Source organism: Bradyrhizobium sp. sBnM-33 (assembly GCF_032917945.1).
Classification (GTDB): domain Bacteria; phylum Pseudomonadota; class Alphaproteobacteria; order Rhizobiales; family Xanthobacteraceae; genus Bradyrhizobium.
This window is the reverse complement of record NZ_CP136624.1, coordinates 6729318-7190690: the sequence shown is the minus strand read 5'-3', so window position 1 is coordinate 7190690 and position 461373 is coordinate 6729318. Positions and strand designations below refer to the sequence as shown.

The 461373-nt window shown below is 61.9% G+C and carries 393 protein-coding genes and 12 pseudogenes (2 of these 405 running past the window's edge); 227 read left to right on the top strand and 178 right to left on the bottom strand.

The window, feature by feature from the left end:
• Positions 1–93 carry the start of a GNAT family N-acetyltransferase gene (locus RX328_RS43925; protein ID WP_410733920.1) on the bottom strand. Its footprint begins 183 nt before the window's first position, so 93 of the gene's 276 nt are visible here — the first part of the coding sequence; it begins with the start codon at positions 91–93; the stop codon falls past the left edge of the window.
• A 741-nt stretch (positions 94–834) separates the two neighbouring features.
• Between RX328_RS43925 and RX328_RS33825 the strand changes: the two genes are divergently transcribed.
• The gene (locus RX328_RS33825) at positions 835–1218 is read left to right on the top strand and encodes a hypothetical protein (RefSeq protein ID WP_317258559.1); all 384 of its coding nucleotides are present in this window, start codon (positions 835–837) and stop codon (positions 1216–1218) included.
• 39 nt (positions 1219–1257) lie between these two features.
• Here the strand turns inward: RX328_RS33825 and RX328_RS33820 are convergent, their stop codons facing one another.
• The 3 genes from RX328_RS33820 to RX328_RS33810 form a co-directional block, all read right to left on the bottom strand.
• Entirely contained in the window at positions 1258–1608 is a 351-nt protein-coding gene (locus tag RX328_RS33820; protein ID WP_213252153.1) for a c-type cytochrome, read from the bottom strand.
• A gap of 150 nt (positions 1609–1758) precedes the next feature.
• On the bottom strand, positions 1759–3339 hold the full coding sequence (locus RX328_RS33815) for a Spy/CpxP family protein refolding chaperone (RefSeq protein WP_213252152.1): 1581 nt from the start codon (positions 3337–3339) through the stop codon (positions 1759–1761).
• Positions 3340–3730: 391 nt separating this feature from the next.
• Positions 3731–4951: a cytochrome P450 gene (locus RX328_RS33810; RefSeq protein WP_213252151.1), complete on the bottom strand. Its 1221-nt coding sequence runs from the start codon at positions 4949–4951 to the stop codon at positions 3731–3733.
• A gap of 297 nt (positions 4952–5248) precedes the next feature.
• Here RX328_RS33810 and RX328_RS33805 point away from each other — a divergent pair, with 297 nt between their 5' ends.
• The 4 genes from RX328_RS33805 (at position 5249) to RX328_RS33790 (ending at position 11222) form a co-directional block, all read left to right on the top strand.
• Positions 5249–5950: a TetR/AcrR family transcriptional regulator gene (locus tag RX328_RS33805; protein WP_213252150.1), complete on the top strand. Its 702-nt coding sequence runs from the start codon at positions 5249–5251 to the stop codon at positions 5948–5950.
• Between the two features lies 1 nt (position 5951).
• A complete protein-coding gene (locus tag RX328_RS33800) occupies positions 5952–7145 on the top strand; it encodes an efflux RND transporter periplasmic adaptor subunit (RefSeq protein WP_213252149.1) in 1194 nt (397 codons plus the stop codon).
• Positions 7146–7258: 113 nt separating this feature from the next.
• Complete coding sequence (locus RX328_RS33795; RefSeq protein ID WP_213252148.1) at positions 7259–10354, top strand: MexW/MexI family multidrug efflux RND transporter permease subunit; 3096 nt, start codon at positions 7259–7261, stop codon at positions 10352–10354.
• Between the two features lie 124 nt (positions 10355–10478).
• Entirely contained in the window at positions 10479–11222 is a 744-nt protein-coding gene (locus RX328_RS33790; RefSeq protein WP_213252147.1) for a hypothetical protein, read from the top strand.
• A gap of 141 nt (positions 11223–11363) precedes the next feature.
• Here the strand turns inward: RX328_RS33790 and RX328_RS33785 are convergent, their stop codons facing one another.
• From RX328_RS33785 to RX328_RS33730, 12 genes are all read right to left on the bottom strand, one after another.
• The gene (locus RX328_RS33785; RefSeq protein ID WP_213252146.1) at positions 11364–12251 is read right to left on the bottom strand and encodes an ABC transporter permease; all 888 of its coding nucleotides are present in this window, start codon (positions 12249–12251) and stop codon (positions 11364–11366) included.
• Between the two features lie 3 nt (positions 12252–12254).
• A complete protein-coding gene (locus tag RX328_RS33780) occupies positions 12255–13196 on the bottom strand; it encodes an ABC transporter permease (protein ID WP_213252145.1) in 942 nt (313 codons plus the stop codon).
• 147 nt (positions 13197–13343) lie between these two features.
• Positions 13344–14855, bottom strand: a complete 1512-nt coding sequence (locus tag RX328_RS33775; protein ID WP_213252144.1) for an ABC transporter substrate-binding protein — start codon at positions 14853–14855, stop codon at positions 13344–13346.
• A gap of 23 nt (positions 14856–14878) precedes the next feature.
• The gene (locus RX328_RS33770) at positions 14879–15988 is read right to left on the bottom strand and encodes an ABC transporter ATP-binding protein (RefSeq protein WP_213252143.1); all 1110 of its coding nucleotides are present in this window, start codon (positions 15986–15988) and stop codon (positions 14879–14881) included.
• Positions 15989–16154: 166 nt separating this feature from the next.
• Positions 16155–17144: an ABC transporter ATP-binding protein gene (locus RX328_RS33765; protein WP_213252142.1), complete on the bottom strand. Its 990-nt coding sequence runs from the start codon at positions 17142–17144 to the stop codon at positions 16155–16157.
• Positions 17141–17848 carry a DUF1028 domain-containing protein gene (locus RX328_RS33760; protein WP_213252141.1) on the bottom strand — a complete coding sequence of 236 codons (708 nt, stop codon included), beginning with the start codon at positions 17846–17848 and terminating at the stop codon, positions 17141–17143. Before RX328_RS33760 ends, RX328_RS33765 begins: the two co-directional genes overlap by 4 nt.
• Before the next feature lie 12 nt (positions 17849–17860).
• Positions 17861–19666, bottom strand: a complete 1806-nt coding sequence (locus tag RX328_RS33755) for a gamma-glutamyltransferase family protein (RefSeq protein WP_213252140.1) — start codon at positions 19664–19666, stop codon at positions 17861–17863.
• Between the two features lie 100 nt (positions 19667–19766).
• Positions 19767–20765, bottom strand: a complete 999-nt coding sequence (locus RX328_RS33750; RefSeq protein WP_213252139.1) for an ABC transporter ATP-binding protein — start codon at positions 20763–20765, stop codon at positions 19767–19769.
• Positions 20762–21760 (bottom strand): ABC transporter ATP-binding protein, encoded by a 999-nt coding sequence (locus RX328_RS33745; RefSeq protein ID WP_213252138.1) that lies wholly within the window; start codon positions 21758–21760, stop codon positions 20762–20764. Before RX328_RS33745 ends, RX328_RS33750 begins: the two co-directional genes overlap by 4 nt.
• Positions 21757–22728, bottom strand: a complete 972-nt coding sequence (locus RX328_RS33740; RefSeq protein WP_213252137.1) for an ABC transporter permease — start codon at positions 22726–22728, stop codon at positions 21757–21759. Before RX328_RS33740 ends, RX328_RS33745 begins: the two co-directional genes overlap by 4 nt.
• Positions 22729–22739: 11 nt before the next feature.
• A complete protein-coding gene (locus RX328_RS33735) occupies positions 22740–23720 on the bottom strand; it encodes an ABC transporter permease (protein WP_057844461.1) in 981 nt (326 codons plus the stop codon).
• Between the two features lie 104 nt (positions 23721–23824).
• Positions 23825–25420, bottom strand: a complete 1596-nt coding sequence (locus RX328_RS33730) for an ABC transporter substrate-binding protein (RefSeq protein WP_213252136.1) — start codon at positions 25418–25420, stop codon at positions 23825–23827.
• Positions 25421–25608: 188 nt separating this feature from the next.
• Between RX328_RS33730 and RX328_RS33725 the strand changes: the two genes are divergently transcribed.
• The 7 genes from RX328_RS33725 (at position 25609) to RX328_RS33695 (ending at position 34999) form a co-directional block, all read left to right on the top strand.
• Positions 25609–26862: an NAD(P)/FAD-dependent oxidoreductase gene (locus tag RX328_RS33725; RefSeq protein WP_213252135.1), complete on the top strand. Its 1254-nt coding sequence runs from the start codon at positions 25609–25611 to the stop codon at positions 26860–26862.
• Between the two features lie 101 nt (positions 26863–26963).
• On the top strand, positions 26964–27215 hold the full coding sequence (locus RX328_RS33720; protein ID WP_213252134.1) for a DUF6489 family protein: 252 nt from the start codon (positions 26964–26966) through the stop codon (positions 27213–27215).
• Entirely contained in the window at positions 27212–28018 is an 807-nt protein-coding gene (locus tag RX328_RS33715) for a lipase family alpha/beta hydrolase (protein WP_213252133.1), read from the top strand. The genes RX328_RS33720 and RX328_RS33715 overlap by 4 nt, the downstream gene beginning before the upstream one ends.
• A gap of 156 nt (positions 28019–28174) precedes the next feature.
• Positions 28175–29719, top strand: coding sequence for a WS/DGAT/MGAT family O-acyltransferase (locus RX328_RS33710; RefSeq protein WP_213252132.1), 1545 nt, complete (start codon positions 28175–28177; stop codon positions 29717–29719).
• A gap of 10 nt (positions 29720–29729) precedes the next feature.
• Complete coding sequence (locus RX328_RS33705; protein WP_213252131.1) at positions 29730–30725, top strand: alpha/beta fold hydrolase; 996 nt, start codon at positions 29730–29732, stop codon at positions 30723–30725.
• Between the two features lie 129 nt (positions 30726–30854).
• Positions 30855–34094 carry a bifunctional cytochrome P450/NADPH--P450 reductase gene (locus RX328_RS33700; protein WP_213252130.1) on the top strand — a complete coding sequence of 1080 codons (3240 nt, stop codon included), beginning with the start codon at positions 30855–30857 and terminating at the stop codon, positions 34092–34094.
• Between the two features lie 230 nt (positions 34095–34324).
• A complete protein-coding gene (locus RX328_RS33695) occupies positions 34325–34999 on the top strand; it encodes a spermidine synthase (RefSeq protein ID WP_213252129.1) in 675 nt (224 codons plus the stop codon).
• Between the two features lie 103 nt (positions 35000–35102).
• Here the strand turns inward: RX328_RS33695 and RX328_RS33690 are convergent, their stop codons facing one another.
• Positions 35103–36017: an alpha/beta fold hydrolase gene (locus RX328_RS33690; protein ID WP_213252128.1), complete on the bottom strand. Its 915-nt coding sequence runs from the start codon at positions 36015–36017 to the stop codon at positions 35103–35105.
• A 166-nt stretch (positions 36018–36183) separates the two neighbouring features.
• On the opposite strand from RX328_RS33690, the gene RX328_RS33685 reads away from it, so the two are divergent.
• The 17 genes from RX328_RS33685 (at position 36184) to RX328_RS33605 (ending at position 51584) form a co-directional block, all read left to right on the top strand.
• Positions 36184–36564: a hypothetical protein gene (locus tag RX328_RS33685; protein WP_213252127.1), complete on the top strand. Its 381-nt coding sequence runs from the start codon at positions 36184–36186 to the stop codon at positions 36562–36564.
• Entirely contained in the window at positions 36561–37643 is a 1083-nt protein-coding gene (locus RX328_RS33680; protein ID WP_213252126.1) for an alpha/beta fold hydrolase, read from the top strand. Before RX328_RS33685 ends, RX328_RS33680 begins: the two co-directional genes overlap by 4 nt.
• Complete coding sequence (locus RX328_RS33675) at positions 37640–38233, top strand: GNAT family N-acetyltransferase (protein ID WP_213252125.1); 594 nt, start codon at positions 37640–37642, stop codon at positions 38231–38233. The genes RX328_RS33680 and RX328_RS33675 overlap by 4 nt, the downstream gene beginning before the upstream one ends.
• Before the next feature lie 245 nt (positions 38234–38478).
• Complete coding sequence (locus RX328_RS33670) at positions 38479–38955, top strand: phasin (RefSeq protein WP_213252124.1); 477 nt, start codon at positions 38479–38481, stop codon at positions 38953–38955.
• Between the two features lie 211 nt (positions 38956–39166).
• Positions 39167–40453, top strand: coding sequence for a DUF445 domain-containing protein (locus RX328_RS33665; protein ID WP_213252123.1), 1287 nt, complete (start codon positions 39167–39169; stop codon positions 40451–40453).
• Positions 40454–40643: 190 nt separating this feature from the next.
• Complete coding sequence (locus RX328_RS33660) at positions 40644–41414, top strand: esterase/lipase family protein (RefSeq protein ID WP_213252122.1); 771 nt, start codon at positions 40644–40646, stop codon at positions 41412–41414.
• Between the two features lie 210 nt (positions 41415–41624).
• Entirely contained in the window at positions 41625–42494 is an 870-nt protein-coding gene (paaX, locus tag RX328_RS33655) for a phenylacetic acid degradation operon negative regulatory protein PaaX (RefSeq protein WP_213252121.1), read from the top strand.
• Between the two features lie 75 nt (positions 42495–42569).
• Complete coding sequence (gene paaA, locus RX328_RS33650) at positions 42570–43562, top strand: 1,2-phenylacetyl-CoA epoxidase subunit PaaA (RefSeq protein ID WP_213252120.1); 993 nt, start codon at positions 42570–42572, stop codon at positions 43560–43562.
• 11 nt (positions 43563–43573) lie between these two features.
• On the top strand, positions 43574–43861 hold the full coding sequence (gene paaB / locus RX328_RS33645) for a 1,2-phenylacetyl-CoA epoxidase subunit PaaB (RefSeq protein WP_213252119.1): 288 nt from the start codon (positions 43574–43576) through the stop codon (positions 43859–43861).
• A gap of 140 nt (positions 43862–44001) precedes the next feature.
• Complete coding sequence (paaC, locus tag RX328_RS33640; RefSeq protein WP_213252118.1) at positions 44002–44778, top strand: 1,2-phenylacetyl-CoA epoxidase subunit PaaC; 777 nt, start codon at positions 44002–44004, stop codon at positions 44776–44778.
• Positions 44772–45275, top strand: coding sequence for a 1,2-phenylacetyl-CoA epoxidase subunit PaaD (paaD, locus tag RX328_RS33635; RefSeq protein WP_213252117.1), 504 nt, complete (start codon positions 44772–44774; stop codon positions 45273–45275). Before paaC ends, paaD begins: the two co-directional genes overlap by 7 nt.
• 133 nt (positions 45276–45408) lie before the next feature.
• On the top strand, positions 45409–46488 hold the full coding sequence (gene paaE / locus RX328_RS33630) for a 1,2-phenylacetyl-CoA epoxidase subunit PaaE (protein WP_213252116.1): 1080 nt from the start codon (positions 45409–45411) through the stop codon (positions 46486–46488).
• A 248-nt stretch (positions 46489–46736) separates the two neighbouring features.
• Positions 46737–47195, top strand: coding sequence for a hydroxyphenylacetyl-CoA thioesterase PaaI (paaI, locus tag RX328_RS33625; RefSeq protein ID WP_213252115.1), 459 nt, complete (start codon positions 46737–46739; stop codon positions 47193–47195).
• Positions 47196–47213: 18 nt separating this feature from the next.
• Positions 47214–48545, top strand: coding sequence for a phenylacetate--CoA ligase PaaK (gene paaK / locus RX328_RS33620; protein WP_213252114.1), 1332 nt, complete (start codon positions 47214–47216; stop codon positions 48543–48545).
• A 309-nt stretch (positions 48546–48854) separates the two neighbouring features.
• On the top strand, positions 48855–49190 hold the full coding sequence (locus RX328_RS33615) for a GIY-YIG nuclease family protein (protein ID WP_213252113.1): 336 nt from the start codon (positions 48855–48857) through the stop codon (positions 49188–49190).
• 84 nt (positions 49191–49274) lie between these two features.
• Positions 49275–50288 (top strand): zinc-binding alcohol dehydrogenase family protein, encoded by a 1014-nt coding sequence (locus tag RX328_RS33610; protein WP_409410808.1) that lies wholly within the window; start codon positions 49275–49277, stop codon positions 50286–50288.
• Between the two features lie 237 nt (positions 50289–50525).
• Positions 50526–51584 carry a YeeE/YedE family protein gene (locus RX328_RS33605; protein WP_213252111.1) on the top strand — a complete coding sequence of 353 codons (1059 nt, stop codon included), beginning with the start codon at positions 50526–50528 and terminating at the stop codon, positions 51582–51584.
• A gap of 138 nt (positions 51585–51722) precedes the next feature.
• Here the strand turns inward: RX328_RS33605 and RX328_RS33600 are convergent, their stop codons facing one another.
• The 4 genes from RX328_RS33600 to RX328_RS33585 form a co-directional block, all read right to left on the bottom strand.
• Positions 51723–52946 carry a bifunctional alpha/beta hydrolase/OsmC family protein gene (locus RX328_RS33600; protein WP_213252110.1) on the bottom strand — a complete coding sequence of 408 codons (1224 nt, stop codon included), beginning with the start codon at positions 52944–52946 and terminating at the stop codon, positions 51723–51725.
• A 22-nt stretch (positions 52947–52968) separates the two neighbouring features.
• Entirely contained in the window at positions 52969–53634 is a 666-nt protein-coding gene (locus RX328_RS33595; RefSeq protein WP_213252181.1) for a sulfite oxidase-like oxidoreductase, read from the bottom strand.
• Between the two features lie 208 nt (positions 53635–53842).
• Positions 53843–55264, bottom strand: a complete 1422-nt coding sequence (locus tag RX328_RS33590; RefSeq protein WP_213252109.1) for an amidase — start codon at positions 55262–55264, stop codon at positions 53843–53845.
• Positions 55265–55537: 273 nt separating this feature from the next.
• Positions 55538–56314 carry an SDR family oxidoreductase gene (locus tag RX328_RS33585; protein WP_213252108.1) on the bottom strand — a complete coding sequence of 259 codons (777 nt, stop codon included), beginning with the start codon at positions 56312–56314 and terminating at the stop codon, positions 55538–55540.
• A 174-nt stretch (positions 56315–56488) separates the two neighbouring features.
• Here RX328_RS33585 and RX328_RS33580 point away from each other — a divergent pair, with 174 nt between their 5' ends.
• Positions 56489–57568 carry a tartrate dehydrogenase gene (locus RX328_RS33580; protein WP_213252107.1) on the top strand — a complete coding sequence of 360 codons (1080 nt, stop codon included), beginning with the start codon at positions 56489–56491 and terminating at the stop codon, positions 57566–57568.
• A 795-nt stretch (positions 57569–58363) separates the two neighbouring features.
• On the opposite strand, the gene RX328_RS33575 is transcribed toward RX328_RS33580, so the two are convergent.
• Positions 58364–58540 (bottom strand): hypothetical protein, encoded by a 177-nt coding sequence (locus RX328_RS33575; protein ID WP_213252106.1) that lies wholly within the window; start codon positions 58538–58540, stop codon positions 58364–58366.
• 344 nt (positions 58541–58884) lie between these two features.
• Here RX328_RS33575 and RX328_RS33570 point away from each other — a divergent pair, with 344 nt between their 5' ends.
• On the top strand, positions 58885–59061 hold the full coding sequence (locus RX328_RS33570; RefSeq protein WP_213252105.1) for a hypothetical protein: 177 nt from the start codon (positions 58885–58887) through the stop codon (positions 59059–59061).
• Positions 59062–59357: 296 nt separating this feature from the next.
• On the opposite strand, the pseudogene RX328_RS33565 reads toward RX328_RS33570, so the two are convergent.
• Positions 59358–59628, bottom strand: a pseudogene (locus tag RX328_RS33565) (DUF2285 domain-containing protein).
• 686 nt (positions 59629–60314) lie between these two features.
• On the opposite strand from RX328_RS33565, the gene RX328_RS33560 reads away from it, so the two are divergent.
• Positions 60315–60671, top strand: coding sequence for a hypothetical protein (locus RX328_RS33560; RefSeq protein ID WP_249726471.1), 357 nt, complete (start codon positions 60315–60317; stop codon positions 60669–60671).
• 216 nt (positions 60672–60887) lie between these two features.
• Here the strand turns inward: RX328_RS33560 and RX328_RS33555 are convergent, their stop codons facing one another.
• The 4 genes from RX328_RS33555 to RX328_RS33540 all read right to left on the bottom strand — a co-directional run bounded on the left by RX328_RS33555 (position 60888) and on the right by RX328_RS33540 (position 64505).
• A complete protein-coding gene (locus tag RX328_RS33555) occupies positions 60888–61043 on the bottom strand; it encodes a suppressor of fused domain protein (protein WP_249726469.1) in 156 nt (51 codons plus the stop codon).
• Between the two features lie 311 nt (positions 61044–61354).
• On the bottom strand, positions 61355–62269 hold the full coding sequence (locus tag RX328_RS33550) for an NAD(P)-dependent oxidoreductase (protein ID WP_213252103.1): 915 nt from the start codon (positions 62267–62269) through the stop codon (positions 61355–61357).
• A gap of 27 nt (positions 62270–62296) precedes the next feature.
• Complete coding sequence (locus RX328_RS33545; protein WP_213252102.1) at positions 62297–63547, bottom strand: Zn-dependent hydrolase; 1251 nt, start codon at positions 63545–63547, stop codon at positions 62297–62299.
• A gap of 40 nt (positions 63548–63587) precedes the next feature.
• Positions 63588–64505 (bottom strand): LysR family transcriptional regulator, encoded by a 918-nt coding sequence (locus RX328_RS33540; protein WP_213252101.1) that lies wholly within the window; start codon positions 64503–64505, stop codon positions 63588–63590.
• A gap of 120 nt (positions 64506–64625) precedes the next feature.
• Here RX328_RS33540 and RX328_RS33535 point away from each other — a divergent pair, with 120 nt between their 5' ends.
• From RX328_RS33535 to RX328_RS33510, 6 genes are all read left to right on the top strand, one after another.
• Complete coding sequence (locus RX328_RS33535; protein WP_213252100.1) at positions 64626–65447, top strand: putative hydro-lyase; 822 nt, start codon at positions 64626–64628, stop codon at positions 65445–65447.
• Positions 65448–65529: 82 nt separating this feature from the next.
• On the top strand, positions 65530–66774 hold the full coding sequence (locus RX328_RS33530) for an ABC transporter substrate-binding protein (protein ID WP_213252099.1): 1245 nt from the start codon (positions 65530–65532) through the stop codon (positions 66772–66774).
• A gap of 207 nt (positions 66775–66981) precedes the next feature.
• Complete coding sequence (locus RX328_RS33525) at positions 66982–67815, top strand: branched-chain amino acid ABC transporter permease (protein WP_249726474.1); 834 nt, start codon at positions 66982–66984, stop codon at positions 67813–67815.
• A complete protein-coding gene (locus tag RX328_RS33520; protein ID WP_213252097.1) occupies positions 67815–68822 on the top strand; it encodes a branched-chain amino acid ABC transporter permease in 1008 nt (335 codons plus the stop codon). Before RX328_RS33525 ends, RX328_RS33520 begins: the two co-directional genes overlap by 1 nt.
• Positions 68819–69550 carry an ABC transporter ATP-binding protein gene (locus tag RX328_RS33515; RefSeq protein ID WP_213252096.1) on the top strand — a complete coding sequence of 244 codons (732 nt, stop codon included), beginning with the start codon at positions 68819–68821 and terminating at the stop codon, positions 69548–69550. The genes RX328_RS33520 and RX328_RS33515 overlap by 4 nt, the downstream gene beginning before the upstream one ends.
• A complete protein-coding gene (locus tag RX328_RS33510) occupies positions 69534–70238 on the top strand; it encodes an ABC transporter ATP-binding protein (protein ID WP_213252095.1) in 705 nt (234 codons plus the stop codon). The genes RX328_RS33515 and RX328_RS33510 overlap by 17 nt, the downstream gene beginning before the upstream one ends.
• 122 nt (positions 70239–70360) lie before the next feature.
• On the opposite strand, the pseudogene RX328_RS33505 reads toward RX328_RS33510, so the two are convergent.
• A pseudogene (locus tag RX328_RS33505) lies at positions 70361–70649 on the bottom strand (GIY-YIG nuclease family protein).
• A 106-nt stretch (positions 70650–70755) separates the two neighbouring features.
• Positions 70756–71418, bottom strand: coding sequence for an aldolase (locus RX328_RS33500; RefSeq protein ID WP_213252094.1), 663 nt, complete (start codon positions 71416–71418; stop codon positions 70756–70758).
• A 116-nt stretch (positions 71419–71534) separates the two neighbouring features.
• On the opposite strand from RX328_RS33500, the gene ltnD reads away from it, so the two are divergent.
• The 6 genes from ltnD (at position 71535) to RX328_RS33470 (ending at position 80712) form a co-directional block, all read left to right on the top strand.
• Positions 71535–72449: an L-threonate dehydrogenase gene (gene ltnD / locus RX328_RS33495; protein ID WP_249726468.1), complete on the top strand. Its 915-nt coding sequence runs from the start codon at positions 71535–71537 to the stop codon at positions 72447–72449.
• 26 nt (positions 72450–72475) lie between these two features.
• On the top strand, positions 72476–73258 hold the full coding sequence (otnI, locus tag RX328_RS33490) for a 2-oxo-tetronate isomerase (protein WP_213252092.1): 783 nt from the start codon (positions 72476–72478) through the stop codon (positions 73256–73258).
• Positions 73255–74532, top strand: coding sequence for a 3-oxo-tetronate kinase (gene otnK, locus RX328_RS33485; protein ID WP_213252091.1), 1278 nt, complete (start codon positions 73255–73257; stop codon positions 74530–74532). Before otnI ends, otnK begins: the two co-directional genes overlap by 4 nt.
• A gap of 167 nt (positions 74533–74699) precedes the next feature.
• Complete coding sequence (locus RX328_RS33480; protein WP_213252090.1) at positions 74700–76391, top strand: methyl-accepting chemotaxis protein; 1692 nt, start codon at positions 74700–74702, stop codon at positions 76389–76391.
• Positions 76392–76637: 246 nt separating this feature from the next.
• A complete protein-coding gene (locus tag RX328_RS33475; protein WP_249726466.1) occupies positions 76638–78668 on the top strand; it encodes a methyl-accepting chemotaxis protein in 2031 nt (676 codons plus the stop codon).
• 352 nt (positions 78669–79020) lie between these two features.
• Positions 79021–80712, top strand: coding sequence for a methyl-accepting chemotaxis protein (locus RX328_RS33470; protein WP_213252178.1), 1692 nt, complete (start codon positions 79021–79023; stop codon positions 80710–80712).
• Between the two features lie 67 nt (positions 80713–80779).
• Here the strand turns inward: RX328_RS33470 and RX328_RS33465 are convergent, their stop codons facing one another.
• A complete protein-coding gene (locus RX328_RS33465) occupies positions 80780–81100 on the bottom strand; it encodes a hypothetical protein (protein WP_213252089.1) in 321 nt (106 codons plus the stop codon).
• Positions 81101–81177: 77 nt separating this feature from the next.
• Here RX328_RS33465 and RX328_RS33460 point away from each other — a divergent pair, with 77 nt between their 5' ends.
• Positions 81178–82146 carry a helix-turn-helix domain-containing protein gene (locus RX328_RS33460; protein WP_317258558.1) on the top strand — a complete coding sequence of 323 codons (969 nt, stop codon included), beginning with the start codon at positions 81178–81180 and terminating at the stop codon, positions 82144–82146.
• Positions 82147–82405: 259 nt separating this feature from the next.
• The gene (locus tag RX328_RS33455; protein ID WP_213252086.1) at positions 82406–84145 is read left to right on the top strand and encodes a methyl-accepting chemotaxis protein; all 1740 of its coding nucleotides are present in this window, start codon (positions 82406–82408) and stop codon (positions 84143–84145) included.
• Positions 84146–84300: 155 nt separating this feature from the next.
• On the opposite strand, the gene RX328_RS33450 is transcribed toward RX328_RS33455, so the two are convergent.
• The gene (locus RX328_RS33450) at positions 84301–85815 is read right to left on the bottom strand and encodes an acetyl-CoA acetyltransferase (RefSeq protein WP_213252085.1); all 1515 of its coding nucleotides are present in this window, start codon (positions 85813–85815) and stop codon (positions 84301–84303) included.
• Between the two features lie 141 nt (positions 85816–85956).
• On the bottom strand, positions 85957–87090 hold the full coding sequence (locus RX328_RS33445; RefSeq protein ID WP_213252084.1) for a nitronate monooxygenase: 1134 nt from the start codon (positions 87088–87090) through the stop codon (positions 85957–85959).
• A 230-nt stretch (positions 87091–87320) separates the two neighbouring features.
• On the opposite strand from RX328_RS33445, the gene RX328_RS33440 reads away from it, so the two are divergent.
• The 3 genes from RX328_RS33440 (at position 87321) to RX328_RS33430 (ending at position 91131) form a co-directional block, all read left to right on the top strand.
• Positions 87321–88979 (top strand): flavin-containing monooxygenase, encoded by a 1659-nt coding sequence (locus tag RX328_RS33440; protein ID WP_213252083.1) that lies wholly within the window; start codon positions 87321–87323, stop codon positions 88977–88979.
• Positions 88980–89184: 205 nt separating this feature from the next.
• Positions 89185–90078, top strand: a complete 894-nt coding sequence (gene yghU / locus RX328_RS33435) for a glutathione-dependent disulfide-bond oxidoreductase (protein ID WP_213252082.1) — start codon at positions 89185–89187, stop codon at positions 90076–90078.
• A gap of 297 nt (positions 90079–90375) precedes the next feature.
• Positions 90376–91131 (top strand): alpha/beta fold hydrolase, encoded by a 756-nt coding sequence (locus RX328_RS33430; RefSeq protein WP_213252081.1) that lies wholly within the window; start codon positions 90376–90378, stop codon positions 91129–91131.
• 85 nt (positions 91132–91216) lie between these two features.
• Here RX328_RS33430 and RX328_RS33425 read toward each other — a convergent pair whose 3' ends face one another.
• From RX328_RS33425 to RX328_RS33410, 4 genes are all read right to left on the bottom strand, one after another.
• Positions 91217–91837: a flavin reductase family protein gene (locus tag RX328_RS33425; RefSeq protein WP_213252080.1), complete on the bottom strand. Its 621-nt coding sequence runs from the start codon at positions 91835–91837 to the stop codon at positions 91217–91219.
• 158 nt (positions 91838–91995) lie between these two features.
• A complete protein-coding gene (locus RX328_RS33420) occupies positions 91996–93270 on the bottom strand; it encodes an acyl-CoA dehydrogenase family protein (RefSeq protein ID WP_213252079.1) in 1275 nt (424 codons plus the stop codon).
• A 202-nt stretch (positions 93271–93472) separates the two neighbouring features.
• Positions 93473–94807 (bottom strand): amidohydrolase, encoded by a 1335-nt coding sequence (locus RX328_RS33415; RefSeq protein WP_213252078.1) that lies wholly within the window; start codon positions 94805–94807, stop codon positions 93473–93475.
• Positions 94808–94892: 85 nt separating this feature from the next.
• Positions 94893–95273, bottom strand: a complete 381-nt coding sequence (locus tag RX328_RS33410) for a VOC family protein (RefSeq protein WP_213252077.1) — start codon at positions 95271–95273, stop codon at positions 94893–94895.
• A 352-nt stretch (positions 95274–95625) separates the two neighbouring features.
• Between RX328_RS33410 and htpX the strand changes: the two genes are divergently transcribed.
• A complete protein-coding gene (htpX, locus tag RX328_RS33405; RefSeq protein ID WP_213252076.1) occupies positions 95626–96561 on the top strand; it encodes a zinc metalloprotease HtpX in 936 nt (311 codons plus the stop codon).
• A gap of 359 nt (positions 96562–96920) precedes the next feature.
• Positions 96921–97944 (top strand): annotated as a pseudogene (locus RX328_RS33400) (IS110 family transposase).
• A 407-nt stretch (positions 97945–98351) separates the two neighbouring features.
• Here the strand turns inward: RX328_RS33400 and RX328_RS33395 are convergent.
• Entirely contained in the window at positions 98352–99131 is a 780-nt protein-coding gene (locus RX328_RS33395) for an SDR family NAD(P)-dependent oxidoreductase (protein WP_213255723.1), read from the bottom strand.
• 165 nt (positions 99132–99296) lie between these two features.
• Here RX328_RS33395 and RX328_RS33390 point away from each other — a divergent pair, with 165 nt between their 5' ends.
• Genes RX328_RS33390 through RX328_RS33380 form a run of 3 tightly spaced genes read left to right on the top strand, consistent with a single transcriptional unit; the run spans position 99297 to position 101447 of the window.
• Positions 99297–100088, top strand: coding sequence for an enoyl-CoA hydratase/isomerase (locus RX328_RS33390; protein ID WP_213255725.1), 792 nt, complete (start codon positions 99297–99299; stop codon positions 100086–100088).
• Entirely contained in the window at positions 100085–101071 is a 987-nt protein-coding gene (locus RX328_RS33385; protein ID WP_213255727.1) for a phosphotransferase family protein, read from the top strand. Before RX328_RS33390 ends, RX328_RS33385 begins: the two co-directional genes overlap by 4 nt.
• A gap of 1 nt (position 101072) precedes the next feature.
• Complete coding sequence (locus RX328_RS33380) at positions 101073–101447, top strand: DUF6285 domain-containing protein (RefSeq protein WP_213255729.1); 375 nt, start codon at positions 101073–101075, stop codon at positions 101445–101447.
• A 186-nt stretch (positions 101448–101633) separates the two neighbouring features.
• Here RX328_RS33380 and RX328_RS33375 read toward each other — a convergent pair whose 3' ends face one another.
• The gene (locus tag RX328_RS33375) at positions 101634–102413 is read right to left on the bottom strand and encodes an enoyl-CoA hydratase-related protein (protein WP_028350950.1); all 780 of its coding nucleotides are present in this window, start codon (positions 102411–102413) and stop codon (positions 101634–101636) included.
• A gap of 219 nt (positions 102414–102632) precedes the next feature.
• Here RX328_RS33375 and RX328_RS33370 point away from each other — a divergent pair, with 219 nt between their 5' ends.
• Positions 102633–103907 carry an acyl-CoA dehydrogenase family protein gene (locus RX328_RS33370; protein WP_213255731.1) on the top strand — a complete coding sequence of 425 codons (1275 nt, stop codon included), beginning with the start codon at positions 102633–102635 and terminating at the stop codon, positions 103905–103907.
• 23 nt (positions 103908–103930) lie between these two features.
• Positions 103931–104401 carry a GFA family protein gene (locus tag RX328_RS33365; protein ID WP_213255733.1) on the top strand — a complete coding sequence of 157 codons (471 nt, stop codon included), beginning with the start codon at positions 103931–103933 and terminating at the stop codon, positions 104399–104401.
• A 139-nt stretch (positions 104402–104540) separates the two neighbouring features.
• On the opposite strand, the gene RX328_RS33360 is transcribed toward RX328_RS33365, so the two are convergent.
• Complete coding sequence (locus RX328_RS33360) at positions 104541–106121, bottom strand: fatty acid--CoA ligase (protein WP_213255735.1); 1581 nt, start codon at positions 106119–106121, stop codon at positions 104541–104543.
• Between the two features lie 208 nt (positions 106122–106329).
• Complete coding sequence (locus RX328_RS33355; protein WP_213255737.1) at positions 106330–107202, bottom strand: SDR family oxidoreductase; 873 nt, start codon at positions 107200–107202, stop codon at positions 106330–106332.
• Between the two features lie 90 nt (positions 107203–107292).
• On the opposite strand from RX328_RS33355, the gene RX328_RS33350 reads away from it, so the two are divergent.
• The 3 genes from RX328_RS33350 to ppc all read left to right on the top strand — a co-directional run bounded on the left by RX328_RS33350 (position 107293) and on the right by ppc (position 112822).
• Positions 107293–108108 (top strand): crotonase/enoyl-CoA hydratase family protein, encoded by an 816-nt coding sequence (locus RX328_RS33350; protein ID WP_213255740.1) that lies wholly within the window; start codon positions 107293–107295, stop codon positions 108106–108108.
• Between the two features lie 144 nt (positions 108109–108252).
• A complete protein-coding gene (locus tag RX328_RS33345) occupies positions 108253–109797 on the top strand; it encodes an acyl-CoA synthetase (RefSeq protein WP_213255742.1) in 1545 nt (514 codons plus the stop codon).
• 232 nt (positions 109798–110029) lie between these two features.
• Positions 110030–112822: a phosphoenolpyruvate carboxylase gene (gene ppc, locus RX328_RS33340; protein ID WP_213255744.1), complete on the top strand. Its 2793-nt coding sequence runs from the start codon at positions 110030–110032 to the stop codon at positions 112820–112822.
• Between the two features lie 109 nt (positions 112823–112931).
• Here ppc and RX328_RS33335 read toward each other — a convergent pair whose 3' ends face one another.
• The 4 genes from RX328_RS33335 to RX328_RS33320 form a co-directional block, all read right to left on the bottom strand.
• Complete coding sequence (locus RX328_RS33335; RefSeq protein WP_213255782.1) at positions 112932–113867, bottom strand: SMP-30/gluconolactonase/LRE family protein; 936 nt, start codon at positions 113865–113867, stop codon at positions 112932–112934.
• Positions 113868–114295: 428 nt separating this feature from the next.
• A complete protein-coding gene (locus RX328_RS33330; RefSeq protein WP_213255746.1) occupies positions 114296–115210 on the bottom strand; it encodes an SDR family oxidoreductase in 915 nt (304 codons plus the stop codon).
• A 151-nt stretch (positions 115211–115361) separates the two neighbouring features.
• Complete coding sequence (locus RX328_RS33325; RefSeq protein WP_213255748.1) at positions 115362–116501, bottom strand: thiolase C-terminal domain-containing protein; 1140 nt, start codon at positions 116499–116501, stop codon at positions 115362–115364.
• Positions 116502–116506: 5 nt separating this feature from the next.
• Positions 116507–116920 carry a Zn-ribbon domain-containing OB-fold protein gene (locus tag RX328_RS33320; protein ID WP_171708471.1) on the bottom strand — a complete coding sequence of 138 codons (414 nt, stop codon included), beginning with the start codon at positions 116918–116920 and terminating at the stop codon, positions 116507–116509.
• Positions 116921–117160: 240 nt separating this feature from the next.
• On the opposite strand from RX328_RS33320, the gene RX328_RS33315 reads away from it, so the two are divergent.
• The 5 genes from RX328_RS33315 to RX328_RS33295 all read left to right on the top strand — a co-directional run bounded on the left by RX328_RS33315 (position 117161) and on the right by RX328_RS33295 (position 122196).
• A complete protein-coding gene (locus RX328_RS33315; RefSeq protein WP_213255750.1) occupies positions 117161–118513 on the top strand; it encodes an amidase in 1353 nt (450 codons plus the stop codon).
• A complete protein-coding gene (locus RX328_RS33310) occupies positions 118506–119192 on the top strand; it encodes a DUF2848 domain-containing protein (protein ID WP_213255784.1) in 687 nt (228 codons plus the stop codon). The genes RX328_RS33315 and RX328_RS33310 overlap by 8 nt, the downstream gene beginning before the upstream one ends.
• 155 nt (positions 119193–119347) lie before the next feature.
• Positions 119348–120088: a 2OG-Fe(II) oxygenase gene (locus RX328_RS33305; RefSeq protein WP_213255752.1), complete on the top strand. Its 741-nt coding sequence runs from the start codon at positions 119348–119350 to the stop codon at positions 120086–120088.
• A gap of 12 nt (positions 120089–120100) precedes the next feature.
• On the top strand, positions 120101–120754 hold the full coding sequence (gene alkB / locus RX328_RS33300) for a DNA oxidative demethylase AlkB (protein ID WP_213255786.1): 654 nt from the start codon (positions 120101–120103) through the stop codon (positions 120752–120754).
• Between the two features lie 200 nt (positions 120755–120954).
• Positions 120955–122196 carry an MFS transporter gene (locus RX328_RS33295; RefSeq protein ID WP_213255754.1) on the top strand — a complete coding sequence of 414 codons (1242 nt, stop codon included), beginning with the start codon at positions 120955–120957 and terminating at the stop codon, positions 122194–122196.
• 113 nt (positions 122197–122309) lie between these two features.
• Here RX328_RS33295 and RX328_RS33290 read toward each other — a convergent pair whose 3' ends face one another.
• The 6 genes from RX328_RS33290 to hpaH all read right to left on the bottom strand — a co-directional run bounded on the left by RX328_RS33290 (position 122310) and on the right by hpaH (position 128706).
• Entirely contained in the window at positions 122310–123938 is a 1629-nt protein-coding gene (locus RX328_RS33290; protein WP_213255762.1) for a thiamine pyrophosphate-dependent enzyme, read from the bottom strand.
• Between the two features lie 25 nt (positions 123939–123963).
• Positions 123964–124836, bottom strand: a complete 873-nt coding sequence (locus RX328_RS33285) for a fumarylacetoacetate hydrolase family protein (protein ID WP_213255764.1) — start codon at positions 124834–124836, stop codon at positions 123964–123966.
• Between the two features lie 4 nt (positions 124837–124840).
• Positions 124841–125824: a 3,4-dihydroxyphenylacetate 2,3-dioxygenase gene (gene hpaD, locus RX328_RS33280; RefSeq protein ID WP_213255766.1), complete on the bottom strand. Its 984-nt coding sequence runs from the start codon at positions 125822–125824 to the stop codon at positions 124841–124843.
• 110 nt (positions 125825–125934) lie between these two features.
• The gene (hpaE, locus tag RX328_RS33275; protein ID WP_213255768.1) at positions 125935–127479 is read right to left on the bottom strand and encodes a 5-carboxymethyl-2-hydroxymuconate semialdehyde dehydrogenase; all 1545 of its coding nucleotides are present in this window, start codon (positions 127477–127479) and stop codon (positions 125935–125937) included.
• On the bottom strand, positions 127472–127870 hold the full coding sequence (locus RX328_RS33270; protein WP_213255770.1) for a 5-carboxymethyl-2-hydroxymuconate Delta-isomerase: 399 nt from the start codon (positions 127868–127870) through the stop codon (positions 127472–127474). Before RX328_RS33270 ends, hpaE begins: the two co-directional genes overlap by 8 nt.
• Before the next feature lie 29 nt (positions 127871–127899).
• The gene (hpaH, locus tag RX328_RS33265) at positions 127900–128706 is read right to left on the bottom strand and encodes a 2-oxo-hept-4-ene-1,7-dioate hydratase (RefSeq protein WP_213255772.1); all 807 of its coding nucleotides are present in this window, start codon (positions 128704–128706) and stop codon (positions 127900–127902) included.
• Between the two features lie 148 nt (positions 128707–128854).
• Here hpaH and hpaR point away from each other — a divergent pair, with 148 nt between their 5' ends.
• The 4 genes from hpaR (at position 128855) to RX328_RS33245 (ending at position 133294) form a co-directional block, all read left to right on the top strand.
• A complete protein-coding gene (gene hpaR / locus RX328_RS33260) occupies positions 128855–129391 on the top strand; it encodes a homoprotocatechuate degradation operon regulator HpaR (RefSeq protein WP_213255774.1) in 537 nt (178 codons plus the stop codon).
• Between the two features lie 210 nt (positions 129392–129601).
• Positions 129602–130687, top strand: coding sequence for a malate/lactate/ureidoglycolate dehydrogenase (locus tag RX328_RS33255; RefSeq protein ID WP_213255776.1), 1086 nt, complete (start codon positions 129602–129604; stop codon positions 130685–130687).
• 149 nt (positions 130688–130836) lie between these two features.
• Positions 130837–131616 (top strand): HpcH/HpaI aldolase family protein, encoded by a 780-nt coding sequence (locus tag RX328_RS33250; protein ID WP_213255778.1) that lies wholly within the window; start codon positions 130837–130839, stop codon positions 131614–131616.
• Positions 131617–131767: 151 nt separating this feature from the next.
• Positions 131768–133294: a UxaA family hydrolase gene (locus RX328_RS33245; RefSeq protein WP_213255780.1), complete on the top strand. Its 1527-nt coding sequence runs from the start codon at positions 131768–131770 to the stop codon at positions 133292–133294.
• A gap of 287 nt (positions 133295–133581) precedes the next feature.
• Here the strand turns inward: RX328_RS33245 and RX328_RS33240 are convergent.
• Positions 133582–134605: pseudogene (locus tag RX328_RS33240) on the bottom strand (IS110 family transposase).
• A gap of 300 nt (positions 134606–134905) precedes the next feature.
• Between RX328_RS33240 and RX328_RS33235 the strand changes: the two are divergent.
• The 5 genes from RX328_RS33235 to RX328_RS33215 all read left to right on the top strand — a co-directional run bounded on the left by RX328_RS33235 (position 134906) and on the right by RX328_RS33215 (position 143990).
• Complete coding sequence (locus RX328_RS33235; RefSeq protein ID WP_213254755.1) at positions 134906–138184, top strand: DUF2126 domain-containing protein; 3279 nt, start codon at positions 134906–134908, stop codon at positions 138182–138184.
• Between the two features lie 28 nt (positions 138185–138212).
• On the top strand, positions 138213–140723 hold the full coding sequence (locus tag RX328_RS33230; RefSeq protein ID WP_213254757.1) for a circularly permuted type 2 ATP-grasp protein: 2511 nt from the start codon (positions 138213–138215) through the stop codon (positions 140721–140723).
• Positions 140720–141598, top strand: a complete 879-nt coding sequence (locus tag RX328_RS33225; RefSeq protein WP_213254760.1) for a transglutaminase N-terminal domain-containing protein — start codon at positions 140720–140722, stop codon at positions 141596–141598. Before RX328_RS33230 ends, RX328_RS33225 begins: the two co-directional genes overlap by 4 nt.
• A gap of 170 nt (positions 141599–141768) precedes the next feature.
• Complete coding sequence (locus RX328_RS33220) at positions 141769–142236, top strand: cache domain-containing protein (RefSeq protein ID WP_213254762.1); 468 nt, start codon at positions 141769–141771, stop codon at positions 142234–142236.
• Positions 142237–142289: 53 nt separating this feature from the next.
• Positions 142290–143990: a methyl-accepting chemotaxis protein gene (locus RX328_RS33215; RefSeq protein ID WP_213254763.1), complete on the top strand. Its 1701-nt coding sequence runs from the start codon at positions 142290–142292 to the stop codon at positions 143988–143990.
• 245 nt (positions 143991–144235) lie between these two features.
• Here RX328_RS33215 and RX328_RS33210 read toward each other — a convergent pair whose 3' ends face one another.
• Positions 144236–144940 carry a DUF2270 domain-containing protein gene (locus RX328_RS33210; protein ID WP_213254765.1) on the bottom strand — a complete coding sequence of 235 codons (705 nt, stop codon included), beginning with the start codon at positions 144938–144940 and terminating at the stop codon, positions 144236–144238.
• 159 nt (positions 144941–145099) lie between these two features.
• The gene (locus RX328_RS33205) at positions 145100–146806 is read right to left on the bottom strand and encodes a methyl-accepting chemotaxis protein (RefSeq protein ID WP_213254767.1); all 1707 of its coding nucleotides are present in this window, start codon (positions 146804–146806) and stop codon (positions 145100–145102) included.
• 707 nt (positions 146807–147513) lie between these two features.
• On the opposite strand from RX328_RS33205, the gene RX328_RS33200 reads away from it, so the two are divergent.
• The 5 genes from RX328_RS33200 (at position 147514) to RX328_RS33180 (ending at position 155291) form a co-directional block, all read left to right on the top strand.
• Positions 147514–148896, top strand: coding sequence for an ethanolamine ammonia-lyase subunit EutB (locus tag RX328_RS33200; protein WP_213254769.1), 1383 nt, complete (start codon positions 147514–147516; stop codon positions 148894–148896).
• Between the two features lie 132 nt (positions 148897–149028).
• Positions 149029–150615, top strand: coding sequence for a B12-binding domain-containing radical SAM protein (locus RX328_RS33195; protein WP_213254771.1), 1587 nt, complete (start codon positions 149029–149031; stop codon positions 150613–150615).
• 6 nt (positions 150616–150621) lie between these two features.
• Entirely contained in the window at positions 150622–151395 is a 774-nt protein-coding gene (gene eutC, locus RX328_RS33190) for an ethanolamine ammonia-lyase subunit EutC (protein WP_213254774.1), read from the top strand.
• Between the two features lie 387 nt (positions 151396–151782).
• A complete protein-coding gene (locus RX328_RS33185) occupies positions 151783–154173 on the top strand; it encodes an efflux RND transporter permease subunit (RefSeq protein ID WP_213254776.1) in 2391 nt (796 codons plus the stop codon).
• Between the two features lie 59 nt (positions 154174–154232).
• A complete protein-coding gene (locus RX328_RS33180; protein WP_213254778.1) occupies positions 154233–155291 on the top strand; it encodes a hypothetical protein in 1059 nt (352 codons plus the stop codon).
• A 71-nt stretch (positions 155292–155362) separates the two neighbouring features.
• Here the strand turns inward: RX328_RS33180 and RX328_RS33175 are convergent, their stop codons facing one another.
• Positions 155363–155866 (bottom strand): hypothetical protein, encoded by a 504-nt coding sequence (locus RX328_RS33175; protein ID WP_213254780.1) that lies wholly within the window; start codon positions 155864–155866, stop codon positions 155363–155365.
• 425 nt (positions 155867–156291) lie between these two features.
• On the opposite strand from RX328_RS33175, the gene RX328_RS33170 reads away from it, so the two are divergent.
• From RX328_RS33170 to RX328_RS33145, 6 genes are all read left to right on the top strand, one after another.
• Entirely contained in the window at positions 156292–156531 is a 240-nt protein-coding gene (locus RX328_RS33170; RefSeq protein ID WP_213254782.1) for a cysteine rich repeat-containing protein, read from the top strand.
• Positions 156532–156723: 192 nt separating this feature from the next.
• Entirely contained in the window at positions 156724–157602 is an 879-nt protein-coding gene (hpnC, locus tag RX328_RS33165) for a squalene synthase HpnC (RefSeq protein ID WP_213254784.1), read from the top strand.
• Positions 157599–158438, top strand: a complete 840-nt coding sequence (gene hpnD, locus RX328_RS33160) for a presqualene diphosphate synthase HpnD (protein WP_213254788.1) — start codon at positions 157599–157601, stop codon at positions 158436–158438. The genes hpnC and hpnD overlap by 4 nt, the downstream gene beginning before the upstream one ends.
• Positions 158438–159691: a hydroxysqualene dehydroxylase HpnE gene (gene hpnE / locus RX328_RS33155; RefSeq protein WP_213254798.1), complete on the top strand. Its 1254-nt coding sequence runs from the start codon at positions 158438–158440 to the stop codon at positions 159689–159691. The genes hpnD and hpnE overlap by 1 nt, the downstream gene beginning before the upstream one ends.
• Positions 159692–159755: 64 nt before the next feature.
• On the top strand, positions 159756–161717 hold the full coding sequence (gene shc / locus RX328_RS33150; protein ID WP_213254800.1) for a squalene--hopene cyclase: 1962 nt from the start codon (positions 159756–159758) through the stop codon (positions 161715–161717).
• Positions 161714–162460 (top strand): phosphorylase, encoded by a 747-nt coding sequence (locus tag RX328_RS33145; RefSeq protein WP_409410885.1) that lies wholly within the window; start codon positions 161714–161716, stop codon positions 162458–162460. Before shc ends, RX328_RS33145 begins: the two co-directional genes overlap by 4 nt.
• A 107-nt stretch (positions 162461–162567) precedes the next feature.
• Here the strand turns inward: RX328_RS33145 and hpnH are convergent, their stop codons facing one another.
• On the bottom strand, positions 162568–163728 hold the full coding sequence (hpnH, locus tag RX328_RS33140; RefSeq protein WP_213254810.1) for an adenosyl-hopene transferase HpnH: 1161 nt from the start codon (positions 163726–163728) through the stop codon (positions 162568–162570).
• 41 nt (positions 163729–163769) lie between these two features.
• Complete coding sequence (ispH, locus tag RX328_RS33135; protein ID WP_213254812.1) at positions 163770–164696, bottom strand: 4-hydroxy-3-methylbut-2-enyl diphosphate reductase; 927 nt, start codon at positions 164694–164696, stop codon at positions 163770–163772.
• A gap of 444 nt (positions 164697–165140) precedes the next feature.
• On the opposite strand from ispH, the gene RX328_RS33130 reads away from it, so the two are divergent.
• Positions 165141–167729, top strand: coding sequence for an MMPL family transporter (locus RX328_RS33130; protein WP_213254814.1), 2589 nt, complete (start codon positions 165141–165143; stop codon positions 167727–167729).
• On the opposite strand, the gene RX328_RS33125 is transcribed toward RX328_RS33130, so the two are convergent.
• Entirely contained in the window at positions 167697–168362 is a 666-nt protein-coding gene (locus tag RX328_RS33125; protein WP_213254816.1) for a DUF2147 domain-containing protein, read from the bottom strand. The two genes, RX328_RS33130 and RX328_RS33125, sit on opposite strands and share 33 nt — an antisense overlap.
• 100 nt (positions 168363–168462) lie before the next feature.
• On the opposite strand from RX328_RS33125, the gene hpnO reads away from it, so the two are divergent.
• Both hpnO and RX328_RS33115 read left to right on the top strand, forming a co-directional pair.
• On the top strand, positions 168463–169854 hold the full coding sequence (gene hpnO / locus RX328_RS33120; RefSeq protein WP_213254825.1) for an aminobacteriohopanetriol synthase HpnO: 1392 nt from the start codon (positions 168463–168465) through the stop codon (positions 169852–169854).
• A 131-nt stretch (positions 169855–169985) separates the two neighbouring features.
• Positions 169986–170393, top strand: a complete 408-nt coding sequence (locus RX328_RS33115; RefSeq protein ID WP_213254828.1) for a GFA family protein — start codon at positions 169986–169988, stop codon at positions 170391–170393.
• A 273-nt stretch (positions 170394–170666) separates the two neighbouring features.
• Here RX328_RS33115 and RX328_RS33110 read toward each other — a convergent pair whose 3' ends face one another.
• From RX328_RS33110 to galE, 3 genes are all read right to left on the bottom strand, one after another.
• A complete protein-coding gene (locus tag RX328_RS33110) occupies positions 170667–171368 on the bottom strand; it encodes a fumarylacetoacetate hydrolase family protein (RefSeq protein WP_213254830.1) in 702 nt (233 codons plus the stop codon).
• 99 nt (positions 171369–171467) lie between these two features.
• Positions 171468–173288: an ABC transporter ATP-binding protein gene (locus RX328_RS33105; RefSeq protein WP_213254832.1), complete on the bottom strand. Its 1821-nt coding sequence runs from the start codon at positions 173286–173288 to the stop codon at positions 171468–171470.
• A 104-nt stretch (positions 173289–173392) separates the two neighbouring features.
• Positions 173393–174406: a UDP-glucose 4-epimerase GalE gene (gene galE, locus RX328_RS33100; protein WP_213254834.1), complete on the bottom strand. Its 1014-nt coding sequence runs from the start codon at positions 174404–174406 to the stop codon at positions 173393–173395.
• 127 nt (positions 174407–174533) lie between these two features.
• On the opposite strand from galE, the gene RX328_RS33095 reads away from it, so the two are divergent.
• A complete protein-coding gene (locus RX328_RS33095) occupies positions 174534–175580 on the top strand; it encodes a glycosyltransferase family 4 protein (protein ID WP_213254836.1) in 1047 nt (348 codons plus the stop codon).
• Here RX328_RS33095 and waaF read toward each other — a convergent pair.
• Positions 175562–176629 carry a lipopolysaccharide heptosyltransferase II gene (waaF, locus tag RX328_RS33090; RefSeq protein WP_213254838.1) on the bottom strand — a complete coding sequence of 356 codons (1068 nt, stop codon included), beginning with the start codon at positions 176627–176629 and terminating at the stop codon, positions 175562–175564. The two genes, RX328_RS33095 and waaF, sit on opposite strands and share 19 nt — an antisense overlap.
• A 164-nt stretch (positions 176630–176793) precedes the next feature.
• Between waaF and rfaD the strand changes: the two genes are divergently transcribed.
• The 4 genes from rfaD to RX328_RS33070 all read left to right on the top strand — a co-directional run bounded on the left by rfaD (position 176794) and on the right by RX328_RS33070 (position 182553).
• Positions 176794–177771 carry an ADP-glyceromanno-heptose 6-epimerase gene (gene rfaD, locus RX328_RS33085; RefSeq protein WP_213254840.1) on the top strand — a complete coding sequence of 326 codons (978 nt, stop codon included), beginning with the start codon at positions 176794–176796 and terminating at the stop codon, positions 177769–177771.
• Between the two features lie 18 nt (positions 177772–177789).
• Positions 177790–179262: a D-glycero-beta-D-manno-heptose-7-phosphate kinase gene (gene rfaE1 / locus RX328_RS33080; RefSeq protein WP_213254842.1), complete on the top strand. Its 1473-nt coding sequence runs from the start codon at positions 177790–177792 to the stop codon at positions 179260–179262.
• The gene (locus tag RX328_RS33075; protein ID WP_409410886.1) at positions 179259–180548 is read left to right on the top strand and encodes an O-antigen ligase family protein; all 1290 of its coding nucleotides are present in this window, start codon (positions 179259–179261) and stop codon (positions 180546–180548) included. Before rfaE1 ends, RX328_RS33075 begins: the two co-directional genes overlap by 4 nt.
• Before the next feature lie 88 nt (positions 180549–180636).
• The gene (locus RX328_RS33070; protein ID WP_317258556.1) at positions 180637–182553 is read left to right on the top strand and encodes an SDR family NAD(P)-dependent oxidoreductase; all 1917 of its coding nucleotides are present in this window, start codon (positions 180637–180639) and stop codon (positions 182551–182553) included.
• Positions 182554–182887: 334 nt separating this feature from the next.
• On the opposite strand, the gene RX328_RS33065 is transcribed toward RX328_RS33070, so the two are convergent.
• From RX328_RS33065 to RX328_RS33055, 3 genes are all read right to left on the bottom strand, one after another.
• A complete protein-coding gene (locus RX328_RS33065; RefSeq protein ID WP_213253002.1) occupies positions 182888–183304 on the bottom strand; it encodes a hypothetical protein in 417 nt (138 codons plus the stop codon).
• Between the two features lie 85 nt (positions 183305–183389).
• A complete protein-coding gene (locus tag RX328_RS33060) occupies positions 183390–183545 on the bottom strand; it encodes a hypothetical protein (protein WP_213253003.1) in 156 nt (51 codons plus the stop codon).
• Positions 183546–183556: 11 nt separating this feature from the next.
• Positions 183557–184033: a type II 3-dehydroquinate dehydratase gene (locus RX328_RS33055; RefSeq protein WP_249726655.1), complete on the bottom strand. Its 477-nt coding sequence runs from the start codon at positions 184031–184033 to the stop codon at positions 183557–183559.
• Positions 184034–184347: 314 nt separating this feature from the next.
• Here RX328_RS33055 and RX328_RS43920 point away from each other — a divergent pair.
• Positions 184348–184595: pseudogene (locus RX328_RS43920) on the top strand (hypothetical protein); the annotation flags it as partial.
• 787 nt (positions 184596–185382) lie between these two features.
• Here RX328_RS43920 and RX328_RS33045 read toward each other — a convergent pair.
• Positions 185383–186576 carry a CaiB/BaiF CoA transferase family protein gene (locus tag RX328_RS33045; protein WP_213253004.1) on the bottom strand — a complete coding sequence of 398 codons (1194 nt, stop codon included), beginning with the start codon at positions 186574–186576 and terminating at the stop codon, positions 185383–185385.
• A 251-nt stretch (positions 186577–186827) separates the two neighbouring features.
• A pseudogene (locus RX328_RS33040) lies at positions 186828–187164 on the bottom strand (fumarylacetoacetate hydrolase family protein); the annotation flags it as partial.
• A gap of 160 nt (positions 187165–187324) precedes the next feature.
• Between RX328_RS33040 and RX328_RS33035 the strand changes: the two are divergent.
• A pseudogene (locus RX328_RS33035) lies at positions 187325–187807 on the top strand (capsular biosynthesis protein); the annotation flags it as partial.
• A 74-nt stretch (positions 187808–187881) separates the two neighbouring features.
• Here the strand turns inward: RX328_RS33035 and RX328_RS33030 are convergent.
• From RX328_RS33030 to RX328_RS33015, 5 genes and pseudogenes are all read right to left on the bottom strand, one after another.
• Entirely contained in the window at positions 187882–189129 is a 1248-nt protein-coding gene (locus RX328_RS33030) for a hypothetical protein (protein ID WP_213253006.1), read from the bottom strand.
• A gap of 1110 nt (positions 189130–190239) precedes the next feature.
• Positions 190240–190695 (bottom strand): hypothetical protein, encoded by a 456-nt coding sequence (locus RX328_RS33025; protein WP_249726656.1) that lies wholly within the window; start codon positions 190693–190695, stop codon positions 190240–190242.
• 18 nt (positions 190696–190713) lie between these two features.
• Positions 190714–190776, bottom strand: a pseudogene (locus RX328_RS43915) (hypothetical protein); the annotation flags it as partial.
• An 85-nt stretch (positions 190777–190861) separates the two neighbouring features.
• Positions 190862–191110, bottom strand: a complete 249-nt coding sequence (locus tag RX328_RS33020; protein ID WP_213253007.1) for a hypothetical protein — start codon at positions 191108–191110, stop codon at positions 190862–190864.
• A 92-nt stretch (positions 191111–191202) separates the two neighbouring features.
• On the bottom strand, positions 191203–191373 hold the full coding sequence (locus RX328_RS33015) for a ribbon-helix-helix protein, CopG family (RefSeq protein ID WP_213253008.1): 171 nt from the start codon (positions 191371–191373) through the stop codon (positions 191203–191205).
• Positions 191374–193466: 2093 nt separating this feature from the next.
• Here RX328_RS33015 and RX328_RS33010 point away from each other — a divergent pair.
• Both RX328_RS33010 and RX328_RS33005 read left to right on the top strand, forming a co-directional pair.
• Positions 193467–193727 (top strand): hypothetical protein, encoded by a 261-nt coding sequence (locus RX328_RS33010; protein ID WP_213253009.1) that lies wholly within the window; start codon positions 193467–193469, stop codon positions 193725–193727.
• A gap of 908 nt (positions 193728–194635) precedes the next feature.
• Positions 194636–195835, top strand: coding sequence for a hypothetical protein (locus tag RX328_RS33005; RefSeq protein ID WP_213253010.1), 1200 nt, complete (start codon positions 194636–194638; stop codon positions 195833–195835).
• Positions 195836–195983: 148 nt separating this feature from the next.
• Here RX328_RS33005 and RX328_RS43910 read toward each other — a convergent pair whose 3' ends face one another.
• The 8 genes from RX328_RS43910 to RX328_RS43900 all read right to left on the bottom strand — a co-directional run bounded on the left by RX328_RS43910 (position 195984) and on the right by RX328_RS43900 (position 199727).
• On the bottom strand, positions 195984–196412 hold the full coding sequence (locus RX328_RS43910) for a helix-turn-helix domain-containing protein (protein WP_213253011.1): 429 nt from the start codon (positions 196410–196412) through the stop codon (positions 195984–195986).
• Between the two features lie 182 nt (positions 196413–196594).
• A complete protein-coding gene (locus RX328_RS32995) occupies positions 196595–196918 on the bottom strand; it encodes a hypothetical protein (RefSeq protein ID WP_213253089.1) in 324 nt (107 codons plus the stop codon).
• Complete coding sequence (locus RX328_RS43905; protein WP_410734079.1) at positions 196825–197136, bottom strand: class I SAM-dependent methyltransferase; 312 nt, start codon at positions 197134–197136, stop codon at positions 196825–196827. Before RX328_RS43905 ends, RX328_RS32995 begins: the two co-directional genes overlap by 94 nt.
• Before the next feature lie 141 nt (positions 197137–197277).
• Complete coding sequence (locus RX328_RS32990) at positions 197278–198093, bottom strand: hypothetical protein (protein ID WP_213253013.1); 816 nt, start codon at positions 198091–198093, stop codon at positions 197278–197280.
• Positions 198094–198128: 35 nt separating this feature from the next.
• Positions 198129–198362, bottom strand: a complete 234-nt coding sequence (locus RX328_RS32985; RefSeq protein ID WP_213253014.1) for a hypothetical protein — start codon at positions 198360–198362, stop codon at positions 198129–198131.
• Between the two features lie 97 nt (positions 198363–198459).
• Complete coding sequence (locus tag RX328_RS32980; protein WP_213253015.1) at positions 198460–198672, bottom strand: hypothetical protein; 213 nt, start codon at positions 198670–198672, stop codon at positions 198460–198462.
• A 257-nt stretch (positions 198673–198929) separates the two neighbouring features.
• Positions 198930–199196, bottom strand: a complete 267-nt coding sequence (locus RX328_RS32975; protein ID WP_213253016.1) for a hypothetical protein — start codon at positions 199194–199196, stop codon at positions 198930–198932.
• Positions 199197–199391: 195 nt separating this feature from the next.
• Positions 199392–199727, bottom strand: a complete 336-nt coding sequence (locus RX328_RS43900) for a glycosyltransferase (protein ID WP_409410851.1) — start codon at positions 199725–199727, stop codon at positions 199392–199394.
• Between the two features lie 347 nt (positions 199728–200074).
• Between RX328_RS43900 and RX328_RS32970 the strand changes: the two genes are divergently transcribed.
• Positions 200075–200227: a pyocin activator PrtN family protein gene (locus RX328_RS32970; RefSeq protein WP_213253018.1), complete on the top strand. Its 153-nt coding sequence runs from the start codon at positions 200075–200077 to the stop codon at positions 200225–200227.
• Between the two features lie 614 nt (positions 200228–200841).
• A complete protein-coding gene (locus RX328_RS32965; RefSeq protein WP_213253019.1) occupies positions 200842–201165 on the top strand; it encodes a hypothetical protein in 324 nt (107 codons plus the stop codon).
• Between the two features lie 346 nt (positions 201166–201511).
• On the opposite strand, the gene RX328_RS32960 is transcribed toward RX328_RS32965, so the two are convergent.
• The 8 genes from RX328_RS32960 to RX328_RS32925 all read right to left on the bottom strand — a co-directional run bounded on the left by RX328_RS32960 (position 201512) and on the right by RX328_RS32925 (position 209095).
• A complete protein-coding gene (locus tag RX328_RS32960) occupies positions 201512–201850 on the bottom strand; it encodes a hypothetical protein (RefSeq protein ID WP_213253020.1) in 339 nt (112 codons plus the stop codon).
• 495 nt (positions 201851–202345) lie between these two features.
• A complete protein-coding gene (locus RX328_RS32955) occupies positions 202346–202711 on the bottom strand; it encodes a hypothetical protein (protein WP_213253021.1) in 366 nt (121 codons plus the stop codon).
• A 522-nt stretch (positions 202712–203233) separates the two neighbouring features.
• Positions 203234–203419, bottom strand: a complete 186-nt coding sequence (locus tag RX328_RS32950; RefSeq protein ID WP_213253022.1) for a hypothetical protein — start codon at positions 203417–203419, stop codon at positions 203234–203236.
• Positions 203416–203886, bottom strand: a complete 471-nt coding sequence (locus tag RX328_RS32945) for a calcium-binding protein (protein ID WP_213253023.1) — start codon at positions 203884–203886, stop codon at positions 203416–203418. Before RX328_RS32945 ends, RX328_RS32950 begins: the two co-directional genes overlap by 4 nt.
• Positions 203887–204279: a calcium-binding protein gene (locus RX328_RS32940; RefSeq protein WP_213253024.1), complete on the bottom strand. Its 393-nt coding sequence runs from the start codon at positions 204277–204279 to the stop codon at positions 203887–203889.
• A gap of 1124 nt (positions 204280–205403) precedes the next feature.
• On the bottom strand, positions 205404–207110 hold the full coding sequence (locus RX328_RS32935) for a calcium-binding protein (protein WP_213253025.1): 1707 nt from the start codon (positions 207108–207110) through the stop codon (positions 205404–205406).
• A 579-nt stretch (positions 207111–207689) separates the two neighbouring features.
• Positions 207690–208037 (bottom strand): hypothetical protein, encoded by a 348-nt coding sequence (locus tag RX328_RS32930; RefSeq protein WP_213253026.1) that lies wholly within the window; start codon positions 208035–208037, stop codon positions 207690–207692.
• Positions 207983–209095 carry a calcium-binding protein gene (locus tag RX328_RS32925; protein ID WP_213253027.1) on the bottom strand — a complete coding sequence of 371 codons (1113 nt, stop codon included), beginning with the start codon at positions 209093–209095 and terminating at the stop codon, positions 207983–207985. The genes RX328_RS32930 and RX328_RS32925 overlap by 55 nt, the downstream gene beginning before the upstream one ends.
• 15 nt (positions 209096–209110) lie before the next feature.
• On the opposite strand from RX328_RS32925, the pseudogene RX328_RS32920 reads away from it, so the two are divergent.
• Positions 209111–209883, top strand: a pseudogene (locus RX328_RS32920) (IS110 family transposase); the annotation flags it as partial.
• A gap of 286 nt (positions 209884–210169) precedes the next feature.
• Here the strand turns inward: RX328_RS32920 and RX328_RS32915 are convergent.
• Together RX328_RS32915 and RX328_RS32910 are read right to left on the bottom strand one after the other, a co-directional pair.
• On the bottom strand, positions 210170–212515 hold the full coding sequence (locus RX328_RS32915) for a beta strand repeat-containing protein (RefSeq protein ID WP_213253028.1): 2346 nt from the start codon (positions 212513–212515) through the stop codon (positions 210170–210172).
• Positions 212516–212870: 355 nt separating this feature from the next.
• On the bottom strand, positions 212871–214607 hold the full coding sequence (locus RX328_RS32910; protein WP_213253029.1) for a M43 family zinc metalloprotease: 1737 nt from the start codon (positions 214605–214607) through the stop codon (positions 212871–212873).
• 1863 nt (positions 214608–216470) lie between these two features.
• Between RX328_RS32910 and RX328_RS32905 the strand changes: the two genes are divergently transcribed.
• The 29 genes from RX328_RS32905 to RX328_RS32765 all read left to right on the top strand — a co-directional run bounded on the left by RX328_RS32905 (position 216471) and on the right by RX328_RS32765 (position 250004).
• A complete protein-coding gene (locus tag RX328_RS32905) occupies positions 216471–216758 on the top strand; it encodes a hypothetical protein (RefSeq protein WP_213253030.1) in 288 nt (95 codons plus the stop codon).
• A complete protein-coding gene (locus RX328_RS32900) occupies positions 216755–217879 on the top strand; it encodes a hypothetical protein (RefSeq protein WP_213253031.1) in 1125 nt (374 codons plus the stop codon). Before RX328_RS32905 ends, RX328_RS32900 begins: the two co-directional genes overlap by 4 nt.
• A 428-nt stretch (positions 217880–218307) precedes the next feature.
• The gene (locus RX328_RS32895) at positions 218308–218634 is read left to right on the top strand and encodes a hypothetical protein (protein ID WP_213253032.1); all 327 of its coding nucleotides are present in this window, start codon (positions 218308–218310) and stop codon (positions 218632–218634) included.
• Positions 218635–218741: 107 nt separating this feature from the next.
• Complete coding sequence (gene asnB / locus RX328_RS32890) at positions 218742–220556, top strand: asparagine synthase (glutamine-hydrolyzing) (RefSeq protein WP_317258555.1); 1815 nt, start codon at positions 218742–218744, stop codon at positions 220554–220556.
• An 8-nt stretch (positions 220557–220564) separates the two neighbouring features.
• Positions 220565–221656: a glycosyltransferase gene (locus RX328_RS32885; protein ID WP_213253034.1), complete on the top strand. Its 1092-nt coding sequence runs from the start codon at positions 220565–220567 to the stop codon at positions 221654–221656.
• The gene (locus RX328_RS32880) at positions 221653–222924 is read left to right on the top strand and encodes a glycosyltransferase family 4 protein (RefSeq protein ID WP_213253035.1); all 1272 of its coding nucleotides are present in this window, start codon (positions 221653–221655) and stop codon (positions 222922–222924) included. The genes RX328_RS32885 and RX328_RS32880 overlap by 4 nt, the downstream gene beginning before the upstream one ends.
• An 84-nt stretch (positions 222925–223008) precedes the next feature.
• Entirely contained in the window at positions 223009–223650 is a 642-nt protein-coding gene (locus RX328_RS32875) for a winged helix-turn-helix transcriptional regulator (protein ID WP_213253036.1), read from the top strand.
• The gene (locus tag RX328_RS32870) at positions 223647–224165 is read left to right on the top strand and encodes a transcription termination/antitermination protein NusG (protein ID WP_249726660.1); all 519 of its coding nucleotides are present in this window, start codon (positions 223647–223649) and stop codon (positions 224163–224165) included. Before RX328_RS32875 ends, RX328_RS32870 begins: the two co-directional genes overlap by 4 nt.
• Positions 224166–224279: 114 nt before the next feature.
• On the top strand, positions 224280–225218 hold the full coding sequence (locus RX328_RS32865) for a Gfo/Idh/MocA family oxidoreductase (protein ID WP_213253037.1): 939 nt from the start codon (positions 224280–224282) through the stop codon (positions 225216–225218).
• Positions 225215–225808: an acyltransferase gene (locus RX328_RS32860; RefSeq protein ID WP_213253038.1), complete on the top strand. Its 594-nt coding sequence runs from the start codon at positions 225215–225217 to the stop codon at positions 225806–225808. Before RX328_RS32865 ends, RX328_RS32860 begins: the two co-directional genes overlap by 4 nt.
• A gap of 98 nt (positions 225809–225906) precedes the next feature.
• The gene (locus tag RX328_RS32855) at positions 225907–226686 is read left to right on the top strand and encodes an ABC transporter permease (RefSeq protein ID WP_213253039.1); all 780 of its coding nucleotides are present in this window, start codon (positions 225907–225909) and stop codon (positions 226684–226686) included.
• A 1-nt stretch (position 226687) separates the two neighbouring features.
• Positions 226688–228214 (top strand): ABC transporter ATP-binding protein, encoded by a 1527-nt coding sequence (locus tag RX328_RS32850; protein ID WP_213253040.1) that lies wholly within the window; start codon positions 226688–226690, stop codon positions 228212–228214.
• Positions 228215–228541: 327 nt separating this feature from the next.
• On the top strand, positions 228542–231193 hold the full coding sequence (locus RX328_RS32845) for a glycosyltransferase (protein WP_317258554.1): 2652 nt from the start codon (positions 228542–228544) through the stop codon (positions 231191–231193).
• Between the two features lie 413 nt (positions 231194–231606).
• Positions 231607–232482: a class I SAM-dependent methyltransferase gene (locus RX328_RS32840; RefSeq protein ID WP_213253042.1), complete on the top strand. Its 876-nt coding sequence runs from the start codon at positions 231607–231609 to the stop codon at positions 232480–232482.
• A 50-nt stretch (positions 232483–232532) separates the two neighbouring features.
• A complete protein-coding gene (locus tag RX328_RS32835) occupies positions 232533–233852 on the top strand; it encodes a hypothetical protein (RefSeq protein WP_317258553.1) in 1320 nt (439 codons plus the stop codon).
• A gap of 18 nt (positions 233853–233870) precedes the next feature.
• Positions 233871–235820, top strand: a complete 1950-nt coding sequence (asnB, locus tag RX328_RS32830) for an asparagine synthase (glutamine-hydrolyzing) (protein ID WP_213253044.1) — start codon at positions 233871–233873, stop codon at positions 235818–235820.
• A 36-nt stretch (positions 235821–235856) separates the two neighbouring features.
• Positions 235857–236807 carry an NAD-dependent epimerase/dehydratase family protein gene (locus RX328_RS32825; protein WP_213253045.1) on the top strand — a complete coding sequence of 317 codons (951 nt, stop codon included), beginning with the start codon at positions 235857–235859 and terminating at the stop codon, positions 236805–236807.
• Positions 236808–236820: 13 nt separating this feature from the next.
• Positions 236821–237753 carry an NAD-dependent epimerase/dehydratase family protein gene (locus RX328_RS32820; protein ID WP_213253046.1) on the top strand — a complete coding sequence of 311 codons (933 nt, stop codon included), beginning with the start codon at positions 236821–236823 and terminating at the stop codon, positions 237751–237753.
• A 2-nt stretch (positions 237754–237755) separates the two neighbouring features.
• Complete coding sequence (locus tag RX328_RS32815; RefSeq protein WP_213253047.1) at positions 237756–238814, top strand: NAD-dependent epimerase/dehydratase family protein; 1059 nt, start codon at positions 237756–237758, stop codon at positions 238812–238814.
• Positions 238814–239863, top strand: coding sequence for a non-hydrolyzing UDP-N-acetylglucosamine 2-epimerase (gene wecB / locus RX328_RS32810; protein ID WP_213253048.1), 1050 nt, complete (start codon positions 238814–238816; stop codon positions 239861–239863). Before RX328_RS32815 ends, wecB begins: the two co-directional genes overlap by 1 nt.
• A 191-nt stretch (positions 239864–240054) precedes the next feature.
• Positions 240055–241359 carry a nucleotide sugar dehydrogenase gene (locus RX328_RS32805; protein ID WP_213253049.1) on the top strand — a complete coding sequence of 435 codons (1305 nt, stop codon included), beginning with the start codon at positions 240055–240057 and terminating at the stop codon, positions 241357–241359.
• A gap of 240 nt (positions 241360–241599) precedes the next feature.
• The gene (locus tag RX328_RS32800; protein WP_317258552.1) at positions 241600–241965 is read left to right on the top strand and encodes a hypothetical protein; all 366 of its coding nucleotides are present in this window, start codon (positions 241600–241602) and stop codon (positions 241963–241965) included.
• Positions 241958–243520 carry a lipopolysaccharide biosynthesis protein gene (locus tag RX328_RS32795; protein WP_213253051.1) on the top strand — a complete coding sequence of 521 codons (1563 nt, stop codon included), beginning with the start codon at positions 241958–241960 and terminating at the stop codon, positions 243518–243520. Before RX328_RS32800 ends, RX328_RS32795 begins: the two co-directional genes overlap by 8 nt.
• A 3-nt stretch (positions 243521–243523) precedes the next feature.
• The gene (asnB, locus tag RX328_RS32790; protein WP_213253052.1) at positions 243524–245359 is read left to right on the top strand and encodes an asparagine synthase (glutamine-hydrolyzing); all 1836 of its coding nucleotides are present in this window, start codon (positions 243524–243526) and stop codon (positions 245357–245359) included.
• A gap of 1 nt (position 245360) precedes the next feature.
• Entirely contained in the window at positions 245361–245951 is a 591-nt protein-coding gene (locus RX328_RS32785) for an acyltransferase (protein ID WP_213253053.1), read from the top strand.
• Between the two features lie 5 nt (positions 245952–245956).
• Positions 245957–247024 (top strand): glycosyltransferase, encoded by a 1068-nt coding sequence (locus RX328_RS32780; protein WP_213253054.1) that lies wholly within the window; start codon positions 245957–245959, stop codon positions 247022–247024.
• Positions 247025–247084: 60 nt separating this feature from the next.
• On the top strand, positions 247085–247903 hold the full coding sequence (locus RX328_RS32775) for a class I SAM-dependent methyltransferase (RefSeq protein ID WP_312018049.1): 819 nt from the start codon (positions 247085–247087) through the stop codon (positions 247901–247903).
• Positions 247900–248829 carry an NAD-dependent epimerase/dehydratase family protein gene (locus tag RX328_RS32770; RefSeq protein ID WP_213253056.1) on the top strand — a complete coding sequence of 310 codons (930 nt, stop codon included), beginning with the start codon at positions 247900–247902 and terminating at the stop codon, positions 248827–248829. The genes RX328_RS32775 and RX328_RS32770 overlap by 4 nt, the downstream gene beginning before the upstream one ends.
• Positions 248826–250004 carry a glycosyltransferase family 4 protein gene (locus RX328_RS32765; RefSeq protein ID WP_213253085.1) on the top strand — a complete coding sequence of 393 codons (1179 nt, stop codon included), beginning with the start codon at positions 248826–248828 and terminating at the stop codon, positions 250002–250004. Before RX328_RS32770 ends, RX328_RS32765 begins: the two co-directional genes overlap by 4 nt.
• A 7-nt stretch (positions 250005–250011) precedes the next feature.
• On the opposite strand, the gene RX328_RS32760 is transcribed toward RX328_RS32765, so the two are convergent.
• Positions 250012–251358 carry a hypothetical protein gene (locus RX328_RS32760; RefSeq protein ID WP_249726663.1) on the bottom strand — a complete coding sequence of 449 codons (1347 nt, stop codon included), beginning with the start codon at positions 251356–251358 and terminating at the stop codon, positions 250012–250014.
• A gap of 226 nt (positions 251359–251584) precedes the next feature.
• The gene (locus tag RX328_RS32755; RefSeq protein WP_213253057.1) at positions 251585–252496 is read right to left on the bottom strand and encodes an NAD-dependent epimerase/dehydratase family protein; all 912 of its coding nucleotides are present in this window, start codon (positions 252494–252496) and stop codon (positions 251585–251587) included.
• A 285-nt stretch (positions 252497–252781) separates the two neighbouring features.
• Here RX328_RS32755 and RX328_RS32750 point away from each other — a divergent pair, with 285 nt between their 5' ends.
• A complete protein-coding gene (locus RX328_RS32750; RefSeq protein WP_213253058.1) occupies positions 252782–253945 on the top strand; it encodes a DegT/DnrJ/EryC1/StrS family aminotransferase in 1164 nt (387 codons plus the stop codon).
• A gap of 4 nt (positions 253946–253949) precedes the next feature.
• Here RX328_RS32750 and RX328_RS32745 read toward each other — a convergent pair whose 3' ends face one another.
• On the bottom strand, positions 253950–254471 hold the full coding sequence (locus RX328_RS32745; RefSeq protein WP_213253059.1) for a D-glycero-alpha-D-manno-heptose-1,7-bisphosphate 7-phosphatase: 522 nt from the start codon (positions 254469–254471) through the stop codon (positions 253950–253952).
• Positions 254472–254682: 211 nt separating this feature from the next.
• Between RX328_RS32745 and RX328_RS32740 the strand changes: the two genes are divergently transcribed.
• From RX328_RS32740 to RX328_RS32730, 3 genes are read left to right on the top strand one after another with little or no spacing between them, the layout of a single operon-like run.
• Entirely contained in the window at positions 254683–255744 is a 1062-nt protein-coding gene (locus tag RX328_RS32740) for a Gfo/Idh/MocA family protein (protein ID WP_213253060.1), read from the top strand.
• A complete protein-coding gene (locus RX328_RS32735; RefSeq protein ID WP_213253061.1) occupies positions 255741–256208 on the top strand; it encodes an acyltransferase in 468 nt (155 codons plus the stop codon). Before RX328_RS32740 ends, RX328_RS32735 begins: the two co-directional genes overlap by 4 nt.
• A gap of 11 nt (positions 256209–256219) precedes the next feature.
• Positions 256220–257317, top strand: a complete 1098-nt coding sequence (locus RX328_RS32730; protein ID WP_213253062.1) for a DegT/DnrJ/EryC1/StrS family aminotransferase — start codon at positions 256220–256222, stop codon at positions 257315–257317.
• Positions 257318–257421: 104 nt separating this feature from the next.
• Here RX328_RS32730 and RX328_RS32725 read toward each other — a convergent pair whose 3' ends face one another.
• The 4 genes from RX328_RS32725 to RX328_RS32710 are packed head-to-tail and all read right to left on the bottom strand — an operon-like array spanning position 257422 to position 261406.
• Positions 257422–258381, bottom strand: a complete 960-nt coding sequence (locus tag RX328_RS32725) for a lysylphosphatidylglycerol synthase domain-containing protein (RefSeq protein ID WP_213253063.1) — start codon at positions 258379–258381, stop codon at positions 257422–257424.
• Complete coding sequence (locus RX328_RS32720) at positions 258378–259559, bottom strand: hypothetical protein (protein ID WP_317258551.1); 1182 nt, start codon at positions 259557–259559, stop codon at positions 258378–258380. The genes RX328_RS32725 and RX328_RS32720 overlap by 4 nt, the downstream gene beginning before the upstream one ends.
• Before the next feature lie 48 nt (positions 259560–259607).
• The gene (locus RX328_RS32715; protein WP_213253065.1) at positions 259608–260612 is read right to left on the bottom strand and encodes a polysaccharide deacetylase family protein; all 1005 of its coding nucleotides are present in this window, start codon (positions 260610–260612) and stop codon (positions 259608–259610) included.
• Positions 260609–261406, bottom strand: coding sequence for a class I SAM-dependent methyltransferase (locus RX328_RS32710; RefSeq protein ID WP_213253066.1), 798 nt, complete (start codon positions 261404–261406; stop codon positions 260609–260611). Before RX328_RS32710 ends, RX328_RS32715 begins: the two co-directional genes overlap by 4 nt.
• Before the next feature lie 182 nt (positions 261407–261588).
• On the opposite strand from RX328_RS32710, the gene RX328_RS32705 reads away from it, so the two are divergent.
• From RX328_RS32705 to RX328_RS32695, 3 genes are read left to right on the top strand one after another with little or no spacing between them, the layout of a single operon-like run.
• Positions 261589–262539, top strand: a complete 951-nt coding sequence (locus tag RX328_RS32705; protein ID WP_213253067.1) for a glycosyltransferase family 2 protein — start codon at positions 261589–261591, stop codon at positions 262537–262539.
• Between the two features lie 12 nt (positions 262540–262551).
• Positions 262552–264543, top strand: a complete 1992-nt coding sequence (locus RX328_RS32700) for a hypothetical protein (protein ID WP_213253068.1) — start codon at positions 262552–262554, stop codon at positions 264541–264543.
• A gap of 10 nt (positions 264544–264553) precedes the next feature.
• Complete coding sequence (locus RX328_RS32695; protein WP_213253069.1) at positions 264554–265594, top strand: DUF354 domain-containing protein; 1041 nt, start codon at positions 264554–264556, stop codon at positions 265592–265594.
• 6 nt (positions 265595–265600) lie between these two features.
• Here the strand turns inward: RX328_RS32695 and RX328_RS32690 are convergent, their stop codons facing one another.
• Positions 265601–267181 (bottom strand): hypothetical protein, encoded by a 1581-nt coding sequence (locus RX328_RS32690; RefSeq protein WP_213253070.1) that lies wholly within the window; start codon positions 267179–267181, stop codon positions 265601–265603.
• A 598-nt stretch (positions 267182–267779) separates the two neighbouring features.
• The gene (locus RX328_RS32685) at positions 267780–269003 is read right to left on the bottom strand and encodes a phenylacetate--CoA ligase family protein (RefSeq protein WP_213253071.1); all 1224 of its coding nucleotides are present in this window, start codon (positions 269001–269003) and stop codon (positions 267780–267782) included.
• Between the two features lie 89 nt (positions 269004–269092).
• Here RX328_RS32685 and RX328_RS32680 point away from each other — a divergent pair, with 89 nt between their 5' ends.
• A complete protein-coding gene (locus RX328_RS32680; protein ID WP_213253072.1) occupies positions 269093–270253 on the top strand; it encodes an AGE family epimerase/isomerase in 1161 nt (386 codons plus the stop codon).
• A 73-nt stretch (positions 270254–270326) separates the two neighbouring features.
• On the opposite strand, the gene RX328_RS32675 is transcribed toward RX328_RS32680, so the two are convergent.
• The 6 genes from RX328_RS32675 to RX328_RS32650 all read right to left on the bottom strand — a co-directional run bounded on the left by RX328_RS32675 (position 270327) and on the right by RX328_RS32650 (position 277585).
• On the bottom strand, positions 270327–271166 hold the full coding sequence (locus tag RX328_RS32675; protein ID WP_213253073.1) for an ABC transporter ATP-binding protein: 840 nt from the start codon (positions 271164–271166) through the stop codon (positions 270327–270329).
• A gap of 210 nt (positions 271167–271376) precedes the next feature.
• Positions 271377–272657: an ABC transporter substrate-binding protein gene (locus RX328_RS32670; RefSeq protein WP_213253074.1), complete on the bottom strand. Its 1281-nt coding sequence runs from the start codon at positions 272655–272657 to the stop codon at positions 271377–271379.
• 56 nt (positions 272658–272713) lie between these two features.
• Entirely contained in the window at positions 272714–273787 is a 1074-nt protein-coding gene (locus RX328_RS32665; protein WP_213253075.1) for a branched-chain amino acid ABC transporter permease, read from the bottom strand.
• A gap of 6 nt (positions 273788–273793) precedes the next feature.
• Complete coding sequence (locus tag RX328_RS32660) at positions 273794–274687, bottom strand: branched-chain amino acid ABC transporter permease (RefSeq protein WP_213253076.1); 894 nt, start codon at positions 274685–274687, stop codon at positions 273794–273796.
• A gap of 148 nt (positions 274688–274835) precedes the next feature.
• Complete coding sequence (locus RX328_RS32655) at positions 274836–276767, bottom strand: long-chain fatty acid--CoA ligase (RefSeq protein ID WP_213253077.1); 1932 nt, start codon at positions 276765–276767, stop codon at positions 274836–274838.
• Positions 276764–277585 carry an ABC transporter ATP-binding protein gene (locus RX328_RS32650; protein ID WP_213253078.1) on the bottom strand — a complete coding sequence of 274 codons (822 nt, stop codon included), beginning with the start codon at positions 277583–277585 and terminating at the stop codon, positions 276764–276766. Before RX328_RS32650 ends, RX328_RS32655 begins: the two co-directional genes overlap by 4 nt.
• 299 nt (positions 277586–277884) lie before the next feature.
• On the opposite strand from RX328_RS32650, the gene RX328_RS32645 reads away from it, so the two are divergent.
• The 5 genes from RX328_RS32645 to RX328_RS32625 all read left to right on the top strand — a co-directional run bounded on the left by RX328_RS32645 (position 277885) and on the right by RX328_RS32625 (position 283189).
• A complete protein-coding gene (locus RX328_RS32645) occupies positions 277885–278559 on the top strand; it encodes a Crp/Fnr family transcriptional regulator (protein ID WP_213253079.1) in 675 nt (224 codons plus the stop codon).
• Between the two features lie 92 nt (positions 278560–278651).
• Positions 278652–279737, top strand: coding sequence for a GDP-mannose 4,6-dehydratase (gene gmd, locus RX328_RS32640; RefSeq protein ID WP_213253080.1), 1086 nt, complete (start codon positions 278652–278654; stop codon positions 279735–279737).
• On the top strand, positions 279718–280671 hold the full coding sequence (locus RX328_RS32635) for a GDP-L-fucose synthase family protein (protein ID WP_283772389.1): 954 nt from the start codon (positions 279718–279720) through the stop codon (positions 280669–280671). The genes gmd and RX328_RS32635 overlap by 20 nt, the downstream gene beginning before the upstream one ends.
• A 154-nt stretch (positions 280672–280825) precedes the next feature.
• Positions 280826–281803, top strand: a complete 978-nt coding sequence (locus RX328_RS32630; protein ID WP_213253081.1) for a Bug family tripartite tricarboxylate transporter substrate binding protein — start codon at positions 280826–280828, stop codon at positions 281801–281803.
• A 354-nt stretch (positions 281804–282157) separates the two neighbouring features.
• The gene (locus tag RX328_RS32625; RefSeq protein WP_317258540.1) at positions 282158–283189 is read left to right on the top strand and encodes an IS110 family transposase; all 1032 of its coding nucleotides are present in this window, start codon (positions 282158–282160) and stop codon (positions 283187–283189) included.
• Between the two features lie 399 nt (positions 283190–283588).
• On the opposite strand, the gene RX328_RS32620 is transcribed toward RX328_RS32625, so the two are convergent.
• From RX328_RS32620 to RX328_RS32610, 3 genes are all read right to left on the bottom strand, one after another.
• Positions 283589–283966 (bottom strand): anthrone oxygenase family protein, encoded by a 378-nt coding sequence (locus RX328_RS32620; RefSeq protein WP_312018180.1) that lies wholly within the window; start codon positions 283964–283966, stop codon positions 283589–283591.
• Between the two features lie 569 nt (positions 283967–284535).
• Positions 284536–285066, bottom strand: a complete 531-nt coding sequence (locus RX328_RS32615; RefSeq protein WP_213257601.1) for a dihydrofolate reductase family protein — start codon at positions 285064–285066, stop codon at positions 284536–284538.
• A 373-nt stretch (positions 285067–285439) separates the two neighbouring features.
• Positions 285440–286471, bottom strand: a complete 1032-nt coding sequence (locus tag RX328_RS32610; RefSeq protein ID WP_317258540.1) for an IS110 family transposase — start codon at positions 286469–286471, stop codon at positions 285440–285442.
• A 178-nt stretch (positions 286472–286649) separates the two neighbouring features.
• Here RX328_RS32610 and RX328_RS32605 point away from each other — a divergent pair.
• Positions 286650–288016, top strand: a pseudogene (locus RX328_RS32605) (transposase).
• Positions 288017–288447: 431 nt separating this feature from the next.
• Here the strand turns inward: RX328_RS32605 and RX328_RS32600 are convergent.
• On the bottom strand, positions 288448–289293 hold the full coding sequence (locus RX328_RS32600) for a uroporphyrinogen-III synthase (protein ID WP_213253912.1): 846 nt from the start codon (positions 289291–289293) through the stop codon (positions 288448–288450).
• 144 nt (positions 289294–289437) lie between these two features.
• On the opposite strand from RX328_RS32600, the gene purU reads away from it, so the two are divergent.
• The gene (gene purU, locus RX328_RS32595; RefSeq protein WP_213253913.1) at positions 289438–290301 is read left to right on the top strand and encodes a formyltetrahydrofolate deformylase; all 864 of its coding nucleotides are present in this window, start codon (positions 289438–289440) and stop codon (positions 290299–290301) included.
• On the opposite strand, the gene RX328_RS32590 is transcribed toward purU, so the two are convergent.
• Complete coding sequence (locus tag RX328_RS32590; protein ID WP_213253914.1) at positions 290298–290516, bottom strand: hypothetical protein; 219 nt, start codon at positions 290514–290516, stop codon at positions 290298–290300. The two genes, purU and RX328_RS32590, sit on opposite strands and share 4 nt — an antisense overlap.
• A gap of 404 nt (positions 290517–290920) precedes the next feature.
• Here RX328_RS32590 and RX328_RS32585 point away from each other — a divergent pair, with 404 nt between their 5' ends.
• From RX328_RS32585 to RX328_RS32535, 11 genes are all read left to right on the top strand, one after another.
• Positions 290921–292093 (top strand): ABC transporter substrate-binding protein, encoded by a 1173-nt coding sequence (locus tag RX328_RS32585; protein ID WP_213253915.1) that lies wholly within the window; start codon positions 290921–290923, stop codon positions 292091–292093.
• 181 nt (positions 292094–292274) lie between these two features.
• Positions 292275–293144 carry a branched-chain amino acid ABC transporter permease gene (locus tag RX328_RS32580; protein ID WP_213253916.1) on the top strand — a complete coding sequence of 290 codons (870 nt, stop codon included), beginning with the start codon at positions 292275–292277 and terminating at the stop codon, positions 293142–293144.
• A gap of 7 nt (positions 293145–293151) precedes the next feature.
• Positions 293152–294183, top strand: coding sequence for a branched-chain amino acid ABC transporter permease (locus tag RX328_RS32575; RefSeq protein WP_213253917.1), 1032 nt, complete (start codon positions 293152–293154; stop codon positions 294181–294183).
• Positions 294180–294932 carry an ABC transporter ATP-binding protein gene (locus tag RX328_RS32570; RefSeq protein WP_213253918.1) on the top strand — a complete coding sequence of 251 codons (753 nt, stop codon included), beginning with the start codon at positions 294180–294182 and terminating at the stop codon, positions 294930–294932. The genes RX328_RS32575 and RX328_RS32570 overlap by 4 nt, the downstream gene beginning before the upstream one ends.
• Positions 294925–295641 carry an ABC transporter ATP-binding protein gene (locus RX328_RS32565; protein ID WP_213253919.1) on the top strand — a complete coding sequence of 239 codons (717 nt, stop codon included), beginning with the start codon at positions 294925–294927 and terminating at the stop codon, positions 295639–295641. Before RX328_RS32570 ends, RX328_RS32565 begins: the two co-directional genes overlap by 8 nt.
• 18 nt (positions 295642–295659) lie before the next feature.
• The gene (locus RX328_RS32560) at positions 295660–296778 is read left to right on the top strand and encodes a cobalamin-independent methionine synthase II family protein (RefSeq protein WP_213253920.1); all 1119 of its coding nucleotides are present in this window, start codon (positions 295660–295662) and stop codon (positions 296776–296778) included.
• Positions 296779–297090: 312 nt separating this feature from the next.
• Positions 297091–298443, top strand: a complete 1353-nt coding sequence (locus RX328_RS32555) for a hypothetical protein (RefSeq protein WP_213253955.1) — start codon at positions 297091–297093, stop codon at positions 298441–298443.
• A 60-nt stretch (positions 298444–298503) separates the two neighbouring features.
• Entirely contained in the window at positions 298504–299697 is a 1194-nt protein-coding gene (gene metK, locus RX328_RS32550; RefSeq protein ID WP_213253921.1) for a methionine adenosyltransferase, read from the top strand.
• A 127-nt stretch (positions 299698–299824) separates the two neighbouring features.
• Positions 299825–301258 (top strand): adenosylhomocysteinase, encoded by a 1434-nt coding sequence (gene ahcY, locus RX328_RS32545; protein ID WP_213253922.1) that lies wholly within the window; start codon positions 299825–299827, stop codon positions 301256–301258.
• Between the two features lie 222 nt (positions 301259–301480).
• Complete coding sequence (locus RX328_RS32540) at positions 301481–302947, top strand: flavin-containing monooxygenase (protein WP_213253923.1); 1467 nt, start codon at positions 301481–301483, stop codon at positions 302945–302947.
• A gap of 160 nt (positions 302948–303107) precedes the next feature.
• A complete protein-coding gene (locus RX328_RS32535; RefSeq protein ID WP_171713772.1) occupies positions 303108–303260 on the top strand; it encodes a hypothetical protein in 153 nt (50 codons plus the stop codon).
• 884 nt (positions 303261–304144) lie between these two features.
• Here RX328_RS32535 and RX328_RS32530 read toward each other — a convergent pair.
• Positions 304145–304459: an EthD family reductase gene (locus tag RX328_RS32530; protein WP_213253924.1), complete on the bottom strand. Its 315-nt coding sequence runs from the start codon at positions 304457–304459 to the stop codon at positions 304145–304147.
• A gap of 331 nt (positions 304460–304790) precedes the next feature.
• Here RX328_RS32530 and RX328_RS32525 point away from each other — a divergent pair, with 331 nt between their 5' ends.
• Positions 304791–305057 (top strand): hypothetical protein, encoded by a 267-nt coding sequence (locus tag RX328_RS32525; RefSeq protein WP_213253925.1) that lies wholly within the window; start codon positions 304791–304793, stop codon positions 305055–305057.
• Between the two features lie 56 nt (positions 305058–305113).
• On the opposite strand, the gene RX328_RS32520 is transcribed toward RX328_RS32525, so the two are convergent.
• Positions 305114–306736: a GMC family oxidoreductase gene (locus RX328_RS32520; protein ID WP_213253926.1), complete on the bottom strand. Its 1623-nt coding sequence runs from the start codon at positions 306734–306736 to the stop codon at positions 305114–305116.
• 172 nt (positions 306737–306908) lie between these two features.
• Here RX328_RS32520 and RX328_RS32515 point away from each other — a divergent pair, with 172 nt between their 5' ends.
• Positions 306909–308081 carry a M20 aminoacylase family protein gene (locus RX328_RS32515; RefSeq protein ID WP_213253927.1) on the top strand — a complete coding sequence of 391 codons (1173 nt, stop codon included), beginning with the start codon at positions 306909–306911 and terminating at the stop codon, positions 308079–308081.
• A 128-nt stretch (positions 308082–308209) separates the two neighbouring features.
• On the opposite strand, the gene ppk2 is transcribed toward RX328_RS32515, so the two are convergent.
• Positions 308210–309136 (bottom strand): polyphosphate kinase 2, encoded by a 927-nt coding sequence (ppk2, locus tag RX328_RS32510; RefSeq protein ID WP_213253928.1) that lies wholly within the window; start codon positions 309134–309136, stop codon positions 308210–308212.
• Between the two features lie 447 nt (positions 309137–309583).
• On the opposite strand from ppk2, the gene RX328_RS32505 reads away from it, so the two are divergent.
• Positions 309584–310054, top strand: coding sequence for a VOC family protein (locus RX328_RS32505; protein ID WP_213253929.1), 471 nt, complete (start codon positions 309584–309586; stop codon positions 310052–310054).
• Positions 310055–310342: 288 nt separating this feature from the next.
• Here the strand turns inward: RX328_RS32505 and RX328_RS32500 are convergent, their stop codons facing one another.
• The gene (locus tag RX328_RS32500; protein WP_213253930.1) at positions 310343–311791 is read right to left on the bottom strand and encodes a UdgX family uracil-DNA binding protein; all 1449 of its coding nucleotides are present in this window, start codon (positions 311789–311791) and stop codon (positions 310343–310345) included.
• Positions 311792–312141: 350 nt separating this feature from the next.
• Between RX328_RS32500 and RX328_RS32495 the strand changes: the two genes are divergently transcribed.
• The 5 genes and pseudogenes from RX328_RS32495 to RX328_RS32475 all read left to right on the top strand — a co-directional run.
• Positions 312142–312972, top strand: coding sequence for an ImuA family protein (locus RX328_RS32495; RefSeq protein WP_213253931.1), 831 nt, complete (start codon positions 312142–312144; stop codon positions 312970–312972).
• Between the two features lie 286 nt (positions 312973–313258).
• Positions 313259–314752 (top strand): Y-family DNA polymerase, encoded by a 1494-nt coding sequence (locus RX328_RS32490; protein ID WP_213253932.1) that lies wholly within the window; start codon positions 313259–313261, stop codon positions 314750–314752.
• Complete coding sequence (locus tag RX328_RS32485; RefSeq protein WP_213253933.1) at positions 314749–318396, top strand: error-prone DNA polymerase; 3648 nt, start codon at positions 314749–314751, stop codon at positions 318394–318396. Before RX328_RS32490 ends, RX328_RS32485 begins: the two co-directional genes overlap by 4 nt.
• Before the next feature lie 231 nt (positions 318397–318627).
• A complete protein-coding gene (locus RX328_RS32480; protein WP_317258550.1) occupies positions 318628–319275 on the top strand; it encodes a hypothetical protein in 648 nt (215 codons plus the stop codon).
• 8 nt (positions 319276–319283) lie between these two features.
• A pseudogene (locus RX328_RS32475) lies at positions 319284–319547 on the top strand (hypothetical protein); the annotation flags it as partial.
• Between the two features lie 52 nt (positions 319548–319599).
• Here the strand turns inward: RX328_RS32475 and RX328_RS32470 are convergent.
• Together RX328_RS32470 and RX328_RS32465 are read right to left on the bottom strand one after the other, a co-directional pair.
• Positions 319600–319983, bottom strand: a complete 384-nt coding sequence (locus tag RX328_RS32470) for a hypothetical protein (protein ID WP_213253935.1) — start codon at positions 319981–319983, stop codon at positions 319600–319602.
• 23 nt (positions 319984–320006) lie between these two features.
• Complete coding sequence (locus RX328_RS32465) at positions 320007–321590, bottom strand: hypothetical protein (RefSeq protein WP_213253936.1); 1584 nt, start codon at positions 321588–321590, stop codon at positions 320007–320009.
• A 127-nt stretch (positions 321591–321717) separates the two neighbouring features.
• Here RX328_RS32465 and RX328_RS32460 point away from each other — a divergent pair.
• The 3 genes and pseudogenes from RX328_RS32460 to RX328_RS32450 all read left to right on the top strand — a co-directional run.
• Positions 321718–322060 (top strand): annotated as a pseudogene (locus tag RX328_RS32460) (error-prone DNA polymerase); the annotation flags it as partial.
• 268 nt (positions 322061–322328) lie between these two features.
• The gene (locus RX328_RS32455) at positions 322329–323711 is read left to right on the top strand and encodes an NfeD family protein (RefSeq protein ID WP_213253937.1); all 1383 of its coding nucleotides are present in this window, start codon (positions 322329–322331) and stop codon (positions 323709–323711) included.
• 11 nt (positions 323712–323722) lie between these two features.
• Complete coding sequence (locus tag RX328_RS32450) at positions 323723–324538, top strand: slipin family protein (protein ID WP_213253938.1); 816 nt, start codon at positions 323723–323725, stop codon at positions 324536–324538.
• Between the two features lie 685 nt (positions 324539–325223).
• Here RX328_RS32450 and RX328_RS32445 read toward each other — a convergent pair.
• The 4 genes from RX328_RS32445 to RX328_RS32430 form a co-directional block, all read right to left on the bottom strand.
• A complete protein-coding gene (locus tag RX328_RS32445; protein WP_213253939.1) occupies positions 325224–325685 on the bottom strand; it encodes an MgtC/SapB family protein in 462 nt (153 codons plus the stop codon).
• 93 nt (positions 325686–325778) lie between these two features.
• Positions 325779–326696: a hypothetical protein gene (locus RX328_RS32440; RefSeq protein ID WP_213253940.1), complete on the bottom strand. Its 918-nt coding sequence runs from the start codon at positions 326694–326696 to the stop codon at positions 325779–325781.
• Between the two features lie 351 nt (positions 326697–327047).
• Complete coding sequence (locus tag RX328_RS32435) at positions 327048–327320, bottom strand: PilZ domain-containing protein (RefSeq protein ID WP_213253941.1); 273 nt, start codon at positions 327318–327320, stop codon at positions 327048–327050.
• A gap of 420 nt (positions 327321–327740) precedes the next feature.
• On the bottom strand, positions 327741–328511 hold the full coding sequence (locus RX328_RS32430; protein ID WP_213253942.1) for an SDR family NAD(P)-dependent oxidoreductase: 771 nt from the start codon (positions 328509–328511) through the stop codon (positions 327741–327743).
• 209 nt (positions 328512–328720) lie between these two features.
• Here RX328_RS32430 and RX328_RS32425 point away from each other — a divergent pair, with 209 nt between their 5' ends.
• The 5 genes from RX328_RS32425 to RX328_RS32405 all read left to right on the top strand — a co-directional run bounded on the left by RX328_RS32425 (position 328721) and on the right by RX328_RS32405 (position 337135).
• Positions 328721–330115: a CoA transferase gene (locus RX328_RS32425; RefSeq protein WP_213253943.1), complete on the top strand. Its 1395-nt coding sequence runs from the start codon at positions 328721–328723 to the stop codon at positions 330113–330115.
• A 138-nt stretch (positions 330116–330253) separates the two neighbouring features.
• Complete coding sequence (locus RX328_RS32420) at positions 330254–331498, top strand: efflux RND transporter periplasmic adaptor subunit (protein ID WP_213253944.1); 1245 nt, start codon at positions 330254–330256, stop codon at positions 331496–331498.
• A 25-nt stretch (positions 331499–331523) separates the two neighbouring features.
• Positions 331524–334646 carry an efflux RND transporter permease subunit gene (locus tag RX328_RS32415; RefSeq protein ID WP_213253945.1) on the top strand — a complete coding sequence of 1041 codons (3123 nt, stop codon included), beginning with the start codon at positions 331524–331526 and terminating at the stop codon, positions 334644–334646.
• A gap of 104 nt (positions 334647–334750) precedes the next feature.
• Positions 334751–336214 carry a hypothetical protein gene (locus RX328_RS32410; protein ID WP_249726892.1) on the top strand — a complete coding sequence of 488 codons (1464 nt, stop codon included), beginning with the start codon at positions 334751–334753 and terminating at the stop codon, positions 336212–336214.
• A 15-nt stretch (positions 336215–336229) separates the two neighbouring features.
• Positions 336230–337135 (top strand): methylenetetrahydrofolate reductase, encoded by a 906-nt coding sequence (locus RX328_RS32405; protein WP_213253946.1) that lies wholly within the window; start codon positions 336230–336232, stop codon positions 337133–337135.
• On the opposite strand, the gene RX328_RS32400 is transcribed toward RX328_RS32405, so the two are convergent.
• Positions 337109–337780 (bottom strand): hypothetical protein, encoded by a 672-nt coding sequence (locus RX328_RS32400; RefSeq protein WP_249726893.1) that lies wholly within the window; start codon positions 337778–337780, stop codon positions 337109–337111. The genes RX328_RS32405 and RX328_RS32400 overlap by 27 nt on opposite strands.
• Positions 337781–337895: 115 nt before the next feature.
• On the opposite strand from RX328_RS32400, the gene RX328_RS32395 reads away from it, so the two are divergent.
• The gene (locus RX328_RS32395) at positions 337896–339494 is read left to right on the top strand and encodes an FAD-dependent oxidoreductase (protein WP_213253947.1); all 1599 of its coding nucleotides are present in this window, start codon (positions 337896–337898) and stop codon (positions 339492–339494) included.
• Between the two features lie 328 nt (positions 339495–339822).
• Here RX328_RS32395 and RX328_RS32390 read toward each other — a convergent pair whose 3' ends face one another.
• From RX328_RS32390 to RX328_RS32365, 6 genes are all read right to left on the bottom strand, one after another.
• Positions 339823–341001, bottom strand: coding sequence for a LysM peptidoglycan-binding domain-containing protein (locus tag RX328_RS32390; protein WP_213253948.1), 1179 nt, complete (start codon positions 340999–341001; stop codon positions 339823–339825).
• Between the two features lie 150 nt (positions 341002–341151).
• Complete coding sequence (locus tag RX328_RS32385; RefSeq protein WP_213253949.1) at positions 341152–341496, bottom strand: hypothetical protein; 345 nt, start codon at positions 341494–341496, stop codon at positions 341152–341154.
• Positions 341486–342586, bottom strand: coding sequence for a hypothetical protein (locus RX328_RS32380; protein WP_213253950.1), 1101 nt, complete (start codon positions 342584–342586; stop codon positions 341486–341488). Before RX328_RS32380 ends, RX328_RS32385 begins: the two co-directional genes overlap by 11 nt.
• Positions 342579–343001, bottom strand: a complete 423-nt coding sequence (locus RX328_RS32375; RefSeq protein WP_213253951.1) for a hypothetical protein — start codon at positions 342999–343001, stop codon at positions 342579–342581. The genes RX328_RS32380 and RX328_RS32375 overlap by 8 nt, the downstream gene beginning before the upstream one ends.
• 34 nt (positions 343002–343035) lie before the next feature.
• A complete protein-coding gene (locus tag RX328_RS32370; protein WP_213253952.1) occupies positions 343036–344007 on the bottom strand; it encodes an alpha/beta fold hydrolase in 972 nt (323 codons plus the stop codon).
• A gap of 129 nt (positions 344008–344136) precedes the next feature.
• A complete protein-coding gene (locus RX328_RS32365) occupies positions 344137–345552 on the bottom strand; it encodes a TolC family outer membrane protein (protein WP_213253953.1) in 1416 nt (471 codons plus the stop codon).
• 337 nt (positions 345553–345889) lie between these two features.
• Between RX328_RS32365 and RX328_RS32360 the strand changes: the two genes are divergently transcribed.
• From RX328_RS32360 to RX328_RS32350, 3 genes are all read left to right on the top strand, one after another.
• Positions 345890–347845, top strand: a complete 1956-nt coding sequence (locus RX328_RS32360; protein ID WP_317258549.1) for an acetyl-CoA hydrolase/transferase C-terminal domain-containing protein — start codon at positions 345890–345892, stop codon at positions 347843–347845.
• Positions 347846–348053: 208 nt separating this feature from the next.
• Positions 348054–349241, top strand: coding sequence for an IS4 family transposase (locus RX328_RS32355; protein WP_317258526.1), 1188 nt, complete (start codon positions 348054–348056; stop codon positions 349239–349241).
• 404 nt (positions 349242–349645) lie between these two features.
• Positions 349646–350833 carry an IS4 family transposase gene (locus RX328_RS32350; RefSeq protein WP_317258526.1) on the top strand — a complete coding sequence of 396 codons (1188 nt, stop codon included), beginning with the start codon at positions 349646–349648 and terminating at the stop codon, positions 350831–350833.
• Between the two features lie 42 nt (positions 350834–350875).
• Here RX328_RS32350 and RX328_RS32345 read toward each other — a convergent pair whose 3' ends face one another.
• Positions 350876–351655 carry an enoyl-CoA hydratase gene (locus RX328_RS32345; protein ID WP_213251716.1) on the bottom strand — a complete coding sequence of 260 codons (780 nt, stop codon included), beginning with the start codon at positions 351653–351655 and terminating at the stop codon, positions 350876–350878.
• A gap of 110 nt (positions 351656–351765) precedes the next feature.
• Entirely contained in the window at positions 351766–352443 is a 678-nt protein-coding gene (locus RX328_RS32340; RefSeq protein ID WP_213251717.1) for a hypothetical protein, read from the bottom strand.
• A gap of 354 nt (positions 352444–352797) precedes the next feature.
• Here RX328_RS32340 and RX328_RS32335 point away from each other — a divergent pair, with 354 nt between their 5' ends.
• Positions 352798–353343: a sigma-70 family RNA polymerase sigma factor gene (locus RX328_RS32335; protein ID WP_213251718.1), complete on the top strand. Its 546-nt coding sequence runs from the start codon at positions 352798–352800 to the stop codon at positions 353341–353343.
• Between the two features lie 2 nt (positions 353344–353345).
• A complete protein-coding gene (locus RX328_RS32330; protein ID WP_213251719.1) occupies positions 353346–353984 on the top strand; it encodes an NrsF family protein in 639 nt (212 codons plus the stop codon).
• A 13-nt stretch (positions 353985–353997) separates the two neighbouring features.
• Here RX328_RS32330 and RX328_RS32325 read toward each other — a convergent pair whose 3' ends face one another.
• Both RX328_RS32325 and RX328_RS32320 read right to left on the bottom strand, forming a co-directional pair.
• On the bottom strand, positions 353998–355107 hold the full coding sequence (locus tag RX328_RS32325; protein ID WP_213251720.1) for a DUF2336 domain-containing protein: 1110 nt from the start codon (positions 355105–355107) through the stop codon (positions 353998–354000).
• A gap of 62 nt (positions 355108–355169) precedes the next feature.
• Positions 355170–356318: a GGDEF domain-containing protein gene (locus tag RX328_RS32320; RefSeq protein ID WP_213251721.1), complete on the bottom strand. Its 1149-nt coding sequence runs from the start codon at positions 356316–356318 to the stop codon at positions 355170–355172.
• A gap of 420 nt (positions 356319–356738) precedes the next feature.
• Between RX328_RS32320 and RX328_RS32315 the strand changes: the two genes are divergently transcribed.
• From RX328_RS32315 to RX328_RS32300, 4 genes are all read left to right on the top strand, one after another.
• Positions 356739–357308 (top strand): sigma-70 family RNA polymerase sigma factor, encoded by a 570-nt coding sequence (locus RX328_RS32315; RefSeq protein WP_213251722.1) that lies wholly within the window; start codon positions 356739–356741, stop codon positions 357306–357308.
• Complete coding sequence (locus RX328_RS32310; protein ID WP_213251723.1) at positions 357305–358018, top strand: hypothetical protein; 714 nt, start codon at positions 357305–357307, stop codon at positions 358016–358018. The genes RX328_RS32315 and RX328_RS32310 overlap by 4 nt, the downstream gene beginning before the upstream one ends.
• Positions 358019–358053: 35 nt before the next feature.
• Entirely contained in the window at positions 358054–359766 is a 1713-nt protein-coding gene (locus tag RX328_RS32305) for a S8 family serine peptidase (RefSeq protein WP_213251724.1), read from the top strand.
• 548 nt (positions 359767–360314) lie between these two features.
• A complete protein-coding gene (locus tag RX328_RS32300) occupies positions 360315–360860 on the top strand; it encodes a TIGR03809 family protein (RefSeq protein WP_213251725.1) in 546 nt (181 codons plus the stop codon).
• 24 nt (positions 360861–360884) lie between these two features.
• Here the strand turns inward: RX328_RS32300 and RX328_RS32295 are convergent, their stop codons facing one another.
• From RX328_RS32295 to RX328_RS32265, 7 genes are all read right to left on the bottom strand, one after another.
• Positions 360885–362255, bottom strand: coding sequence for a TIGR03808 family TAT-translocated repetitive protein (locus RX328_RS32295; RefSeq protein WP_213251827.1), 1371 nt, complete (start codon positions 362253–362255; stop codon positions 360885–360887).
• Between the two features lie 186 nt (positions 362256–362441).
• Positions 362442–363086, bottom strand: a complete 645-nt coding sequence (locus RX328_RS32290; RefSeq protein WP_213251726.1) for a pyroglutamyl-peptidase I — start codon at positions 363084–363086, stop codon at positions 362442–362444.
• Positions 363083–364066, bottom strand: a complete 984-nt coding sequence (gene meaB, locus RX328_RS32285) for a methylmalonyl Co-A mutase-associated GTPase MeaB (protein WP_213251727.1) — start codon at positions 364064–364066, stop codon at positions 363083–363085. Before meaB ends, RX328_RS32290 begins: the two co-directional genes overlap by 4 nt.
• Positions 364067–364097: 31 nt before the next feature.
• Positions 364098–364826: a hypothetical protein gene (locus tag RX328_RS32280; RefSeq protein ID WP_213251728.1), complete on the bottom strand. Its 729-nt coding sequence runs from the start codon at positions 364824–364826 to the stop codon at positions 364098–364100.
• A 170-nt stretch (positions 364827–364996) separates the two neighbouring features.
• Positions 364997–366508: a tripartite tricarboxylate transporter permease gene (locus RX328_RS32275; RefSeq protein ID WP_213251729.1), complete on the bottom strand. Its 1512-nt coding sequence runs from the start codon at positions 366506–366508 to the stop codon at positions 364997–364999.
• A gap of 3 nt (positions 366509–366511) precedes the next feature.
• Positions 366512–366997 (bottom strand): tripartite tricarboxylate transporter TctB family protein, encoded by a 486-nt coding sequence (locus RX328_RS32270; protein WP_213251730.1) that lies wholly within the window; start codon positions 366995–366997, stop codon positions 366512–366514.
• A 42-nt stretch (positions 366998–367039) separates the two neighbouring features.
• Complete coding sequence (locus RX328_RS32265) at positions 367040–368035, bottom strand: tripartite tricarboxylate transporter substrate binding protein (RefSeq protein ID WP_213251731.1); 996 nt, start codon at positions 368033–368035, stop codon at positions 367040–367042.
• Between the two features lie 214 nt (positions 368036–368249).
• Here RX328_RS32265 and RX328_RS32260 point away from each other — a divergent pair, with 214 nt between their 5' ends.
• The gene (locus tag RX328_RS32260; RefSeq protein WP_213251732.1) at positions 368250–368720 is read left to right on the top strand and encodes an SRPBCC family protein; all 471 of its coding nucleotides are present in this window, start codon (positions 368250–368252) and stop codon (positions 368718–368720) included.
• An 11-nt stretch (positions 368721–368731) separates the two neighbouring features.
• On the opposite strand, the gene RX328_RS32255 is transcribed toward RX328_RS32260, so the two are convergent.
• The 9 genes from RX328_RS32255 to RX328_RS32215 all read right to left on the bottom strand — a co-directional run bounded on the left by RX328_RS32255 (position 368732) and on the right by RX328_RS32215 (position 376822).
• A complete protein-coding gene (locus RX328_RS32255; protein WP_213251733.1) occupies positions 368732–369451 on the bottom strand; it encodes a DUF3298 and DUF4163 domain-containing protein in 720 nt (239 codons plus the stop codon).
• Positions 369452–369566: 115 nt separating this feature from the next.
• Complete coding sequence (gene scpA / locus RX328_RS32250; RefSeq protein ID WP_213251734.1) at positions 369567–371723, bottom strand: methylmalonyl-CoA mutase; 2157 nt, start codon at positions 371721–371723, stop codon at positions 369567–369569.
• Between the two features lie 42 nt (positions 371724–371765).
• Positions 371766–372233 carry a GFA family protein gene (locus RX328_RS32245; protein WP_213251735.1) on the bottom strand — a complete coding sequence of 156 codons (468 nt, stop codon included), beginning with the start codon at positions 372231–372233 and terminating at the stop codon, positions 371766–371768.
• A gap of 2 nt (positions 372234–372235) precedes the next feature.
• Positions 372236–374098, bottom strand: a complete 1863-nt coding sequence (locus RX328_RS32240; protein WP_213251736.1) for a methylmalonyl-CoA mutase subunit beta — start codon at positions 374096–374098, stop codon at positions 372236–372238.
• A gap of 92 nt (positions 374099–374190) precedes the next feature.
• The gene (gene folK / locus RX328_RS32235; protein WP_213251737.1) at positions 374191–374682 is read right to left on the bottom strand and encodes a 2-amino-4-hydroxy-6-hydroxymethyldihydropteridine diphosphokinase; all 492 of its coding nucleotides are present in this window, start codon (positions 374680–374682) and stop codon (positions 374191–374193) included.
• A gap of 1 nt (position 374683) precedes the next feature.
• Complete coding sequence (gene folB / locus RX328_RS32230) at positions 374684–375055, bottom strand: dihydroneopterin aldolase (RefSeq protein WP_213251738.1); 372 nt, start codon at positions 375053–375055, stop codon at positions 374684–374686.
• Complete coding sequence (gene folP, locus RX328_RS32225) at positions 375052–375906, bottom strand: dihydropteroate synthase (RefSeq protein WP_409410794.1); 855 nt, start codon at positions 375904–375906, stop codon at positions 375052–375054. The genes folB and folP overlap by 4 nt, the downstream gene beginning before the upstream one ends.
• Before the next feature lie 87 nt (positions 375907–375993).
• A complete protein-coding gene (locus RX328_RS32220) occupies positions 375994–376401 on the bottom strand; it encodes a DUF4332 domain-containing protein (protein ID WP_213251828.1) in 408 nt (135 codons plus the stop codon).
• A gap of 52 nt (positions 376402–376453) precedes the next feature.
• Positions 376454–376822 (bottom strand): DUF2267 domain-containing protein, encoded by a 369-nt coding sequence (locus RX328_RS32215; RefSeq protein ID WP_213251740.1) that lies wholly within the window; start codon positions 376820–376822, stop codon positions 376454–376456.
• A gap of 325 nt (positions 376823–377147) precedes the next feature.
• Here RX328_RS32215 and RX328_RS32210 point away from each other — a divergent pair, with 325 nt between their 5' ends.
• The 3 genes from RX328_RS32210 (at position 377148) to RX328_RS32200 (ending at position 381578) form a co-directional block, all read left to right on the top strand.
• The gene (locus RX328_RS32210; protein ID WP_213251829.1) at positions 377148–378773 is read left to right on the top strand and encodes a helicase HerA-like domain-containing protein; all 1626 of its coding nucleotides are present in this window, start codon (positions 377148–377150) and stop codon (positions 378771–378773) included.
• A gap of 75 nt (positions 378774–378848) precedes the next feature.
• Positions 378849–380171 carry a glycosyltransferase family 87 protein gene (locus RX328_RS32205; protein ID WP_312018014.1) on the top strand — a complete coding sequence of 441 codons (1323 nt, stop codon included), beginning with the start codon at positions 378849–378851 and terminating at the stop codon, positions 380169–380171.
• A gap of 6 nt (positions 380172–380177) precedes the next feature.
• Positions 380178–381578 (top strand): M20/M25/M40 family metallo-hydrolase, encoded by a 1401-nt coding sequence (locus tag RX328_RS32200; protein WP_213251741.1) that lies wholly within the window; start codon positions 380178–380180, stop codon positions 381576–381578.
• Positions 381579–381839: 261 nt separating this feature from the next.
• On the opposite strand, the gene RX328_RS32195 is transcribed toward RX328_RS32200, so the two are convergent.
• The 3 genes from RX328_RS32195 to RX328_RS32185 form a co-directional block, all read right to left on the bottom strand.
• Positions 381840–382823: an NAD-dependent epimerase/dehydratase family protein gene (locus tag RX328_RS32195; protein WP_213251742.1), complete on the bottom strand. Its 984-nt coding sequence runs from the start codon at positions 382821–382823 to the stop codon at positions 381840–381842.
• A 24-nt stretch (positions 382824–382847) separates the two neighbouring features.
• Positions 382848–383627 carry a class II aldolase/adducin family protein gene (locus RX328_RS32190; protein WP_213251743.1) on the bottom strand — a complete coding sequence of 260 codons (780 nt, stop codon included), beginning with the start codon at positions 383625–383627 and terminating at the stop codon, positions 382848–382850.
• 104 nt (positions 383628–383731) lie between these two features.
• Positions 383732–385381: a glycosyltransferase family 39 protein gene (locus RX328_RS32185; protein ID WP_213251744.1), complete on the bottom strand. Its 1650-nt coding sequence runs from the start codon at positions 385379–385381 to the stop codon at positions 383732–383734.
• Positions 385382–385721: 340 nt separating this feature from the next.
• Between RX328_RS32185 and RX328_RS32180 the strand changes: the two genes are divergently transcribed.
• Both RX328_RS32180 and RX328_RS32175 read left to right on the top strand, forming a co-directional pair.
• Positions 385722–386585 carry a DUF308 domain-containing protein gene (locus tag RX328_RS32180; RefSeq protein ID WP_213251745.1) on the top strand — a complete coding sequence of 288 codons (864 nt, stop codon included), beginning with the start codon at positions 385722–385724 and terminating at the stop codon, positions 386583–386585.
• 180 nt (positions 386586–386765) lie between these two features.
• Complete coding sequence (locus RX328_RS32175) at positions 386766–387179, top strand: MucR family transcriptional regulator (RefSeq protein ID WP_213251746.1); 414 nt, start codon at positions 386766–386768, stop codon at positions 387177–387179.
• Positions 387180–387220: 41 nt separating this feature from the next.
• Here the strand turns inward: RX328_RS32175 and RX328_RS32170 are convergent, their stop codons facing one another.
• Both RX328_RS32170 and RX328_RS32165 read right to left on the bottom strand, forming a co-directional pair.
• A complete protein-coding gene (locus RX328_RS32170; protein WP_213251831.1) occupies positions 387221–387649 on the bottom strand; it encodes a SufE family protein in 429 nt (142 codons plus the stop codon).
• 81 nt (positions 387650–387730) lie between these two features.
• The gene (locus tag RX328_RS32165; protein WP_213251832.1) at positions 387731–388162 is read right to left on the bottom strand and encodes a DUF5330 domain-containing protein; all 432 of its coding nucleotides are present in this window, start codon (positions 388160–388162) and stop codon (positions 387731–387733) included.
• 425 nt (positions 388163–388587) lie between these two features.
• Here RX328_RS32165 and RX328_RS32160 point away from each other — a divergent pair, with 425 nt between their 5' ends.
• Genes RX328_RS32160 through RX328_RS32150 form a run of 3 tightly spaced genes read left to right on the top strand, consistent with a single transcriptional unit; the run spans position 388588 to position 391504 of the window.
• Positions 388588–390399 carry a PAS domain-containing sensor histidine kinase gene (locus RX328_RS32160; protein WP_312018015.1) on the top strand — a complete coding sequence of 604 codons (1812 nt, stop codon included), beginning with the start codon at positions 388588–388590 and terminating at the stop codon, positions 390397–390399.
• Positions 390392–391126 (top strand): peptidoglycan-binding domain-containing protein, encoded by a 735-nt coding sequence (locus RX328_RS32155; protein WP_213251747.1) that lies wholly within the window; start codon positions 390392–390394, stop codon positions 391124–391126. The genes RX328_RS32160 and RX328_RS32155 overlap by 8 nt, the downstream gene beginning before the upstream one ends.
• Before the next feature lie 33 nt (positions 391127–391159).
• Complete coding sequence (locus tag RX328_RS32150; RefSeq protein WP_213251748.1) at positions 391160–391504, top strand: DUF1491 family protein; 345 nt, start codon at positions 391160–391162, stop codon at positions 391502–391504.
• On the opposite strand, the gene RX328_RS32145 is transcribed toward RX328_RS32150, so the two are convergent.
• Positions 391501–392478: a DUF2336 domain-containing protein gene (locus tag RX328_RS32145; RefSeq protein WP_213251749.1), complete on the bottom strand. Its 978-nt coding sequence runs from the start codon at positions 392476–392478 to the stop codon at positions 391501–391503. The genes RX328_RS32150 and RX328_RS32145 overlap by 4 nt on opposite strands.
• Before the next feature lie 234 nt (positions 392479–392712).
• Here RX328_RS32145 and RX328_RS32140 point away from each other — a divergent pair, with 234 nt between their 5' ends.
• Positions 392713–392913 carry a hypothetical protein gene (locus tag RX328_RS32140; protein WP_213251750.1) on the top strand — a complete coding sequence of 67 codons (201 nt, stop codon included), beginning with the start codon at positions 392713–392715 and terminating at the stop codon, positions 392911–392913.
• A 16-nt stretch (positions 392914–392929) separates the two neighbouring features.
• Positions 392930–393703 carry a hypothetical protein gene (locus RX328_RS32135; protein ID WP_213251751.1) on the top strand — a complete coding sequence of 258 codons (774 nt, stop codon included), beginning with the start codon at positions 392930–392932 and terminating at the stop codon, positions 393701–393703.
• Positions 393704–393951: 248 nt separating this feature from the next.
• On the opposite strand, the gene RX328_RS32130 is transcribed toward RX328_RS32135, so the two are convergent.
• The 6 genes from RX328_RS32130 to RX328_RS32105 all read right to left on the bottom strand — a co-directional run bounded on the left by RX328_RS32130 (position 393952) and on the right by RX328_RS32105 (position 397587).
• Entirely contained in the window at positions 393952–394524 is a 573-nt protein-coding gene (locus tag RX328_RS32130; RefSeq protein ID WP_249726408.1) for a hypothetical protein, read from the bottom strand.
• Between the two features lie 128 nt (positions 394525–394652).
• Positions 394653–394913, bottom strand: a complete 261-nt coding sequence (locus tag RX328_RS32125; protein WP_213251753.1) for a DUF1127 domain-containing protein — start codon at positions 394911–394913, stop codon at positions 394653–394655.
• A gap of 123 nt (positions 394914–395036) precedes the next feature.
• Positions 395037–395501, bottom strand: coding sequence for a chromate resistance protein ChrB domain-containing protein (locus RX328_RS32120; RefSeq protein ID WP_213251754.1), 465 nt, complete (start codon positions 395499–395501; stop codon positions 395037–395039).
• A gap of 38 nt (positions 395502–395539) precedes the next feature.
• Positions 395540–396436 (bottom strand): hypothetical protein, encoded by an 897-nt coding sequence (locus RX328_RS32115; RefSeq protein WP_213251755.1) that lies wholly within the window; start codon positions 396434–396436, stop codon positions 395540–395542.
• Positions 396437–396630: 194 nt separating this feature from the next.
• The gene (locus RX328_RS32110) at positions 396631–397320 is read right to left on the bottom strand and encodes a glutathione S-transferase family protein (protein ID WP_213251756.1); all 690 of its coding nucleotides are present in this window, start codon (positions 397318–397320) and stop codon (positions 396631–396633) included.
• A gap of 24 nt (positions 397321–397344) precedes the next feature.
• The gene (locus RX328_RS32105) at positions 397345–397587 is read right to left on the bottom strand and encodes a DUF1127 domain-containing protein (RefSeq protein ID WP_213251757.1); all 243 of its coding nucleotides are present in this window, start codon (positions 397585–397587) and stop codon (positions 397345–397347) included.
• 119 nt (positions 397588–397706) lie between these two features.
• Here RX328_RS32105 and RX328_RS32100 point away from each other — a divergent pair, with 119 nt between their 5' ends.
• From RX328_RS32100 to RX328_RS32065, 8 genes are all read left to right on the top strand, one after another.
• Positions 397707–398636 (top strand): transcriptional regulator GcvA, encoded by a 930-nt coding sequence (locus RX328_RS32100; protein ID WP_213251758.1) that lies wholly within the window; start codon positions 397707–397709, stop codon positions 398634–398636.
• 180 nt (positions 398637–398816) lie between these two features.
• Entirely contained in the window at positions 398817–399071 is a 255-nt protein-coding gene (locus RX328_RS32095; protein WP_213251759.1) for a hypothetical protein, read from the top strand.
• Positions 399072–399959 (top strand): DUF1259 domain-containing protein, encoded by an 888-nt coding sequence (locus RX328_RS32090; RefSeq protein ID WP_213251760.1) that lies wholly within the window; start codon positions 399072–399074, stop codon positions 399957–399959.
• Positions 399960–400149: 190 nt separating this feature from the next.
• On the top strand, positions 400150–400293 hold the full coding sequence (locus RX328_RS32085) for a hypothetical protein (protein WP_317258548.1): 144 nt from the start codon (positions 400150–400152) through the stop codon (positions 400291–400293).
• Positions 400294–400350: 57 nt separating this feature from the next.
• On the top strand, positions 400351–400605 hold the full coding sequence (locus RX328_RS32080) for an ATP-binding cassette domain-containing protein (protein ID WP_283772364.1): 255 nt from the start codon (positions 400351–400353) through the stop codon (positions 400603–400605).
• A complete protein-coding gene (locus RX328_RS32075; RefSeq protein WP_283772365.1) occupies positions 400529–401044 on the top strand; it encodes an ATP-binding cassette domain-containing protein in 516 nt (171 codons plus the stop codon). Before RX328_RS32080 ends, RX328_RS32075 begins: the two co-directional genes overlap by 77 nt.
• Before the next feature lie 5 nt (positions 401045–401049).
• Positions 401050–401529, top strand: coding sequence for a hypothetical protein (locus RX328_RS32070; RefSeq protein WP_249726409.1), 480 nt, complete (start codon positions 401050–401052; stop codon positions 401527–401529).
• A gap of 222 nt (positions 401530–401751) precedes the next feature.
• On the top strand, positions 401752–402183 hold the full coding sequence (locus tag RX328_RS32065) for a cupin domain-containing protein (RefSeq protein WP_213251762.1): 432 nt from the start codon (positions 401752–401754) through the stop codon (positions 402181–402183).
• A 249-nt stretch (positions 402184–402432) separates the two neighbouring features.
• On the opposite strand, the gene RX328_RS32060 is transcribed toward RX328_RS32065, so the two are convergent.
• The 3 genes from RX328_RS32060 to RX328_RS32050 form a co-directional block, all read right to left on the bottom strand.
• A complete protein-coding gene (locus tag RX328_RS32060) occupies positions 402433–403053 on the bottom strand; it encodes a DUF1254 domain-containing protein (protein WP_213251763.1) in 621 nt (206 codons plus the stop codon).
• On the bottom strand, positions 403050–403628 hold the full coding sequence (locus RX328_RS32055) for a DUF1214 domain-containing protein (protein WP_213251764.1): 579 nt from the start codon (positions 403626–403628) through the stop codon (positions 403050–403052). The genes RX328_RS32060 and RX328_RS32055 overlap by 4 nt, the downstream gene beginning before the upstream one ends.
• A 152-nt stretch (positions 403629–403780) precedes the next feature.
• Entirely contained in the window at positions 403781–406066 is a 2286-nt protein-coding gene (locus tag RX328_RS32050) for a transglycosylase domain-containing protein (RefSeq protein WP_213251765.1), read from the bottom strand.
• Between the two features lie 275 nt (positions 406067–406341).
• Here RX328_RS32050 and RX328_RS32045 point away from each other — a divergent pair, with 275 nt between their 5' ends.
• Together RX328_RS32045 and RX328_RS32040 are read left to right on the top strand one after the other, a co-directional pair.
• Positions 406342–406857, top strand: a complete 516-nt coding sequence (locus RX328_RS32045) for a YcgN family cysteine cluster protein (protein ID WP_213251766.1) — start codon at positions 406342–406344, stop codon at positions 406855–406857.
• Between the two features lie 161 nt (positions 406858–407018).
• A complete protein-coding gene (locus RX328_RS32040; RefSeq protein ID WP_213251834.1) occupies positions 407019–408593 on the top strand; it encodes an MDR family MFS transporter in 1575 nt (524 codons plus the stop codon).
• A gap of 13 nt (positions 408594–408606) precedes the next feature.
• Here RX328_RS32040 and RX328_RS32035 read toward each other — a convergent pair whose 3' ends face one another.
• Positions 408607–410241, bottom strand: a complete 1635-nt coding sequence (locus tag RX328_RS32035; RefSeq protein ID WP_213251767.1) for a thiamine pyrophosphate-requiring protein — start codon at positions 410239–410241, stop codon at positions 408607–408609.
• Positions 410242–410635: 394 nt separating this feature from the next.
• Between RX328_RS32035 and RX328_RS32030 the strand changes: the two genes are divergently transcribed.
• Positions 410636–412219, top strand: coding sequence for a porin (locus RX328_RS32030; protein WP_213251768.1), 1584 nt, complete (start codon positions 410636–410638; stop codon positions 412217–412219).
• A gap of 65 nt (positions 412220–412284) precedes the next feature.
• Here the strand turns inward: RX328_RS32030 and RX328_RS32025 are convergent, their stop codons facing one another.
• Entirely contained in the window at positions 412285–412452 is a 168-nt protein-coding gene (locus tag RX328_RS32025; RefSeq protein WP_213251769.1) for a hypothetical protein, read from the bottom strand.
• Positions 412453–412668: 216 nt separating this feature from the next.
• Here RX328_RS32025 and RX328_RS32020 point away from each other — a divergent pair, with 216 nt between their 5' ends.
• On the top strand, positions 412669–412833 hold the full coding sequence (locus tag RX328_RS32020) for a Flp family type IVb pilin (protein WP_213251770.1): 165 nt from the start codon (positions 412669–412671) through the stop codon (positions 412831–412833).
• Positions 412834–413066: 233 nt separating this feature from the next.
• Here RX328_RS32020 and RX328_RS32015 read toward each other — a convergent pair whose 3' ends face one another.
• Both RX328_RS32015 and RX328_RS32010 read right to left on the bottom strand, forming a co-directional pair.
• Positions 413067–413303 carry a hypothetical protein gene (locus tag RX328_RS32015; protein WP_213251771.1) on the bottom strand — a complete coding sequence of 79 codons (237 nt, stop codon included), beginning with the start codon at positions 413301–413303 and terminating at the stop codon, positions 413067–413069.
• Positions 413304–413335: 32 nt separating this feature from the next.
• Complete coding sequence (locus tag RX328_RS32010; protein WP_213251772.1) at positions 413336–414319, bottom strand: Ku protein; 984 nt, start codon at positions 414317–414319, stop codon at positions 413336–413338.
• Positions 414320–414579: 260 nt separating this feature from the next.
• Between RX328_RS32010 and RX328_RS32005 the strand changes: the two genes are divergently transcribed.
• The 4 genes from RX328_RS32005 (at position 414580) to RX328_RS31990 (ending at position 418705) form a co-directional block, all read left to right on the top strand.
• Positions 414580–414732: a hypothetical protein gene (locus RX328_RS32005; protein ID WP_213251773.1), complete on the top strand. Its 153-nt coding sequence runs from the start codon at positions 414580–414582 to the stop codon at positions 414730–414732.
• Between the two features lie 260 nt (positions 414733–414992).
• Complete coding sequence (locus tag RX328_RS32000; protein ID WP_028348898.1) at positions 414993–415664, top strand: response regulator transcription factor; 672 nt, start codon at positions 414993–414995, stop codon at positions 415662–415664.
• A gap of 98 nt (positions 415665–415762) precedes the next feature.
• Complete coding sequence (locus tag RX328_RS31995; RefSeq protein WP_213251774.1) at positions 415763–417136, top strand: sensor histidine kinase; 1374 nt, start codon at positions 415763–415765, stop codon at positions 417134–417136.
• A 162-nt stretch (positions 417137–417298) separates the two neighbouring features.
• Complete coding sequence (locus tag RX328_RS31990; protein WP_213251775.1) at positions 417299–418705, top strand: hypothetical protein; 1407 nt, start codon at positions 417299–417301, stop codon at positions 418703–418705.
• 22 nt (positions 418706–418727) lie between these two features.
• Here RX328_RS31990 and mntR read toward each other — a convergent pair whose 3' ends face one another.
• Complete coding sequence (gene mntR / locus RX328_RS31985) at positions 418728–419168, bottom strand: manganese-binding transcriptional regulator MntR (protein ID WP_247513973.1); 441 nt, start codon at positions 419166–419168, stop codon at positions 418728–418730.
• Between the two features lie 268 nt (positions 419169–419436).
• On the opposite strand from mntR, the gene RX328_RS31980 reads away from it, so the two are divergent.
• Complete coding sequence (locus RX328_RS31980; protein ID WP_213251776.1) at positions 419437–422598, top strand: TonB-dependent receptor domain-containing protein; 3162 nt, start codon at positions 419437–419439, stop codon at positions 422596–422598.
• A gap of 52 nt (positions 422599–422650) precedes the next feature.
• Here the strand turns inward: RX328_RS31980 and RX328_RS31975 are convergent, their stop codons facing one another.
• Genes RX328_RS31975 through exbB form a run of 3 tightly spaced genes read right to left on the bottom strand, consistent with a single transcriptional unit; the run spans position 422651 to position 424673 of the window.
• A complete protein-coding gene (locus RX328_RS31975) occupies positions 422651–423406 on the bottom strand; it encodes an energy transducer TonB (protein WP_213251777.1) in 756 nt (251 codons plus the stop codon).
• Positions 423403–423828, bottom strand: coding sequence for a TonB system transport protein ExbD (gene exbD, locus RX328_RS31970; protein ID WP_213251778.1), 426 nt, complete (start codon positions 423826–423828; stop codon positions 423403–423405). The genes RX328_RS31975 and exbD overlap by 4 nt, the downstream gene beginning before the upstream one ends.
• Positions 423829–423833: 5 nt before the next feature.
• On the bottom strand, positions 423834–424673 hold the full coding sequence (gene exbB / locus RX328_RS31965; RefSeq protein WP_249726410.1) for a tonB-system energizer ExbB: 840 nt from the start codon (positions 424671–424673) through the stop codon (positions 423834–423836).
• A gap of 321 nt (positions 424674–424994) precedes the next feature.
• Between exbB and ccmI the strand changes: the two genes are divergently transcribed.
• From ccmI to RX328_RS31940, 5 genes are all read left to right on the top strand, one after another.
• Positions 424995–426098 carry a c-type cytochrome biogenesis protein CcmI gene (gene ccmI, locus RX328_RS31960; protein ID WP_213251780.1) on the top strand — a complete coding sequence of 368 codons (1104 nt, stop codon included), beginning with the start codon at positions 424995–424997 and terminating at the stop codon, positions 426096–426098.
• Positions 426099–426139: 41 nt separating this feature from the next.
• Positions 426140–426631, top strand: coding sequence for a cytochrome c maturation protein CcmE (gene ccmE / locus RX328_RS31955; RefSeq protein ID WP_213251781.1), 492 nt, complete (start codon positions 426140–426142; stop codon positions 426629–426631).
• Complete coding sequence (locus tag RX328_RS31950) at positions 426628–428610, top strand: heme lyase CcmF/NrfE family subunit (protein ID WP_213251782.1); 1983 nt, start codon at positions 426628–426630, stop codon at positions 428608–428610. The genes ccmE and RX328_RS31950 overlap by 4 nt, the downstream gene beginning before the upstream one ends.
• 4 nt (positions 428611–428614) lie before the next feature.
• Positions 428615–429112 carry a cytochrome c-type biogenesis protein gene (locus RX328_RS31945; RefSeq protein ID WP_213251783.1) on the top strand — a complete coding sequence of 166 codons (498 nt, stop codon included), beginning with the start codon at positions 428615–428617 and terminating at the stop codon, positions 429110–429112.
• A 76-nt stretch (positions 429113–429188) separates the two neighbouring features.
• Complete coding sequence (locus RX328_RS31940; RefSeq protein WP_213251784.1) at positions 429189–429713, top strand: DUF1993 family protein; 525 nt, start codon at positions 429189–429191, stop codon at positions 429711–429713.
• A 179-nt stretch (positions 429714–429892) separates the two neighbouring features.
• On the opposite strand, the gene RX328_RS31935 is transcribed toward RX328_RS31940, so the two are convergent.
• Positions 429893–430606 (bottom strand): hypothetical protein, encoded by a 714-nt coding sequence (locus RX328_RS31935; protein WP_213251785.1) that lies wholly within the window; start codon positions 430604–430606, stop codon positions 429893–429895.
• Positions 430607–430968: 362 nt separating this feature from the next.
• Here RX328_RS31935 and RX328_RS31930 point away from each other — a divergent pair, with 362 nt between their 5' ends.
• The 4 genes from RX328_RS31930 to RX328_RS31915 all read left to right on the top strand — a co-directional run bounded on the left by RX328_RS31930 (position 430969) and on the right by RX328_RS31915 (position 437920).
• Positions 430969–432564, top strand: a complete 1596-nt coding sequence (locus RX328_RS31930; protein WP_213251786.1) for a Do family serine endopeptidase — start codon at positions 430969–430971, stop codon at positions 432562–432564.
• A gap of 292 nt (positions 432565–432856) precedes the next feature.
• On the top strand, positions 432857–433537 hold the full coding sequence (locus RX328_RS31925) for a response regulator transcription factor (protein WP_213251836.1): 681 nt from the start codon (positions 432857–432859) through the stop codon (positions 433535–433537).
• Entirely contained in the window at positions 433521–434987 is a 1467-nt protein-coding gene (locus RX328_RS31920) for a sensor histidine kinase (protein ID WP_213251787.1), read from the top strand. Before RX328_RS31925 ends, RX328_RS31920 begins: the two co-directional genes overlap by 17 nt.
• Positions 434984–437920 (top strand): bifunctional [glutamine synthetase] adenylyltransferase/[glutamine synthetase]-adenylyl-L-tyrosine phosphorylase, encoded by a 2937-nt coding sequence (locus RX328_RS31915; RefSeq protein WP_213251788.1) that lies wholly within the window; start codon positions 434984–434986, stop codon positions 437918–437920. Before RX328_RS31920 ends, RX328_RS31915 begins: the two co-directional genes overlap by 4 nt.
• A gap of 30 nt (positions 437921–437950) precedes the next feature.
• On the opposite strand, the gene RX328_RS31910 is transcribed toward RX328_RS31915, so the two are convergent.
• The 4 genes from RX328_RS31910 to RX328_RS31895 form a co-directional block, all read right to left on the bottom strand.
• Complete coding sequence (locus RX328_RS31910) at positions 437951–438367, bottom strand: hypothetical protein (RefSeq protein WP_409410797.1); 417 nt, start codon at positions 438365–438367, stop codon at positions 437951–437953.
• Complete coding sequence (locus tag RX328_RS31905; protein ID WP_213251789.1) at positions 438345–441473, bottom strand: efflux RND transporter permease subunit; 3129 nt, start codon at positions 441471–441473, stop codon at positions 438345–438347. The genes RX328_RS31910 and RX328_RS31905 overlap by 23 nt, the downstream gene beginning before the upstream one ends.
• Before the next feature lie 12 nt (positions 441474–441485).
• Positions 441486–443147 (bottom strand): efflux RND transporter periplasmic adaptor subunit, encoded by a 1662-nt coding sequence (locus RX328_RS31900; RefSeq protein WP_213251790.1) that lies wholly within the window; start codon positions 443145–443147, stop codon positions 441486–441488.
• A 633-nt stretch (positions 443148–443780) separates the two neighbouring features.
• A complete protein-coding gene (locus RX328_RS31895) occupies positions 443781–445556 on the bottom strand; it encodes a thiamine pyrophosphate-requiring protein (RefSeq protein WP_213251791.1) in 1776 nt (591 codons plus the stop codon).
• Between the two features lie 233 nt (positions 445557–445789).
• Between RX328_RS31895 and RX328_RS31890 the strand changes: the two genes are divergently transcribed.
• On the top strand, positions 445790–445999 hold the full coding sequence (locus RX328_RS31890; protein WP_213251792.1) for a hypothetical protein: 210 nt from the start codon (positions 445790–445792) through the stop codon (positions 445997–445999).
• An 18-nt stretch (positions 446000–446017) separates the two neighbouring features.
• Here RX328_RS31890 and RX328_RS31885 read toward each other — a convergent pair whose 3' ends face one another.
• On the bottom strand, positions 446018–446239 hold the full coding sequence (locus RX328_RS31885) for a hypothetical protein (RefSeq protein ID WP_213251793.1): 222 nt from the start codon (positions 446237–446239) through the stop codon (positions 446018–446020).
• A 379-nt stretch (positions 446240–446618) separates the two neighbouring features.
• On the opposite strand from RX328_RS31885, the gene RX328_RS31880 reads away from it, so the two are divergent.
• Positions 446619–446813, top strand: coding sequence for a hypothetical protein (locus RX328_RS31880; protein ID WP_317258547.1), 195 nt, complete (start codon positions 446619–446621; stop codon positions 446811–446813).
• A gap of 246 nt (positions 446814–447059) precedes the next feature.
• On the top strand, positions 447060–447950 hold the full coding sequence (locus tag RX328_RS31875) for a LysR family transcriptional regulator (RefSeq protein WP_213251794.1): 891 nt from the start codon (positions 447060–447062) through the stop codon (positions 447948–447950).
• A gap of 13 nt (positions 447951–447963) precedes the next feature.
• On the opposite strand, the gene RX328_RS31870 is transcribed toward RX328_RS31875, so the two are convergent.
• Complete coding sequence (locus tag RX328_RS31870) at positions 447964–448911, bottom strand: LysR family transcriptional regulator (protein WP_213251795.1); 948 nt, start codon at positions 448909–448911, stop codon at positions 447964–447966.
• 251 nt (positions 448912–449162) lie between these two features.
• Between RX328_RS31870 and RX328_RS31865 the strand changes: the two genes are divergently transcribed.
• From RX328_RS31865 to RX328_RS31840, 6 genes are all read left to right on the top strand, one after another.
• The gene (locus tag RX328_RS31865; RefSeq protein WP_213251796.1) at positions 449163–450254 is read left to right on the top strand and encodes an ABC transporter ATP-binding protein; all 1092 of its coding nucleotides are present in this window, start codon (positions 449163–449165) and stop codon (positions 450252–450254) included.
• A 63-nt stretch (positions 450255–450317) separates the two neighbouring features.
• The gene (locus tag RX328_RS31860; protein ID WP_213251797.1) at positions 450318–451016 is read left to right on the top strand and encodes an HAD family hydrolase; all 699 of its coding nucleotides are present in this window, start codon (positions 450318–450320) and stop codon (positions 451014–451016) included.
• 18 nt (positions 451017–451034) lie between these two features.
• Entirely contained in the window at positions 451035–452342 is a 1308-nt protein-coding gene (locus RX328_RS31855; protein WP_213251798.1) for an NAD(P)/FAD-dependent oxidoreductase, read from the top strand.
• 36 nt (positions 452343–452378) lie between these two features.
• A complete protein-coding gene (locus RX328_RS31850) occupies positions 452379–453428 on the top strand; it encodes an ABC transporter substrate-binding protein (RefSeq protein WP_409410798.1) in 1050 nt (349 codons plus the stop codon).
• A gap of 56 nt (positions 453429–453484) precedes the next feature.
• Positions 453485–454354, top strand: coding sequence for an ABC transporter permease (locus RX328_RS31845; protein ID WP_213251799.1), 870 nt, complete (start codon positions 453485–453487; stop codon positions 454352–454354).
• On the top strand, positions 454351–455136 hold the full coding sequence (locus RX328_RS31840; RefSeq protein ID WP_213251800.1) for an ABC transporter permease: 786 nt from the start codon (positions 454351–454353) through the stop codon (positions 455134–455136). The genes RX328_RS31845 and RX328_RS31840 overlap by 4 nt, the downstream gene beginning before the upstream one ends.
• An 8-nt stretch (positions 455137–455144) precedes the next feature.
• Here the strand turns inward: RX328_RS31840 and RX328_RS31835 are convergent, their stop codons facing one another.
• Together RX328_RS31835 and RX328_RS31830 are read right to left on the bottom strand one after the other, a co-directional pair.
• Positions 455145–457448, bottom strand: coding sequence for a PAS domain-containing sensor histidine kinase (locus RX328_RS31835; protein ID WP_213251801.1), 2304 nt, complete (start codon positions 457446–457448; stop codon positions 455145–455147).
• 191 nt (positions 457449–457639) lie between these two features.
• Positions 457640–459019, bottom strand: coding sequence for a cation-efflux pump (locus RX328_RS31830; protein ID WP_213251802.1), 1380 nt, complete (start codon positions 459017–459019; stop codon positions 457640–457642).
• A 2014-nt stretch (positions 459020–461033) separates the two neighbouring features.
• On the opposite strand from RX328_RS31830, the gene RX328_RS31825 reads away from it, so the two are divergent.
• Positions 461034–461373 carry the 5' portion of an adenylate/guanylate cyclase domain-containing protein gene (locus tag RX328_RS31825; RefSeq protein ID WP_213251803.1) on the top strand. It continues 2732 nt past the right edge of the window, so the window shows 340 of its 3072 coding nt (coding positions 1–340); it begins with the start codon at positions 461034–461036; its stop codon lies beyond the right edge, outside the window.

Below are 461373 nucleotides of genomic sequence, written 5' to 3'. Positions count from 1 at the left end.
TGTGGCGTAACCGTTCCCCCACGTGCTCCTTGGCAGTCGCCAACCTATTTCGATTTCGGGACCCTCCAGCGCCAGTGGGATAAGCAGGGCCATGCCCAAGAACGACTTGTCGTCGAATCGGTTGCGGAGCGTCCACCATCCAAGTCCTTTCCCCCGGATCAACGGCTAAGCGCGTGCGCAGGGAGTCTTGATACCGGTTGACGTCAAAATTGTCCCGAAAATCGGGCGCGATGAAGCGCCGAACTTCGACGTCCTTGTCCATGGCAACGTAGGCATCGACGTCGGCTGCGGCCCGAGGCCGCATACAAAGACGGGGCGTTTCTAGCGTTGGCACCATGATAAAGACATACCGAGTGGCTGCGTGGCGCACAACCTCTCCCGTGGGTCAATAGACAAGCGTCGAGGCGGGCTGAAGCTTTCAGCGTCGAGGCTAAAGCCTGCTTTCGGCTAGGCCTCCCGGGTCGAAATGCTAGAGCATCCCCAACTACCGTTGGGGCGGCATGACTTTCACTTCCTGGCAGTTCGGCATCTTCGCCGCGATCGTATTCGCGGCGTATTACCTTCCGGCGCACCCAAGCTGAGAATCTGGCGCTCGCGGGCGGCTCACCGCTCACCGGGCTGGAGATCGTTGCGACCCAGCCGCAGCTTCCGAGTTTGATTCTGGTCGAAGCGAATGTTCTCGCCCGTCCGACCGACGCCGCGCTGGTCGAACGTTACTCACGCGGTGATGCCGAGCCATTGTTCTTTCGCCCGGTCAGGGCCGCGGTAGCCGCCTACGAGCAGCGGCTTCACGCGCCGCGGACGCATGAGCAGGTTTCGCTCGAGCTGCGCAGATTGGTCGGGCAGCCGCCGAGCGATTTCGACAACCGGGTCCATGCAGATCGCGCGCTGCAGCAATTCAATGCGGAGGATCCGGCGTATGCAGTGCAGTTTAACGCGAAACGGATTGGAGAGCTGATCCGGGCGGTGGAACAACGCGGTGCGCGCGTGTTGCTGTTCGAGCTACCCTATTCCGGGCCGATCGAAGGCTCGCGATATGCGGCGATCACACGGGAAATTATTCACGCCGCGTTTCCGGATTCCAATCGATGGCTGTCTATCAAAGTGAACCGAGGCGAGCTGCGCTGGGCCGATGGTGTTCATCTCGACGAGCGCTCTGCGGTCATCGTAACACAGGCGCTGGAGCACGCCTTGGCATTGGCGCGCGGGGCCAAGTGACGGGGGCCTTGTCGTTCTCGAAAAGCCCAGGCTGCGGCGTTACCGTGATTGAGCAAGGAAAGCGATGATCTTTTTTCTATCCTCGCTCGATGAGAGGCCGCCATACGGCTTCATGTTGTTGCCGGGCACGACCTCATCGGGGTTCGCGATGAAGCGATCGAGCTTCTCCTCATCCCAGACGAATCCTGCCTCCTTCATTGCGCTGGAAAACGCATAGTCTGGTAGCGATCCCGCTTTCCGTCCGATAATCTTGTGCAGGTTGGGACCCAGCCGATTGTCGCCCTCTCTCATGATGTGGCACGTCCGACAGGCATTGTTGAAGGCCTGTTGTCCTGAGACGCCCTCCGCGCCTTGCGGCGCCTGGGGCAGGGCGGAAGGCGATAGAAGCATGCACGCCAGTCCGCTCAACACGCCTATCAAGAACGTCCGACTGTGCCGCAAACGTGCGTCTCGCCGGCTGGATGTTGGCCGGACGAGCAGCGTGACAAAGGGCGATTGCCTCATTCGATCCTCATCAAGAAGGATGGTGGGCGTGTTCGGTCACTGGCTTGCGACCTGCGGCATTGTATTGAAGCGCGCCTTCTGCTCGTTGCTCAGCGTGGCATAGAATTCGTCCAGCGCCGGCTGCACCAGCACGGCTGCCTCCAGCATGGCTTCGAGTCGCTTCTCCATTGCCTCCAGCCGTCCGAGCGGTGTGAGCGGCACGTCGTCGGGGCAGGCGGCCTGCAACTTCTGGACCGCGTCGTTCGTCGCCTTGTTCAAGACGTCGAGCGCGTCCTTCTGTTTGCCTGCCGGATGTATCACGGCCTCGATCCGCTCGATCGGTAGCTGCGTGAGGCTGGATTTCGGGTCACCGCAGCGCTCAGTTTGCGTATTTGCCTCCTGCTGCGGCTGCTGTTGCGAACGCTCGCCGACGTTCGGGCCGAGCGCGTTGAAGCGGGCCTTTTGCTCGTCATCCAGCGAGTTGTAGAACCGCTCAAGCGCCGGACGCACGATCCTTACCGCATCGAGCGTAGCCGTCACGCGGTTCGTCATCGCCCGCAGGCGACCGGGCGGCGTCATGGCAAAGGAGTCGGCGCAAGTATCCTTGAACACGTCGGCGGCCTTGGCCGCGGCGGCCTTCAGTTCGTCGAGCAGGGCGCGCTGCTCGGGCGTCGGCTGCACTGCGCGCACGATCGACGCGATCGGCCACGCAGTCACGCCCTCGTCCGGCGCTCTGCACACTTGCCGCAGCGCCTGCCGGCTTACGCTTGCGCGCTTGCCCGGTCGGTAATCGGTGACCGCCGCCCCGGGCTCAGGATATCTGGCGTAAGCGGAATACGGGCTGTCCGTACCCCAAAACACCGTATCGACGAAGTCGTCGTAGGCATACGCCCAATAGCCGGGGTCGTAGGCGTAGGGCCAGAACGTGTAATTGAAGATGTCGGAATAGGCGTAAGGCCAGAAGACCGGGCCGAGCCAGGCCACGAACGCGGCGCGGTGGCCGCGCTTCCAGGCATGCCGGGGAGCCCAGCGGTTCTCCCGGGCGGTCAGCGCCGCTCGGGCTTGCAGGGCATCATTGCTGCGGAAGTGCGCGGAAAATCGCCCGCGGGCCGCCGCCTGCACGGCCGCGGCAGAGGCGGATCGTTCAGCCGAAGGCTGCGGGCCCAGCCGCTGCAGGCGTGCCTGGTCACGTTCCTGAATGCGCTGCTCGCGCTGGAGTAGCCGTTGCTGTGTCTGCAGCAGCCTTTCCTGCGAGCGTTGCGCCGGGAGACCTTCCGGCTTTTGCGACTGCAATTGCTGGACGCGCTGCTGCAAGCGATCGATGCGGCCCTGCCGCTCCGTGCTCTGGCGCGACAGCGTCTCACGCTGCCGCTCCTGCACCATTTGCTGCCGCTGCTGGAGGCGCTGCTCACGCTGCTGCGCACGTGTTTCGATCTGTTCCGTTCGCGAAGGGCGTGCGCTGACAACGGGCGATGCGCCCGGCCGCGGTGGTGCGGCGATGCGCGGTTCCGGGGACCTCGCCAGGGCCGGTCGCTGCGGCGGCGCGGCACGATGGATTTCAGGTCGCGGCGCTACCACACGCGGCGCGGCCGGGCGCGGTGGCGCGGCGATACGCGGCGGCGCCGCCTGTGGGGCCATCGCTGGACGTTGCGGCGAAGGAGCTGCACGGAACGTCGGGGCGGCGGGTCGCGCCATGGCCGGAGGAGGCGCCACCGGGCGGGCCATCGCCGCTGGCGGTGCAGCCGGTCGGGCCATCGCCGGTGGTGGGGCAGCGGGTCGGGCTGCTGGCGCAGCCCCCCCGCCAGCCGGACCAACGCCTCTTCGATCCTGGGCGGACGAGCCGGTGCTCACCGCTATCGCGGAGATACCAAGGAAAAATGCTGCGATGCGAGCGCGGCTCGAAAGCATGATCTCACTCCCTCGCTTCGTCCGCCCAGGAGCACCAACGCGCAAGCGCAGGAATCGTTCGTCGCGGGGATGGCTTACATTACGATTCTACGACGCAGGACTGATGCAGATCGCCTGCGCTCTAGCTGATCGTGCAAGGCACGCTCAGAAATCCACGGAAGCGCACGCGGCCGCCGCGTACCGGTTCACCGTCGAGCGTATAATCCGGAAAGCGCGCGAGGAAACGCGAGATCGCGATGGCGCCCTCGAGCCGCGCCAACGCCATGCCGGCGCATTGATGCGCGCCGGTGCCGAAGGCCAGATGCCGGTTCGGCGTGCGGCCGATATCGAAACGTTCGGGATCGGCGAATTGCGCGGGGTCGCGGTTGGCGGCGCCGATGCACAGCGTCACCGGTGTGCCCGCCGGCATCGCGACGCCGCCGAGTTCGAATGGCTCGACAGTCATGCGGTTGCCGAGTTGGTTGGAGCTCTCGAACCGCAGCATTTCCTCGACCGCGGTCTTGATCAGCTCGGGATTGTCAATCAGCCGGCGTTTCTCGCCTGCGTGGTTCAGTAACGCGACCAGCCCGTTGCCGATCAGGTTGGTGGTGGTCTCGTGGCCGGCATTGAGCAGGAAGATGCAGTTGTGCAGCAGCTCCTTTTCGGTCAGCCGCTCGCCATTGTCTTCGCCCTGAATGAGTCGCGTCAGCACGTCGCGGTCGAGATTGCCGGGCTTGGCCCGTCGCCGCGCCACCAGCCCTTCGAGGTACGTCAGGAAATCCTTCACCGCCTTGTTGCCGCGGGCAAAGGCCTCCGGGCCGATCACCGGCTCCAGCGCGCCGAGAATGGCCAGCGACCAGTCGCGCAGCGGCTCGCGCTCGTCCTGCGGCACGTCGAGCAGATTGCCGATCACTTCGATCGGAATGGCGGCTGCGAAATCGTCGATCAGGTCCACCTTGCGCTTGGCGGCGATGGCGTCGAGCAGGCGGTCGACCAGCCGGACCAGATCAGGCTCCATGCCGGCGATCGCGCGCGGCGATAGTGCGCCCATGATGAGGCGGCGGACGCGGGTGTGGGCGGGGGGATCGTTGAAAACGAGGCTCGTGGTGTGGTGCTCGTAGAGCAGGGAGTCGCCATATTTCGGCGAGAACTCCTTCTTCTTGTCGGACGAGAAGGTCTTGGTGTTCTTGTAGGCTGTAACCAGATCGTCGTAGCGGGTCAGGAAATACGAGCCGTTCGGCAACCGCTTGACCGGTTCGCTCTCGCGCAGCGCGCGATAGGTCGGGTAGGGGTTGGCATAGAACTCCGGCGTGAGCTTTTCGAGGTCGAATGTGGCCGCCAGTTCGCGCGCATCCAGATTCATGGCTCGCCAGACCCTTGAGACAAACAACGACAATCAAATTAGTCGCGCCTGCAACTACCTTAAATATCATCACCGAGGCGTCAAGGCGGAAGCGCAAGCTCCGCGGGCATGTCCGCGGCGCGCTGGGGTTGCTGCCGATCCGGAATAAGCCGGGAGGGCGAGAACGGGATTCGGGAAAAACTGGTGCTCAAACAATGCGATGAGGTTGTGTCTTTGACGTCACCCGGTGGCAGAATCCGCTGGGTGCGCTGCAATAGATCCTTGACTTCGTCAAGGTGAGTGATTACTCACGCCCCCATGTCTACCCTGCGCATGACCAGTGACTTGCGGCGGCAATTGATCTTGAGCGCCGCCAAGCGGTGCTTTGCCCGTCACGGCTTTGCCGGCACCACGACCAAGAGCGTAGCGGCGGCTGCTTCCATTTCGGAAGGGCTGTTGTTCAAGCACTTCCCGTCCAAAGCCTCGCTCTATGCCGAAATCCTCGCAGAGGAGTGCGAGGCCGATCCGGATTTCGCGCATTTGCTCGGCCAGGAGCCCTCAACTGCCACACTGGTTGAGCTGGTCAAGGGCATGGTTGGCCATTTCATGGAGGTGTCGGACGGCTCGGATCAGGAGGAAGCGCAGCGGCTGCGGCTGATGACGACCAGCCATCTCGATGACGGCGAGTTCGCGCGTTTGCTTTACGACAAGATCGCCGGTCTGATCGGGCCGGTATTCACAGCATCGATCGAGCGCGCTGTAGCGGCCGGCGACGCGACGCGGATCGGCAGCGATCCGCTCAACCTGTTCTGGTTCGCGCACCACACCGTGCTGATGGCGGCGCTGACGCGGCTTCCGGCCGTGCCCTGCCTTTCCTACGGCAACGCCGCCGACCTGGAGCGGCAGTTGTGTCAATTCATCCTGCGCGGCATCGGACTTACCCAAGCCGCAATTGCTTCTCATCTGGACGGCGAGCTGTCACCGAATTCGGGACAATCGGTAACTGCAGAAAGTGCATGACATGAATATCGTGACCGAACACAAGATTTCGGGCAAGCCGATAACGGAAAAGCCGCACAAGCGGCCGGTCCGCATGGTGCGGTGGCTCATCATCGTTGGAACGCTGCTGGCCCTGCTGGTTGGTGGCCTGGTCTGGTTCAACTACTTCCGCGGCAAGATGATCGCGCAGTTCTTCGCGACCATGAAGCCGCCGCCGACCAGCGTCAACATCGCCACGGCGACGTCCGAGACGATTCCGAATCTTCTGACCGCGGTCGGCGATCTCGCCGCCGTGCACCAGGTCAACGTGACCTCCGACGTCAACGGCCGCATCACCAATATCCTGTTTACGGCGGGCGCCAGCGTGAAGCAGGGCACGCCGCTGGTTCAGTTGTTCGACGGTCCCGAGCAAGCAGACCTCGCCAACTACAAGGCGCAGCAGCGGTTGGCGCAGCTCTCGCTGGATCGCGCCAAGCAGTTGGCCGAGCGTCAGGTCGGACCACAGGCGACGGTGGACAACGCCCAGGCTGTGTTCGACCAGGCCAGCGCCGGCATCGCCAGGACCGAAGCGATCATTTCGCAGAAGCTGGTGCGGGCGCCGTTCGATGGCGAACTCGGCGTTCGCAGGGTGGAAGTCGGACAATATCTGACTGCGGGCACGCAGATCGTCTCGCTGACCGATCTATCGATGTTATATGCGAACTTCACCGTGACGGAGAAGGATTCCGGCCAGCTCAAGGTCGGCCAGACCGTTCGTATCGGTGTCGACGCCTATCCGGGCCGCACCTTCGAGGGCAAGATCACCACCATCGAGCCGCAGATCGCGGCGGATACGCGCAACATTCGTGTCCAGGCGACTATCCAGAATCCGGACAAGATCCTTAAGCCCGGCATGTTCGCGACCACCACCGTGGTGCTGCCGGACAAGCCGCCGGTCGTCACCGTGCCCGAAACCGCGGTCGACTACACGCTCTATGGCGACTCGGTCTACCTCCTCAGTGAAAAGAAGGAAGAGGACGGCAAGACCAGCTTGATAGCGACGCGCACTTTCGTGCAGACCGGAAAGCGCATTGAGGGCCGCGCCGAAGTCCTGAAGGGCTTGAAGGAGGGCGACCGCGTCGTGGCGGTGGGACAGCTCAAGCTGCAGTCCGGAGCTGCCGTGACGATTTCGAACGATCCGGTGCCGGCGATTCCGGCGAAGCCGCCGCGCTACTGATAACGCGCTACTGATAAATGTTGCGGCTCTCTTGAGGAGCCGCGGCGAAAGAGGGGGGCGGTCTATGACTCGACCGCGCTCCGGAAATGCTGAATTCAGCGGGATATTTTACGATGGTCTTCACCGATATTTTCATCAAGCGCCCGGTTCTTTCGGTCGTCGTCAGCCTGCTGATCCTGCTGATCGGTCTGCGCGCCGCCAGCGTATTGCCGATCCGGCAATATCCGAAGCTGTCGAACACGGTGGTCAACATCATCACCTCATATCCGGGCGCGTCGGCTAATCTGATTCAAGGCTTCATCACCACGCCGATCGAGCAGGCGGTCGCTTCCGCCGAGGGCGTCGACTACATCACTTCCTCGTCGGTGCAGGGCACCAGCACGATTCAGGTCTACATCAAGCTGAATTTCGATCCGAACCAGGCGCTGACCGAAGTTCTCGCGAAGGTAAACTCGGTCAAATATCTGATCCCGAGGGAATCGAATGATCCGGTCGTGACCAAGACGACCGGCCAGACCACGGCCGTGATGTATCTCGGTTTCTCCAGCGACGAACTCTCGGGCTCGGCAATCTCTGACTATCTGACGCGCGTCGTGCAGCCGGTGCTGTCGACAGTCGACGGCGTCGCATCCGCCGACATCCTCGGCGGCCAGACATTTGCGATGCGGCTGTGGCTCGATCCGGTGCGGATGGCAGGCCGCGGCGTGTCGCCAAGCGACGTCTCGGCGGCGATCGCCGCGAACAACTTCCAGGCCGCGGCCGGTCAGTCCAAGGGCTACTTCATCGTCTCGAACGTCCAGACCAATACTGACTTACGGAATCTCGAGCAGTTCAAGAAGATGATCGTCAAGTCCAAGGACGGCGGCTTCGTGCGCGTGGAGGATATCGCGACCGTCGAACTTGCGGCGCAGAGCTCGGACGCGAGCGTCGCGTTCAGCGGCGAGCGTGCGATCTTCATCGGCGTGCAGGCGACCCCGCAAGGCAACCCGCTGACGTTGGTCAAGGGCGTGCGCGCGCTGTTTCCCGAACTAGAACGCAACCTGCCGCCGTCGATGAAGATGAAGGTGGCCTACGATTCCACCAAGTTCATTCAATCGTCGATCGATGAGGTGAAGAACACGCTGATCGAGGCCGTCCTGATCGTCGTGGTCGTGATCTTCCTGTTCCTGGCCTCGTTCCGCTCGGTCATCATTCCCGTGGTGACGATTCCGCTGTCGCTGATCGGCGTCTGCAGCCTGATGCTGATGATGGGATTCAGCTTCAATCTTCTGACGCTGCTGGCGATGGTGCTGGCGATCGGGCTCGTGGTCGACGACGCCATCGTGGTGGTGGAGAACATCCATCGCCATCTGGAGGAAGGAAAAACGCCGGTGCAGGCGTCGCTGCAAGGCGCGCGCGAAATCGTCGGCCCCGTGATCTCCATGACGATTACGCTTGCCGCCGTGTACGCGCCGATCGGCTTCCTCGGCGGCCTGACCGGTTCGCTGTTCCGCGAATTCGCCTTTACGCTGGCGGGCTCGGTGATCGTGTCGGGCGTGATCGCGTTGACGCTGTCGCCGATGATGTGCTCGGTCCTCCTGAAGAGCGCGGACGAGGGGCGGTTCTCGAGGCTGGTCAACAGGGTGTTCGGCTCAATGACACGCTGGTACGGCCGCCAGCTCGACCGCTCGCTCGACTATCGCCCGATCACCGGATTGTTCGCGTTGACGATGCTGGGTCTGGTCGGTTTTCTCTACATGAACACCTCCAAGGAGCTCGCGCCCGAGGAGGACCAGGGCATCGTGTTCTCGGTGACCAAGGCGCCGAAATACGCCAACATCGATTATATCGACTTCTATGGTGACAAGCTCGACAAGGCCTTTGCCAGTTTTCCGGAGACCGACCTGCGTTTCGTCCTGAACGGCATCAACGGGCCGCAGGGCGGCATCGCCGGCATGTTGCTCAAGCCGTGGGACGAGCGTGAGCGTTCCTCGATCAAGCTGAAGCCGCTGGTGCAGGAGGAGATCAGCAAGATCGAAGGCGTTCAGGCGTTTGCCTTCAACCTGCCGCCGTTGCCGGGCGGGCCCGGCGGCTTGCCGGTACAGATGGTGATCAATTCGACCGCCGGTTTTCAGGCCGTCTATGAGCAGATGGCGAAGCTGAAGGACGCGGCGCGCAAGAGCGGTCTGTTCATCGTCTCCGACAGCGACCTCGAATTCAATCAGCCGGTGGTTCGCGTCTCGGTCGACCGCTCCAAGGCGAGCGACCTCGGCATCAACATGTCACAGGTCGGCGCTACCTTGCAGACGCTGTTGGGCGGCAATTACGTCAATCGCTTCAACCTCGAGGGACGCTCGTATCAAGTGATCCCGCAGGTGCCGCGTGACAAGCGGTTGTCGCCAGAATCGCTTGGCGGTTACTACGTCCCGACCAACACCGGGCAGCTAGTGCCGCTGTCGACCATCGTTTCGATCGAAACCGCCACCGATCCGAATGCGCTGACGCATTACAACCAGCTCAATTCAGCGACGTTCTCGGCGGTGCCGATGCCGGGCGTGACGGTTGGGCAGGCGGTGGACTTCCTGGAGGGTGAAGCAAAGAAATTGCCGGCTGGTTTCGGTCACGACTATCTGGCCGACTCCCGCCAGTATGTGCAGGAAGGCAACCAGCTCGCGATCACGTTCGGTTTCGCGCTGATCATCATCTTCCTGGTACTGGCGGCGCAGTTCGAGAGCCTGCGTGACCCGCTGGTGATCATGATCAGCGTTCCCATGGCGATCGTCGGTGCGCTGATTCCGCTGTTCTTCGGCGTGGCGACCATCAACATCTACACCCAGGTCGGGTTGCTGACGCTGGTCGGCCTCATCACCAAGCACGGCATCCTGATGGTGGAGTTCGCCAACGAATTGCAGCTCAAGGAAGGTCTCGACAAGCGTTCGGCGATCGAGATGGCTGCCCGCATCCGGCTGCGGCCGATTCTGATGACGACGGCGGCGATGGTCACCGGTCTGATCCCGTTGCTGACAGCGACAGGCGCGGGCGCTGCCAGCCGGTTCTCGATCGGCCTCGTGGTCGTCGCGGGCATGTCGATTGGCACGCTGTTCACGCTGTTCGTGCTGCCGGCGGTCTATGTCTGGTTGGCCACCGATCACCAGGCCAAGGCCGGCTCCAAGCGGACCAAGGAGATCGCGGATTTCGATCTTGGCAGGTCGGCGCTCAAGCCGACCTGAGCGTTCACGTCGCGAGAAACGACGACGGCGGCAGCGGAAATCGCTGCCGCCGTTTTTCGTGTCGCAAGCCCGGCGACGCCGCCGGTTCCCCATGCTAGAAGGAAAGAAAAACAGGGGAGCCAACATGACGAGCGACTTTCCCGCCGGCAACTACCGCTTTATTCCCGCCGTGTTCCAGTATTCGGGCGGTGTCGCAGCCAATCCCGGATTTGAGATCGAGCGGGTGCGCTTCGACAAATGGCTGCCGCTGGCCGAAGGCTTTGCGCGGATCGCAAGGTACATCGAGGCGGCAGGCAGGCCGCTGACCTCGTTCTGCGCCTGCGAATTACGCTCGCCGGCGGCATTCACCGACGAGGGGTTCCGCAATTTCAACCTGCACTACGTCAAGACGCTCAGCGAGTGGGGGGTCTATGACGGCACGACTAATCCGGTGGCGCGCAGCAATGTCTGCCCGGAGATTGATCCGCCGGCCGAGCCGTCATTCTACGCCTTTTCGTTCACGCGGCCGAGCCAAAGCACGACGCCAAGCTTCGTGATCGCGGGCAGCGGCGAGTCGCAGGAGGGCAATGCGAGCTATGCCGAACGCACCGTGCGTTACCGCGACATCAGCCCCGAGGGTATTGCGGAGAAGGTCCGTTACGTGGCCGGCGTGATGGAGCGGCGCATGGGCGAGTTCGGATTCGGCTGGAAAGACGCGACGGATGTGCAGACCTACACCATCCACGATTTCCACCACGTCTTTGCCGACGCGCTGGTTCGCCGCGGCGCCGCGCGTTCGGGTTTGACCTGGCATTTTGCACGGCCGCCGGTGATCGATCTGGAATATGAGATGGATTGCCGAAGGGTGCTGCGGGAGTTGGTGATTTAGAGCCGCTGGTGGCATTAGTCGTCATTGCGAGGAGCCAACGGGGCGCGCGAATGCGCGCCCGATGACAGGCTCAGCGACGAAGCAATCCATCTTTCCCTTTGCGACGCTATGGATTGCTTCGCTTCGCTCGCAATGACGCCTCTACCGCTCCCTCGGATCCAGCGCGTCGCGCAAACCATCGCCGACCAGGTTGAACGACAGCACCACGAGGAAGATCGCCAGTCCCGGCCAGACCGCCATCCACGGCGCATTCGTCAGAAAGCGCTGCGCGGCGTTGAGCATGCTGCCCCAGGATGGCGCGGGCGGCTGCTGGCCGAGGCCGAGGAATGACAGCGCGGCTTCGGCGATGATCGCAGCCGCGATCGACAGCGTCGCCTGCACCAAGAGCGCCGGCATGATGTTCGGCAGGATGTGAAACAGCGCGATGCGCCAGCGCGGATTGCCCATGGCGCGCGCGGCCTCGACGTAATCCTCGACCTTGACGCTCATCACCTGGCCGCGCGTCAGCCGCACGAAGATCGGCGTCGCGGAGATGCCGATCGCGATCATGGCGTTGCCGAGACTGGGGCCCAGGAAGGCAGCGAGCGCGATGGCGAGGATCAGGAACGGGCAGGCCAGCATCGCATCCGTGATGCGGCTGATCAGGGCGTCGATGAAGCCGCCGCGATAGCCCGACAACAGGCCGAGCGGCACGCCGATCGACAGCGCGATCCCGACCGAGATGGCGCCGGCCAGAAGCGAAGCACGCGCGCCGTAGATCACCCGGGCGAGAATGTCGCGGCCGAGCTCGTCGGTGCCGAACCAGTGCAGCGCGGACGGCGGCTTGCGCACCAGCGACCAGCTTGTCGCGATCGGCTCATAGGGCGAGATCAGCGGCGCAAATACCGCGAGCAACACGAAGGTCGCGATCACGACAAGCCCGGCCATCGCGCCCTTGCGCTTGAACAGCCGGCGCAGCGCGCGGCGTGCCGGGCTCTCCAGTTCGTCGGAGACGGCAATCGGTAACGCGCTGAGCGTCGTGTCGGCCATGGCTTAAGTCCTCAGCCGAGGGTTGACGAGGACATAGCCGATGTCGGCAATGAGATTGAGCGTGATGTAGATCGTCGCCGTCGTCAGCACGACGCCTTGCACGACCGCGTAGTCGCGGTTGAAGACTGCGTCCACGATTAGCTTGCCGAAACCGGGAATCGAGAAGATCTGCTCGGTCAGCACCGCGCCCGACAACAGCGTGCCCAGTTCGAGCGCGCCGAGCGTGATCACCGGCGTCAGCGCGTTGCGCATGGCATGCTTGAGAATGACCGAGCGCTCGAGCAGGCCCTTGGCGCGGGCGGTGCGGACGTAATCGCTTTCCAGCACCTGCAGCATGGCGCTGCGGGTATGGCGCATCAGGATCGCGGCGATCGCGTTGCCGAGCACGAAGGCCGGCATAATGGTGGAGGCGATGCTGCCGCGCCAGTTCTCGGTCAGCGGCACATAGCCCGATGCCGGCAGCCAGCCGAGCTGGATCGAAAACAGGAAGATCAGCATGATGCCGAGCCAGAAATTCGGCGTCGAGATGCCCCACAGCGCAAAGAAATTGGCGCCATAGTCCCAGGCCGTACCTTTCTTTACCGCTGAAACTATGCCGGCGGGGATCCCGATCAGAAAGGCGATGACGATGGCCATCGACGCAAGCTGCATCGTGACCGGCAGCTTTCGGGCGATCAGTTCGCGCACCGGCACCTTGTTGCGCAAGGACTCGCCGAAATCGCCCGATAGCACGCCCTTGACCCAGTAGACATATTGCACCGGCACCGGCTGGTCGAGCCGGTACTGCTCGCGGATCTGCGCGATCACATCAGGATCGCGTTCCTCGCCGGCCATCACCAGCGCCGGATCGCCCGGCAGCAATTGCTGCAGCGAAAAGATCAGGATCGAGACGAAGAACAGCGTCGGGATGAGCTGGACGACGCGGCGCGCGAGGAAGTTCAGCATGATGCTATCCGTGTCCCGGGCGCAGCGCAGCGTGAAACGCTGCGCTGCAGAACCGGGACCCACGCGGGAGAGGCGGTAGGTCCCGGCTCAGCGTTGCACCGCTTCGCGCTGCAACGCGTCCGGGACACGAGACGACGCGCGCCATGCTCACTTCAGCTTCAATCCAACCACGCGCACCAGCCCGTCCGGCATCTGCTTGTAGCCTTCGAGCTTCGTCGTATGCGCGATCAGGATACGGCGGTGATAGATGTAGAGCAGCGGCTTCTCCTCCAGCACGATCTTGGCCAGTTTTTCATAGATCGCCTTGCGCTGCGCCTGATCGGTGACGAGGCGGCCCTCGTCAAGTAGCTTGTCGGCCTCCTTGTTGGACCAGCCACTGTAGTTCTGCGGTGCGTCGGTCTTCTGGAAAACGTAGGAATTGCCGTCCGGGTCGATCCGGCCGCTCCAGGCCAGCATGAAGGCCTGATACTCACCGGCTTCGGCCTGTTTCAGCGAGGTCGCAAATTCCGTGACCCTGAGCTTCATGTCGAATCCGGATTCAGAGGCCATCGACTGCACGACCTGAGCAACCGCTTCGGTCTCGGCGCCCTTCGGTACCATGAAATCGACGGTGACCGGCGGCGTGACGCCGGCTTCCTTCAACAGCGCCTTGGCTTTAGCGACGTCGCGACCACGAAGCGGAAAAGCTTTCTGATAGTAGGGATGATCCGGATTAATCCACTGATTGCCAGGTTTGAATTCGCCGTTGAACACCACCTGGTTGATGGCTTCGCGATCGAGCGAGAGATCGAGCGCCTGGCGAACCTTGGCGGACTGGCTGAGCGGTCCTTTGGCCTTGTCCTTGCCGATGTTAAGCGTAATGCCCTGATAGCCGAGCTCGATTGCGGTCGAAAGTTTTAGCCGTGAATCGGTCCGCACATCCTTGATGTCAGTGGCAAGCACACGCTCGATCAGGTCGAGCCCGCCGGATTTCAGATTGGCGAGGCGAACCGTAGCGTCGACGATCGGCAGGAACACGATGCGGTCGATGAACACATTATCCTTGTTCCAGTAGTCGGCGAACTTCTCGAATACCATACGGTCCTGTTGAACGCGCTCGACGAATTTGTAAGGCCCGGCGCAGACCGGACGAAGTCCGAACTTGTCGCCGGCCTCCTTGGCGGCCTTCGGCGAGACCATCATGCCGGCGCGGTCGGTAAGCTGCGCGATCAGCGGTGAGAACGGCGCCTTCAGTCCAAGCCTGATGGTAAGGGGATCAACCACCTCGACGCGATCGACGCTCGCCAGCTCCGGCTTGCGAAACGAGCCCTGCATGGTGAGGTGACGCTCAATCGAATATTTGGCGGCTTCGGCGTCCAGCGGCTCGCCATCGTGAAACTTGACGCCGGGCCGGAGCTTGATGGTGACTTCCTTGCCGTCGGCCGAAGTTTCGTGGCTCAGCGCGAGCTGCGGCACGATGTTGAGCTTCTCGTCGATGTCGAACAGCTTGTCGCAGAACGATGCGAATACGATGCGGCCGACATAGGTGCGGGCCACGGTCGGGTCGAGGATATCGGGGTCCTCGGCAAGCCCGATCCGCAGCGTGGTCTGGGCCTGAACGGCCGACGGAAGCGACAGCAGCAGCGCCGCTGCGGTGACTGCCAAACGAAAGATTTTCATTGCTGCCATCCCCTTATCCACGATTACACCGCACTTGGCCGTGTCCTTGGTACATCAACCCCGACGCGGCCTGCACCTTCCGTGCCACCGCTGAAGGCGGCGACCAATTTTTCCAGCACCGGCGAAAATCCGCCATCGGCGGGAACGATGGCCCCGGGCGACGGCAATTCGGCCGTGCGGTGACACGCCGTCGCGTGTCCCGTGCCGTCGGCGAGCAGGAGAGGAATTTCGGTGCGGCAGCGCTCGATGACGTAAGGGCAGCGGGTATGAAATCGGCAGCCGGAAGGCGGATTGAGCGCGCTCGGCATCTCGCCTTCCAGCACGATGCGGCCGCGCCGGGCCTGCGGTTTGGGTACGGGAATCGCCGACAGGAGCGCGCGGCTATAGGGATGCCGGGGCGCGGCGAACAGCGCCTCGGCGTCCGCAGTCTCGACAATGCCGCCGAGATTCATCACGGCGACGCGGTCGGCGATGTGCTTCACGACCGCCAGATCGTGTGAGACGAAGATGTAGGCGAGGCCGAGCCGCTGTTGCAGGTCGCGCAGCAGGTTGAGGATTTGCGAGCGAATCGAAACATCGAGCGCGGAGACCGGCTCGTCGCAGATGATCAGTTTTGGCTGCACAGCGAGCGCCCGCGCAATCGCGATGCGCTGGCGCTGGCCGCCGGAAAATTCGTGCGGGTAGCGGCGGGCAAAGCGCGGCTCGAGCCCGACCAGGCGCAGCAGCTCTTCGACACGTTCACGGCGGCGCGGGGCCGGTACCAGATCGTGCAGCGCCAGCGGCTCGGTCAGGATCTGGCTCACCGTCATGCGCGGATTCAGCGATCCATAAGGGTCCTGGAAAATGATCTGCGCATCGCGGCGGAATGCACGCAATTCATTGGCATTGAGCGCGCCGAGGTCGCTGCCCTCGAAGCGAACGGCTCCTGCATCCGGCTCGATCAACCGCAGCACCAGCCGGCTTACGGTGGATTTACCGCAGCCGGATTCGCCGACCAGCGCCAGCGTCTTGCCGGCCTCGACCGTGAAGCTGACGCCATCGACTGCCTTCACGTAGGCCGTTGGCCGGCCAAACACCGACCGAGCGGCGACGAAATGTTTCACCAGGCCTTCGACTTCGAGAAGGACGGTCATCGCTGACGTTCCTCGTGTCCCGGGCGCGGCGCAACGCGAAGCGTTGCTCCGCAGAACCGGGACCCATCTCGCAACGGACCGCAGGTAGGCCCTGGTTTAGCAGTGCACCACTGCGCTTTGCTTGCGCTGCACTGCGCCCGGGGCACGAGCGTCGAGAGCGTCGCGGTCATGATACCAGCAGCTCCAGCGGCGCGCGGACGCAGCGCGAGACGTGACCAGGGCTCACCATCGCAAGCGGCGGCGGTGCGGCGATGCAGGCGTCGAGCGCGAACGGACAGCGCGCGGCGAAGCGGCAGCCGGGTGGCGGGTTCGTCATGTTCGGCACCATGCCCTCGATCGTCGCCAGGTGCGCCGTGCGGCGGCCGAGCCGCGGGATCGAGCCGAGCAGCCCGACGGTGTAGGGATGCTGCGGGCTGGCAAAGAGCTCGTCGACCGGCGCCCGTTCGACGATCTCGCCGGCATACATCACCGCGACCTCGTCGCAGACTTCCGCGACCACGCCGAGATCGTGGGTGATCAGGATGATCGCGGCACCGCTCGCGGCCTTCAGTTCTCGCATCAGGTCGAGGATCTGCGCCTGCAGGGTGACGTCGAGCGCGGTGGTCGGCTCGTCGGCGATCAGGAGCCGCGGATCGCAGGCCAGCGCCATTGCGATCATCACGCGCTGGCGCATGCCGCCGGACAGCTTGTGCGGATATTCGTCGACACGTTTCTCAGGCGAGGGGATATGCACCCGCCGCAACAGCTCGATCGCGCGCTCGCGCGCCTGCCGCCGCGACCCGCCGCGATGGCGCAGGATGGTCTCGATGATTTGGTCGCCGATGGTGAAGCTCGGATTGAGCGAAGTCATCGGCTCCTGAAAGATCATCGCGAGTCGGTTGCCGCGCAAATCGCGCAGCGTATCGTCGGGAATGTCGAGGAGATCAAAACCGTCGAAACGGATCGAACCCGACACCTCAGCGGAGCGCTTTGGCAACAATCCCATGACGGCGAGCGAGGTCACGCTCTTGCCGCAGCCGGATTCGCCGACGAGACCAAGCGTCGCGCCATTGGCGACGCTGAGATCGACACCATCGACTGCGTGCGTGGTACGGCCGTCATCGCCGTGGAAGACCACGCGCAGGCCCTCGATTTCGATCAGCGGGCTCGCGGTCATGCCTTGCCCGCCGCCGCCTCGATGCGGGCATCGATGACCGTGCGGTCGGTGATCCCGGCCGGATTTTTGCGCGTCGGCAGGAAGGGGCGGAAATGCACCCAGCGCTCGCGGCTCACTTGTTCGAGACGTTCAAGTTCGGCCAATGGATCGGTATGGTCGTCGACACGCAGGTCGAGATCGGACCATTCTTCCTCGCCATGGATCAACAGCGCCGCCGATTGCTTGCCGCGCTTGTCGCCGCCGGCCGCTTCGCCGGCCTTCATCGCTACGATCAGCCGTTGCGCAAAGGGCAGGTTGGCATTGGCGACAAAGGCCTTCGCCGCGTCGTCGAGCACGGCGGCGCCCGTCAGCATGTTGCCAGCGAGGGAGAAGCCGTCACCCTGGATATGCCCACACCAGTCGATGCATTCGCGGCCGGTATGCGCTGCGATGCGGCCCTTGATATCCATGACATGAAGTTGGCGGGCCTCGCGTCCATCGTCGGCAGCGAGCAGAATGTCGACCACCTCGCGGGGGCTGCGGCCTTCGCGCAACAGCTTCACACCATCGATGCCGTAATAGGGATTGACCAACGCCTGCGTCGCGATGCCGCCGACGCCGGGCGCGATATGTGGCACGCGCGCGCCGACGGCGAAAAATCGGGTCGCGACAGCGATGCCGGTCTGACCGGTTGAGGTATCACGGGCAATGATCGACCAGGTCATCTCAAGTCGCCTCTATCGGCCCGCCGCGTAGCCCTGCATGCCCCTGGGGTTGGCGGCGGCTCGGCGGCGGCGGCCGACCTTGGAGGCTGCGGTGAGGCGGCCTTCCGACCAGTCGGGACCGATCTCGACGACATGGTCGCGGCTCTTCAACGTGTCGACGGTCGCCTTCGGCACGCGGCTTTCGAGCACGAGCACGCCGGGGCGCGCGGTACGCGGCCAGAACGAGATCGGGAAATGTTCGGAGTGCCACGCCGGTGCGTCGATCGCTTCCTGCAGGTTCAGCTTGGCGTGGACATGTCGCAGGAAGAACTGCGTGGTCCATTGATCCTGCTGGTCGCCACCGGGCGAGCCCCAGGCCATGTAAGGCTCGCCGTCGCGCAGCGCCATGGTGGGCGAGAGGGTGGTGCGCGGGCGCTTGCCGGGCGCAAGTGCTGCCGGGTGATCTTCCTCCAGCCAGAACATCTGCGCGCGGCTGCCGAGGCAGAAGCCGAGTTCGGGAATGACCGGCGAGGATTGCAGCCAGCCGCCGGACGGCGTGGCCGAGACCATGTTGCCGGCCTGGTCGATGATGTCGAAATGCACGGTGTCGCCGCGCACCTCGCCGAACCGGCCGACCGTCGGCTCGCCCGCGCCCATCGCACCGACCGCCTCGCGATGGCCCTCCGCCCGGCGCAGCTTGACGACCGAGCCAAAGCCTTCGACCGAGCCGGGGATGAAATCGAGCGAGGCCTTGTCCCTTGAGATCAGCTTGCGGCGTTCGTCATTATAGGCGTCCGACAAGAGCGTCGCGATCGGGATGTCGGTGAATTTCGGGTCGCCATAAAACTTCTCGCGATCGGCGAAGGCGAGTTTTGCGCATTCGATCTGCAGATGGATGAAGTCAGGCCCGGCAGGGTCGAGGCCGTCGAGCTCAAAGCCCTTTAGCAGCGCGAGCTGCTGTAGCATCACCGGCCCCTGGCTCCAGACGCCGGGCTTGCAGACGGTGTAGCGGCCATAGTCGTAGGTGAGCGGCGCCTCGACGGTCGGCTGCCAGCGCGCCATGTCGTCGGCGGAAAGCACTCCGCGGTGCGGTGAGCCGCTGACGTCCATCACTTCCTGCGTGCGGCAGAAGTTGTCGATCGCTTCCGCCACGAAACCCTGCGACCAGGACTTTCGCGCACGCTCGATCTGTGCGACGCGATCGCCGCCTGCGCTTTCCGCCTCTTTAAGGATGCGGGCGTAGGTTTCGGAGAGCTGCGTGTTGGTGAACAGCGTGCCCGGTCTCGGTACTTCGTTGTTCGGCAGGTAGACCGCCGCCGAGGTCGTCCAGTGCTTCCTGAACAACTGCTCGACGACCTGGATGGTTGCGGAAGCGCGCTCGACCAGCGGATAGCCGTCGCGGGCGTAGGCGATCGCCGGCTCCAGCACATCGCGCAGCCGCATCGTGCCGTAATCGCGCAAGAGCAGCATCCAGGATTCGAACGTGCCGGGCACGCAGGCGGCGAGCAGCCCGGTGCCGGGCACCATTTCCAGGCCTTCGCTCTTGTAGTGCGCGATGGTGGCTTTCGCGGGCGCGGGACCCTGACCGCAGATCACCTCGGTGCGGCCGCGCTTGATATCATGCACGATGATCGGCACGTCGCCTCCGGGGCCGTTCAGGTGCGGCTCCACCACCTGCAGCGTGAAGGCGGTGGCAACGCCGGCATCGAATGCGTTGCCGCCTTTTTCCAGAATGCTCATCCCGACGGCGGTCGCGATCCAGTGGGTCGAGGTCACGACGCCAAAGGTGCCTTCGATCTCCGGCCTTGTGGTGAACGGATCGGGATTGATGTTGCTCATGGGAATCCAATGCCGTGGTATCGCGGTGCTGAAACACTTGACCACAGGCGGGGCTGGATGCCAACCGCTGGGATGCCACGCAATGCACCCATCTCCGTGATCATACCAAGGCGGTGGCCTCAACCGGATGGTTGACAGCATGGCAGGCAACCCCATCGATCAAAGCGGGCGCTTGCCGCCGGCACAGATCGAACGCGAGCGGGCAACGCGGGTTGAAGGCGCAGCCGGGCGGCGGATCGATCGGATTTGGGATCTCGCCCTTGACCGGAATACGTTGCCGGCCGGACATCGCGAGATCAGGAACAGCGCCGAGCAGCATTTTGGTGTAGGGCATCCGCGGATTGGCGAACAATTCGCGGCCCTCGGCGATTTCAACAATACGACCGAGATACATCACGCCGATGCGCGTCGCCATGTGGCGGACCACGGCGAGGTTATGGCTGATGAGGAGATAGGTCAGGCCGAATTTGTCCTGCAGGTCGCGCATCAGATTGAGGATCTGCGCCTGCACGGAGACATCGAGCGCCGAGGTCGGCTCGTCGCAAACAATGAACTCGGCATCTGACGCCAGCGCGCGCGCAATCGCGATGCGCTGGCGCTGGCCGCCGGAGAATTCATGCGGATATTTTAGCCCGTCATCGGGATGAAGGCCCACGAGATTCAACAATTCGCCGACGCGCAGGCGGATATTGCGCTCGCCCTGGATCAAGTCGAAGGCGCGGATCGGCTCGGAGACGATGGCGTCGACCCGGAAGCGGGGATTGAGGCTCGCGTAGGGATCCTGAAAAATCATCTGGATCCGTCGGCGCAGCCGCTGCCGTGCGTGGGCCTGCCTGGGATTAGTCATGGAGATGCCGTCGATGATGACTTCGCCCGAAGTCGGCGGCAGCAACCCCACCACCATCCGCGCCACGGTGGTCTTGCCCGAGCCGGATTCCCCGACGAGAGCAAAAGTCTCGCCCTTTCGGATGTCGAACGTCACGCCGTCGACCGCCTTCAGGAATTCCAGATGGCCACCTTCCAGCACGCGGTTGAGCCACGGCTTTGAGACGTCGAACACGCGGCGCAAATTCCTCACATCGACAAAGGGCGGGCTCATGCCGCGGTCTCCTTCGCCGCTACGTGGGGCGCGGTATCGAAGAGATGGCAGGCTACGGCGTGCGAGCCGTGCTTGAGCGGCTCCGGCCGATCGACGCGGCAACGGTCGAATGCAAAGGCGCAGCGTGGATTGAACGAGCAGCCCGGCGGGATCGCCGACAGCCGTGGCATCGAGCCCGGTATCTGCACCAACCGCTTGCCTTCGCCCGCCAGCGTCGGGATCGCGCCCATCAGGCCCTTGGCGTAGGGGTGCAGCGGATTCTGCACGACGTCCTGCACCGGGCCAATTTCGGCGATCCGGCCCGAATACATCACCGCGACCCGGTCGGAGGTCTCGGCGATCACGCCCATGTCGTGGGTGACCAGCATCACCGCCGTGCCGTGGTCGCGCCCGAGCCGTTTGATCAGCGAGATGATCTGCGCCTGCACGGAAACGTCGAGCGCGGTGGTCGGCTCGTCGGCGATGATCAGTTCCGGCTCGGCGCAGATCGCCAGCGCAATCACGACGCGCTGGCGCATGCCGCCGGAGAATTCGTGCGGATAGGCGTCGATGCGTTTGTCCGGCGCGGGGATGCCGACCTCGGCCAAGAGATCGATGGCGCGCTTGCGCGCTGCGGTCTCAGAAAGATTCATGTGGGTCCGGATCGTCTCGACGATCTGGTCGCCGATCCGGTAGAGCGGATTGAGGCTCGTCAGCGGATCCTGAAAAATCATCCCGATCCGTTTGCCCCGGATACGGCGGATTTCTTCCGGCGGCAGGTGATCGATCCGCGTTCCCGAGAGATAGATCTCGCCGCCCGAAATGCGGCCGGGGGGATCGATCAGTCCGATCACGGCTAGTCCCGTGACCGATTTGCCGGCGCCGGATTCGCCGACCACGCCGAGCACTTCGCCCTTGGCGATATCGAAAGAAACGCCGTTGATGGCGCGCAGCGTGCTGCGGCGGGTGAGGAATTCCACCTCGAGGTTACGCACGGAGAGGACGGGAACGGTCATCGGAGTTTTGGATTGAGCGCGTCGCGCAGCCAGTCGCCGAGCAGGTTGATCGAGAGGATAAGTCCCGCCAGCGCGATGCCGGGGAAGGCGACGATCCACCATTCGCCGGCGAACAGGTAGTTGTTGCCGATCCGGATCAGGGTGCCGAGCGAGGGCATGGTATCGGGCATGCCGGCGCCCAGGAACGAGAGGGTCGCCTCGGTGATGATGGCGAGCGCAAGGTTGATGGTCGCGATCACGAGAATCGGGCCCATGGTGTTGGGTAGCACGTGCCGCAGCATGATCTTGGGCGCAGGCAGGCCGATCAGTTGCGCGGCCGCGACATAGTCCTTGTTCTTCTCGACCATCACCGAGCCACGCACGGTGCGGGCGTATTGCACCCAGAAACTGAGACCGATCGCAACCACCAGCACTGCCAGCGTGCTCATGGCATCCAGCCGGTTGCCGAACACGGATTTGGCGACGCCGTTGACCAATAGCGCGATCAGGATCGCCGGGAAGGTGAGCTGCACGTCGGCGATGCGCATGATCAGCCCGTCGACCGCGCCACCGACATAGCCTGCAATGAGGCCAAGCGTAATGCCGAGCGTGCCGGCGAAGATAACGCCGAGCACGCCAACGACGAGCGAAATCCGCAAGCCATAGAGGATGGCAGAAAACACGTCGCGGCCCTGTTCATCGGTGCCGAGCAGGAACGGACTTTGACCCTCGGCGGTCCACAGCGGCGAGATCCGCGAATTCATCAATTGCAGTTGCGCCGGGTCGAACGGGTTTTGCACGGCGAGTTGCGATGCGAAGATCGCCAGCAAGAAGAACAGGACCGTTACCGCCGCCGCCACCATCGTCATTCGGGAGCGGCGGAACGAGTAAAAGATATCGCTGTCGAGCACGCGCTTCAGCCAGCTCGCGTTCGAGCGCGCCCGCTGCGGGCTCGACTCTATTCGGTGTGGTACTACGGCGTCAGACATATCAGTCTCGCTTATGCCGGACGGCGGATGGTCGAGCGCAGGCGCGGATCGACGACGGTGTAGAGGATATCGACCACCAAGTTGATGGTAACGAAAATCAGCGACACCATCAGCAGGTAGGCGGCCATGATTGGAATATCGACATTTTGCACGGCCTGCACGAACAACAATCCCATACCTGGCCACTGGAAGACGGTTTCGGTGATGATGGCAAATGCAATAACCGAGCCAAACTGCAGCCCGGCGACGGTGATAACGGGAACCAGCGTGTTCTTCAGCGCGTGGCCGAAGTGGATCGCGCGCGTGGTGAGGCCGCGGGCGCGAGCGAAGCGGATGTAGTCGGTACGGAGCACTTCGAGCATTTCAGCGCGCACCAGTCGCATGATCAGGGTCATCTGGAACAGACCAAGCGTGATCGAGGGCATGATCAGCGCCTTCAGGCCGGAAAGAGTAAGCAGTCCGGTGGTCCACCATCCGATCCGCACCACGTCGCCGCGGCCGAATGAAGGCAGCCAGCCTAGCGTCACCGAGAACAGATAGATCAGGAGAATGCCGATCAGGAAGGTCGGCAGCGAGATTCCGATCAGCGACACCGCCTGGAAGAATTTTGTTAGAATCGTATCGCGCCGCAGCGCCGAATAGACCCCCATCAGGATGCCGAACACCATGGCGAGAACTGTGGCGCAGGCGGCAAGCTCCAGCGTCGCCGGCATTCGTTCCATCAACAGGTTCGAAACCGGCTGACGGAACTGATAGGAGACCCCGAACTTGAATTGCGCGGCATTGGCGAAATAGCGTGCGAACTGCACCGGCACGGGATCGTCGAGGCCGAGCGACTTGCGGACCGCCTCGCGTTCGGCGGCTGGCGTGTCCAATGAGACGATCTGGTTGACGGGATCGCCGGCGAAACGGAACATCGAGAACGCGATCACGCCGACTGCGATCATGACGCCGATGGCCTGGATAGCGCGGCGAAGAGTGAAAGCGAGCATGTATTCCTTTCACTGCTCTCTTGGTGCGGCGGCACACGTCGCTGTCGCCTGGAAACGAAAAGTCCCGGAAGTCGCTAAGCCGCCGGGACCTGTGTCGAGCCCGACTAGTCCTGTTTGGTCGCCCAGTAGAGCAGGACCTGATTGTCGGCGCGCTGGCTCAGTTTCACTTTCTTTGACACACCCCATGCCAGCGCCTGCTGATGCAGCGGGATGTATGCGAAATCCTTCTGAGCGATCTCGTACGCTTGCTTGATCAGGAGATCGCGCTTGGTCATGTCGGATTCCTGCAGCACCTTGTCGGTGAGGGCGTCGAGGTTCTTGTTGCAGTAGCCGCCGAGATTGGCTTCGCCGCGCGCCGATTTCGGGTCGTCGCGGCAACCCATGATGTCGAACAGGACGTTATGGGAGTCGAGCGTGCCGGGTGTCCAGCCGAGCAGATAGAACGAGGTCTGGTAGCCGCCGGGCTTCAACACCTTGGCGAAATACTGCGCCTTGGGCTGCGCCAGCAGCGTCACCTTGACGCCGATGCGGGCCAGCATGCCGACGACCGCCTGACAGATCCCGGCGTCGTTGACATAGCGGTCGTTCGGGCAATCCATCGTGACTTCGAATCCATCGGGATAGCCGGCTTCGGCCAGAAGCTTCTTGGCGCCGTCGGGATCGAATTTCGGCCGCGTGAAGTCGCCGGACAGTTTGAACAGTTGCGGTGCGATCATCAGCGCCGAGGGCGTCGACAGGCCGCGCATGACGCGGGTCTTGATCAACTCGATATCGACAGCCTTGAAGAAGGCCTCGCGCACCTTGACGTCCTTGAACGGGTTCTTGCCCTTGACGTTGGAGTAGAGCAATTCGTCGCGGACCTGATCCATGCCAAGGAAGATGGTGCGGAGTTCCGGTCCCTTCAGCACCTGGGCGTTCGGGCTGGAATCGACGCGCGTGATATCCTGGATCGGAACCGGCTCGATGACGTCGACTTCGCCCGAGAGCAGTGCGGCCACGCGGGTGGCGTCGGAGCCGATCGGCGTGAAGATGATTTCCTTGAGATTATGTTCGGGCTTGCGCCACCAGTTCGGATTGGCCTTGAACACGGTCTTGACGCCGGGCTGATGGCTTTCGATCGTGAAGGGGCCGGTGCCGTTGGCGTTGAGTGAGGCGAAGCTCGGTGTGGTTGCCGCCGCGGGTGTCGGGTCGACGGAATTGTTCGCCTCGGCCCATTTCTTGCTCATGATGTACCAAGTATCCCATTGCGAATTGAGAATGGGATTGGGCGAGGTCAGGATGAAGTCCACCGTGTAGTCATCGACCTTGACGACCTTGGCATCGGAGGGAATGCGTGTCTGCAGGTTCGAGCCCTTCTTGCGGACACGATCCGCCGAGAAAACGACATCGTCGGCGGTGAACGGATCGCCGTTGTGGAATTTCACGCCCTTGCGCAGATGGAACCGCCAGCGGGTTGGCTCCGGCGTTTCCCATTTCTCCGCCAGAGCGGGGATGATCTTCAGATCCCTATCGCGGGTAGTAAGGCCTTCGAAGACATGACCGAGATGGGCGTGGGTGGTGCTCTCGTTCAGCGTGTGCGGGTCGAGCGACTTGAGGTCGCCCTGATTGGCATAGCGCAGGCTCTGGGCCGATGCCGGCGCCATCGCCACGGCAAGGATGGAAGCCGTGACCGCTGCAAGCAAAGTCTGACGTACCGACATTTGTTCGATTTCCCCACTTTGATCAGCAATTTCCGCCGGATATTGCCGAGCCATGTTGCCAGAGTCCAGCCACTGCGCAAGCTTCATTATCCCGCAGTGCGTGCCGGTTTGCGCGGCGGTGCGGCAATGACTAGTCTCACCTTAAGACGTATGCGCAAGCACGTTACATTGAACTTTCGGAGTGCCGGATGACGGAACTGAAGGCCGACGTTCTCGTCCTGGGTGCGGGCATGGTCGGCGTCAGTGCGGCTTTGCACCTGCAGAAGCGCGGCCGGAACGTGGTTCTGATCGACCGCCATGAGACAGCCGGCGAGGAAACCAGTTACGGCAATGGTGGGCTGATCGAATGCGCTTCGGTCTTTCCCTACATGTTTCCGCGGGACGTGGGCCAGATCCTGCGCTACGCGTTTCTTCGCGCGCCGCAGGTGCGTTACCATTTCAGGGATTTGCCGGTCATCCTGCCGTGGCTGACCCGGTATTTCCTCGCCTCGTCGCCGGAGCGTGCACTGCACAGTGCAATGGCCGAATTGCCGCTGATCCAGCGCAGCCTGATCGAGCATGAGGCACTGATTGCGGAAGCCAATGTACCCGAGCTGTTGCGGCGGACCGGTTGGATCAAGCTGTTTCGCTCCGAGGCGACGCTTGCGAGCGCGGTGAAGGATCTCGAGCGCGCCAAGCAGCATGGCGTGGCAGGAGAAGTGCTGGATGAGGCCGCGATATCAGCGCGGGAGCCGCATCTGACCGGCGATTTCGCGGGCGCAATCCATTTTCCCGCGCCGGGATTCGTGCCCGATCCCGGTGGGCTGGCCAAGGCCTATGCGGCGCTGTTCGGCCGCAAGGGCGGGCGCTATCTGGTCGGCGATGCCCGAACGCTCGAACAGTCGAGCGGACGCTGGCAGGTGGCGACGCTGGAAGGCACGATTACGGCGCGCGACGTGGTGGTGGCGATGGGCCCCTGGTCGGACCAGATCCTCGCTCCGCTCGGTTATTCGATCCCGCTTCAGGTCAAGCGTGGTTACCATTTGCACCTCAAGCCGCGCGGCAATGCGGTCTTGAATCATCCCGTGCTGGACACTGACCTCGGTTATCTCCTGGCGCCGATGAACCGCGGCATTCGGCTCACGACCGGCGCCGAGTTTGCCCACCGCGATGCACCACCAACGCCGATCCAAGTCGAGCAGGCCCTGCCGCGGGCGCACAGACTGTTCCCGCTCGGCGATCCGGTCGACACCAAACCCTGGATGGGTGCGCGGCCCTGCCTGCCGGATATGCTGCCGGTGATCGGCAAGGCGCCCCGCCATGGCGGGCTATGGTTCGATTTCGGCCACCAGCACCATGGCCTGACGCTCGGACCCGCGACCGCCCGCCTGCTGGCCGAAATGATGACCGGCGAGACCCCGTTTGCCGATGTCAGACCGTTCGCCATCGAACGCTTTGGTTGACCATATCGGGAATTGAAGGGACCGGGGACCGGCTCTGGTCCTTGCATGACTCGGTCCATCGTGTCGATACTGCAGCAAGGGCAGCGCGATAAGGAGCGGTCATGAAAGTTAACGTCGAAATCGATTGCACGCCGCTGGAGGCCAGGCAGTTCTTCGGATTGCCCGACGTCTCGCCGATGCAGACCGCCGTGATGGACAAGATGCAGCAGCAGGTGATGGCCAACATTGAAAAGGTTTCGCCGGAGTCGCTGATCCAGACTTGGTTCACGTTCGATCCCAAGATCGCCGAGCGATTCCAGGACATGTTCGTGACCATGGCAGGGCTCGGCGGCATGGCCAAGAAGGACAAATGAGAGTGGCCATCGCGGAAGGCGGCGCAGCAACGGACGAGCAGCGGCTTCGGCCGCCAAGCCTGTTTCTGATGCTGGCCGAGACGCGGGCGCTGTTCGAGCTGAATTCGAGTCTCTTGCTGTCGCCGCTATTGTTGCGCGCGCCGAGGGGCGACGGGCATCCGGTGCTTGCGCTGCCGGGCTTTCTCGCCAGCGACCTGTCGATGGCGCCGATGCGGCGCTATTTGAAAGAACTCGGCTACGACACCTATGCCTGGGACCTGGGCCGCAATTTCGGCGGCGTCGCTTCCAAGCGCGGGGCACTGCAAGGTCTCCTGAGGCGCATCTATGAAGCCACCGGCCGAAAGGTCAGCCTGATCGGCTGGAGCCTCGGCGGAGTCTATGCGCGCGATCTCGCACTGCAGATGCCGGACATGGTGCGCTCGGTGATCACGCTCGGCAGCCCGTTTGCCAACGACATCCGGGCGACCAACGCCACGCGGCTCTATGAGGCGCTGTCGGGGGAAACCGTGGATGACTATCCGGAAATTCGCTTGGCTATTGCCGGTGACTTGCCGGTGCCGGCGACCTCGATCTATTCCCGCACCGACGGCATTGTGAATTGGCACACCTGCCTGTTGCGTCCCTCCGCAACCGCCGAAAACATCGAGGTCCACCTTGCCAGCCATATCGGGCTCGGCGTGAATCCCGCAGCATTGTGGGCAGTAGCCGACCGCCTGGCGCAAGCGGAGGGCGAATTTAAGCATTTTGACCGATCAGGACCATTTGCCATTGCCTATGGGCCCCCCGAAAATGCACAATCCTGAATCCACGCCCTGAGCTAAGGGCATGATCGCGAAAGATCCCGCCCTGCAATTGATGCAGGATGGCTGTCGGTTTTCGGATATGCTCCAATAACAAAGACATTCCAGACGCCAGAAGCGCCGCCAAGGCGCCGCGTTTTCTACTGCGGGAGGAAAAATATGGCGGACGCCAAGAAGCTGTCTTCGCTGGACGCGTCGTTTCTGTATCTGGAAACCCCGGAAATGCCGATGCATGTCGGCAGCATGGCGATCTTCCGCCTGCCCGAAGGCTACAAGGGCGACTTCTTCGAAGAGTTCAAGGCGATGATCGCCTCGCGGCTGCACATCGCGCCGATCCTGAAAGCCCGCCTGGAGAAGGCTCCGCTCGACATCGATCATCCTTCCTGGGTCGAGGACGACCAGTTCGACATCGACCGCCACATCTTCCGCGCCAGCCTACCGGCGCCGCGCGACCGCGCGACGCTGGAGCGTATCGTCGGTTGGATGCATGCCAAATTGCTCAACCGCGCCCGCCCGCTCTGGGAATTCTATGTCTTCGAGGGCATGAAGGACAACGAGATCGGGCTTTATTCCAAGATGCACCATGCCTGCATCGACGGCGGCGCCGGCGTCGCGCTCACCAGCATGATCTATGACATCACGCCGGTGCCGCGTCAGGTCGATCCGCCGACGGCGCGCAAGGTGACGCCGGAGCCGCGCGACATCGCTGCCAACCTGATCGATTCCTACCAGCAGCTCTGGACCCAGCCGTTCGACCCGAAAGCTGCGCCAAAGAGCCTCGAGCTGCCGCGCTCGGGAAAAAGTGATCTCGGCTCGATCCTGTTCGACAACGCTATGTTCCAGATCGAGAGCGCGGTGAAATTCGCGAGCAGCATTCCGACCATGCTCAAGAGCGTATCCGACGTAGTCGGCAAGGTTTCGGATCCGAAGTCGCGCGACAGCCTGGCCAGCATGGCCTCGCCACCGACTATCCTCAATAAGACGATCTCCTCGGAACGTAGCTTCGCCGGCACCTCGATCTCGCTGTCGCGCGCCAAGGCGGTAGCGAAGGCGTCCGGCGGCAAGCTCAACGACGTCGTGCTGGCGCTGTCTTCAGGCGTGGTGCGCCGCTACCTGATCAGCCAGGGCGCGCTGCCCAGCAAATCGCTGACCGCGGCGGTGCCGATCTCGCTGCGTGAGGAGGGCAACGCCGAGGCCAACAACCAGGTGTTCGGCATGATCTGCGCGATCGCCACCAATGTTGACGATCCCAAGACGCGGCTGGAAACCATCATCGCGCAATCCACCAAGTCGAAGGAGATGTCGCATCCGCTGCGGGCGCTGATGCCGCAAGTCTCCAATCTCTCGATGCTGGGCGCGCCGATCGTAACCCAGATCCTCGCACTGCTCTACAGCCGCTCAAACCTCTCCGACGTGCTGCCGCCGGCGGCCAACATCACCGTATCAAACGTGCCCGGGCCGCGGCAGACGCTGTATGCCGCCGGTGCCGAGCTGCTGCACATCTTCCCGGTGTCGATCTCGACGCATGGCATCGCGCTCAACATCACCGTGCAGAGCTACCGCGACCAGCTCGATTTCGGCTTCATTGCCGGCGCCAACATCATTCCGCATGTCCAGGTTCTCTGCGACATGCTTCCAGTCGAGTTTGAAGCGCTGGAGGCGGCGTTCGCGCCACCGCCGAGCATGACCAGCGCCGCTGAATAGGGGGCCTGCCATGATTGAGATGCCGCCGCTGCAGTTCGCCGAGGTGAACGGTATTCGCATGGGCTATTACGAGGCGGGGCCCAAATCCGACAAGCCGCCGCTCATTCTCTGCCATGGCTGGCCGGAGCTGGCGTTCTCCTGGCGCCACCAGATCAAGGCGCTGAGCGAGGCCGGGATCCGGGTGATCGCGCCGGACCAGCGCGGCTATGGTGCGACCGACCAGCCCGAGGCGGTCGAGGATTACGACATGGAGCACCTGACCGGCGATCTCGTCGGGCTGCTCGATCATCTCCAAATCCACAAGGCGATCTTCGTCGGCCACGACTGGGGCGGCTTCGTCGTCTGGCAGATGCCGCTGCGTCATCTCGATCGCGTCGCCGGCGTGGTCGGCGTCAACACCCCGCATTGGGATCGCATGCCGGCCGATCCGATCGAGCTGCTTCGGAAGCGCTTCGGCGACAAGATGTACATAGTGCAATTCCAGGACCCTGGCCGCGAGCCTGACAGGATTTTCGGAAGCCGGGTCGAGCAGACCTTTGACGCGTTCATGCGCAAGCCGGTGGCGCGGCCCGCGGGTACGCCGGAGGAGCAGCCGATTGCAGGTATCGGGGCGTCAGCGCGAGTCAATCTGGCGTTTCCACAGATGATCGCGAATTACGACGCCCAGCACGATCCGCGCACGCCGATTCTGTCGCCGGAGGAAAAGCAGGTATTCGTCGATACCTTCACGAAAACCGGCTTCACCGGCGGCATCAACTGGTACCGCAACTTTTCCCGCAACTGGCAGCGCTCGGAAGGGCTCGACCACACGGTGCGCGTGCCGTCGCTGATGATCATGGCCGAGAACGACGCGGTGCTGCCGCCGTCGGCCACCGAGGGCATGGAGAAGCTGGTGCCGGACCTCGAGAAGTATCTCGTGCGCGACAGCGGCCATTGGACACAGCAGGAAAAGCCGGACGAAGTCAGCAGCAAGCTGATCGAGTGGCGTAGGAAGAGATTTGGGTAAGTCCGCATAACAGGCCGTCATTGCGGGGAGCGAAGCGACGAAGCAATCCATTCTCTCTTTTCGCCGAGCGATGGATTGCTTCGCTTGGCTCGCAATGACGGTTGAGGCAGGCAGGGAGACACTTCGACAATGGCGTCCAGCAATAAACTCAGTCCGATACCGCATCCGCCGAAGAAGCCCGTCGTCGGCAACATGCTGTCGCTGGATCCCAACGCGCCGGTGCAGCATCTGGTCAAGCTCTCCAAGGAGCTCGGGCCGATCTTTTGGCTCGACATGATGGGCGCGCCGATCGTCATCGTTTCCGGCCACGATCTGATCGACGAACTCTCCGACGAGAAACGTTTCGACAAGACGGTGCGCGGCGCGCTGCGCCGCGTCCGCGCTGTCGGCGGCGATGGGCTGTTCACCGCCGACACGACAGAGCCGAACTGGAGCAAGGCGCACAACATCCTGTTGCAGCCGTTCGGCAACCGCGCGATGCAATCCTATCACCCGAGCATGGTCGACATCGCCGAGCAGCTCGTGAAGAAATGGGAGCGACTCAACGCCGACGAGGAAATCGACGTCGTGCACGATATGACGGCGCTGACGCTCGACACGATCGGGTTGTGCGGCTTCGACTATCGCTTCAATTCGTTCTACCGGCGCGACTATCACCCATTCGTGGAGTCGCTGGTGCGCTCGCTCGAGACCATCATGATGACCCGGGGCCTGCCGCTGGAAAATTTGTGGATGCAGAAGCGGCGCAAGACGCTCGCCCAGGACGTCGCCTTCATGAACAAAATGGTCGACGAGATCATCGCCGAGCGCCGCCGCAACGCGGAAGCCGCTGAGGGCAAGAAGGATATGCTCGGCGCCATGATGACCGGCATCGACCGCTCAACCGGCGAGCAGCTCGACGACATCAACATCCGCTACCAGATCAACACCTTCTTGATCGCCGGACACGAGACCACCAGCGGGCTGCTGTCGTGCACGATTTACGCGCTGCTCAAGCATCCCGAAGTCCTGAAGAAGGCCTATGAGGAAGTCGATCGGGTGCTCGGGCCCGACATCAACGCGAAGCCGACCTATCAGCAGGTGACGCAGCTCACCTACATCACGCAGATTTTGAAGGAAGCGCTGCGGATGTGGCCGCCGGCGCCCGCCTACGGCATCTCGCCGCTTCAGGACGAGACCATCGGCGGTGGCAAGTACAAGCTGAAGAAGAATACGTTCATCACCGTGCTCGTGATGGCGTTGCACCGTGACCCCAGCGTCTGGGGTCCGAACCCGGACGTGTTCGATCCCGAGAATTTCAGCCGCGAGGCTGAAGCAAAACGCCCGATCAACGCCTGGAAACCGTTCGGCAACGGCCAGCGTGCCTGCATCGGGCGCGGCTTTGCGATGCACGAGGCGGCGCTGGCGATCGGCATGATCCTGCAGCGCTTCAAGCTGATCGATGTGCATCGCTATCAGATGCACCTGAAGGAAACGCTGACGGTCAAGCCGGACGGATTCAAAATCAAGGTGCGCCCGCGCGCCGACAAGGACCGTGGCGCGTTTGCCGGCCGCGCGGCGGTGGCCGCTGCCGCTTCCAACGCCGCGGCGCCGCAGGCGCGGACCCGCCCGGGCCACAACACGCCGCTGTTGGTGCTCTATGGCTCAAACCTCGGCACGGCGGAAGAGCTGGCGACACGGGTGGCCGACCTCGCCGAGGTCAATGGCTTCGCGACAAAACTCGGCGCGCTCGACGATTACGTCGGCAAACTGCCGGAACAGGGCGCGCTGATGGTCTTCTGCGCCTCCTATAATGGCGCCGCCCCCGACAACGCCACGCAGTTCGTCAAATGGCTGGATAGCGGGCTGCCGAAGGATGCGTTCGCCAAGATGCGCTACGCCGTGTTCGGCTGCGGCAACAGCGACTGGGCCGCGACCTATCAATCCGTGCCGCGCATGATCGACGAGCAGTTGGCGGCGCACGGGGCGCGCAGCCTGTACGCCCGCGGCGAGGGTGATGCCCGCAGCGATCTCGACGGCCAGTTCGAAAAATGGTTCGCGGCGGCAGCACCCGCGGCCATGAAGCAGCTGGGTGTCGATTCCGGCTTCGCCCGCAGCGCCGACGACGCGCCGCTTTATTCGATCGAACCGGTGGCACCATCGGCCGTTCACACCATCGTGGCGCAGGGCGGCGTCGCGCCGATGAAGGTGCTGGTCAATTCGGAACTGCAGAACAAGACCGGCGCCAGTCGTTCCGACCGCTCGACCCGCCACATAGAGGTGGAATTGCCGCCCGGCATCACTTACCGCGTCGGTGACCATCTCAGCGTCGTGCCGCGCAACGATCCCGCGCTGGTTGATTCCGTCGCGCGCCGTTTCGGTTTCCTGCCCGCCGACCAGATCAGACTTCATGTCGCCGAAGGCCGCCGTGCGCAATTGCCGGTCTGCGATGCCGTGTCGGTCGGGCGGTTATTGACCGAGTTCGTCGAATTGCAGCAGATCGCGACCCGCAAGCAGATCCAGATCATGTCGGAACACACGCGTTGTCCCGTCACCAAGCCGAAGTTGCTTGCCTATGTCGGCGACGACGCCGCATCGACCGAACTGTACCGTTCAGAGGTTCTGACAAGGCGCAAATCGGTGTTCGATCTGCTGGAGGAACATCCGGCCTGCGAACTGCCGTTCCACGCCTACCTCGAAATGCTGTCGCTGCTGGCGCCGCGGTACTATTCGATCTCATCGTCGCCTTCTTCCGATCCGTCGCGCTGCAGCGTCACCGTGGGGGTGGTGGAATCGCCCGCGAGTTCAGGGCGTGGCGTCTACAAGGGCGTGTGCTCGAACTATCTCGCCGGACGCCGCGTCGGCGATACCGTTCATGCCACTGTCCGCGAGACCAAGGCCGGCTTCCGCTTACCCGACGATCCGGTCCAACCAATGATCATGATCGGTCCCGGCACGGGACTGGCGCCGTTCCGCGGCTTCCTGCAGGAACGCGCGCATCGCAGGGCGCAGGGCGCCAAGCTCGGCCCGGCGATGCTGTTCTTTGGCTGCCGCCATCCCGAGCAGGATTTCCTCTATGCGAATGAATTGAAGGCCTTTGCGACGGATGGCATCGCCGAGCTGCACACCGCGTTCTCGCGCGCCGACGGGCCGAAGACCTATGTGCAGCATCAGGTGGTGGCGCAGAAGGATCGCGTCTGGAGCCTGATCAAACAGGGCGCGATCGTCTATGTCTGCGGCGACGGCAGCAAGATGGAGCCTGATGTCAAGGCCGCGCTGGTTGCGATCTATCGCGAAAAGTCGGGAGCGGATGCCGATGCCGGTCTGCGCTGGATCGATGATCTCGGCACCAAGAACCGCTACGTGCTGGATGTCTGGGCTGGCGGATAAGGCTTACTCCGCTGTCGTCCTCCGCGAAGGCGGAGGACCCAGTACGCCGCGGCGGTTGTGATAGACGTGCGCAACCACAGCGGTCTCTGGAATATTGGATCGCCCGATCCCGGCTTCGCCAAAAGGCTTCGCCGAGGCTATGCCGTGCTGGCGCGCCGAAGCTTTAGCGGAGGCGGCAAGCCGGACGATGACGGCGCGTGAGGCCGGCCGATCGTGCTACAACGCTCCGCATGATTCCCTGGGAAAAGCTCGACACCGCCCGCATTCCTGGCACCGATGACGAACTCCGCCTCATGCGCCGCGGCACGGAATTTTCCATCAAGCTCGGCAGCAACGAGCTGATGAACAGCCGCCTGTCCGGCTCGGAAGCCGCGCTGGCGACGCTCGCCGCGAAGAAGATCGAGAAGGTCGCGAAACCGCATGTGCTGATCGGTGGATTGGGCATGGGCTTTACGTTGCGTGCGGCGCTCGGCGTGTTCGGCAATGAAGCGAAGATCATGGTAGCGGAGCTGGTGCCGGCGGTGGTCAGTTGGGCCCGAGGCCCGATGGCAGAAATTTTTGGCGACAGCCTGGACGATTCCCGCGTGAGCATTCGAGAGACGGATGTCAGCGAGATCATCCGGTCGCATCGTTCGAAGTTCGATGCCATTCTGCTCGACGTCGACAATGGACCGGAAGGCCTTACTCGTGAGGGCAATGATGCGCTCTACAACGCTGCAGGCCTGCATGCGACGCGCGCCGCGCTGCGACCGGGCGGCGTCCTTGCCGTATGGTCGTCAGGGCCTAATCCCGCGTTCGCAAAACGTCTTCGCGCCGCAGGCTTCGACGTCAATGAAGTCAACATCCGCGCCACCGGCAAAGGCCGCGGCGTGCGTCACGTAATCTGGATCGCGGTGAAGGCTTAGCGTAGGACGCGTAGCCCCGGGTGGAGCGCAGCGCAACCCGGGGCCGCTGTTGATGCTGGTCGAATCCCGGATTACGCTGCGCTCCATCCGGGCTACGCAGCCGCTACGCCGCCTTCGCTGCCGCGCCATGCGCGTGCTCGGCGATCGCGTTGATGATCTGCGGCCACATCGGGATCGGCAGCGCGTGGCCCATGCCTTCGATCATCATCAGCTTTGCGCCGGGGATTGACGCCGCGGTGTCCTTGCCGCCTTCGGGCCGCACCAGCGGATCGACGGTGCCGTGGATGACCAGCGTCGGGATTTTCAGGTGATGCAGTCGTTCCTTGCGGCTGCCGGAGGCCAGCACCGCCCGCAACTGCCGGCCGACGCCGTCTGGATTAAGGCCGCGCTCAAAGGTGCGCGCGGCGCGCGCCGGGTCGAGCGCCTCGTCTTCCGGGAACGAGCCGACACGCAGCACTTTCCAGGTCTTGGCGAACCGTTCGAAATACTCCTCCTTCGTCCGCGGCGGCGGCGCCATCAGCACGGCCGCGGCCTCGCGCGTGGGCGGCGGCAGTTTTGGATTGCCCGTGGTCGACATGATCGAAGTCAGCGAACGCACCCGCTGCGGGAACGAGAGCGCGACTTCCTGCGCGATCATGCCGCCCATCGAGGCCCCCACCAGATGTGCCGATTTGATGCCGAGCACATCCATCAGGCCGACGGTGTCCTTGGCCATGTCGATCAGCTTGTAGGGCGCAGCCACCGGGATCTTCAGGAACCGCAGCTTCAGCAGTTCGAACGGCGTCAGGCGCCCGCCGCCGGAAAGGCGCGAGGATTTGCCGATGTCGCGGTTGTCGAAGCGGATGACGCGAAAGCCGCGCGCGGCAAGCTGGCGGCAGAAATCGTCATCCCAATGGATCATCTGGGCGCCGAGCCCCATGATCAGGAGCAGCGGTTCCGCGGCAGGATCGCCGAAAACCTCGTAGCAAATATCGATGCCGTTGGCGCGGGCGATCTGAGGCGGGTGATGAGCGAGCATCGCGTGTGTCTTCCCTCAAGTGATATCTGGCTTCAATAACTATGGCACGGTTTCCCGCACCGCAGAAGACGTCGCAGCGGTTGACCGACCCGCCGCAACAGTGTGGTATGGGCCAAACACAAGCGAAGCGTGGCAAGCGCTCGTAGTCTTTCGGGAGAGGGCGCTGATGGCCGACAAAGGCAATGATCCTGCCGTGATCTGGCAGACCATGCTTGGGGAGATGGAAAAGGGGTTCAACTCCTTCGCCAACCAGGCGATGGCCTCGCCCGAATTCTCAAAAATGATGAACCAGGTCGGCGGCGTCAGTGCAGGCGCGCAGAAGCAACTCGGCGAACTGATGGAGAAATACCTGCTGGCAATGAACCTGCCGAGCCGGGCGCAGCTCGTCGGCATGGCCGAGCGGCTGCAGGCGATCGAGGGCCAGCTCAACGAGATCAAGGCGCTGCTGCACCAGGTGCACCACAATTCGCTGGCACCGGACAGTGGCTACGGCACGCCGCGGCCGCCGCGCACCAAGCGTCCGCCGGCGGAGGGAGAGCCAAAATGAACGCTCCCGCGGGTCTCGATCTCGCTTCCCTCTCGGAGCGGGTCCAGTCCGAGGTGCAGCGCGCGATCCAGCGCAGCATCAAGGGCGTCGAATATATCGCCTCGTCCGGCCCTTCGCTCGGCTCGACGCCAAAGGACATCCTGGCCGCCCGCGGCACCATGAATCTCTATCACTATCGGCCGGTCGCGGATGAAATCTACCGCGTGCCGATCCTGATCGTGATGGCGACCACCAATCGCGGCTACATCCTCGACATGGTGCCCGGCCAGAGCTTTATCGAGTTTCTGCTAAAGCGCGGCTATGACGTCTACATGCTCGACTGGACCGCGCCGAAGCCGGAAGAAAAATCCTTGCGGATGGAGGACTATGTCCTCGACTTCATCCCGGATTGCGTCCGCCGTGTGCAGCAGGATTCTGGCGAGCAGGACGTTACCGTGATCGGCTATTGCTTCGGCGGCGTGCTGTCGCTCTTGTACGGCTCGATCTTCCACGACGGGCCGATGAAGAATTTGATCTGCTTCACCACGCCGATCGATTTCCGCGAGATGAAGCTATTCCAGAACTTTTCGGACCGCCGCTATTTCGACGTTGATCGCCTCGTCGATAGCGTCGGCAACGTGCCGCCCGAAATGATCCTGTCCTCGTTCGAAATGCTGCGGCCGGCCTCGCGCACCGTCAGCCAGGTGCAATTGTGGGAAAACATCTGGAACGACGAGTTCGTGAAGTCATACCGGATGTTCGACCGCTGGGCGACCGATACGTTGCCACTGGCGGGCGAGTATTTCCGCGACATCACCAAGAACCTGATGTGGGACAACAAGCTCTATAACGGCACCATGTCGGTCGGTGGTCGCGCGGCGGATATTTCCAGGATCAAGGTGCCGATCCTGCATGCCGTCGCCGAACACGATCACATCGTGCCCTATGACGCGGCAAAGCACCTGATCGCCAAGATCGGCTCGACCGACAAGGAAGAGCTCATCCTCAAGGGCGGTCACGTCAGCCTCGTCGCCGGCGCCAACGCGATCAAGCGGCTGTGGCCGAAACTGGATTCCTGGCTAGGTAAGAGATCAACATGAGCGAGACACGTCCCTATCCCCGTCACGTCAAGACCGACGCCGGTGAGATTGAATTTCGCATGATGGGGCGGGCGGACGAAGCCGCGGTGCTGGCATTTGCGCAAAAACTCCCGACGCATGATCTGCTCTTCCTGCCGCGCAACATCAGCCAGCCCAAAGTGCTGTCGGCCTGGATCAACGAGATCGAGCGCGGCCAGATCGTAAGCCTGCTGGCAGTGAAGGCGGGGACGGTAGTCGGCTGCGGCACCCTGGTGCGCGACCCGCATTCCTGGTCGCCCCATGTCGGCGAGATCCGGATGGTAGTCTCGCTTGATGTCCGCGGGCAGGGGGTCGGCCGGGCGCTGTCGCAGGAAACATTTGCGCTGGCGCTGGGCGCCGGGCTGGAAAAGCTGTCGGTACAGATGACCGTCGACCAGCAGGCGGCGATCGCCCTGTTCGAGAGCCTTGGCTTCCGGGCCGAGGCCCTGCTGCGGGACCACGTCCGGGATGTCGACGGCAAGAAGCATGACATCGTCGTGCTCGGGCACAATGTGGCGCAGGTTTGGGCGCAGCTCGAGGCCTATGGGGTTGCGGGGGCGGTTCAGCACTAGCGAGATACAAATCGCGAAAACAACCCCATGCAAAGTAGATGGGGCCGGCTCCGGCATTAGCCTAAAGTGGAACTTCTGCCGGTTCTCTGGGCAAACCGCTCATCCATAAGACTGATCACGAATTCGTGATATCGCGATGCAACATTAATGTTGCGACGCACCATTAACTATGGCACAACACGCGTGCCCCGGGCCAATCCGGACGGGGTGAGCCCATAGCTCAAACCTGAGGATGGAGAGACCCAATGACCACCGAAACCAACTCTGTGCTGAACACCGTCAAGGAAGCCTTCGCGCCCGTCACCGAGGCGTTCACCAAGCTTCAGAACCTGGAAGTTCCGGAAGCCGCCCGTGAGTTCGTGAAGAAGCAGACCGAGACCGCCAAGGAGCGCGCTGCCGACTTTTACGCCGGTTCGGAGAAGGCGACCGCTGCGATCGAGACCGCCGTTGCCGGTTCGGTTTCCGAGGCCGCCAAGATCAGCCGCAACATCCAGCAGGCGCTCTATCAGGACGCGGAAGCGTTCTTCGCCGGCATCGACAAGCTCGCTTCGGCCAAGTCGCTGAGCGAAGCTGCCCAGATCCAGTCGGACATGGTCCGTGCGCGCGGCGAAGTGCTCGTCTCGCGGGCGAAGGCCACCACCGAATATCTCGGCCAGCTCGTCGCCGACAGCGCCAAGACCGCGCAGGACAATTTTGCCAAGGTCTACTCCAAGACCGCCTGATCGCGATCTGCCTGACAACTGCCGTTTCGAAGGCCCGCTTTTGCGGGCCTTCTTTTTATGGCGTGTCCGCATAGATCCATCCAACCCTCATGGTGAGGAGGCGCTCTTGCGCCGTCTCGAACCATGAGGCCACGATGGGGCCTGCATCCTTCGAGACGCGGCGAAGACGCCGCTCCTCAGGATGAGGGTCGTCGTTCATTCGAAAGCCACCATGACGCTTCCGGCCACCTTCATCATTGACAGCCCCGGCGACGCCGCGCGCGCCGTCGAGTTGCGGCGCGTGAAGCTGTTGGCGACGTCGGTGCTGGCGACGACGTTTGTGATTTTCCTTGGCGCAAGAGCGCTGCTGCCGCTGCATCCGGCGTTCGGCTTCATCGCGGCGTTTGCCGAGGCTGCCACGATCGGCGGTCTCGCCGACTGGTACGCCGTGGTGGCGCTGTTCAAGCGGCCGTTGGGACTGCCGATCCCGCACACTGCGATCATCCAGAGCAACCAGCAGCGCATCGCTGACAAGCTCGGCGAATTCATCGAGAAGCATTTCCTGGAAGCCGCACCGGTCGAGGCCAAGCTGCGGCAGATCGATTTCGGCGCGTTCATCGCCGACTGGCTGCGCGACCGCAAGCGCAGCGAGGATCTCGCGCGCTTTGCACTGCGGCTGCTGCCCGAAGCGGTGGCAGCGACGGAGACCTCCGGGCTGATGACGTTCGTCAGCCGCCGCATCACCGCGCAACTGATGGCGATCGATCTTGCGCCGCTCGCGGCCGGAACGCTGCGCGCCTTCGTGAAAGAGGGGCGGCATTCAGGCCTGCTCGATGACATCCTGCGCGCGGTGCATCAGACGATGACGCAGGCCGAAACCATGGCGATGATCCGCGAAAAGATCCGCGCCGAATTGCCGACGCTGCTGAAGCTCTATCGCGCCGACAAGTTCCTGGTGAACAAGATCGTGGCTTCCGCCACCGCCTTCTTCGAGGAAGTCCGCAACGATCCCGCGCATCCATTCCGCGGCGAGTTCGATCGCATGGTGCTGACGTTTGTTGATCGCCTCGGCACCGATCCGGCTTATGCCGAACGTATACAAGGTCTGAAACGTGATCTCCTGGCGCGTCCCGAACTCGCCGGACTTGCACGCCACATCTGGGAGAACGCGCGCTCCTTCTTCGAGCGTAGCGCGTCGGGCGAGACCCAGGTGTTGGAGCAATATCTGGTGCGCATGTTCGTGAAAGCGGGCGAGGCACTGGCGGGCGACGCCGAGTTGCGCACCGAAATCAACCAGGGGCTTGTGACTGTGCTCCGAACTGTCATCGCCGAACAGAAGAGCGGCGTCTCGACCTTCATTTCCGATCAGGTCAAGGGGTGGGATATGGGGCAACTGATCTCACTGATCGAAATCAATATCGGCCGCGATCTGCAATACATCCGCTTCAACGGTTCGCTGATCGGCGGGCTTGCAGGACTGGCGCTGTACACCCTCGAATACCTGCTGCGGCTGCTGTGACTAATTGATCACGTCAACGTCTTTACTTGTCCCAAATGTGATCTGGGCAGCTTGCAAGACCAAAACCGGTTCCTTAGCTTTTTTTGAGGAACAATGTTGCACCGCGAACGATTCTACCAGGTTGCATCTACTTAGCTGAACCAGTGGCCGGCTGCCGCGACGTAAGGGGCCGAGCCCGAGAGGAGATATGATGTCCGTTGCTGCGCAGACGCTTTCCCCGCCGTCCAGAACCCTGATGCTTTTGGAAGGGCGCGCCATTCACGAACTCGGCGCGTTTCTCGGCGCCTTACCGTTGCTCAGCCTGGCGCCACGCGGCGATGGGCATCCGGTGCTGGTGTTGCCCGGCCTTGTTGCATCCGACACCTCGACACGGCCGCTGCGTAGCTTCCTGCGCACGCGCGGCTATGCCGTCAGTGGCTGGCGCCAAGGGCGCAACCTCGGTCTGCGGCACGGTGTGCAGAACGCCATGGTCGATCTGGTGCAGGAGTTGAACGACACGCACGGTCGCAAGGTCTCGCTGGTCGGCTGGAGCCTCGGCGGTCTCTACGCGCGTCAGCTTGCCAAGATGATGCCGGAGCGCGTGCGCTCGGTGATCACGCTGGGCAGTCCGTTTGCGTCGGGACCGAAGGCGACCAACGCCTGGCGCGTCTACGAAATGGCGAGCGGCCGCCGCGCCGACGAGGAGGACGCGCGTTTCGGCGGATCACTTGCAGGCACGCCGCCGGTGCCGACCACCGCGATCTTCAGCCGCACCGACGGCGTCTGCGCCTGGCAGGGCTGCATGGAAAAGACGTCGGCGACTTCGGAGAGCATCGAGGTCGAAAGCAGCCATTGCGGCATGGGCCATCACCCGGCGGTCGTGTACGCAGTGGCGGATCGCCTGGCGCAGCCGGAGGGCGAGTGGGCACCGTTCGATCGTAGCGGCTGGCGCAGCGTGGTTTACCCGAATCCGCATCGCTGAGCTGGCGCAGATCCTATCTGCGTGTTTCACGGCCTCATGGTTCTCCCGGCGATGCAAAGCATCGTCCGGAGACGCGCGGCGTTGCCGCGCTCCTCACCATGAGGGTCTAAGACCTCATCCTGAGGAGCGGCCCCTTGGCCGCATCTCGAAGGATGAAAGCCCCGCTCTCTCCGTTGTCGCTCTCCTACAAAACGCGCTATGCCTTGACGCATGCCGCCGCCGCTTGCCCGCATCATCCAGCAGTTGAAACGCGAACCGTCGCGCACGGGTTCGATCGTCATCACCGTATTCGGCGATGCGATTGTGCCGCGCGGCGGCTCGGTCTGGCTTGGCACGCTGCTCGAATTCTTCGAACAGCTCGACATCGACGCCAGCGTGGTGCGCACCGCGATGTCGCGGCTGACGGCCGACGGCTGGTTCGAGCGCGTTAAAGTTGGCCGCAACAGTTTCTATCGCCTGGTCCAGGGCGAACGGCAGACCTTCGATATCGCAACCAGGCACATCTACGGCCCGCCGGCCTCCGACTGGACCGGGCGATTTGAACTGCTGCTGATCGGCAATGGCGGGGATCGCGACGCCGCGCGCGAGGCGTTGAAGAACGCGGGCTTCGGCAGTCCGCTGCCGGGCGTGTGGGTCGCGCCGTCGGGCGTGCCCGTGCCCCAGGAAGCCGCGGGCGCCATCCGTCTCGAGGTGTCGGCGGAAGATGATAGCGGACGACGCCTGCTCAGCGAGAGCTGGCCGCTCGAACGTACCGCCGACGCCTATCAGAAGTTCATGAAGACCTTCGAGCCGCTGCACGGCTGGATCAGCCGCGGCGAGCGGCTGACCGAGGCCGACGCCTTCACCGCCCGGATCCTGCTGATCCACCATTACCGGCGCGTGGTGCTGCGCGACCCGTTACTGCCGACCGCGCTATTGCCCGCGGACTGGCCGGGCCGGGCTGCGCGCGCGCTGTGCGGCGAGATCTACCGGGCGGTACTTCCCGCGTCAGAACATTGGCTTGACCGCCATGCGACCAACGAAAACGGGCCGCTGCCAAGGCCCGGCGGGGAACTTTCCAAGCGTTTTGATGGGCCGTGAATATGTTACAGAAATATGTTGCATATCCAGATTTGTGTTATATATTTCCTCCCAACGAATTCCGGGAGGTCCGCCATGTACACGCAGGCGCTCAATACGTCCGACGGCGAAGACCGCCACATTGAGGACGCTACGCGGGCCGCGCAGTTTCAGGCGCGCATCGATGCCGATGAGCGCATCGAGCCCAACGATTGGATGCCGGCCGCCTACCGCAAGACGCTGACGCGGCAGATTTCCCAGCACGCGCATTCGGAAATCGTCGGCATGCTCCCCGAAGGCAACTGGATCACCCGCGCCCCGTCTCTGCGCCGCAAGGCTGCATTGCTCGCGAAGGTGCAGGACGAATGCGGCCACGGGCTTTATCTCTACGCCGCCGCCGAAACGCTCGGCTCTTCCCGCGAAGAGCTCGTCGACCTGATGCTGGCGGGCAAGGCAAAGTATTCCTCGATCTTCAACTATCCGACGCTGACCTGGGCTGATATCGGCACCATCGGCTGGCTGGTCGATGGTGCAGCGATCATGAACCAGATCCCGCTGTGCCGCTGCTCCTATGGTCCCTATGCGCGCGCGATGATCCGCGTCTGCAAGGAGGAATCATTTCATCAGCGCCAGGGCTTTGAGATCATGCTGACGCTGTGCCGCGGCACCGACGAGCAGAAGGCGATGGCGCAGGACGCGCTGAATCGCTGGTGGTGGCCGGTCTTGATGATGTTCGGCCCGCCCGACCAGGTCAGCCAGCACAGCGACACCTCGACCAGGTGGAAGATCAAGCGCTTCTCCAATGACGAGCTGCGGCAGAAATTCGTCGACGCCACCGTGCCGCAGGCGCAGTTCCTCGGATTGACGATTCCCGATCCTGGCATGAAGCAAAACGCTGACGGTAATTGGGAATACAGCGCAATCGACTGGGAAGAGTTCAAACAAGTGCTGGCCGGCAACGGCCCGTGCAACCGCGACCGTCTGGCGGCTCGGCGCAAGGCGCATGAGGATGGCGCCTGGGTACGCGAAGCGGCGATGGCCTATGCCAAGAAGCGCAGGCACCGCGCTGCCTTGCAGGCCGCAGAGTAGGGAGACGCATGATGGCGACGCCGAACATTCCGCTCTGGGAAGTCTTCATCCGCAGCCGTAACGGGCTGGCGCACAAGCATGTCGGCTCGCTGCACGCCGCCGACGCGACGCTGGCGCTGCAGGCCGCCCGCGACATCTACACCCGCCGCGGCGAGGGGCTTTCGATCTGGGTGGTGCCGTCGAGCGCCATCACGGCATCCGATCCGTCCGAGAAGGGCATGATGTTCGAGCCGGCGGAATCCAAGATCTACCGCCACCCAACGTTTTACGACGTGCCCGACGAAGTCGGGCATATGTAGGTCTTTCCGTCATTGCGAGCGAAGCGAAGCAATCCATGGGACCGCAAAGCAAGTCTGGATTGCTTCGTCGCTTCGCTCCCTTGCGCAAACGCTTCGCGTTTGTCGCAGGCAATGACGACTGAGCAAAGCAGGTTACCGATATGGCCGCAGCCAACATTCAGGTCTCCGAAACGCCGCTGGTGCTCTACATCCTGCGCCGTGCTGATGACGCGCTGATCCTCGGCCACCGGCTGTCGGAATGGTGCGGCCACGCGCCGATGCTGGAAGAGGACATGGCGCTCGCCAATATGGGCCTCGATCTGCTCGGCCAGGCACGCGAGCTCTATTCCTATGCGGCAAAGGTCGAGGGCAGAGGCAACGACGAGGACAAGTTCGCTTACTTGCGTGACGTCAGGCAGTACCGCAATCTGCTGCTGCTGGAGCAGCCGAATGGCGATTTTGCTCGCACCATAGTTCGCCAGTTCTTCTATGCGGCTTTCGCCGATCTCTACTGGCGCGCGATGATGCGTTCCAGCGATGCGACGCTGGCGGCGATCGCGGCCAAATCGGAAAAGGAAAGCGCCTATCATCTCAGGCATTCCTCGGAATGGATCATCCGTCTCGGCGACGGTACCGAGGAAAGCCATCGCCGCGTGCAAGCTGCGATCGACGAACTCTGGGCCTTTACCGGCGAGATGTTTTCGGTCGACGACACCGAGCGCGGCCTGATCGATGCCGGCATCGCGGTCGATCCGGCGCCGCTGCGTCCGCAATGGCTGAAGACGATCACCGGCGTCGTTGGTGAGGCAACGCTTGTCTTGCCTGATAATAGCTGGATGCAGCAGGGCGGCCGCAGTGGCCGGCACAGCGAGCATCTCGGCCATCTCCTCAGCGAGTTGCAATCGATGCAGCGGACGTTCCCGGGTGCAACATGGTAACGGATGTTCTCAGCGATACCGATCTGCGCCGCCGCGCCTGGGAGGCCGCTTCACAGGTGGTCGATCCCGAGATACCCGTGCTCACCATCGCCGATCTCGGCGTGCTGCGCGAGGTCGAGGTCCACGACGGCCGCGTCGAGGTCGCGATCACGCCCACTTACTCGGGCTGCCCCGCGATGAACATGATCGCGCTCGAGATCGAGCTGGCGCTGGAGCGCGCCGGCATGCCGCGGCCGACCATCCGCACTGTGCTGTCGCCGGCCTGGACGACGGACTGGATGAGCGACGACGGCCGCAGCAAGCTCCGGGCATACGGCATCGCGCCGCCGCAGGCCTCAAGCTCGCGCCGCGCGCTGTTCGGCGAACAGCAGGTGGCGTGCCCGCAATGCGGCTCGCAAAACACCGAGCTGCTGTCCGAATTCGGCTCGACTTCCTGCAAGGCGCTGTGGCGCTGCAAGAGTTGCCGCGAGCCTTTCGATTATTTCAAGTGTCATTGATCATGTTCGTAATCAAGGCAGTTCGAGAGGGAGTACCGTCATTGCGGGCGAAGCGAAGCAATCCATCGCACCACGTGACGAGAGGTGGATTGCTTCGTCGCTTTGCTCCTCGCAATGACGCGGAGAATAGCTGATGTCCCACGCGCCGCGTTTCCATCGTCTTGCCGTCAGCGACCTCCGTCGCGAGGCTGCGGATGCGGTATCGATGTCGTTTGCGATTCCGAAGGAGCTGGAAGGCGACTACAGTTTTATGCCGGGCCAGTATCTCACTCTGCGCACGACGATGGACGGGGAGGAAGTGCGCCGTTCCTATTCGATCTGCTCCGGGCCTGACGATGGCGAATTGCGCATCGCGGTGAAGAAGGTCGATGGCGGCGCGTTTTCGAACTGGGCGGCGGACGAATTGAAGGCCGGCGACGAGCTCGACGTGATGACGCCGACCGGCCGTTTTGGTATCGCCCACGCGCCGGAGGAGGCTCGGGTCTATGTCGGCTTCGCCGCGGGAAGCGGCATCACGCCGATCCTGTCGATTATCAAGGGCGTGCTGGCGCGCGAGCCGAACAGCCGTTTCTTCCTGTTCTACGGCAACCGCACGACATCAGGCATGCTGTTCCTCGAAGAGCTCGAGGAATTGAAGGACCGTTTCATGCAGCGGCTGTCGCTGTTTCACGTCATCTCGGGCGAGGAACAGGACATCCCGATCCTGCATGGCCGGCTTGATGGCGCAAAGGTGCGCGTGCTGCTGCGCTCGCTGGTGCCGGCCTCCCAGGTCGATCACGTCTTCATTTGCGGTCCCGCCGGCATGAGCGAGGATATCGAGGCGACCTGCCGCGAGGTCGGCATCGCCCAAGATCGCATTCATGTCGAGCGCTTCGTCTCTGAGTTCGGCGGCAAGCCGCGCCCGAAGAAGGTCATCGAAGCGTCCGCGCCGCCGAAGGCGATGGCGTCCTTGATCATCGATGGCAAGCGCCGCGAGGTGCCGGTCGCTGAAGGAGAGGCTATCCTTGATGCCGCGTTGCGCGCCGGCATGGATCTGCCGTTCGCCTGCAAGGGCGGCATGTGCTCGACCTGCCGCGCCAAGCTGGTCGAGGGTGAGGCGCAAATGGAAGTCAATTATTCGCTGGAGCCGTGGGAACTGAAGGCGGGATATGTCCTGACCTGCCAGGCGCGGCCGTGCTCGGACAAGGTCGTGGTGGATTATGATCATGTCTAACGACGATGTCATTCCGGAGCGATGCGCAGCATCGAACTACGATGTGCAGTTGCACATCGGAGAATCTCGAAATTCCGGGTCTGGTGCTTACGCACCATCCCGGAATGACAGAGGTGGTTGAGGTGCGGGCTCGTTGACCACCTAGGTGCTTCGACCAAACACTAATAGACTACGGAAAGAGGCCAAACAGGCCCGAGCGCTAAGGGAGAGAACGTCGTGAATCCGTCTCGCAGAGCGGGCAACCCGCCATGAACGTCGCGCTTTCGCCCGACGAGATCGCCCGCGCCTGCGCGGAGGCGATGTGGAAGGAAGACGACGCCAGCAAGGGCCTCGGCATGAAAATTGTCGAGGTCAGGCCAGGCCAGGCGACGCTGACGATGACGGTGCAGCCGCACATGGTCAACGGCCAGCGCATCGCCCATGGCGGCTTCATCTTTCTCCTCGCCGATTCCACCTTCGCCTTTGCCTGCAACTCCCGCAATGAGCGCGCGGTCGCCGCGCAATGCGACATCGCCTTCATCCGTCCGGGCAAGCTCGGCGACGTGCTGGTCGCGACCGCGCGGGAAGTTTCGCGCAACGGTCGCTCCGGGATCTATGACGTCCGCGTCACATCGGGCGATGTGGTGATCGCTGAATTCCGCGGTCATTCCCGCACCGTCGCCGGGAGATGGCTGCCGGCCGCGCACGAAGAGAGCAAGCCAAAATAGCAAGCAGAGGAACACGCCATGGCCATGGCAAGATTGAAATCCAGCGGAAGCGGTTACGGCGCTGAATTGGATGAGGCCGAGCGCGCCTCGCGCGACGAGATCATGGCGTTACAGACCAAACGCCTCGCGTGGTCGCTCCAGCACGCCTATGATAACGTCGCGCATTATAAGAGGTCCTTTGACGCGGCCGGCGTGCATCCCTCCGATTTCAGGCAACTCTCCGACCTCGCCAAATTCCCGTTCACGGTGAAGACCGATCTTCGGGACAATTACCCCTTCAACATGTTCGCCGTGCCGCGCGAAAAGCTGGTCCGCGTTCACGCGTCCTCGGGCACCACGGGCAAGCCGATCGTGGTCGGCTATACGCAAGGCGATATCGACATTTGGTCGGAGGTGATGGCGCGCTCGATCCGTGCCGCCGGCGGCCGCAGCGGCATGATCATTCACAATGCTTATGGTTACGGTCTGTTCACCGGCGGGCTCGGTGTGCATTACGGCGCCGAGAAATTGGGTTGCACGGTGGTGCCGGTCTCCGGCGGTATGACCGAGCGCCAGGTGCAACTGATCAACGACTTCAAGCCTGATATCATCACGGTGACGCCGAGCTACATGCTGGCCATTCTCGACGAGTTCAAACGGCAGGGGCTCGACCCGCGCCAATCATCATTGAAGTTCGGCATCTTCGGGGCCGAGCCCTGGACGAATGCGATGCGCGCGGAGATCGAGCAGGCCTTTGACATGGACGCGACCGATATTTACGGGCTGTCGGAAGTGATCGGTCCCGGCGTGGCGCAGGAATGCGTGGAGACCAAGGACGGCCTGCATATCTGGGAGGATCATTTCTATCCCGAGGTGATCGATCCCGAGAGAGCCGCGGTACTGCCCGATGGCGAGAAGGGCGAGCTGGTATTCACCTCGCTGACCAAGCAAGGATTTCCGATCATCCGCTACCGCACCCGCGACCTGACGCGGCTATTGCCGGGAACGGCGCGACCCGGCATGCGGCGCATGGAGAAGGTCACCGGCCGCTCCGACGACATGATCATCCTGCGCGGCGTCAACGTATTCCCGACCCAGATCGAGGAAGCGTTGCTTGCGACCGACTGGTGCGGCGGCCATTTCATCATCGAACTGACGCGGGAAGGGCGCATGGACGAGATGACCGTGCTCGCCGAAGCCCGCCCCGGAAGCTGGGACAGCAGCGGGCTTACCGCGCACGCCGAAAAAGTCGCGCTCTTCATCAAGAACACCATTGGCATCACCGCGCGCATCGAGGCCGTGGCGCCGAACACGCTGGAACGTTCGCTCGGCAAGGCGAAACGTGTTTACGACAAGCGGCCGAAAGAATAATTTATCCCCTCATGGTGAGGAGGCGCGCTAGTGCCGTCTCGAACCATGAGGCGCCACAGATGGGCCTGCATCCTTCGAGACGCGGCGCAAGCGCCGCTCCTCAGGATGAGGGATTAGAGCGCTGTTGGGGTGCTAAGGAGTTGCTGGAGTGAGACTTGCAGGGCTAGGCTAACCCTCACCCCTCATGGTGAGGAGGCGCGCTAGCGCCGTCTCGAACCATGTGGCCCGGATCGTGGCCACATCCTTCGAGACGCACGCGAGAGCGCTTCTCAGGATGAGGGGCGGACAGCGAAGAATTTGGGGACGACCGTGACTGAAGGTGCCTTTCTTTACATCCTTCGCTGTGCCGATGGCAGCTTCTACATCGGAACAACGCGCACAACGCTGGAAATGAGAATTGCGCAGCACAACGCCGGAACGTTCGGCGGTTACACCGAGACCAGGCGGCCGGTGACGCTGGTGTTCTCGCAATGGTTCGACCGCATCACCGACGCCATAGAGAACGAACGTAGACTCAAGAAGTGGAGCAGGGCGAAGAAGGAGGCTTTCGTGCGAGGTGATCTCGCGGCCTTACGACAGCTTTCCAAACGTAGATCGCCACATCCTTCGGAACGACCGTCGCGGGACAACAGCCCCTTGAACTAAATCGGCAGTTCGATACTCATGGTGGCGGGCCGCGATCTACGGCCATCACCAATGAATCAAGCTCAACACCTACAGGAAATATCGGTGAAGCCGGCCGCCAAACCAGATAGCCTCACAGTCCACGCCCGCTGCGTCCGCCTGCCTGCAAAAGTCGCCGATGCCGTTTCGCTCGCACCCGTGCTCGAGACGCGGGCCTTGTCGCGCGGCGAAAACGAGTTGCTGATCGAGGTCAAGGCCGCGGCCGTCAATCCGTCCGACGTGAAGGCCGCCACCGGGCTGATGCCCTATGCGGCGTTTCCGCGCACGCCGGGCCGCGATTACGCGGGCGTTGTCATGGATGGGCCGGGCGGTTGGATCGGGCGCGAAGTGTTCGGCTCGTCCGGCGATCTCGGCATTCGCCGCGACGGCACCCACGCCACGCATCTCCTGGTCGAAGCCGACGCCGTGGTCGAGAAACCCAAAAGCATTTCATGGGAAGAGGCGGCCGGCATTGGCGTGCCTTTCGTTACCGCAATGGAAGGCCTGCGCCGCGCCGGCATTCCGAAAGTGGGCGAGACCGTGCTGGTCATGGGCGTCAACGGCAAGGTCGGGCAGGCGGCGGTGCAGATCGCGAGCTGGCACGGCGCGCGCGTGATCGGCGTGGTGCGCAAGAGCGAGCCCTACGAAGGCCACACCAATTCGAAGGTGGAAGTCATCGACGCTTCCGTCACCGATGTTGCGGCGAGCGTGCGCGAACTCACCGGCGGCAAGGGCGCCGACATCGTGTTCAATACCGTCGGCGATCCCTATTTCCAGGCCGCACACCAATCGCTGGCGGTGCGCGGGCGGCAGATCCTGATCGCCGCGATCGACCGCATCGTGCAATTCAATATTTTAGAATTCTATCGCGGCCAGCACACCTATGTCGGGATCGACACGCTCGGCCTGTCGTCGATCGCGACCGGCGCGGTGCTGCGGGAACTCGGCCCCGGCTTCGCCAGCGGCCATCTCAAGCCGTTTCTGATCAAGCCGGCCGCGATCTATCCGCTGGAGCAGGCTCGCGCGGCCTTCATCGCGGTCGCCGGCTCGTCGCGGGACAGGGTGGTCCTGCGGCCTTGAAACAGGCATTCGCTGGAGGCGGCGGATTCCTCCATTTTTTCATGGGGGACAAACCTGGCGTACGTCGCCCGCGCGCAATGATTTTATTCCTCCGCCGCCGACCTCGGCGGGCGATTCATTCTTCGCGTCGTTGCGGCGTGGACGCGCGCATTTTTCCAACATATTAGCAACTGCTGAAATGGCTTCCTATTTGAGCGGTCACGGCTGGATCGGCCGCGCGGGAACAGGGAAACACCAGTGCTGGACAGTGCCAATATCGTCGTCATCAGCGGATTGCTGATCGGTCTCGTCTATGGATCGGTCGGATTGTTGAGCGGGTTTTGCTTGCTCAGCAGTCTCAGAGGCTTTTGGGCTGAAGGCGATGGCCGGCTGGTGCGCACCTATGCGTTGGCGATCGGCGTCGCGGTTGCCGTGACGCAGTTGCTGGCTGCGGGCGGCCTCGTCGATATCGGCAAGTCGATCTATCTGCAGCCGTCGTTCTCCGCGCCCGTGATGTTCTTGGGCGGGCTGTTGTTCGGCTACGGCATGGTGTTGTCGAACGGTTGCGGCTCGCGCGCGCTGGTGCTGCTCGGGCGCGGCAATCTCCGCTCCTTCGTGGTGGTGGTCGTGCTGGCGATTTTTGCCCAGATGACGCTGAAGGGCCTGATCGCCCCGTCGCGCATCGCGATGGTCGGGGCGTCACAGACCACGGCCACGGCAAACTCGGTACCGGCCTTGTTCGCTGCCGCGGGCCTGAGCGCAACGGCCGCGCGCATGCTGGCCGCCTCGGTCATCTCCGCAGCGCTGATCATTTTTGCCTTTGCGCATCCGGCATTCCGGCGGTCGCCGGGCCAGATCGCCGCGGGTCTCGTGGTCGGCCTCTTGGTGGCCGCCGGCTGGTTTGCCACCGGCCATCTCGGCGCCGACGATTTCAATCCCGCGCCGGTCACATCGCTCACCTTCATCGCGCCGATCGCGGACGCGCTTCAATACGTCATGCTGTCGACGGGCTCGACGCTCAATTTTGGCATCGTCACCGTGTTCGGCGTATTCGCCGGCAGCCTGGTGACGGCGCTGTTGACCGGACGCTTTCAGCTCGAAGGCTATCAATCACCGCGCCACATGCTGCGCTCCGGCAGTGGCGCCGCGCTAATGGGCATTGGTGGCGTCATGGCGTTCGGCTGCTCGATCGGGCAGGGCCTGACGGGATTCTCCACGCTGGCGCTGGCCTCGCTGATTGCCTTCGCCGGCATCCTCGTCGGCACCGCCGCCGGCCTGCGCGGCGCGCTGCGGGTTCGGCCGCTGGCGGCGGCTTAGGCATTTCGACAGCGGGGCTTTCATCCTTCGAGACGCATCGCTTCGCGCTGCTCCTCAGGATGAGGTCATCTAGCCCCTCATGGTGAGGAGCGCAGCGAAGCTGCGCGTCTCGAACCATGAAGGCCCATGGCCGGTCCGCTACTCCGCAGCCTTGGTCACAATCCGTATCTCCGACGTCAGCGTCCGGTGCACCGGGCACTTGTCGGCGATCTCCATCAGCCGCGCGCGCTGATCAGCATCCAGCGCGCCTTCGATCGAGATCACGCGGTCGATCTGATCCAGCAGGCCCTCGCGCGTCTCGCATTCGGCGCAATCCTTTGCGTGAATCTTGCTGTGCTTCAGCGTCACGGTGACGCGGTCCAGCGGCAGCGATTTGCGGTCGGCATACATCCGCATCGTCATCGACGTGCAGGCGCCGAGGCCTGCAAGCAGGAAATCGTACGGTCCCGGGCCGCTGTCCTGGCCGCCGACGGCAATGGGCTCGTCCGCCACCATCTGATGGGGACCTGTGGTGACGGTCTGCTGGAACTTGCTGTTGCGGGTTTCGCGCACCACGACGTTGCGTGGCGCCGTGCTCGCGGCAGAAACAGGCTGCGCGGCGACAGGCTCGATATAGCGCTCGGCCCAGGCGGCGATGACGTCGGCGACATAGGCGCCGTCTCGTTTGCCGCTCAACAGATGATCAGAGCCCGACAGCGACACAAAGCTCTTGGGATGTTTGGCGGCAGCGAAAATCCTGGTGGCGCTGTCGATACCGACCGTGTCGTCGGTTGGCGAATGCATGATCAGCAGCGCCTTGTGAAGTTTTGCGATCTGCGCCGCCAGGCTGTGTTCGGCGATGTCGTCGAGGAATTCGCGCTTGATGTGAAACGGCCGCCCGGCGAGCTGGACCTCCACCGTGCCGTGCATGCGGATGTCGTCGAGGCGATCTTTGAAGAGATGCGTGACGTGCACGGGATCGGAGGGGGCGGCGATGGTGACAACCGCCTTTGCCTCCGGTATCTGCCCAGCGGCGGCAAGGATCGCCGCACCGCCGAGACTATGGCCGATCAGGATCGCGGGCGCCGTGCGGGTTTCGCGCAAATGATCGGCGGCGTGGACGAGATCGGCAACGTTCGATGAGAAAGTCGAGTTGGCGAATTCGCCCTCGCTGGAGCCGAGCCCCGTAAAATCAAACCGCAACACCGCGATGCCTTTTGCGGTGAGCGCCGTCGCAATGCGTTTCGCGGCCAGCACGTCCTTGCCGCAGGTGAAGCAGTGCGCAAACAGCGCGTAGGCCTGCACCGCACCATCCGGCATATCGAGGGCCGCAGCAAGCTGATGGCCGCCTTCGCCGGTGAATTGAAAGCGTTCGTTCGGCACGGCTCTTCTCCCCGGTTTGGCGCTAATCGCCTGAATATCTCTGCTCGGCCCACGGGTCGCCGCGGTTATGGTAGCCGCGGACTTCCCAATAGCCCGGCTTATCCTCCGCGAGAAACTCGATGCTCTGCAGCCACTTTGCGCTTTTCCAGAAATAGAGATGCGGCACGACGAGCCGCACCGGGCCACCATGCTCCTGCTCGAGCGGGGCACCCGACCAGCTATGCGCGAGCAGCGCGTCTTCCGCGGCAAAATCTTCCAGCGCTAGGTTGGTGGTGTAGCCGTCATGTGAATGCAGCACCACGAACCGCGCTTCCTGGCGCGGCCGGCAGGCGTCGAGGAGATCGCGGGTCGCTAATCCCTCCCAATGATTATCGTAGCGCGACCAGGTCGTGACGCAATGAATGTCGGATACGAACTTGCTTTGCGGCTGCACGGAAAACTGCGCAAAATCCCAGAACAGCGGATGTTCGACCGTGCCGTAGACGTCGAGCCGCCATCGTTCGCGCGGGATGTTCGGGGTCAATCCGAGATCGAGCGTCGGCCAATCCCTGGTCAGATGCTGGCCCGGCGGCAGCCGCGCTTCCTCGGGCCGCGAGATCTTGCCCGTGAGGAATTTTCCCTCGCGCGCCCAGCGCTCCTTGCTGCGCGTCAGCTTGCTTTCCGGTGGCGGCTCGTTTTCACTGGTCATGTCGATCGCGATCCAGAGTTCGTTGTCAGGAGTATAGCGGTACAGATATGAACCGTCAGCGACGAAACTCTTACCCCTCATCCTGAGGAGCGCGTAGCGCGTCTCGAAGGACGAGGCCACCAGCCGGGCCGCATGGTTCGAGACGGCGCGGAGCCTGTCATCGGGCCGCGCTTCGCGCGGACCCGTTGGCGCCTCCTCACCGGGACTGCTACTTCGGCGGCCGCGGATCGATCGGCGTCGTGCCGCGCACGCCCAGAATATCCTCGAGCACTTTGCTGCCAGCAAGCAATTGCGACTCGCCGCGCGGCGGCGCGATCACCTGCAGCCCAACCGGAAGGCCTGAGGCCGTGAAGCCGCACGGCAACGACAGCGCAGGACAGCACACCAGCGTGATCGCATAGACGATGCCGAGCCATTCGACGTAGTTGTCGAACTTCTTGCCGGCACATTCGGCGACGTAGCGGTTCTCGACCGGGAAGGGCGGCACGATCGTGGCGGGTGCGAGCAATAGATCGTATTTTTCGAAAAATTCCAGCGTGCGCGCGGTCATGGCGACGCGCTGCGCTTCGGCGCGTTCGAGCTGCTCGACCGTCAGCTTGACGCCTTCCTCGATATTCCAGATCACCTCGGGCTTGAGCAGGTCGCGTTTCGTGCGCAGCAGTGCCGCCTTGGAAAGTGCGAAGTCGAAGGCGCGCAGCACATGGAAGCATTCATGAGCCTCGCGCAAATCGGGATGAGCCTCTTCGACGATGGTGCCCGCTTCCGCGAAGCGCTGCGCTGCCTTGCAGGTGACGGCGGCAACTTCAGGATCGACCGGCGTGATGCCGAGATCGGGCGAATAGGCAACGCGCTTCGGCTTGTTGCCGGAGCGGGCGGCTGCGAGAAACGAATTCGGCAGCACCGGCAGCGAGAGCGGATCGGCGGGGTGCTCGCCGCTCATGGCATCGAGCAGCAGCGCGACGTCTTCGACATTGCGCGCCATCGGGCCCTGGACGCCGAGATTGCGATCGACCGCCGCGGCTACCGTACGCGCGACACGGCCAATGCTCGGCCGCAATCCGACGATGCCGCAGAAGCTCGCGGGGTTGCGTAAGCTACCGCCCATGTCGGAGCCGTGCGCCAGCCATGCCGTGCCGGTCGCGAGCGCGACCGCTGCGCCGCCCGAGGAGCCGGCGGCGGAGCGTGACGTATCCCATGGATTGCGCGTCGGGCCGAACACCTCGTTGAAGGTGTTGGCGCCGGCACCAAATTCCGGCGTGTTCGACTTGGCGTAAATCACGCCGCCATTGCTTTCGAGGTGCTCGACCAGAATATCTGACTTCGCCGGAACGTTATCCTTGTAGATCGGCGAGCCCTGCGTGGTCAGGACGCCGGCGACATTGGTGAGGTCCTTGATCGGGATCGGAAGACCGGCGAGCAGGCCGCGCTCGGCGACCGGCTTCTTCATCAGCGCTGTGGCATGCTTGCGGGCGCGATCGAAGCACAGCGTCGGCAGCGCGTTGACCTTGCCGTCCACTTCCGCGATCCGCTTTTCCAGCACGTCGAGCAGGTCGAGCGGGGTGACTTCGCCGGATTTCAGTTTGCCGACAATGGCAATCGCCGTCTCACGCACCAGCCCCTGATCAGCCACTTCGCTATCTCCGTTTCTTGGCCCTGGTGGTGCTCTAGAACATTTCCGGCCAAGTGGAAACGCATAGAAGTTGTGGCTGGCCGGAGATATTGCATGGCGACGTTGCGAGGGCCTGTTCGCGATGACGCCGAGTTAACGTCATCGCACACGTCAGACCCTCATGGTGAGGAGGCGCGATAGCGCCGTCTCGAACCACGAGGCCCGCTGCCCATCCTTCGAGACGCCGCGCAATGCGCGGCTCCTCAGGATGAGGTCGGTGTGCATGGCCACACGCTAGCCCCACCCCGCCGTATACCCGCCATCAACCGTGAAGATCACCCCCGACGTATACCCCGACCTATCAGACGCCAGAAACGCCATGAGGTCGCCGATCTCGCGCGCATGCGCGGGCCGGCCAAGCGGAAGGCTCTTCTGGAATTCCTTGTAGCGACTTTCATCACCGAACTGGGTCTTCGCCCGCGTCTTCAACAGCGTGACATGACGGTCAGTGCCGACAGGACCCGGATTGATGCCGACCACGCGGATATTGTCGGCGAGGCTCTTTCCCCCGAGCGCGCGGGTGAACGCCATCAGCGCGGCGTTGCCGGCGCTGCCGCAGATGTAATTGGCGTCGAACTTTTCGCCGGCGGCGCCAATGTCGTTGACGATAACGCCGTGCCCGCGTGCCTTCATCTGCGCGTAGATCGCGCGGGTGAGATTGATGTAGCCGAACACCTTCAGCTCCCAGGCGTGGCGCCATGTTGCTTCGTCGATCTTGTCGATCGAGCCGCCAGGAATGTCGCCGGCATTGTTGACGAGGATGTCGATATCGGCGGCTTCCTTGGCGAGTCTTGCGATGTCCGCGCTCTTGCGCAGGTCGACGACGTGGGCGGTCGCGCCGATCTGGTGCGCCGAGCGCAGCCGCTCGGCCAGTGCTTTCAACTGCTCGCCGCTGCGAGCCGCCAGCATGACGTCGCAGCCTTCTTCGGCAAAGGCTTCGGCCGCGGCCGCGCCGATGCCCTTGGAGGCGCCGGTGATCAGGACGCGCTTGCCGCGCAGATGCAGATCCATGGGATTCTCGTGTGGTGAGAGGAGGGTGGAAGACGGTCAGCGAAATTGGTAAGCGGCGGGCGCCGTCTCGGTCAACATTGCAGTGCAGCGTTGCGCGGCAGGCAGGATTGGTCCATTGCAAGGCAATCGAATAACCGGCATTAGCGGCCGGGCAAGACAACAAGGAAACTCTCGATGAGCAGCGCCAAAAAGCAATATCGGATCGCGGTCATTCCCGGTGACGGCATCGGCAAGGAAGTGATCCCCGAAGGCCTGCGCGTGCTGGAGGCGGCGGCGAAAAAGCACGGTGTCGCCGTGCATTTCGACCATTTCGACTTCGCCTCCTGGGATTATTACGAAAAGCACGGCGAGATGATGCCGGAGGACTGGAAGGCGCAGATCGGCAAGCACGACGCGATCTATTTCGGCGCGGTCGGCTGGCCGGCGAAAATTCCCGATCACATTTCGCTGTGGGGTTCGCTGATCAAGTTTCGGCGCGAGTTCGATCAATACGTCAACCTGCGCCCGGTGCGGCTGATGCCCGGCGTGCCGTCACCGCTAGCCAACCGCAAGCCCGGCGATATCGATTTCTGGGTGGTGCGCGAGAACACCGAGGGCGAGTATTCCTCGGTCGGCGGCCGCATGTTCCCCGATACCGACCGTGAGTTCGTCACGCAGCAGACGGTGATGACGCGCACCGGCGTCGACCGCATCCTGAAATTCGCATTCGAGCTGGCGCAGTCGCGGCCGAAGAAGCATCTGACCTCGGCGACCAAGTCCAACGGCATCTCGATCACGATGCCCTATTGGGACGAGCGCGTGGAGGCGATGGCGAAGAAATATCCAGGCGTGAAGTGGGATAAGTACCACATCGACATTCTCACCGCGAATTTCGTGCTGCACCCGGACTGGTTCGATGTCGTGGTCGGCTCGAACCTGTTCGGAGATATTCTGTCTGATCTCGGCCCGGCCTGCACCGGCACCATCGGCATCGCGCCGTCGGGCAACATCAATCCGGAAGGCAATTTCCCGTCCGTGTTCGAGCCGGTACACGGCTCGGCGCCCGACATTGCGGGGCAGGGCATCGCCAACCCGATCGGCATGATCTGGTCCGGTGCGATGATGTTGGAGCATCTCGGCGAGAAGCAGGCGGCGGCATCCATCGTCGGCGCCATCGAGCGGACGCTGGGCGAGCGGACGTTGCGCACGCGGGATCTTGGCGGCAATGCGGATACGACAGCGTGCGGCAAGGCTGTTGCGGAGATGGTGGATTGAGTTCTTCCCTTCTCCCCTTGTGGGAGAAGGTGCCCACCATCAATAAGCTGTTTTATGCCGTAAAATCAAAAACTTATCTGATCGTGCGAAACGCCGGTGCCCCTATAGTGTCCCGAGCACATTGTGCTCGGTCCTAACCTGTTTATAGTCACTCGAGGCCGGATCTCCACGGATTGATCCTTGTATTCCAAACACGCCATAGTCGAGAACTATGGCTACTCAAATCCCAGACCCATACTACGTCGCTTTCATTGACGAGGCAGGCGATCCGGGCCTGAAAGCGGTGCGCCCCATCGATCCTGTTGGCGCGACGGAATGGCTGTGCCTTGGCGCGGTGGTTATCAGGGCGAAGCACGAGCTCGAAGCGACCAACTGGGTTCGGACGATCTTGTCCAAGACTGGATGCAAACGATAACGATATGAAGTATATCGCCGATCGTCTCCAAATTCCTGATGATGACGGAATTCCTTTCTAACTCGAAGGGTGTCCTAAACAACGTTGTTCAGCGCTATCAACTCAAGCACGTTCATTCGCAGCGGTATTTGTAGTTGCAGCTTTCACGCCGAGCTGTTGCGCTTTTGCCACCTCATTCCACGCACGCCGTGCCTATAACCAACTTGGGGGTAATCGGCATGTTCGACGTATACGTTCGAGGAAAGAGCCAGCTTCTAGTGATCCGACGAGGAGCGCCACTGCCTGCCGGATTAGAAGGCGGCTGGAGGAAGAAGCGAGCGGCGCGCGCTGTTAGTGACGAGATAAGCGCCGCGGTTGTGCGGGAGGGCTTCTACACACGCTCACAGACGCCGCTGATTGACACTCCCGTGGACGCGATCCGTATGAAGGTCAGCCTCAAGCTCTAAGATGATGATGTGTAATAGACTTGCAGCGAGCGGATCGGTGACCTCCCGTTCCAGAAGCCGATAGCGCGCGATTTTGGCTTCTTGTTCTCTGAACTTGCGCTCTGTCGTCATGTTCTTCCTCCAACCACTCGACGCGGTGGCAGGCGATTTGTTTCGCTAAATTCTTCAGATCATTTTCTATGGTTTCTAATTAATGAAAGTCGGTTGGCGCGAGCGCCGGGATGCAACGCGTCGAGCCCAGCTCAAGGCAGTCCCGGTCTGGTCGAGGCTTGATGCACACACCGGGAAGTCGTGATCGCGCGTCCGGTCAGTGCCGCATCATTCGATATCTCGTTCGTCAAACAACGCGGGACGGAATAATAACATTTGTTAGTTCCTGCCCGACCTAACATTTGTTAGTCAGTTTCCTGTTTCTCCGTGCCACGGTCATGAAAAATTAAGACAGGCAGGGGACGATGAAGGATTATCAAACCCATCTGGAGAAGCTGCGCAAAGACGCGGCCGAATGCGCGCTTGTCAGGGACTTGGCTACCGACAAAGCGAAGCGTGAAATGTTCGACCGGCTTGCGCGGCATCTGGATGAATTAGCCGACGAGGTTGAGCGGGCCATGAATGCTCGAAAGACCGGCTAAAGGTAGCGGCGCGAGTATGCGGGCAAAAGCGCTACTCGTTCTGCTGGGTGCCACTGCGCTAGGGGCGTACACTTTAGGCCGCCACAGCAATCCCGTTGACAACGCGCCAGTCGCTTCGATCACGCAGCCGCAGCCTCCCGTGGTCAAGCCCATTGCCTTCGCGGAGCCTCTATCACCTCCTTTGCCACGACCGCGACCGCAAGCGCCCCTAACAATCCGGTCCACACCATCAAGGCTCTAGCCGAGAAGGCTACGCCTAGCGATGATCGAGACTAGAAGGGCAGGCGTCGCAATGATCAGGAGCCGCGTCGCAACAAATGGCGATAACCTTGCTCCGTCATCCATCTGGCACTTCAAGAGATGGCTTTCGAACGCCAGCCGCGCGCGGTCGGCCTCGGTGTCTGGATCGATGTGCAGCACGATCCGAGAGACTTCACGCCAGTCGGCGCCTTGTTGGTCGGCAAGCACGCGCATGTAAGTGATCATGTGCTCCTCGTCATACTCAGTGAGGGCTGGTCCGGCTGGCGCTACGTCAGCGATCGACACGGCCGACGATGCCGGGACCAAGCTCGGGATACTTCTGAAGCTCGCCGATCACATCGCACAGGAAAGCATCGCGCTCGCGCGGATGGATCGGTCGCGCGGCATCCATCACTGAGGCGAGTTCGGAATCGCGGCCGCCGCGCCGCCATTGTCAGGGCAAGCGCGGCGCTGGCAAGATCAATCGTCTACCGAATGATCTGCAACCTCCTCGCAGCCGCAGTTGAGGATCAAAATATGGTCCGATGTTCGCCTATTTGGCGGCTGATCCAAATTTCTAAGAGATCGTCAGCGTCCCTGCCGGGAATATGAAGCGTGATGCCGAAGCTATTGAAGCCGCGAACTGTCGAAACAGGAATGGGCACGGCGTGTTCTCCACATATTGAAAGTGACGACAGTCGTAACCGCCGTGGGTTACACATGGGTCTCTGAAAGTTTCATAAGCAAATTTTTTGTAACCGACCCTTTTCCCGGAGCCGTCGGCAAGCATGATCGAGGAACGTGAACGCCATCAGATCGTTGACCATTTTGCCGGTCGTTTAGAACCGCGCGGCAACGCGGGCGGCTGGTGCTTGAGTTAAGGATGTTGGATCTCGACCATGTGCTCGGGTCGGCGGCTCGCTGCTATTGTTCTCAGCTTTATGCCCTTAGCGGAGGCTACTGCGGCCAGCGTGGAATGGCGAAGATACGCAATTCCCGCCACCGGACTGAGCGTGGATGTTCCAGTATCAATTTTCGAGGAGGACAGGGGCGCAACAGAGGGGACACTTGAGCGCCATCTTTTTACGAAGGATTACCGGGCCAACCTCACGATCAAGTCGTTTCCTAATCCAGATAACGATTCCCCTGCCGTTTTTCTGGAAAAGATGCGGCCGCCAGCCGATATGCAATACAGAAGAGTGACTCCTAAGTTTTTCGCCGTTTCCGGTGTTCTAAACGGCCACACTTGGTATAATCGGTGCAACCGCGCGAAAGGCTTCATGAACTGCGTCTTGATCAATTATCCAGCGGCGGAGGAACGCCAATGGGATGCTATCGTCACGCGGATTAGCTTGTCCTTGGCCAAATAGAATTCGGCGACTGGTTGATGGCCTGTTTCGTAAGCTTACGAAACGGATCTTGCTCGATCCTGTCGCACTCGCGCGTTGGATCCAGATGCCACCGAGAAACGCCGCAGCGCCGCATGCGCATTGCCGGTTCAGCAGACCCAAGTTTAGCACCGGGGTCGCCATGGGGCTCGTCCAAGCCGCGCATGTCGGCGAAACAAGGCGGATTTTGCCACGGCATCAAAATCCGAACCAGGTATTGTCGATGAACGGCAACGAAGCCAGCCAGCGCAGGGTCGTGCTGATTTCCGGCGTCGCGTCGCGGACGTACCACGTCAGCTCGGCGCCGCGCTTTGCTTCCGCCTGAGCTGGAACGGCCATGCGCTGCTCGCTCATGCCGTTGGTCAGCAGAACGTAGCCTTCATCCGAACCCTCTTCGCAATCTGGCACGAAATCGCGGCCGTCGATGCGACGGTCGCCGGGATCGCGGAATGTATATTCGGGTTCGCCAAGCTCCCGCTCGTAAGCGCGAGCCGCAGTGCATGGGGATCCGCAGGGGTAGCGGACTTGTCTCGATTGAACAGCGGCTTCTTGAAGAGTGACAGCATGTGGACCTCGGATGGCGCGCCGGCCGGCGGCCCTCGAGGTGCCGCTCTTCGTTGTCGCGCGATCGTGCGGGCCGGTTCAAGCGGCAGGGTTCGCTGCCGCTATTTTCGCTTCACAATCCTTCGGCAATGCTCCCACGCCGCGCGCATCAGATTCTCGCTCGCTTCCGGCGTACGGAACGCCGAATGCGCCGACAGCGTCACGTTGGGGAGCTTGGTCAGGGGATGATCGGCCGGCAGCGGTTCGATGTTGAAGACGTCGAGGCCGGCATGGCGGATCTGGCCCGATTTCAGGGCATCGATCATCGCTTCCTCGTCGACGATGGCGCCGCGCGCGGTGTTGATCAGGATGACGCCGGGTTTCATCGCCTCGATGCAGGCGCGCGAGATCATGCCGCGTGTCTCGTCGTTGAGCAGCAGATGGATCGAGACCACGTCGCTCTCAGTCAAGAGTTCGTCGAGATCGACGAACTCGACCTTCGGATGTTTTTTCGGCGACCGGTTCCAGGCGATCACGCGCATGCCGGAGCCGATCGCGATCCGCGCGACTTCGGCGGCGATGCCGCCGAAGCCGATCAGGCCGAGCGTCTTGCCGGTCAGTTGCATGCCGTCGTCGCGCAGCCAGTTGCCGGCGCGGATACCGCGGTCCATCTTGGCAAGGCCGCGCGCGCCTTCCCACATCAGCGCAACAGCGCATTCGGCGACCGCCGTGTCGCCATAGCCCTTGATCAGGTGCACCTCGATCCCGAGCTCGGCGAGCTCTTCCGGATTCATGTAGCTGCGTGCGCCGGTGCCGAGAAACACCACGTGCCTCAGGCCCGTGCATTTCTTCGCGATATCGGTGGGCAGCGCGGTGTGATCGACGATTGCGATCTCGGCGCCGTCGAGGATCTTGGGATATTGATCCGAGGTGATATCGGGATCCCGGTGGATCAGCACCTCGGGATCGCCGGGCTGCTGCAGCCGCTCAAAGATTACGGCCAGCGATTCATTGGCGTCGACGAAAACTCCGCGCACGGCATTCCCCCGTTTCTTGGTTTGATATCAGGATGCGACGCCGGCCAGCGCCAGCACGGTATGCATCAGCACGTTGGCGCCCGCCGCGCAATCGGATTGCGTGGCGTCCTCCAGCTCGTTGTGGCTGATGCCGTCCTTGCAAGGCACGAACACCATCGCCGCTGGCATCACCATGTTGAGGTTGCAGGCATCATGGCCGGCGCCGGAGGTGATGCGGCGGTGCGAATAGCCGAGCATTTTTGCGGCGTTCTCCACCGCATCCACCAGTTTGGGATCGAAATGGGTCGGCGACTTGCGCCAGATCAGATCGAACTGAACCTCGACCTTGCGCCGCGCCGCGATCTCGGCAATCGCAGCGCGCAAATCCTTGTCCAGCGCGTCCATGATGGCCGCATCCGCGCTGCGGCAATCAACGGTGAAGGCGATCTCGCCGGGAATGACGTTGCGCGAGGGGTTGGCGATCACGGCTTCGCCGACGGTGCCGACCGCTTTCGGACCGTGCTTCTTGGCGATTGCTTCCATCGCCAGCACGATTTCCGACAGCGTCGCCAGCGCATCGCGGCGCAGCGGCATCGGCGTCGAGCCGGCATGGCTCTCGAACCCGGTGATCTTGCCGTCGTACCACAACACGCCCTGACCGGAATCGACCACGCCGATGGTCTTGTTCTCGGCCTCCAGGATCGGGCCCTGTTCGATATGCAGCTCGACGAAGCCTGAGAATTTTTGGCGCCCCACCGGCGCGTCACCGCGATAGCCGATGCTGTCGAGCGCCTCCGCCACCGTGACGCCCTCGGCGTCCTTGCGCGACAAAATGTCGTCGGTCGTGAAATCGCCGACATAAGCGGCAGAAGCCATCATCGCCGGCGCAAAGCGCGAGCCTTCCTCGTTGGTCCAGTTGCAGATGCAGATCGGCGCTTCGGTCTCGATGCCGGCATCGTTGAGCGTGCGCACCACTTCCAGCGCCGCCAGCGTGCCGAGCACGCCGTCATATTTGCCGCCGGTCGGCTGGGTGTCGAGATGCGAGCCGAGGCCGACGGGAGCCTTCGACATGTCGCGTCCCTTGCGCAGGCCGAACATCGAACCGAGCGCATCGACATGCACTTCCAGCCCTGCGGCCTCGCAGGCGTTCCGGAACCAGTCGCGCACCTGCTTGTCTTCAGGCCCGAGCGTCAGCCGCCGCACGCCGCCTTTCGGCGTCGCGCCGAATTTGGCGGTTTCGTGAATCGTGCCCCACAGCCGGGCGGAATCGATTTGCAGGTTGGAGGCGATTTTTGTCATTGGCCGTTCCGAAGTTCAGACGATACGCGAGGCTAGCTTTTCAATGACGCGCCTCGCGCGGCGCGTCAACAATGACGCCGCCCTGCGCGAGATTGGCGGCAAGTTCGGCCACGCGCTCAACCGCGACCGTATCGGGGGAGGCAAGCCAACTCGCCGAAAACGTGAGTAGCGGCAGTTGTACATTGGTCGACAGCAGTTGCAGCCGCCCATCGGCCATTTCGCTATCGACGATCGCGGTCGGTATCACGGCAATGCCGAGGCCTTCGATCGCCATGTGGATGACGGTGGCGATCGACGCGCTGGCGTGCAGGCGGATCGGCGGCAGATCGGGGCGGTTGAACAGGGAGCGCACCATCTCATAGGGCTGCGTCCGGCGCGAAAAGGTGATGATCGGAAATTTTGCCAGATCGTGCACCGTGAGTTGACGGTTGCCCAGCCCAAGCATGGGGCTGGCCAGGAATCCTACGGGATAGTCGCACAGCACGCGGTTGCTGATGCTCGGCGCGGTCAGCGGCCCGAGCACGAATGCGAGCTCGATTTCCTGCGCTAGCAGCCGCGTCCGCAAATTCGAGGTGATGTCGACCTCGATCTCGAGCGAGAGGTTGGGATAGGCGTGATTGACGCTCTTGATCAGCTGCGTCAGCCAGGTGTGCACGATGGTCTCGGCGACGCCGAGCCGCAGCACGCCGCGCATCGCCGAATGGTCGCCGACCACCGCCAGCATTTCCGAGCGCAGTCCGATCAGCTTCTCGGCATAGACCATCAATTGCCGTCCGCTCGGCGTCGGCAGCACCATGCGGCGGTCGCGCTGCAAGAGCTTCACGCCTACTTCGCGTTCGAGCTGCGCGATCCGTTGCGAGATCGCGGGTTGGGTGGTGTTGAGCTTCTGGGCCGCGCCGCGGAAGCTGCCGAGCGTCACCACCCACATGAACGTCTCAATTGCCTTGAAATCAGTCATGCACCCTCTGCCCGCAAGTCGATAAATTCGATTTATCGAACTTGATTAGAAAAGACGATTAGACATTATCATAGCCATATGCGGGAGTAGATGTCGATAAGAACGGAAGCGGGGACAACGATGACCGGCTTGGCGAGGACGGAAATTACGGGCCGCGATAGGCCAGATTTATCGCCCAGCGTGGCGGCCCGCCATTCCTGCCGCAGCGGCATGACTTCGTCGACGGCCGGAGTCGCCAACGGTTTCGTGCAGGGCAACCTCGCGATCCTGCCGGAAAAACTCGCGAGCGCATTTCACCGGTTCTGCCAGCTCAATCCCAAGCCGTGCCCGATCATCGGCATGTCCGATGTCGGCGATCCCCGCATCCCCGCGCTCGGCATCGATCTCGACGTCCGCACTGATTTGCCGCGCTATCGCGTCTGGCGCGACGGCGAAGTGGTGGAGGAGCCGACCGACATCATGGCGCATTGGCGCGATGATCTCGTTGCCTTCGTGATCGGATGTTCGTTCTCGTTCGAGGAGGCGCTGTTGGCGGAGGGCCTGCCGATCCGTCACATCGAGCGCAAGGTTCGCGTGCCGATGTACCGCACCAATATCGCCTGCAGCCCGGCGGGCCCTTTCGCAGGTCCCATGGTGGTATCGATGCGGCCGTTCAAGCCGGCGGATGCGATCCGCGCCGTGCAGATCACCACGCGCTTTCCGGCGGTGCACGGTGCGCCGGTGCATCTCGGCCATCCACAGTCGATCGGCATCGCCGACATCAGCAAGCCCGACTACGGAGATCCGGTGCCGGTCGCAGCCGACGAGATTCCGGTGTTCTGGGCGTGCGGCGTTACCCCGCAATCGGTAATCGCAGCCGCGAAGCTGCCGTTCGCCATCACGCATGCGCCCGGATTGATGCTGGTGACCGATCTCATGAACAAGCAGCTTGCCGTGCTTTGATGCAGCCCGTGCTGCTCATTGAGGCTTTACCGTACCCTTCGCCCGTTTCATCGATAGTTGCCGACCAACAAAGGATATCGCCATGAACATCAGCCGCCGTGACGTATTGCTTGGAGCTACCGCCGCCGCTGCGCTCGGCCCGATCGCCGCGCACGCCCAAACGTCCGAAGTGGTGATCGGCGTAATCTATCCGTTCTCCGGCGCCAGTGCGCAGATGGGCGTTGACGCCCAGAAGTCGTTTGAGACTGCGCTCGACATCATCAACAAGAACCACGATTTCGATCTGCCGCTGGCGAAGGGCGAGGGATTGCCCGGTCTCGGCGGCGCCAAGATCCGCCTCGTGTTCGCCGACCATCAGGCCGACCCGCAGAAGGGCCGCGCCGAGACCGAGCGCCTGATCACCCAGGAGAAGGTTTGCGCCGTCATCGGCACCTATCAGAGTTCGGTCGCGGTGACCGTCAGTCAGATCTGCGAGCGCTACCAGGTCCCGTTCATCTCGGCGGACAATTCCTCGCCGAGCCTGCACAAGCGCGGCCTCAAATTCTATTTCCGCGCTGCGCCGCACGACGAGATGTTTTCGGCTGCGATGTTCAACTTCTTCGACGCGATGAAGAAGAAGGGCACCAAGATCGATACGCTGTCGCTGTTCCATGAGGACACCATTTTCGGCACCGACTCCGCCAACACCCAGCTCAAGCTGGCTGCCGATCGCGGCTACAAGGTCATCTCCGACATCAAGTACCGCTCCAACTCGCCGTCATTGTCGGCGGAGGTGCAGCAGCTCAAGAACGCGAATGCCGACGTGCTAATGCCTTCGAGCTACACCACGGACGGGATCCTTTTGGTCAAGACCATGGCCGAGCTCGGCTACAAGCCGAACGCGATCGTCGCACAGAACGCCGGTTTCTCCGAAAAGGCGCTCTATGACGCGGTCGGCGACAAGCTCGAAGGCGTGATCTCGCGTGGCAGCTTCTCGCTCGATCTCGCCGCCAAGCGGCCGATGGTCGGCAAGATCAATGCCATGTTCAAGGAGAAGTCGGGCAAGGATTTCAACGACCTCACCTCGCGCCAGTTCATGGGCCTATTGGTGATGGCGGACGCCATCAACCGCGCCAAGTCGATCGACGGCGAAAAGATCCGCGAGGCGCTGGTCGCGACCGACATTCCGGGCGAGCAGACCATCATGCCCTGGAAGCGCGTCAGATTCGACGAGCTGGGCCAGAACAACGACGCCGACCCCGTGCTGCTGCAATACATCGGCGGCAAATTCGTCACCATCTTTCCGCCGCAAGCCGCCATCGCCGAAGCCGTCTGGCCGATGAAATAGAATGCAGCGCTTCCGCCATCCCGCAGCACCGGTCCTCATCCTGAGGAGCGCGCCTTTGCGCGCGTCTCGAAGGATGGCCGCGAGTGCGCTTTTGCCGCCATCCTTCGAGACGCTTGCTTCGCAAGCTCCTCAGGGTGAGGACCTGTACTTGGAGCAACGGTCGTGACCGCCGAAACCATCATCCAAAGCCTGGCAAGCGGCCTGCTCATGGGCCTGCTTTACGGCCTCATCGCTGTCGGCCTCGCGCTGATCTTCGGGCTGATGGACGTCGTCAACTTCGCCCACGGCGAATTCCTGATGATCGCGATGTACGCGACGTTCTTCCTGTTCGTGTTCTTCGCGGTAGACCCCTTGCTGTCGGCGCCACTGGTCGCGGCGGCGTTGTTCGTGTTCGGGGCGGTGGTCTATCTGTTAATTGTACGCTTTGCCGTGCGTGCGAAAGCCAATGCCGGCATGGTGCAGATCTTCTCCACTTTCGGCTTGGCCATCGTCATGCGCGGCCTGGCGCAGTATTTTTTCACGCCTGATTACCGCAGCGTTACGCATTCCTGGCTCGGCGGCAAGACGGTCTCGGTGGCCGGCATTTTCCTGCCTGTGCCGCAACTGGTCGGCGCGCTGGTGGCGATCGCGGCCTTCGGCGCACTCTATCTCTTCATCCACCGTACCGACTTCGGCCGCGCGCTGGAGGCGACCCGTGAGGATGCCGGTGCGGTGGCGCTGGTCGGCATCGACAAGAACAAGGTGTTTGCGCTGGGCTGGGGACTTGGCGCGGCTTTGGTCGGCCTCGCCGGCGCGATCATGGCCATATTCTTCTACATCTATCCCGACGTCGGCGCCTCCTTCGCGCTAATTGCCTATGTCACGGTGGCGCTCGGCGGCTTTGGCAGCGTGTTCGGCGCCTTCGCCGGCGGCATCATTGTCGGCCTCGTCGAGGCCACCACCGCAATGTTGCTGCCGCCGTCGCTCAAGGCGGTCGGCATCTATGCCGTCTATCTCCTTGTGGTTTTTGTCCGGCCGCGCGGCCTGTTCGGATCGATGTGATGGATACCGCTTTCGCAGAACGCCGCCGGCGCGACCTCATCGTCGCCTGTGTACTTGCCGCGATTGCGGCCACGGTCCCGCTGTTCGTCAAGGACGTTTACGTCCAGAACATCATGGTGCTTACGCTGATGTGGGGCGCGCTGTCCCAGAGCTGGAACATCCTTTCCGGCTATTGCGGGCAGATCTCGCTCGGCCACGCGCTCTATTTCGGCATCGGGGCCTATACCACCGCGCTGCTGTTCACCAAGTTCGGCGTGCTGCCATGGTTCGGCATGCTGGGCGGCGGCGTGATCTCCGCGCTGATTGCGATGGCGCTTGGCTATCCCTGTTTCCGGCTGCGCGGACATTACTTCGTCATCGCCACCATCGTCATTGCCGAGATCGGGCTGCTTCTGTTCCACAATTGGGATTGGGCTGGTGCTGCGATGGGCATCGAAATCCCAGCGCGTGGCGATAGCTGGCTGAAATTCCAGTTCCCGCGCAGCAAGCTGCCATACTTTTACTTCGCGCTGGCGCTGGCCTGCGTCGCCTGGTTCGTCACCTGGTGGCTGGAGGATTCCAAATGGGGCTATTGGTGGCGCGCGGTAAAGGACAATCCGGAGGCGGCTGAAAGCCTCGGCGTGGTCGTGTTCAATTCCAAGATGGGCGCGGCCGCGGTGTCGGCGTTCCTAGTTGCGGTCGGCGGCAGCTTCTATGCGCAGTTCGTCTACTTCATCGATCCCGAGAGCGTTATGGGCTTTCAATTCTCGCTGCTGATGGCGCTGCCTGCGGTGCTGGGCGGCATCGGCACGCTGTGGGGGCCGATGCTGGGCGCGGTCATCCTGATCCCGCTCACCGAATTGACGCGCTCCTATGTCGGTGGCTCCGGCCGCGGTGTCGACCTGATCGTCTATGGCGGCCTGATCATCGCGATCTCGCTGGCGCGGCCGCAAGGGCTGATCGGCCTGTTCTCGTTCAAGAGCTTCGCCGGACTGTTTGCGCCCAAGCGCAAGGAGGCTGTCCGATGACGGCCCTTCTGGAAACTCGCGGCGTCTGGCAGCGCTTCGGCGGCCTGATCGCCAACAGTGACGTCTCGATATCCGTCGGGCGCGGCGAGATCGTCGGCCTGATCGGGCCGAACGGCGCCGGCAAGTCGACGCTGTTCAACCTGATCGCGGGCGTGCTGCCGCCCACCCAGGGCTCGATCATCTTCGACGGCGAGGACGTCACCGCGTTGCCGGCGGCGGAACGCTGCCAGCGCGGCATCGGCCGCACCTTCCAGGTCGTCAAAAGTTTCGAGACCATGACCGTGATCGACAACGTCATCGTCGGCGCGCTGGTTCGAACCACCGTGATGCGCGATGCCCGCCGCAAGGCGCACGAGGTGCTGGAGTTCTGCGGCCTTGGCCCGCGCGCCAATGTACTCGCCAGCGATCTCGTCCCTTCAGAAAAGCGCCGGCTCGAAGTCGCCCGTGCGCTGGCGACCGAGCCGAAACTATTGCTGCTGGACGAGGTGCTCACGGGACTGACGCCGGTCGAAGCCAAAACCGGCGTCGAACTGGTACGCAAAGTGCGTGACACCGGCGTCACCGTGCTGATGGTCGAGCATGTCATGGAGATCGTGATGCCGCTGGTCGACCGTGCCATCGTGCTCGACCTCGGCAAGATGCTGGTCGAGGGCAAGCCTGCCGACGTGGTTCGCGATCCGAAAGTCATCACCGCCTATCTGGGGGATCGTCATGCTGTCGGTGCATGAAGTCACCACCGCCTATCAGGGCCTGGTCGCGATCTCGGCGGTTTCGATCGAGGTGGCAAAAGGCGAGATCGTCTGCGTCGCCGGCGCCAACGGGGCCGGCAAGTCGACGCTGCTGAAATCGATTGCGGGCGCCGAGCGGCCGCGCTCCGGTACCGTGACGTTCGATGGCGCCCGCATTGACGGCATGGCGCAGCACATCATCACCTCGCGCGGCATCGCCTATGTGCCGGAAAACCGCCGGCTGTTTCCGCGCCTCTCGGTGCGCGACAACTTAAGACTCGGCAGCTATCTCTATCGCGGCGAAGCGAACCGCGAGGCCCCGCTCGATCTCGTCTTCAAGCTGTTTCCGCGATTGTCCGAGCGGCTGGAGCAGCGCGCCGAAACGCTCTCAGGCGGCGAGCAGCAGATGCTCGCGATCGGCCGCGCGCTGATGACCCGCCCGCGGCTACTCATGCTGGATGAGCCGTCGCAGGGCATCATGCCAAAGCTGGTCGATGAGATCTTCCAGGCCGTGAAACGCATCCGCGACGCCGGCATGACCGTGCTGATCGTCGAGCAGCGCATGTCCGAATGCCTGGAAATCGCCGACCGCGCCTACATCCTGCAAACCGGCCGCGTCCTGATGCAGGGCAGCGCGGCCGAGATCAGCGTCAATCCGGATGTAAGGAAGGCGTATCTGGGGCTGTAGTTGCTGTAGACTGGTGACGGCAGCTCTCTCCACGTCATTGCGAGCGAAGCGAAGCAATCCAGAAATTTCACCGCAGAGGCGGTCTGGATATCTTGATCGCTTACTTCCCCGAAATGACGAGCTCAAATCAGATCGCCGTAGAGATCCTTCCAGTCGGGGCTCAGGCCCTCAATCAACGCCAGCTTTTTCGCGCGGCTGCCCGCCTTGATCTGCTTTTCGCGAGTGATGGCCCTCGGTCATGCTGCCATGAAGTTCGAACCAAACCAGAATCTTGCACCCGTGCTTTCTAGAAAACCCCGCAACCAGCCCTTCGCGATGTTCGAAAGCTCGTTTCGGGAGGTTGCTTGTCACGCCTGTATAGAGTGTTCCGTTGCGGCGGCTCGCCATGATGTAGACGCAGGGCTGTGTCATTCGATCTCTTGCCAGCATTGGAGCGCCCGAAGTAATTAGTTTTTCCGTGGCCCTGGATTGCTTCGCTTCGCTCGCAATGACGTGGAGGGAGCTTGGCAGTAAATCGCTACGAATGCTCCTCATGCTCGGGCAGCGCTAACCCAAACACCTTCGTCAAATCCTTCACCTGCTCAGGCGACAGGTACCGCGGGTTCAGGCCGCGCAGCAGCAGGTACAGTTTCGCCGTCTCCTCCAGTTCCTCCATCGCGAACACCGCGGCCTCCAGCGTATCGCCCGAAACCACCGGGCCGTGGTTGGCGAGCAGCACGGATGAATATTTCCCCGCCAGCCCCTTGATCGCGCCGGCGACGGCGGGATCGCCCGGCCGGTAATAGGGCACGAGCGCGGTTTGGCCACATTTCATCACGTAATAAGCGGTCATCGGCGGCAGCGCGGCGCGGGGGTCGATCTCGGGCAGCATCGACAACGCTACCGAGTGCGTCGAATGCAGGTGCACCACGGCGCGCGCGGCGCTACGGGTCTGGTAGAGCGCGGTGTGCAGCGGCACTTCCTTGGTCGGCGTGTCGCCGGATACCAGCCGTCCATCGGGGCCAAGCCGGGACATCCGCGCCGGATCGAGGAAGCCGAGCGAGGCGTTGGTCGGCGTTACCAGCCAGCCGCCGTCGTCGAGCTTTACGCTGATATTGCCGGAGGAGCCCGGCGTCAGCCCGCGCTCGAACAGCGAGCGGCCGAAGCGGCAGATTTCCTCGCGGATCCTTGTTTCGCTCATGGACCGACCTCTTTTCCGCCTTGTCTCACGCTTTGGCAGCGCGGCCAAGCCGTGATACGCAGGGCCAAGCCGCCGGCCGAATGGCCGCTGAACAGAAACTATCGAGGAACCGCCGCATGCCAGAATCCGCCAAACCGCGCGTCGCCGTCATCGGGCTGGGCTCGATGGGGTATGGCATGGCGACCTCGCTGCGCCGCGCCGGACTAGATGTCACCGGGTGCGACGTCTCGCCTGACACGGTCAAGCGGTTCGTCGCCGACGGCGGCAAGGGCGCGGCGACGCCGGCGGAGGCGGCAAAATCGGCCGACATCGTCGTCAGCGTGGTCGTCAACGCCGCGCAAACCGAGACTATCCTGTTCGGCGCCAATGGCGTCGCGGAAACGCTAGCCAAAGGCGCGGTATTCATTTCCTCCGCCACCATGGATCCCGATGTCGCGCGGCGGCTCGCCAAACAGTTGGAAGAAACCGGCCGGCACTACCTCGACGCGCCGATCTCCGGCGGCGCGCAGCGCGCGGCGCAGGGCGAACTCACCATCCTTGCATCCGGCAGTCCGGCCGCCTTTGCCAAAGCGCGGCCGGCGCTCGATGCGATGGCCGCAAAACTCTACGAGCTCGGCGATGCCGCCGGGCAGGGCGCGGCGTTCAAGATGATCAACCAGTTGCTGGCCGGTGTGCACATTGCCGCCGCTTCCGAGGCCATCGCATTCGCCGCCAAGCAGGGCCTCGACATCCGAAAAGTCTACGAGGTGATCACGGCGTCCGCCGGCAATTCCTGGATGTTCGAGAACCGCATGCCGCATGTGCTCGACGGCGATTATGCGCCGCGCAGCGCGGTCGATATCTTCGTCAAGGACCTTGGCATCATCCAGGACATGGCGCGCTCGCAGAAATTCCCGGTGCCGGTTTCCGCTGCGGCATTGCAGATGTTCCTGATGACGTCAGCCGCCGGCATGGGCCGTGACGACGACGCCTCGGTGGCGCGGATGTATGCAAGAGTGACCGGCACGCATCTGCCGGGCGAGCCGAAGTAAGAGCAAGATCAAGAAGGGGACCGTAGATGCCGCGCTTTGCCGCCAATCTCTCCATGATGTTTACCGAGGTCCCGTTCCTCGACCGTTTCGATGCGGCGGCGAAAGCCGGCTTCACTGCGGTCGAATTCCTGTTTCCTTACGATCATCCGGCAGACGCCGTCGGCGAACGGTTGAAGCGCAATGGCCTGACGCAGGCGCTGTTCAACCTGCCGCCGGGTAATTGGGACGCCGGCGAAAAAGGTTTTGCCGCGCTGCCGGAGCGCTTTGACGATCTGAAGCGAAGCCTGGAGACCGCACTGCCTTACGCGAAGGCGACCGGCGTCAAGCGGTTGCATCTGATGGCGGGCATCGCTGACCGCAACAACACCAAGGCCGTCGAACAGTTCTACAAGTCGGTGACATGGGCCGCCGAGTTCTACGCGCCCTATGATCTCGACGTCGTGATCGAGCCGATCAATCCGCGCAACGTGCCGGGATACTTCCTCAACGATTTCGGCTTCGCGCGCGACCTGATCACCGAGCTGAAAATCCCGAACCTGAAACTGCAGTTCGACATCTATCACTGCCAGATCATCCATGGCGACGTCACCATGCGGCTGCGCGAGATGATGCCGATCATCGGCCACGTCCAGATCGCCAGCATTCCCTCGCGCAATGAACCCGACGGCGAAGAGCTGAACTATCCGTTCCTGTTCGCCGAGCTCGACCGGCTCGGCTATAGCGGCTTCGTCGGCTGCGAATACAACCCGCGCGGCAAGACCACCGATGGCCTCGGCTGGTTCAAGCCCTATGCCGGAGCAAAATCGTGAAATTGTCTCTGGGCTGTATTGCCGACGACTACACCGGCGCCTCCGATCTCGCCAACACGCTGACCCGTCAGGGCCTGCGCACGGTGCAGACCATCGGCGTGCCGCCAGACGATCTGGCGCTACCGGAGGTCGATGCGGTCGTGGTGTCGCTCAAGAGCCGCTCGATCGAGGCTGATGTTGCGGTCGAGCGTTCGCGCGCCGCTGAAAAATGGCTGCGCGGCCGCGGCGCCAGCCACGTGCTGTTCAAGATCTGCTCGACCTTCGATTCCACCGACGCCGGCAATATCGGTCCGGTGATGGACGCGCTGCGCGCCGATTCCGGCGACGCAATCGTGCTGGTGACGCCGGCTTTTCCGGAAACCGGCCGCACGGTCTACCAGGGCAATCTGTTCGTCGGCTCCGTGCCGCTGAACGAAAGCCCGCTGAAGGACCATCCGCTCAACCCGATGCACGATTCCAACCTGGTGCGGGTGCTGGCGCGCCAGAGCCGTACCCAGGTCGGGCTGGTGGATCTTGCCACGCTCACGCGCGGCGCGGAGGCGGTTCGCGGACGTCTCGCGGAGCTGGCGGCAAAGGGTATCGGCGCCGCCATCATCGATGCGGTCTTTGATCGCGATCTGGAAACCATCGGCGCCGTGGCGCTGGATCACCGCCTGTCCGTCGGCGCGTCCGGCATCGGTCTCGGCCTCGCCCGGGCGCTGGTCGCCTCCGGCAAGGTCAAAGCGGCTTCTGCGGGCGCGGCGTCCGGCGCGCCGGTCGGCGGACCGGCCGCGTGCCTTGCTGGGAGCTGCTCGCAGGCGACCTTGGCGCAGATCGCCAATGCCGAAAAGACCATGGCTGTGCTGCATCTCGATCCCGAGCAGATCATCGCGGGACCGGCAGAGGCGCGACGGGCGCTGGCCTGGGCAAGCGACCGAATCACTTACGGTCCCATTCTGATCGCCAGCAGCTCGACGCCGGACCAGGTTGTGGCTCTGCAATCTCGGCATGGCCGCGATGCAGCCGGACATGCCATCGAGCAGGCGATGGCCGATATCGCCGAAGGCCTGGTGCGCACAGGCGTGCGGCGACTGGTGGTCGCCGGCGGCGAAACTTCGGGCGCCGTGGTCGATCGCCTGCGCATTCCCGGCTTCCTCGTGGGCGAGGAAATCGCTGCAGGCGTACCGGTTTTGCGCGCGGTCGGCGCCAATGACGGCGAGATGCTGCTTGCCCTAAAATCAGGCAATTTCGGCGGAGCGGAATTCTTCTCCGACGCCCTAAAGCTGATGCGCTGATCCGACATTCATTTCCTGGTGAGAACTGTCGCGTAGGTATTTGTACCGACGCGAATTAACTCAACTTGAGGACGCGTCGGGTTTGATATCCGCAAGGCATCCTTCTTTTCCGACTCTCGCCTTTCCTATCCGACATCCCGCGCGCCCAAAATCAAGAGATTCCGCCCATGCTCGCCCGCTATTCGATCCGCGCCAAGATCATCGCCGTGGTCGCCTTCCTGCTCGCCGCGATGGCGGGCATGGGTCTGCTCGCGGTGAAGAATATGCGCGCCATTAACGCCAATACGGTCGATATCGCAACCAACTGGATGCCGAGCATCCGAGTGCTGGGCGACCTGCGGGCCGGCGTCATTACGTACCGCAACGTAATCCGCGAGCACATGCTGTCCGAGACGCTGGACGAGAAGCTGGCGATGGAAAAGACACTCGCTGCGGTCATCGAGAGCAACACCAAGATCCGCGCCGCCTACGAGCCGCTGATCACCTCGGCGGAGGAACGCGCGCTGTATACCGAATGGTCGAAGCTATGGGATAAATATCGGAAGGGCACCCAAGAGGTCATGGAACTGTCGCGCAAGGCGGCTGGCAATATCCCTACCGAAGCCAACGACCTGAATACCACCACCGTCAACAAGATCGGCCTCGACGCCGACGCCGTCCTGAAAAAGAGCGTCGACTTGAACAATGCCGGCGCGGACAAGGCGGCAAGAGAGGCGGCCGACAGCTACACCGCCGCTCTCATGATGCTTGCCTTGATCCTCGGCGCCGCCGTCATGATCGGCGTCGGCATCAGTGCCTACCTGGTTCGCGATGTCTCCAGCGGCATTGCCTCCATCGTCACGCCGATGCAGGCCTTGGGTATGGGCGATCTGAGCGCGAAGGTGCCGCACCAGGGCGAGAAAACCGAAATCGGCGCGATGGCCGATACCTTGCAGGTATTCAAGGAAGCGCTGATTGCCAAGAAAGCTGCCGACGAAGCCGCCGCCGCTGACGCCGAAGCCAAGATCGAGCGCGGCCGGCGGGTCGACGGCATCACCCGCAACTTCGAAAGCGTGATCGGCGAGATCGTGCAGACGGTATCTTCGGCTTCGACGCAGCTCGAAGCGTCGGCCGGCACGCTGTCGGCGACCGCCGAGCGCTCGCAGACGCTGACCTCGGCGGTGGCCTCGGCTTCCGGCGAAGCCTCCGCCAACGTGCAGTCCGTGGCCTCGGCGACTGAAGAGCTTTCTTCCTCGGTCACCGAGATTGGCCGCCAGGTGCAGGCGTCGGCGCGGATGGCGACAGACGCAGTCGGTCAGGCCCGCGTCACCAACGAGCGGGTCAGCGAATTGTCCAAGGCGGCGGGCCGGATCGGCGACGTCGTCGAACTCATCAACACCATCGCAGGCCAGACCAATCTGCTGGCGCTCAACGCCACCATCGAGGCGGCGCGCGCGGGCGAAGCCGGCCGCGGCTTTGCGGTCGTGGCCTCGGAGGTGAAGGCGCTGGCCGAACAGACGGCAAAGGCCACCGGCGAGATCAGCCAGCAAATTGCCGGCATCCAGGGCGCGACCCAGGAGTCTGTTAGCGCGATCAAGGAAATCAGCGGCACCATCGAAAGGCTGGCGGAGATCTCCTCGGCTATCGCGGCCGCCGTGGAAGAGCAGGGCGCCGCAACCCAGGAAATCTCCCGCAACGTGCAGCAGGCTGCCCGCGGCACCCATCAGGTCTCCACCAATATCACCGATGTGCAGCGCGGCGCCGGCGAGACCGGTGCGGCCGCCTCGCAGGTGCTGTCGGCGGCGCAGTCGCTGTCGGGCGACAGCCAGCGCCTCAGGCTCGAAGTCGGCAAGTTTCTGGAATCGGTCCGGGCAGCGTGACAACCGGCCGGCCGCAGACGAAGGGCCCGGCTCCCGGAAAGGGCGCCGGGCCTTTTCTCGTGCTGCGCGAATTTGGCGGCGCCGCAACCCGGCTGGACAATCCGTAGTTTCACGCAAGCGGAAATTAACCGGTCCCCGCTAGGCTGCCCCTGCATCTCCGGGATTCGCGCGCGCAGGCTGCCGGTTCCTTGCATCGCGAATTCCGCCTCCGGAAAAACTGCTTCAGAAGAATTTGGGGTCGTCGACATGATCAAGCTCAACCGCATCGGAAACAAACTGGGCTTGGCCGGCGCGGTCGGCGTCCTGCTGGCGATCGGCATGGTGACCAACCAGATGGTCACCGAATCGAGGATCGAGGAAGCCAGCGAGCGTGCCGCCCGGTCGCAGCAAGTGGCCGACAACTCGCTCTCTGCCCATATCGACCTGCGCAAGATTCAGCTTGCCGCCGGCGACGTCAGGCTGGCGCGAGCCCCCGCCGAGGTCGAAAAGGCCATTGCCGATTTGCAGCGCCACAAGGCGAGCGCAGCAAAGGAATTGGACGCCGCGCTCGCGACCGCGCAGCGGCCTGACGCCAGGGAACGGCTGCAGAAGATCAAGACCTTGATGGATGGCTTTACCGCCGCCGTGGAAGATCTCGCCAAGGCGCAGAGCACGTTGCTGGCGCAGATCGAGAAGCGCTCGGTGATCTCGGAGGAATGGACCAAGGCGGTCGATGCTCAGTTGAAGTTGCCGGCCATGGCGAAGTTGGATAACCGTCTCGAGATCGAGCGTCTGCTATTTCAGGCCGATGGAAAGGTGAACGCGCTGCGGGCAGCCGCCTGGAAGCTCGGCGCGACCGGCGATGCCAACCTGGTCACGGAGATGGCCAAGACCGAGGCCTCGCTGAAGGACGTCTTTAACAAGCTGCGCGGCGAGGCCGACGATCGCGAGTTGCTGGTCGTGGTCAGCAACCTTTCCTCGACCGTCAAGCGCTTCCTGGCCGCCAATGAGGAAGCGGTAAAGACCGAGCAGGTCAAGAACGACATCATCACCAACCGCACCGTCAAGGCCGCCGCAGATGTTGCCAATCTGATGGAAACAACCGTCGAGGCCGCGCAAAGGGATGCCAAGACCTCCAAAGACGAGGTCATGGCCGATACCGAGCGCGCCAACCGCATCAACCTGATCATGGCGATCATCGTCGTCGCGTCGCTGATCGCTTCGGTGGTATTCTCCTTCCTCGGGGTCGCGCGTCCGATGACGCGGCTGAACGGTGCGCTGGGCGAAATGGCCGGCGGCAATCTCGACGTCGAGATTCCCGGCGCTGGCCGCGGCGACGAAATCGGCGACCTCGCCAAGACGGTGACGGTCATCCGCGAGAACGCCGAACACAAGGCGCGCGAGGAAGCCGAGGCCAAGGTCCAGCAGGACCAGGTCGCGGCGCAGCGGCGCAAGCAAGAAATGATCAAGCTCGCCGACGATTTCGAAGGCGCGGTCGGCGAAATCGTGGACACGGTGTCCTCGGCTTCGACCGAACTCGAAGCCGCCGCCGGCACGCTGACCGCGACCGCCGAACGCGCCCAGGAGCTGACCACGATGGTGGCTGCGGCTTCCGAGGAAGCCTCTACCAACGTGCAGTCGGTGGCTTCCTCCACCGAAGAGATGGCCTCGTCGATCACCGAGATCGGCCGTCAGGTCCAGGAATCGGCGCGAATGGCCAATGAAGCTGTCGACCAGGCCCGCACCACCAATGGCCGGGTCAGCGAATTGGCGAAGGCGGCCGCCCGCATCGGCGCAGTGGTCGAACTCATCAACACCATCGCCGAACAGACCAATCTGCTCGCGCTCAACGCCACTATCGAGGCGGCCCGGGCCGGCGACGCCGGCCGCGGCTTCGCCGTCGTGGCTTCCGAGGTGAAGGCGCTCGCCGAACAAACCTCGAAGGCGACCGGCGAGATCGGCCAGCAGATCACAGGCATTCAGGCCGCGACGGAGGAGTCCGTCGGTGCGATCCAGGCGATCAGCTCCACGATCGAGAAGCTCTCGGAAATATCCTCGACCATTGCGGCCGCGGTGGAAGAGCAGGGTGCCGCAACCCAGGAAATCTCCCGCAACGTGCAACAGGCGGCCCGCGGCACCCAGCAGGTCTCCGCCAACATCACCGACGTGCAGCGCGGGGCCGGCGAGACCGGATCGGCCTCGACGCAGGTGCTCTCTTCGGCCCAGTCGCTGTCGTCGGATTCCAACCGCCTCAAGCTCGAGGTCGGCAAGTTCCTGAATTCGGTACGAGCGGCCTGAGGTCGCCCGGGCCCCGCAAGGGCAGGGCTGTCGCATATGACGGCGCTGAGCTCGCGAGCGCTCAAGTTTCCGCATCGTCATGGCCGGGCTTGTCCCGCCCATCCACGTCTTCTCGCGCGGAGACCAAGACGTGGATGCCCGGGACAAGCCCCGGGCATGACGAGTTTGTGGGCACACCGAACCACTACATGACCGCATATGCGATAGCACTGGGCCCGCAGGGGTCCTGATTAATGGGACTCCGTAGATCTACTGAGTACAAAATTAACGGGTAGAAAGCGGCTGACCTATACGATTCCGCGCAATGGGACAGACGACCTCCGTCGTCGCGTGGAGATCAAGCATGTTTGCAATGGTACGTCGGGCCAAGCTGACGGTTGGCCGAAAGATCTATGGCCTCATCTGCCTCAGCTTCGTCGGGCTCCTGGGCGTGACCTTTCTCGAGTCGCGCGAGCTGGCTTCGAGCCTCAATCAGCAGAAGCAGATTGAATTGCGGCACCTCGGCGAACTCGCGATTGGCATCGTCAAGGAAGAGCATGCCGCGGCGCAGAAGGGCGGTGTTTCGGACGCCGACGCGCAGAAGCAGGCGATGGCGCGCGTCGCGGCGCTTCGTTACGGCAATAACGACTATTACTGGATCAACGACATGCATCCGAAAATGGTGATGCATCCGATCAGGTCAGAGATGAACGGCAACGATCTGTCGGCCTACAAGGACCCGAACGGCAAGCTGCTGTTCGTCGACTTCGTCAACACCGTCAAAAAGGACGGCTCAGGCTTCGTCCCCTATGAATGGCCCAAGCCGGGCTTCGACAAGCCTCAGCCGAAACTGTCCTACGTGGTCGGTTTTGCGCCGTGGAACTGGGTCATCGGCACCGGCGTCTACATCGACGACCTCAACGCACAGGCCTGGGTGTCAACCCAGCGCTCGCTGATCGTCTCCGGCGTGATCCTGCTGTTCATGCTTGCGGTGTCGATCTTCGTGGCGCGGAGCATCACCGCGCCCCTGCAGCGCATGACCGCCGCCATGAACGATCTTGCCAGCGGCAATCTTGCCGTTGAAGTGCCGGGCATCGGGCGCGGCGACGAGGTTGGCGAGATGGCCAAAGCCGTCGAAGTGTTCAAGAGCAACGCCGTCGCCCGCCAGTCGCTGGAGGCCGAGCAACGCGCGGCGGAGACCCGCGCCGTGGCAAGCCGCAGGGCGGACATGAGCAAGATGGCCGACGATTTCGAAGCCGCGGTCGGCCAGATCGTCGAGGCCGTCTCGGCGGCGTCGAGCCAGCTCGAGGTCTCGGCCGGCACGCTCACCGCGACCGCGGAGCGCGCGCAGGAACTCACGACCACGGTTGCGGCAGCCTCCGAAGAAGCTTCCACCAACGTGCAGTCGGTGGCATCGGCCACCGAAGAGATGGCCTCGTCCGTCACCGAGATCAGCCGCCAGGTGCAGGAATCGGCGCGGATGGCCAACGACGCCGTGGACCAGGCACGCACCACCAATGACCGCGTCAGCGAACTGTCGAAGGCGGCAACCCGCATCGGCGACGTCGTCGAACTGATCAACACCATCGCCGGCCAGACCAACCTGCTTGCGCTCAACGCCACCATCGAGGCGGCACGCGCTGGCGAAGCCGGTCGCGGTTTTGCGGTCGTGGCCTCAGAGGTAAAGGCGCTCGCCGAGCAGACCGCCAAAGCCACCGGCGAAATCGGCCAGCAGATCACCGGCATCCAGGCCGCCACCCAGGAATCCGTGAACGCGATCCAGGCGATCAGCGGCACCATCGAGAAGCTGTCGGAGATTTCGTCGACGATTGCGGCGGCCGTGGAACAGCAGGGCGCCGCGACCCAGGAAATCTCCCGCAACGTGCAGCAGGCTGCCATGGGCACCCAGCAGGTGTCCTCCAACATCACCGACGTGCAGCGCGGCGCCAGCGAAACCGGGTCGGCGTCTTCGCAGGTGCTTGCGGCGGCGCAATCGCTGTCAGGCGATTCGAACCGTCTCAAGCTCGAGGTCGGCCGGTTCCTCGACTCGGTGCGGGCGGCCTGATCTCGTACCTCCTATTCGGTTCGAAGCCGGTTCCTAATACCGGCTTCGCGATCCCTGACGATCCGAATCAGAAACGCGAATTGCCATGAGCAGTCGGTTTGTCGGCTGCAAGAGGAGCGGGAGACATCCCTAGATCGTAAAGTTGCGATTGCTGCGCGTGCCGATCAATCGCAGTGGGCGAAACTGGGACAAAATGCGGCGAACGAACTTTCGCGGTCGGGAAAAAGTGGTAAGAGGCAGAAGTATTGTGACGATCTGATGTCAGAACGTCTGATGCCGGAAGATCTGCCATGTGTTCTGCGTCAATAAAGATCAGCCAGGACTCAACCCGCTTCATCCAAAGGAAAGGCGCATCGAGGCACCCATCCGTCATGGTCAAGTTGCGCATACGATACTTCTCAATCCCGGCTAGCGTCCTTTTTCGTTGTTGCGACGATCGCCGCCGACGGCTCGGATAACCGCCGCGTGTCGTTGCTTGATGAACTGGTTGAGTCTGAGTTCGTAAAGGTTAGCCGGTCTCTGGACATCGATCGTTTCCGGAACATCGAAGGACTGGGCGATGCCAAGAGCATTCCGATCGACGCCAAGCACTTCGCCGCCGGTTTCGCCTCGTTGAAGTTGAAGTCCTGTTCGGTCCATCTGCAGCGGACGTTCCCTCGAATTCTGCAGATGCAGTATTCCACGACCGGCGCGATCGTCGGCTTCACGATGGATGATGCGGCTTCTCTGATCATCGACGGCGTTGAAGCCCGTGCGCCGACCCTGCTCCTGGTCAAGGGTACCGCGACGTGTGAGATCGTCGAACAGCGGGCCAATCTGGTCGCGCTTGTGAATTTTGCTTCCATCGACGATCGCGGCTGGCCAGGCGATGCCGACAGTGCTCAATTGATCGCGACGCTGCCGGATAGATGCGAGACACTCCGGGTGACGGTTCGCGATGCGCTGACGCTCGCTTCGCATTCGCCCGATAGTTTCGCGCAGCCGAACGTGATCGAGCACGTCGAAGAATCGATCCTGCAGGCGGTCGATCTGGCGCTGGCTGCGGCATCGCCCACACCCGAAGCCAAGCGCCTGAGCCTGAGCCACTATCTGGCGCTGGTCCGTAAGCTCGACGAGTTCGTGGCCGACAACGCCGGCAAGACGCTGTACAGCGCCGACGTGGCGCGGCAACTCGGGGTCTCGGTGCGAACGCTGCATAACGCAGTGGTTGCCATTCGCGGCATGAGCATGCATCGCTACATGCGGCTGCGGCGGCTGTGGAATGTACGACAACAACTGGTGAGCGGCGCGTCGGTGCAGTCGGTGAAGGCGGTCGCGCTCGTGAACGGCTTCTGGCACATGGGCGAGTTCACCGCGCTCTATCGCGAGCTGTTTGGCGAAACACCGCAGCAGACGCTGTCGGCATCGCGCAAGCGGTTGGACGATCCGGCATGAGGGCGGTCAAGCGCTCTGCGCGTCCGTAATACTACCAATTCCCGGACCGTGCCGCCTTAGACGCTGATTAACCATCGTATGAAAGGTTGGCGGTCATGGGTGCCGCTCTGTGGCTATGCCGCCGCAGGAGCCCTTCGTTCGCACGAATCGGCTCGTCCCAAATTGGCCCGGCACTTCTTCACCGTGATCCCGCCGTGCGGGAAATAAACGGCAGCGCTGTGGTTTCCCCGGGTCGTTTTCATTTGAAGGACGCAAGGCCATGTCCCGTTTCATCCTGAACCTGTCGATCGGCGCCAAGCTCGGCATCGCCTCGGGCCTTGGCGTTCTGCTTGTTGGTACGATGGTGATCATCCAGATGCGCGCCAACACTGCCATCCGCGATGCGGATGCTCGCAAGTCCGTGCAGCAAGCGATTGCCCGGGATGCGGTGGATGCGAAGGCTTCAATTCGCGGCATGCAGATCGGCGTGCGGGATCTCCGCCTCGTCAACAATCCGGCGGACATGCAAAAGGCCACCGACTATCTCGCCGCCCGGTTCAAATCCGTGAATCGTTTTGCCGACGAGATGCTCAACCTCTCGTCGGCCGAAAATCGTGCCCGTATTGAAAAACTCAAGTCGAGGTCGGCTGACTATGCCAAAGGCGCTCAGCAGATTGCGGCGGTTCGAGCTGAAGCGATTGCCGCCGCGGGTAGCGGGACTGATGCCGCAGCGAAAATTGCAAAGCTCAACGAGGAAGCCGTTCGCATCGCGCGTGAGACGACGCTGCCGATCGCAGCCGAACTCGAACAGCTCGCCAACCAGATCGCCGACCTGGCAAAGCGCGGCGTTGAAGAGGTCGCGGCCGAAGCAGCCCGGGAAATGGCTGCGGCCGAACGGGAATCCATGGCAATCGGTATCGGCACGATCCTGTTGCTGATCGGAACCAGCATATTCTCCTACTTCATGATCGCCCGTCCGATGCGCGCGCTGAGCGTCTCGATGGACGAGCTCGCCGGCGGTAACTTCGCGGTGGTGCTGCCGGGCCTTGGACGCAAGGATGAGCTCGGCGCGGTCGCCGGCGCAGTCGAGAAGTTCAAGATCGTCTCGGAACAGAAGGCCCGCGACGAGGCGGAGGCCAAGATCAAGCAGGACCAGATCGCCGCCCAGCAGCGCAAGGCTGAAATGGTCAGGCTCGCGGATTCCTTCGAGGCAGCCGTCGGCGAGATCGTCGAAACCGTATCGTCGGCCTCTACCGAACTCGAGGCTTCCGCCAGCACGCTGACCGCGACCGCGGAGCGCGCACAGCAGGTAACGACCACGGTGGCCGCTGCTTCCGAGGAGGCGACCACCAACGTGCAGTCGGTTGCATCGGCGACCGAGGAACTGTCGTCTTCGGTCAACGAGATCAGCCGCCAGGTGCAGGAATCGGCGCGAATGGCGGGTGAAGCCGTCGACCAGGCGCGCACCACCAATGACAGGGTCAGCGAATTGTCGAAGGCGGCAGCGCGCATCGGCGACGTCATCGAACTCATCAACACCATTGCAGGCCAAACAAACCTGCTGGCGCTCAACGCCACGATCGAGGCGGCGCGCGCCGGTGAGGCCGGCCGCGGCTTTGCGGTGGTGGCGTCGGAAGTGAAGGCGCTCGCCGAACAAACCGCCAAGGCCACCGGTGAGATCAGTCAGCAGATATCAGGCATCCAGGGCGCGACTCACGAATCCGTCGGCGCCATCAAGGAAATCAGTGGCACCATCGAACGGCTGGCCGAGATCGCCTCGACCATCGCCGCGGCGGTGGAAGAGCAGGGAGCGGCGACCCAGGAAATCTCCCGCAACGTGCAGCAGGCGGCCGATGGCACCCAGCAGGTTTCAGCCAACATCATCGACGTGCAACGCGGGGCCGGCGAGACCGGCTCGGCTTCCGCGCAGGTGCTTTCGGCGGCACAGTCGCTCTCTGCCGACTCGAACCGCCTCAAGCTCGAGGTCGGCAAGTTCCTGGATACGGTGCGGGCGGCGTGAGGTGGCTGTCACGTTTTCGCGCCCCGGACGCAGCGCAGCAAGCAAGTGATGCGCTGCAGAGCCGGGGCCCATGTTGCGAGAGCAGCGACTGGCCGCAATGGGTCCCCGCTCTGCGGAGCAGCGCCAAGGGCGCTGCACCGCGTCGGGGACATGAGTTAAGCCACCCGCCACTCCAGCACGCCGTCGTCGGCCGCAACGATATCGCCCACCGACCCCACCGGCGTCCGGTTCATATCTAACAAATGCTTGAGCGTCGCCGCGTCATTGGCCGGCACACGCGCCAGCGCCCGCGCATCCTGCTCGGTGCGCAGCATCACGACGCCGTGCTCGACCTCGCCCTTGCCCTTGTAGATCACGGTAAAGCTCTCGACTTTGCCCTTGCCTGAGGCCTCCGTGACGAAGTCCGGCACCGTGCGGCGGTTGCGGTCGGCCTCGGCCTGCACGCTGGTGTCCTGCTTGAGCGCCTCTTTCGGCGCCTCACGCGACAGCACCAGCCCGTGATGCTTGGTGACAAAGCCGCCCTGGCCGTAGAGCAGGCCGAGCTTGCCGTCTTGACGTAGCTTGCGCACCATCGCAATCGCCGCGTGCGTCATATAGGTATTGAGCGGCGCGCCGAAGAAGGTGAGGCCGCCGGTCACCGTCGGCTGCACGTCGGGGCCCAAGCCCAGCGTCCGCCGCGCCATCTTCGGCACACAGGGAAAGCAGCTATAGAGCTCGATGGCGTCGAATTTCCTGCCGTCGCCCTCGACAAGGTCCATCATCGCCTTCAGCACCGCGTTCTGCGGATGGCTTTCATAAAACTGGTCGCGCACCAGATAGTCGCGCGGTTCCTCCGCCGAGGCGCCGCCGACCGGATAGATCAGGCGATCTGCAGGGACACCGGCCGCGCGCGCTTTCGCCAGCGACGTCAGCAGCACCGCCCCACCCATGTTCACGGTCGGATTGGCCACCATCAGTTTTGTATAGGGCCACGCGATCAGCCGGTTCTCCGGCGTCGGCGTGATGATCTCGTCAGGTGTGAATCGTTTCTTCAACCAGGAGTTCGGATTTTCCGACGCGACCTTCGAATAGGTCGACCACAGCGCGCCGGATTCGGCGAGCGCCTCGCGCGGCGTCTGGCCCCAATGCGCCGAGGTTGCAGATTCGTAAAGCGGATAAACCGTGATAGGGCGGAACACGCCGAGCTTCACCGCCATCGGCTTCTGAAACGCCGCACCGCGTTTCGGCTCCTCGACGTCGTGAGCGAACGGCGTCCACGGCAGCGCAATACCGCCGCGCTCGGCCCTGGTCGCCGTCGATTGCGCTTCCGCGCCGCAGACCACCGCCACGCTGCACTCGCCGCGCGCGATGCGTTGTGCGGCTTCGTGAATGTAGCGGATCGGGCTCTCGCCGCCGACCGGGCCGTAATAGCAATGCGCCGGCGCAGCACCAAGCTTTGCTGCGAGCTGCTTCTCGGGATCGCGGTAGCGCCAGCTCAGGAAATTGACGACGTCGAGCGAGCCGAGCTCGCCGAGCAGCTTTGCGCCGCTATCGGCTTCCGCGCGTCGCACCGCCTGTTCGAGCAGCGCCAGCGGTTCGAGACCAGCGGCGATGTCCTTTGGCCGATCGACGATTTCGCCGACGCCGACGATGACGGGAACGCGGTCTTCGGAGAGGGGGGCTTTTGTCATTTCTTCTTGTTTCGCTTTCCAGAGATCAATTCGCGGTTCGTTGTTCCGTCATTGCGAGGAGCGGAGCGACGAAGCAATCCATACTTTTTTGGCGAGATGGATTGCTTCGCTTCGCTCGCGATGACGTGGAGAGAGAGAGGGTCACTCCTCCATCAGCATGTTCATATGCTCCACCGCGTCGGCAAAATCTTTCTTGAACTCCTGCACCACCGCGCCGGCCGATTTCACGCTGTCGATCAGGCCGACACCCTGGCCGACGAAGTAGGTCACGAGGTCGCGCGCCTGCACGTTACCGGCAGCGGCGGCGCGGTCGATCGAGTTGAAGGCGTCGCGGCTGACGATGCTTTGCAGCGGCATCGGCAATGCGCCGGGGCTGTCGGGACTGCGGTCCCACGCGTCGGTCCACACCGAGCGCAGTTGTCGTGCCGGCTTGCCGGTGCGGCCCTTGGAGCGTACCGCGTCGCGCGAGGATGCCGCGATCATCTTCTCGCGGAAAATTTCGGTGGTCTCCGATTCCACCGTCGCCAGCCACACCGACCCGGTCCAGGCGCCGGCGGCGCCCATCGCCATGCAGGCCGCCATCTGCTTACCGGTCATGATGCCGCCGGCGGCAAGCACCGGCACGTCGCGGACCGGCTTGATCGCCTTGATCACCTCGGGCACCAGCACCATGGTCGAGACCTCGCCGCAATGGCCGCCGGCCTCGGTGCCTTGCGCAACCAAAATATCAACGCCGGCAGCGACCTGCCGCAGCGCGTGCTCTTTCGAACCAATGAGCGCCGCCACCGGTACGTCATGCTGGCGGCCCATGTCGATCATCTGTTTTGGCGGCACGCCAAGCGCGTTGGCAATCAGCTTGATCGGATGGCGGAACGAGACCTCGAGCACGTCAAGCGCGCGCTGCGCGTCAAACGGTTGCGGCTGGTTGTCGGCGACATTGGTCGTCGTCAGCTCGACGCCGTATTTCTTCAGGAGGTTGCGGGTGAAATCGCGATGCTGCGGCGAGATCCGCGCCTCCAGGCTCTTCCAGGTGACGTCCTTTTCGCCCGCGGTCGACATGTTTTCGGGAATCAGCACGTCGAGCCCGTAGGGCTTGCCATCGGTGTGATCGTCGATCCATTTCAGTTCCTGTTCGATGGTTTCAGGCGAATGCGCGGTCGCGCCCAATACGCCAAACCCGCCGGCGCGGCTGACGGCGGCGACCACGTCGCGGCAATGGCTGAAGGCGAGCAGCGGAAATTCGATTCCCAGTATGTCGCAGATCGGCGATTTCATGTTGCTCCTCCCGGCGGCAGCATTCGGTGGTTGCTGCTCGGCTTTCCACGAGACGCTAGCCCATGGAAGGCTTGCATGCCAAGCGGCCTTGCTTCTCGCCATGCGGCGCGAACATTCCACCGCGCAAAATATGCAGTGCCATGCCGCCGATTTGCATCTTGCGCTTTCAAGCTGCGGAGAGAATGCTGGCAACTAAATCAAGAGATAAGCTTTAAAGGGAGCCCGCCTTTATGTCCGCTACGTCTTCCGTTACCGCTAAATCGCCCGAGACCTACGACGTCGTCGTGGTCGGCGCGGGCTTTGCCGGCATGTATATGCTGCACCGCTTGCGCGGACAGGGGATGACGGCGCGGGTCTACGAGCAGGGCTCGGGTGTTGGCGGCACCTGGTACTGGAACCGCTATCCCGGCGCGCGCTGCGACGTCGAGAGCATGCAGTATTCCTATTCGTTCTCGGAAGAGCTGCAGCAGGAGTGGGACTGGAGCGAGCGCTATGCACCGCAGCCAGAGATTTTGAAGTACGCCAACCACGTTGCCGACCGCTTCGATTTGCGAAGGGACATCCAGTTCGATACCCGTGTCGATGGTGCCGAGTTCAACGAGGTGACCTCCCTCTGGTCGGTAACGACTTCGGACGGCAAAACGGTGTCAGCAAAATTCGTCGTGCTCGCCACCGGCTGCCTGTCAAACGCGCGGATGCCTGACATCAAGGGGCTCGATCGGTTCAAGGGCACGGTCTACCACACCGGCCACTGGCCGCATGAAGAAGTCGATTTCACCGGCCAGCGCGTCGGCGTCATCGGCACCGGATCGTCGGGGATACAGTCGGTGCCGGTCATCGCCGAACAGGCCAGCCATCTGACGGTGTTTCAGCGTACCGCGAATTTCTCGATCCCCGCGCGCAACGCGCCGCTGACGGAAGAAGAGCGGCAGAAATTCCGCGCCAACTATCCCGAGATCCGGCGCTTTGCCCGCGAGGTGGCGAAGAACGGTATCTACACCGAGATGCCCGACCGCGGCGCGCTCGACGACGGCGACAACGAGCGTCGCGCCAAATACGAGGCGCGCTGGAATCGCGGCGGGCTCACCTTCATGTCGGTCTACAACAATCTTGCGCTCGACAAGGCCGCCAACGACACCGCTGCTAATTTCGTCCGCGACAAGATCGCCGGGATCGTCAAGGATCCGGAAACGGCAAAACTATTGCAGCCGAACAATCATCCGATCGGCTCAAAACGCATCTGCATCGACACGGACTATTTCGCAACCTTCAATCGTCCCAACGTGACGCTGGTCGATATCAGGTCCAACCCGATCGAGGAGATCACGGAAAACGCGGTGCGCGTTGCCGGTAAGGACTACGATGTCGATGCGCTGGTGCTGGCGACCGGTTTTGACGCCATGACGGGCTCGGTCGCCAAGATCGACATCCGCGGCCGCGACGGCCAGACGCTGAACCAGAAATGGGCGGCAGGTCCGCGCACCTATCTCGGCCTGATGAGCGCGGGCTTTCCCAACCTCTTTCTCGTCACCGGCCCCGGCAGCCCGTCGGTGCTGTCGAACATGATCGTCTCGATCGAGCAGCATGTCGACTGGATCACCGACTGTCTCGCTTACATGCGCGATCGCGGGCTCGACACGATGGAGGCCGCCACCGAGGCCGAGGACAAATGGGTCTCCCATGTCAACGAGGTCGCCTCCACCACGCTCTATCCGCAGGCCAATTCCTGGTACATGGGCGCCAACGTCCCCGGTAAGCCGCGGATCTTCATGCCCTATATCGGCGGCGTCGGGCCGTACCGGCAGATCTGCAACGATGTCGCTGCGAAAGGGTATCAGGGATTCGTGATGGAGCGGGCTGCGGCGCCGCGGAAGGTGGCGGCGTCGTGACCGTCATTGCGAGCGCAAGCGAAGCAATCCATCTCTCCACGTAAAATAAAGATGGATTGCTTCGTCGCTTCGCTCCTCGCAATGACGAAAGTTGCGGGCTGTAGGCTGGGCAAAGCGCAGCGTGCCCACCATATCCAACACGAACATCAAATGGTGGGCACGGCGCAAGCGCGCCTTTGCCCACCCTACGGCACTGGAGAAATAAATGACCGACGCCCCCACCACCGACCCCGCCGAATACGTCCCGCCAAAGGTCTGGACCTGGAACAAGGCAAGCGGCGGCCGGTTCGCCGCCATCAATCGCCCGATCGCAGGCCCTACGCATGAGGCGGAGCTGCCGGTCGGCCGCCATCCGTTCCAGCTCTACTCGCTGGCTACTCCCAACGGCGTCAAGGTCACCGTGATGTTCGAGGAGTTGCTTGCGGCTGGCCACAGCGGTGCGGAGTACGACGCCTGGCTGATCAAGATCGACGGCGACCAGTTCGGCAGCGGCTTTGTCGCTGTTAATCCGAACTCGAAGATCCCCGCGCTGATGGACCGCAGCGGGCCGACGCCGATCCGGGTTTTTGAGTCTGGCGCGATCCTGATGCATCTCGCCGAAAAGTTCGACGCCTTCCTGCCGGCGAGTGGGCCGGCGCGGGCCGAATGCCTGTCGTGGCTGTTCTGGCAGATGGGCAGCGCGCCGTTTCTCGGCGGCGGCTTTGGCCATTTTTACGCTTATGCGCCGACCAAGATCGAATACGCTATCGACCGCTACGCCATGGAAGTGAAGCGCCAGCTCGATGTGCTCGACCGTCGTTTGGCCGATAACGAATTTCTCGCAGGCAGCGAATACACCATCGCCGACATGGCGACCTGGCCATGGTACGGCGCGCTGGCCAAGGGCCTGGTCTACGGCGCCGGCGAATTCCTCTCGGTACACGAATACAAAAATGTGCAGCGCTGGACCGACGCGATCGCCAAGCGTCCGGCGGTGAAACGTGGGCGCATGGTCAACCGCATCTCCGGCGATCCGGCAAGCCAGTTGCACGAGCGGCACGATGCGAGCGATTTCGATACCAAGACGCAGGACAAGATCGGCGAGCCCGCGAAGGGGTGAGGCGAGGGCGGGGGCCTCTCCGCGATCGAATGCGCGGAGATACCCCCACCCCAACCCTCCCCCGCAAGCGGGAGAGGGGGCGCACCGGCGCTTGTTGAACCGACCGATCAAGCAACGGGCCATCGTGGTTGGCCGCATCCGGCTTGTCGACTAAGCTCTCACCAAGCGGCGCGCTCGTCTCCCTCTCCCGCTTGCGGGGGAGGGCCGGGGTGGGGGCGCCCCACGGGGACTCTACATAGCAGCCCAAAAAGTCCGTCGCCGCATACGCGCAACAACATGGGGCAGGAGGAAACCGCCATGAGCTTCTTCGAAAAAGGCCCAGTCCGGATCCACTACGAGGAAGCCGGCTCCGGCTTCCCGCTGCTCCTGATCGCCGGCGGCGGATTGAATTCGAATATCTCCGGCATCACCGGCGACTATCCGCCCTTCAATGCCATCAAGGAGTTCGGCAACGAATACCGCTGCATCGCCTATGACCTGCGCAACGCGCCGCCCGGCCAATCCACCGGCCCGCTCGAGATCGAGCGCCCCTGGGATTCCCACACCGACGATCAGCTTGCGCTGATGGATCACCTCGGTTTTGAAAAATTCATGGTGCTGGGTTTTTGCATCGGTGGCCCCTTGATCTGGAATCTGATCAAGCGCGCGCCGGATCGCGTCGCCGCCGCCGTACTGGCGATGCCGTCAGGCTCGCGTCCCGAAATGCGCGACCTGTTTTACAATAACAACATGACCGGCTGGGCGCCGGAACTGACAAAACGTCGGCCCGACATCACGATGGAGCAGACGGAAAAATTCCTGACCCGGATGTATCGCACCGATCCCGATTTCGTCTTCACCGTGACGCGCGATTTTGTCCGCCAATGTCAGACGCCGGTGCTGATCCTGCCCGACGATATCCCGGCCCATCCTTACGCAGTCGCGATGGAAAGCGCGTTGCTGGCGCCGAATGCGGAAGTCAGCCTGTTTCCGTGGAAGGAGCCGAAAGAGCGAGTGCCGCTCGCGGTGCGCCAGATCCGCTCTTTCCTGCGCGCGCACCGGCCGATGTCATAGTCCGTAGGATGGGTGGAGCGAAGCGATACCCATCGGCATCGCGAACGGTATTGATGGGTATCGCTTCGCTCCACCCATCCTACTTCTAGACCGCTGTCTTCGCCCCTTCCGCCGGCGGAAACACCACGCGATCGTCCGTACGGCAATAACGGTCCGCGAACATGCGGCCGATCGGGTGATAGCGCTCCATGTGCACGCGCATCGCGGCGTGGTCCCATAATTCGTCACGGATGTGGAAGTGGATACCTTCGCCCATCACCAGGAGGCGATCGCCGTTGACGTCGATCTCCTTCCAGGTCTTGCATTCCATTGCAAACGGCGCATCCGCGAGCCGCGGTACGGCGATTTTGGTCGAGGGCGCCAGCTTGAGATCGAGATAGTCCGGCTCGCCGATGTCAGGGGGAAAGTCGCCGCTGCTTTCGTGCATCGCCCAAGCGAGCGGCTCGTCGGTCAAGTTGACCACGAACTCGTTAGTCCGCCGGATGTTGATCACAGTATCCTTGACGCGGCCGTCGGGCCGCAGATTGGCGGCAAACATGCAGAGCGGCGGATCCTCGCAGAACACGTTGAAGAAGCTGAACGGCGCCGCGTTGACCACGCCGGTCGGACCGATCGTCGTCACCCAGGCGATCGGCCGCGGCAGCACGAAGGAGGTGAGCACCTTGTAGCGCTCGCGGGGTTTTAAGTCGCTAGGGTCGTATTGCATGGGTTGTCTACTCCGGCGGAGGTCCTTGCCTCGCCCCGCTTGCGGGGAGAGGCCGACGCGCGCAGCGCGGCGGGTGAGGGGAGTATCCGCGAATCGGATGCGCGGTGAGAGCCCCTCATCCCGACCTTCTCCCCGCAGGCGGGGAGAAGGGGAAGAGACTACGGCATGCTCAGTTCATGCCTTCCGACCACCATCCAGTGCACCTCGTCCGGACCGTCGGCGAAGCGGAGGTGGCGGACGTCCTGGTACATCTCGCCGAGCGGGCTCCACTGCGAAATGCCGGTCGCGCCATGCATCTGGATCGCCTGGTCGATAATCTTGCAGGTCCGCTCCGGCACCATGGCCTTGACCATGCTGACCCAGATCCGCGCCTCCTTGTTGCCGAGCACGTCCATCGCTTTCGCGGCTTTCAGCACCATCAGCCGCATCGCCTCGATCTCGCAGCGCGCCTGCGCGATGATCTGCAGGTTTCCGCCAAGATGGGCGATCTTCTTGCCGAAGGCTTCGCGGGTGAGCCCGCGCGACACCATCAGGTCGAGCGCCTTTTCTGCCTTGCCGATGGTGCGCATGCAGTGATGAATGCGGCCTGGTCCCAAGCGAACTTGCGAGATTTCAAAGCCGCGGCCTTCGCCGAGCAGGATGTTCTCCTTCGGCACCCGGCAATTGTTGAAGCGCAGATGCATGTGGCCGCGCGGCGCGTGGTCGTGGCCGAACACATGCATCGGGCCCAAAATCTCGACACCGGGGGTGTCGATCGGCACCAGGATCTGCGACTGCTGCTTGCTCGGCGGCGCATCGGGATTGGTCTTCACCATCACGATCATGATTTTGCAGCGCGGATCGCCGGCGCCGGAGATGTAATATTTTTCGCCGTTGATCACCCATTCGTCGCAGACGAGTTTTGCCGTCGTCGAAATATTCTTGGCGTCCGACGACGCAACATTGGGCTCGGTCATCGCGTAAGCCGAGCGGATTTCGCCGGCCAGCAGCGGCTTCAGCCACTTCTCCTTCTGCTCCTTGGTGCCGACGCGCTCCAGCACCTCCATGTTGCCGGTATCGGGCGCCGAGCAGTTCATGGTCTCCGACGCCAGCGGATTCTTCGCCAGCTCAACCGCAATATAGGCGTAATCGAGATTCTTCAGGCCTTCGCCGGTCTCGGCATCAGGCAAAAAGAAATTCCATAGGCCTTCTTCCTTGGCCTTGTCCTTGGCCTTCTGCAGTACCGCGAGCTGCTCCGGCGTAAAGCTCCAGCGGTCCTTCTTGCCCTCGCCGAGCCGCATGAACTCGACCGACATCGGATCGACGGTCTCGCGGATGAATTTTTTGACGTGCTCGTACAGCGGACGAACCTCGTCCGACATGCGCAAATCGTTGAGTTCTTCACCCGGGTTGAGATTGTAGGTCGTCGTTCGCGGGATGTAGGCGTGTTTCATGGATTATTCCTCCCATTGCGCAGACCATTCATCTGCGGGCGCGCGCTCGGCTCGTTGGCCGGCAATGTAGACGGGAGGAGAGGGCTTGCACAAGCGCGGGCAGGTTGGCGACGATTTTCCGCCTCATGGCAAGCGCGCAGGATGGGTGGAGCCAACGAGGCCGGTCAACGGTGGACCCGTTGGCTCTACCCCATCCTAGAGTTCATTTGCGCCTGGCGTGCCGATCGAACGCGCTCAGCACGGCGAGCGTCATCGCGGTGACGCCGGTTTCGATGGTCGGCCTCGGCACCGGCGCGAACAGCGGCGAATGATTTGACGGCATCGGCGGGCCGGTGCCGTTGCGTGCCGCGACGATACGTTCCTGGTCATAGACGCCGATGTTGAACATCATCGACGGTACGCCCGCGCCGGCGAATTCGGAGAAGTCCTCGCTGGCGGTCCCCGGCGGTGAAATCTTGAACTTATCGCCGAATGCCGCCTTCAGCACGTCTGCGGTGGCCGCGACCACATCCGGATCGTTCATGACGGGCTTGGTACCCTCGACGATCTTGATGTCGGGAGCGGGAGCGTCCGACATCGCCGCGGCCGCCTTTGCCGTTCGTTCGATCCCGGCATGTAGTTTGGCGCGAACTTCGGGCTTGTAGGAGCGAATGGTGCCGGAGAGCCGCACCGAGTCCGGGATGATATTTGGAGCGGTGCCGCCGTGAATGGCGCCGATGGTCACGACGCCGAATTCAGTTGGATCCTTCTCGCGGCTGATCACAGTTTGTACGTCGACGATGAACCGCGCCGCAATCGCAACGGGATCGACGGTCGTGTGCGGCGCCGAACCGTGACCGCCGCGGCCGTGGAATGTTATATCGAGGCCGTCGGCGGCGGACGAGCCTACTCCTGTGCGATAGAAGCCCGTGCCATGAGAGAACGGACCGGCATGCAGGGCGAGGGCGATATCGGGCTTGGCAAAGCGCGTAAACAGGCCATCCGCCAACATGGCCTTGGCGCCCGCCACGATTTCTTCCGCCGGTTGGGCGATGAACATCAGCGTGCCGCGCCAATGCTCTTTCAGGCCAAGCAGCGTCTTCGCCGTCCCGACCCAGCTCGCCATATGGATGTCGTGGCCGCAGCTATGGGCGACGAATACCTCCCGCCCGTTCCAGTTGGCCTTGTCGCGGCTCGCATAGTCGAGGCCGGTCTTCTCCATCGGCAGCGCATCGAGCTCGGTGCGCACCATGATGGTGGGGCCGTCGCCGTTTCGGTAAATGGCGACCAGCCCGGTCTTGCCGACCTTCTCGGTGACCTCGAAGCCGAGCGCGCGCATTTCCGCGGCGAGCCTCGCGGCGGTTTTTACCTCCTGAAACGCAAGCTCAGGATGGGCATGGATTTCCTTGTAGAGCGCGTCGAGCTTCGGATAGTCGCTTGCGAGCGAGGCTTCGATCACCTTCTGCAGGGTGGCGACATCGAGCTCGGCATGGGCGGGCAGCGTGATAGTTGCGAATAGCGCGGCGGACGCCGCCAATGACATGACAGATCGCTTCATGGCCGGACGTTCCTTCGATTGTGCCGCAACCCGTGCTGCGCAGGGTGGGTTACGCCTTCGGCTAAACCCACCCTGCAATCTTCGTTTACGCCGGCATCCGGTGCATCGCGCAGATCTTGTTGCCGTCGAGATCGCGCAAGTAAGCGAGGTAGAGTTTGCCAGTGCTGCCTTCGCGGATGCCCGGCGGATTTTCGCAAGTCGTTCCGCCATTGGCGATGCCGGCCGCGTGCCATGCGTCGGCCTGTTCGGGCGAGTCCGCCGCAAAGCCGATCGTGCCGCCATTGGCCGGGGTCGCGGGCTGGCCGTTGATCGGCTTGGTCACCGAGAATATTCCGGTCTTGGTGATGTAGAAAATGCGGTGGCCGTCGACCCGCGCCGGCCGCACACCAAGCGTGCCGAGCAATGCGTCATAGAACGCCTTGGCCTTGTCGAGGTCGTTGGTGCCGATCATCACATGCGAAAACATTCTTAAAATTCCTCCCAGTTTTTCCGACGAACAGACGCCTTTGCTTTGCGCTTTACCCTCTCGGGACGGAACACCCCCGCGCGCTGCTCGTTGACAGGTAATGTAGACGGCGCCGTTGGCGTTGTACAAGCAGGCGGGTGGCAACCGGCGGGAGGTCTGCGAGGCGGCCTGAACTGGCAGATTACGCGTCGGTAATCCGGTGCCGGAAATTGGTTTCCAAACGCGGCGCCTCGACGCACCCCGACGTCTTGAAGCGCTGGCGGGGGAGTTCCTACCTCTTGGATACAGCCGCGGGCTTCGGCCGCGGCCGTAGACGGCCGTGGGCTTCGGCCACGGTAGCAGGGAGACGACAATGAGCTATCTGAAGACTGCCATTCTGCTGGCCGGTCTCACCGGCCTCTTCATGGGCGTCGGCTATCTGATCGGCGGCGCCAGCGGTGCCACGATCGCGCTCGTGATCGCGGCTGCGACCAACCTGTTCGCCTACTGGAATTCGGACCGCATGGTGCTGTCGATGTACGGCGCCCATGAGGTCGACCAGCGCACGGCGCCCGACCTCTTCAATCTCGTGGCTGAACTCGCCGGCCGCGCCGGTTTGCCGATGCCGCGCGTGTTCCTGATGGACGAGCCGCAGCCCAACGCGTTCGCCACCGGCCGCAATCCGCAGAACGCGGCGGTTGCGGTCACCACGGGTCTGGTGCAGTCGGTCAGCCGCGAAGAACTCGCGGGCGTGATCGCGCACGAGCTCGCGCACATCAAGAATCACGATACGCTGCTGATGACCATCACCGCGACCATTGCCGGTGCGGTCTCGATGCTGGCGCAGTTCGGTATGTTCTTTGGCGGCAACCGCGACCAAGGCCCGGGTATCATCGGCTCGATCGCCATGATGATCCTGGCCCCGCTTGGCGCCATGCTGGTGCAGATGGCGATCAGCCGGACGCGCGAATACGCCGCTGACGATCTCGGCGCCCGCATCTGCGGCCAGCCGCTGTGGCTCGCGTCCGCGCTGGCCAAGATCGCCAACGCCGCGCATGTCGTGCCGAATGTCGAAGCCGAGCGCAATCCGGCGACGGCGCACATGTTCATCATCAACCCGTTGTCGGGTCAGGGCATGGACAATCTGTTCACGACGCACCCCTCGACCGAGAACCGCATCGCCGCGTTGCAGCAGCTCGCGGCGCAGATGGGCGCACACGGTGGAACGCTTTCCGTCAACGCCCGCGGCAACTATCCGCGCCGCAGTCCGTGGGGCCGAACCTCGGCCTCGCGCGGCCCGTGGGGATAACTGAGGTCAAGTCCGCAGGGTGGGCAAAGGCGCGATAGCGCCGTGCCCGCCATCTATCATCGAGCACGGTACTTGATGGTGGGCACGCTATCGCTTTGCCCACCCTACAGCTCCGCCGACCGGTTTGCCGCGCTCGCAAGCGCGTCGCGAGATCGCGAAGCCATATCCCCGTCATTGCGAGCGCAGCGAAGCAATCCATTGTCACCTCGTACACGGAAAGATGGATTGCTTCGCGGAGCCTGTCATCGGGCGCGCATTCGCGCGACCCGTTGGCTCGCAATGATGGGGTGGACGGCCCCCGAACGGCATCGATGTGCCAGACTGGCGATGCTGAGTCGAACCAGACAAGGGGACCGTCCATGACGAAGATTAGCACGATTGGGTTGGATCTGGCTAAGAACGTGTTTCAGGTTCACGGGATTGATGCATCGGGAAGGGTTGTGCTGAGGCGGCAGCTCAGGCGGGCTGCCGTAGTTTGCGGGGTTGCCACCGTGCCTGGTTGGCATGGAGGCTTGCGGGAGCGCACATCATTGGGCCCGGGTGATCAGGCGCTATGGCCATGAGGTGCGACTGATGCCGCCGGCCTATGTGAAGCCCTACGTCAAGCGCAACAAGAACGACGGCCGGGATGCGGAAGGTGTCTGCGAGGCAGTGGGCCGGCCGACGATGCGCTTTGTTCCGGTGAAGAGCGTCGAGCAACAGGCCACGCTGGCGGTTCATGGCACACGTGCCTTGCTGGTTCGCCAGCGGACGATGGTGGCAAACGCCTTGCGGGCAGCGCTGAGCGAGCTCGGGATCGTGGCCGCGCAAGGACATCAGGGGCTGTGTGAGCTGATGGCCAAGCTTGAGGAGCCGAGCGAAGAGATTCCGGAGATGATGCGATGTGCTCTGTTGATGCTGGCGCAGCACTGGCAGGCGCTCAATGCCGATGAACGCGTGCTTGAACGGCAGATCGCGAAGGCTGCCAGATGCGATCGGGACGCGCGCCGGCTGATGGAAGTCCCAGGCGTCGGCCCGATCATCGCCAGTACGGTGTTGGCCAAAGTGCCCGATGCGAAGGTGTTTCGCTCCGGTCGGGACTTCGCCGCCTGGATCGGGCTCACCGGCAAGGACCACGGTACTGGCGGCAAGCATCGCCCAGGGCGTATCTCCAAACAGGGAGATCGTATGTTGCGCGCGCTGCTGATCAGCGGAGCCAGCGCCCATCTGCGGCAGCAAAAGAGGCGCGGCGTCAGCGACCCGTGGCTGCGCGATCTTTTGGCGCGGCGGCCTTACAAGGTCGCCATGGTGGCGTTCGCCGCTAAAGCCGCGCGCATCCTCTGGGCCATGCTGAGCAAAGGAGAAGTTTACCGAGACCGCGCGAGCGCGCCGGCTGCTGCCTAGTTGAAGGGCGACAGCCGCCGCGCTCGCGCTCATCCCCTATCGGAAGGGCAATTAAGGTGTGATGGCAAATGGTCAGGAAACCAGGATCGAAACACTCCGACACGTCATCGCGCGTCACAGCGCGCCGCAATGATTGGAATTCGATCCGCGATCTCCATCAGGGCCCGCGGTCAATGGCCGCTTCTCGAGGCCGTATACATGACCGCTCCCCGATCCATTGCCGAAGCACCAAAAAGCCCTTGCCGAGAGGGAGCCGTCCATACATGACGTGGAGAGAGCGCGGACCTGCATCCTTCGAGACGGCGCTTCGCGCCTCCTCAGGATGAGATCTTAGACCCTCATGGCGAGGAGTTCGGCAACGCCGCGCGTCTCGAACCACGAAGTCGTTACATCAATGCGGCCCAACCTCAAAACGCCGTATATCCGCCATCGATTACAAAGCAATCCGCCGTATGATACGATGATGCCTTGCTCATGATGTAGACCGCGATGCCGCCGAAATCCGCGGGTTCGCCGAAGCGGCGCACCGGAATGCGCGGCATCACGTTGCCGACAAACTTGTCGTTGGCCATCAGCCCCGACGTCATGTCGCTCTTGATCCAGCCGGGCAGGATCGCGTTTGCGGTAACGCCGTAGCGCGCCAGCTCAACCGCGAGCGCCCGGCACAGCGCGTTCAGCGCCGCCTTGGTGCCGGCGTAATGCTCGTTGCGCGCGGTGCCGAACAAGGACGCCAGGCTCGAGGTCGCAACCAGCCGGCCGAATTTGTCGCCGGCTTCCGCACGTTCGGTCATGTGGCGGGCGGCGGCCTGAAACACGTGGAAGACCCCGTCGAGATTGGTCGCGAACATGCGTCGCCATTCCTCCTCGGTGCGGTCGATGAAGGCGCGGCGTCCGCCGCCGCCGATGCCGGCATTGGCAAAACAGCCGTCAACACGGCCGAACGTGTCGAGCGTTGCCTGCATCGCGGCCTTGACGGAGGCGGTATGCGAGACATCGCAGACCTGCGTATGCACCTTGCCGGGCCCGGCCGACATCGTCGCGGCAGCGCTCTTGTTCTTCTCGCCATTGCGGCCCCAGATCGAGACGTTGCAGCCTTGCGCGTTCAGCGCCTGCGCGATGCCAAGACCAATGCCGCCGTTGCCGCCAGTGATGACGGCTGTTAGGCCGGTAAGATCAAAGATGCTCATGGATGTTTCCATTCGCTTTGGGGCGCGATAGGTCGTGCGCCCAGTGGCGGGCAGATGTTCTGCTGCAAGCATGGACAACGCCGTCAGGAAAATCAAATATGGGCGAGACACCGTCCGATCTTCCGCGCAGCGAAATAGCGCGTAAACACAAGTCATGAGGAAACAATGCAGTTCAAGCACGTCACGCTCGATTTCGATGGCCCGGTCGCGGTTCTCAAGCTCGACCATCAGGAGGTCATGAACGCGGTCTCGATGGACATGCTGGGCGGGCTCGGCGAGGCGCTCGATGCGATCGAGGAGAAGCGGGAGGAGGTGCGTTGCGTCGTGCTGACCGGCGCCGGACGCGCGTTCTGCACCGGGGCCAATCTGCAGGGCCGCAACAACCAGAAGCCCGGCAAGAGCAACGCCGGGCAATCGCTGGAGATCGGCTTTCATCCGTTCCTGCGGCGGCTGCGCCGGCTGCATTGTCCGATCGTCACGGCCGTCAACGGTCCCGCTGCGGGCGCTGGCATGAGCTTTGCGCTGATGGGCGACATGATCCTTTGCGCCCGCTCGTCCTATTTCCTGCAGGCGTTCCGACGCATCGGCCTGGTGCCGGACTGCGGCTCAACCTGGCTGTTGCCGCGCATGATCGGCAAGGCGCGCTCGGTCGAATTGTCGCTGATGGGCGACCGGTTGCCGGCAGAGAAGGCGCTGGAATGGGGCCTCGTCAACCGTGTCTATGACGACGCAGTTCTGATGGAAGAGGCGATGAAGCTCGCGCATGAACTCGCCAATGGCCCGACGATTGCGCTGTCGCTGATCCGAAAGCTTTACTGGGACAGCCCGGAAAATTCCTTTGAGGAACAGCTCAACCTCGAATTCGAATCGCAACGCATCGCCGGCGCGGCCGAAGATTTCAAGGAAGGCGTCACCGCGTTCCTGGAAAAACGTCCCGCCAAGTTTAAGGGCAAATGATCGAGAGCCAACTTGGGCGCTGCGTCGCCTCCTGGTATCCGGGAGCAACCGGCGTGACCGGCGCCGCCAAGCTCTCCGGTGGCGCCAGCCAGGAGACCTGGACCTTCGACATCGTGCATCCCGGCGGCAATATCGGCGCCATCCTGCGCCGCGCGCCGCCGGGCTATGGCGCTTCGCCGGGGCGCGCCGCCGGCCTCGATGCCGAGGCGACGCTTATGCAATTGGCCCATGACGCCGGCCTGCCGTCGCCGCGCGTGATGCATGTGCTCAAGCCCGAGGACGAACTCGGCCGCGGCTTCATCATGCAACGCATCGAGGGCGAGACCATCGCGCGGAAGATTCTGCGCGATGAGCAGTTCGCCAAGGCGCGGCCGATCCTGGCGCGACAGCTCGGCCGCGTGATCGCCGGCATACACGGCCTGCCGGCTACGAAGTTGCCGAAGTTGCGCGAGATGAGCACGACAAAGGAGATCGCCGACCTCGAGCGGGAATACCGCAGCTTCAACTGGCCGCGGCCGGTGTTCGAACTCGCCCTGCGCTGGCTGCGCGAGCGCGATCCCGGGCCGTCGAAAGAGGTAACGCTGGTGCATGGCGATTTCCGCCACGGCAACCTGATCATCGGCCCCGATGGCGTGCGCGCGGTGCTGGATTGGGAGCTCGCGCATCTCGGCGACCCGATGGAAGATTTGGGATGGATCTGCGTCAACTCCTGGCGCTTCGGCGAGATCGACAAGCCGGTCGGCGGCTTCGGCTCCCGCGAGGAATTGTTCGCAGGCTACGAGGAACGCGGCCGCAAGGTCGATCCTATCAGAGTGATGTTCTGGGAAGTGATGGGCACGTTGCGCTGGGGCATCATGTGCTGCGGCATGATGCAGCGCTTCCGCACTGGCCCCGATCACTCGATGGAACGTGCCATGATCGGCCGGCGTTCGTCGGAGACGGAGATCGATCTGCTACGACTGCTTGCGCCGCGAGGAGGGTGAAATGCAGGACGAACCGACACCCACCGAACTGATCAAAGCGGTTGCGGATTTCCTCCGCAACGAGATCGCTCCCGAGATCAAGGGCCACAGCGCCTTCAAGCTCCGCGTCGGCATCAATGCGCTGGACCTCGTCACACGGCAACTGGCGCTGGAGCAGGGGAGCGATGCGGCCGAGGCGGCACGGCTGAAGCGATTGCTCGGCATGGATGGCTCGCTGATGGACCTCAATCGCGCGCTGTCGGAGAAAATTGCAAAAGGCGAAGTCGATCTGCAGACGCCGGGGCTATCAGAGCATCTCTGGCAGACCACCATGGACAAGCTCGCTGTCGATCAGCCGAACTACGCGTCGTACAAGAGGGAGCTGGGGAGCAAGTAGAGCAGTGATCAAGTCTCCACCGTCATTGCCTGCGACAAACGCGAAGCGTTTGCGCAAGGGAGCGCAGCGACGAAGCAATCCATCTATCCCCGTGTTGAGGAATGGATTGCTTCGCGGCGCCTGTCATCGGGCGCGCATTCGCGCGACCCGTTGGCTCGCAATGACGGGGAGGCGGCGTCGAGAACTTCACCGCCCCAGCCATTTCGGCGGCCGCTTCTCGGCAAACGCCTTTGGTCCCTCGATGTAATCCTGCGAAGCCGCCATCGCCTTCACCGCCGGATATTCCCGCTGCTCGGCGATAGCCTGTTCCAGCGAAACTTCAAGCCCGCGCTGAATCGCCTGCTTGGAGGCCCGGATCGACATCGGCGAGTTCTTGCAGATCGTCTCCGCCCAGCGCTCCGCCGCGGCGAGCGCTTCGCCGGCGGGAACCACCTCGTTGACGAAGCCGAGCTCAAGGCCCTCCTTGGCCGATACGTGGCGGGCGGTGAGGATCATGCCCATGGCGCGCTTCAGCCCGATCTGGCGCGGCAGCCGGTGCACGCCGCCGGCGAGCGCGGCGAGGCCAACGCGCGGCTCGGGCAGCGCGAAGGTCGCATTTTCCGAGGCAATGATGAGGTCGCAGGCCAGCGCGATTTCGAAACCGCCGCCCATCGCGACGCCGTTGACGGCGGCGATGATCGGCTTGTCGCAGTCAAAGCGCGAGGTGAGGCCGGCGAAGCCGCCCTTGTCCCAGCCGCGCTTTCCCCCGGCCGCCTGCCATTTCAGATCGTTGCCGGCGCAGAACGCCTTGTCGCCGGCGCCGGTGACGATCGCCACCCATTGCGCGGGATCGGCGGAGAAATCGTCGAACACCTTGTTGAGCTCGAAATGCGCATCGATATGCAACGCATTGTACACTTCCGGCCGCGACAGCGTGATGATCGTGATCGGCCCCTTGCGCGTCACTTTGGAGAATTTCAGGTCCATGTTTGCTCCCGTTTTCGATTTTCTGCGGCGAAGATTGGCTGCGATCATAGCGTCAGCCCGGCGTCCGAAACCATCCAATTACGCAAGGCCCCCGCGCGTGCCAAGCTCCATTCCGTTGCTTGACTTGGGCGCGGTCTTCCAACCTAAATCGATCCGAGCAGGAGCGCCGCGTAGCGCCTAGACGCAAAAGCAATAAACGACATTTCCGGGAGAGATGCCTTGGATTTCAACCTGCCTGCCGACCTCGCGGCCTATCTCGACGAACTCGACCGCTTCATCGCGCGCGAGATCAAGCCGCTGGAGGAGGCCGACGACAGTATCCGCTTCTTCGATCATCGTCGCGAATGGGCGCGTACCGATTTCGAGAACGGCGGCCTGCCGCGGCGTGATTGGGAAGCGCTGCTGCGCAAGGCCAAGAATCTGGCGGACGCCGCCGGGCATTTGCGGTTCGCGATCCCGAAGCGCTACGGCGGCAAGGACGGGTCCAACCTCTGGATGGCCGTGATACGCGAGCATTTCGCTTCCAAGGGGCTTGGCCTGCACAATGATCTGCAGAACGAGCACTCGATCGTCGGCAACCTGCCGCTGGTGACCATGCTCGACCGCTACGGCACCGATGAGCAGAAGGCGATGATCGAAGGCTCGATCACCGGCAAATATCGTATCACGTTCGGCCTCACCGAGCCCGACCACGGTTCCGATGCGACGCATATGGAAACCAGGGCGGTGCAGACGACCCGTGACAACGTCAAGGGCTGGATCATCAACGGCCAGAAGATGTGGACCACCGGCATGCATGTCGCGACCCACTGTGCGCTGTTTGCCCGCACCTCAGGCAACGACGGCGACGCGCACGGCATCACCTGTTTCCTGGTGCCGGCCAAGAGCGCAGGCGTGAAGGTCGAGGAATATATGTGGACCTTCAACATGCCGACCGACCATCCGCGCGTCAGCTTCACCGATGTATTCGTGCCCGAAGACGCATTGTTCGGCGAGATCGGCCGCGGGCTGTCCCTGGCGCAATGCTTTGTGCACGAGAACCGGATCCGGCAGGCGGCAAGCTCGCTTGGCGCGGCGGTCTATTGCATCAACGAGAGCGTCAAATACGCGCGCGAGCGAAAGCCGTTCGGCAAGGCGCTGGCGGAGAACCAGGCGATCCAGTGGCCGCTGGTCGAACTGGCAACGCAGGCCGAAATGCTGCGGCTGCTGATCCGCAAGACCGCGTGGGAGATGGACCAGCTCACCCAGGCGCAGGTCGAGCATACACTCTCCGATCGCGTCTCGATGTGCAATTACTGGGCTAACCGCCTGTGCTGCGAGGCCGCCGACCGCGCCATGCAGGTACATGGCGGCATGGGCTATTCGCGCCACAAGCCGTTCGAGCACATCTATCGCCACCACCGGCGCTACCGCATCACCGAAGGCAGCGAAGAAATACAGAAGCGCAAGGTGGCGGGATTCCTGTTCGGCTATATGGGGGCGGGGAAACACTGAGGAGCAAAGCCAAGGAGGAGATCATGGAAGGTGGATGCACGTGCCGGCATGTCCGCTACCGCCTGAACGGCAGGCCTATGATCGTGCATGCCTGCCATTGCACGTGGTGCCAGCGCGAGACCGGGACGGTGCACGCGCTCAATGCGATGTACGAGGCCGACAGGGTCGAGCATATCGCGGCCGAACCCGAGATCATCATGACGCCGTCGGCAAGCGGCAAGGGCCAGCGCATCGCCCGCTGCCCGATTTGCAAGGTCGCCGTCTGGAGCAATTATCCGGGCTCCGGGCCCGCGGTGCGTTTCGTGCGCGTCGGCACCATGGATGATCCGTCACAGTGCCCGCCGGACGTTCACATCTTCACCTCCACCAAGCAGCCTTGGGTGACGCTGCCACCGGACGCAAAGGCGGTCCCCGAGTTCTACGATATCGACGAGGTCTGGTCGGAAGAGGCCAAAGAGCGCAGGCGTGTGTTGCGCGAGCGGATGAAGAAGTAGGTGCTGCTATCACCACTGTCATTGCGAGCCAACGCGGTCGCGCGAACGCGCGCCGATGACAGGCTCCGCGAAGCAATCCATATCGCGGCATAACGGAGCGATGGATTGCTTCGTCGCTTACGCTCCTCGCAATGACGGATCAATTCACCTGCCGATCCTTGCCCGCCCAATACGGTTCGCGCAGATTCCGCCGCAAGATCTTTCCCGACGGATTGCGCGGCAGCGCCTCCATGAAGTCGACCGATTTCGGCGTCTTGAATCCCGCAATGCGCTCGCGGGTAAAATTGATGATGTCGGTGGCGGTCGCCTGCATCCCCGGCTTCATCACCACGATCGCCTTCACCGCTTCGCCCCATTTGTCGTCCGGGATTCCGATGACCGCGGCTTCGGCCACGTCAGGATGATCGCAGATCGCGCTCTCGACCTCGGCCGGGTAAATGTTCTCGCCGCCGGAAATGATCATGTCCTTGATGCGGTCGTGGATATAGAGATAGCCGTCCTCGTCCATGTAGCCGGCGTCGCCGGTGCGCAGCCAGCCGTCGCTGCCCAGCGTTTTGGCGGTAGCTTCCGGCAGATTCCAGTAGCCGACCATGTTGGAGCCGGAGCGGGTGGCGATCTCGCCGACCTGGCGCGGCGGCAATCTGTTGCCGTCGGGATCGAGTATCGCAAGCTCGATGCCGGGCAGCGCCTTGCCGGCGGAGCGCATGCGCTCCAGCCCCTCGACATGGTCCTCGGGCGGCAACGCCACGATGGTGCCGGTGGTCTCGGTCATGCCGTAGAGCTGCACGAAGCCGCACTTGAACACCTCGATGCACTCCTTCAGAAGCGCGGCTGGAATCGGCGAGGCACCATAGAGCATGTATTTCAGCCGCGAGAAATCGACGTGCCGAGCCCGCGGCTGCCGCACGACAAACTGCATCGCGGCCGGCACCATGAACAATTTTGTAATTCCGGACTGCTCGAAGAAATCCAGCACCTTGGTCGGATCGAACTCGCGCGCGATCACGCCCTTGGCGCCGTGATAAAGCCCCATCACGCCCCAGCCGGAGCCGCCGATGTGAAAGATCGGCATCGCCACCAGCGAGACGTCGTCAGCCGACCACTTGTTCCACTCGGGATTCTCGGCCTCGTTGCCCGCGTGCACCAGATTGAAGAAGTTGGCGTGCGACAGCATCGCGCCCTTGGGCTTGCCCGTGGTGCCCGAGGTATAGAGCTGGATCGCGATATCCTTCGGGCTGACCGGCACGTTCGGATCGTCGCTGCTGGCAGCGTCGCGCCAGGCGATAAAATCCTGCCATTCCGGCGCTCCGCCTTCGGTGGTGATCACGTGCCGCATATCGGGCACTTGCGCCTTGATGTTGCGAACCTGCGTAATGAACTCCGGCCCCACGAACAGCGCCAGCGCCTTGCAATCGCCGACGATGAAGGCGATCTCGGGGCCGGCAAGCCGCCAGTTCACCGGCGCCATCACCACTTTGGCCTTCATCGCGCCCATCAACAGTTCGAAATAGATGTCGCTGTTCTTGCCGAGATAGGCGATGCGTTCACCCGGCTTGATGCCCATCGCGATCAGCGCGTTCGCAACGCGGTTGGTGTTGATATCGAACTCGGCGAAACTGGTCTGGCGTCCCTCGAATTCGTAGGCGATGGCGTCGCCGCGCGTTCTGGCGCGTTCGCGCACCATGTCGGCAAGGTTCGTCAGTTGCTCTGGCGCGGACATGTCTCTCCCGTGTCGTCTTGTATCGTTGCGCGGAGTGTGGCGGCATCGCACGACAAAGACAATACGGGGACGGCGTTCCCCGGACGCAGTGCAGCGCGTTAGCGATGCACTGCAGAGCCGGGGTCCATCTTGCTTGCCACTGGCATTGGCTCCCGGCTCTGCGGAGCAGCGTGAAGAACGCTGCGCCGCGTCCGGGACACACGGGGATTTAACCCCGTGCCGCGCGGTCCTTCTCGTTCTGCGCCTTGATCGACTCTCGCGCCTTGTTCCAGTCGTCGTCGCTCCAGTCGCGCAACTGATAGAAATTGCCGCCCATCGCGAGTGCCTGTGCGCCGTCCATGGCGATGGTTTCGCCGTTGATCCAGTCGCAGCCGCCGGAGATCAGGAACACCGCGAGGTTCTGCAATTCCTCCATGGTGCCGACGCGGCCCATCGGGTTCTGCGCCCGCGTGCGCGCGCCGGCCTCGTCGCCGGGCTTGATTCGCTTGCTCATGCCTTCGGTCGGGATTTCGCCTGGCGCAATGGTGTTGAGGCGGATGCCGTACTTGCCCCATTCGACCGCAAGCGACATCGTCATAGCGTGGATCGCCGACTTACTCATCGCCGATGGCACCACATAGGGCGAGCCGTTGCGCACCCAGGTCACGGTGATCGACACCACGTTGCCGCGCTGCTTGGCGGCGATCCAGCGCCGGCCGACCGCGTGCGTCACGTAAAACGTGCCATGCATCACGATGTTGGCGACAGCGTCGAAACCGCGCGGCGAGAGCTCTTCCGAGCGCGAGATAAAATTGCCGGCGGCGTTGTTGATGAGATCGGTGAGGGGCCCCGAGGTCCAGATCTGTTCGATCATCTCGTCGACAGCCATCGCATTGCGGATGTCGACGCCGTGGCTGACGACGCGCCCACCATGCAGATCCATCAATTCGGTCGCGGCCTCGTCGCAGACGATCTTGCGGCGGCCGCAGATGTGGACCTCGGCTCCCAGTTGGAGAAACCGCGCCGCCATGGACTTGCCGAGGCCGGTGCCGCCTCCGGTCACCAGAATGCGTCGCCCGGCGAGAAGCTGATCGTTGAACATCGTTTCCACCCACGGGATTGTCTGTTAATTGGTCGATTGACTAAAACCGGACAACACCGTTCTGTAAAGCAGCAACTGAGGAGATTTTTCATGGAGCAGCGCGTCTCGATCTCGATTTCGGACGGCATTGCCGATGTCCGACTGGTGCGGGCTGACAAGATGAATGCGCTCGATGCCGCGATGTTCGAGGCGCTGGTGGCCGCGACCGAGCGGCTGGCCCACGAAAAAGGCGTCCGGGTGGTAGTATTGTCCGGGGAAGGGCGGGCGTTCTGCGCCGGCCTCGATATGGGACGCTTTCAGGCCATGAAAGAAAATGGCGGCAATGGGATCGCCGGCGGCGAGAAGCGCGACCTCACTGCACGTACACATGGCATCGCGAACTTTCCGCAGCAGGCGGTCTGGGGTTGGCGCCAGCTTCCGGTGCCGGTGATCGCTGCGATCCAGGGCGTAGCGTTCGGCGGCGGCTTCCAGCTCGCGCTCGGGGCCGACATGCGCTTCCTCGCGCCAGACGCGCGGATGTCGATCATGGAGATCAGATGGGGCCTGGTGCCCGACATGGCCGGCACGCCGATTCTCGCGAGCCTCGTCCGTGACGATATCCTGCGCGAACTCACCTATACCGGCCGCATCTTCTCCGCGCAGGAAGCCATGAGCTATGGCCTTGCGACCCGGATCTGCGACGATCCGCGCGCGGCGGCCTTCGAGGTCGCGCGCGAGATTGCCGGCAAGAGTCCCGACGCGATCCGCGCCGCCAAGCGGATGCTCAACAAGCTGTCCGTCGATCCCGCTCCAGCGCTGCTCACCGAGTCGATCGAGCAGCAGAAGCTGCTCGGCAGCCCGAACCAGACTGAAGCCGTGCGTGCCAACATAGAAAAGCGCGCGCCGCGGTTTGCGGATGCGGGATAATATCAGCCCTCATCCTGAGGAGGCGCGAAAGCGCAGTCTCGAAGGATGTAGGCCCGTCCGTGGGCCTCATGATTCGAGACGCGCGAGGGCGCGCTCCTCACCATGAGGGTCACTCAAAACCCGACTTCAGATCGGAAAGAGACAATGTCAGCCTCCCAACTCTTCCTCGGCATCACCAGCGGCCAGCGCCGGCGCGACCACGGTGAGGTCGCTGAACGGACTGAGCGCATCGCCAGCGGCTTGCAAAAACTCGGCGTCAAACAGGGCGATAGCGTCGCCATGCTGATGCGCAACGACATCGCCTTCATCGAGGCGGCCTATGCGGCGATGCGGCTCGGCGCCTATGGCGTGCCGGTCAACTGGCACTTCAAGCCGGAAGAGATCAATTATGTGCTGAAGGATTCCGGCACATCGGTGCTGATCGCGCATGCCGACATGCTGCATCAGTTACGCGAGGCGATCCCGCAAGGCGTCACCGCGCTCAGCGTGCCGACCCCGCCGGAGATCATCGCCAACTACAAGATCAATCCGGATCATCTGACGACGCCTGACTTCGCGATCGATTTCGAATCCTGGCTCAAACAACATCCGCGCTATGACGGGCCGGCGGTGCCGCAGCCGCAGAACATGATCTACACCTCGGGCACCACAGGCCATCCCAAGGGCGTGCGTCGTTTCGCGCCGACGCCGGAGCAGAGCGCCAACGCCGAGCGCATGCGCGCGCTGATCTACGGCCTCAAACCGGGCGCCCGCGCGCTGTTGCCGGGGCCGCTGTATCATTCCGCGCCGAACTCGTTCGGCCTGCGCGCCGGCCGCCTCGGCGGCGCGCTGGTGATCATGCCGCGCTTCGATGCGGAAGAGTTTTTGCGCGTGGTCGCGACCGAAAAGATCGATACCATCTTCATGGTGCCGACGATGTTCATCCGGCTGATGAAGTTGCCGGAGGAAGTGCGCAGGAAGTACGACATGTCGTCCTTGCGCCACGTCATCCATGCCGCCGCGCCCTGTCCGGCCGACGTCAAGCGCGCGATGATCGAGTGGTGGGGGCCGATCATCTACGAATTCTACGGATCGACCGAGTCCGGCGCCGTGACCTTTGCGACTTCCGAGGACGCGCTGAAGAAGCCCGGCACCGTCGGCAAGATCGCACCGGGCGCAGAGCTGCGATTCATCGGTGACGACGGCCGCGAATTGCCGCAGGGCGAGATCGGCGAAATCTATTCGCGCATCGCGGGCAATCCCGACTTCACGTATCACAATAGGCCGGAGAAGCGGTCCGAGATCGATCGCGACGGGTTCATCACCTCGGGTGATGTCGGTTACATCGACGCGGACGGCTATGTCTTCATCTGTGACCGCAAACGCGACATGGTGATTTCCGGCGGCGTCAACATCTACCCGGCGGAAATCGAGGCCGCGTTGCACGCCATTCCGGGGGTGCATGATTGCGCGGTGTTCGGGATTCCCAACGCCGAATTCGGCGAGGCGCTGATGGCTGTGGTGGAGCCGCAGCCGGGGGTGACGCTCGACCCGGAGTCCATCCGCAGCCAGCTCAAGGTCGCGCTGGCCGACTATAAGGTGCCAAAGCACATCGAAATCCAGTCCAATCTGCCGCGGGAAGATTCCGGCAAAATCTTCAAGCGCCGTCTGCGCGATCCCTATTGGGAGCGAGCAGGGCGGAGGATTTGATTCCGTCGTCCAGGCCTCAGCCGGTACCCTCATGGTGAGGAGCGCGCCTTCGCGCGTCTCGAACCATGTGGCCCGCGGCCTATCCCTCGAGACGCCGCCAAAGCGGCTCCTCGGGATGAGGTCGGAGTGCGGGGAGGGTTCAACGGTGAGCACCGCCTCCATCTTTATCTTGCACTGCGGCAAAAAAATTGCACACTCGGAATCCGCCGGGCGGTTTCTGAGGTGGCCAGCCATGTCTTCCCAGACGATGCCTTCCGAGATTGAGATCCGGTTTAACCGGAGCGATGAAACGCTGGCGTTGGAGGAAGATGCCCGGCTGCGGACCGACATTCGCCTGCTCGGGCGGATTCTCGGCGATACCGTCCGTGATCAGGAGGGCGCTGACGTCTTCGACCTGGTCGAACGTATCAGGCAAACCTCGATCCGGTTCCACCGCGACGAGGACAAGCTGGCGCGGCGGGAACTTGAGACCATCCTCGACAGCATGTCGATCAGCGATACCGTGCGGATCGTCCGCGCCTTCAGCTATTTTTCGCATCTCGCCAACATCGCCGAGGACCAGAACAACATCCGCCAGATGCGTGGCCGCGGTCCCGGCGGGCCGCAACCGAGCGCGCTGACCCAGACGCTCGCTCACGCAAAGACCGCCGGGATCAGCGCGGCCGAGCTGCGCCGCTTCTTCAAGGGTGCCCAGGTCAGCCCGGTCCTGACGGCGCATCCCACGGAAGTACGCCGCAAGAGCACGATCGACCGCGAGATGGAGATCGCCGCGCTACTCGACCGGCGCGAACGCGTCCAGCTTACGCCGGAGGAGGCCGAGGCCTGCGACGAGCAGTTGCGCCGCGCCGTGCTGACGCTGTGGCAGACCAACCTGCTGCGCCGGACCAAGCTGACCGTGCTCGACGAAGTCGCCAACGGCCTGTCATTCTACGACTACACCTTCCTGCACGAAGTGCCGCGGCTGCATTGCGCGCTGGAAGACCGGCTGAACCGGGAGGAGGGCGGCGCGCCCGGCGAGCTGGCGTCGTTCCTGACCGTGGGAAGCTGGATCGGCGGCGACCGCGACGGCAACCCCTTTGTCACGGCCGACGTCATGCGCGGCACGCTGCGCCTGCAGTCGAGCCGGGTGATGAACTTCTATCTGGAAGAGTTGCATGTCCTCGGCTCCGAATTATCGCTGGCCGCGCACCTCGCCGACGTCTCCGACGAATTGCGCGCGCTGGCCGAGCGGTCGCCGGATACTTCGCCGCACAGGAGCGGTGAACCGTATCGGCTGGCGGTGTCGGGCATCTATGCAAGGCTCACCGCAACCGCTGCAAAGCTCGACGTCGAGACGACGCGTCGTCCGGTCGGCGAGGCCGCACCTTATGCAAGCGTGAAGGAGTTCAAGGCCGATCTCGACGTGCTCAATCGGTCGCTGATCGCCAACAATTCGGGCGTGATCGCGCGCGGACGGCTGCGGCTGCTCCGTCGTGCCGTGGATTGTTTCGGTTTTCATCTCGCCCGCCTCGACATCAGGCAGAATTCCGCGGTGCATGAGCGCACGGTCGCGGAACTGTTCGATGCCGCGATCCCCGGCATGTCCTATCTGGCACTGAATGAAGAGGCCCGCATCCATCTGCTGCTGCGCGAGCTGCGCAGCGTCAGGCCGCTGACCTCGGCGTTCGTCAAGTACAGCGAAGAAACGCTGGGCGAACTCGCCGTGTTCCGCGCCGCTGCCGAAGCCCATGCCAGGTTCGGCCCCGACGTGATCCACCAATGCATCATCTCCATGTGCAAGGGGATGTCGGACATGCTGGAAGTGGCGGTGCTGTTGAAGGAGGTCGGCCTCGTCAATCCGTCCGGCCGCAGCGCCATCAACATCGTGCCGCTGTTTGAGACGATCGAGGATCTGCAGGCTTCATCCGGCATCATGGACCGGATGCTGGCGCTGCACGATTACCGCCGGCTGGTCGACAGCCGCGGCGGCATCCAGGAAGTGATGCTCGGGTATTCCGACAGCAACAAGGACGGCGGCTTCGTCACTTCGGGCTGGGAACTCTACAAGGCCGAAATCGAACTGGTCGACGTGTTCGAGCGCCACCATGTGCGCTTGCGGTTGTTTCATGGCCGTGGCGGATCGGTCGGTCGCGGCGGCGGGCCGAGCTATGAGGCCATCATTGCGCAGCCCGGCGGCGCGGTGAACGGACAGATCCGCATCACCGAGCAAGGCGAAATCATTTCCAGCAAATACTCCAATCCGGAAGTTGGCCGCAGCAATCTGGAAATATTGGCTGCGGCGACGCTGGAGGCAAGCCTTCTGCAGCCTCGGCAGAGCGCGCCGCGGACAGAATATCTGACCGCGATGGAGCAATTGTCGGCGCTGGCATTCAAGGCCTATCGCGGGCTGGTCTATGAGACCGAAGGCTTCGCCGATTATTTCTGGGGCTCCACCGTCATCACCGAAATCTCGACGCTCAACATCGGCAGCCGCCCGGCGTCGCGCAAGAAGACCCGCGAAATCGAGGACCTCCGCGCCATCCCCTGGGTGTTCAGTTGGGCGCAATGCCGGCTGATGCTGCCGGGCTGGTACGGCTTTGGCTCCGCGGTCGAGATCTGGATTGCGGAGCATCCGGAGCAGGGCATGCCATTCCTGCAGGAGCTCTACCGCGAATGGCCGTTCTTCCGCATGCTGTTGTCGAACATGGACATGGTGCTGGCCAAGAGCTCGATCGCGATCGCGTCGCGCTATGCCGAACTGGTGCCTGACGTGGCCTTGCGCGAAAGTATCTTCGGGCGCATACGGCGCGAATGGCATTCCTCGATCGAGGCGCTGCTCGACATCATGGGCCACGAGCGCCTCTTGCAGGGTAACCCGCTGCTGGAGCGCTCAATCCGCAACCGCTTTCCGTACCTCGATCCGCTCAACCACGTGCAGGTCGAGCTACTGAAGGAGCATCGTGCGCATAGTCCGGACGAGCAGGTGCTGCGCGGGATTCAGCTTACGATTAACGGGATATCGGCGGGATTGCGGAATAGCGGGTGAGGAGCCGTCCACCGTCATTGCGAGGAGCGAAGCGACGAAGCAATCCATGCGTCCGCATACTCGGTGAGATGGATTGCTTCGCTACGCTCGCAATGACGGCGAAGGCCGGTCACGGCTTCATCGCGCCCTGTGCACTGGTGTAGACGGCATAGAGCGACGACGAGCCGCAGATGTAGAGCCTATTTCGCTGCTGCCCGCCGAAGCACAGATTGGCGACAGTTTCCGGTATGTGGATCTTGCCGAGGAGATCGCCGTCGGAAGTGTAGCAGCGCACGCCGTCTTCATTCGGATCGCCCCAACCCACGGAGCACCACAGACGCCCGGCGGTGTCGCAGCGCAGCCCGTCGGTAATGCTGGGCTTTGGCATGTCCGCAAAGACCTTGCTGTTCGAAAGCTTTCCGGCCCCGAGATCCACGTCGAACACGCGGATATGCGACGGGTTGTCCGGCCCGTCGGTGAAGCCGGTATCGCAGATATAAAGCTTCTTCTCGTCAGGCGAGAAGCAAAGGCCGTTCGGCTGCACGAAGTCATCGACCACCATCTTGATGTCGCCGGACTTCGGATCCACCCGGTAGACGTTTTTCTTTTCCTGCTCGGGCTCGGCCTTGATGCCCTCGTAATAGCCGCCGATACCGTAGGCTGGGTCGCAGAACCAGATCGAACCGTCGGCCGCGACGACCGCGTCGTTCGGCGAGTTCAGTTTCTTGCCATTGTACTTGTCGGCGATGATCGTGATCGAGCCATCGAGTTCGGTCCGGGTGACCCGTCGACCGCTGTGTTCGCAAGTGATCAGGCGTCCTTCGCGGTCGATGGTGTTGCCGTTCGAGTTCATCGACGGCTGACGGTAGACGCTGAGATGCCCGTCATCTTCCGAGAAGCGCATGATGCGGTTGTTGGGGATATCGGAGAACAGCACGTAGCGCCCGGCTGCGAAGTAAACCGGGCCTTCGGCCCAGCGGAAGCCGGTGGCGACGCGCTCGACGGCCATGGTGCCCGCGAAGGCCGGGAAACCGGTGGGCCCGAACGAAACCTTGGGCTTCTTCATCGACTCCAGGCGAGAATCCGGATAGCGGGCGCCGGGAAGCGGGCCGAGCGGCAGGGGTTGCGTTGCCGTGGTCGGCGCGGCAGTCTGGCCGAGCGGCGTGACGGAGGCGGCAGAAGCCGTTTTCATGGTTACGGCCGAGGCGGCAAGTGCCGCCGCGCCTGTCAATATTTTGCGGCGGTCAAAACCGCCGCTGTGTTGTTGGGAATCGGGAAAGGTCAGCGAGGTTGTCATGATTTCCTCCCGTTGTTTTGTTGGGAGGAAAACATCAGCCCGCATTCCGGCATAAAGCGGGCGGGCTGTGTGAAACAGGCCGAGATGGCGCCGCTCGGGTAGCCCGGATGGAGCGAAGCGCAATCCGGGGACAGTTTCTCTAATTGCGAGACCGTCCCCGGATTGCGCTGCGCTCCACCCGGGCTACGAGGAGTTCGTTAGATCGGATCCCAGGTGAAGATGTCTGCGGAGCGGTCGAGCTTGTAGAACGATCCCGCAAGCGCCGGCATGCCGTGCTCGGCAATGGTTTGCGGCGTCCAGCCTTCGCTCCGCTGCACCGAGCGCAGCGGACGATTTTGGCTGAACAGGAAGATCTCGTTCATGCGCACGCCGAAGATCTGCCCGGTGACGTCCTTGGCGGCGTCGCTGAGCAAATAGGCGCAGAGCGGCGCGATCTTCTCCGGTCCCATCTGCTGGATTTTCGCCACGCGCGCCTTCTCGGCCTCGGTCTCCGTCGGGATAGTGCCGATCATACGGGTCCAGGCGAAGGGCGAGACGCAGTTCGAGCGCACGTTGAAGCGGCCCATGTCGAGCGCGATCGACTTCGATAGGCCGACGATGCCAAGCTTGGCGGCGGCGTAGTTGGCCTGGCCGAAATTGCCAATCAGGCCCGAGGTCGAGGTGAAGTGCACGAAGGAGCCGCTCTCCTGTTCGCGGTACAGCCTTGCCGCGGCGTGGCTGACATAGAAGGAGCCCATCAGGTGCACCTTGATGACGGCCTCGAAGGCTTCGACGCTCATCTTGTGGAAGATCATGTCGCGCAAAATGCCGGCATTGTTGACGACGCCGTCGAGACGGCCGAAATGATCGGTCGCGGTCTTGACGATCTTGCTCGCCGGAATCGCTTCCGCCACCGACTCGAAATTCGCGACCGCGGTGCCGCCGCGCTTCTTGATCTCCTCGACCACCTCCTCGGCGGGCGCCGCGTTCGATCCGGCGCCGTCGGCGGCGACGCCGGGATCGTTGACAACGACTTTTGCGCCTTCCGCGGCGCAGAGCAGCGCGATCTCCCGCCCGATGCCGCGGCCTGCGCCGGTGACGATGATGACTTTGTCTTGCAGTGATTTTGTCATGATCTTTCCTGTGTTGTTTGTGCGGCCGAAGCAGAACTCAACTCGTCATGCGCGGGCTTGACCCGCGCACCCATCCTTCTTCAGAAGAGATGGATTGCCGGGTCAAGCCCGGCAATGACGGATTGAGGGCTCCGCTCGGGCTCGCCATTTCCTAGCGTTCGTTCGTAAAGATGATCGTGCCACTGGCAGCGAACATGCCGCCGACGCCGTGGCAGACCGAAATCTTCGCGTCCTTGACCTGCGCCGGCGCGATGCCGCGCATTTGCCGCACGCTCTCCTGCAGCGCGTACATGCCGTACATGCCCGAATGCATGTAGCTCAATCCGCCGCCATTGGTGTTGAGCGGCAGCTTGCCGCCGGGGCGGGTGTTGCCATCGGCGATGAACTTGCCGGTCTCTTCGTGCGGCATGAAGCCGAGATCGCCGAGGCCGTAGAGCGGCAGATGCGCGAAAGCATCATAGATCATCAAATGATCGACATCCTTGTGGCTGATGCCGGCCTCCTTGAAGGCGGTCGGGCCTGCGACCTTGAAGGCGCGCGAAGAATTGAACGTCTCCATCTGGCTGACCATCGGCGTTTCCACGCTCTCGCCGGTGCCGAGAATATAGACCGGCTTCCTGGGAAAGTCCTTGGCGCGGTCGGCCGAGGTCAGGATCAGGGCGCCGCCGCCGTCGGTGACGAGGCAGCATTGCAGCAGGCGGAACGGATAGGCGATCATCCGCGAGTTGAGGACATCCGCAACCGTGATCGGGTCCTTCATCGTCGCGCGCGGATTCTTCGCCGCCCATTCGCGCTGCACGACGGCGACCATGGCAATCTGCTCATGGGTGATGCCGTAGGTCTTCATGTAGCGCAGCACGGGGATCGGGAACATGCTGGGCGGGCCATAGACGCCGAACGGCGCCTCGAACTGGCCCTGCAGGCTGTCGGCGGGAATCGAACGTGGTAATTTGCCGATCATCGACTTGCCGCTCTCGGCGTGGGTAATCAGCACCGTCTTGCACAGGCCGGCCTCGATGGCGGCCGCGGCATGCCGGACGTGCAGCATGAACGAACAGCCGCCGACGGAAGTGCCGTCGACCCAGGTCGGCGTGATGCCGAGGTAATGCGCGATCTGCTGCGGGGTTTCGACGGCGGTCGCGATGCCGTCGATATCGGACAGTTTTAGCCCGGCATCGGCGATGGCGTTGAGCGCGGCGTCCGCGTGCAACTGGATCTGCGACATATTCGGGATAACACCGAGTTCGGTGGTCTCGGCGGCTCCGACGACGGCGACCTGGTTTCTGCGCATGATGCTTAGCCCTTCGCCGGACGGAACATGGGAAGGGTGATCTTGTCGTCGAGCTTTTCGAAGGCGACCTCGAGCTTCATGTCGAGCTCCAGCGCCTCCGGCGTCTGCGGGCAGTCGATAATGTTGCTCATCATGCGCGGCCCTTCGTCGAGTTCGACCACCGCGATGGCGTAAGGCGGGGTGAAGCCGGGCGCGGCCGGACGGTGATTGATGACATAACTATAGAGCTTGCCCTTGCCGCTGGCCTTGAAGACGGAAACCTTGCGCGAGGCGCAGGAGGGGCAGAACGGGCGCGGCGGGAAATAGACGTTGGCGCAGGCATCGCAGCGCTGCAGGCGTAATTCGCCGGCCTGCGTTCCATCCCAGAAATGCTGGGTTTCAGGCGTGGGTTTTGGTCTTGCGCGCGCGGGCTCCGCCATATCGGCTACTCTCCTTAAGTACGGGCGTCCACCCGCTTGTTGCGATCTTGATGCGACATTGACTGTGGGCCGTCAACGGTTCAGCGACGGCGGGGATTGCATGGCCGCATTCCTGCGCACGAGAGCGCTTGTATGCCAGCCAGTCATCGGAGATAGTCCGCGCCACGGCAAATTGCCGGCACACTTCTCAACGGGATGCTCCTGATCAGGACGCGATCCAGAGCAAAGTACAAGAGAGCCATGCCTGACCTTCCTACGCTTGCGAGCCTCGCCGCCGACCTCGAAGCCGGACGCACCACCGCGCGCAAGCTGGTCGAGGAGTGTCTCGCAAGGATTGCCGATCCCGCCGGTGAGGGGGCGCGGACCTTCATCCACGTCGACAAGGCCGCAGCGATCGCCGCGGCCGACGCAATGGATCATCTGCGCAAAGCGCGCGCCGCGCCCTCCCCCTATGCCGGCATCCCCGTGTCGATCAAGGACCTGTTCGACATCAAGGGGCAGGTGACTCGCGCAGGCTCCCGCGCGCTGGAGGATTCGGCTCCGGCCGAAGCCGATGCGCCCGTGGTGGCGCGGCTGCGGCGGGCCGGCTTCATTGTGATCGGCCGCACCAACATGACCGAATTCGCCTATTCCGGCATCGGCATCAATCCGCATTACGGCACGCCGAAGAGCGTGTTTAATCGCAGCGTCGGTCATGTGCCCGGCGGCTCGTCCTCGGGGGCTGCGGTATCGATCGCCGATCGCATGGCTTACGGCGCGCTCGGTACCGACACCGGCGGCTCCTGCCGGATCCCGGCGGCCTTCAACGGCATCGTCGGCTACAAGCCGACGCAGCGCCGGGTGCCGCTCGATGGCGGCGTGCCGCTGTCGTCCTCGCTCGACAGTTTTGGTCCGCTGGCCCGCACGGTCGGCTGCTGCGCGGTGCTTGACGCCGTGCTCGCAGATGAAGCGGTGAAGCCGTTGCAGCCGCGCCCGGTTAAGGGCATGCGGCTCGCGGTGCCGACCACGGTTGCGTTCGACGATCTCGACGATGTCGTCGCGAAAACCTTTGAGCGCGCGCTTGCGACGCTGTCGCGCGAGGGGGCAATAATCGAGCGGATTGCGGTGCCGGAATTCGACGATGTCGCCGTCATGAACAGCAAGGGCGGATTTGCCGCGGCGGAGAGTTATGCCTGGCACCGCTATCTCATCGCGAGCAAGGGTGATGTCTACGACCCTCGTGTTCGCGTCCGGATCCTGCGCGGCGAAAGCATCAGCGCAGCGGATTATATCGATATTGTCGGCGCGCGCCGCGCGTTCATTGCACGGACCGAAAAGCGCATCGCGCCCTATGACGCGCTGGTGTTGCCGACCACGGCGAATGCGCCGCCCGTCATCGCCGACCTCGTTGCCGACGACAAGCTATTCGCAACACAGAATCTGCGCGCGCTGCGCAATTGCACCCTGATCAACATGCTCGACGGCTGTGCGATCTCACTGCCCGCGCATCGCGAAGGCGAGGTGCCGGTCGGGCTGATGCTTGCAGCCGCCGGCGGATCGGACCGCCGCATCTTTGAACTCGCCGCCGGAATGGAGGATGTCATCCGTGTTTGATCTGACCTTCAACGTCGACGACAAGGGCATGTTGACGCCGCTGACGCTGGCGATCGACCAAGCCGTGATCGCCGGCTGGACCGGGCGCGATCCGGTCGCGCGCGACAAGCATATCGCTGAACTCGAAGCGATCGGCATCGCGCGTCCCGCGACGACGCCGATCTATTACCGCTGCTCGGCGCGGCGGATTACCCAAGACGATCGTATCGAGGTGACGGGCGGCGATTCCAGCGGCGAGGCCGAGTTCGTGCTGATCGGCTGGCAGGGACGTATCTTTGTCGGCTGCGGCTCCGATCATACCGACCGCAAGGTGGAGAGCTACAGCGTCACGGTCTCAAAACAGATGTGCGACAAGCCGGTGGCATCGGTGCTGTGGGAATTGGAGGAGGTCATCGGTCACTGGGACCGGCTGATCCTGCGCTCCTGGGCCACGATCGGGGGCTCTCGCGTGCTTTACCAGGAGGGCAGGCTGGATGCCATGCTGCCGGTCAACGACCTGATCGAGCGCGGCTTTGGCGGCAAAGGCCTGCCCGACGGCTGCGCCATGTTCGGCGGCACATTTGCGGCCAAAGGCGGCATCCGCCCGGCTGATCGCTTCGAGTTCGAGCTGGAGGATCCCGTCCTGAATCGCAAGATCAGCCATGGTTATGATGTGATCGCGCTGCCAGTGCTGGGCTGACGCGGCGCCGCCGTCATTGCGAGGAGCGAAGCGACGAAGCAATCCATCTGTCCCCGAGCTGAGGCGTGGATTGCTTCGCTCCGCTCGCAATGACGAGGATGGAACTCGTCAGAAATCGGGTGGTTTTGTCGAGGCCTGATTGCGAGATTGACGCCATGACAGCAACCGCAAGAAATATCGACCGCCGGTCCGACATCGCTGCCCGCGTCGCTGCCATCGATTGGGCCCAGGTAACTGCCGACCTCGACGCGCAGGGTTGCGCAGTCCTGAAGGGATTGCTGCCCCCTGATGAATGCGCCGCGCTGGCCGCGCTTTATCCCGATGACAGGAACTTCCGCAGCCGCATCGTGATGGGGAGCCACGGGTTCGGCCGCGGCGAATACAAGTATTTCGCTTATCCACTGCCGGAGCTGATCGCGCAGTTGCGGCCCGCGCTCTATGCGCGGCTCTGCGGCGTTGCCAATCGCTGGAACGAGACGATGGGGATCGATGTCCGCTATCCCAGTCGCCACGAGGCCTTTCTGAAGCGCTGCCATGACGCCGGGCAGACGCGGCCGACGCCGCTGCTGCTGCAATATGGCGAGGGCGACTACAATTGCCTGCATCAGGACCTCTATGGCGAGCACGTGTTCCCGCTGCAGGTCGCGATCCTGCTGTCGGAACCGGGGCGCGATTTCGAAGGCGGCGAGTTCGTGCTGACCGAGCAGCGGCCGCGGATGCAGTCGCGGCCCGAGGTGGTGCCGCTGAGGCAGGGCGATGCGGTGGCGTTTGCTGTGCATCACCGGCCGGTGCAGGGGACGCGCGGGCCCTACCGCGTTAATCTGCGCCATGGCGTCAGCCGGATCCGCTCCGGCCATCGCCACACCGTCGGTGTGATTTTTCACGATGCCAAGTGAGTGCGGACTGAATTGACTGCGGATTTGTTCGAGGCCGTGCCGGATCTGCGCCCATCGCGCGAAGCGATGGCGGAGGGCGCGGTATTGCTGCGCGGATATACGAAGCCCTTCGAAAACGAAGTGGTCGCGGCGTTGCGCGAGATCATCGCGCGAGCGCCATTCCGCCGCATGTTTACGCCTGGTGGCCACCAGATGTCGGTCGCCATGACCAATTGCGGCAGTGCCGGTTGGGTGACCGACCGCAGCGGTTATCGCTATGACGGCATTGATCCGAATTCCGGCCAGCCTTGGCCGGAGATGCCGCCGACGTTTCGCGCAATTGCGGAGCAGGCGGCTGCCGAGGCCGGCTTTGCCGGCTTCGAGCCCGACGCCTGCCTGATAAACCGCTACGCGCCCGGCGCACGGATGTCGCTGCATCAGGACAGGGACGAGCAGGATTTTGCCGCGCCGATCGTGTCGGCGTCGCTTGGGTTGCCCGCGATCTTCTTGTTCGGCGGTGCAAAGCGGGCCGATAAGCCGCGCCGTTACCGTCTGGAGCATGGCGACGTCGTGGTCTGGGGCGGGCCGTCACGGCTGTTCTTTCACGGCGTGGCGCCGCTCGCCGACGGCGAGCATGCCGTGATGGGGCGCCAGCGCATCAACCTGACCTTTCGGAAAGCGCGGTGATCTTCCTTCCCCCCTTGTGGGAGAAGGTGGATCGCTGACGCGAAGCGGCAGCGAGACGGATGAGGGGTCTGCCTCCGCGGATAGAGACCCCTCATCCGCCTTCGCTTTCGCGAAGGCACCTTCTCCCACAAGGGGAGAAGGGAAGAGGCGTTCCATCGAGCTTTCCCGTGGTCTATGCTCTCTCCGCCGGGGGGGCCGACATGACCACCACAGAAGCAAAGTCCGACACCGCCACCAGTGCTAATAGCACCGGCGTCTATCTCGCCGTGCTGCAACTGGTGTTCACGCTGGGCTGGACAACTTACGTCATCTACCTGCCAAAACTCTGCGCCGATGTCGGCATTGCGCCGACGGCCGTGATCCTGATCCTGATGCTGGATCAGGCGATCTTCACCGTCACCGACACCGCGATGGGAATCGCCGCCGACAGGATCGTGCCGTTCGTCGGCAAACTCGGCGTGTTCGTCGGCGCCCTGACCGCGATCTCCTGCGCGGCCTTTGTCGCGCTGCCGTTCGTGGCGGGTACGGGGCCGGGTGCACAGGTCTGGTTCATCGTCCTGATTCTTGTGTGGGTCGTGACGTCGTCGGCCTTGCGCGCGCCGCCACTGACGCTGTTAGGCAAATACGCCGCGCGGCCGGCGATTCCGTTTTTGTCGGCGCTGACGATGCTCGGCTACGGCCTGGCGGGCGCTGTCTCGCCCTATCTCGGCGTGGTGCTGCGTAACCACGACCCGCGGCTGCCCTTCGTGATCTCGGGCGTGGTATTGCTGCTCACCACCCTGGCGCTCTCGAAGGTCGAGCGCGATCTGGCGCAGGCGCCACCGGTCGCGAAACAGCCTGCGGCGCCTGCAAAATCGCTCGGCCCGGTGCCGATGTTCTTCATCGCTTCGATGGTCATCCTCTCGCTCGGCTACCAATTGCATTTTTCCATCAACAGCACGCCGTTCTTCCTGCGCTTTGCCAAGCCGGACGAATTGCCATGGCTGATGCCGGTGTTCTGGATCGGCTTCAACATCGCGATGTTTCCGGCAAGCGTCGTGGTCAAGCACCGTGGCGGGCTGATCGTGATGGGCGCGGCCGGCCTGCTCGGTGCGCTCGCCGTACTGGGCGCGGAGATGGCCGGCAATCTCAACATGCTGATCGCGGCGCAGTTCGTCGCTGGTGCTGCGTGGGGCTGCATGCTGATGGCCGCGGTTTCAGCGGCACTGGCGATTGGCGAGACCGGCGCCGAGGGCAAGGTGGTGGGGCTGGTGTTCTCCGCGCTGGCGCTTGCGACCTTTGTGCGAATGGCGGCGGTCGCCGGCGGCCTGCAGAAGCTGCCGGAATATGCGCCGCTGTTGCAGTGGGCGCCGGTGGCGTGCTGGTCGGTTGCAGGGGCGGGGTTATTGGTGATCGCGGCGTCGCGGATGCAGCGGGGTGCGGCGAAGGAGAGGGGAGTTTAGTCGTCATTCCGGGGCGATGCGAAGCATTGAACCCGGAATCTCGAGGTTCTCAGATGCGCAATTGCGCATCATAGTTCGATGCTTCGCATCGCCGCGGAACGACGGTGTTTCGCTTACGGCTTCGGCGGATGAATAAACGTCCACGGCGAGACTTCCGAATCCGTCGGCACCTCGACTGAGATCACATATGGGCCGCCGTCGGCCAGCGCCTTCTCCAGCGCGGGCCGGAACTGATCCGGCGAAGTCACCCGCGCAGCTCCCGCGCCGAAGGATTCGGCGAGCTTCACGAAATCCGGATTGACCAGGTCGGACGCCACGACGCGTCCGTCAAAATGCTGGCGCTGGTCGCGGCGCACGTTGCCATAGGCGTTGTTATTAAACACCAGTGTCACAACGCCGATCTTGAATTGCACCGCGGTCGACAGTTCCTGCACGCCGAACATGAAGCCGCCATCGCCGGTGATCGCGACCACCGGCCGCTGCGGATTGGCGACCTTGGCGCCGAGCGCAGTGGGGAAACCCGAGCCGAGCGTGCCCTGATAACCCGAGGTGATGAAGGTGCGTGGCTCGTAGATTGGAAAGCCGTACCAGGAGGCGAAGCCCACCTGCGATAGCTCGTCGGTGACGATCGCATTATCAGGCAGTACCTCGCGCAGGATGTTCAGATAGGCCATCTGCGGCTGCACCTTCTGGATCTCCTGCTGCGCCGCCGCGGTGGCTTCGTCGATTTCGGCGCGCCGGCCGCTGGTCCTGCTATAGCCAGCCTTCTTCACAGCAGCCACGAGATCGGCCGTGCCAGCTTTCGCATCCGCGACCACGGCGGCATCGGATGTGAGCCGGCGCATCTCGGCCGGATCGATATCGATGCGAACGGATTTCAGTCCCTTCGGCTGGTATGGCCAGCGGAATCCCGAGGCCGGCAACTCCATGCGCGTGCCGATCCCGATCATCAGATCGGTGTTCGGCCAGAGCTTGTAGGCCGCCGCCATCGTCAGCCCGAGCTCGTGCGCATTGGAGACAATGCCGCGGCCGCTGCGGAACGCCACGACAGGCGCATCGATCATTTCGGCGAGTTCGAGAATTTCCTCGCGCGCATGGATCGCGCCGCTGCCGACGAAGATCATCGGGCGCTTGCTGTCCTTGATCAACGCCGCTGCCGCTTTGATCCGGTCGGGATCCGGCTGCGGCGGCGGGAAGGGGTCGAACACGGCTGACGCGCCGACTTGCGCGCGCTGCGTAAAGGTGTCCCACGGCATTTCCAGGGACACCGGACCGCGGCGACCCGACATCATCTCCTGAAACGCGCGCGACACCGCGGCGGGCGCCGCGTCGGGATATTCGATCCGCTCGGCCCATTTCACAAACGTGCGCAGCGTCGCAAGCTGGTCCGGCATCTCGTGCAGATGGCCGCGGCCCTTGCCGAGAAACGCCGTCGGCACCTGTCCGGTCAGGCAGAGCACCGGCTCGTTGCAGCCGAATGCGGTGAGCAGCGCCGCGCTCGCGTTGAGTACGCCCGGGCCAGGCACCACGCTGAACACGCCCGGCTTGCCCGACGAGCGTGCATAGCCGAAGGCCATGTAGCCACAGGCTTGTTCATGCCGCACGCCGATCACCTTCAACTGCGCCTGATGGAAGGCGTCGAATAGACCGTAGATCTGCGCGCCCGGCAGGCCGAATACCGTGTCGACGCCGTGCGCGACAAGGCCATTGACGATCGCTTCGCCGCCCGAAGTTGAAGTCATGCTATTTCCACTCGCTTCTCAGGATTTATCCGGCTTCGTCGATGACGTCGTTTTTGAGCACACCGACGCCCTCGGCTTCAATCTCGATGACGTCGCCGGGCTTCAGATAGCGCGGCGGATCGAACCGCGCGCCGGCGCCGGTCGGCGTTCCCGTCACGATGACGTCGCCCGGCACCAGCGTGGTGAAGGTCGACAGATAGTTGATCAGGTATCGGAAGCCGAAGATCAACCGGCCGGTGCGGTCGTCCTGCCGCGTCTCGCCATTGACTTTCGTGGTGAGACGAATGTCCGCAATCTGGCTTTCATCGGTGTAGGGCACGAGCCAGGGGCCGAGGCTGCCGGTGGAATCGAAATTCTTGCCCTGGGTGACGTTGAATTTGGCGTGCCGCACCCAGTCGCGGATGGTGCCTTCGTTGCAGAGCGTGATGGCTGCGATGTGGTCCAGTGCGTCGCTCTCCTTGATGTGCCGTCCGGCCTTGCCGATCACAAGCACCAGCTCGCCCTCGTAGTCGAGTTGCGCCGAGGCGCGCGGGCGGACCAGCGGCGCGTTGTGGCCGACAAAGGAGCGCGGTGTCCGCATGAACATGCTCGGATATTTCGGCGCGTCCTGGCCGTCCTTGTATTCGGCGTTGCGGTCGGGGTAGTTGACGCCGATGCAGATAATTTTTTCCGGCGCGGGGATCGGCGGCTGCCAATTGATCGCATCCAGCGCATGGTCCGGCGAGCGGCGCGCCGCGTCCTCGGCGAGTTTCATCAATGCGCCGGCTGCGATGACCTCGCGCAGCGTCGGATATTCCTTTGCGAAGAGCGCCGAGAGATCGACGATGCCGGCGTCGGTCACGGCGCCGTATTTCAGCGTGCCGTTGACGGTGAAGGTAGCGAGACGGGGAGGGGCCATCCGATCAATCCGCAATCGTGACGTCGGCGACGAAGAGCGGATCGCGCACCTCTTGCCCCGTAAAGGGCGAACCCTCCTCGAACCAGGAGCGCGGCGCCGGCGCGCCCCACAGCGTTTGCCGGCGCGGGTCCTTCAGCGACCAACGCAGCGGCTCGTGGTCGTGATCGCCGGTGAAGTAATCGCTGGTGTAGAGTTCGAGCCGGTGGCCGTCCGGATCCCGGACATAGAGGAAGAATGCATTCGAGATGCCGTGGCGGCCCGGGCCGCGCTCGATGTTCTTCAGATATCCGCTTGAAGCCATGACGTCGCAGAGATGCAGCACGTTCATCGCTGTCGGCACCCAATAGGCAAAATGATGCAGGCGAGGACCGCGGCCGTTGGTGATGGCGAGGTCATGGACGTTGCCCTTGCGGTGCATCCAGGCCGCCGCGATCCGCCCGTTCGGGCCATCTTCCTCGCCATATTCGGTCAGCCGGAAGCCGAGCCGCGCATAGAAATCGATGGTGCCCTGAACCTCGGGCGCGAAGACGTTGAAATGATCGAGCCGCTGCGGATGACAACCCTTGTAGAGATCGTAGCGCCGCAGCAGATGCGGGCGCTTGTCCATCGACGCATAGAGCTCGAGTTGGAAGCCGGCGGCATCGGTGAACTGCAGGGTGCGGCCCTGGAACGGCTGATCGGCGAAGGCGTAAGGGATGCCGTTCTCGGAAAAGAAAGTCGCTGCCTTGTCGAGATCGCCGTCATTGCCGACCTTGAAGCCGAGCCGATTGCAGGCTGGAGCTGGGGCCTTCCGCAGTACCAGCGAGTGATGCTGATGCTCTTCGCTGCCGCGCAGGTACACCGCCTTGTCGTCACTATCCTCGACGTGGAGGCCGACGGTGGTTTCGTAGAAGGCGCGGCTCTTGCCGAGATCGACCACATCGAGCACGGCGTGGCTGCAGCGGATGATGTTGAACGGCGGGGTGAATGTGTGTGTCGGAACGGGCATGTGGTTTCCAGTCCTGAGTGGTTGACCCTCATGGTGAGGAGGTGCGAAGCGCCGTCTCGAACCATGAGGCCAGTGGCCCATCCTTCGAGACGCGGGCTTGCGCCCGCTCCTCAGGATGAGGGCAGGCCGAGTCTCTGAATCTTGTGCGTCCCGCGCGCGAGCGAGACGTGTTTGGTTTCCATGTAGAAGTCGAACGAATAATCGCCGCCGTCGCGGCCGATGCCCGACGCTTTCATGCCGCCGAACGGGGTCGGTAGATGGCGGACGTTTTCGGAATTGAGCCAGATCATGCCGGCTTCGAGCGCATCAGCAACACGCAGCGCGCGGCCCATGTCCCCAGTCCAGACGTAGCCGGTCAGGCCGTATTGCACGCCGTTGGCGATCTCGATGGCGTCTTTCTCATCCCTGAACGGGATCACGGTCAGGAACGGGCCGAACACTTCCTCCTGCGCCACCCGCATTTTTGAGTGCCCGCCGGTGACGAGCGTCGGCTGCACGTAATGCCCGCCGCCGGGGCCGTCATGCGGGTTGCCGCCGATCGCGATGGTGGCGCCGTCCTTCCGGGCGACCTCGAAATAGCTGCAGACTTTGGCGAGATGCCGTTCGTGGATCAGCGGCCCGATTTCGGTGGCAGGGTCGAGCGGATGCCCGACCTTCAGTGCCTTCACCCGCGCGGCGAGCTTTTCGATGAACTCATCGGCGATACCTTGCTGGACCAGCAGTCGGCTCGACGAAGTGCAGCGCTCGCCGTTGAGCGAATAGATCATGAAGACGACGGCATCCAGCGCGCGGTCGAGATCGGCGTCGTCGAACACGATCACAGGGTTCTTGCCACCGAGTTCGAAATGCACGCGCTTCAGCGTAGGGGCGCCCTGCGCCATAATCGCGGAACCGGTCGAACTCTCGCCGACAAAGCCGATCGCCTTGATCGCGGGATGCTCGGTCAGCGCTTTGCCGGCCTCCTCACCCATGCCATGCACGGTGTTGAGCACGCCGTCCGGCAGGCCCGCCTGTTTCGCAAGCTTCGCCAGCAGGTCCGCGGTGACAGGCGACCATTCCGCCGGCTTGTGTACGACCGTACAGCCCGCGGCCAGCGCTGGCGCGATCTTCCAGGTCGACAGCATGAACGGCGTGTTCCACGGCGTGATCACGCCGACCGGGCCGATCGGCACCCGGGTCGAGATGTTCCAGTGCTCCTCGGAGGGCATGTTGAGGCCGTCCCGGGCTTCGCCGCACTTATCGGCAAAGAAGCGGAAGTTTTCCGCCGCCCGGATCGCGGCCTTGGCCATGAAGCGGTAGGCCTGGCCGGTGTCGATGCATTCCAGCACCGCGATATTGTCGGCGTGGTCCTCGATCGCGTCGGCGACGCGATGCAGCAATTTCTTCCGCGCGGCTGCCGGCATCTCGCGCCAGGATTTGAAGGCCGTCGCGGCCGCGGTTGCGGCGCGGTCAATGTCTTCGGCGTTGCCGCGGGCGACCGTAGCCAGCACCGCGCCATCGACCGGGGACTTCGTCTCAAATGTCTGGCCGGAGACCGACGGCACAGTCTTGCCGTCGATCATGTGCCCGATGCCTTCGCTCTTCAGCTTGGCGAGCAGGGGAGCCACACGGTCGCGGTTGGCCTGAAACGTGTCCTTAGGTGTCACCTTATCCATTGATCGTCTCCACCTTCAGAGCTTCGTGGATGTTGTTGCGTTTCCAGCTTGTTTCCTTGTCGTTGATCTGCATGTCGAACGACAGTGCGAACTTTTGGTTCGCGAATACCGGATCAAGATAGGCCGACAGGACCTTGAAAATATGCTCGCCGGCCGTCTTGCGGGTGGCGAGATCGCGGCCTTCGCCAAGCCGCAACACCATGTCGAGAAAGGCGTAGTTCTGGCGGCCATCGGCGATCGCGTAGTGCTCGCATTTGATTGCGCGGACGCGAATACCTCCGAGCGGGAATATACCGGCCTCGACCGCCGCCTTGCGGACGAGTTCAACGACCGCGGCCATATCGACGCGTCCATCGAGATTGGCTGAATATTCAATCGTGAAGTGCGGCATGTTCCGATGACTCCCGCTCTCTTAAAGCGTCAAGCGAAGTAGCAACTCACCGAGCCGTAAGGTCCATAGTCCGCCTGGATCGTGTCACCCTTGCGGGTTTCGATCGGGCGGATGAACGAGCCCGCCAGCACCACTTGCCCGGCCTCTAGCGCTAGCCCATTCGGCGCGATCTTGTTGGCCAGCCAGGCCACCGATGTGGCGGGATGATTGAGGACGCCGGCCGCAAGCCCGGTCTCTTCAAGCTGACCGTTACGGAAACAGAGCGCGCCGATCCAGCGCAGGTCGGTGTCCATCGGCCGGATCGGGCGGCCGCCGAGCACGATGCCGGCATTCGCGGCATTGTCGGCGATGGTGTCGAAAATCTTCCGGGTCGCCTTGGTCTGCGGATCGATCCGCTCGACCCGCGTATCCAGAATTTCCAGCGCCGGCACGACGAAGTCGGTGGCGTTGAGCACGTCGAACATCGTGCAGTCAGGTCCGGACAGCCGCGACTTCATCACGAAGGCGAGTTCGGCCTCGACGCGGGTGCCGATGAAACGATCGGAGGGCACAAGCCCGCCGTCGGCAAAGAACATGTCATCGAGCAGGATGCCGGAGTCAGGCTCGTCAATATTGAGCGCGCTCTGCATTGCCTTCGAGGTCAGGCCGATCTTGTGGCCCTTCACGGCGCGCCCCTGCGCGACCTTCATCTCGACCCAAGCTTTTTGAATAGCGTAGGCATCCTCGATCGTTATGCCGGGATGTTCAAGCGAAAGCTGCCGGATCTGTTTGCGGGTCTTTTCGGCAGCATCGAGCCGCTCGGCGGCGCTTCGAATATTCTCTCTGGAAAGGGCCATGGGCGTCCGGCTCGATCAGCAAAAAAGCGGGTGCTGAAATTTGTTTAACATGTTAAGTTATCCGGCGCAAACTGATTTGATGCTTGTTGCGCCGCAAAACTCTATCCTTGCCTCGATCGAGGATTCCCCGATGGCGGGCCACTGAAGAATGTCAGGCAAGAAATCACCGAACGGATCGCGTTCGGACCAGGAGGGAACGACGGAGGCCCGCCGCACGCCGATGCGCGAATTCTCGCGTTCGCTGCCGATGTCGCTCTTACGCGCGCGCGAGGCGGTGATGCGCCAGTTCCGTCCGTCCTTGCGCAATCACGGGCTGACCGAGCAGCAATGGCGGATCCTGCGCGCGCTGACGGCGGTGGATACCATCGAGGTGACGGAGCTGGCGCGCGTCGCCTTCCTGCTGGGGCCGAGCCTGTCGCGCATCCTGCGCGACCTTGAGGGGCGCGATCTGATCGAGCGCCGCACGGCCAAGGCGGATTTGCGCCGCGGCGAGGTGTCGATCTCATCCAAGGGCTTGAAGCTGATCGAGGCGGTCGCGCCGACCTCGGAAGCAATCTACGCCGAGATCACGCACCGTTTCGGCGCGCGCAAGCTCGCCGAATTGCAGGACATGCTGGGCGAACTCGAGCGCAGCCTTGCCGCGATGGAAGTTGCGGGTGAGGGCGAGGCCGAAGCTGACGAGTAAGCGCAAATTTGCATGATGCTACTGGCCCGATGCATAGCGGCCGGGCAAATGATTGCAATCATTTGTCAAATGCGACCGAGGCGGTAGACACGCGCGCGATTTTTCGTTCAAAGTGCCGACCAAGCAGGTCATCAAAACCGGTGCGGGAGTCACGGGGGTAGCTGCTCAAACGCAGGCTTTCCCGTGCAAGGACAGGGCTAAACTCCGGACATGGTCATAATAAAAGTCAACAATCTGATCGACTTCGTCGCTGAGGTTTTTTCGCATTCGGAATCCTCGCCCGAGGAAGCAAGGCGCATCGCCACTTATCTCACGACAGCCAATCTCACCGGCCATGACAGCCACGGCGTGATCCGGGTTCCGGTCTATATCCGCTGGAAAAAGACAGGCAACGTCGTTCCCAACCAGACCCCCGAGATCGTCGTTGACACCCCGTCGCTCGCCGTGGTCGACGGCAAATTCGGCTATGGCCAGACCGTGACGCCATTCGCGGTGCGGACCGGCATCGAGAAGTGCAAGAAGGCGGGGCTGTCGGCGATCGCGCTGCGCAATGCCGGCCATATCGGCCGCGTCGGCGACTGGGCTGAGATGGCTGCTGCCGAAGGGCTGGTATCGGTGCACTTCGTCAACGCGGCCGGCTCGCTGCTGGTGGCGCCTTACGGCGGCGTTCAGAAGCGGCTCTCGACCGCGCCTTACTGCGTCGGCATTCCGCGCCAGGGTCAGGACCCAATCGTGCTCGACTTTGCCACCTCGATCGTTGCCGAAGGCAAGGTGCTGGTCGCAAGCCGCGGCGGCAAGAAATTGCCGACCGGCGCGCTCGTCGATCAAGACGGAACGCTGAGCGAAGATCCGGCTGTGCTCTATGGTCCCTACACCCCCGACGGGCCACGCGACCATACCAAAGGCACGGGCGCGATCCGCGCGTTCGGCGAGCACAAGGGTTCGGGGCTGGCGTTCATCTGCGAACTGCTCGGTGGTGCGCTGACCGGCACCGGCGCCACCTCGGGTGGCCGGCAGTTCGCCAACGGCATGCTCGCCTTCTATATCGATCCCAAGGTGATCGACACGACCGATTATTTCGACGCCGAAATCTCGCGCTATACCGACTTCATCCGCGAGACCAAGCCGATCGCCGGCGTCGAATCCGTGCTGGTCCCCGGTGACCCCGAACGCAAGATGCGCGCCGAGCGTACCAAGAACGGCGTACCGCTGCCTGATGACACTTGGGCTGCGATCGTCAACACCGCCCGCGAGGTCGGCGTCAGCGAAGCCGCCATTCAGCGGGCAACATCATGATTATCCGTCATTGCGAGCCAACGAGTCGGCGCGAGCGCCGCCCGATGACAGGCTCCGCGAAGCAATCCATGAGCCACAAGCAAGCTGGATTGCTTCGTCGCTTCGCTCCTCGCAATGATGAAATGTTAGATCAACAGGAGGACTAGAGAGTGGCAACCAACAACGTCAAGAAGGTATGGGCCTCGGGTAAGGCCGTGGTGAACGCGTGGCTCGCGATCCCCTCAGGCTTCTCGGCCGAAGTGATCGCGCAATGCGGCTTCGACAGTGTCACCGTCGACATGCAGCATGGCGTGCAGGATTACCTCTCGATGGTCCAGTGCTTTCAGGCGATGAACGGCCACCCCGTCACACCGATGGTCCGCGTGCCCTGGAACGAGCCCGGCATCATCGGCAAGGTGCTCGACGGCGGGGCCTATGGCGTGATCTGCCCGATGATCAACACCCCGCAGGAGGCGAAGGACCTCGTCCAGTACGCGAAGTATCCGCCGAAGGGCACGCGCTCGAACGGCCCGATCCGCTCCGGCATGTACGGTTCGGCCGGCAGCTACCAGCAGACGGCGAATGACGAGATCGTGCTGCTGCCGATGATGGAAACCAGGACCGCGGTCGAGAATATGGAATCGATCCTCGATGTCGAGGGCATCGACGGCGTCTATATCGGCCCATCTGACCTCGGCTTCTCCTACGGCCTGGTGCCGAAGCTCGATCGCGACGAGCCGGAGATCCTCAAGATCTATGAGAAGATCGTCAAGGAATGCGGCAAGCGCGGCCTCAATCCCGGCATCCACTGCTCCGGCGCCGAGGGCGCGGTGCGCGCCATCAACATGGGCTTCAAGCTCGTGACGCTGTCGAACGAGAGCGGGTTGATGATGACCTACGCCAAGATGCAGGTGAATCAGACGAGGAAGGATTCTGGCGGTAAGGCGTAAAGCCCTCGTGTCCCGGACGCGGTGCAGCGTGTAACGCTGCTCCGCAGAGCCGGGACCCAACTGAAAGCAGCGGCGCATGGGCCCCGGATCAGCAGCGCACCGCTTCGCGCTGCGCAGCATCCGGGGCACGATACAGTCAAGGAGACACCCCATGACCACCCCGGCACCCGTGATCCGCCTGCATCCTGACGACGGCGTACTGATCGCGCGCGCGAGCCTGCCGCCGGGCATGCTGGTGACCGATGGGGTCACTACGGTCGAGCGCATTCCGGCCGGCCACAAGGTCGCGATCAAGCCGATTGCCGTAGGCGAGGCGGTGCGCCGCTACGGCCAGATCATCGGCTTTGCCACAGCGCCAATCGCGCCGGGGCAGCACGTGCATACGCAAAACTGCGGCATGGGCGACTTCGCCAAGGATTATGCGTTCGGCGTCGACGTCAAGCCGGTGCCGAACTTCGATCTGCCCGCGACGTTCGATGGCATTCGCCGCGCCGACGGCCGCGTGGCGACACGCAACTATATCGGCATCCTCACCTCGGTGAATTGCAGCGCCCATGTCGCCGGCATCGTCGCCGACATGTTCAAGAAGAATCCATTTACTGGCGATAACCCGCTGGCGGATTTTCCGAATGTCGACGGTGTGGTGGCGCTGACCCACAAGACCGGCTGCGGCATGACGCAGAACGAACCGCTGGCATTGTTGCGGCGGACGCTCGGCGGCTACGCGCGGCATGCGAATTTCTCCCACGTGATCGTGCTGGGGCTCGGCTGCGAGGTCAACCAGATCGGCGGGCTGATGGAGGAGCAGAAGCTCGCGGGACGTTTGCGCGCGATGGATATCCAGGAAGTCGGCGGCACCCGCAAGACGGTGGAGGCTGGCGTCGCATTCGTGAAGGAGGCGCTGACCGACGCTAATAAAGTAAAGCGCGAGCCGGTGCCGGCCAGCGAATTGACGGTGGCGCTGCAATGCGGTGGCTCCGACGGTTACTCCGGCGTATCGGCCAATCCGGCGCTGGGTGCGGCGAGCGACCTGCTGGTGCGCCACGGCGGTACGGTGATCCTTTCGGAGACGCCGGAAACCTATGGCGCCGAGCATCTCCTGACCCGCCGCGCGGTCAGCCGCGAGGTTGGCGAAAAACTCGTCGGCCTTATGCGCTGGTGGGAAGAGTACACCAGGCGCGAAGGCGCCGAGATGAATGCCAATCCGAGCCCCGGCAACAAAGCCGGCGGCCTCACCACGATCCTTGAGAAATCCCTGGGCGCGATGGCGAAGGCCGGCAGCACCAATCTGGTCGACGTGCTCAACTATGCTGAGCCCATCACCAAGAAGGGCTTTGTCTTCATGGATACGCCCGGCTACGACCCTGTCGCGGCCACGGGCCAAGTGGCTGGCGGCGCCAACCTCGTCTGCTTCACCACGGGCCGCGGCAGCGTGTTCGGCTGCAAGCCGGCGCCCTCGATCAAGCTCGCCACCAACACGCCGATGTACAAGCGAATGGAAGACGATATGGACGTCAATTGCGGCACCATTCTCGACGGCGAGGAAACCGTGCAGCAATGCGGCCAGCGCATTTTCGAGCTGATGCTGAAAACGGCATCCGGCCAGCCGACCAAGAGCGAGAGTTTTGACTTCGGCGGCGCCGAATTCGCGCCGTGGGTCCTTGGAGCTACGATGTGAGTGGAGGCACGCTGCTCAACGTCATGTATGGACGGCCCCCTCTCGGCAAGGGCTTTTTGGTGCTTCGGCAATGGATCGGGGAGCGGTCATGTATACGGCCTCGAGAAGCGGCCATTGACCGCGGGCCCTGATGGAGATCGCGGATCGAATTCCAATCATTGCGGCGCGCTGTGACGCGCGATGACGTGTCGGAGTGTTTCGATCCTGGTTTCCTGACCATTTGCCATCACACCTTAATTGCCCTTCCGATAGGGATGAGCGCGAGCGCGGCGGCTGTCGCCCTTCAACTAGGCAGCAGCCGGCGCGCTCGCGCGGTCTCGGTAAACTTCTCCTTTGCTCAGCATGGCCCAGAGGATGCGCGCGGCTTTAGCGGCGAACGCCACCATGGCGACCTTGTAAGGCCGCCGCGCCAAAAGATCGCGCAGCCACGGGTCGCTGACGCCGCGCCTCTTTTGCTGCCGCAGATGGGCGCTGGCTCCGCTGATCAGCAGCGCGCGCAACATACGATCTCCCTGTTTGGAGATACGCCCTGGGCGATGCTTGCCGCCAGTACCGTGGTCCTTGCCGGTGAGCCCGATCCAGGCCGCGAAGTCCCGACCGGAGCGAAACACCTTCGCATCGGGCACTTTGGCCAACACCGTACTGGCGATGATCGGGCCGACGCCTGGGACTTCCATCAGCCGGCGCGCGTCCCGATCGCATCTGGCAGCCTTCGCGATCTGCCGTTCAAGCACGCGTTCATCGGCATTGAGCGCCTGCCAGTGCTGCGCCAGCATCAACAGAGCACATCGCATCATCTCCGGAATCTCTTCGCTCGGCTCCTCAAGCTTGGCCATCAGCTCACACAGCCCCTGATGTCCTTGCGCGGCCACGATCCCGAGCTCGCTCAGCGCTGCCCGCAAGGCGTTTGCCACCATCGTCCGCTGGCGAACCAGCAAGGCACGTGTGCCATGAACCGCCAGCGTGGCCTGTTGCTCGACGCTCTTCACCGGAACAAAGCGCATCGTCGGCCGGCCCACTGCCTCGCAGACACCTTCCGCATCCCGGCCGTCGTTCTTGTTGCGCTTGACGTAGGGCTTCACATAGGCCGGCGGCATCAGTCGCACCTCATGGCCATAGCGCCTGATCACCCGGGCCCAATGATGTGCGCTCCCGCAAGCCTCCATGCCAACCAGGCACGGTGGCAACCCCGCAAACTACGGCAGCCCGCCTGAGCTGCCGCCTCAGCACAACCCTTCCCGATGCATCAATCCCGTGAACCTGAAACACGTTCTTAGCCAGATCCAACCCAATCGTGCTAATCTTCGTCATGGACGGTCCCCTTGTCTGGTTCGACTCAGCATCGCCAGTCTGGCACATCGATGCCGTTCGGGGGCCGTCCACCCCATCATTGCGAGCCAACGGGTCGCGCGAATGCGCGCCCGATGACAGGCTCCGCGAAGCAATCCATAGCGCCGCAAGCGGGACGATGGATTGCTTCGTCGCTATCGCTCCTCGCAATGACGGGGAGGCGGCGTCGCCCTTACTTCAGGCACGCGGTGCCCACTGTTAGTGCTTGATCCCATCCGGAACCGGTGTTCTGCTTAAAAAAGCCGCTGGAGCTTCCGGTCCGTGTCGATCTTCGTCGCACTTCATCACGTCACGCACTACAAATACGACCGACCGATCGATCTCGGCCCGCAAACCGTGCGGCTGCGCCCGGCGCCGCATACCCGCACGCCGATCCTGAGCTATTCCCTCAAAGTGACGCCAGCCAATCATTTCGTGAACTGGCAGCAGGATCCGCAGGGCAACTGGCTGGCGCGCTTCGTCTTTCCGGACAAGGCGTCTGAGCTGAAGATCGAAGTCGACTTCACCGCGCAGATGACGGTCGTCAATCCCTTCGATTTCTTCGTCGAGCCCTACGCAAACTCCTTTCCGTTTCAGTACAGCAACGATCTCAAGACAGAGCTCACGCCCTATCTCGCGACCTCCGAGCAGGGGCCGTTGTTCACGGCTTACTTGAAGGAGATTCCGCGCGAGGCCGATAGCACGGTCAATTTCCTCGTCGAGCTGAACGCTCAGCTTCAGAAGAAGATCAAGTATGTCATCCGCATGGAGCCGGGCATTCAGACGCCGGAGGAGACGTTGGCGCGCGGCTCCGGATCGTGCCGCGACTCGGCGTGGCTGTTGATTCAGATCTTTCGCCACCTCGGCCTCGCGGCGCGCTTCGTCTCCGGCTATCTCGTGCAGTTGCGTCCCGATATCGATCCGGTCGAAGGCCCACGCGAGGTCGAAACCGATTTCACCGACCTGCATGCCTGGGCCGAGGTCTACCTTCCGGGCGCAGGCTGGATCGGGTTCGACGTCACCTCGGGCATGCTGACGGGCGAGGGGCATATCCCCGTCGCTGCCACGCCGCATTATCGCTCCGCTGCACCGGTCTCCGGCGGTGCGGGTTTCGCCAATGTCGAATTCGGTTTCGAGATGAGCGTCAGGCGAATCCGCGAGGCGCCGCGGATCACGCGCCCGTTCTCCGATGAATCCTGGGCACGGCTCGATAGGCTCGGCGAGCAGGTCGACGCCGATCTCAGGCGCGACGACGTGCGGCTGACCATGGGCGGCGAGCCGACCTTCGTCTCGATCGACGATCTGGAAGCGCCGGAATGGAACATCGCCGCCATCGGCCCAACCAAGCAGGCGCTGGCAGACGAATTGATCCGCAAGCTGCGCGCGCGTTTTGCACCGGGCGGGCTGCTGCATTACGGGCAAGGCAAATGGTATCCGGGCGAAAGCCTGCCGCGCTGGGCGTTCGGCCTCTATTGGCGCAAGGACGGCGTCCCGATCTGGAAGAATGCCGATCTGATCGCAGGGATCGAGAATGCGCCCGAGGCCGATATCGCGGATGCCCGGCAATTGATAGGAGGCATCGCGAAGCGGCTCGGCCTCGACGCCAGCTACGTGATGCCGGCCTATGAAGACCCCGTGCATTGGCTGCAAAAGGAAGCGGCACTTCCGTTCAATGTCGATCCCGGCGACTCCAAGTTGTCCGATCCCGAAGAACGATCACGCATGGCGCGTGTATTCGATGAAGGGCTCGACAAGCCGAAAGGGTTCGTGCTGCCGATCCAGCATGCAGATGCCGATGCCTCGGGCTGGACGAGCGAGCGCTGGCAGCTTCGGCGTAGCCATCTGTTCCTGATCCCGGGCGATTCGCCGCTGGGCTTGCGGCTGCCGATGGCATCACTGCCGCATGTTCCGCCGGAAGAATATCCCTACGTCGTCGAGCAGGACCCGATGGAGCCGCGGCTGGAGCTTGCGGCCGAGGACAAGGATAGCGGAGCGGGAGAAGCGCCAGGGCCGGCGCAAGAGCCGCAAGTAAAGCGCAAGGCCAAGCCGGTGCGCACGGCAACCTCAGTCGAAATCCGCGACGGCGTGTTGTGCGTCTTCATGCCACCGGTCGAGAAGATCGAACACTATCTCGAATTGATCGCGGCCGTGGAGGCAACCGCCGAGGAGATGCAGATCGCGGTTCATGTCGAGGGCTACGGGCCGCCTTACGATCCGCGGATCGACGTCATCAAGGTGACGCCCGATCCCGGCGTGATCGAGATCAACGTCCAGCCGGCGCAAAACTGGCGCGAGGCGGTGGACATCACCTTCGGCCTGTACGAAGACGCCGCGAAAGTTCGCCTCGGCGCCAACCGCTTTCTTGTCGATGGCCGCCACACCGGCACCGGCGGTGGAAATCATGTCGTGGTCGGCGGCTCTACGCCGCAGGATTCGCCTTTCCTGCGCCGCCCGGATTTGCTCAGGAGTCTCGTGCTGTACTGGCAGCGCCATCCTTCGCTGTCCTATTTGTTCTCGGGCATGTTCATCGGCCCGACGAGCCAGGCGCCGCGTATCGACGAGGCGCGGCATGACGGACTCTATGAGCTGGAGATCGCGCTCTCGCATGTGCCGCCGCCCGATATCGAAGCCCCGCTATGGCTGGTCGACCGGCTGTTCCGGCATATTCTGGTCGACATCACCGGCAATACCCATCGCGCCGAAATCTGCATCGACAAGCTCTATTCGCCCGATGGCCCGACCGGCCGCCTCGGGCTCGTCGAATTCCGCGCGCTCGAAATGCCGCCTGATCCCAGGATGTCGCTGGCGCAGCAGTTGTTGATCCGCGCCCTGATCGCAAAGCTCTGGCGCGAGCCGCAGCAGGGTAAGTTTGTACGCTGGGGAACTGCGTTGCACGATCGCTTCATGCTGCCACATTTCCTCTGGGAGGACTTTCTCGGCGTGCTCGATGAGCTCAAGCTATCCGGTTACGATTTCTCGCCGGAATGGTATCAGGCACAGCTCGAATTCCGTTTTCCCGTGTTCGGCCGTGTGCACCACGGCGGCGTCGCGCTGGAATTGCGGCAGGCGCTGGAGCCCTGGCATGTGCTCGGGGAAGAGGGCTCGGCCGGCGGCACCGTGCGCTATGTCGACTCGTCGGTGGAGCGGTTGCAGGTCAAGGCGAACGGCTTTGTCGAAGGCCGCCATATTGTGACCTGCAACGGCAGGCGGATGCCGATGACACCTACCGGCCGCTCGGGCGAGGCGGTCGCGGCCGTCCGCTTCAAGGCCTGGCAGCCGGCCTCAGGCCTGCATCCGACCATCCCGGTCCACGCCCCGCTGACATTTGACTTGATTGATAGCTGGAACGGCCGTTCGCTCGGCGGCTGCGTCTACCACGTCGCCCATCCCGGCGGCCGCAACTACGATACGAAGCCGGTCAATTCCTATGAGGCGGAGGCGCGGCGGCTGGCTCGGTTTCAGGATCACGGCCACACCCCGGGCCGAATCGAGCCGCCGCCCGAGGAACGCACAATTGAATTCCCTTTGACGCTCGACTTGAGGACGCCGCTCCTGATCTAATCGGCAGCGACGGTCTCGGGGAATCGGAATGTCAGGCCAAGGCAGCAGTCAGGAGAGCAAGGCCCGCCCGGGTCAGCGCCGGATGGCGCAATGGGCGCGCGATTATGCGCGGCTGCCCGGCATTCCCGACGAATATATCGGGCCCGATGGCGTGCCGCGGGCGGCCTGGGCCCGCTTCTTCGATGCCTTTGCGGCGCTTTCGCCCGGCGATATCGAGCGACGCTTCGCCTCCGCCGACCGCCATCTGCGCGAGGCCGGCGTCACCTATCGCGCGCCTGGCGAGACTGCCGACCGGCTGTGGCCGCTCAGCCATCTGCCGCTGATCATCGACGAGGCCGATTGGCAACAACTGACCACGGGTATCGCGCAGCGCGCCCAATTGTTCGAAATGATCCTGCGCGATCTCTATAGCGAGGCCAGGCTGGTCAGCGAAGGCGCGGTGCCCGCGGCCGCGATTGCCGGCAGCAACGAATATCTGCGCGCCGTCTGCGGCATCAAACCGCCGGGCGGGCGTCATCTCCATTTCTATGCCGCCGACGTCGGCCGTGGCCCCGACGGGCGCTGGTGGGTGCTGAACGACCGCACGCAGGCACCCTCGGGCGCGGGCTATGCGCTGGAAAACCGCCTGGTGCTGTCGCGCGCCTTTTCCAGTCTCTACAAGTCGATGAACGTCGAGCGCGTGGCGCCGTTCTTCGAGGCGTTCCGCGACTCCCTTCGTGCCAGCGCCGACCGCGACGAGCCGCGCATCGGCTTGCTGACGCCGGGCGCCTTCAGCGAAACCTATTTCGAACACGCCACGCTGGCGCGCTATCTCGGCTTTCTCCTGGTCGAAGGTGACGATCTCGCCGTTAGCGGCGACCGCATCCATATCCGCACCGTCGCGGGCCTGAAGCGGCTCGACGTGCTGCTGCGCCGGGTCGATTCCAATTTCCTCGACCCGCTCGAGCTCGATGCCTCGTCGCATCTCGGCGTGCCCGGCCTGATCGACGTGCTGCGCAAGAACGGCGTCGTCGTCGCTAACATGCCGGGCTCCGGCGTATTGGAGGCCAGGGCGCTGCTCGGATTTCTGCCGAGCCTGTGCCGCCGCCTGCTCGGCGAGACCTTGATCATGCCGCACATCGCGACCTGGTGGTGTGGCCAAAAATCGGCGCGCGAGGAAGTACTGTCGCGGCTGGAGGATTTCGTTATCGAGGGTGCCTATGGCCGGGCCGTTCCGGGCTTTTCCAGCCATGCGCCCGTGCTCGCCGGCGAGCTGCCGCCAGCCGGGCGCGACCGGCTGCGGCAGGCAATCACGGACCGCGGCATCGATTATGTCGGCCAGGAACTGGTGCGGCTGTCGACGACGCCGGTGTGGGAACAGGGCCGGATCACGCCGCGCCCGTTCGTGCTGAGGGTGTTTGCCGCGGCGACTCCACAAGGGTGGACCATCCTGCCCGGCGGTTTCTGCCGGATCGCCGAAAAGGCGGATGCCCGTGCAGTGTCGATGGGCGACGGAGTACGATCGGCGGACGTCTGGGTGGTCTCCGACAAGGCCGTCTCGTCGGCGACACTGTTGCCCGGTGCCGACACCGTGCGGATCAGGCGGATCGCCGGCGTGGTGCCGAGCCGTGCTGCGGACAATCTGTTCTGGCTCGGCCGCTATCTCGAACGCGCCGAGGCGACTCTGCGGCTGATCCGTGCGCTCGGCACCTCGACGCGCGATCCAGCCAAGGGAGCATCAACCGCGCTGCATTCGGTCGAGCGTATCCAGCGGATTCTCGTGACCTGGGGCGCCACCTCACAGGCGACGCGGACCAATCCAGCGCGGGTCATCGCCGAGGCGCTGCAGAGCGAGGAGAAGTTCGGCTCGGCGCTCTCATTGGTGAGATCGGTGCAGCGAACGGCGAGTTCGCTGCGCGAGCGGCTTTCGCCCGACGCCTGGCAGATCATCACCGAGATGGTGGAGCGCCTTGCGCTGCAGGTCGACGACGACGACAGCATCGTCAGCGCCGCCGAATTGACGCTGCAGGAGCTGGCGAGCCTTGCTGGCTTGGCGCAGGAGAACATGAACCGCGCCGCCGGTTGGCGCTTCCTCGACATGGGGCGTCGCGCCGAGCGCGCTATCAACACCGTACGGTTCGCCCGGCAGTTCGCCTATGACGAGGCGGGTGAGGAAGACCTCGACGTACTGCTGACGTTGGTGGATTGCCAGATCACCTATAGGTCGCGCTACCTGGTAGGCCCGGCGCTGGCGCCGGTGCGGGATCTTGCGGTGCTCGATCCCTTCAATCCACGCTCGGTGGCGTTTCAGGTCGCGGCGCTCAACGACCATATCGCAGCCCTGCCGAGCCTGAAGGAGCACGGTTTGATCGAGCGGCCGCAACGGTTGGCGGTGGCATTGCAGGCGACGCTGACGACAGCGGAGGCCACGACGCTTGATGTCACAACCCTGTTCGCGCTCGAACAGTCTCTGCTCAATCTCGCTGACGCGATCGGCCAGCATTATTTCCCACACGGACCGCATGCAAGCCGGCCGGAGAAGCTGACAGGCCTTGCGTGATCTACGACATCCGTCACGTCACGACTTACGCTTACGAGAGCCCGGTGAGCTTTGCGCGGTGCTCGCTGCGATTGGAGCCGCGGAGCGGCGACGGACAGCAATTGATTTCCCACACTGTCGAGATCCGGCCGCGGCCGGCCGAACGCACGGTGCGGCGGGACTTTTTCGGAACGCATACCGAGAGCGTGCTGATCGAGACCGCGCATCGCAATTTGCGGATCGATTCCCGGTCACGGGTATCGGTCGCGCGTCAGGCGCCCGGTCGCGCGGCAACCAGCCCGCCCTGGGAGCGCATCCGCGACGTGGCCTTTGAGGCTACCAGCCTCGGTCCCGCTTCGCCGGTCGGATACGTCTTTGCGAGTTCGCTGGTGCCGGTGCTGGCGCCGGTCACTGCCTATGCTGCGCCAAGCTTCCCGCCGGGCGGCAGCATCCTCTCGGGCGCCGCCGACCTGATGCGCCGCATCCGCAGCGATTTCAGGTACGACTCCAAGGCCACCGTGATTTCGACGCCGCTTAGGGAAGTGTTCGAGAAGCGCCACGGCGTCTGCCAGGACTTTGCCCATGTGATGATTGCGGGCTTGCGCGGGCTTGGCCTGCCAGCGGCCTATGTCAGCGGCTATCTGCGCACCATCCCGCCCGCCGGCCAGCCGCGCCTGCAGGGCGCCGATGCCAGCCACGCCTGGGTGTCAGTCTGGTGCGGCGCCGAGCTCGGCTGGGTCGGCTTCGATCCGACCAACGACCTCCTGGTCGAGAACGACCACATCATCCTGTCGATCGGCAGGGATTTCTCCGACGTCTCGCCGGTCGATGGCATCATCGTCGGATCGCCCAAGCAGAAGCTCAACGTCGCTGTGGACGTGCTGCTGGTGGAGTGAGGCTGGGATGCCTCGGTGCCCGGATTTCTTAAGAATTCGTTGTCCTAAGCCACGCCAATCTCCGCTGCACTACGGATAGGCACTTTAACGGATGGTTTGTTCTTTTGTTGCCATCGTGACGTGCGCAGGCCTGCGCCTGCAAGTCGAGTCCACCTAGCCGGGAGACAATCATGAACAATTGGTCAATAAAGCCGTTCGTTTCTGCCGTGGCAGCTATGCTCGCTCTCGGAGGTGCCGCCAGTGCTGGCAGCGGAGCGAACAAGGACGAAGCCGTCGCAATGGTCAGGCAGGCCGTTGCCTTCATCAAGGAGCAGGGGCCCGAAAAGGCGTACCCGGAGATCACCAACAAGGCCAGCAAGTTCCACGATCGCGATCTCTATGTCGTGGTCTATCAGCTTGACGGCAAAGTGCTGGCTCACGGCTCGAACGAAAAGTTCGTCGGCAAGGACCTGATCGACGCCCAGGATGTCGATGGCAAGCTCTACGTCAAGGAACGCGTCGAACTCGCCGCCAAGCAGCCTTCGTTCTGGCAGGACTACAAATTCGTCAATCCGGTGAGCAAGAAAGTCGAGCCGAAGGAAATGTACTGCGAGAAGCTGAACAATACGGCTGTCTGCGCGGGCGTCTACAAGCTCTGACCCCAAATAAGCGTTGCGTTGTCGTGCGGCGATCGCCGCACTGAAGGGGTGATATGCTCGGCTGGATCAAGAACATTGGTCTTTCGTGGAAAGTCCAGCTCGCGCCGGCCTTTCTGATCGTCGTGCTGATCGGGCTCGGTGCCTATGCGCTGCAAACGTTGCGGTCGAATCAGGCCGCCGTTGACGCGCTGGTGTCCGGGCCGGTACGGCAATCGGAACTGGCCAACGATCTCACCACGACGGTGTGGACGGCGCACGCCAAGCTGTATCGTCTTGCGGCCACGGCGGCCAACGAAAAGGACGAGAAGAAAATTGCGCAGGTCGCCAAGGAAGCTTCCGTGGCGGCCGGCAAAATTTCGGACGCGCTGAAGGCCGTAGAAACTATCAAGGGCGGGTTCAGTCCGGAAACATTCGAGAAGCTGAAAGCCGCGGTTGCGGGCTATCTCAAGCAATCGACAAATGCGATCGAGATGGCCGACGGTGATGCCGGATCGGCGCTGATCTTCATCAAGGGTGCGGAACGAAACTTTGCCGTTATCGAAAAGCTCGCCGATGATCTGATCACGCACAGCAGCGAAAGCAAGGACCGCGAAATTGCCCGTGCCGGGATCAAGCTCGAGCAACAGCAGATAACGCTGATGGCTGCGCTTCTGGCCGTTGCGCTCGCCGGCATCATCGTTTCATTTCTGATCGGCCGAAGCATTTCCCGCCCTGTCGTGGCGATGTCGCGGGCGATGCGCGAGCTCGCCGCCGGGAATTTCGAGGTTCAGTTGCCCGGCCTCGAGCGCCGCGATGAAGTTGGCCAGATGGCGCACGCGATACAGGAGTTCAAGGTGCAGGCGATCGCCAAGGCCGAACGCGAGACGGCGGAGCGCGAGGAAAAGAACCGCGAACTGGCATCGGCCCGCCGTACGGAGCTTCATAATCTGGCCGAGAGTTTCGAGATCGCCGTCGGCAATATCGTCGAGAACGTTGGCTCAGCCTCGGCCGAACTGGAAAATTCCGCCGCGATCCTGACCAACAGCAGTGCGGCCACCCAACAGCTCTCCACCGTGGTCGCCGCGGCTTCGGAGGAAACCTCCAGCAACGTGCAGTCGGTGGCGTCCGCCACCGAGGAAATGGCCAGCTCCGTCAATGAAATCGGCAGGCAAGTCGCGAATTCCAACCGGATCGCCAACGAGGCGGTCGCTCAGGCGCAAAAGACCGACGCCCGGATCATCGAATTGTCGGAGGCGGCAAACCGCATTGGCGACGTAACCAGGTTGATCACCACGATCGCGGAGCAGACCAATCTACTGGCACTCAACGCGACCATTGAGGCCGCCCGCGCCGGTGACGCCGGCCGCGGCTTTGCGGTGGTTGCCCAGGAGGTCAAGGCGCTCGCCACCCAGACCGCCAAGGCAACCAGCGAAATCTCGACTCAGATCGCCGAGATGCAGTCGGCGACGCAGGAATCAGTGCACGCCATCAAGGAGATCAGCGGCACCATCGGCCGGGTTTCCGAAATCGCCGCCGCGATCGCCGCCGCCATCGAGGAGCAGGGCGCTGCCACTCAGGAAATCGCGCGCAACGTGCAGCAGGCGGCAGTGGGCTCGACCCAGGTCGCGACCAGCATCGCCGACGTCAACCGTGGCGCCGGCGAAATCGGCACGGCGTCGTCACAGGTGCTGGCCAACGCGCAACTGCTCTCCAACGAAAACAAGCGGCTCAAGGCCGAAGTCGGCAAGTTCCTCGCCACTGTCCGGTCGGCGTAGTCCGTAGACCCAAAATCGAGATTGGTGAATCCACGTCCGCTTTGCAGCGTTTTTCGGACTCAGGTCCGATATCGCCTCAAGTCCGAAAAGTCACAACTGCGAAGAACTCAGTGTGAGCATATGTTTTCCGCTTTGCCCTCGAACTCGGACATTGCTCGACCAATCGGCATGTCTCAAAAGTGCGAACAGCAGACTGATGCACGACGGGCGCAGCGATATTGCCAGCAGCGCTTGCGTGATTACCCCTATCCTCGTGCAAGATCGAGTAACCGATCCCTCTCGGGAGTCTGGGGCCGCGCGCGCCCTGCGCCCCTTCGGCTTCTATATGTGGCAATCGCAATCGCGATCCATGTTGCGTGGAATGCGAGTCCGGCCAGCAGGACGAATTGACCGGGAATGGGCCCAATCGCTGCTCGCAGCCAGAACTCCTGCACCGAGGCGACCGGCGCCGGATGGATCAGCAGTTTACCGACATACGCGGTCACCTGGATCGCGAAAATCCAGCTGTAGTTATTGCGAAGCCTGCGGCCCACTGCCTCAGCATAAGTAATATGAAGGTTAGGTGCTCGGTAATCCTGGTAGAGGATCTCGTTCCAGCCATTCTCGACCTGAACGCCCTCGCCGCGGAGAATTGGCCCGAAGAATTGGACTTCGAGGACATGCGCGCGCATGCGCCAGAAATCAAAAAAGCGGTAACGCCGCGCCTCGATCAATAAGAAGGTAACGACCAAGAGACCGACAAGCACCAGCGGCAGAGGGGACGCGGTTTCGCTGCTGAACGTAAGTGATAGTGCGATACCGGTTGTAAGGACCGCCCAATTGGTCGTTGCATCGAGGCGTGTACGCCAGACCGTGCTACGGTACAGCTCGCCGCGATAGAGGTGCGACAACGCGGTGATATCAGCTGGGTCGAATGCAGATTGCTTACCTTCGATGTGGCTTTCACTCATCGTTTTCATCCCTTGCGCTTTTATGTCATTTACGACCCCAACACATGATGCTGTTTGGCGATGTTCTATTATGCCCACCTGTTGTCACGGCCCCAAGGAAAAACGCCCTGTTGGCGTGTCTAAGCTGGCACACTGGCGCGGACCGGAGATGCTGTCCGCTTAAGTGCCGGTCTTCCGCGGCCGGTCGGACGAATCGGCGCGCAGGTTGCGGAAGAATGTCTCGACCTCGCGCGACAGCGTCTCGGCCGTGGCCGTCAGTTCGCTCGATGCGGTGAGGACGGAAGCCGCCGCCGTGCTCGTCGTGCCGATGGCGTCGCTGAGCGACCCGATATTGACGACCAGCGTTCCGTTGCCCTGCGCCGCCAGTTGCGCATTCGCCGAGATTTCACGGGTCGCCGCATCCTGCTGCTCGATCGCGCTGGCAATGATGGAAGTCACCTCATTAATCTCGCGCACTGCATTGCCGATTTCTCGGACCGCTTCGACGGACGTTTTCGTCGACGTCTGGATCAGGCCGACGTTCTGGCCGATTTCGGCTGTGGCCTTGGCAGTCTGCTCGGCCAGCGCCTTGACCTCGTGGGCGACCACGGCAAAGCCGCGGCCGGCATCGCCGGCGCGCGCGGCTTCGATCGTTGCGTTGAGCGCCAGGAGGTTCGTTTGCTCGGCAATCGCCTGGATCAGGTTGAGCACCCCGTCGATGCGCTGGGTCGCAGCCGCAAGCCCCTCGATTTCGGAGACCGATTTCTCGGTGCGCTGGCCTGCCTGCTCGACTGCACCGGCCGACTGGCGGACCTGGCGGCCGATTTCCTCGACGGAAGCGGAAAGCTCCTCGGCGGCGCTGGCGACGGCGGAGACGTTGCTGGACGCCTGTTCGGTCGCGCTGGAAGCGGCCACCGCGCGTCCGTTGGCATCCGACGCAACGCTGGCGATGGTCTGTGCGCTGCCGCGCATCGAGCTCGCATTGTCGGTGACCGCGCGCAGCACGCCGCCGATCGCTTCCCGGAACGCATCGACCGAGGCCTCGATGTGGCGGGTACGCTCATCGCGCGCCCTGGAATCTTCCAGCACCTGCGAATTGAGGTTGCGGTTGCGATCCATCGCATCCTGGAAGATCTTGATGGCACGGGCGAGCGCGCCGATTTCGTCGGTGCGTTCGGTATGCGGAACCTCGATGCCTTCGGCGCCGTCGGCCACCTGCTTGATGGTGGCCGTGATGACCGAAAGCGGGCGCGCGATCGAACGGGAAATGATCAGCACGCCGAGGACGACCACCACCAGCGCCAACACGCCGAGGCAAGTCAGGACAAATGCCATCGTATGGTTGGTGTCGGTCTGTTCGGCCAGCCTCTTGCTGCGTTCGGCGTAGACCTTGGAGAGCGCCTCGAGATCCTTGTTCAGCGCGGTGCGCACTTGGCGGTTGGCATCGTTGTCGCCCCATTCACGCCCCGCCGCTCCATTGATCTCGACACCGCGGCGAACCAGCTCCTTGCGGAAGTCGACGAACTGTTCGATGCGCTTCTTGAAAGTGGCGAACTGTTGGGCGTCGTCGGCCTGGACCAGCGCTTCCCAGTTCTTGACCACCTCGAGAATACGCTCGTTGAATTTGAGCAGCCCGTCGCCGTATTTCTTCACCACCGGCGGTTCCGTCGACATGTAGATGCCCCGGGATTCCATCACGACTGCATAGACCAGCGAATTGATGCGCTCGACATTGAGCGCGGCGCGGCTGGCGATCGAGACCGCTTCGGTGAGCTGAGCATTCTGGCGGGTGTTGTAGTCGGACAGGGCCGTGATAGCAGCGACGAGCACGGCGACCAGTGCGAAGATCGAATACAACTTGGCTGCAAGCGAAAACCGGGATGCCATGGCGCCACCAAAATAGGTACGGGAAATTTCAGCCGTGCCGGCGCCGGAGTAGGATCCAGTGAATGCCGTCAGCGTAGGCAATGTGCTGAAGTTTGGTGGAGAATGTCTTAACGCGCGAATTTCTCGGAACCGCAACTAAAGGCAAATCATCAGTAGTTTCAAACGACTAGTTCGGTATTGCGGGATGCCTCGCCGGGAAAATTCGGCAGATTGCTGCGATTGGAACGGGCCTTGGTATATCAGCGCAATTGTAGGTGGCTGGTACGGCGAAAGGTGCCTGGGCCCCAACTGCCCGGTAAGACGAGCCGATACCGCCATGACGGCGCTGCCCGCCTGATCCTGCGGATGGGATGCTCGCTGTCCGACGCGGGCAATGCCGCCAAACGGAAGCACCCGCGCGTATCCGGAAGGACGGTTCGCATTGGCAAGCATCCGTGGCGCGAATCAAGCTAGACAGCGAGCACGGCGAAGGTGGCGCCGCGCTGCTTCGATTATGCGTGAGAATTGGGACTCATGACTCAAAGTGCCGCCTTGCCGGGCAATCTCGATCTCTATCTTCACGTGCGCGTCCTGATCGCCGCACAGCCTCGGGCGGATCGATGCCCGGATTAATGCCGACACTCCGCTGATTGCGGCCTGTAGCCTTGGCTGTTCGCCCGGCATAGACTAGCCAGGAAACGGAGTGGGTACGGCGCAGGAAGGTCAGCATGGTCTATCGGCAGATCATCGGTGCCACCACCTATGCGTTCGACGGTTTGCGCGAGCTGCTCGCCAAGGCGACGCCGCCGCGATCCGGCGACCGTCTTGCCGGCGTCGCGGCCGATAGCGCGGAACAGATGATCGCAGCGCGAATGGCGCTCGCCGACGTGCCGCTGAAGCAGTTCCTCAACGAGGCTGTCATTCCCTATGAGGATGACGAGGTCACCCGGCTGATCATCGACAGCCATGATGCCCCGGCCTTTGCCGCCATATCGTCACTGACCGTGGGCGGCTTCCGCGATTGGCTGCTCTCCGATGCCGCAACAGGCGAGTCTTTGGCGAAGGTCTCGCGCGGGATCACGCCGGAAATGGCCGCCGGCGTTTCAAAAACGATGCGTAACCAGGACCTGATCCTGGTCGCCAAGAAATGCGCCGTGACCTCGGCCTTTCGCAACACCATCGGCCTGAAGGGGCGGATGAGCGTGCGGCTGCAGCCCAACCATCCCTTCGATGATGCCAAGGGCATTACCGCTTCGATCCTCGACGGCATTCTGCTGGGATCAGGAGATGCCTGCATCGGAATCAATCCGGCCAGCGACGATCCGGCCGTGATCGGCGAGTTGCTGCGGCTGCTCGACGGCATCATCTCTCGGCTGCAGATTCCGACGCAGAGCTGCGTGCTCACGCATGTCACCACGACACTCGGATTGATCGGGCAGGGCGCGCCGGTCGATCTGGTGTTCCAGTCGATCGCGGGAACGGAGGCTGCCAATCGCAGTTTTGGTGTCGATCTCGCGCTGCTGCGCGAGGCGCGTGAGGCGGGGCTGTCGCTCCGCCGCGGCACGGTCGGCGAAAACGTGATGTATTTCGAAACGGGGCAGGGCTCGGCGCTGTCGGCCAACGCCCATCACAATGTCGACCAGCAGACGTGCGAGGCGCGGGCTTACGCAGTGGCGCGCGCATTCGCTCCGTTGCTGGTCAATAGCGTCGTCGGTTTCATCGGCCCGGAATATCTTTACGACGGCAAGGAAATCATCCGCGCCGGGCTCGAGGACCATTTCTGCGGCAAGCTGCTCGGCCTGCCGCTCGGGGTCGACGTCTGCTACACCAACCACGCCGAAGCCGACCAGGACGACATGGACAATCTGCTGACGCTATTGGCCGCCGCCGGCGTCACCTTCATCATGGGCGTGCCGGGCGCCGACGACGTCATGCTGAACTATCAGTCGACCTCGTTCCACGACGCGCTCTATGTCCGGGATCTCTTCGGGTTGAAGCGGGCGCCGGAGTTCGACGATTGGCTGGTCCGCTCCGGCCTCGCGGACGGCAATTTCCGGCTTGCGGGCAACACCGGCCTGCTGCCCGAATTTGCCTCTCGGCTGATTGCCTGAATTCCGGTCTGCAGATTTTCGTGCAACCAATTGAACCCGCAGCGAGTTAGAGCTGACTGTCACAATGTTGAAGGATTTCTGGCCCAACTTTCAATCTCGTGCTTAAATTCATGTCAGTGTTGAGGAAATTTGATGAGAGCTGAGGGCATTGGAACGGTACGGCGTATCCTGTGCGTCTTTCCGCGCTATACGTCTTCTTTCGGCACGTTCGAATACGCCTATCCCCTGACCGCCGGCGTGAAGGCTTTCATGCCGCCGCAGGGCCTCCTCCTGATTGCGGCCTATCTCCCGGCAAACTGGCAGGTGCGTTTCATCGACGAGAACATTCGCCCCGCCGGCAAGGAAGACTTCGAATGGGCGGAAGCGGTATTCGTCAGCGGCATGCACATCCAGCGCCAGCAGATGAACGACATCTGCCGCCGCGCCCATGCGTTCGATCTCGCGGTCGCAATCGGCGGCCCGTCGGTGAGCGCGTGCCCGGATTACTATCCCTCGTTCGACTATCTCCATGTCGGCGAACTCGGTGACGCCACCAATGAGCTGATCGAACGTCTGGCGCGCGACCCGCGTCGCCCTGCCCAGCAGGTGGTGCTGACGACCAGGGATCGGTTGGCGATGACCGAGTTTCCGATCCCGGCCTACGAGCTGGCGGAAGTGAAAAAATATCTGCTCGGCAGCATCCAGTATTCGAGCGGCTGCCCCTATCAGTGCGAGTTCTGCGATATCCCCGGGCTCTATGGCCGCAACCCACGCTTGAAGACGCCTCAACAGATCATCGCCGAACTCGACAGGATGCGCGAATGCGGCATCACCGACACGGTCTATTTCGTCGACGACAATTTCATCGGCAACCGCAAGGCCACGCTGGATTTGCTGCCGCATCTGATCGAATGGCAGAAGAGGACAGGCTACGTCGTGCGGCTGGCCTGCGAGGCGACGCTGAACATAGCCAAGCGGCCCGAGATCCTGGAGAAGATGCGCGAGGCGATGTTCGTTACCGTGTTCTGCGGCATCGAGACGCCCGATCCCGACGCGCTGCACGCAATGCACAAGGACCACAACATGATGGTCCCGATCCACGAAGGCATCCACACCATCAATTCCTACGGTATGGAGGTCGTCTCCGGCATCATCATGGGCCTCGACACCGACAAACCGGGCACGGCGGACGCACTGCTCGACTTCGTCGATGAATCGCGGATTCCGCTACTGACGATCAATCTGCTGCAAGCGTTGCCGAAGACGCCGTTGTGGGACCGGCTGGAGCGCGAGGGGCGCCTCAATGACGACGACAGCCGCGACTCCAACGTCGAATTCCTGATGCCCTACGACCAGGTCATCAGTTCCTGGAAGCGATGCATGGAGGTCGCCTACCAGCCAGAGAAGCTCTACGCGCGTTACCAGTATCAATGCGACTACACCTACGCCAACCGGATCAAGGTGCCCGTCGCGCCTGAAATGAAGACCTGGCCCAACATCAGGCGTGCGCTGATCATGCTGCGCAACATCTTCTGGCAGGTCGGGGTGCTCAGCGATTACAGGCGCGTGTTCTGGAAGTTCGCGATCGGGCGCCTCAGGCGCGGCGATCTCGAAGGGCTGATCGGTTCCGCCACGATCGCGCATCATCTGATCAAGTTCGCGCGTGCGGCGTCCGGCGGCCAGCAGAACGCGTCGAACTATTCGATCCGGCTGCGCGAGGCCTCCGTGCCTGCCGAGTAAAAGCCCATGAAAGAACCGACGTCGCCGACCCGCTCACTCGAAGCCCTGCGGCAGCTGACGCCGGCGCGCGTCGGGCTCGGCCGCTCCGGCGCGAGCATGCCGACCGACGCGCTGCTTGCCTTCACGCTCGACCATGCACGCGCCCGCGACGCCGTGCATGCCGCATTCGATGTGGAGCATCTGGTTGCCGGATTGGCCGGCCTCGGCCTGCAGGTCAGTGAGGTTTACAGCCAGGCGTGCAACCGGCGCGACTATCTGCGCCGCCCCGATCTCGGACGGATGCTCGACCCGGATTCGCGGGGCGCGCTGGAAAAGCAAGGCGGCAGTGCGAACCAGGTTGTGATCGTGATCGGCGATGGGCTTTCGCCGGCGGCCGTCAATGTCCACGCGCTCGAGCTGGTTCGCCATCTTGCTCCACGCCTGGCGGAGGTCGGGATCCGGTGTGGCCACGTCGTGGTTGCATCCGGCGCACGCGTGGCGCTGGGCGACGAGATCGGTGCCGCGTTGGGCGCGCGGATGGTGGTGATGCTGATCGGCGAGCGGCCCGGCCTGTCGGCCCCCGACAGTCTCGGCGCCTATCTGACGTTTGCGCCGCGCATCGGCCTCACCGACGAGAACCGCAATTGCGTGTCCAACATCCACGGCGCAGGCCTGAGCTATGATGAAGCCGCCTTCAAGATCGCGTGGTTGGTGCGTGAAGGCATCGCGCGCCAGGTCACGGGCGTGGCGCTGAAGGACGAAAGCAGAACCGCGCTCATCGCCGCCAGACCGATAGATTGACGGATCGACATCCGCCTGCGTCGCCGTTGTGAGCCAACTCGTGGCTGACAACCCAATGTGAGCCGTTTCTCCAAAAATTGACCGGTGAGGTTGCAGCGGCCGTCGTTGGCGCTTTCGGCTGAACGCGCCAAAGCGGTCCAAGGTGGTGCTGGCAGGTGTGGCAAATCAGAGACTTAACGCGTATTTTCGACATTTGCGTGCCGATTTGCCCTGCCGCGCGTGCTTGCCGGATCAGGTTCGGGCCTGTAAAACGGCGCCGATTAATTTACCGCGTGATTTCAAGGGCTAGCGCCAATCAGATAGGGGCTGGCAAAGCCGTATTCGCGCCACCAAGCTGCACAAAAAACCAAGCTGCACAAACAGGCCGACGTGAGAACTGGACAGGGTATGCTCGACAAGAACTCCGAAAGTCACGTCCACGTCCAAGCCACCGAGGAACCGCCGCCGGGCAAGAGCATCGCCTTCGGGCTCGAGCGCATGGGCCTGATCGCGGTCAAGGCGCCGATCCTGTCCTTGATCATTCTCGCCGTGCTGATCGTGGCGGCGCTGTTCGGCATCGAGCGAATCAAGATCGACGACTCGCTGAGCCAGTTGTTCCGCTCCGATTCCAAGGACTACAAGCAATATGAGGCCGTGACCAAGCGCTTCCCGGCGACCGAATTCGACGTGCTGGTCGTGGTCGAGGGCAAGACGCTGCTGGCCCGCGAGAACCTCGAAAAGATCCGCGACATGGTCACCGACCTGCAACTGATCGAGGGCGTTCGCGGCCTGGTCTCGCTGTTTTCGGCACGTCAGGCGCCGGAGCCCGGCAAGTTGCCGGCCGCGCTGTTCCCGCCCGAACTGCCGCAGGGCGCCGCCTACGACAGTTTTGTCGAGACCGTTAAATCCAACGAGATTATTCGCGGCAAGCTGTTGTCCGAGGATGGCACGCTGGCGCTGATCGTGCTGTCGCTGGAGCCGAAGGTCGTTTCCTCGAACGAGCTCGGCACGGTGGTCGGCGAAATCAGGAAAGTCATGGCCGAGGATCTTTCCGGCAGCGGGCTCAACGCCCAGCTTTCCGGGGTACCCGTCATGCAGCTCGAGATCCGCAACGCGGTCAAGCGCGACGGGCTGACCTACAACATTCTAGGCATTCTCGCTGGCTGCATCATCGCGATCATCTTCTTCCGCAAGATATCGTTCATGGTGGTTGCGGCCTTCCCGCCGATCATCGCGATCTTGCTCTCGCTCGGTGGCCTCGGCTGGGCCGGTTTCAATCTCAACATGTTCCTGAACGTGATGACGCCGCTCATCATGGTGATCAGCTTCTCGGACTCGATGCAGTTGACGTTCGCGGCGCGCGACCGCCTCATTGCCGGCCAGGACAAGCTGAAGGCCTTCACCAACGCGGTGCTGGTAGTCGGCCCGGCCTGCGTACTGACCCATGGCACCGCGGGCATTTCCTTCATCGCGCTGCAATTCTCCGATTCCGAACTGATCCGAAAATTCGGCGAAGCCGGCCTTGCCGCCACCATCATCGCGCTGGTGGCCGTGCTGTCGCTGGTGCCGGTATTCGGCGTGCTGTTCGTGCGCAACGAGAAGATTTTTGCGGTGAAATTCCAGAGCGCCGACGCCGGCGTCCAGGCGCTGCGCAATTTCTGTTACTGGATTGCGGTGCGCATGGTCAGCCGCCCCGGCATGTTCAGCCTGATCGCATTGCTCTTCGTCGGCGGGCTCGGCTACATCTACGCGACGCTGGAGCCGCGCTACCGGCTCGCCGATCAGGTGCCGGACAAGCGACAGGCGGTGGCGGCATCGAGCCGGCTCGACGCCAAGCTCACCGGCGCCAACCCGATCGACGTGCTGATCGAATTCCCCAAGGGCGCCTCGCTCTACGCGCCGGAAACCTTGAAGACGATCGCCGACGTCCACTCGATGGTCGAGAAGTCGGCCGGCGTCGGCAACGTCTGGTCGCTGGAAACGCTGCGCCGCTGGCTCGCGGAGAAGGCGGGCAGCACCGACGTCGCGACGCTGAAGGAATATGTCAGCGTTATCCCTGAGCATCTGGTGCGGCGATTCATCTCGGCCGATCAGGATGCGGTGGTGGTGTCAGGGCGCGTTCCCGATCTCGATTCCAGCGAAATCCTTCCCGTTGTCGACAAGCTCGACAAGGCGCTCGACAAGGTAAGGGCCGAACATCCCGGCTTTGAGATTGCCGTCACCGGCCTGTCGGCGATTGCCGCGCGCAACAGCGCCAACATGATCGATAAGCTCAACCAGGGCCTGACGATTGAATTCCTCATTGTCGCCGTCTTCATCGGTCTCGCGTTCCGCTCGGTCGTGGTGATGTTCTCCTGCATCTTGCCCGGCATTTTCCCGGTGGTGGCATCGGGTACGGTGCTGTGGATGTTGGGCGAGGGGCTGCAATTCGCTAGCGTCGTCGCGCTCACGGTGTCGTTCGGCCTGGGCCTGAGCGCCACGATCCACTTCCTCAACCGGCTTCGGCTGGAGAGCAAGCCGGGCGTCAATTCGGGACTGGCGGTCGAGCGCGCCACCGTGCTGGTCGGCCCGGCCCTGATCCTGACCACGGTGGTGCTGGCCTGCGGCCTCGTCGTCACCGTGTTCTCCGATCTGCCGTCGCTGCGGCTGTTCGGCTGGCTCAGCGCGTTCTCGATGATCGCGGCGCTGGTCGCTGACCTCTTCATCCTGCGGCCGACCTCGATGTTCCTGATCAACCTGTCGGAAAAGATTCGCGGCGTCAGTCACACCGAGCCAGCGAAGAACAAAGCTGCCGAATAACGAACGCTGCTGAATAGCAGGGGTTGCCGGCCAACGGCAGCCGCAGAGAGGCTTGAGGAATGACGTCTGCAGGATTAGCCGCTCGCCCTGCGGCCGACGCTGCCGCCTACCGCGCGGTCGAACACATCTATCATTCCTATCTCACCGGGCTGATCCTGATGCTGGCGTCGCGGGCCGGCGCGCCACGCGCCGCCGAGGTGGTATTTCGCACCTTCCGGCGCCAGCAACTGGCGCGCTTCCTTCCCGGATTGAAGAAGCTCGGTCTTGATCAGCTTCCGCATGCGGTCGCTTGCGCCCAATATCACTATCTGTCGAACCAGGTCGGCGGCGTGAAGGTGGAGTATATCTACGAGAGCGACCGCAAGGCCTGGGTACGCTATCCGCCGCCGCGCTGGATCTGGTCCGGCACGGCCATTTGCGGAATCCCCTCGGAAGTGTCGCGGGCGATGCTGCGCGGATGGCACGCCAACAACGGCGTCGTGCTCAATAATCCCAGGCTCGGCTTTGTCTGCACGGGGCAGACCGTCGACGGTCAGCCGGGGCTTGAAGGTTACTACAAGGAGTGGGATCACGATCTCGCGCCCGAGGAGCGATTGCAGTTTTCGCCGGGCGAGCGTTGTCCGCCGTTCCGCGCCGATCTCGCGCCGCGCCTGCCGGAGAACACATGGCCGGAGGAACGGCTGCAGAAGGTGCTTCGCAATTATGCGATGGAGTACATCACCTCGATCGTTCCGGAGACGATTGCCGTGCTCGGACCGGAGGAGGGCGGCCATCTCGCCGGTGCCGCGGCGCGGCTCGTCGGGATGCACACCTTCGACGACGTCGCCGCGCTGTTGGGCGGCGTGGAGGCGGGAGCGGTGGGTTTCGCCAAGGCCTTTTCCCGGCTTGCGCGGGGGCAGGACGATGATGCGGAACTGCAAGTCGAAGGCTCGGGCGCAACCGTGCGCCAGACCTCTTGGCGCCTGATGGCGGAACGCGAAGCGCTGTCGCCTCAGGTGTTCGATGCCTGGAACGAGTTGTGGGTGGGGGCCGCGCTCGCGCATGATCGCTTCGTGCGCGTCGAGGTGACGGAACGCCGCGACCGCGGTGACGCGTATTGGTGCTGGCGATTCCGCTGAGCTGCCGAAAATAAAAATGGCGGTATCCCGGGGGAGCCGCCATTCGTACCTACTGCTTTGAAGAACAGTTATCAGGTCCTCGTCATCGTAATCTTGACGCCGCGGATCTCACCCTTGGAGTCGATCTGCACGCTCTGCTTGTTGCCGGTGGTGCGCAGATTCAGGTTGGCTGCAAATCCCGATGCTTCGACAAACACGTCGATCTGACCGCCGCCGGCGGTGCCCTGCAGATTGCCGAAGATATTTCGGCTCTTTTCGCTCCAGTTGCCGGAGATCCGGTCACCCTGGCTGGTGACATCGCTCGACAGGTCGAACTTGTAGCTGTCGCTGGCGCAGTGGAGGTGTTGTTTCAGGCCGAGGCCGTTGGCGTTGACCTTGTAGTCGGCCTTGCAGCGGATGTTCTCGGTGGTGCCGTTGGATAGCGCGACGGTGCCGGTGCCGCTCCAGTTTCCATCAAAACCGGCAAACGGGCCGCCGGCCTGGGCATGGCTAATGGTGACCGACAGCATGAGCGCGGCGGCGACCCCGGCCGCTGCGAGAGCCTGATCGAACAAGCTGGAACCAAACAGTTTCATCGTGAGTTTTCCCCTAAACAGACGCTTCTCTTACAAGATACGTCTCGCCGCATCGAAGATTTAGTGTTTCCGCAGTATCTTAGGTTCAAAATGACGGCATGCTGTTTCCGCCGGTCGCGGCAGGAAAGGGCACAAGCAGCCGAATGGAATCAATATTCGCATCGGCTCCGTCCGCGCAGCATCTAACTTCGCGCCGCATCCTCCGCAACAGCCAATTGCCGAGATCGTCAAGAGAGAAATACACGTTAGATATCAGTCAGTTATTTGCGGCGCTGAGATCGCCGTAAATTTGGCCGTATTTACCATGCTTGTCCTGTGCACGTTGCTGCGTTACGCGGCGCCTGCCATCCATACAAATCCGTTCCGGCGATGCCGAAAACGCAAATCGGGAACAGGATTTCATGCTGCCGAAATGAAGGAATACGATGCGAAAATCTCTCCTCGCCCTCACTTTGTTGTCGATCTCGGTTTCGTCGAGCGCCTTCGCCCAGCAGCAACAGCGCAGCGGAACGCCGGAGGAGCAGAAGGCCTGTACCCGTGACGTGCAGAAGCACTGCCGTCCGGTTATCGACCAGGGTGACCTCACCATCTTGGCGTGCCTCAAGGAACATCGCTCCAAGATTAGCGCGGCCTGCGATCAGGTTCTCAAGCGCAACGGTCAATAGGGCGCGGCTAGCGTCCGTTAACCCTCGCGGAAAAGCCATTCTCGGCTGTATGACGCGCGTCACGGGCGGGGCTAATCAGCCCATATAGCATTGGTTTTGGCGACGTATTCCCCTATATGGGGCTCGCGATCTCCTCGCATGCGCCGGGCACCGGCGCATGCCGCCAATCCCGATTGATGTAGCCAGTTTTTGATGACCAGCGCGAGCGACCTGCGATCCGGAAAGACCGACCGCGACGAGAATTTTCCGGTCGCGTCGTGGATCATTCATCCGCGTCACCGGGCGCTGATCCTCGCATTCTACAATTTCGTCAGGACCGCCGACGATATCGCCGACCACGCGACACTTAGCGCGAACGAAAAGCTGCGCTATCTCGACCTGCTCGAGGCGGAACTATTGGGCACGGGCGACACGCAGAAGGAAGCGGTCAGCCTCCGCCAGGCCCTCGCCGAGCGTTCGATGGCTCCGCGCCATGCGCTCGACGTGCTGGTCGCGTTCCGGATGGACGTCACCAAGCTGCGCTACGAGAACTGGGACGACGTCACTCATTATTGCCGCTATTCGGCCATGCCGGTCGGCCGTTTCATGCTCGACGTTCATGGCGAGAGCACCTCGACCTGGGCCGCTTCCGACGCGTTGTGCGCGGGATTGCAGATCAATAACCATCTGCAGGATTGCGCCAAGGACTACAAGAATCTGAATCGCGTCTATCTGCCGCGCGATGCGCTGGCAGCAAGCGGCGCCACCGTGGAGATGCTGGGCGAGACGAAATCGCCGCCGGCGCTGTTGCAATGTCTCCATGCGCTCGCGGTGCGGACTGAAACCCTCCTCAACGAGAGCAAGTCGCTCAACGCCGAAGTGAAGGATTTCCGGCTCGGGCTCGATATTGCTGTGATCCAGGCTTTTGCCGACAAGATCGTCGGCATGCTGAAAGTGCGCGATCCGCTCAGTGAACGCGTGCATTTGAGCAAGCTGGAGTTGCTCGGCCATACCATCGGCGGCATCGCCGGCGAGATCACCCGCCGCGCGATCGGACGCCGTCCCCAGACAAAACCGGCGGCCGGCGCATGACGTTGCAGACGGCGGCGGCCAACGCAGATTACGGTACCACCGCGTCCGGCAGTTCGTTTTATGCCGCGATGCGCATCCTGCCGCGCGCACAGCGCGAGGCGATGTTCCAGATCTACAGCTTTTGCCGCCAGGTCGATGACATCGCCGATTCCGACGGCCCGCGGCCCGAGCGGCTGGCTGCGCTCCAGCAATGGCGCGACGATATAGATGCGCTGTATCAGGGTCACCCACCGCCGCGTCTGCAGGATTACGCCGCGTCGGTCAAAACCTTCGGTCTCAAGCGCGAGGATTTTCTCGCCATCGTCGACGGCATGGAGATGGACGTACCGCAGGACATCCGGGCGCCAGATCTTGCTACCCTTGATCTCTATTGCGACCGTGTCGCTAGCGCCGTCGGGCGACTGTCGGTGCGCGTGTTCGGCCTTCCTGAGGAAGACGGCATCCTGCTCGCCCACCACCTCGGGCGCGCGCTGCAATTGACCAATATCCTGCGCGACATCGATGAAGACGCCGGCCTCGGTCGCCTCTATCTGCCACGTGAGGGGCTGCTGCTTGCCGGCATCACGACCGACGATCCGCAGCGGGTGATCGTCGATCGCGCATTGCCGAAAGTATGCCTGGCGCTGGCCGAGCGCGCGAAAAAGCATTTCGAGAAAGCCGACGAAGTCATGAAACGCAATTCGCGGCGCGTGGTGCGCGCGCCGCGGATCATGTCGAAATATTACCGCGCGATCCTGGACTTGCTGCTGGCCCGGGGCTTTGCCGCTCCGCGCGAGCCGGTCCGCGTCCACAAATGGGCGAAAATCGCTATCCTTCTCCGATACGCGATCATCTGATGCAGAAAAATGTTCATATTATCGGCGCTGGCATTTCCGGTCTTTCAGCGGCCGTGCGGCTCGCCAACGCCAATTACCGGGTGCATGTCCACGAGGCAACGCAGCAGGCGGGCGGCCGTTGCCGGTCCTATTTCGATGCGGCCACCAACCTCACCATCGACAACGGCAATCATTTGCTGTTGTCCGGCAACCGTCATGCGCTGGCCTACGCCAAATCGATCGGCACCGAGACGGGGCTGGTCGGACCAAAGCTTGCGCAGTTTCCCTTTGTCGACATCTCAACCGGCCGGCGCTGGCAACTCGACCTTGGCGACGGCAAGTTGCCGTTGTGGGTGTTCGACCAGGCGCGCCGCGTCCCCGATACGAAGCTGCTCGATTACCTCGCATTGATGCCGCTGATCTGGGCAGGGACCGACAAACTGGTCGGCAATGCGATCCCCTGCAAGGGCACGCTGTACCAGCGGCTGGTGCAGCCGCTGCTGTTGGCCGCGCTCAATGTCGATCCGCCGGAGGGTTCGGCGGGTCTGGCCGGCGCGATCGTACGGGAAACGCTGCTGGCGGGCGGGCAGGCCTGCCGGCCGCTGATCGCGCGCGATGGCCTCAGCGCTGTGCTGGTCGAGCCGGCGATCAAGCTTTTGCAGAACAAGGGCGCCTCGATCCAACTCGGCCATGAGCTGCGCGAACTTGTGATGAAGGGGAGCCATGTCGGCGAGCTGAAATTCGTTGGCGACACCATCGCGCTCGGCCCCGACGACGTCGTGGTACTCGCAGTGCCGCCGCGCCCTGCGGCGGCGCTGCTGCCGGGATTGAAGACGCCGTCGAAATTCCGCGCCATCGTCAACGCGCATTTCCGCTTTGATCCGCCCAAGGATGCGCCGCCGATTCTCGGCGTCGTCAGCGGGCTGGTGGAGTGGCTGTTCGCATTCCCGCAGCGGCTGTCGGTCACCATCAGCAATGGCGACCGGCTCGTCGACATGCCGCGCGAAGAACTCGCGCTGGCGATCTGGCGGGATGTCTGCAAGGCCGCCGGCCTGGCGGGCGAATTGCCGCTGCCGCCCTGGCAGATCGTGCGCGAACGACGCGCGACATTTGAGGCTACGCCGGAGCAGGATGCGCTGCGGCCGGGGGCGGTGACCTCGTTCAAAAACCTGTTTCTCGCCGGCGACTGGACTGATACCGGATTGCCGGCAACCATCGAGGGATCGGTGCGGTCAGGCGATCGCGCCGCCGATCTGGTCCTGGCGAGGCGTTAGGCCTGAGGACGTGTTGCGTGACCGGCTTCACAGAGCCCGTCGCGAATAATGGGATGTATAGCGAATGCTTGCCATCGATCACACAAACGCAGTCGATCCCGTCGCCCTGGAGAAGAGCATCTCCTCCGCGACCGAAGCTCTGTTCGGTTACCGCCAATCCGACGGACACTGGATATTCGAGCTGGAAGCCGACAGCACCATCCCTGCCGAATACATCCTGCTGCGCCACTATCTCGCCGAGCCCATCGACAGTGAGCTCGAAGCCAAGATCGCGAACTATCTACGTCGCACCCAAGGCAATCATAGCGGGTGGCCGCTGGTGCAGGACGGCCCGTTCGACATGAGTGCCAGCGTCAAATCCTATTTCGCGCTGAAGATGATCGGCGATTCCATCGATGCGCCGCATATGGTGCGCGCGCGCGAGGCGATCCGCTGCCGCGGCGGTGCTGCCCGCGTCAACGTTTTCACGCGGTTTCTGCTGGCCTTCTACGGTGTATTGGCTTGGCGCGCAGTGCCGGTGCTGCCGATCGAGATCATGCTGTTGCCGATGTGGTCGCCGTTCCATCTCAACAAGATTTCCTATTGGGCGCGCACCACGATCGTGCCGCTGATGGTGATGGCGGCGTTGAAGCCGCTGGCGAAGAATCCCAAGGGCGTCGGCATCGACGAGTTGTTCCTGCAGGATCCCAAATCGGTCGGAATGACGCCGAAGGCGCCGCACCAAAGCTGGGGCTGGTTCACGCTGTTCAGCACGCTGGACAAGATCCTGCGCGTGGTCGAGCCGTTGTTTCCGAAGAAGCTGCGCCAGCGCGCGATCGACGCCGCGCTCGCGTTCACCGAGGAGCGGCTCAACGGCGAAGACGGCATGGGTGCGATCTATCCGCCGATGGCCAATATCGTGATGATGTACGACGCGCTCGGCAAGGGACCGGATTATCCGCCGCGTGCGGTCACCCGCAAGGGCATCGAAAAGCTGCTCGTGATCGGCGAGCACGAGGCCTATTGCCAGCCCTGCGTCTCCCCCGTCTGGGATACCGCGCTGACCTGCCACGCGCTTGCCGAGACCGGTGGCGAAGAGACACTTGCGAAAATGAAGCAAGGTCTCGACTGGCTGAAGCCGCGGCAGGTGCTCGACCTCAAGGGCGACTGGGCGGCGAAGGCGCCCGACGTTCGTCCGGGCGGCTGGGCGTTCCAGTACAACAACGACTATTATCCCGATCTCGACGATACCGCCGTCGTCGTGATGGCGATGGACCGGGCGCGCCGGCAGACCGGCAGCAAGGAATACGATCAGGCGATTGCGCGGGGCCGCGAGTGGATCGAGGGCCTGCAGAGCCGTGATGGCGGCTGGGCCGCCTTCGACGTCAACAACCTTGAATATTACCTCAACAACATCCCGTTCTCCGATCACGGCGCGCTGCTCGATCCGCCGACCGAGGACGTCACCGCGCGCTGCATTTCGATGCTGGCCCAGCTCGGGGAGACCGCGCGGACCAGCAAGGCGGTCGCGGACGGGATTGCCTATCTGCGCCGCACCCAGCTCGCGGAGGGCTCCTGGTACGGCCGCTGGGGGCTGAACTACATCTACGGAACCTGGTCGGTGCTGTGCGCACTCAATGCCGCCGGCGTGGACCACCAGGATCCCATGATCCGAAAGGCGGCGGACTGGCTGGTTTCGATCCAGAACCGGGATGGCGGCTGGGGCGAGGATGCGGTCAGTTACCGACTCGATTACAAGGGATATGAGCAGGCGCCATCGACCTCTTCGCAAACGGCATGGGCCTTGCTTGGTCTGATGGCGGCCGGCGAAGTGGAACATCCGGCTGTCTTGCGCGGCGTGGAGTACCTAAAAGCCACACAGACCGAGAAAGGGCTCTGGGACGAGGCGCGCTACACGGCTACGGGCTTTCCGCGGGTGTTTTATTTGCGTTATCATGGCTACTCGAAGTTCTTTCCGCTCTGGGCGCTGGCGCGGTATCGGAATTTGAGAAGCACCAACAGCAGGGTGGTAGGGGTCGGGATGTGACTTGGGGGGCGGGGGCCGCCGCGATCGTGGACAATTCGGTTGATCGCAATTCGAATGATCCGCGGCCGGTTTTGATCGTTACAGGACTGGTGCAGGAAGCCCGCATTGCGGCCGGGCCCGGCATGATCGTTATCTGCAGTTCCAGCGACCCGCAGCAATTGCGCGCATTGCTGGCAACGCTGGATCCTACCACTTTCAGGGGTATCATCTCGTTCGGCGTCGCCGGCGGGCTGGATCCGTCGCTGAAATCGGGCGACGTGGTGGTGGCGACCGAGGTTCTCGCCGGCGATACCCGGTTTCTGGCAGGTCTGGCGCTGAACGAGGAAATGATCGCCCGTGCCGCGCTGCGCCGCCGGCGCGTGGTCCGTGGCATCCTTTCGGGCGTCGAACAGGTGATCGCCGCGACCGCCTGCAAGGCCGCGCTGCATTCGGAGACCGGGGCTGCGGCGGTCGATATGGAAAGCCACATCGCGGCGGCCTATGCGGCCGAGGCGGGGCTTCCGTTCGCGGCGCTGCGGGTCATCTCCGATCCGGCCACCCGGGCTCTTCCGGCGCTCGCCAAGAGCGCCATCAAGCCGAACGGTGACATCGATTTGGGCAAGGTGCTGCGCGGAGTGGCGCGCAATCCCACCACGCTGCGCGCGCTGGTCTCTACCGGCATCGATTTCAATCGCGCGCTGCGCTCGCTCCGCGGCTGCCGCGGCTTCCTGCACGGTGATAGCTTTGCCATGGCGGAGGCCTGAGGGCGCGGGGCGGCAGGCAGCTTCAAAGTTTTCGAAAGCGTCAAACAAAAAGAAAAGGGCCCCGATTCGCTGAGAACCGGGGCCCTTAATCTTGTTTCCGTGCTCGCTCAGGCAGCGGTGGAGGCCTTCTCCTGCTGCTTGGCGGCGGCGGCAGCCGCCTCGTCGCGGCGGATTTCCGAAAGCTTCTTCTGGACCTGTTCGGAGAAGATGTACTGCGCCGGGCGCTGCTTGGAGAGATCGATCTCGGGCGCCATCGGACCCGAGGTGCGGACGCCGCGCAGCGCGACCCACATCGCCTTGAACGGATTGGTCAGCGCGGCGCTGGCAGCGGTCGGCTCATAGCCGCAATGCGCCATGCAGTCGGCGCACTTCTCGTAACGGCCGGTGCCGTATGAATCCCAGTCCGTGGTCTCCATCAGCTCCTTGAAGGTCTTGGTATAACCTTCGCCGAGCAGGTAGCAGGGCTTCTGCCAGCCGAAGATGTTGCGCGCCGGCATGCCCCAGGGCGTGCATTCGTAGGACTGGTTGCCGGCCAGGAAGTCGAGGAACAGGCCGGAATGCATAAAATTCCACTTCTTGCCTTTGCCGAGCGCAAAGACGTCGCGGAACAGTTTTTTGGTCTTGGTGCGGTTGAGGAAGTGCTCCTGGTCCGGGGCGCGCTCATAGGCGTAGCCCGGTGACATCGAGACGCCGACACCGAGTTCGGTGGTGAAGTCGAGGAATTTTGCGATCTCTTCCGCCGGATGACCGTCGAAGATCGTGGCGTTGACGTTGACGGTGAAGCCGCGTGCCTTCGCAGCCTTGATCGCGGAAACCGCGCGGTCGAACACGCCCTTCTGCGACACCGCCTTGTCGTGGTGCTCCTTGAGGCCGTCGAGATGCACCGAGAAGAACAAGTACGGCGAGGGCTCGAACAGATCGAGCTTCTTTTCCAGAAGCAGTGCGTTGGTGCAGAGCGAGACGAATTTCTTGCGCGCCACGAGGCCGCGCACGATCTCGCCGATCTCCTTGTGGATCAGCGGCTCGCCTCCGGGAATCGCCACCATCGGTGCGCCGCATTCATCAGCGGCGTCCCAGCATTCCTGCGCAGTCATGCGGCGGTTGAGGATCGCATCGGGATAGTCGATCTTGCCGCAGCCGACGCAGGCGAGGTTGCAGCGGAACAACGGCTCCAGCATCAGCACGAGCGGATAGCGCTTTCGGCCAAGCAGCTTCTGCTTCATCAGATAGGCGCCGATACGCATTTCCTTGAAGAACGGTATTGCCATTTTGGAGATTTTCTTTCTGGACCTGTAAGTCTTGAAGTGGATCAACCCGCAGTCAGTTCGGCCGGAAGCCGGAACTCGATATTTTCTTCCCGGCCAGGCAGCACCGAGACCGTGACAGGTCCGATACGCCTCAAAGCCTCGATCACGTCGTCGACCAAAACTTCGGGCGCCGATGCGCCCGCTGTGATGCCGACAGCCTTTGCGTCCTTCAGCCAATCAGGGTTCAGCTCGCTCCCGTCGGCAATGAGATAACTCGCGACGCCGACCTCGGTGCCGATTTCGCGAAGCCTGTTTGAGTTGGAACTATTGGCAGCCCCCACCACCAAGATGACGTCCACCAGCTTACTCAGGTCCCTTACCGCAGATTGGCGGTTCTGTGTCGCATAGCAGATATCCCGGATGTCGGGGCCTTGAATATCTGTAAATTTGGCCTGAAGGGCGGCGATTATGTCCTTTGTGTCGTCCACGCTGAGGGTGGTCTGGGTGATATAGGCCACAGGGGCGTCGGTCGGCAGCGTCAGGGCCGCCACGTCGTCGACGTTCTGGACCAGGAGAACCGGGCCCGGAACCTGGCCCATGGTGCCCTCGACCTCGGGATGGCCGGCATGGCCGATCAGGACCAGGGTCCGGCCCTTGGACATATACCGTTTACCCTGATTATGGACCTTGGTGACCAGCGGGCAGGTGGCATTGAGGACCGGCAGACCGCGGGCAGCGGCCTCTTCCTCGACCGTACGGGCCACGCCATGGGCGCTGAAGACGGTTACCGCGAGCGGCGGCACCTCCGACAGATCCTCGACGAAGATCGCGCCTTTGGCCTTCAGGCTCTCGACCACGTATTTGTTGTGCACGATCTCGTGCCGGACATAGACCGGCGGGCCGTATTTCTCGAGCGCGCGCTCAACGATTTCGATGGCACGCACGACACCCGCACAAAATCCGCGGGGCTGCGCTAGATACACTTCCATGGGATGTCCATTACGCAAGTTGCAAGAGGTACTGATTTCGCAAATTCATCCGAAGGTCTCCGTGCAGCCGGTCACATCCGGATTTGCAATATCCGCACCACGACCGGAACCCGTAGGTAATCCCCATCCAATTAGATGGAAGCGCAGGACTATGTGTCAAAAATCGTGCAGATAGAAAAGGCGGATCGCGCTATGGTTACCGCGTGTTAGGTATTTAGATACCAATAAATGCATTGCGCGGCCGTTCGTTCCTCACCGGTTCGCCACTTTATCGCCCCCTCGGACCGGCTATACCGGCGCCCGAACGCCCGTTCCGGTCTGTTGTGGTGGCTTCGCTTGAACCCTCGGGGAAGCAGCCAAAACAACATTAGATCGGCTGTGGGAACTCCGCTAGACAGCGGGGCGTTTTCGCCCAGCTCTCCTTTAGATTTAGAAAGAAACGAAGTGCTGACCAGTATTGTTGTCGCCGTCGTCAGAACCTGTACGCGGTTTGCCACTCTCGTCGTCATTGTCTCCCTGCTTCTGGCGGTCGGAGGGGCCTACTATGCCGCCCGGCATTTCGCCATCAACACCGACATCAATACGCTGATTTCGCCCGACCTCGACTGGCGCAAGCGCGACAATCAGTTCGAGCAGGCCTTCGACCGTGAAAAGCTGATTCTGGCTGTCGTCGAAGCGCCGACCCCGGAACTCGCCAGTGCCGCTTCCAAGGCGCTGGCCACGAAGCTGTCCGGCGACACCGAACATTTCGAATCGGTGCAGCCGCTGGGTTCCGGCGAGTTCTTCGAGAAGAACGGGTTGTTGTTCCTGCCGGTGGAAGAAGTCGGCAAGGTCGCCGGCCAGCTCGAAGCCGCAGCGCCCCTGATCGAGATCATGGCCGGCGATCCCTCGATCCGCGGGCTGACCGGCGCGCTGGAAACCGGGCTTGCCGGCGTCAAGCGCGGGCAGGTCAAGCTCGACAATACCGAGCGCCCGTTCAACCTGATCAGCCAGACGATCGAGGACATGCTGAGCAAGGGGACGGCGACGTTCTCCTGGCGCGAGCTCGTCAGCGACAAGCCTTTGACCGATGCCGACCGCCGCGCGTTCCTCGAATTCAAGCCGAAGCTCGATTACAATGCACTCGAACCCGGCAAGGACGCGACCGATGCGATCCGGCGGGCCGCGACCGAGCTCAACTTCCCCAGCCAGTACAGCGCCCGCGTCCGGCTGACCGGCCCGGTTCCGATCGCCAACGAGGAATATTCGACCGTGCAGGACGGCGCGATCGTCAACGGCGTCGCAACGGTGCTTATTGTTCTCGTCATTCTCTGGATGGCGCTGCACTCTGCGAAGATCATTTTTGCGGTGTTCGTGAACCTGTTCATCGGCCTGGCGCTGACGACCGCAGTCGGCCTGATGATGGTGGGATCGCTGAACCTGCTGTCGATCGCCTTTGCCGTGCTGTTCGTCGGCCTCGGCGTCGATTTCGGCATTCAATTCAGCGTCCGCTACCGTTCCGAGCGTTTCAAGAACGAAGATCTGGCTCTGGCGCTGGAGAGCGCGGCCCGACGTTCGGCCGTGCCGCTGTCGCTTGCCGCGATGGCGACCGCTGCCGGCTTTCTTTGTTTCCTGCCGACCGACTACAAGGGCATTTCCGAACTCGGCAAGATTGCCGGCGCCGGCATGCTGATCGCGTTCATCTCGAGCATCACGGTGCTGCCAGCCATGCTGAAGCTGCTTCACCCGCCCGGAGAAAGCGAGCCTGTCGGTTACGCATTTCTGGCGCCGGTCGACGCGTTCCTCGAACGGCACCGCGTCATCATCGTCGCCGGAACGCTGCTGCTCGTGGTGGCCGGCCTGCCGTTGCTCTACTTCATGAAGTTCGACTTCAACCCGATCAACCTGCGCAATCCGAAGGCCGAATCGATCGCGACCTTCCTCGACCTGCGCAAGGATCCCAACACCGGCGCCAACGCCATCAACGTGCTGACCAATTCCGAAGCCGAGGCCAAGAAGATCGAGGCGCGGCTGGAGAAGTTGCCGGAAGTTCTTCGCGTGATGTCGATCGACAGCTTCGTGCCCGAAGACCAGCCAGCCAAGCTCCAGTTGATCGCAAAGGCAGCGAAGGTCGTCGGTCCCGCGCTCAATCCCGACTCGGTCGACGCCGCGCCCACCGATGAGGAGAATGTGGAGGCGCTGAAGAGTTCGGTCGACAGCTTGCGCAGGGCCGCGGGCGACGGCAAGGGGCCGGGGGCGGTTGCCTCGCGAAGGTTGGCGGACGCGCTGTCGAAGCTTGCCGGAAGCGACCAGGCGACGCGCGACAAGGCCCAGAATATCTTCGTCGCCCCGCTCAAGATCGTGTTCGAGCAGCTCAGGAACACGATGCAGGCTGGGCCGGTGACGCTGAAGACGCTGCCGCCGGAACTGTTGAATAGCTGGAAGTCCAAGGACGGGCTGATCCGCGTTGAGGCGCTGCCGAAAGGCGATCCCAACGACAACGACAATTTGCGCCGTTTTGCCGATGCGGTTCTGGCCGCCGAGCCGAACGCGATCGGCGGACCGGTGTCGATCCTCAAATCCGGCGACACCATTGTGAGGGCATTCATTCACGCCGGCATCTGGGCGCTGCTGGTGATCAGCCTGTTGCTGTGGCTGACGCTGCGGCGGGTCACTGACGTGCTGATGACGATGGTGCCACTGTTGGTGGCGGGCGCGGTGACGCTGGAGCTCTGCGTGCTGATCGAACTGCCACTCAACTTCGCCAACATCGTAGCATTGCCGCTGCTGCTCGGCGTCGGCGTCGCCTTCAAGATCTATTACGTCGTGGCCTGGCGCGAGGGCAGAAATAACCTGCTGCAGTCGAGCCTGACGCGTGCGATCTTTTTCTCGGCGCTGACGACCGCGACTGCGTTCGGGAGCTTGTGGCTATCTAGTCATCCCGGCACCGCCAGCATGGGAAAACTGCTGGCGCTTTCGTTCGTGATCACGCTTGCTGCCGTGCTGTTGTTCCAGCCCGCACTAATGGGCAAACCGCGCGATGTCGGGCAGTAGGCAGATATCGCCGATATCGCCGGGCTGGGCGGCCGCCTGTTTCTGACCCGCCGCGGCCTTCGGCGCGGGCGCAGGATTTACCGCACCCGTGGTCTTCGGCGGCGCCGGCGGGGCGGCTGGCGCCGCGGTCTTGGGCGATGCGCCGGGTGCACCCTTCGGTGTGCCCTTGGCCATGCTGTTGGTGGGGCTTGAAGGGATCGGCGGACCGACACGGGTCCAGGTCTCGCCGCCGCAGAGGAAGCCGAGCACGCAGCCTTGAATCTCAAGCTGGTCGGTCCCAACCGGCTTGATGGTCGCGCTGTAGGTTTGTCCGTCCTTGGCGTTATAGACCTCACCTTCCCACGCATTGACGCCGGGCTTCTTCTTCATGTCGATCAGGATCGGCATGCCCAAAGTCGGCCTCTTCTGCTTTGAGGCATCCGGATTGTTCTTGTCCTTGCCGCCCGGCATCTTTTCCCAGGCAACGACGCCCCACATGTTGCCGTTGCATTGGGCGACACGAATGTTGGCAACACCATCGGCCACTTTCCAGTCACCGGTGGGATCGGCGGCCAGCGCCGCATTAAGACCTGTGGCTAAAAAGATTCCCGTATAAACTATTGTGCGCGCGATAGGTCTTGGGCAGTGCAACATGGTTCGAACCTGTGTTTAAGTAGATGATCCAAGCGGGGTCAAAACGCCGCATTGAGTGTTTTCAGTTGACGAAACATCCATCAACCGACGTATGTAGCCAATGCCAGATTCATCTCTAGACGTTTTCGGGCTGTTTGTAGAGCGGCAGGCGCAGCGCAGTTCCATGCATGCGCGCCATCTGAACGAGCAGCTCGTCCGGGTGCTGAAGACCATCGGCTACGATGTGGGCTTTCAGAAGGGTCAAGGTCAATACCTGTTCGATCGTGATGGGGCCCGCTATCTCGATCTACTCAGCGGATTTGGCGTTTTTGCGATTGGCCGCAATCATCCGGCGCTGCGTCTGGCGCTGAAAAGCGTGCTCGACAGCGATTTTCCCAATCTGGTGCAGCTCGACGTCTCGACGCTCGCGGGCGTACTGGCGGAACGCCTGCTCGAACATGTTCCGTATCTGGACAAGGTGTTCTTTGCCAATTCCGGCGCCGAGACCGTCGAGGCCGCAATCAAGTTCGCGCGCGGTGCGACCGGCCGTCCCGGCATCGTCTCCTGCTCGCATTCCTTCCACGGCCTATCCTACGGCGCGCTGTCGCTGATGGACGATGCGAACTTCAGAAGCGGCTTCGAGCCGCTGCTGCCGGGATGCACGCAGATACATTTCAACGATCTCGCCGCGCTCGAGCAGGCACTGTCCTCGCGCCAGGTCGCGGCCTTCATCGTCGAGCCGATCCAGGGCAAGGGCGTCAACATGCCCACGGACGAATTTTTGCCGGGCGCTGCCGCGCTGTGCAAAAAATACGGCACGATCTTCATTGCCGACGAAATCCAGACCGGTATCGGCCGCACCGGAAAATTCCTCGCGGTCGAGCACTGGAATGTCGAGCCCGACATGGTGCTGCTGGCGAAGGCGCTGTCGGGCGGTCACGTGCCAGTCGGCGCGCTGCTGACCCGCAAGTCCATCTTCGACAAGATATTCAACCAGATGGATCGCGCGGTCGTGCATGGCTCGACGTTTGCGAAGAACGATATGGCGATGGCCGCCGGCATCGCCACTCTCGATGTGATCAAGCAGGAGAAACTTGTCGAGCAGGCCGCCAAGCGCGGCGCCGAGCTTCGCCTTGCGCTGACCCGCATGGTGCCCGGCTATGAATTGCTGAAGGAAGTGCGCGGCAAGGGATTGATGATCGGCATCGAGTTCGGCCCGCCGAAATCGCTGAAGCTGAAGGCTTCCTGGAATCTGCTGGAGACCGCAAATAAAGGCCTGTTCTGTCAGCTCATCACCGTACCGCTATTCAAGGATCACAAGATCCTGACGCAGGTCTCCGGCCACGGCAGCCACACCATCAAGCTGCTGCCGCCGCTGGTGATCACGGAAGAAGATTGCACCTGGATCGAAAAATCGTTCGACGACGTCATTGCCGCCAGCCACAAGGTTCCCGGCGCGATCTGGTCGCTCGGCAAGACGCTGGTCGACAACGCGGTCAGGAAGTCGGCGTAACCATAGGCCTGGTAGCCCGGATGAAGCGAAGCGCAATCCGGGGCTGCTTCATTGGCCGATGATTGTCCCGGATTACGCTGCGCTTCATCCGGGCTGCAATCGATCGAAAACGCATCCATCTGGAGGCGAGCATGAGCAACATCACCGGCGGCTGTCACTGTGGCGCCATCCGTTATGAGATCGCGGGGAAGCCTCTCGTTCATGCGTTGTGCCATTGCGCAGATTGTCGCCGTCATGCCGGCGCGCCGATGGTTGGGTGGACGATGTACGCGGAGGACGCGCTCAAGGTAACGAAGGGAACGCCCAAGATCTACGAATCATCGGAACATGGCCGGCGACAGTTTTGCGCGAACTGTGGCACCGGTCTCTTCTACACCAATGCCAATGTGCTGCCCGGGATCGTCGATATCCAGAGCGCGACCTACGACGATCCCGACGCCGTGCCAGCCATGGTGCATATCCAGGTCGCAGAGCGCCTTCGCTGGATGGAGCGCGTGCACGAACTGCCCACCTTCGATCGCTATCCACCGCCGCCATAGCGGCCGCGGCAAGCCGGGACAGCCTTACTGTGTTATAATCCGCTCATGGTGAGCAGCGCCAACGTCCGCGCGCAGCGCGGTCCAATGACAGGCTCCGCGCATCTCCGGACGATGCTTCGCATCGGCGGGAGAAACATTACATCCTTCGAGACGCGCTTCGCGCTCCCCAGGATGAGGGGTTCTGAGCAGCAATGAAGCAGTAGAAACAGGCCCTCCTGCAATAAAAAGGCCCCGGATGTTCCGGGGCTTGTTGTCGTTGAAAATATCGTCGGCCTATTCCGGCTTGCCGATACTCACCTTCAGCGTGCCGACGCCGTCGACGCCGCACTCGATCTTGTCGCCGGGATTGAGCTGCGAGACTCCGGCCGGCGTGCCGGTCATGATGATGTCGCCGGCGGCGAGCTTCACCTGCTGCGAGAGCTGCCAGATGATTTCGGGCACGCTCCAGATCAGTTCGGTGAGGTCGCCCTTCTGCGTTTCCTTGCCGTTGACCGTCAGCCAAATCTTGCCCTTGGCGGGATGGCCGATCTTGGATGCGGGCTGGATCGCGGAACAGGGCGCGGAATAGTCGAAGGACTTTCCGACTTCCCACGGCCGCTCCTTCTTGCGCGAGGCGATCTGCAGGTCGCGGCGGGTGAGGTCGATGCCGACCGCGTAGCCGTAGACATGGGCGAGCGCCTTGTCGGCCGGGATATTGAGGCCACTGCTCTTCATCGCGACGACCAGTTCGACCTCGTGATGCAGGTCCTTGGTCAGGGGCGGATAGGGGATCGTGGCGCCGTCGGACACCAGCATGTCAGCATGCTTGGCGAAGAAGAACGGCGGCGCGCGCTCGTCATTGCCCATCTCTCTGATGTGCTCGAGATAGTTGCGCCCGACGCACCAGATGCGGCGGACCGGATAGGAGCCGGTCTCGCCGACGACGGGAAGCGCGGGCTGCGGGGCTGCTGATATGACGTAGGAGGCTGCGGTCATGAAAAGGGTCTCGGGTTACGGTGGAAATCCGGAGTCTTCTAGTTGAGCATGATCTTTTCGGAAAACCGGTGCCCACTTTTCCGGATGATGCTCTAGCTTTTACGCGGTTGCGCTGACCGGCGCCAGACTGGGCGGACCGGCTTCACGCTGCTGCAGGCGGAAGAAGGAGGCATAGCGCCCGCCGCGACGCAGCAAATCGTCATGCTGGCCACGCTCGACGATCTCGCCGGCCTCGACCACCAGGATGGCATCGGCATGCATGATGGTGTGCAGGCGGTGGGCGATCACGATGGTGGTGCGGTTCTGGCAGAGATGCTCGATCGCCTCCTGCACGGCTTTCTCGGATTCGGAATCGAGCGCCGCGGTGGCCTCATCGAGCAGGATGATCGGCGCGTTCTTGATCAGCGCCCGAGCGACTGCGATGCGTTGGCGCTGGCCGCCGGAGAGCTGCGTGCCGTGCTCGCCGACCGGGGTGTCGTAACCGAGCGGAAAGCCCATGATGAAATCGTGCGCGCAGGCCGCTTTCGCCGCCGCCACGATCTCGTCCTGGCTGGCGCCTTCCTTGCCGAAGGCGATGTTGGCGCCGATCGTGTCGCGGAACAGGTAGACGTCCTGCCCGACATAGGCGGTCTGCCGCCGCAGCGATTGTCGCGATACACCGGAGATCGCCTGGCCATCGATCAGGATTTCGCCGCTGTCGACCTCATAGAGCCTCAGCAACAGCGCCAGCACGGTGGACTTGCCGCCGCCGGAAGGGCCGACCAGCGCGGTCGTCTTGCCGGGTTCGGCGACGAAGCTCACGCGTCGCAGCACCGGCTCATTCGGCCGGTAGGAGAAGGTGACATCGCGAAACTCGACGCGCGCATCGGAGAGTTTCAGCGCCGGCTTGTCGTTGTCGGGCGGCTCGCTCGCCGGGCTGTCGACGATCTCCAGAAGCATCCTGGCGCCGACGAGCTTGCTGTTGAGGTCGATGTTGAGCCGCGACAGCCGCTTGGCGGGTTCGGTAGCCAGCAAAAACGCCGTCATGAAGGAAAAGAACTGGCCGGGTGTGGCGCCGAGCGCAACCACGCTGTAGCCGCCATAGAGCAGGCAACCGGCCACCGCGAAGCCGCCGAGCATTTCCATCAGCGGATTGGCGCGATTGGACACCCGCGCCATTTTGTTGGAGTTACGCTCGACGATCGCGATGTTCTCGTCGATCTGCCGCTGCATGGCTTGTTCCAGCGTGAACGCCTTCACCGTGCGGATGCCCTGCAGCGCTTCCTGCATGGTCTCCATGATGTCGGCGCTGCCGGTGAACTGGTGGTGCGCGAGGCCCTTGATGCGCTTCACCAGCTTGCGCAGGAACAACATCGCCGGCGGCACCACCAGAAGGCCGATCAGCGACAGGATCGGATCCTGCGCGACCATCACGGCGACCAGCGAAATCAGCAACAGTACGTCACGTCCGACCGCGTTGATCAGAAGCTCCATCACCTCGGTGATCGAGCGCGCGCCCGATGTCAGCCGCGCCAGGAATTCGGACGAATGCCGCTCGGAATAGAATCCGATGCTTTCGTTCATCAGCTTGGCGAACAGCCGCCGCTGGTTGTTGGCGAGGATGGCGTTGCCAATCTTCGACAGGATCACGGAATGGCCGTAGGTCGCCACGCCCTTGATGAACAGCAGGATCACCGTGACGCCCGACAGCAGCGCGATGCCGAGTACGTTCTTGTCGACATAGGCCTGGTTGATTACCTGGCCGAGGATGTAGGCCGAGCCGGCGGTAGCTCCAGCCGCGAGGCCCATCAGCGCGAATGCCAGCAAATAGCGCCGCCAGTAGACGACCCCCTGTTCCATGACGAGGCGGCGAATCAGGATCGCCGCGCCATAGGGATCGTCGGTGATTTTTCTTGTCGGTTTGCTTGGAAGTTCGGTCATTCGCGTTCCATTGACGGCGCCTGGATAGCCCGGCGCGTCAGGGCTGCTGCGATGCCTCCTTGCCTGCTTAGAGGGGCTTTTTCAAGCCAAATAAGCGCTTGATTTCAAGCCGAGTCCGCGTGCTGCGGAAGGCCGCCGCGTTCGCTGAACTGTTTCTTTTCCCAGGTCAGCGCGTGGCCGGCGATGGTTTCGAGATTGTCGTATTGCGGCGTCCAATCCAGCACGGAACGGATGCGGCTGGTATTGGCGACCATGGCCATAATGTCGCCGGGCCGGCGCGGCGCATATTGAACCGCGAAATTGCGCATCGAGACGCGGCGCACGCCCTCGATGGTTTCCAGCACCGAGTAGCCGCGGCCGTAGCCGCAGTTCAGCGTGATCGAGCTTCCGCCGCCTCGCAGGTACGACAGCGCGGCGCGATGAGCTTCCGCGAGATCGCTGACATGGATGAAATCGCGGATGCAGCTTCCATCCGGCGTCGGATAGTCGGTTCCGTACACGTCGACCTTGGCGCGCTGCCCGGTGGCGGCTTCAACGGCAATCTTGAGCAGATGAGTCGCGCCGATGGTCGACAGGCCGCAGCGGCCGTTCGGGTCGGCGCCGGCGACATTGAAATAGCGCAGCACGACGTACTTCATATCGTGCGCGCTGGCGACGTCATGCAGCATAATTTCGGTCATCAGCTTTGAGGAGCCGTAAGGCGACATCGGTCGCGTCGGCGCGTGTTCCGGCACCGGCACCTGGTCCGGATTGCCGTAGACGGCAGCCGTCGATGAAAAGAGGAAGCGGCTGACGCCGCCCTTCACCGCTGAATTCAAGAGGCTGCGGGTCGTCATGGTGTTGTTGCGGTAATAGCCGAGCGGATCGCGCATCGAATCCGGCACCACAACGGAGCCCGCGAAATGAATGATGCTCTCGACGCGGTGCTGGGCGATCACGCTCTCGACGAGGTTTTCGTCGCCGGCGTCGCCGATGAACAGCGGCACGGGGCGGGGCAAAAGTGAGGAAAATCCCGTGGACAGGTTGTCGATCACGACAACACTTTCGCCGGCATCAACCAGCGCATGAACCGTATGACTTCCGATATAGCCGGCGCCACCGGTGACGAGCACGGTCATAGGCCACCTCTCCCGATTTGTTAGGAACGATGCTAACGGGGCTGCGGTGAAGAGTGGGTTTCGGCGCCGGCGAACTGGCCACTATGCTTAATGTTGCGTATAGGAACTGGCCGAAACGGAGCCGGACGTGCCGATCGAGAACAACTTGGCCAGTGATCTGCAACTGATCGTGCCGAATCTGCACAGGCGCTATTCGGGCGTCACGGCGACCAACCGGATGGTGGCGCCAAAACTTGCGCAGATGTATCGGGCGGCATGGCTCGGACCGCACGCGCCCGACGGCATCGCGCGGATGGGTTTTGCGGATCTTTTGAAATTAAGGCGGCACCGCTCGCCGCTGATCTGGCACGCGCGACGCAACGACGAGATGATCGTCGGCGTCTTGCTGCGTTCGCTCAGCTGGCCGCTGAAGCTGGTCTTCACGTCGGCGGCGCAGCGACATCACACCTGGCTGACGCGCTGGCTGATCCGGCAGATGGATGCTGTGATCGCAACATCCGAACTGTCGGCCTCGTTCCTCAAGCGCAACGCAACGGTCGTGATGCACGGCGTCGATACGATGCGCTATGCGCCGCCGGCCGACCGCGCATCGGCGTTTGCCGAAGCGAAACTGCCCGGACGCTACGCTATCGGTTGCTTCGGCCGCGTGCGCGCGCAAAAAGGCACGGATGTCTTTGTCGAGGCGATGTGCCGGCTGTTGCCGCGCTATCCCGATTTCACCGCTGTCATCGTCGGCGCGGTCGTGCCGGAGCAGCAGGGTTTTGCCGACGGCTTGAAACGGCAGATCGAGGCGGCCGGGCTGCAATCGCGCATCGTCATCACGGGCGAGCTCGAAATCGAGGAAGTGCAGCGCTGGTATCAGCGGCTGACAATCTACGCCTTCACCTCGCGCAATGAAGGCTTTGGCCTGACGCTGATCGAGGCGATGGCGGCAGGCGCGGCGCTGGTGGCGGCGCGGGCAGGCGCAGCGGAGTTCGTGGTCGAGGACGGCGTGACGGGCATGCTGACGCCGCCGGGAGATACTGAGGCGCTCGTTGCTGCATTGGAGCCGCTAATGCGCGATCCGGCGACGGCTGTCGCGATGGGCGAGCGGGCGCGTGCGCGCGTGCTGGAGAAATTCAGCCTCGACGCCGAGGCGAACGCGATTGCCGCCGTTTACCGCACGCTCGGCTGAGTCACCAGCAGGCGATGTGCGAGGTCGGCCACGTAGGGGGCTTCGATGTCGCGCATGCACCGATGGTCGTTCATGGTGCAGACGGTGCGCTGGCACGGCTGGCAGGCGAGCTCCGTCTTGGTCTGAACGACGGTTGCCGCGAGACCGTTCAACGGCGCCCAGAGATAGGGGCTGGTGGGACCGAAAATGCCCATAGTCGGCGTGCCGATCGCTGCCGCGATGTGCATCAGGCCGGAATCGTTCGATATGGCGACGCCGGCCGCTGCCATCGCCAGAATGCCGTTGCGCAGGTCGGTGCCGGTGAGGTCGCGGACTTTGCCGCCGCCGGCGGTGACGATGTCCTGCGCCAGCCCCTTCTCTCCGGGACCACCGACCACCCAGACGTCGAGCCCGCGCTCGACCAACAGCCGCGCGACTTGCGGATAATAGGTCCATCGCTTCGACGCACCGACCGAGCCGGGCGCCAGCGCCACCGCAGGTCCTGTGCCGAGGCTATTGGCCTGGCGCCAGCGGGCGGTTTCCTCCGGCGGAACGACGAGTTGCGGCACCGGCCATTCCGGCGGCAGCGGAGCGCCGTCAGGCAACGCCAGCGCGGCATTCTTGTCGATGAAGCGGGGCAGGGCCTTTTCGCCCCAGCGCATCCGGTTGATCAGCCCAAATCTCGCCTCGCCGAAAAAGCCGACGCGCTCGGGGATTCCCGCCAGCGCTGGCGCAATCGCCGCCTTCCAGGTGCGGGGCAGGACGAGGGCGGTTCCATAGCCACGGGCGCGCAGTTCGGCGGCCAGGCCCCTCTGCTTGGCCAAAGCAAGCCGGCTGCGGGGGAGGTCCCAGATAAATCCGGCACGGACGCCCGGCATATAGTCGACCAGCGGGGCGCAGAGGGAGGTGACGAGCAAGTCCACCGGGCGGTTCGGCCAGCGCTGCCTCAATACCCGCACCACAGTATGGCCGCGGACGAAGTCGCCAATCCACATATAGGGAACAATCAGAATAGGCCTGGTGTCGGCGCTATCTTCCATTTCGATCGCATTTGGTGAATTGAAATTCATATCTTGGCTGTTTCACCGCTAAGCAATTGCCGGCCCGTCGGTAACCGCTCTGAAGCGACACGTAAAGCCGGTCGATTCGATCCTTATGCGCCGAAGGAGCAAAGTTGCCTGCCGCGCGGGAGTGAGGCAAAGCTTTCGCCCGAACAATCATGGCAGGGGATGGCATGTTGCTGGTGACCGGGGGCGCCGGTTTTATCGGGTCGAACGTCGTGGCTGCGTTGAATGACGCCGGCCGGGACGTCGCCGTGTGCGACGTGCTCGGCCACGACGGCAAATGGCGCAATCTGGCCAAACGCCGGCTAGCCGATTTCGTACCGCCGTCGGAACTGATGGACTGGCTGAAGGGTCGCCGGCTGGAAGCCGTCATCCATCTCGGCGCCATCTCCGAGACCACGGCAACCGACGGCGACCTGGTGATCGAGACCAATTTCCGCCTGTCGATGCGGTTGCTCGACTGGTGCACGGCCAATGCCACGCCGCTGATCTACGCGTCCTCGGCCGCGACCTATGGCGACGGCGAGCAGGGGTTTGGCGACGACCAATCAATGGACGCGCTGAAGCGGCTGCGGCCGATGAACCTCTATGGCTGGAGCAAACATTTGTTCGACATGGTGGTCGCCGAACGCTCAGCGCGCGGCGAACGGTTGCCGCCGCAATGGGCGGGATTGAAGTTCTTCAACGTGTTCGGCCCCAACGAATATCACAAGGGCACGATGATGAGCGTGCTGGCGCGGCGCTTCGACGACATCAAGGCCGGCCGTCCGGTGCAATTGTTCAAGTCGCATCGGGAAGGGATCGCCGACGGGGACCAGCGGCGCGACTTCATCTATGTCGACGACGTCGTGCGCGTCACGATGTGGCTGCTCTCGACGCCATCGGTCAGCGGCATCTTCAACGTCGGAACCGGCACTGCGCGCAGCTTTCGCGATCTGATGCTGTCAGCCTATGCCGCGCTCGGCGTTACACCGAACATCCAGTATATCGATATGCCCGAAGCGATCCGCGGCAGCTATCAATACTTCACCCAGAGCGAAGTCGATCGGCTGCTGAACGTCGGGTATAATGGCGGCTTCACTGCGCTCGAAGACGCGGTCGAGACCTACGTGAAGGTTTTTCTCGATCGTCCCGATCGCTTTCGCTGATGGGCACCAGGTAGACGGATGTTCGATTTTGAAGCCCTGAGCCAGGCGATCCCAAATCAGACCGTGCTCTGCGTCGGCGATCTCATGCTCGACGAGTTCGTCTATGGGGACGTATCCCGTGTTTCGCCGGAAGCACCGGCGCCCGTCATCGCGGTCCAGCGTAGCGAGACCAATGTCGGCGGTGCTGGCAACGTCGCCCGCAACATTGCCTCGCTCGGCGCGCGCTGCATCTTTGCAGGTCTTGTCGGCGAGGACGAGGCAGGCGCGAAACTGAAGGCCGATCTGGCGCGGGAGAGCCTGGTCGAGGCCGTGCTGGTATCAGATCCTTCCCGCCCGACCACGCGCAAGGTGCGCTTCGTCTCCGAACATTTTTCTACGCATATGCTGCGCGCGGATTGGGAGCAGGCCGTGCCGGCCTCGACGGATGTCGAGCAGCGGCTGATCGATGCAATTCTGCCGCTTGTGCCGCGCGCCGATATCGTTCTGCTGTCCGACTATGCCAAGGGCGTGCTGACAGCGCGCGTCATCCGCAACATTATCGACGCCGCGAGAAAGCACGGCAAGCGCGTGATCGTCGATCCCAAGAGCGCCAATTTTGCGATCTATCGCGGCGCCACGCTGCTGACTCCCAACCGCAAGGAGTTTGCCGAAGCCACCCGCAGCCGCGCCGACACCGACCAGAACATTGCCGAGGCGGCGCAGGACGCAATGTATCTTGCCGACTGCGAGGCCATGCTGGTGACGCAAAGCGAGCACGGCATGACGCTGGTGGTGCGCGGCGGCGAAGCGATCCATGTGCCGGCGCTTCCCGTCAAGGTGCGCGACGTGTCGGGCGCGGGTGACACGGTTGTCGCGGTGCTGGCGCTGACGCTCGCGGCCCAGGCCGATTGGGAGACGGCGCTCAGGATGGCGAACGCCGCGGCCGCGGTCGCGGTCGGCAAAAAGGGCACTGCTACCGTCACGCCCGCGGAGCTGCGGCGGAAAATCCTGCCGCATGCATCGCTGGCGGCCGAAGAGAAGATCGTGCCGGCAGGCGGCGATCTCGCCGTGCATCTGGTGGAGTGGCGCAGGCAGGGGCTGCGCATCGGCTTCACCAATGGCTGCTTCGATATTTTGCATCCCGGTCACGTCAAGGTGCTGACGGCCGCGCGCGGCGCCTGCGACCGCCTGATCGTCGGCCTCAACAGCGATGCCTCGGTGAAACGATTGAAGGGCGAGGGACGCCCCGTGCAGGATGAGCGGGCGCGCGCCGAAGTGCTGGCAGCGCTGGAGGCGGTCGATCTCGTCGCGATCTTCGCCGAAGACACGCCGATCGACCTGATCACGCGGGTGAGGCCGAGCGTGCTGGTCAAGGGCGGCGATTACACCCGCGAGCAGGTCGTCGGCCACGAGATCGTCGAGGCTACCGGCGGCGAGGTCGTGCTCGTCGATATCCTGCCCGGCCACAGCACGACGTCGCTGGTCGGCCGCGCCCGGGGAGGCAAAGCGTGAGCGCAAACGCAGCTTCGTCGCCGATCGCCAAGGCGCTGCCTCTCTGGCGCGATCCTGCCGCATGGATGAAGGTGAGCGACGTCATAGCGGTTCTACTTGCGCTGTCGCTGCCATGGTCGACCTCGCTGGTCGGTATTTTCGGCGCTGCGCTTCTGGTCACGGTTGCGCCGACGGTTGAATTGAAGGGCTTTCTTGCCTCACTGAAGCGGCCGGTTTCCGCGCTGCCGATCGCGCTGTTTGTTCTGGCGCTTGTCGGAACCCTGTGGTCGGACGCCGTTTGGGGCGCGCGATTCTATGCTGTGGGGCCGGCCGCGAAGCTCCTGGTGCTTCCGGTCCTGCTCTATCATTTCGAGCGCTCGGCGCGCGGATCGTGGGTGTTTGTGGCGTTCCTCGTTTCGTGCACGCTCTTGATGCTGATGTCTTGGCTGGTGTTTCTCCGCCCTGAACTTTCGTTGCGGACCCCAGAGCTCGCCGCACGCGGCATCTTTGTCAAGAACTACATCGCTCAGAGCCAGGAATTCACATTGTGCGCGGTTGCGCTGGCCTATCCTGTCATCATGCTGCTGCGGGCAAAGCGGATTGCGCTGGCCGTGCTGCTCACCGCCATCGCCTTCGGTTTCTTCGTCAACATGGCGTTCCTGGTGGTGTCGCGCACGGCATTGGTCACGGTGCCGATCATGTTCGCGGTGTTTGCGCTGCTGTATCTGAGATGGCGCAGCATCGTCATCATCCTGTGCGTAGCGGCCGCGTTCGCCGCCGTTGCCTGGCAGAGCTCACCGGCGTTGCGCCGGACTGCCGAGACGTTTGTCCGGGACTACCAGCTCTACAAGGAACAAAACATTCCGACATCGATTGGGCTGCGGCTCGAGTTCTGGCGGAAGTCTCTCGGCTTCTTTGCCGAGGCACCGCTGATCGGCCACGGCACAGGCGCGACGCGAGGCCTGTTCGAGCGCGTCGCCACGCACGACTCATACCAGGCCAGCAGCGAGGTGATCGGAAATCCCCATAACCAGACGCTCAACGTCGCGGTGCAATGGGGCATTGTTGGTGTCGTCATACTGTACGCGATGTGGCTGTTGCACCTGCTCCTGTTCCGTGGCGACGGGCTTGCGAACTGGATCGGGCTTTTGGTCGTAGTGCAGAATATCTTCACCTCGCTGTTCAACTCCCACATCTTCGACTTCCATGAAGGCTGGATGTATGTGCTGGGTGTCGGAGTTGCCGGAGGCATGGCGCTGCGCGCCAGATCGGAGGCGGCGGAATCTTCCGGAACCGTCCGGCCATGATCGCTGGCATGCACGCCAGAGATGAGATATCAGCGGGCGAGGGACGCGCCTCGCGAATCCCCCTCGCTTTCCGCAGCCGGCCAATGGAATGACGCCTCTTTCGCAACTGACCCGTCGCAATTACCTGATCGCAGCGCATGATGCGCTGGCGACAGCGCTTGCGCTGCTGGCAAGCTTCTACCTGCGCTTCGAGGGAGGTGAGGCCTTCTATGCCCGCCTGCCGCTGCTGCTGAAGATCTTACCGCTGTTCGTCGCCTTCAGCGTCGTTATCTGCTACTTCTTCAATCTGACGACGACGAAATGGCGCTTCATTTCGCTCCCCGATGCGCTGAACATCCTGCGCGTGGCGACCATTTTGGCGGTCGCGCTCGTCGTGCTGGACTATGCCTTCATTTTCGGCGCATCGAACGGCAAGGCGCCGGTGCTGTTCGGCCGTATCACCATCGTGCTCTACTGGTTCCTTCAGGTGTTCGCGCTGAGCGCGCTTCGCTTCGGCTATCGCTATTTCCGTTACACCCGGGTTCGCCGCCATGCTCAGACCGAAGGCGCGTCGGCGACGCTGTTGATCGGCCGCGCCGCCGACGCCGAGGTGCTGTTGCGCGCGATCGAGAGCGGCGCAGTCAAGCAGCTTTGGCCGGTTGGCGTGCTGTCGCCATCGGCCGCGGACCGCGGGCAGTCGATCCGCAACGTGCCGGTGCTGGGCGGGATCGACGACGTCGAGGACGTGGTCCGCGATTATGCCGGACGGGGAAAGCCGATTTCGCGGGTCGTGATGACGCCGTCGGCGTTCGAACCCGAGGCGCACCCCGAGGCGGTTCTGATGCGGGCCAAGCGGCTCGGGCTGTTCGTCAGCCGCCTGCCGTCGCTCGAAGGCGGCGACGTGCCGAGGCTGACCAATGTCGCCGTCGAAGATCTTTTGCTGCGGCCGAGCGAGAAGATCGATTACGCGCGGCTTGAAGCGCTGGTGAGGGGCAAGGCGGTGATCGTCACCGGCGGCGGCGGCTCGATCGGTTCGGAGATATGCGACCGCGTCGCGACCTTTGGCGCTGCGCGGCTGTTGGTGATCGAGCACTCGGAACCGGCGCTTTACGCCGTGACGGAAGCGCTGACGGCGCGCGCAGCCAACGCCGTCATCGAAGGCCGGATCGCCGACATCCGCGATCGTGACCGGATCATAAGCCTGATGCGGGAGTTCAAGCCCGATATCGTGTTCCATGCCGCCGCGCTGAAGCACGTGCCGATCCTCGAGCGCGATTGGAGCGAGGGCGTCAAGACCAACATCTTCGGATCGGTCAATGTCGCCGACGCGGCCCAGGCGGCTGGCGCCGAAGCCATGGTGATGATCTCGACCGACAAGGCGATCGAGCCGGTCTCGATGCTGGGCCTGACCAAGCGGTTCGCCGAAATGTATTGTCAGGCGCTCGACCACGACCTGATGACGCAATCGGAGGGCAAGCCGCACATGAGGCTGATCTCGGTGCGGTTCGGCAACGTACTGGCCTCGAACGGATCGGTGGTGCCGAAATTCAAGGCGCAGATCGAGGCCGGCGGTCCTGTCACGGTGACGCATCCGGACATGGTCCGGTATTTCATGACGATCCGCGAAGCCTGCGATCTCGTGCTGACCGCAGCCACGCACGCGCTAACGCCGGCGCGGCCCGACGTCTCCGTCTATGTCCTCAACATGGGACAGCCGGTCAAGATCGTGGAGCTTGCCGAGCGGATGATCCGCCTGTCCGGCCTCGAACCGGGCGTCGATATCGAGGTGGTGTTCACCGGCATGCGGCCGGGCGAGCGGCTGAACGAGATCCTGTTCGCCAGCGCGGAGCCGACGATGGAGATCGGGGTCGCCGGCATCATGGCGGCCAAGCCGAATGAGCCGCCGATGCAGACCTTGCGCAAATGGCTTGCGGCGCTGGAGGATGCAATCGCGCGGGATGACCGCTCTACCATCCGCGCGGTGCTCAAGGATGCCGTGCCGGAATTCAGATCGAACGCCGCCTGATTTTGCGACCTCGCCCGGTCGGTCCCCGCGGCCATTCGTGTCCTTCGGAAGCCATGATGCAGAAATCGGAAAAGTCGTCGTCAACCAGCATTTTCCACTGATTTGTGAGCCGCGGCACCCGCAAGATATGCGCCGTCTCGAGGTGCCAGGTCGACTGGGCAGGGTGAACGGTGCGGTATCCAACACGGTGAATGCCTGCGTGTACAAATTCACACCAACCGTGTTGGCATCGTGCGCCCGAGATCACTTACGAAATTCCATTTTGGCGTAATGGGTTGTTGCGTCCGCCTAGGCCATTCAACTTTCAGGAGCGGAAAAACGTTCCACGATTTCATTAGTCCGACAGCAGCCGCTTTGGCAGGCTGAAAGTGAGCCGGTAGAGCGTCAGACTGTCGATCGCACCGTGATCCTGGGCGGGGAGCTTGTTGCGCAGATGATGAAGGGCGTCGCGGACGGCGGCTCCGTCAAGTCCCTCGATCAGCAACAAGGCGGCGAACGAGCCATCGTTGCTTCGCATGCCCTTTTCGCGGGTCTTGATCGACGTCTGCGCGATGTCGGTGAGCAGCACGCGTGCGGCAATGATCCTGTCGAGGCGCGCGATCTCGGCGACAAGCGTGGCGGCATCCCAGGATGGCGCGGTCTCGAGGCGGAGAGGCGCGACGATGCCGCCCTGGCCGGTGCCTGCAGACGCCGCAACGCGGCCGCCGCCGCCGCGAAATTGCCGAGCCGCGGCATGATGCGTTGCGACCATGGCGTCGGCGCGTTCAGCCGCGCCAGATAGTCCGGCCCGCCGACGACGCGCTCGTCCTCGAGTTCGTAGAGAATGAAATAGCGGTTCACCGACGCGCCCAGCGCGCGGAACATGCGGCAGGCGAGAAGCCGTTGATGCCGACGCGCTCGGCGGCGTGTTCGCGGGTGATCCAGTGCGCCCAGTCGGTTTCGTCCTGCGGCGTCAGATCGCTCCAGATCGCGAGATAGCCGGATCCCTGCATGTCCCGCTTCCTTACTTTGGTCCGATGCGCATGGCGGCCGGAAGGGCCGCGGGCAATTGGCCGGCCCCCTGCAGTGCAGCCTGCATCGCGACGATGTAACAATAGGGGCCGAGGCCCGCAATCACGCCTTTCACGGCTGCCGAAAGCTTGGAGTGCCGGTGCAACTCGTCGCGGGCATGGATGTTGGAGATGTGCACCTCGTAGATCGGCCCCTCGAATATTTTCATGGCATCGAACATCGCAATCGAGGTGAAGGAGTAGGCGGCGGGATTGATGATAAGGGCGTCGGCTGAGTTTCGCGCCGACTGGATCAGATCGACCAGCTCGCCCTCGTGGTTGGACTGGTGAAACGCCAGTTGGGTGCCGGTGAAGGCGGCGAACTCCTCGCACGAGGCCTTGATGGCATCGAGCGTGGTCGAGCCGTAGATATGCGGCTCGCGGATGCCGAGCATGTTCAGGTTCGGGCCATTGAGGATCATGATACGCATGGAATGCCTTTCACGGGATAATGAAAGGGCAGTGTAGCCGATCGCGGCAACATGTCAGCCGGCAGACCGTTTCGTTAGTGCGGTAATGGCAATAGGTCACATTGATTTGCGTCATTGCGAGGAGCCAACGGGTCCGGCCCGATGATAAGCTCCGGACGAAGCAATCCATGCTTCCTAGCATGGATTGCTTCGCTTTGCGCGCAATGACGAAATGCTTGGTATTACCTGATGGAAGCCCTTGGCCTCTTGATGCACGGTTTCGCCGTGCTGTTGACCTGGAAGACGCTGCTCCTGATGATGAACGGGCTGGTGCTGGCAACCGCGCCGAGGATGCGTTCCGCCTGTCGATGATCGGCTCGGGCGGCGATCCGAAGGTGTTCTGGTCGACGGCCTGGTCGGTTCGATAACGCGTTCGGCAGTGTCGCGCGCATGCTGCGGCCGAAGGCGTAGCCAGCGGCGCCATTTTAACGGACGATTTGCTGTTCTGGAAGTCTTGGCGCTGCAGGCGTTGAAACGGCCAAAATGCAGTTCATCGGGAATGACTAGCGACTCTTACGAATAGAGAGGCCGTCCATCGAGGTGGCCTTACCGCTTGAGGACTCTCGTTCATGTTGGCGGCCCAAACACGATGTATAGCAGGACCACAACGAGAGCGCGCGGATGATCTCTAAGAGCTCTGAAGAAGCTCGATTCATGCCGCACCTCAGGCAGCCTTAAAGGGTAGCGAATTTCTGAGAATCGCATTGATCGACAAGGGCGGTCATCCGAAAAGATACAAATTTGCCGTCCTTGAAGAAAATGGCATAGGTCAGATTTGAAGGCGAGTCAGGCGCTTGGCCTCTGACGCAAATAATCCAAGGTTCCGATGAAATCGGGTGGGCGCGAATAGGACCGGCGACTTCCAGCGGATTCGAAAGCTTGGCTTCAGCCGCTACCGTCCTGATGACCGTCGTTACCGCGGATAAGACGGGCGGCTCGCCGCCGTCCGGCAACACATCGAGGGCCGAAGAACAGCCAGCCAGGCATATACACAAAGCAGAAGCCAAAGATCGCACGCCGCACCCCACCTTAGAGCCCTTGACTAGAGCAAATGAAGACACTCCTCAAATCAACTTAGGAACAAATACGGATAGCGCCGTTCGTCGGGAAAAGCGGAGCACGCACTCAGGCCCACCTTGTGCCAAGGGATTGCGCCAGAAGCGAATCATATCAATGATTAAAATCCGATGGGCCGCCTCAAGACATCAGTTGAGTCTAGCGAACCGGCTCGTGTCCTCATTTACCCTCCCAAGACTTAGTACAGCCCTGCGCAAGAGCCGCCAACCTGGGGATGGGTGGTCCGCGCGCTCTCACACCACCTTGCGCTGGCGTAACTCGGCGATCTCGTCCTTGCCGAAGCCGAACTCGGCCAGCACCTCTTCGGTCTGTTCGCCGAAGTCCGGCGGGCGTGCCGCCATGGTGCTCGGCGTGCGGGACAGCGTCACCGGCTGGCCGACGAGCTGAATATAGCGGTTCTCGTCGTTCGGCACGTGTTGCGCGATGCCGAGGTGCCTGACCTGGGCGTCCTCGAACATCTGGTCGATCGAATAGATCGGGCCGCAGGGAACGCCGGCCTCGTTCAATTCCTTGACCCAGGTCTCCGTCGACTTCTTCTCGGTGAGCTTGCCGATCGCTGCGTTCAGCGCGTCGCGGTTCTTCGAGCGCGCAGGCGCGGTGGCGTAATCGGGGTTGGTGATCAGTTCGGGGGCGCCGATCGCCTGCGCGCAGCGTTCCCAGATCCGCCCGCCCGTGGTCGCGATGTTGATATAGCCGTCGGAGGTCTTGAAGACGCCGGTCGGGATCGAGGTCGGATGGTTGTTACCAGCCTGCTTGGCGACTTCCTTCTCCATCAGCCAGCGCGAAGCCTGGAAATCCAGCATGAAGATTTGCGCCTGTAACAGCGAGGTCTGCACCCACTGACCCTCGCCGGAAACGTCCTGCTCCAACAGCGCGGTGAGGATGCCGAGCGCGCAGAACAGCCCGGCAGTGAGGTCGGCGACGGGGATGCCGACCCGCATCGGGCCCTGGCCCGGCGCGCCGGTGACCGACATCAGCCCGCCCATGCCTTGCGCGATCTGATCGAAGCCCGGGCGCTTGTGGTAGGGGCCATCCTGGCCGAAGCCAGAGATGCTGCCATAGACGAGGCGTGGGTTGACCTGGCGCAGGCTCTCATAATCGATGCCGAGTTTTGCCTTCACGTCGGGACGGAAATTTTCGACCACCACGTCGGCCTTGGCGGCGAGGCGCTTGAACACTTCGAGGCCCTTCGGGTCCTTCAGGTTCAGCGTCATCGCCCGCTTGTTGCGATGCAGATTCTGAAAATCCGAGCCGTGGCGCGGGCCGCCCGGCTGCTCGCCGCCGCCGTCTTCCAGGAGCGCATCGATCTTGATGACGTTGGCGCCCCAGTCCGCCAACTGCCGCACGCAGGTCGGCCCGGACCGGACGCGGGTCAGGTCGAGCACGGTAAAGCGGGAAAGGGCCTGCGATGCGCGGGGGAAAGGCATTGAGAAACCTTGATTTTTTGGATTTTGCGATGGGAGGGAGCAGCCCGGCCTGACTTAAACAAATCTGGCGCTGATTTCCAACTGCTTGTTCGCCACCCAGCGAGGGCCGTCGCCGGGGCAGGGCGAGGCAACATTTTTGGATCGGAAGCGGTCTGCCCGGCACGGCCCGCAAGACTACGGAGTGGCGGGGATTCTGCTTTTCACCGTAATGCACAGTAAAGGAGGCGCGCGCCGAGCCCGGCTGGTGAACAACCGGCGGCGAGTTCCACCTGCTGCGAAAGCTGCCAGATGATTTCGGGCACGCTCCAGATCAGTTCGGTGAGGTCGCCCTTCTGCGGATCGTCAGCCAGATCTTCCCTTGGCGGGATGGCCGATCTTGGATGCGGGCTGGATAGCGGAGCAGGGCGAGGAATAGTCGAAGGATTTTCCGACTTCCCACGGCCGCTCCTTCTTGCGCGAGGCGATCTGCAAGTCACGGTGGGTGAGGTCGATGCCGACGGCGTAGCCGTAGACATGATCGAGCGCCTTGTCGGCCGGGATATTGAGGCCACCGCTCTTCATCGCGACGACCAGTTCGACCTCGTGATGGTCGGAGTTGCCGGAGGCATGGTGCTGCGCGCCAGATCAAAGGCGGCGGAATGTTCCGGAACAGTCCGGCCATGATCGCTGGCATGCACGCCGCAGATAAGATATCAGCGGGCGCACAACACAATGCGAATCCTCATCGTTTCCGCAGCCGGCTAATGGAATGACGCCTCTTTCCCAACTGACCCGTCGCAATTACCTGATCGCAGCGCATGATGCGCTGGCGACCGCGCTTGCGCTGCTGGCAAGCTTCTACCTGCGCTTCGACGGTGGCGAGGCCTTCTATGCCCGCCTGCCGCTGCTGCTGAAGATCTTACCGCTGTTCGTCGCCTTCAGCATCGTTATCTGCTACTTCTTCAATCTGACGACGACGAAATGGCGCTTCATTTCGCTCCCCGATGCGCTGAACATCCTGCGCGTGGCGACCATTTTGGCGGTCACGCTCGTCGTGCTGGACTATGCCTTCATTTTCGGCGCATCGAACGGCAAGGCGCCGGTGCTGTTCGGCCGTGTCACCATCGTGCTCTACTGGTTCCTTCAGGTGTTCGCGCTGAGCGCGCTCCGCTTCGGCTATCGCTATTTCCGTTACACGCGCGTTCGCCGCCACGCCCAGACCGAAGGCGTGTGGGTGACGCTGTTGATCGGCTGCCACAATGGAAACGCTAATATGTCCGGCGAGCGCTGCAATAGCTTTTGTCGCGCTACGGCTGGGATGCGATACTATTTCCCGCCCGATAGATGATCTGGCGTTAGCCACCAAAGCAAGAAGAGAATCGCGGCTCCATTCGAGACAAGCGCCGTCGTCATCGGTACGTTCAAAAGGGTCGGCACAAGGGCGCAAGCGGATACGGCGACGAACCGCGGTGCTAGATGTTGAGAAACTATGTTTCCCAGCGACAGAATGAGCCCGCAGATCCCCGCCATGAGCGGAGTGAGCTTGAACCCGACGGAGGCTATGCCCTCTGTAGCGAAGAATGAGGCATTCAGGTTCCCATTGCGATAAACGGCAGCAAGCGCCGGCCCCAGTTCCCCATAGGCGCAGCCAAAGAAGTGACGAATAATCGAGACCTGACAAAAACCTGTAGTCGGACGGTTGGCAAAAAAGTCCGCATAATGGTCGATCGCGATCGACGGCATCCCGACAAACCGTAGGTTCAAATAGCTGAATGCGTATAAGTGCTCAGATGTTACCGAATAATCGATCAGCCCAACGGCTATGACACCAATATATATCAGAATGGTAGCTATCCGCGGCTCGCAATAGCTGAACAATAAGAACGTGCCCGGCAATGCGACTGCAGCGAAAAGCACCGTCTTGTTCACAACAATCGGGTAAAAGGCCAGTAATAGGAACAGAACAAGCCCGGCGAGGAGGAAACTCCTGCGCGCTGTGTGGAACGCAAACAGGTACGGCAGGATGGAAATTATAATAATGCCGGTTGCGTAGTTGAGCAGCACTGGGCGGGTGACTAACGTCCGTGCCTGACTGTCCGGATAGTCAAATGCAACGCCATACAAAGCATCGCTTAAAAGGACCGCGCCGGAAAGCAACATCAAGAATCCTGCGAGCCTGCTTATTGCAGTTTCGGAGAGCTGGGGCCGCCGAATATTCCACTTAACAAACAGAAGCGGCGCAAGCGCACACGCGAGTGCCGCTATCATTGACCATCTGGCCAGGTCTTTTTGATACGCAAACTGGCTAAAAAAACTGAGCCACACGAAGCCCGTCACTGCCAACAATAAAGGGACTGACAATAGGTAGCCAAAGGAAAAGCGAGCCAACCCCATTACTGGTACAAAAAGGAGCATCAGCGAGGAGAAGAGCGCGGCTTCTAATATTGGTCCGTGAGAACGCCAGACATGAAAGTCTGGGAAGACGAATCCCATGAGGAAAATGGAGACCACCGCCAAGATCAACGCAAGACCAGTCAACCCAGCCGCGGAAAGATTGGCGATCCGATTGCTCACGATCGATATTCTCCTGCTTGGACTGATGCTAGCATGCAATTAATGGTCGTTCAGCAAGAGGAGAAACACATAACGCAGGTCGGGCCGTTGGCCAGCGCCTAGCGAACGGATGGCTCCTGGTGAGTTGGTGTGAGCGCTAGGCTATCCAAGGCCAGCTCTGGCCGCTTTCGCCGCACAGAATAGGAGCCGGATCATGTCACGGCTTACCGTCGGGTGCAGTTCAGAATCTATCTTGTGGCCAAAGGTGAACCTGGACATAAAGCTTGATTCGCAAGCCTGATCGATGACTTCTATTGCAGCGGATCAAATAAGTCTAGCGTGATCGTCGCGCAGATGGACCACCACCACGACCAGCGTACTACGGATTAGCGAAAGCTTCATGTAAACGTGAAGCAGCCACGCTTCCAATATCTCGATCCCAAGCCGAGAGAGAAGTCGCTATGTCTTTTCTGATATGAAGTTCAACCTGCTCGTCTTGATTATCGTTCTAAGCTTCCTTGCAGGCTGCGCGAGCACGGGTAGCAACCCAGTTGCTGACATGCCGAGCTGGATGGGCGGGCTGCCATCCGATGCGCCCCCGAGGCCCGGGACCACGGCCTACGATGCCTGGCAAGCCGAGCGAGCGAAGGAGGCGGCCCGGCAGAAAGCAAAAGATGCAGCTCATGCGCGGCCCAGTCGCACGGTTTTGCCATGTTATCCCGATAAGAAGCTTCGGCGTTTGGAAGGCCGCATGATGCACCCATGCCGGCCCTGAGCCCAGACAAGCCTGCTTCGTCGAGGAATATCTTCTCGACATGTGCGCTTGCAAGCCGCGATCCGGGCTGGATTCTCAAAAACTAGCGGACAAGTCGAAGGCGCTCGATCAACTCGCGCGGCATCGTCGCTCTACAACGATCGGCTGGAGGTCAGCAGCGTCGAGGGCCTCGCGGACCGGATTGAGCGCGCCAAAGATCGCGCTAACGCCGAGCGATGGCCTTGAGCGCACAATTGGCTTTGCCCCGCCTTTGATTGGCAATGGTCGCACGAGTTCCCCATCCGACGCCAAGCTAGTTCCGACGACCCACCTCCGGCTTGCATAGGCGAGCTTTTACTGGCTTCGCGGGCCAAGTATCAAAGTATAAAGTCCCATGCCGCGAGATTCCATCCGGCGCTACCGCCGGGCAAGTTATTGGTCGGCGATGTGTAAATTTGCAGCGAAAAATCCGCGGCGGCGTCGCCATTGATATCGCCCTGGACGAGATAGCCTTTCACACCCGTCGACGAGATATTAGTTAGGTCCCATTGCAGCTGGCCGGCAACGCCGGTGAAGGCGGAGACGAAGCTGAAGGCTTGGTTGCCTCCAATCTTACTATTGGCGTCGATTGCGGCGAGGTCGATCTTGTCGCCATGTGCGAATGTATTGATGACGTCGCGCGCTGCGAATGCGATACCCGAGTCTGACAAGCTCGAAAGTACCATCCGATCGAGGCCGCCGCCGCCAGTCGTCGTATCTTTGCCGACACCGCCGTTGAGGTAGTCTACGTCCTGTCCCCCGAGCAGTGTGTCATTGGCTGCTCCCCCATACAATGTGTCGTTGCCGGCGAGGCCGCTTAGAAGATCATTCCCGCTATTCCCGTAGAGGGCATTTGATCCAGCATTTCCTTCCAGGTGTCGCCGCTACTCGTTCCATACAGATTCTCGATAGAGATGTACGAGTCCCCTTGTGCTTCACCTGTGTTAGCTGCTGGATTGTTCAGCGATGCTGTAACCCCGGTAAAGGATCAAATATTCCGTTGTAATAAACCGCAGTATCGGTGCCGACGCCGCCATCCAGTATGTCCCCACCAGTGCCACCCTCCAATTGATCGTTCCCACCAAATGTCGAGAGCGAATCGTTGCCATCCGAGCCAAAAAAAACATTGCCAGCAGAATCTCCGGTGATCACGTCGGAGAGATATGAGCCACGGACATTCTCGAAGCCGCCAATCCAAGCGTCGAACAACACCAATATCCGTTAACCCATCCCCGCTCTAGAAGCCCTTCTTTGTACCCGACCAACCCCAACAAAGTGGAGCTTTTGCGCAACGTGGTTGATCAGCTCGGTTTAGGCGTCGCCTGCAGCCCCAGCTCGACCAGCCGGCGAATGGCCTCGGGCCGAGAAAGGCTGGGGCCGCGATCTGCGATCCAGCGATCGAGCGCCGCGACCCAGTCGTCAGAAGCCCTCACTCCGATAATCGTGAGTTTTTTGCCAGTCGGCTCGTTCATTTCGTCGTCTTTCGCTGCAGCGCATGAATCGATCTGGAGGATTTTTACCAAGTCGGGTGCACCATGTGCTCATGAAGACAAACGCGAGGTAGCAACCTGTCTAGAGATCCTTTCGTATCGTCGTTGCTTGGGGAAAGAAGCCCCTGTGTATTTCTTTGAGTGTACGAAAAGCTTGTTGGCAACTTTGCTGATCTACCTCGCGAACATGCCCCATTGCTCTATTAGCGTCCGCCCGAATTGAATCCTTAGTAGCAGTGGGATCAGCTTCGACCATACGGTCCTCGCGAACTTCCTCGCCCTGTCTGCTTCCTGTTCTGTGACGTAAGCAACTGAATATCCCTGGCGATCAACTTGGCATTTTCGAATGTAGATATATTGCGTGTAAGCTCGTAGAAGCACATTCAGCGGCCTGTTACGTCAGCGGCGAGTCGTTGTTATTCTTGGATTCCGCGATCACGATCGGCTCTTTCGCTCTGCTCTACTCGAAATAGTGCGTTCTTGAACTTAGGGAAGCAGATCGCAAGGTCGTCATTCCCCCTCTCAGCGCCTGTAAGACGATAAATGTCGTTCCTCTCGAGACCCGGGAAACGAATACCTGCAGGCCGTTGCTCATGAACATTTTCATGCTGGCGGAGGTCCGCAAGTTCGCGGGCAGCATTTTAGCAACAATTCCTGAAACGGCGGCCTGTACGTCAGCTCGCAGAAACGCCTGCGGGCATGCTCTTGAGCCTGAACGGCACCACCCATCCAATCGCAACTGATCCGCGAGATCAAGAGGCCTCACGCAAAAGCCACTTTGAGGGGGTCCTTGTCGCTGACGTCCTTGCGCGTATCGACGTACATCCAAACTGTCATTTGAGGCACCGGTTGCAGCCGGTTGCGCCGTCACGCGCGCCAGCCGGCTGCGCTCGATGGTCGCCTTCGAGATAGCCTTCTCATCGCCGCCGCGCCCATCGCAAGATTCCGAAGTTGGCTGCAGCCCGTTCAAACTTAAATTGGCTCAGCCGCCTAAAGGCGCCCTCTGCGCCGTAAAAGGCTTTATGTGCCGCATTGCGCGGCCGACCAGGCGAAGCTGAGGCTGACGCATCGCCTTGAGCCCCGCCGGAGCGGCTATGATTGCCCTATGTTGCTCTTCATCGCGGCTCTCGATCCATGATGAAGCAGCCGGTTCAGCATCAGTTCACCCGCGGGAATGGGCAGGTGAGCGACGATCTTCCAATCGTCCATGCTTAGATATTGCAAAAGCGTTCGCTGAGCCATGTTGGGGACTTCAGCGGATTTTTGCCAGTCACTTCTTCTTCACCTATTTGGCAGGCTTCTCTCCTGGATCTTTCGACAGGACGTGCAGCATGGTTTCAATCATGCCTCAGATCGCCTCAGGACGTGAGTAGGGCCCTGTTTGACGACCCATGCGTTTCCGTTTTTCGGTGTGCTTCCGGCTGAGCACTTGTTGCGATCGTCGGCAAGCGGCTCGCTGGCACCTGAATGACGAGCGGCCCGCCGGTTCACGCTGCCGGGCCTTTCGGTGCCTGACCTACCGAACCGCAATGGTTCCGGGGACTAAGCGCCCATAGCTTTCCAGGCGACACTCGCAATAGTCTCCCGGTCGGAAAGTACGGCGCGCAACCGGACACGAACTCCGTTGCTGGTTGTACGGAGGCTGGACTATGCAGATCAGGCGTCTGCTGACGCCGTAACCCTCCTGCGGGTAATACTGCGCCCCCGCCACGGATGGGATCGCTGACCCACAAATTGCAAGCAGAAAGGGAAGGCATCTGGAAGTGGACATTTGCATCTTGATCACTCCGGAAGACGTAGGTTCAAACGAGCGTTGACTGGCGCCGTTCCATGGGGGCAGCCAACTTCATCCTGCCGCGAATTGAGAACCGGGGCAATCGACAGCCCGCCTGCAATCAACTACTGAGAAGCCCGCCCGCGTATAATGGCACGGCACCAAGGATTCGTATGCAGCCGATCATCGACCACCTGAACAACATCGTCCGGCCGTCGCTCCGCAACTTCACGGCGGTCGACCGGCCTTCGTCGCCGCCCAAACCGCCGCAGCCGGCGTCGAGGAGGCGCGCCAGGCCGTCATGCTGGCCGCCCGCCAGGCGGCCGTCGAGCTTCACCACTTCTCGGATTTCGTCCTGAACAACCCGGCGCCGCCGATCGCATTCCCAGACCTCGGGGCGGTGCGCGCCGCCGTGCAGGCGCACCTGATCTTCCTCCGCGAGCCCAAGGCGCCATATGTCGACAACGTCGCGCTCCTTCGGGACGTGGTGCCGATGCCTTTAAGCATCACAAACTGGACCGTACGAACGCCACCGTCGACGGCGCCGACGCCATCATCCTGACCGGCACCGGCTGGGACAAGCTGCGCTGGGGCGAAGGCAAATGGGACGGAGTCGAGCAGGTGATCGTCGAGCGCAAGAGCGGCGACCAGCGCTCCCTGTCGTCGGTGATGCAGAACGTCTTCGATGCCTGGCTGACGCTGCTCGGCCAGCCGCTGCCGCCAATCAATGAGTTTTAGCGGCTGACGAATTCCCCCTCCAGCGGTAGGTTCCCTTCCACTTGGGGGAGCGACATGGCCGATGAGAATTCTGACCACCGGCGCGGTGCTCCTCGCGGTGCGACGCTTGCGGCTGCCGCCGATAGAGCGCCGTTGGCCCATAAAGGTTGCGTAGCGATTTTCACGGGTGGACTGACCGCTGTTGGAGAATCGCGCATTGCTCTGGACAGGGTCAAGTTAAGGGTCTCGAAGAAATGCGCAGCACTATCTGTCCTGACAACTCGTACGTTGGCGCGATGACCACGACAAAGCACGGAGCGCGATATGCAGGTGGTCAAAGACGTGCTTGAACTCGCCACTATGCAGGATATGTCGCCCGCAGACCAAAAGGCGATCCGGGATCATGTCCGATTCTTGGTGCGAACTATCATTTGCGGTAGAAACAAGAACTGATGGATCATGCGTTCGCGGGGTGTTGATTCGGATTTTAACCTCTCGCCATGCTCACCGATGGGAACGCTCACCCATTTGGGTGAGACATGCTCTCTCGGGAGAACTACGGAAAATCGCCTAATCACGATGGGAACTTTCAGGGATCACTCCGCAAACCCAACGGGATCGTTCGAACTAGCAGACCCGTAGTTGTACTTTGGACACACCGGGCCATGCGGACTCTATCCAAGATTGACGCGAGATTGGCATTCACAATAGTGTCCACCTTCTTTAGCAGCGCTACATTCAGGACCATGCCCCATGGCATATTTGGCAGCCTCGACTTACGAGGCCATTCGCAACGATCCGTCGATGGTCGTCACGTACTACAATTCAACTCGGAGCCAATTTATTGCCGACCTCGGCTGGTCCGATCTCAGCGAAGAACTTCTCCAAGCTGCGTGGTGTTCGGTTGTTTCCTACGGAATGGCGCCATATGGAGCGGGGCCGAACTCCCTTGAACTCGATGACCTGTTGAAGTCTGACCATCTCGAATGCGCGAGCCAAGTCACTTTGACGTTTCACCTGATGGATGAGTTCGGCATCTCGAATGAAAATCAGGTCGCTATGGGGTGGGACAGCGGTGCTGTCGGCAACCATGCACAAATGATTGTCAGCGACGGCTTTTCCAGCCTGTTGCTTGATCCGACGATCGGTCTCGTTGTTCGCGACGTGACGCTGGAGGGCCTTATTGAAGGCACTCATTACACCGCGATGAAGTCATTCTATCACTGGGGTGACATCGACGCCTTCAACATGAACATCAAGGAAGCAATCGCACTCGGCGAGTATGAAGTGCGAGATGCAATATATTCGGTGCCGGGCATCGACAACTGGCTGAACGCCTACGCTGAGCACCAAGGCCTGATGCTAGAATATGGTAACGACAGCCAGACCATCGTCGGCTCGCTGTACAATGATGTCATTGTAGCGGGTCTAGGTAACGACATCGTTTACGGTGGCAAGGGTGCGGACAATCTCGACCTCGGGGATGGCATCGATTTCGGCTATGGCGGGTTTGGCAACGATTTCCTCTATGGCGGCCACGGTGACGACACTATTTTTGGCGAAGGCGGCAAGGACTTGATGACCGGAGCAGGCGGTCTCGATCAGTTTCGGTTCACAGACTTGTCCGAATCCGGCATCACATTTGCCCAGCGCGACGTGATCAACACGTTCGCGCACGGTGACAAAATAAACCTGGCGTCGATCGACGCCAACAGCCTAGTTGGCGGCAATCAGGCGTTTACATTTGGATCAGCCTTCACTGGCGTCGCCGGCCAGTTGCAGTGGGACCTCACCAATGTCTCCTCAACGGGCGTGAAGGGTTACCTCGTGCAAGGCGATGTGAATGGCGACAGCCACGCCGACTTCTCGCTGCAAATCTATACCTCGCCGACGGCGAGCCTAGCCGGCGGACCCGCGAGCTGGAATCTTGCGGCATGGGACTTTGTGTTGTGATCAGTGGCGGGGAACGGCCGTCCATTCACTGTCTTTAGAAGAGGCCGGGTCCTTGGCGCTATCGGCTTGATGGCTGGTTAACTGAGGCCAGTGTACTGCCGGACGATGTGTTCCGGCAGTACCGACCTTAAACAGCCGCCGCGAAGCGTCAGAGGAAGAAGTCCCACGCCGCGAGACTCCAGCCCGCGGCCCCGCCCGGCAAATCGTTGGTTGGCGACGTATAAATCTGCAGGGAGAAGTCGGCGGCGCTATCAACGTTCACGTCGCCGTGCACGAGATAACCCCTCACGCCCGTCGCAGAGACGTTGGTAAAGGTCCCACTGCAGCTGACCTGCTCCAATCGATGCGGCTGCAGGGCCGAAGGCGCGCCATATCCGCTGGACGGTTGAGACGGACTGCCCACTGGCCCGCGCCATGCCGCGCGAGCTCCAGTGGGTGGCGTCGGGCGGCTTCGTGCAAGGTTGCGGACAATCACGGCTTCGATCCGGGCATCCTCGATCGTACGCGGCGTCCCTGATCGCGGCTCGTCCCAAAGAGCTTCGAGCCGATGCTCGGCAAAACCGACGCCACTTGCCAACCGTGTCGGCATCCTATTCAGGCGGGCCGCAACCGCCTTGAGTCCGCTGAACTTCAGATTCAGGACACTAGTTCAGAATCCGATTACCGCAGCCTATTTAAATCGGTCGAGAACAATTTGAAAGCGGAAGGCCAGACCTCGCTCGACTCTTAGCGTCCTCAAGATGCTAGCAACCAACTGATCTAAAGCATAATCGTCGACGGAAATCGAGAGAAAATGGGAATTGGTGGCCGCTGCAACCCACCACTGATCGGGAGAGCCAAAAAGTTCTCAAACTCAAGAGATCGCAGCTCATAACCGCAGCTTCTGAATTCATCGATGATTTCGTCAGCCGGTCGGTCGTGGCTCTCCTCATGCCCTACGACCTTTCTATACCGGAGTAGCATCGAGTTTTCGATGTTGGAGTCGTAGATCACGACACGACGCACGCCGAGGCGGGCGAACTCCGGCGTAAGCCGCTGAATATCCAAATGCTGATTGAGTCGTTGCAAACCGCTGTATCGCACGATCCATCCTGCAACGATGTCTCATATGCGCTCACTCGAAGGCACGGAACATTGTAGACGTCACGAGCGATCGCCAGAGAGTCCTCGTCGATATCAATGGGCGTGACATCGTATCCAGCATCAATAGCTGTCCGAGCAAACTGGCCAAAACCGCAACCGCAATCAAGTATCCGTTTCCCGTCAACCAGCGAAAGCAGCCTGGCGTAGACTGAGCGCATGATCTGACCATAGCAGCCATGAAGATTGCTGAGGACGCGCTTGCGATCGAATGTATGAATGATATGTGCCGCGATGAGTGCCTCGCGGGACAGCGTCATGGGATCGATCGAAGGATCTTCTGGCATTAAGTGTGGCCTTACTCAGTTGTCTAGATTGATACGTGGGTCGGGATACGCCCCGAGAAATACTTCGTGCGACATATGCGAAAGCAAGCTCGGCCTTGCGTAGGCGCAATATCCGAAGTTTGCGATCAGCGCGAGCGCCAAGCCCACGGACCGCCAGCCTTGGACCCGGCGCATCTTGAGGTGAATCAGATAGCAGAGCAGTAGCGTAAAACCGATGATCGACATGAAGCACTGATATCCCAGAAGGGGCGCAGCGTGCATCGGCCGCCATTTGATGATCAGGTGGGTCGGGCTGCCGATCAGGGTTGCGGTCAGAAGAACAAACAGTATGACGTAGTGCACATCCGCCTGCTGGAAGGAGGCTCTTATCACCCTGACGTAGGCCGTTAAGAAGAGGGCGAGGAAGAATCCAGCGTAATAGCGCCACAAGAATAGATGGTTGTAATGGGTTAGGTGAGTTGCCTGCGGGTGATATCCTTCCTGCAGTCGAACAACCTCGTCGGGTCCGTAGAGCCAGGACGACAAGGAGAACGAGAGCAGTTGCGGGGGCAGGTAAGTGCTGATCGTGGTGTAGAAAAAGGTGAAGAAACTCGAAACGACATCCTCGATCATCAGAATCGACTGGTTGAAGCCATATGTCGAGATCAAGTCGGCCTCGCCGCCGACTGGATGAAGTCCCTCCAATCCGAAGCGGTTCTTGATGCCGATGTACACAATGGCAACTGCCGTTGTGGTGAGTGCGACGAACAGACATCGGTAGACGCGATCGCGGTCTCCCATACGGCGATAGCGGTACGCAAGAATAGGATGGACAACCACGACTAGCGGCATAACGTCGAGCCATCCCTCGTACGACAGCGCGAGCGCTATGCATGTACCAACGGTAGCAAGCGCCCAGCCAATGTGAAAAGCTTGCCGCCGCAGTAACTCGACTGGGCATAAGCGAAGATCAGCATGAACGTCACGACCGGTAGGATGATAACGCTACCTGAGACGGCGTACACGTGATAGTTGAACGTGGTGGTTGCGAGCCCAAAGCCGAACAAGAAGGCCAGCATCAGCGAGCGAAACGCCAAGTAGGCAAGGAGATATCCCGTCACGACCATGATCGCCGCGAGGAGATAGAACGCCTTGGGTTCGCCTACGAGCGTTTCCAGCCAGTGAACCAGCAGAAAACCTGTAGGACCCCAGCGGCCATCAAAAAGCTTTGAGCGGAAGCATCAGCTGCCACCAGGACTGTTTGCTGATTTCGGCCAGCGTATCCTGATGGTAAGTGCCCATATAGGGCTTGATGAACGTGCCGGCTGCGTCAGCGTAAGCGCGAACCCATATGGACAGCACGACTAGAACGACGATCGAGACGGCGCCGCACAGGAACTTGCGAAACTGTTTGTTTCGGGAGATCTCCATCAGTTACGAGACGTCGGGGCGCGACAGCTCTTCGAGCTTCGCGTTGAGGCGCGAGAAATAGATGAAGTCGTGGTCTTTCCTGATCTTGTTTTGGAGGATCACGGTTCCTAGGGCAAACAAGATGAGATCTGTGATGACCAGTATCGCGAAGATCGATGCTGTTTGAGGACTGGAGCGGACGCCCTGGCTTGCCGCGTTCGATATAGCCTGAAGGCCCGAGGCGTCAGTGACGGCGATTGCCCGCGTGAACAGGGTAATCAGCGCGATCCCGAACCAGACCTCAAAATACCGGTCACGGCCGCCGGGACCATGAAGAACAACAGTGGGTTTTCGATTACTCCCCACAAGAGATGTTTCACAACCTTCTTTGCTGTTCCTAATACGCTGGCCCCGCCACGTCGTGCGGGCTGCTCCTCGACTTTCCAACGGAGGTGGGCGGGCTGTTCAATCATGGAGAGCCCCAGCAGTTGCGCCTTGATTAGCATCTCCGGTAACACATCCTTGTCCGGCGTTGTCAGGAGCATCTGCTGGATCGCTGACCGCCGATACAGGCCTTAAGATCGACGTATATGTCGAAAAGCCAACCGGCAGGACGCGCGCGAAATACCAATTCATGGCACAGCTCATAAATAGACGCATTGGCGGGACGCCGACGGCCGAACCGCCCTTCATATAGGCCGAACCAACTACGAGATCGACGCCGCTGGTCGTGGCCGTGGCTAGATACGCCGCGATGTGTTCCGGACCGTAGTCGAGGTCAGCGTCAACGCAAAAAAATCCATTCTCCCCGAGCCTCGGCGAAGCCGACTTGCAGCCGCGCCCTTGGCCGCATTGATAGGGTAGGAGACGCACCGAACGCTTGGGTTGGTGGCGGAAAGTTCGGCCATTACCGATTTGGTGCTGTCGGTGCTCCCATCATTTACGACCAGGACTTCCCAATCTCCCTTTAACGGGCCTCTCCAAGGCTGCTCTCGGAGGTAATCGCAAAGACGTGCGATGGACGCCGGAAGGATAGCTGCTTCATTATAGCAAGGTATGAGGATGGTGAGCAGCATCAAGGATGGACATTAATTGAATGATGAACGGGAGAAACTACCTGTTATCGCTCTTCAATTCAACTAAGGCGCTCTAGGCCTCCTGTGGCAAGGATTTAGGCCAAGCGAGAGGCGCTTCATCAGGTGTAGGCGGCTGAAAGCTTTCTTTCGATGTGGTCGACCGGATGCTCAACCAAGAAAAAGACCTAGCCCCACGCCGATCGCTAAGCCAAATTGAGCCACCACGGAAAGCCGGCGATACCGAAAAGTAGGACAAGCGGAGCATGGAAAGCATAGACGCTATGACCGGTCCGCCCGAGGAAAAGAGGGCGCTGTTCGGGAACTGGCGGTGATCGAGGGCAAGAATCATGGCCGCCACAATCCATGCCAGTGCGTTGGTGCGGATCGAGGCCAGCCAAGAGGCTGCTCGCGGTGTTCACCTGCTCGATCTGGCGAAGTGGATCGACGATCGCCGCGCGGCGGCGCAGAAAGAACTCGATCAGTTATGGGGACGACGGTGAGAACATTTTGCTGAAGCAACGCCCGGCCGATCGGCCCGGGAGTTTGTCCTTGAGATGTCATTGATGACTAGCTTACCCATTGTGCGGCGCTGCCGTGTTGCCGCTACTAGCGACGTGACCATTGGCAGGTGGTGGCCCCGAATAATTTCGCGAGTTCGGGAGAGGCAGTGCCGGTCGAAATCTCAAGAACAAAAAAGATGAAACCAACGCGCGCGAGTGGCAGGCCTGCTGCAAGGCCAGCCGTAGCTATCCTCGGATACTATCATCGGCCCGTTTGACGTTCAGAGGCTTCGGCCTTCGAGTTTTCTACCTTCTCAATCCTGATTGCCGTCTCAAAAGCAAGCGTTCACATCTCACTGAACAAACGCGAGTATTGATCTTCCAGCAAGGAGACTCGCTGGTCTAAGGGCTTATTCGGACCGGGGATCACCCTCCCGCGAGCAGAACCTCCGGAGAGTCCAAGCGAGGCGCCTTCCGCCGCAAGAACGACGTGCCTCGGCCCAAACGTTGGCCGCCCAGACCACCAATTCACGATCGCCTGCCGCGTTGTGGGCTCATCAGCGAAGGCTCCGAGTATCCGGTAGTCCCACACCCACGACGACGACACCGGCAAGTTGAAGCGCCATACCTGTCAGTCGAATACGAGGCTCGATACACGTGGCTATAAGGATGCAGAGCACGAAACCACAATCGGCGCAGTGCATATGCAATCAGCGGCTGAGTGCGCGCCAGCCATTCGATGGTTTCAGCGACATAGCGCGCCGACCATTTCAGTTTTCCATAATCTCTCGATTTTTCTAGCGTCTGCCGCCGGGCGCACCTCGCTGCTCATTCAATCCCGCGCGCGCAAGAAGGACAATTCAGGTCACGGCGCGTTCGCCTACGTTCGTGCCCGTTTATTCGATAGTTATTTGATGAAGAAAACAGCAGAGGCATAAGTTACTGAAATCGTTGGCGCTCTAGGGGAATCGAACCCTGTTTCAGCCTTGAGAGCGCATAATTGGCTTTGCCGCGCCTTCGATGGCACGAGTTCCCATCGCCAATATCGAGCGCAACCGACGCCAAGCTAATTCCGACGACCCACCTCCAGCTTGCATAGGCGAGCTTTTACCGGCTTCGCGGGCCAAGTATCAAAGTATAGAATCCCATGCCGCGAGATTCCATCCGGCGCTACCGCCGGGCAAGTCGGCGATGTGTAGATTTGCAGCGAAAGATCCGCAGCCGCATCGCCATTGATATCGCCCTGGACGAGATAGCCTTTTACGCCCGTCGGCGAGATATTGGTCAGGTCCCATTGCAGCTGGCCGGCGACGCCGGTGAAGGCCGAAACAAACGTGAAGGCTGGTTGCCGCCAACGAGGCTATTCGCGTCGATATCCGACAGATCAATTTTGTCGGCATGCGCAAATGTATTGATCACATCGCGGTCTCCAAATGCAACACCGGATGCGGAAAGCGTGTTGAAATCCATTCGGTCAAGCCCGCCCGACCCCGTCAGCAAATCTTTGCCCTCACCACCCGTGAGCACGTCGTTGCCGAGTCCGCCATCGAGTATGTCAGCACCATTCCCGCCAAAGAGAAAATCGGCGCCGCCAGCGCCGAAAATCTGATCATTGCCATTCATGCCATGGATAGTTTCGTTGCCCGAGCCGCCGTTGATGACATTGTTGACATAGCACCCTGTGTTGCGCCAACGATGAAATCATCTGCTACGCCCCTGCAAATGAAGCCCCACGGTCATCAAGAATGACAACTCTGCGCGTGTCCGACTTCGCTCCGTCCAGGGCGAACGTCGCTTCCTCCCAAGCACCCACGACGCGGCCGTCCGATAGCAGAGCAAAGGCAGGCAGAAAGGAGAGATTATAATTGTCGCTTGCCGCTACCAGTTCACTCAACAAGTCTCCGGCGATGGAATAGTGTGAGATCGTGGCGAGATTGATTTCATCTTGCGCTCCGTAGTGGTCGTAAGCAATGTAGAGACCGCCCGTCTTGTCGAGAAAGACATTGATGACGTCGAACTCATCGCCGGCTGACTGGGTAGTGGTAACAGTCAGCTGATATTTGCTTCAGCTCGACTGAGTTGCTAATCGCAACGCCCGCCGGCGAGAGAACTGACTATTTAGATTATGCCGCTCGAGCTAAACACTCCGTCGTCGAATATATCGTAGACCTGTCGGTCGTTGCAGATGGCTACAAAATTGCCGTCCGGAAGGCCCACAATCTGCCCAAAGAGATAGCTTTCCGAGGCGTTCGACGGAAGTGGAGGGCTCAATGGAGTCAAGAGGAGTTCGTTTCCAATGGCGGTGCCATTCGCCGAGAAGTGCTGCGCCCTCAGACCATCGCCTTCCCACGCGATGACAAACTCTCCGCTGGGAAGCACTGCGATTGTCGGATGGCCTTGGTGGCCAGCTGTTTGACTATTAACCACCCTTTCCATGCCGATCTTTCCGCCTGTCGCAGAATAGACCTGGGCCCGAACACCCATTCCTTGTCCATCGGTGTCGGTCCAGGCTACGACAAAGCCGCCTCGGCAGGCTCTCGACGTCGAGAGTTCCGTGGCTGCCCGCCGCGTCTATCAGGAGCTCCGCGCCTGCCTTCTGACCCGCAGAGCTGAAGCGCTGAGCTCGGATTGCCCCAGTCGAGACATCTTCCCAAAAAGACCACCGCACCGCCATCAGCAAGATCACAACCGCCGACGTAAATCTTATCGCCAGAAGAGGTCGAGTTGACCTGGAGCGGCAATCCGGAAACTGCGCCAAATGCATCATAAAACTGAATGAACATTGCCGACCCGCTCTTGTCAGTCCCGACATGGGTTGCGTCGGACCTAATCATTGCAAAACGGCTGTTACTGATAGCGATCGTTCCGGGAGACCCCCCGCATCAGGCGCGACGCCTGCGACAACCGTCGGTGACCATTGCACGATCAGGCATAGGCATCCCCTAGTTGGTCGACGCGGCTAGTCGGCGGTGCGCCGTCATTTGCGATGGTCTCTTTGCAGGAACCTCAAAGTGCGAAATCCCAAGCGTTCAAATCGAAAACCGAGTTGGCGTCAGAGGATAAAATCCACGCCGCGAGATTCCATCCGGCGCTGCCGCCGGCGAGATTCTTCGTGGGCGACGTGTAAATTTGCAGCGAAAAATCCGCGGCGCCGTCGCCGTTGATGTCGCCCTGAAGCAGATAGCCCTTCACCCGAGCCCACGAAACATTCGTGAGGTCCCACTGCAACTGCCCCACGACACCCGTGAACGCGGACACGAACGTAAAGGCTTGAATGCCGCCAATGATACTGTTGGCGTCAATCGCTGCGAGATCAATCTTGTCACCATGCGCGCAAAGGTGTTGATCACGTCACGGTTGATGAAGGCTGCGCCGCTGTCCGCCAACGATGTCAGAACCATCCTATCGAGACCGCCGCCGCCAGTCATCGTGTCCTTGCCCGCACCGCCGATAAGCGTGTCAACGCCTTGGCCGCCGAACAAGATGTTGTCCCCGGCGTTGCCACGCAGGATGTTCGAACCAAGATTGCCGGTGATTTTATTGGCGAGAGCATTGCCACTGCCGCTCAACGGCGTGTCGCCGATCAAGATCAACTCCTCAACGTTATTAGGCAGGACATAGGCATTCAAGGCCCGTAACAACACGATCCCCTGGCTCATCTACGGTTCGACAACAACATCATTAACATTATCGACGATGTATAGATCGGGGTTGTCGCCGCCGGCCATGTAGTCCGCTCCGGGGCCGCCGTAGAGATCATCCGCACCGCTGCCGCCGAACAGAAAGTCGTTGCCGGCATCACCCCACAGCCTATCGGATCCAGAGTTGCCCCGCAGCGTGTCGTTCCCTACGCCTCCGAACAAATTATTCCCGTCGGCATTACCGTTTAACGTGTCATCTCCTTGCTCGCCGTAAGCGTCGATTCCGTTGAATCCATTGAAGGCGCCAAGCGACAGGACGTCATTCCCGGCGCCACCGACGAGTATCTGATCGATCGTCGGTACAGACATCGTATCGGGAGCGGATGTGAGAAAGACGTACTCTTTACCCATGTGAGGAGAAGATGGCTACAACCAAGACGTCACAGACACCGAATACTCGCATTGCGTCGCTATAGAATTATTTCTCGCCATCTGAATATAATTCGTTCCGGCAGTGGGAGCGATAAATATGAGGAGGGGGTTGGCGCCAACGCCACTGTCTTCATCGCTCGCAAGGGGATTGCCGTTCGCGTCAAAAATCGCGAGCGATGTGTCAAGTTCTTGGAGAGCAGCGTCAGCGCCAGTCGACCCGGAGAAGAAACACGTACCGCATCCCTGCAATCAGAGTAATCGCGATCCAGTCGTCATCGCCTGATGCTTCGAATAAGCCTGAGTATGATGCCTCCAAATTGGAGGCTGAATAAAATTCGCTACTTTCGAACCAAGATGTCGTTGATACATTCGCAGGGACGTCAGCCATAATACCTCCAGTTGGGTATCAGCGGGTTTGGATCGAGCGGGGACCTACAAAATGTGCGAATTTCTTCGTCATCCCGCGATGCCAGTTTTCGAGCAGCGCCGAGCGCGCGTCATCCATCAGCGCTTGCACTTAATCAGCAACTGTGGGGTCGAGATACTTCGTCGGAACAATGAAGTGCATCTGGCACGCTCATTGAGCGCCAGGTATTGTACTTGTGCTTCCACCTGGAGCTTCGACCTGATACGTGCCCTTTGCGGTCAAGTTGGATGGCCGGACCAGAGTGGCAAAGCCAACCTCCCATTCCGTCTAATCGAAGCTGGCGAAGCTGGGATTTTCGCCGGGATCGCCGAAGCCGAACTCTTGTCCGTACTTCGTTCGGGACGTTGGACACCATTTATTTCTAGATATTGATTTCCGGAGTTAAGACCTGGATCGACTCCCGTCGGAGCCTTCTGATGCAGCGTAACGAAATTTACCGGGTAATACAGGGTCTGCGCCATAGCATCTCTCCGCCTCTAAGCAATGACTTAGTGCCCACGCCGGCGGAATGAACTCGGCATGGTTAGAATAAGATCGAATAGGCCGAACCTCCGCTCGGCGAAATAGCTTTCATTTCGGCCATTCGGGTAAGCGACGCTTATGTTCTTGGGCCAGGAGCTCGTTTGCGACGACCTACCTTGCCTCCAATGGATCGAACCTGCAACTTCAGTAAGTATCAAAGTATGAAATCCCATGCTGCGAGATTCCATCCGGCGCTGCCTCCGGGCAAGTTATTGGTCGGCGCTGTGTAAATTTGCAGCGAAAAGTCTGCGGCTGCGTCGCCATTGATATCGCCCTGAACGAGATAGCCTTTCACGCCTGTCGGCGAGATATTGGTCAGGTCCCATTGCAACTGGCCTGCGACGCCGGTGAAGGCCGAAACGAAGCTGAAGCCCTGGTTGCCCGTGACTGTGCTGTTGGCGTCGAGCGCCGAGAAGTCGATCTTATCACCATGCGCGAACGTATTGATCACATCGCGCCACGCGAACGCCGTCCCCGAATCCGACAAGGTCGAGAGGACCATCCGGTCGAGTCCGGCGCCGCCGGTCATCAGATCCTTGCCTCCGCCCCCCGCGATGACGTCGGCGCCAACGCCGCCGAGGATCGTGTTGGTTGCGCTGTTGCCATGCAAGATGTCATTGCCGGTGGTGCCTGTGAGATTGATCGATGCACTGCCTGTAAGCTGAACCACTTCGACATTGGCCGGGCGGCCGGACCAAGTGAACCCGACCTCAAGTGTATCGGTGCCTTCGTTGACCTGTTCCACAACGATGTCGCTGGCGCTGTTGATGACATAAGTGTCGTTCCCGGCGTTTCCACTCATGGTGTCGACGCCTGAACCGCCATCGATGCGGTCGTGGCCGGCGCCCCCATTGACGGTGTCGTCGCCGGCGGCTGCAACAACCACATCGTTGCCAACGCCAGCATTTATGATGTCATTACCACCACCGGCACGAAGTAAATCGTTAAACGTCGTGCCGAGGACAGTCTCGCTGGCATCTGTCGTTTCGATCAGGTAAAGATTGTCTGCGGTGACGCGATAGATTGTTACGGTCGAAGCCGTTGAGAACTGATCGTAATAGGCGACGTGCTCGTGAATGGTTCCGGAGTTGTCTACTACGAGCACACCACCGTCGGGCTGAACCTGACCTGTGATCAGCGTGGTGTGCTGTGGCTGTGCTGGATCTGCCCAATCAAAACGCACTATGTCTCCGGGCTTGGTTAGGGTTAGCCAATTGCTCGGCGTGGCTGCCGTTCCCCGATACGCGACGCGCCAGAAGCCTCCCTCGAGATTTTCCGTCGGAACTAGGCTATAGGAGGCGTCAGACATGGTTGCGCCGACGGATCCGCCAATCACCATTGAGATCCAGTGACAGTCGTTGCTGTTGAGAATTCCAGGATGTTCGGCAACGAAAGTGCGTGCAGCAGCGACAATTTCGGTTGCAGTCGGTGCACGGTTCACCGGAACTGGCGATGATATTGCCGTGTCGGTCGTGAAGACGTACTGAATGTACACCGGGTCAGGCGCCCCGTTGTCGATACGAACGGTCATGTAGAGCTGGGGGTCGAACATATTCCCAAGCTGAACATCGGTTGTTGCAAACTGAGCGGAAGAAACAAACGTCTGATTGAAGCTGCTGGGAGTCGAAGCAGGGATTGGTGAACCGTTTAAGCGCCAAGCTGAAATGGACGGAGAAGCGGGGTTCACGTAGCTGAAATTCCAGGCCTGCATAGCCTCGATGCCGTAGTAGCCAAGCCAAGCACCTGTGATGGAGCCGGCATTGTCTCCAAAGGCTTGGGTAACCAGCGATGAGAGAGACAGCGTTGTGCCTACGGAGCCTTGCAACGCGATAGGAAATGCCTGTCTGAGAAAAGTCGGCATAGCAGCCTCGCTGAAACAATAGGACCAAATAGCGGCGGCCGAAAAATACGGACAGGATGATAGTTGTAACAGCATGGGTCCGCAAGCAAATGTTCATCTACCTCCGTACAGGCCATTCTCTGTTAGAGGAGAAGGTTCAATCGCGACATAGAAGCCCCCACCGCAAGCGCCTTCAGATCACAACCACGCCGAGGGCACTTTCCAGAGATGTCGCCTTCTCTTCCTCATCCTTAGGCCGCCGCCACCGTTCTCCGCTATGAACTCGACGCCGGCCTTTCCGAGCGGCGACCTGGTCCATCAGTAGCCTCCAGTCTCTTTATGGTTGGGGACGAGACGCCCGCCAGAACTTGCCGGCAAGATCCGTCTTGCGACCGCCGACCAACGCTCTTGCAGTGGCGCATCCGAATGGAGGAAAGCGGCTATTTCCAGCATGGAGGTCGCACGAAAGAAGCCGTCAGCGCATCGCGTTATGTCGACCGACTTGCCCGGCTGCTACATGATGCCGCTCAATCTCGCTACAAGTGGCGGCCTCGCACGACCGCAAGCCCTACAAACGATTTAATTCAATGGGGTTTTACTTCAAAGGACGAAGTCCCACGCCGCAAGATTCCACCCTGCGCTGCCGCCGGGCAGGTTATTGGTTGGTGATGTATAGATTTGCAGCGAAAAATCCGCAGCGGCGTCGCCATTGATATCGCCCTGCACAAGGTAGCCTTTCACGCCTGTCGGCGAGATATTAGTCAGATCCCACTGCAGTTGTCCGGCGACGCCGCTGAAGGCGGAAACGAAGCTGAAGGCTTGGTTGCCCGCGACCGTACTGTTGGCGTCGGTCGCGGAAATGTCGATCTTGTCGCCGTGGGCAAAAGTGTTGATCACATCGCGGGCGGCAAATGCCGGTCCGGAATCGGCGATCGAGTCATAAACCATCTTGTCCAGGCCTCCGCCGCCAGTAAGGGTGTCCTTGCCGAGCTGGCCAACCAATTACCAGAGTTTCCGGTGAGGACATTCCAGGCGCTGCTTCCGGTCAGACCGTTCCACCCAAAGCCCGTCAAGGTCGCATTCTCGACATTAGTCGGCATGACGCTGAGTGAGACGCTCGACAATATTGTGTCAATCCCCTGAGAGGCGGCCTCGATCGCCTGGTCGGCCGAGCTATTAAATGTGAATGTGTCGTCGCCAACTCCGCCGCGCATTTCATCGTATCCAAAACCACCGTCGAGCTGATCGTTACCCAATCCTCCCGATAGAATATCTTCACCTATATCTCCAACGAGAAAGTCGTTCCCGTCGCCGCCAACGAGGATATCCGAGCCGGTGCCTCCCCTGAGCGTATCATTCCCGGCGGCGCCATAGATCAAGTCGATCAGATCGCCGCCAGAGATCACGTCCGCGTTGTTACTTCCCAAGATGCCGTCGTGATGGCCTGCGGCGGCCGCCAGCGGCAGTGTGCCGCCAGCCACAGGATCAATGTCCAGGCGGGCTCGAACATCGCTGTTGCCGAGCATCACGCGGGCGCTCTTAACCGCGTTGTCGAGGAAATCGAGAGCGCTATTGACCGGAAAGCCGATCTTCTCGTCCACAAGATCCTTCCAATACTGCTTGAGATCGGTCTCAACGGCATCGAGGTCCAACGATCTCTTCTGATCTTCCGGAATCGACGGATCGAGGTAATCATCCAGCGTGTTCTGGATACGCGTCATCGTTTTCTCAAAGAAATCTTCTGTACTCTCCTTAAAAGCTAGGGCCGGTTGGGTTTGTTCGTACACCTCAAGTGCAAGCAGCCCCCCAGACAGAAGCGAGGGGTGTTCGTCCAGCTCCTCCTCTGCAAATTCCCAGACCGCGTCCGTGGCTTCGTCGGCTAAGAAGTCGTACAGCTCCGCCGCCGCCAATTGGGAATAGCTATAGACGATCCGCCCTCCATTTATGATGGGGTGGACGCCCCGCCGACGGCATCGATGTGCCAAAGTGGAGGTGTTGAGCACCACTTAAGGGAGGCGTCCGTGTCAGAGGTTATCACAGTCGGTCTCGATATCGCCAAGCATGTTTTCCACGCTCATGGAGCGGACGGGCGGGGGCGAGCGATATTCAGCAAGCGGATCAGCCGTAGAAAGCTGCTGGATTTCTTCGCAGCCCAGCCGAGCTGCACGGTAGCGCTGGAGGCATGTGGTGGAGCACATCACTGGGCCCGTCAGCTCACCCAGCTTGGTCATGAAGTTCGGCTGATCCCGCCCGCCTATGTAAAACCGTTCGTGAAGCGGCAGAAGAACGACGCGATCGATGCTGAGGCGATTTGCGAAGCAGCGCAGCGGCCGAGCATGCGGTTCGTGGCCGTGAAGAGCGAACAGCAACAGGCGGCGGGTCTGGTGTTTCGGACCCGTGACCTGGTAGTGCGGCAGCGAACGCAGCTCATCAACGCGATCCGGGGACACCTCACTGAATATGGTTGGGTCGCACCTAAGGGGCCGTCGCATGTGGCGATGCTTGCCGACCTGATCGAAGAAGATGAGATGGCCAGCTCGCTTCCCAAGCGGCCCACGCCATGTTTCGATTGATGTTAGACCTGCTCGCCGGCCTCAATGGCAAGATCGCAGATCTTGACAAGGAGATCGCGCGACGTGCTCGCGAGGACGAAGTATCCCGCAGGCTATTGACCGTTCCCGGCATTGGCCCAATCTCCGCCACCGCGATCGCCGCTCTAGCACCGCCGGCCGAGACCTTCGCCAAAGGCCGTGACTTCGCGGCTTGGCTCGGTCTCACGCCTCTTCAAAGATCGATGCCCTTCGCTGGCAAAGCCAAATCGAAACGAACAGGTAAGCCCTGTGGAGCAACTGCGGTTCGCGGCTGTCGCGTGTGCCGGATGCACGGTGCCCGCGGTGGCGCATCCGAAGGGAGGGAACGGCTATTTCCAGCATGGAGGTCGCACGAAAGAAGCCGTCAGCGCATCGCGTTATATCGACCGACTTGCCCGGCTGCTACATGATGCCGCTCAATCTCGCTACAAGTGGCGGCCTCGCACGACCGCAAGCCGTACAAACGATTTAATTCAATGGGGTTTTACTTCAAAGGACGAAGTCCCACGCCGCAAGATTCCACCCTGCGCTGCCGCCGGGCAGGTTATTGGTTGGTGATGTATAGATTTGCAGCGAAAAATCCGCAGCGGCGTCGCCATTGACATCGCCCTGCACAAGGTAGCCTTTCACGCCTGTCGGCGAGGTATTAGTCAGGTCCCACTGAAGCTGACCCGCGACGCCTGTAAAGGCCGACACGAACGTAAACGCCTGGTTGCCGGCAGCAAGGCTGTTGGCATCAATCGTCGAGACATCAATCTTGTCACCGTGCGCAAAGGTATTGATAACGTCGCGAAAGGCGAAGGCCACGCCGCTGTCCGCAAGCGACGAAACCACCATCCGGTCGAGGCCCGCACCGCCCGTCATGGTGTCCTTTCCTGCACCTCCGTCGATCACGTCGGCGCCGATGCCGCCAAGCAGGAGATCCGCACCACCGCCGCCGCTCAGGATGTTGTTGCCGGTGTTGCCGTTGATGGTCTGACCGAGCTCGTTACCCGTAAGGGTTATCCCGTTCGTACCGCTAGCGGTAAAGACCTCGATCTGCTGACCGGCCGCAAGCGCGTAGTTGACCGAAGTATTGACGGTGTCGGTCCCGCCATTGAGGGCTTCGATTACCTGGTCGCCGGCATTGTCCACAGTGTAGGTGTCGTCGCCGCCACCGCCCGTCATCGTGTCGATCCCGGCCCCGCCGTCGAGCAAGTCATTGCCCGCGCCACCGTCCAGCGTATCGTTACCGACCAGGCCATAGAGCTGATCAACGCCATCATTGCCGATGAGACGATTGACGTCGCCGTTGCCGGTGAGAACATCGTTAAAAAACGAACCGCCGAGACCTTCGATAAATATGAAAGTATCGCCCGCGGCCTCTCCGGTATTCAAGTTTGGGTCGGTCAAGCTGACAGTCAGGCCGGTCGTCGCCTCGGAGTAGTCGGCAATGTCAGTTCCACCTGCGCCATTCAAGACGTCCGCCCCAAAATTTCCGCGCAGATAATTCCCGCCCGAATCACCGATCAGCGTGTCGTTAAAGTTTGATCCGCCAATACCTTCGATGGCGGTAAAGGTGTCGCCAGCGGCTTCTCCCGTGTTTGCCGCTGAATTGGCGAGATTGACCGTAAGGCCGCTCGTGGAATTCTTGTACATCACGAGGTCAAACCCCGTGCCGCCAATCAACGTGTCAGCTCCCAGATTCCCGTCCAGGAAGCCTCCAGCGTTGCTCAACACCAAAGTGTCGTTGAAGGCGGAACCCCATAGCCCTTCGATGGATGCGTATGTATCGCCGGCCGCGTCCCCAGTATTCGCGGCGGGGTTGGCGAGGCTCGCCACTAAGCCAATGATTGATTGCGAGTAGTCCGCAGTATCGAAGCCAGCTCCACCGTTGAGATGGTCGGCGCCAGCGCCGCCCCTCAGCAAATTGTTGTTGGCATCACCGGTGAGTTGATCGGCGAAGCTCGAGCCAAGCAGACCTTGGATCGATATAAACGTGTCGCCCGTTGCCTCGCCGGTATTCAAGCCGGAATTTGCAAGATTTACAGTCACTCCCGCCGTTGCGTTTCCATAATCGGCTAAATCAAAGCCAAGCCCACCGTCAAGGATGTCAGCGCCCAGTCCCCCACGCAGGATGTTGATGGCTGCATCACCTATGAGCGTGTCGTTGAAATCGCCACCTCGGATCGCCTCGATCGACGTAAATGTGTCGCCAGCCGCTTCCCCAGTGTTAGCCGCTGAATTGGCGAGATTGACCGTGACAGAAGTGGTGGCGTTGGCATAATCGGCAAAGTCATTGCCGCCGCCGCCGTCGAGCGCATCGGCGCCGAGCCCGCCGCGCAACAAATTGACATTGCCGTCACCGGTTAGCGTGTCATCGAAATCCGAGCCGATCAGTCCTTCGATCGAGGTATAGGTATCCCCGGCTGCATCGCCAGTGTTGGTTCCCGGGTTCGCCAAACTGGCAATCAGCCCTGTGGCAGCGCCGCGGTAATCGGCAAAATCGAAGCCTGCACCGCCATCCAGAATGTCTGCTCCGGCTCCGCCACGCAAGGCGTTGTTGCCACCATCCCCGATCAATGTGTCCGCAAACCCGCTACCGCGAATGTTCTCGATCGAGAAGAAGGTATCGCCGGCGGCATCCCCTGTGTTCTGGGAGGCGTCTGCAAGATTGACGGTCAACCCTCCTGCGGAGGTGGTGTACGAGGCGGAGTCGGATCCGGTTCCTCCGTCCAAAATATCCGCGCCGCCATTGCCGATCAGGATATCGTTCCCGCCCAGGCCGTTCAGGGTGTCGTCTCCGGCGCCGCCGGTCAGGGTGTTGTTGGTATTGTCGCCGGTGAATACGGGCATGGCAAATGCTCCACAAAATAGGGACACTGGAGAAATCTGGAGGGTGCCTAAGAAGGCAAAAAGAAATGAAGGCGATTTTTTTGTTAAATGGGATTGTCTTAAGTTGATTAGTGCTCAGAGTCGGCGAAAACGTCAATCGATTTTCCGGATTGGATCCACCCGAGGCAGCGCCGCTACTTCGTCTCGGCGCCGGATAGGGGATCCGGCACGAGCGCTCACCCAAATGGGTGATGAAACACGGGCGGGGTTTGTGGTCAATCGCTTGCGGCCACCGACCATCGGGTCATGGATTCGCACACGCCGCTATATTGTAATCCCTATTCGAAAAACCTTCTGCTTCGAAGCTGGTTTAGCGTCACAGGATGAAATCCCATGCTGCGAGATTCCATCCCGCTGAACCACCTGGCAGGTTGTTGGTCGGCGACGTGTAGACCTGCAACGAGAAGTCGGCGGCGCCATCGCCGTTCACGTCGCCCTGTGCCAGGTAGCCCTTCACACCTGTCGGCGAGATATTAGTCAGATCCCACTGAAGCTGACCTGCGACGCCTGCAAAAGCCGATACGAACGTAAACGCCTGGTTGCCGGCAGCCAGGCTGTTGGCATCAATCATCGAGACATCAATCTTGTCACCGTGCGCGAAGGTATTAATCACGTCGCGAAAGGCGAAGGCCACGCCGCTGTCCGCAAGCGACGAAGCTACCATCCGGTCAAGGCCTGCACCGCCGGTCATCAGATCCTTGCCGCCACCACCGGCAATGACGTCGGCCCCGATGCCACCGAGGATCGTGTTGGTTGCGCTATTGCCGTTCAGGACATCATCGTAGGTTGAGCCAGTAAGATCAATGGCAGACGTGCCGACCAACTGCACGATCTCAACGTTGGCAGGACGCCCCGAATAGGTGAAGCCGACTTCCAAGGTGTCTGTGCCGCCATTCGCCAACTCGATGATCACGTCCGATACGCGGTCGATGACGTAGGTGTCGTCTCCATCGCCGCCTCGCATCGTATCGGTACCGCCGCGGCCGTCGATCCGATTGGCATCCGCATTGCCGGTGACGGTGTCGTTGCCCGCACCCATGATCGCGTTGGCAAAGTCGTAGGTCAAGTCGGTGCCGATATCGGATCCGGTTGCGTTGTACCAAAGGGTCCCGTTCCATTGTGCGTCGAAGAACAGCGTGACTGACGTAGTCGCCGCCGAGTAGTCCAGCGTATCCGAGCCGGCGGCGCTGTCGCCCCAATAGTTGCCGCCGTACAGGAGGTCGTCTCCGGCGCCACCAGCGATCACGTCGTTCCCAGCGCCGCCGAATACGTGATCTGCGCCGACGCCACCGCGCAACATATCGTTGCCGCCAAATCCGCCGATTTGGTCGTTGCCACCGGCCCCGTCGATCACATCCTTGATCGATGTGCCAAAGATCTTGTCCGCGGTCGCCTTGCCGGTCTGGGTCAGTGTGGCGGTCGCCGCGCTCCACGACCACGACGCGAGGTGCGTGCCATCCGCGGACGGGGTCCCGTAAACATACTGCGCGGCCTGGATGTCGAGCGGACCGAGGACGTCGACCAGTCCGCCCGTGTAACTCATCACCGTGTTGGTATGATTGTCTAAGGCCGGGTCGAGAGTAGTCGTGCCATCGAACGTATGCTTGAACCCGAGTGCGTGGCCAATCTCATGCAGCAACAGGTAGACAGAGTTGCTGTACTGAGTGTTCACGAAAACGTCGCCACCGAGCAGGGACTCGGTGATGTATGTATCGGCAATTGCGCGGCTCGGATAATAAGCGAAGCCGCTGTTCGACGCGTTATTCGGAGTGTAGTCGAAGTTGTAACGGCCGAATCTTATATCGCCCTCTCCGGCGGCGACCTCCAGAAACTGAATGCCGCAGGCCTCGCCCCACTGGCGGAGGGCCTCGCGGGCTAAATCCCTGTCCTCAGGGGAAAAGGTTTGGAACGAGTTGATAAACCGCTGGCTGTAGTTGGCAGAAAGATAGGGTTGCGGGACACTTTCGAATGAGAAAGTGATAAAAACCGGAGTGCCGGTTGCGCCCCGTCCGGACCAGGTGTCGCCGGAAAGGATGGAGGTGTAATCGTTCACTACCGGCATTCCTCTATTCCCCTACTATGCGCATGCCAATGAAAAGACTTAAGAATACTAGGCGGGTGCCTGAGACGGCAGAAAAAGAGACGAGCAATTTTTTCGTTAGCTTGGATTGTCGTAAGATTAATCAATGCTCAGAGCTAGTGAAAACGTCAATAAATTTTCCTGATTGCCGACCACGCGTACCCCGCCGCAGCACCGCTGCTTCGTCTCGCGCCGGCCTGCCGGCGCGTTGATCATTCCAGTGCTGTTGATAGGGAAGCCCGGGCCAGATGTGGGCGGGGCCGCAATCAGTAGGAGGGCCATCATGAATATGCGTTGGAAGCGCGGCCTCCAGGCGCCTCACTGATCCCGAGGCAGGACGGGCCGCGCCTGCCACTAAGCAGTTTGACGGTGAATTTCGCGACGCATTTAGTTAACTCGAGCAGGCTTACAACGGACTGTGGACCGCCCACGACGCCCATAAGGCCGCTTGGGATCCCTATCGTGATTGGGAAAAGAAGAACCCCCAACCATGGACCCCTCGGGCCTTCCAAAGTGGTCGGCGGGCCGACAAGTAACTGGACGAGATCAACCATCAGTCGGCATTCACCGGCCGGGGGCGGCACAACGTGACTATAGGGACGCTCAGCACAATCCAGGACGGTTGTACGCGATCGACTTCAACGAGATGGCGTAAAAGGCGGCTGCATCTGTCGCCTTACAGCGCGGCATTCTGGATAAGACGCGACGTCATTTTGCCAAGGAAACCAAATCGTCCATGGTCTGTTGCCATGGATGCCATCCTTGGCGATCCTGACAAGATCGCTTGCGACCTCGCCGCGGCTGGAGCAAGCTGATCCGTTAATAGCCGCCGGTTCACGCTAGGGCGGGCCGTTACCGAAAGACAATGGACCCGGGGACTAAGCGGCCATAGTTTTCCAGACGACACTCGCAATATCCCCAGGTTGGAAGGTTCGGCGTGCAACTGCACACGAGCTTCGATACTGGTTGTACGGAGGCTGAACTACGCAGATCAGATGTCTGCTGACACAGTAGCCCCCCGGAGAACCATAATATTGGGCCTGCGCTATGGGCGGGATCGCCGATACAGAAATCGCGAACAGAAGGGCTAGGTGTTTGGCAGTGGACAATTGCATCTTGAGCGCTCCCGGAATGATTTGGTTGACCCGACACAGCGTATCCTTCGCAGCCGTCTTGCCAATTAGCGAGCGGGGACGGACCTTGCCACTAAGATCCACCCGCGCGTCAACTGGCGCACGTGCGCCAGTACTTCCCGGGAACCGTCGAATCTTGCTGACGCCAAGCTCCCCCACTATGGCCCGATCTGACATCTGCGGGTTCGGCAATTGCTGCCGCCGTCCCGCAATTTTCTCAATTGCTGTTCATTGATGCGGCAAACGGTCATCTCACAATTCAATGCGCTTGGCTTTCTTACCCCAGGCTGCATCTGGGTCGCGGGCTTGCCCAGCGTTTAATGCTCGCAGCACGTCGACGCGGACTCAAAGGCATAGCCAGCTGGCGCAGTCCAGCGCATCACCGCGCACGGCCGGCAGATTTGACGAGCTGCGCCACGGCGAGGGGTTTCACTTGGCTTGCCTATGACGCCAATTCCGGCCGGCACCTGACGCGCATCCCGCTCGACCGTCGGCTACGTGATCGTCAATCCCGGGCCGATTCACCGGGCGCCTGATTTGTGCTCGACGGCGGGATTCCCCGCGGCAGCGGGTGTTGTAAGGGCTTTAGGGGTCTCGGCGAGCGATCGGCAATGACGTTGTGGATAGGGCCAGTTCAACTTGCCATTGCGGCGCTCCGGATGTTAGTACGTCCAAAAGTTGAGAAATTTGGGGGTACCAACTTATGGGGTATTCTTCAGTCGCGGCCCTCAATCAGATCCGCAACGATCCTTCGTCAATTGTTGGCCTCTACAGCGCCAATCAGGCGCAGTTCATCGCAATTCTCGACATGCCAGGACTCACTGCAGGCGCCTATCAGGCGGCCTTTTGCACGGTGCTTTCGCATGAGCTGGCTCCCTACGGTGCCGGTCTGATCGGCAATGATCTCGAAAGGTTGCTCGCATCGTCGACTTTCGCGTGCAACAATTACGTCTCGGTCGCCTGGCAGTTGCTCGATGCCTTGGGGGATTGACCGACGATATGGCGGGTGTCGGCTGGGACGGCGGCGCCGTCGGCAACCATGTGCAATTGCTCTACGATGACGGCCAGAGCCAATTGCTGCTCGATCCGACCATTGGTGCCGTCGTGAACGGCGTCACCCTGGACGGGCTGATCAACGGTACTGGTTACTTCAATACGCATGTCATCAACGCGGTAGAGCACGGCAGTTATCAGGTTTGGGACGCGATCTACTACGTGCCTGGCCTTGATGAGTGGCTGAACAATTACTTCGGCCATCTCGGCCTGACAATCGACCACGGCAACGGTTCACAGACGATCGTAGGCTATATCACCGGTGACAATATTGACGCCGGTCCCGGCGACGACCTCGTGTATGGTGGGCTCGGCGACGATCATCTCGACGGCGGCAGCGGCGTTGACTTTGCCGTGTTTGCCGGCAGCGCCTTCGACTATTCAATCTACAATTCTGGTCTGGACCAAGCGACCGTCACCGGTCCCGCCGGCACCGACGTGCTGCAGAATATCGAGGCACTGCAGTTCGACGATCACTTAGTGCCGCTGCCGGTCGCACAGGCCGTGCAAACCGACACCTCGGATCAGTTCGTGTGGGCGTCGATTACGACTAACTGCGACTGGCAAGGCAACGCTATCGAGATACTTTACCAGAACGACGACGGATCGAGCTGGTTCTATCAATACGACTCCCTGGATCAATTTGCCTGGAACCGCATCCAGACCCTCACCGATCTCCAGGGCAACGTCACCAAACAGCTCTACGATCAGAACGATGGTAGTCATATCTCCTATGTCTATGACGCGAACAACATCGGCGACTGGGCGCGGATCACCAGCTATCTCACCTCGGACTGGCAGAGATTCTCCAAGCAGATTTACGACGAGGACGATGGCTCGCACGCCATGTACCTCTATGATGTGAACAACACCGGCCTTGGAGGAGCATTGAGTCGTATTTCACGCCGACTGGTCGCAGGTGAAGCATCTCTACAACCAAGACAACGGCAGCCATGTGCTGCTCTATCAATACGATGTCGGCAACACTTACAGCTGGAGCAGCCTGCAGACCAACTACGACGCCAATTTCCACCGCGTCTCGGAGCTGCTCGCCAATGATGATGGGACCCACTCCCTGCTGCAGTTCGACAGCGCCGATCAGCTCGTATGGGTGACGAACTACGGCTCTGACTGGCACATCATCGCATAGAGGTTCACGATGCCGACTGGAGCCTTATTGCTTGATCTGATGTTTGCCGCAGTTCAAACGGCTCTGGGTCAACGATAAGCTCTCCTCCAACTAAACTTCCGTTTGCATCGACCTATTGCGCTCTCACCGAAGAACGGGGGTGCTCGTTGCTGGAAGGTATCCTCCCAAACGATAGAGCACCACCGTCTGGTAGCGCCACACCACGCAAATCGGCATCTCGTTTGACATGGTTTGAGCTAAACGCAAGCTCAGCGCCGATCCACGGCGCGTCCTGTGGTATTCGTTGTGCGCTCGCGTTACCCTCGCCATCTATGCAGGCCACGAGGACAAAGACACGATGACCGGCGGCGGCCTCGACCGGATGGTCCTCTCGGCCTTATTAGACTTGGGGGCTGCGTTCGCGTACCGCGACGTCATCAACACATTCGCGCATGGCGACAAGATCGACCTCGCCGCGATCGACGCCAACAGTAGCATCGGGGCAACCTGCCGCCACCCGACGTCCATTTCGTCCCTTGTTGAACAACTTCCTCTTGGTTCATTTGCAGCTCGGCTGACGCGAGTATCAGTGTCGATATACCGGCCGCTGCTGATCTTGGTGGGCCATTCAAGTTCTGACTGCACGCTGATGGGATCCGATCGATTGTTGACGTTCACTGCATGAACAGGCTAAGAGAGCAGCATGTGCCCAATAAGGGCATCTCAATCCGATGGGTTTCCGAGGCGGGCCACATTGAACTCCGCCATCAACGCGATTTGGATAGGCATTCCGTGTGCGGCATATTCGGCCTTGTCACAAAGAACGGGCCCGTTGATGCTGATCAAGTCGATCGACTGACGGATCTCGTCGCTCACCGTGGGCCGGACGGGCGCGGGGTGAGGGTGAATGGTAATGTCGGGTTGGGGCACCGGCGACTAGCCATCATCGATCTGACGGATGACGGCGCGCAGCCAATGCGCGACACGCGCGTCCCGATCTGGATCACATACAACGGCGAGATCTACAATTATCTTGAGCTCCGCGCGGAGCTTGAGACGCTCGGATTTGTCTTTTACACGGCCTCGGACACCGAAGTCTTGTTGGCGGCCTATGTCTGCTGGGGCGAAAATTGCCTCGAGCGCTTTAACGGCATGTGGTCGTTTGCAATTCACGACGAACGCGACAACACGCTTTTCTGTGCCCGCGACCGGTTCGGCGTGAAGCCGTTCTACTATGTCAATATGGCCACGCAGTTCGCGTTCGGCTCGGAGATTCGCCAACTTCTTCCGTTGATTGAACGCCCCGTTGCTGACGACGATCTGGTCAGCGACTTTCTCGTCTGCGGCCTGACCGACCATACCAACCGGACCTTCTTCAAAGGCATCGAAAAGCTACCTCCCGGACATCGGATGCGCGTTGATGTGTCGACAGGTCGGGTCGATATTGAGCGCTACTATTTGCTCGTTCCTCGTTTGAAGGTAACCGACGAGGAAAATGCGGCGCAATTATTGCGAGGCCTGCTTGATGACGCTATCCGACTGCGTTTGCGATCGGACGTTCGCGTCGGAACCTGCCTGTCGGGCGGGTTGGACAGTTCAAGTGTCGCGACGCTGGCTGCGAGGCGCTACGGGTCGATGTCGAGCGAGCGGTTCTTTGCCATTACCGCTGTGAGCGAGCAGGCCACCAACAACGAGGAAGCATACGCGGCCGAGATTGCAGCGAAATCAGAATTGAATTGGCTGCGCACCCGGCCTAGCTACGAGGATTTTGCATCAACAGCGGAAGCATTGCTGGAAGTCCAGGAAGAGCCATTCGCTGGCCCTTCGATCATGATGCAATATGAGGTGATGAAAACCGCGCGGTCAAATGGCGTGATTGTGCTCCTCGACGGCCAGGGTGGCGATGAAACGCTGTTGGGGTATCATCGCTACTATGCCGCCTGGCTGCTCGATCATTTTCAACGCGCGGGCGTGCGGAAATTTCTGTCTGCCTTCGGCGAGGCCATGCGAGCAGGAATTCCGCCGCGGCGACTACTTATGTATTTGTTTGGAGCGGGCTCGGCGGGACTGCGCGCGGCCTTCTATCGCTTGCGATACACTTTCCTGAAGAAGCCGGACCTGCCGGAATCTCTCCGTCGCTTTTCGCGAAAGACGAGAGATGCGCAGCAAATGCAGGTGCTGGAGATTACCGAAACAAATCTACCGATGCTCCTGCGTTTCGAGGACAAGAATTCCATGCGGTTTGGCATCGAAACGCGGTTGCCATTCCTTGACTACCGCTTTGTCGAATTTGCCCTGACTCTGCCAACGGGCATAAAATTGAACAAGGGGTGGGCCAAGTGGCCGCTTCGCGCAGCTATGCAGGACCTTCTGCCGGCCAGCATCGTTTGGCGAAAGGACAAGATCGGATTTGCGGCGCCCGACCAACTTTGGCTCAGCCGCCATTCCCCTGCGATGTATGACAAGGTGATTGGCAGTACGCTGCTTGCTCGCTACGTCGACATGGGCGCAGTTCAGAGGAAATTCCACCGGCTCGACCTCGGAATGCGCTGGCGGCTTTATTGTGTCGCGCTCTGGGGTGAGCGCTTCCGGGTTGGAGCCCCATGAAGATTTGTATGCTGTCGAGCGTCCATTCGGCCAACGACATTCGAATTGTCGAAAAAGAAGCGCGAAGCCTTTCTGAGGCCGGTCACACCGTGACTGTTGTGGCGCGGCCGCCTCGCGCCAGCGATGCAGGCGGCATCGAATTCAAGCCAATCGAACTGCCGGCAGTCGCCCGGTGGAAGAGGCCGTGGGTCATGGGTCGAGCTGCGACGGCGCTTGCGCGTGCGACGGGCGCGGATGTCGTGCAGTTTCACGACCCGGAATTGATACCTTTCGCACTGTGGCTCAGGAGCCGGGGCTGCAAGGTGATCTATGATGTCCATGAGGACGTGCCCGCTGACATTTACTCAAAGAAATGGATCCCCCGGTGGATGAAGCCGGTCGTCGCGCTCGGCATGGATTTGGTGGAGCGGAACACTGCGCGCCATTTTGACGCGATTGTCGCGGCGACGCCAACCATTGCGAAGCGCTTTCGTGACTTCGGTGCAGCGGTGACGCTCGTCCGAAACAGTGTACGGCTCGACGAATTCATCGAGCCGACCGGCAAGACTCTACGAAAGAGACAGGCCGTCTATATCGGGCATGCGAGTTTCAACCGTGGACTCATCGAAATGGTCGAAGCGTGCGACGCTGCGCGATTGCCGCTCGTTCTGGCCGGCAGCATTGGCGCGACAGAAGCTGATTGGCTGAGACGATCTTCCGCGGGGATCGTGCACCGCGGAAAACTGGACCGATCCGAAATCGCTGCTTTGCTCAATGAGAGCCTGATCGGACTCTGTTTTTTCCAGCATGAGCCAAACCATCTTTATGCCATGCCGACCAAGATCTTCGAGTATATGGCTGCAGGAGTGCCGGTCATTACCAGCGACTTGCCGCGCTCGAAGGAAATTGTCGAAACGGCCGGCTGTGGATTTGCAGTGTCCCTAGATGATAAGAAAGCGCTAATAGAGCGGCTCTCTTTGCTTGCAGACGAACCTCGACGGGCGATTGAGTTGGGACTGGCGGGCCGAGCGGCAGTCGCCAAGGATTACAATTGGCAGTACGACGCGGCGGAGCTCAACAAGCTCTATAAGGAACTCTTTTCGCGCCGGTCAGTGGCATGAACATCTGGCTGTTGCATCCCTTTGCCGGCGGGCCCGGATTGGGTCGTCACTGGCGGCCGTTCTGGCTCGCAGAGGCCTGGGGAAAGATGGGCCATCGCGTGCTGGTCGTCAGCTCCGGCTTCCATCATCTGCACAGACAACCGCGGTCTCCAGGCCCGCTGCGGATTAATGACGTCGATTTCTGGTTTCTCGATACGCCGCGCTACGGCAAGGGCAGTTTGGGTCGACTGTGGAATAACCTGAGTTTCGGACCGGTTCTTCGCTCGGGATCAGCTGCGATAGCCAAGCAGGTTGGCGTACCGGATGTCGTGATCGCTTCAAGCCCACATCTATTCTTCGTCTCGGCGGCACATCGGGTCGCGCGTCGATTCGGTGCCAAATTCTGGGTCGAGGTCCGCGATCTCTGGCCAGAGAGCATCGTGGCGCTCGGGATGACCCCGGCATGGCATCCGCTGATGACGTTGCTCGGCTGGAAGGAGCGGTTCGCTTATCGCACTGCGGATCGTGTTGTTTGCCTTTTGGCAGGCGCGGAGGCCCATATGCGGGCGCGCGGCTTGCCGGCCGGCAGGTTCACGTGGATTCCCAACGGGGTGTCCGAGGGCGAAATCCAACGCGCGCGCGAAATCGAAAGCCTCAGTCACTCGCTCATTGACCGCATCAACCTGATGAAGAACGAGGGCAGGCGGCTCGTTCTCTACGCAGGTGGCATGGGTCCTCCCAATGCGATGGAGGTCATTCTCGACGCTGCGGCTGCGCTCCGCAGGACAAATCCAGAGATTTATTTCGTCCTGATCGGCTCAGGCACCTCACGGGCCGAACTGAAGCAGCGGGCCGCGGGGCTTGCGAACGTGGAATTCCAGGATGAAGTCGACCGATCGATCGTGCACGGCATGCTCAATGCATCAGATTGCGCGGTCGTATCCTTCCACAAGAACGCGCTCTATCACCATGGCATCAGCCCGAACAAACTATTCGATTACTGTCTCTTCGCTCCGCGCAGCGTCATTGCCTGCGAAGACAAGGCGCTTGTAGGGCTGGAAGATCTGGTAACCGCGCGATGTGAACCGAATGATCCTGCTGCGCTCGCTACGTCCCTGGTGACGGCACTGGACAGCCCGGAGCGTCCGCGGAGCGATCGGATCGCAGTCGCGCAGCACTACAGCTATTCGGCGCTCGCAGCGCGATATCTGGACTCAGACAAAGGACCGCGCCTAAAGTGTGATCTTGGCGACACATCGCTTCCGATGAAATTCGTTTCCAATCAATAGGTTGTCGTGTTCACGGGGTGAACGTTTTTTCTTGACGTTCATCGTATGAACGCGCTACCAGCTTCTCCAGCGGGGACAGGCGGAATGGCAGGCACTCTACCCACGGAAGAGAATAACAGCGATCGGCTTGTGCTCGGTCTGCTGACTTCCGTTGAAACGGACGGCGCGCGGTCGCAGCGGCGGATAGCCGCCGAGCTTGGCGTCGCGCTCGGCCTCGTCAACGCCTACCTCAAGCGTGCGATCAAGAAGGGCTTCGTCAAGGTAGGCCAGGCACCGGCGCGGCGATATGCCTACTACCTCACGCCGCAGGGCTTCTCTGAGAAGTCGCGGCTGACGATCGCGTATCTATCCTCCTCCTTCTCGTTGTTTCGCCAGGCCAAGGAAGAATATGGCCAGACCTTCGACCGGGCTCACGCCTTGGGTTTCCAAAGAATTGTCCTCACCGGAAAATCGGATCTTTGCGAAATAGCCATTCTCTGCGCAGTCGATAGCCCGATATCGATAGTTGCCGTCGTGGACCCAGACGAGACGGCGACGCGCTTCATCGGAGTCAACGTCGTTCCATCCTATGATGCGGTTGGCGAGCCGTTCGATGCCGTCGTCGTCACGCATCTGATGCGGGCGAGAAGCACCTTCGACCACGCCGTTGCCATGTTCGGTGCAGAAAGAGTGCTGGCGCCGGATCTGCTGGGTTTGCGTCCGTCACAAAAGAACGGTGCTGCATGATGGCGACGGAGTGCGGTTCTCGCTGGTATCTCGTGCAAACGCAGGTCAATGCCGAGGCAAAGGCCGCGGTCAACCTTGGCCGCCAGGGATTTGCCGTTTATCTTCCCCGTTACCTGAAGCGCCGCAGCCACGCCCGAAAGGTAGAGACGGTGGCGCGTCCGTTGTTTCCGCGCTATCTTTTTGTTGGGATCAACCTCGCGGCGCAGAGATGGCGCGCCATTCAATCGACGCTCGGCGTCTCGCATCTCGTTTGCTGGAGCGACAAGCCGGCGTCGGTGGACGATGCGGTGGTCAACTCCTTGAAGGCGCGCGAGGACGAAAGCGGATTCATCAAGCTCGTATCCCGGGCTGCTTTCTCTCCCGGCGACAGGGTTCGGATCATCGAAGGCGCGTTCACCAACAGTCTTGCGCTGGTGGAGGGTGTCAGCGATCAACGTCGAGTAGCGCTTTTGCTCGATTTGCTGGGTCGCAAGGTACGCGTGCTTGTCGAGGCCGATCTGATCGCCGCGGTCTGAACCGTCTGCAGGTCGGCAGGCGTCGTGAAGAAAGTGCACTTGGGAGTGATCCTCGATTCACCCCGAGTGCGGTAGCTTGCCTGAAGCTGGCGTGAAATTCGAAAGAGAGGATTGATGAAGACCTACGCATTGATCGGCGCTGCAGGCTATATCGCACCGCGGCACATGCGGGCTATGGCAGACACCGGGGGCAAGTTGGCGGTGGCCTACGATCCCAATGACTCTGTCGGTATCATCGACAGTCATTTTCCCGATGCCGGATTCTTCACGGAGTTCGAGCTTTTTGACCGTCATGTTGACAGGCTGCGGCGTCGCGGCAGCAAGATCGACTATGTGGCGATCTGTTCGCCAAACTATCTGCATGATGCGCATTGCCGCTTCGCTCTTCGCACGGGTATCGACGCCATCTGCGAAAAGCCGCTTGCCCTGACCCCTCAAATTATCGATGAGCTGGCCGAGATTGAGCGCGACACCGGTCGGCGCATATCGACCATCCTACAGCTAAGATTGCACCCGGCGATCATCGCGCTGCGTGAGCGTTTCGCCAAGAGCAAGAAGCGCCACAAGGTCGAGCTGACCTACATCACCTCCCGCGGCCGATGGTATCACACGTCGTGGAAGGGAGACGAAGCGAAATCCGGTGGGGTGGCGACCAACATCGGCGTGCATTTCTTCGACATGCTCAGCTTCGTGTTTGGATCAGCGAGCCGCAACGAAGCCCACCTGCGCGAGCCGGACAGGGCGGCGGGCTCGTTGGAATGCGAGCGCGCCGACGTGAGCTGGTTCCTGTCTCTGGACCGCAACGATCTGCCTGACAGCATCAAGGGCAAGAACACGACGTATCGTTCCATCACCGTCGACGGCGAGGAGGTCGAGTTCTCTGAGGGGTTTACCGACCTGCACACGAGGAGCTACGAAGAGATCATCGCCGGCCGCGGTTTCGGCCTAGACGAGGTTCGCCCCTCGATTGATATCGTATCCACGTTCCGCAATGCACCGACCATTAAGAGCAATGGCGTTCATGCCTTTGCCCAGAGGGCAATGCACAGATGAGCGAGATGCGCGAGGATCCGCGCTTTCCGGGCGTATTAATCCATCAATCGAGCTACGTCGACGACGGTGCCGTGATCGGGCGCGGCACCAAGATCTGGCACTTCTGTCACATTCTGCCGCGCACGGTGATCGGCGAGAACTGCTCGATCGGCCAGAACGTGGTGATCGGTCCGAATGTGAGGATCGGAAGCGGTTGCAAGATCCAGAACAACGTCTCGATCTACGATGGCGTCGAGCTTGCAGATGACGTGTTTTGCGGTCCAAGCTGTGTCTTCACGAACGTCAACAATCCCCGGGCGGGCGTTTCGCGGAAGGACGAGTTTCGCAAGACGCCGATTGGGCGCGGCGCAAGCATCGGCGCAAATGCCACCATCGTCTGCGGACATTCGCTTGGCGAATATTGCTTCGTTGGTGCCGGCGCGGTGATCACGAAGGACGTTCCGAATTTCGCCCTGATGGCGGGCAATCCAGCACGAAGGATCGGCTGGATGAGCAGGGCAGGTGAAAGACTGGGGGCAGATCTGGTGTGTGCGCGATCGGGCGAGCGGTACCGGGAAACGGCCCCGGGCCGCCTATCCTGCGACCAGTGACCTCTACACGCATCGGTTTGAATCTTGCATCGCCTACGAGTGTCGGCCGAACGACGATCATGTTCGCGTTCCAAATTTAGGCGTATAGGGCAGTCTTGATGTTCTGGTTGCGATTGTATGGGCCTCGGCTTTTCAATGCCGTTAAGCACGACGTCAAACAAAGATACGCAGGATCCATCCTTGGCAGTTTTTGGGCGATCCTGTACCCGCTTTCTATGGTGTCATTTTACGCCACCGTTTACGTCGTGATTTTTCGTGTCCGGGCGCCTAACCTTTCGCCCGAGGTCTACACGGTTCTGGTGATAAGCGGCCTGTCGGCCGTTCTTATGTTCTCTGAGAGCCTTTCTATTGGGCTCGGCGCGATCGTCAACCAGCGCTCCCTTCTGTTGAATACGGTCTTTCCTGCGGAACTGCTTGCGCCAAGATCTGTTCTCGCAAGCCAGATTCCGTCGTTGGTGGCGCTCCTGATTGCCTGCATCGCCGCGGTCTTCCTTGGCTCGGCGTCTTCTGTGGCCATCCTGGTCGTGCCCATCACTTGGTTGCTTCTCGTCATGTTTTTGATCGGGCTGGTCTGGATATTCTCTCTGATAGCGCTCGTCCTTCGCGACATTCAGCAGGGCGTTAGCATCGTCACCATGTCCATGATGGTCCTGAGTCCGATGGCGTATACGCCGGACATGGTCCCGAGTGCGCTGAAATTCATCATTTGGCTTAATCCAATCAGTTACTTTGTGCTGTCCCTTCAGGCACCGCTTGCGCTGGGCACTTGGCCTTCCCCGACCGCAATGATCGGCGCTGCTTGTCTTGGCGCCGGTACTTTTTTTCTTGGACTGGCCTTTTTCCGCCGTGCGCGCTTCGCCTTCGCGGACTATGCTTGACATGAGCATTAACGAAGGTCCCGCTATTGTCTTCGATGCTGTGACCAAGCGTTATCGCCTTGGCGGAGGCGCTCGCGAGAAGCTTTTGGACGCATTCGGCCTCTCACGCTTCGTCTCCGGCAAGAAGGAGCAGCAGGAGTTCCTCGCGCTCGATGACGTCTCATTCCAGCTTGAGCGCGGCCGCCGCATGGGCCTCATCGGACGGAACGGAGCAGGCAAAACCACCCTGCTGAAGTTGATCTCCGGTAATTTCCGGCCGTCAGCCGGTCGCGTGAAGGTGGGCGGTACGGTACAGGCGCTGATGACAATGGGTCAGGGTTTTCACCCCGACTATACTGGTCGGGAAAACATTCAGGCGTCGCTGCACTATAACGGTCTCTCCAGTCGCGGAGTGGATGACGCCTTCGAAGACGTGGTCGAGTTCTGCGAGCTCGGACCATTCCTGGACCAGCCTTTCAAGACGTACTCCAGTGGAATGCAAGCGCGCCTGATGTTTGCCACAGCAACAGCGATCCGCCCCGACATTCTGATCATTGATGAAGTGCTGGGCGCAGGCGATGCCTATTTCCTCGCCAAGTCCAAGCAGCGCGTTGATAGCATCATAGCAAACGGTTGCACGCTGTTGCTTGTCTCGCATTCCATGCAGCAGGTGTTGGAGCTTTGCGACGAGGCGATCTGGCTCGACGGCGGGCGCATTAAACTTGCCGGCGATGCCTTGAGAGTTGTTAAGTCCTATGAAGAGGCGCTCTATGGTGCAATGCCGGGCAGCGGCGATCCGCTGGCCACGCGTAGACGCGCGGGTTCGAGATCCGGAACTGACCCCCGGCCGATGGCCCAGACGCTCTCTGTCGAACAAATGTCTAGCTCCACGCTCGAAGCGACGGATCCGCCTCGTGGTGAGGCTGAGGAACCGAGAACCGCGCCTAGTATTGGGGGCCTACGACTTCAAATCCCAACATTCCTTCCCCACGAAAGGAAGGCCAATATTGCGGCTGTCTCCGATCAAGAAGGACGCGCTTTCCATAATACAACGCGCGACGGAATTTCACGATGGAACGCCTTAAAGGGAACCAAAATCGTAGGCTTCGGCATCAGCGGGCCGACGGGACTGACGGATCGGCTTACAGCGCTACAGCCGGCTGAAATGACAATTTTTCTCGAATCCGAGATCGAAGGTGAGGTCGCCTATACGTACGGAGTTGCCGTTTACGATCTACAGGGGCGTCCGATGTGCCGTTTCTTCAGTCCACCGGATCGATTTCAAGCGAACGTGGGGGATGGGCGGCGCGTCGATCTTGTGCTGAACCCGAACCAGCTTGGTCCTGGTATTTATGTGATCAGTCTCTCGATCCACCACGAAACAACGATTGAGGGTGCCAATGCCGCGCCACGTTACGATCTTCTCGCGCGCAGCTTTGAGATCACCGTCGAACTGCCCAACAGCTTGGCTGCAGCCAGTGCGGCATTTTTTCATTCTTGCGAGTGGAACTTTGAGACGGTTGCGTTGCCGAGTTCATCCGGAGAGTAGGGTGGTGGCGTATTCGGGGCGAGCACGATTGATAGCGCCGCCGAGACTTGTTATCGCGCACCTTGTTGAAACGTACTTAGGTACGGAACGGGGTAGCTTCTGCAAACGTCAGAAGAATAGCTGGCAAGATACGATCTATAGTTGTATTCCATCTGCGAGCAATTTCCGGAACGGGGGTAAGAGGTAGTGCGACTGATTCCAATCCCTGGCGAGCGACCGTTCGGCAGGAAGAGCGGGCGAATCTTGCTAATTGCGTTTTTCGATCCCAACGGACTGAGCACCGTTGTGGAGAGTATCTACGCTTGGCAGTTACACAGTCGACATGAGGTGATCGTTCTCAATCTTTGGCCCGGTGGCGGTGCGTATCTGAGTCTGCCAGAGTCGCTGTCGCTCAGTGAGTATGACGCTGTGGTCGTCCATCCGACTGCCAGTTACTTCGCGCACAATCTTGCAAACCTTGATCGCCATCTATCGCGACGCTTTGCCGATTATGACGGCGTCAAGGTGCTTATGAAGCAGGACGAGCAGGTTAACTCGGCTTCGTTTGCAAACATCATTCGCGAAAAGGGATTCGATATCGTACTCACGTGCCTTCCGCCGGCCGAACAGGAGAAAGTTTATCCGCGTGCGATAATTGGCGACTGCGAGCTTATCCAGATGCTGACGGGATACGTTTCGCCAGCAATGCGAGAAGGGTATAGCCGAGAGCGGCGGGACATCGACGTGAGTTACCGCGGTTCGATCCAACCGCTCGAATTTGGTCGGCTCGGTTACGAGAAGCGGGGCATCGGCTATGATGTCGCAAGAGCCTTGGGCGACCGCGGACTTCGCGCCGATATATCTAGCCGGTGGGAAGATCGAATAGTTGGATCCGAATGGAGTAAATTTCTATCACGCTCGCGCGTTGTGCTTGGCGTGGAGTCCGGTGCGAACCTCTTTGATTTCACCGGTGAGGTCGCTGAATGGTGTCGTGGGTACGAAGCGAGGACTTCTGGGCAGGATCGCGCCTCCGAAAGCTACTATTTGGCCGCGCACCGCGAATTCTTGCATGCCTTCGAAGGAAACGTGAACTACGCTCAGATATCCCCGAGGCACTTCGAGGCAGCAGCCGCCGGCGCAGCGCAACTACTGTATGAAGGCTTGTATTCGGACATATTCCACGCCAATGAGCACTTCATGCCGCTGAGGCGTGATCTCGGAAACCTCGCTGAAGCGATCGACTTCCTTCGAGACGATGCGCTGCAGGCGCGAATGGTGGAGCGAACCTTCGAGGAAGTCATTCTCAAGCCAACCAACTGGTATGAAGGTTTTGTTGCCGAAGCCGATTCCGCCATCGAGCGTCGAGCTCTGGCGAAGGGGTTATCTTCATTTCGACAGCGCTCGCGCAATTCCGATTCCGCGACGCGTCCTGTAGCCTATGTTCTCGCCGCTCATGACCCGGTGCTAGACCCGCGCATAACATGGGTTGCCACAAGTCTGATGAAAACCCATGAGGTCTATGTAATAGGCACTTATAATTTTGGCGAGGTCGGGGACGGCCCGTATCGCGAGGTCAACAGCGAGGGCATGACCATTGTCCGCGTCGAGCGTACTAAGCACGATGCGGCGTGGCTACCATCATTGGCGCAGCTTCGTGCATCGCCATCGATAGCTCGCGGCATGCTCGCCACGCTCGCAGGTTATGCTTCCCTGCCCGAAAAGATCTTGGCGGATCGAATTGGCGCCTACGGCGACACTTCCAGGTTCCGCGAGTTATGCGCGTATTTTGTGAATACGAACTCCGCTTTGTTGGAAGCCATGCAAAAGATGGGGCCGCCTGATCTTATCGTGGCGGCCGACCTTGAGACGTTGCCGGCGGCCACCGTTGTTGCAGGCGATGTGGGAAGCTTTTGCATCTTTGACGCACATGAGTATTGGCCATACTCATACACCGACTTCCAGTTTTGGGAGATCGAGTTCTGGATTGGCCTGGAACGGCAACTCAGCCAGCTTGCCAATTTACGCGTCACGGTATCTCCGCAGTTCGCCGACATCATGACGGCCGAGTATCAATGCGAGTTCTTAACCTTACCGAACTGTGCGAGATTGTGCGAGAGTGAGGGGCTTGATCTCGAGAACGCGTATGCGAGGCGCGCCACCCAAGGTCTGCTCAAGATCGCGTTCCTCGGAGGGTTTGCAGAAGGCCGAGGCATCGAGGAGACGTTGCACGCCTTCGTGCACGTGAAGTCCGCCGCTAAGCTGATCTTGCGCGGACGTGACAATCCTTATCGGCACAAGCTAATCAAATTGGCGCGATCGCTCGGACTCGGTGAGGACCGTGTTAGCTTTCCGCCGGCCGTGCCGGAGAGCGAATTGATACGGACAGCTGCTGAGGCGGACGTTGGTCTCATCCCATACAATCCGGCGTACTATGTATATCGGTATTGTTGCCCCAACAAGCTCTCGCAATATGCGGCGGCCGGCTTACCAATCTTGTCGAGCCGAACGGAATATGTCGCGGGCATCGTGCGCCGAGAGGGGATTGGTCGAGTGGTCGATATCTCGGATCCCGTAAATTTCGCCGCCGTAATCGATGAGCTAAGCGAAGATCGCTCGGCATTGATCGAGCTAGGCAGGCGGGCGCGACAGTTTTTTGAGAAGACATATCACTGGGAGAACATGATTTCGCCTGTTCTCCAGAAAGTGGAGCACAGCGTCGAATCCCGTATGCGGCGAACGAGTTATGTCGATCTTGACTGGATAGCGAGCGCACAAGAGCGAAGGAAGCGGCATGGTGCCGTCGTAGCTGTTTCGCCGGCGCTGTTCGGAGCGCACGCAACATCACTCGCGCCCTCCGGGACGCCAGTGCTGACAAAGCGCCATGATCCGCGCTTCGTGCTATCACGATTGAGATCTAATCGCGCAGCTCGCAAAGTGTGGCATTCGCTGCCATCCTCTATGCGGTATGGGCTATCCGCTTGGTTACAGCGCGTTCTCTAGCGTTCAGGCTGGATGTAGCGCGCCCAGAGGTTGGCGGTCTTGGTATCTACGGCGCGGAGGAAATTGTTTCCTTGGCTCGATGGGCTGGCGTCGGGGATGCCGGCGTCCTTATCGAGTGTATCGCAGATGGGCTCGACCTGTTTGAATCGCGACGAATACCGAGGACCTTGCGCAGGCATCGGTGGAGCTGGCTCTAACACGCAGCGATACTACGATTGAGCGCATGGTCCATACATAAATGGACAGCGAAAGGTCGCTGGATTCACTACTTGACGAATTGTAAATTTCGGAGCTTGAGCGTGCGCTTTCGGCGTTACTCTCTAATGGATGACGGTGTTCAATAGATGTCTCGGTACGTTCTAAAACTGAAAAGGGTTATGCGTCGTGCGGCGGCTTTGTCCCGAGGGGTAGGCATGGATTTAACTGGCCAAAATGTGGCAGAGACCTCAGTCGAGGAATACTGGACCAAGCACAACGTCACGCTCCATCAGCGTTTTGCGGATGCGGCGAGCAGCTTGGAATATCTGCATTGGAGGAATGGTCAATACTACGGGTATGCTCAACTCATGCCGACCAACGTCGAGGATAATCTCAGTATCTTGGATTTTGGTTGTGGGCCGGGGCACGATCTTGTTGGTTTCGGAGTAATGTCGAAGCCGCGTCGGCTCGTTGGGGTTGATGTTTCGGCGAGCTCGCTTTCGGAAGCCGAGGCTAGACTGGCCCTTCATAAGATTCCGGCCGAGCTTGTGCGGATCGACATAGAGCAGAATAGCCTGCCCTTCGAGGACGGAGCATTTGATATAGTTCATACCTCGGGTGTGCTTCATCATATGGCCGCGCCAGAAAAAGCGCTGCGCGAGTTTCGGCGGATTTTGAAGCCGGGTGGACGTGCTCGAATCATGGTCTACAACCGCGACAGCATATGGTTTCACCTCTATGTTCCATTTGTCCTTCAGATCGAGCAAGGACAATTCGAGGGTCTCTCGCCGGAGGATGCCTTTCGACGATCGACGGATGGTCCGGACTGCCCGATCTCACGGGCGTATTCGAAGGAAAGCTTCCAGTCATTAGTGGAGCCATTTGGTTTTAAATTGGTCGAGTATGGCAGCGCGGTCGCCGCATGGGAAATGATGCAGTTACCGAAGAGGCATGCCGCGGTGCTCAACCAAAGGACGCCGCGCGAAAATAGGGAGTTCTTGACAGCTCTCCACTTTGACGAATTTGGTCTCCCCGTGTCAAATGGCCATAGAGCGGGTGTGGATGGCTGCTATCTGTTCGAGGCGATTTAGCCTATTCGCCGCGCATTCCGTAAGCCGATTGACGTTACCTCATGCGGATTTTGATCCTCCACGAGATCGACGATCTTGCGTCTGCGCGGCGCACTTCGGTCAATCATGCGTTCTGCCTGATCAAGTACGCGCCGCAAAACGAATATACGCTGCACAGCGCGCGCCAGCCGGTCACGTCGCGGCTGCGTAACCAGAACTTTGATGCAATTATTCTCGACACGACTTTTCTCACCTGGAGATGGGCGAAGCCGAAGTCGCTGCGGCTTGATCGTATCTTGGAGGAGTACGCCTTTATAGCCAAGTCGAATGCGGTCAAGATCGCGCTGCCACAAGACGAGTATGACCACAGCGAGCTTCTCGATGACTGGCTGGCGAACTGGAAGGTCGATCTCATCTATTCGGTGTGTCACGAGCACAGGGACGAATTCTATCCTCGCGCAGGAAAGCACGCGGCAATCGTCGAAGGGCTGACGGGCTATGTCGATGACGCTGACGTCGCGATCATGCAGCGGTATTCGGTACCTTTCAGGGAACGAAAGATAGACGTGGGTTATCGTGCCAAGGCGCTGCCGGTCTACTTCGGACGGCTGGGGCGAATGAAGTCCGAGCTCGGCGACCGTTTTCGCTCTGGGATGACGGGTCGCGGCTTGAAGCTGGACATTTCCACTCATCCTTGTGATGTTCTTGTCGGCGACGCTTGGCTGCAGTTTTTGGGCAATTGCAGGTTCACGCTTGGATGCGAGAGCGGGAGTTCGCTGATTGACCCAAGAGGCGACATCAGGGCTTGCGTTGAGCGCCAACTACAGCGGAATCGGTCTGCCAGATTCGAGGAGTTGGAGAGAATCTGCTTTCCGGGGCAGGACATGAATCGGGTCTACTCGGCGGTTGGACCGCGCCTGCTCGAAGCCGCGATAGCGGGATCATGTCAGATCCTAACTCCCGGAAAATACGCCGGCGCGCTTAACCCCGGTGAACATTACATACCGGTTGAACCCGATTGCTCGAATGCAGACGCAGTTTTCGAGCAGATGCAGGACGACAGCGCCAACGAGGCGCGAATCGGTGCCTGTTATCGGGCGCTGGTCGATAATCCGAAGTTTCGGTACCGCCACGTCGTCTCCGATATGCTGGCGCAGATTAGAAACATCGCGGACAAGAAGGGGCTGGCCTTGGCGCGCGGCGGTGTGCGGTCCGCTCAGCCGGATGAAGAGGCCGATTTGCGTGAAGCGTTTACCCTGAGCACGCTTCGAACTCATCAGCATCATATCGAAGACATGAAGGAGATCAGGTTTGTCCCGAATTTTCTCCATACGTTTGCCGTGGTGCTGGGCAGGCTGGTGCTCAGGCTGGGACGCAGAATTCGCGGATAAGTTGCGCCCTGATCGGGCGTGGACAAACATTATCTAAATTCGGACAACTTCATGTGCGGTATCGCTGGTTTTGTATCCTTGGCTGGTCTGCCCCTCGCTCGCGGGCAGGCATCGCTCGATGCAATGGGCACACTGATCGCCCATCGCGGGCCCGATGGATTCGGTTCATGGGCCGATGATGGCGAGCGCGTTGGCCTGGTGCACCGTCGCCTTGCAATCATCGACCTGACGCCCGCCGGGGCGCAGCCGATGCGTGCTCCGAATAGCACGGTCATTTCCTACAACGGGGAGATATACAACTTCATCGAGCTCCGGCAGCAGCTCTCCGATTGCTGGACGTTCAGGTCTAGCTCGGACACCGAGGTTATTCTTGCCGCCTATGATCGCTGGGGCGAAGGCTGTGTCGACCATCTGCGTGGTATGTTTGCATTCGCGATCTGGGACGAGCGAAATAAGAAGTTGTTTGCGGCGCGCGACCGGTTCGGGATCAAGCCGTTCCACTACACGGTGCAAAAAGGGGTTCTTTATTTTGCCTCCGAGGCGAAAGCGCTGCTGCCGTTTCTGGACCACGTCGATACCGATGCCGACGCGCTGAGCGAATACATGACCTTTCAGTATACGATCGGCGAGAAGACGTTATTCAAGGAAATATCGACTCTGCTGCCGGGGTACGTTCTCCGCGTAGCGAACGGATCATTTTCGACGAAGCGGTACTGGGATGTTCAATACGAGGTCGATTTCGATCACAGCCCAAGCTACTTCGAACGTCGTTTCGCCGAGCTGCTGTCCGACTCGATGCTCGTGCACATGCGGTCAGACGTGCCGGTTGGGGGCTACGTGTCGGGCGGCCTCGATTCGAGCCTAGTTGCGCTGTTGGCAGCAAAGCTCGACCATCGCAGCCGCGATGCGTTTCACGGCCGTTTCCTCGAATATCCCGGTTATGATGAAAGCCATTACGCCAAGGCGGTCGCAGAGCTTGCGGATATGTCCCTTCACATGGTGGACATTACTGCCGACGACTTCCGCAACCACATAGGCGACGTGATCTATCATCTGGACTTCCCGGTCGCCGGGCCGGGCTCGTTCCCCCAGTACATGGTGTCCGCGCTCGCGGCGAAGCATCTCAAAGTCGTTCTGGGCGGGCAGGGGGGCGATGAACTGTTGGGCGGTTACGCCCGCTACCTGGTCGCCTACTTCGAACAATGCATCAAGGCGGCGATCGACGGCACCTATCGAAACGGCCACTATGTCGTGACCATCGAGTCGATCGTGCCGAACCTTGGTCTGCTCCGGGAATACAAGCCCTTGATCAAGGAGTTCTGGCGGGACGGCCTCTTCGAGGACCTCGACCGCAGATATTTCCGCCTGGTCGATCGCTCCACCGACATGGTGGGCGAGGTCGATTGGAGCGCGCTGAACAAGAACGGGGTCTTCGAATCGTTTCGGGCGATCTTCAACAACCAGGACAATGTCAAGAAGGAGGCGTATTTCGACAAGATGACGCACTTCGATGTCAAGTGCTTGTTGCCGGCCTTGCTCCACGTCGAAGATCGCATGAGCATGGCGCACGGGCTGGAAAGCCGTGTGCCGCTCCTAGATCATCCTCTCGTTGAGTTTCTGGCGTCCGTTCCTGCCGACGTGAAGTTCATGGGCGGACAGATGAAGCACCTGATGAAGACCGCGTACGAAGGAACCTTGCCCAGGGCCTTGATCGAGCGCCGGGACAAAATGGGTTTCCCTGTGCCGCTCAAGGAGTGGTTTGACGGGGACCTGAAGGCGTTTGCTCTGGACATCTTTGCCGAGCAACGGTTAAAGCATCGGCCGTTCTTCAATAGCGATGTTGTTCTCTCCCATTTCGGCGAGCAGTCCCAGTTTTCCAGAAAGACGTGGGGACTTCTCAGTCTGGAACTCTGGCACCAGAGGTTCCACGATCGAGCAGCCGAATTTCGCGCCCTGGTCAAGGCGTAGGGGACACTTGGTAACTTCTCAGTTTGGATGGTGTGCATGAAGATTTTCGTAACCGGCGGAGCCGGACAGGTCGGATCAACGGTCATCGACATGCTGTTGTCGCGGGGCGACAAGGTGGTTGCGATCGACAATTATGCGACCGGCCGAGCCGATAACCTGACCAAGCATGAGAACCTGACGCTGGTCGAGGACACGATTGCGAACGCCGAGGTGATCAATCGGCTGTTGTCGGATTTTCGGCCTGAGATCGTCATTCATACCGCGGCCTCCTATAAGGACCCGGAGGATTGGAGCTCCGACGCGCTGGTGAATGCTGTCGGCACGGCGAACGTTGCCAAGGCCTGCAAGGTTCATGGCGTGTCTCGCCTGGTCTATTTTCAGACGGCCCTTTGCTATGGCACTAAGCCGCTGCAGTCCCCGATTCCGCTTGATCATCCGATCAACCCCGTCAATTCGAGCTATGCGATCTCGAAGACGGCCGGCGAGAATTACGTGCAGTTTTCCGGAGTCGATTGGGTGACGTTCCGGCTGGCCAATGTGATCGGACCGCGAAACGTGTCTGGTCCCCTGCCGATATTCTATGGCCGGCTATCCAAGGGACAGAAATGCTTCGTTACGCCGGCGCGTCGGGATTTCTGCTATGCGGGCGACCTGGCCCGCATCGTCGTCAGGGCCGCCGACGGGATTGGCCGTGGCACTTACCATTTCTCCTCGGGCAAGGATGTCGCCATCAAGGAGCTCTACGACGCCGTGGTTCGGGCGATGAAGATCAACGACTATCCGGAGCCGGAGGTGAAACCGCTCGCCCATGACGATGCGCCTTCTATCCTTCTCGACCCCGAACGCACGTTCAGGGATTTCGGTGCGGTCGAGTTCACCTCACTCGATGACATAGCCCGCATGTCGGTCGAGCGCTGGCAGAAGGAAGGCGTCGTCGGCGGCTACACGCACCTGAAGGAGGCGCGGGCGGAAATCCGCACCAGTTGATCAGGGCACGTCGATGCGCATTATCATTACTGGTGGCGCGGGTTGCCTCGGCTCGAATCTTCTTGAGCACTGGTTGCCGCAAGGCCACGAGATCCTCGTCATTGACAACTTCGCGACCGGTAAGCGCGAGGTCGTGCCGGCTCTTCCCCGTCTGACCCTTGTCGAAGGCTCAATCGCCGATCGCGATCTGGTGCTGAGGACATTTGCCGAGTTTAAGCCAACTCACGTTGTCCATTCGGCGGCCTCCTACAAAGACCCCGCCAACTGGTGGGAAGACATTTCGACAAATGTCGAGGGAACCGCAAACGTCATCGAAGCAGCGCGCCACGCGGCTGTTACCCGCATCCTGAACTTTCAGACTGTCTTGTGTTATGGACGACCAGAGAGCACGCCTATCCCCGTCGAGCATCCGCTGCGGCCGTTCACAAGCTACGGAATTTCCAAAGTCGCGGGCGAACAATATTTGGCGATGAGCGGTCTGCCCTTCGTCTCCCTCCGGCTTGCCAATGTGACCGGCCCTCGTCTGGCGATAGGTCCGATCCCGACCTTCTACAAGCGCCTTAAGGCCGGCCAGGCATGCTTTTGCAGTGACGCGCAGCGTGATTTTCTGGACATGTCCGACTTTCTTGCCGCTGTCGATATCGCAATGACTGCCGATGCGCCGGATGGTGTCTTTAACGTGTCCAGCGGGGTAGGGCATTCGATCAAGGAAATATACGATCTGGTGCGGTCACATCTGGGCATGGCCGTCGATCCCGGCGTCAAAGTAGTGCCCGTGGGCGATGACGATGTGCCATCGGTCGTTCCGGACCCGAGCCGAACACATGCCTTGCTGGGCTGGCGGGCGAAAGTGCCGTTTGAGGAGACGATCCGGCGGCTTCTCGCGTGGTATGACGCGCATGGCGTGAGCGACGTTTACAGCCATCTAGCCGAACCAAAGAGCTGATCATGAAGTCTTTTGACGGAGCGACCATTCTCGTCGTTGGCGGAGCCGGCTTCGTCGGCTCCAACCTTGTCCGAATGCTGCTGGAACAGGCCCCGACGCGGATTGTGATCGTCGACAATCTTTTGTCGGCGGACTCCTCGAATGTTCCGGACGATCCGCGAGTCAAATTCATTTCGCGATCCATTACCGATGATGCGGTGCTCGCCGCGTTGCCGCAGGACCTCGACTATGTCTTTCATCTCGCCTGTTATCACGGGAATCAGTCGTCGATCGCGAATCCGCTCGCCGATCACGAGAATAATACCCTCACGACGCTGAAGCTTTTTGAGAAGCTCAAGGATATGAAGTCGTTGCAGAAGGTGGTGTATGCTGCGGCTGGTTGCGCGGTGGCGGAAAAGACGTTTGGAGGGGCTAGCGCAACGAAAGAGGATGCGCCGGTTTCTCTGTTTCACGACAGTCCGTATTCAATCTCCAAATTGATCGGCGAGATGTACGGGAACTACTATTGGTCCAGATATAAACTGCCGTTTGTAAAAGCCCGCTTTCAAAACGTCTACGGACCCGGCGAGATTCTGGGGGCTGGCCAGTGGCGGGGAACGGTGCACACCGTCTGGCGAAACGTAAGTCCAACCTTCATCTGGAAGGCGTTGCACGGCGAGGCCTTGCCTGTCGAGAATGGCGGAGTTGCGTCCCGCGATTTCATTTACGTGGAAGATATGGCGAGAGGGCTGATAGCATGTGCGTTGTCGGGCGAGCCGGGAGAAATCTACAATCTCGCCTCCGGCGCCGAGACCACCATTCTTGAGCTTGCGAATCGGGTGAACGCGATTACCGGCAACAAGACGCCGATCGCGTTGACGCCGGCGCGCGACTGGGACAGATCGGGACAGCGCTTTGGTGATCCTGCCAAGGCTCGGGAGAAGCTCGGCTTCGTCGCGACCGTTGCGCATGAGGACGGGCTCACGAGGACCGTCGACTGGACGCGCAAGAACCGTGAGCGAATCCTGAGCTGCATACGAAATCATCTCGCGCATGTGCCCGAGGTCGGCAAATATTCCTGATGCCGCTAAAGATTCTCACCATCGTCGGCGCGCGCCCGCAGTTTATCAAAGCTGCGGCCGTCAGCCGTGCCATTCGCGAGACCGACGGACTTTCGGAAGTGATGATCCACACCGGTCAGCACTTCGACCCCAATATGTCCGATATCTTCTTTGAAGAACTGGATATTCGAAAACCACAGCATCGTCTCGCCGTCAACGGAGGTGGCCACGGTGACATGACCGGACGGATGCTGATGGCGATCGAGCCAATTCTGGTTGCCGAGAGGCCGGATTGGGTCGTGGTCTATGGCGACACAAACTCCACGCTGGCCGGATCACTGGCTGCATCCAAGTTGCACATTCCGGTCGCGCACATTGAGGCCGGGCTTCGCTCGTTCAATCGGCGCATGCCGGAGGAAATCAATCGCGTCGTCACCGACCACCTTTCCACGCTACATTTCTGTCCTACGGCGACGGCGGTTGCGAACCTGGCTGCTGAGGGGGTTACCCAGGGCGTGCATCACGTTGGTGACGTGATGTACGACGCGACATTGTTCGCAATAAGCAAGGCAGAGAGGGCTTCGACGGCACTATCCGACCTGAAATTACGGCCGAGGGAGTACGCCCTTGCGACGGTTCATCGCGCAGAGAATACCGATGATCCCCGACAGCTCCGAGCGGTCGTGCAGTTCTTGCAGGAGCGGGCACAAAGCCATCCCGTGATCCTGCCGTTGCATCCGCGTACCCGGCAGGCGGCATCCCGAACGGGAGTGAACCTGGATCACCTGAAGATCATCGAGCCGGTCGGTTACCTCGATATGGCAAAACTGCTGCACCATGCTGTCGAGGTCTACACCGACTCCGGCGGGGTTCAGAAGGAGGCCTATTTCCATCGCGTGCCATGCACTACTCTGCGAGACGAGACCGAATGGACGGAGACGGTTACGCATGGATGGAATCGTCTCTGGAAAGGACCCGATCGGGTTGCTCGACGCGAGATTGGAGAGTATGGCCAGGGATGTGCGGCGTTCGATATCGCTAAGTTGTTAGCGTCGAATCCCGCGGCGTAGCCCGAACGCAATCTCGCAAAGCCGATCTGTCTGGTTGGAATTCTTGCCATGGTCGATCGTCTTTGTTGTTGTAGCCCCAGGGTTGCCGGTCTATGCAACCTTCTCGTGGGTGCTAACCATCCATCCACGCTAGAGAACCAGGCGATGTCTGCGGAAGCGGATATGGGACCCGTAAACCAAGAGACGTCTACATGAACTCCGAGCTAATCGAGAAACTCAACCGCAAGACCGCTAAAATTGGAATTGTCGGTCTCGGCTATGTTGGTTTGCCATTGATGCTTCGCTATTGCGAGGTGGGCTATAAGGTCGTCGGTTTCGATATCGACCAGAGCAAGGTCGATACGCTTCGCGCAGGCAATTCCTACATTGAACATATTTCGTCCGCGAGTATCGGTAAAGCGATCGAGCAAGGTTTCGAACCGACAACGGAGTTCTCGCGCGCCAGAGAAGTGGATGCGCTTATTCTTTGTGTTCCGACTCCGCTCAACAAGTATCGCGAGCCCGACCTCAGCTTTGTCCTGAACACCACAGAGGCGCTGCTGCCGTATCTGCGCGAGGGCACGGTGCTGTCGCTTGAAAGTACGACGTATCCCGGCACGACCGAGGAGGAGCTGAAGCCGCGCATCGAAAAGTGCGGGTTTAAAGTCGGAAAGGACATATTTCTGGTTTTTTCGCCGGAGCGGGAGGATCCAGGCAACGCCAGTTTCACGACGAGGTCGATCCCGAAGGTATGCGGCGGATGCACGACGGCATGTCTTGAGGCCGGTGTCGCGCTTTATCGGCAGGTCATCGACAGGGTGGTGCCGGTCAGCTCGACTCAGGCCGCCGAGCTCACGAAGCTGCTGGAGAACATCCACCGTTCGGTGAACATCGGTCTCGTCAACGAGATGAAGATGGTTGCCGACAAGATGGGCATCGATATCCACGAAGTAATCCGCGCTGCGGCGACAAAACCCTTTGGATTCGTACCTTACTATCCCGGTCCCGGAATTGGTGGCCACTGCATTCCCATTGATCCATTCTATCTCACCTGGAAGGCGCGGGAATATGGAATGCATACGCGCTTCATAGAACTCGCTGGCGAGATCAATTCGTCGATGCCCGACTATGTGATTTCAAAAGTTGCCTCGGCGCTTAATGAGAAAAGTAGATCCATCAAGGAAAGCAGCATCTTGGTTCTGGGGATCGCCTACAAGAAGAATGTTGACGATGTGCGCGAGTCGCCATCAGTGTTCTTGATGGAAAAACTTCGCGATCGCGGCGCACGAGTGGCCTACAGCGATCCACATGTTCCGGCGTTTCCCCGAATGCGTGCGCATCATTTCGATCTGTCGAGCATCCCGCTGACCGCCGAGAGCATTGCTAAGTTTGATTGTGTGCTGCTCGCGACAGACCATGACAAGTTTGACTATGAGTTGATCCGGGCGCATGCCCTGCTCCTGGTTGACTGCCGGGGCAAGTTTCTCGCGCCAGCCGACAATATTGTCCGGGCATGATCGCTGTGCTGCCGGGCCGGCTGATTGTGCTGGTCGAAACCGTATAGCTCCACCCAGCCAGCGGCCGTGCCGATATCAATGCATCATGCTGCGTTGACGCGGCATTTGAGCGATCGAGTGAAGGCTCTAACCGTTGGTGCGCGCCGGCGTGCGCCAGCGCATGCGTTGCACTCTCCTGGAACTCACAGTGCGCCGAACGAAAATGAATATGACATGTACGGGAGCTTGCAAGAAGTTCCGATGAGCGGATCGGCGGCCGGCCGCGCACGCAGACTTCTCGCAGGATGGTCGGCGAATTCCGTTCAGCTGGTGCTGGGATTAGTCCAGCAGGTCGCGCTGGTCCCGGTCTTTCTGCATTTCTGGACCGGCGGGGTTCTGGCTGCCTATTTCATGATCTATGCCGTCGGCAGTCTCGTGCTGATCGCCGATGGCGGTCTTCAGTTTCGCTCGCTCGATCAACCGGATTTCTCAGCTTCAAGTCGGGCGTTGATGGCGACGGCCGGACAGCGCGGCTCTTCGGCAGCGCTACCACCTGTGCTTGGCGCCATCCCTGCCGTGCTCATGCTGGCTGTTACTCACGCGAATGTGCGATGGCCTGATGGCTAGTATAGCATCAAGAAAAAATCCGACCGATTTGCTGGGTAATTCTGCCTGGAACGCGATCGCCTTTGCGGTCGCCGTGGCGCTCAACCTCCTTGTCCTGCCGTTCGTGGTGTTTCGCCTCGGTGTCGCTGCGTTCGGCGTCGCTGGGCTCGTTACGGCATGCGTTGCGCCCGCGCTGGCATTCAGCAACGCTCTTGCATTATCGACGACCCGGGAACTGGCCCTGCGGCTGGAGCCGTCGGAGCGCCACGATGCGCGACGAATGTTCGCCACGGCGGCAATGCTGGCATTGGCAGCCGGCGGCGTGATCGCGATGCTGCTTGCTTTGGCCGGGGCACCGCTTGCGCGGCTTGGATTTCACCTGAGCGGGTCGTCCGCGGATGATCTGGGACTCGCATTTGTTCTGGCCAGTGCCGGATGGTTTTGCCAGTGCCTGTCCGCTGTCTTCCTGGCCTTGTTCACGGCGCGCCAGGACTATCGAAGGGTTGCTTCGATCAGCATCATCAGTACCGCGGTCGCAACAAGCTCCATGCTGTTGTTGATTCCGCGCTGGCCTCAAGTCTCGACGTTTCTCGGCTGTCAGGCGTTGGGTTTTGCAACGAGCCTTGTTCTGGCCTTTGGATGGTCCCGACGTGTCGTAGGCGAGTGGCTCGCGCGTCCGACGATCGATCGCGGGTCGCTCGGCAACCTCGTCAAGCTGGGTGGCTGGCAACTGGCCGCACAGAGTGGCGCGCTCATTGCCGCACAGGCGGATCGTTACTTGCTCGGAGCTTTGCTGCAGCCGCAATTCGTCGGCTTTTATACGATTGCGCAGCGGCTGGAGGAGGCGGTGTATATCGGCGTCCTGAAGGTCGGCGAAATTCTCTTCCCGTTCTTCAGCGCTCTACAGAAGGAGACTGACGATCGCAAGGCCGATCTCCTGTTCCGCTCGTCCTGGATACTCAGTGTGCTCGCCGCGAGTGCGCTTGGCGGCCTTATTCCCGTCGCCGGCCCGTTGCTTCATCTGTGGACCGGCGCCGAAGTGGCTGCCGAGGCCCAGCGTGTGCTGGTGATACTGTCGATCGCCGGCACCCTTGGGTCTAGTTCGAATGTCTTTGCTTTCTATCTTCTGGCGCAAGGGCGATCGAGTTCGAATGCCGTGATCTCATTGCTCACGGGCGTGTTCACGGTAGCGGCCAGTGCGATCGCTTTGCCGTATTTCGGATGGCAGGCGGCGGGCTGGAGCGCCTGCATTGGCATGATCGCTCAAATGGTCACCGTCGTGATCTTGCTGCGCCGGCATTTCGGCCTCGCCGGTATGCGGTTGCGTCTGACCCACTTCGTGTTGACGCCGATTGGCGTCGGCATCGCAACCGCGCTGGCGTTGCGATATGGCTTCCGTAATGCGCAACTCGACCAGGCAATTGGCTGGTGGTACGTGGGGAGCTGTTATCTTCTGGCGGCTGGTATCATCTTCGTCGTCGCGGTCGCTATCTCACGGGCCGGTCCCTACGGCGCGGCCTGCTGGCGGGATCTCCGCGTCATCGCCAGCCGCTTCCTGTCCCTCAAGGCGATCTGACGAATGTGCGGAATTGCCGGCATCGTGAACCTCCGCGGCGACGCGGTCGAACCGGCGGAAATCTCGCGACTGACGAATCTCCTCGCGCATCGCGGACCCTTTGGAGAGGGCTGCTGGTACAGCGCGAACCGCAATTTGGCGTTCGGCCACCGCAGGCTCGCCATTATCGATCCTGGCGAGGGAGGCTTTCAGCCGATGGTCTCCGGCGACGGCCGTCATGTGATCGTGTTCAACGGCGAGATCTACAATTTCCTTGAGCTTCGGCGCGAGCTCGAGGCGCAGGGGGCAATCTTCCGCAGCCAGTCGGACACGGAGGTCATTCTGGCCGCATGGCAAGCGTGGCGGGAAGGCATGCTGACGCGCTTCAACGGAATGTGGGCGCTGGCGATCTTCGACACCAAAACCGAAGAACTGTTTCTGGCGCGCGACCGCTTCGGCATCAAGCCGCTGTTGTATGCGCTGACATCGGAACGCTTTGTCTTTGCATCCGAGCAGCGCGCATTGGTGCGAAGCGGCCTGATCAACGTGTCGCTTGATATCGAAGTGGCGCGACGGCTTATGCTTGATGCCTTCGGAGTCGAAGGAAGCGAGCGGACCCTTTGCCAGGAGGTGCGCCGCCTTCAGGGCGGACATTGCATGTGGCTGCGCCAGGGCAAATTGGAGGTCCGGCGTTGGTGGCGGACGGTGGATCACCTGCCGGTGGTCCCGAGCACCGAAGCCGAACGGGTGGAACGCTTTCGCGAACTGTTCCAGGACGCGGTCGCGCTTCGGATGCGCAGCGACGTGCCGATCGGGACCTGTCTGTCGGGAGGGTTCGATTCGTCGGCTGTGATCAGCACCATGGCCGCGCACGAAAAGGCCGGCATGGGTCCGCGGGACAGCACCTCGTGGCGCCACGCTTTTGTGGCGACGTTTCCCGGCGCCTCGAATGACGAGCGGCCGATGGCGGAGGAGGCGGCGGCGTGGGCGGAGGTCGTGCCGACCTTCCTTGAGATTGGGCGGGCCGACGCACTAACCGAACTCGACCAGATCCTCGACGACAATGATGACGTCTATATCGGACTTCCAAGCGCGGCCTGGTTGATCTATCGAGAACTCAGACGTCACAACGTGACAGTGTCGCTGGACGGCCATGGCGCGGACGAATTGATGGGGGCCTATCTTCAGGAGGGGCGCTCGGGGGCGTTCTGGATGCGAAACCTGCTCGCTGGATTTGCTTCCAGTTCGGCACCGGCGCGGCGAGGCACCGATCTGTTGCGGGCGCTGATGATCCGGCGCCAGGGAAACTATTTCCTGCGTGGTGGTCTGCGCGACGTGCCGGCGGAGCTCCCGCTGGTCGGAGAAGACGACGTGCTGCCGCGCGACTGGGGTGCATTGAACCGACGGCTCTACCGGATGTTTCACTGCACCGTGCTGCCGACCATCCTGCGAAACTTCGACCGCCTGTCAATGGCTCACGGCATTGAGGTCCGCATGCCGTTCATGGACTGGCGTCTGGTCACCTATGCGATGGCATTGCCGGAATCCAGCAAGTCATCGAATGGCTATACCAAGGTCATTGCACGAAAGGCGATGGTTAACCTGATGCCGGAATCCATCCGAATGAGACGCCGAAAGGTCGGATTCAATTCGCCGATGCCTGAATGGTTGAACGGACCTCTGGCCGGCTGGACCGCAGGTTTGCTCGGCCAGAAGGTGCCGGCGTTTGCCGAGCTGGTGGATGAGGAACGCTTGCGCCAGACCGTTGGCCATCTGAGCTCCTCGAAACAGTGGGATTGGGAATCGGTCGGCCGCATCTGGCCGTATCTGAACATGAAGTGGATGCTGGCGAGGTCTTAGCATGCGGCGCATCCTGATAGGCCTAATCGACGCCATCCTTGGCTGGAAAAGCCGCTTTTCCGGGGCAGTAAGTATCGGACGTGGGTCGACGATCGCATGGCGCCGCATCAGGCGGGCGGCAGGCAACGTTTTGTCGGTAGGAGAAGATTCGATCGTCCACGCTGATATCAGTTTCGAGGAAACGGGAGGCAAAATTCAGATCGGAAGCCGCACATTTATCGGACGAAGTCATCTGGTCTGCTATCGAAGCCTCTCCATCGGCGACGATGTCATCATGTCGTGGGGGATTACGATTGTGGACCACGATTCCCACAGCGTCGATTGGATAGACCGCCGGAACGACGTTCGCGAATGGAGTGCCGGCCGGAAAGATTGGAAGAAGATCGCGCACGCGCCAGTGGTGGTGAGCAATAGGGCTTGGATCGGATTCAACGTGAGTGTGCTGAAGGGAGTCACGATTGGAGAGGGTGCCGCAATCGGAGCCTGTTCAGTCGTCACCAGGGATGTTCCGCCGTACACGTTGGCTGCCGGGAATCCGGCCAGAGTGATCCGGACATTAAGCGCCCCGCCAGATGCAAGTATCGAAGGTTGAGTGTCATGCGTGTTTTCCAGAACAACGGCTTGTCCCGCGGATTCCAGGCCCATCGTCGCCGCTTGCCGTATCAAAGTTTCGCCGCCGGACGAGCGCAGTTTTTGGATACCAGATTTACGGCGTCCCATATCCTTCTGCCCGTACTGACCAACGGCCCGAATGCATTTTATGCCAACGGAGACGACAAGGACCTGCAACTGCTCTGGGCGAAAGAGAACGGTCTGCAGACAGAAGATCTGGAGCAAATTCTGCTCGCGCAGATCGAGCAACATCGCACTGAAGTGTTCTACAATCTTGACCCGATCCGTTACGGCAGCGAGTTTGTCGCGAAATTGCCGGGTTGCGTGAAGAAATCGGTTGGCTGGCGCGCTGCGCCGTCCGGAAACGCAGACCTGACGAAATACGACCTGATCGTATGCAACTTTCCTTCAATTCTCGAGCGTTGGCGAAAAAAGGGCTGTCGAGTAGCGTATTTTTTCCCGGCGCACGATCCGGTGATGGATGCCTATGCCGCAGCTCGAAGTGATGAACTCGATCTCATCTTCATCGGCGGATTCTCGCGCCATCACGTCAAGCGCAGCCAAGCCCTTCGGGCGGCGGCTTCAGCGCCCGGTGTGCGGGCACGTTTTTACCTCGAAGATTCGCGTCTTACCCGATTGGCCAATTTTCTTCCTCCTCTGCCTGCGCTGCGCTCATATCGTCATCCGGACGAAATTCGGAAGATTCGCGCCGATCCGTTGTATGGCCGCGATGCCTATGCCGCGATCGCCAAGAGCCGGATCGTTTTCAACGGCGCCGTCGACATGGCGGGAGAAGATCGCGGCAATATGAGATGCTTTGAGGCGACAGGGGGCGGAGCGGTCCTTCTGACCGACGCGGGGCGCTATCCGGAAGGCTTCGTTAATGGCGAAACCATGTTGCAATATTCCTCGCCTGAACAAATACCGGAATTGATCGACAAGCTCATGAGAGATGAAACCCTGGCAAGATCCATCGCTCAGGCGGGGTGCGCCATGGTAAAGGAGCGCTATAGCAAACAACTGCAATGGGCGAAATTTCAGGATCTGATCTGAATGGCGCGCTGGGTTAGCTAACTTATGGTGGAGCAGCCATTCACGACGTGGGAAGATGCCGTGGTTTGGCTGCGCAACCAGCCGGACCAGCGTCAGCTTGTGCTCGACGCGTTCTATGACGACCCTCTGATCGATGCGGCGAAGCGTTATTTTGCCAGTGCCGAATGGCAAGCGGTTTCGAAGTTTTTGGAGAATCGGACCGGCAAGGCGCTCGACGTCGGCGCCGGGCGCGGAATTGCGAGCTACGCGCTGGCGCGAAGCGGATTTGCGGTCACTGCGCTCGAGCCTGACCCCAGCGTCGTGGTCGGGACGGCGGCGATCCGAGGGCTCGCGGCCGAGGCTGGCTTGCCGATCGAGGTGGTCGAGGAGTTTTCCGAGCGCCTCCCGTTCGCTGACGGCGTGTTCGATGTCGTGTTCGCGCGCGCCGTGCTGCACCATATGCGCGATCTCGACAGCGCCTGCCGGGAAATGTTCCGCGTGCTTCGTCCGGGCGGAATGCTCATCGCCGCGCGCGAACACGTGATCAGCAGGGAATCCGATCTCGGGGCATTCCTCGATCAGCATCCCCTGCATCACCTCTATGGCGGCGAGCACGCGTATCTTCTCGATCGATATATCGGCGCGTTGAGGAATGCGGGATTTGCTGCGATCGAGGTGCTGTCGCCGCTCAAGAGCCCGATCAATCTGTTTCCCCATACAATCGAGACGCTGCAGGTGGCCGTCGTGGAAAGATTGACGGACAAGATTCCGGTCAGGCCCATTTGGCGCGCCGCACTCGCTTCCAGGAGCGTCCTCACCTCGCTACTTTCGATGGCAGAGCGCTTTGACCACCGGCCCGGCCGACTTTACTCGTTTGTCTGTCACAAGGCGCAGTCATGATCATCTGGGTTACTGGCGCCAATGGCTTCATTGGCCGGCATCTCGTCAGGGTGCTGGCCGATCGAGGCAATCGCGTTCACGGCATCGGTCACGGCGCGATTGGCGAAGCCGAACGGGGGCGGATCGGTCTCGCGCATTGGCTGAACGGCGAAATCGATGCGGCCAATCTCAACGCGCTTGCGGAGCACTCCGGACTGCCGTCGATGATTTTCCATCTGGCCGGCGGGTCGTCGGTCGGGTTGTCGATCGCGCAGCCGTTTGAGGATTTTTCGCGCACTGTTACGAGCACGGCCAGGCTGCTGGAGTGGCTCCGCGGGGCCGCCAGGGATTGTCGCTTGATTGTCGCGTCGAGCGCGGCAGTCTATGGAGACGGTCATGGGGGAGCGATTGCGGTAGATGCCGCAACGCTGCCGATGTCGCCCTATGGGCAGCACAAGCTGATGATGGAGCAGCTCTGCCGAACTTATGCCGTCACCTTTGGCATACGCAGCACGGTGGCGCGGCTGTTCTCGGTCTACGGCCCAAACTTGCGCAAGCAATTGCCATGGGACATCTGCTCCCGCTTTCAAGCTGGTGAACGGAACCTGGCGTTGGGAGGAACAGGTGCGGAGGTGCGGGACTGGACCGATGTTCGCGACGTCGCCCGGCTGTTGGCGGTGATCGGCGGAAAGCCGCAGGCGGAGACCTTTCAAGTGATCAACGCTGGCTCCGGGCTTGGAACGACGGTGGCACGGGTTGCTACCATGCTTGCAGAATGCTGGGGCGGAACCGTATCGGTACAATTTTCGGGCATTGTGCGCGCCGGCGATCCGTCAAGTCTGCTGGCGGACGACGCAACGCTCCGCGCTCTGCCCTTCGAGTGGACGATCCCGGCTGCACAGGGCTTTGCGGACTACGTCTTGTGGTTCAAGGGTCAGAGCCGGTGAACGAAGGTTCGCCGCTGCGTCTCGCTTTTACGCACATTCCCCGCAGGCTCTGGGCCGGCGGCTATAACTATCAGAGCAATCTATTTCAGGCGCTGAGCAAGTTCCGCTCCGGCGAGTTTGCGCCCGTCCTGTTTGCCGGGACCGGTGATGATGATGCGGATCTTGCGCCGCTTGCCGCGATACCTGGTGTGGAGGTGGTGCGATCGGCGGCGTTCGACGGCCGTGTCGGTTTGGCTGCCGCGCTGGCCTGGGGATTGGACCAGGGGGTGATGGCAGAATTCCGGACGCACCGCATCGATGCCGTCTTCGAAGCTGCCCGCTTCTTTGGCTGGCGACTGCCTTATCCCGCAGTGGCCTGGTTTCCCGATTTTCAGCATCGACGATTGCCGCAGCTTTTTCCGGCGGCGGCGCGGTGGCGTCGCGAAGCCGGCTTCCGAATGCAGATTGCATCGGGGCGCACCGTCATGCTGAGCAGCGAAAGCTCGCATCGCGACTTCCGGAAGTTCTATCCCGGCGCGAAGAACGAGGTCTGTGTGGTTCGTTTCGCGACCGGGTCGTCGCCGGCGTTCCTGACCGCAAATCCGGCTGAGATCGTTGCGCAGTATCAGTTGCCTGAAAAATATTTCTACCTGCCAAATCAGTTCTACACGCACAAGAATCACCAGGTGGTCGTCGATGCGCTGGCCATCCTGGCGGAGCGAGGGTTCGATGCGGTCGTGTGCGCCTCGGGCAGCACCGAAGATCGGCGCGAGCGAGGCTATTTCGATGAGGTCATGGCGGGGGTCCGAAGTCGCGGGCTCGAAAAATGCTTCCGTCATCTGGGAATGATCCCGCTTTCGCACGTTTACGCGTTGCTGCGGGCGTGCACCGGGCTGATCAATCCGTCGCGATCGGAGGGATGGAGCACAGCCGTTGAAGAGGCGAAGTCGTTTGGCGTGCCGATGATATTGTCTGATCTTGACGTCCACCGCGAACAGACCAACGATACGGCGAGCTATTTCGGGACGGATGATCCCGCGACTCTGGCCGATCACATTATACGGGTCTCTCAGGAATCCGGCGTACCATCAGTTCGAAGTTTTGTTCCCGGCCACGATGACCACGTCGCTGCCTTTGCCACGGGCTTTGCGAGGGTTATTGAGAATACGCTGAAATCGTCGCAACATCGGGGATAGATTTCGGCTAAGTCGTACTTGCTTCGGTTTGAGAGACCGCTTGGTTTTTGCCGTCAAAGATGGTGCGTGGCGTAACGAACCAAAGCAAGAACAGGATAGCGGCGCCGTTGCTCAATAAATTAGTCGAAAGTGGAACGTTAAGAAGAACCTGCGGAAGCATCCCACCTGACAACAAGACAAAGCTCCAGGGCAACCCAGAAGACAAGCGGTTGGCAATTGCGATGACAAGACCGCAGCCGAACGCAGAAAGCGGCGCCAGCTTAAGGCCAACGGAAGCGATGCCTTCTGTCGCAAAAAGCGATGCGTTGAATGCGCCCTGGTTATAGACCTTCATGAGAATCGATAACTGTTCGTTGTACGGACAGTCGATGAAGACCTTCAGTACGTTGATTTGGCAGAAGTGCGTCAACGGATGCGTCGAAAAGAAGTTATTGTACACTTCAAGGGCGATCGATGGCATGGCGACCATCCTGGTATTGACTATGCCGAAGTACTGCGCTGCCCATTCAATAGGAATTATCCCCGCCCTGGCGAGGAATAGCGTTGCTAATCCGATCGATATCGGCAACGACAACGACAAAATGGCTGCGCTCCTCGCTTCCACCAATCTGCACAAGACGGCGAGAAACAGGAGCCAGAACGGCGCAAAGAGCGTTAGTTTGGTTAATGTCACGGGATAGAGCAGCAGCAGCAGGACAAGTGCGATTCCTGCCCGCAAGAAACTTCCACGCAGAATGAAGCCCGCAAATGCAAACGGCAACAACGTGTTCGATGTGATGCCGAGGGCATATCTCGCCGCCGCGGGAAACGCGAGTTCTTCGCGAAATCGGTAGATTTCCGAAAGGCCGGCAAACTTGAAATTGTAAAAGGCGCCGGCCCCGATAGAAACAGCAGAGAAAATCAAGATGGCAGATAAAAGGAGATCGAAGCCAGATACCGATAAGCTGGATCTCGTTTTAACCGGCGAAGTGATAAACAGCGCGGGCGCAAGGAAGGCGAGCGCGGACGTGAAAATCGAGATTATCGCCAGCGAGTGATTATAAGGAAGGAGCGAAAACTCGATCAGCCAAAGATAGCCGAGGATCATCGTATAGAAGTAAAATCCGACGAAATAACCAAAGCTAAATCGGCTGACTATGAAAGCAACCGATACCCCGACGAAGGATAGCGTCCGCAGTATCGCTATCAGGACGTTTGCTTTGTCAAACTCCACGATGCCAGGAAAGGAGGCTGCGGCGTAGGAAAGCGAGACACAACATGCCGCGACATGCCAGCAAAGGAGCCAACCCAGTCTGCGCCGGAATTGCGGGCGTGCGGATGTTGTCGTGAGATGGATTGCGGCCGGATCGCTCATCATGCGTTACTGATGCTCAGGTCACGACGATAGGTGCTTCTGGTGGAATTGTTGGCGCTCGCGGGCTAAATGCGCTGAAGTACGGTATAGTGATAATAACTGTAAAGCTCAAACTGCCCATGGTAGCGGCAAAAGGCCACTTCAGACCGATTACACTACGATTCGCCGCTACTTCGACGAAAGCAACGATTCGGCTGAAAATAGCATGGTGGCGGTTTCGGCAAGATTACTTGCGGGGGGAGCTCATAAGGTCAGAGGCCGAATCGCTCAGGATCGGCTTCCAGCCGAGCGCGAGCAACTTTGTGGGGCGCGCAATGAGAGGTTTGCCGATCCGCTGCCAAAGCCCGGTCCAACCAGCTGCCGCGAAGAACACTTTGACCCAGTTCTCGGGAATTGGCACTAGCCAGGGAGCGCGAACCAACGTGGCCCGCCGCCGCGAAATTAGATCCGGAACGGTGAGAGGCGTCGGATCGGATACGATGAACAGCTCCCCGCGTGCTCGAGGCTCGGTCAGCACCAGAACGACGGCCGAGCTGAAATTCTCAACCGAGAGCACCGATCGACGCGCCGTCAATGCTCCGAATGGCAGCGGTATCGGCAGACCCGATAACTTATGTATGAAGGAAAAATTTCCTTTCTCGCCTTGTCCGTAAATCACGACAGGACGAAGAATTGTAAAGAAACCGCCGGCGGCGCGGACTGATTGTTCAGCCGCCAATTTGGAGCGGCCATAAGCATTGGTAGGGTTGGGCGCGGCATCTTCGGTTAGTTCCACCTCCGAGAATGATCCGCTCTGCGCGGCAATCGACGAAACGAAAACCAGATGCTTTCCCTGGCGAGAAGCTGCATTCGCCAGTGTTTCGGTGGCCAGGTGATTGACGAGGTTGTACCGCTCTTGGTCAGCAAAGCGGTGCGCAATTCCGGCCAGGTGGACGACGGCATCGCACTTTTCCAGGAGGGGCTGCCAATCGAACGGCATAGCCAGGTCGGGAAGAGGCGCCGAGATAACGCTCGGATGCTTGAAGTCGGAAACCTTCCGGGACGCAGCGATGACCTTGAAATTTCGTGATGCGAGATAAAGAACGAGATTGCGACCTATGAAACCATCGGCGCCAGTCACGAGAACGGTAGTAGCCATGCAAGGGTCACAGAACAAAAGCGCTAAACCAGCAGATCACGTGTACACGAACTCCCGCGGTTTGGGAAGTTAGCTATCTCCACCGTGACCGCGATTCCGCCTCCGCGAAGAAGAGCAAAGTAGACAATATCAGTAAAAATCTGTGAGCAGAACGAGAATGTCTACCTCTGGCCAGTAAACCGCCAATGTGCATAAGTTGCTCGAGGTCGCGTTCCGATTTAGGTAATAATCGAGGTTGATGCAGGTCAACACAGCGCGAAGCATACGTAGGGGCAATAGATAAGCATGCGCGTAACCAAAGAGATTCCCTTCATCGATATTGCGGAGCAGCGAACTCGGCTTAAGGATTCAATCGATCAATCCATTAAAAGAGTCTTGGATCATGGTCAGTTCATCAATGGTCCAGAGGTCGCACAACTTGAAGTAGAGCTCGGTTTCTTCTCGGATAGCAAGCACGTCGTAAGCTGTGCAAGCGGGACAGATGCGTTGCTCATGGTGCTCATGGCAAAGGGTGTTGGCGCGGGTGACGCCGTAATCTGTCCCTCATTTACCTTCTGCGCGACAGCCGAAGTGGTGGTGCTAGTGGGCGCCACGCCGATCTTTGTGGACGTCAACGAAGAGACGTTCAATATCGATCCTGTTTCGCTAAAGCAAGGTATTGCGCTCGCGAAGCAGCTTGGCTTGCAGGCCAAGGCTGTCATACCAGTAGATCTTTTTGGTCAAGCCGCTGATCATCACGGCATTGAGGAGGTTGCGGCTGCCGAAGGACTGTTTGTTCTTGACGATGCAGCACAAAGCTTCGGAGCAAGCTGTGATGGACGAAGACTCGGTACATTTGGGCTAGCGACGACAACGAGCTTTTTTCCGGCAAAGCCCCTTGGATGCTACGGGGACGGGGGCGCGATTTTTACGAATGATGCTGAGCTTGCCAGCCTTCTTCGTAGTATACGCGTTCACGGTCAGGGCGCGGGCAAATATGACAACGTTCGGATCGGGCTAACCGCTCGGCTTGATACGATACAGGCTGCAATCCTGCTTGAAAAACTCAAGATCTTCGATGATGAAGTTGAAGCACGTCAATCAGTCGCAAGGCGTTACACAGATGCCTTGCGCGACGTTGTCAGCGTGCCTCATGTCGTGAGCGGTAATAGGTCTGTATGGGCGCAATATACTATTCGCCTGCCTCAGGAGCTTGATCGAAAGAACTTCATGGAGGGCCTAAAGACGTTCAACATTCCCACGATGATTTATTACGAGAGGCCTATGCATCAGCAGACCGCTTATCGTGGCTATCCCAAGTTGGAATCTGGCTTGCCGGTCAGCGAGGCATTGTCGAAACGGGTGGTCAGCTTACCGATGCATCCGTATCTCGATCGAGCTACTCAGGACTACATCATAGAGGTGATTCGTCGCTATGTGCTGCAGCAAGGGGATAACGCGCCCGCCTGACACTTCAGCCGCTCACGTTCTTCTTGGGATCTATGACTGATCTCACCAGTTTTGCCAGATCGCCACCCGAGAACAGAAGTCCTCGAATGCCAACGGCCCGCGCTGCCTCCAAATCAGTTGGCTTGTCTCCTACGAGAATGCTGCGACTGATATCTACTGGGAAGCGTTCCAGAAGATCGGTGATCATTCCTGGAGCAGGCTTTCGTCGATGGCTTACCTTGCGATATCGCTCTATCACCGCATTGGGATGATAGGGGCAATATTCGAATGCGTCTATGTAAGCTCCGATTCTAGCCAGATCACCTGCCATCCATTCATGCAGAGCTTGCACGTGATGCTCTTCGTAAAGACCTCTAGCTACGCCTGATTGGTTCGTAATAACGAATACAAGATATCCAGCGTCGTTGGCAGCCTTTACAGCTTCACGTGCGCCAGCTATCCACTTCAGTTTGCTGATCTCGTAAACATAACCGTGGTCTTCATTGAGTACGCCATCTCGATCAAAGAAAACTGCTGGTCGCTTCATTCTTGGCCTGAAAGCACATCGCGGTTTCGTCCGACTCCGCGCTTGACGGACGAATCGCTAAAACTCGTCTAGGGTACTTGTCAAACGCCTTTAGAAGGGACGAAATCTAGCAGCCCTGCCTTGGATTTGGAAGGCAGCCCTCTTTGAAGGGTTGGCTTCGGATGGTTGGGCGGATAACGTGATTCGGGTGGTAAATTAAATAGGGCTCTCCATGATCAGATTCGGCCTGCTCGGATGCGGGCGCATCGCAAAACGTCACGCCGACCTTTTGGGTGGCAATCATGTCGATGGAGCCAGGTTGGTCGCGGTATGCGACCCCGTTCGCAGCCGTGCCGACGCGCTTGCTTCCAAATTCGGCGTCTCTGCCGACTACGACATGGAGGCTTTTCTCGCCCGAAAAGACGTCGACGCGGTGGCGGTGCTGACGCCGAGCGGGATGCATTCTGCTCATGTCCTCGCCTGCGCCAAAAGCGGAAAGCACGCAGTTGTCGAGAAGCCGATGGCGTTACGGCTACGGGACGCCGATGACATGGTCCGTGCCTGTGACGAAGCCGGCGTCAAGCTGTTCGTCATCAAGCAAAACCGCTTCAACGTTCCTGTGGTGAAGGCTCGCGAGGCGCTGGAGGCGGGGCGTTTCGGCCGCCTTGTCCTCGGCACCGTCCGCGTGCGCTGGTGCCGCGATCAAAGCTATTACGACCAGGACGCCTGGCGCGGCACCTGGGCCTATGACGGAGGCGTGCTTTCCAACCAGGCCAGCCACCACATCGACATGTTGGAGTGGTTTTTCGGCGACGTCGTCAGTGTTCACGCCCGCGCCGTTACAGCGCTGGTGAAGATCGAGGCCGAGGACACCGCGGTGGCAACGCTGAAGTTCCGCAACGGCGCGCTTGGCATCATCGAGGCAACGACGGCGGTGCGCCCAACCGACCTCGAGGGCTCACTGTCGATTCTGGGCGAGAAGGGAACCGTCGAGATCGCCGGCTTTGCCGTCAACCAGATACGGCATTGGCGCTTTGTCGACGAACTTCCGTCAGACAAGGACGTGATCGAGAAGTTTTCCGTCAATCCGCCGAACGTCTACGGCTTCGGTCACCAGGCCTACTACCAGCATGTGATCGATTGCCTGGTGAACCAGCGCTCGGCGCTGGTCGATGGTCTCGAGGGCCGCAAGAGCCTGGAATTGATATCCGCACTCTATGAATCGATCGAGACGGGCGCGGAGGTGCCGCTGCGTTTTACTCCGCGGCTGGGCCGGCTCGGTATCGTCTCGTGAACCGGCCTGAGATATATCAAGCCGGCGTTCGCGACGTTGCTTTCGGCAGAGGCGTCAAGATCGTCGAGCCGTGCAATCTCTACGGCTGCAAAATCGGCGACCATTGCTTTGTCGGGCCATTCACCGAAGTTCAGAAAGACGTCGTGATAGGCGCCCGCACACGGGTGCAGTCTCACACCTTCATCTGTGAACTGGTCACGATCGGCGAAGATTGTTTTGTCGGCCATGGCGTGATGTTCGTGAACGATACGTTCTCGATCGGAGGTCCGGCCCAGGGTAACAGGGATTTGTGGCGCGAGACCGTGATCGGTGATCGCGTCTCAATCGGTTCCAACGCGACGATCTTGCCGGTAAGGATCGCCGATGACGTCGTCATCGGCGCAGGCTCTGTTGTGACCGGAGATATCACGTCGCCAGGGATCTATGCCGGCAACCCGGCGCGCCGGCTGCTGGCGGACAAGTAGGAAGCCGACCGATGCCGGTGCCTTTTGCGGATCTGCAACTGCAGTATCAGACCATCAAGAGCGAGATCGACGGCGCGATTGCCTCCGTCATCCGCGACAATGCGTTCATTCGCGGGTCCTACGTCGACGCGTTCGAACGGGAGTTCGCCGCTGCCGTTGACGTCAAGCATTGCGTGTCCTGCGCCAACGGTACCGATGCGCTGTATCTCGCCATGGCCGCGCTGAAGGTTAAGCCGGGCGACGAGGTGATCACCACGGCGCATTCTTGGATCAGCACGTCTGCAATGATCACGCATGCCGGCGCCACCGTGGTGTTCTGCGACACCAAGGGCTCGACCTTCACAATCGATCCGGCGGCGATCGAGGCCGCGATCACGCCGCGCACCGTCGGCATCATCCCCGTGCACCTCTACGGGCAGCCGGCCGACATGGATGCGATCATGGCGATTGCGCGCAAGCACAAGCTCTGGGTGATCGAGGATTGCGCGCAGGCCCATCTCGCGCGTTACAAGGGACAGCAGGTAGGTACGTTCGGCGCGGCCGCGACCTATTCGTTCTACCCGGGCAAGAATCTCGGCGCGATGGGGGATGCCGGTGCCGTCGTCACCAACGACGCCGCGCTCGCCGAGCACATGACGATGCTGGCGCGGCACGGCGGCCTGGTAAAGCATCAGCATTATATCGAAGGTATCAACAGCCGGCTCGACGGCATGCAGGCCGCGATCCTGTCGGCGAAACTGCCGCATCTCGCGCAGTGGACCAAGGCGCGTCAGGATGCGGCGAAAGCCTACGATGCCGGCCTCAACCAGATCGAGGATGTGATCGTGCCTCAGGTCGCGCCTGACCGCACCCACGTCTATCATCTCTACACGATCAAGCATCCGCGCCGCGACGCGCTGGCGGCGCATCTGAACGCGAACGGCGTGCAGACGGCGATCAACTATCCGACGGCGCTGCCGTTCCTGGCCGCGTATCAGCGGTTTGACCACCGTCCCGAGCAATTTCCGAATGCGCATCGCGATCAGGGACGTATCCTGTCGCTGCCGATGTTTGCCGAGATCACCGCCGATCAACAGCGGACGGTGATCGACCTTGTTCACGGGTTCTGAGGCACAATTGCGTCCTAAGAGCTGACGCTCGCGTCCATCACTTTTGCCCGGCATTGAGGAATTTAGGCGCGATGCTATGCCGGCGAGTTTTGGGGACGACAGTTTCATGGCCTCTCGATGACCGCACCTGCGTTACGATACCGCCGTAGGATCGCGAGTGACACGATGAAGCCGAGCACGAGCGGCAGTACAGTGCGCAGGGTCCGGTGCAGAAGCGCAATAAGGGCGGCGACATCCGCAGGTGCGCCGGCGCGCTCCAACAATAGCGCGAATGCCCCGTCGCGAACGCCCAAGCCAAGCGGCAGCAGCGAGGCAGCGCCGGCTAGATATGAGATCACGATGGCATGGCTGACGGCGATCGGATGCAGCGCCGTGCCCAACGCGTCCGCCAAAAACCAGATCGACCAGACATCAACAAGATAGGTCATCGCAAGCCACAGAGTCGCGATGGCAAGCCAGAACGGGCTGATGCCAAGAATGGCCTTCCGCACGTCGAGCACAAAGCGCCGCACGGCGCCAAGCCTGCGCAGGAGGGGCCCAAGCAACCAGAGCCGTTCGAACAGGCCTGGACCAAATGCAACCAGCGCGATAGCTCCGGCGACAGTCGCGGCAGCGAACAGCGATAGTGGCAGCGCGTATCCAGCCGCAAGCGGCCCGGGCACTGCGACGATGGCCCCCATCAGAAGCATCCAAAGCAGGCTCTCTACCAAGGTCGCCGTAGTGCCTATGCGGAGGGGTACACCAGCAAGCAGCCGATAAAGTGCAAGCCGCGCCGGTACGCCGAGCTTCGGATCACCCGCGAGACTCACCGTGCTCGCCGCCAGCATGGCCGTCAGTACGGGCCTTAGCCCCGTACGGAAGCCGAGCCCGCGCAGCAAGGCTGCCGCTCCTAAGGCATGCAGGCCGATCAGCACCAACGTCGAGATAAGAAGTATGGAGAGCTGCGTCAGCGTAAGGCGAGCGAACGCACTCCATTCGACTCGCCAGCCGAGATAGGTGCAGACAGCTACACCGAGCACCAACGTCGCGCTCCAGAGCAATAGGCGGCGGGTCGGGGGGCTCATCGTTTGTGCCAATAGCGTGCAAGCGCCTTGTACATTGGCGCTTGCGTCCAACGGACAAAGACCGCATCGTTAGAGCGCCCATCCTCGAATAGCTTATACCGGAACAGGCCTCCACCGCGATGGAACCGGCGCATGGCAAACACAACATGCCGGTCGGCGAGTTTTATCTTGCCGAGTGAAAGCGCCGTGAGAATGGACTGTGCCACGTCATGGGAATCCACCGGCCAGGTTTGCTGCGGGCTCCAGCGCGGCATCTCGTCATCGAGGAGCGTCGTTTCGACATAGTTCCAACCGGCCTCGATAGCTGCTTCCAGGACAGGATCACGGAAACGCGCATTGCCGACGACGAGCCCCTCCAGGATATACCCCGTGTGGCGGCTATCGATGATCGTGTCGAGGGCGTGGCTGCCGTGCGCCGGCGCGTAATACCACGAACCGTTAGGGTTCTGATGGTGTGCGACGAGCCGCAGCGCACGATGTGCGAAGTCGAGAAGCTCGTCGCGGCCGAGCAGTTCGCCTATGCGGACCATCACCGCTGCGGCAGCCGCGCTCACGTTCAGAATGAGTCGGTTGTCGCCTGGTCCGAAGCGTACGCAGGGTCCGGCATCGGTCTCCTCCACCCCGCATTCCTCGAGCAGGAAGCGCAATGCGGACTCGAGTCGTGCAATAGCAGCCGCCCGGTCGAGCAGATGGAGCGCGTCGAGCAGGCCGTTAACTACGAAGGTCGTCGAAATCGCCGTAGGCCAGTGTGGTGGGTGGCGATCCGCGCCGCCCCAGGGAAAGGGCAGTCCCCACGCGTCGTTTCGCGCAAGAGGACTGCGCGTCTCTCCGATCAGCGTGAAAAGCCGTCTCGCGCGGCGGCGGGCCGGCTCGTCCGGCTCGCGAAATCCCTCGCCGGAAAGCGCATCACCAAGCGCCTGCGGGATCAGGATCGGCTTCGCCGCGGAGAAAACACGCCGCGGAATCAGACCATGGTAGGGCTTTAGCACCTTGCGGGCGAAACCGACCAGCGGACCGATGATCGGGCGACCGGCCGCCTGCGTGATGACGCTGTCTAGCTGATAGGGATCGTTGCCTCGATAGTCGGCAGTCTCCAGCCATTCGCCGAGCGCGGCAATGGCGTGGTAAATCTCATGGGTGCCAGGCCCCGTTTCGGCTGCTTTCACATGCTGCGCCATGCTTACTCATCATGCATCACGACATTGTACTAACATAACTGCGCCATGTCAGCGCAACCCCAATGCAGCCCGCACGTGGCGCGGCCTGACCTTGCGCGCCAGCCAGAAGGCAAGTTCGCGGTCGCGCCAGGCGAGATCGGAACGCACGACCGGCGGTGGCGCGAGCGCATCGGGTCGGTCGGCAGGGTAGACCCGCGCCGCCTCAGCGAGCGTGGTAAGCCTTGCGCTGTGTCTGCTGATCGCATAGCCGAGCAGACTGTTGAGCACCTCGGCGGACCGCGCGTCCGGTCGGAAGCCGTTTTCGATGTCGAGCAGCGAATAGGAATGCAGGAACAGGAGGACAGGGCCAGCGTCGGCCGCGATGGTGGCGTCGATCTGACGACGCAGTTCGCCGGGGCTGCACCAATCCGGATCGAGCTTTTTGACCATCGAGAACAGCCGCAGCGGACCGAATGCCAGTTCGCAGCGCGTCACGGTGACCGGCACCTCCAGCACGCCGGAATGCCAGACGGGGGCGTTGACCGTGAGCGGCGGCTCATTCAGACCGCAATGGGAATAGCCGTGGAAGACGCTCGAATCCACGCTGATGCCGATCGCGGCCAGCGCAGCGAGCGTGTCATAGTTCGCTCCGTAGCCGCCTGCGCGGTGGCTCACTGGACGCTTTCCGATCCAGCGTTCGATCATCGCAACGCCGTCGGCGACGAACTCCGCCTGTTCCGCAAGCGAATGGGCTTTCATCGTCTGAGCCATGCCGTAGCCTCGCCGCCCTTCGGGGAAAGCAGGGTGCGTATGCAGGCCGACCTCGTGCCCGCGCGCCGCGATCTCCTGAACGCAGTTCGCGACCAGCGCCTCTGAAACGGTGCGACGGTTATAGACATCGACGAAGAAGGTGCCGTGCCCACCATGACGTTCGAGGATGTCCATGATCAGCGGCGCGCCCCAGGGTTCGCCGCCAGTCTCGGCCCGATAAGTGTCGAAGGGCGGGCGCGGCTCGAAGAAATCCTCCACGTCCACCGTGACGACAATATGCGGCGGTTCGGTCCTTGCGGTCATTTCACCGCTCTTGCAACAACGAGATGGAAGCGCGCGTGCCGGCCGAAGTGGGGATGGCGTTCGAGACGGCGATCGAGGTCGCGCGTGAATTTCAGAATGCCGCGCATAATCGGGAAGAGGGGCGGCCACACGTTGAGCGGAAACTCGGGTACGAAATCCGATACGACGCGCATGCCGCTGAGTTCGACAGTCTCGAAGCGGCCGGCGAGCAGACGTTCGAGTTCGTCGCGCGAATAAAGAACCCGATGATATCCACCTGCTCCACCGCCTAGCCGTTTCACTCCTCGCCAGAGAAAATAGGGAGCGTAGTAGACGTAGCGGGCAAAACGGGCCGTCTCCTCGGCGTTGATGATCGTCGCAAAGAAGATGCCGCCGGGGCGCAGGACGCGGTGGATCTCGGACAGGGCACCCTCAAGCGTTGGGAAATTGTTCGGCGCGGTGCAGGAAGCAACGAGATCGAAACTGCCGTCTGGAAATTCGAGGGCCATCGCGTCGCCGACGCCATAGGTGGCCGGAAGGTCGCCGTTGAAACGCAGCGCCTGTGCGATCATTTCCGGACTGAAGTCGACACCGTGGACCCGAAAGCTTCCCCCATGTTTGCGCTTCATCGCTGCGATCCAGCGGGTGAGCCGTCCCTCACCGCAGCCGAGATCGAGGATATCAGAAGCAGCAAGCGCGTAAGGTTCGAGCGCCGCGCGCTCCGCGGCGTCGGTGTAGACCTGTATGGGGCGGGCGCGAAGCTCCGCGTATCGGCGAGCCTGCTCGTTATAGAACTGGAGCGTTGCATTGCTCATTTCGTTCTCGTTCGCGCCGCGGTTCCGTGGGCGCATTCCTCGCGCAGCCGTTTGCCTAGCGCAAGCCCCTTCGTCGGTATTGATCGCAGCGACGTTTTGTCGGATAAAATCATTGTCTTAGACCGTCGCGGCGCGCGCGCAGGACCGGTCCTTCTGTCCCACCCCGGGGTTTAGCGAGCTAAATGTACAAAGACAAGACCGTCGCCGTCGTTGTGCCTTGCTACAACGAAGAGAAACTCATTGCGCGCGTCATCGGGACGATGCCGGATTTCGTCGACCACATCGTGTGCGTCGATGACCAGAGCCGGGACCGCACCAGCGCGATCATCGAGGAACATGTGGCTGCGCAGCCCGGACGCGTCGTGCTGATCCGGCTGCCGCAGAACGAGGGCGTTGGCGGCGCGATCGCCGCAGGCTACCGCTGGGCGCGGGATGAGGGCATCGACGTGACGGCCGTCATGGCGGGCGACGCGCAGATGGACCCGGAAGACCTTCACACCCTCCTCGATCCGGTGGTTGCCGGCGAGGTCGACTACGCCAAGGGAAACCGGCTGTTCACCGGCGAGGCGTGGATGAAGATACCCCGCGTTCGTTACATTGGAAACAGCTTGCTTTCAATGCTAACCAAGATTGCATCCGGCTACTGGCACATCGCGGATTCGCAGACCGGCTATACCGTGGCGAACCTCAACGTCTTGAAGACCATCGACCTCGACGGCATCTACAAGCGCTATGGCATGCCGAACGATATGCTGGTGAAGCTGAACATCTATAATTTCCGGGTATGCGACATCCCCATCAAGCCAGTCTATGGAATCGGCGAGGAGTCCGGCATCCGGCCGATCCGGCTTGTGCCACACCTGTCGCTGCTGCTGCTACGGTTATTCGGGCACCGGATGGTGCAAAAATACGTCATCCGCGATTTCCACCCACTGGTGTTGTTCTACTTCACCGGGTTCTTGCTGCTGGCGCTCGGCCTTCTGTTCGGCCTGTATGTCGTCGGCTACCGGCTCTTCGTCGGCTCGGTCGGTGACAACACGCCGCTGTTCACGGCCTTTCTGCTCATTATGGGCTGGCAGTCGATGTTGTTCGCAATGTGGTTCGACATGGAAATGAACCGGCATCTGAAGTAGGGAACTGCATCGATGTGCGGAATCTTCGGAGTAATTGCAGACCCGCGAGACCTGCCCCGCGAGCGGCTGGAACGCGCCGTCGAGAGCTTGTTTCTGCTTTCTGAGACGCGCGGCAAGGAATCCGCCGGGATCGCGGCGGTGCTGCCCGAAGCGATCAGTTTCCAGAAGAGCCCGATTCGGCCCAAGTACTTCCTGCGTTCGGCACATTTCCGCGCCTTTCTCGACCAGTCGCTTAGTGCGATCTACCGTTCGCCGCGGCCATTTGCGCTTCTGGGGCATTCCCGGCTGGTCACAAACGGCGCGCAGAACGTCCACGCGAACAACCAACCCGTGCTCTCCAGAGGAGTCCTGGGCGTGCACAACGGTATCATCGTCAATGACGAGGCGCTCTGGCGCACGTCGAACGACCTCGTGCGGCAGGCCGAGGTCGATACCGAGGTGATGTTACAACTGATAGGCAGCGAGCTTGCGCGCGGGACAGGCCCGGTACGCACTCTGCGCGAGACCTTTCGCAAGATCGTGGGCACGGTCTCAACTGCGCTGGTCTTCGACAGCCTCGATTGTATCGTCCTGGCAACCAACAACGGCTCGCTCTACACGGTGCAAGACGCCTCTAATCGCTCGCTCGTGTTCGCCTCCGAGCGCTACATCCTCGAAGCCTTCCAACGTACTAAGGGACTCGACTGGCCGATGGGATTGATCCAGCAGATCCCTGCTGAGGATGCGCTTATCATTGAACTGGGAGCTCTGCGCATTCACCGCGTGGACTTGCACGGTACGGGCAGCGAGGAGATATCCATTCCGGGCCGGCGACGCGAATTGCGCGATGAGACACCTGCGGATGCACGCGAGGCCGCTTTCAACTCGGCGCCGGCCGTGCCGCGTGGTAACTTTTCATGCTTCGAGATCGATCCGGCCCCGATTAGTGCGTTGAAGCGGTGCAAGCGCTGTATCCTCCCCGAAACCGTGCCGTTCATCGCGTTCGACGTGAATGGTGTCTGCAATTTCTGCAACAGTCATACGCCGCACCGCTATCGAGGGCGGGAGGCACTTGAGGCCGCAGCGGAAAAGCTGAAGGCCGCGCGCCGCAACGGCGGCGCGGACTGTCTGTTCACGCTGAGCGGCGGACGTGATAGCAGCTACGGCCTTCACTATGCGGTGCGTGAACTCGGCCTGAAGCCTGTCGCTTATACCTACGATTGGGGCATGATTACCGACCTCGCACGGCGCAACCAGGCGCGCATGTGTGGTGCGCTCAAGGTTGAGCACATCTTGGTCTCCGCAGACATCGCGGAGAAGCGGGCGAATATCCGGCGCAACGTCAGCGCCTGGCTGCAGCAGCCGGTACTCGGGATGATCCCGCTCTTTATGGCTGGTGACAAGCAATACTTCTACTACGCCAACGATCTCGGCAAGAAGCTCGGCCTTGAAACGACTGTGCTGGCGTCGAATCCGCTCGAGAAAACACATTTCAAGGCCGGGTTCTGCGGCGTGCCGCCAACGCTCGGACACCGGCCCTCGTCTCTCGCGCAGGCGCGGATGGCCGCCTATTACGGCCTGAATTTCCTGCGAAACCCGCGCTACCTCAACCGATCGTTGTTCGATACGGCCGGCGCCTTCGCAAGCTATTATTTCATCAAGCATCAATATCTGCGTCTGTTCGATTACGTTCCCTGGGTCGAGGACGACGTGAACGGCACATTGCTCGGCGGATATGACTGGGAGACGGCGAGCGACACGAAGTCAACTTGGCGGATCGGCGACGGCACGGCGGCGTTCTACAATTACATTTACTACCGGGTCGCCGGCTTCAGCGAGAACGACACCTTTCGGTCCAATCAGATCCGTGAGGGAGTGATGGACCGGGAGCGCGCGCTGCGGCTCTCTGAGAGCGAGAACGCGCCTCGCTTCGATTCCATCGCCTGGTACTGTAGCGTCATCGGGCTCGAACCGACCGAGGTCCTGTCAGCCATCTCTAATATCCCTACACTATATTCGCGCTGAGGCGGGAACGATGCACGTCCTGCTTGACCTAGGTCACCCGGCACACGTCCACCTTTTCAGGAACGTGGCGAAGAGCCTGATCGAGCGTGGTGACCGCGTGACGATTACGACACGCGATCGCGGCATCATCGGACGGCTGCTCGACCACTACAGTCTGCCCCATACGGTGGCCTCCAGGCCGCGCACCGGGCTCATCGGAAGCGCGATCGAATTACTCATCCACAACGGACATGTCCTGAAAGCCTGCCTGCCGGCGCGCCCGGACTTCCTGGTTGGGACATCAGTATCGGTCGCGCATGTCGGTCGCCTGATCGGACGCCCCTCTATCGTGCTCAACGAGGACGATGCCGATTACGTGCCGCTGTTCGCTCGCGTCACTTATCCCTTCGCAACCCGGATCGTGATCCCGTCGATCCTACGCGATCCCAAAACATCGAAGGTCCGCACGCACGAGAGCTATCACGAACTGGCCTACCTGCACCCGGACCATTTCACGCCCGATCCCGGCGCGCTCGCGCATCTCGGGGTCAGCATGGGAGAGCCTTTCATCATCGTGCGGCTGGTTGAACTCACCGCACACCACGATGTCGGTGCGAAGGGCCTTGCGGTAACGCAGGTCGAGCGTCTCGTCGGCGCGCTCCAGCCGTATGGGCGCGTTTTCGTCAATGGCGAGGGAGACCTGCCGGCATCTCTGCGTGGGCACGCTTTCCGGGCACCGCCGGAACAGATGCACAGCATCCTCGCCTTCGCGAAAATGCTCGTCAGCGACAGCCAGACGATGACGATGGAAGCGGCCATACTCGGGCGGCCCGCGATCCGCTGCAATACTTTCGTTGGCAAGTGCTCGGTGATCACCGAGCTCGAAGATCGCTACCGGCTGGCATGGGGTTTCCGGCCCTCGCAATTCGACGCCATGCTTGAAATGATCCGCGCGATGCTCGCCGATTCTGGCCTCGAGGCGGAAATGGCAGCGCGTCGCGCTCGAATGCTGTCCGAGAAACACAACCTTGCAGACTGGCTGCTGGACCAGTTCGACCGCGGCTTTCCCTAGGGGGACTCATCGCACCATCGTTGGGTAGCTTGAGCGAATATAGATTCGCCAAGGCGCACCATTTTCGAGTCGGAACGCGTCGCTGGCAAGCAGCCGCGCAAGCGGCGTGTCTGGGCCCGCGGTATCGATGTACAATCCCGAGTATAGGACAACGGCGCACAGATGCCGGCTGTCAAGCCAATCCAGGACGGCCTGTGGTGTCTCAATACGCATCATCGGCAGAACGGTGGTGCTGTACATCTGAACGACCGTCCGCGTGGCGTGGAAATTCACGCCGGTATCCTCGGAGAGGATCGCGCAATTCGTCGGTAGTGCCTTTGTGGCCTGCTCCAGGCGACTGGCAAAGACGCGATACACCGCGGTTTCATAGACGGGCCAGCCGTGTTTCAGCGCGCGACCCGTCAGCGCCGTTCCAGCAATCAGGACGCCGCCAGCCAACGCTCGCGTGAGCATCGTCCGCGTTGGAAAGAGTCTTCGCACTATGGCAACCGCAGCCGCAATGCCCCATGCGGCCAGGAGGCCCGCGGCGACGTACCATTGCATCGCATAACGCGCGTTCAGCACCGTCCAGGCACCGATCTTGAAATGGCCCAACGGCAGTGCGTCGAGCAGAATCAGCGTCTCACCTATGAACCACGCCGAGAGCAGAAACGGCACCACCGGGCTCGCATGACGGCCCACAAATCTGCATCTCGACGCAAGCGAGAACGTCACGCCCAACAGAGTCATGAGCGCAACCACGCTCGGCCAGCCACCATCACGCGCAATCGTAATGCCAATTCGCGTAATCCGATCGGAACCGGCGCCGATGCGGGCCTCGTCGCGCTTCGACGTGCCTTGGACGTAAACGGTCCCTTTGAGGACCTCGGAGGCCGCGACGTTGTCGCCAACGGGTGAACCGGTGCGAAGATAGGCGGAAATGACAGGCTGGGCGGCGATGGCGAAGCCTATCGCCACGGCTGCAGCCAGCAAAATTGCGCGGTATGCAGGCAAACGCAAAATGAGCGTCGATAGGAACCAAACACCCGTCAGGACCGGAACCAGCACGATGGCAAGCCCGTGCCCCTGAAGCGCCCAAGCACCGAGAACGACGGCTAGCATCAATACCGCTGGATGAACTGCGTGAAGCAGGGCCGCGCGGGCATGGGCCAGCAGGAAGGTGCTGAGGAGAAGCAAAGCCGCCAGACGAAACGCGTCCCGATCACCGCCGATGGACGTACCGGAAAGGCCGGGCACTGCGAGCAACAGAACAACCGACAGCGGGATCGCCAACGGAAGCCTGATCACGCTGGCACAAGCGACCCCGCCGGCAACATAGGCGGCGAGCGGGAACTGAAATGCGACGCGTGCCAGTGCGTCCTGGCCGACACTATCGGCAGCCGGCGCGAAGGCGAGCGCGGAGGCGAGATAGGCGATCCAAAGTACGCCATGCGCATCGCCGCGCAACGTGCCGTCCGGCAGGCCTTCCATGCCGGAGTATGCGAACAGGCTGCGATGCGACAGTAGGTGACGTGCCTCCGCGAGGTATTGCAGCGAATCCGAATTTGCCGTGGGCTGAACCGTGTAATGGGCGACGCGCGCGAGCACGATCCATGCAAGAAACGCAAGGCAAGCGCTGGTGATCCAGAACAAGGGATCGCGCCAGCGCGTTTCGCGTGCCGAACCGCAGATTTTGCGTAAGATTGGCCGCCCCGTGACAAGCAGCGCTAGACCGGTGAGTCCCGGCAGGAGCGCGAGTAGCCACGCCGGCTGGCCTGGCCACAACGTCATCAGCAATACCGCGAGCGACGCTGTCGCGAACGGCGCGGCGGCAATCCCGAACGCAAGCCGGCCCGCGATGGGGAGCGGCAGCAGCCGCGGCATCATTCCAAAAGCAAGCGCCATGCCAGTTGCGAGGATGCTTTGACCGACGGCGTACAGGCTGGCTTCGAGTAGCATTGAAAAAGACCGAGATACAAAAGCACCCACATCAGGCTAGCCGCAGCTAGCCGGGAGCATTCTTAGTTTTTCTGATCAGTGGAGTCGACCGCAGAGAGCACGCCGATCTGGCGTGCCCTCCCATGTTAATTTGATCAAGCGATTGGCCAAACTACTACATCGACAGCAGCACCAGGAGCAACGAGCGCAACTAGCGAACCAAGATAGGCGCGCGCCATGTTGGGACGCCAATTGATAGCCAGGTGCCTTAGCGCTCGTCTGATATCACCTTGCCGTCATTCGGCAGGGAGCCTGCGCCAACCAGTTCGACATTGCCGCCAAGCTTCGTCACGGAGCGCAAGGTGGCGGCGAGCTCGCTCTGAAGCGCTTCGCCTGGCGTGGCTGTCTCCGCCTTCAGCGCCATCACATCGCTCTCGCCGGATCGCATGACCACAAGGCGCAGCCGTCCGAGTTCGGGATGGCGCTTGCCGATCTCGGCGATCTGCTCGGGGCGGACGAACATGCCCTTGACCTTGGTGGTCTGATCGGCGCGGCCCATCCAGCCCTTGATGCGCATATTCGTGCGTCCGCATGGGCTCGTCCCGGGCAGCGCTGCGGTGAGATCGCCGAGCGCGAGCCTGATCCAGGGATGCTGCGGATCGAGCGAGGTGACGACGATCTCGCCGACGTCGCCGGGCGCCACCGGATCGCCGGTGCCGGGACGCACGATCTCCATGATCAGATCCTCGTTGACGACCATGCCTTCGCGCGCCGGCGTCTCGAACGCGACCATGCCGAGGTCGGCGGTGCCGAACGCCTGATAGGCGTCGATGCCGCGCGCCTTGACTTCGTCCTGCAGTGATTTCGGAAACGCCGCGCCGGAGACCAGCCCGCGCTTGATCGAGGAGACATCCCGTCCGGCATTCGCGGCGGCGTCGAGCAGGATCTTGAGGAAATCAGGCGTGCCGCTATAGCCGACCGGGCGATAGGCTTCGATCAGTTCAAACTGCTGCTCGGTATTGCCGGGGCCGGCCGGAATCACCGCACAGCCCAGCGCCCGTGCCGAGGCGTCGAAAATGAAGCCGCCCGGCGTCAGATGGTAGCTGAAGGTGTTGAGCACCACGTCGCCGGGCCGGAAGCCGGCCGCGAACAGCGCCCGCGCACCACGCCAAGGGTCGGCGTGAACGGGCTCGGGCTCGAAGATCGGTCCCGGCGAGGTATACAGCCGTCCGAACGACCCAAGCGGCCCCGACACGAACCCGCCGAAGGGCGGCGCGGCCTTGTGCAGGGCAGGGAGTTCCGATTTGCGCAGCACGGGCAACTCAGCAAGCGAGGCGCGGCTGGTCACGGCGGCGGGATCGATGCCTTTCAACCGCTCGGCATAAGCCGGCGCGGCGAGCGCCTTGCGCAGGACGTCCGGAAGCTTTGAAAACAGCTCCGCCTCGCGTATGCCCGGCTCGCGCGTTTCAAGGGCGTCGTAGTGGTCGGTCATGGCTGATGCCTCAGGTGAGGGCCGATTGCGTGCCGCCTCTGACGTGCTATCAGACGGCTTCTACCGATGTTGATGTTCCAGGAAACGCAATGGCTGAAAGAGATACCGCTGCGGCGGCAGACACGCTGGATTGGGCCGATATCGTCGCGAGGCTGAAGCTTCGCATGGTCGAGCATTGCTTGCCGCTGTGGTCGACCGAAGGCTGGGACGACGTAGCGGGCGGATTTATCGATCGGCTCGATCCGGACGGCCGTGCAGACCGCTTGGCGCCGCGCCGGGTTTTCGTGCTGGCGCGCCAGATCTATTGCTACGCCAAGGCGGCGCAAATGGGCTGGTATCCGCAGGGGCGCGCGATCGCGCTCAAGGGGCTGGAGCACCTGCTGGCGAAGGCGAAAGCCCCCGACGGCAAGCCTGGCTTTGTGCACACGCTGAAGCCCGATGGGGCAATGCTGGATCCGCTGCGGGACTCCTACGATCACGGCTTTGTCCTGCTCGCCTTGGCAACCGTCTATGGATTGGATCGCGACGCGCAGATCCGCGCCGAGATCGACGCGCTGTGTCATTTCATCGATACTCAGTTGCGCTCGCCGCATGGTGGCGTTCATGAGGGATTGCCGGTATCGATGCCGCGGCGGCAGAACCCGCAGATGCATCTGTTCGAAGCGATGATCGCGGCGTTCGACGCGACGCACGACACCGTGTTCCAGAACCGCGCCGGGAATTTCTTCAGCCTGTTTCTGGCCAACCTCTACGATAAGCAGCGGCAGGTGCTTGGCGAATATTTCGAGGAGGACTGGTCGAAGATCGAGCCGGTCAGCGTCGAGCCCGGACATCAGGCGGAATGGGCGTGGCTGCTGAAAGGTTTTGAGCGCATCACCGGCTGTCCGACCGGGCGTTACCGCGGCGAATTGCTGGCATCGGCGCTGCGCTATCGCGACGAGGCGACTGGCTGCCTGATCGACGAAGGCGATGCTCGCGGCAACATCAGGCGGCATACGCGCCGGCTGTGGCCGCAGACGGAAATCGCCAAGGCGTGGATCGCGCAGGCTGAGGCGGGCGAGGCAGGCGCGGCCGACGAAGCGCGAGCGGCGCTGGCGCGGCTCGAACGGCACTATCTCAGCCATCCCGTCACGGGCGGCTGGTACGACCAATTCGACCGCGACGGCAACTCGCTGGTCGCCACCATCCCTGCGTCTTCGTTCTATCATGTTCTTTGCGCGGTGGCGGAAGCGGACCAGGTGCTCGGCTGAGTACCTAATTTTTTTGTTTTGACGTGTTTTCTTCACGCGAACCGGTCTCCACTTCGCTCGAAAACGCTATTGTTCACAACCACCGCTTTCGCCGCTTGAAGCTTTTGAGGTTCTTGAAACTCTTGCGCTGGTCGCCGGCGCCGCCGAGATAGAACTCCTTGACGTCCTCGTTGTCGCGCAGTTCGTCAGCGGTGCCGTCGAGCACCACCTTGCCCTGTTCCATGATGTAGCCGTGGCTCGCGACCGACAGCGCCGCGCGCGCGTTCTGCTCCACCAGCAGGATGGTGACGCCGAGGTCGCGGTTGATCGCTTTGATGATACCAAACACTTCCTTGACCAGGAGCGGCGACAGGCCCATCGACGGCTCGTCCATCAGGATCATCTTGGGGCGCGCCATCAGCGCGCGGCCAATCGCCAGCATCTGCTGTTCGCCGCCGGAGAGGTAGCCGGCGAGCCCGGTGCGCTCCTTCAGCCGCGGGAAATATCTGAACACCATGTCAATGTCGGCGGCGATCTCGTTGTCGGTGCGCGTGAACGCGCCGAGCTTCAGGTTTTCGATCGAGGTCATGTCGGCGATGATGCGGCGGCCTTCCATCACCTGGAAGATGCCGCGGCGGACGATCTTGTCAGGGTCGATGCCGTTGATGCGCTCGCCGTCGAACACGATTTCGCCGCGGATCACTTCGCCGTCCTCGGTCTTGAGCAGGCCCGAGATCGCCTTCAGCGTCGTCGACTTGCCGGCGCCGTTGGCGCCGAGCAGTGCTACGATCGCGCCCTTCGGCACTTCGAGGCTCAAGCCGCGCAGCACCAGGATGACCTTGTCGTAGACCACTTCGATGTTGTGGACGCTGAGCAGCGGGGCGGCTTGTGCCGCCGCCGTCGCGGGACGATTGAGTTCGGTTGCTTCAGTCATGTTTCTTGATCCTGGCGTTGTTAGTAGAGCGGACTTCCGCTCCATCCACCGCCGTCATCACCCGCCTTGTGCGCAATTGCGCACTGGGGCGGGTGATCCAGTATTCCAGAGGCGCCTGCGATCGACTGAGACGCTACGGCGTACTGGATTCCCCGCTTTCGCGGGGGATGACATTTGAGTGTGAGGCGCTTACAGATGCGTCTCCTAGCCTTACCAACCCAGCCACTCGGGCTTGCGCGGCAGGTCGATCGTCTTCACTTTCTCCATCTTGATGCCGCCGTTCTTGACGAGCTCGTTGAGCGGGGCGTCGGTCGCGCCTGCGACCTTCATGCGATACAGATCGACCTTGAGCGTGCCGCGGTGATCCTTCTCGGTGAAGGTCGAGGGGTTGCAAATGCCTTCGCCGCCGGCGGGCACCCAATCCTTCTTCTGGTAGAAGCCCTTCTTGACGTTCTCGCCGGTAGCGCCGCCGTTCTTGGCAGCCCATTCGACGGCTTCCTTCATGTAGAGCGCGGTGCAGACGCCGGCGAGGTAGTGCACGGGACGGTAGGCGGTACCGGCCGCGTCCGACATCTTGGAGATTTCCATGAAGGTCTTCATGCCGGGCGCGTTGCCGCCCCAGGCGATCGCGGTGCGCAGCGGAAACACCACGCCGTCGGCGGCAGCACCTGCAGCCTTGGCGGCATTTTCGTCCATGCCCCAGACGTTGCCAAGGAACTGAACGTCGACGCCGGCCGCCTTGCAGGCGTTGAGCACGGAGATGTTCGAGCCGGCGGTATTGCCCAGATAGGCGTAGTTGGCGCCCGAGCTCTTCAGCGTCAGGCACTGCGCGCTGTAGTCGCCGGGCGTCAATGCGAACACGATCGGCGGCAGCACTTCGAACCCGAGGTCGGTGGCAATCGCTTCACCTGCCGCCTTCGGCGCGTTCGGATAGGGGTGGTTGGCGCCCATGTGGACGTATTTCGGCTTGCCGGACTTGGCCTTGGCTTTCCAGTCTTCGGCGGCCCAGGTTAGCATGCCGCGAAGTGCGTCTGAGTAGCTCGGGCCGTAGAAGAAGTTGTAGGGTGCGGGCTTGGCCTTGCCGCCGGCGCCGGTCGGATCGGAGAGTGCTGCGGCATAGGATGCCGAGATATCCGGGATCTTGTCCTGGGCCAGGAACCCCGTCAGCGCTTCAGTGTCGGCGGTGCCCCAGCCGAGAATGGCGGCGACTTTGTCGGCGCCCGACCATTTCTTGTACTGGGCAATGGCGCGCGGCACCTGATAGCCGTAATCGACGGTATCGAGACTGACCTTGGCGCCGTTAATGCCGCCGCTCTTGTTGATCCACGCATAGGTATCCGCGACACCCTGTCCGAACGGCGTTCCGACGTCCGAGGTGGGACCCGAATAGTCGGTGAGATGCCCGAGCGCGATCGGCGCCTGGGCCAATGCCGCGCTGCTGCCCAACAGCAAAGCCAGCGAGGCCGTACTCAATAGAGTCTTCATCGTCATGGAATAATCCTCCCGGTTAGTTCTCGAGGTCTTCTCGTTGTTGTCCCGTTCCGACCTCAATGCGAGAACGGGTAGAGTTTCCAGTATGCCTTGATCTGTCGCCATCGATGCGCAAGGCCGTCCGGCTCGAACACCAGAAAGACGATGATGATCAGGCCGATGGCCATTTCGCGCAAGAAAGCGATATTGTTCTTTAGTCCTAGAAATTGATCGATCGGGCTGTCGCGGAGCGCGACGCTGATCCATTCCATCGATTCCGGCAGCAGCACCATGAACGCCGTTCCCATCAGCGTGCCCATGATCGAGCCGAGCCCGCCGATGATGATCATGGCGAGGAAGATGATCGAGCGATCGATGCCAAAGCCTTCGTTGGAGACAACCTGATTATAATGCGCATAGAGCGCGCCGCCGACGCCTGCAAAGAAGGCGGCGAGGCCGAACGACAGCGTCCGGTATTTGGTCAGGTTGATGCCCATGATCTCGGCGGACAGATAATGGTCGCGCACGGCGACCAGCGCGCGTCCGTCGCGCGAACGGATCAGGTTGGTAACCAGGAGATAACAGACGACGACATAGGCCAGTACGACATAAAAATATTGCTTATCGCCACGCAGCATGTATCCGAAGATCGAGAACGGTTCGGCGCTGGCGGGAACGCTGCCGCCGGTGAACCATTCGGCGCGGGCAAAGAAGTCGAGCAGAATGTACTGCGCCGCCAGCGTCGCGATCGCGAGATAAAGCCCCTTCAGCCGCGCGGCAGGCAGGCCGAAGACCAAGCCGACCGCGGCCGTTACGACGCCGGCGAGCGGAATGCAGAAGAAGACGGGAATGCCGAACCGGTTCGAGAGATAGGCCGAGGTGAAGGCCCCGAAGCCGAAGAAGGCAGCGTGACCGATTGAGATCTGGCCGGTGAAGCCGACGACGATGTTCAGCCCAAGTGCTGCGATGCCGAAGATGCCGATCTGGATCAGCAGGCTGAGCACGTATTCGTTGACGACGTGTGGCGCAAAGCAAATCAGCACAATACCGGCGATCATGGCGTTGCGGCTGGTCGTGGACGGAAACACGGTGGTGTCCGCCGCATAGCTGGTGCGGAAATCGCCGGCGGGAATGAGGGTCTGGCCTGCCATAATTGCTTACACCCGCTCGATGTCTTTGGTGCCGAACAGGCCGTACGGCTTGATCATGAGGATGATGATAAGGGCATAGAACGGCGCGATCTCGTAGAGATTGCCCCAGTGCAGATATTCACTGTCGAGAAAATGCGCGATGTTTTCCAATAGCCCGATGATGATGCCGCCGAGCACCGCGCCGCCGACACTGTCGAGACCGCCGAGGATCGCCGCCGGAAACACCTTGACACCATAGGCAGAGAGGCCTGCCGAGACGCCGTTGACGACGGCCACCACCACGCCTGCGACGGCGGAGACCGTCGCCGAGATCGCCCAGGCCATCGCGAATACGCTTTTGACGGAAATGCCGAGCGACTGCGCCACCTGCTGGTTGAACGCGGTGGCGCGCATCGCCAGACCATACTTGGAGAGGCGGAAGAACCACGCCATCCCAATCATCATCGCCATTGAGACGGCAAGACTCATCAGATAGACGGTCTGCACCTGCAGTCCGAGGATGTTGACGTTCTGGGTCTCAAAGATGCGCGGGAACGGCTGCAAATTGACGCCGAACATCCATTTCATCAGTGCCGAAAACACCGTCGAGAGCGCGATCGTCACCATAATCACGGAAATGATCGGCTCGCCAATCATGGGGCGCAGGATGACGATCTGGATCGCGATGCCGAACAGGAACATGAACACCAGCGTGATCGGCATGCCCAGAAAGAACGGCACCTGATATTTGGTCAGCAGCCACCAGCATACCCAGGCGCCCACCAGCAGCAGTTCGCCCTGCGCGAAGTTCACCACCTGCGTCGCCTTGTAGATCAGCACAAACGACATCGCGACCACGCCATAGAGCGTGCCGACCACGAGGCCGTTGACCAGGAGCTGGATCAGGAGCTGGGTGTTCATGCGAACTCACCGAACGTGATAGCTGTCATCGCCGGGCTTGACCCGGCGATCCGTCGCCTGAAAAAAGCACTTTTTCCGAAGCGGATGGATGCCCGGGTCAAGCCCGCGCATGACAACCGTATTTGCGGCGCCTTGGATGACACTCGGATCATTCCGCGGCCTCCGCCATCGGCGCAGGGCCGCCGAGATCGACGACCCGCAGCGTCGTGCGAATGCGCTGAGTGGTGCCGTCCTGGAAGCGGATTACGGTATCGACCGGAATGTCGCTCTTGCCGCCATAAATCGCGTCGATGATGTCGGCGTATTTTTCGTTGATGACGCTGCGGCGGACCTTTCGGGTACGGGTCAATTCGCCATCGTCGGCGTCGAGCTCCTTGTAGAGCAGCAGGAAGCGGGAGATACGCTGCGCCGGCGGCAGCGTGGCGTTGACGCCTTCCACCTCCTTGCGCAACAGCGCATAGACCTCGGGGCGCGAGGAGAGGTCGGTATAGGTCGTGAACGAGATGCGGTTCTTCTCCGCCCATTTCGAGATGATCGAATAACGAATACAGATCATAGCCGCCAGCGCGTCGCGGCCGGCGCCGAGCACCACCGTCTCCGCGATGTAGGGCGAGAATTTTAGCTTGTTTTCCAGATATTGCGGCGAGAAGCGCTCGCCGCGCGCGGTTTCGGCGAGATCCTTGATGCGGTCGATGACGACGAGCTGGCCATCTTCGTTGAAGTAGCCGGCATCGCCGGAATGCATCCAGCCGTCCTTCATGTCGGCGGCCGAGGCTTCCGGATTCTTGTAATAGCCCAAGAACATGTTGGGATGGCGCACGACGATCTCGCCGACACCGTTGACATCAGGGTTGTCGACGCGGATCTCGATATCGTCGGCCATTGGCACGCCAGTCGTATCCGGATCGACCTTGCCGGCGGGATGCAGCGTGTAGGCACCCAGCAATTCGGTCTGGCCATAGAGCGTGCGCAGCGGCACCCCCATGGCCTGGAAGAACTTGAAGGTGTCAGGCCCGAGCGCGGCACCGCCGGTTGCAGCCGAGCGCAGCCGCGTGAAACCCAAGCGGTCGCGCAGCGCGCGGAACAAGAGTTGATCGGCAAAGATCGAATGCTTGCCCTGCGCCAGCGCCGAAAGCCCGACCTTCATACCGACGTCGAACAGTTTTTGCTTGAGCGGCGAGGAATCCATCACGCCGGCGCGTACATCGGCGGCGATCGATTCCCAGAGCCGCGGCGCGAACAGCACGAAGGTCGGCGCGATTTCGCGGAAATCGTGCATCATGGTCTCGGGCTCTTCGACGAAGTTGACCTTCATCCGGCACAGCAGCCCTTTGCCGAGCGCGTAGACCTGTTCCATGATCCAGGGCAGCGGCAGCACCGAGACATATTCGTCGTCCGGGCCCTTCGGATCGAACGCCAAATACGTCGCGCAATGTCTCAGGACGCGTCCAGCCGCCAGCATCGCCAGCTTGGGATTGGCCGTGGTGCCCGATGTCGTGCAGAGGATCGCGACATACTCGCCTCGCGTCGCATCGACCAACCGATCGTAGAGCCCGGGCTCACGCGCGGCGCGGTCGCGTCCCATCGTGGCCAGCTTCTCGGCTTCCATCAGACGGGGATCGTCGTATTTCCGCATGCCACGCGGATCGGAATAGACGATGTGCTTGAGGTTGGGGGCGCGATCGGCCAACGCCAGCAGCTTGTCGACCTGCTCCTCGTCCTCGGCGAATACCAGCTTGGCCTCGCCGTAGCTGAGCAAATAGGCCGCTTCCTCGTCCAGCACGTCGCGATAAAGACCCAAGCTCATGGCGCCGATGGCATGCGTTGCGATTTCGGCGGCCACCCAGTCCGGGCGATTGTCACCGATGATGCCGATGACGTCGCCGCGCCCAAGACCAAGTTCGATCAAGCCGAGCGCGAAATCATGGACGCGGGTCTGGTAATCGCTCCAGGTGAAGACGCGCCACAGCCCAAGATCCTTTTCGCGCAGGGCGATTTCGCCGCCGTGCTCCCTGGCGTTGAGGCGCAACAGCTTTGGAAAGGTATCGGCTTGGGCGGCGCGCCCGGCGTAATCCATCATGCTGCGCTCTCCGCAGGCGTCGGCGTATCGTCGGGGTCGACGAGGACCTCGTCCTCTTCGCCAAGATAGGCGCGCTTCACATGGGGATCGGCGAGCACGGAAGCGGGATCGCCCTCGGCGATCTTGCGGCCGAAATCCAGCACCATGACGCGGTGGGAGATATCCATCACCACGCCCATGTCGTGCTCGATCATCATCACGGTCATGCCGAACTCTTCGTTGAGGTCGACGATGTAGCGCGCCATGTCCTCCTTTTCCTCGAAGTTCATGCCGGCCATCGGCTCGTCGAGTAGAATCAGTTGCGGCTCCAGGGCCATGGCGCGGGCAAGCTCTACGCGCTTGCGCAAGCCGTAGGGCAGGGTGCCGGCGGTGGCCTTGCGCACCGACTGCAGGTCGAGGAAGTCGATGATTTCCTCCACCTTGCGGCGGTGCTCGAGTTCTTCGCGCCGCGCGCCGGTCAGCCAGTACAGCGAGCCGGTGATAAAATTGTTCTTCAAGAGGTGGTGCCGCCCGACCATGATGTTGTCGAGCACGCTCATGTGGTGGAATAGCGCTAGGTTCTGGAAGGTGCGCCCGATGCCGAGGGACGGCCGGGCGTTCGGATTGAGGCCGGTGATGTCCTTGCCGCGGTAGAAAAGCTGGCCTTCGGTCGGCTTGTAGCGGCCGGAAATACAATTGACGATCGAGGTCTTGCCGGCGCCGTTCGGGCCGATGATCGAGAACAATTCGCCCTCGTTCACGCCGAACGAGACCTCGGTCAGCGCACGGACGCCACCGAAGCGCAGCGACACGCCGCGCACTTCCAACGTATAAGCCACTCATTCCCTCCAGATAAGGCGCTTGCCGCGCTCTTTATCTATCGTTCGCAACTACACCCGCAATCTTACATCCGCAGTCGCCTTCCGGCCATCCGACTACGATGCCGATCACGGCCGGCATCACGCGTGGTAACGCCGCACCCCAACCAGTCGCGCCATGGCGCACCTGCCGAGGTGGCCCTCCTTAGGGCAATGCGATAGTTTGAAATGTCTTTTGCCTGACAATTCGTCGGGAAATTTTGCCAGGCTGCACTTCTGTTGCAGTGCAGCAAGTATAGGGCGCTACGGTCGATGCGATCATGATTGCTGCGGATTACCTCAAGCGCATCGCGGCCTGGTCGCGCGAACTGAACGAGCGGGAAATCGAAGTCGCCCGTGCCGGCATCCTCGAGAAATCCTACCGCGCCAACGAGCATATCTTCATGCGCGGCGATCGCTTCGACTATTGGACCGGCATCGTCACCGGCCTTGCCCGAATGAGTACCGTATCGAGCGGGGGCAAGGCGGCGACGTTCGCTGGCCTCACGGCGGGCGCCTGGTTCGGCGAAGGCACGGTGCTGAAGAGCGAGCCGCGCCGTTACGACGTGGTGGCATTGCGCGACACCAGGCTGGCGCTGATGGACCGCAGCACCTTCTTCTGGCTGTTCGAGAACAGCGTCGTCTTCAACCGCTTTCTGGTCCGGCAACTTAACGAACGGCTCGGCCAGTTCATCGGCGCGGTGGAACATGGCCGCACGCTCGACGCAACCAGCCGCGTCGCGCGTTCCATCGCCTCGTTGTTCAACCCGATTCTCTATCCGGACATGACGCGCCATCTGGAGATCACGCAGGAAGAAATCCGAGCGCTCTCCGGTATTTCGCGGCAAAACGCCAACCAGTGCCTGAAGCGGCTCGAGAAGGAGGGTTTGCTGCGGCTCGAATATGGCGGCGTCACCATCATCGAACTCGAACGCTTGCGCCAGCATGGCGACTAGGTGCCTAAGAGCCTGATTTCAAACGGCTATGGCGATAGACTTGGCGGAGGTCGAATGCTATGGCCTGCGCGACGAGCGGGTTTGGAGAAGACATGGCGGCTCAGGATTCACAGCGGCGCGTGGCGCTGATCACCGGCGTCACCGGCCAGGACGGCGCCTACTTGGCCGAATATCTGCTCGGCCTCGGCTACACCGTCCACGGCATCAAGCGGCGGTCGTCCTCGTTCAACACCGCGCGGATCGATCACCTCTACCAGGACCCACATTCCCGCAACGTGCCGTTCCTGCTGCATTACGGCGACATGACCGACTCGACCAACCTGATCCGGCTGATGCAGCAGATCCGGCCGACCGAGATCTACAACCTCGCCGCCCAGAGCCATGTCGGCGTCAGCTTCGAAAGCCCGGAATATACCGCCAACGCCGACGCCATCGGCGTGCTGCGGCTCTTGGAGGCGATCCGCATTCTCGGCATGGAGAAGGAGACGCGGTTCTATCAGGCCTCGACGTCCGAGCTCTACGGCCTGGTCCAGGAGGTGCCGCAGAAGGAGACCACGCCGTTCTACCCGCGCTCGCCTTACGGCGTCGCCAAACTGTACGGCTACTGGATCACGGTGAATTACCGCGAGGCCTACGGCATGTTTGCCAGTAACGGCATCCTGTTCAACCATGAGAGCCCGATCCGCGGCGAGACCTTTGTCACCCGCAAGATCACCCGCAGCGTCGCCCGCATCGAGGTTGGCCTCGACGAGGCGCTCTATCTCGGCAACCTCGAGGCCAAGCGCGACTGGGGCCATGCGCGGGACTATATCGAGGGCATGCACAAGATCCTGCAGGCCGACGCCCCCGACGATTTCGTGCTGGCGACCGGCGAGACCCGTTCGGTGCGCGAGTTCGTCGAGCTGGCGTTCGCCGAGGTCGGCCGCCGCATCGAATGGCGCGGTAAGGGTGTTGACGAGACCGGCGTCGACGCCAAATCCGGCAAGATCGTGGTCCGCATCGATCCCGACTATTTCCGGCCGACCGAAGTCGATCTTCTGGTCGGGGATGCCAGCAAGGCGCGCGAAAAACTCGGCTGGAAGCCGAAGACGTCGGTCACCCAACTGGTCAAGGAGATGGTCGCGAACGATCTGGCAGAAGCGAAGCGGGAGGTCGCCAATGGCAAGCCTGCCGTTTGAGTTGACGGGCAAGACGGTCTACGTCGCCGGGCACCGCGGCATGGTCGGTGCCGCGCTGGTGCGCCGGCTGGCGGCGGAACAGGTCGAACTGCTGACGACGCCGCGCAGCGAGGTCGACCTGCGCGATCAGGCCGCGGTCAACCGCTGGTTCGCCGCCAAACGTCCGCAGGTGGTGTTTCTCGCCGCGGCCAAGGTCGGCGGCATCGTCGCCAACAGCACGCTGCGTGCCGAATTCCTCTACGACAATCTGGCGATTGCTTCGAACGTGATCCATGCCGCGCATGTCCACGGCGCCGAGAAGCTGATGTTTCTGGGCTCCTCCTGCATCTATCCCAAACTGGCGCCGCAGCCTTTGCGCGAGGACTCGATGCTGACGGGGCCGCTGGAGCCGACCAACGAGCCCTATGCAATCGCCAAGATCGCCGGCATCAAGATGGTGGAAGCCTATCGCAGCCAGTACGGCGCCGACTTCATCAACGTGATGCCGACCAATCTCTACGGCCGCGGCGACAATTATCACCCCGAATACAGCCACGTCGTCGCCGCGTTGATCCGCCGCTTTCACGAAGCCAAGGTTGCCGGCGCCAGAGAGGTCGTGGTCTGGGGCACCGGCACGCCGCGGCGCGAATTCCTCTATGTCGACGACCTCGCGGATGCCTGCATTCATTTGATGAAGACCTATTCGGATAGCGAACTGGTCAATATCGGCACCGGCGAGGACATCACGATCGCCGAATTCGCCCGCATGGTCGCGGCGACCGTCGGCTATGCCGGCGAGATCGGTTTTGATGCCTCGCGCCCGGACGGCACCCCGCGAAAACTGCTCGATGTCAGCCGGCTGGCCAAACTCGGCTGGCGCGCCAGCACGAAGCTTGAGCACGGCATCCGGCTCGCCTATCAGGCGTTCCTCAGCGAGCACGCGGCGAGCGTCTAGCTCGCCGAACGAAAGCCCCGTCAGCTCGCGTTGATGCGAAAGCATTTGCTCCTCCCCGACGAAAATCGGTACCCAATTTTCCTGATCATGCTCTAGGATGCACGCGCCGAGCGGCCGCAAAGAGCCATCGCCGCGTGTTGTCGGAGGAAGCATAATGAAATATCAACGTCGCCAATTCTTGCAGCTCGTAGCCGGCGCAGCCGCGCTCCCCGCCACCTCAAGCATCGCAAGTGCGCAGGCGTATCCATCGCGGCCGGTCCGCATCGTGATCGGCTATACGCCCGGCGGCTCGGCGGACCTCACGTCGCGCCTGATGGGGCAATGGCTCTCGGAAAAGCTCGGGCAATCCCTCGTCATCGAGAACCGGCCGGGCGGCGGCACCAACATCGCCACGGAGCAGGTGCTGCGCGCCACCCCCGACGGCTACACGCTGCTTCTGGTGGCCCCGGCCAACGCCATCAACGCCACCCTCTACGATAAGCTGCCCTTCGATTTCATGAAGGAGATGGAGCCGATCGCCGGCATCATTCGCTTTCCCAATGTCGTGGTGGTGCATCCCTCGTTGCCGATCAAGTCGATTCCCGAGCTGATCGCCTACGCCAAAGCCAATCCGGGCAAGCTCAACATGGCATCGTCAGGCAACGGATCGACGATCCACATGTCGGGCGAGCTGTTCAAGATGCTGACCGGCATCAACATGCAGCACGTGCCATACCGTGGCGGCGCGCCGGCGCTCACCGACATGCTCTCCGGCCAGATGCATGTGATGTTCGACAATCTTCCGACCTGCGCCGAGCACGTCAAATCCGGCAAGCTGCGCGGGCTTGCGGTCACCAGCACGACGCGCTCGGACGTGCTGCCGGACCTGCCGCTGGTCGCAGATTACCTGCCGGGCTATGAGGCGAGCGCCTGGTACGGCCTCGCAGCGCCAAAGGGCACGCCGCCGGAAATCGTCGGCACGCTCAACAAGGCGGTGAACGAAATCCTCGCGGATCCCAAGGTGAAGGCCCGGTTTGCCGAGATCGGCGCCATCCTGCTGCCGGGCTCGCCCGCCGATTTCGGCAAGCTGGTGGCTGATGAAACCGAGAAATGGGGCAAGGTGGTCAAGTTCGCCGGCGCCAAGGTGGATTAGGACCGGCGAGTTAAACCAGCAATGTCTGCTCGCCGGAGGATACTGTTGCAAAAGCCGAAAGTTGCATCAGTCCGAATTTTTGGTGAAACCTTAAAACGCGAGGCGATCGACGATTCGGATAACCTCAATCGCGTTACCGAAGTCGCCTATTAGTTTAGCATGAGGCGATGAGGTCCCTCAGATCTCTACACGAAAATCGCGCCTGCGGCCCTCAGAATTTTTGACACCTTCGGCAAAACGACTTTTGCAACATGGGGTAATTCCGGGATCGAGCCAGACAAAAGGCAAAGGAATCAGCTCTCCAGGAACGTAAGAGGCCAGCCTCATGTGGCCTCGCAACGATGGAGAGCGGCAATGGAATACTATGTCGGACTGGACGTATCGTTGAAGCAGACATCGATCTGCGTGGTCGATCAGACGGGGTCGGTCGTGCGAGAGGGCGTGGTCGATTCAGATCCTGAGGCGATCTCAGTTTACGTGAGGTCAAAAGCGCCGGATGCAGTACGCATCGGCCTCGAGACCGGCCCAACGTCCACCTGGCTGTGGACCGAACTTAAGCAGCTTGGCCTACCGGTGATCTGTATTGACGCGCGCCATGCCAAGGCCGTGCTCAAGATGCAGATCAACAAAAGCGACCGCAACGATGCTATCGGGATCGCCCGCATCATGCAGACCGGCTGGTTCAAAGAGGTGCACGTCAAGGATATCGACAGCCATTCGGTCAGGGCGCTGCTGGCGAGTCGGGCGCTGCTGGTCAAGATCAAGCGCGATCTTGAGAACCATGTTCGCGGCCTTCTCAAGAACCTCGGTCTTGTCATCGGCCGCGCCACGTTCAATGTCTTCGCCGTACGAACCGAGGAGTTGATCGAGGGCCGTCCTGAGCTGATAGCTGCGATCAGACCGCTGCTCGAAGCGCGCAATGCCGTTGGGCAGCAGGTTAGCGAGCTTGACCGCAAGGTTATGAAACTGGCCCGCCATGATGCGCAGGTCCGCCGATTTATGACGATGCCTGGGATCGGTCCGATCACCGCGCTCGCCTTCAAGGCAACGATTGACGATCCGGCACGGTTTGCGCGATCGAGAAGCGTAGGTGCTTATGTCGGGCTAACCAGTAGACGCCACGCCTCCGGAGAGCTCGATTGGTCAGGTCGCATCTCGAAGTGCGGCGACGCGATGCTACGAAGTTACCTGTTTGAAGCAGCCGGGGTTCTGCTGACGCGCGTCCCGAAGTGGTCCGCCGTGAAGGCTTGGGGGGTTAGGCTCGTCAAGCGCAACGGACTCCGCAAGGCAAAGGTCGCAGTCGCGCGTAAGCTCGCGGTCATTCTGCATCGCATGTGGATCGACGGAACCGAGTTCAACTGGTCGAAAAAGGAAATTGCTGCCTAGCGAGGGCATTACAGAGTTTCTGCCAAACGGCGGGAAAAGACGTCCCAGCCGGGACGATGGCGATGGTGAGTTCGACAGATTTGGTGCGAGCGTCGGAAAGGACGACCGCGATTGCAACATTGAACCGCCAACGTCACCTTACGCCATCATGCGGAGGGTTCACCCCTACCGCGGAGAGAACAGTGGGCCCGGCAAGGATGATCGTGGAGAGCTTGACACCCAGACCCGGAATTAGAGAACACAATCCGGAGGCAAGCAGACGCGGATCAGCCACGTTGTGATGTCCGCGCGACCCGCAACGGACATTCGGTGAGGAGTCCCGGTCAGAGCATTGGGCCGCTGGCTAAGCCAGTCTATTCTTCTGCAACTTGGGCGAAGGTGACAGATCGAGCTTTGCTGTCATACATTCTCTGCGACGGTCGGTCGCGATATCGTCAATCCGAAAGCGGCGAAAGTCAAAGCGATGCCTGAAGCGATCGTTCGCACTTGATTCCAGAACTGCCATCGCCCTGAATAGCTTTCCCAAATCTCCCGCGCGGCTTCAATGTCTGCCGGAATAGGCGTCACCGCCAACGCCTCGTTCATGGGAACGTTCACAGCCATTGTGAGGAAAAGGCCGAAAACCATATAGACCGCAGCCGCGGCCAAGTACCAGAACGCAGCCAAACTCTGACCGGCAAAGCGCATTGCGGCCGCCGTGAGAACCAGAACTACCGGTGTCAGGAAGAATGCGGGAAAGAACACCGCGTTGCGCACTGAGGCATTCATCGCCTTCATGGCGGCGATTGCGACACGGGGATCCGCCTGATCGAGTCCCCGACATCGTCGAGCATACCCAGGCATAGAAGAATCCGAAAATCGCGCCGCAAAAGACAATTGACGCGATCGACAGCGCTAAGAGCAATCCAGGCATTGCAGCCTCCCCCAGGGCGGTCTCTAAAACCAATGCAACCCCCAAGCAAAAAATCATCCGCTGAGCGCGTGACCTTTGTCACATGAACGAGCGACCTTACAATGTCCGTTCTTGAGAGCAGCGCGGACATCACCCAACTAGGTACGATGTCCGAGTCTGGCCGATATTGTTGCAAAAGTCGAAAGTTGCATCAGTCCGAATTTTTGGTGAAACCTTAAAACGCGAAGCGATCGACGATTCGGACAACCTCAGTCGCGTTACCGAAGTCGCCTATGAGTTTAGCGTGAGGCGTTGAGGTCCCTCAGATCTCTACACGAAAATCGCGCCTGCGGCCCTCAGAATTTTTGACATCTTCGGCAAAACGACTTTTGCGACACAATCGACCCAAAGCGGACCTGACGCGTCGGCGCAGTCCCTCGAGCAAGTCGCCTGGTTAAGCAGGAACGTACGTCAACCTAATCACGTCCTCGCCAAGTAGATTGCTGGTCACAAGGCGGAGCGGCGGCCGGGGGCCTGCGAAGAATGGCTTGCCGCGACCAAGTACAACTGGATGGAGGTAAAGTCGATACTCATCAATAAGACCAAGGTCGGTTAGGCTTCGTGCTAGGTCTGGTCCGGAAACTTCAATCTCCCCAACGAGCTGAGCCTTCAGCCCACGTATCACCGCCTCGAAGTCATCCTCGACAAGAGTGGCGTTGGGGCCGACTGACTTCAACGAGCGCGACACGACCCACTTCGGTTGGCACCGCCACGCCGCCACGAAGTCGCGTTCCTCTGGGGTCCACTCAGGATGGTCTTCGTCCCAATAGCGCATGACCTCGTACATGCAGCGGCCGTACACACTGCCCATCAGGCCGCGCACTTGCTCAATGAAGTGACGAAAGAGCGCGGGACCTGGCGCAAATTCCTGATGGTCGACGTAGCCGTCCAGAGACTGGTTCATTCCAAAGACTAGCTTCGCCATACTACAAAATCTCCACCCTAGAGGCTCTTCAGAATAGCTTGAGCCGACGTTGGACAGAAGTGAGATTGGACACAATTTGCGCGCCGCTTTACCGGTGCAACCAATAACCAGACGTCGGCTTTTGGCAGATTTTGTTCTCTAATTCCGGGTCTGGGTGTCAAGCTCTCCACGATCATCCTTGCCGGGCCCACTGTTCTCTCCGCGGTAGGGGTGAACCCTCCGCATGATGGCGTAAGGTGACGTTGGCGGTTCAATGTTGCAATCGCGGTCGTCCTTTCCGACGCTCGCACCAAATCTGTCGAACTCACCATCGCCATCGTCCCGGCTGGGACGTCTTTTCCCGCCGTTTGGCAGAAACTCTGTAATGCCCTCGCTAGGCAGCAATTTCCTTTTTCGACCAGTTGAACTCGGTTCCGTCGATCCACATGCGATGCAGAATGACCGCGAGCTTACGCGCGACTGCGACCTTTGCCTTGCGGAGTCCGTTGCGCTTGACGAGCCTAACCCCCCAAGCCTTCACGGCGGACCACTTCGGGACGCGCGTCAGCAGAACCCCGGCTGCTTCAAACAGGTAACTTCGTAGCATCGCGTCGCCGCACTTCGAGATGCGACCTGACCAATCGAGCTCTCCGGAGGCGTGGCGTCTACTGGTTAGCCCGACATAAGCACCTACGCTTCTCGATCGCGCAAACCGTGCCGGATCGTCAATCGTTGCCTTGAAGGCGAGCGCGGTGATCGGACCGATCCCAGGCATCGTCATAAATCGGCGGACCTGCGCATCATGGCGGGCCAGTTTCATAACCTTGCGGTCAAGCTCGCTAACCTGCTGCCCAACGGCATTGCGCGCTTCGAGCAGCGGTCTGATCGCAGCTATCAGCTCAGGACGGCCCTCGATCAACTCCTCGGTTCGTACGGCGAAGACATTGAACGTGGCGCGGCCGATGACAAGACCGAGGTTCTTGAGAAGGCCGCGAACATGGTTCTCAAGATCGCGCTTGATCTTGACCAGCAGCGCCCGACTCGCCAGCAGCGCCCTGACCGAATGGCTGTCGATATCCTTGACGTGCACCTCTTTGAACCAGCCGGTCTGCATGATGCGGGCGATCCCGATAGCATCGTTGCGGTCGCTTTTGTTGATCTGCATCTTGAGCACGGCCTTGGCATGGCGCGCGTCGATACAGATCACCGGTAGGCCAAGCTGCTTAAGTTCGGTCCACAGCCAGGTGGACGTTGGGCCGGTCTCGAGGCCGATGCGTACTGCATCCGGCGCTTTTGACCTCACGTAAACTGAGATCGCCTCAGGATCTGAATCGACCACGCCCTCTCGCACGACCGACCCCGTCTGATCGACCACGCAGATCGATGTCTGCTTCAACGATACGTCCAGTCCGACATAGTATTCCATTGCCGCTCTCCATCGTTGCGAGGCCACATGAAGCTGGCCCCTTACGTTCCTGGAGAGCTGATTCCTTTGCCTTTTGTCTGGCTCGATCCCGGAATTACCCCATGTTGCAAAAGTCGGTTGAGGCAGGCCGCGAACCATGATTCCGTTACGGTGACGCGAATCTCGGCGAGGTCGATCCATGATGGGCCGTCTGAAGAGTGACCAAGGTCAACTGTTCTACGAGTTTCGTCTTGGCGACGCGGTGCCCGAGGATCACCTGGTACGAAAGATCGATGCTGCCCTCGATCTCTCCTGGCTTCGCAGCGAACTTGCACCTCACTATTCGTCGATGGGTCGCCCGTCGATCGATCCGGAACTGATGATCCGGATGCTGGTCGTGGGGTATGTGTTTGCGATCCGCTCGGAGCGGTTGATCTGCCGTGAAGTGCAGGTGAACTTGGCCTATCGCTGGTTCTGCAAGCTCGGTATCGAGGACGCTATCCCGGATCGTTCGGCATTTTCGCGCGCCCGCAACGAGCGCTTCCGCGATGGAGATGTGTTCCGCCACATGTTCGAGCGGGTCGTCGAGGCGGCATCGCGGCCGGTCTGGTTGGCGGCGAAGGCTTTGCCGTCGATTCGAGCTTGATCCAGGCCGATGCCAACAAGCAGCGCTCGATCGCAGGTCAGGATTGGCGCAAGGATCGTGAGCCGGCGAGGTCCAGCCGCGCGGTGAAGGAGTATCTGGCGACCCTTGACGAGACGGCGTGGGGCGCCGCCAGCGAGATTGTCCCGAAGTTTGTCTCGCCATCCGATCCTGCGGCGCAGTGGACCGGGGCGCACAAGGGACCGGCATTCTTCGCTTATTCCGACAACTATCTCATCGATGTGAAGTTCGGCGTCATCGTCGACGTCGAGGCGTCCCGCGCCATTCGGCAGGCCGAGGTCGGTGCGGCAAAGACCATGATCGAGCGGACAGAAGAGCGCTTCGGCCTTAAGCCGGAGCGGCTTGTCGGAGATACCGCTTACGGGGCAGCTCCAATGCTGAACTGGCTGGTCGAGGAGAAAGGCATCGTGCCCCATATTCCCGTGTTCGACAAGTCGAAGCGGGACGACGGCACCCTCTCGCGCAGCGACTTTCGATATGATCCGACGAGCGACGTTTACCACCGCCCAGGCGGGAAGCGGCTTGGCACGAGTGGCACCATGCATGAGGGCAAGACGCTTCTGTATCGTGCCAGCAAGCTCGATTGCGATATATGCCCGCTCAAACCCCAGTGCTGCCCAAAAGAACCATCACGCAAGATCCCGCGCGACATCCATGAACACGCCCGAGACGTTGCCCGATCGCTCGCCGGCACCGAGAGCTTTGAGCAGTCGCGACATGAGAAGAAGATCGAGATGCGGTTCGCGCACTTGAAGCGCATTCTGAAGCTCGGCCGGCTTCGATTGCGTGGTCCACGGGGCGCCCAGGACGAATTTGTTCTGGCTGCCATCGCCCAGAACCTCCGACGGCTCGCTTCGCTAATGGCGCGACCGCCACCCGTTCAGGCTCTGTGTATTGCGTAGCGTAAAAGTTGCGTGGAGAGCGTCGGGTCGGGGGCAAACCCCATCGCCCCAAATGAACTAGCCGAACGACATCATCAGTCACAGCCGACTTTTACAACGAAATCGGCACGTCGCGGACATGCGGAGATTAGCGCGCAATGTCCGCTTTCAGCGGGATAGTGTTGCAAAAGTCTTTTTGCGGCATGCGACTCAAATTCTTAGAACCATAGGCGCGACGATCGAATAATAACATGGGGTACCACTCTGTCGGGCGCTAAACTCACCGGCGATTCTGACAACGGGTCTGAGGCTACATTGACCGGCGATTGTCGCTTATTTCGTTCTTTCGCGGAAAACTAGCCGCGCGTCCTTTCCGGACTTTTGCAACACTATCAGCGGCAAAGCGGACGTTTTGCCGGTCGCAAGTAATCCAGACTGTGGTTGAACTTGTCTCAGTTTCTCGCCACCGCGCGGGGCGGATTCTTGCCAAGCGCTGCCGCCATCGCCGAGATCAGCGGCCTCATGAAGAAAGCATCCTCCGCCGGATAGATGTCGGTACGCAGGCCGTGGGATTTGAGTTCATCCGAAACCGCCGGTCCGACGGAAGCGATCGGCGTGTGGTCGAGCCCGTCGCGCAGCCGGTCCTCGCAGCCTCGCGCGCGGGCGACCTCCATCAGGCGGCGGATCTGGCCGAGATTGGTCAGCGCGATCGCATCGACGCGGCCTTCCGCCATCTCGTCGATCGCGGTGATGATGTTGGCATCCGCAGCCTGCGCATCGTAGACGTAAGGCAGCACGGTATCGACTTCTGCCCCCTGCGCCTTGATCGCGCCGATGAGGACGCTGTGATCCTTGTCCGGATAAAGTTGCAGGCCGAGGCGATGGCCGCGGAGATCGAGCCGCGACAGCATCTCGGCGACGCCTTCGGAGGTTGGCTTCTCCGTCGTCATCTGCGGTTCCAGCCCGATTTCGCGCAGCGCCTTGCCCGGCTTGGGGCCACGGGCGAATTTGCGTGCGTTGCCGAGGACGGCAATGAATTCCTGTTCGACGCCGATGCGCCGGACGACCTTCATCAGCCGGCGCAGGCCTTCGCCCGTCATCAGCACCAAATCGTCCAAGGGCTTTTCGATTGCCCTCCTGATCCAGGCTTCGATCGGCGCCGGGTCCGGCGCATCGTGGATGGTGAACATCGGACATTGCAGCACGTCGGCGCCCTGCTCGGCGAGCAGGCGGGAAAACTGCGCTTCTTCGCGCGTTTCCAGGATCAGGATGCGGTAACCGTTCAATCTGTCAGCCATGATCTCGCTCCAACGCTTTTGCTTCGCGCTTTGTTCATCCTGACTCCGGTTTCCGGATTGGCGCAAGCGCGTCGGCGGTGATAGAGCAGGGCGCAAATCCCGAGGTTTTCACCCTTCTGCCTGAATTGTAGCCAAGTCCGCGCCATGCCCGATCATCAATTCGTCCTGACCCTGTCCTGCCCGGATCGCCCCGGCATCGTTTCCGCGGTGTCGACTTTTCTGGCCCATAACGGTCAGAACATTCTGGACGCCCAGCAGTTCGACGACGTCCAGACCGGGAATTTCTTCATGCGGGTGGTATTCACCGCCGCCGATCTCGCGGTCGAACTGCAGGCCTTGCAGACCGGTTTCACCGCGATCGCCGACCGCTTCGGCATGGAGTGGCAGATGCGCGACCGCGCCGGCCGCCGCCGGGTGATGCTGCTGGTCTCCAAGTCGGATCATTGCCTGGTCGATATCCTCTATCGCTGGCGCACCCGCGAACTCGAGATGATCCCGACCGCGATCGTTTCCAACCATCCGCGCGAGACGTACAGCTCGCTCGATTTCGGCGAGATCCCGTTCCATTATTTGCCGGTGACGAAGGAAACCAGGCGCGAGCAGGAAGAGGCGGTCTGGAAACTGGTTCAGGAGACTGGGACCGACCTTGTCGTGCTGGCGCGCTACATGCAGATCCTGTCGGACGAGATGTCGGCAAAACTATCGGGGCGCTGCATCAACATCCACCACTCGTTCCTGCCGGGCTTCAAGGGCGCGCGGCCCTACCACCAGGCCCATGAGCGTGGCGTCAAGTTGATCGGCGCCACCGCGCACTACGTCACGCGCGACCTCGACGAAGGCCCGATCATCGACCAGGACGTCGAGCGCATCAGCCATCGCGACACGCCGGAAGATCTGTCGCGCAAGGGCCGCGACATCGAACGCCGCGTGCTGGCGCGCGCGATGCGCCATCACCTCGAGGACCGCGTCATCCTTAGCGGCCGCAAGACCGTGGTGTTTATGGATTAGCGCGCCGCGTCCTGGGACGCGGGAGCCGGATTGGTCTCCTTGTTGCGTTCGGACGCCGGCATTAGGCGCTTTCGCTCGCGCTCCCGCATGTACTCGTCATACTTCGCGGTTCCCGGGCGCGGCGGCGCGTCGGCAGGCAAGCCGCCCGCCCAGGCCGGAATGGCATCGCTGACGCCGGCTGCGACCTTCTCGTTGATGGTCCCACAGCCGCTCAAACCGCAGCCCGCGAGGGCAACGGTGAGATCGTAGCAATATGGCGCGCGCTGGTCGGCATTGGCAGATGACTACAACCTTAACCCTTTAAGGATGATGGATTTGGGGCGTTACCTTGGGGAACCGGCGAGAGCGTTCTGTTGACAGGGCCATTTCATTTGTACAATCGTACAAATAAGTGGCAATCGCGGCAGGTTCGGGCAGCGATATCGGATCGTATCAGTACCGTCACGTCCTTTACGGCTATGCGGCTTGTTCGCCGCAACACGCCGATGGTCCGATTGACAAAAGGGCAGCCAAGGACGCCATGTTGCCGCGCTACCCGGCGGAAAAATCTGGGTTATGGTTAGATCAAGGGCCGGGGACTCGGTTCGAGACACAAGGCCGATCAGGGGGAGAGATGCTCATGCCTATTCGCAGTCAAATATTGCTGGCCGCAGGCTCGGTCGCCGCGATGCTGGCGCTTGCGCCGGCCCACGCCCAGGAGACGGTCAAGATCGGTCTCATTCTGCCGATGACCGGCGGCCAGGCATCGACTGGCAAGCAGATCGACAACGCAGTCAAGCTCTACATGCAGCAGAACGGCGATGCCGTCGCCGGCAAGAAGATCGAAGTCATCCTGAAGGACGACGCGGCGGTTCCCGACAACACCAAGCGTTTGGCGCAGGAACTGATCGTCAACGAGAAGGTCAATTTCATCGCAGGTTTTGGCGTGACGCCGGCAGCGCTTGCGGCAGCGCCCTTGGCGACGCAGGCGAAGATTCCGCAAATCGTGATGGCAGCGGGCACTTCGATCATCACCGAGCGCTCACCCTATATCGTGCGCACTTCGTTCACGCTGGCGCAGTCCTCCACCATCATCGGTGACTGGGCCGCCAAGAACGGCATCAAGAAGGTCGCAACCCTGACCTCCGACTACGCGCCCGGTAACGACGCTCTAAACTTCTTCAAGCAGAACTTCACCGCCGGTGGTGGCGAGATCGTGGAAGAGGTGAAGGTGCCGCTGCAAAACCCTGATTTTGCTCCGTTCTTGCAGCGCATGAAGGATTCCAAGCCGGACGCCGTGTTCGTGTTCGTGCCGGCAGGCCAAGGCGGCAACTTCATGAAGCAGTATGCCGAACGCGGCCTCGACAAGGCGGGCATCAAGGTGATCGGCCCCGGCGACGTGATGGACGACGACCTGCTCAACGGCATGGGCGACGCCGCGCTTGGCACCGTCACGGCGCATCTCTATTCCGCGGCGCATCCCTCGGCCGCGAACAAGGAATTCGTCGCCGCCTACAAGAAAGCTTTCGGCCAACGCCCGGGTTTCATGGCGGTCGGCGGCTATGACGGCATTCGCCTGATCTACGAGGCGCTGAAGAAGACCGGCGGCAAGACTGACGGCGACGCGCTGATCGCGGCGATGAAGGGCATGAAGTGGGAGAGCCCGCGCGGCCCGATCATGATCGATCCGGAAACCCGCGACATCGTGCAGAACATCTACATCCGCAAAGTCGAGAAGGTCGACGGCGAACTCTACAACGTCGAGTTCGCGACGTTTGAGGCGGTGAAGGATTCGGGCAAGACGAAGAAGTGACGCGGAACGCGTCATTCCGGGGCGCACCTCCCGCTCTCTCCACGTCATGCCCGGGCTTGACCCGGGCATCCACGTCTTTCTTCGCAGCGGGTGGTGAGGAAGACGTGGATGGCCGGGCCAAGCCCGGCCATGACGCCGTAGCAGTCAGTTTCTCTTCAGGCCTTGGCTTAAGTTCGCTTCCATGACCACGCTGTTCACCATCCTGTTCGACGGTGTCGCCTACGGCATGCTGCTGTTCGTGCTCGCCTGCGGGCTGGCGGTGACGCTGGGGCTGATGAATTTCGTTAATCTCGCCCATGGCGCCTTCGCCATGACCGGCGGCTATATCTGCGCGGTGCTGGTCAATAATTCCGGCTGGCCGTTCTTCGCAGCGCTTCCGCTCGCCTTTGTTTCGGCCGCCGCGATAGGCGTGGCGCTGGAGCGCACGCTCTACCGCCACCTCTACACCCGCAGCCATCTCGACCAGGTGCTGTTCACCATCGGCCTCACCTTCATGTCGGTGGCGGCGGTCGATTACATCATGGGATCGTCGCGGATCTTCATCAAGCTGCCGGCGGCGCTCGAAGGGCAGTTCGATTTCTTCGGCGTGGGCATCGGCCGCTACCGGCTGATGATCATCGTGATCTGCGGCCTACTTACTGTGGCGCTGCAATTGGTCCTGGCGAAAACCCGCTTCGGCAGCCGCCTGCGCGCGGCGGTTGACGATCCGCGCGCCGCCAGCGGCCTCGGCATCAACGTGCCCCAGGTGTTCGCCTTCACTTTCGCGTTTGGTTGTGGCCTTGCAGGCCTCGGCGGCGCGCTGAGCGCCGAGATCCTCGGGCTCGATCCGTATTTCCCGCTAAAATTCATGATCTACTTTTTGATCGTGGTCACCGTCGGCGGCTCCTCCAGCATCACCGGGCCGTTCCTGGCGTCGCTTTTGCTCGGCATCGGCGACGTCGCCGGGAAATATTACGTGCCGAAGATGGGGCCGTTCGTCATCTACACCATCATGATCGTTATCCTGATCTGGCGTCCGAACGGCCTGTTCGGCCGCGCCGCCGCGCGCTGAGACTCCGATGACCGCAGTTTCCGACGTTTCATCCCATGCCATCGCCCGCGCTCGCTGGCGCCCGGCCGAGATCGCGTTCTGGATTCTTGCCTTGTCCTGCGCGTTCCTGTTTCCGTCCCGCTATCTGATCATGACCGATATCTTGCGGCTGGCATTGTTCACGCTGTCGCTCGATCTGATCCTCGGCTACGCCGGCATCGTCTCATTGGGGCACGCCGCGTTCTTTGGCGTGGGCGCCTATTCGGCGGGATTGCTGGCCCTGCATGGCATCATCAACGAACCGGTGATCGCACTGGGGGTCGCCGGTCTCGTCGCCATGGTACTCGGCTTCCTGACCAGCTTCCTTGTCATCCGCGGCGTCGACCTGACGCGGCTGATGGTGACGCTCGGTATCGCGCTGTTGCTCGAAGCTCTGGCGGAACGGTTCTCTAATATCACTGGCGGCACCGACGGGCTGCAGGGCATCGAGATGCAACCGATCCTCGGCCTGTTCGCGTTCGATATGTTCGGCAAGACCGGGTTCTTCTATTCGCTGATCGTGCTGTTCCTGCTGTTTCTGTTGGCGCGGCGGATCGTGAACTCGCCGTTCGGCCTGTCGCTGCGCGCGATCAAGAACAATCCGCTGCGGGCGTCGGCCATCGGCGTGCCCGTCAACCGGCGCCTGATCGCGATCTATACGATTGCCGCGTTCTACGCCGGCATTGCCGGGGCGTTGTTCACCCAGACCACGGCGCTGACCTCGCTCGACGTGTTCGCGTTCGAACGCTCAGCCGACCTGATGCTGGTGCTGGTGATCGGCGGCACCGGCTATCTCTATGGTGGGCTGATCGGCGCCGTCGTGTTTAAGATGCTGCAGGAGCTGTTTCAGACCATTACGCCGCAATACTGGATGTTCTGGATCGGGCTCGTTCTGGTTGTGATGGTGCTGGTCGGCCGCGAGCGCATCCATCGCTGGGTGCTTTGGGGGCCGAACCTCGTCATCCGCCAGGTCTTCGGACGCAAGGCCGTCGTTGCCGTTCCCGAGAGCGACGCGCCATGACGATCGTGCTGGAAACCAGGGGGCTGGAAAAATCCTTCGGCGGCTTGCGGGTCACCCGTGACCTGTCGCTGAAGGTGGAGCAGGGCGCCCGTCATGCCCTGATCGGGCCCAACGGTGCCGGCAAGACCACCGTCATCAATCTGCTGACCGGCGTGCTCAAGCCCAATGCGGGACGGATCCTGCTCGAAGGTAGCGACATCACCGATCTGCCGGTCCATAAGCGGGTACTGCGCGGGCTGTCGCGCACCTTCCAGATCAACCAGCTCTATGCCGACCTGACCCCGCTCGAAACCGTGGGGCTCGCGGTGTCCGAGCGGCTCGGCCGCGGCGGCGACTGGTGGCGGCGGATGGGTGCGCGCGACGACGTCAACCGCGACGTCGCGGAAACGCTCGGACGGTTTCATTTGCTCGACGTGATGAACGAGCGCACAGCGACGCTGCCCTATGGCAAGCAGCGCCTGCTCGAGATCGCGGTCGCGATCGCGACCAAACCGCGCGTGCTGCTGCTCGACGAGCCGGCGGCCGGCGTGCCCGAGAGCGAGCGCCACGATATTCTGGCGGCGGTCGCTGCCCTGCCGCGCGACGTCACGGTGCTTTTGATCGAGCACGACATGGACCTGGTATTTTCGTTCGCTGACCGGATCTCGGTGCTGGTCAACGGCGCCATGCTGGTGGAGGGACCGCCGGACGAAGTGGCGCGGGATCCGCAAGTGAAAGCGGTCTATCTGGGCGAGGCGGCCCATGCCTGAGCTTCTCGCCATCGATGCCCTGCGCGCCGGCTACGGCGAAGCCGTCGTGCTTCCCTCGCTGTCGCTGACGCTCGGTGAGGGCCAGGTGCTGGCGCTATTGGGGCGCAACGGCACCGGCAAGACCACGCTGATCAATTCGATCGTCGGTATTACCCGCCGTTTCGGCGGAACCATTGCGCTCGGCGGGCTTGATATCACCGCGATGCGCCCGGACCAACGGGCGCGGGCCGGGATTGGCTGGGTGCCGCAGGAACGCAATATCTTCCGTTCGCTGACGGTCGAGGAAAACATGACCGCGGTGGCCCAGCCTGGTCCGTGGACGGTGGACAAGGTCTACGAGATGTTTCCGCGGCTCAAGGAGCGCTGCAGCAACTTCGGCAACCAGCTCTCCGGCGGCGAGCAGCAGATGCTGGCGATCGGCCGCGCGCTGACCCTCAATCCCAAGGTGCTGCTGCTGGACGAGCCGACCGAGGGGCTGGCGCCGATCATCGTTGAAGAACTCTTAAGGGCGCTCGGCACAATCACCCGGGCCGGCGGCATCTGCTCTGTTATCGTCGAGCAGAATGCGCAAAAGATTCTGGGGCTGGCCGATCGGGTTGTGATATTGGAACGCGGCGCGATCGTGCATGATGCGGCAAGCCACGCGTTGAAGGCCGATCCCGCGGTGCTTGAACGCTATCTCGGCGTCGCCGGAGCCGCCGCGCACTAGATTATGGGAGTTGAGACCATGCAGAGAACAAAGCCCCCGTTCCGCGCCGACGAGGTCGGCAGTCTGTTGCGGCCGCCGCGCATCAAGGAAGCGCGCGCCAAGCTGGAGAAGGGCGAGATCACGGCGGAGGACCTGCGCAAGGCCGAAGATCTCGAGATCGAAAAGGTCGTGCACAAGCAGGCCTCGATCGGGCTGAAGCTCGCGACCGATGGCGAGTTCCGCCGCTCCTGGTGGCACTTCGATTTCCTCGCCAAGCTCACCGGCTGCGAACTGTTCCACCCCGAAACCGGTATTCAGTTCGCGGGCGTCGAGACCCGGCACGACGCCGTCCGCGTGATCGGCAAGCTCGACTTCCCGGACAACCATCCGATGCTGGATCACTTCCGCTTCCTGAAGAAGCATGCCGACAGAGCGCATGTTACTCCAAAGATGACGATCCCGTCGCCGGCCGTGCTGCATTTCCGCGGCGGCCGCAAGTCGATCTCGAAGGAGGTCTATCCTGATCTGGAGGAGTTCTTCCTCGATCTCGGCAGGACCTATCGCAAGGCGGTGAAGGCGTTCTACGACGCCGGTTGCCGCTACCTGCAGTTCGACGACACCGTGTGGGCCTATCTCTGCTCGCAGGACGAATTGCAGAAAGCGCGCGATCGCGGCGACAACCCCGACGGCCTGCAGGAAATCTACGCACGGGTGATCAACTACGCGCTGGCCGAGCGGCCCGCCGACATGGTGATCACCACCCATGTCTGCCGCGGCAATTTCCGCTCGACCTGGATTTCGTCCGGCGGCTACGAGCCGGTCGCCGAGACCATGCTGGCCGGCACCAATTACGACGGCTATTTCCTCGAATATGATTCCGATCGCGCCGGCGGCTTCGAGCCGCTGCGTTACCTGCCGAAGGGCAACAAGGTCGTGGTGGTCGGCGTCATCACCTCCAAGTTCGGCGAGCTCGAGAAGAAGGACGACATCAAGCGCCGCCTCGAGGAGGCCGCCAAGTTCGCCCCGCTCGACCAGCTCGCAGTGTCGCCGCAATGCGGCTTTGCTTCCACCGAGGAAGGCAACATCCTCTCCGAGGAGGAGCAGTGGGCGAAGTTGAGCCTCGTGGTGGAAGTGGCCAACGAGGTGTGGGGGAAGTAAATCTCTCCGTCGTCATTCCGGGATGGTGCGTAAGCACCAGACCCGGAATCTCAAGATTCCGGGTTCGATGCTGCGCATCGCCCCGGAATGACGGCCGGCTCCCGCGCCCTCATTTCTCCGCCAAATACACCTCCTCGAGCAGCGACGAATTCGACCACGGCACCTGCTTGCCCTTGTCGCGGCGACGACTGGCAAGTGTGGCTGGTTCCAAATGACCCGGCCACGGTGTTTCGGTATTCCTTCGGTGGGCAGAAGGTGGTAGGATGGATCCGCCACTTGGCGCTGCCCACCGCAATTTCCCAACCCTACGCGATGAAAAACGACCAGATCCTCAGCCAGATCACCGAATTCTGCCGCCAGGCCGATATGGCGGAGACGACGTTCGGACGCCGGGTCGTCAACGACGGCAAGCTGGTGCACCGGCTGCGCGAGGGCAAGCGCATCACCATCGATACGCTGGACCGGATCCAGGCCTATATCGCGGCGTCCACCGGCGCGCTGCCGCCGCCGCGCGGCCTTGAAGTGCCGCCGGAAAAGCGCGATCCCCGCGGCAATTTCCGCTTTTTCGAGAACCGGCAGAAATACCTGCTGTTCGTCCATACCTGCAGCGAAAAGCGGGTGATTGCGGAGCGGGTGGCGCTGGAACTGTCCAGCCTGCATCCGCGGCCGCCGGCGCTGCGGGTCTTCGACGCGGGCGTGGGAGACGGCACGGTGCTCGCACGGGTGATGCGCTCGATGCACGGCCGTTTTCCTCATATGCCGTTCTATATCGCCGGCAAGGAGTTGAGCCTGGAGGACGTCCGGCTGACGCTCGACAAGGTGCCGGACCGGCTGTTCGAGCACCCGGCGACTGTCATCGTCCTGACCAACATGCATTACGCGGAGGCGCCCTGGCTGACGCCGGCGTCTCCTGCCGCCGCGGCGGGCATGATCTGGCACGAGGTCGCCCTGCGAGGGGCCTCGTCGGGGGAGTTCGAGGCCCAGATTGCAGAGCTTGGGCCGTTTCTGGAACAAAACTGGCGGGCCAATATCAGCCCCAAATCGGGCATGCCGATCTACGAACGCCCGGTGGCGCTGGTCGTGTATCGGGAAGACCACCGGTTCCTGCTTGATTCGATCATCCCACGGGCCGGGCGAACCGAGGCCAATTTCGATCTTGTGATCGCTTCCCAACCTTATCGGGCCAAATCCTCTGTGAATTTCCGCGCCAAGCGGATCATTGCACCGCTGGCCCGATCCCTTCGGGCGGGGGGCCGTTTGATTGGAATTCACTCCCACGGGCAGGATCCGGGCCTGGAAATCATCCAGTCGGTCTGGCCGGGAGAAAATCCTTTCGCCGTGAGCCGCCATGAGCTATTGCGCGCGGTGAAATACGAGCTGGGGTCGGCCGGGCGGGACCTTAACTTTAATGCCTACGCCGATAACCGTTCCATCTTCCGTTATGATATGGAAGCGCTGCCCAACGAGGTCACCGGCTCGATCGGAACCTCGACGGCCTTTGCAGCGTGGAATGCGGCGGTGTATGTCGCCCAGATCGAAGACGACCGGTTGGCGGAAATGACTGAAAACAGCCGAGCCCTCGATGCCACCAGAGAGGTTCTGCGCAAGCATAATGGGCTTTGGTTTTACGACGAATCCTACGTCATTTCGCGGCGGCGCGACTGACATTCCGGGATACACGACACACACAGCCGCCGGCATCCGGCGGGAACAAGGGGTTGTTTGATGCGCGCGTCCTATCTCTTCACCAGCGAGTCGGTTTCCGAGGGTCATCCGGACAAGGTTTGCGATCGAATCTCGGACGAGATCGTCGACCTGTTCTACCGGGAAGGTCCGAAGGCGGGCATCGACCCATGGCAGATCCGCGCGGCCTGCGAAACGCTTGCCACCACCAACAAGGTCGTCATCGCCGGCGAAACGCGCGGTCCGAGCTCGGTGACCAATGACCAGATCGAGAGCGTTGTTCGCGAGGCGATCAAGGATATCGGCTACGAGCAGGAAGGCTTCCACTGGGAAAAAGCCGACATCGAGATTCTGCTGCATCCGCAGTCGGCCGACATCGCCCAGGGCGTCGATGCCAAGCAGCCCAGCAACCAGGAAGAGGGCGCGGGCGACCAGGGCATCATGTTCGGTTACGCCACCAACGAGACGCCCGACCTGATGCCGGCGCCGATCTTCTACGCCCACAAGATCCTGCGGCTGATTTCCGAAGCACGCCACTCCGGCCGCGAGAAGGTGCTCGGTCCGGACTCCAAGAGCCAGGTCACCGTGCAGTACGAGAACGGTAAGCCGGTCGGAGTGCGCGAGATCGTGGTCTCGCACCAGCACCTGGTCGAGGACCTCACCTCCAGTCAGATTCGTGACATCGTCGAGCCCTATGTCCGCGAAGCGCTGCCGAAGGAATGGATCAACGGCAATACCATCTGGCACATCAACCCGACCGGAAAATTCTACATCGGCGGCCCCGATGGCGATTCCGGTCTCACCGGCCGAAAGATCATCGTCGATACCTATGGCGGCGCAGCCCCGCATGGCGGCGGCGCCTTCTCCGGCAAGGATCCGACCAAGGTCGACCGTTCGGCGGCCTATGCCGCGCGCTATGTCGCCAAGAATATCGTCGCCGCCGGTCTCGCTGATCGCTGCACGCTGCAGCTCGCTTACGCGATCGGTGTGGCGCGTCCGCTGTCGATCTATATCGATACCCATGGCACCGGAAAAGTGCCGGAGGACCAGCTCGAGAAGGCGGCCGCGAAGGCGATGGATTTGACGCCGCGCGGCATCCGCACCCATCTCGATCTCAATCGCCCGATCTACGCCCGTACCGCGGCCTACGGCCATTTCGGCCGCACGCCCGACAATGAAGGCGGCTTCTCCTGGGAGAAGACCGATCTGGTCGAACCGCTCAAGCGCGCAGTTTAGTTTTAACGACGTCATTCCGGGGCACCGCGATAGCGGTGAACCCGGAATCTTTTTCATGATTTCGAGATTCCGGGTTCGTGGCTCACGCGCGCCCCGGAATGACGAGTTCAACAAAGGGAAACTCCCCATGACCACCGCCGCCGCCAAGAAGCCCGCCTTCACCGACTACATCGTCAAGGACATTTCGCTCGCCGAATTCGGCCGCAAGGAGATCTCGCTGGCCGAGACCGAAATGCCGGGCCTGATGGCGACGCGCGAGGAATACGGTCCGAAGCAGCCGTTGAAGGGCGCCCGCATCGCCGGCTCCCTGCACATGACGATCCAGACCGCGGTCTTGATCGAAACGCTGGCCGCACTCGGCGCCGACATCCGCTGGGTGTCCTGCAACATCTATTCGACGCAGGACCACGCAGCCGCCGCGATCGCCGCCGCCGGCATTCCGGTGTTTGCGGTGAAGGGCGAGACGCTCGCCGAATATTGGGACTACACCGCAAAGCTGTTCGACTGGCACGGCGGCGGCACGCCCAACATGATCCTCGACGACGGCGGCGACGCCACCATGCTGGTGCATGCCGGCTACCGCGCCGAGCAGGGCGATACCGCTTTCCTCGACAAGCCGACTTCGGAGGAAGAGGAAATCTTCTATGCGCTGGTCAAGCGCCTGCTGAAGGAGAAGCCGAAGGGCTACTTCGCCGAGATCGCCAAGAACATCAAGGGCGTCTCGGAGGAGACCACCACGGGCGTGCACCGCCTCTACGACATGGCGAACAAGGGCACGCTGTTGTTCCCCGCCATCAACGTCAACGACAGCGTGACGAAATCGAAATTCGACAACCTCTATGGCTGTCGTGAATCGCTGGTCGACGGCATCCGCCGCGGCACCGACGTCATGATGTCCGGCAAGACCGCGATGGTCGCGGGTTTCGGCGACGTCGGCAAGGGTTCGGCCGCGTCGCTGCGCCAGGCCGGCTGCCGCGTCATGGTCTCCGAAGTCGATCCGATCTGCGCGCTGCAGGCAGCGATGGAAGGCTATGAAGTCACGACGATGGAAGACGCCGCACCCCGCGCCGACATCTTCGTCACCGCGACCGGCAACAAGGACATCATCACCATCGACCATATGCGCGCGATGAAGGATCGCGCCATCGTCTGCAACATCGGTCACTTCGATAATGAGATCCAGATCGCTGGATTGCGTAACCTGAAGTGGACCAACATCAAGCCGCAGGTCGATGAGATCGAATTCCCCGACAAGCACCGCATTATCCTGTTGTCGGAAGGCCGCCTCGTAAACCTCGGCAACGCCATGGGCCACCCGTCTTTCGTGATGTCGGCGTCCTTCACCAACCAGACGCTGGCGCAGATCGAACTGTTCGCCAACAACAAGGACGGCAAGTACCAGAAGAAGGTTTACGTGCTGCCGAAGACGCTGGACGAGAAGGTGGCCCGCCTGCATCTCGCCAAGATCGGCGTCAAGCTGACCGAGTTGCGCAAGGACCAGGCCGACTATATCGGCGTCAAGCCGGAAGGCCCGTACAAGTCGGACCATTACCGCTACTGATTTCAGGCAGGACGCGCCGCCGCAGGTGTCGCCCTGACGCAAACGCCAGAGCCTCAACAAGCCCCGGAGCGATCCGGGGCTTTTTGCTGGCCGGCCGCACAATTCGCAATCGTTGAGATTCAATCGTAAATTCCGATACAGCCTGTATCGTCGCGGCAACCTGACAATGCGAGTTGCAATTTCTCCCTGCTGCCCCTTACATCTGATGGCAGGGAGATCGTCATGACCGATGCGGCAGAGCACTTCGACGTCCTCATTGTCGGCGCCGGCCTTTCCGGCATCGGCGCGGGCTATCACCTGCAGGAGAAGTGCCCGGGCAAGAGCTATGTGATCCTCGAGGGCCGCGATTGTATCGGCGGCACCTGGGATCTCTTCCGATATCCCGGCATCCGCTCCGACTCCGACATGTACACGCTCGGCTATTCGTTTCGGCCGTGGACCGAGCCGAAGGCGATCGCCGACGGGCCGCGCATCCTCAACTATGTGCGCGAGACCGCTACCGACAATGGCATTGACAAGCACATCCGCTTCCACCACCGCGTCAAACGCGCTTCGTGGTCGTCGTCGGATTCGCGCTGGACGGTCGAGGCCGAACGCAGCATTGGCGAGGGCGCGGCGGAGACCGTGCGCTTCACCTGCAATTTCCTGTTCATGTGCTCGGGCTATTACAAGTACGAGGAAGGCTATACGCCCGAGTTTTCGGGCACCGCGGATTTCGCCGGCCAGATCGTGCATCCGCAGAAATGGCCCGAAGACCTCGACTACGCGGGAAAACGCGTGGTGGTGATCGGCTCGGGCGCGACCGCCGTGACGCTGGTGCCGGAACTGGCGAAGACCGCTGCGCATGTCACCATGCTGCAGCGTTCGCCGACTTACGTGGTGGCGCGGCCGGCTGAAGACGCGCTTGCCAACAAGCTGCGCAAAAATCTCTCCGCCAAGCTCGCCTATCACCTGATCCGCTGGCGCAACGTGCTGTTCGGCATGTATTTCTTCCAGCTCTGTCGGCGCAAGCCGGACCGCGCCAAGCAGTTGATCCTCGGTGGCGTCAAGATGGCGCTGGGACCGGAATACGACGTCGGTAAGCACTTTACGCCGCGCTACAATCCGTGGGAGCAGCGGCTCTGCCTGGTGCCCGACGGCGATCTGTTCAAGTCGATCCGCGACAAGCGCGCTTCCGTCGTCACCAACGAGATCGACACTTTTACCAAGGGCGGCATCAGGCTGAAGGACGGCAGCGAGTTCGAAGCCGACATCATCGTCACCGCGACCGGGCTGGTTCTGCAGGTGCTCGGCGGCCTCGAAGTCAGCGTCGACGGCCGCACGGTCGATTTCGCGCGCACGCTGAACTACAAGGGCATGATGTATTCGGATATTCCAAACCTGGCGGCCGCGTTCGGCTACACCAACGCGTCGTGGACGCTGAAATGCGATCTGACCTGCGAATATGTCTGCCGGCTCATCAACTATATGGACCGCAACGGCTACAAGCAGTGCATGCCGCATAACGTCGATCCGTCAATCACCGAGTTGCCGTCGCTCGATTTTTCGTCCGGTTATGTGCAGCGCTCGATTGCCAAACTGCCGAAACAGGGCTCGAAGCGCCCGTGGCGGCTGTACCAGAACTATGCGCTGGATATCGTCACGCTGCGCTACGGCAAGATCGACGATGGCGTGATGCAGTATTCGTGAAGCCGCATCCAGCGGCGGCTGCGTCCGGACGCCCCATCCGTAATTTCGCGTATACGTGTGTGAAGGCGAATCATCCAAGTTGCCCTCACGGTTAACGCCGGATTAACCGGCGTGCCGCTACGCTGCGTGCCTTGCGGCACCTGACAGCACGAGGAAGCCCATGGACGCCCAGCGAATTGCCGTCGATGCCCTTGTGGCGCTGACCGATTGCGACCGTGAGGCGGCGATCGCCTTCATCCGCAAATTCTATCTGGCCGGCGTGCGCGACCCGAAGCGGCTCACGTTCAAGGGCTTGCAGGCGCTGCGGAGCTGACGGCGCCAACGCTGTCATACCCCGCGCATGCGGGGTATCCAGTACGCTGCGGCTTTTCCACGTCATTGCGAGCGCAGCGAAGCAATCCATAGTGCCGCGTGGGGATAGATGGATTGCTTCGTCGCTTCGCTCCTCGCAATGACGGCTGGACATACTTTCGCCTTCTCGCGACGCATGGCGCCCGAGCTTTGCACTTTCTTTTGCCCTTCCGAAACACAGAGGGCGCAGGGAAGGGGGTGCGCGCCGCACCCGCGGTCTCGTGTGCAATTTGCGCACTAAGAACGCGCACACGAGCATACAGGTACAGCGGGAGCATCCTGGCCTTCCCTGCGCAATGGCTTTAGGGCTTATTTCGTCCTCTTCCCGGTGAACGGCTTTCTTGCCACCGTCGCTCCACGAGATACCTGTGAAACTTAACGCCAGCACCGCGGCGCCAGAACCACACGACTTTACCGTACGCTTAAGGCGCCACCGTCTTGTGCGCCTTCCGCGTCCATCGCATCTCACCGCACGTTCGTGACGATCGCGAGCGCCCCTCAATCGGGTGAGACGGGCGGAGTTATGCAGATGATTTGCGTCACAAGTTCAGCGGAATATTTTTGCGCGAAAGGCTGGACAGACTTTTGGTGATTTGCCCGTCGTGCCAATTGGTCGCAGCCGCCATTGAAATTTTCGTTTGTGCGCGCGGCAAATCAGTCGGCAGAACCGCAGGGTGGCAAAGCCACCGCGCGCTATTGCGCCGCCCGATGACAGGCTCCGCGATACGCGGTGGCAATCGCAAGATAGAATCCTGGATGTCGCTTCGCTCATCCGGGCTGCAGATGCTGATGGCGGGTTACGCTGTCGCTAACCCGCCCTACATCGCGAGCGAAAAGCCTACGCCATCAACCTACGACGACTTCGCTGATCTGGATGACCGGAGACTGGTCGGTATAGTTCGGGATGTCTGCCATGATCTCCTTGGCATGTGGTCCGAAACCGGCTTGGAAGGCCTCGATCGAGTCGCAGAAGATGTGGCACATGCCGATATAGGTCGCTGGCGCGCCCGGCGCGCCGCCGGCCAGGCCCTTGTCGACCGTGTAGGACCTGCAGGCATCGCCCATGCGCGCTTTCACGAGCGGCATATGCTTGTCGCGGTAGTAATCGTGATCGAAGCGCCCGCCGGGCGTATTCGGATACATTACGCTTACCTTGATCATGGACGTGCCCTCCGATTCTCGCGTTCGCCGTTATTCTCCGGCAATAGGCGGAATCTGTGTCAGTTTTGCGGATCTTGCAACTGGAAGACGGTGGGCGTTCGCATCATCCTCGCGCCGCTGCGCTCCTCCGCTGATATTCGAGTAGGGGCAGGCCGGCCAACCCCAATTTGTCGGTATCAACTTCCTCGATGATGATTCCGCGCGTTCACGCCATCGCGCGCTTTCAAGCACGGCTTTTCAAATCGCGGTGAGAGCCGTCGCACGGCTATCCGCTTTTGCGGTGCGATCCCCAATTGGGTGGAGTGATTTCACGACAAAGAGGATATCACCAATGACCAAGTCTATCCCAACACTCGCCGCCGCGTTTCTGATGACCGCGATCGCAACGCCCGTGTTCGCGCAGGCCGCGATCCAGGAGCCGGGCGCCTTTTCGTTCTACCATCCCAATGCCGACGTGCTCAACGGCCGGCCGGCATACCGGTCGTTCGATCAATCGAACGCCTATTACAATTCCAATGCTTATTACAACGAGGCTGCGCCCGCGCCGCGACTGCGGCAGAGGCCGGTCACGCCGAGGAATCATCGCAGGGCGCAGTAGCGTGAGCGTGTAGCCTGGACGATCCGTTAGGCCATCTGCGCTGCTTCGTTACGCAGCTAATTGCGCCCATCCTCCAGGATCATGGTCGCACCTTTTTCCGCGATCATCGCCGTCGGCGTGTTGGTGTTGCCCGACGTGATCGTCGGCATCACCGATGCGTCGGCGACGCGCAAGCCCGCAAGCCCAAAGAAGCGCAGCCGCTCGTCGACCACCGCCATCGGGTCGCTCGCGGTGCCCATCTTCGCGGTGCCGACGGGATGGAAGATCGTGGTGCCGATGTCGCCGGCGGCCTTTGCCAATGATTCATCGTCATCGCCAACGCTGGGGCCGGGCAGGTATTCGACCGGGCGATATCGCTCGAGCCGCTTCTGCTTCATCAGCCGCCTCGTGGTCCTGATCGCATCGGCCGCGACCTGGCGGTCGTCGTCGGTCGAGAGATAGTTCGGCGCGATCGACGGCGCCTCGTCGGGCTTTGCCGAGCGGATGCGCACGGTGCCGCGCGAGGTCGGCTGCAGATTGCAGGCGCTCACGGTGATGGCGGGGAAGCGGTGCAGGGGATCGCCGAACTTGTCGAGCGACAGCGGCTGCACGTGAAACTGGATGTTGGCGCGGGCGCGGCGCGGATCTGAGCGCGTGAAGATGCCGAGTTGCGAGGGCGCCATCGTCAGCGGCCCGCGGCGGCGGAAGGCATAGTCGAGCCCCATCATCCCGCGCCGGACCAACGACCAGTAGGTCTCGTTCAGCGTGCGGACGCCCTCGACCTTGTAGATCGCGCGCTGCTGCAGATGGTCCTGCAGATTGCGGCCGACACCCGGTCTGTCGAGCACAACATCGATGCCGAGCGGCGACAGCCAGTCGGCGGGTCCGATGCCAGAGCGGTGCAGCACCTGGGTCGAGCCGATCGATCCCGCGCACAACACGACCTCGCCTTTGGTGCGGGCCTCGATCACCTCATTGCCCTGGATAAAGCGCACACCGACGGCGCGGCCGTTCTCGATGATGAGCCGGTCGACCAGCACGTGCTTCTCCAGCCGCAGATTGGCGCGGTTGAGCACCGGCTTGAGAAAACCGCGCGCGGACGACCAGCGCCGGCCGCGCTTCTGGTTGACGTGGAAATAGCTCACGCCCTCATTGTCGCCGGTGTTGAAATCCGGAATGCGCTTGATGCCCATTTCCTCGGCAGCGTCGCCGACCGCATCGAGAACCTCCCATGACAGCCGCGGCGCCTCGATGCGCCAGCCGCCGCCAATGCCGTGATGTTCGCTTTCACCGAGGAAATGATCCTCCAGCCGCTTGAACAGCGGCTTTACGTCGTCGTAGGCCCAGCCGGTGAGGCCGAGCTGGCGCCAGTGATCGTAATCGGCTGATTGGCCCCGCATCGAGATCATCGCATTGATGGCGGAGCAGCCGCCGATCACCTTGCCGCGGGGATAGGCGAGGGAGCGGCCGTTCAGGCCGGGCTCCGGCTCGGTTTTGAACATCCAGTCGGAGCGGGGATTGCCGATCGCAAAGAGATAGCCGACGGGGATGTGAAACCAGATCCAGTTGTCGTTGCCGCCGGCCTCCAGGATCAGCACGCGTTGTTTGGGATCGGCCGACAGCCGGTTGGCCATGATGCAGCCGGCGGTCCCGGCGCCCACCACGATATAATCGAAATCGCCTTCAAGCCTTTTCGGCATGCTCAGTTTCCGCCCATCACGCGCCCTCCATGCCTAATAGTCAGAGGTGGACGGCTGGTACAAGTCCCGGCCATGACGCCCGGGGAATGGGCGGCGTCCCCAGGCTGTTGGGTGAACCACCGCTTGCATGCTACAGAGGTCTAACGTTCCAATCTGAGGTTCGAGAAATCCCATGCCCATCGTCAACCGCGTCGCCGATCTGCAACCCGATATTCAGGCCTGGCGCCGCGATATCCATGAAAATCCCGAGCTGCTGTACGACGTCCACCGCACTGCAGCATTCGTGGCAGACCGCCTGCGCGAATTCGGCTGTGACGAGGTGGCGACCGGCCTTGGCCGCACCGGCGTCGTCGGCGTCATCAGGGGCAAGCAGCCCGGCAGGGGCGAGATCAGGGTGATCGGGCTCCGCGCCGACATGGACGCATTGCCGATCGAAGAGGCAACCAACCTCCCTCATGCTTCCAAGAAGCCGGGCCTGATGCACGCCTGCGGCCATGACGGTCACACTGCGATGCTTCTGGGGGCAGCGCGATATCTTGCCGAGACCAGGAATTTTGCCGGTGAGGCGGTCGTGATTTTTCAGCCGGCCGAAGAGGGCGGGGCAGGCGCTGCCGCCATGATCCAGGACGGGCTGATGGACCGGTTCGGCATCGAGCAGGTCTACGGCATGCACAACGGCCCGGGCATCCCGGTCGGCTCGTTCGCCATCCGGCCTGGTCCGATGATGGCCGCGACCGACTCGATCGATATCAGGATCGAGGGACTCGGCGGCCACGCCGCGCGCCCGAACAAGTGCATTGATTCTGTGCTCGTCGGCTCTCAGCTTATTACCGCGCTACAGTCGATCGTGTCGCGGACCATCGATCCCCTGGAATCCGCGGTGATCTCGATCTGCGAGTTCCATGCCGGCAATGCGCGCAACGTGATCCCGCAGATCGCCGAACTCAGGGGCACCGTGCGGACACTAACGCCGGAAGTGCGCGAAACGGTCGAGAAGCGGGTCCGCGAGGTGTGTGAGGGCGTAGCCAGGATGACCGGCGCGAAGATCGATCTCACTTACGAGCGCGGCTATCCCGTGACTCAAAACCATGCCGAGCAAACCGAATTCGCCATGCAGGTGGCCAAGGAAGTGGCCGGCGCCCAGAACGTTCACGATATGCCGCCGCTGATGGGCGCGGAAGATTTTTCCTACATGCTGGAGGCGCGGCCGGGCGCGTTCATCTTCTGCGGCAACGGCGACAGCGCCGGGCTCCACCACCCCGCCTATGATTTCAACGACGAGGCGATCGTGTATGGCACCTCGTACTGGATCAAGCTGGTCGAGAACAAGCTGGCGGCATCGTAAGGGCGTACGTCACTTCAACTTCGATCGCACATGAAGTGCGAGGTCACATGAGGGAAGGCCTGTATCTCCAATACAGGCCTTCATTATTTGCCGCTCGTCTCGACTGAGCACAGTCTTCGGTCCCGCGCTCAATAGCGCGACGGTACGTACATTTCGGGTGGAATCGGCCCGCGGCTATATTCCGGGTTGCGAACCCGCGGCGGCAGTACCACCGGCTCGCGCTTGATTTCCTGGTAGGGAATTTGTTCGAGCAGATGCGCGATGCAGTTCAGCCGTGCCTTTTTCTTGTCGTCGGCCTCGACGAGGTACCAGGGAGCTTCCGGAATGTGGGTACGCTCCAGCATCGCCTCCTTGGCCTTGGTGTATTGCTCCCAGCGGCTGCGCGATTCCACATCCATCGGGCTGAGTTTCCACTGCTTGAGCGGATCGTGGATCCGCATCATGAAGCGCAAATACTGCTCTTCATCGGTGATAGAAAACCAGTACTTGATGAGGGTGATTCCGGAGCGCACGAGCATGCGCTCGAATTCCGGCACCGACCGGAAGAATTCTTCGACGTCATCTTCGGTGCAGAAGCCCATCACGCGCTCGACGCCGGCGCGGTTGTACCAGCTACGGTCAAACAGCACGATCTCACCGCCCGCCGGCAAATGCGAAACGTAACGCTGGAAGTACCATTGGGTGCGCTCACGCTCGTTTGGCGCCGGCAGCGCCGCGACGCGGCAGACTCGAGGATTGAGCCTCTGGGTGATGCGCTTGATGACGCCGCCCTTGCCGGCGGAATCGCGCCCCTCGAAAAGCACCACCACCTTGAGCTGGTGGTGCTGCACCCAGCTCTGCAATTTTACCAGTTCACCCTGCAGTCGGAATAATTCCTTGAAGTACACGCGCCGATCGATCGTCTCTTCTGCCGTATGGTCGGCAAATTCATTGGTCAGCGCATCAAGGCGATCGTCGTCGATCTCAAGTTCCAGTTCCTCATCGAAACTGTCCAGCATTTCCGCCCGAATCGGGTCGTGGATCGGCTTGGTGCCATTCGGGAGCCTTTTGGTCATGGCGGGTTCCGGCTGCAGAGCTGTTGCGAGCTGTGTGAATGTCGATGTCCTGCCGTATCATTCGTCAGGTACTTTGCGGAAAGCAGAAGGCCGCAGTTTGGTTCCGGTCTCCCGCTATCCGTCGAGGCCTGCCACGGCAGCGTCCCGACCGCATCGCCGATAGCGTCACAACAGGCTCGAGAACAGTACGTAGAATTCGCCGACGACAGGCAGATCGCGGCCGGCAGCATCAGCACCCATGCCATCAGGAGATTGCGAACCGTTAATGACAGTTGGGCTATCCCGGCCGCGTACGGCCAGGGATGCGCGCGCTGTCCAGGCCAAAGGTGGTTCAAGGAAATTCCACAATATTTTAATCGCCCCTGTCGGAACGCCGCCCCCTCCATCCGTCCTTGTCGCAGGAGCGGCCGCGCGCCGGCTGGTGTCTGATGGAGAAAGGCAGCGTCGATGAAGGTCACACAGCATCTCTGGTTCGAAAAGGATATGGAGGCCGCGATCGGCTTTTACACCTCGTTGATCCGCGGCTCGTCAGTCCAGTGGGTCTCGTCGCTGCCTGCCGAGAGCCCGAGCGGCCCGCCCGGCAGCGTCAAGATCGCGGCCTTTACCCTGGGCGACCAGCGCTACATGGCGATCGAAGCGGGTCCCCTCGACCCGTTCAACCACAGCTTTTCGATTATGGTCGAATGCGACACGCAGGCTGAGATTGACCATTTGTGGGACGCCTTGAGGGAGGGCGGCAAGATCGAGCACTGCGGTTGGCTGCAGGACCGCTGGGGCCTCTCTTGGCAGATTGCACCCAAACGGCTCGGCGAATTGATGAATGATCCGGACCCCGCAAAAGCCAAGCGCGTTGCGGAAGCCATGCTGAAGATGGTCAAGTTCGATATTGCCGAACTGGAGGCCGTGGCGAGAGGCTAAAAGCGTCTCGATATGTGCCGCTGGAAGGTCGCATCGATAAACGCCGAGCGGTCCCATGCGCGTACAACGCAAGGCGCTGGAGCAAGTGGGTCGCGCGCTGCACGGCGCCGGGGCTGGAGGTAGGGAACCGCGCAGCGCGTCGACCATGTGGGGCATCATAGCGTGAGCAGACGTCCCACATTGCCTTGAGAATGCGATTGTGTCTTCTATCAATTAATGGTTGCAAGCGGGATTGTCAATTTTCCCGTTATATTTCACCAGAAATTGCGGCTGCCGGACTGGCGAAATTCAGGCCGCATGTGCCGATTTTCGCAGCACGTCGGCGGCGATTTTGAGGTCCTGGACGAAGCGCCGGTATTCGCGCGCTTTGGCATCGGCGTCCGGCAACCGCAGCAGATAGGACGGGTGTACCGTCACCAGCGCCCTGGTGCCGTCGGCGAGATCAATCGCGCGGCCGCGGTTCTTGTTGATCGGCGTAATTTTCCCGAACACGCTTTGCGCTGCGGTTGCGCCCATTGCCACCACCAGATCGGGTTTGATCGCGGCCAGCTCGCGTTCGTACCACTGCCGGCATGCCTTGATTTCCGGCGTGTTCGGTTTCTGGTGCAGGCGGATCTTTCCGCGCGGCACGAACTTGAAATGCTTCACCGCATTGGTGACGTAAACCGTGCGGCGATCGATGCCGGCTTCTTCCAGCGCGCGGTCGAGCATTTGCCCCGCGGGCCCCACGAACGGCTTTCCGGCGAGATCTTCCTTGTCGCCGGGCTGTTCGCCGACCAGCATGATCCGCGCGGTTTGCCGGCCTTCGCCGAACACGGTCTGGGTGGCATTCTTGTAAAGATGACAGGCGCGGCAATCGGCGGCTTCTTCGCGCAGCGTCTCGATATCATCGGCGTGTTTGCGGGGCATTTCGCTTGCCTTATAGCTGGCTTTCGGCAGTTCCGGCCGCTTCTGCGGCTCGGTCGCGGCATTCGCGATCTTCGCGTTTGCGCTGTGTCCGGCGCTTTCGATCAGGGGTTTAATCGATGAAGCCTCCGGCAGGTTCCACCAGTGATTCCGGGACGTCTCCTTTTGCATGGTCTGCACTTTCAGTCGGGCGGGATTGAAAATGCTGGCGTAATAGCGCCACCAGGTTTCCTCCAGCCGGTCCGCGCCAGGGGCTTCGCTTCTGCTGACGCCCGGCGTGAACGAGACAACGAGGCCGTCCCAATGCGCGCAGAGATCAGGCGTCAGGATCGACCAGGGCATGTCGGCGAAACGGCGCGCGAAGAACGGGGCGGCCAGTTCGACGATGTGGTGCTCCGGCTCGAACCAGGCGACGAAGTGCGATTTCTGCTCGCGGCCTATTTCGCGGAAGCGGACGAGGACATGCATCTTGTGCTCGTCGCGGCGCACGGCCGTTGCCATCGCGGTGATCTCAGCCACATCAGGATCGGTCGCGAGTTCAAGCAGATCGTGATGCGTTCGCAACCGCCATAGCAGGCGATAGAGCAGGGCGAAGCGCTCGGGGTTGCGGTGCAGGATCGCAACCTCCGCCAGTTCGACGAATTTTGCAGGCACGTTGAAGGTGCCCTGTGGCGGCTCAAGCGGCGGAGCGATCGGCTCGAACAGTTCGGGCGCATCATCAGCCACGCGCCAGCTCACGTCGGACGGTTTCACGCCATTCAGCGCCAGCGCGCGGGCCGCTTTACGCCAGCCATCGAAATCGGTTTGGCTATCGAGGGTGATGATGCGCATGTCACACTCTCCGTTCTCGTCATGCCCGTGCTTGACCCGGGCATCCACGTCTTTCCTTTCGTCGGCGACTAAGACGTGGATGGCCGGGACCCGTCTCCGCCAAGGCTTCGCCGGGCCACAAGCTCACTCGGCCGCCGAACTTTAGCGAAGGCGGCAGCCCGGCCATGACGGTCTTCAAAATCCAGCCATTTGAATCCCTTTGATTCCGCTCATGAATTGGCAAAGCGTCGATCTCGATTGACTCTGCCGGCGCTGTTAGCTTTATATTAGAACATATCATGAACAAATGAGCCAGCCCCGCGTTCACTCGGGAAGAAGCGGTAAAGGCCAATTTTCTGAAGGAACGGCGGATGAGCACCGCACGCACAAGCACGCTTGCGAGTTTGCGCGGAAGCATCGAGCGCCTGGAGGCGCATTGCGATGCGCATGACCTCAACAAGATTGCGCTTGGGCATAAGGCGGCGGATGCCGTGCTGCAGGGTGGGCTTGCGCTCGCAACGGTGCATGAAGTGTTCGCCGAGGGACACCAGAGCGCATCAGCAACCGGCTTCATCGCAGGGCTGGCGGGAAGGGTATCGCCGCGCCGGCCGCTAGTCTGGGTACGGCAGGATTTTTCGGAAATTGAAGCGGGCGCGCTGTCGATGAGCGGGCTGTGCGAATTGGGTCTCGATCCGCGGCTGCTCGTCACCGTGCGTGCCACCGACGCCGACGCCGCGCTGCGGACCGCCGCCGACGCGCTGGCCTGCGACGCGCTCGGCGCCGTCGTGCTGGAAGTCTGGGGGCAGGCGCGTCAGCTCGATCTCGTCGCCAGCCGCAAGCTCACGCTGGCCGCAGCAGCCTCCGGCGTCACCGCATTGCTACTGCGGGTGGCGGCGGAGCCGCGCCCCTCGACCGCGGAGACCCGATGGATCGTGCGCGCGGCGCATTCGCCGCCGGGCGCGTCTTCAATGCCTGCGGCGCCTTTAATGCCTGCGGCGCCCTGGAGCGCGTGGGGCGCGCCGGTATTCGACGCGCAGCTCGTTCGTAACCGTCATGGCCCGGTCGGCCGCTGGATCATGGAATGGAATTGTGATGAGTGCCTATTCAGTGAACCGTCGGCGTATCCTCAGCCTCTGGCTGCCACGCCTGCCCATCGACCGCATCAAGCGCAAGCTTACGCAGGCCAGCGCCGCGCAAGCTGAAAATTGCAAAGCGGTTTCGAGCGATGCTTTCTGCGACACGGGCAGTGCGCTCCCTCCCCCCTTGCGGGGGAGGGCTGGGGAGAGGGGTAAGCCACAAGCACCGCCGTTGCCGCCACCCCTCTCCCTAACCTCGAGAGCGAGCTTCGCTCGCCTCGGACCCCGCAAGGGGGGAGGGAACGACAGCAGTGCCCGGGTTGATATCTCTAACAACACGACCGGTGCGCTCCCTCTCCCGCTTGCGGGGGAGGGTTGGGGTGGGGGTGTCGCCGCGAGTCCCACTATCGAGATGACGCAAATCTTCCCCTCCGTCGTCGTCGCCAAGCAGCACAATGCCATCCTGATCCATTCCCTCGACGAGGTCGCCGTCCAGGCCGGCCTCTCGATCGGCCTGCCGCTCGCCAATGCCCGCGCGATCTGCCCCGAGCTGACGGTGTTCGACGCGGATGAAGTCGCCGACCGCAAGACGCTCGAAGACATCGCCGATTGGTGCGACCGCTTCACCCCGCTGGTAGCGCTCGATCCGCCGTATGGGCTCTATCTCGACATCACCGGATGCGCCCATCTGTTCGGCGGCGAGCGTGCGTTGCTGCAGATCGTCAACGGCGCGCTGAGCCGCCGCGGCTTTGCCATCAGCGCCGCAATCGCCTCCACCGCGATCTGCGCCCGCACGCTGACGCGCCACGCCTCCGGAAAGATCGTTGCCGATGGCGAGGAGGCCGAAGCCGTCAGTCCGTTGCCGGTATCTGCGCTCGGCGCCGGTGATGCCATCACCGCCGGCCTGCGCCGCGCTGGGCTAAAGACCATCGGCGACGTCGCCTCGCGCGCACCGCACGAAATCACGGCGCGGTTCGGTGCGTCTTTTACGGCGCTGTTACAGCAGGCACTCGGGCAGGCCGATGCGCCGATCAGCCCGCGAAAACCGCTGCCGGATTACATCGTGGAGAAACGGTTTCCCGAACCGGTCGCCACCGATACCGTGATCGCGATGAACCTGTCCGCGCTTGCTCAAATGCTTGTTACGGCGATGGACAAGCAGGGCAAGGGCGCGCGGCGGCTGGAGGCGAGCTTCTTCCGCACCGATGGCGCGGTGCGGACGATTCCCGTAGACACCGGGCGTCCGGTGACGAAGGCTGATGTGATCGACCGCCTGTTTCGCGAACGGCTCGATGCGCTCAACGATCCCCTCGATCCCGGTTTCGGTTTCGATCTCATCCGCCTTTCCGCCTGCCGCACCGAAATCGTGGTGCAGCAGCAGCGCGATCTCGATGCCAACGTCCATGACAATGACGAACTGTCCGCGCTGATCGACCGCATCGCCGCGCGTATCGGCGGAAAACGCGTGGTCGTGCATCTGCCGGAGGATACGCATATTCCCGAACGCGCGGTGCTGTCCGTGCCAGCGCAGCATCATCTGGCGGCAGCCGCCCAGGCCGCCTGGCCGGAGCGCATCGAGGGCGAGCCGCCGCTGCGCCCGTTGCGGCTGTTCGACAAACCGGAGCCGATCAAAGTGCCGTTCGCAACCGTGCCCGACGGCCCGCCGCATCAATTCACCTGGCGGCGCGTCACGCACGCGGTGGTGCGGGTGGAGGGGCCCGAACGCATCGCGATGGAATGGTGGAAGCCGGGCGGCAATGGCCCGACGCGGGATTATTTCCGCATCGAGGATGAAGCGGGACTTCGTTTCTGGATTTTTCGCGATGGGCTCTATGAGAGCGAACCGGCGGACGAGGGAGACGAACCCGCTCCTATCAGATGGTTCGTGCATGGATTGTTCGCATGAAAAATCCTGTGCCCGACTATGCCGAAATCGGCATCACCACCAATTTCTCGTTCCTGCGCGGCGGCTCGGACCCGCGCGCCTATGTCCATCAGGCGAGCGAGCTTGGTATTCCCGTGATCGGCATCGCCGACCACAACACGCTGGCCGGCGTGGTGCGCGCCTGGAGCGAGCTCGACAACCCTGCCGTTACGCATAAGCCAAAGCTTCTGATCGGCGCGCGGCTCGTCTTCATCGACGGCACGCCTGACATTCTGGTCTATCCGCGCGACCGCGCGGCTTACGGCCGGCTCTGCCAGTTACTTACCCGCGGCAAACGCGGCGACGACATCACGCGGATCGAAAAGGGCGAATGCCACCTGAAATTCAATGACCTCCTCGATTTCGCCGAGGGCCAGCTTCTGGTGCTGGCGCTGCCGCATAGCTTTGACGTGGCGAGCGCGCAGGCAACCCTGGAGCGCCTGAAGAACTCTGATGCCGATGGCGTGTGGCTTGCCGCGAGCCTGCTCTACCGCGGCGACGACAAACGCCGCCTCGCGCGACTGCATCGTTTGGCGCTTGCCGCAAAAGTTCCGCTGCTGGCGACCAACGAGGTGCTCTACCACCATCCCGCCCGCCGACCGCTGCAGGACGTGCTGACCTGTATCAGAGAAAAGACCACGATCGACGCGATCGGCAGGCGGCTCGAAGCCAATGCCGAACGCTATCTCAAGCCTATCCATGAAATGGCGCGGCTGTTTCGCGATCTGCCCGAGGCGATTGCGGAAACCATGCGCTTTGCGAAGCGCATTTCGTTTTCGCTCGACCAGCTCAAATACCAGTACCCGGATGAGCCAGTGCCGCCGGGCAAGACCGCGCAACAGCATCTGGAAGACCTGACCTGGGCCGGTGTCGACAAATATTTCGGTGGGGTGATCGACGAGAAGCTGCGCGCCACCTTGCGGAAAGAGCTCGACCTGATCGCCGAGCTGAAATACGCGCATTATTTTCTCACCGTGCACGATATCGTCCGCTACGCGCGCAGCCAGAATATCCTGTGCCAGGGCCGGGGATCGGCCGCCAACTCCGCCGTCTGCTACGTGCTCGGCATCACCTCGGTCGATCCGACCAAGGTCGATCTATTGTTCGAGCGTTTCATCTCCAAGGAGCGGCTGGAGCCGCCCGACATCGACGTCGATTTCGAGCATTCGCGGCGCGAGGAGGTGATGCAATATGTCTACCGCCGCTATGGCCGCCACCGCGCCGCGATCATTGCCACCGTCATCCATTATCGCCCGCGCAGCGCAATCCGCGACGTCGGCAAGGCGCTGGGGCTGACTGAGGACGTCACCGCAGCGCTTGCCGATACCGTGTGGGGAAGCTGGGGCAAGGGCCTCAATGAGATGCAAGTCCGGCAGGCCGGGCTGGACCCTGCGAATGCGATGGTCGAACTCGCGGTTGCACTGGCCTCCGAGCTGATCGAATTCCCCCGCCATCTGTCGCAGCATGTCGGCGGCTATGTGCTGACGCAGGATAGGCTCGACACCTATGTGCCGATCGGCAACGCGGCGATGGACGAGCGCACCTTTATCGAATGGGACAAGGACGACGTCGACGCGCTTCATATGATGAAGGTCGACGTGCTGGCGCTGGGCATGCTGACCTGCATCCGCAAGAGCTTCGATCTGGTCGCCGACCACAAGGGTCGGCGTTACGAGCTGGCCGACATCAAGTCGCAGGACGACGACGAAGTTTATCAAATGCTGCAGCGAGGTGAATCCCTCGGCGTGTTCCAGGTCGAGAGCCGCGCGCAGATGAACATGCTGCCGCGGCTGAAGCCGCGTACCTTCTACGACCTCGTCATTGAAGTGGCGATCGTGCGGCCCGGCCCGATCCAGGGCGACATGGTGCATCCTTATTTGCGGCGGCGGAACGGCCAGGAAAAGGTGAGCTATCCCTCGCCGGCGCCCGAGCATGGTCCTTCGGACGAACTGTACCGCGTGCTGCACAAGACGCTCGGCGTGCCGCTGTTCCAGGAACAGGCGATGCGGATTGCGATCGAAGCCGCAAAATTCACGCCCGAGGAAGCCAACGGATTGCGCCGCGCGATGGCGACGTTTCGTAACGTCGGCACCATCGGCAAATTCGAGGCCAAGCTGATCAACAACATGATCGCGCGCGGCTACGACCCTGAATTCGCCAAGAGCTGTTTTGACCAGATCAAGGGTTTTGGCTCTTACGGTTTTCCGGAAAGCCATGCCGCAAGTTTTGCGCAGCTCGTCTATGTCTCGTCATGGCTGAAGCATTATCACCCCGACGCGTTCTGCTGCGGCCTGCTAAATTCGCAGCCGATGGGCTTTTACGCGCCCGCACAGATCGTCGGTGACGCCCGCAAGAACGGCGTCGAGGTGCGCGAGATCGACGTGTCCTACAGTTTTGCGCAGAACACACTGGAGCAGGGGCAGGGCAAGTACTGCGCAGTGCGCTTGGGCTTCCGTCAGATCGACGGCTTCCACTGGCTCGATGAAGACGAGGAGCGGCTGAAACGAATGCAGTCGTCGTTCCGGGATGGTGCGTTAGCACCAGACCCGGAACCTCGAGATTCCACAATGCGCAATTGCGCATTGGGGTTCGATGCTGCCGCATCGCCCCGGAATGACAAAGGCTCAGTCAGCCGCAAAGGAACTGTGCTCCCTCTCCCGCTTGCGGGGGAGGGTCGGGGTGGGGGTGCCTCCACGAGTCACACTGCCCGTGTGGAGAGAGTTTCCCCCACCCGGATCGCATCTTGCGATGCGATCCGACCTCAGAGCGAGCTCCGCTCGTCTCGACCCCCGCAAGCGGGAGAGGTGACTACCGACTGGGCCGACCGCATCGTCGCCGCCCGCCGACGCGGGCCCTTCACTTCGCTGGAGGAATTCGCCCGCGACACCGGCCTGCCGAAACGCGCGCTGATCCTTCTCGCCGATGCCGATGCCTTCCGCTCCCTCGGCCTCGATCGTCGCGCGGCGCTGTGGGCGGTGCGGCGACTGCCCGATGACGTGCCGCTGCCGCTGTTTCAGGCCGCGGTCGCCCGCGAGCAGCCCGACGAGAATGCCAAGCCGTTGCCCCAGATGCCGCTGCAGGAGCAGGTGGTCGCCGACTATCAGACCGTTCGGCTGTCGCTGAAGGGCCACCCGATGGAATTTTTACGCGAGATGTTCACGAAAGAGCGTGTCGTCGCCTGCAAGGACATCAACCACAAAAACGACCGCCGCCGTATCCGCTGCGCCGGCGTGGTGCTGGTGCGGCAGCGGCCGGGCAGCGCCAAGGGCGTCGTCTTCATGACGCTGGAGGACGAGACCGGCATCGCCAATATCGTGGTATGGCCCAAGGTGATGGAGCAGTACCGGAAAGAGGTGATGGGCGCGCGCCTGATCCTGGTCGAAGGCTACATCCAGAGCAGCCCGGAGCAGGTGACGCATCTGGTGGCGCAGCGGATGTTCGACCGCTCCCACGATTTGATCGGCCTCGCCAATGATGCGTTGAGCCGCAAGCATCCGGTGCCCGCAGGGCCCGCGCTGGTCGAACCGCTCAACGACGACCGACGCGAGCATCCGGATAATCCCGCGCAAAAAATCCGCCATCCGCGCGACGTCCGCATCTTGCCGCCGTCCCGGGATTTCCACTGAGCAGCGTCACCGGGGCGCGTCTTAGCCCGAGCCAGGAATCTATGGCGGCTGCGGATTTTCGACACTGGCTACTTCGTCACACCGTCCCGACAATCAAGACGATTTGAATAAAACGGCTAAGCAACACGAAAGCGAAATAAGCTTACAGTTTGACGGCGGTCGGATTCGGACATGACGACGAGATAACATTTGCAGTGCCTGGAATCATCGCGGAGATCGCGCGGTCTAGTCGTGGTCAGAAAGCCTGATCGAAAGCCATCCCGCGTCGAGAGAATCCAACTCTGGTTGTCGAGGGGTCGAGAGGTTGATGGACTTTGGGTAGGGACCAGGGAAGCCGAGCCTCATCCCGCCCTCCGCCGCGTCGAGGACGCGCTTCGACTGATCAAGAGCCACGACGCGCTTCACTACTACCGCGTCATCCGCAATCTTGAGCGAGTATGGGTTCACCTGCTTCCAAGCGCTGTCGCACACTACAATTCATCATTAAACGCTTGCGTATTTGATGAGCGTTTTGTTCTTGCGGAAACAACGACGCTTCAGATGATCGCCTCCACGATCATCCATGAAGCGACGCACGCGAGGCTGGATGTGTGGGGCATCGACTACGATGAGACGATCCGCTACAGGATCGAGGCGATCTGTCTTCGGCGCGAACTGAACTTCCTCATCAAGCTGCCGGACAGCGAGCATTTGCAGGAAGAGATTGTGCATACATTGGAATGGTACGCCACCAAACAGGACTATTTCTCCGATCTGAACAACCGAGAGCGCGACGACCAGGGAGCGCCTGAAGCATTCCGGTATCTGGGAGCGCCAGACTGGTTCGTCAGATGTGCGATGTGGCTCATCCGGAGACGACACGCGCGCGCTTCCCGATGAGATGATGGGCGCGCCTCATCCTGGTCGAAGCCTACATCCAGAGCAGCCCGGAGCAGGTGACGCATCTGGTGGCGCAGCGGATGTTCGACCGCTCCCACGATTTGATCGGCCTCGCCAATGATGCGTTAAGCCGCAAGCATCCGGTGCCCGCAGGGCCCGCGCTGGTCGAACCGCTCAACGACGACCGCCGCGAGCATCCGGATAATCCCGCGCAAAAAAACCGCCATCCGCGCGACATCCGTATCTTGCCGCCGTCGCGGGATTTTCATTGACGTCGACGGCGTCTGCACTACGCAGCAGGTGACGCCAGGTGAGCGGGCCTAGCTACTTCACCCAGAGCTTAAGGGGAACTCCCTGTCGACCAGGGCAATTCATCGTACCAGTATATGAGTCCGATAATTGTCCGCTATAGGTGCACTCGACGCCGGCAACCGATATTGTTGCATTCAATCTGGACGATGAGGCCGCGATTCGAAAACGCAGTGAACCGGTTTTCTCCTCCGGGCCATCCTGGGTGCAGATGCCAATGTGCTTCATCGTCAACGGCCCGGCGTATTCCGTCGTCGAGCCGGGAGCCGTTTCCGTAACCGTTGCAGTCAACTCCCACTCGCCGAGATGACCTGAGTATCCGATCACTTGGAGCGGCTGGGCAGCACCGGCCGGCGTCACGAGAATCCCCAGTAGGATCGGCAGAAAATATGCTTTCATAACGTGCTGCCCTGCCTTCCGCCTCAGCGCTTTTGCAGGAAGGCCTGCGCGTCGGCAACCTCAGTGCGCTCCTTGTCTGCGCCTTCGGCGATCGCGACGACTTTGCCGTAATACTCCCGCGCCTTGGCAAGGTCGCCGGATCTTTCGGCAGCCACGGCCGCACCCGCATAGGCGCCGAGCCGATTGGGCTCCTTCCTCAGCGTCGCTTCGAAAGCGGCGAGCGCTTCCTTGGGCATGCCACGCTCAAGCAGCATGGAGCCGTATAGCTCGCGCGCCGGCTTCGGAACGCCCGGAGTCACCGGATGCTTTTCTGTCTTGTCCTCGGCATCGGCGGCCGCGCTCATCGCGGCCAGCGCCTCATCCTGCTTGCCTTCGGCATAGAGAACCCAGGCGGCAGCGACCTGCCTCTGGATGTCCACCTGCTCCGACCAATAGGCGTCCTTTGCCGCACGCAACTTGTCACCAAGCTCGGCGAGCTTGGTGATGTCGGCCTTGGCGGCTTCAGGATTGCCTGAGCGAGCCGCCCCGAGCGCACGCACGGAATAGGTAATCGCCTGCACCTGGGCAAGGGGGCTTGGACGGACCTGAAGATTCGCAGCCGCCTTCCAGTCACCGCGTTCCACCGCGTAACGTGCCGGCGAGATGGCCAGCGCGTAAGGCCCGGGCAGGAAGGTCTCGGTAAAGCCGGTGATCGCCGTCATCTCGTTGATGATGGCCTTGGCTTTGTCGTCCTGCCCGAGCTGCAGGTAGGCATAGACCTGGTAGTCCATGGCGTGTAGCTGATCGTGGAGGTCTCCGGATTCCTTGGCAACGCGCGCGGACTCGGCGTTGGATGCGATCGATTCAGTCCAATAGCCGACGCGGGTGAAAATGTGCGACGGCATGTGCTGGGCATGAGGCGAAGCTGGCGCGATTTTGGCGTAACGCCGCGCCGCGTTGAGGCCTTTCTCGGCAATCGGCGGATAGTCGTAAAGATGGATCAGATAATGCGAAACGCCTGGATGCTGCGGCTGGCGTTCTGCAATCGGCTCCAGGATCGCCGCTCCCTTGAGTTGGCTGGCGTAGGTCTTGTCGGCAGGTGATGCCGAAGTATTGAGCGCGAGGGCATAATGGATCTGCGCCTCGTCATCGCTGGGATAGCGCTGCGCCAGTTGCTCCATCGCTTTCGCGTAGGCCTGAATGCGGGTGCGGTGATCGACCTTCTCGTGATCGGCATACATGACGGCGAGCGCGTCGATATAGTCACGTTCGCGTTGTGTCTTGGCGCCGACGGCCTTGCCCTTCGCGATCATGGCCACGCCCTCGGTCAAATTCTTTGCGGGCGTCGGAATGTGGGGATTCCACAGCAAGCTTAGCGCGATGCCCCAATAGGCAATGCCACATTCGGGGTCGGCCTTCAGTGCATCTTCGAACACCTTTTGCGAGGCGCGATACCAGAACGAGTGCTGGTACAGCATCCCCTGATTAAAGAGCTTCTGCGCTTCCGGTTTGCACGAAGTTTCGAAATTCACCGTACCGAGCTTGTCGTCTGATTGTGCCAATGCGGGTTGCGCGAGCGAAAATCCAGCCGCCGCTATGGCGGCAACCGCGAATGATGTTTTGGTCATGATTAAAGCTCCAAGGCAGGATTAAAAAACCGACAGAGCGCGCTGAGATTATGCGGATTGCATGGGGCGCGCCACGTTTTTTATCTGGCACCGCAGGGCAGGTCAGCGATGCTTACGCTTGTTGGAGGCGCTCGAGGACGAGACCAGTATCATCAACGTCGTGGTATGGCCGAAGGTGATGGAGCAGTACCGCAAAGAAGTGTTGGGCGGGCGCGCCTGATCCTGGTCGAAGGCTATATCCAGAGCAGTCCGGGGCAGGTGAGGCATCTAGTGGCGCTGCGGATGTTCGACCGCTCCCACGATTTGATCGGCCTCGCCAATGATGCGTTAAGCGCAAGCATCGGGCGCCCGCAGGGCCCGCGCTGGTCGAACCGCTCAACAACGATCGCCGCGAGCATCCGGATAATCCCGCGCAAAAAATCCGCCACCCGCGCGACGTCCGCATCCTGCCGCCGTCACGGGATTTTCATCGAGCCGCTCTTTTCGGACGGCGTGACCGCCGGGTGTTGGCCGCACACCGAGATGAAATCCGTCCGGGAGGCGTATGTTTGGGGAACCGGGATTTCGGATGTGCGTTCGATTCACATGACCTGCGGAGCGCGCTTGCGCATCAGGGCTCAGATACGTCACGCCCGCCCGGCACCGGATCCTGCGCTCCAGCCGTAACAGTCAGGTTCACCTGCGAATGGGCCACCTAGTTGTGACTGTTTCGGCGCGCAAGTCTTTGAGCGACTTACCATGGTGCACTTTCTTTACAGGCTTATTACCGTAGCATTGCTCGTACTTGGCTCCGGAGCAGCACTTGGACAAAGTAGCGAGCCGGCGAACGTCGCCATTCTTCTGGATGTGAATGGAGCGATTGGGCCAGCGACTTCTGAATATATCCGCGACGGATTTGAGGAGTCGCGTCGGCGACAGGCGAAGCTGATCGTGCTGAGGCTGAATACGCCTGGTGGTCTCGACCCCTCAATGCGCGAGATCATAGGAGAGATACTTAAATCCACCATTCCTGTGATCTCTTACGTGAGCCCGAGCGGAGCGCGAGCCGCCAGCGCCGGCACCTACATTGTTTATGCGAGCCATCTCGCCGCGATGGCGCCGAGCACGCATCTCGGTGCAGCCACGCCCGTCCAGCTTGGCGGCGGCTCCGGCTGGCGCACCGATGATAAGAAGGATGATGACAAGAAGGATGGTGACAAGAAAGGAGCCTCGTCGCCGGCCAATGCAGGCGAGGCGAAGGCGATCAATGATGCGGTTGCCTACATCAGGGGACTGGCGGAGCTTCGGGGACGAAATGTTTCCTGGGCGGAGAAAGCCGTTCGGGAAGCTGCCACTCTTACCGCGAGCGAGGCTCAGTCGCAGCGCGTCATCGAGATTGTTGCGAAGGACTTGCCCGATCTGTTGTCCCAAGCCGACGGCCGAACCGTAACGATCAATGATCAACAGGTCGGGCTGCATACCGGGAGCCTGAGCACAACGGCAATCGAGGCCGATTGGCGCAACCGCATTCTGGCCACGATTACCAATCCGAACATCGCTTACATACTCATGCTGATCGGGCTCTACGGGCTTCTATTCGAGTTCATCAGTCCAGGCGCCGTTTTCCCGGGTGTGATCGGTGGAATCGCTCTGCTGGTCGGCCTCTACGCCCTGAATCTCCTACCGATCAGCTACGCCGGTGCCGGCCTGCTGCTGCTAGGCATCGCGATGATGGTTGCAGAAGCGTTTCTACCCTCGTTCGGCGTGCTCGGAATTGGCGGCGTCATCTCGTTCGCCGTTGGCTCGCTGTTCCTGTTTCGCGGCGACGTGCCGGGTTTCCATCTCTCATGGCCCGTGGTCGCCGCGGCCACCATTGCCAGTGCGGGATTCCTGGTGATTGCGCTCGCGGCGGTCTGGCGCGCGCATCAGCGCGAGGTGACCACAGGCGAAGCGGCTCTGCTGCGCAGCGCTGGCCAGGTGCTGTGGTGGGCCGACGGCAAGGGCGAGGTCCTGGTCATGGGAGAACGTTGGGCGGCGAAATCGAAAAGTGAGTTCACCCCAGGCGATCGCGTGCGTGTTCTCGAACGTCAGAACCTGAAACTGCTCGTCGAACCAGATCCTGACGCCTCACCGAAATCATGAGGAGTGAAACCATGCCGACATTTGTAACAGATATCCTCCCGTTCATCGTGATCGCAGCCGTGATCATTGCGGTGTTCCTGTCGGCGATTCACATCATGCGGGAATATGAGCGTGCGGTCGTTTTCACATTGGGGCGCTTTTCCGGCGTGAAAGGTCCCGGGCTCATCATATTGGTACCGATTGTCCAGCAATTCGTTCGGGTAGATCTTCGTACGCTCGTGCTCGACGTTCCAAGCCAGGACGTGATTTCTCGAGACAATGTCTCCGTAAAGGTCAACGCGGTTATCTACTTCCGCGTCGTAGATGCCGACAAATCGGTTATCCAGGTGGAAAACTTCATGGCGGCCACCAGCCAGCTGGCGCAGACCACTCTTCGATCCGTGCTTGGCAAGCATGAGCTGGACGAGATGCTGGCAGAGAGGGACAAGCTCAATCGCGACATTCAGGAAATTCTCGACAGCCAGACCGATGCGTGGGGCATCAAGGTCGCGAATGTCGAAATCAAGCACGTCGATATCAACGAGAGCATGATTCGTGCCATTGCTCGTCAAGCCGAGGCCGAGCGGTACCGCCGCGCAAGAATCATAGGCGCTGAAGCGGAGCAGCAGGCCGCCGAGAAACTGGTAGAAGCAGGCGAGATGCTCGCAAGGAGGCCGGAGTCCATGCAACTGCGTTACCTGTCGACGCTGCAGGACATTGCGGGCGAGAAGAATTCAACGATCGTGTTCCCGGTGCCGGTGGAGTTTCTTCAAGCTCTGGCAGCGCCGGCGAGAATACAGCGCGAGACGGCAAATCGCCGGCGGGGATCAGAAGCGGCCCAGGCGTGACGCTCTTCCGGTTCGTCCGAGATCGGACGCCGAAACTTGGCGACTTCGTCTGGACACGTCTTCCGTTACCAGTAGATCAGTCCGCTCCGTGTCGCCCCGACGCCGCTTTTCGCAAACGCTGCTGCAAGTGTCTGCTTCTCGGCGCAATGTGCAGCAAGCTTTTCGTACATCCTTGCCTCCACGAATGGGGCGTGTTCTCTGTTGCTGCACGCCGCCGCAGCGGTGGCTGATATCAGGGCACTGATTTGGCGTATCAGCAGATCGTCTGTCGATGGCTGCATATCCTCCTCCTTCGATCTCGATCCGAATGAATTCTCCTGAGTCGATTCACCGCAAGTGGGCTGGCTGAACCGTAGACATCGTTTGCGACACTTGCTCGCCACCGGTATTCAGTGCGAGAGGTGAACCCTGTGGATCTCCTCCAACCGGGCCAGGCAATATTCCCGATACAGTATGTTGATGAGGTTCCACATGATCGAACTCCAGGTTTGATCATTGCGTTACCCTAACATCATGTTGTTTCCGGACTTTTTCTTCGGCTGAGAAAATGGCTTCGCGCGAGGCGCAGATATTTCATGCTGTCCGCGGGCGACGAAACACCCTCACGGTGCGGTGACTGCTATGCATCGTAGGCGCCGGATTGTTCCTGCGGCGTTATCCCCGCGGCCGGTTCCGGGCCAGGCACTCAATCCTTCTTCTCTTCCTCCTTGCCATCCGGGCCGATCTGGAGATCGCGCTCTTCTTTCACCAGCGTGAGCAGCCTTAACGTCAGGAACGTAAGCACGGCGATCGTCACCGCGACGTCGTAGCTGCCGAGGCCGACGGAAACGCCGATCGCGCCGGTGGCCCACAGGCTTGCCGCCGTCGCCGTGCCCTGCACCGTGGCGCCCTGCTTGAGGATCGCGCCGCCGCCGATAAAGCCGATGCCGGTGATCACGCCTTCGATGACTTTCGACATGCCATCGGGAGAATTCACCATCCACTGTTCGCTGGCCTGCACGAAGCCGCAGCTTGCCAGCGCGACCAGCGGGAAAGTTCGCAGTCCAGCGCTCCGCGCCCGCTTTTCACGATCCCAACCGATCGGTATGGCGAGCGCGAAAGCTGCGGCCAGCGTCAGAAAATGGATACCTACCTGAAACCGGTCCAAAACACGCCCTTCTGAAAACAAAGCCGCGCTACTCGCGACACACGCGGGTAACGCGGCAATGCGACGTAAAGTTTCAGCGCGGTGGCTGTTGTCTTATCGGGTGCTGCCGACGACGGTCGTGCTCGGCGCTGCACTCGTGATCGCCGCTTCGGTCCGGTACTGCGGTAAATGATGTTCGAGCGAATAGAAGACGCACAGCGCAAGGCTGGACCAGACGGCGAGGCTGAAATAGAGCGACATCCAGGCAATCTCGTCTTTCCACTCCGCCAGGTCGTACGTCACGACCCAGCGCGTGCTGACATCGCGCAGGCCCTCGCGCGGCGTCAGGCGCTTGTCGCCATCGGCATCCCCGGTCCGCCAGCGCTTCAAGTACATCGGGACGTCGATCGTCATCAGAAACGCCAGAAAGCCCACAATCCCCGCGATGGCGACGACGAGGCTTACGCGAACCGCGCCATTGAATTCCGGAAGCAGGCGGCAAAGGCCGACGCCGATGGCGAAGAAGGCGACCGCCCACAGCGAATTTTCGATGGCATTGCCGAGATAATTCCTCGTCAGCACCGCATACCACGAGAGGCATTCGGCGATTAGGATCAGCGGGACGATCACCCACGCGACATTCACGGCCGTTTCCGCGCCGGTCATCGTGCCGAGCTGGTGCAGGATAATGGCCCATTGCGCCACGAAGCAGATCTCGGCCACGGTCGCCACCGAACGTCCGACCATGACGCTCGACAGCCAGGTGTCGAATAGGCAGATCCGCTGCACATCGGCGCGCGGCAGAAACGACCTGAAGGCGCAGCCGAACACATAGGCCGCGCAGAACAGCAGCATCATCCCGATGCCGGACGTGCCGCCGGCAGCGCCGGTCGGCTGGACGGGAAGCTCGCGATACAGCGCGAACCAGATGGCGATGTTGACGCCGCTCACCAAGGTCAACAGGCCCCACCACCAGGACACGGGATTTGACCAGGCCAGGGAACTTGACCGCGCCTGCCATTCCAAGCTCATCCGCCGCTCCGTCGTAATCGAATTGACATCTGACTGTAATAATACAGTCACATATCGAAGCCAATGGCGACGAGAGTAGGGCGGGGCGGGATGGCACTCCGGCGGCGAGGAGGGCCATGAGGCGACAGACGGCCTGCATCCTTCAAGGCGCGGCAAAGATGCCGCTCCCCAAGGTGAGGTTCTATGCTGGTGTTTGGGTAAGATTTGATATGCCGCCGAGGGACAAGTATCTGCCCTCATGGTGAGGAGGCGCAAGGCGCCGTCTCCGGACGATGCTTCGCGTCGCCGGGAGAACCATGAGGCCCCCCCGCGGTGGTCATATCCTCAAGCTGCTGCGGCCCCCACCGCTCCTCAAGACAGGAATTTCACGCCGTAGGTCTTGCCCCGGCGCCAGACCACTTCGCATGACTGGCGCGTCGTATGTTCGGGCACCAGCGCCAGTTCAAAGCTGTCCCTGACGTCGAACGGGGCGTCGGTCGCGATCTTGGCGCCGCCCGGTGAGACGTCCAGGACAAAGCATTCAATCTTCGTCATTCCATTGTCGATCGTCATCCATGTCGGCCGTTTGCGCAGCTGGCGTCGCGGTTCGCGCTGTACCTTTGTCCTTTGCTCGTCGACAATCATCGTGGCCATCCGTCGTTCGACCCAGCGGCTGGGTCATCGAAGCAGCCGCCACAGTGACGGAAAATTCGTAAAGTTCCCTTAGCTTATCGATTCAAATTGACCGATTTGGTTCGCGAGTTGTAAGCCGAGCCCTCACAACGCCGCCAGTCCCGTCGACACGTTAAGGCCTCCGCAATGCCTGCTGCTTTTCGCAGCCGCGGCAAGCCGGACTCGGCAGCTTACGCGCAAACCGCGCGTCCAAATTGAGTTTCAGACCTTTCGTCATTCCGGGGCGCGCCCAGCGCGAACCCGGAATCCATTAGGCCGCATCTTGCGCTGTGAAATGGATTCCGGGTTCAGCCCTGCGGGCTGCCCCGGAATGACGGCGGGGAGGCGTGGACGGTAGGCACGGCGCTCACCGGCCGATACCTACGAACGTTCTCAAAAATTCACGCGGTTCGAAATCGCGCCGTCGACGACGAGGTTCGAGCCGGTCGTGAACGAAGAGGCCGGGCTCGCCAGGAACACGGCCGCATTGGCGATTTCCTGCGGCGTCGCCATGCGGCCGGTCGGGTTGCGCGCCAGCGCATCCTGGTAGCGCTTCGGCATATTCTGCTCGACCATGTTCCAGATGCCGCCCTTGAAATAGACCGTGCCGGGCGACACCACGTTAACGCGGATTTTCTTGTCAGCGTATTGCCGCGCCAGTCCCTTGGCCATGTGGATCAGCGCCGCCTTGATCGGGCCGTAGGAGCTGGCGCCATCCGCCTGCGCCGCCGAGATCGATGATATGATGATGAAGGCGGCGTCGCCGGTTTTCTGCGCGCTCGCTTCGAGCAAGGGACGCGCGGCCTCGAACGCGTTGACGGCGCCGAGCACGTCGAGCCGGAAATTCTGCTCCCATGAGGCGGGATCGCCACCTTGCGCCATCGCGCCGGCATTGGAAAACAGCATGTCGATGCTGCCCAGCTCCCCGGCCGCGTCCGATACCCATGATTTCAGCGCGGCCGCGTCGGTGACATCAAGGGGTGCGCCGGTCGCGCGCACGCCAAGGCCTTTCAACTCGGCAACGGTGGCCGCGACCTGATCCGCATTGCGGGCGCAAACGGCGACGCCCGAGCCTTCGCCCGCCAGCGTTTCCGCAATCGCCCGTCCGATGCCGCGCGTGCCGCCGAGCACGACGGCGTTTCTTCCCTTCAAGCCCAAGTCCATTTTGTTCTTCCTTATGTGACCCCTGCGCATTGTAGCGGCGACGGCGGTCACGACGAAAGCTCAAACCGGGAAAGCCTCTCGTTTTCCATCATTCCAGGGGCCAGGTCTAAGCCTCGCTGCTTGCGAGACCGCTCCCGGATTTCGCTGGCGCTCCATCCGGGCTACGTTGCGTGCGATGTTGAAAAGAACGTTAGGGGAGAGACGCGCCGATGCAAAGCCCCAGGGAAATCCTCTCCGCTATCTGGACATCGATCGGCGGCGATCCGTCCGCGCTCGGCGCGCTCACGCTGACCGGCGACGAACCGCAATTGCCGTCATCGTTTCGCGTCGCCGCCGCGGCGCAGGTCAGCGTCGCCGCAACCGGGCTTGCAGCCGCCGAGATCTGGAAAATGCGCAGCGGCGAGGCGCAGGACGTCGCGCTGGATATGCGCCATGCCATGGTCGAATGTCGGAGCGAACGTTATCTGCGCGTCGACGGCAAGCCGCCGCCGCCGGCCTGGGACGCCATCGCCGGTATCTACAAGACCCGCGATGGCTTCGTGCGCCTGCACACCAATTTTCCCCATCACCGCGACGCCGTCTGCAGCGTGCTGAACTGCAAGCCGGAGCGTGACGCGGTTCAGGCCGCGCTGATGCAATGGGACGGCGAGGCGTTCGAGACCGCGGCCTATACGAGCGGTGGTGTCGTTGCCTTCATGCGCTCGCATGACGAATGGTCGGCGACGCCGCATGCCAAGGCGCTCGCCGGATTGCCGCTGATCTCAATCACGAAGATTGGCGAGGCTCCGCCAAGGCCGTGGCCCAAGGGCGAGCGGCCGCTCGCAGGTATCCGTGTGCTTGATCTGTCGCGCGTCATCGCAGGTCCCGTTGCGGGGCGAACGCTCGCCGCGCATGGCGCCGACGTGCTGCTGATCTCTGGCCCAGAACTGCCGGCGATTCCGTGGCTCACCATCGATACCGGGCGCGGCAAGCTGACGAGTTTTGTCGAACTCAAGAGCGAGCAGGGGCGTGGCGTGCTGCGCGATCTGCTGGCGCAGGCGGATATCTTTTCGCAAGGCTATCGGCCGCGCGCACTCGCCGCCCTCGGCTTCTCGCCGGAGGATGCCGCACGCATCAATCCCGGTATCGTTTACGTCACGCTGTCGGCCTATGGTCACGCCGGACCCTGGGCGGAGCGGCGCGGCTTCGACTCGCTGGTGCAGACGGCGACCGGATTCAACCATGCCGAAGGGCAGGCCGCCGGTGTCGACGGGCCGAAGGAATTGCCGGCGCAGATGCTCGACCACGCCACCGGATACTTCATGGCGTTCGGTGCCATGATGGCCAAGGCGCGCCAGGCGCGCGACGGCGGCAGTTGGCATGTCCAGGTGTCGCTGGCGCAGACCGGACGCTGGCTGTGGAATCTCGGGCACGTCAGCGACGGTTTTGCGATCGAGGAACTCAAGGCGGAGGCGGTGATGCCTTTCATCGAAGAGATGGACTCGGGCTTCGGGACGCTGCGGTCGGTGAGGCACTCGGCGCTTCTGTCGAAGACCCCGGCATTCTGGGCCCGCCCGGCAATGCCGCTCGGCAGCCATCCGCCGCAATGGCCGGCGCGCGAGTAGGGATTTTGGCGGCGCCGGCCTACCTCCTCAAACTTTAGCCTCGACCGCTAGGGCCATCGCATTTTTGGGGTTGTGCGAGACGCCAATTGGGCCCTATTAGCAGGGATGAGACAAATTGTCGCTGCTGGTGCGAGCTGCATGCTTGAAAATTTTTCCAAGCAATTACAGGTGGTTAGCCTACCGCAATGGGCGGCGGCGGTAGCCCTGATGGCGCTGGCCGGCGCGGCCGTTTACGGCTTCGTACCGGCCGGGGGTCCAAAACGCGGGCATTCGGAAATCTCGAGTCAGTCCCGCAGGGGCTTGCAGCGCTACACGCCGAGCCCCGCCGAATGGGCCAGCCTGACCATTCAGCCCGTCACCGAACACGGCTTCCGCGCCGAGCACGTCACCGAAGGCAAGATCGCGATCGACGAAGATCGCTCGACGCCGGTGTTCTCGCCCTATGCGGGCCGGGTCACCAAGCTATTGGCCAAGCCAGGCGATAGCGTCGTCAAGGGCCAGCCGTTGTTCGTGATCGAGGCCGCCGACAACGTTCAGGCACAAAACGATTTCATTGCGGCGATGACCGCCATGAACAAGGCGAAGTCCGCGCTCGATCTGGCGGAGTTGCAGGGAGCGCGCGCCAAGGATCTGTTCGAGGGCAAGGCCGTTCCGCTGAAGGATTATCAGCAGAGCCAGGCGACGCTGATCCAGGCGCAGAACGACATGCGCTCGTCGGAAACGGCGGTCCAGGCAGCGCGCAACAAATTGCGCCTGCTCGGCCTCACCGACGAGGACATCGCGACCTTCCAGGAGAAGGGCCGCATCAATCCCGAAATCACCATCTTCGCGCCGATCTCGGGCACCGTGGTCCAACGCAAGATCGGCCCGGGGCAATACGTAAACGCCGGCGCCAGCGACCCCGTCTATGTGATCGGCGATCTCTCCACCGTCTGGATGACGGCCTTCGTCCGCGAAAGCGACTGCGCCAACGTCGCGGTCGGGCAGGAGGTGACGTTCAACGTGCTGGCGCTGCCAGGCCGTTCGCTCTCGGCGCGGATCAATTACGTCGCGACCGCAATCGATCCGGCTACGCGGCGGCTGCTCGTCCGCGCCACCGTCGACAACAAGAACGGTACGCTGAAGCCGGAAATGTTTGCCAACGTCACGATCTATTCGGCGGGCGATCGTCCGGCGGTCGGGCTACCGAAGCAGGCGTTGATCTATGAAGGCGATCAGGTCCGGATCTGGGTCGCGCATCCGGACAAGACGATTGAACTGCGTCAGATCAAGCCCGGCCTCATCAACGGCGATCTCGTCGAAGTGGTCGGCAATGTAAAGCCCGGCGAGCAGATCGTCACTAAGGGCGCACTGTTCATCGACCGTGCCGCGTCCGGCAGCTGACCCCTCATTGAAAGCTCCGGTCTGAATGGATCGCCTGGTCGCCCTAGCCGTCAGCCGCCGCTATCTGATGGTCGGCATGTTCATCGCCGTGCTGGTCGGCGGCCTCATCGCGTTCAGGCAGCTCAACATCGAGGCCTATCCCGATCCGACCCCGCCGATGGTCGACATCGTGACGCAAAGCCCGGGATTGTCATCGGAGGAGATCGAGCGCTACATCACGATCCCGATCGAGACCCAGGTCGCCGGTATCAAGAACCTGCGCACCATCCGCACCATCTCGCTGTACGGATTGTCCGACGTCAAACTGCAGTTCTCCTTCGATTACACCTATGAAGAGGCGTTGCAGCAGGTCCTGAACCGGCTGTCGCAGCTCGCGCCGCTGCCGGGCAACGTGCAGCCGACCATCTCGCCGCTCAGCCCGACCGGCGAGATTTTTCGATATCGCCTGAAGGGCCCGCCGAACTACAGCGTGCTCGACCTCAAGACGCTGCAGGACTGGGTGCTGCAGCGCCGCTTTCGCGCCGTGCCCGGCGTCATCGACGTCACCGGCTGGGGCGGCAAGACCAAGACCTACGAGCTGCAGGTTGATTTCAACAAGCTCGTCGCCAACGGGCTGACGCTGCCGCAGGTGCTGCAGGCCGTTTCCAACGCCAACATCAATGTCGGCGGCAACACCGTCAATATCGGTGCGCAATCCGCCGTGGTACGCGGCGTCGGCCTGATCCGCTCGATCGATGATCTCAACAACACCATGCTGTCGCAGTCGGGCGGCAATCCGGTGCTGGTCCGCGACGTCGCCCACGTCACGATCGGCGAGAAGCCGCGGCTCGGCATCGCCGGCCTCGACCAGGACGACGATATCGTGCAGGGCATCGTCTTGATGCGGCGCGGCGAGCAGAGTTCGCCGACCATTGCCCGGGTCGAAAAGCTCGTCCATGACATCAATCATTCCTCGATCCTGCCGCCGGGTGTGAGAATCGAGCGGATCTACGACCGCAAGGATCTGATCGACATCACCACGCATACGGTGCTGCACAACATGGTGGTCGGGATCATCCTGATCGTGCTGCTGCAGTGGGTGTTCCTCGGCGACCTCCGCAGCGCGCTGATCGTCGGCGCAACAATTCCGTTCGCGCTGTTTTTCGCCGTCATCATCCTGGTGCTGCGCGGCGAATCCGCCAATCTGCTGTCGGTCGGCGCGATCGATTTTGGCCTGATCGTCGACGCCACCGTGATCATGGTGGAGGCGATCTTCCGGCGGCTGACGCAGACCACCGCAATGTCCGAAGCCGAGCGCAGCCACATCTTGTTCGATACCAAGATGGGGATGAAGAGCCACGCGATCTTGTCTGCGGCCGCCGACGTGTCGCGCTCGATCTTCTTTGCCGCGGCGATCATCATCGCCGCCTTCCTGCCGCTGTTTACGCTGAGCGGCGTCGAAGGCAATATCTTTGGGCCGATGGCGCGGACCTACGCCTATGCGTTGGCCGGCGGACTGATCGCGACTTTTACGGTGACGCCGGCGCTGAGCGCCATCATTCTGCCCTCGCATCTGGAAGAAACCGAAACCTGGATCGTGAAACAGCTCGATCGGCTGTATGTACCGGTATTGAAATGGGCAATCGCGAACCGAAAGATCGTGCTGGCCGGCGCTGCCGTGCTCGTCCTGATGACGATTGCGTTCGCGCGGTTGCTGGGGCTGGAATTCCTGCCCAAGCTGGAAGAGGGCAATCTCTGGATCCGCGCCACGTTGCCGCCGACCATCTCGCTGCAGGAGGGCAACGCCTACGTCAACGAGATGCGCAAGATCATCCGCGCGCGCCCCGAGGTGGAATCGGTGGTGTCGCAGCACGGCCGCCCCGACGACGGCACGGACGCCGCAGGCCTGTTCAATGCCGAATTCTTCGCGCCCTTGAAGCCCAACAGCGAATGGCCCGGCACCCGCGACAAGGAGGAACTGACCGCGCAACTGCTTGGAGAGTTACAGGACAAATTTCCGGGCGTCGAATTCAACTTCTCGCAATATCTGCAGGACAACGTCTCGGAGGCGGTTTCGGGCGTCAAGGGCGAGAACTCGATCAAGCTCTACGGCAGCGACCTGCAGGCGCTGACGGACACCGCCAACAAGATCAAATCCGTGCTCGGCACCGTGCAGGGCGTCACCGACCTCGCGGTGTTCACCTCGCTCGGCCAGCCCACCATCCAGATCGATATCGATCGCGCCCGCGCGGCGCGCTATGGACTGTCGCCCGGCGATATCAACGCGACCATCAAGGTCGCGATCGGCGGCGACAGCGCCGGCGACCTCTACGAGCCCGGCAGCGACCGGCATTTCCCGATCATCGTTCGTCTTGCCCCGGAATACCGCAAGAGCGCGGAGGCGATCCACAACTTGCGGATCGGCGTGGCCGGGCAGGGCGGCACGATCACGCAGATCCCGCTCAGCGAGGTCGCCTCGATCAACCTGATCTCGGGCGCCGCCTACATCTACCGCGAACAACAGGAACGCTATCTGCCGATCAAGTTCTCGGTTCGCAACCGCGACCTCGGCAGTGCGATCCATGAAGCCCAGGACAAGGTCGCCGCCGAGGTGCAATTGCCGCCGGGATCGCGGATCGAATGGGTCGGCGAATTCGGCAATCTGCAGGACGCCATCAAGCGGCTGTCGATCGTGGTGCCGATCAGTCTCGCGCTGATTGGCGTGCTGCTATTTTTCAATTTCGGTTCGATGGTCGACACGCTGCTTGCGATGAGCGTGATCCCGATGGCGATCTTCGGCGGCGTGCTCGGATTGTTGATCTCAGGAATTCCCTTCAGCGTGTCGGCGGCGATCGGCTTCATCGCGCTGTTCGGCATTGCCGTGATGGACGGCATCATCATCCTGTCGCAGTACAATCAGCTCATCGACGAAGGCTGTGAGCGGATGCGGGCGGTGATCCGCACCGGCGAGCTGCAACTGCGGCCGGTGCTGATGACTTGCGTGGTGGCCGGCGTTGGCCTGTTGCCGGCGGCGGTGTCGGAGGGGATCGGCTCGCAGGTGCAAAAGCCGCTGGCGATCGTGGTTGTCACCGGCATGATGCTGGCACCGATCGTGATCCTGGTGACGCTGCCGGTGCTGATCTCGGTGTTTTCGCGCCGCGCACGCTAAATAGTTGTGGGCATGTGCCCATGTTTCCTGCCCACTCGGTTTGTGGTTGACGCGATCCGGCGGCCGTTCCTTGATAACGGCAGCGACAACCGCAGGAGCAAGCCATGCGGATCGAGGAAAGCCAAGGATCTAACCAAGGATCTACGGGGCAACAAAACGGCCACGCGCCGCCGGCGAAATCGGCGCCTACGGCCGAGCAGATTCTCGGCGAAATCCGCGACTATTGCCGCCAGACGCGCACGGCCGAATCGACCTTCGGGAGGCTGGTGGTCAATGACGGCAAGCTGGTGTCGCGCTTACGCGACGGCGCCCGGATCACGACCGGCACGCTCGACAAGGTCCGCGCCTATCTCGCCGAGCACCTGCCGGCGTCGGCTGCCGCACCTACCAGTTTGCCTTCGACCAAGCCGCTGAATGGCGCGGCCGCTGCCAATACCGTCGCGCCGCCGGGCTTCCGATTCTTCGACAACCGGCAAAAGTACCTGCTGTTCGTCTCGACCTGCAGCGAGAAGACCGAGGTTGGCAACCGTATTTCGCTCGAACTCGGCAATTTGCAGCCGGCGCCGCCGGCGCTTCGCATTTTCGACGCCGGCGTCGGCGACGGCACCGTGCTGTCGCGGGTAATGCGGGCCGTGCATGCGCGCTTTCCCACCATGCCGCTCTATGTCGTGGCGAAGGAAATAAGTTACGAAGACGTCCGCCTGATGCTGGAGAAGATGGCGGACCGCCTGTTCGAGCATCCCGCAACCGTGCTGGTCGTCACCAACCTCTATTACGCCGAGGCGCCGTGGCTGACGCCACGTTCGGTGACGTCAGCGCAAGGCCTGATCTGGAAAGACGTCACGCTATCAGGCAACACCGCGCACGGCTTTGCCGAGCAGATCGGCGAGCTCGAGAGCTTCCTCGCCGAGAACTGGCGCGCAGGCATCAGCCCGAGGACGGGCAATCCGGTCTATCAGCGTCCCGTGATCCTGACGCTGCGGCGCGAGGATCATTCGTTCCTGCTCGATCCGATCATGCCGCGGCCCGGCCGCGTGATGGCGGATTACGACCTGGTGATCGCCTCACAGCCTTACCGGGCGCGGGCGAGCGTCGAGTTCAAGGCTTCGAAAGTGGTGACGCCGCTGGTCAAGGCGCTGCGTCCAGGCGGACGGCTGATCGGCATCCATTCGCACGGCAAGGATCCCGGCATCGAGATCATCGATCAGGTCTGGCCGGGCGACGATCCCTTCAAGACCGACCGCTATGCGATCCTGCGCCAGGTCAAGCACGAGCTTGGCGCGGCCGCACGCCACTACACTTTTAATGCGTCCTCCGATGCACGCTCGATCTTCCGCTACCACATGCACACGCTGCCGGACGAGGTGAGCGGTTCGATCGGGACCTCGACGCTGTTCGCGGCCTGGAACGCTGCGATCTACGTGGCGCAGATCGAGGACAACAGATTGTCGGAAGTGGTTCGCGATGGCCGCTATCTCGAAGCCACCGACCGTGTGCTGAAGAAACATGGCGGCCTCTGGTTCAATGACGAAACCTATGTGATCTCGCGCCGCCGCGCGCCAGCATGACAAGTGGAGGCGTCCGTGACCGTCTCCGATCAATCCCCCAGATTAGCCGCGCTGCTGTCGAAGGCCTCCGTCGAAATCTCCTCGCGCGGGCATCAGGTCGTGCAACTGAGCGATCATTTCGCTGCCGGCACCGACGTTACGATCACGTTCCTGCCCGGCGACAACTATCGCCACAACATTGAGACGGCTGCCGCGCTGCGTCGCGCCGGATACAATCCGGTGCCCCATCTCGCGGCGCGCGAAATGCCCTCGCGGGAAGCATTTAACGATTGCCTGGCGCGAGCCCGCGGCGAAGCTGACGTGTCGCGCATTCTCCTGATCGCCGGCGATGTCGCCGCTGCGAGAGGTCCATTCAAATCGACGCGCGATGTTGTCGCCAGCGGCTTGCTCGAGGCGCACGCGATTGCATCCGTCAGTGTGGCCGGCCATCCCGAGGGCCACCCTTATCTCGAACTGCCGGAAGCGCTCAACGGTCTGAAGGCATGGCGCGACTGGGGGCAGCGGACGGGAACGCGGGTCGATGTGGTCACGCAATTCTGCTTCGAGAGCACGCCGATCCTGCAATGGATCGGCGCCCTCAATCGCGCCGGCATCGATCTGCCTGTCATCATCGGCCTGGCCGGTCCGGCAACGCCGGCGACACTGACAAAATTCGCGCTCCGTTGCGGCATCGGTAATTCCATGCGCGCGCTGCGGGCCCAGATCGGCCGGTTCGGCCGGCTTTTGACGGATACCGGGCCAGACGAGGTCGTCAGGGGATTGCGGTCGGCGCCTGCGGCGGCGACCGCGCCGATCACCGGATTTCACCTGTTTCCGTTTGGCGGCCTGCGCAAGGCCGGCGACTGGCTGCGCGATTTTGACTGTGACCCGCGCGTACAGCAGCGGGCCGCAATGTCAGGCGCTGGGCTTCAGAACCCGTAAAGCTGCGCCGGGTTTCGACCAAGATCTTCTTGCGGACCGCAGCGTCCGGCGCCCACAGAAATGGGCCGCCAGAAGGCACCAATCACGCCGGGCCGTCGCTCTAGCCGCGGATCGTTCCACAAACTTTCGCGACCAGTTCGGGCAACGGCCGCGATCCATCCAGCCGCAGCACGGGCAGGGCAGTTTGGCAAGCCAGTCCTGATGCTTTGCTTGCGTACGACTCACGTTGCCTTCCTCATAACCCGACGCCCATTCGATGAATTCCTCGGTCTCTGTATGCCGCCAGCCACCGGGCGCCACCGCTTCGGTGCCAAACAGCGTGGCCTCGCGTGCACGCAGCCGCTGCAACCGTATCTCGCGAGAGGTTGCGAGGAAGACCACCACGTCGAAATTTGGGATCAGCACGTCACCCCAACCGTTAAGCGATCCGCTCAATACCCAAGCCGTGCGCGGCAGGAAGATATCCTGCATCAGCTTCAGGCGCTCCGCGACGTCGCGAATATGCCGGAAGGGCGGATCAGTCGGCAGCCAGAAGTAATCGTCGGTGTCGTGATGCGGGACGGCCAGCGCACTTGCGAGCGCGCGGCCAAGGCTGGTGACGCCCGCACCCGATGCCCCCATCACGTGTATGCGGCAGCTCTGCATTTGTTCGCTCCGGCTTATCGCTTCGGTAACGCAACCGGTCTATCGAACCAGAAGCCGCCCAAATTTGACTAAAGATCCGCCTACCCGGAATCTCTCCTATCCCTGGAATCAATTCATGCAGAAATTTTCGCAAAAATTCAAAACCGGCGTCTCCGTGGCCGCCTTGGTCGTGATGCTGCTCGGCGTTTACAGCTATCGCAAGCTTCAGGCGCTCGCCGCCGACCCTACCGGCGAAAAGGATTGCGGCCCGGCGGTCGGCGGCGGCGAGCAGGCGAAAATCGATCTGGAGCGGATCAAGGCGATAGCGCCGCTCAAGGACGTGAAATGGTCGCAGCTTGGCGGCAGCATCAATGATGCGAGCTGTCTCAACAAGACCGAAATCTATGGCGTGGTCGCGGTGCGCAGCGTCGAGGACGTCGCCAGGACGCTGGCCTTTGCGCGCGACAACAAGCTCTCCATCACCACCGCCGGCGTCCGCCACAGCATGGGCGGGCATGCCTTCCGCAAGGGCGGCATTGTGCTTGATATGCGCGGCTTCAACAAGATCGTGCTGAATGAGAGCACGCGATCGGTCACGGTGCAGCCGGGCGCGACCTGGCACGACATCCAGAACGTGCTGCATCCGCGCTTTGCAGTGCGCGCCATGCAATCGACCGATATCTTCACCGTCGGCGGCTCGATCTCAGTCAATGCCCATGGCATGGACCATCAGGCCGGCGCGCTCGCGAAATCGATCAAGTCGATGAAGGTGATGCTGGCGGACGGTTCGCTGCGCACGGTATCGTCGACCGAGAATGCGGATCTGTTCAATCTCGTTGTCGGCGGCTACGGCCTGTTCGGCGTGATCGTCGAGGCCGAGCTCGATATTGCCGACAACCTCGTCTACCAGACCGGCCGTCGCGTCATGGACTACAAGGAATTTCCGGCGTTGTTCGCCGGCGAGATCGAGAAGGACACCAATATCGGCCTGATGTACGGCCATCTCTCGACTGCGCCGAGCACGTTCCTGAAGGAGCTGCTGCTCTATACCTACACCAAGGTCGACGGTACCGATTTCAAGCGCCAGCCGCTCGGCGAAGTCAGCGGCACCAAACTGCGGCGGCTGACCATCAACCTATCAAAGCAAGGTCCGCTGTTTCAGGAGATGAAGTGGCTTTCCGAGAAGCACATCGAGCATCGGATGGAAAACTGCACGGTGACGCGCGCGCAGGCGATCGGATCGGCGGAAGCCTGTCTCGTCAACCGCAATGACCCGATGCACGATTCGGTGCCTTATCTGCGCAACTCGCTGCCTGACGATACCGACATCCTGCACGAATATTTCATCCCGCGCAGCCAGTTCGTCTCGTTTGTCGATGGCATGCGCAAGGTGCTGACCGACAACAAGACCAATCTGTTGAACGCATCGGTGCGCGTCGTGCATCAGGAAAAAAATTTCCTGACTTATTCGCCGGAGCCGGCGTTCTCGCTGGTGCTCTACATCAACCAGACCACGGACGAAGAGGGCAACCGGCGGATGAAGAAGGCGACGGAAGAGCTGATCGACCTCACCATCGCGCACAAGGGCCGGTTCTTCCTGCCTTACCAGCTCTACTATTCGAAAGACCAGTTGCAGCGCTCATACCCAGAGATCAACGACTTCTTCGCGGCGAAGCGGAAGTATGATCCCGGCGAATTGTTCACCAATACGTTCTACCAGAAGTACGCGTCGTGATGCCTGTCTGCCATACGAAGCATCGCGCATCGCTCAGCAAAGCGAGATCGTCATCATAGACATCACAAAAAATCTCGCAGCCTCGCAATTTCGACGACGAGTTCGGCCGAGATTATTTTAGGGATCAACTCCCCCTGTGGGGCAGTATGAATCTCGTAGAGATGACGTTGGCTGAGCGGTTGCTGCAGAAACTTGGTGATGCATTCGTCCAAGGTGCCATCAAGGACCGAGTACGGTATCGACCAAGCAGCGTCTTTGACGCGTTCGTTGTTTTTCGAAGGCCATTTCTTTAGAACGGCAGGAGCATGAAAGTCCGTTTTGGCACTCCTTAAGGATTGGCTTCCCGGTTGGGAATCACAAAGGTCTGGCCGGGATAGATCAGGTTTGGATTGCGGATTTGCTCTCGGTTGGCCTTGTAGATCGTGGCGTAGCGCGTGCCCGCGCCGAGGGTGGCCTGGCTGATGCGCCACAGGCTGTCGCCGCGCGATACCGTCGTGGTCGCGATCTTCGGCACCACCACGATGGAGGAGCTCGTGACGTCCGACAGGGCGCCGGCCGAGGCATCCGCCACCTGGGACTTCGGCAGGGCGACGGAGTCTGGTTTGGACGGTGAGGTCCGCGGCGGTACCGAAGCGGTAACCACGGGGTCCGGCGCGTTGAACGGTACCTCGGCGCGCCCACGGACCGCGCCGGACTTCGAATCCACCTCGTCCAGTCTTACGCGGTAGTTCCCGGGCCCGATCCCTTCATTGATCGTGACGGCAAAGCGTCCGTCCGCTCCCGCCGTTACCGACGCAATGAAGCTGTCGTTCAGATAGAGCCTCACCGGAGCGCCGGCGCGCGCGCGGCCGCTTACATGGAATTTGCCGCCGGCCTCGGTCTCGACCGCCTCCACGACCACGGCGGCGGTTTCCCCCTTTGGCTGGGCCGGCTGTGACATCACGACAGTGGGTTTGTTTGGCGCCATCAGCGCCACGACCGGCCGTTCCTTCAGGTTCGGCTCAAGCGCCACCGTTACGCTCTGCTTCGACATGGTTTGTCTGCCGTCGGGCTGCTTGGCGCGCAACGTCAGATCATAAGTGCCTGGCGGAAGCGGGCGCGGGATCATCGCGAATTGTCCGGATTGATCCGCGACCACGCGATCATGCAGTTCGCCATTGCGCAGCAGTTCCACGGTGACGCCCGGCGCCGCGCGTCCCGCGATTACCGCTTCGCCGTTCGGCTCGATGCGGGCGACATCGAATGCCGGCAAGCCGTCGCCGCTCTCGGGCGCTGTGGTCGATCCGGCCAGCGCGGCTGTCACCGCGTTTGCCGCCGCCTGCGCGCTTGCGAGTGCGGCCGGTCCCTTGGCTGTCTCGTCAGTGGCCGGTTTTGGCGCGACGCTTGCGGCCTTGTCAGCAGTCGGCTCGCGCCCGATGTACTGCATGGCGACGATCGTTCCGATGCCACTCGCCGCGACAAGCCCTATCAGGGGCGCGACCATTCGGTTCATGGATATCTTGATCATGGTCTTTAGCCCGTCGGCCGGAGGTCGGCCCGCCACCAGTATACAGGGATTTCGGTCGAAATGGGTACCCAAGCGGCAAGAAGAAGCTGAAGGTACGGAAGGATTAAGCCGTTCGAGGTGGACCGGCCAGGAGACTGGAACTCTGGTCCGTCAAAGCTGCGCGGTGAACCGCTTTGGCGGCTGGCCGCTGCAGCCGCCCGCCTGTTCGGCGTCGAGCACCAACAGCGCGCCGGCCGCGTAGAGACGGCCGACGAAATCGGCGTCGTCGGAACGCGCGATGGTGACGTAGTTGTTCGACGCAAGAATACGGCCGTTGGCCTTGGTGATAGCAGCCAGTGCCTGGGCCGGCGGACCGATCACCGCCATCGACTTGCCGGGGGCTGAGCCGAAGGTCAAGGCGGAGATAACGGTAAGCCAGCCGCACACGACGAGGGCGATTGCGCCGGCGATCCGGCCCCAACGCCCACCGCCGCGCTGACGGCCGTTAGTAGTCATAGAAGTGCTCAATGCTTGCAGCCCTGGCTTTGAGCTCGCGGTTGATGTCGACGAGACGGTCGATCCTTGCCTTCAGGCCCGCCCGGCGGAAGCCGGGCTTCGCACCGAGTTCCAGTGAAAACAGCTCCGTCGTACCCTTGATATCCAGCTTGGCGGCGTCGGGCGCAATCACGGTGACGAAAATGTCGTGATTGCCCGCGATCTCTGCAACCCCGTAACCCTGATCCAGCAACCCCAGCAGTATATCGGTGAACGCCTTGTAGCGCGGCGTCTGCACGAGCTGCCATTGTGCGTTGAGTGCGCGGATCGGCTTGATGCGCGGCTCTTTCGCCAATACCTCCGGCGGCAGCGTCGCGACGGCAAGCATGATGTCGCGCGGCTCGTTGTCGTTGCTGGCGTCGAGCGCCTTCTGGATCAGCGAGGCATAACCGATCTTGACGAAGTATTCCGCGCCGAGCGCGAAGTCGCGCTCCCAACTGCGCACCTTGCTCGGCGTCGGCGCCGAGATCGCGAGGAGACCGTCGAGCTTCTCGCGGAAAGGATATTTGTACCAGGGGATGGTGTAGAGGAACGCGGAATAATCCTGCAGCACCGCGCGGCCGAATTCATCCTGCGGGGTGCGCTTCTCGCCCCTGATCCATTCGAACGCGCGGCCGATGGTATTTTCGTAGAACCCTTTGACGGCATATTCGACGGAATAGCTGATGCCGATCACGTAAATCATCGTCTTCAGTTCGGCCAGCGATTCTCCTGTCGCGGGCACGGCGCGGTTGATGGTGCAGAAACTGCGCCAGAAACCGAAGATATGTCCGAGATAGTTGAAATGGCTTTCGCTGGAGCGGTCGAGGAAGCGGCCGAAATCCTCGAAGGAATAGACGATGTACCATTCGGGGAACGTGAAGAACGTGTTGTTCAGCTTGCGCCGGTAACCCGGCTCATCGATCGCGGGCAGGGTGACGGCCGGCGCAGCCGAGGCCGATGTGCTCGCCGCAGGCCGGCACGTGCCCTCGATGTAGGCCAGCGGTACGAGCACCGTCAGCGCAATCAGGATCGCGACGACAGCGAGAATACGCCGCAGCCATTTAAGCATGAACGGCGGTCCGCGTCCGCGGCGCGAGCAGATAGCCGATCACGATCGCCACGCCGCCGAGGCCGAGATGCGGCGCGTTGGCGAAAAACCGCGTCGAGATCGGCAGGTTGAGGACGCCGTTGATCAGGATGCCGAAGTCGAGATAACCGCTGCCGGTAAGCAGGCCGAGCACGCCATCGGCAAAATAGAACACGCCGAATAATTGGAAGAACAATTCCGAGGCGCGACGCGAGGTCATCGCCGCCATTGCGGCCCATAGCGCCGACACCAGATGCAGGCCGTCGGCATACCAGGTGCGGCGAAACAGGCCGAAGATCATGTCATTGGCGTCGATGAAGGCCGGGATGTAGCCGGTGAGAATCACAAAGCCGAGCAGGGCGGCGTAGCCCCAGGCGCACAATCTGATGATGTCCATGATGTCTCCGGCCGGTGCGAATCTCGGGGCCAGTCTAGAGTTTTCCAATTGTCTTGAGCAGGGCGTCGTTGAACAGGTCGGGGTCCTCGATCTGCGGAATGTGACCGAGCCCCGGCAGCAACGTCAGCTCCGTACCTGATGGCAGCAGCGTTCGAAGGTCGAGGGCTTGCTCGACCGGGGTGATGGTGTCCTTGTCGCCCCACAGGATCGCGACGGGGACTTCCAGCTTCGCATATGCATTGCGGTCCGCGCTCGCGGCGTTGGTGTCGGAGCCGAGGAAATAATACAGCCAGTCGGCGATATCGCTCGTGCTGTCGCGCTGCGCCAGCGGCCTTTGCAGGATCGCTACATATTCCGGCAGCGCGCGCTCCTTCTTCGCGATCATCGATTGAAGCAGCATTTGCGTTGCGATCGGATTGGTGATGGTCAGCGACACCAGGATTTCGCGGATCCATTGCGGTTGGATCACCCAAGGCGCCACCGATGGCACAGCCGTCAATCCGAGCGCGGCATCGACCAGCACCAGGGCCCGTGCCCGATCTGGATATCGCATCACGAGTTCGGTCGCCGCACCAGCGCCGAACGAATGACCGACGATGATGGCGGGCGGGGCCTCCAATGTCTCGAGCACGTCGTTGATTCGGGAAGCCTGGTCCTGCCGCGTGTAACTGCCAGGACGATCCGAGAATCCAAACGGCGGCAGGTCAAGCGCGATCACATGAAAGCCGGCCGCGGCCAGCACGTCGGTGGTGTGCCGCCATAGCTCGCTCCACGCCGCCGTGCCGTGAAATAGGACCACGGGAATGCCATTCGCCGGACCCTTCTCCTGCACGAACACGCCACCCGAACGGGTCGGCACCAGATGGCCGGTCTTTGGCGCCAGTTGGGCACGCACGCCGGTCTCGCGTATCGACGCCGCCATGCGAAATGAGGTGATCAGAAGGATTATCGACAGGAAGAGGACCAACAGGCCGGTGGCCGACCAGCGCAAGATGTTTGAAACCACGAGGCCTCGCGAAATTGAATCATCAAAAGGAAGCGGGAATGGACCCGAGTTTTAGGGCAAGGCGAGTTGCTGGCGACTGAAAATACCGGACATGATCAGCGTCAGGTTAACACCACGACAAAATACAACCTACTGCCCGGACGGCGTCCGCAGGCCGTGCCAGGCGTCGCGCACCTGATGGTAGTGCACTTCCGGCAGATAGTCCGGCGTTTTGAGGCCGAGATTCTTGACGTCGAGCCGGCCGATGGCGCTCAGCAGCGTATAGGAGGCGATGACGCGGTCGCGCTGCGCGCCGATCAGCCGCGCCTTTGCTAAGATCAGGTCCTGCTGCGCGTTAAGCACGTCGACCGTAGTGCGCTGGCCGCCGGCCGCCTCCCGCTGCACGCCCTGCAGCGCGACGGTGGCAGCACGCACTTCCGCTTCGGATGCCGTGACCGCAATCTTGGCACCTTCATTGGCGACCCAGGCGCCGACCGCGGCGGTGCGAGCCTGGTTGCGGACCTGGTCCAGCACCTGCCGGCTTTGAGTTGCGATTTCCTTGGCCTGCCGGGTCTGTGAGGCGGCCATGCCGCCATCATAGATCGGCTGCGTGAGCTGGCCGGTCACGGAAGCCTGGTCGGTCCCGAATGTGCCGAGCGTAGGGTCCGACTGCTTACTGCGGCTGGCGCTGCCTTGCAGCGTGATCGTCGGCATCAAGCTGCTTTCGGCGACGCGGATAGAAGTCGAGGCGACGTCGACATCGAAGCTTGCCGCCATCACCGCTGGATGCTCGCGGAAGGCCTGCCCGGTGGCGTCGTCACGGCTGCGCGGCAGCAGGCGATCCACGGCTTCGGCAGGGCGGAGCAGGGTGGGCGCGTTGCCGATGACCTGAAGATAAGTCGCCTGGCTGACGGCCAGATTGACCTCAGCGGCATTCAAATCTGCGCGACCCCGGCTCAGACGTGCCTCGGCCTGCGCAGCATCGGTAGGCGTGACGTCGCCGGCATTCAGACGCTTCTGGGTGATGCCAAGTGTTTCCTGCAGGAACGCGACGTTGGCGCGCTGCGCTTCGACCAGCGATTGGTTGGCGAGAACGTTTGTGTAGACCGTGACCGCATCCAGCAGCACGCCCTGACCGACATTGCGCAGCGCCTCGCGACCGGCCTGCACCTGCAATTCCGCCACGCGCACACTGTTGGCGGTCCTGAAGCCGTTGAACAACGTCTGGGATACGGTCACGCCAATGGTCCAGGGCTTCAGGTTCGCCGACTGGACGGTGTTGTCGGGCAAGAGGTTGCGCACCGCCTGAAAGCCGGCGGAGAGAGTAGCGACGATCTGCGGCCGATAACCCGAAAGCGCCTGCGGCACGTTCTCGTCGGTGGCGCGCTGGCGGGCGCGTTCGGCATTGAGTGCGGGATTGGTTTGGTAGGCCTTGGCCAGCGCCTCGGGGAGGCTTTCACCATGCGCGGCCGGCGCCGCAAACGCGAGGCAAGCCACAGCAAGGCAAATGCCCGATCGAAGCAACCATCTTTCAACGTGGCCAACCCTGGTGGCGCGCCTAGTCATTTGATTCCGTAGTCAACACGAGAACGTGATAACCCTGCTTCGAGTCATCCCGCTCTATCTTCTTGTTTGAACATGACCATCAGGAGTGCCGGTTACCCGTCATTCCGGATCATGCATTGTCCGTCCGCCCCCGCCGACAGTCGTCTACCTGTTTAGGGGGCACCATGGCCACAGGCAAACTGCCGCGCGACATCAGTACATTAATTCGGTGAAATCCGTGCTTGGCTGTTGCCGGTTCGTCACAGACGAATCTTTGGGTGAAGATAGGCTATAGCTCTCGTGGCTGGCGTCCGATTCCAGGGCGGCTGCCTGCTAGCTACGCCCAGGTTCGCATTCGATGCCAAAGCTGTTTGCCGATCCCGAAGCGATTGCGGAGGATATCATCCGCGATGTCGGAACCAATCTCGTGGTTGGATTGCCGCTCGGGCTCGGCAAGGCCAACCACGTCGTCAACGCGCTGTATGCACGCGCCGCTGCCGACCGTTCGATCAAGCTGACGTTATTTTCGGCACTGACGCTGGAAAAGCTACGGCCTTCGAGCCTGCTCGAACAACGTTTCATCAGCCCCGTGATCGATCGCCTGTTTGGTGACTATCCCGACCTGACCTATGCGAATGCACTGCATGCCGGAGAACTGCCGCCCAACATCAAGGTGATCGAGTTTTTCTTCCTCGCCGGCAAATGGCTGCAGGTGCCGTTCGCGCAGCAGCATTACATCTCCGCAAATTATACCCATGCTGCATCGTATTTGCTGGCGCGTGGGCTCAATGTTGTCACGCCACTAGTGGCCAAGCGCGTAGTCGATGGCGTGACCCGTTACAGTCTGAGCTGCAACACCGACACAGCGCTTGATCTGCTGCACGCCCGCGCCGAGGGGCGCGCTTCGTTCAAGGTGTTCGCGCAAGTCAATTCAGAACTGCCGTTCATGCCGGGTGTGGGCGATCTGCCGGCGGACCAATTTTCCGCCGTGCTCGACAGCCCCGCGACGGATTTTCCGCTGTTCGCCCCGCCGGCCGAGCCGGTCAGCGACACCAAATACGCGATCGGGCTTCACGCTGCGAGTCTCGTACCTGATGGCGGCACGCTGCAGATCGGCATCGGGCAAGTTGGCGATGCGCTGGCGCAGGGGCTGATCGTCCGTCATCGCGACAATGCGCAGTTCCGCGCCATCATGAAGCGGCTCGCGCCGGGCGTGGAGCCGATGGAGAGCGCGCCGTTCGCGAAGGGGCTGTATGGGGTCAGCGAAATGCTGATCGAGGCGTTTCTTAGCCTGATCGAGGCCGATATTCTCAAGCGCGAGGTCGACGGCGTCGTGCTGCACGGTGCATTTTTCCTGGGGCCGAAATCGTTCTATCGCGCGTTGCGCGAGATGCCGCCTAACCAGCTCGCGCGCATCCAGATGATGCCGGTATCGTTCACCAACGAGCTCTATGGCGACGAGGATGCCAAGCGCCGCGCGCGCGTCGGCGCCCGCTTCGTCAACAACGCGATGATGGCGACGCTGATGGGAGCGGCGGTCTCCGATGGTCTCGACAATGGCCAGGTCGTCAGCGGCGTCGGCGGCCAGTACAATTTCGTCGCGCAGGCGTTCGCGCTTCAAGGAGCGCGGTCGATTCTCACGCTGGAAGCGACGCGGCAGGCGGGCAGGAGGACGCACTCCAACATCCGCTGGAACTACGGTCACGAGACCATCCCGCGGCATCTGCGCGACGTGTTCGTCACCGAATACGGTGTTGCCGATGTCAGGGGCAAGTCGGACGCCGAGACCATCGCGGCGATGCTGGCGGTCACGGATTCGCGTTTCCAGGATGAGCTGACGAAAATCGCCAAAGATGCCGGCAAGCTGCCGAGGGAGTTCGAAATTCCGCGCGCGCAGCGCGAGAATTATCCGGAGCGGATCGCGGATGCGTTGAAGCCCGCGCGCGAGGCAGGACTGTTGCCGTCGTTTCCGTTCGGCAGCGATTTTACCGAGGTCGAGCAGCGGCTAATCCCGGCCTTGCAGTTGCTGCGGGAAGCGCAGCGAACGCTGCTGCGTCTGCCCGGGTTGCTGTGGCAGGGGATGAGACAGCCGCCGGATGCCTCCAGCCGCGAATGCCTGGCGCGGTTAGGGCTCGATCGTCCCACGACGTTTGCTGAACGGGGCTATCGCGCGCTGGTCAATGCGGCACTGGCGCGGAGTGGTACTATAACGAACGTCGTCCCTGCGAACGCACTAGCAGATGCACACATTGCCGGCTGCGACGGAATGACTCGATGTCTTGATTTGGCCTTCCGCAGCGACGGTCTGCTGTGATTCTGTATCTGGCACTTCGATTCCATTGAGGTGCCAAGATGTTGAACGAACAATTCAGGCTTGGTCGGTTCGGGGATGGCCGTCTCGATAAAGGGGGGCGGCTCTGCTCGAAGGGATGGTCACGCGCGCCAGCTCGTGCTTGCGTCGAGCGGCGGATGGTGATCGGGCCAAGATAGTCCGATACGGCCGATTTCTCGCCAATGAGAACGTGAGCTTGGAAGCACTGCTCGCAGGCTGGGGCGAACAGACGGCGGTTGCGGCGGCCGGCCGGCACGTGCTGGCGATCCAGGATACAAGCGAGATCAACTTTAGGACCCAACCCGAGCGTCGGCGCGGGCTGGGTGAGATCGGCAAAGGGAACAGCCACGGCTTGCTGTTGCATGCGATGGCCGCCGTGGATGCCGCCAGTGACGCCTGTCTGGGGCTGGTAGGCGGGAAGATTTGGACGCGCCAGGGCCGGGTTACGGTGCCGCACGATCAGCGGCCACTGGAGCAGAAGGAGTCGGAACGTTGGATCAGCACGGCCCATCGAGCCAAGCAGGTGCTCTCTGCGGCCACGATGGTCACGGTGATCGACGATCGCGAGGGCGACATCTATGCCAAATGGGCGAGCGTATCGGCCTCAAACTTCCATCTGTTGACGCGGAGCATGCATGATCGCGTGCTGGCCGACGGTGCAAGCATGTATGCCACCGCCAGCAGTTGGCCCGTCGTCGACACTGCCACCATCGACGTTGTGGCGCGTGCCGATCGGCCCGCCCGACAGGCCAAGCTGGTGCTGCGGTTCGGTCGGGTCACCCTCAGAAGGCCGCAGAACGCGTCTGCCGACTTACCGCGGACAGTCGAACTCGCTTTGGTCGAGGTCGTTGAAGTCGATCCGCCAGCGGGCGTCGAGCCGCTGCACTGGTACCTGCTGACGACCCATGACGTGAACGATGTCGCGTCTGCCTGGCAGATCGTCAACTGGTACAAAAAGCGTTGGATTATCGAGCAGCTGTTCCGCCTGATCAAAACGCAGGGGCTGCAACTCGAAGACAGCCGGATCGAAACCGCCGATCGGCTGCTCAAGCTCACCGCGATCGCCGCCAAGGCTGCCGTCGTGATCCTGCAACTGGTTCAGGCTCGCGACGGACGCAGCGCCGAACCTGCCAGCAACGCGTTCAACAAAGAGCAGATCAAGCTGCTCGCCGCACTGGCCACCAAGTACGAAGGCAGAACCAAACTCCAAAGCAATCCACATCGCCCGCAAACCTTGGCTTGGGCCTCATGGATCATTGCTCGCCTCGGCGGATGGGATGGATACCCTCGCACCAAACCCGGCCCCATCACCATGAGGCATGGCCTCCAATACTTCTTGGGCGTGGCTTCCGCCTGGGAGACCCTCAAAGATGTGTGAATCAGCTAGTGCGAACGCAGGGACCCATAACCACAGGGCGTAGTTGTTTTGAGAAGATGTCTGCCCGTCCTCGCATCAACACGACGGCCGCGGCGTATGGGTCCCTGCGTTCGCACTAGCAGATGCACACATTGCCGGCTGCGACGGAATGACTCGATGTCTTGATTTGGCCTTCCGCAGCGACGGTCTGCTGTGATTCTGTATCTGGCACTTCGATTCCATTGAGGTGCCAAGATGTTGAACGAACAATTCAGGCTTGGTCGGTTCGGGGATGGCCGTCTCGATAAAGGGGGGCGGCTCTGCTCGAAGGGATGGTCACGCGCGCCAGCTCGTGCTTGCGTCGAGCGGCGGATGGTGATCGGGCCAAGATAGTCCGATACGGCCGATTTCTCGCCAATGAGAACGTGAGCTTGGAAGCACTGCTCGCAGGCTGGGGCGAACAGACGGCGGTTGCGGCGGCCGGCCGGCACGTGCTGGCGATCCAGGATACAAGCGAGATCAACTTTAGGACCCAACCCGAGCGTCGGCGCGGGCTGGGTGAGATCGGCAAAGGGAACAGCCACGGCTTGCTGTTGCATGCGATGGCCGCCGTGGATGCCGCCAGTGACGCCTGTCTGGGGCTGGTAGGCGGGAAGATTTGGACGCGCCAGGGCCGGGTTACGGTGCCGCACGATCAGCGGCCACTGGAGCAGAAGGAGTCGGAACGTTGGATCAGCACGGCCCATCGAGCCAAGCAGGTGCTCTCTGCGGCCACGATGGTCACGGTGATCGACGATCGCGAGGGCGACATCTATGCCAAATGGGCGAGCGTATCGGCCTCAAACTTCCATCTGTTGACGCGGAGCATGCATGATCGCGTGCTGGCCGACGGTGCAAGCATGTATGCCACCGCCAGCAGTTGGCCCGTCGTCGACACTGCCACCATCGACGTTGTGGCGCGTGCCGATCGGCCCGCCCGACAGGCCAAGCTGGTGCTGCGGTTCGGTCGGGTCACCCTCAGAAGGCCGCAGAACGCGTCTGCCGACTTACCGCGGACAGTCGAACTCGCTTTGGTCGAGGTCGTTGAAGTCGATCCGCCAGCGGGCGTCGAGCCGCTGCACTGGTACCTGCTGACGACCCATGACGTGAACGATGTCGCGTCTGCCTGGCAGATCGTCAACTGGTACAAAAAGCGTTGGATTATCGAGCAGCTGTTCCGCCTGATCAAAACGCAGGGGCTGCAACTCGAAGACAGCCGGATCGAAACCGCCGATCGGCTGCTCAAGCTCACCGCGATCGCCGCCAAGGCTGCCGTCGTGATCCTGCAACTGGTTCAGGCTCGCGACGGACGCAGCGCCGAACCTGCCAGCAACGCGTTCAACAAAGAGCAGATCAAGCTGCTCGCCGCACTGGCCACCAAGTACGAAGGCAGAACCAAACTCCAAAGCAATCCACATCGCCCGCAAACCTTGGCTTGGGCCTCATGGATCATTGCTCGCCTCGGCGGATGGGATGGATACCCTCGCACCAAACCCGGCCCCATCACCATGAGGCATGGCCTCCAATACTTCTTGGGCGTGGCTTCCGCCTGGGAGACCCTCAAAGATGTGTGAATCAGCTAGTGCGTTCGCAGGGACGACAGCGAGGCTGCGGCCTTATCTGTTCTTGTTCACCGGCTTGCGCTTCTCGATGAACGCCGCCATCCCTTCGGCGCGGTCTTCCAGCGCGAAGGTCGAGTGGAACAGGTTGCGCTCGACATTCATCCCCTCCGACAGCGGAGTCTCGAAGGCGCGGTTGATGGCTTCCTTGGCCATGGCGGCCGCAGGCCACGACATCGAGGCAATTTTTTCTGCCGCCGACAGCGCTTCTTCCATCAATTTGTCGGCCGGCACGACGCGGCTGACGAGGCCGGAACGCTCCGCTTCGGCCGCATCCATCATGCGTCCGGTGAGGCAGAGATCCATCGCCTTCGACTTGCCGATCGCGCGCGTCAGCCGCTGCGTCCCGCCGATGCCCGGGATGGTGCCGAGCGTGATTTCGGGCTGGCCGAATTTGGCGGTATCGGAGGCGATGATGATGTCGCACATCATGGCAAGCTCGCAGCCGCCGCCGAGCGCATAGCCGCTGACGGCCGCGATTGTCGGTTTCCGGCAGGTGGCAACGCGGTCGCCACCGATGGCGGTGAAATCGCTGGAGAACATGTCGATGAAGCTTTTCGGCTGCATCTCCTTGATGTCGGCGCCGGCGGCGAACGCCTTTTCGCTGCCGGTGAGCAGGATGCAGCCGATTTTGTCGTCGGCCTCGAGGTCATCGACCGCGGCAGCGATTTCACGAAACACGCCGAAGGACAGCGCGTTGAGCGTTTTCGGCCGGTTCAGCGTAATGATGCCGACCGCGCCCTTGCTCTCGACAATGATGTTTTCGAACGTTGCCATGATCCACCCCGGTAGTTCTTGCGCGGGCAATGTGCCCGCTGCCGGGGTGGGCTTCAAGTGGGCTGGAACGGATCCCGGATGCGGGGATGCCGCGTCCGGTAGCCCGATAGCTACGCCATAAACATGCGCGCGGCCGAGGCCATCGTCAGCAGGGCGCCGAAGGCGATGAAGATCTTTCCGATCAGCGAGGTCTTGTCCAGGGTGGAACTCTCGTTGTTGGCGGCTTGATCAGAGGCTTCCGATGCAGGTTTGGTCGAAGCCATCGCGACCGTCTGCGTGGCGGAGTCCTCGGGCGCGGTCGCCTGCAGCGCCCGATCGACATCGTTGAGCTGGTCTGACGCAACTACGGTGGCATCGGCCGGCGTCTCGGCGTCAGCCGGCTTGTCCCCCGCCGCTTGCAGGACGGTGTTGGCCTTCTCAGACATCGCGGCCGACATCCCCTTGGCGCTGTCGGGCGGCGCATCGGCTGCGGTCATTTGCGCGTTGGCGTTGGCGAGCCATTCGGGCATCGCGGACGGAGTGCCGCCGCTCGCATCCGCGACCTGCTTTTCCTCAGGGTTTTTGTCCTCGGCGGGTTTCGATGCCGCACGCGCGGATTTGCGGTGGGCGGAGCGTTTCTTCAGGTGACGAGAACCCTGCTTGACGGACTTTTCGGGCGTCGCGTTCTCTGGTTTCGATACCGCGGCGCCATCGTCGCCGGCAGCCGTCGCCGGCGATGGTCCTGCGAAACTCAACAGAAGCCCTGCTGCAAGAACAAAGGCCGACCCCGCGCTGGCTCGGATCGTCATATGGAATCTCCCCATTGGCCGCCGCCCAGCGGCGAAATGAGACCCCGCAGGTGTCCACAGCACGGCGGAAAATGGGAATCTTCGGGCAAGACCGGGCAAAAGCTGGGCAATGGCGTTACATCGACGAGCTGGCATGAATTTTTGCCGGCGCGGCTGCTCCAGAGAGAGCGGGCACGCGGATGCGGGCCTGCGCAATCGATGTTATGAGCCTGCCATCGCGCAGCCGGCCGGCCCCGATTCCAGGATAGGGAGCCAGCCCAAGCTGCCGACGGGACCCTCGATCACGAGTTCGTGATCGGATTGTCCTGATGTAACAAATTGAAAGATCGACCGAATTGCAGGGTAGGAGCGCTCTTGCGCGAACGGGATGACGAATGGACCGGCCTGATGCGGTCGGCCATTGCAGGTGACAGCGCGGCGTATCATCGCCTGCTCAAGGCCGTCACGCCGGTGCTCCGGGCTGCGGCGCGCCGCGGTCTGGCGCGCGCAGGGCAACCGGTCGATCAATCCGAGGACATCGTGCAGGACATTTTGCTGGCGGTCCATCTGAAACGGCACACCTGGGATATCACCGCCCCATTTGCCCCATGGCTGTTCGCGATCGCCCGCAACAAGTTGATCGATGCGCTCCGCCGCCGCGGCCGGCGCATTTTCGTCGATATTGACGATTTCGCCGAGACGCTGCCGGGCGAAACGCCGGCCGAAACGGCTTCGCCAAGCGAGGTAGCCGCCCAACTCCAGGCGCTGCCGGCGCGGCAGCGCGAGGTGCTGCAGTCGATCGCCGTCGACAGCGCCTCGATCAAGGATACGGCGGCGAAATTTTCGATGAGCGAGGGCGCGGTGCGGGTGGCGCTGCACCGGGGGCTGACCAGCTTGACGGCGAAGTTGCGGGAAAACTGAGCATGGATACCGATCAGCTCATTCGAACGTTGGCCGCTGACAGCGCGCACCGCGCGCGCCCGGTCGGCTTCGCACTGATGCTGGCGCTCCTGGCCGCGGCACCGATTTCGCTGTTGATGTTCTTCACTGAGCTCGGCGTCAGGCCCGACGTGATGATTGCGATGCGCAATCCGTTTTTCGACCTAAAATTCGCGGTGACGCTGTCGCTCGCGATCTCGGCGATTGCCGTCAGCCTGCATCTGTCGCGGCCTGAAGCTTCCCTGCGCGGATTTGGCTGGCTGCTGCTGGCGCCGGTGGGAATTCTGACCGCCGGGATCGGCAGCGAAATGATGATGCCGCAACGAGTGCCGATGATGACGCGGCTGGTCGGCAAGAATTCGTGGGTCTGTCTGACAGCGATCCCGCTGATGTCGTTGCCGATCCTGGCCGGCGCGCTGCTCGGATTGCGCCATGGGGCCCCGTCGCGGCCTGCATTGTCGGGCGCCATCGCCGGACTGTTGTCGGCGGGGTTGGCGGCAACGCTTTACGCCTCGCATTGCACCGACGATTCCCCGCTGTTCGTCGCGACCTGGTACACGATCGCGACCGCGCTGGTGGCGGCGATCGGCGCGCTCGCCGGAGCGAAGCTGCTGAAATATTGAAGCGGCTGCGAACCTACGCCGGCACATTCTGCTGCATGCGGTGGAAGCGCAGCACCTGCTGCGCCGTCGAAGGCCGCAACCGTTCATAGGTATCCTTGCAGGCCGCCAGATCGGTCGGCTTCGCGCCAGACAGTTCGTCGCGCATCCTGATGATGGTCCTGACCGTCGACCACGACAGCCCAGCGACCTTCGCTAGGATCATCACGCCTTCGGCCCGGCTTTCGATCATCATGTTCTCGGCGATCGCCACCGGCACATTGGCGAGCGCCGCAATCGAGGCATTGGCCTCGTCGAATTTCCCGGCACCGGCAAACGACGCGACCTCGGATTCGTCGAGCCGGCCGTCCTCGTACAGCGACTTCACCAGCGCGTGCGCAATCGCGGTGTTTTTGGTGATCGTCGAGGTCGCCGAGCGCGCGCGCCGCGTTGCTTCCTTGACCACGTTCGGCACCTCGGCCACCTGCTGCGGATTGGCGGCCTCCAGCCGCTGCCGCACCGTGTCGGAGGCCTTGGCGAGCAGTTTCAAGTAGAGATGCCGCGGTACTGACGGACGCATGCCGATGCAGGCGGTGAGATCGTCGTCGCCTTCGGCGCGGCTGACGAGGCGGGTAAAGCCGCGCTCGGTGAATTCCGCGCCGGGATTGTTGACGGTCGACTGAATCACCTGATCGTTGCCGCGCTGGACCAGCACGTCGGTGACCGCGCCGCTCAGCGTCTTGCGGGTCGAGATCGCCATCAAATGCGCCTGGCTCTTGCTGCGCGCGTTCTCGATCAGGGTCTTGTCGTCGAGCCGCATCGATTGCGACAACACCGGACCCGCCACCTCGATGACGTCGTCGAATGCAAGCGCGCGGATGGTGAGCGGCGGGGCGCTGTCGATCGGGGCGAGACGGTTGGCCAGCAGCATCTTGGCCGAGGTTTCGATGTGGTCGATCAGGCACTGGAAGACGTCGTCGAACAGCCCGACCTGCTCGTCCGAATAATCCACCGCGCCGTTGATGAAGAGATCGGTCACCCGGCGCAGCGTCTCTACCCGGCGAGCGACCGTTCCGTGCGCAAGCGTGGACTGCAACTCGTCGAGCAGGTTTCCGGGAGAAGGAGAGGTGGCGGTCTTCGAAATCATGACTCTGTCCTGGAGCAAAAAGCGGCGGAGCTTCTTCGCCGCCGGAGCTGAAATATGTCGGATCAGGCGCTGGTAATCCGGTTACGTCCCTGCGCCTTGGCTGCATAAAGCGCGCTGTCGGCGCGCGCGAGCAAAGTGTCTGATGTCTCGTTCGGGTTCAGCGTTGCAACGCCTGCCGACATCGTCACCTTCATGCCCGGCGAGAACGCGCTCCAGTCGAGATCGGCAATAATGGCGCGCAACCGGTCGAGCGCCTGCATGGCTTGATCGACGTCCATGTCGGGCAGCACCAGCAGGAATTCTTCGCCGCCATATCGGCCGAACCGGTCGACGCTGCGAATGTTGGCAAACATGGTGATCGAGAATGTCCGCAGCACCTCGTCGCCGGTCGGGTGACCGTAGGCGTCGTTGATGCGCTTGAACCAGTCGAGGTCGATCAGCGCGATCGCGCAGGGCGATCCGCTGCGGCTCGCGCGGGCAATCTCCTCCTCCAGCATCCGCATGATGCTGCGGCGGTTCGACGACCCGGTCAGTTCGTCGAGTTCGGCAAGCTCCTCGATCCGCTTGTACGCCGCCTTCAGTTCGAAGCTGCGGTCGTAGAGCATCTTGCGCATGCTGCTGCCGTACAGTCCCACGAAGGCGCATTGTCCGATCGTCAGGACAAAGGAAAGCATGGCCGCGACGCGTTCTGTCTGGGTGGTAATCGGCAGGCCGATCGGGGTGCTGGTAAACAGGAAGATCGGCGCCAGGCCGATCATGGTGAGGGTCCAGGTGATGATCGCCTGCCGCGAGGTCATTCGCAGCGCGCCGAACCCAAAGATCAGGAATACGACGCTCAGGAAGGCAAATCCGATCTGTGGCGCGGCCAGCAGAAAACAAAGCTGGAGCGCGACGTGACCGGCGACCTGGAAGATCGTGAGATAATGGTCCTCGAACCGGTCGTTGAAGTGGGCTTCCGACAACACGACAAAAACCGACACCAATCCGATGCCGGAAAGGAAATAGGTCGATGGAATGATGATAGGCACGGTGCCGGCGTAGCAATAGACCAGCAGGACCGAGGTGATGAGCGAATAGCTGACGCCTTGCACGGCCAGCATCTGGCGGCGCTGGCCGGCCCGGCGCTTCAAGACTTCCAGCGGGAGGCGGCCGACGTGCGCGGTCGCATTGTGGGAGCCTTGCCCCTGAAGCAATGATGCCGCGCTGCTCATGTCCCGCCGCTGTTGGTGATGCCGGACGAAACTTTAGGGAAGAAAGCCTTTAGGTTTGGTATCTTTTGAAGTCGAATCGGCTCCGTTAAAACCCTGCCATTGCACTGATTCCGCAACGGAAATCTGCCGGATTCCGATAGTGCGGAACCCGCCTGGCAGAACCCTAGGTGTCACGCAGATGCTGCCCCGCCGGCGAAGCCTTGCTAAGGTTGTGGGGTGGTGGCGCTCTTTAGGAAAGTGTTTCCCTATTATGGTACCAATTCTGGGGTTTGGCTCCTCTTCGCCGGCAAAATGGCCTGGCAATGTCCATCTGTGGGGTAGATCACACATGCAATCCGGGCATTGCCGTAATGTGAAGAATCTCACCTTTCACATCGAACCGCCGGCCACCCCCGTCCGACCAATCTTGCGAGACGGCCATTGAGCGCGACACAGGCGGCTTCAGACGAAGTTCTGATCGCTCGGATCGCTCAAGGCGACCGGCTCGCCATGCAGGTGCTTTACGGAAGGCACCATGTCAGGGTGTTCCGTTTCGGGCTTCGGCTCGTAAGGGACGAGCAGGTCGCGGAAGACCTCATCAGCGAGGTTTTTCTCGATGTGTGGCGTCAGGCTGGCAAGTTTGAAGGCCGATCCGCCGTTACTACCTGGCTCTTGGCGATTACGCGGTTCAAGGCTCTTTCGGCACTCAGGCGCCGCAAGGACGTTGGGCTGGACGAGGAAGCCGCGAACGCGATCGAGGATACGTCCGACGATCCGGAAGTGGTGGTGCAGAAGAAGGATACGGGTGAAGCGTTGCGCAAGTGCCTGACGGCACTTTCGCCAGAGCATCGGGAGATCGTCGATCTCGTCTACTACCACGAGAAGTCCGTGGAAGAGGTGGCCGAAATCGTCGGCATTCCGGAGAACACCGTCAAGACGCGCTTGTTTTATGCGCGCAAGAAATTGGCCGAGTTGCTCAAAGCAGCAGGCATAGAGCGAGGTTGGCCATGATGGCAGCGAGCAAAAAAATGCTGGATCACGATCCCAGCGAAATCGAGATGCTGTTGCCCTTCCACGCGGCCGGCACCCTGAGCGCGCGCGATGCACGCCGCGTCGAGGACGCGCTTGCCGGGGATCCCGCCCTTGCCCGGCAGTATGCCGTCATCCGCGAAGAATACGCCGAGACGATCAGCCTCAACGAGAGCCTCGGAGCGCCGTCCGCGCGCGCCATGCAGAAGCTGTTTGCTGCGATCGACGCGGAGCCTGCGCGCGAGCCCTCGCGCTCGGTGAGCCTGTCCGCGCGGGTGTCGGAATTTTTCGCAAGCCTGTCGCCGCGTACGCTCGCCTGGTCGGCGAGCCTCGGCGCGGTGGCGCTCGTGTTGCAGGCCGGCGTGATCGGCGCCGTGCTGATGAAGAACCAGACCGCTTCGTTCCAGACCGCTTCGCTGAGCGTAAACGAGCGGTCGTCGGCGCCCATCACCCGCGATCTCGGCATCAGCGCCGCGCCGCCGCGCGCGCTGGTACGGTTCGCGCCCGAAGCCCGTATCGCCGACATCACCGCTTTGCTCGACAATTACCAGGCCTCCATCGTCGATGGCGCCAAGGGCGGCATGTTCCGCCTGCAATTCGGCAATAAGGCTGTTGGCAAGGACGAAGCCGCAGCTCTGCTGGAGAGGCTGCAGCGTGAAAAGATCGTCAGCCTGGCGGTGGCAACGCCGTAAGGTCGCCTGGCGCGGGCCGGGCAAGCTGAGGTCCCATGGTTCATGATGGCGTGAGTTGGTGGACAAGGACCCGGCGTGCGGCATGGGTGTTGTCGGCCGCGCTGTTGCCACTGATCGCGTACGGACCCTCGGCGGTGCATGCGCAGAGCATCATGCGCACCCCCAGTCTGAACGTTGGCGCGCGAGTACCCACAACGCCGCGGATCAGTCCGACCGTCGCGGCGCGGCCGGCTGTGCGCGCCGCTACCGTCGCACGGACGCCGCCGTCCCGGATCGGCGCCACGACCCTGCGAGTCCGTCCGGGGGCCGGCGTGCCGTCGACGCTGCCTCATGCGCGGTTTTCGCCCAACCTCTATCCGGCTTGCGCATATGCGCTTCGCGGTCCCGACGGCGAGTGCTTCGATCGTCCGGTGATGTCGGCCGGCGGCGGCAGCGGTACCTCGGCCAAGAAGGGCAAGGGCGGATCGGCCAACAACAACGCACAGGCTGCGGTCGATCTGCGCGCGGTCAAGAACGAACTCGTCGCCGAAATCGACGGTGCGTTATCCACCGCCGAGGCCGACGAACTGGCGCGGCGTCATGGCCTGGAGCGCATCGCGTCGCAGAACTTCCCGCTGCTCGCCGGCACCATCGGCCTGTTCCGCATCGTCGATAACCGGCCGGTGGACACCGTGCGCCGCGAACTTGCGGCCGACGCCAGCGTGCGTTCGGTGCAGCTCAATTTCCGTTACTTCCTGCAGGATCAGAAGAAGGCTTCGACCGCGGGCGATGCCGCGCAATACGCCATCGCCCAGCTTCGGCTGCCACAGGCGCACGCGCTCGTCCGAGGCATGAACGTCACCATTGCGGTGATTGATTCAGGCGTCGACACCAAGCATCCCGAACTCGCCAATTCGGTCGCCGACAGTTTCGATGCGCTCGGAAGCAAGGAAGGTCCGCATGTCCACGGCACCGGCATTGCCGGCGCGATCGTGGCGCATGCCAAGCTGATGGGTAGCGCACCGGAGGCGAGGTTGATCGCGATCCGCGCCTTCGGCGCGGGATCGAAGGGTGCGGAGAGCACGTCCTATGTAATCCTCCGGGGATTGGACTATGCGGCCGAGCACGGCGCGCAGATCATCAATATGAGCTTTGCCGGTCCGAAGGATCCGCTGATCGAGCGAGGCATCGCGGCGACGGCGGCCCGTGGCATCCTGATGGTGGCTGCGGCCGGCAATGCCGGTGCGAAATCGCCGCCGCTCTATCCGGCCGCTAATCCCAACGTCATTGCGGTGAGCGGCACCGACGCGCAGGAAAGACTGTTTGCGGCATCGAACCGCGGCAACCACATCGCGGTTGCCGCGCCGGGCGCGGATATCTTCCTGCCGGCACCGGATGAAAAATACCAGATCACATCCGGCACCTCGTTCTCCGCCGCCTATATCAGCGGCGTTGCGGCGTTGATGCTGGAGCGCAATCCTTCGTTGAAGCCGGGCGATGTTCGCGCAATCCTGACCAGGACCGCCCGCGATCTCGGCAGCCCCGGCCGTGACGATCAGTTTGGGGCAGGCGAGGCCGATGCCTTTGCCGCCGTTACCGCCGCGGCTGCCGCACCGGCGGTTCCGCTTGCTTCAGCTTCCGGCAAGCCGGCGGGGGAGAAAGCGCCGGCGCAAGACCCGGCTGCGGATAACACTTCCGTGAGCCGCGCACTGAACGAGCCCTTGCCCTCGATGGCAGCGGACAAATCGGCCGCAAACGCCGCAAAATAGCCTGCCACGCAGCGATTTTCCGACGATCGTTCCCGAATACAAGGTTAAAAAAATCGTCCGTCGTTTTGAACGTCCGGCGATGGTGTTGCGACTTATCTACGTGGGAGCGGTAATCCCTCCCCATAGGCTGTATTCGGCGCGAGCGCCCATCCACCCCAAGCGCCCCATATAGCTTGACCCGTCCGGTTGTCCCCCCGGACGGGTCTTTCATTTTCAGCGCAGGTTTTGGGACGAAGCTGCGTTTCGTGCGGCACCGCGACGGCTTGCGACTGCAAGTTTTCCGACTCGTCTGCTAGATGCACACTCTTCCCGTGAATCTTCTCAAATGAAATGATCGAGGCTCGTCCCGCACGCGGCCATGCTGCTGTGCGGCTTGACCGTGAATAGAGCGGATCATCCCGTGTTTGTGCGGGTTTCTTCGATTGCTGCGTACTTCCGTAGCTTCACGCACTGGACAACGAAAAAGTTTTCCACAGAATATCCAAAGTCACATTCCACTGATTCGTCTCGGTTGCGTCTGCGTCCGTCCCTCTCTTACGGGCTGATTTATGGCACATCCTGCAGACGTGGCACGTGGCCGCAACATCGTTGCGCGCTGGTGCAGCCTTGCCGAGCAACGGTTGGAATACCTCACTGAACTGTTCGAGACCGGGCGCTGGCGCCGCTTTCACACCGAACGCGAATTCCTCGAAAACATCCAGGAAGCCAAGGCCGCGGTCGCAACCTGGCGTGACCTGCTGAGCCGCGAAGCCTCGCTCGACAACACGACGATCGACCTGGCTTGGCTAGGCCGCCGTCGAACGGCGCCGCTGCTGCTGACGCCACTGCCACGCGACGAGGGCTATCGCCCGGCGGTCGTGCACCTTCAGCCGCAACTGCAGTCGCCACCGATTGTCGCCGCGCCGCCGCCGATTGCAGCCGCGCCGCCGAGTGATATTCCCGCTGATGTTCTGGTCGCGCTGGAAAGCCAACTCGTCGTGGCGGACGAGGCGCCGTCCGTGCCGGATGTGCTGGCACTGGACGAGATCCCACTGCCGGCGCTCGATCTCGACGTGATCAAGCAACGATATCCGGCGTTGCGCAACGCGCTGTAGCGCGGTGCGAGGAGAGACCGTGAGCTACCGCCGCACCGCGTTGCTCCCAACCACGACCTGCACGTAGCGCTGCGCGCCTTCGGCTGACAGATCGGTCGTAATCGTGCGGGCGTGGTCGAGGCCGACCACGGCGCCGCGCGGGGTTTCCGAGATCATGTTGTTGTTGACCAGCGCTGTCCCGGCCCCCGGCAGCACCGATACGCCGACGCCGACGAAGGCGTTGCGGATCACGTTGCCGGTGATCGCGACGTCGCGGAGATATTTGCCCCAGCCGGCGATGATGCCGAACGACGGCGCGTTCTCGATCACATTGCCTGTGACAGTCGAGTCCGCCTCGACATAGATGCCGATCCCGGCATCTTCATCGGGCGCGGTGCCGATCGGCCGCTTCGGCAAGAGATTGCGGATGATGTTGCCCTGTACGACGGCAATCCGTCCGCCCTCGTTGAAATTGCAGACGGAGACGCCGACGGCTGCGCCATCCACCGTGTTGTGGGCGATCACGGCGCCTTCGAACGCGAATTCGGAATAGAGCGCGACCTCGCGGACATTGCTGACGCTGTTGTCCGTGATGTGAATATTCGATGCCGAATTGCCGCGCACCGCGGAGTAGTCGCAATTCTTGATGCGGTTGCCGCGCACGATCACATTGCCGGCACGGAAGGCGTTGATGGCGTTGCCATACTGCCCGGAGCCGCCGGGGCCGGCCTTGATGTCCTCGATACGATTGTCGAGAACCAACGTGCCGTCGTCGCCAATCGCGGTGCGGAGAATCTCGATGCCGTTGTCATTGGTATCGGTGATGGTGTTGCGCGAGACGATCAGGCCGAGCGCGTCGAAGGATACGACTGCGGTCGTCGCGATTTTCGTGAAGATGTTACCGGAAATATCGCCCGAGACCTGCTCGAGCCAGATGCCGTTGCCGCCGCTGCCTGATATTTCGCAATCGGCGATCCGGACGTCGCGCCCGCCGAGGCAATGCACCAAGCCGCGCCGCGTCGGCAGCGGAATGCGGCCGCCGTCGAAGGTGATGCCCGTCAGGCCGACGCTGTTGGCGCCTTCGCTCTGCAGCATCGAGGCGCCGCCGGTGAACACCAGCTTGGTCGCGCCGCGGACGCCGACCAGTTGGGTGCCGCTCGAAAGCCGCAGCATGCCGGTGCGATAGACCCCCGGCGGCAGCGCCAGCGGCACTTGCGCGCGCGCGGCTTCGTCGATCGCGCGTTGCAGTTTCGCGGTCTGATCGTCCGGGCTGCCGGGGCGGACGCCATATTGCGTGACGTCGCGCCCGAGCGTGGAGGTGGGTGGTGCCGCGCGCGCAGCGTCAGGCGACATCGCAAGCGCACCGGCTGCACCGACGGCGGACGCTCCAATAAGACGGCGGCGGTTCATGTCCATGGTGAATGGCCCTCGCGCGATTGCAGGTCGTGGCATTCGCGTTTCATAGGTATCGCGAAAATGCCGCCGGGCATGGTGAAGACCGGGCAGAGAGGCCGCGATTGTTTCGGGTAGGGTTAATGTCGGGTGCGACGGAAGTCTGTAGGGTGGGCAAAGGCGCGCTTGCGCCGTGCCCACTCTACGAAATTACGAAGCCCGTCGCGCCAGCCGCACCATTTCCAGCAGCATCGCTTCGCCGGCATCGACCAGCTCTTCCAGCGAGATGCGCGGAGAACCTTTTCGCCTGGCCGCGCCGCTGCGCGCCAGCGGCGGGATGTGAATGAAGGCGGCGACACGGGGCCCGTTGTCGCCACGGACGGATTCGATCGCGCGCCAGCTCAGGTAGTTGCAGAGATAACTTCCGGCGTCGCGCGAGGCGCGGGCATCGAGCCCGGTGTTCTTGGCCGCACGCAATAATTTGGCTGTGTGCGGGCCGAACCTTTGCGCATCGGCGCCGTCGGCGATCGACCCTTTGCGCGCGTGGGTTTGTGCCGCGTCGGGCCAGAGCATGGTGACGGCATTGCGGGCGCGGGTTTCAATCCGCAGATAAGGGGTACGCGAGGCGAGGCCGAACATCAGCAGCGCATGCGGCCGGTGTTTTCGCAATGCCAGCGGCAATTCGCGATCGACCGCGTTGTAGGTTACGGGGAAGATGTGGCTGGACAGTTCGACGTCGCTAAGGGCAGGGCGGCGCAGTCGCGTGAGCCGCGCCACCAGCGGCTGCGTCGGATTGTAGGGCGCGCCGGGGAACGGACCGAAGCCGGTGACGAGGATGCGAAGCCTTTCGCTCACCGCAACCACTCCGCGATCTGTTCGGCGGCAACCGCCGGCGTGATGCGGCCGTCGGCGACCTCGGCCTCGGTCTTCTTCACCTTGGCACGGATCGCGGCGTCGGAACGCAGCCGTGCCATCATCCGCTGCTCCAGCATCGACCACATCCATTTCACCTGCTGCTCACGGCGCCGGCCTGCAAACTCGCTCGAGGCGTTCATGGCGGTGCGGTGATCCAAAATCTTCTGCCACAGCGTGTCCATACCTATACCGGTCAGCGCCGAATAGGTCACGACCGGCGGATGCCAATGCTCCGAGCGCGGGCTCAAAATATGCAGCGCGGAGCGATACTCGGCCGCCGCCAGATTGGCGCGCTTGACGTTGTCGCCATCGGCCTTGTTGATCGCGATCATGTCGGCGAGTTCGACCAGTCCCTTCTTGATGCCCTGCAATTCGTCGCCGGCGCCGGGCAGCATCAGGGCGAGAAAGAAGTCGGTCATGTCGCAGACGGCGGTTTCGGATTGGCCGATGCCGACGGTCTCCACCAGCACCACGTCGAAACCGGCCGCCTCGCAGAGCAGCATCGCTTCGCGGGTTTTCGCGGCGACTCCGCCGAGCGTGCCCGACGACGGCGAGGGGCGGACGAAGGCGCTGTCGGAATTCGCCAGCCGCGCCATCCGTGTCTTGTCGCCGAGGATCGAGCCGCCGGTGCGCGCCGAGGAGGGGTCCACTGCGAGCACCGCGACCTTGTGGCCGCGCTCGATCAGGAACATGCCAAGCGCGTCGATCGTGGTGGATTTGCCGACGCCGGGCGAGCCGGTAATGCCGACGCGCACCGCCTTGCCGGTGTCTGATAACAGCGCCTGCACCAGTTCGCGCGCCGCGGCCTGGTGGTCGGAACGCCGGCTTTCGATCAGGGTAATCGCACGCGCCAGCGCCGCGCGGTGGCCGGCGCGGAGGTCCTTGGCGACAACCTTGATGTCAACGGTGCTTTTGCTCATCGTATTCGAAACCACTTGTTTACGGGCAAATTCACCGTTTGTAGTAGATCTTGATGGGATAGCCGTACTTCCTCCCGTGCTTCGTACACCACTCGGGGAAGGAGCCTGTCGGGTCCTTCGAATAGGTTATCCAGTCGGCGACCATGGCATCGAAGTAATGCACTTCGGATGTCAGGTGAGCAAGCGCCTCGGGCTCTGGGGCGTTCGCTATGAGATATCTGGCGCGGGCTAAGGCTGTGACCACGCCATCAACACTGCCAAGGAAGATGGTTTCATCGAGATGATGTGTCGCATATTCGGCACAGGAAAGCTCAGCCCCGATCAACATCTTTCGCACTGGAGTATCCTCGGGGCACATCGAGAGAGCTCTACCAAGCAATTGATCATCACGCGAAAGTATGCCGAGCCATCGGATCGGTGTGCTCGCAGCCGGATCATCGTCCATCCATGACCGAAGTGTCGGTACCAGAAACCGGGTGACCAAGGGCTGCGTAAGGAATTGATGGGTCCCGCTTGTCCGGGCGTTTGCTTCCAAGATGGTGACCACAGCCGAACGGGCGACGGCGCTGTCAAATGAGCGCGCCGCTAGAAGAAAGTCTTCAAGCGCGGAGAGCGCTTCGCGACGCAATCCCTTTTCGCGAAAGCGGCAGTAGCTTGCCAGCGACGCCGTTAGATTGGGGTGCGCGTCCAGCTCTTCAGAAAGCTTCGAGAGACCTTCGAAATTTTGCTTATTCCAGTAGTGCATGTCAGCAAGTAACAAACGGATTTGATTGCGGATCTATCTGTGTCCGCAAGCCGCTCATAGTATGTGCGATCGTGGTCATCGTGAAATTCTAGCACGCTGGCGGTATCCCGCCCAGCGCCGACGGGAAGTTCACTATGCCGTTGGCTTACTACGGCCTTGCCCTGCAGGCGAGGGGCCCGGCGCAGTCAGCGCGCCGACGCAGCGGTGGGCGCCTCGCGCTTGAGCTTCCGCCATACCCAGACCAGCACCGGCCAGATCAGCGCGCCGATCGCCATGGCGGCGAGGATCGCGGCGATCGGCCGCTCGAAGAACGGCAGCACGCTGCCGTCGGACTTGATCAGCGAGGTCACGAAGCTCTGCTCGATCATGGTGCCCATGACGATTCCGAGCACCATCGCGGCGACCGGATAGCCGTTTTCTTCCATGACATAACCGATGACGCCAAAGGTCGCGACGATAACGACGCCGAATATGTTGTTGCCGATGGCGAACGAGCCGACGGCGCAGCACAGCATGATGACCGGCATCACGGTGGAACGCGGCGCGCGCAGCACGTGGGTTGCGAGCCGGATCATGATGATGCCGAGCGGGATCATGATGACGTTGGCGATGATGAACATCAGGTAGATCGCATACATGCTCGACGTTTTTTCGGTGAACAGCGTCGGGCCGGGGTTGAGGCCCTTCATGTAGAGCACGCCGATAGCAATCGCCGCGATGGTATCGCCGGGAATGCCAAACAGCAGCGAGGGCACCCAGCCCGAGGCGACGCTGGCGTTGTTGCTGGCGCCGGCTTCGACCAGGCCCTCGACGTGGCCGGTTCCGAATTTCTCCGGTTCCTTCGAAAAGCGCTTGGACATGGCGTAGCTGACCCAGGCGGCCATGTCGGCGCCGGCGCCCGGTAGCACGCCGATGATTATGCCGACGATGTTCCCGCGCGTCATCTGCCAGTTGTACTTTTTGGTGAGCTTCCATTGGCCCGCCATGATGCTCCCGAATTTACGCCGCGGGATCGGTGGCGGCTCCGGTGTCAGCATCGCCCGCATCACCTGCGCCACGGCGAACACGCCGACCAGCGCCGGGATCGGTTCGATGCCGCCGAACAAATTGGTCATGCCGAAGGTGAAGCGCGGTACGCCACCGGGATTTTCGATACCGATGCACGCGACCAGCAGGCCGATGAACATGCTGGCGATTGCCTTCACCGGGGAAGACCGCGCGACCAGCGTGGCGCACATCAAGCCGAGGAATGCGAGCCAGAAATATTCGAAGGTCGAGAACGACAGCGCGATTTCGGCCAGCGGCGGCGCGAGGATCATCAGCGACAGCGTGCCTGCGATGCCGCCCACGGCGGAGAACCAGACGCCGGCGCCGAGCGCGAGTTCGGCCTCGCCCTTGCGCGTCATCGCATAGGCTTCGTCTGCGTAAGCCGCCGAGGCGGGGGTGCCGGGAATGCGCAGCAGCGCGCCGGGGATATCACCGGCGAAGATCGCCATCGTGGATGCGGCGACGATGGTGGCGATCGCGGCGATCGGTGACAGATAGAACGTGACGGGGACCAGAAGAGCGGTGGCCATGGTCGCGGACAGCCCCGGCAGCGATCCGATGACCAGGCCATAGACCGATGCCGCGAGCATCGCGATGATGACTTCCCACGTGGTAATGAGCGCGAAGGCTTGGCTGAGGGTGTTAAGCATCGATCACCAGGGCATCGGCAGCAGCCCGGCCGGCAGCGGCACGCGCAGCAATTTCGAGAAGATCAGATGGATGCCGATCGGTGCCAGCACGGCGAGCGGCAGCGAAAGCTTCCAGCGGGCGCCAAGCGCTGTCGACGTAACGAACACGATCAACGCTGCCGTGATGATGAAGCCGAGCCGTTCGGCGACCGCCACGTAGAACAGCAATAGCGCCGGCGGGAGCAGGGCGCGCAGGCCATAAAGCTTGCCGGTCGGCGGCTTCACCTGGCCGCCCTCGGCCGGAATGAGGTGTTCTTCCTCCTCAAAGCTGCGGCCGATCCCGAATGCAATCGCAAGCCCGCACAGGGCCAGGCCCGTTCCGATCACCAGTGGAAAGACGTTGGGCCCGACCGGCTGGCCGGGCACCGGCGGCAACTGCCAGCCGCCATACGCGGCAGCCGCGCCGAGGCCAACGAGAAACAATCCCGTGACGCGATCGGGTAGACGCATGTACTGGCTCCGCGGATATCGGGCGATGTCAGCCGATCAAGATCAAGCCTTAGAGAGTCCGGCGGCCTTCATCGCCACGCCCATTTGGGCGTCGCCCTTGTCCATGAATGCGGCGAACTCCGACGCGTCGCCCCACACCGTTCCGAAGCCGCGATTGCTCATGAAGTCCTTGAACTCCTTCGAGTCGTAAACTTTCTTCAGCGCCGCGGTGAGCTTGGCCGAGACGTCGGCAGGCAGGCCCTTGGGACCGGCAATGCCGCGCCACGCGCCGGTCGAATAATCAATACCCATCGCCTCCTTCAGCGTCGGCACGTCGGGAAATGCAGGGTTACGCGCCTTAGCCATGACGGCGAGGCTGCGCGCCTTGCCGGCCTCGATGATGGCGCGGGCTTCCGGCACCGAGCAGGTGGTGAGGTCGAGACCGCCGGCCGCAAGATCCTGCATCGCCGGCGCGGCGCCGTTCGACGGCACCCATGCAACGTGATTGGGGGCAAGTCCCATCGCCTGCATCCAGCCGACCAGCGCGAGATGCCAAATTCCGCCTTGACCGGTGCCGGAGGCCTTGAACTTGCCGGCGGGGGCGGCCTTGATCGCGTCCGCCAGTTCCTTCACGGTCTTGTAGGGCGAGGTGGAACTGACCTGGATGCCGGGCGGGTCCTCGTTCATCAGGGCCAGCGGCGTGTAGCTCTTGGGTCCGAGTTCGGTGAGCCCCTGCCAGTGCATCATCGAGATTTCCACCGTCAGCATGCCGATGGTGTAGCCGTCGGGCTGTGCAGTCGCGATCGCGGAATGTCCGACGACGCCGGAGCCGCCGGTGCGGTTGACCACGTTGAAGGGTTGGCCGAGATCCTTTTCCAACAGCGCCGCGACAATGCGCGCGGTCGCATCAGTGCCGCCGCCGGCACCCCAGGGCACGATCACGGTCACCGGCCGGGCCGGGTAGGCCTGCGCCAAAGCCGGCTTGAAACCAAAGCCCGCGACGGCTGCGGCGGCAGCAGACGAAGCCGCGAATGCGCGGCGGGTAATCTTTTTGGACATGGTGATCCTCCCTGCGGCGCCGCGAGGTCAGGCGCTCTTGTAATGTCGGCATTGTAGGCGGCTTTGCGCTCCGCTCGCAAGGCATTGGTAGTGAAGCGGTTTCATCACCGGGCATCTCGCCACAGCCGGAAATCGGGTGGCGGCGATCGGGCTACCCGAAATAGGGATCCGTGTGCGGCCCAGCATCGAGCCGCGATCGATTGCGGAGAGAACCATGACAACAGCCTATTACAGCACCGTGCTGAACCATCCCCTGGAAACCGTGTGGGCCCTGATCCGCGATTTCAACAATTATCCGGCCTATATCGAAGGCGTCACCGAAAGCGTGATCGAAGACAACAAAGGCGGCGACGAAGTCGGTGCGGTCAGGCGCTTCTGCTATCTCGGCAACTGGATCCGGCAGCGGCTGGCGGGCCATTCCGACCAGGCGCATTCACTGACCTATGCGGGCATCGATCCGTTTCCATTTCCGTCCGAGTCGCAATCCAAGGTTCCAGCGCCGACGCGCTATGAGGGGACGATGCATCTGCTTCCGATCGTTGAAGGCAACCGAACCTTTATCGAATGGTCGGTAAAGCTCGACACCGCGCCGCAGGATGAGGATCGTTGGCGAGCACTGTTCCAGTCCTGGATTCCAGACTGGACCCATTCGCTGGAGCGAGCGCTAGGCCGCCGTGCTGCTTGATGGTGCGGCCGTCATTGCGGCCGGTCTTCGTCTTCCTTCGGTCGCGCACCGCCGAAAATCCTGACGCCTTCCGGCGTCAGATATTGCTTCAACATCTCCCACGGCACGAAGGCGACATACTCGCCTTCGGCATAGGAGCCGACCGCATAAGGTGCGTAGTAAAAGTTCAGGCCGGAGCTCTTGCCTTCCTCGGTCGATGGCGCCAGTGCGACTGGCCCGATCTTGAGAAGTTTTGGCTCGATGCTTTCGATGGCGCTGGTATCAGTGCCTTCCGCGCCGCGTTTCTTTTTCTCGGCCGTGAGAGAGGCAATAACGCCTTGCCGCATTGCTTTCAGCGTCGGGCCGTTGTCGGCCGTTTCGGTGAAGAACGGACGGATGCTGATGCGTTTGCCCGCTGACTTATCCCACAGGATCGTGTCGGACGAGCTGTTGGGGTGCGCGCCACCAGTATATTTGTAGTCGGTCCTGATGATGCTGACATAGCGTCCATCGACAACCGAGCGCGTCTCGTATTTTCGCTCGAACGACCACGCGTTGCGGAAGAGGTCCGGATCCTGCTTGCGTTCCTTGTCGGCATCGGCGCGGTTCTTTGTGGCCCAAGCCTTTCCTTCTGCCAGGCAGTTCGCCGCCAGGGCTGGATCGGTCTTGATCTTCGCGTCGAGAAAGATGCTGGCTTCGACCCACTTGGTCTTGATGGAAAAATCCGGCTTCGGCTCGGCGGCAGACGCCATGCGCAGCGCCGCAGTACATGCGATGGCGCCCGCCAAACCAATTGTCCGGATGAGCGTGGGGAATGCAATGCCGCGCAAGGATTATCCTTTGGAAGAGCCTGAACCCGGCGGAGGGTTACTCCGCCGCCTCGCTATGGCCGAGCCGGGCATTGAGCTTGTGGATCAGCTCTTCGGCGGCATCCGAAATCACGGTGCCAGGCGGGAAAATCGCCTCCGCGCCGGCCGCATATAGCGCGTCGTAATCCTGCGGCGGGACCACGCCGCCAATGATGATCATGATGTCCTCGCGGCCATGCTTCTTCAGTGCGGCCTTGAGCTCCGGCACGGCCGTGAGATGCGCTGCCGCCAGCGATGAGACGCCGAGGATGTGAACGTCGTTCTCGACCGCCTGCCGCGCCGCCTCGTCCGCGGTGGCGAATAGCGGCCCGATATCGACGTCGAAGCCGACGTCGGCAAAGGCGGATGCGATCACCTTCTGGCCGCGGTCATGGCCGTCCTGGCCGATCTTGGCGACGAGGATGCGAGGCCGACGGCCCTCGGCCGTCTCGAACGCATCGATCAGCGCCTGCACTTTTGCGACCCGGTTGGACATGGCGGACGCCTCCCGCTTGTAGACGCCGGTGATGGATTTGATCTCGGCGCGGTGACGCCCGAACACTTTTTCCATCGCGTCCGAAATTTCGCCGACGGTGGCTTTCGCACGCGCCGCGTCGATCGCCAGCGCCAGCAGATTGCCGTTGCCTTCGCCGGCGCTGCGCGTCAGCGCGGCCAACGCTTGATCGACCTCTTTCTGGTCGCGCTCGGAGCGCAGCCGCTTCAGCTTGTCGATCTGCAGCCGGCGCACGTTGGAATTATCTACTTTAAGAACGTCGATCGGCGCTTCGTTGACAGGCTTGTACTTGTTGACGCCGATCACGGCCTGCTTGCCGGCGTCGATTCGAGCCTGCGTCTTGGCGGAAGCTTCCTCAATGCGCAGCTTCGGCACGCCGGCTTCGATCGCCTTTGCCATGCCGCCAAGCGCCTCGACCTCCTGAATATGTCCCCATGCTTTCACCGCGAGGTCGCGCGTCAGCCGCTCCACGTAATAGGAGCCGCCCCAGGGATCGATGATGCGGTTGGTGCCGCTTTCCTGCTGCAGGAACAATTGCGTGTTGCGCGCGATGCGGGCCGAAAAATCCGTCGGCAGCGCCAGCGCCTCGTCGAGCGCATTGGTGTGCAGCGATTGGGTATGCCCTTGGGTGGCCGCCATCGCCTCAATGGTGGTGCGCATCACGTTGTTGAAGACGTCCTGCGCGGTCAGCGACCAGCCGGACGTCTGGCAATGTGTGCGCAGCGACAGCGACCGCGGGTCCTTCGGGTTGAACTGCTTCAACAGTTTTGCCCAGAGCAGCCGCGCGGCGCGCATCTTGGCGACTTCCATGAAGAAGTTCATGCCGATCGCCCAGAAGAACGACAGCCGCGGCGCGAAGCGGTCGACATCGAGGCCGGCGGCAAGGCCCGCGCGCAGATATTCGACGCCATCGGCCAGCGTATAGGCGAGCTCGAGATCCTGCGTCGCTCCAGCTTCCTGCATGTGGTAGCCGGAGATCGAGATCGAATTGTACTTCGGCATCCTTTGCGAGGTGTACGCAAAAATATCGGAGATGATCCGCATCGAGGGCGCCGGCGGATAGATATAGGTGTTGCGCACCATGAATTCTTTCAGAATGTCGTTCTGAATGGTGCCCGACAGTTTTTCCGGCGGAACGCCCTGTTCCTCGGCGGCCGCCACGAACAGCGCCAGGATCGGCAGCACCGCGCCGTTCATGGTCATCGACACGCTCATCTGGTCGAGCGGAATGCCCGCAAACAGCGTGCGCATGTCGTAGATGGAATCGATCGCGACGCCAGCCATGCCGACGTCGCCAGACACGCGCGGATGATCGGAATCGTAGCCGCGGTGGGTGGCGAGATCGAACGCGACTGAAAGACCCTTCTGGCCGGCCGCAAGATTGCGCCGGTAGAAGGCGTTGGAATCTTCCGCCGTCGAGAAGCCGGCATATTGCCTGATCGTCCAGGGCTGGTTGACGTACATGGTCGGGTAGGGGCCGCGCAGATAGGGCGCGACGCCGGGCCACGTTTCCAGGAAGTCGATGCCTTCGAGATCCGTCTCGCTGTAGGTGGGCTTTACCGGGATGCCCTCGGGGGTCAGCCACGGCTCGGCGCTGCCGGCGGGCTGCGCGGGCGCGGTGGCTTCAAAGGCGACGTCTGCGAAGTTCGGTATACGGCTCATGGTTCCCATCATAGCACATGTGAAATCGAAGGCCGCCAATCCCTAATCGTGATCCGGATGCTGGTGGCTGACGATGGTCGCCATCTTCTCCGGCCCGTAATTCTGCTGCGTGGTCTGGCTCGGCAGATTGGCGATACCGACCACCCAGCCGAGCCGGGATTCCGTTCCATATTGCCGTGTCGGCACCACCAGGTCCGGGCGGTCAAACGTGCCGGTCATGATCTCGATCCGGGGTCCGCCAATCAACCGGTAGGTGAGGGGCGTGCCGCAGGCCGGACAGAAATCGCGCTCGGCGATGGAGGAGGACTGAAACGTCGCCGGCTTGCCGCGGGTCCAGGTGAAATGCTCGTGCTCGATATCGGCGAGGGAGGCGAAGGGGGCGCCCGATGCCTTCTGGCACATCCGGCAATGGCAGATGCTGACCTTGGGCGGCACTTTCGACACCGCAAAGCGGATGGCGCCGCACTGGCAGCCGCCGGTCAGGACTGTCTTGTGGCTGTTTTCCGTCATGCTCACTCCATCCGCTGCCAGGCGGCCTGCAGCATCGCCAGCGCGTCGCCGCCGGCAAAGATGAAATCGCCGACGCCGGCAGAACGCAGCGCGGCCTCCTGTTCGCCGGGCCGCCCTGCCAGATAGATATGCTTGGCGCCGGCCGCTTGAAGGGCCTTTGCGGCGGGTGCCGCATGTTCCGCATAGACCTTGTCGGACGAGCACAGGCAGGCAATTTCCGCACCGGACGCCGTGAATGCGGCAGCGAGTGCTGCAGGATCCGCAAATCCTTGCGTGTCGAGCGCCTCGATGCCGCCGGTCTCGAAGAAACTCTTCGCAAAGGTGGCGCGGGCGGTGAAGTCGGCGGGCGAGCCGAGATTGGCGAGGAAGATCTTTGGCCGCGCGCCAGATGACTTGAGCTTTTCGTCCGATTTGTCGCGCAGCGCCTCGAACGGCGCGGCCAGCCGCATCGGCGGCAGCGGGTCGAACTTGTACTTGGCCTCGCCATAGGGTGGCAGCACGATCGGCGTAGCTTCCAGCACGGCGATCTCGTCCTCATGCAGGTTCGGAAATTCGCTGGCGCCGGTCAGTACGTCGCGCCGCTTGGCGACGTTGAACTCGCGCGCGGCCCGCGTTGCGGCGACCTTTTTCTGGATCAGGTTCTGTTCGAGGGCGGAGAACATACCGCCGGCCTTCTCGATTTCCTGGAACAGCGACCATGCAGCTTCGCAGAGTTGCCGCGTTAGCGTTTCGATGCCGCCGGAGCCGGCTGCCGGATCGCTCACCTTGGCGAGATTGGATTCTTCCAACAGCACCAGTTGCGTGTTGCGCGCCACGCGCCGCGCGAACGGATCGGGCAATCCCAGGGCCAGCGTGTGCGGCAATACGGTGATGGCGTTTGCGCCGCCGAGGCCAGCGGAGAAGGTCGCCATCGTCGCGCGCAGCATGTTCACATAAGGGTCGCGCTGCGTCAGAATGCGCCAGGCGGTATTGGCGGCGATGAACAACGGTTTGGGCGCCAAGCCACAGGCCTGTTCGATCCGCGCCCACAACAGCCGCAGCGCGCGGAATTTCGCCAGCGTCAGGAACTGGTCCGCGTCTGCGGCAAGCCGCGCGTAGACCATCCCTTGCGCGTCTTCGAGCGCGATGCCAGCCTGCTCGGTGGCACGTAGATAGGCGACGCCGGAGGCGAGCACGAATGCAAGCTCCTGCGCTTCCGATCCTCCGGCATCATGGATTATCCGTCCATCGGCGGCTGCGAACAGGCCCTTGAAGCCCATCGCGGCGAAGCTCTTGATGGCGCTGGTGACCGCGGGCACGATTTCGTCCCAGCTATAGGGACTGGAGCCCGATACCGCACAGGATCCGACCGGGTCGAGACCGAAACGGATATCGCAGGCCGCGGGATCGAGCCCTTTGCGTTTGATGTATTCGGCGACCTGAATGGCCGCCATTCTGGACTGCGGACCGATCTGAAGCTCGACGCCGATGCCGGCATCGAGATAAATGCCGTCGAGGACGGCTTCGACTGCTTCGGCCGAAGGATCCAATCCAAACCCGTGGGCGCCATTGGCGCCAGCGAACACCAGTGTCAGCCCCGTAGCGCCGTTCTCCAGATCGTGCAGTGCCTGCGCGTTGGCCACTTTGGCGTCGGGATGATCGATCCGCTGCATGATCTGCCAGGGAGCAGCGGCGGCACGGCCGGCAACTGGTGTGGCACCTTTCGCGCGGCGATAGATCGGATCGATTTTCAACCAATCGGAGGTCTTGCTGACCAGTTTCTCGAATGGCGCGCCTTTCAGCACCCCGTCGACCAGCTTGCGCCAGTCGTCATAGGTCGCCGGCGGAAACTCCGCGGCCAAAGTCAGCTCGTCAGTATTGGTCATCCAGCCCACTATTCCCTGGTCGTCTCTTGATTTGGCCGGAAATTGCCACGGGGCGGCCGTCAAGCCAAACAGTGTTTTGGGTCTTTTCGGGCTCAATCGTGGTCAGGTAACCGCTGGATGCCCTCGGTTGAAAGCTGAGCCAGCACATCGCTAACGCGGCGTCCCGCGATGATACGGTCGGGCGCAATTTCCGCGAGCGGCACCAGCACAAAAGCCCGCTCGAACAGCCGGGGGTGTGGCAGCGTCAGTTCCGGCTTGTCGAGGCTAACGTCATCATAGGCGATCAAGTCGAGGTCGAGGGTGCGCGGACCCCAGCGCGTCTCATCAGCGCGGTCGCGGCCGAATTTCTTCTCGATCTTGTGCAACGTGAATAGCAGCGCATGCGGATCAAGGCTGGTTTCGATCTCGATGCAGGCATTGATGAAGGGCGCCTGGTGTTCCTCGCCCCAGGGCGGGGTGATGTAGTCAGAGGAACGGGCGAGCAACGCCGCCTGCGTCATGCCGCATATATTGGAAATGGCCTTCCTGAACGTCGCGCGAACGTCGCCGACATTGCCGCCGAGCGCGATCAGGACGTCAGCCATGTCAGGGCGATTGCCGCGTGCGCATCAGCACCACGCCGACATCCTCGAAGATCTCGGCGATCGGCGCATGCGGCTTGTGGACCGTGACCTTGACCGCATGGACGCGTGGGTATGCCGCGAAGATCGCGTCCGAAACGGCGCCGGCCGCACGCTCCAAAAGCTTGTAGTTGGTGTTCGTGAACGCGGCGGTCGCGGTCTCGACCACGCTGGCATAAGACACGGTGTCGGACAGCCGATCAGAGTGCGAGGACTCTGACAAGTTGATGGAGAGTTCGAGATCGATCACGAACCGTTGCCCGACTCTGGTCTCGTGCTCCATTACGCCATGGCGGGCATGGATGACGAGGCCGGTGATGAAGATCGTATCGCTCATCCCTGTTCCCTGATTGCTGCGGCCACACGCAACGCTTGCACGGTTTCGGCGACGTCATGCGCCCGGATGATCCGCGCCCCGTTCTGGGCCGCCAGCAGATGGGCGGCAATCGAACCGCCGAGGCGCTGATGTGGTTCCGACGGCGTCACCGTGCTGATGAAACGCTTGCGTGAGGCGCCGACCAACAGCGGCAGCCCGAACGAGTGCAGCTCGCCGAGCCGCGCCAGCGCGGTCATGCTCTGATCGGGCGTCTTGCCGAAGCCGATGCCGGGGTCGAGCACGATCTTGTCGGATGAAATTCCCGCCTTTGCGGCGATGTCGAGCGAACGCGCAAAGAAAGCGGCGATATCCTCCATGATGTCTACAGCAGTATCGGCGCGCTCGCGGTTATGCATGACGATGACGGGCGCGCCACGCTCCGCGACCAGCCCGGCCATGCCGGAATCGCGCTGCAGCCCCCAGACGTCGTTGGCGATCGCGGCGCCCTGATCGAGCGCCCAGGCAACCACGGCCGATTTCATGCTGTCGATCGACACGGGAATGCCGAGCGCGACGACGTCGGACAGTATCGGCTGCAGGCGCTTCAATTCCTCTTCCGCCGAGATCGGTTCCGATCCGTAGGGCCGGGTGGATTCTGCGCCGATGTCGATGATATCGGCGCCCTCGGCGATCATCCGCCGGGCTTGGGCCAGCGCCCGCTCCGGGGCGGCGAATTGACCGCCGTCGGAGAATGAATCAGGCGTCAAATTCAGGACGCCCATCACCGCCGGATAGGGCTTGGAGAGCAGCGCAGGCAGCACCGATTGACCGGCCGGACCGGACGCAGCGGGAGGTCTGGGCTTGGCTGCCATCATGCGGTCGCTTTGCGCGGTCCGCGCCGCCGAGTCAAGGCGTGAGGGCCGGCACCGCGGGCGGCCTGGCGCTTCAGTTGCTGATCTTCAATAGCTAATTTTGGGCGGCAGCTTGCGCGCTTGCTCGATCAGTTGCTCGACAGATCGTTCGGAGGGCAAAACCCGGACGAGTTTGCGCTTCGTGTTCACGTCTTTCATGTTTTGGGCAAGTCGCGCCGGATTGCGATGGGCGAGTTCGCGTACCGTGGTGACGCCTGCGGCACGCATTAGGCCCACCTTGGCCTTGCCCATCCCGGGAATGCGCATGTAGTCGGAAAAATTGGCCCATTCCAGCAGTTGCTGCTCGCTGATGCCGGTCTTCGCTGCGAGCGACTTGCGCCCTTTCACGGTGCGAGCGGCTTCCAACAGCGCATCAGTCGTGCGAATGCCCAACGACTTCAGTTTCGAGGCAGAGTAGGCGGTCAAGCCGTCGATCTCGGAAAGGGGATAAGTCATGATACCAGATGAAAAAAAGAATGTGCCCGGGCCGAAGTGCTCACCAAGACGACTATGCGAACTGGCTGAGACCCGGTGTCCCTGAAATGATTTCGCCCATTTGATCTGCTCCGATTTTGTCGCGACCGAACCTGAAAAGTTCACGCGCCACGTTTTGAATCTCGCTCATGCCCAGACCGAGCGCCATCAGCCTGGTGCCAACCGCCATCAAGCCTCCATCCATCAGCCTCGCGAAGCCGCCATTGCTGCTAGAAGCCGCAATGGCGGCTTCGGCACCCGGAATTTGGTCGATCAGGGCGGCCTGAACCTTGTCGGATGGGCCCTCGTTACGGAGAAAACCCAGAACGATGCCGATGGTTTTTTCAGCGACAGCGCGATCGATGCCGGCCTTGGAGGCCAGCTGTCCTACCAGTTCGTCCATATTTGCCCCGTCCCCAACCGGTTTAACCGGGTCGTGTACTTCTAAATTGATCTTGAGCTCCTGCGATCTGAAATACAAGCGATCCGCGCGTGCGAAGGCTTAGATCGAGTCGCGAGTGTTGCAGCAATGCAAGAGTGAATGCCGGATTCACGCTGACTTGTTGCGCTGCGCTCTCGACTTTTCTGCCAAAGGTCGGAAAAAAGTATGAGAAGCATGAACGAACAGGCGGGCGAATGCTCACGTATGTATCGCTGACCGTTTCAATCGGCGGGCAGGATGCGATATGATCGCCACCAAATCCCCCGGCGCGCGAAGAGGCGATGCGATGGTGACTTCTGATAACAAGACGGCCGATACCGACGAGAAGATCTTCATCGGAAAAGGCGAACAGACGGCTTGGCTGACGCTGGCGCTTGCCAATCGGCATGGCCTCGTCACCGGCGCGACCGGCACCGGCAAGACCGTGTCGCTGCAGGTGATGGCGGAGGGCTTTGCCCGCGCCGGTGTTCCCGTGTTCGCGGCCGATATCAAGGGCGATCTGTCCGGAATTGCTGAAGTCGGTGAAGCAAAGGACTTCATTCTCAAGCGCGCCGGCGAGATGGGCCTTAAATTCCAGCCCGACCAGTTCTCGACCGTGTTTTGGGACGTGTTCGGCGAGCAGGGCCATCCGGTTCGCGCCACCGTGACGGAAATGGGACCGCTTTTGCTGTCGCGAATGCTCGACCTGAACGACGTGCAGGAAGGCGTCCTCAACGTCGCATTCCGTGTAGCGGATGAAAACGGTCTGACGCTGATCGACATGAAGGATCTGCGATCGCTCTTGGATGCGATCGCGCCAGTTGGCGGCAGAAAGGGGCCCGATGCCGAGGAGGATGAGCTGGCCGAAATCCGGAAGGCCGCGCAAAGCTTCGGCAATGTCAGCAAGGCGACCATCGGGACGATTCAGCGCCAGCTTCTGGTGCTGGAAAACCAGGGCGGCACTAAATTCTTCGGTGAGCCAGCGCTTTTGCTGAAAGACTTCATGAAGACGGACAGCGATGGCCGGGGAATAGTCAACATTCTGGTCGCCGACAAGCTGATGCAGAACCCGAGGCTCTACGCGACCTTTCTGCTGTGGATGCTGTCGGAGCTGTTCGAAGAGCTTCCGGAAGCCGGCGACCTGCCGAAGCCGAAACTGGTGTTCTTCTTCGATGAGGCGCACCTGTTGTTCAACGATGCACCGAAGGCATTGCTCGATAAGATCGAGCAGGTGGTCCGGCTGATCCGCTCCAAGGGTGTCGGCGTCTATTTCGTCACGCAAAATCCGATCGACGTGCCGGACAAGGTGCTGGCCCAGTTAGGCAACCGCGTGCAGCACGCGTTGCGCGCCTTCACGCCTCGCGACCAGAAGGCGGTGAACGCGGCGGCGCAGACCTTCCGGCCAAATCCAAAGCTCGACACCGCTCGCGTCATCATGGAACTCGGCAAGGGCGAGGCGCTGGTGTCGTTCCTTGAAGGCGGTGGCACGCCGACCATGGTCGAGCGCGTCATGATCCGGCCGCCGACAGCGCGGATCGGGCCAATCACGCCGGAAGAGCGCAAGGCGATCATGGGCAACAGCCCGGTCAAGGGCAAATACGACACCGCGGTCGACGCCGAATCCGCCTACGAGATGCTGCAGAAGCGGGTAGCTACGACGGCGGCGCCTGCGGAAGGGCAAGATGGTGGCGCTGGCGGCGGCGGAATTCTCGGCCAGATCGGTTCGATCGTCGGCACGATTTTCGGCACCAACGTCAAGCGCGGCAGGCTGTCGACGGGGCAGGTGATTGCGCGAGACGTTACCCGGTCCGTCACCAACAGGGTGGTCGGCGGCATTGTCGCCGATCTCGGCAAATCCGTTGGTGGATCGCTCGGCAGTTCAGTTGGTCGCGCGCTGGTGCGTGGCGCGCTCGGCGGCTTGCTGCGGCGATAGGACTTTTTCGAGCGAATGGCAGTCGGTTCGCGTGAAGAGCTGCGACGTAATCTCCTCTGAATCCGGAACGAGCGTGTGCTGAGATATCCGTCGCTACGAAGACCGCTCGATATCCTGTTTCTGGTCTGTTGCATCGCGTTGACGGCCGACGTGCTGGTCCCGGAAATCTGGGGCAACGGCAAGACCAAGGACTATCCGCTCTGGTTCTGGGCCGGTCAGCAGGTGTTGCAGGGCAAGAATCTCTACCCTGACGACCCCGGCACCTATTTCGAGTTCATCTATCCGCCGCTGTCGGCAGTGCTGCTGGCGATCCCGAGCTGGTTTGGCAAGATCCCACTCTATCTTTGCCTGTCATTTCTCAACATCGTCGCGTGGTGGATGACAGCCCAGTTCTCGCACGCGATGGCGGGATCAGGGCACAAGCCCGGGCCATGGCTGGAAGCACTGCCCGGCTTCGTCACCGTCACCTTCGTGTTCGATATGTTCGACCTTGGCCAGCCCAATCTCGTGCTGCTGGCGCTGATGCTCTACGGATTCTGGCTGTTGCGCGATCACCGTGGCTGGATGGCAGGAAGCATGTTCGCGCTCGCTACCGCGATCAAGGTGTTTCCGGTCGCGGTGTTGCCTTATCTGGTGTGGCGAAGACAGTGGGCGGCAGCCGCGAGCATGCTGGTTTTCATCGGCCTGTTTCTGTTCGTGCTGCCGGCGCCGTTTCGCGGCTTCCAGCACAATGTCACGGAACTGAGGACCTGGTACCAGGGCATGGTGGGTTCGAGTTCGGAGAAGGGGTTCGGGCAGCGAGACGAGCAAAACTGGTCGTGGGTCAACCAGTCAATCATCGCGGTGACGCACCGGCTGACGCGGCCGATCAACTACAACCAGGACAATCCGGCCAAGCCCGTGCGCACGATGAACATCATCGACGTCGATTTCAGGACGGCGAACTGGATCGTCGTGGCGATCTCGCTCGCGATCGGGCTCGGCTATCTCGCTGTCATGCCGCCGGCCTTGCGCCGCACGGAACGGTCGGATGCCGAAGAGATCGGCATCCTGTTTTGCCTGATCACGGTAGCTTCGCCGCTGGCCCGGCAATACTACTTCCTGTGGCTATTCTTCCCGATCACTGTTTTGCTCCACCGCGCCGCTTACGATCCGCGCCCGCCGGTCAAAACCGGGACATGGATGTTGCTCGCCGTTGCGGGCGGCTTGCTGTGCCTGTCGCTGCCGCTGTTCCCGGTTGATCTGCAGGCCTATGGCAACAATCTCGCCGCCACCGTCCTGCTGGTGGCGGGCCTGGTCTGGCACATATTGCATCCGCCTGCCGCAGAAGTTGCCTTGCCTCACACCGCGGGCGAGCTACAACTTGACGCTAACAACAAGGCTCGCAGCCAGGGATAACAAGCCATGTCCAACGCCAAGATTCAGCCGGTCCTCGATCACATCGACGCCGATTTCGACAACAGCCTTGAACGGCTGTTCGCGCTGTTGCGGATCAAGTCGATCTCGGCCGATCCGGCTTTTGCCGGCGATTGCAAGGCGGCCGCCGATCATCTGGCAAAGGATATCGCGACGCTCGGCTTCAAGGCCGAGGTGAGGCCGACGGCGGGGCATCCGGCGATCGTCGCGAAAGCCAATGGCGGCGGGGGCAGCCGGCCGCACGTGCTGTTCTACGGACATTATGACGTGCAGCCCGTCGATCCGCTCAATTTGTGGCACCGGCCGCCGTTCGAGCCTGTTGTCACCGACCATGCCGACGGCCGCAAGATCATCGTCGCGCGCGGCGCCGAGGACGACAAGGGCCAGTTGATGACTTTCGTCGAGGCCTGCCGCGCCTGGAAGAAGGTCACAGGATCGCTGCCGGTCGACATCACCATCATTATCGAGGGTGAAGAGGAAATCGGATCGAAAAACTTCGTGCCGTTCCTGGAAGCGAACAAGGCTGATCTGAAGGCCGACTTCGCGCTCGTCTGCGACACCGGTATGTGGGACCAGAACACGCCGGCGATCACGACTTCGCTGCGCGGGCTCGTCTATGACGAGGTCAAGATCAAGGCCGCCAATCGCGACCTCCATTCCGGCATTTTTGGCGGCGGCGCGCGCAACCCGATCCGGGTGCTGACCAACGTTCTCGGCGGCCTGCATGACGAGAACGGCCACATCACCATTCCCGGATTCTACGATGGCGTAAAAGACCTGCCGTCGGACATCCTGGCGCAGTGGAAGAATCTCAACCTCACGCCGGAATCGTTCCTGAAGCCGATCGGCCTTTCCATTCCGGCCGGTGAAAAGGATCGCCTCCTGATCGAACAGGTTTCCTCGCGCCCGACCTGCGACATCAACGGCATCATCGGTGGCTATACCGGCGAGGGCTCGAAGACGGTAATCCCGGCGGAAGCTTCCGCCAAGGTTTCGTTCCGGCTGGTGGAGGGACAAGATCCGGAGAAAATCCGAAAAGCCTTCCGCGATTACGTCAGGGCGCGCGTGCCCGCCGATTGCAAGGCCGAGTTCACCGACCATTCCAACGCGCCGGCGATTGCGCTCGACTGGAACATGAGGCCGCTGGCGGCCGCCAAGCGCGCGCTGACGGACGAGTGGGGCAAGGAGGCGCTCCTGATCGGCTCCGGCGCCTCGATTCCGATCGTGGCGGATTTCAAGCGCACGTTAGGTCTCGACACCGTGCTGGTCGGCTTCGGTCTCGACGACGACAACATTCATTCGCCGAACGAGAAGTACGACCTGAAGAGCTATCACAAGGGTATCCGCTCCTGGGCGCGGATCCTGGGCGCGTTCGCGGAGGGGAAGTAGCGCGGGAGCGGTAGGGTGGGCAAAGGCGCGAAGCGACGTGCCGACCGTCTAGCCGGTGAGCCGGTCTTTTGATGGTGGGCACGCTTCCGCCTTCGCTCTGCGAGCTACGGCGGACAAGTCGCTTTGCCCACCCTACGGAGCTACTTAAAATAAAAACGCCGCCCGGGATTGGACGGCGTTTGATTTCAAGACGTGTAGAGGGTGTGTGACAGGCAGTTTAGCGCATCCGCGCGGCTTGTCCACCGGATATCTCTCGCGCCGTCACTCCACCGGGTAGGGTCCCTCGCGAAAGACGCGGTCGTGATAGCCCTTGCTGCCGATCTCGCGCGCGAGCGGACTGCGGATATCCCCGCCGGCCTGCAGCCGCGCAATCAGCGCGCGGAAATCATGGCGCGGCTGCCAGCCGAGTTCGGCACGTGCGCGGTCGTTGACGTAGACGCGATCGATGCCTGGAATCATCCTCCAGCCGCGCCACGCAAATTCAGCCTCAAACTCCGGCACGTAACGGCGGACCACACGCGGCGCGTCGTTGCGCAGTTCCGCCGTGTCGTTGCGTGAGAATGGCGTGGTGGCGCTGATGATGTATTTCGCGAAGCCAGTCGATGGCGCGCGGTCGGCCGCCAAAAGATGCGCGCTGACCACGTCTTCGATATCGACGCGCCGATAGAGGAACTCGTTGGTCTTGATGTTGGCGTCGGTGTAGGCCTCGCGTGTCGCGCGATTGTCATCCTCTTCGGGAAAGAAGCGCGAGGTGCGCAGCACGATGGTGCGAATCGCGTCATTGCGCGCAAAGAGCTGGCACAGATCCTCCGCGGCGGCCTTGGTGACGCCATAGATGTTTTTCGGCACGGCCGTGACATCTTCGGTGATCCAGGCCGCCGGCTCGCCCGGCGGTGGCACCAGCGCCTCGCCGAAGACGCTTGTGGTGCTGGTGTAGACAAATGCCGTGATGCCGGCTGCCGCGGCTTCTTCGAGCAAATTGAGCGTGCCGGTGATGTTGACGTCGATAAATTCCTGGCGGCTGTGGGTAGCCACGTGCGGCTTGTGCAGCGTCGCGGCGTGCAGCACGGTCGTGATGCCGTTCATGCAGCGGCGCACGAACGCGCGGTCAGTAATCGAGCCCACGTGGTGTGTAAACACGCCGGGCAGAACGTCAATACCGATGGTCTCGCGCCGCTGCGCCCGCAACGTACGCATCAGCGCCTCGCCGAGATGGCCGGAACTGCCGGTCACCAGTACCGTCACGCCGCGATGACCTTCTCTTCGGGCTCAGCTGTTGTAGCTCGGATCGATGCGATCGAGCTTGCGCAACAGCGGCGGCCATACCAGCTCGGTCGAGCGCCGTTCCGCGAAATCGGCGTTGGCGAACAGCCGCTCGTTCTTGTCGATCACGGCCTGCTCGATCGGGTAGGCGGTGGGCCCCAGCATGCGCGTGCGCACCTGCATCGTGCAGGCCCGCTCCAGATGGTACATGCGCTCGAAGGCGGCGGCGACCGAACGGCCGACGGTGAGGGTGCCGTGGTTGCGCAACAGCATGTGGTTCTTGTTGCCGAGGTCCTTCTGCAGCCGCGGGCGCTCGTCGTGGTCCAGCGCCACGCCTTCGTAATCGTGGTAGGCGAGATCGTGGGTGACGAACTGCGCGGTCTGGTTCATCGGCAGCAGGCCCTCCATGCAGCTCGCCACCGCTGTCCCGTCGGGCGTGTGCAGATGGAGCACGCAGCCGGCATCCTCGCGCACCTCATGGATCGCCGAGTGGATGGTGAAGCCGGCCGGGTTGATGCTGTATTCGCTCTCGCTGAGCTGGTTGCCGTGGAGATCGACCTTCACCAGGCTCGACGCCGTGATTTCCTCGAACATCAAGCCGTAAGGATTGATCAGAAAGTGATGGTCGGGGCCGGGCACGCGCGCCGAGATGTGGGTATCGACCAGATCGTCCCAGCCATAGAGCGCGACGAGGCGATAGCAGGCGGCGAGATTGACGCGCTGGTTCCACTCGGCATCCGTGATGCCGGATGGAACTTGTTTCAGGCGAGCTTCGGCTGGCGACATGGCGTGGCTTCTCCCGAAAATTGTTGATTTCGGGAGCTAGCCTAGCCCTGTGCCGGATGGCCAGCAAGGCAGGCATCACGGGTGGCAGTTATGCTCTTGCCGACTTACGGCGCTGGAATCGCCAGCAGTGTCGAGATGGCGCGGCCGCGGATGTCATAGACGCGCGCGAACACGACATCGTCGCGCTTGATTTCGACCATGACCGGTGCAGTGAGGCCCTTGCAGTAGAACTCGCCCAGCGTCATCGCGAAGTCGGCCGACTGGCTGTCCCAGCCGATCGTGAAGTCGGGACCGAGCGCCACCTGCGCCGGGCGCTGCGGGCCGCACACCGCGACCTTCCACTTGCGTCCCTGTGGAGGGAATTCCTGCCGTTCGACCAGCTCTTCGCGCAGACCGTCGGAAGCCTGCTTCAGCGCCAGCCCCCAATAATCCAGCATAAACATCTTGTCGGCGCCGCGAACGGTGCCGGCGATGTGATTGAAGTGGGTGTATTCGTAAGGGTGCAGGCGGATCATCTCGCTGAGCGGCAACAGCAGGCCGAACGTGAACACCGCTAGCGCCGCCGGTTGCCACCGGCGGTGATTGTTCTTCAGCCAGTTCATACCCCAGGCGAACGATGCGCCGGCTAGCACGGCCATCGGCGGGATCACGAAAACGAAATGCCGGATGCCGTTGTAGAGCGCCGGCCGCTTCACCATCGCGATCACCAGCGGCAGCGTGGCCGCCAGCGTCAACATCAGGAAGATGGTCTTGCGGCGCGCTGCCACGTCCACGCGCGACAGCGACATAAAGCTGCCGACGACGCCGGCGAGCAGAAGCGCGAGCAATATCTCGGGAAGCTGCAGCGCGAACAGAGTCGGCAGGTAGGACCATGGCATGTCCGGCACCGAGACCAGCGCCCCGTCGAACATTTCCTTCCACGGTTTTTCGAAGAAATGCGAGAAATAGGTCAGCGCCTTGAAGGGGTGGTCCGGCTCCATAATCGACCACGGCCACACCAGGCCCATGATCAGGTACCCGAGCACGAGGCCGGGCAGCAGCACGTACACGACATGGGCGAAGCGGCGGATCGCCTCGCGCGAGCCTTGCGTGCGGACGTCCTCGATCAACAGCGGGACGAAGCCCACCATCGCATAGACCACCGCCAGCCCGCCGAGGATCCGGCAGCCGATCGAGAGGCCGGCGCCGAGGCCTATGATCAGGATGGTTCGCGGCGAAGGCGCGGGATACTCCTCGGCGAGGCGCACCAGACCCAGGATCAGGATCACCATCGAGACGGCAAACGGCGCGTCCTTCGGGTTCATGAACATGTGCCCGTAGAAGGTCGGACACAGCGCCAGCAAGAGCAGCGTCGCGAGCCCGGCAAGCGGGCCGCCGACGCGCCGCGCCAGCCGCCAGGTCACGGCAAGACCGATCAGGCCGACGACGGCGCCGAGCAGGCGGCGCGTTTCGAACAATTCGAGCGGGATGACCTTGTGCAGCAGGGCGGCCGCCATGTCGAAGCCGCCGCCATACATGTAGAGATTGGCGAACGACAGCGCGCCGGTATCCTTGAAGCCGGAACCGTACATCCGCAGCAGCAGATCGGCATATTCGGCGTGCGTGTAGTCGTCCCAGCCCAGCCCATAGTCGCGGAAGGTCAGGCCAGCGACGAGGGTGACAACGGCCAGCACGAAGATGGCAAGGTCGTCACAGGTCCGCTCCAACGAGCGCCGTGAAGGCGTATCGAGGGCAGAAGTCGTGATGGATGACATTGGTAGCCCAGAGTCCCCTATGGCCCAGCTTGGATATTCTTGAGCCTCATTCCCCGGGTACCCATATAGCTCAGTTCCATTACCAAGTAATTGGGAATTGTGGCGTAAATCCCTGATGCAATGCAACAAAAGGGCAGTAATTGGTAGGTGGTAAAACTACGGGCGCCGGAGTGAACGGCACCTGAATGGCACGAAACACCCGCGACCGGGATTCCTGTAACCGAACAACGCTATGCGGAACCCAGTGTGCAATTTGGCGGGTGGCGATGCGCACAATATGACGGTATCGTGGCGTTGGGCGGCTTGCGAGCGTTTCGGGCGCGGCTGAGGGGTTAGTTCAATGATGGTTGTTATGTTGGTCGCCGCGATCGGCCTCGTTTTGGCGGGGCTGCTGGCGATCGGCTTCGGGATCCCGATCAAGGAATTCAGCACCGGCAACACGTTGATCATCGCCGGCGTGATCGGCGTCTGCACCGGCGCGATCATGCTCGCGCTCTGGATAGCGGTCCGGGAGCTGAAGAACGTTGCGCGGCGGCTCGGCGCTGGCGTGTCTGAAGCGCGCGGCGAGGCCGCGGTGCGGGATTTCGCTCCCTTCGAAGGCGGTTTCCCGGCCGCCGATCAGCCCACTGGTCCCGGACCATTCCCCCCAACAGCACCGCCGCCTTTCTCGCCAGCGGTGCCGCCGCCTTGGCAGAACGAGGCTGTCCTGCGCGATCACCCGATCCCGGAGCCGACACACCCCGAACCCGCACCGTCGGCTCCGAAACCGAAGCGCAATTTGCTGTTTTCTTCGACGTCGCGAAGAGAGCGCGAGCGCGCGCAGGGGCGCGCCAGTGAGCCGCTGCCGCCGGACCTTTTGTCATCGGACCTTCGTTCCAATCCACCCGCCGTGCCGCCGGTCGAGCCGGCCGAACCGCCACGGGCGTCGTTCGAGGAAACCTGGCCGAAAGCGGAGCGCGCAAAACCCAGTGAAACCCCGCTGCAGCGCCGCGGCGGCCGCACACCCCCGGCGCCGGCGGAAGCCAATGGTGGACCGCCGCGCACGGAGGATCAGCCGGCGGTGACGGTGCTGAAGTCCGGCGTCGTCGATGGCATGGCATATTCCCTCTACTCCGACGGTTCGATCGAGGCCCAGATGCCGGAGGGGATGATGCGCTTCGCCTCGATCGATGAACTGCGCGCGCATCTCGATCAGCGGTCCTGAACCGGCAATACTTGCCGCGAGAGTGGTTGTTGAAAATAAAGCGCCGCCGTTCTTGTCAGTTTCCCGGTAGTTCGTCCATATTTGCCAAGTCGTACGAGATTCCGCCGATGTATTGCCGTGATTGGATACTGTCAGAACCGTGTGGTCGACAGATGCATTCGTGATCCCAAAGGTTGAGCCATGACCGATTCCGCCGGCAAAACGGCCGTCGAACTGACCGCCAATATCGTATCGGCCTATCTCAGCAACAATCCGACCCAGGCCTCGGAAATCCCGAACCTGATCAGCCAGGTCCATGCCGCGCTGATGCGGGTGTCGAGCGGCCGGCCCGAGACGCCGCTTGAGCCAGCCAAGCCGGCCGTGTCGGTGAAGAAGTCGATGACGCCGGAATATCTGGTGTGTCTGGAGGACGGCAAGCGCTTCAAGTCGCTGAAGCGTCACTTGCGCACGCAGTACAACATGACGCCGGAGCAATACCGCGACAAATGGGGCCTGCCGCCGGATTATCCCATGGTGGCGCCGAACTACGCGGTGGCGCGCTCGCAACTCGCCAAGAAGATGGGCCTCGGCCAGCAGGCGCGGAAGCGGAAGTAAGCCCGGTTATTGCGAGAAGCCAACGGTCGCGATGACGGTGGTCACGAGGCCGCGGCAAGCGCCTCGCGCGCGTCGGAGCGGATGCGCTCGACCATGGAGCGCAGGCCGTTGGAACGCTGCGGCGTCAGGTGCTCGCGAAATCCGAATTCGTCGAACACCGCGAGCGCATCGGTTGAAAGGATCTGCTGCGGGGTGCGGCCGGAATAGAGCGTGAGCAGGATTGCGATCAGGCCGCGCACGATGTGAGCGTCGCTGTCGCCCAGATATTTCAGCCGCGGTTCGCCGTTTCCGCTGCGGTCGATCTGCCGGGAAAGCCAGACCTGGCTGACGCAGCCATTGACCTTGTTCTCCGCGGAATGCTCGGCCTCCGGCATCGGGTCGAGCATGCGGCCGAGTTCGATGACGTACCGGTAGCGGTCGTCCCATTCCTCCAGCAGCTCGAAATTATCTCTGATTTCGTCGATCGTCATCTTGGCCCGCATCAGTTTTCGTAAGTCTTATATAGGATGCGGATTGAACGAAAGCGACGGAACGGACCCGGTTCCGCGGCCTTATTTTGAAGCCAACGGCATCCGCGGCATCCGCCATTCGATCGCCATATCGTCCTCCGTCAGCGCGTCGGCGGGCGAGGCGGCCGCGATCACTGCCTCGGCGTCGCCGGCGGTGCCGATTGAGCTGGTATGGTCGGGCTTCTTGTCGGGGACGGTGGGAGGCTCCGGCTTCTTGTCGGTGATGATCTTGTACAATTGGCGGGCCCCGTCCTGGGCGCGCTGGCCGATCGCGGTGGCGGCCTGGCCACCGACCTCGCAGGCCGCCGGCTGGCGCCTACAGAACTGGCCCATGTCGGAGACGGCGGCGGTCGCAGCCGATACGGCTTCGGACGCGCCGATCTGCGGCACCTTGTCCGATTCAGCCGTCTTTTCTCTGGGCAACAGCACGAGCACGAGCCCGAGCCAGAATGCCATGCGAAGCAGAAAAAACATCTCGCGACCCCGGTCGTCTCTTATGGTTGTGTTGCGGTTAAGTCCGCTAGCTTTGTTTCTGACTAACAGCCCTCGATAAATCGCAAGTGTTTGCATTGAGGTAAAATCGCCGAAAATTTTCTGAAAACCGCAACGATTCGATTCGGCGTAAATTTTCGATTGACGACCAGCGCCGCGCGAAAAGTTCGCGCCGCTCGCGTATCCACCATTTCGAAACCATAGTTTCGACCGCGCTGGAAACCTGTCGTTCACCATCCGGGTCGAATGACCGTCGCGTGAGACGTCAAACCTCCGCGGATGTGCGTTGTTGGTCGGCCATGCGCCGGGCCTTAGCGTTCGCTTAAGCTCACTCTGACACGGTGACGCAAAGATTGAGGGGGCGTTCCGGCGCGTCTGTCTGACGAACAAGCCGAAGCGCGAGAGCCGTGACCGTTTTGAGTATCATCCGCGATTGTCTCGATGCGCTGGTGCATCCCTCGGCACGATATGATGCGCTGACGCGTGCGCGCCATCGCGCTTTCATGGCGCCGCGGCTGCTCGGCAGCCTGGTGGCGCTTGCGGCCTTTCCGGTCTATCTGGCGATGCGCGGGGCGCCCACGGCGCTCGAGGTCGCTGCCTTCGCCTGGCTGATCGCACCCATCCTGTTGTCCTGGTTCCTGTCGCGCACCGGCCGCTACGAGGGCGCGCATATCTTATCCGCGCTGGCGCTGGCGGGACTTGTCATGATGGTCGCCGTGACCACCGGCGGCATCGAATCGTTCGCCGCGGTCTGGCTCATCGTCGTTCCCCTGGAAGCGGCGCTGTCGGCCTCGCGCCGCGTAGTCGTATTTGCCTCTGCGCTTGCGTTGTCATGCGCCGCCTTGCTGATCGCGCTCGGGCATTTTCACCTGCTGCCGATGGCGGAGCCGAACGCGGCGCTGCACGGCGTTCTGATGGGTGCCGGCGTTGCTTCGGCAACGCTCTATGCGGCGGGACTGGCCGTTAGCGCGGAATCGCTGGCGCGCACTTCCGTGTCGCTGCTTTATCTCGAGGAAGACCGCTACCGTTTGCTTGCGCGAAACATGAGCGACGTGATTTCGCGTCACAACCGCAGCGGCGCCGTGGAGTTCATTTCGCCGGCGGCGGAAGCCATGCTCGGCACCCCGGGCGCCCGGCTCACCGGCCATGGGCTGTTCGACCGCGTCCATGTCGCCGATCGTCCGGCCTATCTCACCGCCCTGTCGGATGCTGCACGCGGCAGCGAGCAGCGCAGCGTCGAATTCCGCCTGCGCCGCGACGCGCCTCGCGGCCAGAATGCTTCCGCCGATTTCATCTGGGTCGAGATGCGTTGCCGGCCGCTCGAGCAGGTTTCGCCCGAGGCCGAGGTTGTTGCCGTGATGCGCGACATCACCGACCGCAAGATCCAAGAGCAGGCCCTTGAAATGGCGCGTACTGCCGCCGAGCAGGCGGATGCCTCCAAGACGCGGTTCCTGGCCACCATGAGCCACGAACTGCGCACGCCGCTGAACGCCATCATCGGCTTCTCCGAGATGATCGTGCACGAAGAGGCGATGATGATCGACGCCGCGCGCCGCAGGGAATATGCGCAGTTGATCAACGATTCCGGCCAGCATCTGCTGTCGGTCGTCAACGGCATCCTCGATATGTCCAAGATGGAAACCGGTAATTTCGAGATTTCGCCGGAGCCGTTCGCGCCGCGCGCGGCACTGTTGCACTGCTGCAATTTGCTGGCGCTGAAGGCGCGCGACAACGGCGTCGACCTGATCACCCGCGCATCGGAGGACTTGCCCGTGATGAACGGCGATCCCCGCGCGTTCAAGCAGATAGCGCTGAACCTCATCACCAACGCCATCAAGTTCACCGAGCGCGGCGGCAGCGTGACGGTTTCCGCGGCGGTCGAAGGATCTCGGCTGTTGCTGAATGTCACCGATACCGGGGTTGGTATCGCCGCGGAGGATCTCGCGCGGATCGGCGATCCGTTCTTCCAGGCCGGCAAGACCTATCAGCGCAAGCACGAAGGCACCGGCCTCGGCCTGTCGATTGTGAAGGGTCTGGTTGGATTGCACAACGGCGAGATGACCGTGCAGAGCAGTGTCGGCGAGGGTACCACGGTGGCTGTTACCTTGCCGCTTGACTTTGCGCCTTCGCTGACCACTTCAAACAACGTCGCGACGCTGAAGCCGGCGTTGCGACCCGAATCTCACGATGAAGTCCATCAGGTGAAGAAACGTGCCTAGGCGTATTGACGACGATGACGAGATGCCGCGCCGCCGCCGTCGCGGCGCGAAAGCGGTTGCGATCGAAGCGGAGGAAGAGCGCGGCCTCGTGGTGCGCATTCTCCTGCACAGTCCGAAAGACATGATCGCAGGCCTGCTCGCGGCTGCCGCAATCTGCGCTATTGTCGCCAATGCGCTGTTTCTGCAAGCCGGCCGCCATCCCTCGCCGATGTTCGGCTCTGTCGTGACGCTGCCGGCGCCGCAAGCTGCCGCCGTGAACCCACTGCCGCGCCCGCGCCCCGTCGAATTGACCGCACGGCCAGCCGATCTAGATCCGCCGGAAATCAGGCCGGTCGAGGTGAGGGGCGCCGATCCCAAACACATCGAGATCAAGAGCGCCGAGCCCAGGAGCGACTCCAGGAACAACGATTCCAAGAACGCCGATCCGATGACCAATCTGGTGGTCAAGTCGACCGGCGCACCCGCCGCGGCCCCTGCCAATGTGGTGCGACCGCCGGCACCGATTCCGGCAAATGGGCAAAGCGCCGGCGCGCGTCGCGTGGCGGCGGTGCAGCGCGCACTGACGCAATATGGCTACGGCCAGTTGAAGCCGACCGGGGCGGTCGGTGCGGACACCCAAGCCGCGATCTCGAAATTCGAGCGGGACCGCAAGCTCCCGGTGACCGGGCAGATGTCCGATCGGCTGGTGAAGGAGCTCGCGGCGATGATCGGGCATCCGATCGACTAGATTCCGTCCGCTCGTCGGCCTATCGTCGCTTCCATGCGATTAAAATCAAGCATCTGGGTGGCCGCTTACCTGCGCCGCTGCCAGACGGAGGGAATTTTTGGCGCCGTGCGCAAGCGCGGGGCGGAGGAGGCGGGGGCGGTGTTCGTCAAGGTGGCGCTGCTCGACGGCAACGCCATGCTGTATGCGCCCGCGCCGCAGACCGTCTACGACGAGAGCCGCCCGGCCGAGCGGCTGTTCGCGCCGGCCTCGCCGCAGCCGGTGCCCGAGCAATCGGTCGAGGAGCGTCTCGTCAAGGAACTCCGTTTCGATCCCGACGCCTGGATCGTCGAGACCGAAGACCGCGCAGGGCGGCACTTCCTGGATCTGGCGAAAGCTTAGCGCTTTGAGCCGTCGGTGCCGGTGCGTGTGGCCGGCGCGGTTCCAGGCTGCACCGCGGGACGTGTTTGCGACCCCGCCGCACGCGCGCGGTGCCGTTCTTCGTCGTACAGCGCGGCGCGATATTTGGCGCGGCTGACCGCCATGGTCGAGCCGCGCCATGCGGCCAGCATGACGAGCGCGGATCGTTCGCTCAAACGGTCGTAGAGTCGCGACAAGCGATAGACGTTGTGCACGGATGAGCCGAATTCCGGATTGAGGAACAGCAGCACGCGCTGGAAGATTGCGCTCGGCATGTCGAGTGCCTTCGCCGCGCATGCCAGCGGCTCGCCGCCGGGATCATTGACAACTTGCGTTGCGATCCGCGAGGGCAGGATCAGGGCGTCGCCGAGTTCGAGCGCGAAGTTTTCGGCGTCCTCGGCGAACGCGGCCATCTCCAGGATATGAAGCGCGCGGGCGGCGCGGGCTGCGGGAATTCGCGCCGAGGCCTTCAGCGGCGTATCGGCGATGTTGTGCAGGATCAGCGCGCGCTCGCTGGGACCGGCCGCGAAGAACATATCGCTGATTTCGGCAGCATCGTTGGGCCGCATTGCCAGGTTGGAGGCCATCCGCAACTGCACCTCGGTCGGCGCCTTCACGGTCGGCGCGTCGGTCGGGGTAGCGGTAATCGCAGCCGCGAGCGGCAGGGGCTGGTCGGGGTGCGCACGCCGCAGGCCGAGCCTGTCCATGATCTCGGCCGGCGTCGCCGGATAGATCGCGAGGCGCGCCCGCACCGCCGCGCGGGTGGCGTCGTCGACCTGGTCGATCAGGCGGGACGTCAGTTCAACGAACTGCCGCTCCTCGTCGGCGGAATGGGCGCTGGTCTGGACATAAAGATCGGTCAGCACGCGCAGTAAAGTCGGCCGGATATCGACGCCCTCGCGGCGCGAGAGCGTCATCAGCCCGTCGAATCCGGGAAACAATGGAGCTGCGGTCATGTCAGGTGTACGCGACTTCGATCATCCTTCGCGTCAGCCTACGCAGGGCGTTTTAAGAGTTGGTTAAGGAAAACAGCCCCTGAAGAAATCCGATAAAATGTGAGCTTTTGGCGGGCCGCGGAGCCCGTAACTGTACCGCCTGCACAAATTAAGATGCCGTTAACCACGTTCTGTTCTGAATAATGGCATGTCGCCGGTCAAAATCGTGACCGCGGCAACCAGAGAGAACGGAATATGGGCACCATCATTGAATTCCCGGCGGATATGGCTTCGCGACGGCCGGGCTCAACCATGGATGGCGCTCCACGCGATGGTCTGGGAACCGTGCTGATCCTTCCCGTTGTCCGCATCGAACGCGAAGCCGGCGAAACCGGCGACGGACGCGGGCCGGAAGAGGGGACAGCGCCCGGTCGCCGTCGCCGTCGGCGCCCCTGAACGACGGACCTTTGAAATGCCGGAGCTGCGCCTCCCGATCCGGACCACCGGGCTTCGGTCACACTCGGCTCTCATGTTGCTTGTTGTGAGTGCAGCGCTCGGCGGTTGCAGCGGCGGCGATTTCGGCCGCACCCGCGCCGATATGCGTAACGACGACATGCACCGCTGGCTGGGGGCCGAGGCCACGGCCAGCGTTGGCCTCAAGCCTTCACACTTCCAACTCACCGAAAACGAACGCCAGCTTCGCGATCTCGCCTATCCCCTGATCGAACCGCCGCATTCGCGGCCGGCTTGGAAGAGCGTGTTCGGCGATTACCAGCCATTGCCTTCGCCATGGCGGCAAAAGGTGGTGTTCGACCGCACCACCTACGGCCGCGCTTTGCTCGACGAGCCGCACCGCTCGCACACCTCGCGTTATCAGCAGTTGATCGAGGACGTTCGCAACGACATCACGAGGTTCGAGCCGTTCTTTGCCTCCGCGATCCGCGTCATAGAACTCGACCGCAAGCGCAGCGCCAGCCTGAAGATGGTGTCGGAATTGTCGCCGCGCGAACAGGCAGATGCGATCGCGCGCATTGAAGAGAACACGCTGATCGTGCAATGGGTCCAGCAATGCCTGGAGCGGCGCATTTCATCGTATCGCTGGGCGCTGGAGCGGCTGGTGATCCACGCGCCGGACGGTATCGCCGCCGACGCCGACCGCCTGATCGGCGAACTCGCAGCGCAAACGGCCAATCCGCCGGTCGCCGCCCAGCCCGTGATCGGGCGCGCGGTGACGGTGAAGGGGTAGAGGCGTGGACTCATTAGCACGCAGCCAGATTCGGATTGATGCAAGCTTGATCAACGCCAGATAGCTTGCCGCGAGTTTTCGAGGCTCCAGTTTTGGAGCTTGGGTCACGTTCGCGGCGGCCCCATCAACCCGAAATGGCCAGCGATGGTGCCGCCAATGTTCTGAATTTACTTCCGCTTTCCGGACATGGCCGGACTTGCTGCTGGCTCGACCCGGTCGTGAGCGGACGTCCGAACTTACGCCCAAGGCTACGGCAGCGGAGTGATCGCGATCCGGTCGAAACGGGTCACGCTGTCGGCCTTGGTCCAGAGCGCAACCCCGCCTGCTTCAGCAAAAGTGCGATCAGTTACGCTGAACAGCATCTTGCCGTCATAGGATACAGAGAACCGGTCGCCCTCGGCGCGCAGACCGAGACTGTGCCATTCGTTCGCCGTGATCCGCAAATCGGCGCCCTTCAATTGCTCGCGCCTGCCTTGGACGACGCGATAGAAGCGGACATTGTCTTCCAATGCGTTGGCGCGGACGACATAGTAGTTGTCGGCGTCCTGGAGCCGCACCACGATGCCCCCGGCCTGATCGATCCTGCCGGCGACCGCCTTGAAGCGGAGTTCGACCGCCACATTGGCGGCGGAAAAGTTCTCGTGAATCGCGAGCGGGAAGCGGTAGTCCGTGCGATCGGTGCTAGTCTGCTCGATCGCCCGCCCTGCGGCCGCGGTCGGATCGGCGGTAACGGTCCATTCGCCTTCGGCTCCCCGTCCGGTCCGCGCGAAGGTGAATCCTGCAGGCCGTGACCCCAGCGTCAAGCGATCGATAGCGATCATGACGGCTCCTGTTTGTGCGAACGCGAACAGTCCCACGTCCGCGAGGAAACAAGCGGCGAGAAACGCGAGGAGAGCTGGTCTGATGGGACCAGCCCGATATCCGCGGATCCATGGAGAACATTGGATTGTCATTTGCTGTCGCGCCACGCACGCTCATACAAAGAAGAGTTGTGTATTTCTTCGACGACCGTCCTGGACATGCCGATGTCGGCTAGCAGCCGGTCATCAAGTTCGAGAAGTTCCCTGTACTGCCACCGTCGTTCCCACCACAGTGCTACTCGGGCCAGCCACGCAAGCAGGATTTTCCAGGACCATCCAAGATCCGGAAAAACGGGTGAAGCTGCGCCGAGAGTGTTAGTTGAATTACAGGTCGTGCTGCCGCAAGACATGTTTCACCTCCGTAATGGAGCGAAACAACGCTTGGCTGCGGGAGCTCATAGGGCGGTTGTCAATGGCCCGAGTGATTTCTGTATCATACCCACCCTTGGTGCTCAAGCGATAGTAAACGAGCATCAACTCATGAAGTCGCCGTGCGGCTTGCCGCGCCTTATCATCTCCTGGCAATACGCATAGAGCGCGTCGTAGACGATCCACTCCGCCGCATTTTGTGCGTGGTCATCCTTGAAGCCGAGATGCCGGAAGCCTTCGGCGACAGCTTCCAGGCCCGGTCCTTCCGGCTGATGGTACAACGTGTTGTCGGTGTCGGCGCCGTTAACGATCCGCCCCAGCAGCACCAGAGCGGGGTCGCCGGTGAGTTTGTACTTCTTCAGGATTGCTTCGAACGAGCATTCCTTGCCGTGATGGCCAAGCTCGACGTCTTTGACGTCGTAGGGAATGGCATCGAGGCGCTTAGCCTCCGTCATCACCTTCTCCGCAGGCACAAACACGAACTCGGCGTCCTTATCGACGAACTTCTTGATGAGCCACGGGCAGGCGACCCGATCTACCTTGACCTTTTCGCGGGTGATCCATTTCATGCTGAGTCTCCTTTCCAGTCTTTGTGTCCGCACGGACATCAGGCGTCCGAAAGGACAAGAATTCCGCCATGCGTGGGCGAGATCACGTACAACTGGTCCGGTGGCACCAGCACAGTCGTATGAGCGTCGGCGCCGGTAGCGGTCTGCATGCCGTGACCGGTGCGAGGATCGACGGTTTCGACAAGCCCAGGCTCCCCGATCGCGACGTGAACCACACCGGTTGCCGGGTTGAAGAACGTGACATCGGGCGGGCCGGCGATCGGCCAGACGTTGGTGATCTCGCCGGAGTCGCTATCGACTTCGACCAGCGCGCCGTCGTCACAGGCCGCGTAAAGGCGACCTGATGCATGATCGATGTCGAGACCATGCGCGCCGCCCGACGGCAGCCGCCATTGGGCGATCGGGCTCAGATCGGGCAGGCTTGCGACGAGAATCATCGAGGGTTCGCGGATGCATAGGAACAGCCGTTCGGCCGCAGCATCGGTGACACACCAGCGCGGGCGGCCCGGCAAGTTCAGTGTTTTCCGGCTGCCGTCATGCAGGTGGAACGCTTGTAGGGTCGGCGGGTCGCGCTCATCCCCGATACAGGCAACGATGCCAAGCGACAGCCGTTTGACGATCGCCGCGCCGTTCGGTCTCGCGCCGGTCTCGATCACGGCTTTGGTTTGCAGCGTCGAGGCGTCCAGCCAGGCAAGCGACGCCGAGCCGCGATTGGTGACGAGGACTTCTCCATCGTCGGCAACGGCGCCGGCCGCGCCGGGAAATCCCGGCAGCGTCGCGATGTGACGCCCGGCGTCGTGATCGATCACTTCGATCGTGCTGCGCGCGGTGTGCGCAATGAAGACGCGGCGGCTCTTGGCATCGAAGACGCCGTGATCGAACGCGCTGCCGGTCGCGCCCGGTATTTCGATCACTCTCACGGGCTTCAGCGACATGATAACCTCATGTCACCGCGCAACGTTTGTCCAATGGCTGGCGAGTGTCCGTCCACGTGCAATCACCTCCAAAATGCGGAGCGTTGCACAGGGCTTGGACGGCGGGCCGTCTGGCGGGGAGCCTGTGTTTTCCCCGTATTCTGAAACCTAGCGACGACAATCCTCAACCGCAAGGTGTCTCGTTGTCGGCTCGCTCAGTATTTCGGGCGGTGCGAATTCGCCCATTCACGGGCGTGTTCGATCGGCAGGCGCGTGACGGCGGCGCGCACCTTTTGCGTCGCCGGCAGATTGTCCATCCGTTCCCGCCAGCGGCAGAATGCCGGGAACTTCGGATACATCGACTGCCCCTCGGCGGTCAGGCTGAACGCAAAGGTGGCCGGCAGCAGATAGAAGTCCGCGATGGTGAGTTCCGAGCCGAGCAGGAAGTTTTCGCCGTGCCCAAGCTGGCGCTCGGCGACCGCAAGCGCGTTTTCGACCTTGGGCAGCGCATGCGTGACGACCTTCTCGTCGGATGCAATGCCAAGCTCGGGAAAAACCAGGCGCTCATGGGTCACATGGTAGATCATGTACGGGTAGAAATAGGAATTGACCGCGCTGATCCACTGGTTCATGCGCGCCCGCGCGCGGGCATCCTTTGGCGTCAGGCGCGCACCCTCGAAGGCTTCATCCACATAGGTGGCGATCGCGCTCGTCTCATAGACGGTGAGATCGCCGTGCCTGAGGATTGGAACGCGGTTGAACGGGTGCAGCGCCAGATGGTCAGGCTTGCCCATCACAGGCTCGAGGTCGTGAAAACTGTAGGCCACGTCCTTGTGCGTCAGGATCAGGCGGACGATGTTTACGAACGTGCTGCGCGGAAAACCGTAGACGATCGGATCGGACATCTCGTTTCTCCTGTGAATTGTTAGTCAGCGCCAGAATGGCTTGGCGGCTTCGTCCAGCGCCTGCTCGCGCGTCAGGCCGAGGTCGTCGAGAAAGTGCTTGTCATCGGCAAGCTCCCGCAGCGCGAGGCGCTGCCGGCGTCGTTCGGCCCAGTCAAGCCATCGATGAATGGCTGTTGCCGGTCCGGAATTTGATTGATGACTTCGGGCAGGTGGATCACCCGCCTGGAGCGCCGGGAATGCGTGGCGATCGGTAATGAAAGTTGACATCGACAAGCTCCAAGTCTCGTGAAATGCTGCGTTGGAGCCGCTCTAATAGTGTCGGCGGGGTTTTTCCCGCAAAGCATCCTTTCTCGTGCCTGCCCTAGTTTTCCTCATGAAGTCGTACAATGCGCCCGCGCCTTCCACCATTGAACGCCCTGAAAAGCTTCGAAGCCGCGGCCCGGCATGAGAGTTTTACGCGCGCCGCGGAAGAGCTTTGCGTGACGCAAGGTGCGGTCAGTCACCAGGTCAAGGCGCTCGAAGCCGAGCTTGCCGTCAAGTTATTCAACCGGGAGCGTCAGCGCCTCATTATCACCGAGGCAGGCCGCGACTACCTCACCGTCGTGCGCGACGCGCTGGATCGCATCGCCATCGGTACAGAACGGCTGCTCGAGCGGCAGAACGCCGGCGTTCTCACAGTAAGCACGTCGCCGGATTTTGCCGCCAAATGGCTGGTGCATCGACTCGGTCACTTTGCCGAGGCGCATTCCGGCATCGATCTGCGGGTGTCTGCGACGCTGCATCACGTCGACTTCGCGCGCGAGGAAGTCGACCTGGCGGTTCGACATGGCGACGGCAATTGGCCCGGCCTCGATACGGTCAGGTTGAGTCCGGAAAAACTATTCGCCGTATGCAGTCCAAAGCTGCTGTCCGGGCGCCGTCGTCTGAGCAAGCCCGCCGACATCCTCAAGTTTCCGCTGATCCACATGGACAGTCGGGCCGACTGGAGAAACTGGCTGCAGGAGGCAGGCATCGACGATGCCGACGTTACGCACGGCCCGGTGTTGAACCGCGCCAGCATGGTGATCGACGCCGCCATCAATGGGCAGGGCATCGCGCTCGCGCGCACGACACTGGCGGCATGGGATCTCATTAATGGTCGGCTGGTACGGCCATTTCCGCAATCGCTGCCACTGTCCCGGACGTACTGGATCATCTGCCCGAAGGCGACCGCGGCGCTGCCAAAAATCGTGACCTTTCGCGACTGGTTGCTCGCAGAAGCCGCAAGCGATCTGCGCCAGCTCCAGAAGAAAGGGCGGGCGGCCCTCACGACGTAGTCCGAAAAGTTCCAGTCGTCGCTGGCAAAAATGCGCACGGGCTTGTGATTTTCGCCGCAGCCGATTCCTTGCACGTGCGATGCGCTCCGCGGTAGAAGATTCGCGGGGACATGCAGACTCCCCATCAGACGGTGATCGTCCAAGCTCTGCGCAGCACTCGCTTTGTCGAGGAGGTTGCGTATGGACGAACGAAGGCCACGCACATCGGTTGCGACGGCGAGCTCCGATACGGAACTTGCGAACATTGCCGTGCTGCCGTCCAGTCAACCCGGCCACCAGCCCGTCACTGTCGATTCGACCGTCGTCTATTGCGGCAACGCCGAAAGCGTTCGCGAAGGGTTCTCTCTGGCGCTGAGCTTGATGCAGACGAGCGGTAGCCTGCTCATGCCCGATGCTGCACAGCCTGTCGGCAATCTCATCCTGGAGGACAGATAGATGCGCATCCTCAAATATCTCGCCGCATTGCTCGTCGCGGTCTCACTCAGTGCGGCGGCAAGGTCGCAGGACATCGACTGGCAGAAGGTCGATGATGTCATGGGCAGAAAGGCGGCGGTGACCGGCGACGTGCACCGCTACGGATTCCCACGCACCGACCTCTCCGTCACGCTCGACGGCGTTGCGATCAAACCGGCGCTCGCGCTGGGCGGCTGGGTCGCGTTCAAGCCGGCCCATGGCGGAGTTATGGCAATGGGCGATCTCGTACTGCTGGAGACCGAGATCAATCCGGTGATGCTCAAACTGATTGAAGGCGGGCTTGAGATCACCGCCGTGCACAATCATGTGCTGCGCGCCAGTCCCGCGACCTTCTACATGCATGTCGGCGGTCATGGTGACCCCGTCAAAATTGCGGCGGTCATTCGCGATGCGCTTTCAGCCAGCAAGACGCCGCTTACCGCGTCTGCGGCCGGCGCGCCGCCGCCGATCGATCTCGACACGGCGCAACTCGACCAGATCATCGGCGTCAAGGGCCAGAACAATGGCGGCGTCTACCAGTTCGCCGTGCCGCGCCGCGATCCGATCAGCGAAGGCGGCATGCAGCTCATGCCGGTCGGCCCAATGGGAGTCGCCGAGGCCATCGGCTTCCAGCCCACAGGCGGCGGCAAAGCGGCGATTACCGGCGACTTCGTTCTGACGGCCAGCGAGGTCAATCCCGTCATCAGGGCCTTGCGAAGCAACGGGATCGAGGTAACTGCGCTGCACAGCCACATGCTGGACGAGCAGCCGCGGCTGTTCTTCTGCCATTTCTGGGCCAACGACGATGCCTTGAAGCTGGCGAAGGGCCTGCGCGCGGCGCTCGACAAGGCTGCGGTCGCGTTGAACTAAGCGCCTGCATTGCCAGTTCTTGCATGAGATACAGGCATGCTGGCCGCGCGCCCCGCCACGGAGTTCTCCTGTTCACAATCAAGAAGGAGTAGAGATCATGTCAGCACGAGCATTCTCTCAAGCCGTCCTTTGCTGTCTTATGATGGTTGGCGCCTTCTCGCCCGCTCATGCCCTTACCCAAGAGGAGCTTGTGGCCAAGCTGCAATCGGCAGGCTATTCGCAAATCCGCGACATCAAATCCACCGCCGAAGGCACTTCCGTCAAGGCGACGAAAGACGGCAAGGATGTGTCCCTCGTCGTCGATAGCAGCGGCAAAGTCAAGGAGCAGCGCTAGGCGCCGCTCCAACGCTCTCCGCAGGATTGCCATCGGGCGAGAACTCTGTCACTGCCATTGCGCGTCATCGATCTGAGGAAATGGTACGGCGAGGCGCGTGCCATTGAGGGCGTATCTTTTTCTGCGGGCGCGGGCGAGGTCGTCGGCATTATCGGACCGAATGGTGCCGGCAAGACCACGCTGCTGGAAACGCTCGTCGGCCTCCTTTCCGCTGAAGCAGGAGACGTTTTATGGCATGGCGAGCCGCTGCCTGCATCGGAACGCCGCAACGCTCTTTTATCTGCCGGATGGCGTGCGTCCCTATCGCGATGAGGCGACTTTCCAGGTCGTCTCGTTTTTTGCCGGTGTCTACCGGCGATCGAAGGCAGAAACCGCAGACACGGTCACGTCACTGGGGCTAAGGCCCGTTCTCCACAAGCGCGTGCATGCGCTGTCGAAAGGGTACAACCGTCGACTGTTGCTGGCGCTGGCTCTGCTGGCGCCGCATCCTGTGTTGCTGATGGATGAGCCATTCGACGGCTTCGATCTGCGGCAAACGCGCGAGATCGCCGACGTGCTCCGCAACCATGCCGCTCACGGCCGAACATTCATTCTCGCCGTTCATCAGCTGGTCGATGCAGAGCGGGTCTGTGACCGGCTGATTCTGCTCGCCGACGGCCGAGTTCGCGGATCCGGCACACTGGACGAATTGCGCACACAAGCCTCGCTGCCTGCCGGTTCGCTGGAGGACATTTTTCTTGCACTCACCTAAGACATATGGTTGGCGCGCCGCTGTGGCCGCTGCTCGCAAAGGAGCTGCGGGAAATTACCAATGGTCGGGCGCTGTGGACGATATTGCTGCTGCTGTGCCTGCTGGTTGGCTACAGCTTTTTTCAGGCTGTTTCGCTTTACGGCGAAGCAAGCACGGCGGCGCTGCAATCGCCGGTCTTGGCAAACAGCCTTTCGCCGCTGGACGGCATTCTGGTGCCCACGCTTGGCTCGTTCTACGTGGCGGTAACCCTGCTGTTTCCGTTCGTCTCGGTCCAAATGGGGCTTGCTGTTGTCAGCTGCTTTCGCGGCCGGCATGACCCTCACGATTGCACTCTTCCACTGGCGGCGGTGTTCGCGCGGACATGGCTTCTGCCCCTCGTTGTGCGCAGGGAGACGATCCGTATCCGTGCCGCATCGGCACTGGAAGCCCTCGCGGCTATCGCGGTGATCATGCTCGGAGCCTGGCCTTTAGTGTCGAACTGGTGAGTTTCGGCTCCGCATGAAGCGACTTGCTAAGGAATCGCGTCCAACCCTTTCACGAGGGTGACCGCAGCCTCTATCGGGAATGCCAGATCATGCACATCGTCCAGAGCCTGCCTGGGGGAATCTGTTCCCGGAATTTCCGCCCGAGCAAGGGGTTCATTCGGTATTTCTAGCGCAAGTGCAAGACGTGGGACCGCAACCGCCGAGAAACCCGAGAGGCAGAAGATGAAAATGATCCGCCGTGAATTGCTTTACCTCGCTGGAGCGGCAGCAGCGCTGCCATATGTGCCAACGATCGCCTGGGCTCAGACGCAGACAGCGCCAAAGCTCACCCAGATACTCCGAAAAGATCTAGAAAGTCAGGGCGAAACCGTCCAGGAGACGATTGTCAGTGTCGTCGACTTCGCACCTGGCACGGCCGCTCCATGGCACAAGCATCCCGGTGCGCAGGAATTACTTCACGTGTTCGAAGGAAGCCTTGTCGTGGAAATCGAAGGAGCGGCCGTGACTCGGCTGAACGCCGGAGAAGCAGGCATCATCGCGGCTGATCTCGTCCATCTCGCCCGCAATGAAAGTACCAGCGCAAGCGTCAAGGCATTGGTCGTGCACAGCAGAGCCGCCAGGGACAAGCCGCTGGTTGTCGTCGTGAAGAACTGAAGTGATGCTGAGAAGGCGACAGGGTTAAGCGTACAATTCAACGTCCGCTTTAGAGGTCCGTCACGCTTCGAAACATGGCGAATGGGCTTTCGCGCATCTCTACTTTGCATGGGGTTGTTTTCGCGATTTTTTGTCTGGGCCCTGCGGTGTACCGCCGAAGAGTATCCGCACTGCGTCCGGGACACGAGATCGTTTGCTTCGCGCTCATTGCGACGATTCGACTCCAACCCATCCCGCTCGAGGCCGTGATCAGCGCTTGGATCGTGGCGCCGGTGCAGGGGCTGGCGCGGGCGCGGGCGGTTCGGGTTGCTTGGCCGGCGGCGGCTCGGTCTCCACCTTGCAGCTCGACGCCGCGAGCGCGGCTTGCGCTTGCGGCATCAGCCCGGGCTCCGGCGCCAACGCCTTCAGCACGATCAGGCCTGTCGTGGTGGGAGAGTCGATGATCAGCCGGTCGGCGGCGGTGACTTCCTCATCCTCCGGCAATTCGGAATGCTGCGCTTCCGTCATCAGGTCGAGCTCGATCACTTTCCGGCCGGCCGAGCGGTCGTTGATGGCGTAATAGGCGACCTCGTTGCGCGTATAGAACGACACTGACGTGTAGGCCTGGCTGACCGGCACCGTGAGTTTCAGGGGGCCGTCCGTGAGGTCGTAGCGGCAGATCGCGACCGCAAAGGCGGGGTCCATGAACGGCATCGGCGCGTTGTTCGGTTCGGCGAGCGGCAGCGCCGTGACGGCGTTCTCTTTGGTCATCGGCGTCAGCCGCGAATAGGCGTCTTGCGTCGCGATGCGCGGCAGTGCCAGCACGCTGACGAGATGCACCACGCCGCCGAGCAGCACGCCTGCGATAATGGTGAACAGCAGCCGGATCATGGGCAGTTCACCGTGGTGATGGCGGGCATCGGCGCGTCGCGCTGGGTGCGCGTCGCAACGCCGACCGGCGTATCGTAAAGCCGCAGCATCAGTGCGTAGCGCTCGATGCCGCCGGTCGGCAGCCAGTTGCCGGCCCGCGAGCGCGCGGCCACCCGGATCTCGAACCCGCCGTCGGAGCCGCGGACGATTTCCTGGCTGGTGAAGCCGTAGCGTTGCAGCGAATTGGCGACCAGATGCCCCTTGCGGTCGAACAGCGTCAGCGTCCAGAACCGGGCCGCCGGCGTCACCCCGCTGACGATGACGTCGCAGCGCCCGTCGAGCGGCTTCCCCTTGTCGTCGGTGGTGGCGGTAAAGGCGATGCCGTCGCCGGTGCCAACAGGCAGTTCACCGCTGCGGGCGATCGAGGCACGCGAATAGGGATCGATTTCGGAAGTGCCGGCCTTGGGCCGCGCGGTCCAGGCGCCAATGGTGAGCGTGCCGAGATCAGTGCCGCGCGTCGCCGTTAGGTAGGTCGAGCCAAGACCCACGGCCGTGGCAAGCGCCAATGCCAGCAAGGTGATGAAGATCAGTCGCACAGGGCAGTGCTCCGAACTCTCACGGCATCAAATTCCGCTTGAACCGGCTTCATCCGAAACCTGAAGCGCTTCTCTTGTTTCGAACATGTCGGGGCGGACGCTTCGCATCTGTTCCGAGGAACGCCGGTTAAGATTCTGCCGGATCATGTTTTTTAATTCTTCCGCTCCGCTGGCGCAGCCTGCTCGCCGGCAGCTGCGACATAGTTCTCCGGAAATGCCAGCGCGCCTGATGTGACCGGCTTGGAGGGCTGCTTCTGGTCGTTGGACGAAGTCTTGCCCGCGGCCTTGCCGGCCTCGTCGAGCAGTTTCTCGACGCGCACCAGAATATCCGCGCCGCGCTTGGTCAATACCGGCGGCGGCCCCGGCTTGGTCTCCGGCACCCGTGCCGCGCCGTTGGCTGCGGCGCTGGCGGAAAGCACGGGCTGCGGCAGCTTCGTGCCCATGCCGATGCCGGGGACTTCCTTCACCTCGACGCCTTGATGCGCGACCACCATGACTTCGCGCCAGGTCTGCGCGGGCAGCGAACCGCCGGTCATGCGGTTGGTTGGCGAATAGTCGTCATTGCCGTACCAGACTGCGCAGGTGAAGTTGCCGGTGAAACCGACGAACCAGGCGTCGCGATAGGCGTTGGTGGTGCCGGTCTTGCCCGCAGTCGGAATGCCGTCGATCGCGGCGCGGCGGGCGGTGCCTTCGCTGACGACATGGCTCATCATTTCCGACATGTCGGCGGCGACGGAGGCAGGAATGGCTTGCACCGGCTTCTTGCCGTCGCGGTCGAAGCGCCAGACCAGGTCGCCGGCGCCGGTGCGCACTTCCAGCACCGCATGAGGTTTCACCGCCTTGCCCTTGTTCGGGAAGGTCGCGTAGGCGACTGCGTGTTCGAGCACAGTGACCTCATCGGAGCCGATCGGCATCGACGGCGTATCCGGCAGCGGGGCGGTGAGGCCGAACCGGCGTGCCACCTCGGTAATCTTAGCGCGCCCGGCCTTGGCCGGGTTCGCCACCTTGCCGCCGAGCGCAATCGAGAGCTTCACCGGCACGACATTGATCGAACGGGTGATGGCCTGGGTCAGCGTCACCGAGCCGGAATAGGAGTGGCCATAGTTCTGCGGGCACCAGTTGCCGATGCAGACCGGGCCGTCGACCACGATCGAAGAGGGCTTGTAGCCGTTCAAAAGTGCCGTGGCATAGACATAGGGCTTGAATGATGAGCCCGGCTGCCGATAGGCATCTGTCGCGCGGTTGAACTGGCTCGAACCGTAGTCGCGACCGCCGACCATGGCGCGGACGCCGCCGTCGAGATCGGCAAGCACGACGGATGCCTGCGTCGCGTGGTAGTCACGGCCGAACTGGCGGAGCTGGTTTTCAACCGTTTCCTCGGCGGCGCGCTGCACATTCATGTCGATCGCGGTGCGGACCACGAACACGCGCTCGGTATAGGATTTCGGGAAGGTATCGACCAGCTTGCGCATTTCCTCAAAGGCGTAGTCGAGATAGTAGTTCGGCGAGTTTTCGTCGCGGCGGTCGACGGCGAAGGCCGGGTTGCGCCGGGCGCCGAACACCTGGCCTTCGGTCATGAAGCCGGCATCGACGAGGTTGTCGAGCACGATGTTGGCGCGGGCGCGGGCGGCGGGCAGGTTGATGTGCGGGGCATATTTGGTCGGCGCCTTGAACAGTCCGGCCAGCATCGCTGATTCCGCCAGAGTGACGTCGCGCGCCGACTTGTTGAAATAGAAATGCGCCGCGCCGTCGACGCCGAACGTGCCGCCGCCCATATAGGCGCGGTCCAGATATAGCTTCAGGATTTCGTTCTTGGTCAGCCGCGTCTCGAGCCAAATCGCAAGGAAAGCTTCCTTCACCTTGCGCTCGATGGTGCGCTCGTTGGTGAGGAACAGGTTCTTCGCCAATTGCTGCGTGATCGAAGAACCGCCCTGGCGTACGCCGCCGGCCTGCGCGTTGGTGACGAGCGCGCGCGCGGTACCGGGGATGTCGATGCCGAAATGCTCATAGAAGCGGCGGTCTTCGGTCGCGAGCGTCGCCTTGATCAGATTGTCCGGAAAATCTTCCAGAGGGATCGAGTCGTTATGTTTGATGCCGCGGTTGCCGATCGGGTTGCCGTAGCGGTCGAGGAACTGCACCGCGAGATCGGACTTCTTCAGCCAGTCGTCATCGGCGGTTTCGCGAAACGCCGGGATCGCCAGCGCCAACATCACGATCAGCCCGGCAAGGCCGATCGTGGCGGCTTCCGAAAACGGTTCGATGAAGACCCAGCGCTTCCAGCGGCCGACATAGAAGCGGTCCATGAAAGTGGAGTAGCGCTCGTACAGCTCGCGCAGGCCCTTGCCCGACGAGAACAGCGTCGAGTCGATACGCGCGTCCAGATCCAGAAAGAAGTTCCGGATCTTCTGCTTCAAGTCTGGAGGTACGATCTGGCGCACCGGAGCCCTTGATCTGTTCTAGTCGCGCCCGGCGGGGCCGGTCGGGACGTCTTGCTTGGACGTTGCGGCAAACCCAAGGCGCTTTTACGGCCTCGGGGACTCGCCATTGTTCTATCCGAGCGGGGGCTATAAACCAATGCTCTCGCTCACCATTTTGGTGGTCAGCCCTAACGCTGCTGCAGGCTTTTGGCTCCGTAGTGAGCCCCGCTTGCGCCCCCGTCGGCGGACCTCCTAGAAGGGCCGCAACCGACCGACCCGAGGAAACGACTGATTGCATGACCGCGCCGCGCAAATCGCCTTCCGGTCAGGAGGGTTTCTTCTGGAAAACCAAGACGTTGGAGGAGATGTCCAGCGCCGAATGGGAAAGCCTGTGCGACGGTTGCGCGCGCTGCTGCCTGGAAAAGCTCGAAGACGAGGATACCGGGAAAATCTACTTTACCCATGTTTCCTGCAAGCTGCTCGATTCCGGCCTGTGCACGTGCAAGGACTACCAGAACCGTTCCGACAAGGTTCCGGATTGCGTCCGCCTAACACCCGAGAATGTCCGCAGCCTGACCTGGCTTCCGCCGAGCTGCGGCTACAAGCTGGTCGCCGAGGGACGCGATCTCTATTGGTGGCATCCGCTGATCTCGGGCGATCCCAACACCGTGCATGAGGCCGGCGTTTCGGTGCGCGGGCGGGTCCAGGGCACCGAGGACGAGATCCCCGATGAAGAGCTAGAGGACCACATCGTGCAATGGCCGGCCATGTTGCCGAAGCGGGCGCGGCTCAAGAAGCGGCCGAAGGTCTGAACGCAAGCCCTTTTCCGATCACGGAAACGCGACGACCTGCTTGCGGGATGCTCCTATGCGTGGAGGGTGCTGCCGCGAAGGGAAACGGCCCTCTATGGTGCCTCGCATATGGCGATTCCATCTCGGCGGCGTTGGCCGCGCAGAACAATATTGCGTTCGACATGAACCAGCACCAGCGGCACGGCCGTGAGCCTGCCGACCAGACGACATTGCCTGACGATATCGGCGGCGAACTCTCGCGCATCACGACAGAGGTCATCGAGATCAGCGATGCGCCGCCGATTGCGCCGCCCGCGCCGCTGACCCCGGACGAGGTCCGCACCATCCTGATGAGCCTGCTGCTGACGATGTTCCTGGCGGCGCTCGACCAGACCATCGTGGCGACGGCGCTGCCGACCATCGGCCGCCAGTTCAACGACGTCAGCAACCTGTCCTGGGTCATCACCGCCTATCTCCTGGCTTCGACCGCGGTCGCACCCGTGTTCGGCACGCTGAGTGACATCTACGGCCGCCGCGTCATGATCACGGTTTCGCTTGCCCTGTTCACGGTCGGCTCGATTCTTTGCGCGGTGGCGCCCAACATGCCGGTATTGATCGTTGCGCGCGGCCTGCAGGGGCTTGGCGGCGGCGGCATCATGCCGGTCGTGCAGACCGTGATCTCCGACGTGGTCAGCCCACGCGAGCGCGGCAAGTATCAGGCCTATTTCAGCGGCGTCTGGATGGCGGCTGGACTGATGGGCCCTGTGCTCGGCGGCGTGTTCGCCGAGCATCTGCACTGGTCGATGATCTTCTGGATCAACGTGCCGCTTGCGGTCGGCGCGCTGTTTCTGCTGCTGCCGAAGATGGGCAAGATCCCGGTGTTCCACCGCCGCCGCAAAGTCGACTGGCTCGGCGGTGTGCTGCTGATGGCGTCTGCGGTCGTGGTCATGCTGGTGCTCACCTGGGGCGGCAACCGTTATGCCTGGCTGTCGCCCGCCATCATGGCGATGATCGGCGCCTCTGTGGCGCTGGCGCTCGCCTTTGTCTGGCACGCGCGCAATGCCGAAGAGCCGTTCCTGCCGTTGCCGCTCCTTGGTGGGACGGTAGCGCCATACGCCATGGTGGCGGGTGCCTGCGCGCTTGGCGCCATCACCGGGCTGACCGTGCATCTGCCGCTGTATTACGAGGTCGTCTATCATCTGACCGCGAGCGAAGCCGGGCTGGCGCTGATTCCGCTCGCCGCGATCTCCACCTGTGGTGCCGCGATCGCCGGACGGACCATGGCGCGCGCCAAGCACTACAAGCGCGTGGCCATCGCAGGCACTTCGGCGGCGGCGATCTTCGGTATGGTGCTGACCGTGACAGTGCTGCCGCTGTGGGGCTTGTTGATCGTCCTGTCGCTGTTCGCGCTCGGGCTCGGCACGACGTTTCCGGTCAGCGTGGTCTCACTGCAGAACTCGGTGGCACGCCCGCAGATCGGCACCGTCACGGGCGCGATGAATTTCTTCCGCGCGCTGATGTCGTCGTTCACGGTCGCGGCATTCAGTGCGATCCTGTTGATGGCGCTGGGGGCGGGAATATCGCTCGGCGAACATCGCGGCCCAGCGAACGCGATCCCCGTCGCCGACATGATCACCGCATTCCGTTATGTGTTCGGCGCCGCCGCCGCGCTCTTGGCCTGCGCTGCGCTTTGCATCATCGCGATGGAGGAGCGGCCGCTGGCCGGCCCCTCGACACCGGCGGAGATGGCAGAATAACGGGAGGGATCCCTCAGGTCCCCGGCCTTGAAACCTCGGTCTCCTTGCTGGTGATGAATTCCAGCAGCACCGGCACGCCTTCCTGCGTCTTCTGGATACCGCGCTTGATGGCGGGGATGATGTCTTCCGGTTTCGTCACCCGCTCGCCATAGCCGCCGAAGGCGCGCGCCATCGCGGCGTAGTCGCCGGAAATGTCGGTGGAACGGTATTTCTCGGTCGAGATCGGCATCACCTTCAGTTCGATCGCCATGGAAAAATTGTTCAGCAGGATCGACATGATCGGGATGCGTTCGCGCACCGCGGTCTCGAAATCCATGCCGGTGAAGCCGATCGCGGCATCGCCCCAGACATTGATGCAGAGCTTGTCGGGTTTTGCCAGCTTGGCGCCCATCGCAAGGCCAAGGCCGTAGCCGAGCTGTGTGGTCTTGCCCCAGCCGATATAGGACAAAGGCTCGACCGATTTCCAGAACGGCGAGAGCTGGTCGCGCGGGCTGCCGGCGTCGTGAGTGATGATGGTGTTGTTGATGTCGACGGTGTGCTGCAGGTCCCACAAAACGCGATAGGGGTTCAGCGGCGCGTCGTTATGTGTCAGCTTCGGCATCCATTTCGCCAGCCATTCCTTGTGGGAAGCAGCGATCCCGGCGGCGACCGCGGTTGCATCCCGATCGGACGTAACGGTCTTGCCGATCTCGTCCAGCAAGGCATCGAGAACCAGGGCGGCATCGCCGACCAGACCGACCTTGGCTTCGACATCCTTGTTGAGATGGTTCGGGTCGAGCGTCGAATGAATGATGGTCTTGCCCTTCGGCATGGCGATGCCAAACGAGGTCTCGGTGAACGAGCAGCCGATCCCGAAGATCACGTCGGCGTCGCCCAAAAATTTCGGCACCGCGCGCGGCACGGCAAGACCGCCCGAACCCAGCGATAGCGGATGCGTCTCCGCAAACGAGGACTTGCCGCCAAGGCTGGTCGTGACGGGAATGGCGAGGCGCTCGGCCAGCCGTCTGAGCTGCGGCCAGGCCTTTGCGTAATGCACGCCCTGGCCGGCATAGATCACCGGACGCTTCGCTGCGACGAGGAGGGCCGCGGCTTCCTTTACATGCACGGGATCCGCACCGTAGCGGGTGCGCAGCACCGGTGTGTAGTTCAAAGGTTCCGGCACTTCCTCGTTCCACATATCGGCGGGGATTTCGACGATCACCGGTCCGCCGCGGCCGTTCTTCAATTTGGTAAAGGCTCTGCGGAAAATGTTGCAGACTTCCGCCGCGATGTTGATCGGCTCGGACGATTTCGAGAACGCCTTCATCGCCTGGCTGGAATTGAAGTTCGGATCGATATTGGCGAGTCGTCGCGCATAGCCCATCGGCAGCACCAGCACGGGGACGGACTCGCCGTAACATTGCGCCACACCGCCCATCGCGTTCTCGGCGCCGGGCCCGTGCTGCATGCAGAACGCACCGATTGAGCGGCCGGAGGTGACGCGCGAGATGGCGTCCGCCATATGCACGCCGATGCGCTCCTGCCGCACCATCACCGGGCGGATATCGGCATTGGCGGCATATTCGATGAGATGATTGACCGGATAGCCGCAGAGGATTTCGATTCCCTCCCGCTTCATGATTTCCGCAATGGCGGCGCCGAGCTTCATGACGGTCTTCTCCCCTCGATACAGGCCGGTTTGGTCCAGCCGATTTGCGACAGTTGGACAGGATTTTCCGACTCGGTAAAGCGCGGATGCGCGTACGTTGGGAAGTGCTGATATGCGTTTTTCCGCTCAAGCCAAAAGATGAGGCAAGCGGGGAGAATATTCTTGCTGTGAGCGCCCGAGCTTGAGCGAAAGTGGATCGTTTTGACTCTGCTTCGACGCTGCTGCGTTGCGAAAAAATCACAGCCGCCGGCCAACCGAAGCGGCTTCACGGTCTTGTCATTCTCACTGGAGATTTTTGCACTAGGTGTGTGCGCATGCATTTGCATGAAACGCGGGGCATCGCGGGACACAACTTGCAGAAGTCGCGGGGCATCGCGAACAGGAGACTGTAATAATGAAAACGGCGCGGACTTTAATTCTCAGCTCGGCGGCAGGGCTGATCGCCTTGGGCGGGGCACAGGCGGCTGACCTTCCTGTCAAGGCCAAGGCGGTCGAATATGTCAGGATCTGCTCGCTTTACGGCGCGGGCTTCTTCTACATCCCGGGCACCGACACCTGCATCAAGATCGGCGGTTATCTGCGTGCGGACGTCACTTTCAATGGCGGGGCGCACGGCACCCCGGCCTGGAACGGCGACCTCGGCCAGCAAAACCGCTATCGCGATTCCTTTGTCGCCCGCTCCCGTATGGCGCTGACGATCGATACCCGTACCGCGACCGAGTACGGTGTGGTCCGCACCTTCGGCCAGGGCGACTTCCAGTTCAACAATGTCGGTGGCGGCAGCGTCAATCCGACTCTGCCATTCAGTGCGAATTCGCTGTCGACCGCCGGCGGCGGCTATGTCGCGGTCGAATACGTCTTCATTCAGTTCGCCGGTTTCACCTTCGGTAAGTCCGCCTCGGCCTATGCCACGCCGTGGCAAGGTTTCCCGGGCAATATCAACTCCAACTTGCTCGGCGGCCAAAATACCGACACCGGCGTCAACAACATTCAGTATACTGCCGAGTTCGGAAATGGCGTGTCAGCCTCGATCGGTCTCGACGACCCCATCGTGTGGGATCGCACCGCTGTCTACAACCTGAGCATCCCCTCGGCGATCGGCGCCAACGGAACCGGATCGAACGCCTATGCCGGCGTGCACGCGCCCGACATCGTCGGCAGAATCCGGGTGGATCAGGCCTGGGGTCTGTTCCAGCTTTCGGCTGCCGCGCATGAAGTGAGCGGTTCGTACAACACGCTGGGCGCCGGCGCCGCGCCGACCGGGCTTTCCGAAATCAGCGGCCACCCCGAGAGCAAGTGGGGCGGCGCGGTGATGGCGGCGTTGCAGATCAAGAACCTTCCGACCGGTGCCGGCGACGACATCAAGATCGACGCATCTTACGCCAAGGGCGCCACCAAGTATGTCATCTCCACGAGCGGCTCCTCGCCGAACTTTGCGATGTTCGGCGATAGCGGCTTCGGCTACCAGAGCGTTGGCTTCGGCGCGACCACCGACGGCGTCTATTTCCCGGGCGCGGCCGGTACCGGCGGTATCGTCCTGACGACGGCCTGGGGTGTCCGCGGCGCGTTCAATCACAACTGGAATCCGAACTGGTCGACCGCCCTGTTCGGCAGCTATTCCGCCGTGAGGTATGACGGCGGAGCCGACGACAACCTGGTGGGTGCGGGGACCACGACGGCCAAGGGCGCTTATTGCAACGCCTTTGCGGCCAGCCATCCGGGTCAGACCGGTGTTGCCTCCGCGGCTGGCACCTACAGCTGCAACCCCGACTTCAACGTCTCGCAGCTCGGCGTCGTGACCCGCTGGACCCCGGTCAAGAACCTGACATTCTCGGGCGAAGTCCAATGGTTCCACCTCGATCAGAAGATGTCGGGCTCGTCGGTGTTCACGGCAACCGCTCCGAAGCCGAACGCGCTTTACGAGTTCAAGGATCAGGACACCGTCCTGCTCCAGTTCCGCGCCCAGCGTAACTTCTAAGAACGAAGCCTCGGACCGGGCCCATTGCCCGGTCCGTTGTTCAAACACCGCGGCGGGCGGGGTGGCTACCTCGCTCCGCTGCGGCGGCTGAACATCGCCGCAATCAGGTCGAGTATCTGATCCAAGATAGGGTAGTTCGCGGCCGTGGAGATGTCGGCAACGCGCTGCTCCTCGGTCTCATCGTGCAACAGACCGATGTAATTCCTTCCCGGTTCGCGCTTCTGCGCAATCATGTGCGCTCACTCCGCAAGACGCCGATCGGGCGAGGGTGGCCGGTCGGCACACAATCGATGGTAAATTTTCCGTACCGTAGGAATCCGGGGCGGGATTCCTCGTCAGCCTTAATCAATCGTTCATTCTGTTCGGCAAGGCCTCTTCAACCGTTCCGACCTAGAGTTTAAGCAATATGGCGCGGGAGAATTTCGGGGAGCGTCGACAGGAGTTTGTCCATGCGTCGATTACTGGAACGATTTGTCGACGATGAAAGCGGTGCTACCGCCATCGAATATTGCCTGATTGCGGCCGGCATCAGCATCGTGATCGTCACCGCCGTCAACGGCGTCGGCAGCATGCTCAGCACCAAATTCACCGACGTCAGCACCTCGCTCAAATAGCGGGAAGCCCGCACAGACATCACGCTGGAGCTGTTGTTTGGGCCGCTGTTGATGACTTGGGGTCCGCCAATCCTGACCTATGTCCAGCAAAATCCGTGGCGCGTGTTCGCCGTGATATTGGTCGCAGCCCTGCCGATCGATTGGATGGTCAACGACCGGTCGTCTGGCAATTGCGATGGCGGGTTGGACTTTGGCAGCGGGGACGGGGATGGTGGCGGGGATTGAAACCGGCGCTATTTGCCGTTCCCGTCCGCATTGAGAGCCCGCATCATCGCGATTCGCGCAAACATCAGCCAGCCGCCGCCGGTCTCCGCCGCGTTGATCAGATTCTCGACCGCGATCTGCCAGTGCGCCTCGTGCTGCACATTTTCCGGCAATGCCATGACATGGTCGGCGGCCTGCTGCAGCGTCACGAGCCTGCCTCCGCCGCGAAGCGTTATCGGATCGTCGAACGGCGTCGACCAGGGCATCGCGGCTGGATGCTATCGCGCTCCTTGCCCGATCATCCGGCCTTCTTGGTGCGGGCGGCGGTGCGCACCGGCTTCTCCGCCTTTTTCGGAGCTTCCTTCGGCGCTTCCTTAGCGGCGCGCTTGCCGTTGCCGCTGATTGGCAACAGCATTTCACGCTGGCCAGCAGCAGCCTTGCGCGGCTTCTTGCCTTTGGATTTCTCTTGGGCTTTCTCCTGCGCCCTGGCAGGGGCGGCTTCCTTTTCGCTGGCGAGGCTGCGCTTGAGCGCGTCCATAAGGTTGATGACGTTGCCGGTGGTTTTCGGCGCCGCCTTGGTCTTGGTTGTCAGGCCGTTGCGCTTCTGGTTGATCAGGTCGATCAGCGCCTGCTCGTAGCGGTCCTCGAACTGTTCGGGCTCGAATGAGGCGGACTTCTGCTCGACAATATGCTTTGCCAAATCAAGCATATCCTTGGTGATCTTCACGTCCTGGATGTCTTCGAAATAGTCCTTCTCGCTACGGACCTCGTAAGGGTAGCGCAGCAGCGTTCCCATCAATCCCTTGTCAAGCGGCTCCAGCGCGATGATGTGTTCGCGGTTGGTCAGCACCACGCGGCCGATCGCGACCTTGTCCATGCTGCGGATGGTTTCGCGGATCACCGCAAACGCATCGTGGCCGACCTTGCCGTCCGGCACCAGATAATAGGGACGGATCAGATAGCGGCCGTCGATATCGGATTTCGGAACGAATTCGTCGATCTCAATGGTGCGGGTCGATTCCAGCGCGATGTCGTCAAGCTCGTCCTTCGACACTTCGATGTAGGTGTCGGTGTCGATCTTGTACCCCTTCATAATGTCTTCGTTGGCGACTTCCTCGCCGGTCTCGGCGTCGACCTTGGCGTATTTGATGCGGTGGCCGGTCTTGCGGTTGATCTGGTTGAACGAGACCTTCTCGGTGTCCGAGGTCGCCGGATAGAGGGCGACAGGACAGGTCACGAGCGACAGGCGCAGAAAACCCTTCCAATTGGCGCGGGGGGCCATGGGGATACTCCGAAAACGCAACAGACGGCCGGCAAGAATACCATCGGATGTCCCTCTCTCAAACATGCCGGGCTACGGAATCTAGCAACGGCGTTAACCGTCGAGCGGGCCGGCTCGGCGGCGCGCCTGCGACCTTTTGAACATGGCGGCCGCGCGACACGGCCCAAACGCCCGGAACATCACTTTCGATCATGCGTTGCTTTCCCAGGCGGTGTCGGAGCATTCGCTGACATTACAGGCACTTACTCGAAGAGGTCCCCATGGCAACGAAACGACATGGCCAGATCGTCGAAACCCCGACCGAGGCGCGCCAAGCTGAACCCGGTCCGTCCGTCCTTGCACTCCTGACGGTATCGACCGGGCTCGCGATTTTGATCCTTGGCATCGTCTGGTTCGTATTCTTCCGCACGTAAGAGACTGACCGAGCCTGCGCGGTGTTTACCCGCGCTGCCGGGAAGGGGGTCCCACCGTTCGGGAGCCGTTGCCGTATGCCGGGCCCCCTTGGGGTATCCAATCGGGCATGTTAGGCGTTTGGTTTGCGGGCGCGCCCGGCCCGCGGAAAGCGTCATGACGAAAAAGTCACACTGCCCGGTGTGCCTCGTTCATGGCCCGTTCACCCCGCTGAGCCTCATCATGAGAACTGATATTGTAGGGCTCACTATTGGAGGCCAGCTTGCGCCTGCTTGTCGTTGAGGACGATCCGGATCTCAACCGTCAGCTTACGACGGCTTTGACGGATGCCGGTTATGTGGTTGATCGCGCGTTCGACGGCGAGGAGGGGCACTATCTGGGCGACAGCGAGCCCTATGACGCCGTCGTGCTCGACATCGGGCTGCCGAAGATGGACGGCATCTCGGTCCTGGAGGCCTGGCGCCGCAACGGCCGCGCCATGCCAGTCCTGATCCTCACCGCGCGCGACCGCTGGAGCGACAAGGTGCAGGGTTTTGATGCCGGCGCCGACGACTATGTCGCAAAGCCGTTTCACCTCGAAGAAGTGCTGGCGCGCATTCGCGCGCTGCTGCGCCGCTCCACCGGCCATGCCCAGTCGGAACTGACCTGCGGCCCGGTCTCGCTGGATACCCGCACCGGGCGGGTCAGCGTCTCAGGCAATCCGGTCAAGATGACCTCGCACGAGTACCGGCTGCTGGCCTATCTGATGCATCACACCGGGCGCGTGGTGTCGCGCACCGAACTGGTCGAGCATCTCTACGACCAGGACTTCGACCGCGACTCCAATACCATCGAGGTGTTCGTCGGCCGCATCCGCAAGAAGCTCGATGTCGATATCATCCAGACCGTGCGTGGGCTCGGCTATCTCTTGACGCCGCCGTCACCGGGCGCCTGATGAGCCTTGCTCTTTTATTCGAGCATGATCTTATCCGAAGGCCGGTCTCCATCCGCAGGATTGGAGCCTGGGGATACGCTTTTCGGGATCTTGTTCTGATGCGCGGAAGTTCGCTCGCCACGCGGTTGTTCCTGTCGGCGACCGCGTGGGTGGTCGTGATCCTGGTCATCACCGGCGTGATCCTGTCATCGGTCTACCGGAACGCGACCGAGCGCGCCTTCGACCGCCGCCTCAACCTCTACCTCCGCACCCTGATCGCCGAAGTCGCAACGCCGGACGAGCCGCCTGAGCACCAGTTCCAGTCGCTCGGCGAACCGCTGTTCGAGCTGCCCTTGTCCGGCTGGTACTGGCAGATCGTCCGGACCGACGAGAAGGCCGAAACAAAGGCCTCGCGTTCGCTGTGGGACAAGAAGCTGCCGAAGCTCGAGGATATCGGCGCGGAGTTGACCCCGGCCGGAATCCGTCTCGGCTACGTCGACGGTCCAGAGGGCCAGGATCTGAGGGTGGTCGAGCGGCCGGTCGACCTCGGCGCCGACGGCAAGTTTCTGGTCAGCGTGGCCGGCGACGCATCCGAGATTTTCGACGAAATCCGCGCCTTCGATTATTACCTCGGCGGCACCTTCGCAGCGCTCGGGATCGTGCTGCTCCTGACCACGATCTTCCAGGTCCGCTTCGGGCTGGCGCCGCTCAAGCGCATTTCGGAGTCGATCGCCGACATCCGCTCCGGACGCGCCGAACGGCTTGAGGGCCAATTTCCGGTCGAGATCGCGCCGCTGGCGCGCGAGACCAACGCCCTGATCGACGCCAACCGCGAGATCGTCGAGCGCGCCCGCACCCATGTCGGCAACCTTGCCCATGCCATCAAGACGCCGCTGTCCGTGATCGTCAACGAGGCCTCCGCCCACACGGTGGATCCCTTTGCGAGCAAGGTTTTGGAGCAGGCTTTTGTGATGCGGGATCAGGTAGCGCATCACCTCGAGCGCGCTCGTATCGCCGCGCGCGTCACCATCGTCGGCACCGTCACCGAGGTTGCGCCCGCCATCGAGGCGCTGCGGCGGACCATGGAAAAAATCCACCGGGATCGCGGCGTCACGATCGTGGTCAAGGCGGACCCGCGGGCAAAGTTCCGCGGCGAGCGCCAGGATCTTGAGGAGATGGCCGGCAATCTGGTCGATAATGCCTGCAAATGGGCGGCCTCGCAGGTATTCATCGAGGTGCGCGCGGAATCGCCGGCGGTATCAGGCACCGGGCCGCGGTTGCGCATCATTGTCGATGACGATGGCCGCGGATTGTCCGCTGCCGAGCGCGCGCAGGTGTCCCGGCGCGGCCAGCGCCTGGACGAATCCAAGCCGGGCTCCGGGCTTGGGCTTTCGATCGTGGTCGATCTCGCCGCCCTCTATGGCGGTAGCCTCGTCCTGGGCGATGCCCCGATCGGCGGGCTGCGGGCAGAGCTGGTGTTGCCGGGGATATGAACGCCTTATCGGGCCGAATTACCTGGGATTGAAGCGGTGCTATCCGGCACTGCCCGGGGCGATTTCGTTATTCCTAAACGGCTTCTTAACGCGCACACTTCTAAAATCGGCGGTGGACGCGCTTTGCCGTCCGCGTGACACAAACATATCCACACCAGGCGAATGAGCCAGACATCGACAGAGCGGCTGAGGGACTATCTCGCCCAGCTCCCGCCTCAATCGCAGGCGCTGCTGATGCGGGAGTTCGAGCGCGCCATCGAGCGCGGGGAAGACCTCGCCGTCGCCAATTTCGTGCTCGAGCAGTTGCGCAAAGTCGTGCGTGGGACCGAGGAAGACGACGAGGCGCGTCCGCGGACGGACGATCCGGCGCGGCTGTTGTACGGTCCGCTCGAGCCGTTTCTCGTCGAGGGCAATTTTCCGGTGCGCGCCGGGCAGATCCGACGCGCGTCGCTGCTGCCGGTCTGGCAATGGCTGGGCCGCGACGGCGCGCCCGAAGCCGTGCGTGCATTCGAAACGACACTCAACGAGATCAGGCTGAGCGGCTCCACCGCAGGTCTCGAAGCCGCGACCCGCAAATTCCAACTCGCCGCAGCCGAGGCGATCGTCAAGATCGCCACTCCGGTGCAGGGCGAGGACAGGCATCGTGCGCTCTCGCGCATTGGCTCGCCGAATGTCGTCGAGGATTTATTATCGATCGGCGCGGTGCTGCGGGCCCGTGAGGCGATGGAGACGCTCGGCAGCCGGCTTCCCGGCCAGATTCGGGCGCTGACGCCCTCCCAGCTCGACACCGTGACGTCGGCGCTCAACGTGCCCTCGTTGCAGACGCCGCAATTGCTGCCGTTCGCGCTGGCGCTAATCATGCAGCGATTGGCGGCGCCGTGGCAGATCATCCGTCTCGCGGTCAAGATGGCGGCCTCCGACGACGAGATTCGCGTGGCAGCCACGCCCTATGGCATCGCCGTCACGATCGCGCTGCACGATCTCTCGTTCCTTACCGCCTGCCTGCGCACGGACATCAGGCGCGGCCATTTCGATAATGTCGGCGACCAATTGAAAATCCTGCACGATGGCGTGCGGGGCTTGCGCACCGAGCTCGATTTGCGCAACGATTCCGCGTGGGGCCGCCAGCTTACGTCGATCCGGGCCGATATTTCCAATTCGCTGCGGTCGGAGATCGAGAGCGTGCCCGGCCGGGTCCGCCGCATCCTGCGTCAGCGTGCCGACAAGGATATCGCTTCGGCGCCGAAGATCGATGCCGCGGAGGTCGAAGAGATCGCCGCCCTGATCGACTTCGTGGCGGTGTGCCGCACCTATGCCAGCGAACTCGCCATCAACGAAGTCACCCTGCGGACCTATTCCGACCTGCAGCATTACGTCGAGCATTCCACCGAGAGCCTGGTGCAGGCGCTGCGCGGCGCCGACACCAGGGCGCGCGCCTACCGGCAAATGCAGGCCAAGGCGGCGATCCGCTTCTGCGAAATCCTGTTCGGCCATGACTATGCGTCGCTGATGAGTAGAGCCGCCGAAAATGCCGTGACCGGCAAGCGTAAATCGACCAGGGCAGGCTAGCGCCGGTCTCGATTCTATCGCGTCATGCCTTGCGTCGATCCTTGGCATTGCGAAGAAATTCGGCGAAGGCCTTCAGCGTCACATCGGAAACATGATGTTCGATGCCCTCGGCATCAGCCTCCGCGGCTTCCTGCGGGACGCCCAGCGCCAGCAAGACGTCGACCACCAGACGGTGACGGGCGCGGACGCGCTTGGCGAGGGTCTCACCCTTTTCGGTCAGGAACACCCCGCGATAGGGGCGGGCCGTAACCAGGTCTTCGCGCTTCAACCGCGCAATGGTGTCGATCGCCGTCGGATGCGACACGCCCAGCCTGCGCGCGATGTCGGTCGGGCGCGCCTCGCCGGTCGTTCCGAGCAGATCAGAGATCAATTCGACATAGTCTTCCAGAACAGCGGTCGATCGCGCCGATCGTGCCTTTCCGAAGCGGCGCGCCTGCGTTTGTTCCGCGGGCAGCGGCTGCATCGGCTTGGCCCGATTTGTCGAGGGCTTACGCACCACTGCACCTTCCAGGCGAATCCATTCAGACGAGGCGCGACCATGGCGTGCTGCCGACCACATTGCAAGTTGGCGCTTGTCGCCGATCTGCAACAGGCGGAGCGTCTGGCATTTGCGAGTCATTCGCAGCATCTTGACAGATAACGGTCCAGCATTAACATGTAGCCTTACCTACGTTTTGGTGTTGCGGCTTATCAAATAGCTGTTGCTGAAGCGCGATCGGCTGGGGATGAATATGCGCGCGACGCGAATGGCCCTTGTGGGTACATCGGCACTGGCCGTGGTTTGGTTGGGCCACGCCGCGGCGCCCGCGCAGACCGCAGCGCCCGCGCCATCGGCGCCCCAGGCCGCGCCGCCCGCCGAACCAGCCGCTCCGGCACCGCCGGCAGCGGGGCAAGCCCCGGCGGAGCCGGCTCCGTCGCAGACCGCGCCGGCCGGACCGCAAGCCACGCCGGGCGCGCCGACGGAAATCGACATGCCGCAAGTGACCGTCGAGGGGCGTCAGCCTAAACCCGCGCGGCGGGCTGCGCGCGGCGAGCCCGGTCGGCGTTCGACGACCGTGGCGGCACCGCTGCCGGGCCCAACGCCCACCACCACCCCGACCTCGCCCTTCAATCCGCCCTTCGCGCCGCTGTCGACGATCGGAAGCAACCAGATCCAGACCGGCAGCAGCAACGGCGGGTTCGGCAGCCTGTTCACCAATATGCCCGGCGCAACTTCGGCGGGGCTTGCCACGGAATCGTCGCGCCCGATCTTGCGTGGCCTGTCGGACGCAAAGGTCCGCATTCAGGAGAACGGCGTTGGTGCGGTCGATGTGTCTGACATCGCGCAGGATCACGCGGTGCCGATCGATCCTCTCGCCATCCAGAAGGTCGACGTCATTCGCGGACCGGGTGCGCTCCGCTTCGGGTCGCAGGCCGTCGGCGGCGTCGTCGACGTCAACAACAACCGGATTCCGACCGCTGCGCCGCTCGGGGGAGTGGCTGCAGAGCTGAGGTCGGGCGTGACAAGCGTCAACAGGGGATGGGAGAGCGGCCTGTTGCTGGATGCCGGCGGCCGCAACGCCGCCGTTCATGCCGACATCTACGGGCGCTCCTCCGGCGATTACAGCGTCCCGAGTTACCCGTATCTGGTCCCGCCGATCCCTGCGCCTGCCTTCAACGGCAAGCAGCCGAACTCCGCTTCGCAAAGCGCAGGCGCGGCGGTCGGCGGCTCCTGGCTTTTCGATGGCGGTTATGCCGGCATCGCCGTCTCGCGCTTCACTAGCGACTACTACGTCCCCGGTATTGCGACCGCGGATGCCCGTCAGCACAACGACCTCGAGCAAACCAAGATCAGCTCCAAGGGCGAGTATCGCCCGGACGCAAGCGCACTTGCCGCGATCAGGTACTGGACCGGGTATTCGGAGTACCGGCACGATGAGACGGTGCTCGCCACCACCGGCTTCCAGGAGATTACCGCCACTTTCAAGAATCGGCAGACCGAGGGCAAGCTCGAGTTCGAGCTTTCGCCGTTCGCCACGCCGATCGGTCCGCTGACCAGCATTTTCGGCGCGCAAGGCGCCTACCAGCAACTCGACACGGCAGGGCAGGCGATCTTGCTTCCGGCCCAGACCAGAACGGCGGCGGCGTACTTCCTCAATGAAGTCAGGCACACGGACACGCTGCGTACGCAATTGGCGGGTCGCATCGAGGGAGTCAATGTCGCGGGAACAGCATTCACTTTTCCGCCGAACTTTCTCCCACCACCGGATGAGCCGGGCAGGGCCGCCGCCAAGCTCGACTTCATACCGAAGAGCGTCAGCTTCGGCATCATCAAGGATCTTCCATCCTCGCTGGTGGCCAGCTTGACGCTGCAACGGATCGAACGTGCGCCGCGCGCGCTCGAACTGTTCGCCCAGGGTCCCGATGGCTCGGAGAAGACGTTCAAGATCGGCAACCCGAACCTCGGAATCGAAACCGCGCAGACCGCGGAAATCGGCTTGAAACGCACGGATGGCGATTTCAGGTTAGCCGCAAATGCCTACTACACGTCGTACGAGAAATTCATTTTCTCGCGCGCCACCGGCATCTTCTGCCAGGAAACGTTTGCGTCATGCGGAGCCGGCACCGATTACATCCAGGTCAACTATGATCAGCGTGACGCGACCTTCCGCGGCGGCGAACTGGCGTTGCAGTGGGACGCCGCACAACTTGCCAATGGCACCCTTGGTTTCGACGGCCAATATGATGTTGTGCGGGCGACGTTCACTGACGGCAGCAACGTGCCGCGCATTCCTCCGATGCGCCTCGGCGGCGGCGTTTACTGGCGCAACGACAATTGGTTCGCGCGCGTCGGCGTGTTGCACGCATTTGCGCAGAATGACATCCCACAATTCGATACGGCGACCGCCGGATACGATTTGGTGAAGGTGCAGCTCGAGCACCGGAAGTTCTGGAAGGATTCGCCGTGGGGCGCGGTTGAGGTCGCGACCGGGATAGTTGGCGACAATCTGCTCAACGCCAACATTCGCAACTCCGTTCAATTTCACAAGGACGAGATTCTGCAACCGGGTCGCGGCTTCAAGCTGTTTCTCAACGTCAAATACGGTATCGACCGGCCAAGCGGCCCGCCCGGCACCTGGATCGGCACGGCGAGACGGCCGGACGGCAACGGTTATTACAAGAGCCCCGCGCAGGAAGCGGCGGCCTGGAACTGGGCCGGCATCTATGCCGGCGGCAATGTCGGATATTTGCGGGGTGAGGGCGTTACCAACGCTGCGTTCAACGATGCTGCAACCGGTGCCTCGCTTGCCGGAGCCCGCCTATCGTCCACGCACGACACCGCCAGTATTGGGGCACAGGCTGGCTATAACTGGACATCGGGCCGGATGCTGGCAGGCATTGAAGGCGATTTTGAATATCGCAATCAGCGCGGAAGCAGCACCACCGCTTGCCCCGGCAACATCTGCAACCCGGCGCTCGCTCCGCTCGATGCCACCGTGACGGCGAGTCTGGACTATTGTCTGGGTTGGGCGGCTTCGGTTCGCGGGCGCGTCGGAACGCTTGTGACGCCGGACCTGCTTGCCTATGCCACCGCGGGCGTTCCGTTCAGCAAGATAACGACGTCAACGGCTGTTGCAGGTTTCGATAATGCGGGTGTCGCGACGACGGCGTCTCTGGATCGGCACTTGTATCGGTTCGGCTGGGCTGTCGGCGCCGGTTTCGAGACGCGGCTGACCGGCAACTGGACCGCAAAGCTCGAATATCTCCACATGGATTTTGGCTCGGTGCGTTCGACACCGCCTGTGGCGGTCAACACCGCGGTTGCGTTCGACGCCAACACGCGGGTGACCAGTGATGGGGTCAGGCTCGGCGTCAACTACAGCTTTGGCAGCGGCGCGATCGTGGTGGATTAACGCATCGAACTGATGCCCGTAACTCGACGACCAGTCAGCCTTTTCGCACGCTCTATTTGACGGTGAAGCGGATCGGCTGCCTGACGACAACTAATTCGCCGGGAAACGTTGCAGGCGGGGCAGGGAAGGGCTGCGCGCGCTTGAGGAGCGCGAGCGCTTCTTCATCGAGGGCGCCGGATCCCGAACTTTGAGTTACCCGCGCGCTGACAACCATTCCCTTGCGATCCAGCGTGAACGACACCTGCGCCGTCCCTTGCTCGCGCCGCGACCGCGCGGTTTCCGGGTATCGCTTGTTCTTTTCGACCAAAGCGAGGACCTGGGTTCGCCATGTCACCACGGCCTCCGAATTTTTGTCATTCGGCACACCCTTGGTCGGCGCAACGGCGACCGGTGCGATCCGCTCGTTAATCGCGGGCGGTGCTGATGTCGTGGCGGCCGCTGCCTGCTGCTGCGGCGTCACGTCAGGCTGCGGCCTGGTTTGCAGCGCCACGGCGGCGTCCGGATTTGGAGCGGGCGGCAACTCGGGCGTTTCATCGGGCGGCGTCTCCTCGGGCTTCGCTACCGGCTGCGCCTCCGACATCACCTGCTCCGGGCCGGGCGCAATGTCGGTCGGCGTCGTCGCTGGTGCTGCGGCTAGCGGCGCCAGGTCGACCACGATCGCGCCCGAAGTTTCGGCAGCCACGCTGTCGTCCACGTCGCGCCAGGTGGCGAGCGTGGCGGTCAATCCGGCGTAGATGCACAGCACCGCGAGGCTGCTGAACATCCATCGTCGAAGGTCGGAACGATCTTCGGCCGCAAGCTGCATCATGGCGATGAAGCTTGCTCCATTCCGACCAGGGCGACCTTGAGGTAGCCGGCGGCCCGCAACATGTTCATGACCTGCATCACCTCGCCATAAGGGACGAGCTTGTCGGCGCGCAGGAAAATGCGGGTATCCTTCTGGCCGCTGGTGCTCGCATCGAGCGCGCCGGGCAGCGCGCCGCGGCCCACGGTTTCGTTCCCGACGGAAAGCGACAGGTCCGGCTTCACGGTCAGATAGACCGGCTTGTCGGGCCGCGGCTGTGGCTGGGCGTTCGACGCCGGAAGATCGACGGCGATATCGACGGTCGCAAGCGGTGCGGCAACCATAAAGATGATGAGCAGGACGAGAATGACGTCGATGAAAGGCGTCACGTTGATCTCATGGACTTCGGTGAGATCGCCATTGCCTTGGTTCAGACTGGCGGCCATGGCTGCTACTCCGCCGCTGCGAGGTGCCGCCGCACCAGCATGGTACCGCTATCGAGCTCGCGGCCGACCAGTCGCGTGATCTCTGCGGATCCGTCGCCGAGTAGCGCCCGGTATGAGGCGATCTGGCGTGCAAAGAGATTGTAGATCATGACCGCGGGAATCGCCGCCACCAGCCCGAGTGCCGTCGCCAGCAGCGCCTCGGCGATTCCGGGCGCGACCACGGCGAGGTTGGTGGTTTGTGACTTCGAGATTCCGATAAAGCTGTTCATGATTCCCCAGACGGTGCCGAACAGTCCGACGAAGGGGCCGGTCGATCCAATGGTCGCAAGCACGCTGGTGCCTAGTCCGATGCGCCTGCTTGCCGCCGCCTCGATCTGCTGCAGCCGGGAGGCGATCCGTGCCTTGATCCCCTCCTTGTCCATTCGATCGGTACTCAATCGGAGTTCCGCCAGGGCGCCCTCGAGCAACTGGGCAACCGCGCCCTCGGGCACCTGCCGCACGGCGTCTTCTACGTTCCGGACATTGGCGAGTTCGCGCAAAGCGTGTCGGGCATTCCGTCGCGCCTTGATCAGCTCGATCGTCTTTGCGAGCCACACCGTCCAGGTGACCGCGGTCGCAAACACCAGGCCAATCATCACTGCTTTGACCACGGCGTCCGCTTGCATGAACATGCCCCAGGGGCTGAGATCGCGGGGCAGCACTGCAGCCGCGATCGCTGCCCTTTCCGTTGCGTCCTGGGCGGCGGCCGGAAATGACAGCAACAGCAACGGAGGTGACAGAAGCGGTACGCTGCGACAGAGGTTGAACGGAACAGCGCCACGTCGAAATGCTTTCCAGGGTCGCATCGATCTGCCTCTGCACGCAATTAATGTCTCAGCCCTATTGTGTAGCATCGCCTACGTCTTGGTGTAAACACTTAGGCCAGAGGGCGCGGTCCCGCGCTCGTGCATGCTGGCTCCGCTGCAATTTCCCGTTGATGGATTTGCGAGCCGCGGTTCGGCGGGGAAGCCAGGCGACCTGCGCCGAGGAACTCCGGATCGCTGGCGGCGGTAGGCCCGCTTCCCGGTTTTCTGCCGCAATTGTCAATTGCCGGGCTTACCGCCGGTGGTGTAAAGCGGCGCATCGGCGCTTGCCTGAAAGGCGTCGTTCCGCCCGGGAACTACTTGATGACGCTGTGGTTTGTGTTCGCGCTGATGACGGTCGCGGCGATTTTTGCCGTGCTCTGGCCGTTGAGCCGCAGCTCTTCTGCACAACCCGGCGGCAGCGAGGCGGTCGTCTACAAGGATCAGCTCGCCGAGATCGACCGCGATGTCGCAGCCGGGCTGATCGGCTTGTCCGAAGCCGAAGCCGCGCGTGTCGAAATCGGCCGCCGCCTGCTTGCAGCCGCAGACGCGGAGCGCAACCTGCCGGCGCGGGCCAACCTTGGCCTGCGGCGTGCCTCGGCCGTCGTCGCGCTGGTGGGGTTGCCGATCGCGGCAGTGACGTTCTACCTCGCGTTGGGATCGCCGCGTCTTGGTGATTTCCCGCTCGCCTCACGCACCCGTATGGCGGACGCCAGCCAGCCGCTCGAAAATATGGTGGCGCAGGTCGAAGCGCATCTGGAGAAAAATCCGACCGATGGTCGCGGCTGGACCGTGCTGGCGCCCGTGCTGGCGCGGCTCGGTCGCTTCGACGACGCGGTCCGGGCCTACCGCAACGCGATTCAACATGCTGGCGACAGCGCGGAGCGCCGCTCCGATCTCGGTGAAGCGCTGGTTGGCAGCGCGGGCGGCGTCGTCACGGCGGATGCCAAGGTCGAATTCGAGCGCGCGGTCGCGCAAAACCCCGACGATCCCAGGGCTAGCTATTTCCTCGGGCTCGCTGCCGAACAGGACGGCCGGAAGGCCGATGCCGCCGCGATCTGGCAGGCGATGCTGTCAAAAGCGTCGGCGGACGCGCCGTGGCGGCCGCTGGTCGAGGCGGCGCTGACCCGGGTCGGCGCCCCCGTCGCGCCGGCGCTCTCCAACGATGCAATGGCCGCCGCCAGGGACATGAGCGAGGCCGATCGCGGGATGATGGTGCGTGGCATGGTCGATCGGCTGGCGGCGCGGCTGAAGCAGGACGGCAGCGATGTCGAGGGTTGGTTGCGGCTGGTGCGGGCCTATATGGTGATGGGCGAACGTGACAAGGCGACGAGCGCGCGCGCCGAAGCGCGCCAGGCGGTCGCGGGCGATGCCGAACGCTTGCGCCAGCTCAATGAAGGCCTGAAAAATCTCGGGCTTGATGGATAGAGCTGGATGGCGGAACCCAAAGACGAAGGCAGGGGATATTGATGACGCGCAAGCAGCGGCGTTTGACCATGATCGGCGGTTCGCTCGCGGTGCTTGCGGTTGCGGCGGCGCTGGTGCTGAACGCGATGCGCGACTCCATCGTGTTCTTTTCCACGCCGACCATGGCGGCGGAAAAGCAGATCCCACCCGGCAAGCGGTTCCGTCTCGGCGGCCTGGTACAGCCGGGCTCGCTGGTGCGCGGCGACAACCTTGCCGTGAATTTCAGCATCGCCGACGGCAGCGCCACGCTACCAGTTGCCTACAAGGGACTGTTGCCGGACCTGTTCCGCGAAGGGCAGGGCGTCATCGCCGAGGGCGCGCTCGACGCGTCAGGCGTATTCAAGGCCGATACCGTGCTGGCCAAGCATGACGAGACCTACATGCCCAAGGACGTCGCCGACGCGCTGAAGAAGCAGGGGCACTGGAAGGACGACTACGGCGCAAAGCCCGGCGCCACGGCCGCATCTGCGCCGGTGCAGGGGACCGCGAAGTGATCGCGGAAGCCGGGCACTACGCGCTGGTGCTGGCGCTCGCACTTGCGCTGATCCAGTCCACAGTTCCGATGCTGGGCGCGCGCTGGGGCGATCACGCGCTGATGAACGTCGCGCGCTCCACGGCGCTGGCGCAATTGCTGTTCGTGGCGGCCTCGTTCACGGCCCTGGTGACGCTGCACGTCAACTCGGATTTCTCCGTCGTCAACGTGTTCGAGAATTCGCACTCGATGAAGCCGTTGCTCTACAAGATCACCGGCGTGTGGGGCAATCACGAAGGATCGATGCTGCTGTGGGTGGGGATCCTGGCGCTGTTCGGCGGCCTGGTCGCCGCCTTCGGTAACAATCTGCCGCTGTCGCTGCGCGCCCATGTGCTGGCGGTGCAGGGCTGGATCGCGGCTGCGTTCTATCTGTTCATTCTGGTCACGTCGAACCCGTTTCTGCGGATCGCGAGCCCGCCGATCGAAGGCCGCGACCTCAATCCGGTGCTGCAGGACATCGGGCTCGCCGTGCATCCGCCGATGCTCTATCTCGGCTATGTCGGGTTTTCGATCTCTTTCTCGTTCGCGATCGCCGCCTTGATCGAGGGCCGGATCGACGCGGCCTGGGCGCGCTGGGTGCGGCCGTGGACGCTTGTTGCGTGGATTTTCCTCACGCTCGGCATCGCAATGGGCTCGTACTGGGCTTACTACGAGCTCGGCTGGGGCGGCTGGTGGTTCTGGGATCCGGTCGAGAACGCTTCGCTGATGCCCTGGCTCGCCGGCACCGCGCTGTTGCATTCCGCCGTCGTGATGGAAAAGCGCAACGCGCTGAAGGTCTGGACCATCCTGCTCTCGATCCTGACGTTTTCGCTGTCACTGCTTGGCACCTTCCTGGTGCGCTCGGGCGTGCTGACCTCGGTGCACGCGTTCGCGACCGATCCCTCGCGCGGCGTGTTCATCCTGCTGATCCTGTGCCTGTTCATCGGCGGCAGCCTTTCGCTGTACGCCTGGCGCGCCTCGGCGCTGAAGCAGGGCGGGCTGTTCGCGCCGGTCTCACGCGAGGGCGCGCTGGTGCTCAACAATCTCTTTCTCACCTCGGCCTGCGCCACCGTGTTCATCGGAACGCTGTATCCGCTGGCGCTGGAAGTGCTGACCGGCGACAAGATTTCGGTCGGCGCACCGTTCTTCAACTTGACCTTTGGGCCCCTGTTCGTACCGCTCCTGGTCGCCATGCCGTTTGCGCCGCTGCTGGCATGGAAGCGCGGCGATCTCCTCGGCGCGGCGCAGCGGCTGACAGCGGCCGGCATCGCGGCGCTGGTCGCGATTGCAGTGCTGTTTGCATGGACCCATGGCGGAGCCACGCTGGCCCCGCTGGCGATCGGGCTTGCGATATTCGTGATTGGCGGCGCCTTGAGTGATCTCGTCGAACGTACGGGATTGTTCCGCGTTCCCTTGGCCACCGCGATGGCCCGTGCGCGTGGGCTACCGCGCGCGACCTGGGGCACGGCGTTTGCGCATGCCGGCATTGGCGTCGCGCTGATCGGCATCGTCTGCGAGACCACCTGGAACAGCGAATATATCGGCACGATGAAGCCGCGCGATGTCGCAAGCGTCGCCGGCTATCGGTTGAAGCTCGACGAGATCACGCAACGGCAGGGACCGAACTTCCGTGAGATGATCGCGCAGTTCACGGTTGCGCTCGACGGCGAGACGCTCCAGGTGATGACGCCGTCGAAGCGCAACTTCACCACACGGGGCTCGTCAACGACCGAGGCGGCGCTACTGACCCGCGGCGCCAGCCAGCTCTACATTTCGCTCGGCGACACCAATGCGGAGGGCGCCATCGCGGTGCGCATCTATCACAAGCCGCTGGTGCTGCTGATCTGGTGGGGACCTGTCCTGATGGCGTTCGGCGGCCTGCTGTCGCTCTCGGACCGACGCTTGCGCGTCGGCGCGCCGAAGCCTGCCAAGGCCGCCCGCGCGCTGCAGCCGGCGGAGTGAGCCGTTGAAGAAGCTCTTTGCCAGCGTATTCATTGCTGCCGTCCTGTCAGCCGCGCCGGCCGCTCACGCCGTGCAGCCCGACGAGATCATGGCCGATCCGGCGAAGGAAGCCCGCGCCCGCGACCTGTCGCGCGAGCTGCGCTGCATGGTTTGCCAAAACCAGTCGATCGACGATTCCGACGCGCCGCTGGCGCGCGACCTGCGGTTACTCGTGCGGGAGCGGATCGCCTCCGGCGACAGCGACAGCCAGGTGATCGACTTTCTGGTCGCGCGCTATGGCGAGTTCGTGCTGCTGAAGCCGCGCTTCACGCCGCATACGCTATTGCTGTGGCTGCTGCCGCCGCTCGCGTTGGCCGGAGGCGGGCTGGCGCTCTGGTTCTACAACCGCCGCCGTTCGGATACCGGCAGCGCGACCGATCCTTCGCTGTTGCATCTGACGGAGGAGGAAGAGGCGAGGCTGGAGCGCTTGCTCGCAGCCGATGCGCCGGACAAAAAGGCTTGAGCCCGCCATTGCAAGCGGGCGGGCTTGAGCTATGACTCCCCTGTCAAAATAAACATAACCAGGGGGAAACCGGGACATGGCCCTTTCACTCTACGACGCCAGCGTGGCGAACTACCTGCAGACCCTTGGCGCCGTCAGCGGCTTCCTCGAGCGCGGCCTCGTTCATTTCCGCGACAAGAACATCGATCCGGACACCATGGTCGAGGCGCGGCTTGCGCCCGACATGCTGCCGTTGCGCTTCCAGATCATCTCCGTCGCCCAGCATTCGCGCGGCGCTATCGAGGGCGTGCAAAGCGGCGAATTTCGTCCGCCCGCGTCCAAGACGCCGTATGATTATACGGGATTGCAGGGATTGGTCGCGCAAACCCGCGTGGCTCTGGAGGACTGGACGCCGGAGGCGGTCAACGCGCTCGGCGGCCGCGACGTCGTCTTTCATCTCGGCGATCACAAGCTGCCCTTCACGGCGGAAGGCTTCCTGATGTCGTTCTCGCTGCCCAATTTCTATTTCCACGCCACCACCGCCTACGACATCCTGCGCACCAACGGCGTGCCGCTCGGCAAGCGGGACTTCATGGGCCGGATGAAGATGAAGAAGAGCTGAGGCGGGTTTGCGCGGCGAGTCGGGACGCGATCGTTGCGCGCCCGCATCACCAACTTCCAGAATTACGTCGATGTGGTAATTCGTGTTCGACATCAACGGCATCCAGATCAGCTAAAGCTGTAGGAAGGAGAATCGGCGCAGGAGGAGCTCCTGCGCCGTTCCTTTGAGAGCTGCCGCCGCTATTGAACCATCAGCGCGTTGCGCTTCGCGATCAGGTCGGCACGCGAGACGCCGGGATTTTCAATCCTGGTGGACAAATACAGCATCGTTTCGTTGAAAGCCTGGTAACCTCGTTGCTTCTGCTCCTCGGAGGTGGGCACTCCGCCCTCATTCACCCAAGCCGTTCCATCCTTCAGGAAGGTGTAAATTTTTCCATCGTCACCGAAAGAGTAGGTGTCGGCACCGCCGATCTTGGATGGATCGATGCCGCGCGGCGCGACCTTCTTCAGAATCGCGCTGATCTCGGCATGCGAGAGCTGTACTGCCGGCACCGGTGTCGTATTTTGCCATTTGATAGCGGACTCTCGCATAGACTTGATCGTGGATGCCAAAGAGTTGTTGGTCTCTTCCCGCCAGTCGAGCATCCTGAGCTGTGCGTTGATCTTCATCAATTCTACCCGGCGATCCATGGCCTGCATGTGTGCCTGGAAACGATCCTCGCCTGCTTGCGACAAGGCGTTCACGGCTTGCTGTGCGGCGTCTGGGCTTTGCTTGAATGCTGCCTTCACGCGATCCAGCGCGTCCCGCGACAGCGACACCTGCGTGGCCGGGCCGCGGTCGCTGTCGGTCGGCGTCGCGTTCGATGCGGGCTGTCTGGCGTTGTCGTCCCCGTCGAGAGCAGTATAGGCGAGGGGATTTAATGTGGCGGCTTGGCTGGAAACGGCGCTGACCATGGTTTTCTTCCTGATCCTTGTCGTTGACGGCGGTGATTGAAGTTCGCCTTCGGCGGCCGCAATCACGCTCTCCTTATTCGTGCAGAGGTTGTGACACTAATTGACTTAACGTAAGTTTTACCAGAGCTGCGACGGCTGGCTGCTTGCCTGGCCCGGCGCGAGCGCCCTGTCCTCTGAAAGTTGTTTTTCGGCCAGCGCTAACCCATTGATTGCTTGCGCTATTCTGCCGCATCCATAAGCCGCCGCATTACAAAAGTTTAATTCCCCAGCCAGCGCGCGGTAAGGCGGCAAGCCCCATCTTCCGTCCTGTCAGGTGCCCAGCCCCGCACCGTCGAAATTCACGCTCCGGAGATTTTAGAAACATGACAGAACGTCCCGTCGATCTTTCTTCGCTACCGTCGTACGGCGCAGCTCGCCGCTCGCTGTTCTCCGCGCGCAAGTTCGCGCTGATGGCTTCCGTGGTCGCCGGCCTCGGCGCCGCCGTGTATGGCTTCTCGCCGCAGCAGGGCCCGGCCGATGTCTTCACCAGCGCGGCGCACGCGCAGGTCAACAACGAGGTCCGCAAGGTCGAGCGTCCGATCGGTTTTGCCGACATTGTCGAGCGCGTGAAGCCGTCGGTGATCTCGGTGAAGATCAACATCGCCGACAAGAGTTCCAAGGACGACAGCGCCAACAAGGACGATGACTCGCCGTTCCCGCCGGGCTCGCCGATGGAGCGCTTCTTCCGCCGCTTCGGCGGTCCGGATGGCTTGCCGCCCGGCCTGCGCGGCGGACCGCGTGGCGGCCGTGGCCCGGTCACGGGCCAGGGTTCCGGCTTCTTCATCTCGCCTGACGGCTATGCGGTGACCAACAACCACGTGGTCGACGGCGCCGACAAGGTCGAAGTCACCATGGACGACGGCAAGACCTACACCGCGAAGGTGATCGGCACCGATCAGCGCACGGATCTGGCGCTGATCAAGGTTGAGGGCCGCAAGGATTTCCCGTTCGCCAAGCTGTCCGATAGCAAACCTCGGATCGGCGACTGGGTGCTCGCGGTCGGCAACCCGTTCGGCCTCGGCGGCACCGTAACCGCCGGCATCGTCTCGGCCTCCGGCCGCGACATCGGCAACGGGCCCTATGACGACTTCATCCAGATCGACGCGCCCGTGAACAAGGGTAACTCCGGCGGTCCGGCGTTCGACACCAATGGCGAGGTGATGGGCGTCAACACCGCGATCTATTCGCCGTCCGGCGGCAGCGTCGGCATCGCCTTCTCGATTCCTGCCTCGACGGTCAATAACGTGATCGCCCAGCTCAAGGACAAGGGTTCGGTCAGCCGCGGGTGGATCGGCGTCCAGATCCAGCCGGTGACTTCCGACATCGCCGATAGTCTCGGCATGAAGAAGGCGGAAGGCGCGTTGGTGGCGGAGCCGCAGGCCAATGGTCCAGCGGCCAAGGCCGGCATCCAGTCCGGTGACGTCATCACCGCCGTCAATGGCGAGCCCGTCAAGGATGCCAGGGAACTCGCCCGCACCATCGGCGGTCTCGCACCCGGCACCGCGGTCAAGCTCAACGTGCTGCAAAAGGGCCAGGACAAGGTCGTCAACCTCACCCTCGGCCAGTTGCCGAACACGGTCGAGGCTAAGGCCAACACCGATCGCGAAGACAAGGGCGGCGCGACCAAGGGAACCGACGTGCCGAAGCTCGGCCTGACGGTCGCCCCCGCCAACACCGTGGCCGGCGCCGGCAGGGAAGGCGTCGTCGTCACCGAGGTGGACCCGAAGAGCGCGGCGGCCGAACGCGGCTTCAAGGAAGGCGACGTCATTCTTGAGGTCGCCGGCAAGCCCGTCGGCACCCCAAGCGAAGTCCGTGAGGTAATCGACGCTGCGCGGACCGAGAACAAGAACAGCGTTCTGATGCGCGTGAAGAGCGGCGGTTCGTCGCGCTTCGTCGCGGTGCCGCTGGCGAAGGGCTAAACGAGGACTAGATACCAGATGGAGGGTTACGCCGGCATTCGTCGCCCCCGCCGACGTCTCCTTCCGGGGAGCGGGTCCAAAACTCGCTCCCTCTGGCAACCTTCCTTCGGAATACGCCCCCCTCCGTCGGAAGGGCCTAAGGGCGGTGAGGTCCCCCAGCCTCATCGCCCGCTCTTTTCACTTGATCGCGATACTGCGCGGTCGCCTTGCATGTGCAGGGCGGCCGCGCCATGGTGAAGAGGAACCAAATCCTGTGAGCGCCCCCGCAGCAATCCCTACGCCCGTCAACCAGATGCGCCTGTTGATCATCGAAGACGACCGCGAGTCCGCCGACTATCTGGTCAAGGCGTTCCGTGAAGTCGGCTATGTCGCCGATCTCGCCAGCGATGGCGAGGAGGGGCTATCGATGGCCGAGAGCGGCGACTATGACGTGCTGGTGGTCGACCGCATGCTGCCCAAGCGCGACGGCCTGTCCGTGATCGGCGCGTTGCGCGAGAAGGGCGATCGCACGCCAGTTCTAATTCTTTCTGCGCTCGGCCAGGTCGACGATCGCATCAAGGGGCTGCGCGCCGGCGGCGACGACTATCTGCCAAAACCCTATTCATTCGCCGAATTGCAGGCGCGCGTCGAAGTGCTGTCGCGCCGCAATGTCGGTCCGGCCGAAGAGACCACCTACCGCGTCGGCGATCTCGAGCTCGACCGTCTTTCTCATCGTGTTGCCCGCGGCAAGGACGAGTTGACGCTGCAGCCGCGCGAGTTTCGCCTGCTCGAATATCTGATGAAGCATGCCGGCCAGGTGGTGACCCGCACCATGCTTCTCGAAAACGTCTGGGATTATCATTTTGATCCGCAGACCAATGTCATCGACGTGCACATTTCGCGGCTGCGCTCCAAGATCGACAAGGGTTTTGATCGGCCCTTGCTGCACACGATCCGCGGCGCCGGATACATGATCCGTGACGGCATTCGGTAAACTGGTCCGGACCACGGCGTTTCGGCTGACGCTGGTCTATCTGTTTTTGTTCGCGCTGTTTGCGGCATCGCTGCTCGGCTATTTTGCCTGGAATACGCGGCGGCTGATCAACGAGCAGATCACCGCCACGGTAAATGCCGAGACTGCGGAGATCACCGACATTTACACGCGCCGCGGCCTGCGCGGCCTCGTCTTCACGCTCGGTAACCGGGCCCTGCGGCCGGGCGCCAACCTCTATCTCGTCACCACGCCGGAGGGGAAGGCGATCGGCGGCAATGTCGGCGCGCTGGCGCCGGGCGTGATGGCCTCGACCGGCTGGTCGGAGACCGGCTATCGCCGGCTCGACGAGCAGGACACCGCGGATCACCGCGCGCTGGTGCGTGTCACCGAACTCACCAACGGTTTTCGTCTCTTGGTCGGCCGCGACCTGGAGGAGCGGCGCCGATTGTTCGGCATCGTCGCCAACGCCGCGCAATGGTCGCTGCTGGTCGTGATCGTACTCGGCATTGGCGGCGGCATCTTCGTGGCGCGGCGGGTGCTGCAACGGATCGATGCCATGACCGGCACCACAAGGCGTATCATGGCGGGCGACCTTTCCGGGCGACTGCCAGTCGGACGCTCCGGCGACGAACTTGATCGTCTCGCGGAAAACCTCAATGCCATGCTGGAGCGCATCGAGGCTCTGATGACGGGGCTGAAGGAAGTCTCCGACAACATCGCCCATGACCTCAAGACACCGTTGACGCGCTTGCGCAACCGCGCCGAGGAGGCGCTGGCGAGTTCGGGCAGCGAGGCCGAATACCGCGCGGCGCTGGAGCGGATCATCGAGGAATCCGACAGCCTGATCCGCACCTTCAACGCGCTGTTGATGATCGCGCGCGCCGAGTCCGGGCAGGCGCGCGGCAACATGGATGATTTCGACGCGGCCGACGTCGCCAAGGGTATCCACGAATTGTATGAGCCGCTGGCGGAAGACGACGGCATGACGCTCCGCGTCAAGACCGCGACGGCGCGGCTGCATGGCAACCGCGAACTGATCAGCCAGGCACTTGCCAATCTGGTCGAGAACGCCATCAAGTACGGCAAGCCCTCGCCAGTGGTGCAGCCGCTGGATCCTGCCGCCGCGGCGCGCACTCGGGAGATCCTGATCGAGGCGCGGCGCGAAGGCGACCACGTGCTGCTCAGCGTCACCGATCATGGACCCGGCATTCCCGAAGGCGATCGCAAGCACGCGGTCGAGCGATTCGTGCGGCTTGAGGCGAGCCGCACGCTGCCGGGTTCCGGCCTCGGGCTCAGCCTGGCGTCCGCGGTGGCGACCTTGCATGGCGGCGAACTCAGGCTCGCCGATTCCCGTCCCGGCCTGACCGCAACGCTGGTCGTCCCGGCGCTATCTGCCGCGGGCGACAGGCTTGCGGCTCAAACGCAGGATGTGCCACAGAAGGTGGCATGAATTCCTCCGCCTTGGCTGCGCGGTTCGTCAGCGGGCCGCATATCGCAGCCAATAGCAACGCCGAACAACGCCTCAGAGACTGGCTCGCCGAACTGGAGCCGGCGCAGGCGGCCGAGATCGGCCTGTGGCTGGATCGTCCGCTTGCCAGGGCTATCCTGCTCGGCATCGTCGAGTTCTCGCCATACCTGTTCGACCTGATCCGCGCCGACGCCGCGCGGCTGATCCGCCTGTTGGCATGCGATCCGGAACAGCATCTCGCCGCACTGATCGAGAAGACATCGCGCGACGTGCTCGCTGCCGCCAGCGAAGCCGAGGTGATGCATCTGCTTCGCCGCTTGAAATCGGAGGCCGCACTATTGATCGCACTATGCGATATCGGCGGCGTCTGGCCGGTGATGCGGGTGACGGCGGAGCTGACTGATCTGGCGACCGTCTCGGTGCAGACGGCGCTGCGCTTCCTGCTGCGCCAGGAAGTCGCGCGCGGTCGCATGACCGCTGCCAATCACGACCGGCCGGAGGAGGGCTCTGGCCTCATCGTGCTCGCGATGGGCAAGATGGGCGCCGGCGAATTGAACTACTCCAGCGACATCGACCTGATCGTGTTTTTCGATCCCGCCCGCACCTCGCTGGTAGCAGACATCGAGCCGGCGCCGTTCTTCGTGCGGGTGACGCAAACGCTCGCCCGCCTGCTGCAGCAACGCTCCGGCGAGGGCTACGTGTTCCGCGTCGATCTGCGCCTGCGGCCCGATCCGGCCTCAACGCAGGTGGCGATCTCGACGGAAGCGGCGCTGCACTATTACGAGCGGGAAGGGCGGACCTGGGAACGCGCCGCGATGATCAAGGCGCGCGTTTGCGCCGGCGACGCCAAAGCGGGCGAGGCGCTGATCGCGGAACTGTCGCCGTTCGTCTGGCGCAAGCATCTGGATTTTGCCGCGCTCGCCGACGTCCACGACATGAAGCGGCAGATGCAGACCTATCGCGGCCAGAGCGAGATCGCGGTCGAAGGTCATAACGTCAAGGTCGGCCGCGGCGGCATCCGCGAGATCGAGTTTTTCGCGCAGACGCAACAGCTCATTGCCGGCGGCCGCCATCCGGAGCTGCGGGTGCGCCCCACGCTGCATGCGTTGCAGGTGCTGGCGACCAGCAACTGGATCAGCTTTCAGGCCTTCGACGAATTGACCGCGGCCTATGAGTTCCTGCGCCGCGTCGAGCACCGGCTGCAAATGATCTCGGACGAGCAGACCCATGCACTGCCCGAAGATGCCGAGGCCGTAGAGCGCTTTGCAAACTTCTTTGGCTATCAGAGCCGGGCCGCCTTTGCGAAGGACTTGCTCGGCCATCTCAACGTCGTGCAGGGGCATTACGGCAAGCTGTTCGAGGGCGATCCGACCGGCACGGTGAAGCTGCCGCAGCTCAATTATGCCGGCGGGCCTGAGGATGCGCGTCTGCTCGATCACCTGACGATGCTTGGCTTCAAGAAGCCGGTCGCGGTGGCTGGCACCCTGCAGCACTGGATGCAGGGCAACTATCGCGCGCTCCGCAACGAGGCGACCAAGGCTGCCTTCATCGAATTCGTGCCCGGCCTGATCCACGGTCTCGCGCATGCCGAAGATCCCGACGACGCCGTGACCACGTTCGATCGCTTTCTCGGCGCATTGCAGCGCGGCGGCCGGCTGATTTCACTGTTGAGCCAGAACCGCGATCTGGTCGCCCTTGTGGCCTTGATCCTCGGCGCCGCGCCGCGGCTCGGCGACATGCTGGCGCGCCAGCCGCAGATCATGGACGGCTTGATCGATCCCCGTTTCTTCGGCGCGATGCCGGACCGGAAGGAATTGTCGGCGCGGCTGGCGGCGACGCTGAAGGACGCAGACTCTTACGAAGACTTCCTCGATCGCCTGCGGCTGTTCGGGCAGGAGAGCCTGTTCTTGATCGGCACGCGGATCCTGTCCGGCACGGTTTCCGCCCAGCATGCTGGCGTCGCCTTCGCCGACGTCGCCGAGGGCATCGTGCACACCGTGCACGGTCTGGTTAGGGAGCAGTTCGCGACCCAGTACGGCCGCATCAAGGGACAGGAGACCGCGATCCTCGCGATGGGCCGGCTCGGCAGCCGCGAGATGACGGCATCTTCCGATCTCGACCTGATCCTGCTGTATAATTTCGACGCGGACAATCCCGATTCCGACGGCGAACGATCGCTGCACGGCGCACAATATTTTACGCGGCTGACCCAGCGGCTGATCTCGGCATTTACGACGCGGACCAATTACGGCGTACTCTACGACGTCGATATGCGACTGCGGCCGTCGGGCCGCGCCGGGCCGCTGGCGTCGCGGATCGATTCCTTTTCCGATTATCAGGAACGCGAAGCCTGGACCTGGGAGCACATGGCGCTGACGCGGGCGCGGGTGATCTCGGCTTCACCGGCGTTTCGGAAAGCGATCGAGGACGCGATTCGCAGCGTGCTGACGCGGCCGCGCGATGCGGCCTCTACCGCCGGCGATGTCGCCGACATGCGCCGGGCGATTGCGCTGGAGAAGGGCGAGGACGAGATCTGGGACCTCAAGCTCGCCGCCGGCGGCCTGGTCGACATCGATTTCATCGCGCAGTATTTGCAGCTCGTTCACGCCTCGGAGAAACCCGAGATCCTCAGCGTCTCCACGCTGCAGGTGCTCGACAACGCGGCACGCCTCGGCGTGCTGCCGCCATCCGACGCCGAGATTTTGCGTTCGGCGGCACGGCTTTATCACGACCTGACGCAAATCCTCAGGCTTTGCGTCACCGGCAAATTCAAGCCGGAGACGTCGGGAGAGAATCTCTTGCGCGTGATGGCGCGCGCCGGCGACACGCCGGATTTCTCGACGCTGGAAGCGCGCCTGCGCGAGACGCAAGGCGAGGTGAGGCGGGTTTTCCTGGCACTGGTGGGGCGGGACTAGGCATTGGCCGCCGATGGTGTGTCGGGTGCATCAGTCAAACCGCGCGGTTGCAGTTTTGCCGTCGGGAGCGGTGAACTGAATCGCTCCCTTCGGATGAGCAGGCAGGGCCGTAGCCGCGGTCCCGCTCAACACGTTCTTCTCCGAAGGAGCGAGCGTTATGCGCTCTGCCTTTCCTTCCAGATTGAAAATGGCAACGCCCTTGAATCCCTTCGGATCGACCGGTTTGTCGTCTTCGCCTGTGAGGAAGATCTCAACCGTCTTGTCTCTCACAACGAGTTCCGCATGGTAGGCGCCGGCATCGCCGACGCGCCCTCCATGTGAACCTTTCGGCTCGTGTGCGTACGCCGGCAACCCGGCCAGCAGGGCGGCGCCCAGAATGAGGTATCTGAACTTCATGCGCGGTCTCCTTTCAAGGCGTGAGCGATCAATACGAATGTGAAGCAGCATGTTTCCCGAGCGACTCGTCGGACTGCCGTTGCATCAGCCGCATCAGCGGCTTCCTGCCGAACATGAGAAACAGCACGGGCGTGATCAGCGCATCGAGCAAAGTCGCGCTGATCAGTCCGCCGAAGATCGTCACCGCGACAGGATGCAGGATTTCCTTTCCCGGTTCGTCCGCCGCGACAAGCAGCGGGAGCAGCGCAAGCCCCGCGGAAAGCGCGGTCATCAGCACGGGCGTCATGCGCTCAAGGCTTCCGCGGATCACAAGCTCCGGCCCGAACGGCACCCGTTCGTGCAAAGCCAGATTGATGTAGTGGCTTATCTTGAGAATGCCGTTGCGTGTCGCGATCCCCGTCAGTGTGATGAATCCGATCATGCTGGCGACCGATAGCGGCTGGTCCGTCAGCGCCAGCGCAGCGACCGAACCGATCAGAGCGAGCGGCGCCCCGCCCATGACGATCAAGGCCAGCACGGTGGAGCGGTAGCGGCTGTAGAGAATCGCAAAGATCAGCGCGAGAGAAAGAGCTGAAAGAATAGCGATTCTGCGGCTGGCTTCCTCCTGCGCCTGGAATGTGCCTTCAAGGCTCGCGGTGACGCCCTGCGGCAGCCGCGTCGCCTGCAATTCAGCGCGAATGCGGCGCACGATCTCGGCCATGTCGGTTTTACCGTCGGAGTTCGCAAGCACGACGATGCGTCTGCGGCCGTTCTCCCTCAGGATTTGGTTCGGCCCGTCCGTTTCCTTCACATCCGCGATCTGACGCGCCGGTATCCAGCCGGAGGGGGTCTTGATCAGAAGCTCGCCGAGCTTTTCGGTCGTGCGCAGGCGCTCGGGCAATCTCATGACCACGTCGTAGCGCTTGTAACCATCGACCACGCGCGAGATGACGCGTCCGCTCGACAGCCGCGATAATTGTTCCGTGACGGCGCCGGGCTGCACGCCGTACAAGGCAGCCCGCGTATAATCGACGCGGACTTCGAGCTGCGGAATACGCACCTGCTTTTCGACCTGGAGGTCCTGGATCCCATCGATCTTGGCGAGCCGCCCACGGAGTTCTTCCGCGCTGTTTCGCAGCGTGTCGAGGTCGTCGCCGAATAGTTTGAGGGCGAGTTCGGCACGAATGCCCGAGAGCAGGTGATCGAGTCGGTGCGAGATCGGCTGACCGACATTGATCGAAAGCGGCAGCACCGAAAGCCGGGAGCGGATGTCCGCGATAATCTCGGGCTTTGGCCGCTGCGAGCGCTTGAGATCGACTTCGAGGTCCGAGGAATGGACGCCTTCTGCGTGCTCGTCCAGCTCGGCGCGCCCTGTCCGCCGCCCAACACTGATTACTTCCGGCACATCGAGCAGCAGTCGTTCCGCGATCGATCCCACCCGGCTGGATTCCGAAAGCGAAACTCCCGGGGCGAACGCAATATTGATCGTGAAAGTACCCTCGTTGAAAGCCGGCAGGAATGCGCGCTTCAAGGCGAATACGCCAGCGCCTGCGCCCAACACGGCGATCGCCGTCACGCCAAGCAGCAATCCTTTGTGAGCGAAAGCGAACCGGAGCGCGGCATGGTTGGCCGACTTGAGCTTGCGAACGAGCCAGCTCTCCCGCTCCGCAAGTCGCTTCATCCCCGGCAGCAGATAATAGGCCAACACAGGCGTCAGCGTGATCGAAACCAGCAGGCTCGCGAGGATCGAGATGATGTAGGCGTGGCCCAGCGGTGCGAACAGTCGTCCCTCGATGCCCGAGAGCGCAAACAGCGGCACGAACACAAGGACGATGATCATCGTGGCGTAGACGATGCCTGAGCGCACTTCGTTGGATGCCGAAACAACCACGTCGAAAACTGAACGGGGATTGCCTTGCTCCCTGTTCTCGCGCAGTCGGCGGAAGATGTTCTCGACATCGACGACGGCGTCGTCGACCAGTTCGCCGATGGCAATAGCAAGTCCTCCCAGGGTCATGGTGTTGATAGACAGACCGAGCAGCGTGAAGATGATGGCCGTGGTCAGGATCGAGACTGGGATCGCCGTAAGCGAGATTACCGTGGTGCGCCAGTTGAGGAGGAACGCGAACAGGATGGCCGCCACCACGAGTGCTGCTTCGAGCAACACCCGTTCGAGGTTTTGGATCGAGTTTTCAATAAAGTCCGCCTGCCTGAAGATAATCTCGTTGGCTTTAATGCCGGACGGCAGGCTGGGCTCCAGTTCGGCGAGCGCCTGCGTGATCTGTTGCGTCAGCCGCACTGTATCGACATTGGGCTGCTTCTCGACCGAGACGATCACGGCGGGTCTGCTCATATAGCCCGCATCGCCGCGCTTGACTTTGGGCGCAAAATCGACGTTTGCCACCTGCCGCAGCAGGATAGGGCGGCCTTCGGTGGTGGTAACGACGATGTTGCGCAGGTCTTCCAGGCTCGTGGTGCGCCCGATATTGCGGATCAGATATTCGCGGGCGTTCTGATCGGTGAACCCACCACCGGTATTGGTCCCGAATTGCCTCAGCGCCAGCTCGACCTGCTCATAGCTCACACCGAGTGCGCGCAGCGCGGAAGGCAGCGGCGCAATCCGGTACTGGCGGACCTCGCCGCCGATCGGGATCACCTGCGCGACGCCGGGTATGGAGAGCAGTCGCGGCCTGATCGTGAAATCGGCGATCTCGCGCACCTCCATTGGGGAGGCCGTCTTCGACGTCACCGCGACCAGCAGAATTTGACCCATTATCGAACTGATGGGCCCGATCTGCGGGGTGACGTTCAAGGGCAGTTGGTCCTGCACCCGCGCGAGACGTTCCGCGACCAGTTGACGGTTGCGGTAAATATCGGTTCCCCAGTCGAACTCCACGTAGACGATCGAAAGCCCGATGCCAGAGACCGATCGCACGCGGCTGACGCCCGGCACGCCGTTCATTTGGGTTTCGATCGGGAAGCTGACGAGCTGCTCGACTTCCGGCGGGGCGTAGCCTTCCGATTCCGTCATAATCGTGACGGTCGGGCGATTGAGGTCGGGAAACACGTCGACCGGCAGCTGGCGCGCGGTATAGGCGCCCAGCACAACGAGGACGCCCGCGATCGCAAGAACGAGGAGGCGGTTGCGAAGCGAGACGCTGACCAGGAATGTGAACATGGATGTGTTCCTTCAGCGCACGTGATCGAGCAGGTCGGCGCCTTGCGACACCACCCGCTTGCCCGGAGCGAAACCGGACACGATCAGCACCCGGTCGCCGTCGAGGGGCTCGGTGCGCACGCTCCTTGGCACGAACCGCTCGGGCGCGATGTGCTCGTATACGAAATCCTGGCCATTCGACCCGCGCACGACGCTGCTGCGCGGCACCGCAAGGCCTTCCTTTGTTTCGTCGGTGGCGACCAGCACGGTCAGGAACTGGCCGGCCCTGAGCCCCGCCGTGTCGCCAGTTATGGCAAAATGTACCGGCACCGACTGGCTGCGATCGGCGAAGCCGGTACCGCGATAGATCAGGTCGTAATTCCTGCCGGTATATGTCGACGCCCGCGCGCCTTGCGATGGTTCGACGCTCTCGAAGCTGAGCGCTTCGACCCACAGCCGCGCGGGATCGATGATGTTGAAGACGACGGAGCTTGGCTGGACGATTTGGCCGGCCACGGCAGTGCCTTCAGCGATGACGCCTGCGACCGGGGCGATCAGCGGTTCGGGTTCGCGGCGCGATTTGTCAATCGATGCGCGCCGCTCGCGAAGCCCTTCCAGCTCCAGCCGCGTGTCCTCGAGTTGGGTCCGGGAAATGGCGCCCGACGGTGCGAGTTGTTCGTAACGTGCGAACCTGCGTTCCACGATCGAGATCTGCTGGTCGAGCTCGCCCTGGCGCTGCCGCATGTCGGAAATGTCGATCGCCTGAATGGGCGGCGTGACATAGCCCAGGATGTCGCCTTGTTTGACCCGTGTGCCCAGTCGAGGAAAACCCTCCGGCGGCGCGGAAAGCCGGCCGCCCACGGCGGATTGCACATACCCGCTGGCATTGGGATCGGGAATGATCCTGCCTGGAAGTTCGGTGACCTTCCTGTGCTTCGCCTGTTCGGCGACCAGCGTCCGCAGCGCAAATATCCGCTGCACCGTCTTGGGCACGAACACCGCCCCATCCGGCAGGCGCTGGGCGCGTTCCCCTGAAACGACGCTGATCGCGACTTGCGCCTTGTCTTCCTCATGGCCGTGGCCTTCATGCGCCTTCGTCTCGCGGACGCCCGCGACGAACGCAGCAAGTATGGCGACAATGGCCGCCGCTCGTCTCCCGCGAAGCGCAACGGCCGTTAGCAGTGCCCCCGCCAGCAGGCCGCCCAGAACGAGGAGAACCGAATTTGTGCCGATGTGTTCGCCGTGAGCCGCGTCCCCTTGTGCGGGACTTTGCGCCGCCTCACGCGCTGTCTGAATCGTCATCGGCAAAATGTCGGTGGCGTCTCCCGCTGTAATGGTGAAGATGAGGTCAGTGCGTCCGTTCTTTGCCAGCCACGGTGCCGGTAGCCGGTACGTACCGTCGGCATTCTCGGTAGCCTTTACTGAGCCGCCCGGCGTTTCAACTTCAAGTACCGCGCCCGTCACCGGCTCGTTCGTGGCGAACCGGTCGAGATGGATTTCAAGATGGTCGCCGCGGGCGACGGCAACGATTTCGAATGCGTCGGAATCGGCCTCGCCACGTGGCAACGCACCTGTCGAGACGGCAGGTTGTTCGCCGTGGTCATGACCTTCATGGGCGGAAGCGGGAGCGATCGCAGCGCACAGAGCTGCGACTGCCGCGAGAGCGCGCAGAGTGCACCCGAAATCGGAAAACATACCAAAATCCTTCAGTCTGAATGGCCGTCAGTTGCGGGCCGTAGCGCGGGCCGCGCAAATTCACTGATCGTTTGCGTTCAGATGAAGTATTTAGGAGGACGCCTGAGGGATTCAGGTGCGCGATCTGGCCCTATCTGGGACAGAACAAACGCAACACGCGTTGCCGATCTGGACAGTGGGACAAGTTGCACGAAATTCGGCAACCCGGCCACACAGCAAGCGGCGCATGCGGCTGTGCAGCAGGCGCCGACGCAATTCCGGTCCGAAGAGGCGGGCGTCTCGCCTTGCTCCCGCGGAGCCTGTTGCAACACTGCGCGCGCTGCCGACCGTTCGGATTGATCAAAGGCGGCTTGATCAAAAGCGGTATCACTATGCCCGCCATGGTTGTGAGCGGCAGCATAGTGCTGATGACCGGCATGGGCTTGGGCAACAGATGGCGCGACTGAAAGCACGATCAGAACGATCGCGGCTCCCAGTGCGCACATAATCCGTTGCTTCAGCATGACGATCCAATTGTAGCACAAGTTCGCACTAGATACCGCCAGGGAACCGGGAATTCAAGACCGGAACGCGGCCGTGCCGGCATGGTTATCGCCGCGTTATTGTGACAGATGCCCGTCCGCGGCCCGCTTATCAGTCTCTTTTGCCAAAGAGGCCATCAAAGACTTGTCTGGCCGTTTCGCCGATCATATGCCCGGTTGCCTCGTCTCCCTTGATCATCGACGACATGAAGCCGCGGGCCTGCTGCAGCGTTACGTGGGGCGGAAGCGGCGCGACTTCCGGGTCGGTCTTGACTTCGAGCACCACCGGCCGATCGCTCGTGAGAGCCTCCTGCCAGGCCGAGCTCAGCCGATCCGGGGAATCGACGAAGATGCCCTTGAAGCCGAGCATCTCTCCGAACCTCGAATATGGAAAATCGGGAATGTCTTGGGAGGCTTCGAATTTGGGGTTGCCTTCCATTACGCGCTGCTCCCACGTCACTTCATTGAGGTCCTGATTGTTGAAGACGCAGACGATCCAGCGGGGATCCGCCCATTGCTTCCAGTATTTCTGAACGGTGATCAATTCCGCCATGTTGTTCATCTGCATGGCGCCGTCACCGACGAGTGCTATCACGGGGCGATCGGGATGCGCGAACTTGGCGCCGATGGCATAAGGCACCGCCGCACCCATCGACGCGAGGCCGCCAGAGAGTGAGGCCAGTTGACCGGTCTGCACACGGTAGTCGCGCGCAAACCAGTTGGCGCACGAGCCGCTGTCACTGGTGACGATGGCGTTCGCCGGCAACAGCGGCGACATCTCCCAGACCACGCGCTGCGGATTCACCGGCTCCGCATCCGCCATGGCGCGGCCCTCGAGTTTCTTCCACCAGGAGGCGATGTTGGTTTCGATGCTCTTCGACCAGTCCCGATCCTTCTTGCGCTTGAGCAGGGGCAGCAGCGCATTCAAGGTGGTTGCGGCGTCGCCGTGCAGGTTGACCTCGGCGGGATAGCGCAACGAAAGCATCGAGGGTTCGATGTCGATCTGGACGGCTCGGGCGCTGCCGTCCTTGGGCAGGAATTCCGACCAGGGAAAACCGGTCCCAATCATCAACAGCGTGTCGCAGCCTTGCATGAGGTCCCAGCTCGGTTCGGTGCCGAGCAATCCGATCGCACCGGTGACGAAGGGCAAATCGTCGGGCAGCACGTCCTTGCCGAGCAGCGCCTTTGCAACGCCTGCGCCGAGACGGTCCGCCAGCTCGATCAATTGAGGGGCCGTGCCACGCGCGCCTGCGCCGATCAATATCGCAACCTTGGTCCCGGCATTGAGGATTTCCGCGGCCTGGGCGAGTTCGGCATCGTCAGGCATGATCTTCGGCCGGCGATATCCGACACCCGAGCGTGTAAAGCCGTGTGCAACCGCAGGCTCTTCATAATCCTGATCCTGGATGTCTTTCGGAAAGATCAGGACTGACGGACAATTTCCGGCCTTCGCCACACGGATGCTGCGGTCAATCAGATGCCGCACCTGGGCGGGCGCCGAGGCTTCCTGAGCGAAGCCGGCGACGTCGGCGAACATGCGGTCGAGATTGAGTTCCTGCTGGTAGCTGGCGCCGCGCACAGTCGCTTCGGCCTGGCCGCAGATCGCCAGCACGGGCACGTGGTCGAGCTTGGCGTCATACAGACCTGTGATCATGTGGGTGGCGCCGGGACCGCCGGTTGAGAAGCAGACTCCGAGTTCGCCGGTAAACTTGGCGTGCGCCACCGCCATGAAGGCCGCCATTTCCTCGTGCCGGGCCTGAATGAATTCGATGTTGCCTGCGCGCTGCAATGCGCCAGTCACGCCGTTGATGCCGTCGCCGGGGTATCCATAAATTCGGCGGACACCCCAAGCGTGGAGCCGCTCAACAACAAAATCGCCGACTTTCATGGGGGGCGCTCCGGATCGAAAACAGACGGCAGGCGGGCAATGAGCCCTCCCGTTTCAACGGTCGTTCGGAGGCGACGTTCCTGTTAGCCCTTCATTGGCCAAATTCACGGTTTCGTTCGGTTTGGCGTTGCGATGACATTTTCGCCCAAAGCTTGAACCGTTCCCGATTGCCCCCAAGTGCAGAGGAGCGATCATTGTGAAATCGCTCGGAACCACCGTCATTCGGAGGCTGGATGCATACCGAGATCAACATCTTCGACAAACCCATCGAGCGCATCAAGAAAACCTGTGAGCTGATGGGCCTTGGCGCCGATTTCGACGGCAAGCTGCCGGAACTCGAAACCCACCTTGAAAGGCTGGTGGCCGAAGGTGAAACCAGCGAGGAGCGGCTGACCGTGAGCGGTCTAACCTTCGTCAAGCAGGCGCAACAGGGATCTGCGTGAGATGCCGGCGAGGCGGCGCTACGATATTTCGTCCGGGAGCTTCCAGGCTGGATCCGGAGCGCAGCACTCTTCCCTGATTTCCTTCACGTGATAGCGCGCCGGCAGAACCGGCTTGGTCGCTTCGTCGGCAACGGGAAGATCGGAAATCAGGGAAGCGTCGAGGGCCTGCTTCCAGACCTCTGCCTCGGACGGCAGGCCAGGGCCGATCTGCCGGTCGTCAGCGAACAGCGCAAAGGGCACGGGCCTCCTCCCAATCAAAACCCCGCCAGCTATCTTAGATAACTGACGGGGCTTTTGAGCTGATAATTCCGGTGGATTTCTCCTTCCTGAACTACCTGCTCGCTCCTGCAACGCGGGACGATGGATATCGTTCCCATTTTTTTCAGCTGCGGATGAAGAAATGGCGCCGCCCGTGCGATCGACAGCCCTTCCTGATTTTTGATGGGAGCGGTGCGCCAATGGCGGCTTTCGGAAGCCTGCCTCAATCGCGTGGAACTATTGCCGCTTTTTCCTGCTTGAGAACGGCGTCTTCAACCCTGGAGCGGGACAGCCCATGCGCAAACTACTATTTGGAATCGTACTCACACTACCCATCGCTTTCATGTCCCCGGCAACGGCAATGCCCCGCGGCTATCCCTTGGTCCAGGACTCCTTGGTCAAGAGCGATCTGATCGAGGTAAAGGGCGGGCACGGCCGCGGGCATGGTTGGGGCCGCGGGCACGGTTATCGTCCGTTTGGTTGGAGCCGCGGCCGGAAAGTCGGCTGGCGCGGCCGCGGCTGCCCGCCCGGTCACTGGAAGAAGGGCTGGTGCTGAACCGGCTGACGATGCCGCATTGAGACGGTGATAGGCTCGTTTCGCTCTCCGCAACCTTCTGGCGTTCGCAACCAGTCTGCTGCTGCAGACTGGTGGGACGAGCCGATCCGCCGGAAGCCGCCTGACCCATTACCGGCGGATCCGGCGTTCCAGACGCTGCTTTTGAAGTTTTGACCGCCCGGGGGCCGTGCTATTTCTGGCCACCGGGCGAACTGCCCTCAGCACCAAACTCCGGGGGCCATCCTTTTGATCGACAAGCTTGAACTTCTGCTGGCGCTCGCGAAGGAGCGGCATTTTGGGCGGGCGGCGGAAGCCTGCGGCGTCACCCAGCCGACCATGTCGACCAGCCTTAAGCAACTCGAGGAAATTCTCGGCGTCATGCTGGTGCAGCGCGGCTCCCGCTTTCAGGGCTTTACGCCGGAGGGGGAGCGCACGCTCGACTGGGCGCGGCGTATCGTCGGCGACGCCCGCGCGATGCGGCAGGAGATCAACAGCCTCAAGGACAAGCTCTCCGGTGAGATCCGGATCGCCGCGATCCCGACCGTGCTCGGCATGGTGGCGCAGCTCACGACGCCGTACCGCGCGCGCTATCCCGACGTGCGCTTTCGTATCCAGTCCTGCACCTCGGCCGACGTGCTGGGCCTTCTTGAAAATCTCGAGGTCGATGCCGGGCTGACCTATATCGAGAACGAGCCGATCGGCAAGGTTCGCACCATTCCGCTCTACAACGAGAGCTATCGCCTGCTGACGGCGCCCGACGCCATGTTCGGCGATCGCAAGCAGGTCACCTGGAAGGAGGTCGGGCAGGTGCCGCTGTGCCTGTTGACGCCGGATATGCAGAACCGCCGCATCATCGATCGCGCGCTGGCCTCCGTTGGGGCCGAGGCCACGCCGACGCTGACCTCGAACTCGCTGTTGGTGCTCTACACGCACGTGAAGACCGGGCGTTGGGCGAGCGTGATGCCAGCCAAGCTGGCGGAGACGCTGGGGTTGGCCGACTCCGTCCGCAGCATTCCGATCGTCGATCCCGTCGTCGACTACAGCATCGGCATGGTGATCCCGCAGCGCGACCCGATGACGCCGCTGATCGCGGCGCTGGTGCAGGTCGCCCGCGAGGTAGCGCCGACGCTGGAATAGATGGCGCCGGTGCCTAATAGCTTGAAGCCATCAGCCGTAAACGCGGGTAGAGCCGGTCGATGGCGGCCATGTCGCTGCGCATCTGATCGATGATCCAGCCCCTGATCTCGCCAACGACCGGCCGGATCGATCGGTCATGCGGGTGCACCAGTTCGCAAAGCCGCGGTGTCGTGGTGAGCATTTCCGAGGCCGGGACGAGAGCGCCGGTCAGCAGCCAATGCGATGCGACCGTAAGCCAGCCGAGCGCGATGCCTTGACCGAGCAGCGCGGCCTGCACCACCACCGCATAGTCGGAAAAACTCAGCGACTTGGCGGGCCCGGATCGTTTGGTGAGAAAGGTTGGGTATTCTGCAGCCCAATCGCCCGGCGTATCCGCGAGCCGGATGATGGTGTTGGCCTCGATCGGTCCATCCGCGCTGTCTGCGTCGCGATAGGCCGGGCTGCAGATCGGCAGCATGACTTCCTTCATGACCAGCGCGCCGTTCCGCTCGGGATCATATCGATCGCGAAACCGCATGCCGAGATCGACATTGTCGACCGGCCCGCGCAGCGGACCGGAGATAAGCTGGAAGCGGAGATCGACGGTCGGAAACTGGCGCTGCAGTTTGTCGATTCGGGGCATCAGCCAGTGGGTGGTGAACGCCGAGGAGACGGAAAGCGTGACCGTCTCGGTGCCCTTGCGGCGGCGGTCGATCTCGATCAGGCCGCTTTCGATGCTGCGGAATCCATCCGACACGCGGCGATAGAGGATCTCGCCTTCTTCCGTCAGGGCCGCGCGGCCATTGGTCCGATCGAACAGACGAACGCCGAGATACTCCTCGAACTGTCCGAGCATTCGGCTTACCGCGGGCTGAGTGACGTTCAGTTCGGCAGCCGCCGCCGTGAAGCTGCCGTTGCGCGCCGCCGCGTCAAAGACGAACAGCGCGTGACTGGAGGGTAGCTTCCGCCGGAGGTCGGGCATAACCTGATGTTATGCCGACGGTGAGAATTTGGCAATTGCCCCTGCCGGCCAACTCTGGTTGGCTTGCGCGACAGCCTGCCAGTACGGGCGAGATTGAAAAACGGGCGGGCAGGGACGGCCTTGGGAGCCGCCCCGAAGTGCCCGGTCTATAAGACGAGATCATGCCGGTTTCAACCGTCGCTTGCGATATCGCGGGTGACGTCGATGGCGCGCATCGGTGCACGCCCTCGGTAACGCAACGAGGTCGATCATTGGACCAGGGCGGAGAGAGCGTCGACATCAGGGCCGCGAGCAAGAACTATGACGCCGTCCGGGCGCTGGACGACGTCACCCTGAACGTCGCGCCGCGCGAATTCGTCTCCCTGCTCGGGCCGTCCGGATCCGGCAAGACCACGCTGCTCGGTATCCTCGGCGGCTTCATTCAACCCTCGTCGGGCTCGATCCATTTCGGCGACCGCGACGTGACCTTCCTGCCGCCGCACAAGCGCGACATCGGCGTGGTGTTCCAGAACTACGCGCTGTTTCCGCACATGAGCGTCGGCGAGAACGTTGCCTTTCCGCTGCGTGCGCGACGGATTCCAAAGGCGGACTGGGCTGCGAGAGTGCGCGCCGCACTCGCGATGGTCGGGCTGTCGGGCTACGAGGCGCGCGGCATCGCCCAGCTCTCCGGCGGCCAGCGCCAGCGCGTGGCGCTGGCACGCGCTATGATCTTCGAGCCGCGCCTCATCCTGATGGACGAGCCGCTGTCGGCACTCGACAAGCAGTTGCGGGAAGCGATGCAGATCGAACTGCGCGAGCTGCACAAGCGGATCGGCGCCACGATCATCTACGTCACCCACGACCAGCGCGAGGCGCTGACGATGAGCGACCGCGTGGCGATCCTCAAGGACGGCCGGCTGGTCCAGATCGATCGCCCGGAGCGGCTGCACGATTACCCTGCCGACTCCTTCGTGGCGAGTTTCATCGGCGAGGCGAGCCTGCTGCCGGTCCGGCGCATCGACGCCTGCAGCGTCGCGCTCGGGCAGGCGGTCCTGAAAAGCGCGCGCGCAATTCCGAATGGCGAGGCGCTGATGCTCGCGGTGCACAGCGAGAAGCTCCTGATTGCGGACGGCGTGGCGGATGCCGCGCTCAACCGCCTGACCGGCAAGGTCACCGACATCGTCTATCAGGGCGAAAGCCTGCGCGTGTTCCTGCAACTGGCCGACGGCACCCGTTTGAGCCTGCGTCAGCCGAGCCATTACCAGGCCTCGCGCCTGTTACCTCCTGTTGGCGGCGATTTCACCGTCACTCTCCATCCCGAAGACACCATCGTCGTGCCCAAGGCGAAGGAGAAGGCGCAGTGAAGGCAACGGGAAGGAGTGCCGATCGTCAAACCCGAGTGCAACTAACCAGAACAAGAGATGAAAATGTCCTATGATAGCTTCAAGGTTCTCACCTTCGACGTCGTCGGTACCTTGATCGATTTCGAAACCGGCGTGCTCGATGCCGTGCGCAAGATCTCCGGCCGCAGGGCGGTCGAGCTCAGCGACGATCAGATCTTTGGTTGCTATAAGCGCGGCCGCGATGCTCATCCGGAGCGGTCGAGCGAAGTGATGTTCCATGTCTACAGGTATCTCGCCAAGGAACTGGGACTGCCGACCGACGATGCCGCCTGTGACGCCTTTCAGCTCGCCGTGCTGCGCTGGCAGCCGTTTTCGGATTCGGTCGAGGCGCTGAAGCGGTTGCGCACCAGGTTCCGATTGGTCGCAATGACCAATGCCGATCGTGTCGCACTGTCATGCTATGCTCATGCGCTCGACAATCCCTTCCACGATACGATCTGCGCCGACGACACCGGGGTTGCGAAACCCAATCCGGAATTCTTCGCCTACAACAAGGGCCGGCAGTCCGCGTTCGGCTACAAGCAGTCCGAAATCCTGCATGTCGCCCAGAGCCAGCATCACGACATCGGTATCGCCCGCAAGCTCGGCTACAAGGTCTGCTGGATCGAGCGGCGCCAGGGCATGAAAGGTTTTGGCGGCACGCCTGAGGTGCCGGAGCTCACAAAGCCCGATTTCCATTTTGCCACGATGAAGGCGTTCGCCGACGCGGCGCTTGGAAGCTGACAGGGCGGGGCGGCTGATATGGCAAAGGTTTGGACCCCAATGGCACCGGCCGCCTCGCTCTGGGCGGATACGGCGGAGTCGTTGCCTGCCTTTCCGAAGCTTGCCGGCGAAGTAAAGGCCGATGTCGTCATCATCGGCGCCGGATATACCGGGCTATCGGCCGCCCATCATATCGCGAAGAGCGGCCTCTCGCCGGTCGTGCTCGAAGCCAATCATCCCGGCTGGGGCGCGAGCGGCCGCAATGGCGGCGTCATCACCGCCAAATTCCGGCTCTCGTTTCGCAACATCGACGCCACCCACGGCCGCGCCATGGCCCGGCGAATGTACGAGATCGCGCATGAGTCCGTTGAGATGGTTGAAGAGCTCGTGTCCGAACTCGGCATCACCGGAGCGCGGCTGACACGCACAGGGCAGGTCAAGGCTGCACATAACAAAGCGACGCTGCGGGCCGCGATCGACGAAGCCGCCTGGATGACGCGCGAGATGCACGACACCGAGGTCAGGATCCTCGACCCGCACCAGGTGCGCGATGAGACGGGCTCGCAGGTCTTTGTCGGCGGGATTCTCAATCCGGGCTCCGGCGGCATCCATCCGCTGAACTATCTGCGGGGCCTCGCCAGGGGCGTGGCGCAACGCGGCGTGCCGGTCTTTCAGGAAAGCCCGGTGCTCGCGCTGCGTCGCGACGGCGACGGTGTCGTGGCAGAAACGCCCGGCGGTGTCGTGCGGGCGCGCCAGGCGATCATCGCCACCAACAGCTATTCCGATTTGACGTCGGCCACCGCGCGTGTGCAGCGGACGCTGGTGCCGTTCCGCAGCGCTCTCATCGCTACCGAAAAATTGTCGCCGAACCTCGCCGGCAGCCTGATGCCGACGGGGCGCACTTACACCGAGACCAAGCGCATGATGCGTTGGTTCCGCAAGGTTGACGACCGCGTCATCTTCGGCGGACGCGGCGCCTTCGGCAAGCAGGATTCCGAAAGCGCCTTCGATGCGCTGCGCAAGGCAATGGTCGGCATCTTCCCGGAGCTTGCTGATATTCCGCTCGCGTTCAAATGGTCGGGCCTTGTCGCGATGACGCTCGATTCGGTGCCGCATGTCGGCCGGCTCGATGATCGCACTCTTTATTCGGTCGGCTACAACGGCGCTGGCGTCGCGATGTCGAGCCTGATGGGTCGTTACCTCGCGGCCCTCGTGCACGGGGAGAAGGTCGATCTCGCGCTACTCGATGCTGGCCGTCTCAAGACTATTCCATTCTATCCGTTCCGCGAACCGGCCGTCCGCATAGTGGCCGGCTGGTACCAATTTCTGGATGCGGCCGGGCGGTAAGCGTTGCCGGCCCGGCCATAACAAGAGGGATTGAACATGATGATTGCATCTTTGTGCCGGCGAACACTGCTTGGCGTCTCCCTTGCGGCGTTGGCGAGTCTTTCTGCCCGTGCCGACCAGATCACCTTCGTGTCCCAGGGCGGCGCCTATCAGAAAGCGCAAACCATCGCGATCCTCGATCCATCAGCCAAGAAGCTTGGCATCACCATCAACCAGGACAGCATCCCCGACGCCTGGCCCGCGATCAAATCGCAGGTCGCGAGCGGCAAGCCGACCTGGGATGTGGTCGACGTGCCGACCGGTTATTGCCTACGTGGCGGCGAGCAAGGGCTGCTCGAGAAGCTCGATTTCTCGAAATTGCCAAACGGCGCCGCGATGCCCGAGGCCTATCGTTCTCCATATTCGGTGGCCTACGAGTTCTATTCGAGCGTGCTCGCCTACAGCCAGAAGAAATTCGCGGCGGGAGCGGCGCCCAATAGCTGGGCCGATTTCTGGGATGTGAAGAAGTTCCCGGGCCGCCGCGCGCTGCGCAATCACCCGAGCGCCACGCTCGAGGCGGCGCTAATGGCTGATGGTGTCGCGCCCGACAAGCTCTATCCGCTCGACGTCGATCGCGCCTTCAAGAAGCTCGAGGAGATCAAGCCCAATATCACGGTGTGGTGGACTTCGGGCGCGCAATCGGCGCAGCTCCTCAATGACGGAGAAGTCGACATGGTGATGGCCTGGAACGGCCGCGTCAGTGCGCTGGTCAAGGAGGGCGCCAAAGTCGACTTCACCTACAATCAGGGCATCCTGCAGAGCACCTCGCTCTGCATTCTCAAGGGTGCGCCCAATCTCGCGACCGCGGTCCGCTTCCTCAACGAGGCGGTCGACCCTGTCCACCAGGCCAACCTGCCGCTGCATATCGACTACGGCCCGGCCAACCCGAAGGCCTTCGATACCGGAGTCATCAAGCCGGAGCGGGCCGCGCAATTGCCGAGTGCGCCGGAGAACGCGGCTAAGCAGGCGTTGATGTCCTACGCCTGGTGGTCGTCGCCGGCCGGCGAGGCCGCGGAGAAGCGCTGGGTCGGCTTCATGCAGAAATAGTTTTGCGGCAACCCGGCGCGGCGCTCGTCAGCGTGCCGCGCCATCGCAGGATCACAATGAGCAGCCCCGTGCAGGACCTCTCGGCACTCCACCAACGTCGCGAACAGCGCCTGATGCTGGCGCTGGCGCTGCCGGCGCTGCTCGTGATCCTGCTGCTGGTCGTGCTGCCGGTCGGCTGGCTCGCCTGGCAGTCGGTCTATCACAACGGCTTTACGCTCGAGAATTACCGCCGGATCTGGAGCGAGGACATCTACTGGCGCAGCTTTGCCCTCACGTTCGAGATCAGCCTGCTGGTGACGCTGCTGGCGCTGCTGCTCGGCTATCCCATCGCCTATGCGGCGAGTATCGCGCCAAGGAGGTGGGGCATCATCATCCTGGCGCTGGTGGTGCTGCCGTTCTGGACCAGTGTGCTGGTCCGTGCCTATGCCTGGCTCGCGCTATTGCAACGGACCGGGGTCATCAACCAACTGCTGCGCCAGATCGGCGTGATCGACGAGCCGCTGGCGCTCGTCCACAACAGTTTCGGCACAATCGTAGCAACCCTGCATATCCTGCTGCCATTCATGGTGCTGCCGCTCTACGCCACGATGCAGCAGATCCCGCGCGATCTGATGCAGGCCGGCGCCAGTCTCGGCGCCGGTCCGATGCTCACCTTCTGGCGGATATTTCTGCCGCTCTCGCTGCCCGGGGTGCTCGCGGGCAGTACGCTGGTGTTCGTGCTCACCCTCGGGTTTTACATCACGCCGGAGTTGCTCGGGGGCGGCCGCACCATCATGATATCGATGCTGGTGAGCCGCAACGTCGAACTCTATGACCAGTGGGGTGCCGCCAGCGCCGTCGGCGTGGTGCTGCTGGTCGCGGTCGGCCTGATCTTCTTCGCGGTCAGCCGCTTCATTCCGCTCGATCGGGTGTTGGGGCATAAATGACGATGTCCCGCCCATTCCGCATTGCCCTGGTCGTGACCTGCGCACTGGTGCTGCTCTATCTCATCCTGCCGATCCTGATCATCGCGCCGATGTCGTTCTCGGCCGCGCGGTTTCTGACCTTTCCGCCGCCGTCGCTGTCGCTGCGCTGGTATCAGGAGTATGTCGGCAATCCGGCATGGATGCAGGCGACCCGCGTGACGCTGACGGTTGCGGTGCTCACCGTGGTTATCGCAACCCCGCTGGGCGTTGCTGCGGCATACGCGATCAGCCAGTCGAAATGGCGCATTATGCGGCTGATCCACATGACCTTGCTGCTGCCGCTGGTGGTGCCGATCATCATCACTGCGGTCGGCATCTTCTTCGTCTTTGCCAAGGTCGGCCTGGTCTCGACCATGGCCGGCCTCGTGCTCGCCAATGTCATGCTGGGCCTGCCCTATGTCGTCATCTCGGTCGCGGCCGGGTTGCAGAGCTTCGATGCCACGCAGGAGATGGTGGCGCGCAGCCTCGGCATGAACCGGCTGCGCAGCTTCTTTGTGGTGACACTGCCGCAGATCAAGGCCAGCGTGATCGCAGGCGGCATCTTCGCCTTCATCTCTGCGATGGACGAGACCATCGTCGCCCTGTTCATTTCCGGCGGTCAGTATCAGCCGCTGACCAAGCGGATGTTCACCGCGCTCCGCGACGAGATCGATCCAACGATTGCGGCCATCAGCACGCTGATGACCGCGGTCTCGTTCATGCTGGTCCTGGTTGCAACGACCCGGTCAAAGAAGGGCGCGTGAACGGCAAGTCAGGCTGCGACCTGATCCTCTGCCTCGGTTGAACGCGCCTCGCGCGGCAGCACGATGCGGACGACGGTGCCGGTGCCGAGCTTGGAGCGCAGCCGCATCGTGCCGCCATGCAGGCTGGTCAGTGATCTTGCGATCGCAAGCCCAAGGCCCGAGCCCTGGTAGGTCTTGGTGAGCTGGCTCTCGACCTGCTCGAACGGCTTGCCCAGCCGCCGCAGCGAAGCCGGCGCGATGCCGATGCCGGTATCGGCGATCATCAGCACGATTGAGTTGGGCAGCACGTGGCTGCGCACGGTGACCTTGCCGTCGTCGGGGGTGAACTTCACGGCATTGGACAACAGGTTGACGAAGATCTGCTTGACCGCGCGGCGGTCGGCCAACACGGAAATCGTGCTTTCGATGTCCGCGTCCAGCGTCAGGTTCTTGTCTTCGGCACGCCCGGACACCACGCGCAGCGATTCCGCCAGGATTTTCGAGAGGTCGAGCTGCTCCATGTCGAGCTTCATGCGGCCCGCCTCGATCTTCGACATGTCGAGGATGTCGTTGATGACTTCGAGCAGGTATTTGCCGCTGGTCAGGATGTCGTGGCAGTACTCCTGATACTTGTCGGAGCCGAGCACGCCGAACATGCCGCTGCCCATGATCTCGGAGAAGCCGATGATGGCGTTCAGCGGGGTGCGCAGCTCGTGGCTCATATTGGCGAGGAACTTCGATTTCGCCTGGTTGGCTTCCTCGGCGCGGTTCTTCTCCTGCGAATATTTTTCCGCGAGGTCGGCGAGCTCCGCCTGGGAGCGCTTCAGGTCGAGCACGTTGGCGCGCAGGCGGGAGTCGTTTTCGATCAGCTTCTGCTCGTGCTCCTTGATGCGGGTGATGTCGGTGCCGACCGAGACGTAGCCGCCGTCCTTGGTGCGGCGCTCGCTGATATGGAGCCAGCTTCCGTCGTCGAGCTGCGCCTCGAATGTGCGGGCTCCCGGCGCTTGCGCGCCGGTCTCCTGCAGTCTGGTGCGAACCTCCGGCATGCTGCCGACCTCGATCACGGTTTCGTACGACGTGCCGGGGGTCACCGCCGTATCGGGCAATTTGTGCAGGCGCTGGAAATGCGAGTTGCAGAGCACGAGGCGATCTTCCGCGTCCCACAGCACGAAGGCTTCCGGAATGGTTTCGATCGCGTCGCGCAGCCTGAGGTCGGCTTCCACGGTCTTCTCGGCGAGGCTCTTCTGCTCGGTGATGTCGACTGCGATGCCGATCAGGTGCAGCCCGCCATCGGCCGAGGTGTGGCTGAGCTCGCAGCGCACCCGCAGCCAGATCCAGTGGCCGCCGGTGTGCTGCATACGGAAGCTCTGGTCGATGTGGGTGATCTTGCCGGCGATCATCTGGTCGGCGATCGCGAGCAGGTCGATGTCGTCGGATTTCACCAGCGCGTTGACTTCGCCGAAGGTGAGGAGGTCGTTGCGGGAATCGAGCCCGAGCATCGTGAACATCGATGCCGACCAGAATATCCGGCCGCGCGAGAGATCCCAGTCCCACAATCCACAGCGGCCGCGGTTGAGCGCGGTATCGATCCGGCCGCGCACCGCGTCGTTGATCAAATCGCCCTCGCGGGCGCGGGTCGATTGCCAGTGGAAAGCGAAGCCGAGGATCAGCACGACGAAGCCCGTGGTAGCCGACAGCGTCACCGACAGGGCGGCATCTGAACCCCACAGCGGTTCGTTCCGTTCCTGGATGACGATGACCATGCCCGGCAGCGACTTGACTAGCCGCGAGATCGCCATGGCGCCGTTGCCGTTCGGCAGCGTCATGTCGCTGACGACGCCCTGCTGGCCGGGCGTGGCGAGCAGTTGCGCCGTGCTGATGACGTCGAGGATGCGATCGCTGGCGCCAAGGCTGGTTTCGACGGGAACACGGGCCAGGATCCGGTGATCGGCGCCGGTGATGATGACGTGGCGGCCGCTCGCAACGCCCCAGGCCGGGATCAGGTCGGGCAGCAGGCCCTGCAAGCGTTCGATGTTGGCGACGCGGTCCTGCCGCACCGAGGCAATGCGATCGAGTCGTTCGGCCAGGAGCTCGGTAAGCGCGGAGAGGTCGCGCTTCATGGCGGCGCGCTTCTGCCGGCTTTGGTCGATCACCTGCACGAAGGCGCCGAGGCAGATCGTGATGAGGAAGGCGATGATAAGCGTGGGCACGGCGCGGCGCAGCGCCGGCTCTGCGGTGAGCAGCCGGTGGTAGGCAGGTTTTGCGATCGATTGCGCCAATCCTTTGATCGAATCGGATTGGACACACGCGTTCGCCGCATGCGCGCGCGCCATGCTTTAGACCCCCGCCGAAGGCTCTTTTGCACAATGTCCGGAAGCACCCCGTAGCTTCCGAATCATGCCGATTTGAATCCACTTTTTTCGGGCTGTCGAGAGTCAACGATTCGTTAATTCGAAATAAATGTTGTCCAACGCGAATTAAGGCACGCTCGATGCGAGTCCGAAACGGGAACGCGCCCGCAAAGCTACGCGCGCGGCGGTTCGGCATGGCTGATGACGCGCTTGATCGAAGGGAACGCGCGGCGCAGCGCGCGCTCGATCTCGTCGACGTTCTCGTGCACCTTGATGACGCTCATCGATGGCGCGGCGCGGCAATGGAAGTTAACGATTTCGCCCGCATCGGTGTCGCGCACGCGAACATTATGGATATCGTGGATGGCGCCGTTGCCGCCGGCAAAGCGCGACAGCGCGGCCTTGATGGTCTCGACGCGCTCGGGCGCAGCATCGGTGCCAACAGGCAGCTCCGGCTCGAGCGGCTCGATGTGGGTGTCGACCTCGACGTCCTCGCCAAATTCCTCGCGGATGCTGCGCTCCAGGTCGTGGGCAATGTCGTGCGCGGCGATGAGTTCCATGTCGCCGTCGACTTCGAGGTCGATGCTGACCGTCAGCCTGCCGCCGAGATCGTGCACGGTGACATGGTGGACGGCGAGGCCGGAATTGCGGGCGATCACCATGATGCGCTCGCGCACGCTCTCATTGTCGCGCGCGACCGGCACCGCGGTGAAGGTGAGGTCGGCGTCGCCGAGCGCTTGCGTGACCGCGGCCTGCGCGGTGTTCTTGATCGCCTCGACGCGGTCGATCGGGTAGGTGCGCGGCACTTTTGCGATGGCGTCGATGAAATGCGTCGGCCCGACCATGCGCACGCGCACGCGTTCGACGCCGACGACGCCGGGCACCGCGCGGATGGCGGCGGTCGCTTTTTCGGACGCGCCCACGGGTGCGCGGTCGAGTAGGGTCTCAATGGTGGAGCGCCCGAGCCGCAGGCCGAGGATCGATATCATGACGGCAACGGCGATGGCGGCAACCGAGTCGCCCCAGGCATAACCGAGCCCGGTGAGCACGAGGCCGGCGATGACGGCGATCGAGCCGAGCACGTCGGAAGCAAAATGCAACGCGTCCGCCGCCAGCGCCTGGCTCCGCGTCTGCCGCGCCGTGCGATGCAGCGCCCGCGCGCGCCAGAAATTGACCGCGATATCGATTACCAGAACGACGAAGGGGACAGCCGATATCGTCGGCGGCGGCGCACCTTCGCGCAGCCGGCTCCAGGATTCGACCAGGATGCCGCCGGCGAGCACATAGAGCAGCGCGATGACGAAGAGCGCCGACAGGCTTTCGAACTTGCCGTGGCCATAGTGATGTTCCTCGTCAGCGGGCTGGTCGGATACTCGCACCACGAGCCAGGTGATCACGGTCGCGATCACGTCGACGGAGGAATGCAGCGCCTCCGAGATCAGCGCCAGCGAGCCGATCGCGATGCCGACCGCGAACTTCGCCGCAGCCATGCCGGCGCTGGCGAAGATCGAGATCGCCGCGACGTTGGTTTTTATGGTGGGGATAGTGGTCATGGCCGGCGGTTTAGCAGGGCGTTGTGTGGGATTAAAGCTGACAGTTGGATGCGCTATCGCCACTCATTTGCAGGAGCGATTTGTTGCGAATTGTTCCAAGTTTAAATGGCCACGCTGCGTGAGATGAGAGGGCGGTCATTGCGAGCGAAGCAATCCACTCGACACACAACAGATCGTCGTACCCGCCACCGGGTCTCGCCTTCGGCGAGCCCGATGACAGGCTCCAGCGGGTATCCAGTACGCCGCGGCTTATCGATTCAATCACTGCTGCCTCTGGGATACTGGATCGTCCGCCTTCGCGGACGATGACAATTGGGTGTCTGTCCGCGTTCTCGCGGCGCGATCCGCCCGAGCTTTGCAAATCGTTTCGCCCTACAGGAAGAGGGCGCAGGGAATGCCGGGTGCTTGCTGCACCCGCGGTCTCGTGTGCAATAGTGCGCAAAAAAACGCACACGAGCATACAGGTACAGCCGAGGCACTCCGGCATTCCCTGCGCAGTGGTTTGACGACTTATACCGAGCTCTCCCTGGAGACGAATTCCTCTTGCCTCCATCGCTGCCGGCTTGATGGGCAAATCGATCCGGTTGGATCAAGTTCGCCACCGGCAGCTTGGCACCAGCCACGGGTGTCAGGACCACACGGTTTTGCCGTACGCTTCAGCGCCGTACGTCCTGCGCGCCGTGTCCGCTCATGGCCGAAGAGCCGCCCTGCGAACAACCTCTCGCGCCTGACGCTGCCGCGTCCACCGCATCCCGCCCCACGTTCGTGACGATGGCCAACGCCCCTCTTGTCGGGACGGGACGGCGGGATTTGTAGGCGTGATTTGGGTCGGCGGCGAAGCGGAATATTTTTGCGGGCGAGACTGGACGGGGCAAATCACTTTGAAGTTGTTAAGGAAAATCGATCTTTGAAGAAAAATCGATTTTTTCGCACTGCTATTTACCGACAATGTCGCGGCTGACTTTGCCCCTGTTTGTGCACCATGAGCAGGGGCGTGGCGAACTGCCCAAGGACGACCGCGAGGCCGTTCGTCTCTACGAGATCGCTGCGGACCAAGGGGCCCCTACAGCGCAATCCTACCTCGGACCCTTAGACGCTGCATGCGTCGCTAGTTGGCCATAGCGGACATGGCATTTGGGTTTGGCCAATTCAGCTTTTGACCCAACCGGGCCTGCAACTAAATCGAGCTCATCGCAACTATCCACGGCAACTACCGGCCGATCTTGGTGACGACGCACTGCTGCAGCTTCGCGTCTGGGCCAACTAACCAATGGAGGTGGCGGGCAGCTGCTGAGGTGCCTCATTTTTCTGGAGACTGGAAATGCCGACCTGACTTAACACAAAGGCCGTCTCTGTTGTGCCTTAAATACGCTGAGAAGTTTCTTTGCACCGCGACGAACCAGTAAGTGCTGCCTGCAACAAGGCCGGCCAACACGAATGGCCAGAGTGTGGTGTCGGGCCACGGCGTGATCAGGTGTTGGCACAGCCAGCCGATCGCCGCGCCGCTTATTGCGAATACCGCAGCAGACTGGACTCGCAGAGCTTTTGTCACCCAAATAACGGCAGCGGCTGGATGGCTGACATCAGGATAAGGATCGGTTACCGCCCGACTGATCTAACTGCTTCACACCAAGGCTAGCAGTGTGCGCGTATGTCCGCTCTTGGCCTAAGCGGACCTCTACCGCTCGCGCAGCAATTCGGCTCAGTTCGTAGGATGGGGGGAGCGAAGCGATACCCATCAATGCTACCGTTCACACCGGCGATGGGTTTCGCTGCGCTCTACCCATCCTACGAAAGCACGCGTCCGCAATCTCGCGGCGAGATGCCTGGGCCTTGCAAAATCATTCGCCCACCGAGGATGAGGGCGCAGGCAGACCCTGGAACACCACCCGCGTTTCAGAGGTCGATCTGACATGGTCAACTCCAAACGTTGGATCCCACTTTGGAATCCATAGAGACGGAACACCCGGAGTTGTGACGGAGATCATATTGTTCCCTCGACTTCCGGAGCATTGTGCCGCCGCTACTGATATCCGTTGAGGTCCGGATGCAATGCACTAATTGCGCGGCCGAAGTCTCGGAGCAAAGCAAATTTTGTGGGCAGTGTGGAGCGGCGGTCGTGCGGCGCTGTCTGGCCTGCGGTGCGGCAAACCCAGCCCTAAACAAGTTCTGCCGCGACTGCGGGACCAAACTGCGCGTGGATTCTCCCGCGGTGGTACCGATGGCCCGGGACTCGCGCCCGATCGAGCGCCGGCAGCTTACCGTACTGTTTTGCGACCTGGTCGGATCGACTGAGCTCTCCGCAAGGCTCGATCCCGAAGACTTCAGCGCAATCATCGCCGACTACCGGCGTT

Excerpts from the sequence above, each read along its gene's own strand:
- RX328_RS33820 (WP_213252153.1), bottom strand. The coding sequence starts at position 1,608 with ATGCTTCTATCGCCTTCCGCCCTGCCCCAGGCGCCGCAAGGCGCGGAG.
- RX328_RS33815 (WP_213252152.1), bottom strand. The coding sequence starts at position 3,339 with ATGGCCCCACAGGCGGCGCCGCCGCGTATCGCCGCGCCACCGCGCCCG.
- RX328_RS33810 (WP_213252151.1), bottom strand. The coding sequence starts at position 4,951 with ATGAATCTGGATGCGCGCGAACTGGCGGCCACATTCGACCTCGAAAAG.
- RX328_RS33805 (WP_213252150.1), top strand. The coding sequence starts at position 5,249 with ATGTCTACCCTGCGCATGACCAGTGACTTGCGGCGGCAATTGATCTTG.
- RX328_RS33800 (WP_213252149.1), top strand. The coding sequence starts at position 5,952 with ATGAATATCGTGACCGAACACAAGATTTCGGGCAAGCCGATAACGGAA.
- RX328_RS33795 (WP_213252148.1), top strand. The coding sequence starts at position 7,259 with ATGGTCTTCACCGATATTTTCATCAAGCGCCCGGTTCTTTCGGTCGTC.
- RX328_RS33790 (WP_213252147.1), top strand. The coding sequence starts at position 10,479 with ATGACGAGCGACTTTCCCGCCGGCAACTACCGCTTTATTCCCGCCGTG.
- RX328_RS33785 (WP_213252146.1), bottom strand. The coding sequence starts at position 12,251 with ATGGCCGACACGACGCTCAGCGCGTTACCGATTGCCGTCTCCGACGAA.
- RX328_RS33780 (WP_213252145.1), bottom strand. The coding sequence starts at position 13,196 with ATGCTGAACTTCCTCGCGCGCCGCGTCGTCCAGCTCATCCCGACGCTG.
- RX328_RS33775 (WP_213252144.1), bottom strand. The coding sequence starts at position 14,855 with ATGAAAATCTTTCGTTTGGCAGTCACCGCAGCGGCGCTGCTGCTGTCG.
- RX328_RS33770 (WP_213252143.1), bottom strand. The coding sequence starts at position 15,988 with ATGACCGTCCTTCTCGAAGTCGAAGGCCTGGTGAAACATTTCGTCGCC.
- RX328_RS33765 (WP_213252142.1), bottom strand. The coding sequence starts at position 17,144 with ATGACCGCGAGCCCGCTGATCGAAATCGAGGGCCTGCGCGTGGTCTTC.
- RX328_RS33760 (WP_213252141.1), bottom strand. The coding sequence starts at position 17,848 with ATGACCTGGTCGATCATTGCCCGTGATACCTCAACCGGTCAGACCGGC.
- RX328_RS33755 (WP_213252140.1), bottom strand. The coding sequence starts at position 19,666 with ATGAGCAACATCAATCCCGATCCGTTCACCACAAGGCCGGAGATCGAA.
- RX328_RS33750 (WP_213252139.1), bottom strand. The coding sequence starts at position 20,765 with ATGAGCCCGCCCTTTGTCGATGTGAGGAATTTGCGCCGCGTGTTCGAC.
- RX328_RS33745 (WP_213252138.1), bottom strand. The coding sequence starts at position 21,760 with ATGACCGTTCCCGTCCTCTCCGTGCGTAACCTCGAGGTGGAATTCCTC.
- RX328_RS33740 (WP_213252137.1), bottom strand. The coding sequence starts at position 22,728 with ATGTCTGACGCCGTAGTACCACACCGAATAGAGTCGAGCCCGCAGCGG.
- RX328_RS33735 (WP_057844461.1), bottom strand. The coding sequence starts at position 23,720 with ATGCTCGCTTTCACTCTTCGCCGCGCTATCCAGGCCATCGGCGTCATG.
- RX328_RS33730 (WP_213252136.1), bottom strand. The coding sequence starts at position 25,420 with ATGTCGGTACGTCAGACTTTGCTTGCAGCGGTCACGGCTTCCATCCTT.
- RX328_RS33725 (WP_213252135.1), top strand. The coding sequence starts at position 25,609 with ATGACGGAACTGAAGGCCGACGTTCTCGTCCTGGGTGCGGGCATGGTC.
- RX328_RS33720 (WP_213252134.1), top strand. The coding sequence starts at position 26,964 with ATGAAAGTTAACGTCGAAATCGATTGCACGCCGCTGGAGGCCAGGCAG.
- RX328_RS33715 (WP_213252133.1), top strand. The coding sequence starts at position 27,212 with ATGAGAGTGGCCATCGCGGAAGGCGGCGCAGCAACGGACGAGCAGCGG.
- RX328_RS33710 (WP_213252132.1), top strand. The coding sequence starts at position 28,175 with ATGGCGGACGCCAAGAAGCTGTCTTCGCTGGACGCGTCGTTTCTGTAT.
- RX328_RS33705 (WP_213252131.1), top strand. The coding sequence starts at position 29,730 with ATGATTGAGATGCCGCCGCTGCAGTTCGCCGAGGTGAACGGTATTCGC.
- RX328_RS33700 (WP_213252130.1), top strand. The coding sequence starts at position 30,855 with ATGGCGTCCAGCAATAAACTCAGTCCGATACCGCATCCGCCGAAGAAG.
- RX328_RS33695 (WP_213252129.1), top strand. The coding sequence starts at position 34,325 with ATGATTCCCTGGGAAAAGCTCGACACCGCCCGCATTCCTGGCACCGAT.
- RX328_RS33690 (WP_213252128.1), bottom strand. The coding sequence starts at position 36,017 with ATGCTCGCTCATCACCCGCCTCAGATCGCCCGCGCCAACGGCATCGAT.
- RX328_RS33685 (WP_213252127.1), top strand. The coding sequence starts at position 36,184 with ATGGCCGACAAAGGCAATGATCCTGCCGTGATCTGGCAGACCATGCTT.
- RX328_RS33680 (WP_213252126.1), top strand. The coding sequence starts at position 36,561 with ATGAACGCTCCCGCGGGTCTCGATCTCGCTTCCCTCTCGGAGCGGGTC.
- RX328_RS33675 (WP_213252125.1), top strand. The coding sequence starts at position 37,640 with ATGAGCGAGACACGTCCCTATCCCCGTCACGTCAAGACCGACGCCGGT.
- RX328_RS33670 (WP_213252124.1), top strand. The coding sequence starts at position 38,479 with ATGACCACCGAAACCAACTCTGTGCTGAACACCGTCAAGGAAGCCTTC.
- RX328_RS33665 (WP_213252123.1), top strand. The coding sequence starts at position 39,167 with ATGACGCTTCCGGCCACCTTCATCATTGACAGCCCCGGCGACGCCGCG.
- RX328_RS33660 (WP_213252122.1), top strand. The coding sequence starts at position 40,644 with ATGTCCGTTGCTGCGCAGACGCTTTCCCCGCCGTCCAGAACCCTGATG.
- paaX (WP_213252121.1), top strand. The coding sequence starts at position 41,625 with ATGCCGCCGCCGCTTGCCCGCATCATCCAGCAGTTGAAACGCGAACCG.
- paaA (WP_213252120.1), top strand. The coding sequence starts at position 42,570 with ATGTACACGCAGGCGCTCAATACGTCCGACGGCGAAGACCGCCACATT.
- paaB (WP_213252119.1), top strand. The coding sequence starts at position 43,574 with ATGGCGACGCCGAACATTCCGCTCTGGGAAGTCTTCATCCGCAGCCGT.
- paaC (WP_213252118.1), top strand. The coding sequence starts at position 44,002 with ATGGCCGCAGCCAACATTCAGGTCTCCGAAACGCCGCTGGTGCTCTAC.
- paaD (WP_213252117.1), top strand. The coding sequence starts at position 44,772 with ATGGTAACGGATGTTCTCAGCGATACCGATCTGCGCCGCCGCGCCTGG.
- paaE (WP_213252116.1), top strand. The coding sequence starts at position 45,409 with ATGTCCCACGCGCCGCGTTTCCATCGTCTTGCCGTCAGCGACCTCCGT.
- paaI (WP_213252115.1), top strand. The coding sequence starts at position 46,737 with ATGAACGTCGCGCTTTCGCCCGACGAGATCGCCCGCGCCTGCGCGGAG.
- paaK (WP_213252114.1), top strand. The coding sequence starts at position 47,214 with ATGGCCATGGCAAGATTGAAATCCAGCGGAAGCGGTTACGGCGCTGAA.
- RX328_RS33595 (WP_213252181.1), bottom strand. The coding sequence starts at position 53,634 with ATGACCAGTGAAAACGAGCCGCCACCGGAAAGCAAGCTGACGCGCAGC.
- RX328_RS33585 (WP_213252108.1), bottom strand. The coding sequence starts at position 56,314 with ATGGATCTGCATCTGCGCGGCAAGCGCGTCCTGATCACCGGCGCCTCC.
- RX328_RS33580 (WP_213252107.1), top strand. The coding sequence starts at position 56,489 with ATGAGCAGCGCCAAAAAGCAATATCGGATCGCGGTCATTCCCGGTGAC.
- RX328_RS33575 (WP_213252106.1), bottom strand. The coding sequence starts at position 58,540 with ATGACGACAGAGCGCAAGTTCAGAGAACAAGAAGCCAAAATCGCGCGC.
- RX328_RS33570 (WP_213252105.1), top strand. The coding sequence starts at position 58,885 with ATGAAGGATTATCAAACCCATCTGGAGAAGCTGCGCAAAGACGCGGCC.
- RX328_RS33555 (WP_249726469.1), bottom strand. The coding sequence starts at position 61,043 with ATGAGCGAGCAGCGCATGGCCGTTCCAGCTCAGGCGGAAGCAAAGCGC.
- RX328_RS33545 (WP_213252102.1), bottom strand. The coding sequence starts at position 63,547 with ATGACAAAAATCGCCTCCAACCTGCAAATCGATTCCGCCCGGCTGTGG.
- RX328_RS33540 (WP_213252101.1), bottom strand. The coding sequence starts at position 64,505 with ATGACTGATTTCAAGGCAATTGAGACGTTCATGTGGGTGGTGACGCTC.
- RX328_RS33535 (WP_213252100.1), top strand. The coding sequence starts at position 64,626 with ATGACCGGCTTGGCGAGGACGGAAATTACGGGCCGCGATAGGCCAGAT.
- RX328_RS33530 (WP_213252099.1), top strand. The coding sequence starts at position 65,530 with ATGAACATCAGCCGCCGTGACGTATTGCTTGGAGCTACCGCCGCCGCT.
- RX328_RS33525 (WP_249726474.1), top strand. The coding sequence starts at position 66,982 with ATGGGCCTGCTTTACGGCCTCATCGCTGTCGGCCTCGCGCTGATCTTC.
- RX328_RS33520 (WP_213252097.1), top strand. The coding sequence starts at position 67,815 with ATGGATACCGCTTTCGCAGAACGCCGCCGGCGCGACCTCATCGTCGCC.
- RX328_RS33515 (WP_213252096.1), top strand. The coding sequence starts at position 68,819 with ATGACGGCCCTTCTGGAAACTCGCGGCGTCTGGCAGCGCTTCGGCGGC.
- RX328_RS33510 (WP_213252095.1), top strand. The coding sequence starts at position 69,534 with ATGCTGTCGGTGCATGAAGTCACCACCGCCTATCAGGGCCTGGTCGCG.
- RX328_RS33500 (WP_213252094.1), bottom strand. The coding sequence starts at position 71,418 with ATGAGCGAAACAAGGATCCGCGAGGAAATCTGCCGCTTCGGCCGCTCG.
- ltnD (WP_249726468.1), top strand. The coding sequence starts at position 71,535 with ATGCCAGAATCCGCCAAACCGCGCGTCGCCGTCATCGGGCTGGGCTCG.
- otnI (WP_213252092.1), top strand. The coding sequence starts at position 72,476 with ATGCCGCGCTTTGCCGCCAATCTCTCCATGATGTTTACCGAGGTCCCG.
- RX328_RS33480 (WP_213252090.1), top strand. The coding sequence starts at position 74,700 with ATGCTCGCCCGCTATTCGATCCGCGCCAAGATCATCGCCGTGGTCGCC.
- RX328_RS33475 (WP_249726466.1), top strand. The coding sequence starts at position 76,638 with ATGATCAAGCTCAACCGCATCGGAAACAAACTGGGCTTGGCCGGCGCG.
- RX328_RS33470 (WP_213252178.1), top strand. The coding sequence starts at position 79,021 with ATGGTACGTCGGGCCAAGCTGACGGTTGGCCGAAAGATCTATGGCCTC.
- RX328_RS33465 (WP_213252089.1), bottom strand. The coding sequence starts at position 81,100 with ATGCGCAACTTGACCATGACGGATGGGTGCCTCGATGCGCCTTTCCTT.
- RX328_RS33455 (WP_213252086.1), top strand. The coding sequence starts at position 82,406 with ATGTCCCGTTTCATCCTGAACCTGTCGATCGGCGCCAAGCTCGGCATC.
- RX328_RS33450 (WP_213252085.1), bottom strand. The coding sequence starts at position 85,815 with ATGACAAAAGCCCCCCTCTCCGAAGACCGCGTTCCCGTCATCGTCGGC.
- RX328_RS33445 (WP_213252084.1), bottom strand. The coding sequence starts at position 87,090 with ATGAAATCGCCGATCTGCGACATACTGGGAATCGAATTTCCGCTGCTC.
- RX328_RS33440 (WP_213252083.1), top strand. The coding sequence starts at position 87,321 with ATGTCCGCTACGTCTTCCGTTACCGCTAAATCGCCCGAGACCTACGAC.
- yghU (WP_213252082.1), top strand. The coding sequence starts at position 89,185 with ATGACCGACGCCCCCACCACCGACCCCGCCGAATACGTCCCGCCAAAG.
- RX328_RS33430 (WP_213252081.1), top strand. The coding sequence starts at position 90,376 with ATGAGCTTCTTCGAAAAAGGCCCAGTCCGGATCCACTACGAGGAAGCC.
- RX328_RS33425 (WP_213252080.1), bottom strand. The coding sequence starts at position 91,837 with ATGCAATACGACCCTAGCGACTTAAAACCCCGCGAGCGCTACAAGGTG.
- RX328_RS33420 (WP_213252079.1), bottom strand. The coding sequence starts at position 93,270 with ATGAAACACGCCTACATCCCGCGAACGACGACCTACAATCTCAACCCG.
- RX328_RS33415 (WP_213252078.1), bottom strand. The coding sequence starts at position 94,807 with ATGAAGCGATCTGTCATGTCATTGGCGGCGTCCGCCGCGCTATTCGCA.
- RX328_RS33410 (WP_213252077.1), bottom strand. The coding sequence starts at position 95,273 with ATGTTTTCGCATGTGATGATCGGCACCAACGACCTCGACAAGGCCAAG.
- htpX (WP_213252076.1), top strand. The coding sequence starts at position 95,626 with ATGAGCTATCTGAAGACTGCCATTCTGCTGGCCGGTCTCACCGGCCTC.
- RX328_RS33395 (WP_213255723.1), bottom strand. The coding sequence starts at position 99,131 with ATGAGCATCTTTGATCTTACCGGCCTAACAGCCGTCATCACTGGCGGC.
- RX328_RS33390 (WP_213255725.1), top strand. The coding sequence starts at position 99,297 with ATGCAGTTCAAGCACGTCACGCTCGATTTCGATGGCCCGGTCGCGGTT.
- RX328_RS33385 (WP_213255727.1), top strand. The coding sequence starts at position 100,085 with ATGATCGAGAGCCAACTTGGGCGCTGCGTCGCCTCCTGGTATCCGGGA.
- RX328_RS33380 (WP_213255729.1), top strand. The coding sequence starts at position 101,073 with ATGCAGGACGAACCGACACCCACCGAACTGATCAAAGCGGTTGCGGAT.
- RX328_RS33375 (WP_028350950.1), bottom strand. The coding sequence starts at position 102,413 with ATGGACCTGAAATTCTCCAAAGTGACGCGCAAGGGGCCGATCACGATC.
- RX328_RS33365 (WP_213255733.1), top strand. The coding sequence starts at position 103,931 with ATGGAAGGTGGATGCACGTGCCGGCATGTCCGCTACCGCCTGAACGGC.
- RX328_RS33360 (WP_213255735.1), bottom strand. The coding sequence starts at position 106,121 with ATGTCCGCGCCAGAGCAACTGACGAACCTTGCCGACATGGTGCGCGAA.
- RX328_RS33355 (WP_213255737.1), bottom strand. The coding sequence starts at position 107,202 with ATGTTCAACGATCAGCTTCTCGCCGGGCGACGCATTCTGGTGACCGGA.
- RX328_RS33350 (WP_213255740.1), top strand. The coding sequence starts at position 107,293 with ATGGAGCAGCGCGTCTCGATCTCGATTTCGGACGGCATTGCCGATGTC.
- RX328_RS33345 (WP_213255742.1), top strand. The coding sequence starts at position 108,253 with ATGTCAGCCTCCCAACTCTTCCTCGGCATCACCAGCGGCCAGCGCCGG.
- ppc (WP_213255744.1), top strand. The coding sequence starts at position 110,030 with ATGTCTTCCCAGACGATGCCTTCCGAGATTGAGATCCGGTTTAACCGG.
- RX328_RS33335 (WP_213255782.1), bottom strand. The coding sequence starts at position 113,867 with ATGAAGAAGCCCAAGGTTTCGTTCGGGCCCACCGGTTTCCCGGCCTTC.
- RX328_RS33330 (WP_213255746.1), bottom strand. The coding sequence starts at position 115,210 with ATGACAAAATCACTGCAAGACAAAGTCATCATCGTCACCGGCGCAGGC.
- RX328_RS33325 (WP_213255748.1), bottom strand. The coding sequence starts at position 116,501 with ATGCGCAGAAACCAGGTCGCCGTCGTCGGAGCCGCCGAGACCACCGAA.
- RX328_RS33320 (WP_171708471.1), bottom strand. The coding sequence starts at position 116,920 with ATGGCGGAGCCCGCGCGCGCAAGACCAAAACCCACGCCTGAAACCCAG.
- RX328_RS33315 (WP_213255750.1), top strand. The coding sequence starts at position 117,161 with ATGCCTGACCTTCCTACGCTTGCGAGCCTCGCCGCCGACCTCGAAGCC.
- RX328_RS33305 (WP_213255752.1), top strand. The coding sequence starts at position 119,348 with ATGACAGCAACCGCAAGAAATATCGACCGCCGGTCCGACATCGCTGCC.
- RX328_RS33295 (WP_213255754.1), top strand. The coding sequence starts at position 120,955 with ATGACCACCACAGAAGCAAAGTCCGACACCGCCACCAGTGCTAATAGC.
- RX328_RS33290 (WP_213255762.1), bottom strand. The coding sequence starts at position 123,938 with ATGACTTCAACTTCGGGCGGCGAAGCGATCGTCAATGGCCTTGTCGCG.
- RX328_RS33285 (WP_213255764.1), bottom strand. The coding sequence starts at position 124,836 with ATGGCCCCTCCCCGTCTCGCTACCTTCACCGTCAACGGCACGCTGAAA.
- hpaD (WP_213255766.1), bottom strand. The coding sequence starts at position 125,824 with ATGCCCGTTCCGACACACACATTCACCCCGCCGTTCAACATCATCCGC.
- hpaE (WP_213255768.1), bottom strand. The coding sequence starts at position 127,479 with ATGGATAAGGTGACACCTAAGGACACGTTTCAGGCCAACCGCGACCGT.
- RX328_RS33270 (WP_213255770.1), bottom strand. The coding sequence starts at position 127,870 with ATGCCGCACTTCACGATTGAATATTCAGCCAATCTCGATGGACGCGTC.
- hpaH (WP_213255772.1), bottom strand. The coding sequence starts at position 128,706 with ATGGCCCTTTCCAGAGAGAATATTCGAAGCGCCGCCGAGCGGCTCGAT.
- hpaR (WP_213255774.1), top strand. The coding sequence starts at position 128,855 with ATGTCAGGCAAGAAATCACCGAACGGATCGCGTTCGGACCAGGAGGGA.
- RX328_RS33255 (WP_213255776.1), top strand. The coding sequence starts at position 129,602 with ATGGTCATAATAAAAGTCAACAATCTGATCGACTTCGTCGCTGAGGTT.
- RX328_RS33245 (WP_213255780.1), top strand. The coding sequence starts at position 131,768 with ATGACCACCCCGGCACCCGTGATCCGCCTGCATCCTGACGACGGCGTA.
- RX328_RS33230 (WP_213254757.1), top strand. The coding sequence starts at position 138,213 with ATGTCAGGCCAAGGCAGCAGTCAGGAGAGCAAGGCCCGCCCGGGTCAG.
- RX328_RS33220 (WP_213254762.1), top strand. The coding sequence starts at position 141,769 with ATGAACAATTGGTCAATAAAGCCGTTCGTTTCTGCCGTGGCAGCTATG.
- RX328_RS33215 (WP_213254763.1), top strand. The coding sequence starts at position 142,290 with ATGCTCGGCTGGATCAAGAACATTGGTCTTTCGTGGAAAGTCCAGCTC.
- RX328_RS33210 (WP_213254765.1), bottom strand. The coding sequence starts at position 144,940 with ATGAGTGAAAGCCACATCGAAGGTAAGCAATCTGCATTCGACCCAGCT.
- RX328_RS33205 (WP_213254767.1), bottom strand. The coding sequence starts at position 146,806 with ATGGCATCCCGGTTTTCGCTTGCAGCCAAGTTGTATTCGATCTTCGCA.
- RX328_RS33200 (WP_213254769.1), top strand. The coding sequence starts at position 147,514 with ATGGTCTATCGGCAGATCATCGGTGCCACCACCTATGCGTTCGACGGT.
- RX328_RS33195 (WP_213254771.1), top strand. The coding sequence starts at position 149,029 with ATGAGAGCTGAGGGCATTGGAACGGTACGGCGTATCCTGTGCGTCTTT.
- eutC (WP_213254774.1), top strand. The coding sequence starts at position 150,622 with ATGAAAGAACCGACGTCGCCGACCCGCTCACTCGAAGCCCTGCGGCAG.
- RX328_RS33185 (WP_213254776.1), top strand. The coding sequence starts at position 151,783 with ATGCTCGACAAGAACTCCGAAAGTCACGTCCACGTCCAAGCCACCGAG.
- RX328_RS33180 (WP_213254778.1), top strand. The coding sequence starts at position 154,233 with ATGACGTCTGCAGGATTAGCCGCTCGCCCTGCGGCCGACGCTGCCGCC.
- RX328_RS33175 (WP_213254780.1), bottom strand. The coding sequence starts at position 155,866 with ATGAAACTGTTTGGTTCCAGCTTGTTCGATCAGGCTCTCGCAGCGGCC.
- RX328_RS33170 (WP_213254782.1), top strand. The coding sequence starts at position 156,292 with ATGCGAAAATCTCTCCTCGCCCTCACTTTGTTGTCGATCTCGGTTTCG.
- hpnC (WP_213254784.1), top strand. The coding sequence starts at position 156,724 with ATGACCAGCGCGAGCGACCTGCGATCCGGAAAGACCGACCGCGACGAG.
- hpnD (WP_213254788.1), top strand. The coding sequence starts at position 157,599 with ATGACGTTGCAGACGGCGGCGGCCAACGCAGATTACGGTACCACCGCG.
- hpnE (WP_213254798.1), top strand. The coding sequence starts at position 158,438 with ATGCAGAAAAATGTTCATATTATCGGCGCTGGCATTTCCGGTCTTTCA.
- shc (WP_213254800.1), top strand. The coding sequence starts at position 159,756 with ATGCTTGCCATCGATCACACAAACGCAGTCGATCCCGTCGCCCTGGAG.
- hpnH (WP_213254810.1), bottom strand. The coding sequence starts at position 163,728 with ATGGCAATACCGTTCTTCAAGGAAATGCGTATCGGCGCCTATCTGATG.
- ispH (WP_213254812.1), bottom strand. The coding sequence starts at position 164,696 with ATGGAAGTGTATCTAGCGCAGCCCCGCGGATTTTGTGCGGGTGTCGTG.
- RX328_RS33125 (WP_213254816.1), bottom strand. The coding sequence starts at position 168,362 with ATGTTGCACTGCCCAAGACCTATCGCGCGCACAATAGTTTATACGGGA.
- hpnO (WP_213254825.1), top strand. The coding sequence starts at position 168,463 with ATGCCAGATTCATCTCTAGACGTTTTCGGGCTGTTTGTAGAGCGGCAG.
- RX328_RS33115 (WP_213254828.1), top strand. The coding sequence starts at position 169,986 with ATGAGCAACATCACCGGCGGCTGTCACTGTGGCGCCATCCGTTATGAG.
- RX328_RS33110 (WP_213254830.1), bottom strand. The coding sequence starts at position 171,368 with ATGACCGCAGCCTCCTACGTCATATCAGCAGCCCCGCAGCCCGCGCTT.
- RX328_RS33105 (WP_213254832.1), bottom strand. The coding sequence starts at position 173,288 with ATGACCGAACTTCCAAGCAAACCGACAAGAAAAATCACCGACGATCCC.
- galE (WP_213254834.1), bottom strand. The coding sequence starts at position 174,406 with ATGACCGTGCTCGTCACCGGTGGCGCCGGCTATATCGGAAGTCATACG.
- waaF (WP_213254838.1), bottom strand. The coding sequence starts at position 176,629 with ATGAATTTCAATTCACCAAATGCGATCGAAATGGAAGATAGCGCCGAC.
- rfaD (WP_213254840.1), top strand. The coding sequence starts at position 176,794 with ATGTTGCTGGTGACCGGGGGCGCCGGTTTTATCGGGTCGAACGTCGTG.
- rfaE1 (WP_213254842.1), top strand. The coding sequence starts at position 177,790 with ATGTTCGATTTTGAAGCCCTGAGCCAGGCGATCCCAAATCAGACCGTG.
- RX328_RS33070 (WP_317258556.1), top strand. The coding sequence starts at position 180,637 with ATGACGCCTCTTTCGCAACTGACCCGTCGCAATTACCTGATCGCAGCG.
- RX328_RS33065 (WP_213253002.1), bottom strand. The coding sequence starts at position 183,304 with ATGGTCGCAACGCATCATGCCGCGGCTCGGCAATTTCGCGGCGGCGGC.
- RX328_RS33060 (WP_213253003.1), bottom strand. The coding sequence starts at position 183,545 with ATGCAGGGATCCGGCTATCTCGCGATCTGGAGCGATCTGACGCCGCAG.
- RX328_RS33055 (WP_249726655.1), bottom strand. The coding sequence starts at position 184,033 with ATGCGTATCATGATCCTCAATGGCCCGAACCTGAACATGCTCGGCATC.
- RX328_RS33045 (WP_213253004.1), bottom strand. The coding sequence starts at position 186,576 with ATGCCTTTCCCCCGCGCATCGCAGGCCCTTTCCCGCTTTACCGTGCTC.
- RX328_RS33015 (WP_213253008.1), bottom strand. The coding sequence starts at position 191,373 with ATGAACGAGCCGACTGGCAAAAAACTCACGATTATCGGAGTGAGGGCT.
- RX328_RS33010 (WP_213253009.1), top strand. The coding sequence starts at position 193,467 with ATGCTGGCCGCCCGCCAGGCGGCCGTCGAGCTTCACCACTTCTCGGAT.
- RX328_RS33005 (WP_213253010.1), top strand. The coding sequence starts at position 194,636 with ATGGCATATTTGGCAGCCTCGACTTACGAGGCCATTCGCAACGATCCG.
- RX328_RS43905 (WP_410734079.1), bottom strand. The coding sequence starts at position 197,136 with ATGCGCTCAGTCTACGCCAGGCTGCTTTCGCTGGTTGACGGGAAACGG.
- RX328_RS32990 (WP_213253013.1), bottom strand. The coding sequence starts at position 198,093 with ATGCCGCTAGTCGTGGTTGTCCATCCTATTCTTGCGTACCGCTATCGC.
- RX328_RS32980 (WP_213253015.1), bottom strand. The coding sequence starts at position 198,672 with ATGGAGATCTCCCGAAACAAACAGTTTCGCAAGTTCCTGTGCGGCGCC.
- RX328_RS32975 (WP_213253016.1), bottom strand. The coding sequence starts at position 199,196 with ATGCTCCTGACAACGCCGGACAAGGATGTGTTACCGGAGATGCTAATC.
- RX328_RS43900 (WP_409410851.1), bottom strand. The coding sequence starts at position 199,727 with ATGCTGCTCACCATCCTCATACCTTGCTATAATGAAGCAGCTATCCTT.
- RX328_RS32970 (WP_213253018.1), top strand. The coding sequence starts at position 200,075 with ATGGCCGCCACAATCCATGCCAGTGCGTTGGTGCGGATCGAGGCCAGC.
- RX328_RS32960 (WP_213253020.1), bottom strand. The coding sequence starts at position 201,850 with ATGAATGGCAATGATCAGATTTTCGGCGCTGGCGGCGCCGATTTTCTC.
- RX328_RS32955 (WP_213253021.1), bottom strand. The coding sequence starts at position 202,711 with ATGGGTGTTCGGGCCCAGGTCTATTCTGCGACAGGCGGAAAGATCGGC.
- RX328_RS32945 (WP_213253023.1), bottom strand. The coding sequence starts at position 203,886 with ATGAGCCAGGGGATCGTGTTGTTACGGGCCTTGAATGCCTATGTCCTG.
- RX328_RS32940 (WP_213253024.1), bottom strand. The coding sequence starts at position 204,279 with ATGGGTAAAGAGTACGTCTTTCTCACATCCGCTCCCGATACGATGTCT.
- RX328_RS32935 (WP_213253025.1), bottom strand. The coding sequence starts at position 207,110 with ATGCCGACTTTTCTCAGACAGGCATTTCCTATCGCGTTGCAAGGCTCC.
- RX328_RS32930 (WP_213253026.1), bottom strand. The coding sequence starts at position 208,037 with ATGGTTTATGACTCGATCGCCGATTCCGGACCGGCATTTGCCGCCCGC.
- RX328_RS32915 (WP_213253028.1), bottom strand. The coding sequence starts at position 212,515 with ATGCCCGTATTCACCGGCGACAATACCAACAACACCCTGACCGGCGGC.
- RX328_RS32905 (WP_213253030.1), top strand. The coding sequence starts at position 216,471 with ATGGGGTATTCTTCAGTCGCGGCCCTCAATCAGATCCGCAACGATCCT.
- RX328_RS32895 (WP_213253032.1), top strand. The coding sequence starts at position 218,308 with ATGACCGGCGGCGGCCTCGACCGGATGGTCCTCTCGGCCTTATTAGAC.
- RX328_RS32885 (WP_213253034.1), top strand. The coding sequence starts at position 220,565 with ATGCTGTCGAGCGTCCATTCGGCCAACGACATTCGAATTGTCGAAAAA.
- RX328_RS32880 (WP_213253035.1), top strand. The coding sequence starts at position 221,653 with ATGAACATCTGGCTGTTGCATCCCTTTGCCGGCGGGCCCGGATTGGGT.
- RX328_RS32875 (WP_213253036.1), top strand. The coding sequence starts at position 223,009 with ATGGCAGGCACTCTACCCACGGAAGAGAATAACAGCGATCGGCTTGTG.
- RX328_RS32870 (WP_249726660.1), top strand. The coding sequence starts at position 223,647 with ATGATGGCGACGGAGTGCGGTTCTCGCTGGTATCTCGTGCAAACGCAG.
- RX328_RS32865 (WP_213253037.1), top strand. The coding sequence starts at position 224,280 with ATGAAGACCTACGCATTGATCGGCGCTGCAGGCTATATCGCACCGCGG.
- RX328_RS32860 (WP_213253038.1), top strand. The coding sequence starts at position 225,215 with ATGAGCGAGATGCGCGAGGATCCGCGCTTTCCGGGCGTATTAATCCAT.
- RX328_RS32855 (WP_213253039.1), top strand. The coding sequence starts at position 225,907 with ATGTTCTGGTTGCGATTGTATGGGCCTCGGCTTTTCAATGCCGTTAAG.
- RX328_RS32850 (WP_213253040.1), top strand. The coding sequence starts at position 226,688 with ATGAGCATTAACGAAGGTCCCGCTATTGTCTTCGATGCTGTGACCAAG.
- RX328_RS32840 (WP_213253042.1), top strand. The coding sequence starts at position 231,607 with ATGGATTTAACTGGCCAAAATGTGGCAGAGACCTCAGTCGAGGAATAC.
- RX328_RS32825 (WP_213253045.1), top strand. The coding sequence starts at position 235,857 with ATGAAGATTTTCGTAACCGGCGGAGCCGGACAGGTCGGATCAACGGTC.
- RX328_RS32820 (WP_213253046.1), top strand. The coding sequence starts at position 236,821 with ATGCGCATTATCATTACTGGTGGCGCGGGTTGCCTCGGCTCGAATCTT.
- RX328_RS32815 (WP_213253047.1), top strand. The coding sequence starts at position 237,756 with ATGAAGTCTTTTGACGGAGCGACCATTCTCGTCGTTGGCGGAGCCGGC.
- wecB (WP_213253048.1), top strand. The coding sequence starts at position 238,814 with ATGCCGCTAAAGATTCTCACCATCGTCGGCGCGCGCCCGCAGTTTATC.
- RX328_RS32805 (WP_213253049.1), top strand. The coding sequence starts at position 240,055 with ATGAACTCCGAGCTAATCGAGAAACTCAACCGCAAGACCGCTAAAATT.
- RX328_RS32800 (WP_317258552.1), top strand. The coding sequence starts at position 241,600 with ATGAGCGGATCGGCGGCCGGCCGCGCACGCAGACTTCTCGCAGGATGG.
- RX328_RS32795 (WP_213253051.1), top strand. The coding sequence starts at position 241,958 with ATGGCTAGTATAGCATCAAGAAAAAATCCGACCGATTTGCTGGGTAAT.
- asnB (WP_213253052.1), top strand. The coding sequence starts at position 243,524 with ATGTGCGGAATTGCCGGCATCGTGAACCTCCGCGGCGACGCGGTCGAA.
- RX328_RS32785 (WP_213253053.1), top strand. The coding sequence starts at position 245,361 with ATGCGGCGCATCCTGATAGGCCTAATCGACGCCATCCTTGGCTGGAAA.
- RX328_RS32780 (WP_213253054.1), top strand. The coding sequence starts at position 245,957 with ATGCGTGTTTTCCAGAACAACGGCTTGTCCCGCGGATTCCAGGCCCAT.
- RX328_RS32770 (WP_213253056.1), top strand. The coding sequence starts at position 247,900 with ATGATCATCTGGGTTACTGGCGCCAATGGCTTCATTGGCCGGCATCTC.
- RX328_RS32760 (WP_249726663.1), bottom strand. The coding sequence starts at position 251,358 with ATGAGCGATCCGGCCGCAATCCATCTCACGACAACATCCGCACGCCCG.
- RX328_RS32755 (WP_213253057.1), bottom strand. The coding sequence starts at position 252,496 with ATGGCTACTACCGTTCTCGTGACTGGCGCCGATGGTTTCATAGGTCGC.
- RX328_RS32750 (WP_213253058.1), top strand. The coding sequence starts at position 252,782 with ATGCGCGTAACCAAAGAGATTCCCTTCATCGATATTGCGGAGCAGCGA.
- RX328_RS32745 (WP_213253059.1), bottom strand. The coding sequence starts at position 254,471 with ATGAAGCGACCAGCAGTTTTCTTTGATCGAGATGGCGTACTCAATGAA.
- RX328_RS32740 (WP_213253060.1), top strand. The coding sequence starts at position 254,683 with ATGATCAGATTCGGCCTGCTCGGATGCGGGCGCATCGCAAAACGTCAC.
- RX328_RS32730 (WP_213253062.1), top strand. The coding sequence starts at position 256,220 with ATGCCGGTGCCTTTTGCGGATCTGCAACTGCAGTATCAGACCATCAAG.
- RX328_RS32725 (WP_213253063.1), bottom strand. The coding sequence starts at position 258,381 with ATGAGCCCCCCGACCCGCCGCCTATTGCTCTGGAGCGCGACGTTGGTG.
- RX328_RS32720 (WP_317258551.1), bottom strand. The coding sequence starts at position 259,559 with ATGGCGCAGCATGTGAAAGCAGCCGAAACGGGGCCTGGCACCCATGAG.
- RX328_RS32715 (WP_213253065.1), bottom strand. The coding sequence starts at position 260,612 with ATGACCGCAAGGACCGAACCGCCGCATATTGTCGTCACGGTGGACGTG.
- RX328_RS32710 (WP_213253066.1), bottom strand. The coding sequence starts at position 261,406 with ATGAGCAATGCAACGCTCCAGTTCTATAACGAGCAGGCTCGCCGATAC.
- RX328_RS32705 (WP_213253067.1), top strand. The coding sequence starts at position 261,589 with ATGTACAAAGACAAGACCGTCGCCGTCGTTGTGCCTTGCTACAACGAA.
- RX328_RS32700 (WP_213253068.1), top strand. The coding sequence starts at position 262,552 with ATGTGCGGAATCTTCGGAGTAATTGCAGACCCGCGAGACCTGCCCCGC.
- RX328_RS32695 (WP_213253069.1), top strand. The coding sequence starts at position 264,554 with ATGCACGTCCTGCTTGACCTAGGTCACCCGGCACACGTCCACCTTTTC.
- RX328_RS32685 (WP_213253071.1), bottom strand. The coding sequence starts at position 269,003 with ATGACCGACCACTACGACGCCCTTGAAACGCGCGAGCCGGGCATACGC.
- RX328_RS32680 (WP_213253072.1), top strand. The coding sequence starts at position 269,093 with ATGGCTGAAAGAGATACCGCTGCGGCGGCAGACACGCTGGATTGGGCC.
- RX328_RS32675 (WP_213253073.1), bottom strand. The coding sequence starts at position 271,166 with ATGACTGAAGCAACCGAACTCAATCGTCCCGCGACGGCGGCGGCACAA.
- RX328_RS32670 (WP_213253074.1), bottom strand. The coding sequence starts at position 272,657 with ATGACGATGAAGACTCTATTGAGTACGGCCTCGCTGGCTTTGCTGTTG.
- RX328_RS32665 (WP_213253075.1), bottom strand. The coding sequence starts at position 273,787 with ATGGCAGGCCAGACCCTCATTCCCGCCGGCGATTTCCGCACCAGCTAT.
- RX328_RS32660 (WP_213253076.1), bottom strand. The coding sequence starts at position 274,687 with ATGAACACCCAGCTCCTGATCCAGCTCCTGGTCAACGGCCTCGTGGTC.
- RX328_RS32655 (WP_213253077.1), bottom strand. The coding sequence starts at position 276,767 with ATGATGGATTACGCCGGGCGCGCCGCCCAAGCCGATACCTTTCCAAAG.
- RX328_RS32645 (WP_213253079.1), top strand. The coding sequence starts at position 277,885 with ATGATTGCTGCGGATTACCTCAAGCGCATCGCGGCCTGGTCGCGCGAA.
- gmd (WP_213253080.1), top strand. The coding sequence starts at position 278,652 with ATGGCGGCTCAGGATTCACAGCGGCGCGTGGCGCTGATCACCGGCGTC.
- RX328_RS32635 (WP_283772389.1), top strand. The coding sequence starts at position 279,718 with ATGGCAAGCCTGCCGTTTGAGTTGACGGGCAAGACGGTCTACGTCGCC.
- RX328_RS32630 (WP_213253081.1), top strand. The coding sequence starts at position 280,826 with ATGAAATATCAACGTCGCCAATTCTTGCAGCTCGTAGCCGGCGCAGCC.
- RX328_RS32625 (WP_317258540.1), top strand. The coding sequence starts at position 282,158 with ATGGAATACTATGTCGGACTGGACGTATCGTTGAAGCAGACATCGATC.
- RX328_RS32620 (WP_312018180.1), bottom strand. The coding sequence starts at position 283,966 with ATGAAGGCGATGAATGCCTCAGTGCGCAACGCGGTGTTCTTTCCCGCA.
- RX328_RS32615 (WP_213257601.1), bottom strand. The coding sequence starts at position 285,066 with ATGGCGAAGCTAGTCTTTGGAATGAACCAGTCTCTGGACGGCTACGTC.
- RX328_RS32610 (WP_317258540.1), bottom strand. The coding sequence starts at position 286,471 with ATGGAATACTATGTCGGACTGGACGTATCGTTGAAGCAGACATCGATC.
- RX328_RS32600 (WP_213253912.1), bottom strand. The coding sequence starts at position 289,293 with ATGGCTGACAGATTGAACGGTTACCGCATCCTGATCCTGGAAACGCGC.
- purU (WP_213253913.1), top strand. The coding sequence starts at position 289,438 with ATGCCCGATCATCAATTCGTCCTGACCCTGTCCTGCCCGGATCGCCCC.
- RX328_RS32585 (WP_213253915.1), top strand. The coding sequence starts at position 290,921 with ATGCCTATTCGCAGTCAAATATTGCTGGCCGCAGGCTCGGTCGCCGCG.
- RX328_RS32580 (WP_213253916.1), top strand. The coding sequence starts at position 292,275 with ATGACCACGCTGTTCACCATCCTGTTCGACGGTGTCGCCTACGGCATG.
- RX328_RS32575 (WP_213253917.1), top strand. The coding sequence starts at position 293,152 with ATGACCGCAGTTTCCGACGTTTCATCCCATGCCATCGCCCGCGCTCGC.
- RX328_RS32570 (WP_213253918.1), top strand. The coding sequence starts at position 294,180 with ATGACGATCGTGCTGGAAACCAGGGGGCTGGAAAAATCCTTCGGCGGC.
- RX328_RS32565 (WP_213253919.1), top strand. The coding sequence starts at position 294,925 with ATGCCTGAGCTTCTCGCCATCGATGCCCTGCGCGCCGGCTACGGCGAA.
- RX328_RS32560 (WP_213253920.1), top strand. The coding sequence starts at position 295,660 with ATGCAGAGAACAAAGCCCCCGTTCCGCGCCGACGAGGTCGGCAGTCTG.
- RX328_RS32555 (WP_213253955.1), top strand. The coding sequence starts at position 297,091 with ATGAAAAACGACCAGATCCTCAGCCAGATCACCGAATTCTGCCGCCAG.
- metK (WP_213253921.1), top strand. The coding sequence starts at position 298,504 with ATGCGCGCGTCCTATCTCTTCACCAGCGAGTCGGTTTCCGAGGGTCAT.
- ahcY (WP_213253922.1), top strand. The coding sequence starts at position 299,825 with ATGACCACCGCCGCCGCCAAGAAGCCCGCCTTCACCGACTACATCGTC.
- RX328_RS32540 (WP_213253923.1), top strand. The coding sequence starts at position 301,481 with ATGACCGATGCGGCAGAGCACTTCGACGTCCTCATTGTCGGCGCCGGC.
- RX328_RS32535 (WP_171713772.1), top strand. The coding sequence starts at position 303,108 with ATGGACGCCCAGCGAATTGCCGTCGATGCCCTTGTGGCGCTGACCGAT.
- RX328_RS32530 (WP_213253924.1), bottom strand. The coding sequence starts at position 304,459 with ATGATCAAGGTAAGCGTAATGTATCCGAATACGCCCGGCGGGCGCTTC.
- RX328_RS32525 (WP_213253925.1), top strand. The coding sequence starts at position 304,791 with ATGACCAAGTCTATCCCAACACTCGCCGCCGCGTTTCTGATGACCGCG.
- RX328_RS32520 (WP_213253926.1), bottom strand. The coding sequence starts at position 306,736 with ATGCCGAAAAGGCTTGAAGGCGATTTCGATTATATCGTGGTGGGCGCC.
- RX328_RS32515 (WP_213253927.1), top strand. The coding sequence starts at position 306,909 with ATGCCCATCGTCAACCGCGTCGCCGATCTGCAACCCGATATTCAGGCC.
- ppk2 (WP_213253928.1), bottom strand. The coding sequence starts at position 309,136 with ATGACCAAAAGGCTCCCGAATGGCACCAAGCCGATCCACGACCCGATT.
- RX328_RS32505 (WP_213253929.1), top strand. The coding sequence starts at position 309,584 with ATGAAGGTCACACAGCATCTCTGGTTCGAAAAGGATATGGAGGCCGCG.
- RX328_RS32500 (WP_213253930.1), bottom strand. The coding sequence starts at position 311,791 with ATGCGCATCATCACCCTCGATAGCCAAACCGATTTCGATGGCTGGCGT.
- RX328_RS32495 (WP_213253931.1), top strand. The coding sequence starts at position 312,142 with ATGAGCACCGCACGCACAAGCACGCTTGCGAGTTTGCGCGGAAGCATC.
- RX328_RS32490 (WP_213253932.1), top strand. The coding sequence starts at position 313,259 with ATGACGCAAATCTTCCCCTCCGTCGTCGTCGCCAAGCAGCACAATGCC.
- RX328_RS32485 (WP_213253933.1), top strand. The coding sequence starts at position 314,749 with ATGAAAAATCCTGTGCCCGACTATGCCGAAATCGGCATCACCACCAAT.
- RX328_RS32470 (WP_213253935.1), bottom strand. The coding sequence starts at position 319,983 with ATGAAAGCATATTTTCTGCCGATCCTACTGGGGATTCTCGTGACGCCG.
- RX328_RS32465 (WP_213253936.1), bottom strand. The coding sequence starts at position 321,590 with ATGACCAAAACATCATTCGCGGTTGCCGCCATAGCGGCGGCTGGATTT.
- RX328_RS32455 (WP_213253937.1), top strand. The coding sequence starts at position 322,329 with ATGGTGCACTTTCTTTACAGGCTTATTACCGTAGCATTGCTCGTACTT.
- RX328_RS32450 (WP_213253938.1), top strand. The coding sequence starts at position 323,723 with ATGCCGACATTTGTAACAGATATCCTCCCGTTCATCGTGATCGCAGCC.
- RX328_RS32440 (WP_213253940.1), bottom strand. The coding sequence starts at position 326,696 with ATGAGCTTGGAATGGCAGGCGCGGTCAAGTTCCCTGGCCTGGTCAAAT.
- RX328_RS32435 (WP_213253941.1), bottom strand. The coding sequence starts at position 327,320 with ATGATTGTCGACGAGCAAAGGACAAAGGTACAGCGCGAACCGCGACGC.
- RX328_RS32430 (WP_213253942.1), bottom strand. The coding sequence starts at position 328,511 with ATGGACTTGGGCTTGAAGGGAAGAAACGCCGTCGTGCTCGGCGGCACG.
- RX328_RS32425 (WP_213253943.1), top strand. The coding sequence starts at position 328,721 with ATGCAAAGCCCCAGGGAAATCCTCTCCGCTATCTGGACATCGATCGGC.
- RX328_RS32420 (WP_213253944.1), top strand. The coding sequence starts at position 330,254 with ATGCTTGAAAATTTTTCCAAGCAATTACAGGTGGTTAGCCTACCGCAA.
- RX328_RS32415 (WP_213253945.1), top strand. The coding sequence starts at position 331,524 with ATGGATCGCCTGGTCGCCCTAGCCGTCAGCCGCCGCTATCTGATGGTC.
- RX328_RS32410 (WP_249726892.1), top strand. The coding sequence starts at position 334,751 with ATGCGGATCGAGGAAAGCCAAGGATCTAACCAAGGATCTACGGGGCAA.
- RX328_RS32400 (WP_249726893.1), bottom strand. The coding sequence starts at position 337,780 with ATGCAGAGCTGCCGCATACACGTGATGGGGGCATCGGGTGCGGGCGTC.
- RX328_RS32395 (WP_213253947.1), top strand. The coding sequence starts at position 337,896 with ATGCAGAAATTTTCGCAAAAATTCAAAACCGGCGTCTCCGTGGCCGCC.
- RX328_RS32390 (WP_213253948.1), bottom strand. The coding sequence starts at position 341,001 with ATGATCAAGATATCCATGAACCGAATGGTCGCGCCCCTGATAGGGCTT.
- RX328_RS32385 (WP_213253949.1), bottom strand. The coding sequence starts at position 341,496 with ATGACTACTAACGGCCGTCAGCGCGGCGGTGGGCGTTGGGGCCGGATC.
- RX328_RS32380 (WP_213253950.1), bottom strand. The coding sequence starts at position 342,586 with ATGCTTAAATGGCTGCGGCGTATTCTCGCTGTCGTCGCGATCCTGATT.
- RX328_RS32375 (WP_213253951.1), bottom strand. The coding sequence starts at position 343,001 with ATGGACATCATCAGATTGTGCGCCTGGGGCTACGCCGCCCTGCTCGGC.
- RX328_RS32365 (WP_213253953.1), bottom strand. The coding sequence starts at position 345,552 with ATGACTAGGCGCGCCACCAGGGTTGGCCACGTTGAAAGATGGTTGCTT.
- RX328_RS32360 (WP_317258549.1), top strand. The coding sequence starts at position 345,890 with ATGCCAAAGCTGTTTGCCGATCCCGAAGCGATTGCGGAGGATATCATC.
- RX328_RS32345 (WP_213251716.1), bottom strand. The coding sequence starts at position 351,655 with ATGGCAACGTTCGAAAACATCATTGTCGAGAGCAAGGGCGCGGTCGGC.
- RX328_RS32340 (WP_213251717.1), bottom strand. The coding sequence starts at position 352,443 with ATGACGATCCGAGCCAGCGCGGGGTCGGCCTTTGTTCTTGCAGCAGGG.
- RX328_RS32330 (WP_213251719.1), top strand. The coding sequence starts at position 353,346 with ATGGATACCGATCAGCTCATTCGAACGTTGGCCGCTGACAGCGCGCAC.
- RX328_RS32325 (WP_213251720.1), bottom strand. The coding sequence starts at position 355,107 with ATGATTTCGAAGACCGCCACCTCTCCTTCTCCCGGAAACCTGCTCGAC.
- RX328_RS32320 (WP_213251721.1), bottom strand. The coding sequence starts at position 356,318 with ATGAGCAGCGCGGCATCATTGCTTCAGGGGCAAGGCTCCCACAATGCG.
- RX328_RS32310 (WP_213251723.1), top strand. The coding sequence starts at position 357,305 with ATGATGGCAGCGAGCAAAAAAATGCTGGATCACGATCCCAGCGAAATC.
- RX328_RS32305 (WP_213251724.1), top strand. The coding sequence starts at position 358,054 with ATGGTTCATGATGGCGTGAGTTGGTGGACAAGGACCCGGCGTGCGGCA.
- RX328_RS32300 (WP_213251725.1), top strand. The coding sequence starts at position 360,315 with ATGGCACATCCTGCAGACGTGGCACGTGGCCGCAACATCGTTGCGCGC.
- RX328_RS32295 (WP_213251827.1), bottom strand. The coding sequence starts at position 362,255 with ATGGACATGAACCGCCGCCGTCTTATTGGAGCGTCCGCCGTCGGTGCA.
- meaB (WP_213251727.1), bottom strand. The coding sequence starts at position 364,066 with ATGAGCAAAAGCACCGTTGACATCAAGGTTGTCGCCAAGGACCTCCGC.
- RX328_RS32275 (WP_213251729.1), bottom strand. The coding sequence starts at position 366,508 with ATGCTTAACACCCTCAGCCAAGCCTTCGCGCTCATTACCACGTGGGAA.
- RX328_RS32270 (WP_213251730.1), bottom strand. The coding sequence starts at position 366,997 with ATGCGTCTACCCGATCGCGTCACGGGATTGTTTCTCGTTGGCCTCGGC.
- RX328_RS32265 (WP_213251731.1), bottom strand. The coding sequence starts at position 368,035 with ATGTCCAAAAAGATTACCCGCCGCGCATTCGCGGCTTCGTCTGCTGCC.
- RX328_RS32260 (WP_213251732.1), top strand. The coding sequence starts at position 368,250 with ATGACAACAGCCTATTACAGCACCGTGCTGAACCATCCCCTGGAAACC.
- RX328_RS32255 (WP_213251733.1), bottom strand. The coding sequence starts at position 369,451 with ATGGCGTCTGCCGCCGAGCCGAAGCCGGATTTTTCCATCAAGACCAAG.
- scpA (WP_213251734.1), bottom strand. The coding sequence starts at position 371,723 with ATGAGCCGTATACCGAACTTCGCAGACGTCGCCTTTGAAGCCACCGCG.
- RX328_RS32245 (WP_213251735.1), bottom strand. The coding sequence starts at position 372,233 with ATGACGGAAAACAGCCACAAGACAGTCCTGACCGGCGGCTGCCAGTGC.
- RX328_RS32240 (WP_213251736.1), bottom strand. The coding sequence starts at position 374,098 with ATGACCAATACTGACGAGCTGACTTTGGCCGCGGAGTTTCCGCCGGCG.
- folK (WP_213251737.1), bottom strand. The coding sequence starts at position 374,682 with ATGGCTGACGTCCTGATCGCGCTCGGCGGCAATGTCGGCGACGTTCGC.
- folB (WP_213251738.1), bottom strand. The coding sequence starts at position 375,055 with ATGAGCGATACGATCTTCATCACCGGCCTCGTCATCCATGCCCGCCAT.
- folP (WP_409410794.1), bottom strand. The coding sequence starts at position 375,906 with ATGGCAGCCAAGCCCAGACCTCCCGCTGCGTCCGGTCCGGCCGGTCAA.
- RX328_RS32220 (WP_213251828.1), bottom strand. The coding sequence starts at position 376,401 with ATGACTTATCCCCTTTCCGAGATCGACGGCTTGACCGCCTACTCTGCC.
- RX328_RS32215 (WP_213251740.1), bottom strand. The coding sequence starts at position 376,822 with ATGGACGAACTGGTAGGACAGCTGGCCTCCAAGGCCGGCATCGATCGC.
- RX328_RS32210 (WP_213251829.1), top strand. The coding sequence starts at position 377,148 with ATGGTGACTTCTGATAACAAGACGGCCGATACCGACGAGAAGATCTTC.
- RX328_RS32200 (WP_213251741.1), top strand. The coding sequence starts at position 380,178 with ATGTCCAACGCCAAGATTCAGCCGGTCCTCGATCACATCGACGCCGAT.
- RX328_RS32190 (WP_213251743.1), bottom strand. The coding sequence starts at position 383,627 with ATGTCGCCAGCCGAAGCTCGCCTGAAACAAGTTCCATCCGGCATCACG.
- RX328_RS32185 (WP_213251744.1), bottom strand. The coding sequence starts at position 385,381 with ATGTCATCCATCACGACTTCTGCCCTCGATACGCCTTCACGGCGCTCG.
- RX328_RS32180 (WP_213251745.1), top strand. The coding sequence starts at position 385,722 with ATGATGGTTGTTATGTTGGTCGCCGCGATCGGCCTCGTTTTGGCGGGG.
- RX328_RS32175 (WP_213251746.1), top strand. The coding sequence starts at position 386,766 with ATGACCGATTCCGCCGGCAAAACGGCCGTCGAACTGACCGCCAATATC.
- RX328_RS32170 (WP_213251831.1), bottom strand. The coding sequence starts at position 387,649 with ATGACGATCGACGAAATCAGAGATAATTTCGAGCTGCTGGAGGAATGG.
- RX328_RS32165 (WP_213251832.1), bottom strand. The coding sequence starts at position 388,162 with ATGTTTTTTCTGCTTCGCATGGCATTCTGGCTCGGGCTCGTGCTCGTG.
- RX328_RS32150 (WP_213251748.1), top strand. The coding sequence starts at position 391,160 with ATGCGATTAAAATCAAGCATCTGGGTGGCCGCTTACCTGCGCCGCTGC.
- RX328_RS32145 (WP_213251749.1), bottom strand. The coding sequence starts at position 392,478 with ATGACCGCAGCTCCATTGTTTCCCGGATTCGACGGGCTGATGACGCTC.
- RX328_RS32140 (WP_213251750.1), top strand. The coding sequence starts at position 392,713 with ATGGGCACCATCATTGAATTCCCGGCGGATATGGCTTCGCGACGGCCG.
- RX328_RS32135 (WP_213251751.1), top strand. The coding sequence starts at position 392,930 with ATGCCGGAGCTGCGCCTCCCGATCCGGACCACCGGGCTTCGGTCACAC.
- RX328_RS32130 (WP_249726408.1), bottom strand. The coding sequence starts at position 394,524 with ATGATCGCTATCGATCGCTTGACGCTGGGGTCACGGCCTGCAGGATTC.
- RX328_RS32125 (WP_213251753.1), bottom strand. The coding sequence starts at position 394,913 with ATGTCTTGCGGCAGCACGACCTGTAATTCAACTAACACTCTCGGCGCA.
- RX328_RS32120 (WP_213251754.1), bottom strand. The coding sequence starts at position 395,501 with ATGAAATGGATCACCCGCGAAAAGGTCAAGGTAGATCGGGTCGCCTGC.
- RX328_RS32115 (WP_213251755.1), bottom strand. The coding sequence starts at position 396,436 with ATGTCGCTGAAGCCCGTGAGAGTGATCGAAATACCGGGCGCGACCGGC.
- RX328_RS32110 (WP_213251756.1), bottom strand. The coding sequence starts at position 397,320 with ATGTCCGATCCGATCGTCTACGGTTTTCCGCGCAGCACGTTCGTAAAC.
- RX328_RS32105 (WP_213251757.1), bottom strand. The coding sequence starts at position 397,587 with ATGTCAACTTTCATTACCGATCGCCACGCATTCCCGGCGCTCCAGGCG.
- RX328_RS32100 (WP_213251758.1), top strand. The coding sequence starts at position 397,707 with ATGCGCCCGCGCCTTCCACCATTGAACGCCCTGAAAAGCTTCGAAGCC.
- RX328_RS32095 (WP_213251759.1), top strand. The coding sequence starts at position 398,817 with ATGGACGAACGAAGGCCACGCACATCGGTTGCGACGGCGAGCTCCGAT.
- RX328_RS32090 (WP_213251760.1), top strand. The coding sequence starts at position 399,072 with ATGCGCATCCTCAAATATCTCGCCGCATTGCTCGTCGCGGTCTCACTC.
- RX328_RS32075 (WP_283772365.1), top strand. The coding sequence starts at position 400,529 with ATGGCGAGCCGCTGCCTGCATCGGAACGCCGCAACGCTCTTTTATCTG.
- RX328_RS32070 (WP_249726409.1), top strand. The coding sequence starts at position 401,050 with ATGGTTGGCGCGCCGCTGTGGCCGCTGCTCGCAAAGGAGCTGCGGGAA.
- RX328_RS32065 (WP_213251762.1), top strand. The coding sequence starts at position 401,752 with ATGAAAATGATCCGCCGTGAATTGCTTTACCTCGCTGGAGCGGCAGCA.
- RX328_RS32060 (WP_213251763.1), bottom strand. The coding sequence starts at position 403,053 with ATGATCCGGCTGCTGTTCACCATTATCGCAGGCGTGCTGCTCGGCGGC.
- RX328_RS32045 (WP_213251766.1), top strand. The coding sequence starts at position 406,342 with ATGACCGCGCCGCGCAAATCGCCTTCCGGTCAGGAGGGTTTCTTCTGG.
- RX328_RS32040 (WP_213251834.1), top strand. The coding sequence starts at position 407,019 with ATGAACCAGCACCAGCGGCACGGCCGTGAGCCTGCCGACCAGACGACA.
- RX328_RS32035 (WP_213251767.1), bottom strand. The coding sequence starts at position 410,241 with ATGAAGCTCGGCGCCGCCATTGCGGAAATCATGAAGCGGGAGGGAATC.
- RX328_RS32030 (WP_213251768.1), top strand. The coding sequence starts at position 410,636 with ATGAAAACGGCGCGGACTTTAATTCTCAGCTCGGCGGCAGGGCTGATC.
- RX328_RS32025 (WP_213251769.1), bottom strand. The coding sequence starts at position 412,452 with ATGATTGCGCAGAAGCGCGAACCGGGAAGGAATTACATCGGTCTGTTG.
- RX328_RS32020 (WP_213251770.1), top strand. The coding sequence starts at position 412,669 with ATGCGTCGATTACTGGAACGATTTGTCGACGATGAAAGCGGTGCTACC.
- RX328_RS32015 (WP_213251771.1), bottom strand. The coding sequence starts at position 413,303 with ATGCCCTGGTCGACGCCGTTCGACGATCCGATAACGCTTCGCGGCGGA.
- RX328_RS32010 (WP_213251772.1), bottom strand. The coding sequence starts at position 414,319 with ATGGCCCCCCGCGCCAATTGGAAGGGTTTTCTGCGCCTGTCGCTCGTG.
- RX328_RS32005 (WP_213251773.1), top strand. The coding sequence starts at position 414,580 with ATGGCAACGAAACGACATGGCCAGATCGTCGAAACCCCGACCGAGGCG.
- RX328_RS31995 (WP_213251774.1), top strand. The coding sequence starts at position 415,763 with ATGCGCGGAAGTTCGCTCGCCACGCGGTTGTTCCTGTCGGCGACCGCG.
- RX328_RS31990 (WP_213251775.1), top strand. The coding sequence starts at position 417,299 with ATGAGCCAGACATCGACAGAGCGGCTGAGGGACTATCTCGCCCAGCTC.
- mntR (WP_247513973.1), bottom strand. The coding sequence starts at position 419,168 with ATGCAGCCGCTGCCCGCGGAACAAACGCAGGCGCGCCGCTTCGGAAAG.
- RX328_RS31980 (WP_213251776.1), top strand. The coding sequence starts at position 419,437 with ATGCGCGCGACGCGAATGGCCCTTGTGGGTACATCGGCACTGGCCGTG.
- RX328_RS31975 (WP_213251777.1), bottom strand. The coding sequence starts at position 423,406 with ATGATGCAGCTTGCGGCCGAAGATCGTTCCGACCTTCGACGATGGATG.
- exbD (WP_213251778.1), bottom strand. The coding sequence starts at position 423,828 with ATGGCCGCCAGTCTGAACCAAGGCAATGGCGATCTCACCGAAGTCCAT.
- exbB (WP_249726410.1), bottom strand. The coding sequence starts at position 424,673 with ATGCGACCCTGGAAAGCATTTCGACGTGGCGCTGTTCCGTTCAACCTC.
- ccmI (WP_213251780.1), top strand. The coding sequence starts at position 424,995 with ATGACGCTGTGGTTTGTGTTCGCGCTGATGACGGTCGCGGCGATTTTT.
- ccmE (WP_213251781.1), top strand. The coding sequence starts at position 426,140 with ATGACGCGCAAGCAGCGGCGTTTGACCATGATCGGCGGTTCGCTCGCG.
- RX328_RS31940 (WP_213251784.1), top strand. The coding sequence starts at position 429,189 with ATGGCCCTTTCACTCTACGACGCCAGCGTGGCGAACTACCTGCAGACC.
- RX328_RS31935 (WP_213251785.1), bottom strand. The coding sequence starts at position 430,606 with ATGGTCAGCGCCGTTTCCAGCCAAGCCGCCACATTAAATCCCCTCGCC.
- RX328_RS31930 (WP_213251786.1), top strand. The coding sequence starts at position 430,969 with ATGACAGAACGTCCCGTCGATCTTTCTTCGCTACCGTCGTACGGCGCA.
- RX328_RS31925 (WP_213251836.1), top strand. The coding sequence starts at position 432,857 with ATGCGCCTGTTGATCATCGAAGACGACCGCGAGTCCGCCGACTATCTG.
- RX328_RS31915 (WP_213251788.1), top strand. The coding sequence starts at position 434,984 with ATGAATTCCTCCGCCTTGGCTGCGCGGTTCGTCAGCGGGCCGCATATC.
- RX328_RS31910 (WP_409410797.1), bottom strand. The coding sequence starts at position 438,367 with ATGCTGCTTCACATTCGTATTGATCGCTCACGCCTTGAAAGGAGACCG.
- RX328_RS31905 (WP_213251789.1), bottom strand. The coding sequence starts at position 441,473 with ATGTTCACATTCCTGGTCAGCGTCTCGCTTCGCAACCGCCTCCTCGTT.
- RX328_RS31900 (WP_213251790.1), bottom strand. The coding sequence starts at position 443,147 with ATGTTTTCCGATTTCGGGTGCACTCTGCGCGCTCTCGCGGCAGTCGCA.
- RX328_RS31895 (WP_213251791.1), bottom strand. The coding sequence starts at position 445,556 with ATGAAAGTCGGCGATTTTGTTGTTGAGCGGCTCCACGCTTGGGGTGTC.
- RX328_RS31890 (WP_213251792.1), top strand. The coding sequence starts at position 445,790 with ATGCATACCGAGATCAACATCTTCGACAAACCCATCGAGCGCATCAAG.
- RX328_RS31880 (WP_317258547.1), top strand. The coding sequence starts at position 446,619 with ATGCCCCGCGGCTATCCCTTGGTCCAGGACTCCTTGGTCAAGAGCGAT.
- RX328_RS31870 (WP_213251795.1), bottom strand. The coding sequence starts at position 448,911 with ATGCCCGACCTCCGGCGGAAGCTACCCTCCAGTCACGCGCTGTTCGTC.
- RX328_RS31860 (WP_213251797.1), top strand. The coding sequence starts at position 450,318 with ATGTCCTATGATAGCTTCAAGGTTCTCACCTTCGACGTCGTCGGTACC.
- RX328_RS31855 (WP_213251798.1), top strand. The coding sequence starts at position 451,035 with ATGGCAAAGGTTTGGACCCCAATGGCACCGGCCGCCTCGCTCTGGGCG.
- RX328_RS31850 (WP_409410798.1), top strand. The coding sequence starts at position 452,379 with ATGATGATTGCATCTTTGTGCCGGCGAACACTGCTTGGCGTCTCCCTT.
- RX328_RS31845 (WP_213251799.1), top strand. The coding sequence starts at position 453,485 with ATGAGCAGCCCCGTGCAGGACCTCTCGGCACTCCACCAACGTCGCGAA.
- RX328_RS31840 (WP_213251800.1), top strand. The coding sequence starts at position 454,351 with ATGACGATGTCCCGCCCATTCCGCATTGCCCTGGTCGTGACCTGCGCA.
- RX328_RS31835 (WP_213251801.1), bottom strand. The coding sequence starts at position 457,448 with ATGGCGCGCGCGCATGCGGCGAACGCGTGTGTCCAATCCGATTCGATC.
- RX328_RS31830 (WP_213251802.1), bottom strand. The coding sequence starts at position 459,019 with ATGACCACTATCCCCACCATAAAAACCAACGTCGCGGCGATCTCGATC.